The sequence below is a fragment of the Nonomuraea insulae genome (assembly GCF_042656245.1).
On the sequence record NZ_JBHSPA010000045.1, the window covers coordinates 99,088 to 525,033 of the forward strand.

At 70.7% G+C, this 425,946-nt stretch carries 394 protein-coding genes, 4 pseudogenes and 2 riboswitches; of the genes and pseudogenes, 225 read left to right on the plus strand and 173 right to left on the minus strand.

Annotated elements, in window-relative coordinates:
* The 5 genes from ACFPZ3_RS34805 to ACFPZ3_RS34825 form a co-directional block, all read left to right on the plus strand.
* The coding region (locus ACFPZ3_RS34805) for a hypothetical protein (protein ID WP_379518556.1) at positions 1–182 on the plus strand (182 nt) is incomplete at its 5' end.
* 415 nt (positions 183–597) lie between these two features.
* Positions 598–1,707, plus strand: a complete 1,110-nt coding sequence (locus tag ACFPZ3_RS34810) for a sugar ABC transporter substrate-binding protein (RefSeq protein ID WP_379518557.1) — start codon at positions 598–600, stop codon at positions 1,705–1,707.
* Positions 1,708–1,764: 57 nt separating this feature from the next.
* Entirely contained in the window at positions 1,765–2,529 is a 765-nt protein-coding gene (locus ACFPZ3_RS34815) for an ATP-binding cassette domain-containing protein (protein WP_379518558.1), read from the plus strand.
* A complete protein-coding gene (locus ACFPZ3_RS34820) occupies positions 2,526–3,788 on the plus strand; it encodes a sugar ABC transporter permease (RefSeq protein WP_379518559.1) in 1,263 nt (420 codons plus the stop codon). Before ACFPZ3_RS34815 ends, ACFPZ3_RS34820 begins: the two co-directional genes overlap by 4 nt.
* Before the next feature lie 35 nt (positions 3,789–3,823).
* Positions 3,824–5,029: an ROK family transcriptional regulator gene (locus tag ACFPZ3_RS34825; protein ID WP_379518560.1), complete on the plus strand. Its 1,206-nt coding sequence runs from the start codon at positions 3,824–3,826 to the stop codon at positions 5,027–5,029.
* An 8-nt stretch (positions 5,030–5,037) separates the two neighbouring features.
* Here ACFPZ3_RS34825 and ACFPZ3_RS34830 read toward each other — a convergent pair whose 3' ends face one another.
* Together ACFPZ3_RS34830 and ACFPZ3_RS34835 are read right to left on the minus strand one after the other, a co-directional pair.
* The gene (locus ACFPZ3_RS34830; RefSeq protein WP_379518561.1) at positions 5,038–5,787 is read right to left on the minus strand and encodes a neutral zinc metallopeptidase; all 750 of its coding nucleotides are present in this window, start codon (positions 5,785–5,787) and stop codon (positions 5,038–5,040) included.
* Between the two features lie 44 nt (positions 5,788–5,831).
* A complete protein-coding gene (locus ACFPZ3_RS34835) occupies positions 5,832–6,674 on the minus strand; it encodes a neutral zinc metallopeptidase (protein WP_379518562.1) in 843 nt (280 codons plus the stop codon).
* A 179-nt stretch (positions 6,675–6,853) separates the two neighbouring features.
* Between ACFPZ3_RS34835 and dxs the strand changes: the two genes are divergently transcribed.
* Entirely contained in the window at positions 6,854–8,734 is a 1,881-nt protein-coding gene (dxs, locus tag ACFPZ3_RS34840) for a 1-deoxy-D-xylulose-5-phosphate synthase (RefSeq protein WP_379519019.1), read from the plus strand.
* Here dxs and ACFPZ3_RS34845 read toward each other — a convergent pair.
* The gene (locus ACFPZ3_RS34845) at positions 8,682–9,317 is read right to left on the minus strand and encodes a DedA family protein (protein WP_379518563.1); all 636 of its coding nucleotides are present in this window, start codon (positions 9,315–9,317) and stop codon (positions 8,682–8,684) included. The genes dxs and ACFPZ3_RS34845 overlap by 53 nt on opposite strands.
* Positions 9,318–9,406: 89 nt before the next feature.
* Between ACFPZ3_RS34845 and ACFPZ3_RS34850 the strand changes: the two genes are divergently transcribed.
* Positions 9,407–10,879, plus strand: coding sequence for an amino acid permease (locus tag ACFPZ3_RS34850; RefSeq protein WP_379518564.1), 1,473 nt, complete (start codon positions 9,407–9,409; stop codon positions 10,877–10,879).
* A gap of 35 nt (positions 10,880–10,914) precedes the next feature.
* Here the strand turns inward: ACFPZ3_RS34850 and ACFPZ3_RS34855 are convergent, their stop codons facing one another.
* The 4 genes from ACFPZ3_RS34855 to ACFPZ3_RS34870 form a co-directional block, all read right to left on the minus strand.
* The gene (locus tag ACFPZ3_RS34855; RefSeq protein ID WP_379518565.1) at positions 10,915–11,301 is read right to left on the minus strand and encodes an SSI family serine proteinase inhibitor; all 387 of its coding nucleotides are present in this window, start codon (positions 11,299–11,301) and stop codon (positions 10,915–10,917) included.
* A gap of 88 nt (positions 11,302–11,389) precedes the next feature.
* A complete protein-coding gene (locus tag ACFPZ3_RS34860; RefSeq protein WP_379518566.1) occupies positions 11,390–13,480 on the minus strand; it encodes a 3-hydroxyacyl-CoA dehydrogenase NAD-binding domain-containing protein in 2,091 nt (696 codons plus the stop codon).
* Positions 13,477–14,640, minus strand: a complete 1,164-nt coding sequence (locus ACFPZ3_RS34865; RefSeq protein ID WP_379519020.1) for a thiolase family protein — start codon at positions 14,638–14,640, stop codon at positions 13,477–13,479. The genes ACFPZ3_RS34860 and ACFPZ3_RS34865 overlap by 4 nt, the downstream gene beginning before the upstream one ends.
* Positions 14,641–14,701: 61 nt before the next feature.
* Positions 14,702–15,430 carry a hypothetical protein gene (locus ACFPZ3_RS34870; protein WP_379518567.1) on the minus strand — a complete coding sequence of 243 codons (729 nt, stop codon included), beginning with the start codon at positions 15,428–15,430 and terminating at the stop codon, positions 14,702–14,704.
* A 198-nt stretch (positions 15,431–15,628) separates the two neighbouring features.
* Here ACFPZ3_RS34870 and ACFPZ3_RS34875 point away from each other — a divergent pair, with 198 nt between their 5' ends.
* Positions 15,629–17,170: an LCP family protein gene (locus ACFPZ3_RS34875; RefSeq protein WP_379518568.1), complete on the plus strand. Its 1,542-nt coding sequence runs from the start codon at positions 15,629–15,631 to the stop codon at positions 17,168–17,170.
* Positions 17,171–17,192: 22 nt separating this feature from the next.
* On the opposite strand, the gene ACFPZ3_RS34880 is transcribed toward ACFPZ3_RS34875, so the two are convergent.
* Positions 17,193–17,924, minus strand: coding sequence for an SDR family NAD(P)-dependent oxidoreductase (locus ACFPZ3_RS34880; protein WP_379518569.1), 732 nt, complete (start codon positions 17,922–17,924; stop codon positions 17,193–17,195).
* An 84-nt stretch (positions 17,925–18,008) separates the two neighbouring features.
* Between ACFPZ3_RS34880 and ACFPZ3_RS34885 the strand changes: the two genes are divergently transcribed.
* The 6 genes from ACFPZ3_RS34885 (at position 18,009) to ACFPZ3_RS34910 (ending at position 26,594) form a co-directional block, all read left to right on the plus strand.
* The gene (locus ACFPZ3_RS34885) at positions 18,009–18,602 is read left to right on the plus strand and encodes a TetR/AcrR family transcriptional regulator (RefSeq protein WP_379518570.1); all 594 of its coding nucleotides are present in this window, start codon (positions 18,009–18,011) and stop codon (positions 18,600–18,602) included.
* A gap of 220 nt (positions 18,603–18,822) precedes the next feature.
* Positions 18,823–19,938: a hypothetical protein gene (locus ACFPZ3_RS34890; RefSeq protein ID WP_379518571.1), complete on the plus strand. Its 1,116-nt coding sequence runs from the start codon at positions 18,823–18,825 to the stop codon at positions 19,936–19,938.
* A gap of 819 nt (positions 19,939–20,757) precedes the next feature.
* Positions 20,758–21,750: a LacI family DNA-binding transcriptional regulator gene (locus tag ACFPZ3_RS34895; protein ID WP_379518572.1), complete on the plus strand. Its 993-nt coding sequence runs from the start codon at positions 20,758–20,760 to the stop codon at positions 21,748–21,750.
* 370 nt (positions 21,751–22,120) lie between these two features.
* Entirely contained in the window at positions 22,121–22,894 is a 774-nt protein-coding gene (locus ACFPZ3_RS34900; protein WP_379518573.1) for a sugar phosphate isomerase/epimerase family protein, read from the plus strand.
* Between the two features lie 16 nt (positions 22,895–22,910).
* A complete protein-coding gene (locus ACFPZ3_RS34905) occupies positions 22,911–23,945 on the plus strand; it encodes an alkaline phosphatase family protein (protein WP_379518574.1) in 1,035 nt (344 codons plus the stop codon).
* Positions 23,946–24,020: 75 nt separating this feature from the next.
* On the plus strand, positions 24,021–26,594 hold the full coding sequence (locus ACFPZ3_RS34910) for a PEP/pyruvate-binding domain-containing protein (RefSeq protein ID WP_379518575.1): 2,574 nt from the start codon (positions 24,021–24,023) through the stop codon (positions 26,592–26,594).
* Here the strand turns inward: ACFPZ3_RS34910 and ACFPZ3_RS34915 are convergent.
* Positions 26,551–27,423, minus strand: coding sequence for an EamA family transporter (locus tag ACFPZ3_RS34915; RefSeq protein WP_379518576.1), 873 nt, complete (start codon positions 27,421–27,423; stop codon positions 26,551–26,553). The genes ACFPZ3_RS34910 and ACFPZ3_RS34915 overlap by 44 nt on opposite strands.
* 72 nt (positions 27,424–27,495) lie before the next feature.
* Between ACFPZ3_RS34915 and ACFPZ3_RS34920 the strand changes: the two are divergent.
* The 3 genes and pseudogenes from ACFPZ3_RS34920 to ACFPZ3_RS34930 form a co-directional block, all read left to right on the plus strand.
* Positions 27,496–27,636: pseudogene (locus tag ACFPZ3_RS34920) on the plus strand (helix-turn-helix domain-containing protein); the annotation flags it as partial.
* 434 nt (positions 27,637–28,070) lie between these two features.
* A complete protein-coding gene (locus tag ACFPZ3_RS34925; protein ID WP_379518577.1) occupies positions 28,071–28,388 on the plus strand; it encodes a LysR substrate-binding domain-containing protein in 318 nt (105 codons plus the stop codon).
* 41 nt (positions 28,389–28,429) lie between these two features.
* Entirely contained in the window at positions 28,430–29,041 is a 612-nt protein-coding gene (locus tag ACFPZ3_RS34930; RefSeq protein ID WP_379518578.1) for a class I SAM-dependent methyltransferase, read from the plus strand.
* A gap of 90 nt (positions 29,042–29,131) precedes the next feature.
* Here the strand turns inward: ACFPZ3_RS34930 and ACFPZ3_RS34935 are convergent, their stop codons facing one another.
* The 5 genes from ACFPZ3_RS34935 to ACFPZ3_RS34955 all read right to left on the minus strand — a co-directional run bounded on the left by ACFPZ3_RS34935 (position 29,132) and on the right by ACFPZ3_RS34955 (position 34,317).
* Complete coding sequence (locus ACFPZ3_RS34935) at positions 29,132–30,016, minus strand: sugar phosphate isomerase/epimerase family protein (RefSeq protein ID WP_379518579.1); 885 nt, start codon at positions 30,014–30,016, stop codon at positions 29,132–29,134.
* On the minus strand, positions 30,013–31,179 hold the full coding sequence (locus ACFPZ3_RS34940; protein ID WP_379518580.1) for a dihydrodipicolinate synthase family protein: 1,167 nt from the start codon (positions 31,177–31,179) through the stop codon (positions 30,013–30,015). The genes ACFPZ3_RS34935 and ACFPZ3_RS34940 overlap by 4 nt, the downstream gene beginning before the upstream one ends.
* Positions 31,176–32,321, minus strand: a complete 1,146-nt coding sequence (locus ACFPZ3_RS34945; protein WP_379518581.1) for a Gfo/Idh/MocA family protein — start codon at positions 32,319–32,321, stop codon at positions 31,176–31,178. Before ACFPZ3_RS34945 ends, ACFPZ3_RS34940 begins: the two co-directional genes overlap by 4 nt.
* Before the next feature lie 127 nt (positions 32,322–32,448).
* Positions 32,449–33,675, minus strand: coding sequence for an HRDC domain-containing protein (locus tag ACFPZ3_RS34950; RefSeq protein ID WP_379518582.1), 1,227 nt, complete (start codon positions 33,673–33,675; stop codon positions 32,449–32,451).
* Between the two features lie 45 nt (positions 33,676–33,720).
* Positions 33,721–34,317, minus strand: a complete 597-nt coding sequence (locus tag ACFPZ3_RS34955; protein WP_379518583.1) for a DUF3000 domain-containing protein — start codon at positions 34,315–34,317, stop codon at positions 33,721–33,723.
* A gap of 598 nt (positions 34,318–34,915) precedes the next feature.
* Here ACFPZ3_RS34955 and hemE point away from each other — a divergent pair.
* The gene (gene hemE / locus ACFPZ3_RS34960) at positions 34,916–35,935 is read left to right on the plus strand and encodes a uroporphyrinogen decarboxylase (protein ID WP_379518584.1); all 1,020 of its coding nucleotides are present in this window, start codon (positions 34,916–34,918) and stop codon (positions 35,933–35,935) included.
* Between the two features lie 5 nt (positions 35,936–35,940).
* Here hemE and ACFPZ3_RS34965 read toward each other — a convergent pair whose 3' ends face one another.
* Positions 35,941–36,915 (minus strand): DUF4349 domain-containing protein, encoded by a 975-nt coding sequence (locus tag ACFPZ3_RS34965; RefSeq protein WP_379518585.1) that lies wholly within the window; start codon positions 36,913–36,915, stop codon positions 35,941–35,943.
* A 119-nt stretch (positions 36,916–37,034) separates the two neighbouring features.
* Here ACFPZ3_RS34965 and hemG point away from each other — a divergent pair, with 119 nt between their 5' ends.
* Positions 37,035–38,438 (plus strand): protoporphyrinogen oxidase, encoded by a 1,404-nt coding sequence (hemG, locus tag ACFPZ3_RS34970; RefSeq protein WP_379518586.1) that lies wholly within the window; start codon positions 37,035–37,037, stop codon positions 38,436–38,438.
* Between the two features lie 5 nt (positions 38,439–38,443).
* Positions 38,444–39,145 (plus strand): hydrogen peroxide-dependent heme synthase, encoded by a 702-nt coding sequence (gene hemQ / locus ACFPZ3_RS34975; protein ID WP_379518587.1) that lies wholly within the window; start codon positions 38,444–38,446, stop codon positions 39,143–39,145.
* On the opposite strand, the gene ACFPZ3_RS34980 is transcribed toward hemQ, so the two are convergent.
* Genes ACFPZ3_RS34980 through ACFPZ3_RS34990 form a run of 3 tightly spaced genes read right to left on the minus strand, consistent with a single transcriptional unit; the run spans position 39,142 to position 42,327 of the window.
* A complete protein-coding gene (locus tag ACFPZ3_RS34980) occupies positions 39,142–40,278 on the minus strand; it encodes an ABC transporter permease (protein WP_379518588.1) in 1,137 nt (378 codons plus the stop codon). The two genes, hemQ and ACFPZ3_RS34980, sit on opposite strands and share 4 nt — an antisense overlap.
* Positions 40,275–41,420 (minus strand): ABC transporter permease, encoded by a 1,146-nt coding sequence (locus tag ACFPZ3_RS34985; protein WP_379518589.1) that lies wholly within the window; start codon positions 41,418–41,420, stop codon positions 40,275–40,277. The genes ACFPZ3_RS34980 and ACFPZ3_RS34985 overlap by 4 nt, the downstream gene beginning before the upstream one ends.
* A gap of 1 nt (position 41,421) precedes the next feature.
* Complete coding sequence (locus ACFPZ3_RS34990; protein WP_379518590.1) at positions 41,422–42,327, minus strand: ABC transporter ATP-binding protein; 906 nt, start codon at positions 42,325–42,327, stop codon at positions 41,422–41,424.
* A gap of 248 nt (positions 42,328–42,575) precedes the next feature.
* Between ACFPZ3_RS34990 and ACFPZ3_RS34995 the strand changes: the two genes are divergently transcribed.
* The gene (locus ACFPZ3_RS34995) at positions 42,576–43,370 is read left to right on the plus strand and encodes a TrbL/VirB6 family protein (protein ID WP_379518591.1); all 795 of its coding nucleotides are present in this window, start codon (positions 42,576–42,578) and stop codon (positions 43,368–43,370) included.
* A gap of 167 nt (positions 43,371–43,537) precedes the next feature.
* On the opposite strand, the gene msrB is transcribed toward ACFPZ3_RS34995, so the two are convergent.
* Positions 43,538–43,939, minus strand: coding sequence for a peptide-methionine (R)-S-oxide reductase MsrB (gene msrB / locus ACFPZ3_RS35000; RefSeq protein WP_379518592.1), 402 nt, complete (start codon positions 43,937–43,939; stop codon positions 43,538–43,540).
* A gap of 314 nt (positions 43,940–44,253) precedes the next feature.
* On the opposite strand from msrB, the gene ligD reads away from it, so the two are divergent.
* Positions 44,254–45,255: a non-homologous end-joining DNA ligase gene (gene ligD, locus ACFPZ3_RS35005; protein WP_379518593.1), complete on the plus strand. Its 1,002-nt coding sequence runs from the start codon at positions 44,254–44,256 to the stop codon at positions 45,253–45,255.
* Between the two features lie 22 nt (positions 45,256–45,277).
* Here the strand turns inward: ligD and ACFPZ3_RS35010 are convergent, their stop codons facing one another.
* A complete protein-coding gene (locus ACFPZ3_RS35010) occupies positions 45,278–46,090 on the minus strand; it encodes an MBL fold metallo-hydrolase (protein WP_379518594.1) in 813 nt (270 codons plus the stop codon).
* Positions 46,091–46,455: 365 nt separating this feature from the next.
* On the opposite strand from ACFPZ3_RS35010, the gene ACFPZ3_RS35015 reads away from it, so the two are divergent.
* From ACFPZ3_RS35015 to ACFPZ3_RS35030, 4 genes are all read left to right on the plus strand, one after another.
* The gene (locus tag ACFPZ3_RS35015; protein WP_379518595.1) at positions 46,456–46,914 is read left to right on the plus strand and encodes a hypothetical protein; all 459 of its coding nucleotides are present in this window, start codon (positions 46,456–46,458) and stop codon (positions 46,912–46,914) included.
* Positions 46,904–47,599: a class F sortase gene (locus ACFPZ3_RS35020; RefSeq protein WP_379518596.1), complete on the plus strand. Its 696-nt coding sequence runs from the start codon at positions 46,904–46,906 to the stop codon at positions 47,597–47,599. The genes ACFPZ3_RS35015 and ACFPZ3_RS35020 overlap by 11 nt, the downstream gene beginning before the upstream one ends.
* A gap of 291 nt (positions 47,600–47,890) precedes the next feature.
* On the plus strand, positions 47,891–48,235 hold the full coding sequence (locus ACFPZ3_RS35025) for an RNHCP domain-containing protein (protein WP_379518597.1): 345 nt from the start codon (positions 47,891–47,893) through the stop codon (positions 48,233–48,235).
* Between the two features lies 1 nt (position 48,236).
* Positions 48,237–48,635, plus strand: a complete 399-nt coding sequence (locus ACFPZ3_RS35030; RefSeq protein WP_379518598.1) for an RNHCP domain-containing protein — start codon at positions 48,237–48,239, stop codon at positions 48,633–48,635.
* A 32-nt stretch (positions 48,636–48,667) separates the two neighbouring features.
* Here ACFPZ3_RS35030 and ACFPZ3_RS35035 read toward each other — a convergent pair whose 3' ends face one another.
* Both ACFPZ3_RS35035 and ACFPZ3_RS35040 read right to left on the minus strand, forming a co-directional pair.
* The gene (locus ACFPZ3_RS35035) at positions 48,668–49,543 is read right to left on the minus strand and encodes a tetratricopeptide repeat protein (protein WP_379518599.1); all 876 of its coding nucleotides are present in this window, start codon (positions 49,541–49,543) and stop codon (positions 48,668–48,670) included.
* A gap of 19 nt (positions 49,544–49,562) precedes the next feature.
* Positions 49,563–50,996 (minus strand): aldehyde dehydrogenase family protein, encoded by a 1,434-nt coding sequence (locus ACFPZ3_RS35040; RefSeq protein WP_379518600.1) that lies wholly within the window; start codon positions 50,994–50,996, stop codon positions 49,563–49,565.
* Between the two features lie 110 nt (positions 50,997–51,106).
* Here ACFPZ3_RS35040 and ACFPZ3_RS35045 point away from each other — a divergent pair, with 110 nt between their 5' ends.
* Entirely contained in the window at positions 51,107–52,168 is a 1,062-nt protein-coding gene (locus tag ACFPZ3_RS35045; protein WP_379518601.1) for a class I SAM-dependent methyltransferase, read from the plus strand.
* Here ACFPZ3_RS35045 and ACFPZ3_RS35050 read toward each other — a convergent pair.
* The 4 genes from ACFPZ3_RS35050 to ACFPZ3_RS35065 are packed head-to-tail and all read right to left on the minus strand — an operon-like array spanning position 52,165 to position 54,569.
* Positions 52,165–53,088 (minus strand): U32 family peptidase, encoded by a 924-nt coding sequence (locus tag ACFPZ3_RS35050; protein ID WP_379518602.1) that lies wholly within the window; start codon positions 53,086–53,088, stop codon positions 52,165–52,167. The genes ACFPZ3_RS35045 and ACFPZ3_RS35050 overlap by 4 nt on opposite strands.
* The gene (locus ACFPZ3_RS35055; protein WP_379518603.1) at positions 53,085–53,468 is read right to left on the minus strand and encodes a MaoC/PaaZ C-terminal domain-containing protein; all 384 of its coding nucleotides are present in this window, start codon (positions 53,466–53,468) and stop codon (positions 53,085–53,087) included. The genes ACFPZ3_RS35050 and ACFPZ3_RS35055 overlap by 4 nt, the downstream gene beginning before the upstream one ends.
* A gap of 1 nt (position 53,469) precedes the next feature.
* Entirely contained in the window at positions 53,470–53,859 is a 390-nt protein-coding gene (locus ACFPZ3_RS35060) for an FAS1-like dehydratase domain-containing protein (RefSeq protein WP_379518604.1), read from the minus strand.
* Positions 53,856–54,569: a GntR family transcriptional regulator gene (locus tag ACFPZ3_RS35065; RefSeq protein WP_379518605.1), complete on the minus strand. Its 714-nt coding sequence runs from the start codon at positions 54,567–54,569 to the stop codon at positions 53,856–53,858. Before ACFPZ3_RS35065 ends, ACFPZ3_RS35060 begins: the two co-directional genes overlap by 4 nt.
* 135 nt (positions 54,570–54,704) lie before the next feature.
* Between ACFPZ3_RS35065 and ACFPZ3_RS35070 the strand changes: the two genes are divergently transcribed.
* The 8 genes from ACFPZ3_RS35070 (at position 54,705) to ACFPZ3_RS35105 (ending at position 61,938) form a co-directional block, all read left to right on the plus strand.
* Positions 54,705–55,919 carry a CaiB/BaiF CoA transferase family protein gene (locus tag ACFPZ3_RS35070; RefSeq protein WP_379518606.1) on the plus strand — a complete coding sequence of 405 codons (1,215 nt, stop codon included), beginning with the start codon at positions 54,705–54,707 and terminating at the stop codon, positions 55,917–55,919.
* Positions 55,916–56,302 carry a thioesterase family protein gene (locus ACFPZ3_RS35075; RefSeq protein WP_379518607.1) on the plus strand — a complete coding sequence of 129 codons (387 nt, stop codon included), beginning with the start codon at positions 55,916–55,918 and terminating at the stop codon, positions 56,300–56,302. Before ACFPZ3_RS35070 ends, ACFPZ3_RS35075 begins: the two co-directional genes overlap by 4 nt.
* On the plus strand, positions 56,299–57,279 hold the full coding sequence (locus tag ACFPZ3_RS35080; protein ID WP_379518608.1) for a tripartite tricarboxylate transporter substrate binding protein: 981 nt from the start codon (positions 56,299–56,301) through the stop codon (positions 57,277–57,279). Before ACFPZ3_RS35075 ends, ACFPZ3_RS35080 begins: the two co-directional genes overlap by 4 nt.
* Positions 57,276–57,752 carry a tripartite tricarboxylate transporter TctB family protein gene (locus ACFPZ3_RS35085; RefSeq protein WP_379518609.1) on the plus strand — a complete coding sequence of 159 codons (477 nt, stop codon included), beginning with the start codon at positions 57,276–57,278 and terminating at the stop codon, positions 57,750–57,752. Before ACFPZ3_RS35080 ends, ACFPZ3_RS35085 begins: the two co-directional genes overlap by 4 nt.
* The gene (locus tag ACFPZ3_RS35090) at positions 57,752–59,263 is read left to right on the plus strand and encodes a tripartite tricarboxylate transporter permease (protein WP_379518610.1); all 1,512 of its coding nucleotides are present in this window, start codon (positions 57,752–57,754) and stop codon (positions 59,261–59,263) included. Before ACFPZ3_RS35085 ends, ACFPZ3_RS35090 begins: the two co-directional genes overlap by 1 nt.
* Entirely contained in the window at positions 59,260–60,030 is a 771-nt protein-coding gene (locus ACFPZ3_RS35095; protein WP_379518611.1) for an enoyl-CoA hydratase/isomerase family protein, read from the plus strand. The genes ACFPZ3_RS35090 and ACFPZ3_RS35095 overlap by 4 nt, the downstream gene beginning before the upstream one ends.
* A gap of 130 nt (positions 60,031–60,160) precedes the next feature.
* Complete coding sequence (gene pgeF, locus ACFPZ3_RS35100) at positions 60,161–60,868, plus strand: peptidoglycan editing factor PgeF (RefSeq protein WP_379518612.1); 708 nt, start codon at positions 60,161–60,163, stop codon at positions 60,866–60,868.
* A gap of 212 nt (positions 60,869–61,080) precedes the next feature.
* Positions 61,081–61,938 (plus strand): oxidoreductase, encoded by an 858-nt coding sequence (locus ACFPZ3_RS35105; protein WP_379518613.1) that lies wholly within the window; start codon positions 61,081–61,083, stop codon positions 61,936–61,938.
* A gap of 19 nt (positions 61,939–61,957) precedes the next feature.
* On the opposite strand, the gene ACFPZ3_RS35110 is transcribed toward ACFPZ3_RS35105, so the two are convergent.
* Genes ACFPZ3_RS35110 through ACFPZ3_RS35120 form a run of 3 tightly spaced genes read right to left on the minus strand, consistent with a single transcriptional unit; the run spans position 61,958 to position 64,204 of the window.
* Positions 61,958–62,299 (minus strand): hypothetical protein, encoded by a 342-nt coding sequence (locus tag ACFPZ3_RS35110; protein ID WP_379518614.1) that lies wholly within the window; start codon positions 62,297–62,299, stop codon positions 61,958–61,960.
* 26 nt (positions 62,300–62,325) lie between these two features.
* Complete coding sequence (locus tag ACFPZ3_RS35115; protein ID WP_465263579.1) at positions 62,326–63,486, minus strand: ATP-dependent DNA ligase; 1,161 nt, start codon at positions 63,484–63,486, stop codon at positions 62,326–62,328.
* Positions 63,452–64,204, minus strand: coding sequence for a pyrimidine reductase family protein (locus ACFPZ3_RS35120; RefSeq protein WP_379518615.1), 753 nt, complete (start codon positions 64,202–64,204; stop codon positions 63,452–63,454). The genes ACFPZ3_RS35115 and ACFPZ3_RS35120 overlap by 35 nt, the downstream gene beginning before the upstream one ends.
* 223 nt (positions 64,205–64,427) lie before the next feature.
* On the opposite strand from ACFPZ3_RS35120, the gene ACFPZ3_RS35125 reads away from it, so the two are divergent.
* Positions 64,428–64,847 carry a hypothetical protein gene (locus ACFPZ3_RS35125; RefSeq protein ID WP_379518616.1) on the plus strand — a complete coding sequence of 140 codons (420 nt, stop codon included), beginning with the start codon at positions 64,428–64,430 and terminating at the stop codon, positions 64,845–64,847.
* A gap of 6 nt (positions 64,848–64,853) precedes the next feature.
* Here the strand turns inward: ACFPZ3_RS35125 and glgX are convergent, their stop codons facing one another.
* Positions 64,854–66,992, minus strand: coding sequence for a glycogen debranching protein GlgX (glgX, locus tag ACFPZ3_RS35130; protein WP_379518617.1), 2,139 nt, complete (start codon positions 66,990–66,992; stop codon positions 64,854–64,856).
* An 85-nt stretch (positions 66,993–67,077) separates the two neighbouring features.
* On the minus strand, positions 67,078–67,503 hold the full coding sequence (locus ACFPZ3_RS35135) for an OsmC family protein (protein WP_379518618.1): 426 nt from the start codon (positions 67,501–67,503) through the stop codon (positions 67,078–67,080).
* A 152-nt stretch (positions 67,504–67,655) separates the two neighbouring features.
* On the opposite strand from ACFPZ3_RS35135, the gene ACFPZ3_RS35140 reads away from it, so the two are divergent.
* The 4 genes from ACFPZ3_RS35140 (at position 67,656) to ACFPZ3_RS35155 (ending at position 70,577) form a co-directional block, all read left to right on the plus strand.
* The gene (locus ACFPZ3_RS35140) at positions 67,656–68,213 is read left to right on the plus strand and encodes a sigma-70 family RNA polymerase sigma factor (RefSeq protein WP_379518619.1); all 558 of its coding nucleotides are present in this window, start codon (positions 67,656–67,658) and stop codon (positions 68,211–68,213) included.
* Between the two features lie 58 nt (positions 68,214–68,271).
* Positions 68,272–69,162 carry a maleylpyruvate isomerase family mycothiol-dependent enzyme gene (locus ACFPZ3_RS35145; protein ID WP_379518620.1) on the plus strand — a complete coding sequence of 297 codons (891 nt, stop codon included), beginning with the start codon at positions 68,272–68,274 and terminating at the stop codon, positions 69,160–69,162.
* A gap of 313 nt (positions 69,163–69,475) precedes the next feature.
* Positions 69,476–69,856 carry a hypothetical protein gene (locus ACFPZ3_RS35150; RefSeq protein ID WP_379518621.1) on the plus strand — a complete coding sequence of 127 codons (381 nt, stop codon included), beginning with the start codon at positions 69,476–69,478 and terminating at the stop codon, positions 69,854–69,856.
* 133 nt (positions 69,857–69,989) lie between these two features.
* On the plus strand, positions 69,990–70,577 hold the full coding sequence (locus tag ACFPZ3_RS35155; RefSeq protein ID WP_379518622.1) for an HD domain-containing protein: 588 nt from the start codon (positions 69,990–69,992) through the stop codon (positions 70,575–70,577).
* 84 nt (positions 70,578–70,661) lie between these two features.
* Here the strand turns inward: ACFPZ3_RS35155 and ACFPZ3_RS35160 are convergent, their stop codons facing one another.
* Entirely contained in the window at positions 70,662–71,996 is a 1,335-nt protein-coding gene (locus tag ACFPZ3_RS35160) for an ankyrin repeat domain-containing protein (RefSeq protein WP_379518623.1), read from the minus strand.
* A gap of 185 nt (positions 71,997–72,181) precedes the next feature.
* On the opposite strand from ACFPZ3_RS35160, the gene ACFPZ3_RS35165 reads away from it, so the two are divergent.
* The gene (locus ACFPZ3_RS35165; RefSeq protein ID WP_379518624.1) at positions 72,182–72,904 is read left to right on the plus strand and encodes a DUF1707 SHOCT-like domain-containing protein; all 723 of its coding nucleotides are present in this window, start codon (positions 72,182–72,184) and stop codon (positions 72,902–72,904) included.
* A gap of 142 nt (positions 72,905–73,046) precedes the next feature.
* On the opposite strand, the gene ACFPZ3_RS35170 is transcribed toward ACFPZ3_RS35165, so the two are convergent.
* The 4 genes from ACFPZ3_RS35170 to ACFPZ3_RS35185 form a co-directional block, all read right to left on the minus strand.
* Positions 73,047–73,784 (minus strand): sirohydrochlorin chelatase, encoded by a 738-nt coding sequence (locus tag ACFPZ3_RS35170; protein ID WP_379518625.1) that lies wholly within the window; start codon positions 73,782–73,784, stop codon positions 73,047–73,049.
* Positions 73,785–73,807: 23 nt separating this feature from the next.
* Positions 73,808–74,536 (minus strand): phosphoadenylyl-sulfate reductase, encoded by a 729-nt coding sequence (locus ACFPZ3_RS35175; RefSeq protein ID WP_379518626.1) that lies wholly within the window; start codon positions 74,534–74,536, stop codon positions 73,808–73,810.
* A 136-nt stretch (positions 74,537–74,672) separates the two neighbouring features.
* Entirely contained in the window at positions 74,673–76,361 is a 1,689-nt protein-coding gene (locus ACFPZ3_RS35180) for a nitrite/sulfite reductase (protein WP_379518627.1), read from the minus strand.
* A 112-nt stretch (positions 76,362–76,473) separates the two neighbouring features.
* A complete protein-coding gene (locus tag ACFPZ3_RS35185; protein ID WP_379518628.1) occupies positions 76,474–76,689 on the minus strand; it encodes a putative leader peptide in 216 nt (71 codons plus the stop codon).
* Between the two features lie 71 nt (positions 76,690–76,760).
* Between ACFPZ3_RS35185 and ACFPZ3_RS35190 the strand changes: the two genes are divergently transcribed.
* From ACFPZ3_RS35190 to glyA, 4 genes are all read left to right on the plus strand, one after another.
* Positions 76,761–77,525 (plus strand): TIGR03084 family metal-binding protein, encoded by a 765-nt coding sequence (locus ACFPZ3_RS35190; protein WP_379518629.1) that lies wholly within the window; start codon positions 76,761–76,763, stop codon positions 77,523–77,525.
* Positions 77,526–77,579: 54 nt separating this feature from the next.
* A complete protein-coding gene (locus tag ACFPZ3_RS35195; RefSeq protein ID WP_379518630.1) occupies positions 77,580–77,954 on the plus strand; it encodes a YccF domain-containing protein in 375 nt (124 codons plus the stop codon).
* A gap of 56 nt (positions 77,955–78,010) precedes the next feature.
* Positions 78,011–78,955 (plus strand): YihY/virulence factor BrkB family protein, encoded by a 945-nt coding sequence (locus tag ACFPZ3_RS35200; protein WP_379518631.1) that lies wholly within the window; start codon positions 78,011–78,013, stop codon positions 78,953–78,955.
* A gap of 26 nt (positions 78,956–78,981) precedes the next feature.
* Positions 78,982–79,064: riboswitch (ZMP/ZTP riboswitch) on the plus strand.
* Positions 79,065–79,089: 25 nt separating this feature from the next.
* Entirely contained in the window at positions 79,090–80,340 is a 1,251-nt protein-coding gene (glyA, locus tag ACFPZ3_RS35205; RefSeq protein ID WP_379518632.1) for a serine hydroxymethyltransferase, read from the plus strand.
* 185 nt (positions 80,341–80,525) lie between these two features.
* On the opposite strand, the gene ACFPZ3_RS35210 is transcribed toward glyA, so the two are convergent.
* The 3 genes from ACFPZ3_RS35210 to ACFPZ3_RS35220 are packed head-to-tail and all read right to left on the minus strand — an operon-like array spanning position 80,526 to position 83,451.
* Positions 80,526–81,665 carry a hypothetical protein gene (locus ACFPZ3_RS35210; protein ID WP_379518633.1) on the minus strand — a complete coding sequence of 380 codons (1,140 nt, stop codon included), beginning with the start codon at positions 81,663–81,665 and terminating at the stop codon, positions 80,526–80,528.
* Positions 81,662–82,714 (minus strand): serine hydrolase domain-containing protein, encoded by a 1,053-nt coding sequence (locus ACFPZ3_RS35215; protein WP_379518634.1) that lies wholly within the window; start codon positions 82,712–82,714, stop codon positions 81,662–81,664. The genes ACFPZ3_RS35210 and ACFPZ3_RS35215 overlap by 4 nt, the downstream gene beginning before the upstream one ends.
* On the minus strand, positions 82,711–83,451 hold the full coding sequence (locus tag ACFPZ3_RS35220; RefSeq protein ID WP_379518635.1) for an IclR family transcriptional regulator: 741 nt from the start codon (positions 83,449–83,451) through the stop codon (positions 82,711–82,713). The genes ACFPZ3_RS35215 and ACFPZ3_RS35220 overlap by 4 nt, the downstream gene beginning before the upstream one ends.
* Positions 83,452–83,565: 114 nt before the next feature.
* Between ACFPZ3_RS35220 and ACFPZ3_RS35225 the strand changes: the two genes are divergently transcribed.
* Genes ACFPZ3_RS35225 through ACFPZ3_RS35250 form a run of 6 tightly spaced genes read left to right on the plus strand, consistent with a single transcriptional unit; the run spans position 83,566 to position 90,080 of the window.
* The gene (locus ACFPZ3_RS35225) at positions 83,566–85,113 is read left to right on the plus strand and encodes an ABC transporter substrate-binding protein (RefSeq protein ID WP_379518636.1); all 1,548 of its coding nucleotides are present in this window, start codon (positions 83,566–83,568) and stop codon (positions 85,111–85,113) included.
* Positions 85,110–86,027 (plus strand): ABC transporter permease, encoded by a 918-nt coding sequence (locus ACFPZ3_RS35230; RefSeq protein ID WP_379518637.1) that lies wholly within the window; start codon positions 85,110–85,112, stop codon positions 86,025–86,027. Before ACFPZ3_RS35225 ends, ACFPZ3_RS35230 begins: the two co-directional genes overlap by 4 nt.
* A complete protein-coding gene (locus ACFPZ3_RS35235) occupies positions 86,027–86,881 on the plus strand; it encodes an ABC transporter permease (protein WP_379518638.1) in 855 nt (284 codons plus the stop codon). The genes ACFPZ3_RS35230 and ACFPZ3_RS35235 overlap by 1 nt, the downstream gene beginning before the upstream one ends.
* Complete coding sequence (locus tag ACFPZ3_RS35240) at positions 86,878–88,125, plus strand: threonine synthase (protein WP_379518639.1); 1,248 nt, start codon at positions 86,878–86,880, stop codon at positions 88,123–88,125. The genes ACFPZ3_RS35235 and ACFPZ3_RS35240 overlap by 4 nt, the downstream gene beginning before the upstream one ends.
* Positions 88,122–89,093: an ABC transporter ATP-binding protein gene (locus ACFPZ3_RS35245; protein WP_379518640.1), complete on the plus strand. Its 972-nt coding sequence runs from the start codon at positions 88,122–88,124 to the stop codon at positions 89,091–89,093. Before ACFPZ3_RS35240 ends, ACFPZ3_RS35245 begins: the two co-directional genes overlap by 4 nt.
* The gene (locus tag ACFPZ3_RS35250) at positions 89,094–90,080 is read left to right on the plus strand and encodes an ABC transporter ATP-binding protein (RefSeq protein WP_379518641.1); all 987 of its coding nucleotides are present in this window, start codon (positions 89,094–89,096) and stop codon (positions 90,078–90,080) included.
* A 164-nt stretch (positions 90,081–90,244) separates the two neighbouring features.
* Here the strand turns inward: ACFPZ3_RS35250 and ACFPZ3_RS35255 are convergent, their stop codons facing one another.
* The 3 genes from ACFPZ3_RS35255 to ACFPZ3_RS35265 all read right to left on the minus strand — a co-directional run bounded on the left by ACFPZ3_RS35255 (position 90,245) and on the right by ACFPZ3_RS35265 (position 92,968).
* Positions 90,245–91,468, minus strand: coding sequence for a CHRD domain-containing protein (locus ACFPZ3_RS35255; RefSeq protein WP_379518642.1), 1,224 nt, complete (start codon positions 91,466–91,468; stop codon positions 90,245–90,247).
* A gap of 223 nt (positions 91,469–91,691) precedes the next feature.
* Positions 91,692–92,423, minus strand: coding sequence for an anti-sigma factor family protein (locus tag ACFPZ3_RS35260; protein WP_379518643.1), 732 nt, complete (start codon positions 92,421–92,423; stop codon positions 91,692–91,694).
* Positions 92,420–92,968, minus strand: a complete 549-nt coding sequence (locus ACFPZ3_RS35265; RefSeq protein WP_379518644.1) for a sigma-70 family RNA polymerase sigma factor — start codon at positions 92,966–92,968, stop codon at positions 92,420–92,422. The genes ACFPZ3_RS35260 and ACFPZ3_RS35265 overlap by 4 nt, the downstream gene beginning before the upstream one ends.
* Positions 92,969–93,256: 288 nt before the next feature.
* Here ACFPZ3_RS35265 and rsgA point away from each other — a divergent pair, with 288 nt between their 5' ends.
* Both rsgA and ACFPZ3_RS35275 read left to right on the plus strand, forming a co-directional pair.
* The gene (gene rsgA / locus ACFPZ3_RS35270) at positions 93,257–94,354 is read left to right on the plus strand and encodes a ribosome small subunit-dependent GTPase A (protein WP_379518645.1); all 1,098 of its coding nucleotides are present in this window, start codon (positions 93,257–93,259) and stop codon (positions 94,352–94,354) included.
* 49 nt (positions 94,355–94,403) lie between these two features.
* On the plus strand, positions 94,404–95,030 hold the full coding sequence (locus tag ACFPZ3_RS35275) for a phosphoribosyltransferase (RefSeq protein ID WP_379518646.1): 627 nt from the start codon (positions 94,404–94,406) through the stop codon (positions 95,028–95,030).
* 6 nt (positions 95,031–95,036) lie between these two features.
* Here the strand turns inward: ACFPZ3_RS35275 and ACFPZ3_RS35280 are convergent, their stop codons facing one another.
* Positions 95,037–95,438 (minus strand): ATP-binding protein, encoded by a 402-nt coding sequence (locus ACFPZ3_RS35280; RefSeq protein WP_379518647.1) that lies wholly within the window; start codon positions 95,436–95,438, stop codon positions 95,037–95,039.
* Positions 95,439–95,639: 201 nt separating this feature from the next.
* Between ACFPZ3_RS35280 and ACFPZ3_RS35285 the strand changes: the two genes are divergently transcribed.
* Both ACFPZ3_RS35285 and ACFPZ3_RS35290 read left to right on the plus strand, forming a co-directional pair.
* The gene (locus ACFPZ3_RS35285; RefSeq protein ID WP_379518648.1) at positions 95,640–96,518 is read left to right on the plus strand and encodes a helix-turn-helix domain-containing protein; all 879 of its coding nucleotides are present in this window, start codon (positions 95,640–95,642) and stop codon (positions 96,516–96,518) included.
* A gap of 139 nt (positions 96,519–96,657) precedes the next feature.
* Positions 96,658–96,891, plus strand: coding sequence for a DUF397 domain-containing protein (locus ACFPZ3_RS35290; protein ID WP_225267775.1), 234 nt, complete (start codon positions 96,658–96,660; stop codon positions 96,889–96,891).
* A 47-nt stretch (positions 96,892–96,938) separates the two neighbouring features.
* Here ACFPZ3_RS35290 and ACFPZ3_RS35295 read toward each other — a convergent pair whose 3' ends face one another.
* Positions 96,939–97,568, minus strand: coding sequence for a hypothetical protein (locus ACFPZ3_RS35295; RefSeq protein ID WP_379518649.1), 630 nt, complete (start codon positions 97,566–97,568; stop codon positions 96,939–96,941).
* A 40-nt stretch (positions 97,569–97,608) separates the two neighbouring features.
* On the opposite strand from ACFPZ3_RS35295, the gene ACFPZ3_RS35300 reads away from it, so the two are divergent.
* Together ACFPZ3_RS35300 and ACFPZ3_RS35305 are read left to right on the plus strand one after the other, a co-directional pair.
* Positions 97,609–98,184: a hypothetical protein gene (locus tag ACFPZ3_RS35300; protein WP_379518650.1), complete on the plus strand. Its 576-nt coding sequence runs from the start codon at positions 97,609–97,611 to the stop codon at positions 98,182–98,184.
* A gap of 181 nt (positions 98,185–98,365) precedes the next feature.
* On the plus strand, positions 98,366–98,533 hold the full coding sequence (locus ACFPZ3_RS35305) for a hypothetical protein (protein WP_379518651.1): 168 nt from the start codon (positions 98,366–98,368) through the stop codon (positions 98,531–98,533).
* A 211-nt stretch (positions 98,534–98,744) separates the two neighbouring features.
* Here the strand turns inward: ACFPZ3_RS35305 and ACFPZ3_RS35310 are convergent, their stop codons facing one another.
* The 4 genes from ACFPZ3_RS35310 to ACFPZ3_RS35325 all read right to left on the minus strand — a co-directional run bounded on the left by ACFPZ3_RS35310 (position 98,745) and on the right by ACFPZ3_RS35325 (position 102,129).
* Positions 98,745–99,056, minus strand: a complete 312-nt coding sequence (locus tag ACFPZ3_RS35310; protein WP_379518652.1) for a WhiB family transcriptional regulator — start codon at positions 99,054–99,056, stop codon at positions 98,745–98,747.
* A gap of 101 nt (positions 99,057–99,157) precedes the next feature.
* Positions 99,158–100,027: a sucrase ferredoxin gene (locus ACFPZ3_RS35315; RefSeq protein ID WP_379518653.1), complete on the minus strand. Its 870-nt coding sequence runs from the start codon at positions 100,025–100,027 to the stop codon at positions 99,158–99,160.
* A 103-nt stretch (positions 100,028–100,130) separates the two neighbouring features.
* A complete protein-coding gene (locus tag ACFPZ3_RS35320; RefSeq protein ID WP_379518654.1) occupies positions 100,131–101,627 on the minus strand; it encodes a glycerol-3-phosphate dehydrogenase/oxidase in 1,497 nt (498 codons plus the stop codon).
* Positions 101,620–102,129, minus strand: a complete 510-nt coding sequence (locus ACFPZ3_RS35325; protein WP_379518655.1) for a TetR/AcrR family transcriptional regulator — start codon at positions 102,127–102,129, stop codon at positions 101,620–101,622. The genes ACFPZ3_RS35320 and ACFPZ3_RS35325 overlap by 8 nt, the downstream gene beginning before the upstream one ends.
* 31 nt (positions 102,130–102,160) lie before the next feature.
* On the opposite strand from ACFPZ3_RS35325, the gene ACFPZ3_RS35330 reads away from it, so the two are divergent.
* The gene (locus ACFPZ3_RS35330; RefSeq protein ID WP_379519022.1) at positions 102,161–103,723 is read left to right on the plus strand and encodes an FAD-binding oxidoreductase; all 1,563 of its coding nucleotides are present in this window, start codon (positions 102,161–102,163) and stop codon (positions 103,721–103,723) included.
* Positions 103,724–103,779: 56 nt separating this feature from the next.
* Here the strand turns inward: ACFPZ3_RS35330 and ACFPZ3_RS35335 are convergent, their stop codons facing one another.
* Positions 103,780–104,205 (minus strand): tetratricopeptide repeat protein, encoded by a 426-nt coding sequence (locus ACFPZ3_RS35335; RefSeq protein ID WP_379518656.1) that lies wholly within the window; start codon positions 104,203–104,205, stop codon positions 103,780–103,782.
* A gap of 131 nt (positions 104,206–104,336) precedes the next feature.
* Here ACFPZ3_RS35335 and ACFPZ3_RS35340 point away from each other — a divergent pair, with 131 nt between their 5' ends.
* On the plus strand, positions 104,337–105,830 hold the full coding sequence (locus ACFPZ3_RS35340) for a metallophosphoesterase family protein (RefSeq protein WP_379518657.1): 1,494 nt from the start codon (positions 104,337–104,339) through the stop codon (positions 105,828–105,830).
* 38 nt (positions 105,831–105,868) lie between these two features.
* Positions 105,869–107,437, plus strand: a complete 1,569-nt coding sequence (locus tag ACFPZ3_RS35345) for a bifunctional 3'-5' exonuclease/DNA polymerase (protein ID WP_379518658.1) — start codon at positions 105,869–105,871, stop codon at positions 107,435–107,437.
* A 10-nt stretch (positions 107,438–107,447) separates the two neighbouring features.
* Here ACFPZ3_RS35345 and ACFPZ3_RS35350 read toward each other — a convergent pair whose 3' ends face one another.
* The 8 genes from ACFPZ3_RS35350 to ACFPZ3_RS35385 all read right to left on the minus strand — a co-directional run bounded on the left by ACFPZ3_RS35350 (position 107,448) and on the right by ACFPZ3_RS35385 (position 117,497).
* Positions 107,448–108,644, minus strand: coding sequence for an MFS transporter (locus tag ACFPZ3_RS35350; protein ID WP_379518659.1), 1,197 nt, complete (start codon positions 108,642–108,644; stop codon positions 107,448–107,450).
* Positions 108,645–108,793: 149 nt separating this feature from the next.
* Positions 108,794–109,609 carry an MOSC domain-containing protein gene (locus tag ACFPZ3_RS35355; RefSeq protein WP_379518660.1) on the minus strand — a complete coding sequence of 272 codons (816 nt, stop codon included), beginning with the start codon at positions 109,607–109,609 and terminating at the stop codon, positions 108,794–108,796.
* Positions 109,606–110,802: a Cmx/CmrA family chloramphenicol efflux MFS transporter gene (locus tag ACFPZ3_RS35360; RefSeq protein WP_379518661.1), complete on the minus strand. Its 1,197-nt coding sequence runs from the start codon at positions 110,800–110,802 to the stop codon at positions 109,606–109,608. Before ACFPZ3_RS35360 ends, ACFPZ3_RS35355 begins: the two co-directional genes overlap by 4 nt.
* Before the next feature lie 56 nt (positions 110,803–110,858).
* Positions 110,859–111,431, minus strand: coding sequence for a TetR/AcrR family transcriptional regulator (locus ACFPZ3_RS35365; RefSeq protein ID WP_379518662.1), 573 nt, complete (start codon positions 111,429–111,431; stop codon positions 110,859–110,861).
* 42 nt (positions 111,432–111,473) lie between these two features.
* On the minus strand, positions 111,474–113,624 hold the full coding sequence (locus tag ACFPZ3_RS35370) for a serine/threonine-protein kinase (protein WP_379518663.1): 2,151 nt from the start codon (positions 113,622–113,624) through the stop codon (positions 111,474–111,476).
* A 260-nt stretch (positions 113,625–113,884) separates the two neighbouring features.
* Positions 113,885–115,258 (minus strand): YlbE family protein, encoded by a 1,374-nt coding sequence (locus ACFPZ3_RS35375; protein ID WP_379518664.1) that lies wholly within the window; start codon positions 115,256–115,258, stop codon positions 113,885–113,887.
* Positions 115,255–116,604, minus strand: a complete 1,350-nt coding sequence (locus ACFPZ3_RS35380) for an FdrA family protein (RefSeq protein ID WP_379518665.1) — start codon at positions 116,602–116,604, stop codon at positions 115,255–115,257. Before ACFPZ3_RS35380 ends, ACFPZ3_RS35375 begins: the two co-directional genes overlap by 4 nt.
* A 20-nt stretch (positions 116,605–116,624) precedes the next feature.
* Positions 116,625–117,497: an oxamate carbamoyltransferase subunit AllH family protein gene (locus tag ACFPZ3_RS35385; protein WP_379518666.1), complete on the minus strand. Its 873-nt coding sequence runs from the start codon at positions 117,495–117,497 to the stop codon at positions 116,625–116,627.
* A 130-nt stretch (positions 117,498–117,627) separates the two neighbouring features.
* Here ACFPZ3_RS35385 and ACFPZ3_RS35390 point away from each other — a divergent pair, with 130 nt between their 5' ends.
* From ACFPZ3_RS35390 to ACFPZ3_RS35440, 11 genes are all read left to right on the plus strand, one after another.
* Positions 117,628–119,226 carry a PucR family transcriptional regulator ligand-binding domain-containing protein gene (locus ACFPZ3_RS35390; RefSeq protein ID WP_379518667.1) on the plus strand — a complete coding sequence of 533 codons (1,599 nt, stop codon included), beginning with the start codon at positions 117,628–117,630 and terminating at the stop codon, positions 119,224–119,226.
* 11 nt (positions 119,227–119,237) lie between these two features.
* Positions 119,238–119,441, plus strand: coding sequence for an RNA-binding S4 domain-containing protein (locus tag ACFPZ3_RS35395; protein WP_379518668.1), 204 nt, complete (start codon positions 119,238–119,240; stop codon positions 119,439–119,441).
* A gap of 150 nt (positions 119,442–119,591) precedes the next feature.
* Positions 119,592–120,236 (plus strand): NYN domain-containing protein, encoded by a 645-nt coding sequence (locus tag ACFPZ3_RS35400; protein ID WP_379518669.1) that lies wholly within the window; start codon positions 119,592–119,594, stop codon positions 120,234–120,236.
* Between the two features lie 78 nt (positions 120,237–120,314).
* On the plus strand, positions 120,315–121,622 hold the full coding sequence (locus tag ACFPZ3_RS35405) for a uracil-xanthine permease family protein (RefSeq protein WP_379518670.1): 1,308 nt from the start codon (positions 120,315–120,317) through the stop codon (positions 121,620–121,622).
* A 149-nt stretch (positions 121,623–121,771) separates the two neighbouring features.
* A complete protein-coding gene (locus ACFPZ3_RS35410; RefSeq protein WP_379518671.1) occupies positions 121,772–123,187 on the plus strand; it encodes a uracil-xanthine permease family protein in 1,416 nt (471 codons plus the stop codon).
* Positions 123,184–124,026: an FAD binding domain-containing protein gene (locus ACFPZ3_RS35415; protein WP_379518672.1), complete on the plus strand. Its 843-nt coding sequence runs from the start codon at positions 123,184–123,186 to the stop codon at positions 124,024–124,026. Before ACFPZ3_RS35410 ends, ACFPZ3_RS35415 begins: the two co-directional genes overlap by 4 nt.
* Positions 124,016–124,495: a (2Fe-2S)-binding protein gene (locus ACFPZ3_RS35420; protein WP_379518673.1), complete on the plus strand. Its 480-nt coding sequence runs from the start codon at positions 124,016–124,018 to the stop codon at positions 124,493–124,495. Before ACFPZ3_RS35415 ends, ACFPZ3_RS35420 begins: the two co-directional genes overlap by 11 nt.
* Positions 124,492–126,852: an aerobic carbon-monoxide dehydrogenase large subunit gene (gene cutA, locus ACFPZ3_RS35425; protein ID WP_379518674.1), complete on the plus strand. Its 2,361-nt coding sequence runs from the start codon at positions 124,492–124,494 to the stop codon at positions 126,850–126,852. The genes ACFPZ3_RS35420 and cutA overlap by 4 nt, the downstream gene beginning before the upstream one ends.
* A gap of 22 nt (positions 126,853–126,874) precedes the next feature.
* On the plus strand, positions 126,875–127,876 hold the full coding sequence (locus tag ACFPZ3_RS35430; RefSeq protein WP_379518675.1) for a leucine-rich repeat domain-containing protein: 1,002 nt from the start codon (positions 126,875–126,877) through the stop codon (positions 127,874–127,876).
* Positions 127,877–127,908: 32 nt separating this feature from the next.
* Positions 127,909–128,334, plus strand: coding sequence for a hypothetical protein (locus tag ACFPZ3_RS35435; RefSeq protein ID WP_379518676.1), 426 nt, complete (start codon positions 127,909–127,911; stop codon positions 128,332–128,334).
* Positions 128,335–128,370: 36 nt separating this feature from the next.
* Positions 128,371–128,796, plus strand: coding sequence for a hypothetical protein (locus ACFPZ3_RS35440; RefSeq protein WP_379518677.1), 426 nt, complete (start codon positions 128,371–128,373; stop codon positions 128,794–128,796).
* Here ACFPZ3_RS35440 and ACFPZ3_RS35445 read toward each other — a convergent pair.
* Positions 128,793–129,830 carry a LacI family DNA-binding transcriptional regulator gene (locus tag ACFPZ3_RS35445; protein WP_379518678.1) on the minus strand — a complete coding sequence of 346 codons (1,038 nt, stop codon included), beginning with the start codon at positions 129,828–129,830 and terminating at the stop codon, positions 128,793–128,795. The genes ACFPZ3_RS35440 and ACFPZ3_RS35445 overlap by 4 nt on opposite strands.
* A gap of 100 nt (positions 129,831–129,930) precedes the next feature.
* Here ACFPZ3_RS35445 and ACFPZ3_RS35450 point away from each other — a divergent pair, with 100 nt between their 5' ends.
* From ACFPZ3_RS35450 to ACFPZ3_RS35470, 5 genes are read left to right on the plus strand one after another with little or no spacing between them, the layout of a single operon-like run.
* Entirely contained in the window at positions 129,931–131,160 is a 1,230-nt protein-coding gene (locus ACFPZ3_RS35450; protein ID WP_379518679.1) for an amino acid ABC transporter substrate-binding protein, read from the plus strand.
* Positions 131,154–132,035 (plus strand): branched-chain amino acid ABC transporter permease, encoded by an 882-nt coding sequence (locus ACFPZ3_RS35455; RefSeq protein WP_379518680.1) that lies wholly within the window; start codon positions 131,154–131,156, stop codon positions 132,033–132,035. Before ACFPZ3_RS35450 ends, ACFPZ3_RS35455 begins: the two co-directional genes overlap by 7 nt.
* Entirely contained in the window at positions 132,019–133,008 is a 990-nt protein-coding gene (locus tag ACFPZ3_RS35460) for a branched-chain amino acid ABC transporter permease (RefSeq protein WP_379518681.1), read from the plus strand. Before ACFPZ3_RS35455 ends, ACFPZ3_RS35460 begins: the two co-directional genes overlap by 17 nt.
* Positions 133,005–133,736, plus strand: coding sequence for an ABC transporter ATP-binding protein (locus tag ACFPZ3_RS35465; protein ID WP_379518682.1), 732 nt, complete (start codon positions 133,005–133,007; stop codon positions 133,734–133,736). Before ACFPZ3_RS35460 ends, ACFPZ3_RS35465 begins: the two co-directional genes overlap by 4 nt.
* Positions 133,729–134,460 carry an ABC transporter ATP-binding protein gene (locus ACFPZ3_RS35470; protein WP_379518683.1) on the plus strand — a complete coding sequence of 244 codons (732 nt, stop codon included), beginning with the start codon at positions 133,729–133,731 and terminating at the stop codon, positions 134,458–134,460. The genes ACFPZ3_RS35465 and ACFPZ3_RS35470 overlap by 8 nt, the downstream gene beginning before the upstream one ends.
* Here ACFPZ3_RS35470 and cydB read toward each other — a convergent pair.
* Positions 134,433–135,323, minus strand: a complete 891-nt coding sequence (gene cydB / locus ACFPZ3_RS35475; protein WP_379518684.1) for a cytochrome d ubiquinol oxidase subunit II — start codon at positions 135,321–135,323, stop codon at positions 134,433–134,435. The two genes, ACFPZ3_RS35470 and cydB, sit on opposite strands and share 28 nt — an antisense overlap.
* Positions 135,324–135,333: 10 nt before the next feature.
* A complete protein-coding gene (locus ACFPZ3_RS35480; protein WP_379518685.1) occupies positions 135,334–136,677 on the minus strand; it encodes a cytochrome ubiquinol oxidase subunit I in 1,344 nt (447 codons plus the stop codon).
* Positions 136,678–136,914: 237 nt separating this feature from the next.
* Between ACFPZ3_RS35480 and ACFPZ3_RS35485 the strand changes: the two genes are divergently transcribed.
* The 4 genes from ACFPZ3_RS35485 to ACFPZ3_RS35500 are packed head-to-tail and all read left to right on the plus strand — an operon-like array spanning position 136,915 to position 139,647.
* Complete coding sequence (locus tag ACFPZ3_RS35485; RefSeq protein ID WP_379518686.1) at positions 136,915–137,541, plus strand: SRPBCC family protein; 627 nt, start codon at positions 136,915–136,917, stop codon at positions 137,539–137,541.
* 56 nt (positions 137,542–137,597) lie between these two features.
* On the plus strand, positions 137,598–138,494 hold the full coding sequence (locus ACFPZ3_RS35490) for a hypothetical protein (RefSeq protein WP_379518687.1): 897 nt from the start codon (positions 137,598–137,600) through the stop codon (positions 138,492–138,494).
* 35 nt (positions 138,495–138,529) lie between these two features.
* Positions 138,530–139,201 (plus strand): DsbA family oxidoreductase, encoded by a 672-nt coding sequence (locus tag ACFPZ3_RS35495; protein ID WP_379518688.1) that lies wholly within the window; start codon positions 138,530–138,532, stop codon positions 139,199–139,201.
* Between the two features lie 26 nt (positions 139,202–139,227).
* A complete protein-coding gene (locus tag ACFPZ3_RS35500; protein ID WP_379518689.1) occupies positions 139,228–139,647 on the plus strand; it encodes a MarR family winged helix-turn-helix transcriptional regulator in 420 nt (139 codons plus the stop codon).
* A 64-nt stretch (positions 139,648–139,711) separates the two neighbouring features.
* Here the strand turns inward: ACFPZ3_RS35500 and ACFPZ3_RS35505 are convergent, their stop codons facing one another.
* Positions 139,712–140,347 (minus strand): thymidine kinase, encoded by a 636-nt coding sequence (locus tag ACFPZ3_RS35505; RefSeq protein ID WP_379518690.1) that lies wholly within the window; start codon positions 140,345–140,347, stop codon positions 139,712–139,714.
* Between the two features lie 104 nt (positions 140,348–140,451).
* Between ACFPZ3_RS35505 and ACFPZ3_RS35510 the strand changes: the two genes are divergently transcribed.
* From ACFPZ3_RS35510 to ACFPZ3_RS35525, 4 genes are read left to right on the plus strand one after another with little or no spacing between them, the layout of a single operon-like run.
* Positions 140,452–140,826, plus strand: a complete 375-nt coding sequence (locus ACFPZ3_RS35510; RefSeq protein ID WP_379518691.1) for a hypothetical protein — start codon at positions 140,452–140,454, stop codon at positions 140,824–140,826.
* A 6-nt stretch (positions 140,827–140,832) separates the two neighbouring features.
* Positions 140,833–142,833, plus strand: coding sequence for a hydantoinase/oxoprolinase family protein (locus ACFPZ3_RS35515; RefSeq protein ID WP_379518692.1), 2,001 nt, complete (start codon positions 140,833–140,835; stop codon positions 142,831–142,833).
* Complete coding sequence (locus ACFPZ3_RS35520) at positions 142,826–144,673, plus strand: hydantoinase B/oxoprolinase family protein (RefSeq protein WP_379518693.1); 1,848 nt, start codon at positions 142,826–142,828, stop codon at positions 144,671–144,673. The genes ACFPZ3_RS35515 and ACFPZ3_RS35520 overlap by 8 nt, the downstream gene beginning before the upstream one ends.
* Positions 144,674–144,680: 7 nt before the next feature.
* Positions 144,681–144,968, plus strand: a complete 288-nt coding sequence (locus tag ACFPZ3_RS35525) for a hypothetical protein (RefSeq protein ID WP_379518694.1) — start codon at positions 144,681–144,683, stop codon at positions 144,966–144,968.
* 211 nt (positions 144,969–145,179) lie between these two features.
* Here ACFPZ3_RS35525 and ACFPZ3_RS35530 read toward each other — a convergent pair whose 3' ends face one another.
* Positions 145,180–146,049 carry an NAD(P)-dependent oxidoreductase gene (locus ACFPZ3_RS35530; RefSeq protein WP_379518695.1) on the minus strand — a complete coding sequence of 290 codons (870 nt, stop codon included), beginning with the start codon at positions 146,047–146,049 and terminating at the stop codon, positions 145,180–145,182.
* Positions 146,050–146,144: 95 nt separating this feature from the next.
* Positions 146,145–146,258, plus strand: a riboswitch (guanidine-I (ykkC/yxkD leader).
* 52 nt (positions 146,259–146,310) lie between these two features.
* On the opposite strand from ACFPZ3_RS35530, the gene ACFPZ3_RS35535 reads away from it, so the two are divergent.
* From ACFPZ3_RS35535 to ACFPZ3_RS35555, 5 genes are read left to right on the plus strand one after another with little or no spacing between them, the layout of a single operon-like run.
* Positions 146,311–147,450 carry an agmatinase family protein gene (locus ACFPZ3_RS35535; RefSeq protein ID WP_379518696.1) on the plus strand — a complete coding sequence of 380 codons (1,140 nt, stop codon included), beginning with the start codon at positions 146,311–146,313 and terminating at the stop codon, positions 147,448–147,450.
* On the plus strand, positions 147,447–148,418 hold the full coding sequence (locus tag ACFPZ3_RS35540; RefSeq protein WP_379518697.1) for an ABC transporter substrate-binding protein: 972 nt from the start codon (positions 147,447–147,449) through the stop codon (positions 148,416–148,418). The genes ACFPZ3_RS35535 and ACFPZ3_RS35540 overlap by 4 nt, the downstream gene beginning before the upstream one ends.
* Positions 148,415–149,359 carry an ABC transporter permease gene (locus ACFPZ3_RS35545; protein ID WP_379518698.1) on the plus strand — a complete coding sequence of 315 codons (945 nt, stop codon included), beginning with the start codon at positions 148,415–148,417 and terminating at the stop codon, positions 149,357–149,359. The genes ACFPZ3_RS35540 and ACFPZ3_RS35545 overlap by 4 nt, the downstream gene beginning before the upstream one ends.
* Positions 149,356–150,111 carry an ABC transporter ATP-binding protein gene (locus ACFPZ3_RS35550; RefSeq protein ID WP_379518699.1) on the plus strand — a complete coding sequence of 252 codons (756 nt, stop codon included), beginning with the start codon at positions 149,356–149,358 and terminating at the stop codon, positions 150,109–150,111. Before ACFPZ3_RS35545 ends, ACFPZ3_RS35550 begins: the two co-directional genes overlap by 4 nt.
* A gap of 10 nt (positions 150,112–150,121) precedes the next feature.
* The gene (locus tag ACFPZ3_RS35555) at positions 150,122–150,787 is read left to right on the plus strand and encodes a histidine phosphatase family protein (protein ID WP_379518700.1); all 666 of its coding nucleotides are present in this window, start codon (positions 150,122–150,124) and stop codon (positions 150,785–150,787) included.
* On the opposite strand, the gene ACFPZ3_RS35560 is transcribed toward ACFPZ3_RS35555, so the two are convergent.
* A complete protein-coding gene (locus ACFPZ3_RS35560; protein WP_379518701.1) occupies positions 150,777–151,307 on the minus strand; it encodes a uridine kinase family protein in 531 nt (176 codons plus the stop codon). The genes ACFPZ3_RS35555 and ACFPZ3_RS35560 overlap by 11 nt on opposite strands.
* A 78-nt stretch (positions 151,308–151,385) precedes the next feature.
* Between ACFPZ3_RS35560 and ACFPZ3_RS35565 the strand changes: the two genes are divergently transcribed.
* Together ACFPZ3_RS35565 and ACFPZ3_RS35570 are read left to right on the plus strand one after the other, a co-directional pair.
* On the plus strand, positions 151,386–152,543 hold the full coding sequence (locus ACFPZ3_RS35565) for a CaiB/BaiF CoA transferase family protein (RefSeq protein ID WP_379518702.1): 1,158 nt from the start codon (positions 151,386–151,388) through the stop codon (positions 152,541–152,543).
* A gap of 65 nt (positions 152,544–152,608) precedes the next feature.
* A complete protein-coding gene (locus tag ACFPZ3_RS35570) occupies positions 152,609–154,108 on the plus strand; it encodes a carboxyl transferase domain-containing protein (RefSeq protein ID WP_379518703.1) in 1,500 nt (499 codons plus the stop codon).
* On the opposite strand, the gene ACFPZ3_RS35575 is transcribed toward ACFPZ3_RS35570, so the two are convergent.
* The 7 genes from ACFPZ3_RS35575 to ACFPZ3_RS35605 are packed head-to-tail and all read right to left on the minus strand — an operon-like array spanning position 154,092 to position 160,789.
* Positions 154,092–156,014 carry a hypothetical protein gene (locus tag ACFPZ3_RS35575; RefSeq protein ID WP_379518704.1) on the minus strand — a complete coding sequence of 641 codons (1,923 nt, stop codon included), beginning with the start codon at positions 156,012–156,014 and terminating at the stop codon, positions 154,092–154,094. The two genes, ACFPZ3_RS35570 and ACFPZ3_RS35575, sit on opposite strands and share 17 nt — an antisense overlap.
* The gene (locus tag ACFPZ3_RS35580) at positions 156,011–156,490 is read right to left on the minus strand and encodes a sigma-70 family RNA polymerase sigma factor (protein ID WP_379518705.1); all 480 of its coding nucleotides are present in this window, start codon (positions 156,488–156,490) and stop codon (positions 156,011–156,013) included. Before ACFPZ3_RS35580 ends, ACFPZ3_RS35575 begins: the two co-directional genes overlap by 4 nt.
* Before the next feature lie 52 nt (positions 156,491–156,542).
* On the minus strand, positions 156,543–156,938 hold the full coding sequence (locus tag ACFPZ3_RS35585; protein WP_379518706.1) for a hypothetical protein: 396 nt from the start codon (positions 156,936–156,938) through the stop codon (positions 156,543–156,545).
* Positions 156,935–157,381, minus strand: coding sequence for a hypothetical protein (locus ACFPZ3_RS35590; RefSeq protein ID WP_379518707.1), 447 nt, complete (start codon positions 157,379–157,381; stop codon positions 156,935–156,937). The genes ACFPZ3_RS35585 and ACFPZ3_RS35590 overlap by 4 nt, the downstream gene beginning before the upstream one ends.
* 45 nt (positions 157,382–157,426) lie before the next feature.
* Positions 157,427–158,203, minus strand: coding sequence for a carbon-nitrogen hydrolase family protein (locus tag ACFPZ3_RS35595; protein WP_379518708.1), 777 nt, complete (start codon positions 158,201–158,203; stop codon positions 157,427–157,429).
* Positions 158,163–159,110 carry a DUF418 domain-containing protein gene (locus ACFPZ3_RS35600; protein WP_379518709.1) on the minus strand — a complete coding sequence of 316 codons (948 nt, stop codon included), beginning with the start codon at positions 159,108–159,110 and terminating at the stop codon, positions 158,163–158,165. Before ACFPZ3_RS35600 ends, ACFPZ3_RS35595 begins: the two co-directional genes overlap by 41 nt.
* A complete protein-coding gene (locus ACFPZ3_RS35605) occupies positions 159,086–160,789 on the minus strand; it encodes an alpha/beta hydrolase (protein ID WP_379518710.1) in 1,704 nt (567 codons plus the stop codon). Before ACFPZ3_RS35605 ends, ACFPZ3_RS35600 begins: the two co-directional genes overlap by 25 nt.
* Before the next feature lie 25 nt (positions 160,790–160,814).
* Between ACFPZ3_RS35605 and ACFPZ3_RS35610 the strand changes: the two genes are divergently transcribed.
* Entirely contained in the window at positions 160,815–161,981 is a 1,167-nt protein-coding gene (locus tag ACFPZ3_RS35610) for a pyridoxal phosphate-dependent aminotransferase (protein WP_379518711.1), read from the plus strand.
* Between the two features lie 64 nt (positions 161,982–162,045).
* Here ACFPZ3_RS35610 and ACFPZ3_RS35615 read toward each other — a convergent pair whose 3' ends face one another.
* Positions 162,046–162,591: a TetR/AcrR family transcriptional regulator gene (locus ACFPZ3_RS35615; protein WP_379518712.1), complete on the minus strand. Its 546-nt coding sequence runs from the start codon at positions 162,589–162,591 to the stop codon at positions 162,046–162,048.
* A gap of 90 nt (positions 162,592–162,681) precedes the next feature.
* Here ACFPZ3_RS35615 and ACFPZ3_RS35620 point away from each other — a divergent pair, with 90 nt between their 5' ends.
* Both ACFPZ3_RS35620 and asnB read left to right on the plus strand, forming a co-directional pair.
* Positions 162,682–163,701: an aldo/keto reductase gene (locus ACFPZ3_RS35620; RefSeq protein ID WP_379518713.1), complete on the plus strand. Its 1,020-nt coding sequence runs from the start codon at positions 162,682–162,684 to the stop codon at positions 163,699–163,701.
* 92 nt (positions 163,702–163,793) lie between these two features.
* Entirely contained in the window at positions 163,794–165,326 is a 1,533-nt protein-coding gene (gene asnB / locus ACFPZ3_RS35625; protein ID WP_379518714.1) for an asparagine synthase (glutamine-hydrolyzing), read from the plus strand.
* Positions 165,327–165,482: 156 nt separating this feature from the next.
* On the opposite strand, the gene ACFPZ3_RS35630 is transcribed toward asnB, so the two are convergent.
* The 4 genes from ACFPZ3_RS35630 to ACFPZ3_RS35645 all read right to left on the minus strand — a co-directional run bounded on the left by ACFPZ3_RS35630 (position 165,483) and on the right by ACFPZ3_RS35645 (position 169,268).
* Complete coding sequence (locus ACFPZ3_RS35630; RefSeq protein ID WP_379518715.1) at positions 165,483–165,830, minus strand: Atu4866 domain-containing protein; 348 nt, start codon at positions 165,828–165,830, stop codon at positions 165,483–165,485.
* Between the two features lie 277 nt (positions 165,831–166,107).
* Positions 166,108–167,196, minus strand: coding sequence for an FUSC family protein (locus ACFPZ3_RS35635; protein ID WP_379518716.1), 1,089 nt, complete (start codon positions 167,194–167,196; stop codon positions 166,108–166,110).
* Between the two features lie 20 nt (positions 167,197–167,216).
* Positions 167,217–168,452 (minus strand): FUSC family protein, encoded by a 1,236-nt coding sequence (locus ACFPZ3_RS35640; RefSeq protein WP_379519023.1) that lies wholly within the window; start codon positions 168,450–168,452, stop codon positions 167,217–167,219.
* 150 nt (positions 168,453–168,602) lie between these two features.
* Positions 168,603–169,268 carry an alpha/beta fold hydrolase gene (locus ACFPZ3_RS35645; RefSeq protein WP_379518717.1) on the minus strand — a complete coding sequence of 222 codons (666 nt, stop codon included), beginning with the start codon at positions 169,266–169,268 and terminating at the stop codon, positions 168,603–168,605.
* Between the two features lie 135 nt (positions 169,269–169,403).
* Here ACFPZ3_RS35645 and bar point away from each other — a divergent pair, with 135 nt between their 5' ends.
* From bar to ACFPZ3_RS35685, 8 genes are all read left to right on the plus strand, one after another.
* Positions 169,404–170,495: a barbiturase gene (gene bar / locus ACFPZ3_RS35650; RefSeq protein WP_379518718.1), complete on the plus strand. Its 1,092-nt coding sequence runs from the start codon at positions 169,404–169,406 to the stop codon at positions 170,493–170,495.
* A 31-nt stretch (positions 170,496–170,526) separates the two neighbouring features.
* On the plus strand, positions 170,527–171,066 hold the full coding sequence (locus ACFPZ3_RS35655; RefSeq protein ID WP_379518719.1) for an SseB family protein: 540 nt from the start codon (positions 170,527–170,529) through the stop codon (positions 171,064–171,066).
* 124 nt (positions 171,067–171,190) lie between these two features.
* Complete coding sequence (locus ACFPZ3_RS35660; protein WP_379518720.1) at positions 171,191–171,763, plus strand: prepilin peptidase; 573 nt, start codon at positions 171,191–171,193, stop codon at positions 171,761–171,763.
* A 42-nt stretch (positions 171,764–171,805) separates the two neighbouring features.
* Positions 171,806–172,987 (plus strand): chorismate synthase, encoded by a 1,182-nt coding sequence (gene aroC / locus ACFPZ3_RS35665; protein ID WP_379518721.1) that lies wholly within the window; start codon positions 171,806–171,808, stop codon positions 172,985–172,987.
* A complete protein-coding gene (locus ACFPZ3_RS35670; RefSeq protein WP_379518722.1) occupies positions 172,984–173,487 on the plus strand; it encodes a shikimate kinase in 504 nt (167 codons plus the stop codon). The genes aroC and ACFPZ3_RS35670 overlap by 4 nt, the downstream gene beginning before the upstream one ends.
* Positions 173,484–174,554, plus strand: a complete 1,071-nt coding sequence (gene aroB, locus ACFPZ3_RS35675) for a 3-dehydroquinate synthase (protein ID WP_379518723.1) — start codon at positions 173,484–173,486, stop codon at positions 174,552–174,554. The genes ACFPZ3_RS35670 and aroB overlap by 4 nt, the downstream gene beginning before the upstream one ends.
* Positions 174,551–174,985, plus strand: coding sequence for a type II 3-dehydroquinate dehydratase (aroQ, locus tag ACFPZ3_RS35680; RefSeq protein WP_379518724.1), 435 nt, complete (start codon positions 174,551–174,553; stop codon positions 174,983–174,985). The genes aroB and aroQ overlap by 4 nt, the downstream gene beginning before the upstream one ends.
* Complete coding sequence (locus ACFPZ3_RS35685; protein ID WP_379518725.1) at positions 174,982–175,737, plus strand: SGNH/GDSL hydrolase family protein; 756 nt, start codon at positions 174,982–174,984, stop codon at positions 175,735–175,737. The genes aroQ and ACFPZ3_RS35685 overlap by 4 nt, the downstream gene beginning before the upstream one ends.
* 480 nt (positions 175,738–176,217) lie before the next feature.
* Here ACFPZ3_RS35685 and ACFPZ3_RS35690 read toward each other — a convergent pair whose 3' ends face one another.
* Positions 176,218–178,212 carry an ATP-dependent DNA helicase gene (locus tag ACFPZ3_RS35690; protein WP_379518726.1) on the minus strand — a complete coding sequence of 665 codons (1,995 nt, stop codon included), beginning with the start codon at positions 178,210–178,212 and terminating at the stop codon, positions 176,218–176,220.
* A gap of 220 nt (positions 178,213–178,432) precedes the next feature.
* Between ACFPZ3_RS35690 and ACFPZ3_RS35695 the strand changes: the two genes are divergently transcribed.
* Together ACFPZ3_RS35695 and ACFPZ3_RS35700 are read left to right on the plus strand one after the other, a co-directional pair.
* Positions 178,433–179,728 carry a hypothetical protein gene (locus ACFPZ3_RS35695; RefSeq protein ID WP_379518727.1) on the plus strand — a complete coding sequence of 432 codons (1,296 nt, stop codon included), beginning with the start codon at positions 178,433–178,435 and terminating at the stop codon, positions 179,726–179,728.
* Positions 179,729–179,809: 81 nt separating this feature from the next.
* Positions 179,810–181,390, plus strand: coding sequence for a Na+/H+ antiporter (locus ACFPZ3_RS35700; protein WP_379518728.1), 1,581 nt, complete (start codon positions 179,810–179,812; stop codon positions 181,388–181,390).
* Here the strand turns inward: ACFPZ3_RS35700 and ACFPZ3_RS35705 are convergent.
* Positions 181,387–181,644: a UBP-type zinc finger domain-containing protein gene (locus tag ACFPZ3_RS35705; protein ID WP_379518729.1), complete on the minus strand. Its 258-nt coding sequence runs from the start codon at positions 181,642–181,644 to the stop codon at positions 181,387–181,389. The two genes, ACFPZ3_RS35700 and ACFPZ3_RS35705, sit on opposite strands and share 4 nt — an antisense overlap.
* Before the next feature lie 188 nt (positions 181,645–181,832).
* Between ACFPZ3_RS35705 and ACFPZ3_RS35710 the strand changes: the two genes are divergently transcribed.
* Together ACFPZ3_RS35710 and ACFPZ3_RS35715 are read left to right on the plus strand one after the other, a co-directional pair.
* Positions 181,833–182,438, plus strand: coding sequence for a GntR family transcriptional regulator (locus ACFPZ3_RS35710; RefSeq protein WP_379518730.1), 606 nt, complete (start codon positions 181,833–181,835; stop codon positions 182,436–182,438).
* 215 nt (positions 182,439–182,653) lie between these two features.
* Complete coding sequence (locus tag ACFPZ3_RS35715; RefSeq protein WP_379518731.1) at positions 182,654–183,088, plus strand: hypothetical protein; 435 nt, start codon at positions 182,654–182,656, stop codon at positions 183,086–183,088.
* 58 nt (positions 183,089–183,146) lie between these two features.
* Here the strand turns inward: ACFPZ3_RS35715 and ACFPZ3_RS35720 are convergent, their stop codons facing one another.
* The 5 genes from ACFPZ3_RS35720 to ACFPZ3_RS35740 form a co-directional block, all read right to left on the minus strand.
* Entirely contained in the window at positions 183,147–183,965 is an 819-nt protein-coding gene (locus ACFPZ3_RS35720) for an NAD(P)H-binding protein (protein ID WP_379518732.1), read from the minus strand.
* Positions 183,966–184,015: 50 nt separating this feature from the next.
* Positions 184,016–186,148 carry a transglycosylase domain-containing protein gene (locus ACFPZ3_RS35725; RefSeq protein ID WP_379518733.1) on the minus strand — a complete coding sequence of 711 codons (2,133 nt, stop codon included), beginning with the start codon at positions 186,146–186,148 and terminating at the stop codon, positions 184,016–184,018.
* Positions 186,148–187,050 (minus strand): class A beta-lactamase, encoded by a 903-nt coding sequence (bla, locus tag ACFPZ3_RS35730; RefSeq protein ID WP_379518734.1) that lies wholly within the window; start codon positions 187,048–187,050, stop codon positions 186,148–186,150. Before bla ends, ACFPZ3_RS35725 begins: the two co-directional genes overlap by 1 nt.
* Positions 187,051–187,163: 113 nt before the next feature.
* Complete coding sequence (locus tag ACFPZ3_RS35735) at positions 187,164–188,345, minus strand: MFS transporter (RefSeq protein WP_379518735.1); 1,182 nt, start codon at positions 188,343–188,345, stop codon at positions 187,164–187,166.
* Entirely contained in the window at positions 188,338–188,916 is a 579-nt protein-coding gene (locus ACFPZ3_RS35740; RefSeq protein WP_379518736.1) for a helix-turn-helix domain-containing protein, read from the minus strand. The genes ACFPZ3_RS35735 and ACFPZ3_RS35740 overlap by 8 nt, the downstream gene beginning before the upstream one ends.
* A gap of 113 nt (positions 188,917–189,029) precedes the next feature.
* Here ACFPZ3_RS35740 and ACFPZ3_RS35745 point away from each other — a divergent pair, with 113 nt between their 5' ends.
* From ACFPZ3_RS35745 to ACFPZ3_RS35770, 6 genes are all read left to right on the plus strand, one after another.
* Positions 189,030–189,998 (plus strand): alpha/beta fold hydrolase, encoded by a 969-nt coding sequence (locus tag ACFPZ3_RS35745; protein ID WP_379518737.1) that lies wholly within the window; start codon positions 189,030–189,032, stop codon positions 189,996–189,998.
* 74 nt (positions 189,999–190,072) lie between these two features.
* Positions 190,073–190,462 (plus strand): hypothetical protein, encoded by a 390-nt coding sequence (locus ACFPZ3_RS35750; protein ID WP_379518738.1) that lies wholly within the window; start codon positions 190,073–190,075, stop codon positions 190,460–190,462.
* 50 nt (positions 190,463–190,512) lie between these two features.
* Positions 190,513–190,845: a YidH family protein gene (locus tag ACFPZ3_RS35755; RefSeq protein WP_379518739.1), complete on the plus strand. Its 333-nt coding sequence runs from the start codon at positions 190,513–190,515 to the stop codon at positions 190,843–190,845.
* A complete protein-coding gene (locus ACFPZ3_RS35760; protein WP_379518740.1) occupies positions 190,842–191,177 on the plus strand; it encodes a DUF202 domain-containing protein in 336 nt (111 codons plus the stop codon). The genes ACFPZ3_RS35755 and ACFPZ3_RS35760 overlap by 4 nt, the downstream gene beginning before the upstream one ends.
* Before the next feature lie 79 nt (positions 191,178–191,256).
* Positions 191,257–191,538 carry a hypothetical protein gene (locus ACFPZ3_RS35765; protein ID WP_379518741.1) on the plus strand — a complete coding sequence of 94 codons (282 nt, stop codon included), beginning with the start codon at positions 191,257–191,259 and terminating at the stop codon, positions 191,536–191,538.
* Between the two features lie 318 nt (positions 191,539–191,856).
* Positions 191,857–192,099, plus strand: coding sequence for a hypothetical protein (locus ACFPZ3_RS35770; RefSeq protein ID WP_379518742.1), 243 nt, complete (start codon positions 191,857–191,859; stop codon positions 192,097–192,099).
* A gap of 13 nt (positions 192,100–192,112) precedes the next feature.
* Here ACFPZ3_RS35770 and ACFPZ3_RS35775 read toward each other — a convergent pair whose 3' ends face one another.
* Both ACFPZ3_RS35775 and ACFPZ3_RS35780 read right to left on the minus strand, forming a co-directional pair.
* On the minus strand, positions 192,113–193,963 hold the full coding sequence (locus ACFPZ3_RS35775; protein WP_379518743.1) for an ABC transporter ATP-binding protein: 1,851 nt from the start codon (positions 193,961–193,963) through the stop codon (positions 192,113–192,115).
* Positions 193,960–195,684 carry an ABC transporter ATP-binding protein gene (locus tag ACFPZ3_RS35780; RefSeq protein ID WP_379518744.1) on the minus strand — a complete coding sequence of 575 codons (1,725 nt, stop codon included), beginning with the start codon at positions 195,682–195,684 and terminating at the stop codon, positions 193,960–193,962. The genes ACFPZ3_RS35775 and ACFPZ3_RS35780 overlap by 4 nt, the downstream gene beginning before the upstream one ends.
* Positions 195,685–195,822: 138 nt before the next feature.
* Here ACFPZ3_RS35780 and ACFPZ3_RS35785 point away from each other — a divergent pair, with 138 nt between their 5' ends.
* From ACFPZ3_RS35785 to ACFPZ3_RS35795, 3 genes are all read left to right on the plus strand, one after another.
* Positions 195,823–196,062 (plus strand): MFS transporter, encoded by a 240-nt coding sequence (locus ACFPZ3_RS35785; RefSeq protein WP_379518745.1) that lies wholly within the window; start codon positions 195,823–195,825, stop codon positions 196,060–196,062.
* Positions 196,059–196,532, plus strand: a complete 474-nt coding sequence (locus ACFPZ3_RS35790) for a nucleoside deaminase (protein WP_379518746.1) — start codon at positions 196,059–196,061, stop codon at positions 196,530–196,532. The genes ACFPZ3_RS35785 and ACFPZ3_RS35790 overlap by 4 nt, the downstream gene beginning before the upstream one ends.
* Before the next feature lie 77 nt (positions 196,533–196,609).
* Positions 196,610–197,893 carry a sensor histidine kinase gene (locus ACFPZ3_RS35795; protein WP_379518747.1) on the plus strand — a complete coding sequence of 428 codons (1,284 nt, stop codon included), beginning with the start codon at positions 196,610–196,612 and terminating at the stop codon, positions 197,891–197,893.
* On the opposite strand, the gene ACFPZ3_RS35800 is transcribed toward ACFPZ3_RS35795, so the two are convergent.
* The 3 genes from ACFPZ3_RS35800 to ACFPZ3_RS35810 form a co-directional block, all read right to left on the minus strand.
* Positions 197,789–200,857, minus strand: coding sequence for an NACHT domain-containing protein (locus tag ACFPZ3_RS35800; protein ID WP_379518748.1), 3,069 nt, complete (start codon positions 200,855–200,857; stop codon positions 197,789–197,791). The genes ACFPZ3_RS35795 and ACFPZ3_RS35800 overlap by 105 nt on opposite strands.
* Positions 200,858–200,973: 116 nt before the next feature.
* On the minus strand, positions 200,974–201,426 hold the full coding sequence (locus ACFPZ3_RS35805; RefSeq protein WP_379518749.1) for an aggregation-promoting factor C-terminal-like domain-containing protein: 453 nt from the start codon (positions 201,424–201,426) through the stop codon (positions 200,974–200,976).
* A gap of 335 nt (positions 201,427–201,761) precedes the next feature.
* On the minus strand, positions 201,762–202,157 hold the full coding sequence (locus ACFPZ3_RS35810; RefSeq protein WP_379518750.1) for an aggregation-promoting factor C-terminal-like domain-containing protein: 396 nt from the start codon (positions 202,155–202,157) through the stop codon (positions 201,762–201,764).
* A 187-nt stretch (positions 202,158–202,344) separates the two neighbouring features.
* Between ACFPZ3_RS35810 and ACFPZ3_RS35815 the strand changes: the two are divergent.
* Positions 202,345–202,829: pseudogene (locus ACFPZ3_RS35815) on the plus strand (glutathione peroxidase).
* Positions 202,830–202,912: 83 nt separating this feature from the next.
* On the plus strand, positions 202,913–204,037 hold the full coding sequence (locus ACFPZ3_RS35820) for a 2,5-dihydroxypyridine 5,6-dioxygenase NicX family protein (protein WP_379518751.1): 1,125 nt from the start codon (positions 202,913–202,915) through the stop codon (positions 204,035–204,037).
* Between the two features lie 14 nt (positions 204,038–204,051).
* Here the strand turns inward: ACFPZ3_RS35820 and ACFPZ3_RS35825 are convergent, their stop codons facing one another.
* Positions 204,052–205,113 carry a LacI family DNA-binding transcriptional regulator gene (locus tag ACFPZ3_RS35825; RefSeq protein WP_379518752.1) on the minus strand — a complete coding sequence of 354 codons (1,062 nt, stop codon included), beginning with the start codon at positions 205,111–205,113 and terminating at the stop codon, positions 204,052–204,054.
* 179 nt (positions 205,114–205,292) lie between these two features.
* On the opposite strand from ACFPZ3_RS35825, the gene ACFPZ3_RS35830 reads away from it, so the two are divergent.
* Positions 205,293–206,507: an ABC transporter ATP-binding protein gene (locus ACFPZ3_RS35830; RefSeq protein WP_379518753.1), complete on the plus strand. Its 1,215-nt coding sequence runs from the start codon at positions 205,293–205,295 to the stop codon at positions 206,505–206,507.
* A 92-nt stretch (positions 206,508–206,599) separates the two neighbouring features.
* Here the strand turns inward: ACFPZ3_RS35830 and ACFPZ3_RS35835 are convergent, their stop codons facing one another.
* Entirely contained in the window at positions 206,600–207,349 is a 750-nt protein-coding gene (locus ACFPZ3_RS35835) for an SDR family NAD(P)-dependent oxidoreductase (RefSeq protein ID WP_379518754.1), read from the minus strand.
* 26 nt (positions 207,350–207,375) lie between these two features.
* Between ACFPZ3_RS35835 and ACFPZ3_RS35840 the strand changes: the two genes are divergently transcribed.
* A complete protein-coding gene (locus ACFPZ3_RS35840; RefSeq protein WP_379518755.1) occupies positions 207,376–208,545 on the plus strand; it encodes a PQQ-dependent sugar dehydrogenase in 1,170 nt (389 codons plus the stop codon).
* Here the strand turns inward: ACFPZ3_RS35840 and ACFPZ3_RS35845 are convergent.
* Positions 208,505–208,840 carry a carboxymuconolactone decarboxylase family protein gene (locus tag ACFPZ3_RS35845; protein WP_379518756.1) on the minus strand — a complete coding sequence of 112 codons (336 nt, stop codon included), beginning with the start codon at positions 208,838–208,840 and terminating at the stop codon, positions 208,505–208,507. The two genes, ACFPZ3_RS35840 and ACFPZ3_RS35845, sit on opposite strands and share 41 nt — an antisense overlap.
* Before the next feature lie 247 nt (positions 208,841–209,087).
* Here ACFPZ3_RS35845 and ACFPZ3_RS35850 point away from each other — a divergent pair, with 247 nt between their 5' ends.
* Together ACFPZ3_RS35850 and ACFPZ3_RS35855 are read left to right on the plus strand one after the other, a co-directional pair.
* A complete protein-coding gene (locus ACFPZ3_RS35850) occupies positions 209,088–209,765 on the plus strand; it encodes a hypothetical protein (RefSeq protein ID WP_379518757.1) in 678 nt (225 codons plus the stop codon).
* A gap of 10 nt (positions 209,766–209,775) precedes the next feature.
* Positions 209,776–212,748: an AAA family ATPase gene (locus ACFPZ3_RS35855; protein ID WP_379518758.1), complete on the plus strand. Its 2,973-nt coding sequence runs from the start codon at positions 209,776–209,778 to the stop codon at positions 212,746–212,748.
* Between the two features lie 31 nt (positions 212,749–212,779).
* Here the strand turns inward: ACFPZ3_RS35855 and ACFPZ3_RS35860 are convergent, their stop codons facing one another.
* The 4 genes from ACFPZ3_RS35860 to ACFPZ3_RS35875 all read right to left on the minus strand — a co-directional run bounded on the left by ACFPZ3_RS35860 (position 212,780) and on the right by ACFPZ3_RS35875 (position 218,491).
* The gene (locus tag ACFPZ3_RS35860) at positions 212,780–213,988 is read right to left on the minus strand and encodes a TerC family protein (RefSeq protein ID WP_379518759.1); all 1,209 of its coding nucleotides are present in this window, start codon (positions 213,986–213,988) and stop codon (positions 212,780–212,782) included.
* Positions 213,989–214,305: 317 nt separating this feature from the next.
* Positions 214,306–215,376 carry an NAD(P)/FAD-dependent oxidoreductase gene (locus tag ACFPZ3_RS35865; RefSeq protein WP_379518760.1) on the minus strand — a complete coding sequence of 357 codons (1,071 nt, stop codon included), beginning with the start codon at positions 215,374–215,376 and terminating at the stop codon, positions 214,306–214,308.
* Complete coding sequence (locus tag ACFPZ3_RS35870; protein WP_379518761.1) at positions 215,373–216,965, minus strand: ABC transporter substrate-binding protein; 1,593 nt, start codon at positions 216,963–216,965, stop codon at positions 215,373–215,375. Before ACFPZ3_RS35870 ends, ACFPZ3_RS35865 begins: the two co-directional genes overlap by 4 nt.
* Positions 216,962–218,491 carry an oligopeptide/dipeptide ABC transporter ATP-binding protein gene (locus tag ACFPZ3_RS35875; protein ID WP_379518762.1) on the minus strand — a complete coding sequence of 510 codons (1,530 nt, stop codon included), beginning with the start codon at positions 218,489–218,491 and terminating at the stop codon, positions 216,962–216,964. Before ACFPZ3_RS35875 ends, ACFPZ3_RS35870 begins: the two co-directional genes overlap by 4 nt.
* Between ACFPZ3_RS35875 and ACFPZ3_RS35880 the strand changes: the two genes are divergently transcribed.
* The 3 genes from ACFPZ3_RS35880 to ACFPZ3_RS35890 are packed head-to-tail and all read left to right on the plus strand — an operon-like array spanning position 218,459 to position 221,309.
* On the plus strand, positions 218,459–219,556 hold the full coding sequence (locus tag ACFPZ3_RS35880) for an alpha-hydroxy acid oxidase (protein ID WP_379518763.1): 1,098 nt from the start codon (positions 218,459–218,461) through the stop codon (positions 219,554–219,556). The two genes, ACFPZ3_RS35875 and ACFPZ3_RS35880, sit on opposite strands and share 33 nt — an antisense overlap.
* Positions 219,553–220,188 (plus strand): helix-turn-helix domain-containing protein, encoded by a 636-nt coding sequence (locus tag ACFPZ3_RS35885; RefSeq protein WP_379518764.1) that lies wholly within the window; start codon positions 219,553–219,555, stop codon positions 220,186–220,188. The genes ACFPZ3_RS35880 and ACFPZ3_RS35885 overlap by 4 nt, the downstream gene beginning before the upstream one ends.
* Positions 220,189–220,199: 11 nt before the next feature.
* Positions 220,200–221,309: an NAD(P)/FAD-dependent oxidoreductase gene (locus ACFPZ3_RS35890; protein ID WP_379518765.1), complete on the plus strand. Its 1,110-nt coding sequence runs from the start codon at positions 220,200–220,202 to the stop codon at positions 221,307–221,309.
* Positions 221,310–221,316: 7 nt separating this feature from the next.
* Here the strand turns inward: ACFPZ3_RS35890 and ACFPZ3_RS35895 are convergent, their stop codons facing one another.
* Positions 221,317–222,780, minus strand: coding sequence for an LLM class flavin-dependent oxidoreductase (locus ACFPZ3_RS35895; protein ID WP_379518766.1), 1,464 nt, complete (start codon positions 222,778–222,780; stop codon positions 221,317–221,319).
* A gap of 70 nt (positions 222,781–222,850) precedes the next feature.
* On the opposite strand from ACFPZ3_RS35895, the gene ACFPZ3_RS35900 reads away from it, so the two are divergent.
* The gene (locus ACFPZ3_RS35900) at positions 222,851–223,330 is read left to right on the plus strand and encodes a hypothetical protein (protein ID WP_379518767.1); all 480 of its coding nucleotides are present in this window, start codon (positions 222,851–222,853) and stop codon (positions 223,328–223,330) included.
* Positions 223,331–223,414: 84 nt separating this feature from the next.
* Positions 223,415–224,434, plus strand: coding sequence for a glutamine synthetase (glnII, locus tag ACFPZ3_RS35905; protein WP_379518768.1), 1,020 nt, complete (start codon positions 223,415–223,417; stop codon positions 224,432–224,434).
* 37 nt (positions 224,435–224,471) lie between these two features.
* On the opposite strand, the gene ACFPZ3_RS35910 is transcribed toward glnII, so the two are convergent.
* The 5 genes from ACFPZ3_RS35910 to ACFPZ3_RS35930 form a co-directional block, all read right to left on the minus strand.
* The gene (locus ACFPZ3_RS35910; RefSeq protein WP_379518769.1) at positions 224,472–226,010 is read right to left on the minus strand and encodes an aldehyde dehydrogenase family protein; all 1,539 of its coding nucleotides are present in this window, start codon (positions 226,008–226,010) and stop codon (positions 224,472–224,474) included.
* A 306-nt stretch (positions 226,011–226,316) separates the two neighbouring features.
* Positions 226,317–226,679 (minus strand): alpha/beta fold hydrolase, encoded by a 363-nt coding sequence (locus tag ACFPZ3_RS35915; RefSeq protein ID WP_379518770.1) that lies wholly within the window; start codon positions 226,677–226,679, stop codon positions 226,317–226,319.
* The gene (locus ACFPZ3_RS35920) at positions 226,637–226,972 is read right to left on the minus strand and encodes an alpha/beta fold hydrolase (protein WP_379518771.1); all 336 of its coding nucleotides are present in this window, start codon (positions 226,970–226,972) and stop codon (positions 226,637–226,639) included. Before ACFPZ3_RS35920 ends, ACFPZ3_RS35915 begins: the two co-directional genes overlap by 43 nt.
* Positions 226,973–227,073: 101 nt before the next feature.
* Positions 227,074–227,736: a DUF1876 domain-containing protein gene (locus tag ACFPZ3_RS35925; protein WP_379518772.1), complete on the minus strand. Its 663-nt coding sequence runs from the start codon at positions 227,734–227,736 to the stop codon at positions 227,074–227,076.
* 10 nt (positions 227,737–227,746) lie between these two features.
* Positions 227,747–228,292 carry a cupin domain-containing protein gene (locus tag ACFPZ3_RS35930; RefSeq protein ID WP_379518773.1) on the minus strand — a complete coding sequence of 182 codons (546 nt, stop codon included), beginning with the start codon at positions 228,290–228,292 and terminating at the stop codon, positions 227,747–227,749.
* Between the two features lie 145 nt (positions 228,293–228,437).
* Between ACFPZ3_RS35930 and ACFPZ3_RS35935 the strand changes: the two genes are divergently transcribed.
* From ACFPZ3_RS35935 to ACFPZ3_RS35955, 5 genes are all read left to right on the plus strand, one after another.
* The gene (locus ACFPZ3_RS35935) at positions 228,438–230,018 is read left to right on the plus strand and encodes an SWIM zinc finger family protein (RefSeq protein ID WP_379519024.1); all 1,581 of its coding nucleotides are present in this window, start codon (positions 228,438–228,440) and stop codon (positions 230,016–230,018) included.
* On the plus strand, positions 230,015–231,367 hold the full coding sequence (locus ACFPZ3_RS35940) for a DUF5691 domain-containing protein (RefSeq protein ID WP_379518774.1): 1,353 nt from the start codon (positions 230,015–230,017) through the stop codon (positions 231,365–231,367). The genes ACFPZ3_RS35935 and ACFPZ3_RS35940 overlap by 4 nt, the downstream gene beginning before the upstream one ends.
* On the plus strand, positions 231,364–232,428 hold the full coding sequence (locus ACFPZ3_RS35945) for an ATP-binding protein (RefSeq protein ID WP_379518775.1): 1,065 nt from the start codon (positions 231,364–231,366) through the stop codon (positions 232,426–232,428). Before ACFPZ3_RS35940 ends, ACFPZ3_RS35945 begins: the two co-directional genes overlap by 4 nt.
* Positions 232,425–234,644, plus strand: a complete 2,220-nt coding sequence (locus ACFPZ3_RS35950) for a DUF5682 family protein (protein WP_379518776.1) — start codon at positions 232,425–232,427, stop codon at positions 234,642–234,644. The genes ACFPZ3_RS35945 and ACFPZ3_RS35950 overlap by 4 nt, the downstream gene beginning before the upstream one ends.
* A gap of 78 nt (positions 234,645–234,722) precedes the next feature.
* Positions 234,723–235,880 carry a VWA domain-containing protein gene (locus ACFPZ3_RS35955; protein ID WP_379518777.1) on the plus strand — a complete coding sequence of 386 codons (1,158 nt, stop codon included), beginning with the start codon at positions 234,723–234,725 and terminating at the stop codon, positions 235,878–235,880.
* A 3-nt stretch (positions 235,881–235,883) separates the two neighbouring features.
* Here the strand turns inward: ACFPZ3_RS35955 and ACFPZ3_RS35960 are convergent, their stop codons facing one another.
* Positions 235,884–237,329 carry an MFS transporter gene (locus ACFPZ3_RS35960; protein WP_379518778.1) on the minus strand — a complete coding sequence of 482 codons (1,446 nt, stop codon included), beginning with the start codon at positions 237,327–237,329 and terminating at the stop codon, positions 235,884–235,886.
* Between the two features lie 113 nt (positions 237,330–237,442).
* Between ACFPZ3_RS35960 and ACFPZ3_RS35965 the strand changes: the two genes are divergently transcribed.
* The 3 genes from ACFPZ3_RS35965 (at position 237,443) to ACFPZ3_RS35975 (ending at position 240,651) form a co-directional block, all read left to right on the plus strand.
* Complete coding sequence (locus ACFPZ3_RS35965) at positions 237,443–238,174, plus strand: TetR/AcrR family transcriptional regulator C-terminal domain-containing protein (RefSeq protein ID WP_379518779.1); 732 nt, start codon at positions 237,443–237,445, stop codon at positions 238,172–238,174.
* Between the two features lie 75 nt (positions 238,175–238,249).
* The gene (locus ACFPZ3_RS35970) at positions 238,250–239,635 is read left to right on the plus strand and encodes an MFS transporter (protein ID WP_379518780.1); all 1,386 of its coding nucleotides are present in this window, start codon (positions 238,250–238,252) and stop codon (positions 239,633–239,635) included.
* Positions 239,636–239,646: 11 nt separating this feature from the next.
* The gene (locus tag ACFPZ3_RS35975) at positions 239,647–240,651 is read left to right on the plus strand and encodes an enolase C-terminal domain-like protein (RefSeq protein WP_379518781.1); all 1,005 of its coding nucleotides are present in this window, start codon (positions 239,647–239,649) and stop codon (positions 240,649–240,651) included.
* Positions 240,652–240,665: 14 nt separating this feature from the next.
* Here ACFPZ3_RS35975 and ACFPZ3_RS35980 read toward each other — a convergent pair whose 3' ends face one another.
* Positions 240,666–241,964 carry an MFS transporter gene (locus ACFPZ3_RS35980; protein WP_379518782.1) on the minus strand — a complete coding sequence of 433 codons (1,299 nt, stop codon included), beginning with the start codon at positions 241,962–241,964 and terminating at the stop codon, positions 240,666–240,668.
* Positions 241,965–242,041: 77 nt separating this feature from the next.
* On the opposite strand from ACFPZ3_RS35980, the gene ACFPZ3_RS35985 reads away from it, so the two are divergent.
* Together ACFPZ3_RS35985 and ACFPZ3_RS35990 are read left to right on the plus strand one after the other, a co-directional pair.
* Positions 242,042–242,755 carry a GntR family transcriptional regulator gene (locus ACFPZ3_RS35985; RefSeq protein WP_379518783.1) on the plus strand — a complete coding sequence of 238 codons (714 nt, stop codon included), beginning with the start codon at positions 242,042–242,044 and terminating at the stop codon, positions 242,753–242,755.
* A complete protein-coding gene (locus ACFPZ3_RS35990; protein WP_379518784.1) occupies positions 242,752–243,645 on the plus strand; it encodes an enolase C-terminal domain-like protein in 894 nt (297 codons plus the stop codon). The genes ACFPZ3_RS35985 and ACFPZ3_RS35990 overlap by 4 nt, the downstream gene beginning before the upstream one ends.
* 169 nt (positions 243,646–243,814) lie before the next feature.
* Here ACFPZ3_RS35990 and ACFPZ3_RS35995 read toward each other — a convergent pair whose 3' ends face one another.
* Positions 243,815–245,272, minus strand: a complete 1,458-nt coding sequence (locus ACFPZ3_RS35995; protein WP_379518785.1) for an LCP family protein — start codon at positions 245,270–245,272, stop codon at positions 243,815–243,817.
* 191 nt (positions 245,273–245,463) lie between these two features.
* On the opposite strand from ACFPZ3_RS35995, the gene ACFPZ3_RS36000 reads away from it, so the two are divergent.
* Positions 245,464–246,324 (plus strand): enoyl-CoA hydratase-related protein, encoded by an 861-nt coding sequence (locus ACFPZ3_RS36000; protein ID WP_379518786.1) that lies wholly within the window; start codon positions 245,464–245,466, stop codon positions 246,322–246,324.
* Position 246,325: 1 nt separating this feature from the next.
* Entirely contained in the window at positions 246,326–247,258 is a 933-nt protein-coding gene (locus ACFPZ3_RS36005; protein WP_379518787.1) for an alpha/beta hydrolase, read from the plus strand.
* Here ACFPZ3_RS36005 and ACFPZ3_RS36010 read toward each other — a convergent pair.
* Complete coding sequence (locus ACFPZ3_RS36010) at positions 247,231–248,724, minus strand: alpha/beta hydrolase family protein (RefSeq protein WP_379518788.1); 1,494 nt, start codon at positions 248,722–248,724, stop codon at positions 247,231–247,233. The two genes, ACFPZ3_RS36005 and ACFPZ3_RS36010, sit on opposite strands and share 28 nt — an antisense overlap.
* Positions 248,725–248,831: 107 nt before the next feature.
* Here ACFPZ3_RS36010 and ACFPZ3_RS36015 point away from each other — a divergent pair, with 107 nt between their 5' ends.
* From ACFPZ3_RS36015 to ACFPZ3_RS36025, 3 genes are read left to right on the plus strand one after another with little or no spacing between them, the layout of a single operon-like run.
* Positions 248,832–249,941 carry an exonuclease SbcCD subunit D gene (locus ACFPZ3_RS36015; RefSeq protein WP_379518789.1) on the plus strand — a complete coding sequence of 370 codons (1,110 nt, stop codon included), beginning with the start codon at positions 248,832–248,834 and terminating at the stop codon, positions 249,939–249,941.
* The gene (locus tag ACFPZ3_RS36020; RefSeq protein WP_379518790.1) at positions 249,942–254,108 is read left to right on the plus strand and encodes an AAA family ATPase; all 4,167 of its coding nucleotides are present in this window, start codon (positions 249,942–249,944) and stop codon (positions 254,106–254,108) included.
* Positions 254,109–254,118: 10 nt separating this feature from the next.
* Positions 254,119–255,003, plus strand: coding sequence for an NAD-dependent epimerase/dehydratase family protein (locus ACFPZ3_RS36025; protein ID WP_379518791.1), 885 nt, complete (start codon positions 254,119–254,121; stop codon positions 255,001–255,003).
* 152 nt (positions 255,004–255,155) lie between these two features.
* On the opposite strand, the gene ACFPZ3_RS36030 is transcribed toward ACFPZ3_RS36025, so the two are convergent.
* Positions 255,156–255,788: an HAD family hydrolase gene (locus ACFPZ3_RS36030; protein WP_379518792.1), complete on the minus strand. Its 633-nt coding sequence runs from the start codon at positions 255,786–255,788 to the stop codon at positions 255,156–255,158.
* 97 nt (positions 255,789–255,885) lie between these two features.
* Here ACFPZ3_RS36030 and ACFPZ3_RS36035 point away from each other — a divergent pair, with 97 nt between their 5' ends.
* Complete coding sequence (locus ACFPZ3_RS36035; RefSeq protein ID WP_379518793.1) at positions 255,886–257,172, plus strand: MFS transporter; 1,287 nt, start codon at positions 255,886–255,888, stop codon at positions 257,170–257,172.
* 208 nt (positions 257,173–257,380) lie between these two features.
* On the opposite strand, the gene ACFPZ3_RS36040 is transcribed toward ACFPZ3_RS36035, so the two are convergent.
* Positions 257,381–258,595: a LeuA family protein gene (locus ACFPZ3_RS36040; RefSeq protein ID WP_379518794.1), complete on the minus strand. Its 1,215-nt coding sequence runs from the start codon at positions 258,593–258,595 to the stop codon at positions 257,381–257,383.
* Between the two features lie 38 nt (positions 258,596–258,633).
* Between ACFPZ3_RS36040 and ACFPZ3_RS36045 the strand changes: the two genes are divergently transcribed.
* Positions 258,634–260,049, plus strand: a complete 1,416-nt coding sequence (locus ACFPZ3_RS36045) for a citrate synthase (protein ID WP_379518795.1) — start codon at positions 258,634–258,636, stop codon at positions 260,047–260,049.
* A gap of 110 nt (positions 260,050–260,159) precedes the next feature.
* Here the strand turns inward: ACFPZ3_RS36045 and ACFPZ3_RS36050 are convergent, their stop codons facing one another.
* Genes ACFPZ3_RS36050 through ACFPZ3_RS36060 form a run of 3 tightly spaced genes read right to left on the minus strand, consistent with a single transcriptional unit; the run spans position 260,160 to position 265,759 of the window.
* Positions 260,160–263,273, minus strand: a complete 3,114-nt coding sequence (locus ACFPZ3_RS36050) for a coiled-coil domain-containing protein (protein WP_379518796.1) — start codon at positions 263,271–263,273, stop codon at positions 260,160–260,162.
* A 48-nt stretch (positions 263,274–263,321) separates the two neighbouring features.
* On the minus strand, positions 263,322–264,563 hold the full coding sequence (locus ACFPZ3_RS36055; protein WP_379518797.1) for a hypothetical protein: 1,242 nt from the start codon (positions 264,561–264,563) through the stop codon (positions 263,322–263,324).
* Positions 264,563–265,759 carry a hypothetical protein gene (locus ACFPZ3_RS36060; RefSeq protein ID WP_379518798.1) on the minus strand — a complete coding sequence of 399 codons (1,197 nt, stop codon included), beginning with the start codon at positions 265,757–265,759 and terminating at the stop codon, positions 264,563–264,565. Before ACFPZ3_RS36060 ends, ACFPZ3_RS36055 begins: the two co-directional genes overlap by 1 nt.
* A 171-nt stretch (positions 265,760–265,930) precedes the next feature.
* On the opposite strand from ACFPZ3_RS36060, the gene ACFPZ3_RS36065 reads away from it, so the two are divergent.
* From ACFPZ3_RS36065 to ACFPZ3_RS36100, 8 genes are all read left to right on the plus strand, one after another.
* Positions 265,931–268,027, plus strand: a complete 2,097-nt coding sequence (locus ACFPZ3_RS36065; RefSeq protein WP_379519025.1) for a fibronectin type III domain-containing protein — start codon at positions 265,931–265,933, stop codon at positions 268,025–268,027.
* Positions 268,028–268,040: 13 nt separating this feature from the next.
* On the plus strand, positions 268,041–269,078 hold the full coding sequence (locus tag ACFPZ3_RS36070; protein ID WP_379518799.1) for an AAA family ATPase: 1,038 nt from the start codon (positions 268,041–268,043) through the stop codon (positions 269,076–269,078).
* Position 269,079: 1 nt separating this feature from the next.
* Entirely contained in the window at positions 269,080–270,177 is a 1,098-nt protein-coding gene (locus ACFPZ3_RS36075; protein ID WP_379518800.1) for a DUF58 domain-containing protein, read from the plus strand.
* 299 nt (positions 270,178–270,476) lie between these two features.
* A complete protein-coding gene (locus tag ACFPZ3_RS36080) occupies positions 270,477–272,717 on the plus strand; it encodes a transglutaminase TgpA family protein (RefSeq protein ID WP_379518801.1) in 2,241 nt (746 codons plus the stop codon).
* Complete coding sequence (locus ACFPZ3_RS36085) at positions 272,714–273,670, plus strand: winged helix DNA-binding domain-containing protein (protein ID WP_379518802.1); 957 nt, start codon at positions 272,714–272,716, stop codon at positions 273,668–273,670. The genes ACFPZ3_RS36080 and ACFPZ3_RS36085 overlap by 4 nt, the downstream gene beginning before the upstream one ends.
* A gap of 57 nt (positions 273,671–273,727) precedes the next feature.
* On the plus strand, positions 273,728–274,387 hold the full coding sequence (locus ACFPZ3_RS36090) for an RNA polymerase sigma factor (protein WP_379518803.1): 660 nt from the start codon (positions 273,728–273,730) through the stop codon (positions 274,385–274,387).
* Entirely contained in the window at positions 274,380–275,246 is an 867-nt protein-coding gene (locus ACFPZ3_RS36095) for a CU044_5270 family protein (protein ID WP_379518804.1), read from the plus strand. The genes ACFPZ3_RS36090 and ACFPZ3_RS36095 overlap by 8 nt, the downstream gene beginning before the upstream one ends.
* A 179-nt stretch (positions 275,247–275,425) precedes the next feature.
* Positions 275,426–276,901 carry a heparinase II/III domain-containing protein gene (locus ACFPZ3_RS36100; protein WP_379518805.1) on the plus strand — a complete coding sequence of 492 codons (1,476 nt, stop codon included), beginning with the start codon at positions 275,426–275,428 and terminating at the stop codon, positions 276,899–276,901.
* A 3-nt stretch (positions 276,902–276,904) separates the two neighbouring features.
* On the opposite strand, the gene ACFPZ3_RS36105 is transcribed toward ACFPZ3_RS36100, so the two are convergent.
* The gene (locus tag ACFPZ3_RS36105) at positions 276,905–277,396 is read right to left on the minus strand and encodes an ATP-binding protein (RefSeq protein WP_379518806.1); all 492 of its coding nucleotides are present in this window, start codon (positions 277,394–277,396) and stop codon (positions 276,905–276,907) included.
* Positions 277,397–277,639: 243 nt separating this feature from the next.
* Between ACFPZ3_RS36105 and ACFPZ3_RS36110 the strand changes: the two genes are divergently transcribed.
* Complete coding sequence (locus ACFPZ3_RS36110) at positions 277,640–279,223, plus strand: hypothetical protein (protein WP_379518807.1); 1,584 nt, start codon at positions 277,640–277,642, stop codon at positions 279,221–279,223.
* Here the strand turns inward: ACFPZ3_RS36110 and ACFPZ3_RS36115 are convergent.
* The 6 genes and pseudogenes from ACFPZ3_RS36115 to ACFPZ3_RS36140 form a co-directional block, all read right to left on the minus strand.
* The gene (locus ACFPZ3_RS36115; RefSeq protein ID WP_379518808.1) at positions 279,192–279,515 is read right to left on the minus strand and encodes a hypothetical protein; all 324 of its coding nucleotides are present in this window, start codon (positions 279,513–279,515) and stop codon (positions 279,192–279,194) included. The two genes, ACFPZ3_RS36110 and ACFPZ3_RS36115, sit on opposite strands and share 32 nt — an antisense overlap.
* 215 nt (positions 279,516–279,730) lie before the next feature.
* On the minus strand, positions 279,731–281,797 hold the full coding sequence (locus ACFPZ3_RS36120) for a hypothetical protein (RefSeq protein ID WP_379518809.1): 2,067 nt from the start codon (positions 281,795–281,797) through the stop codon (positions 279,731–279,733).
* Entirely contained in the window at positions 281,794–281,985 is a 192-nt protein-coding gene (locus tag ACFPZ3_RS36125; RefSeq protein ID WP_379518810.1) for a hypothetical protein, read from the minus strand. The genes ACFPZ3_RS36120 and ACFPZ3_RS36125 overlap by 4 nt, the downstream gene beginning before the upstream one ends.
* Before the next feature lie 423 nt (positions 281,986–282,408).
* On the minus strand, positions 282,409–282,567 hold the full coding sequence (locus ACFPZ3_RS36130) for a hypothetical protein (protein WP_379518811.1): 159 nt from the start codon (positions 282,565–282,567) through the stop codon (positions 282,409–282,411).
* Entirely contained in the window at positions 282,564–282,743 is a 180-nt protein-coding gene (locus tag ACFPZ3_RS36135) for a helix-turn-helix domain-containing protein (protein WP_379518812.1), read from the minus strand. Before ACFPZ3_RS36135 ends, ACFPZ3_RS36130 begins: the two co-directional genes overlap by 4 nt.
* Positions 282,740–282,901: pseudogene (locus tag ACFPZ3_RS36140) on the minus strand (type II toxin-antitoxin system RelE/ParE family toxin); the annotation flags it as partial. The gene ACFPZ3_RS36135 and the pseudogene ACFPZ3_RS36140, both read right to left, overlap by 4 nt.
* Before the next feature lie 70 nt (positions 282,902–282,971).
* On the opposite strand from ACFPZ3_RS36140, the gene ACFPZ3_RS36145 reads away from it, so the two are divergent.
* On the plus strand, positions 282,972–283,367 hold the full coding sequence (locus tag ACFPZ3_RS36145; RefSeq protein WP_379518813.1) for a DUF998 domain-containing protein: 396 nt from the start codon (positions 282,972–282,974) through the stop codon (positions 283,365–283,367).
* A 34-nt stretch (positions 283,368–283,401) separates the two neighbouring features.
* On the opposite strand, the gene ACFPZ3_RS36150 is transcribed toward ACFPZ3_RS36145, so the two are convergent.
* Positions 283,402–284,931 (minus strand): OmpA family protein, encoded by a 1,530-nt coding sequence (locus ACFPZ3_RS36150; protein ID WP_379518814.1) that lies wholly within the window; start codon positions 284,929–284,931, stop codon positions 283,402–283,404.
* A gap of 119 nt (positions 284,932–285,050) precedes the next feature.
* Here ACFPZ3_RS36150 and ACFPZ3_RS36155 point away from each other — a divergent pair, with 119 nt between their 5' ends.
* Positions 285,051–286,769, plus strand: coding sequence for a WD40 repeat domain-containing protein (locus tag ACFPZ3_RS36155; protein ID WP_379518815.1), 1,719 nt, complete (start codon positions 285,051–285,053; stop codon positions 286,767–286,769).
* Here ACFPZ3_RS36155 and corA read toward each other — a convergent pair.
* From corA to ACFPZ3_RS36175, 4 genes are read right to left on the minus strand one after another with little or no spacing between them, the layout of a single operon-like run.
* On the minus strand, positions 286,747–287,865 hold the full coding sequence (gene corA, locus ACFPZ3_RS36160) for a magnesium/cobalt transporter CorA (protein ID WP_379518816.1): 1,119 nt from the start codon (positions 287,863–287,865) through the stop codon (positions 286,747–286,749). The two genes, ACFPZ3_RS36155 and corA, sit on opposite strands and share 23 nt — an antisense overlap.
* 17 nt (positions 287,866–287,882) lie before the next feature.
* Positions 287,883–288,356, minus strand: a complete 474-nt coding sequence (locus ACFPZ3_RS36165; protein ID WP_379518817.1) for a nuclear transport factor 2 family protein — start codon at positions 288,354–288,356, stop codon at positions 287,883–287,885.
* A 7-nt stretch (positions 288,357–288,363) separates the two neighbouring features.
* Positions 288,364–289,236, minus strand: a complete 873-nt coding sequence (locus ACFPZ3_RS36170; RefSeq protein ID WP_379518818.1) for an amidohydrolase family protein — start codon at positions 289,234–289,236, stop codon at positions 288,364–288,366.
* A gap of 21 nt (positions 289,237–289,257) precedes the next feature.
* Positions 289,258–290,121, minus strand: coding sequence for an LLM class F420-dependent oxidoreductase (locus tag ACFPZ3_RS36175; RefSeq protein WP_379518819.1), 864 nt, complete (start codon positions 290,119–290,121; stop codon positions 289,258–289,260).
* 4 nt (positions 290,122–290,125) lie between these two features.
* Between ACFPZ3_RS36175 and ACFPZ3_RS36180 the strand changes: the two genes are divergently transcribed.
* From ACFPZ3_RS36180 to ACFPZ3_RS36190, 3 genes are read left to right on the plus strand one after another with little or no spacing between them, the layout of a single operon-like run.
* Entirely contained in the window at positions 290,126–290,431 is a 306-nt protein-coding gene (locus ACFPZ3_RS36180; RefSeq protein WP_379518820.1) for an SbtR family transcriptional regulator, read from the plus strand.
* Positions 290,432–290,480: 49 nt separating this feature from the next.
* Positions 290,481–291,179 (plus strand): M50 family metallopeptidase, encoded by a 699-nt coding sequence (locus ACFPZ3_RS36185; RefSeq protein ID WP_379518821.1) that lies wholly within the window; start codon positions 290,481–290,483, stop codon positions 291,177–291,179.
* Between the two features lie 45 nt (positions 291,180–291,224).
* Complete coding sequence (locus ACFPZ3_RS36190; RefSeq protein WP_379518822.1) at positions 291,225–293,021, plus strand: serine/threonine-protein kinase; 1,797 nt, start codon at positions 291,225–291,227, stop codon at positions 293,019–293,021.
* A 73-nt stretch (positions 293,022–293,094) separates the two neighbouring features.
* Here the strand turns inward: ACFPZ3_RS36190 and ACFPZ3_RS36195 are convergent, their stop codons facing one another.
* A complete protein-coding gene (locus tag ACFPZ3_RS36195; protein WP_379518823.1) occupies positions 293,095–295,314 on the minus strand; it encodes a dehydrogenase E1 component subunit alpha/beta in 2,220 nt (739 codons plus the stop codon).
* A 197-nt stretch (positions 295,315–295,511) separates the two neighbouring features.
* Between ACFPZ3_RS36195 and ACFPZ3_RS36200 the strand changes: the two genes are divergently transcribed.
* A complete protein-coding gene (locus ACFPZ3_RS36200; RefSeq protein ID WP_379518824.1) occupies positions 295,512–296,843 on the plus strand; it encodes a hypothetical protein in 1,332 nt (443 codons plus the stop codon).
* Positions 296,844–296,898: 55 nt separating this feature from the next.
* On the opposite strand, the gene ACFPZ3_RS36205 is transcribed toward ACFPZ3_RS36200, so the two are convergent.
* From ACFPZ3_RS36205 to ACFPZ3_RS36225, 5 genes are all read right to left on the minus strand, one after another.
* Complete coding sequence (locus ACFPZ3_RS36205; protein ID WP_379518825.1) at positions 296,899–297,363, minus strand: hypothetical protein; 465 nt, start codon at positions 297,361–297,363, stop codon at positions 296,899–296,901.
* A 109-nt stretch (positions 297,364–297,472) separates the two neighbouring features.
* A complete protein-coding gene (locus tag ACFPZ3_RS36210) occupies positions 297,473–298,327 on the minus strand; it encodes an ABC transporter permease (protein WP_379518826.1) in 855 nt (284 codons plus the stop codon).
* Positions 298,328–298,329: 2 nt separating this feature from the next.
* On the minus strand, positions 298,330–299,307 hold the full coding sequence (locus ACFPZ3_RS36215; RefSeq protein ID WP_379518827.1) for an ATP-binding cassette domain-containing protein: 978 nt from the start codon (positions 299,305–299,307) through the stop codon (positions 298,330–298,332).
* Positions 299,307–299,921 carry a PadR family transcriptional regulator gene (locus ACFPZ3_RS36220; protein WP_379518828.1) on the minus strand — a complete coding sequence of 205 codons (615 nt, stop codon included), beginning with the start codon at positions 299,919–299,921 and terminating at the stop codon, positions 299,307–299,309. Before ACFPZ3_RS36220 ends, ACFPZ3_RS36215 begins: the two co-directional genes overlap by 1 nt.
* 83 nt (positions 299,922–300,004) lie before the next feature.
* Positions 300,005–300,604 (minus strand): SACE_7040 family transcriptional regulator, encoded by a 600-nt coding sequence (locus ACFPZ3_RS36225; protein ID WP_379518829.1) that lies wholly within the window; start codon positions 300,602–300,604, stop codon positions 300,005–300,007.
* 48 nt (positions 300,605–300,652) lie between these two features.
* Here ACFPZ3_RS36225 and ACFPZ3_RS36230 point away from each other — a divergent pair, with 48 nt between their 5' ends.
* From ACFPZ3_RS36230 to ACFPZ3_RS36255, 6 genes are all read left to right on the plus strand, one after another.
* Positions 300,653–302,224 (plus strand): carboxyl transferase domain-containing protein, encoded by a 1,572-nt coding sequence (locus ACFPZ3_RS36230; RefSeq protein ID WP_379518830.1) that lies wholly within the window; start codon positions 300,653–300,655, stop codon positions 302,222–302,224.
* Between the two features lie 55 nt (positions 302,225–302,279).
* Positions 302,280–304,286: an ATP-binding protein gene (locus tag ACFPZ3_RS36235; protein WP_379518831.1), complete on the plus strand. Its 2,007-nt coding sequence runs from the start codon at positions 302,280–302,282 to the stop codon at positions 304,284–304,286.
* The gene (locus ACFPZ3_RS36240) at positions 304,286–305,191 is read left to right on the plus strand and encodes a hydroxymethylglutaryl-CoA lyase (protein WP_379518832.1); all 906 of its coding nucleotides are present in this window, start codon (positions 304,286–304,288) and stop codon (positions 305,189–305,191) included. Before ACFPZ3_RS36235 ends, ACFPZ3_RS36240 begins: the two co-directional genes overlap by 1 nt.
* Positions 305,192–305,194: 3 nt before the next feature.
* A complete protein-coding gene (locus ACFPZ3_RS36245; RefSeq protein ID WP_379518833.1) occupies positions 305,195–306,331 on the plus strand; it encodes an acyl-CoA dehydrogenase family protein in 1,137 nt (378 codons plus the stop codon).
* Between the two features lie 48 nt (positions 306,332–306,379).
* Positions 306,380–306,814: a GNAT family N-acetyltransferase gene (locus ACFPZ3_RS36250; RefSeq protein ID WP_379518834.1), complete on the plus strand. Its 435-nt coding sequence runs from the start codon at positions 306,380–306,382 to the stop codon at positions 306,812–306,814.
* An 80-nt stretch (positions 306,815–306,894) separates the two neighbouring features.
* Complete coding sequence (locus ACFPZ3_RS36255) at positions 306,895–309,903, plus strand: helix-turn-helix transcriptional regulator (protein WP_379518835.1); 3,009 nt, start codon at positions 306,895–306,897, stop codon at positions 309,901–309,903.
* Between the two features lie 169 nt (positions 309,904–310,072).
* Here the strand turns inward: ACFPZ3_RS36255 and ACFPZ3_RS36260 are convergent, their stop codons facing one another.
* The 4 genes from ACFPZ3_RS36260 to ACFPZ3_RS36275 form a co-directional block, all read right to left on the minus strand.
* A complete protein-coding gene (locus ACFPZ3_RS36260; protein WP_379518836.1) occupies positions 310,073–312,715 on the minus strand; it encodes a hypothetical protein in 2,643 nt (880 codons plus the stop codon).
* A gap of 83 nt (positions 312,716–312,798) precedes the next feature.
* Positions 312,799–313,728, minus strand: coding sequence for a carbohydrate kinase family protein (locus ACFPZ3_RS36265; protein WP_379518837.1), 930 nt, complete (start codon positions 313,726–313,728; stop codon positions 312,799–312,801).
* On the minus strand, positions 313,725–314,651 hold the full coding sequence (locus ACFPZ3_RS36270; protein ID WP_379518838.1) for a pseudouridine-5'-phosphate glycosidase: 927 nt from the start codon (positions 314,649–314,651) through the stop codon (positions 313,725–313,727). Before ACFPZ3_RS36270 ends, ACFPZ3_RS36265 begins: the two co-directional genes overlap by 4 nt.
* 120 nt (positions 314,652–314,771) lie before the next feature.
* Positions 314,772–316,004, minus strand: a complete 1,233-nt coding sequence (locus ACFPZ3_RS36275; RefSeq protein ID WP_379518839.1) for a YeiH family protein — start codon at positions 316,002–316,004, stop codon at positions 314,772–314,774.
* Positions 316,005–316,074: 70 nt separating this feature from the next.
* On the opposite strand from ACFPZ3_RS36275, the gene ACFPZ3_RS36280 reads away from it, so the two are divergent.
* Both ACFPZ3_RS36280 and ACFPZ3_RS36285 read left to right on the plus strand, forming a co-directional pair.
* Positions 316,075–316,965, plus strand: a complete 891-nt coding sequence (locus tag ACFPZ3_RS36280) for a LysR family transcriptional regulator (RefSeq protein WP_379518840.1) — start codon at positions 316,075–316,077, stop codon at positions 316,963–316,965.
* A 238-nt stretch (positions 316,966–317,203) separates the two neighbouring features.
* A complete protein-coding gene (locus ACFPZ3_RS36285) occupies positions 317,204–318,718 on the plus strand; it encodes a phytoene desaturase family protein (protein ID WP_379518841.1) in 1,515 nt (504 codons plus the stop codon).
* Between the two features lie 81 nt (positions 318,719–318,799).
* On the opposite strand, the gene ACFPZ3_RS36290 is transcribed toward ACFPZ3_RS36285, so the two are convergent.
* Positions 318,800–319,357, minus strand: coding sequence for a TetR/AcrR family transcriptional regulator (locus tag ACFPZ3_RS36290; RefSeq protein ID WP_379518842.1), 558 nt, complete (start codon positions 319,355–319,357; stop codon positions 318,800–318,802).
* A gap of 85 nt (positions 319,358–319,442) precedes the next feature.
* Here ACFPZ3_RS36290 and ACFPZ3_RS36295 point away from each other — a divergent pair, with 85 nt between their 5' ends.
* The 6 genes from ACFPZ3_RS36295 (at position 319,443) to ACFPZ3_RS36320 (ending at position 326,693) form a co-directional block, all read left to right on the plus strand.
* Entirely contained in the window at positions 319,443–320,642 is a 1,200-nt protein-coding gene (locus tag ACFPZ3_RS36295) for a cytochrome P450 (protein WP_379518843.1), read from the plus strand.
* 64 nt (positions 320,643–320,706) lie between these two features.
* Positions 320,707–321,405, plus strand: a complete 699-nt coding sequence (locus tag ACFPZ3_RS36300; protein ID WP_379518844.1) for a response regulator transcription factor — start codon at positions 320,707–320,709, stop codon at positions 321,403–321,405.
* Positions 321,402–322,799 (plus strand): sensor histidine kinase, encoded by a 1,398-nt coding sequence (locus ACFPZ3_RS36305; RefSeq protein WP_379518845.1) that lies wholly within the window; start codon positions 321,402–321,404, stop codon positions 322,797–322,799. The genes ACFPZ3_RS36300 and ACFPZ3_RS36305 overlap by 4 nt, the downstream gene beginning before the upstream one ends.
* Before the next feature lie 39 nt (positions 322,800–322,838).
* Complete coding sequence (locus ACFPZ3_RS36310; RefSeq protein ID WP_379518846.1) at positions 322,839–323,999, plus strand: bifunctional glycosyltransferase family 2/GtrA family protein; 1,161 nt, start codon at positions 322,839–322,841, stop codon at positions 323,997–323,999.
* The gene (locus ACFPZ3_RS36315; RefSeq protein WP_379518847.1) at positions 323,996–326,062 is read left to right on the plus strand and encodes an ArnT family glycosyltransferase; all 2,067 of its coding nucleotides are present in this window, start codon (positions 323,996–323,998) and stop codon (positions 326,060–326,062) included. The genes ACFPZ3_RS36310 and ACFPZ3_RS36315 overlap by 4 nt, the downstream gene beginning before the upstream one ends.
* 259 nt (positions 326,063–326,321) lie before the next feature.
* A complete protein-coding gene (locus tag ACFPZ3_RS36320) occupies positions 326,322–326,693 on the plus strand; it encodes a hypothetical protein (protein ID WP_379518848.1) in 372 nt (123 codons plus the stop codon).
* Between the two features lie 123 nt (positions 326,694–326,816).
* On the opposite strand, the gene ACFPZ3_RS36325 is transcribed toward ACFPZ3_RS36320, so the two are convergent.
* The 4 genes from ACFPZ3_RS36325 to ACFPZ3_RS36340 all read right to left on the minus strand — a co-directional run bounded on the left by ACFPZ3_RS36325 (position 326,817) and on the right by ACFPZ3_RS36340 (position 329,477).
* Positions 326,817–327,083 (minus strand): hypothetical protein, encoded by a 267-nt coding sequence (locus tag ACFPZ3_RS36325; protein WP_379518849.1) that lies wholly within the window; start codon positions 327,081–327,083, stop codon positions 326,817–326,819.
* Between the two features lie 69 nt (positions 327,084–327,152).
* A complete protein-coding gene (locus tag ACFPZ3_RS36330) occupies positions 327,153–328,004 on the minus strand; it encodes a helix-turn-helix domain-containing protein (protein WP_379518850.1) in 852 nt (283 codons plus the stop codon).
* 57 nt (positions 328,005–328,061) lie between these two features.
* Positions 328,062–328,322, minus strand: coding sequence for a hypothetical protein (locus tag ACFPZ3_RS36335; protein ID WP_379518851.1), 261 nt, complete (start codon positions 328,320–328,322; stop codon positions 328,062–328,064).
* A 141-nt stretch (positions 328,323–328,463) separates the two neighbouring features.
* Entirely contained in the window at positions 328,464–329,477 is a 1,014-nt protein-coding gene (locus ACFPZ3_RS36340) for a phosphotransferase family protein (RefSeq protein ID WP_379518852.1), read from the minus strand.
* A 256-nt stretch (positions 329,478–329,733) separates the two neighbouring features.
* Here ACFPZ3_RS36340 and ACFPZ3_RS36345 point away from each other — a divergent pair, with 256 nt between their 5' ends.
* The gene (locus ACFPZ3_RS36345; protein WP_379518853.1) at positions 329,734–330,636 is read left to right on the plus strand and encodes an ROK family protein; all 903 of its coding nucleotides are present in this window, start codon (positions 329,734–329,736) and stop codon (positions 330,634–330,636) included.
* A 64-nt stretch (positions 330,637–330,700) separates the two neighbouring features.
* Here ACFPZ3_RS36345 and ACFPZ3_RS36350 read toward each other — a convergent pair whose 3' ends face one another.
* The 6 genes from ACFPZ3_RS36350 to ACFPZ3_RS36375 all read right to left on the minus strand — a co-directional run bounded on the left by ACFPZ3_RS36350 (position 330,701) and on the right by ACFPZ3_RS36375 (position 340,874).
* Positions 330,701–332,653 (minus strand): acyclic terpene utilization AtuA family protein, encoded by a 1,953-nt coding sequence (locus ACFPZ3_RS36350; RefSeq protein WP_379518854.1) that lies wholly within the window; start codon positions 332,651–332,653, stop codon positions 330,701–330,703.
* A gap of 7 nt (positions 332,654–332,660) precedes the next feature.
* Positions 332,661–333,428, minus strand: a complete 768-nt coding sequence (locus tag ACFPZ3_RS36355) for an enoyl-CoA hydratase-related protein (protein WP_379518855.1) — start codon at positions 333,426–333,428, stop codon at positions 332,661–332,663.
* Positions 333,425–335,299, minus strand: a complete 1,875-nt coding sequence (locus tag ACFPZ3_RS36360) for an ATP-binding protein (protein ID WP_379518856.1) — start codon at positions 335,297–335,299, stop codon at positions 333,425–333,427. Before ACFPZ3_RS36360 ends, ACFPZ3_RS36355 begins: the two co-directional genes overlap by 4 nt.
* Complete coding sequence (locus ACFPZ3_RS36365; RefSeq protein ID WP_379519026.1) at positions 335,296–336,831, minus strand: acyl-CoA carboxylase subunit beta; 1,536 nt, start codon at positions 336,829–336,831, stop codon at positions 335,296–335,298. The genes ACFPZ3_RS36360 and ACFPZ3_RS36365 overlap by 4 nt, the downstream gene beginning before the upstream one ends.
* Positions 336,832–336,916: 85 nt before the next feature.
* Positions 336,917–339,331: a serine/threonine protein kinase gene (locus ACFPZ3_RS36370; RefSeq protein ID WP_379518857.1), complete on the minus strand. Its 2,415-nt coding sequence runs from the start codon at positions 339,329–339,331 to the stop codon at positions 336,917–336,919.
* Between the two features lie 181 nt (positions 339,332–339,512).
* Positions 339,513–340,874, minus strand: a complete 1,362-nt coding sequence (locus ACFPZ3_RS36375; protein ID WP_379518858.1) for an FAD-binding oxidoreductase — start codon at positions 340,872–340,874, stop codon at positions 339,513–339,515.
* Positions 340,875–340,926: 52 nt separating this feature from the next.
* Here ACFPZ3_RS36375 and ACFPZ3_RS36380 point away from each other — a divergent pair, with 52 nt between their 5' ends.
* The gene (locus ACFPZ3_RS36380; protein ID WP_379518859.1) at positions 340,927–341,502 is read left to right on the plus strand and encodes a hypothetical protein; all 576 of its coding nucleotides are present in this window, start codon (positions 340,927–340,929) and stop codon (positions 341,500–341,502) included.
* A gap of 10 nt (positions 341,503–341,512) precedes the next feature.
* Here ACFPZ3_RS36380 and ACFPZ3_RS36385 read toward each other — a convergent pair whose 3' ends face one another.
* Positions 341,513–342,724: an aspartate aminotransferase type Ic gene (locus tag ACFPZ3_RS36385; protein WP_379518860.1), complete on the minus strand. Its 1,212-nt coding sequence runs from the start codon at positions 342,722–342,724 to the stop codon at positions 341,513–341,515.
* A 247-nt stretch (positions 342,725–342,971) separates the two neighbouring features.
* Here ACFPZ3_RS36385 and ctaD point away from each other — a divergent pair, with 247 nt between their 5' ends.
* The 8 genes from ctaD to ACFPZ3_RS36425 all read left to right on the plus strand — a co-directional run bounded on the left by ctaD (position 342,972) and on the right by ACFPZ3_RS36425 (position 351,947).
* Complete coding sequence (gene ctaD, locus ACFPZ3_RS36390) at positions 342,972–344,600, plus strand: aa3-type cytochrome oxidase subunit I (RefSeq protein WP_379519027.1); 1,629 nt, start codon at positions 342,972–342,974, stop codon at positions 344,598–344,600.
* Positions 344,601–344,637: 37 nt separating this feature from the next.
* Complete coding sequence (locus ACFPZ3_RS36395) at positions 344,638–344,871, plus strand: hypothetical protein (RefSeq protein ID WP_379518861.1); 234 nt, start codon at positions 344,638–344,640, stop codon at positions 344,869–344,871.
* Positions 344,872–344,875: 4 nt separating this feature from the next.
* Complete coding sequence (gene frdA / locus ACFPZ3_RS36400; protein WP_379518862.1) at positions 344,876–346,609, plus strand: fumarate reductase (quinol) flavoprotein subunit; 1,734 nt, start codon at positions 344,876–344,878, stop codon at positions 346,607–346,609.
* Positions 346,602–347,360 (plus strand): succinate dehydrogenase iron-sulfur subunit, encoded by a 759-nt coding sequence (gene sdhB, locus ACFPZ3_RS36405; protein WP_379518863.1) that lies wholly within the window; start codon positions 346,602–346,604, stop codon positions 347,358–347,360. Before frdA ends, sdhB begins: the two co-directional genes overlap by 8 nt.
* Complete coding sequence (locus tag ACFPZ3_RS36410; protein WP_379518864.1) at positions 347,357–347,755, plus strand: hypothetical protein; 399 nt, start codon at positions 347,357–347,359, stop codon at positions 347,753–347,755. Before sdhB ends, ACFPZ3_RS36410 begins: the two co-directional genes overlap by 4 nt.
* A complete protein-coding gene (frdD, locus tag ACFPZ3_RS36415; RefSeq protein ID WP_379518865.1) occupies positions 347,752–348,093 on the plus strand; it encodes a fumarate reductase subunit FrdD in 342 nt (113 codons plus the stop codon). Before ACFPZ3_RS36410 ends, frdD begins: the two co-directional genes overlap by 4 nt.
* 123 nt (positions 348,094–348,216) lie before the next feature.
* Positions 348,217–350,961 (plus strand): immune inhibitor A domain-containing protein, encoded by a 2,745-nt coding sequence (locus ACFPZ3_RS36420; protein ID WP_379518866.1) that lies wholly within the window; start codon positions 348,217–348,219, stop codon positions 350,959–350,961.
* A 47-nt stretch (positions 350,962–351,008) separates the two neighbouring features.
* Positions 351,009–351,947 (plus strand): diacylglycerol/lipid kinase family protein, encoded by a 939-nt coding sequence (locus ACFPZ3_RS36425; RefSeq protein ID WP_379518867.1) that lies wholly within the window; start codon positions 351,009–351,011, stop codon positions 351,945–351,947.
* Between the two features lie 113 nt (positions 351,948–352,060).
* Here ACFPZ3_RS36425 and ACFPZ3_RS36430 read toward each other — a convergent pair whose 3' ends face one another.
* Positions 352,061–352,831, minus strand: coding sequence for an SWIM zinc finger family protein (locus ACFPZ3_RS36430; protein ID WP_379518868.1), 771 nt, complete (start codon positions 352,829–352,831; stop codon positions 352,061–352,063).
* Positions 352,831–355,797 carry a DEAD/DEAH box helicase gene (locus tag ACFPZ3_RS36435; protein ID WP_417629169.1) on the minus strand — a complete coding sequence of 989 codons (2,967 nt, stop codon included), beginning with the start codon at positions 355,795–355,797 and terminating at the stop codon, positions 352,831–352,833. The genes ACFPZ3_RS36430 and ACFPZ3_RS36435 overlap by 1 nt, the downstream gene beginning before the upstream one ends.
* An 80-nt stretch (positions 355,798–355,877) precedes the next feature.
* Between ACFPZ3_RS36435 and ACFPZ3_RS36440 the strand changes: the two genes are divergently transcribed.
* From ACFPZ3_RS36440 to ACFPZ3_RS36455, 4 genes are read left to right on the plus strand one after another with little or no spacing between them, the layout of a single operon-like run.
* Positions 355,878–356,051, plus strand: coding sequence for a hypothetical protein (locus ACFPZ3_RS36440; RefSeq protein ID WP_379518870.1), 174 nt, complete (start codon positions 355,878–355,880; stop codon positions 356,049–356,051).
* A gap of 60 nt (positions 356,052–356,111) precedes the next feature.
* On the plus strand, positions 356,112–356,492 hold the full coding sequence (locus tag ACFPZ3_RS36445) for a phage holin family protein (protein ID WP_379518871.1): 381 nt from the start codon (positions 356,112–356,114) through the stop codon (positions 356,490–356,492).
* Positions 356,489–357,208 carry a DUF3618 domain-containing protein gene (locus tag ACFPZ3_RS36450; RefSeq protein WP_379518872.1) on the plus strand — a complete coding sequence of 240 codons (720 nt, stop codon included), beginning with the start codon at positions 356,489–356,491 and terminating at the stop codon, positions 357,206–357,208. Before ACFPZ3_RS36445 ends, ACFPZ3_RS36450 begins: the two co-directional genes overlap by 4 nt.
* A 32-nt stretch (positions 357,209–357,240) precedes the next feature.
* The gene (locus ACFPZ3_RS36455; RefSeq protein WP_379518873.1) at positions 357,241–357,672 is read left to right on the plus strand and encodes a protease inhibitor I42 family protein; all 432 of its coding nucleotides are present in this window, start codon (positions 357,241–357,243) and stop codon (positions 357,670–357,672) included.
* An 8-nt stretch (positions 357,673–357,680) separates the two neighbouring features.
* On the opposite strand, the gene ACFPZ3_RS36460 is transcribed toward ACFPZ3_RS36455, so the two are convergent.
* A complete protein-coding gene (locus tag ACFPZ3_RS36460) occupies positions 357,681–358,259 on the minus strand; it encodes a TetR/AcrR family transcriptional regulator (RefSeq protein ID WP_379518874.1) in 579 nt (192 codons plus the stop codon).
* A gap of 6 nt (positions 358,260–358,265) precedes the next feature.
* Positions 358,266–359,801: an MFS transporter gene (locus tag ACFPZ3_RS36465; RefSeq protein ID WP_379518875.1), complete on the minus strand. Its 1,536-nt coding sequence runs from the start codon at positions 359,799–359,801 to the stop codon at positions 358,266–358,268.
* Positions 359,802–359,853: 52 nt separating this feature from the next.
* Between ACFPZ3_RS36465 and ACFPZ3_RS36470 the strand changes: the two genes are divergently transcribed.
* The 6 genes from ACFPZ3_RS36470 to ACFPZ3_RS36495 are packed head-to-tail and all read left to right on the plus strand — an operon-like array spanning position 359,854 to position 364,867.
* Complete coding sequence (locus ACFPZ3_RS36470; protein ID WP_379518876.1) at positions 359,854–360,564, plus strand: DUF1838 family protein; 711 nt, start codon at positions 359,854–359,856, stop codon at positions 360,562–360,564.
* Positions 360,561–360,965 carry an HIT family protein gene (locus ACFPZ3_RS36475; RefSeq protein WP_379518877.1) on the plus strand — a complete coding sequence of 135 codons (405 nt, stop codon included), beginning with the start codon at positions 360,561–360,563 and terminating at the stop codon, positions 360,963–360,965. Before ACFPZ3_RS36470 ends, ACFPZ3_RS36475 begins: the two co-directional genes overlap by 4 nt.
* 16 nt (positions 360,966–360,981) lie before the next feature.
* Positions 360,982–362,163, plus strand: a complete 1,182-nt coding sequence (locus tag ACFPZ3_RS36480) for a histidine kinase (protein WP_379518878.1) — start codon at positions 360,982–360,984, stop codon at positions 362,161–362,163.
* 33 nt (positions 362,164–362,196) lie between these two features.
* Complete coding sequence (locus tag ACFPZ3_RS36485) at positions 362,197–362,946, plus strand: LytR/AlgR family response regulator transcription factor (RefSeq protein ID WP_379518879.1); 750 nt, start codon at positions 362,197–362,199, stop codon at positions 362,944–362,946.
* Positions 362,943–363,383: a hypothetical protein gene (locus ACFPZ3_RS36490; RefSeq protein ID WP_379518880.1), complete on the plus strand. Its 441-nt coding sequence runs from the start codon at positions 362,943–362,945 to the stop codon at positions 363,381–363,383. Before ACFPZ3_RS36485 ends, ACFPZ3_RS36490 begins: the two co-directional genes overlap by 4 nt.
* Positions 363,380–364,867 carry a sodium/solute symporter gene (locus ACFPZ3_RS36495; protein ID WP_379518881.1) on the plus strand — a complete coding sequence of 496 codons (1,488 nt, stop codon included), beginning with the start codon at positions 363,380–363,382 and terminating at the stop codon, positions 364,865–364,867. The genes ACFPZ3_RS36490 and ACFPZ3_RS36495 overlap by 4 nt, the downstream gene beginning before the upstream one ends.
* Here ACFPZ3_RS36495 and ACFPZ3_RS36500 read toward each other — a convergent pair.
* Both ACFPZ3_RS36500 and ACFPZ3_RS36505 read right to left on the minus strand, forming a co-directional pair.
* The gene (locus ACFPZ3_RS36500) at positions 364,864–367,080 is read right to left on the minus strand and encodes a helicase-associated domain-containing protein (protein WP_379518882.1); all 2,217 of its coding nucleotides are present in this window, start codon (positions 367,078–367,080) and stop codon (positions 364,864–364,866) included. The two genes, ACFPZ3_RS36495 and ACFPZ3_RS36500, sit on opposite strands and share 4 nt — an antisense overlap.
* A gap of 25 nt (positions 367,081–367,105) precedes the next feature.
* A complete protein-coding gene (locus ACFPZ3_RS36505) occupies positions 367,106–367,648 on the minus strand; it encodes a hypothetical protein (protein WP_379518883.1) in 543 nt (180 codons plus the stop codon).
* Between the two features lie 230 nt (positions 367,649–367,878).
* Here ACFPZ3_RS36505 and ACFPZ3_RS36510 point away from each other — a divergent pair, with 230 nt between their 5' ends.
* The 12 genes from ACFPZ3_RS36510 (at position 367,879) to ACFPZ3_RS36565 (ending at position 379,178) form a co-directional block, all read left to right on the plus strand.
* Positions 367,879–368,802, plus strand: coding sequence for a phosphate/phosphite/phosphonate ABC transporter substrate-binding protein (locus ACFPZ3_RS36510; protein ID WP_379518884.1), 924 nt, complete (start codon positions 367,879–367,881; stop codon positions 368,800–368,802).
* On the plus strand, positions 368,799–369,557 hold the full coding sequence (gene phnC / locus ACFPZ3_RS36515) for a phosphonate ABC transporter ATP-binding protein (RefSeq protein ID WP_379518885.1): 759 nt from the start codon (positions 368,799–368,801) through the stop codon (positions 369,555–369,557). Before ACFPZ3_RS36510 ends, phnC begins: the two co-directional genes overlap by 4 nt.
* 323 nt (positions 369,558–369,880) lie before the next feature.
* Positions 369,881–371,461, plus strand: a complete 1,581-nt coding sequence (locus ACFPZ3_RS36520) for a PhnE/PtxC family ABC transporter permease (protein ID WP_379518886.1) — start codon at positions 369,881–369,883, stop codon at positions 371,459–371,461.
* 71 nt (positions 371,462–371,532) lie between these two features.
* The gene (locus tag ACFPZ3_RS36525) at positions 371,533–372,252 is read left to right on the plus strand and encodes a GntR family transcriptional regulator (RefSeq protein ID WP_379518887.1); all 720 of its coding nucleotides are present in this window, start codon (positions 371,533–371,535) and stop codon (positions 372,250–372,252) included.
* Between the two features lie 8 nt (positions 372,253–372,260).
* Positions 372,261–372,689 carry a phosphonate C-P lyase system protein PhnG gene (gene phnG / locus ACFPZ3_RS36530; protein ID WP_379518888.1) on the plus strand — a complete coding sequence of 143 codons (429 nt, stop codon included), beginning with the start codon at positions 372,261–372,263 and terminating at the stop codon, positions 372,687–372,689.
* Positions 372,686–373,387, plus strand: coding sequence for a phosphonate C-P lyase system protein PhnH (gene phnH / locus ACFPZ3_RS36535; protein ID WP_379518889.1), 702 nt, complete (start codon positions 372,686–372,688; stop codon positions 373,385–373,387). The genes phnG and phnH overlap by 4 nt, the downstream gene beginning before the upstream one ends.
* Before the next feature lies 1 nt (position 373,388).
* The gene (locus ACFPZ3_RS36540) at positions 373,389–374,582 is read left to right on the plus strand and encodes a carbon-phosphorus lyase complex subunit PhnI (protein WP_379518890.1); all 1,194 of its coding nucleotides are present in this window, start codon (positions 373,389–373,391) and stop codon (positions 374,580–374,582) included.
* Complete coding sequence (locus ACFPZ3_RS36545; protein WP_379518891.1) at positions 374,579–375,433, plus strand: alpha-D-ribose 1-methylphosphonate 5-phosphate C-P-lyase PhnJ; 855 nt, start codon at positions 374,579–374,581, stop codon at positions 375,431–375,433. Before ACFPZ3_RS36540 ends, ACFPZ3_RS36545 begins: the two co-directional genes overlap by 4 nt.
* Positions 375,430–376,266 (plus strand): ATP-binding cassette domain-containing protein, encoded by an 837-nt coding sequence (locus ACFPZ3_RS36550; protein ID WP_379518892.1) that lies wholly within the window; start codon positions 375,430–375,432, stop codon positions 376,264–376,266. Before ACFPZ3_RS36545 ends, ACFPZ3_RS36550 begins: the two co-directional genes overlap by 4 nt.
* Positions 376,263–377,018: an ATP-binding cassette domain-containing protein gene (locus tag ACFPZ3_RS36555; RefSeq protein ID WP_379518893.1), complete on the plus strand. Its 756-nt coding sequence runs from the start codon at positions 376,263–376,265 to the stop codon at positions 377,016–377,018. The genes ACFPZ3_RS36550 and ACFPZ3_RS36555 overlap by 4 nt, the downstream gene beginning before the upstream one ends.
* On the plus strand, positions 377,015–378,190 hold the full coding sequence (locus ACFPZ3_RS36560; protein ID WP_379518894.1) for an alpha-D-ribose 1-methylphosphonate 5-triphosphate diphosphatase: 1,176 nt from the start codon (positions 377,015–377,017) through the stop codon (positions 378,188–378,190). Before ACFPZ3_RS36555 ends, ACFPZ3_RS36560 begins: the two co-directional genes overlap by 4 nt.
* Before the next feature lie 160 nt (positions 378,191–378,350).
* Positions 378,351–379,178, plus strand: coding sequence for an inositol monophosphatase family protein (locus ACFPZ3_RS36565; RefSeq protein ID WP_379518895.1), 828 nt, complete (start codon positions 378,351–378,353; stop codon positions 379,176–379,178).
* Positions 379,179–379,335: 157 nt separating this feature from the next.
* On the opposite strand, the gene ACFPZ3_RS36570 is transcribed toward ACFPZ3_RS36565, so the two are convergent.
* The 6 genes from ACFPZ3_RS36570 to ACFPZ3_RS36595 form a co-directional block, all read right to left on the minus strand.
* The gene (locus ACFPZ3_RS36570) at positions 379,336–379,614 is read right to left on the minus strand and encodes a hypothetical protein (protein ID WP_379518896.1); all 279 of its coding nucleotides are present in this window, start codon (positions 379,612–379,614) and stop codon (positions 379,336–379,338) included.
* A gap of 8 nt (positions 379,615–379,622) precedes the next feature.
* Positions 379,623–380,573 carry a TrbL/VirB6 family protein gene (locus ACFPZ3_RS36575; protein WP_379518897.1) on the minus strand — a complete coding sequence of 317 codons (951 nt, stop codon included), beginning with the start codon at positions 380,571–380,573 and terminating at the stop codon, positions 379,623–379,625.
* Between the two features lie 100 nt (positions 380,574–380,673).
* On the minus strand, positions 380,674–381,270 hold the full coding sequence (locus ACFPZ3_RS36580; protein WP_379518898.1) for a hypothetical protein: 597 nt from the start codon (positions 381,268–381,270) through the stop codon (positions 380,674–380,676).
* On the minus strand, positions 381,270–383,363 hold the full coding sequence (locus ACFPZ3_RS36585; protein WP_379518899.1) for a hypothetical protein: 2,094 nt from the start codon (positions 383,361–383,363) through the stop codon (positions 381,270–381,272). The genes ACFPZ3_RS36580 and ACFPZ3_RS36585 overlap by 1 nt, the downstream gene beginning before the upstream one ends.
* Positions 383,360–383,602, minus strand: a complete 243-nt coding sequence (locus ACFPZ3_RS36590; protein WP_379518900.1) for a hypothetical protein — start codon at positions 383,600–383,602, stop codon at positions 383,360–383,362. Before ACFPZ3_RS36590 ends, ACFPZ3_RS36585 begins: the two co-directional genes overlap by 4 nt.
* A 64-nt stretch (positions 383,603–383,666) precedes the next feature.
* Entirely contained in the window at positions 383,667–384,704 is a 1,038-nt protein-coding gene (locus ACFPZ3_RS36595) for a LacI family DNA-binding transcriptional regulator (RefSeq protein ID WP_379518901.1), read from the minus strand.
* Between the two features lie 11 nt (positions 384,705–384,715).
* Between ACFPZ3_RS36595 and ACFPZ3_RS36600 the strand changes: the two genes are divergently transcribed.
* From ACFPZ3_RS36600 to ACFPZ3_RS36630, 7 genes are all read left to right on the plus strand, one after another.
* Positions 384,716–385,873, plus strand: coding sequence for a trans-sulfuration enzyme family protein (locus ACFPZ3_RS36600; RefSeq protein WP_379518902.1), 1,158 nt, complete (start codon positions 384,716–384,718; stop codon positions 385,871–385,873).
* 41 nt (positions 385,874–385,914) lie between these two features.
* Entirely contained in the window at positions 385,915–387,165 is a 1,251-nt protein-coding gene (locus tag ACFPZ3_RS36605) for an ABC transporter substrate-binding protein (RefSeq protein WP_379518903.1), read from the plus strand.
* Complete coding sequence (locus tag ACFPZ3_RS36610) at positions 387,162–388,046, plus strand: carbohydrate ABC transporter permease (protein ID WP_379518904.1); 885 nt, start codon at positions 387,162–387,164, stop codon at positions 388,044–388,046. Before ACFPZ3_RS36605 ends, ACFPZ3_RS36610 begins: the two co-directional genes overlap by 4 nt.
* The gene (locus tag ACFPZ3_RS36615; RefSeq protein WP_379518905.1) at positions 388,043–388,867 is read left to right on the plus strand and encodes a carbohydrate ABC transporter permease; all 825 of its coding nucleotides are present in this window, start codon (positions 388,043–388,045) and stop codon (positions 388,865–388,867) included. Before ACFPZ3_RS36610 ends, ACFPZ3_RS36615 begins: the two co-directional genes overlap by 4 nt.
* 165 nt (positions 388,868–389,032) lie before the next feature.
* Positions 389,033–389,362: a DUF485 domain-containing protein gene (locus ACFPZ3_RS36620; protein WP_379518906.1), complete on the plus strand. Its 330-nt coding sequence runs from the start codon at positions 389,033–389,035 to the stop codon at positions 389,360–389,362.
* A gap of 17 nt (positions 389,363–389,379) precedes the next feature.
* A complete protein-coding gene (locus tag ACFPZ3_RS36625; protein WP_379519028.1) occupies positions 389,380–390,978 on the plus strand; it encodes a solute symporter family protein in 1,599 nt (532 codons plus the stop codon).
* A 127-nt stretch (positions 390,979–391,105) separates the two neighbouring features.
* Complete coding sequence (locus ACFPZ3_RS36630) at positions 391,106–391,852, plus strand: NAD-dependent epimerase/dehydratase family protein (protein ID WP_379518907.1); 747 nt, start codon at positions 391,106–391,108, stop codon at positions 391,850–391,852.
* On the opposite strand, the gene ACFPZ3_RS36635 is transcribed toward ACFPZ3_RS36630, so the two are convergent.
* Positions 391,849–393,069 carry an erythromycin esterase family protein gene (locus ACFPZ3_RS36635; protein WP_379518908.1) on the minus strand — a complete coding sequence of 407 codons (1,221 nt, stop codon included), beginning with the start codon at positions 393,067–393,069 and terminating at the stop codon, positions 391,849–391,851. The genes ACFPZ3_RS36630 and ACFPZ3_RS36635 overlap by 4 nt on opposite strands.
* Positions 393,070–393,197: 128 nt before the next feature.
* On the opposite strand from ACFPZ3_RS36635, the gene ACFPZ3_RS36640 reads away from it, so the two are divergent.
* Together ACFPZ3_RS36640 and ACFPZ3_RS36645 are read left to right on the plus strand one after the other, a co-directional pair.
* Positions 393,198–393,896: a TioE family transcriptional regulator gene (locus ACFPZ3_RS36640; protein WP_379518909.1), complete on the plus strand. Its 699-nt coding sequence runs from the start codon at positions 393,198–393,200 to the stop codon at positions 393,894–393,896.
* Between the two features lie 34 nt (positions 393,897–393,930).
* Entirely contained in the window at positions 393,931–394,449 is a 519-nt protein-coding gene (locus ACFPZ3_RS36645; RefSeq protein WP_379518910.1) for a DUF4240 domain-containing protein, read from the plus strand.
* Positions 394,450–394,484: 35 nt separating this feature from the next.
* On the opposite strand, the gene ACFPZ3_RS36650 is transcribed toward ACFPZ3_RS36645, so the two are convergent.
* Entirely contained in the window at positions 394,485–395,021 is a 537-nt protein-coding gene (locus tag ACFPZ3_RS36650) for a 2'-5' RNA ligase family protein (protein ID WP_379518911.1), read from the minus strand.
* A 129-nt stretch (positions 395,022–395,150) separates the two neighbouring features.
* On the opposite strand from ACFPZ3_RS36650, the gene ACFPZ3_RS36655 reads away from it, so the two are divergent.
* From ACFPZ3_RS36655 to ACFPZ3_RS36670, 4 genes are all read left to right on the plus strand, one after another.
* Positions 395,151–395,870, plus strand: coding sequence for a DUF6882 domain-containing protein (locus tag ACFPZ3_RS36655; protein ID WP_379518912.1), 720 nt, complete (start codon positions 395,151–395,153; stop codon positions 395,868–395,870).
* Positions 395,871–396,001: 131 nt separating this feature from the next.
* Positions 396,002–396,229 (plus strand): hypothetical protein, encoded by a 228-nt coding sequence (locus ACFPZ3_RS36660; RefSeq protein WP_379518913.1) that lies wholly within the window; start codon positions 396,002–396,004, stop codon positions 396,227–396,229.
* A 64-nt stretch (positions 396,230–396,293) separates the two neighbouring features.
* Positions 396,294–397,619, plus strand: coding sequence for a sensor histidine kinase (locus ACFPZ3_RS36665; RefSeq protein WP_379518914.1), 1,326 nt, complete (start codon positions 396,294–396,296; stop codon positions 397,617–397,619).
* Complete coding sequence (locus tag ACFPZ3_RS36670; RefSeq protein ID WP_379518915.1) at positions 397,604–398,266, plus strand: response regulator transcription factor; 663 nt, start codon at positions 397,604–397,606, stop codon at positions 398,264–398,266. Before ACFPZ3_RS36665 ends, ACFPZ3_RS36670 begins: the two co-directional genes overlap by 16 nt.
* A gap of 318 nt (positions 398,267–398,584) precedes the next feature.
* On the opposite strand, the gene ACFPZ3_RS36675 is transcribed toward ACFPZ3_RS36670, so the two are convergent.
* From ACFPZ3_RS36675 to ACFPZ3_RS36690, 4 genes are read right to left on the minus strand one after another with little or no spacing between them, the layout of a single operon-like run.
* Positions 398,585–399,172, minus strand: a complete 588-nt coding sequence (locus ACFPZ3_RS36675; RefSeq protein WP_379518916.1) for a GTP-binding protein — start codon at positions 399,170–399,172, stop codon at positions 398,585–398,587.
* Positions 399,153–399,530, minus strand: a complete 378-nt coding sequence (locus ACFPZ3_RS36680) for a DUF742 domain-containing protein (RefSeq protein WP_379518917.1) — start codon at positions 399,528–399,530, stop codon at positions 399,153–399,155. The genes ACFPZ3_RS36675 and ACFPZ3_RS36680 overlap by 20 nt, the downstream gene beginning before the upstream one ends.
* The gene (locus ACFPZ3_RS36685) at positions 399,527–399,946 is read right to left on the minus strand and encodes a roadblock/LC7 domain-containing protein (RefSeq protein ID WP_379518918.1); all 420 of its coding nucleotides are present in this window, start codon (positions 399,944–399,946) and stop codon (positions 399,527–399,529) included. The genes ACFPZ3_RS36680 and ACFPZ3_RS36685 overlap by 4 nt, the downstream gene beginning before the upstream one ends.
* Positions 399,943–402,336 (minus strand): sensor histidine kinase, encoded by a 2,394-nt coding sequence (locus ACFPZ3_RS36690; protein ID WP_379518919.1) that lies wholly within the window; start codon positions 402,334–402,336, stop codon positions 399,943–399,945. The genes ACFPZ3_RS36685 and ACFPZ3_RS36690 overlap by 4 nt, the downstream gene beginning before the upstream one ends.
* A gap of 194 nt (positions 402,337–402,530) precedes the next feature.
* Between ACFPZ3_RS36690 and ACFPZ3_RS36695 the strand changes: the two genes are divergently transcribed.
* Entirely contained in the window at positions 402,531–403,565 is a 1,035-nt protein-coding gene (locus tag ACFPZ3_RS36695; protein ID WP_379518920.1) for a terpene synthase family protein, read from the plus strand.
* Here ACFPZ3_RS36695 and ACFPZ3_RS36700 read toward each other — a convergent pair.
* Both ACFPZ3_RS36700 and ACFPZ3_RS36705 read right to left on the minus strand, forming a co-directional pair.
* Positions 403,562–405,100, minus strand: coding sequence for a prenyltransferase/squalene oxidase repeat-containing protein (locus tag ACFPZ3_RS36700; RefSeq protein ID WP_379518921.1), 1,539 nt, complete (start codon positions 405,098–405,100; stop codon positions 403,562–403,564). The genes ACFPZ3_RS36695 and ACFPZ3_RS36700 overlap by 4 nt on opposite strands.
* Positions 405,097–406,398, minus strand: a complete 1,302-nt coding sequence (locus tag ACFPZ3_RS36705; protein ID WP_379518922.1) for a cytochrome P450 — start codon at positions 406,396–406,398, stop codon at positions 405,097–405,099. The genes ACFPZ3_RS36700 and ACFPZ3_RS36705 overlap by 4 nt, the downstream gene beginning before the upstream one ends.
* Before the next feature lie 433 nt (positions 406,399–406,831).
* On the opposite strand from ACFPZ3_RS36705, the gene ACFPZ3_RS36710 reads away from it, so the two are divergent.
* The gene (locus tag ACFPZ3_RS36710) at positions 406,832–407,842 is read left to right on the plus strand and encodes a polyprenyl synthetase family protein (protein ID WP_379518923.1); all 1,011 of its coding nucleotides are present in this window, start codon (positions 406,832–406,834) and stop codon (positions 407,840–407,842) included.
* On the opposite strand, the gene ACFPZ3_RS36715 is transcribed toward ACFPZ3_RS36710, so the two are convergent.
* Positions 407,746–408,414, minus strand: a complete 669-nt coding sequence (locus ACFPZ3_RS36715) for an alpha/beta hydrolase (protein WP_379518924.1) — start codon at positions 408,412–408,414, stop codon at positions 407,746–407,748. The genes ACFPZ3_RS36710 and ACFPZ3_RS36715 overlap by 97 nt on opposite strands.
* Positions 408,415–408,450: 36 nt before the next feature.
* Here ACFPZ3_RS36715 and ACFPZ3_RS36720 point away from each other — a divergent pair, with 36 nt between their 5' ends.
* Positions 408,451–409,380 carry an aldo/keto reductase gene (locus ACFPZ3_RS36720; protein ID WP_379518925.1) on the plus strand — a complete coding sequence of 310 codons (930 nt, stop codon included), beginning with the start codon at positions 408,451–408,453 and terminating at the stop codon, positions 409,378–409,380.
* Between the two features lie 217 nt (positions 409,381–409,597).
* Here ACFPZ3_RS36720 and ACFPZ3_RS36725 read toward each other — a convergent pair.
* A pseudogene (locus ACFPZ3_RS36725) lies at positions 409,598–409,909 on the minus strand (STAS domain-containing protein); the annotation flags it as partial.
* A gap of 163 nt (positions 409,910–410,072) precedes the next feature.
* Between ACFPZ3_RS36725 and ACFPZ3_RS36730 the strand changes: the two are divergent.
* Positions 410,073–410,507 (plus strand): helix-turn-helix domain-containing protein, encoded by a 435-nt coding sequence (locus ACFPZ3_RS36730; RefSeq protein ID WP_379518926.1) that lies wholly within the window; start codon positions 410,073–410,075, stop codon positions 410,505–410,507.
* 53 nt (positions 410,508–410,560) lie between these two features.
* Here the strand turns inward: ACFPZ3_RS36730 and ACFPZ3_RS36735 are convergent, their stop codons facing one another.
* Both ACFPZ3_RS36735 and ACFPZ3_RS36740 read right to left on the minus strand, forming a co-directional pair.
* On the minus strand, positions 410,561–412,072 hold the full coding sequence (locus ACFPZ3_RS36735) for an MFS transporter (protein WP_379518927.1): 1,512 nt from the start codon (positions 412,070–412,072) through the stop codon (positions 410,561–410,563).
* The gene (locus ACFPZ3_RS36740) at positions 412,069–412,644 is read right to left on the minus strand and encodes a TetR/AcrR family transcriptional regulator (protein ID WP_379518928.1); all 576 of its coding nucleotides are present in this window, start codon (positions 412,642–412,644) and stop codon (positions 412,069–412,071) included. The genes ACFPZ3_RS36735 and ACFPZ3_RS36740 overlap by 4 nt, the downstream gene beginning before the upstream one ends.
* 197 nt (positions 412,645–412,841) lie before the next feature.
* On the opposite strand from ACFPZ3_RS36740, the gene ACFPZ3_RS36745 reads away from it, so the two are divergent.
* Entirely contained in the window at positions 412,842–413,309 is a 468-nt protein-coding gene (locus ACFPZ3_RS36745; RefSeq protein WP_379518929.1) for a helix-turn-helix domain-containing protein, read from the plus strand.
* Between the two features lie 122 nt (positions 413,310–413,431).
* On the opposite strand, the gene ACFPZ3_RS36750 is transcribed toward ACFPZ3_RS36745, so the two are convergent.
* The 6 genes from ACFPZ3_RS36750 to ACFPZ3_RS36775 all read right to left on the minus strand — a co-directional run bounded on the left by ACFPZ3_RS36750 (position 413,432) and on the right by ACFPZ3_RS36775 (position 421,841).
* Complete coding sequence (locus ACFPZ3_RS36750) at positions 413,432–415,369, minus strand: wax ester/triacylglycerol synthase domain-containing protein (protein WP_379518930.1); 1,938 nt, start codon at positions 415,367–415,369, stop codon at positions 413,432–413,434.
* Between the two features lie 141 nt (positions 415,370–415,510).
* On the minus strand, positions 415,511–416,557 hold the full coding sequence (locus ACFPZ3_RS36755; protein WP_379518931.1) for a sulfite oxidase: 1,047 nt from the start codon (positions 416,555–416,557) through the stop codon (positions 415,511–415,513).
* A 356-nt stretch (positions 416,558–416,913) separates the two neighbouring features.
* The gene (locus ACFPZ3_RS36760) at positions 416,914–417,654 is read right to left on the minus strand and encodes a hypothetical protein (protein WP_379518932.1); all 741 of its coding nucleotides are present in this window, start codon (positions 417,652–417,654) and stop codon (positions 416,914–416,916) included.
* 318 nt (positions 417,655–417,972) lie between these two features.
* On the minus strand, positions 417,973–418,404 hold the full coding sequence (locus ACFPZ3_RS36765) for a YkvA family protein (RefSeq protein ID WP_379518933.1): 432 nt from the start codon (positions 418,402–418,404) through the stop codon (positions 417,973–417,975).
* A 627-nt stretch (positions 418,405–419,031) separates the two neighbouring features.
* The gene (gene polX / locus ACFPZ3_RS36770) at positions 419,032–420,711 is read right to left on the minus strand and encodes a DNA polymerase/3'-5' exonuclease PolX (protein ID WP_379518934.1); all 1,680 of its coding nucleotides are present in this window, start codon (positions 420,709–420,711) and stop codon (positions 419,032–419,034) included.
* Positions 420,712–420,872: 161 nt separating this feature from the next.
* Positions 420,873–421,841 carry an aldo/keto reductase gene (locus tag ACFPZ3_RS36775; RefSeq protein ID WP_379518935.1) on the minus strand — a complete coding sequence of 323 codons (969 nt, stop codon included), beginning with the start codon at positions 421,839–421,841 and terminating at the stop codon, positions 420,873–420,875.
* 171 nt (positions 421,842–422,012) lie between these two features.
* Here ACFPZ3_RS36775 and ACFPZ3_RS36780 point away from each other — a divergent pair, with 171 nt between their 5' ends.
* From ACFPZ3_RS36780 to ACFPZ3_RS36790, 3 genes are all read left to right on the plus strand, one after another.
* The gene (locus ACFPZ3_RS36780) at positions 422,013–423,119 is read left to right on the plus strand and encodes a sensor histidine kinase (protein ID WP_379518936.1); all 1,107 of its coding nucleotides are present in this window, start codon (positions 422,013–422,015) and stop codon (positions 423,117–423,119) included.
* Between the two features lie 134 nt (positions 423,120–423,253).
* Entirely contained in the window at positions 423,254–425,779 is a 2,526-nt protein-coding gene (gene lanKC / locus ACFPZ3_RS36785; protein ID WP_379518937.1) for a class III lanthionine synthetase LanKC, read from the plus strand.
* Positions 425,780–425,784: 5 nt separating this feature from the next.
* Entirely contained in the window at positions 425,785–425,916 is a 132-nt protein-coding gene (locus ACFPZ3_RS36790) for a SapB/AmfS family lanthipeptide (RefSeq protein WP_103955008.1), read from the plus strand.
* Positions 425,917–425,946: the final 30 nt, after the last annotated feature.

Below are 425,946 nucleotides of genomic sequence, written 5' to 3' on the forward strand. Positions count from 1 at the left end.
CTCACCGACACCGGCACTGTCTCGTCGGTGAGGGTGGCCTCTTGGGTGACCGCGTCGAGGAGTCCGTCAACGTCCACCGGCAACGTCATAACCCGCGCGCCGTGCAGGCGCTCCAGCGCGCGGCCGAGACGCGGATGCGAGTGGTCGAGGTCGACGAGTGCTACCTCGGCTTGCTGCTCTGACCTGCGTGGCCTGTCTGACCTGCGTGGCCTGCGTCGGCGGCGACGATCAGGAAGTTCGGCAGTTTCACGTATGCCTCGAGCGTCGGCTCACCCTCAGCCGCGAGAGCCGGGCCGAGCCCGGGCTCGGCGACCTCGCGCAACGTGCAGCCGAGTGCGGCCAGCTCGGGCCCAAGGCGAGGCTGAGCACGCTCGCGCGCCCGGCCATACGCCCAGATGGGCCAACTACCGTGCCCCAGGGCCAACCATCGTGCTCAGCCACGACCGGCAGGAGTCGGAAAGGTTGAGGTGGCGTTTCTGGATTGTTACCGGAAACAACAAACTAGCATCCGCCACCCCCTTCCAAAGTGGTCCATCCGGGAATACGTTGCCGCAAACAACATTCATCCGGGCCCCTCGGAAGAAAGGACCCTGCACTATGCGCAAGGGGATCCTCAGCCTGACCGCCACGGCAGCCGCGCTCGCCCTCGGTCTCACCGCCTGCGGGGGCGACAGCGGTACGACCACCACTTCGACCTCGGCCACCGCCTCGGCGGCCAAGGCGGGCAAGATCGGTGTCATCCTGCCGGACAGCAAGTCGTCGGCACGGTGGGAGACGGCTGACCGCAAGTACCTGCAGGAGGCGTTCACGGCCGCCGGCGTTCAATACGACATCCAGAACGCACAGAACGACAAGACGGCGTTCCAGACCATCGCCGACCAGATGATCACTAACGGCGCGACCGTCCTGATGATCGTGAACCTGGACAGCGGCACCGGCAAGACGGTCATCGACAAGGCCAAGTCGCAGGGCGTGGCGACCATCGACTACGACCGGCTGACGCTCGGCGGCGGGGCCGCGTACTACGTCAGCTTCGACAACACCAAGGTCGGCACGCTCCAGGGCGAGGGCCTGAGCAAGTGCCTGACCGACAAGAAGGCGGAAAAGCCGATCGTGGCGGAGCTGAACGGCTCGCCGACGGACAACAACGCCACCCTGTTCAAGGCCGGTTACGACGGCGTGCTCAAGCCCAAGTACGACGCCGGCGAGTACGTCAAGGGCCCCGACCAGTCCGTGCCCGATTGGGACAACACCCAGGCCGGCACGATCTTCGAGCAGATGCTGACCGAGCAGCCGAAGATCGCCGGTGTGCTGGCCGCCAACGACGGTCTCGGCAACGCGGCCATCACCGTGCTGAAGAAGAACAACCTCAACGGCAAGGTCCCGGTCACGGGCCAGGACGCCACCGTCCAGGGCCTGCAGAACATCCTGGCCGGCGACCAGTGCATGACGGTCTACAAGGCGGTCAAGAAGGAGGCCGACGCCGCCGCCAAGCTCGCCGTCGCGCTGGCCAAGGGTGAGAAGCCCACGGCGACCGGTTCCGTCAAGGACCCCGAGTCGAACCAGGACGTGCCGGCCGAGTTGCTGGAGCCGCAGGCCATCTACGCCGACAACGTCAAGGACGTGGTGACCGACGGCTACGTCACCAAGGAGGAACTGTGCACGGGTGACTTCGCCGCGAAGTGCACCGACGCAGGAATTCAATAATTTTGCGGGGTGCGGCCGGAGCCACGAGCGCGGCCGTACCCCCGTTTAGGGAGCCCCATGACCCCCCTCCTTGAAGTGCGCGGGATCGACAAGAGCTTCGGTCCGGTGAAGGTCCTGCACGAGGTGGAGTTCTCCGCGTACCCCGGCGAGGTGACCGCGCTCGTCGGCGACAACGGCGCGGGCAAGTCCACTCTGGTCAAGTGCATCGGCGGCATCTACCCGACCGACGGCGGCCAGATTCTCTTCGACGGCCGCGAGGTCCACGTGCACAGCCCCCGCGACGCGGGCGAGCTGGGTATCGAGATCGTCTACCAGGACCTCGCCCTGTGCGACAACCTCGACATCGTCCAGAACATGTTCCTCGGCAGGGAGCGCAAGAACGGCATCCTGCTCGACGAGGACAGCATGGAGAAGGAGGCCGAACGCACGCTCAGCGGCCTGTCGGTGCGTACGGTGAAGTCCATCAGGCAGCAGGTCTCCAGCCTGTCGGGCGGGCAGCGGCAGACCGTGGCCATCGCCAAGGCCGTGTTGTGGAACAGCAAGGTCGTCATCCTCGACGAGCCCACGGCGGCGCTGGGCGTGGCCCAGACCGCGCAGGTGCTTGAGCTGGTGCGCAGGCTCGCCGACACCGGCCTGGCCGTGGTGCTCATCTCGCACAACATGAACGACGTGTTCGCCGTCTCCGACCGGATCGCCGCCCTCTACCTCGGCAGGATGGCCGCTCAGGTCAGAACCGCCGACGTGACGCACGCACAGGTCGTCGAACTGATCACTTCCGGCCGCAGCGGCGAACTGGGCCTCAAGAACGGGGTCACTCCATGAACAAGGTCAAAGAACTCCCGGGGGAGGCCATCGTCGCGGCGGCGCAGGCCCCGTCCATCAAGAACAGCCTCGTCGCGTACGCCCAGCGGGTGCGCGGCGGCGACATGGGCGCCCTGCCGGCGGTAGCCGGCCTGCTCGTGCTCTGCTCGGTCTTCGCCGTCGCCCGGCCCTCCTTCCTCACCGCGATCAACTTCGCGAACCTGTTCACGCAGGGCGCGGCCGTCACGCTCATCGCCATGGGCCTGGTGTTCGTGCTGCTGCTCGGCGAGATCGACCTGTCGGCCGGCTTCGCCAGCGGCGTCTGCGCGGCGGTCCTGGCCGTCACACTGACCAGCGCGGGCCTGCCCTGGTACGTGTGCATGGCGGCCGCCATCCTCACCGGCGTGATCATCGGCACCGTGCTCGGCACACTGGTCGCCAAGGTCGGCATACCGTCGTTCGTGGTCACGCTGGCCGCCTTCCTCGCCTTCCAGGGCCTGGTCCTGGTGCTGGTGGACGAGGGCACGAACATCTCCATCCGCGACAGCGTGGTCGTCGCCATCGCCAACAGGAACCTGCCGCCGTGGCTCGGCTGGGCTCTGTACGCGGTCTGCGTGGCGGTCTTCGCCGGGGTGCAGCTCAGGCGGGCCAGGAACCGTACGAAGCGGGGCCTGGTCGCCGATCCGCTCTCGCTGATCGCCTTCAGGGTCGGCCTGCTGGCGGTCTTCGCCGGGCTCGCGGTCTTCGCGCTCAACCTGGAGCGCAGCCGCAACGCCGCTCTCGTCTCGCTCACCGGCGTGCCGATCGTGGTGCCGGTCATCCTGGTGCTGCTGGTCGCCTGGACGCTGGTGCTGCGGCGGACCGGCTTCGGACGTCACCTGTACGCGGTCGGCGGCAACACCGAGGCCGCCAGGCGGGCCGGCATCCCGGTCGACCGGATCAAGATCAGCGCGTTCGTGATCTGCTCCTCGATGGCCGCCATCGGCGGCATCGTGGCCGCGTCGCGGGCCAGCTCCGTCGACCCGAACACGGGCGGCAGCTCCGTCCTGCTGTACGCGGTCGGCGCGGCGGTCATCGGCGGCACCAGCCTGTTCGGCGGCAAGGGCAGGGTGCTCGACGCCGTGCTCGGCGGCGCCGTGGTGGCGGTGATCGAGAACGGCATGGGCCTGATGGGGTATGGGGCGAGTGTGAAATACCTGGTCACAGGGTCTGTCCTGCTGCTCGCCGCGGGTGTCGACGCCCTGGCGCGCAAGCGGGCGGCAGCCACTGGTCTAAGGTGATCAGCGACTCACAGCCCTTGAAGGAACCCCAGACGATGCGTGCCGGCCCCTCTCAAGAGGACATCAGACGCCACAATCTCGGCGCGCTGCTTCGTCATGTCCACCTGGGCGGGCCGATCTCGCGTGCCGAGCTGACCTCGAAGATGGGGCTCAACCGCAGCACGATCATGGCTCTGACCTCCGATCTCACCGCCGCCGGCCTCGTACGCGAGGAGCTGCCCCGCGAGACGGGCCGCGCGGGCCGGCCCTCGCTCGTGGTGCGCCCGGAGTCGGCCAGGGTCTACGTGTTCGCCTTCGACGTGGGCCCGGACCGGCTGGCGGTCGCCCGCGTCGGTCTCGGCGGGGTGATCCTCGACCGCCGGGAGTCCGAACGCGACCGCGGCGCGTTCGACCTGGACGAGCTGGCCGGGGTGCTGGCCGGGTTCGCCCGCCAGATGCGCCGCAAGACCAGGCCGGACACGGTCTGCGTGGGCGCGGCGGCGGCAGTGTCGGGCGGCGTGCGCAAGGCCGACGGCGTGGTGCGGTTCGGGCCCAACCTGAAGGCCGAGGAGGTGCCGTTCGGCGAGGAGCTGGGCCGCAGGCTCGGCCTGGGGCTGCCGGTCAGCGTGGGCAACGACGCCAACCTGGCCGCGCTCGCCGAGCACAGCCGCGGCGTCGGGATGGCCGTCAGGGATTTCATCTACCTGCACGGCGACGTCGGAATCGGCGGCGGCATCATCGCGGGCGGCCACCTGCTCGGCGGCCACGACGGCTACGGGGGCGAGGTCGGCCACATGGTGGTCAACCCCGGCGGCCGCGCCTGCGGTTGCGGCTCGCACGGGTGCCTGGAGGCGGAGGTGGGGGAGCGGGCGCTGCTGGAGTCGGCGGGCCGGGTCTCCTCGGGGCAGCAGGGCAGGGACGCCGTGCGCGCCGTGGTGGAGTCGGCGGACCGGGGCGACATCGTGGCCCAGGAGGCGCTCAGCCGGGTCGGCGACTGGCTCGGGCTCGGCGTGGCGAACCTCGTGAACATCTTCAATCCCGAAATGGTGATCTTCGGCGGGATCCTGCGGGAGATCTATCTGGGCTCGGCTGCGCAGGTGCGCTCGCAGCTCACCCTGCACGCCATGGCGCCGCAACGGGAGCGGCTGCGGCTGCGTACGTCGGCGCTCGGCGACTCCGCGACCCTGGTGGGCGCCGCCGAACTGGCCTTCGCCCACGTCCTGGCCGACCCCCTGGAGGTCCTGGCCCGCGCCAACGCGTGACCCCCGTCTCACTTGATCTTGCTCTTGGCGGCCGCCCAGGTGTCGCAGAACCCCGTGGCCCCGCCCCGGTACCCCCGGTTCTGCCAGAACGCCAGGTTGACCGGCTTGCCGTGGATGTCGCTCTCATCCGCCAGCCGCACCGCCTCCAGCCATTCGTCCCACCCGATCCCCGGTTCGATCGACTTCAGCGTGGCGCTGTAGAAGACCCCGGCGAAGCACTCGGCCTGCATCTCCAGCCGATGGCTCAGCAGTGTGCGCGCCTTCTCGGAGGCCGGCTCGTACAGCGCCGACTGCGCGTCCAGCACGCCGATGAGCTGCTGCACGTGATGCCCCCACTCGTGGGCGACGGAGTGCGCCATGTTCATCCTGAACGGGTCGCGCACGTCGCGCTTCATGATGCGGATGACGATCGTGTGCTCGTCGGGGCAGTACTGCGCGCCGCTGCTCGTGATCGACCCGCAGACCGAGTCGCTCCCCGTGGTGATCGTGATCTCGGGCGGGCTGTACGCCAGGCCCGCGGCGGCGAACCTGGCGGCCCAGAAGCGGTCGGCGCACCCGGCCATCGCCTTGTGGAAGGACTTGAGCGAGGCCAGGCTCCCCGCCTGGATCGAGGGGACCTCGCACGTCTGGGCGACCACGTCACCGGCCGTCGCGCCCAGCAGCCCGGCCTGGCCGATCCGGGTCGCCGCGCCGGCCGGCGACGGCGCGAGGAGACCCGCTGCCAAGCACACGGCCAGCGCTATGAGGGGAATGCGCACGATCGCGGATCTTATGGCCTTCGGGCGGTTTTAGCGCGGGATACTCAGGTGACATTCCGCGGACTGGCGGCCCAGGTGTTGCACGACGCGGGAGTGCCGCGGTTGAAGCCGCGCGTCATCCACGCCGCCTGCGTGGGCCCCTTGCCGTGGTCGTTCTGCGGCCAGCCCTTGGCGCCGTTCTTCCTGAACCAGCCCACCGTGTACGCCCAGTCGGCGTCGGTGACCAGCGGCGTGCCCTTCATCGTGCTCATGAAGACCGAGGAGAAACACTCCGCCTGCAACTCCGAGTTGCGCGAGAGCTGCAGCCGCCTGGCCTTCCCTGAGATCGCCCTGGCGGCCCAGTAGTAGTTCCAGATCCCCGAGACCTGCTGGACGTGGTGGCCGTACTCGTGGGCGATCAGCCGGGTGATCCCCAGCGCGAACGGGTTGCGCAGCTGCGTCCTGCTGATCATCAGGTACATCGTGCGGTCGGTGGAGCAGTAGACGCCGTCCGCGCCCGTGTTCCACGCCCCGCAGGGCGTCTTGACCTTGGTGGTGATGATGCGCAGCCGCGGCTTGGTGAAGGGCATCCTCGCCTTGCGGAACTGGGCGGCCCACGCCTTGTTCAGGCAGGCGGTCACCCGGGTGAGGAAGCGCCGGTAGGCCACCATGCTCCCGGCCGGCAGGGCGCCGGGCGAGCAGTTCACGTCGGCGAGCCGCCCGGTCCTGTAGAGGGGGCTCGCCTTCGCCAGCCGCGCCCCCAGGAGGACGTCCTCCTGCTTCTTCGTCCGCGGGTCCTTCGCGGGCGGGGACGCGAGCTTCTGCGCCTCGTTGCCGAGCGTCGTCGAGGTCGTGGCCACGTCCGCCAGCACGAGCACCAAAGCGGCCGCTGCCAGGACAAGTGCCATGGCAGCGGCCACAAGTGTCACGAGTCTGCTTGTGGGGACGGAGTTCATAGGTAACGAAAGACTAGGTCAAGATCGGACATATGTGGGTGGAATTGACTCGATGGAGTCAGCGAGGCATCCGCGAACTAGACTCTTGGGATCGCGTAAAAGAGCAGAGGGGGGTCGGATCCGTGAGCGGGTTGCTGGGCTCGATCAAGGGACCGCAGGACGTCAAACGGCTCACTGTCGAGGAGCTACCGCCGCTCGCGGGGGAGATTCGTGATGTGCTCGTCGACTCATGCTCCAGGTTCGGCGGGCACCTGGGCCCCAACCTCGGCGTCGTGGAGCTCACGATCGCCCTCCACCGCGTCTTCGACTCGCCGAACGACCCCATCATCTGGGACACCGGCCATCAGTCGTACGTGCATAAACTGCTGACCGGCAGAACCGCCGGCTTCGAGGCGCTCAAGCAGGAGGGCGGCCTGTCGGGCTACCCGAGCCAGGCCGAGTCCGAGCACGACTTCGTCGAGAACTCCCACGCCTCGACCGCGCTGTCCTACGCCGACGGCCTGGCCAAGGCGTTCAAGCTGCGCCCCGACCGCGACCGCACGGCCGTCGCGGTGATCGGCGACGGCGCGCTGACCGGCGGCATGGCCTGGGAGGCGCTCAACAACATCGCCGCCTTCAAGGACCTGCCGCTCGTGATCGTGGTCAACGACAACGGCCGCTCCTACTCGCCCACCATCGGCGGCCTGGCCTCCCACCTGTCCTCCCTGCGGGTCAACCGCCGCTACGAGGACATGCTCGACTACCTCAAGGACAAACTGGGCAACGTCCCGGTCCTCTACGACGCCCTGCACGGCTTCAAGAAGGGCGTCAAGGACGTCATAGCGCCGCAGGTGATGTTCGAGGACCTCGGCCTCAAATACGTCGGCCCCATCGACGGCCACGACGAGCAGGCCATGGAGGCGGCGCTGCGCAAGGCCCGCGACTTCCGCGGCCCCGTCATCGTGCACGCCGTCACCCAGAAGGGCCGCGGCTACTCACCCGCCGAGAACCACGACGAGGACCAGTTCCACTCGCCCGGCGCCTTCGACCGGGCCACCGGCGCGGAGAAGCCCAAGCCCCGCATCTGGACCAACGTCTTCAGCGAGGAGCTCGTCAGGCTCGGCAAGGAGCGTGACGACCTGGTCGCGATCACCGCCGCCATGCTCCACCCGACCGGCCTCAACGCCTTCGCCGAGGCCTACCCCGACCGCATCTACGACGTCGGCATCGCCGAGCAGCACGCGCTGACCAGCGCCGCCGGTCTCGCGCTCGGCGGCATGCACCCGGTCGTGGCCGTCTACGCCACCTTCCTCAACCGGGCCTTCGACCAGCTCCTCATGGACGTCGCCCTGCACCGGCTGCCGGTCACGGTGGTGCTCGACCGGGCGGGCGTCACGGGCGACGACGGCGCCAGCCACAACGGCATGTGGGACCTGTCGATCCTCCAGGTCGTCCCCGGGCTCAGGATCGCGGTGCCGCGCGACGGCGACCGCGTGACCGAGCTGCTGCGCGAGGCCGTGGCGGTCACCGACGGCCCCACCGTGCTGCGCTTCCCCAAGGGCCCGGTCGCCGAGTCCATCGACGCGGTGGGCAAGCTGGGCGAGATGGACCTGCTGCGCGCGGCCGCGGGCGAGCCCGACGTGCTGCTGGTCGGCGTGGGCCCGATGGCCCAGATCTGCATGGACGCCGCCGTCCTGCTCGACGCCCAGGGCATCTCGGCCACCGTGGTGGACCCGCGCTGGGTCAAGCCGCTGGACGAGGCGCTCGTGCTGGCCTCCTCCGCGCACAAGCTGGTGGCGGTCGTCGAGGACAACGGGCGCGTCGGCGGGGTGGGCGACGCCGTGGCCCGCCAGTTGCGCGACGCCGACGTCGACGTTCCCGTACGCACCTTCGGCATCCCGCAGGAGTTCCTCGGCCACGCCAAGCGGGCCGCGATCCTCGGCCGGATCGGCCTGACGGGCCAGGACCTCGCCCGGCAGATCACCGAGGCCATCGCCAGGCGGACCGCCCACGAGGAGCCCGCCCGCCGCTGACCACCCGGCGCACCGCGGCGGTGATCACCAGCGCCACGACCACCGCCGCGGCCGTCACCGGCAGCAGCCACTCCGCGTGCCGCCGCACCACGCCGCCGGCGACCGCGCCCAGCGTCACGTACGTGCTCACCCAGGCCGTGCTGCCCAGCATCGCCCACGGCATGAACCTGCGGTACGACATGCCCACCGTGCCCGCCACGGCCGGGGTCAGCGCGTGCGCCACCGGCAGGAAGTACGCCAGCGCCAGCGCCCACCCGTTCCGCTCGAACAGCAGCTCCGCGCGCGCCCACCGGCGCTCCCCGATGCGCCGCCCCAGCCTGCCGTGCCGCAGCCGGGAGCCGTAGCGACGGCCGAGGAAGTGTCCGCCTGAGGCGCCCGCGAAGCACGCCAGCACGCCCGCGCCGATGAGGGCGAGGGCCTCGCCCACGCTGTCGGCGGTGGCGCCCGCGACGAGCAGCAGGCCGTCGCCCGGGGTGATCAGGCCGACCCCGACGGAGGCGTCGAGGGTCAGGAAGACCAGCAGCAGCGGCAGCACCACGCCGAGATCCTGCCTGGTCAGGGCGTCGAGCAGATCGTTGAACATCTCCCCACGCTGATACCCCGATGACGGAACTCCATAGGAGCACGGCATACCCGGCATGATCACCGAGGGTGTGGGAACTATCGCTGAGCGTGGATATCTTTCGCACGAAGAGCGTCGAGCAGTCGATCCGCGACACCGAAGCTCCCGAGCACCAGCTGCACAAGCGCCTGACCGCCACCGACCTCACGGTCTTCGGCATCGGCGTGATCGTCGGCACCGGGATCTTCGTGCTCACGGGCCAGGTCGCCAAGGAGGTGGCCGGCCCGGCGGTGGCCCTCTCGTTCGTCGTCGCGGGCATCGTGTGCGGCCTCGCGGCCCTGTGCTACGCCGAGTTCGCCTCCACGATCCCGGTCGCCGGGTCCGCCTACACCTTCTCCTTCGCGACCCTGGGCGAGTTCCCCGCCTGGGTGATCGGCTGGGACCTGCTCCTGGAGCTGGCGCTGGCCGCGGCGGTGGTGTCGGTCGGCTGGTCGGGCTACTTCGCCTCGATGCTGGCCTCCATCGGCCTCGAACTGCCCGCCTGGCTGGCGGGCGACGACCCCGTGGTGAACCTCCCTGCCGTCCTCATCGTGCTCATCCTCACCGTGATCCTGGTGGCCGGGATCAAGCTGTCCTCGCGGGTCAACCTGATCCTGGTGATCACGAAGATCACGGTGGTGCTGCTGGTCATCGTGGCGGGGCTGTTCTTCATCAAGACCGCCAACTACACGCCGTTCATCCCCGAGGCGGTGGCCACGCCGCGCGTGGAAGGGCTCAAGGCGCCGCTCATCCAGGTGCTGTTCGGCATCACGCCGGTGTCGTTCGGCGTGATCGGCATCTTCTCGGCCGCGGCGATCGTGTTCTTCGCGTTCATCGGCTTCGACATCGTGGCCACCGCCGCCGAGGAGACCATCGAGCCGCAGCGCGACGTCCCGCGCGGCATCCTCGGCTCGCTGGCCATCTGCACGATCCTGTACGTCGCCGTCTCGCTCGTCGTCGTCGGCATGCAGCGCTACAGCGACCTGAGCACCGCCGCGCCGCTCTCGGGCGCCTTCACCGCGGTCGGCCAGCACTGGCTGGCCACGATCATCAGCGTCGGCGCCATCGCGGGCCTGACGACCGTGGTGCTCGTGCTGCTGATGGGCCAGACGCGGGTGTTGTTCGCGATGTGCCGCGACGGGCTGCTGCCGCGCTCGCTGGCCAAGGTGCACCCGGAGTACGGCACCCCGGCCCGGCTCACGATCCTCATCGGCGTGGTGACGATGGCGCTGGCCGGGTTCGTGTCGTTCGGTGAGCTGGCCGAGCTGGTCAACATCGGCACGTTGTTCGCGTTCGTGGTCGTGTCGATCGGCGTGGTGGTCCTCAGGAGGACCCGCCCCGACCTGCCCAGGGCCTTCCGCGCGCCGCTGGTGCCGGTGCTGCCCGCGGTGTCCGTGCTGGCCTGTGTCTACCTGATGCTGAACCTGCCGGTAGAGACCTGGCTGCGGTTCCTGGTCTGGATGGTCGTCGGCGTGGTCGTCTACTTCGGCTACGGCTACTGGCACAGCAGGACCGCGACCCCCTGGCAGAAGGCTCAGCACTAGAGACGCCGCCAGGGGGCCGAAGACCATACGCGGGGTCAGGCGAGGGCGGCGACCGCCCCGGTCGCCGCTTTCACCTGGCAGCCGTTGGCGAAGACCTTGGCCCAGTGCACGCGCGTCTCGTACCAGCGGCCCACGACCACGACGGCGTGCGGCTGGACCTCCCGGGTGCAGGCGGCGTTCGGGCTGACGTTGAGCTGCGACGGCTTGCCCTTGACCTGCTGGAGCTGGCGGCAGGCCGTCTTCGCGTCCGGATGGGTGCCCCCGAGGGGCGCGCAGTGGAGCCAGACGGTCTTCGTCGCCCCGCCCTTGACCGCGTCGACGATCTTGAGCTGCACCTTGGGAGGCGGTGCGGCCAGCGCGGGGGACGACGCGCCCAGCAGGAAGGTGCCGCAGAGCGCGAGGGTGCCGGCTGCTCTGTACATGGTTACTCTCCGTTCGTAGGACGGCACCAAACGCTACGACGGAGCCCCGGAAGAGGTGAAGGAGGCCCGCCGGGCGGGCCTCCGTTAATTACCGCGGCAGTGAGGCCACGCCCGGGGTGAGGAAGCGGGGCCGCGCGATGCCGGTCCTGTCCAGGTACGGTGTGATCCCGCCCAGATGGAACGGCCAGCCCGCGCCGAGGATCATGCACAGGTCGATGTCCTGCGCGGCGGCCACGACGCCCTCGTCCAGCATGATCCGGATCTCCCTGGCCAGCGCGTCGAGCACGCGGTCGCGTACCTGCTCGGCCGTGGACGGCGCGGAGCCGCCCTCGAACAGGGCCACCGCCTCCGGGTCGAGCGTGAAGTCCGGCCGGTAGACGCCCGGCTTGCCCGAGGCGACCAGCTTGCCCATGTTCCCCGAGACGCCGAACCGGTCGGGGAACGCCTCGTGCAGCGTCTCGGCCACGTGCAGCCCGACCGCCGGGCCGACGAGTTGCAGCAGCGCGAACGGCGTCATCGGCAGCCCGAGCCCGTCGAGCGCGTGCTCGGCCGTCTCCAGCGGCGTGCCCTCGTCCACGGCCGCCACGACCTCGCCCATGAAACAGGTCAGCAGCCGGTTGACCACGAACGCCGGAGCGTCCTTGACCAGCACCGACGACTTCTTCAGCGACCTGCCCACCGCGAACGCCGTGGCCAGCGTGGCGTCGTCCGTCGCGGCGCCCCTGATGATCTCCAGCAGCGGCATGACCGCGACCGGGTTGAAGAAGTGGAACCCGACCAGCCGCTCCGGGTGCGCCAGAGCGGCGCCCATCTCGGTCAGCGACAACGAGGAGGTGTTCGTGGCCAGCACGCACTCGGCCGAGACGACGGCCTCGACCTCGGCGAACACCTGCTTCTTGACCGCCAGGTCCTCGAACACGGCCTCGATCACGAAGTCCGCGTCGGAGAAGGCGTCCTTGGTCAGCGAGCCGCTCACGAGGGACTTCAGCCGGTTGGCCTGGTCCTGCGACACGCGTCCCTTGGTGAGCAGCTTGTCCACCTCGGCGTGGACGTACCCGACGCCCTTGTCCAGCCTGGCCTGGTCGAGGTCGGTCAGCACGACCGGGACCTCAAGGCGGCGCGCGAACAGCAGCGCCATCTGCGAGGCCATCAGCCCCGCGCCCACCACGCCGACCTTCGTGACCCTGCGGGCCAGTGAGGCGTCCGGCGCGCCCGCGGGCCGCTTGGCGCGGCGCTGCACCAGGTCGAAGGAGTAGAGCCCGGCCCGCAACTCCTCGCTCATGAGCAGGTCGGCCAGCGCCTCGTCCTCGGCGGCGAAGCCCTCGTCACGGGTGGCGGTCTCGGCCAGGGCGATCAGGTCGAGCGCCCGGTAAGGGGCGGGGGAGGCGCCGCGCAACTTCATGTCCACCAGGAACCGCGCGTCGTTGACCGCCTTCTCCCAGTCCTCGGCGTGGACCGGCCGCTCCACGACAACGTCGCCGTTGACCACGCGGGCGGCCCAGCGCAGCGACTCCTCCAGGAAGTCCGCGGGCTCGAACATGGCGTCGGCGACACCCAGCTCGTACGCCTGCGCGCCCCTGAGCATGCGGTTGTTCGCCAGCGGGTTCTCGATGATCAGCTTGATCGCGTTCGCCGGGCCGACGAGGCGGGGGAGCAGCTGCGTGCCGCCCCAGCCGGGCACCAGGCCGAGGAAACACTCCGGCGTCGCCACCGCGGGCACGCCCGCCGAGATCGTCCGGTACGCGCAGTGCAGCGCGATCTCCAGCCCGCCGCCCATGGCCGCGCCGTTCACGAACGCGAACGACGGGATCCCCAGCTCGCCCAGCCGCCGGAAGACGTGGTGGCCGAGCGCGCCGATGGCCAGCGCCTCCTCGCGGCCGGCCACGGTCGCCGCGCCCTTGAGGTCGGCGCCGACGGCGAAGACGAACGGCTTGCCCGTCACGCCCACCGCCGCCAGGTCGGTGCGCGCGGCGATCTCCGACAGGGCCCCGTTCAGCGCGAACAGGCCGTGGGGGCCGAACGTGCTGGGCTTGGTGTGGTCGAAGCCGTTGTCCAGGGTGATCAGCGCCATCGTGCCTGCCCCGTAGGGAAGCTGCACGTCGCGTACCAGGGCCTTGGTGACGACCTCGTCAGAGTTGCGCTCGCTCAGCAGCGCCCGCCAGGTGTCCATGTTGCTCATGCCAGGTTCTCCCAGATCACGGTGCCGCCCATGCCCATGCCGACGCACATCGTGGTGATGCCGTAGCGCACGTCGGGACGCTCGCCGAACTGCCGCGCGAGCTGCGTCATCAGGCGCACGCCCGAGGAGGCGAGCGGGTGGCCGTAGGCGATCGCGCCGCCGTAGGCGTTGACGCGGGGGTCGTCGTCGGCGATGCCGAAGTGGTCGAGGAACGCCAGCACCTGTACGGCGAACGCCTCGTTGATCTCGAACAGCCCGATATTCGAAATATCGAGATTCGCCAGGCGAAGCGCACGCTCCGTGGACGGGATCGGCCCCACGCCCATGACCTCGGGGTCCACGCCCGCGAACGCGTACGACACCAGCCGCATCTTCGCGTCCAGCCCCAGCTCGGCCGCCACGTCGGCGGCGGCCACGACGCACCCGGCAGCGCCGTCGTTGATCCCGGAGGAGTTGCCCGCCGTGACGTGCCCGTGCGGCCGGAACGGCGTCTTGAGGCCGCTCAGCCCCTCCATCGTGGTGCCCGGTCTGGGCGCCTCGTCCTCGACGGCCAGGCCCCAGCCCTTCTCCGCCGTCCTGATCGCCGTGGGCACCAGGTCGGGCTGGATCCTGCCGTCGGCATACGCCTTGGCCGCCTTCTCCTGCGACAGCACCGCGTACGCGTCCGCGCGCTCCTTGCCGATCGCCGGGTAGCGGTCGTGCAGGTTCTCCGCCGTCATGCCCATGACCAGCGCGCTCGGGTCGACGAGCTTCTCCGACAGGAAGCGCGGGTTCGGGTCGACGCCCTCGCCCATGGGGTGGCGGCCCATGTGCTCGACGCCGCCGGCGATGGCGACGTCGTACGCGCCGAAGGCGATGCCGCCCGCGACCGTGGTCACCGCGGTCATCGCGCCCGCGCACATGCGGTCGATCGCGTAGCCGGGCACCGTCTTCGGCAGCCCGGCCAGCACGGCCGCCGAACGCCCGATGGTCAGGCCCTGGTCGCCGATCTGCGTGGTCGCGGCGATGGCGACCTCGTCCACCCGCTCGGGCGGAAGTTGGGGGTTACGCCTGATGAGCTCGCGGATGACGCGGACGACCAGGTCGTCGGCGCGGGTCTCCGCGTAGAGTCCTTTCGGCCCTGACCTGCCGAAAGGCGTGCGCACGCCGTCCACGAACACGACGTCACGAGAGGAAGGCACGGATTCGCTCCTCGTTGTTAGCAGGGGTTCCGTGCCTATGCTACTCGTCAGTAACTACGCCGAGGACGAGGGCCACGGCCAGTAACACGTACAGGACGCTCGTGGTCGGCTCCCAGAGGTGGGCGCGGGCCCCGACCAGGCCGGCGACCGCGACCGCCGTGCCCGTCCAGAGCGCCGCGCCCTCTCGCGGGCGCGCGCCATGGCCGGGGTCCCATGGATCGCCAGGTGATCCGCCCGAGCGCAGAGCGCGCGCCAGTATCCCCACCGCGTCCAGTGCCCACCACAGCAGGAACGACACCCCGGCGCCCACGCTGATCACCGACAGGGCCTCGGCGCCCCAGGTCAGGGCGTCGGCGAAGGTGTGGAGAGAGGCCTCGCGGAAGAAGCGCGGGACGGTCCAGCCGAGCAGGAGCGTCACCGCCCAGCCGCCCGCGACGGCCGGACGGGTCAGCAGGCGGGCCCGGCCGGAGCGGGCGACGGCGTACAGCTCCCGCTCGCGCCGTCGCAGCAGGCGGGCCCTGGCGCCCCAGACGTACTGGGTGAGCGCCAGGGTGGGCAGGGCGGCGGCGAAGACGCCCAGGGACAGCACGGCGAGCGGGAGCGTCTGCTCCCTGGTCGTGGCCCTGTCGGCGAGCACCTGGGCGGTGGCCAGCAACGCGATCGAGGTGGAGAGCGCCACGAGGGCGCCGCGCCGGGCGGACCTGGTCCTGGCCCGCAGCCCGGCCACCTCTTGGGCCCCGGGGGGAGGGGCCATCTCGGTCAACAGCATGACCGTCATGATGGCGTCACCGTACGTGGCCGTGCCCCGCATTCGCGTGCTTTGGATGGAGCCCTCGCTGGAGGTGAGGAAGGAGTACCCGTCAGGCCATCGTCTGGTCGATGATGGCATGGCGAACTGAACGAGATGGAGAGACCTGTCCTCCTGATTTCCTATTTTTCGTTATGCTTCGCGATCATGGTGCGAGGGGTGAACCGTGTGACAGAGCAGCAGGAGGAAGCGGTTCTGGGACGTCGTGTCGCCCCGCCATTGCCGCCGCCGGATCACAAGAGACGCCGTTCCGAGCCGCGGCGCAACCCGCTGACGCCGCTCGGCTGGGTGAGTGTGGGGCTGACGCTGCTGCTGGTGATCGTCTCGCTCGGCGGGTATGGCTACTACCGCTACCTGGAGAGCGGCATCGTCCGCGTGCCCTTCAACCCCGGCTCGAACCGCCCGCCGGACACCGGCGCGCTGAACGTCCTGCTGGTGGGCTCGGACTCGCGCGACGGCGACAACAAGAAATATGGCGCCACATCCGTCGGCCTGGGGGAGCGCACCGACACGATCATGCTCCTGCACATCGCCCCCAACCGCGACAACGCCACCATGATCAGCTTCCCGCGCGACTCCATGGTCCTGATCCCCCAGTGCACGACCCGCACCGGCGCCGTGCTGCCCGCCGGGATTCGGCAGATCAACTCCGCCTTCAACGACGGCGGCATCGAGTGCACGGCCAAGACCCTCGAATCGCTCACCAACATCAAGATCAACCACTTCGTCAAGGTGGACTTCACCGGCTTCAAGGCCATCGTCGACGCCGTCGGGGGCATCAAGATCTGCCTGCCCAAGCCCGTCAACGACCCCAAGTCGAAGCTCGTGCTCACCGCGGGCGAGCACGTGGTGAGCGGCGAGCAGGCCCTCGGATATGTGCGCACCAGGTATGCCCTGGGCGACGGCAGCGACCTGGGCCGCATCGAACGCCAGCAGGTCTTCCTCACCCAGGTGATGAAGAAGATCACCGACGGCGGCCTGCTCACCAACCCCCTCCAGCTCAACGACTTCCTCAAGGCCGCCACCGCCGCCGTCACCGTGGACGAGGGACTGACGCTCGAGCGCATGCTGGAGATCGCCAACAGCGTCAAGGGCCTGACGGCCAAGGAGCTCAAGGGCATTACGGTGCCCACTGTGCCCTACACGGCCGACAAGAACCGGGTGCAGTTCGCCGAGCCGGCCGCGCGCGACTTCTTCGAGCGGGTACGCCTGGACACCGACATCAACACCGCGCCCACGCCCGGCAAGACCGCCGCGGCCAAGATCGAGAACTCGCAGGTGCGCCTGCAGGTGCTCAACGCCACCGGCGAGGTGGGCAAGGCCGTGCAGGTGGCCGACGACCTGGCCGAGCAGGGGTTCGTGGTCACGCAGGTCGGCAACGCCGCCATCGCCCCTGCCACCAGCATCCGGTACGCCAAGAAGGACGCGGCGGACGGCCCCGGCTACGGTGACGCGGTGGCGGCGCGGCTGTCGAAGGACAAACGGACGCCGGTGGAGGGCAAGGTCAAGGCCCTCACCTCCCAGCCGTACGAGTCCAAGGCCACCGCCAAGACGCCGGCCCAGACGTCCACCCAGGCGCCCACCGGGCCGATCGTCCAGGTCATCATCGGGAAGGACTGGCCCGGGGTGCGGGTCGTCTCGGCGATCCCGGACTCGCTCAAGGACAAGGTCGTCGACAGCACCACCAACCCGTGCAAGTGACCTCGTCCGGGCCGATTTTCGGTCAGGCGGTCACGCCCGAATCCACCGGGATCGTGGCGCCCGTGACGGCCCGGCCGCCCTTCCCGGCTAGGTAGGCCACGGCGGCGGCGATGTCCTCGGGGGAGCAGTACCGGCCCAGCGCGGTGTAGCGCCGTTCCTCCTCGGCCTCCGGGCCGTCGGCCGGGTTCATCTCGGTGTCGGTGGAGCCGGGGCTGACCAGGTTCGCGGTGATGCCGCGCGGGCCCAGGTCCCTGGCCAGCCCCTTGACCAGGCCGACCAGGGCGGACTTGCTCATCGCGTACGCCGTCCAGCCCGCGTACGGGACCCGCTCGGCCAGACTGCTGCCGATCAGGACGATGCTCGCGCCCGCCTCCATGTGCCGCGCCGCCGCCTGGGCCAGCACGAAAGACGCCCGCGCGTGCACGGCCAGCAGCTCGTCCACCTCGGCCAGGGTCACCTCCTCCAGCGCTCCGTACGGCGCTGTGCCCGCGTTGCTCACCAGCACGTCGAGACCGCCCAGCTCGCGCACGGTCCGCTCGACCGCCTCGACCATCGCCACGGGGTCGGCGGCTTCGGCCCGCACCCCGAGGCCGCGCCCGCCCGCCGCCTCGATCTCCTTCACCACGGCGGCGGCCCGGTCACCGGCGGCCCTGTACGTGATCGCCACATCGAACCCGTCGCCGGCCAGCCGCCGCGCGACCGCGGCGCCGATCCCTCTGCTGCCCCCTGTCACCAGGGCGACTCTCCTTGCCATGAGTTCCTCCTTATGCGGAATGGGTTCCGCTTGCGACCGTAACCGGAACCGATTCCGCATGCAAGCGATGCGAGGATGGGAACCGTGACGGGCAAGGGCATCGACGCGGAGGCCGGCAGGCGGGAGCGCACGGACGCGGCGCGGAACCGGGCCAAGATCCTGGCCGCGGCCGAGGGCATCGTGGCCGCTCAGGGCGTGCAAGGGCTGTCCATGGCCGAGGTGGCCGCCGCGGCGGGAGTCGGCGTCGGGACCCTCTACCGGCGCTTCGGGGACCGGTCCGGGCTGGCGTACGCGCTGATCGACGCGCGGGAGCGGGAGTTCCAGCAGGCGTTCGTCGCGGGGCCGCCGCCGCTCGGTCCTGGTGCGGAGCCGGGCGAGCGTGCCAGGGCATTCCTGGGCGCGCTCACCGACCGGACGGTCGAGCAGCTCGATCTCCTGCTCATGGCGGAGACGGCGGGGCCGATGGCCAGGTTCGGGGGCGCGTACGACGCTTATCACTCGCATCTGGCGCTGCTGATCGGCCGCCTGCGGCCGGACGCCGATGCCTACTGCCTGGCCGACGCCCTGCTTGCGCCGCTGGCCGCGCCGCTGCTCGCCCACCGGCTCAGAGGCTGCGGGATGGCGGTCGAACGGGTGAAGTCGGCGCTGGACGACCTGGTTACCCGGGTCATCGGCTAAACGGTCGACATCCCCGCGAATGGTGCGGTCCAAACACCAATGGGGCGAATGTTACGGAGAGTAGTTTTAGGGAAACAAGTGAAATTTCCAGACAAGTAGTGGTAGGAAGGGGCGCGGTCCGAATTCGTACTAGAGAGGTTCCACCGTGGCGCGCGACGAGAACGACAGGCCATACGAGGACGGGCAGGGTAGGTCGTTAAACCCGGATTTGGCGGGTGACGTGCTGTCCCCAAGGTGGAGCACCGAGGACACCGACGAGCAACCCGCCATCCAGGTTGTCGGCAACGAGACCTACATCCTGCCGCCCGGCAAGGACACGCTTGAGCCGTACCACGGCGAGAGCCCACGTAACGTGCTCGACGATCCCGCCCCGGCGCGTGACGTCCTGTCCGGAGACCCGCACGACGTGCTCGGCGGCACTCCGCACGACGTGCTGGACGGGCCGAGCGGCGACGTGCACAGCGCTTATGACGTCAGCGGTCAGAGCGCGGCGCAGGAGTTCGGCGGCCCGAGCGGGGCGCACGACTTCCGCGCTGACGACTACCGGGACGACGACTTCCGGGACGACGGCTTCGGTGGCGACAGCGGGGCGCACGACCTGGCCGACGGGCACAGCGGGCCCCACCGGGTGGAGGACGAGAGTCCTTACCTCCCGATCGACCGCGGCTACGAGTCGGAGCGGGACGACGACTTCGACGACGAGCGGCCCAAGCGCGGTTTCCTCGGCTCCGGGTGGACCGATGACGGTCGTGACTCCGACGACGGGCGTTCCGGGGGAGAGGTGCGCCGCCGTACCAGGAAGTTGCTGGTGGCGGCCGCCGCGGTGGTGGTGCTCGGCGTGGGCGCCGGCTGGATGCTCACCAGTACGTCCTCCGACGACCCCTGCACCGGTGGCCGCTGCGCCAGCGCGGGCGAGGTCACCTCACCTTCCGAGACCGCCGTCCCCGAGGACACCCCGGTGGAGGAGGAAGAGGAGGCGGTCACCCCCGAGCCCACAGATTCGGTCACAGGAAAGCCGAACGACCCCCAGGCCGGAAACCCGACTACGCCTCCGCAGCGGCGGTCCCAGCCCACGCGCGAGCCCTCGGAGCGTCCGGCGCGCACTCGGCAGCCGGCTGAGCCGAAGGCCACGAGCAGGCCCACCCGTGCGCCGCAGAACACGATGAACGACACCGCCGACAACTCTGGGGAGAAGAAGGACAGCGACTCGGCGTCGACCGGCTCGGACACGGAGGCCTCGCAGGCGCCCGTGCAACAGCAGACCGAGGCTCCCGCACCGGCGCCGACGCAGGAAGAGCGCAAGGGCCTGTTCGACATCCTGTTCCCCTGGGCCTGACCTCCTCGGCTTTCCTCCCTCTGAGGGTGATTCGCCAGGTTCCCGGTGGAACTGCCTGGCGTCTGGGTCCCTGGGGCAGGAAGCTTCCGTGCGTGCCTCCCCGGGGGTCCGTGCGTCTCTCCCCGGGGCGTGGGGCTCCCGGGCCTTGGGGGCTTGGGGCTCCCGGCCTTGGGGTTTAGGGCTTCATGATCCCGGCCTTTCGGGGCTGGGACTTTCGGGTGCCGGGGCCGAGCTTCCTGAGGTGCGGCGCTCCCCGTGAGCACGTGGGGCGCCCGCGCCAGGTCGGCCGAGCCCTTGGCCATCGCCTGGCCGGGAAACGAGCTTCCGCGCTTTCCTGGACGGCGCTCCGACTCCTCCCGACAGCCGGGGCCTGGCACCTCTCGGCAACCCGGGTCGGCTTCTCTCGGCGACCCGAGTCGGCTTCTCCCGGCAACTCCGGCCCGGATCAAGGACCTCGTCGTCTACGCCTCCCGCGGCACCTGGGTGCGCCCCGGCGACGGTCCTCCCGGCGGTTGCGGGGGTCTTGGTCCTCTCGGCAATCCAGGGTCAGAATCCTTCCGACAATTCCGGGGCTGGGGCTGGGGCCTCCTGGCGACTGCGCGGTCCGGCTCCTCCCGGCAATCCGGGGTCCCAACCCGGGGTCCCAATCCGAGGTACGGGTCCTTCCGGTGGCTTCGGGTTCGGGGCTGGGTCTCCCGGTGGTTGCGGGGGTGGGGGTCTTCGGGAGCGTGCCATTCTGTTGTGCGGGTCTGTGGCGTGGCAGGATGCGGATCCAGGTGCCGGTCTGGCAGACTTGGAAACCGCTTTCCGGGAGGTCTCGTGGTCACGCTTGAAGACGTCGCCAGGCAGGCGGGCGTCTCGCTCGCGACCGCCTCGCGGGTGCTCAACGGCAGTACTCGCCAGGTGGGCGCGGCCTTGCGGGCGCGCGTCGAACGGGCGGCGGACGAGCTCGGCTATCGGGCCAACATCGCCGCCCAGACGCTGGCCCGAGGGGCGAGCAACGTCATCGGCATCGTCGTACACGACCTGACCGACCCATACTTCGCGGCCCTGGCCGATGGGGCGATGCGGGCGGCGGCCACCGAGGGCCTGCTGGTCATGGTGGGCACCACGCATCGCGACCCCGAGCAGGAGATCGCGTACGTGGCGACGCTGCACGCCCAGCGCGTACGCGCCGTGCTGCTGGTCGGCTCGCGCGTCGCCGACCCCGCCGTCACCGGCCGTCTGCGCGACGAGCTCGCGCGCTACCAGGCGGGCGGCGGGCGGGCGGCCTGCGTGGGGCAGGACCTGCTCGGCGTGGACACCGTCGCCCCGGCCAACAGGGAGGGTGCGGCGGAGCTGGCCAGGGCGCTGGCCGATCTTGGCCACACGAAGTTCGCGGTGCTGGCCGGGCCGCCGCACCTGGTGACGGCGGCCGACCGGTGTGCCGGTTTCGTCGGGGCGCTCGAAGAGCTGGGGCTGCCCGCGCCGCAGGTGATCCGCGGACCGTTCGACCGCGACGGCGGGCACACGGCGGCCCAGCAGGTCGGGGACGCGACGTGCGTGTTCGCGGTCAATGACGTGATGGCGGTCGGGGCGCTGGCGGCCTATCGGGAGCGCGGAATCAGGGTTCCCGAGGACGTCTCGGTGGCCGGGTTCGACGACATCGTCACTCTCCGTGATCATGTGCCTGCGCTGACCACCGTACGGCTGCCGCTGAAGAACATGGGGGCGCGGGCGCTGGAGCTGGCGCTGAACGAGGACGACCCGGTGGTGGTCGAGCAGGTCGCGGGCGAGGTCGTGCTACGGGAGAGCGTCCGGAGAATGCCCTGATGCCGCAGCCGGCGGCCCTGAACCGAGCAGCGGACGCGGGGGACCAAGGTTCTCGCGGGGGACCAAGGTCCTCGCGGGCACCGCAGGATTCTCGGGCGCGCCGACGTGAGATGCGCCGACGTGAGGTGCCCTGATGTGAGGTGCCCTGATGTGAGGTGCCTTGACGTGGGGCGCGACGACGTGGGGCGTACCGGTGTGGGGCGTACCGGCATGGGACGTACCGATGGGGGGCGCGCCGGCGTCAGGCGTATCGGTGTGAGGGCGTCGGTGGGGGCGGTGGCGATGTTCGCGGGGGGATTTGGCGGTCGGGGTGGAGTTCGTGGCAGGTGCGGTGTCTGGTTGGGGCGTCGCGGGTGATGTGGAGGATGTCGTGAAGCTGGCGGTCAGCACGCTGGGGATGCCTGGCGAAGGGCTGGACAGGGCGATTGAGATCGCGGCCGGGCATGGGTGCCAGGGGCTGGAGTTGCGGCTGCATCCGGATACCGGGGTGCACGCGGGGCTGAGCGCGGCGGAGCGGGCGTCGGTGCGGGAGCGGGTTGAGGGAGCGGGGCTGGAGATAGCGGCGCTCGCTGGATATGTCGGTGTTTGTGAGCCGGGGCCGGATGAGCCGGTCGTCGAGGCGCTCATCGCCGACCTGCGGCTGGCCGCCGACCTCGGTGCGCCGGGGGTGCGGGTGTTCCCGCGCGGTGGCGATCCGAGCGTCGGCGCGCGCAGGCTCAAGGCGGTCTCCGGTACGGCGGACGACCTCGGGCGGCGCGTGCTCGTCGAGACCCATGACGAGATGGCGACCGGCGCCGCCGTGGCCGCGCTGCTCGCCGAGGCGGGATGCCCCGGTACGACCGGCGCGCTCTGGGATCTGCTGCACCCGTGGCGGCACGGTGAGCAGCCGGCGGAGTCGCTGGCCGTGCTGGGGCCGTACCTGGCGTACGTGCAGATCAAGGACGCGGTCTCGGCGCAGGACACGACGCCGGTGCCCATGTGGACCGGGTCGGTGCCGCTGGATGAGGCGGGCGAGTTGTTGCGCGCGGCCGGCTACGACGGGTGGGTGTCGCTGGAGTGGGAGCGTACGTGGTATCCGCAGGTGGCGCCGGTGGAGGAGGTTCTGCCGGGAGCGGCCGAGTGGGTGCGGCGTTTCGCCCCTTAGCCGCTTAGATGGGGAGATGTCCGCATTTAGCAGCAAGGTGCTCGTCGTCGGCATGGACGGCCTGCGGTTCGACCGGCTGATCGCCGTGAATCCCCCCGTACTGTCCGGGTTGATGTCCTCCGGTGCGTACGGCACCAGCAAGCTCCCCTACGGTGAGGCCGGCACGCCGCGCACGGAGTCGCCCGGCGAGATCATCCCCGAGGTCACCGAGGCCACCGAGGCCACCGAGGCCACCGAGGCCGCCGAGGCCACCGAGGCCGCCGGGGTCCTCGGGGTTCGCGAGGCCGCCGGGGTCCCCGGGGTCTCTGGGGCCGGCGAGGTCTCCGGGGGCGGCGGCGGTCGCGTGATCAGGTCGCGTACCGACTCGGGGCCAGGGTGGTCGTCGATCGCTACCGGGGTCTGGCCCGACAAACACGGCGTCGTGGACAACGGCTTCGCGGCGGCGCAGTTCGCGAAATTTCCGGACTTCTTGACTCGTGCGAAGCAGGCCCGCCCCACCCTCACCACAGCCGCCTTCTTCTCCTGGGCGGCCCTGGCCGAACAGGGCGCCTTCGGCCCGGCGATCGACCACCGTTTCGTCCTCGACGGGTACGCCATCGGCTGGTCCACCGCCGACAAACAGGTCGCGGAAGCCGCGGGTCTGCACCTGAAAGAGGCAGACCCGGACGCCACGTTCGTGTACCTGGGCGACACCGACGAGGTGGCCCACGACCTGGGCCCCCACTGCCCCGAGTACACAGAAGCCCTCCAGACCCAGGACGCCTACCTGGGCCGCCTGCTGGACACCATCCGCGCCCGCCCGTCGTACCCGAACGAACGCTGGACCGTCCTGGTCACGACCGACCACGGCCACGTGGACGAGGGCGGACACGGCGGCACCTCGGACGAGGAACGCACGGTCTTCGTGATCGTCAACCGCCTGGGCGAGGACCTGCGCGGCCGCGGGCTCGGTGAGCCCCGGCCGGTGGACGTCGGGCCGACGGCCCTGGCCGTGCTGGGTGTGGACGTCGATCCGGCGTGGAACCTGGACGGCCGGCCCCTGGAGACCTGATTCATCAGGTGTTGAATTCTACGCCGGAAAGCGTGAGACTGTGTGACAGGACGCTGAACGGCAGGGGTGCATGCGATGAAGACGGTGCTGGATTTCGCCGAGATCGACGCGGGCATGCTGGCCGAGGTGGGTGGCAAGGCCGCCAATCTCGGCGAGCTGACCAGGGCGGGTCTGCCCGTGCCGCCCGGCTGGGCGCTGACCACGGAGGCGTACCGGCAGGTCGCGCAGGGCCTGGAGACCAGTGGCGACGGGCTGGCCGAGCGGGCCAGGCAGCACCTGCTCGACGCCCCCGTGCCGGACGCGGTGTACGAGACGATCGTGAAGTCGTACGCCGCGCTCGGTGACGACGTGCCGGTGGCGGTGCGCTCCTCCGCCACCGCGGAGGACCTGCCGTTCGCCAGCTTCGCCGGGCAGCAGGACACCTTCCTCAACGTGGTGGGCGCGCAGGCGGTGGTGGACGCCGTACGCCGCTGCTGGGCCTCGCTCTGGACCGACCGCGCCGTCGCCTACCGCGAGTCCAACGGCATCGACCACGCCTCAGTGCGGCTCGCGGTGGTCGTCCAGGTGATGGTGGAGGCACGCGTGGCGGGCGTGATGTTCACCGCCAACCCGGTGACGGGCCGGCGGCACGAGGCCGTGATCGACGCCAGCCCCGGGCTCGGGGAGGCCGTCGTCTCCGGCGCGGTGAACCCCGACCGCTTCCTCGTCTTCGACGGCGAGATCCTCGAACGCCACGCGGGTGACAAGAAGCTGGCCATCCGCTCCCTGCCCGGCGGCGGCACCGAGCGCGTCGAGTCCGCGTACGACGGCCTGTGCCTGACCGACGACGAGGTACGCCGCCTCGCCGCCCTGGGCGTCCGCGTCGAGGGCCACTACGGCGCGCCCCAGGACACCGAGTGGGCAATCGACCACGACGGCACGCTCTGGCTCACCCAGTCCAGGCCGGTCACCACGCTCTACCCGCTGCCCGAGCCGACCCGGCCCGGCCTGCGGGTGTTCTTCTCGGTCAACGTCGTCCAGGGCGTCATGGGGCCGTTCACGCCGATGGGGGTCTCGGCGTTCCGGGTGATCAGCGCGGGCGGCGCGGGCCTGGCCGGGCACGCGCCCGCCGACCCTCTCGGCGGCGCCGGCTTCGTGACGGTGTCGGGGGGACGCCTCTGGCTCGACATCACCACCGCCGTACGCGGCCGCCCCGGCCGCGGCCTCCTCCCACGCATGTTGACGCTCGGCGAGGCCCGCGCCGTGAGCATCATGGAGCGGCTGTTCGAGGACCCGCGCCTGTCGCTGGCGAGCACCTCCCGCCTGCCCTTCCTGCGCGGTTTCGCGCGTTTCGCCCGCCGAGTCCACTTCCCCTCCCGCGTGTTCACGGCGCTCACCAACCCCCGCAAGGCCGTGGCGTCCACCGTCCGGCTCGGCGAGGCGCTCAACAGAAGGCTCAGCGTGCCCGCCACGGCGACCCCGGCGCAGCGCCTGGACCACGCCGAGCGCGTGCTGCAGGGCACGTTCCCGCTGATCATCTCGATCATGCCGACCGTGATCGCCGGCTACGGCCTGTTCGCGCTGGCCTCCAAGCTCTCCGGCGTGCCGGTGAACGAGATGAGCGACGTCCTGCGCAGCATGCCCAGCAACCCGACCACGGAGATGGACCTCGAACTGTGGGGCCTGGCCACCCGCGTCGAGCCGGAGCCGTTCAAGGAGCGGACCCTGGCCGAGCTGGTGGACCTCTACCAGGCAGGCGCGCTCCCGCCCATCGCCCAGCGCGAGATCACCGCGTTCATGGACAAGTACGGACACCGGGGTGTCGCCGAGATCGACGTGGGCGTGCCGCGATGGTCGGAGCAGCCCGCCCACATCCTCGGTGTCGTGGCCAACTACCTGCGCATGGACGGCGGCGCCGACACCGCGCCCGCCGCGATGTTCGCCAAGGGCGAGCAGGAGGCTCGCGCCGCGATCGCCCACGTGGCGTCGCGGGCGGGGCGCAGGGCGCGGTGGCGGGCCGCCGTGGTGCGCTTCGCGCTCGGACGCACCCGCAGGTACGCCGGACTGCGCGAGCTGCCCAAGTTCTACATGGTCAAGACCCTCGCGGCGGTACGGCGCAGCCTCTTCGTGGTCGGGGAGCACCTGGTCGGCCAGGGCGTGCTGGACTCGGCCGACGACGTGTTCTTCCTGGATCTGCGCGAGGCCAGGGCCGCTCTGGGCGGAGGCGACCTGCGGGATTCCGTGGCGGAGCGGCGGGCGGCGTACGAGCAGGAGAGGCGCCGCAGGCACGTGCCCCGGGTGCTGCTCTCCGACGGCACCGAGCCCGAGGCCCTCGCGCAGGAGGCCGCGGACGGCGCGCTGACGGGCACCCCGGCCTCGCCCGGCACGATCACGGGCGTGGCCAGGGTGGTGCTCGACCCGATCGGCGCGCACCTGGAGCCGGGCGAGATCCTGGTCTGCCCCTCGACGGACCCCGGCTGGACGCCGCTGTTCCTGACGGCCGGAGGGCTGGTGATGGAGATGGGCGGGGCGATGTCGCACGGCGCGGTGGTGGCCAGGGAGTACGGCATCCCGGCGGTCGTCGGCGTGCCCGACGCCGTCCACCGCATCACCTCCGGCCAGGAGATCACCGTGAACGGAGCCGCCGGAACGGTGGCGCTCCCGTCATAGCGACCGCCTCGGCGGCCACCGCACCCACGATGACGGCCGCGCCGACCGGCACGGCCGGGTGGAACGGCTCGCCGAGGACCAGAACCGCGATCAGGTACGCGACCACGGGCACGGCGTAGGAGTACGTGCTCACGAGCGACACGGGAGCCGACCGCAGCAGCCAGTTGAACAGCGCGAACCCCGCCAGCGAGTCCACGAGCACGAGATAGCCGAAGCTCGCCCACGACGCCGCCCCGAACGGCCCGGTGGGGAGTTCGCCCGCCAGGAACCCCGCCACGACCAGCGTCAGACCGCCCGCGCACAACTGCACGACGGTCGCCGGGCGCGGCGGGGTGCCGGAGCGCGAGGCCCACAACGTGCCCGCCGCCCAGGCGACGGAGGCCGCCACCACGACGAGCGCCCAGGCCGACCAGCCCCCTTCACCGGCCGACCCCGCCACCAGCACCACCGACACCCCGGCGAACCCCGCCACCAGCCGCACCACACCGCCACGCGACGGCCGATCCCCTGACAGCGCCCGCAACACCGCGACCCAGAGCGGGATGGCCGCGACCAGCAGCGCCGCCGTGCCCGCGAACACGTGCCGCATCGCCACCGCGATCGTGCCCTGCGCGCCCAGCAGACAGACCCCGGCCCCGGCGGACACGGCGAGCTGACGGCGGCTCAGCCCGCGCAACGCGCCGGGCCGGGCGGCGGCCAGCACCACCCCCGCCACCAGGAACACCGCCCCGGAGGCGAGCAGCGGCGGCAGGGCGCGCACCATCACCGACATGGCCGGGAACGACGAGCCCCAGCACAACCAGAGCACCACCATGGCCGCGAACAACATGGCACCGAGGCTATGCCGACCTGCGTCTATGCGTCCAACAACTTGTGTTCATGCGGCCCATGACCGAATATCATGAGAGTCGTGGAGATCACCGTCGGGCACGTCGAGGCGCTGCTGGCCCTGGAAGAGCACGGCAGCTTCACCCGGGCAGCGGAGGCGCTCGGCCTCACCCAGTCCGGAGTCAGCCGCGCCATCGCCGCCCTCGAACGTCACCTCGGCGCCCCCGTCGTGCACCGCGGTCAGGGCGGCGCCACCCTGACGGCCCTGGGCCGCGAGGTCGCCGTCCACGCACGCGCCGCCCTCGACCACCTCCATGCCATCGAGGCCCTGGCCGAACGGAAGCGGCCGCCCCGGCTGCGCGTGGGGGCGATCGCCAGCGCGCTCGTCCGGCTCGTCCCCGACGCTCTGGCGCGGCTCGCCCTCGACCCCCCGCCCCTCGTCCTGCGGGGCGAGGACGACGAACTCGCCTCCTGGCTCGCCGCCGGCACCATCGACCTGGCCGTCACCACGGCGCCGGGGGAGAAGCGGGCCGAGCGCCCCGCAGGGGAGGAGCCGGCCGAGTTCGCGGATGAGTGCCCGGTCGGGGAGGAGCGGGCCGAGTTCACCGACGAGTTCCTGGCCGTGCTGCCCCGCCGTCACCCCCTCGCGTGCCCCTCGCCGACCTGGTCGCCGCCGGGGTGGCCGATCCAGGGGGCACGTGTGGTCCGCTGCTCGCCGAGGGGTTCGCGGCGCACGGTGTCGAGTGGCGGCCGGCGCACGTCGTACGCGACGTCCCGACCGTGCTGGCCATGGCGGAGGCCGGGATCACCGTGGGCGTCGTGCCCGCGATCGCCGCCCCGCGCCCGGCCCCGCCGAACGTGGTGCTGCTGCCCCTCGACCCTCCGCTGCACCGCACGATCCGCATCCGCCACCGCACCGCCGACCCCCGGGCCGCCCTCCTCGCCGATCAGTTGACGGCCGGTTAGATTGGGCGGTAAGGGAAGATTGTCCCCGCTATGGTGATCGAATGTCCGAGCCCTATTGGAACCACAACGTCCATTACCAGAGCCTGGTCATGAAGCTCATGCCCGCGGGCTGCGAGCGGGCGCTCGACATAGGTTGCGGTGACGGACTGCTGGCGAGCAAGCTGGCCGCCCGCGTACCGGACGTGACCGCCGCCGATCGCTCTCCCGAGGCCGTGGCCATGGCCTGCGAGCGTCACGGCAACCTGGACAACGTCTCGTTCGTGACGGCCGACTACCTCGACGACCCGCGCGGCCTGCTCCCCGAGGGCAAGTACGACTTCATCAGCGCCGTCGCCGTCACCCACCACGCCGAGTTCCGGCAGTCCGCCCGGGCCCTGGCGCGGCTGCTGGCCCCGGGCGGCCGTCTGGTGGTCGTCGGCCTGGCCAGGAACCGCTCCGCGCTCGACTGGATCGTCAGCGGCGCGGGCCAGGTCGCCTCCCGCCTGCTGCGGCTGCGCCACGGCCCCAAGAGCGGCCCCGGCAAGAACGTGCCCGCCATGGACCCGGTCCTGTCGTGGGGCGAGAGCGGCCGGCTGGCCCGCCAGGTGCTGCCCGGATGCGACTTCCGCCGCCTCCTGCTGCGCCGCTACCTCCTGGTCTGGGACAAGCCGTAGAGGGCGCCGCTACCTTCTGGTCTGGGACCAGCGGTAGGAGGCGCTACCTCTGGTCCGGACAAGCCGTAGAGAGCCGGCGCCGCCGCACCATCAGGGCAGTACGACCTCCTCGTAGCGGGCCTTCATCGTGGCCACCACCTCGTCGGGGTCGGCGGCCCAGATGTCGGCGTTGAAGATCTCCACCTCGACGTCGCCCGTGTAGCCGGCGGCCTGGACCGCCTGCGTGATCGGCCGGAAGTCGATCACCCCGTCGCCCATCATGCCCCGCCCGAGCAGCACGTCCTCAGGCAGCGGATGCAGGTAGTCGCACACCTGGTAGGAGGCGATCCGGCTCCCGGCCCGCGCGATGTCCTCGAACAACCTCGGGTCCCACCACACGTGGAAGGTGTCCACGACCACGCCGACCTGCTCCTCGGGGTAGGGCAGGCTCAGCTCCAGCGCCTGCCCCAGCGTGGACAGCACGGCGCGGTCCGGGCAGTAGATCGGGTGCAGCGCCTCCAGGGCCAGCTTGACCCCCCGCTCCCCGGCGTACGGGGCCAGCTCCGCCAGCGCCTCGGCCACCCGCTCCCGGGCTCCGGCCAGGTCACGCGTGAAGCCGGTCAGCGGCTCGCCCGGCTTCACCCCGGGCAGGCCGCCCACCACCATCACGAGGCAGGCCGCCTCCAGCTCGGCCGCCTCGTCGATGGCCCGCCGGTTGTCCTCCAGAGCCCGGGCGAAGGCCGCACGGCCCTCCTCGCCGGGCAGGCCGCCCGCCGTGAGGAAGCCGCCGCGGCACAACGACGACACCCGCAGCCCCGCCGAGCGTACGAGCTTGACGCTCTGCGCGAGCCCCTGCTCGGCGACCTTCTCGCGCCACAGCCCGATCGCCTCCAGGCCGTGCCGCACGCATCCGTCCACGGCCTCGGCCAGCGACCAGTGCCTGGTCGTCCACTGGTTCAGCGCCAGGGTGCCGCGCCTGACGGTCGTGTCGCTCACAGCCCGTTCACCTCCAGCAGCGCCTTCATGCGGCGCACGGCCAGCTCCTGGTCGGCCAGCAGCCCGGCCTGGTCGGCCAGGCGGAACACCTCCGACAGGTGCGGCAGCGAGCGCGCCGACTGGGCGCCGTTCACCATGGCGAAGGCGTCCTGGTGGCCGTTCAGCCAGGCCAGGAAGACGATGCCGGTCTTGTAGTTGTACGTGGGCGTCTCGAAGATCTTCCTCGACAGCGGGACGGTCGGGGCGAGGATCTCCTCGTAGGAGGCCAGCAGCCGTTCCCTGGCAGCCTCGTCACCGGCCGCCTCGGCCGCGTCCAGCACCTGGAGCGCCGCCGCCGCGGCGGGGGCGATGGCGTCGAAGATGCCCAGCAGCGCGTGCGAGCCCGACCTGATCAGCGACGGGTAGTTGAAGTCGTCGCCCGTGTACAGCTTGACGCCCTCGGGCAGCGCGGCCCGCAGGCCCACCTCGTGCTCCTCGTCCAGCAGCGACACCTTCACGCCGTCCACCATCGGGGCGTGGGCGTGGATCAGCTCCAGGAACGACTCCGTGGCCGCCGCCACGTCGCGCGAACCCCAGTAGCCCGCGAGCTGAGGGTCGAACATCTCGCCCAGCCAGTGCAGGACCACCGGGCGGTCGGCCAGGCCGAACAGCTTGCCGTACACCTGGTGGTAGTCGGCCGGGCCCGTGGCCACCCTGGCGAGCTGGCGGGAGGCCATGACGATCACGCCGGCGCCGGCGGACTGCACGGTCTCGATCTGCTCGGCGTACGCGGCGGTGATCGTGTTCAGGTCGGCGGCCTCGGTCGCGTGGTCGGTGCCCGCGCCGCAGGACACCAGCGTGGCCGGGTCGCCGTACGAGCGGGCCTCGGCGGCGCTGCGCCGGATCAGCTCCTTGGTCGCCGCCCAGTCCAGGCCCATGTTGCGCTGCGCGGTGTCCATGGCGTCGGCGACGCGCAGGCCGTGCGACCACAGGTGGCGGCGGAAGCGCAGCGTGGCGTCCCAGTCCACGGCGGCGGGGGAGCCGGGCGTGTTGTCACCCAGGGGGTCGGCCACCACGTGCGCGGCGGCGTACACGATGCGGCTGGTGGCAGGCTTGTCCACGACCGGCCAGGTCGTCGGCTCCTTCAGCGGGTACGCGCCGAAGCCGGGAAGTTCGATCCTCACAGCCCGGGAACCTCGATCCTGCGGCCCTCGGCGTTCGAGCGCAGGCCCATCTCCGCGAGCTGCACGCCGCGCGCGCCGGAGGCGAAGTCGTTCGGGAAGGGCGCGTCCTCCAGCACGTGCCGGACGAAGCCCTCCCACTGGATCTTGAACCCGTTGTCGAACTCGGCGTTGTCGGGCACCTCCTGCCAGCCGTCGCGGAAGCGCGCCGTGGCCGGCAGGTCCGGGTTCCAGACGGGCTTGGGGGTGGCCGAGCGGTGCTGCGCGCGGCAGTTGCGCAGGCCCGCGACGGCGCTGCCGTGCGTGCCGTCCACCTGGAACTCGACCAGCTCGTCCCGGTTCACGCGAACCGTCCAGGAGGAGTTGATCTGGGCGACGATGCCGCCCTCCAGCTCGAAGATCCCGTACGCGGCGTCGTCAGCGGTCGCCTGGTAGGTGTTCCCCTGCTCGTCCACCCGGGCCGGGATGTGCGTCACGGCCTTGGCGTAGACCGACTGGACGCGGCCGAACAGGTTCTCCATCACGTAGTGCCAGTGCGGGAACATGTCGAGCACGATGCCGCCGCCGTCCTCGGTCCTGTAGTTCCAGGACGGGCGCTGCGCCTCCTGCCAGTCGCCCTCGAACACCCAGTAGCCGAACTCGCCCCGCACCGACAGGATGCGGCCGAAGAAGCCGCCGTCGATCAGCCGCTTCAGCTTGAGCAGGCCGGGCAGGAAGAGCTTGTCCTGGACGACGCCGTTCTTGACGCCCTTGGCCGTGGCGGCCTCGGCCAGCGCGATCGCCTCCTGCGTCGACTCGGCCGTCGGCTTCTCCGCGTAGATGTGCTTGCCGGCCTCGATGGCCTTCAGCACGGCCTTCACCCGGGCGCTGGTGACCTGGGCGTCGAAGTAGATCAGGTTGTCGTCGTCGGCGAGAGCCGCGTCGAGATCCGTGGTGAAATCCGAAATTTCATGCTTTGACGCGATATCGGCAAGCTTGTCGGCGTTGCGACCGACCAGTACGGGCTTGAGCTTGACCCTGGAACCGTCCGAGAGCGTCACGCCGCCCTGCTCGTTGATGGCCAGGACGGAACGGACCAGATGCTGGCGGTAGCCCATTCGTCCGGTGACGCCGTTCATCACGACGCCGATGGTGCGCACGCTCATGAGGATCCCTTCAGGCACAACATGCGGAAAGCGCTTTCCCGAACCGTACGGCGAGGCCACCGAGGGCGTCAAGTAGCGCGAACCTCAGGTGGACCTCGACCACGGGTGAGTACACCCGGTGCCGAGCCTAGAGGTCGCCGCGCGACTCCAGCCTGGCCAGGGCCTTGGCGATGGGGTGAGCGGTGAGGGTGAGCTGCCACTCGCGGGCGCCGAGCTCGCGCAGCCTGACGGTCACGCTCTCGTCGCTGATCTCCGCGGGCGGCTCCCAGGTCAGCCTGCGTACGGCGTCGGGCTGCAGCAGGTTTTCCGTGGGCATGTGGTGCTCGTCGGCCAGGGCGGTCACCACGGCGCGGGCGGCGGCCAGGCGCTTGGCGGCGGCCGGGTCGCGGTCGGCCCAGCGGTTGGGCGGCGGGGGGCCGTCGCCCGGCGTGCTGGGCTGGGGGAGCTGGCTGTCGGGCAGGGCGCGGGCCCTGGCCACGGCGCCGAGCCAGTCGCTCATGTGCCTGCGCGCACTTCTCCCGGTGAATGCCGAAATTTCGGTCAATGCCTTCTTCGTACGGGGGCCCTCCAGCGCGGCCGTCACGATCGCCGCGTCGGGCAGCACCCGCCCGGGGGCGAGGTCGGACTCACGGGCGATCCGGTCACGCATGTTCCACAACTCGCGCACGATGGCCAGGGCCCGCACGTTGCGCACCTTGTGAATCCCCGACGTGCGCCGCCACGGGTCGGACCTCGGCGCCGGTGGCGGGGTGTGGAGCACGGCGGCGAACTCCTCGCGCGCCCACTCCAGCTTCCCGCTGTCGGTCAGCTCCTGGTGGAGCACGTCACGGAGCTCGACCAGCACCTCGACGTCGAGTGCCGCGTATCGCAGCCAGTCTTCCGGCAGCGGCCTGGTGGACCAGTCGGCCGCCGAGTGACCCTTCTCCAGCCGCAGCCCGAGCACGGTCTCGACCATCGTGCCCAGCCCCACCCGCTCGTATCCGAGCAGCCGCCCGGCCAGCTCGGTGTCGAACATCTCGCGTGGCCTGAACCCCACCTCCAGCAGGCACGGCAGGTCCTGCGAGGCGGCGTGCAGCACGATCTCCGCCCCGGACACGGCCTGGTCGAGGGCGGACAGGTCGGGGCACCCGACGGGGTCGATCAGCGCGCTGCCGGCCCCGCCCCGGCGCAGCTGCACCAGGTAGGCCCGGTTGCCATAGCGGTAGCCCGAGGCGCGCTCGGCGTCCACCGCGACGGGACCGCTGCCGCCGGCGAACCTCTCCACCACGCCGGCCAGCCCTTCGGCGTCGGCGGTGACGGGAGGTATGCCCTCACGCGGCTCTAGCAGCGGCTCCACTGTGCGTTCTTCTGTCATGAGTTCACCGACCTCATGACGCTGGTGCTGTCTTGACTGGGGCCCTCACTTCGTTCGGTCACTCTCCGGATCATCTCGTCGGCGGGGCAGTGCGGCCACGTCGGGCGGGAGCGGCGGAATCCCCGCCGCCAGGCACATGAGGTCGCACCAGGCGGCGACGTGGCCGGAGAGATCCTCCTGCGCGGGTGACCAGGACGCCCGCAACTCGAGCTCGGTCGTGACCGGATCGTCGGCCTTGTTGCCGAAACCTTCGGACACGGCTCTTGTCACGGTACCGCCAGCGGCGGAGTAGTCGGCCTGATGCGCCTCCAGAGCCTCGGTCAGCCAGCTCCAGGCGACGGGCCCGAGCAACGGGTCGGAGGTGATCTCCGGCTCCATGTCGGCCCTGACATAGGCCACCAGCCGGAACGGGCCTTCCCATCCGCGCTGGCCGTCGGGGTCGTAGAGCAGGATCAGCCTGCCGACCGCGAGCTCCTCGTCGTCGCGGTAGACCGACGCGCCGATGGCGGCCGAGTAGGGGGCCAGCCGCTGGGGCGCGGGCAGGTCCTCGAACTCGATCTCCGGGCGCACCTCGGTCAGCCGCAGGCTCTCGGCCGCACGCGTGAACGCGGCGGGCGGCGGCGGCTGGTCACCGAGTGTCATAGCCGAAGCGTAGGTCGAAGACGGGCGGAAGGGGACCACGGGGGTGCTCATCCTTCGTGATCAAGCCGCTGCCGTAACCAGCTGGCGTGCCGGGCGGGTGGACTCGGCGGAGCCGAGCAGGAGCGCGTGGCCGCAGCCGGCGCAGACCCATTCGGGGCACTCGCCCGGCTCGTGCCCGTCGAGGCACGGCGGTTGCTCGAACGGCCGCTCACCGGCGCAGGCAGGGCAGCGCTCACTGCGGCGCTCTGGGAAAATCCACAACGCGGTCGTCGCACGAGTCATCGAACCGGGGCCTTTCTTCGGGTCGTGGCTCCGACGTTGGCACGAGCCGCTGACAATTCCCCGCAACGCGCTCGGCGTGTCCCGAAAGTGGTCGCTGAATCGGTGCCGCGCGGTGGCTTGGCGAACATTTGGTCCAGTCGAGACCGGCTCTCTGGGCGGGCATGGGGTGTGTTCGACCCGTGTGAGATGCCGATGCCGAGCAGACCGGTAAACCTTCATCTGGCTATCTGATCATGATTTGGGGTGTCCAATGCATCTTTTTCCGACACCTCGCGCTCGTGTCGTGACCGACCCCCATGCGTGGCACCCTTGTCTGGTGAACCTCGCCGACTCAGCGTTCCTGCGTGCCTGCCGCCGCCAGCCCGTCTCCCACACCCCTGTCTGGTACATGCGACAGGCCGGGCGGTCGCTGCCGGAATACCTGAAGGTCCGCGAGGGTGTGCCGATGCTCACCGCGTGCGCGACGCCCGACCTGATCGTCGAGATCACCATGCAGCCGGTGCGCCGTTACGGCGTGGACGCGGCCATCTTCTTCAGCGACATCGTGGTCCCGCTCAAGGCCATCGGCGTCGACCTCGACATCAAGCCGGGCGTCGGCCCGGTGGTGGCCGACCCGATCCGCGACGCCAAGGGCGTTGAGGCGCTGCGCCCGCTGGAGCCCGACGACGTCTCCTACGTCACGGAGTCCATCAGGGCGCTGACCGGCGAGCTCGGCGCCACCCCGCTGATCGGCTTCGCCGGAGCGCCGTTCACGCTCGGCTCCTACCTGATCGAGGGCGGCCCCTCCAAGAACCACGACCGCACCAAGGCCATGATGTACGGCGCCCCCGGCCTCTGGCACGCCCTGATGGAGCGCCTCACGGACATCGTCCTGGAGCACCTGCGCATCCAGGTGGCGGCCGGAGCCTCGGCCGTGCAGCTCTTCGACTCCTGGGTGGGGGCGGTGGCGCCGGACGACTACCGGGAGTTCATCCTGCCGCACACCCGCCGCATCTTCGAGGGCGTCGCCGGCGTGCCCCGCATCCACTTCGGCGTGGGCACCGGCGAACTGCTCGGCGTGCTCGGGGAGGCCGGGGCCGACGTGGTGGGCGTGGACTGGCGGGTGCCGCTCGACGAGGCCGCCCGCCGGGTGGGGCCGGGCAAGGCGCTGCAGGGGAACCTGGACCCGGCGATCCTGCTGGCGCCGTGGGAGGTCGTGGAACGCAAGGCCCGCGAGGTGTTGCGACGGGGCGAGGCGGCCGAGGGGCACGTCTTCAACCTGGGGCACGGGGTGCTGCCCTCGACGGACCCCGACCAGCTCAAGCGCCTGACCGACCTCGTCCACGAGAGCTCCTGACGCACTCAGGCCGCTTCCGCGCCGGGCCGTGTGGGGCCGGCCGGGCGCCTGCGGCGGTCACGGCGTACGAGATAGACCAGCAGCGCGACCAGCGGTAGCGAGACGGCCAGCCACGGCAGCAGCGCGCCGATCACCGTGAGCGCCGTCTTCGTGAACGCGACCATCGCCCTCCACCCGGCCTCCAGGCCGCCGAAGAAGCCGGCCGGCTCCTCGTCCGGGTCCTCGACCACGGCGACGGGCCCCACGAGCCGCAGCGTCAGCGTGGCCATGGCGACCTGCGTGGTCAGCTCCTTCTGCTGCGCCTGCAACGACTCCAGGTCGGACTCACGGGCGGAGATCTCCCGCTCGACCTGCAGCACCTGACCGATCGTGTCGGCCTTCTTCATCAGCGTGCGCAGCGAGTCCAGGGACTGCTGGGCCGACTTCAGCCGGCTCTCGACGTCGGCCACCTTCAAGGTGACGTCCTCGGTGCCCTGCTTCATGGACAGCTGCGTGCCGAGATCCTTGCCGAGCCGCCCCAGCACCTCGGCGTATTTCGCGGGCGGGATCTTGAACTCCAGCCTGGCCGAGTCCTCGGTGTCGCTGGCCGAGTTGCTCTCCTCCTGCGCCAGGTAGCCGCCGGCCTCGGTGACGATCTGCTTGGCCTGCAGGGCGGAGGTGCTCACCTGCTTGGCGCGGACGGTCATGCTGCCGGTGTAGATGACCTGCCGCTGCTGCTCCTGGGTGAGCTTGACGTCGGAGATGACGCCGTCCGCGGGCCTGCGCTTCGGGGACGGGGTCGGCCGCGCCGGCCCGGCCTGGTCCGCGACAGGGTTGTCGCCCACCGTGCCGCCGTCCGTGTTCTCCCGCGCCGCGAACACAGGCGCGCTGGCCGGTTCCCCGACGTCGCTGGACTGGAGCCCCTCGCCGCTACCGCAGCCGGTCAGTAACATGGCCGCGCAGGCCGCCGAGAGCGCGATGCCGTACCGGAATCTCGTCATGCCCCTTATGACGGATCGCGGATCACTCCGGTTTGACCGAGGGAATCACGGTCCGGTCACTGTGTCTTATGGCCCCTCGCGCGGTGGCCCGAGCCGTTGAGGCGGTAGCGTCAGGAGGCGTGGAAGGGAATCGGGCGCACGTGGTCGTCATCGGCGCGGGGATCTCCGGCCTGGCCGCCGCGTGGTATCTCAACCAGGGCGCGGGCGAGCGGGTCAAGGTGACGGTCCTGGAGGGCTCGCCGCGCGTAGGCGGCAAGTTGTACGCCTCGGAGGTCGCCGGGGTGAGCGTGGACGCCGGCGCGGAGGCGATGCTGGCCAGGCGCCCCGAGGGCAAGGAGCTGGCCAAGGCCGTCGGGCTCGGTGACGACCTGGTCTTCCCCGGCACCACGCGCTCGGCCGTGTACACCAGGGGCGCCCTGCGTTACCTGCCGAAGGGCCAGGTCATGGGCGTGCCCTCCGATCTGACCGAGCTGGCGAAGTCGGGCATCGTCTCGCCCGGCGGCCTGCTGCGCGTGCCGCTCGACCAGATCCTGCCGGCGACCCTGGTCCGCACCGACGTGTCCGTGGCCGCGTACATCCGGGCCAGGATGGGCGCCGAGGTCGTGGACCGGCTGGTCGAGCCGCTGCTCGGCGGCGTCTACGCGGGCCGGGCCGACCAGCTCTCGCTGGAGGCCACGATGCCGCGTGTCGCGGCGATGGCACGCTCCGAGCGTTCCCTGCTGAGCGCCGCCAGGCAGCTCGCGGCGGAGACGCCGAAGGAGGCGGGCCCGGTCTTCACGACGCTGAAGAACGGCGTCGGCGGCCTGCCGGAAGCGGTCGGCAAGGCGTCGGGGGCGGACATCAGGACCGGCGTCACCGTACGCGAGCTGCACCGCACCGAGGCCGGCTGGCGGCTGGTCACCGGTCCCGTGCCGCGGCCCGAGGTGATCGAGGCCGACGCGGTGATCGTGGCCACGCCCGGCCCCGCGGCGAGCAGGCTGCTCAAGGCGGAGGCGCCCAAGGCGGCCAGTGAGCTGGCCAGGATCCAGTACGCGAGCATGGCCGTCGTCACGCTGGCCTACCCGGTGGACGCCTTCCCCGAGCCGCCCGCCGCCAGCGGCTACCTGGTGCCGCCGGTGGAGCGGCGGCCGGTCAAGGCGGTCACGTTCAGCTCGGTGAAGTGGCCCCACCTGGCCAGGGACCTGGTGCTCCTGCGCTGCTCGATCGGCCGGCTGGGCGAGGAGCACCTGCTCCAGCGCGAGGACGCCGAGCTGGTGTCGCTGGCCACGGCCGAGATGGGCGATGTGATGGGCGTGCGCGGCCTGCCCGTCGACACCAGGGTCACGCGGTGGGGCGGCGGGCTGCCCCAGTACAACGTGGGCCACCTCGACCGGGTGGCCAGGGTGCGCGCGGCGGTGGCCGTGCAGCCGGGGCTGGCGGTGTGCGGGGCGGCCTACGACGGCATCGGGATCCCGGCGTGCGTCAGCACGGCCCGTACGGCCGCCGCCCGGATTCTCGACCACCTGACCAGGCGAGGAGAATAGGCACCATGACAGAGGGCGCTGCGCGGCCGAAGGCTCGCGATCTCAACCAGGTGATCCGTTACACCATGTGGTCGGTCTTCCAGGTGACCGATCCGTGCCCGGGCAACCGCGACGACCTGGCGGCGGAGGTCCAGGACCTGCTCGACCAGGCGGCCGGCAAGGATGTCGTGACCAGGGGGGTCTACGACGTCGCCGGGCTCAGGGCCGACGCCGACTTCATGTTCTGGTGGCACGCGCCCACGCCCGAGGACCTGCAGGACGTCTACTCCAGGTTCCGGCGTACGGGGCTGGGCCGGCACAGCAGGCCCGTCTGGTCGGCGATGGCGCTGCACCGGCCGGCCGAGTTCAACAAGTCGCACGTTCCTGCCTTCCTCGCCGAGGAGGAGCCGCGGGCTTATGTGAGCGTCTATCCGTTCGTGCGCTCGTACGAGTGGTATCTGCTTGAGGACTCCGAGCGGCGGGCGATGCTGGCCGAGCACGGCAAGATGGCGCGCGACTACCCCGACGTGCGGGCCAACACCGTGGCCAGTTTCTCGCTGAACGACTACGAGTGGATGCTGGCGTTCGAGGCCGACGAGCTGCACCGGATCGTCGACCTCATGCGGACGCTGCGAGCCGCCAAGGCCCGCCGCCACACCCGCGTCGAGATCCCCTTCTACACCGGCGCGCGCAAGCCGCTCCAGGAGCTGGTCGCCGCCCTTCCCTAACGGGTGAGGGCGGCGCGCAGGCGCCACGAGCCGAGGGCGAAGAAGGCGGCGGCGTACGCGGCCAGCACGCCGAGCTGAGGCGCGATGGCGGCGATCGTGCCGTTGTCGCGCAGCAGTTCGGCGAAGCCGTCCAGGGCCCAGGCGTGCGGGGTGAGGTGCGCGATCTGCCGCATCGTGCCGGAGAACAGGTCGAGCGGCACCATGGCCCCGCCGACCGCGGCCAGGCCCAGCCCGAGCAGCAGGCCCACCGAGAGCGCCTGCTGCTCGGTACGCATCGCCGCGCCCAGCAGCATCGCCGCCCCACCGCCGACCAGCGAGAACATCAGCAGCAGCGCCGCCGCCCCGAACGGGTCCCCCCACCGCACGCCGAACAGCAGCGCCGAGCCGAACATGATGATCAGGCCCTGCGTCAGCGCCACGGCCACCCGCCCGGCCGCCTCGCCGAGCAGGATTGCGCCGACGGAGATCGGCGTGGCGTACATCCTGCGCGACACCCCGAACCGCCTGGTCTCGATCAGCGCCGCCGCGCCGGTCAGCGAGGTCAGGAAGACGAACAGCAGGAGCTGCGAGGACGCGGCGACGTCGAAGCCGGACACGCTCTCGGGGATGGCCTCGGTCCCGACCGTGGTGGCCGCCACGGTGATGCCGGGCACCCGGGCCGCCTCGGCCCGGGCCACGAGCTGGTCGAAGGAGCCCTCGCGCACGTACGCGGCGGCCCTGACGGGCATGGCGACCTGGGAGACCACGGACCGCACCGCGGCGCCGATCTGCTGCGAGTTCGGTTCGTCACGGCTCACGTAGGGGAGCACGATCGGGATGTAGCGGGACAGGGCGCTGTCGTACCCCTCCGGGATGATCAGTGCCGCGGCGAGCCGGCCGCGTTCGACCATCTCGCGGGCCTCGGCGTCGTCGCCGACCCGTACCACCTCCATCTGCCCCGACCCCTCCAGGGCGGTCACCAGCTTGGCCGCCCACGGTCCCGAACCGCCGGTGACGCCGAGCTTCGGCGCGAAGCCGGAGCCGAACGACAGGCCCAGCACCGTGATCAGGATGATCGGGAAGATGATCACGAAGAAGATGTTGGTGCGGTCCCTGAAGAGCCTGACCAGGTTCACCCAGGCGATGGCGATCATGTTCTGAGCATCCTTCCGAGCCTGGTCAGCGCGATCCCGATGGTCACCGCGGCGAACCCCAGCAGCGCCAGCGTCGGCACCGCCGCCAGCACCGGCGCGTGCTCGCCGTGCAGGTCGGCCAGCCCCTGGAGGAACCAGCGGTGCGGGGTGAGCAGGCTCAGCGTCGAGAACACCTCGCCCATCTGCTGGATCGGGATGAAGACGCCGCCCAGCACGCCCAGCAGCACCGCCACCACCGACTGGATGTTCCCGGACTGCTCAGCCGTGGTGGCCACGGTCGCGACCAGCGCCATCACCCCGGTGGCCGCCAGCACGCCCGCCACGACCAGCAGCCCGACCCCGAGCGGGTTGCCCCAGTGCGCGCCCAGCAGCAGCGAGGAGGCGACGACCAGCACGGCCATGGCGACCACCCCGATGACGAAGCCGCCCAGCAGTTTGCCGAAGGCGATCGTGACGCGGGGGATCGGCGCGGCCAGCAGCCTGGCCAGCGTGCCGTCGCGGCGCTCGTCCAGGATCGAGCTGAACCCGAACTGCACGGTGAAGAACAGGAAGAACACCGCCATTCCCGCCGAGAAGCTCTCCGCCAGTGAGAGCTGGCGCCGCTCGGCCGTCAGGTCCTCGATGGTGACGGGCGCGGGCACCGCCATCGCCTCCTGCGGGGTGCCGGCGCCCTTGACCTCCAGGGCGACCTGCACGTACCGCACCTCGGCGGCGAACGCCTCCGCCACCGAGCGGGCCACGAACGAGCTGATCCGCGCGTCCACGTTCCCGATCACGTTCAGGGTGGCCGGCCGTCCGCCCAGCACGGCCTGGCTGAAACCGGCGGGGATGACGTACGCGGCCTGGGCCTCGCCGCGCTCGACCAGCGCGCGGGCCTCCTGCTCCGTGCCCGCCGTCCTCAGCCTGAGCACCCCGTCCCGCGCCAGCGGGTCCAGCACCTGCCCGGTGAACGTGGCCGCGATCCGGCCCCTGTCCTGGTCGGCCACCGCGAACGTGGGCACGCCCTGGCTGTCCACGTCGCTGAAGACCAGGCTGAAGATGGCCGCCAGCCCGAACGGCACCACGATCGCCAGCAGGAAGGCCGACCTGTCCCTGACCCGCAGCCGCAGGTCCTTGGCGGTGATGAGCAGCAGTGCGCGCATGTCAGTCCCGTAACGCCTTGCCGGTCAGGTGCAGGAAGACCGACTCCAGGTTCGGCTCGTGCACCTCGACCGTCCTGACGACCACGCCCGCCTCCGTGACCGTCGCCAGGATCCGCGTCAGCGTCTTGCGCGCGTCCTCCACCATGACCTCGATGTGGCCCTCCCCGCTACTGATCTTGCGCACTTCCGGCAACCTCTCCAGCTCCGGTACGGCCTGCGTGCCGTCGGTCGTCAGCGAGATCCGGTCCAGCTCGCCCACCAGGGCGACCAGCTCCCTCCGGGTGCCCTCGGCCCTGATCAGGCCCAGGTCGATGATGCCGATGCGGTCGCAGAGGCGTTCGGCCTCCTCCATGTAGTGCGTGGTGTACAGCACGGCGACGCCCTCGCCGGCCAGCGCCGCGACGCTCTCCAGGATCGCGTTGCGGCTCTGCGGATCGACGCCGGCGGTGGGCTCGTCGAGGATCAGCAGGGGAGGGTGGTGCAGGAGGCCCACGCCGATGTTGAGCCGGCGTTTCATGCCGCCCGAATACTCCTTGACCGGGTCTTTCGCCCGGTCGGTCAGGCCGACGATCTCCAGGACCTCCTCGATCCTGGTGCGGGCCTCGGTGCGGTTGAGCGCGTACAGGCGGGCGAAGAAGCGCAGGTTCTCGCGGGCGCTGAGGTCGGGGTAGAGGGCCAGGTCCTGGGGGACGTACCCGATCCGTTTCTTGCCCCAGGTGCTGGTGGTGCCGTGGGGGCGGCCGGAGATGAGGACGTCGCCGCCGTCGCGTTCGAGGATGCCGGCGATCATCGAGATCGTCGTGGTCTTTCCTGCGCCGTTGGGGCCGAGCAGGCCGTAGGTCTCGCCGGCTTCGATGGTGAAGCTGACGTCGTCGACGGCGACGAGATCGCCGAACGTTTTCCGCAAATGCAGACATTTCATGATCTCGTCCCGTGCCACCCTCGCAGTTTGGCGGGGTGGATCGACGATGAGCAAGACCTATGTTGGCGATCCAACTGAATTGATCTATCCCCTTTGTCACAATCAGGGGAAATCTCTTGTTCCTTTGGGCGTGCGCGGGGTGGCACGTTCCAAGGTGCCCGATGGGCGGACGGGGAGGCCGGGTGAAAGAGTCCGGAAGACGGGGGCGTCGGCGGGCTGCGGGACGTCATGGGGTGGGGTGGCGTGCGGCCGGGCGATCCAGGCACGCGCGGCGGCGCACGGGGAAGGGTGCGGGGAAGGGCACGGGGAAGGGCAGGGTGGTGGCGGGGGCGCTGGTGCTGGCCGGTGGGGTGGTCGTGTTGCTCGGCGCGAACGGTGTGTTCAGCGGGTCCACGGCGAGTTCCGGCGCGGCACTTGAGCCCGGCGCCGGGCCTGCGGGGCGCGGCTCGGCGGGGTCGTCCGAGCCGGACCGTACCCGTGGATCGGCGGCGTTGTCAGGTGGTGCGAAGGCCACGGCCACCGCTCAGGCGGGGGTGGAGGCGAGCGCGGAGGCCAGGACGCGGGAGTTGCAGCGGTCCGAGGCGCCGAAGCCCTCGGCCACGCCCGAGGAGGCGGGCGGGATGGTGGCGGGCAGCACGGCTCCTGAGGACGTGCTGGCCGAAGGGCCCGATCCCGCGGACGGGGACGACTTCAGGGCAGATGGGCCGTCCCGGCACACGGATCGGCAGGCGGCGGAGTATTTCCGTACGACCTGGGGCCCGGACGACAAGGCACTGAAACGCCTCAAAGACATCCGCACAGTTGGCGGATATTTGCGCATTTATACGGACCTGCCGGAAAGCGCGGACAATTCCCTCACCGCCATCACGCTCTGCGAACGCGGCCTGGCCTATCTGCACAGCCGGGGCGTGCCGAATCCGGTGGTGTTCGTGCAGGCGGAGTTCGGCGGGAACGGCAATCCGGTGCTCGCCAACATCCTCGGCCCCTCCGACCGGAGCTGCCGAGTCACCCATCCAGCCCCTGACTAGGGGGCGCGCCTAGTGCACCCGGACCCGTGTCTTCGAGCACACTTCGCACCGCTGGGTAACGACGCGGCCAATGGTCTCGATCGTCACCCATCGGTGGCGAAGATGTACATAGCGCACGCGGCTCTCGTACCCGTGCAAGACGATCGATACGCCGTGTCGCTACGTGATCACCCCTTGGGTTCAAGTCGTAGGGAGACGGAGTTGATGCAGTAACGATCGTCCGTCGGCGTCGCGTAGCCCTCACCGTGGAACACATGCCCCAGGTGCGAGTCACAACTGGCGCAACGGACCTCGACACGGACCATGCCGAGGCTGCGGTCCTCGATCAGCCGGACCGCCTCGGATTCCGACGGCTCGAAGAAGCTCGGCCAGCCGCAGTGCGACTCGAACTTCTGGTCCGACCGGAACAGCTCCGCCCCGCAGGCGCGGCACGAGTAGACACCCTCGGCCTTGGTGTCGACGTACTCGCCCGTGAACGGGCGCTCGGTCCCGGCCTCCCTGAGGACGTGGAACTCCTCGGGCGACAACTCGGCCCGCCACTCGGCATCGCTCTTGACCACCTTGTCCATGAGTCCAGAGTACGAGATCAGGCAAAAAGAGATCTTCGCAGGGTGAAGCATCCGTTCTGGGATGAATTTGCGTCTTTGTAGGCAAGGGGGTGTCATCACCTCCTTACCAAGGGGTGAGATCATCCGTCGATCCCGTCGAGCGGCACAGCCCACGCCCGTGCTGGCGCCGCTGGGGATCGTCAAGGCCGGCCGGGTGGCGCGCCAGCGCCCGGAACGGCGGTGGATGGTCTTCCGGCCCGTCCCGTCGAGCCCCCGGTCCCGCCACCGAGGCGGCTCCGGGACGGGCTCACCCCGCTTGGAGTAGGTTCGAGGACATGGCATCGCCGTACATAGAGCTCGAGGTTGGGGAGAGGACCGTCAAGGTCACCAACCCCGACAAGATCTACTTTCCTGGGATCGGCGCCACGAAGCGGGAACTGGTCGAATATTACGTGAGCGTCGGCGAAGGGGCGCTGCGCGCGCTCAAGGACCGGCCCACCAACCTCAAGCGCCATCCCGACGGCGTGCAGACCGAGGCCATCTACCAGAAGCGGATGCCGCCCAAGCACCCCGACTGGCTCCAGTCCGTCACCGTGACCTTCCCCAGCGGCCGCACCGCGCAGTCCCTGCGCGTCACCGAGGTGGCCGCCATCGCCTACTGCGCCAACCTCGGCACCATCGACTTCCACCCCTGGCAGGTGCGGGCCGCCGACGTCGAGCACCCCGACGAGCTGCGCGTCGACCTTGACCCGCAGCCCGGCCTGGGGTTCGACGCCGCGCGCAGGGCCGCGTTCCTGACCAGGGACGTGCTTGGAGAGCTGGGCCTGACCGGCTTCGTGAAGACCTCGGGCAACCGCGGCGCGCACATCGCCGTGCGCATCGAGCCGCGCTGGGACTTCATCCAGGTGCGCCACGCGGGCATCGCCCTGGCCAGGGCCGTCGCCGACCGCGATCCCAGCCTGGTCACCACGGCCTGGTGGAAGGAGGAGCGCGGGGACCGCGTGTTCATCGACTTCAACCAGAACGCCAGGGACCGGACGGTGGCCAGCGCCTACTCCGTCAGAGCCCAGCCCCACGCGCCCGTCTCGACGCCGCTGACCTGGGAGGAGCTGGAGGACGCCGACCCGCGCGACTTCGACATCCGCACGGTTCCCGCCCGCTTCGCGAAGCTGGGCGACGTGCACGCCGGGATCGACGACCAGGCCTACTCCATCGAGTCCCTCCTGGAGCTGTACGCCAAGGACGACCGGGGCGACATGCCCTACCCGCCGAACTATCCGAAGATGCCGGGCGAGCCCAAGCGCGTCCAGCCCAGCAAGGCCAGGTCCGACACGTAGGGGCCGCCCAGTGGCGGACGAGTCAGTGACGGACGAGGTGATGCGGCGCCAGCTCGCGCGTCTCGCCCCTCTCCAGGCAGACCACCCTGTCGGCCAGCCCGGCCTGCTCGGCGTGATGCCGGAAGTCGTCCAGAGGTGAGCTGAAAACGGGATAGTCGTCGAAGTGCACCGGTACGACCGTGTGCGGGTTGATCAGGCCCAGCCACGCCGCGCCCTGCTCGCCGTCCATGGTGACGAGCGGGGCGCCGCGCAGCCTGGCGCCGCCCAGGTGCACGATGGCCAGGTCGATGTCGGGGAAGCGGCGCGGGATCGCGTCCAGGCGGCGGTCGAGCAGGGTGTCGCCGCTGACGTGCACGCGCAGCTGCACCCGTTCGTCCTGGTCGCAGAACTCCAGCATCGTGCCGATCACCGGCGGCAGCAGCGCCTCGGCCGGGCCGGAGGCGTGCTTGGCGGGCAGCGCGGTGATCCGGACGATGCCGCCAGGGCCGCGTACCTCGTGCTGCTGCCAGCTCCGCAGTCCCACGCTCCGGCGGAACCCGCGGCGGCGCAGCCGTCCGGTCGCCGAGGTGGTCGTGACGATCGGCGTGTCCTTGTCCAGGCCCCTGCGCGCCACCCGGTCCCAGTGGTCCCCGTGCAGGTGGGACAGCACCACCGCGTCGAGCGGCGGCAGGTCGTCGATCTCCACGGCAGGATCGGCCAGGCGCCGCGAGAACAGGCCGTACCCCAGGTACGCCCGCTCACCCCGGTGCAGGAAGTTCGGATCCGTCAGCAGCGTGAAGCCGTTGTACCGGATCAGCGTGGTCGCGTTCCCGATGAACTGCAGGCTTCCCCTCACTTCTGCTCACCCCGGATGTTGCGAGCGCTGCCCGGGAGGCACTCCGCCGCCTTTGCCGCCGCCCTTGCGCCCTTTGTCCGTGCCGTGCGGGTGACCGGAGCGCCTGGATCCGCTCTTCGTCTCCCGTACGGCCCCCGCGGACTTGGATTCCACGGCCGACTTACCTGACCTGCGAAGTTCCGGCTGTTGCGGATTGCTCATGGCTTTTGTCCCCCTTTGTATGGGTATCTCCTGCCACGGCAGACCCGAGCCAAACCCTCTGTGTCCGGCTGGTTTCACTTCGGTCTCATTACTTGACTGTCGGTCTAATAGTTCGCAAGGCTCTCTTGTGCATCGGGGGGACAACCGAGTATCGGAGCCTTCTCATGGCAAGAGCGCGACGTCTCGCAGCGGCTGGAGCGGCGACCGCCTTCGTGGTGGCGGGCCTGAGCCTGGCCACGGCCCTCACCCCCGCCGCCGCCACCGTGGACCCCGGCTCCCAGCAGCCCGGCACGGCCTCCACCTGCCTCCTCCCGTTACCGCTGCTCTGCGAGGACGACACCCCCACACCCTCCGATTCCTGGTCAAGCGCGCCCGGCCACGACGATTCCTGGTCGAGCGAGCCCACACCGACCGGCTCCTGGCCGGAAACGGTCGAATCCGTTCCTCCCTGGCGGCCCGCGGGCGAACGCGAGCACAGGGTGCCGAGGGGCCACCCGGAAACGGGCGGCGGCGCCTTCGCGGCGGACGCCCCGACGTGGCCCTTCGCCTTGGGCGGCGCCGCCCTGCTCACCGGCGCCGGCCTGACCGGTTTCGCGGTCCGCCGTCGCAGAAATGCCGCCTGACCCGCCCTCGAACCCCCGCCCGGCGGTGCGGGGCGGGCAGCCGTGGCTCCTGGGCGGGGCCGTGGTCGTGTCGCTGGCCGGGGTGCTGCTGATCGCGTTCGGGATCGGCGGCGTGCTCGGCGGCGACTCCACCCCGTCGCGGACACCGCGCCCCCGTGCCTCCGCCGCCGCGCCGATCACCGGCGTGCCACTGTCCACGGTGGCCCAGCCCATGAAGGCCGCCAAGCCCGCCGCCGTCTACATTCCCTCGATCGGCGTGGCCGCGCCGCTGATGGAGCTGGGCCTGGACGCGCGGGGCGCCATCCAGAACCCGCCGTTCGACCCGCCGGACATCGCCGGCTGGTACCGCTACGGCCCCGTACCGGGCCAGCGCGGCGCCGCCGTGATCACCGGCCACCTGGACACCAGGACCGGCCCGGCCGTCTTCGCCCGCCTCAAGGAGGTCAAGCGCGGCGACCAGGTGCAGGTCCTGCGCGCCGACCGCTCGGTGGCCGTCTTCGTCGTCGACAAGGTCGAGCACACCCCGAAGCGCGGCTTCCCCGCCAAGAAGGTCTACGCCAAGCTCACCTACCCGGGGCTGCGGCTGGTGACCTGCGGAGGGGCGTTCGACCGGCAGGCGCACAGCTACGAGGACAACACCATCGTGTACGCGCACCTCGCCGCCCCGTACTACCCCGGACGCTAAAACGGTCGGCGGCCTACTCCGGACGCTAAAACGGTTGGCGGCGCCGCACCCGCCCCGGTTACGCTCGCTGCTGTCCGAACCGTGGAAACTCGCGGGCACTCGTTGCCCCGGAGGGAGTGGATGTATGCCTGGCACCGCGCCCAGCGCGCCTCGCCGTGCCCCAGGCGGATCCTGCCTCTGACGACTCCGCTCCACCTCTGACAGGCCGGACCGCCTGCCGTTATCGGCGTGCCCGCTCGGCGCTCCCTTGCTGCTCTCGTAAAGACGACATTCCGGCAAGGAGTACCCAGGTTGTCCACCAACAACGGCAAGCCCAGCACCACCCTGAACACCTTCCAGTGCGTACGCTGCGGCCTCACGGTCACCGCGAACGCCCCGGACGGCACCGCGCGCAACCACTGCCCGAGCTGCCTGCACTCACAACACCTGCTCGACGGGTGCGGGTCGCGGATGATCCCCATCTCGATCGCCGTCCTGCGTACCGGCGAATGGATGATCATCCATCGCTGCACCCGGTGCGGCGAGCTGACCTCGAACCCCATCTGCGGGGACGACAACCAGCTCATCCTCATGCGCATGGCCGTACGGCCGCTGGCGCAGCCGCCGTTCCCGCTCGAGGCGTTCGGCGACCTGTGACATGCCCAGAAGGAAACCGGGCCGCGAACGGTCACAACAGCGCAAGAAGGTCACACATCACCATGGGGACGCGTTCCGGTGCGTCGGTTGCCGGCTGGACGTGCCGATGATCGCGCCCGGCACCGCCCACCGCAACCACTGCCCGCACTGCCTGACGAGCCTGCACGTCGATCACCGGATCCCGGGCGATCGGCGGGCGGCCTGCCGGGGCCGGATGGCGGCGCTGAGCGTCACCGTCCGGCGGGACGGGGAGTGGTTGATCATTCACTGCTGCCAGTCGTGCGGCGGGCTCAGCGCCAACCGCATCGCGGGCGACGACAACGCGCTGGCGCTGCTCCGCATCGCCATCCGCCCGCTGTCCGACACCCGCCTCCCGGTCAGCGCCCTACTGTCCCTGTGAGCCGCTGGGGCCGCCACGCGCGGCCCCAGCGGTCAGTCGCCGAACTCCAGCCGCAGCGCCTGGGTGAAGTCGGAGACGGCCTCCTCGTGCCGCTCCAGCTCCTGGAGGATCTCCCCGCGCACCCGGTAAGCCCAGATGTAGTCGGGATCCAGCTCGATCGCCCTGTCGAGGTCCTTGAGCGCCTCCTCGTTGTCCCCCAGCTCACTCAGCACGGCCCCGCGGCTCCCGAGCGCCCGATCGTTGCCGGGGTCGAGCTCCAGCGCCCGGCTCAGATCGGCCAGCGCCTCCTCGTAGCGGTCGGCCATGCGCAGCGCCTCGCCCCGCCGGCTGAGCGCCCGCACGTGGTCCTGCTCGGCCTCCAGCGCCTTGGTGTAGTCGTCGATGGCCTCCTGGTAGAGGTGCATCCGCTGGTACAGGTCGCCCCGGGCCACCCACGAGTAGGCCAGGTCCTCATCCAGCCGGATGATTCTGGAGTGTTCCTCCAGGGCCTCGTCCAGGCGGTCCAGATCCGCCAGGGCGTCCGCCTTGGCCTCCAGGATCCATAGTGAGTCGGGGGAGAGGGTGAGCGCGTGCTCGAAATCCGCCATGGCCTCCTCCAGCCGGTCCATGGCGGCGTAGGTCTGGCCGCGCGAGCCGAGGGCGTACGCGCTGTCCGGCTCCAGCTTGAGGGCCTCGTCGAAGTCGTCGAGCGCGGCCTCGTGCCGGTCGAGCACGCGGTGGCTCTCCCCGCGCAGCCGCCAGGCGCGGGCGTTGCCGGGCATCAGCGCGATCGACTCCGTCAGGTCCGCGATCGCCGCGTCGTGCCGCGACAGGGCGATGTACGATTCGGCCCGGCTGCGCAACACCGAGGCCCGAGACTGGGCTGCCGCCTCGGACAGCCCAGGTTGGTCCTTGATCCCCTCGCTCATGAGGCGTAAATCTATCCAACTAAATCTGGATAATGGCCGCCTTTTCGCGGGTGTACTCGAGGACCGCGTCGTGGCCGTACCCGCTGTCCTTGACCCCGCCGAACGGCAGCCCCGGCGGCATCTGCCTGAAGGTGTTCACCCACACCGTGCCGCTGCGCAGATCCCGGATGAAGCGGTGCGCCCGGCCCAGGTCGCGCGTCCAGACCCCGGCCGCCAGCCCATAAGGGGAGTCGTTCGCGATCGCCAGCGCCTCCTCCTCGGAGGAGAACGGGATGGCCACCGCCACCGGCCCGAAGATCTCCTCCTGGCACACGCGCAGCGCGTTGTCCTCGGTCACGTAGAGGGTCGGCGCCACCCAGTAGCCGCCCGGCAGGGAGGGCACCACGTCCGCGCCGGTCCTGGCGCCGAAGACCAGCTCCGCGCCCTCCTTCTCGGCCAGCTCCAGGTACGACGTCACCCGCTCGTACTGCCCCGCCGACACGATCGGCCCCATCGAGGTCGCCAGGTCCATCGGGTCGCCGAGGACCAGGCCCGCGCACGCGCGCGAGATGCGCCCGATCATGTCGTCCCAGATCGAGCGGTGGATGAGGATGCGCGAGCCCGCCACGCACACCTGCCCGGCGTTGCCCGTGTAGACGGAGTTGACGGTCACGCCCAGGGTGGCGGCGTCCAGGTCGGCGTCGGGGAAGACGATGTTGGGCGACTTGCCGCCCAGCTCGAACGTCAGAGGCTTCAGCGCGTCCGCCGAGGCCCGCGTGATGGCCTGCCCGGTGGCGGTGGAGCCGGTGAGGCTGATCTTGCCGACCCCGCGATGGCGTACGAGGGCGTCGCCGACCTCCTCGCCGAGGCCGCTGACGATGTTCAGGACGCCGGGCGGGAACACCTCCGCGAGCAACTCGCCCAGCCGCAGCACCGACGCGCTCGCCTGCTCGGCCGGCTTGACGATCACCGTGTTGCCGGCCGCCAGCGCGTAGGCGGCCTTGGCCGAGAAGGTCGAGATGGGGGAGTTCCACGGGATGATGCAGACCGTCACCCCGTACGGCTCCCGCCTGGTCAGCCCCAGCGCGTCCGGCCCCAGCAGGACGGTGTCGCCCTTGACCGCGTCGAGGCACTGCCCGGCGGCCAGTTGCCACAGGTACGCCATCCCCGGCAGGTCCTTCTTCAGCGTGTCGCGCAGGATCCTGCCGTTGTCGAGCGTCTCCAGCCTGGCCAGTTCCTCGGCGTGCCGCCCGAACAGCTCCGACACCTTGCGCAGGAAGTGCGCCCTGGCCAGGGCGGGCAGCGCCGACCAGGCGGGGAAGGCCCGTCCCGCGGCCTCGACGGCCGCCTCGGCCTCCGCGGCGCCGCTCGCCGGGATCCGGGCCCACGCCTCGCCGGTTGCCGGGTTGACCGTGTCCATCGTGCGCGCGGCGGGAACCAGCTCGCCGCCGATGAGATTGCGATAGTCAGGCACGGACCAAGCATATGCTTGCTCAACTCAACTGGCCAAAGGTCACGTAAAGCGCACGAACGCGGACGCATAGTCGCCACCCGGCGGGGCACAACCTGGCGATGGCGTACAGAATGCTGGCAAAACTGGCCTACGGCTCCCGATACGACCGCGTCCCGTGGTCGCAGCGGGTGTACGTACGGCCGGCGGAGCGGCTCTTCCGCGAGGCGCAGTGGCGGTGGCTGACCGGCCGGTCGCCGGTCGTGCCGCTGGACGCCTACCAGCGCGTCCGGCCGCTGGGCAGGATCGAGGAGTTCCTGAGCTGCATGATGTGCGGGGAGTCCCGCCAGCAGCCGCTGTACGAGCCGGCCGGGGGCGACGGCTGGCGCTACCACGTCGTACGCTGCCCCTCCTGCGGCTTCCTCTACCGCAACCCGAACGTCCGGCCGGAACGCCTCGGCGACCTGTACGCCACCGGCTACAACACCTTCCTGACCGGCGGCTACGCCGCCAACCGGCAACGCCGCTACGACCTGACCATGAAGGCGTTCTCGCCGGTGTTCGACGAGGGCAAGCAACGCCGGCTGCTCGACTTCGGCTCCGGAGCCGGGCTGTTCCTGGAGCTGGCCGAGCAGCGCGGCTTCGACGCCTGCGGGGTGGATCTGTCGGCGGAGTCGGTCGCCCTGGCCAACGAGCGGCTGAGCCGGGCGCGCACGTATTTCGGCGCCCCCGGGGACGTGCCGGAGATCGCCGCCGGCGGCTTCGACGTGATCACGCTCTGGTCGGTGCTCGCGCACCTGCCCAGGCCCCTGGAGGACTTCCACCGGTTCAGGAGCCTGCTGGCGCCCGGCGGCGTGCTGCTCATCCTGACGGTCAACGCCCGTTCGCTGCTGCTGAAGGCGTACGGCTCCAAGTGGTCCGGTTTCACCAGGAACCACCTGATGTTCTACTCCTCGCAGACCCTGCGCACGCTGCTGGGCCGTACCGGCTTCGCGGGCGTCGCCTTCGCCCCGCACTACGGCGACACGGTCGAGGCGGGCACCACCAAGCTGCCCGCCGAACTGACCGCCCGGCTGCGCCGCACCGTCGACCTGAGCGACGGCGGGAACATGATGCGCGCGCTGGCCTTCGCCGACGAGGAGGCCATCGGCCGCTGGGGCGGCGGACCCCACAGGATCCACCGCCTGCGCGCCTAGATCACGGGCACGCCCGTGTCGGAGGTCTGGGAGGGCTTGGCGAGCTCGGGGTCGAGCTGCTCGATCAGCCGCCGCACCAGCGCCGCCCGCCGCACCCGCTCGCGCCCCAGCTCCTTGGGGACGACCCCGAGATGCCCGCCGGAGGGATAGATGTTGGGCGCGTTGCGCAGCCCCATCTTCAGGTAGACGGGGGCGGTGGCGCGGATGATCTCCACCGCCTCGTAGAACCGCACGAAACCGCCCTGATCATCCGGCACCTCCAGATAGAGGTCGATCGGCAACGAGGTGGCCGCCCGGATCTCGGCCAGCTGCGGGACGGTCAGATCGGTGCCGACGTTCACCGTCGTGGCCCCGAGCCGCTCGTAGATCGCGGCGGTCGGCCCGTTCGTGAGCGGCATGAGCACGGACGTCTTCAGCACGAGGTCGGACGGTAGCGTCCCGTCCGACTTCAGCACCCGCAACACCTCAAGCGCGCCCAGATCGCCCACGAGCAGGCTCCGGATGCCCAGCGAACAGGCCCGCAACGCCTCCGCCACGCACGCCGCGACCATTGCGTTCCCGCGCGCGGCGGCCCCCACGGCCTGCGTGAGCTTGGCCTGGCCGCCGGTGTCCCAGGCGGCCCGCGGCCCGAGGAACAGGTTGACCTCGATGCCCCGATCGGCGCCGATCCGCGCCATCCGCGTGATCTCGTCGTCCGTCAGCATCATCACGCCGCTGCCCTGCGAGGTCCTGGCGACCGGCACGCCGAGCCGGTCGGCCTCCGCGACCACCGCCTCCAGCACATCGGGCCCCTCGACGCTGGGGATCTCGAACCGGTACGGCGCCCCGTCCGCGAACCGGGACCCGGCGGGAGCGGCGGCCCCCACCACGGGGTGCCCGAGGCGGGCCATCAGGGCGTGCAGGTCGGCAAGGCTGGTCATGAGGGGGTCTCCTGGTCATAGATCACTTCGGCGCGCCCGAGGGTGGTACGGCGACCCGTGTCGTCCTCGCCCCACAACTCCAGCTCTGCCCGGTTCCCCTCGGTGGACACCACCCGGCCCCGGCAGGTGTGGGCACGCTCGCGGAAGTCCATCCCGCGGTAACTGATCTCCAGCACGGCCAGCCGTCCTCGCCCGCCCAGCCATCCGGTGACGAGCCGGCCCAGGTAGGCCGCCTTGAGCAGCCCGTGCACGGCCAGTTCCGGGTGCCCGAGCGCGTGGGCGAAGTCCAGGTCGTAGTGCATCTCGTAGAAGTCGCCGGAGGCGCCGGCGTACTCGACCAGCCGCCGCAGCGTGGTGGTCTCGGTGAGGGGAGGGATCATGTTATTTCCTGATTCGGGTGCCGACATGTCTCACCACCAGCTCGCCATCCGGCCGCCTGAACTCCGTCTCGAACGTCAGCAGTGCCATCGGCCCCGCCTTCCCGTTCTTCTCCACGACCCCGGTGAACCGCGGCCGCGACACCAGCACGTCGCCGGCCCGCAGCGGCGCGTGGTACTCGAACCGGTCACCGCCGTTCAGCCAGCCCGCCCCGTAGGACCCCGCGGCCGGCAACGACGGCGGCTCGTCGAGGAAACACGCCGTGAACGTGGGCGGCACCTCGGAGCCGTCGTCCCCGATGGCGTGCAGGTAGAACTCCAGATGACGCCGCTCGACGACGTCCTCCCGGGCGGGGCCGGTCCAGCCGACCGCCTCCTGGAGTACCTCGATCATGAATCTCCTTCCCTGATCCGCTTCAGCCAGGCCAGCGACTCGGGGGAGTGGCCGCCGACCCGTTCCTCGATGCCGTCGAGGAAGGTCATGTCCCCGTGCGTGGCCAGCTCCCGGTGCACGGCCTCCGGCGAGCCGGACTCGATCACCTCCAGCAGGCGGCGGTGCCGGTTCGAGTCGTCCACGAGCGACTCGTCCGACGCCCTGGCCTGCCGGTTCATGCCCATGCAGAGCAACATCTGGAGCTGGATCGAGCGGTAGGCGTCCTCCAGCCGCTGGTGCCCGGACAGCCCGATGACCGAGCTGTGGAACTCGACGGCCTCCTCGAGCATGCCCAGCCAGTCGCCGCCCCGCGCGCAGGTCCCGTGCCGGTCGAGCGCGGCGTGGCAGCGCTGGAGGCGGGCGGGCTCGCGTACCGGGACGCCGAGGTCCACGGCCATGCGCCCCAGCTCGCGCCGGAGCGTGAGGATCTCGTAGATGTCGTGCAGCGTGAGCTGCGTGACGAACGCGCCCCTGCGCGGGAGCTGGGTGATCAGGCCCTGCTGCTCCAGCACCCGCATCGCCTCGCGCAGCGGGGGCCTGCTGACGCCCAGCTCCTGGGTGAGCTGGTTCTCCACCACCCGGTCGCCGGGCCGCAGTCTGCCGCTGAGCAGCATGCGCATCAGGGCCTCGGTGGCGAGCTGGACCATGCTGGGGGGTGCCTCGATGCGCATCGTGGTCTCTCTGGTCGTAGGCGATCAGTGTCTGTCGCCATAGTGCCGAAGAACTTCCGGCGGAACTCTTGTCTAGTCCAGTTGTCTTCTGTAGACAATAGACCAACCCCGGCCGAAGTGAGGTTTTCGTAACATATGACCACTCCATTGTCCGGTGTCCGAGTTGTCGAGGTCGGCGCCTTCATGGCCGCCCCTTTCGCGACGATGCAGCTGGCCGACCTGGGCGCCACCGTCATCAAGATCGAGAACCCCAAGGGCGGCGACCAGGTACGCGCCATCGGCCCGTTCATGTCCGGGCACAGCTCCCCGTTCGCCAGGCTCAACCGCAACAAACGCTCGGTCGCCCTGGACCTGAAGTCCGAGTCCGGCGCCGCCGCCTTCCGCCGCCTGGTCAAGGACGCCGACGTCCTGGTGGAGAACCTGCGCCCCGGCGCCATGCGCAAGCTCGGCTTCGGCTTCGACGACCTCAAACAGCTCAACCCCGGCCTCGTGTACGTCTCCGCCTCCGGCTGGGGCCAGGACGGCCCCCTCGCGAACCTGCCGGGCCTGGACATCATGGCCCAGGCCCGCGGCGGCCTGATGAGCGTCACCGGCATGCCCGACGGCGGCCCGGCCAAGGTCGGCGTGCCCATCGCCGACCTGGTGTGCGGCCTGTACGGAGCCCTCGGCGCCGTCTCCGCCCTGCACGCGCGTGAGCTGACCGGCCAGGGCCAGCACGTGGACGTCTCGCTCCTGGAGTCGGCCGTCACGTTCGCCATCTGGGAGGCGGGCAAGTATTTCGCCACCGGCGAGGTCGGCGGGCCGCTCGGCTCCGCGCACCAGAGCACGGCCCCCTACCAGGCCATCCGCACCGCCGACGGCTGGTGCACGGTCGGCGCCGTCACCCCCAAGACCTGGCACGGCCTGTGCACCGCGCTCGGCCTGCCCGAGCTGCTCGACGACGAGCGCTACGCCGACGCCCACGACCGGCACGGCCTGCGCCACGAGCTGATCCCCGCCATCGAGCGGGTCACCATGCGGCGCACCACGGCCGAGATCGTGACCGCGCTCGACGCCCAGGGCGTGCCCTGTGCCCCTATTTCCGACTACTCCCAGGTGTTCAACGACGAACACCTCAACCAGCGGCGGTTCTTCTGGGATGCCGAGCATCCCGAGTTGGGCCCCGTACGCCAGCTCGGTTCGGCCATGCGTTTCTCGGAGACACCCACCAGACGCGGGCCCGCCGGGCCGCTGCTCGGCGCGGACACCGTCGAGGTGCTGCGCGAGTGCGGCCTGACCGAGCAGGAGATCGACCGGCTGCTCGCCGAAGGCGCGGCAGCCCAATCCCCCACCCCCTTGGAGAGCTCATGAGCGACCAGCTGACCCCGGGTGTGAGCGCCAGCCTCACCTGGGTCGTGGCGGAGCGGCACTGCACCCGCCGCGGCGACCACGACATCTTCTCCACCCCCAACCTGGTCCACCTGATCGAGGACGCCGCGATCGAGGCACTCGCCCCCTACCTGGCCGACGGCCAGGGCAGCGTCGGCAGCAAGGTGGAGATCGCGCACGTGGCGCCCACGCTCAAGGGCGGCAAGGTCACCGCGACCGCCACGGTGACCGAGGTGGACCGTCGTCGCGTCGCCTTCTCCGTGCTCGCCGAGGATGACAACGGGAAGGTCGGCGAGGGCACGCACGAGCGGTTCGTCATCGACCTGGACAAGTTCGCCGCCAAGCTCCAAGGGCTGGCGTCATGAGGGCCCTGCGAGCCACCCTGCCGGCCGCCGCCCTGCTCGTGGGGCTCGCGGGGGTGGCGGGCTGCGGCGCGAACGCCGATTCCGGCGGCGGCGGGGCCTGGAAGCCGCGCGGCGACGTACGCATGATCGTGCCGTTCGCCGCCGGCGGCGGCAGCGACCTGGCCGGGCGTGCCATCGCCACCGCGCTGGAGAAGGCCCAGCCCGGCGTGACCGTCACCGTGGAGAACCGCGACGGCGGCTCGGGCGCGGTCGGGTACTCGGGCATGCTCGGCAAGAAGGGCAACGGCAACTACCTCATCGCCACCGAGAACGCCATCCTGTCCCTGCCGCTCAGCGGCCAGGTCTCCTTCACCCGCAAGGACTTCACGCCCGTCGCCAAACTGGCCGAGGACGGCGGCATCCTCGTGGTCAAGAAGGACTCCGCGTACAAGACCTGCACCGACGTCGTGAACGCCGCCAAAGCCGGCCGCGTCAGCGTGGGCATGTCCGGCGCGTTCGGCGTGGACAACGTGATCTACACGATGATCGAGCAGAAGACCGGCGTGAAGTTCCAGCGGGTGCCGTTCGAGTCGGGCGGTGAACTGGTGCCGGCGGTGCTCGGCGGCCAGATCCAGGTCGCGCTGCTGAACCCCGGCGAGGTGATCGGCCAGCTCAAGTCCGGCGACCTCAGGGGCCTGTGCGTCACCACCGACAAGCGCTACACCTACCCCGAGTTCAGCCAGCTTCCCACGGCCAAGGAACAGGGGATCGACGTCTCCTACGTCCAGTTCAGAGGGCTCCTGGCGCCCGGCGGGCTGGACGAGCGCGAGCAGGCGTACTGGGAGAAGGCCGCCAAGGGCGTCACCAAGACCCCCGAGTTCCAGAAGTGGCTCAAGGACAACTACCTGCAGCAGGCCGAGTTGTACGGGGACGACTTCGGCAAATACCTCGAACAACTCGACACGGCCCTCGCGCCCGTACTGAAGAAGACCTCATGAGGTCGCTGCTCCGCGGCGAGTCCGCCGTCTGGGCGCTGCTGGTCTGCCTGTCCGTCGCCATGGCGGCCGTCTCCTTCGGGTACGGCATCACCAAGGAAGGCGGCCAGGTAGGACCCGGCTTCCTGCCGCTGGTCAGCGGCGTCGCGCTGGCCGTGCTCTCGGCCGCCCTGCTCACGCAGTCGGTACGCCGCACGCAGGAGACCTCCGAGGAGGAGGTCGACCCCGCCCGCATCAGGACCTTGTGGACCGTGTTCGGCCTGCTGCTGGTCGCTCTCCTGCTGGTGCCGCTGCTCGGGTTCCTGGTGGCGTTCGGGCTGCTGGTGTTCGCCGTCTCCGCGTTCGTCGAGAAGCGGCGCGTGTTGCCCGCCGCGGGCGTCGCCGTCGCCGCCACGCTGGTGATCTACGCGGTGTTCGTGCTGTTCCTGGCCGTGCCCCTGCCGGGCGGGCTGCTCGGCGTCGGAGGTGACGGCTGATGCTGGACAACCTGATCATGGGCTTCGGGGCGGCCCTCACGCCGGGGAACCTGCTCTGGTGCTTCGTCGGCGTGCTCGCCGGCACCATCATCGGCCTGCTGCCGGGCCTCGGCTCGACCACCGGCGTGGCCGTGCTGCTGCCGCTGACGCTCTCGTTCGAGCCGCTGACCGCGCTCATCATGCTCGCCGGCATCTACTACGGCGCCCAGTACGGCGGCACGATCACCTCCGTACTGATCTCCACCCCCGGCGAGGCGGCCAGCGTCGTCACCGCGATCGACGGCTACCAGATGGCCCGCAAGGGCAGGGCGGGCGCGGCGCTGTCGATCGCGGCCATCGGCTCCTTCGTGGCCGCCATCATCTCCCTGGTGCTGCTGGTGGCGATGGCCCCGCCGTTCGCCAAACTGGCGCTCGACTTCGGGCCACCCGAGAACCTGGCCGTCATGGTGCTCGGCCTCACCACCATCGTCAGCTTCTCCGCCGGCGCCAAGCTGCGCGGCCTGGCCATGGCGGTGCTGGGCATCCTGCTGGCCACCGTCGGCGTGGACGCGGCCACCGGCCTGCCCCGCTACACCTTCGGCGATGTGGACCTGCTGTCCGGGCTGCCGTTCGTCCAGGTGATGATCGGGCTGTTCGCGGTGGGGGAGGTGCTCTTCCAGATCCGGCAGGGCGCGGCCGCGCCCATCAGGGCCACGTTCAGGGACCTGGTGATCACCAAGGAGGAGCTGTCCCGCTCCAAGGGGGCGATCGCCCGGGGCAGCCTGATCGGCTACGTGCTCGGCTGCCTGCCGGGGGCCGGCTCCACGCTGGCCTCCTTCCTGGCGTACGGGGTGGAGAAGCGCGTCTCGCGCAACAAGCACGAGTTCGGGCACGGCGCCATCGAGGGCGTCGCCTCGCCGGAGAGCGCCAACAACGCCGCCGCCAACGCCAACTTCGTCCCCACCCTGGCCCTGGGCATCCCCGGCGGCGCGACCACCGCCGTGCTGCTGGGGGCGTTCATGATGTACGGCATCCAGCCGGGGCCGCTGCTGTTCGAGGAGCAACCGGAGCTGGTGTGGGGGCTGCTGGCCTCGTTCTTCATCGGCAACGTGCTGCTGCTGGTCCTGAACCTGCCCCTGGCGCCGCTGTTCGCGCAACTCCTGCGGATTCCGTACGGGTACATGTATCCGCTGATCCTGGTCACCAGTTTCGTCGGGGCGTACTCGATCGACAACAACATGTTCAGCGTCTGGATCGTGTTCGTCTTCGGCCTGGTCGGATATTTCATGAAGAAGTTCGACCTGCCGATGGCACCGCTCGTGCTCGGCCTCGTCATCGGCCCGCTGTTCGAGAAGGCGCTCGTCCAGACGTCCGCCATGGGCGACGGCGACCTGACGATCATCTTCACCCGGCCCATCACGCTGGTGGTGTTCCTGCTGGCCGCCCTGCTGCTGGCCGGCCCGTCACTGCTCAAGCTGCTACCCGGCAACCTGCGGCGCAAGGAACGTCGCGAAGAAGAGGAGAAGGTGTGAGCGAGCTACTCGTCACCGCCGACGGGCCCGTGCTGCGGGTGGTCTTCAACCGTCCCGCCCAGCACAACGCGCTGACCTGGGGCATGTGGGACGGCCTGTACGACGCCTGCGAACGGGCCGACGCCGACCCGGAGATCAAGCTGCTCGTGCTCTCGGGCGCGGGCGGCCGGGCCTTCGTGGCCGGCACGGACATCTCCCAGTTCGCCTCGTTCACCGACGGGGACGACGGCGTCGCCTACGAACGCAAGGTGCAGCGCATCATCGACCGCCTCGAACGCGTCAAGGTCCCCACCCTGGCCGTCGTCCAGGGCTACTGCGTCGGCGGCGGCCTGGTGGTGGCCGCCGCCTGCGACCTCCGCCTGGCCGTACCCGGAGCCAGGTTCGGCGCCCCCATCGCCAAGACCCTCGGCAACTGCCTCTCCATGAACACCTACTCCCTGCTCGTCCACCACCTCGGCCCCGCCAGAACCCTCGACCTGCTGCTGCGGGCGCGCATGTACACCGGCGAGGAAGCCCACGCCGCCGGCTTCGTCGCCGAACTCGCCACCCCCGACGACCTGGCCACCCGCCAGGCGGAGATGGAATCCCGGCTCCTCTCCCACGCCCCCCTGTCGATGTGGGCCGCCAAGGAGGCCGTCCGACGCCTGCGCACAGCCAACCTGCCGGACGGCGACGACATCGTGTCCGCGGTCTTCGGCAGCACCGACTTCCACACCGCCGTCCCCGCCTTCCTCGCCAAGACCCAGGTCACCTGGCAGGGTCACTGACCCGGCAAGGGTGGCGGTCCGAGGGGGCACCATGGCTCCCGGGCCGGGGCGTCCGGTCCGAGGGGGCGCGATGGCTCCCGGGCCGGGGCGTCCCCTCCACCCGGCCCGGGCTCGCTCTAAGATCGGAGGCATGCAGCTCGCCCCCGGCGTCCACGTCGCCATAACCGATCGGCACGGAGGGGTCAGCGCGGCTCCTTTCGGCTCGCGCAACCTCGGCGGCCTGGTCGGTGACGACCCGGCGGCCGTGCGGGCCAACCGCGAGGGTGTGGCGACCGAGCTGGGCGTGCGGGCAGTGGTGTTCATGCGCCAGGTCCACAGCGCCGACGTGGCGTACGTGAGCGAGCCCTACGGCGACGACCCACCCCAGCTCGACGGCGTGTTCACCACCGAGCCGCGCCTGGCGCTGGCCTCCCTCGGCGCCGACTGCCCCGCCGTGCTGGTGGCCGACCCGGTGGCCCGCATGGTCGGCGCCGCCCACTCCGGCCGCCCCGGCACCGAGGCGGGCATAGCGACGACCCTGGTGGAGGCCATGGCGGCCAAGGGCGCGGAGCCCGGCAGGATGGTCGCGCTGATCGGGCCGGGCGCGTGCGGCCGCTGCTACGAGGTCCCCGCCGACCTGCGCGCGCAGGTGGCCGCGAAGGTCCCCGCCACCTGGTCCACGACCTCCTGGGAGACCCCGGCGCTGGACCTGCGGGCCGGGATCGAGGCCCAGCTCAGGGCGGCGGGCCTGAGCGACGTACACCATGACGCGCGCTGCACGATCGAGTCCGAGGAGCTCTACTCCCACCGCCGCGAGCAGCCAGGCGGCCGATTCGCCGGGCTCATCTGGCTCACCTGACACCGCCTGTCGCCGGCCGGGCCGGGGGCGGGTGCCGTCCGGCTTCGGACGGTACGAGGTCGAAGCCGGAGTCATAGGCGCCGCCGCCTCCGTCGACATGCCGGCCACCGGCGCGCGCTGAGCTGTCCGTGAGCTTGGGTCGATGATCAGGGGTTCAGCGTCAGCGTTCGATGGCGTCGGTTCGCAACAAGTCTGTCCTAGGGTGGGTGATCGTGACGACGCAACGATGGGCATTGGGCGGCGACCTGAGCGTCGCGAGGGTCGGGTACGGCGCGATGAAGCTGACCGGTTGGCCGAGGGGCGACCGGCCCAGCCGGGAGACGGCCCTGGCTCTTCTGCGCCGGGCCGTGGATCTCGGGGTGAACCACATCGACACCTCGCACTACTACTCGCGTGACGGGGTGGCGGCCAACGAGCTGATCCGAGAGGCGCTGCACCCCTACCCGGACGACCTGGTGATCGTGACCAAGGTCGGGGCGCTGGTCGAGGGCTCCGACATCACCCTGCCGGCGGCGGAGATGACCGGTCTCACCCCCGACGGCCTGCGTCGCGGCGTCGAGGCGAACCTGCGCTCGCTCGGCGTGGACCGCCTGGACGTGGTGAACCTGCGGATGGGCGACCGCGACCGCACCGAGACACCCCTGGCCGGGCCCCTGGAAACGCTGCTCGCGCTGCGCGAGGAAGGCCTGATCCGCCATCTCGGCATCTCCAACGTCACTGCCGCCGAGTTCGCCGTAGCCCGTACGATCGCGCCGATCGCCTGCGTCCAGAACCTCTACAACCTGGCCCAGCGCGATGACGACCCGCTCCTGGACGCCTGCGCGGAGGCCGGCGTCGCCTACGTCCCCTTCTTCCCGGTCGGCGGTTTCCAGCCGCTCACGGCCGAGCGCCTCGACGCCGTCGCCGCCCGCCACCACGCGACCGTGCCCCAGGTGGCCCTGGCCTGGCTGCTGGCCCGATCACCGAACGTCCTGCTCATCCCCGGCACCGGCTCGGTGGCCCACCTGGAAGAGAACATCGCCGCCGGCGCGCTGAACCTGAGCACGGACGACCTCGCCGAACTCGGATAGGGGCCAAGCCCCGCCTCGGCTACCCCTTCCGAGGTCCGTTGTACACGGCGTTGACGATGATGATCCCAGCCCAGACCGGGATCAGCCCGGCCATGCTGCCCTCGCCGAACAGCATGAAGAGAATGGTCGCGGCAGTGCCCAGCACCAGCGAGACGATCGCCAGCGCCAGCCGCTGCCCCTCGACCGTGGCGGACCGGGCCGCCGGGCCCTTCGGGGTGGCGTGGGCGAGCCGCTCGTCCACCCGCCGGTCGATCTCCTGCCCCATCTTGTCGAGGAACGAATCCACGACGGCGTCTTCGAATTCGGGCCCGAGGTCGCGACGCGCGGACACGGCGGCCTTGAGCTCATCCCCTGTTGTCATATGTCGAGATATAACGGGATCAGCGGCTAACGGGCAAGAATGTCGTCCAGGTTGTAACTGATCGGACGCTCCAACTGCTCATACGTACACGATTCGGGCGTACGATCCGGCCGCCACCGCCGGAACTGTGCCGTATGCCGGAACCGATCGCCCTCCATCTGGTCGTAGGCCACCTCCATCACCAGCTCCGGCCGGAGCGGGATGAACGACAGGTCCTTCTTGGCGTTCCACCGCGACACCGCGCCGGGCACCCGCTGCCCGCCCGTGGCGGGCCCGGCGGACGGCTGGCCGACGTTGGCCTGCGCCTGCTCGGCCCAGTGCCCCCAGGGATGCTCGCTCAGCTCCGCGAGGTAGGGCTTGATCTCCTCGACCAGCTCGGCCCTGCGCTTCATCGGGAACGAGGCCGCCACGCCCACGTGGTGCAGCCGCCCGTCGTCACCGTAGAGGCCGAGCAGCAAGGAGCCCACGATCGGCCCCGACTTGTGCTCGCGGTAGCCGCAGATGACCACGTCGGCGGTGCGCTCGTGCTTGACCTTGAACATCGTGCGCTTGTCGGGCACATAGGGCTGGTCTCCCGGCTTGACGATGATGCCGTCGAGCCCGGCCCCCTCGAACATCTCGAACCACTCGCCCGCCTGCTCCTCGCTGGTCGTGACCGGGGTCAGCCGGATCGACCCGCCCTTCTCGGGGAACAGCTTCTCCAGCCGCGCCCGCCGCTCGGAGAACGGCATCTCCATCAGCGACTCGTCACCGGCCGCCAGCAGGTCGAACGCGACGAACTGGGCCGGGGTGCGCTCCGACAACATCGTCACCCGCGACTTGGCCGGATGGATGCGCTGCTGCAACGCGTCGAAGTCGAGCTGCGAGCCCATGGGCAGCACGATCTCGCCGTCCACGACGACCTTGTCGGGCAGCTCGGCCCGGACCGCCTCGACCAGCTCGGGAAAGTAGCGGGTGAACGGCCGCTCGTTGCGGCTGCCCAGGTAGACCTCGTCGCCGTCGCGGAACACGATGCAGCGGAAGCCGTCCCACTTCGGCTCGTAGAACAGCGTGCCGTCCTGCTTCGGCATGGCCTTGACCGGCTTGGCCAGCATCGGCGGCACCGGCGGCCGCACCGGCAGGTTGGGCACCGGCTGCGGCTCTTCTACGGCCTCAGGAGGAGGCGGTGTCGTCGTCGGCTCGGTCATTGCTCTGCTCCCTCGTGTACTTGCAGAAGAGGACCCCCTCCTCTTCCAGCACCTGGCTGAGATCCAGCGTCAGATGGGCGGGCTCGCCGTTCTGAATGCGCGCCGCGCCGCCTCCGACCAGCATCGGGCTGATCGACAGGCACAGCTCGTCGACCAGGTCGCAGGCCGAGAGCTGGGCGTTGACCCGGGGCCCGCCCTCGCACAGGACTCTGGTCAGGCCCCGATCGTGCAGCTCCGCGACGGCCCGCCGCAGGTCCACGCTCTCCTCACCGGCCACGATCAGGTCGGACCGCCTGGCCGCCAGCTTGCGCCGCTCGTGGGGCGCGGCCTCGCAGGTGATCACGATGGTCCTGCTGGGGGCGTCGGTGAACAACTCGCCGTCGAGATCGAGGTCCAGGCTGCGGGTGATCACCGCGATGGGCGGCACCTCCGGCCTGCCCTCGCGCAACTCCGCCCACGCCTCGTGCGGCGGCACCGGGCCGTAGCCCTCCTTGCGCACGGTCGCGGCCCCCGCGACGATGACGTCGGTCAGCCCGCGCATGGTCTGGAAGATCCGCCTGTCGCCCTGGCTGGACAGCCCACGGGAACGCCCGTCCAGCCAGGCCGCGCCATCGGCCGAGGCGACCATGTTGAGCCGCAACCACGCTCGCCCCTCGGGGTAGGCGTACGCCTGCGCGATGTCCGGGTTGTCCTGTATGTCGGGATAGATGCGCCGCACTCCTCTACCTTGGCACACCCCACCGACAATCGTTCGCCAGGGGTTTTGGGGCGGATGGCACAAGACCTCGCCACCATGATGGTCCGCCCGAACCTGCCGGCCGCGTGCTCCGGCGGAGGGCCGGACGCGCTTCTCAGCCCCCCGCTTTTTGTGTATCAGCGGACTTACCGGCGTTTGTCTGCTTAACGTGACGATACGGATGGGGACACGTGAGGGAGGGACCGTGGACCTGGCGACGGGAGACGTTGTGGGCCTGGCGACCGCGGTGGCGTGGACGATCGCCGCGCTCGCCGGGGTGTACCTGCTCTACACCTGGCTGGCGGGCGGCGGCCTGCGCCGCGCCAAGGTCACCCGCTTCCCGGCGGCGCTGGTCTTCTCGCACCCGGCGCTGGCGGTGTCGTCGCTGGTGTGCTGGGCGGCAGGACTGGTCACGGGCAGCCGCGCACTGGCCTGGGCGGCGTTCGCGGGCCTCGCGGTCGCGGCGCTGCTGGGCTTCGCGATGTTCACCCGCTGGCTCGGAGCGGGCCGCCACGGCACGCCCGGCCGCGCGTTCCCCGCCCTCGCGGTGACCCTCCACGGCCTGGCCGGGGTGGCGGCGTTCACCCTGGTCTTCCTCACGGCCAGCGCCCCCCGCGCCTTCTGACGGACGTCAGACGGACGACGGGGGCTTGACCTTCCTGGGCTGGCGCAGGACCTGCAGCGAGCGCGCCGTCACCGCCACCACGTCGTCGGCCTGCCACCGCTCATCGAGGTAGGCGTCCTCCACCGTGTCACGATTGGTGTCGAGCACCGGCAACCACCCCGTGCCGAACTCGGATCCCGGCAACGTGAACGGCATGTTCTCGTGGTGGGCGTTGATCAGCAGCAGGAACGAGTCGTCCACGATCCGCTCCCCGCGCGGCCCAGGCTCCGTGATGGCCTCGCCGTTCAGGTAGACCATCAGCGACTTGGCGTAGCTGATGTGCCAGTCGCTCGCCGTCATCTCGCGCCCGCCGGGCGTGAGCCAGACCAGGTCACGCTTGCCGTTGTCGGGATGGCGGCCGTGGAAGAAGCGCCGCCGCTGGAAGACCGGGTGCTCGCGGCGCAGCTTCGACAGCGCGCGGACGAAGTCGAGCAGCTCCGACTCCGTGTGCACCATCGCCCAGTCCACCCAGGCCAGCTCGTTGTCCTGGCAGTAGGCGTTGTTGTTGCCGCGCTGGGTGCGCCCGATCTCGTCGCCGTGGGACAACATGGGCACGCCCTGCGACAGGAACAACGTGGCCAGGAAGTTGCGGCGCTGGCGTTGGCGGAGCGTGACGATCTGGGGGTCCTCGACGGGGCCCTCGGCGCCGCAGTTCCAGGAGCGGTTGTCGTTGGTGCCGTCGCGGTTGTCCTCGCCGTTGGCCTCGTTGTGCTTGTGGTCGTACGAGACCAGGTCCGTCAGCGTGAACCCGTCGTGGCAGGTGACGAAGTTGATCGAGGCGACCGGGCGGCGGCCGGAGGATTCGTACAGGTCGGCGGAGCCGGTCAGGCGGGAGGCGAATTCGGGAAGGGCGGAATGGGTGCCCCTCCAGAAATCGCGCGCAATATCCCGGTATTTGCCGTTCCACTCCGTCCACAAAGGCGGGAAATTTCCGACTTGGTAGCCGCCGGGCCCGACATCCCACGGCTCCGCGATCAATTTCACCTGGGAAATCACCGGATCCTGCTGGATCAGGTCGAAGAACGCGCTCAGCCGATCGACGTCATGCAGCTCCCTGGCCAGCGCCGAGGCCAGATCGAACCGGAACCCGTCGACGTGCATCTCGATGACCCAGTAGCGCAACGAGTCCATGATGAGCTGCAACGCGTGCGGAGAGCGTACGTTGAGGGAGTTGCCGCAGCCGGTGTAGTCGAGGTAGTAGCGCCGATCACCATCGTGCAGTCGGTAGTAGGCGGCGTTGTCGATCCCCCTGAACCCCAGCGTCGGCCCCATGTGATCGCCCTCGGCCGTGTGGTTGTAGACCACGTCGAGGATGACCTCGATGCCCGCCTCGTGCAGCGCCCGCACCATGGCCTTGAACTCCAGCACCTGCTCCCCCCGCGTCCCCGCGCTGGAGTAGCGCCCCTCGGGCGCCAGGTAGGCCATGGTGTTGTAACCCCAGTAGTTCGTCAGCCCGCGCGCCACCAGGAAGTGCTCGGGCACGTAGTGGTGCACCGGCATCAGCTCGACCGCCGTCACCCCGATCGACAGCAGGTGCTCGATGATCGCCGGGTGCCCCACCCCCGCGTACGTGCCCCGCAGGTCCGGCGGCACGTCGGGGTGACGCATCGTGAGCCCGCGCACGTGCGCCTCGTAGATCACGGTCTCGTGGTAAGGGATGCGCGGCAGCCGGTCGTTGCCCCACTCGAAGAACGGGTTGACCACCACGTTCTTCGGCATGTAGGGCGCGCTGTCCTCGGTGTTGCGCCTGGTGGGATCGGTGAAGTAGTAGGGGAACAGCGCCTGGTTCCAGGTCAGGTCACCGTCGATGGCCTTGGCGTAGGGGTCGAGCAGCAGCTTGGCCGGATTGCACCGGTGCCCGTGCGACGGCTCGTAGGGCCCGTGCACGCGGTAGCCGTAACGTTGCCCCGGCTGGATCCCCGGTAGATAGCCATGCCAGACGAACCCATCGACCTCGGGCAGTTCGACGCGCTCCTCGGAGCCGTCGTCTTGGAAAAGGCACAGCTCGATTCGCTCGGCGACCTCGGAGAACACCGAAAAGCTGGTGCCAACGCCATCCCAGGTGCCGCCGAGTGGATAGGGCTCGCCCGGCCAGACCTCGCGCATGTGACCCAATTGTCGCACGCGAAAGCGGTCTTGGTCTCTCAATAGCGTGAACGCTCTTCGCGCGAGCCCGATCGCAGGTGAAATGTCAGAGAAGCTCGGCCTGGAGGGTGATCGTCGTCCCCGTCAGCGCCTTGCTCACCGGGCAGTTGGCCTTGGCCGTCTCGGCCGCCTCCTGGAACTGCTCGGCCGTGATCCCGGGAACGTGCCCCTTCACGGTGAGCACGATGCCCGTGATGCCCTCGCCCGGCTGGAACGTCACGTCGGCGCTCGTCCGCAGCGACTCGGGCGGCGTGCCCGCGCCGGCCAGGCCGTGCGAGAGCGCCATCGAGAAGCAGGATGAATGGGCGGCGGCGATGAGCTCCTCCGGAGAGGTCTTGCCGTTGGCCTTCTCGGCCCTGGAAGCCCAGGAGACCTCGAACGTGCCGACGCCAGAGGTGTCGAGTGAGACGGTGCCCGAACCATCGAGCAGGGCGCCTTTCCACTGCGTGGTTGCGGTGCGAGTGGTGGCCATGACGTGTGCTCCCTCCCTGAGTTGCGTACCGACCTTATCGCGCTGTGAAAGAGTCTTGGCACTCTGTCATCCAGCTCTACATTTGGTGCGAATAGTGACATGCTCGGGTCGCGGCGCACCCGCCGCCTTGGTCCGGAATAAACGGGAGTGTGGTGCCAGTGGAGGCACCGTACGACGACCGCCTGCTACATCAGCGAGTGGTCGGCGGCGATGAGTCCGCGCTGGGGGAGGTCTACGACCGGCTCTCCTCGCTGATCTTCGGTCTCTCCCTGCGGGTCACCAGGGACCGGGTGATCGCCGAGGACATCACGCAGGAGGTGTTCCTCGTCTTCTGGGAACGGCCCTTGGCCTACGACCCGGACCGCGGCACGTTGCGCGCCTGGCTGGCCACGATCGCGCACCGCCGCGCGGTCGATCACGTACGGGCCGAGGAGCGCAGGAAGGTCTCCGCGCTGGGGCCCAGGTTGTTCGAGCGTGAACCCGTGAGACTGGAGGACACCGTGCTCGCCGCCGACGAGGCCAAGCGGGTGCGGCAGGCGGTGACGTCGTTGCCCGACGGCCTCAGGCAAGCGGTCGAGCTGGCCTACTTCGGCGGCAGGACCTACCGGCAGGTCGGTGAGGAGTTAGGCGTGCCCGAGGGCACCGCCAAATCACGCATCCGGCTGGCGCTGAGGCGCCTGGCGGACGCACTGGCAGAGGAAGAAGTGTGATGTACGCCCAGACCGCCGCACACGGCCGGGCGGGCGTACGAGATCAGGAAGAGGTGTGATGGACCCCGTCGAGCGTCTCTACCTGGACGCGATGATGGAGGACCCGGCGGTGCCGGCCCACTCGCTGCGGCCCCAGCTCCTGGCCGGGGCCCGGGCGAGGCGCAGGCCGGCGGTCCCCACCGCCGCCTGGGCGGAGCCGTACGCGGGGCGCGTGGCCGCCATGGACGCGCTGCTGGCCTCGGCGGTGGACGACGACTGGTCACGCGTCATCGTCGAGGGCTGGACACTCCAGGAACTCGTCGCCCACCTCGCCGCCAAGGACGGCCTGCTGGCCTCCTCCCTGGGCGCCCCCGTGCTGGGCCCGCCGGTCGGGGCGGTCGACTCGCTGAGCCGTACGCACGAGGTACAGGCCTACGAGCGGTCCCGCAGCCCCGAGCAGACGAGGCGGGACTGGCGCGCCCAGGCCGACGCCCTCTGCCGGCACGTGGCCGAGCTCCCGCCCACGACCCAGGCCACACTGGACGGCGTGGAGGCCGTGGTCAGCGACCAGATCCTGGGCAGGAGCCTGGAGACGTGGGTGCACACCGCCGACGCGGCGCAGATGGCCGAGATCCGCCTGCCCGACCCCGTCGTGGGGCACCTGCACCCCATGTCCGATCTGTGCGCCCGGCTGCTGCCCTGGACGATGCTGCTCTCCGGCCTCGACGGTTCGGGCCGCACCCTGCACCTCACGCTGACAGGTGAGGGCGGCGGGGAGTGGCGGGTCCCGCTGGGCGTGGAGGACTCCGGGCCGGGTGAGCCGGACGCCCACATCACGGCGGACGTGGTGAAGTTCTGCTTCCTGCTCGGCGGCCGGGGAGACCCGGCGGAGTTCCCCGCGGAGCTGGCCGGCGACCTGTCCCTGGCCAGGGACGTCCTGGCTACGGCCCCCGCCTTTTCAGGCCCTTAATCCCCCTCAAAAGGGGCGAATTTCGCACTCCCATTTACCCGCCCGCCTTATCTCACTGAGCGCGCCGAGGATTTGACGGGTTGTTTGGATTAGCGGAGTTAAATGGGATTCCGTGCATGGGTACGTCTGCCTCTGTCCGAGTGCTCCGAGAAATGGGTACTCGCGACTCCGGGTCGATCTACCCAGGACGGAAACAATGCACGTAAATAGGAAAAGCCATAGGCGCATCGCGACGCTGGCCCTGGCAGCAGGCGCCGCCGCCGGGATCATGCTCCTTCCCGTAGGCCAGGGGGTCGCCGGCGCGAGCGCAGGCGTGTCCGTCGTCCCAGCCGCCGTCGGGTACGTCTCCGGTGAGAAGCCGACCCTCGGCTGCGAGGAGCGCGGCTGCCACCGCAACTGGTGGGGCTGGGGTCGCCGCTGGTGCGGCGGCCATTGCGGGCACCACCACCACCGCCACCACGACTTCGAGCACCACGACTTCGAGCACCACGACCACGGCAACCGGCACGAGGAGCAGCGGCCTCCCGTGCAGCGGGAACAGCCCCCGCAGGAGCCGCCGCAGCAGCCCGTCAAGCCTGAGCAGCCCGTCAAGCCTGAGCAGCCCGAGCACGACAAGCCCGAGAAGCCGGACGACGGCTGGGACGACGGCTGGGGCGACTGGGTGCCGTTCGACGGCGAAGAAGAAGAGGGTTAGGCCGCCCGTGTGAAGGTGCGTGCCGCGGCCGCCCGGTCGCGGCACCCGCCTTCCGGGCGACGGCGAGGAGAGGCAGCGTCGAGGCGGTGGCGGGGCCGTCGTCCAGGCTCGGCGCATGACGAGAGGGGGGCCCATGACAGACGGCGTGGCGGATGACGTGACAGGTCTGGCGGGGTTGTTGTACGAGTTCGGGCTGCTCAAACGTTACAAGAGGACCGGCTGGCTGGTCGCCGGCGTACGCGATCCGGAGAGCATCGCCGACCACTCTTTCCGCGCGGCCGTCATCGCCGCCGTGATCGCCAGGCTCGAAGGCGGCAACCCGGAGCGGGCCGCGTTCATGAGCCTGTTCCACGACACGCAGGAGACCCGCATCACCGACATCCCGTACATCGGCAAGCGCTACCTCAAGGCGCCCGCCAACGAGGACGTCACCGACGACCAGATGCGGGGCCTGCCGCCGGAGGTGGCCGGGATGGTGAGCGACGCGGTCGGCGAGTACGAGGAGAAGGCCAGCCTCGAAGCCGTCTGCGCCCGCGACGCCGACAAGCTGGAGTGCCTCGTCCAGGCCCTGGAATACCGCGAACAGGGACACCAGAACGTCCAGGGCTGGATCGACAGCTCACTCAGCGCGCTGACCACCACGACGGGCAAGCGCCTGGCCGAGGAGGTGTTGAGCACGGGGACCCTGGAGTGGGTGACCCGCGTGCTCAACGGCGACTGAGCCCGCTACTGGGCCCGCTGCCGAGCCCGCTACCGGGCTCACTGCTGGGCTCACTAGCGGGCCCGCGACCGGCCGGCGCGGCGGTCATTCCGATCGGCTGACGAGTTCCCTGGCGTAGTCGTCGTCGCTCTCCGCCAGCACCCGCTCGGACCCCTGGGCGGCCCGCTCGTCCCCGCGTGTGGCCAGCCCGCGCGTGGCCTCGGCCACCGTGCGCAGGTCGGAGTCGGTCAGCCGGGCCGCCAGGGCGTCCCTGATCCGCGGCGTGTCGGCCGCCAGCCCGGCGAGCCCGGCGGTGGCCCAGTCGCGGACCTCGGAGTCCTCGTCCCCGGTCATCTCGATCAGCAGCGCCAGTCCCTCCTCGTCCTCCGACGGCAACACGTCGGCCAGCGCGATCGCGTCGGTCATCGTGCGCTTGTGCCCGGGACGGGACAGGATGTCCAGCACGTGCGGCAGCGCCCGCGGATCCCCCTGGTGCCCCAGCGCCGCCAGGACCGAGCGCAGCACCTGCGGATGGCCCTCGGTGGTGACCATCTTCTGCAGCAGCGGCAGCGTCCTCTCCAGGAACGGCTTGTCCCCGTCGGCGACCCCGAACTGGGCGATCGTGTCCACCCCGAACTCCCGCTCCCTGGCGTCCTCGCTCAGGCACAACCTGACCAGCGCCTCATACGTCTCGTCGTCGGCCCGCTTGTCCAGCGTGTCGGCCACGATCCACCAGGTCTCGGCGTCCTCGTCGATGTCGCGGTGCGCCAGGGCCCGCGCCACGAGCCGGTCCGTCGGCGTGTGGGTGCCGGCCGCGTCCTCCAGGAGGGTTGCGATGGCGGCGTGGCCGCGCTGCGCCTGCACCTGCTCGCTCTCGGAGCCGTCTTCCGAGCGCCCTGCCACGGTGACCAGTTCGGTGCCGTCCTTGGCGTACTGGCGGGCCACGACGTACTCCCAGCCGTCCTGCTCGATCTGGTCCAGCAGCGCGCTCTCCAGGTGCACGCCCACCCAGTCGACGGCGATGTCGAGCGGCGTGTCGCCGTCGCCGTCGTACTTCTCGTGGTCGGCCCCCGCCTCCAGCAGCGCCTGCACCACGCCCAGCGCGCCGCGCCTGGCGGCCAGCGAGAGCGGGGTGTCGCCGTCGTCGTTGGTCGCGTCGACCTCGGCCCCGGCCTCGATGAGTACTCTGGCGACGGCGGCGTGGCCGTTGGTGGCGGCCCACAGCAGCGCCGTCCAGCCCCCGGCCTCCCGGCCGTCGACCTCGGCGCCGGCCGCCAGCAGCACGCCGGCCACCTCCGTACGGTCCCAGGCGGCGGCCGCGCACAATGGCAGCCCCTCACCTTCGCTGGGTTTGTTGGGGTCGCCGCCGCTGGCGAGCAGCTTGCCCACGGTCTCGGTCTCGCCGTTCAACGCCGCGCGGAAGAGCTGTTCCTCATGCATGACAGGGACCCTAGCCTGGTCCGGCCGCGCCCCGGGCCAAGGCCGGGGTCCCGTGTCATGGCGTGGTACGCGCCCCGCCCTCGTACGGGTTCAAATTCCCCGCCGAATCCGTATGCATCGATGGATGACGGGTTTCCTACCAAAGGAGGAGCTTCAAGGCGGCCAAGACGCGATATGTTTCGAGTATGACTGATCCGGGTGAGGTCCGCGCGTCGGACGCCGAGCGAGAGGCCGTCGTCGAGCAGCTCCGTGTCGCCTCGGTCGAGGGAAGGCTCAGCCTCGCCGAGCTGACCGACCGCACGGAGGCCGCCTACACCGCGACCACGCACTCCGAGCTGGCCCTGCTCACGCAGGACCTGCCCATGGGCGCGGCCATGCCCGCGCCCGCGCCGGTCCCGCAGCGGGAGGGCAGGAAGCGGCGGTGGTTCGTGGGCGTCATGGGCGACTCCAAGCGGCGCGGGCAGTGGCGCATCGACCAGGAGCTCGGCGCGGTCGCGGTGATGGGGGACGTCGTACTCGACCTGCGCGAGGCCGAGGTGCGCACGGACCAGGTGGACATCCTGGCCGTCTCCGTGATGGGCGACGTCAAGATCATCGTCCCCGACGGGGTGACCGTGGACCTCGACGGCATGGCGATCATGGGCGACAAGAAGGTGGACGTGCTGCAGGCGCCGGCCGGCATGAACGTGCCCGTGGTGCGCGTGCAGGCGTACGCGATCATGGGTGACGTCAAGGTCGTCGGCGACTCGCGCGCCCAGCCGCTCCAGCGCCGGTTCGCGGCCTGGCGCGAGCACTGGCGGCAGTTGCACGGCGAGAACTGGCGAGAGGTCGGCCGCCAGGTCCGCGACGATGGCCGCGAGCTGCGCAGGCAACTCCGCGACGACCGCCGCCTCCACGGCGGCTTCTGACCCCGCGACCGCTAGTCCGCGACCGTTAGTCCGAGGGCCGCGCCCGCGAACCCGCCTCAACGCGCCCTGAGCCGCGCCTCAACCGGCTCTGAGCGGCCCTGAGTGGCGCCTCAACACGCCCTGAGCGGCCCTGAGCGGTGCCTCAGCCCGCCAGTGACACCGGTTGTCCTTGGACGGCCGCCTCGTAACGTTCCATCAGCACCTCGACCAGCTCCGGCGCCGCCCCCAGCACGTCCGACACCACCGCGGCGCCCGCCGCCAGCGTGTCGCGGCGCACCTTGTCGGCGAAGTAGCCGGGCGCCAGCAGATACGGCGCCACGACGACGCGCGGCGCCCCCGCCCGCCTGAGCGCGGCGACGGCCTCGGCCGGGGTGGGATCGGCGGCGGAGGCGTACGCGGGCGTCACGGTCCACCAGCCGGACCGCCGCCACACCCGCGCCAGCTCCGCGATCACCGCGTTGGCCCTGGCGTCACTCGACCCCGCCGACACCAGCACCACCGCCGTGTCCGGATCGCCCGCGGGCACGCCCGACTCCGCCAGCCGCCGCTCCAGCGCGGGCAACATCAGCGGATGCGGGCCCAGCGTGTGCCCGTAGCGGACGTGCAGCCGGGGCTCACGCGCGCGTGCCTCGTTCAGCGCCGCCGGCAGGTCCACCCGGCTGTGGTAGGCCTCGGTGAGCAGCAGCGGCAGCACCACGGCCTCCTCCAGGCCGCTCAGGGCCTGCCCGAGCGTCGGGGCGCAGTGGTCGAGGTAGGCGACCCGCACGTCCAGAGGAACCTGATCGAGCAACGCGGCCACGGTGGCGGCGGCGCGCGGGTCTCGCGACCCGTGGGCCACCGCCACCAGTGGCACGCGGCCGGAGGACGTCCCGTCTGCCAACGGGACGCGCCCTCCGCCGGGGATCACAGGTGAATGCCGCATTCGACCTTCCCCAGGCCCGCCCAGCGTCCGCTGCGCGGATCCTCTCCCTCCGCGACCTGCCGCGTGCACGGCCCGCAGCCGATCGAGGGGTAGTTGTCGTAGTGCAACGGGTTGATCAGCACCCCGTTGTCGGTGATGTAGTTGTCCACGTCCTCCTGCGTCCAGGCCGCGATCGGGTTGACCTTCACCATCTGCCGCTTGGCGTCCCACTCCACGACCTTGGTGGAGGTACGGCTGGACGACTCGTCGCGGCGGATGCCGGAGATCCACGCCAGGTACGGCTCCAGCGCCCGGTTCAGCGGCTCCACCTTGCGCAGGTAGCAGCACAGGTCCGGGTTGCGGCCGAACAGGCGGGGGCCGAGGTCGCGATCCTGCTCCTCGACCGTCCGCGACGACTTGATGTCGATCACGTTGACGTCATAGACCTGCCGCACGGCGTCCCGCGTGCCGATCGTCTCGGCGAAGTGGTAGCCGGTGTCGATGAACAACACGTCCACGCCGGGTTTGACCCTGCTCACCAGGTCGATGAGGAGGGCGTCGCTCATCGAGGAGGTCAGGCACAGCCGGTCGCCGAACGTCGCCGCCGCCCAGCGGATGATCTCGCGAGCGGGGGCGCCCTCCAGGAACGTCGCGGCGGACTCGACGATGTCCTGCAGGTCGAGGGCGCCGCGCTGCTCTCTCAGCCCGACCTCGATGTCGACCAGCGTCATATCTTCACTCCGATTCCCAGAAATTTCAGCTTGAAGGCACGAGCGCAGGCGCGGCAGTACCAGCCGCCATCACCTTCGTAAGGTTCAAGGTCCTCGTCACCGCAGTAGGGGCAGTGGAACGGAACGGCTCGTGTGGTCATTTCAGGTCGGCCTCGTCTGCTCGCTGGACCCAGTCGGCGAACGACTCGCCTTCCTTCTTCTGGCTGTCGTAGTTGGACACGACGCGTGAGACGTAGTCGGGCAGCGCCTTGGCGGTGGTCTTGAGGCCGCGCACCTTCCTGCCGAAGCCCGCGTTGAGCCCCAGGGCCCCGCCGAGGTGGATCTGGTAGCCCTCGACCTGGTCGCCGTTCTCGTCCACGACGAGCTGGCCCTTCAGGCCGATGTCGGCGACCTGGATGCGGGCGCAGGAGTTGGGGCAGCCGTTGACGTTGATGGTCAGCGGCTCCTGGAAGTCGGGCAGCCGCCGCTCCAGCTCGTCGATCAGGTCCATCGCGGCGGCCTTGGTCTCGACGATGGCGAGCTTGCAGTATTCGATTCCGGTGCAGGCCATCGTCTGGCGGCGGAACGTGGACGGGTTGACCTGCAGGTCGGCGGCCTCCAGCTCGGCCACGATCGAGTCCACCCGCTCGGGCGCCACGTCGAGGACGACCATCTTCTGCTCGACCGTCGTACGGACCCGGGTGGAGCCGTGCCGCTCGGCGATGTCGGCGATCAGGTGCAGCTTGTCGCCGTCGAGCCGGCCCACCTTGGGCGCGAAGCCGACGTAGAAGTTGCCGTCCTTCTGCGGGAAGACGCCGACGTGGTCGCGGCGGCTGCCGCGGGGGGCCTCCGGCGCGGGCCCGTCGGGCAGCCGCTCCTTGAGGTATTCGGTCTCGAGGATCTCCCGGAACTTCTCCGGCCCCCAGTCGTTGACCAGGAACTTGATCCTGGCGCGGTGCCGCAGCCGGCGGTAGCCGTAGTCGCGGAAGATCCCGACCACGCCCTCGTGCACGTCCACGGCCTGCTCGGGCCGGACGAACACGCCCAGCCGCTTGCCCAGCATCGGGTTGGTGGACAGACCGCCGCCGACCCACAGGTCGTAGCCGGCCTCGCCCTGCTCGTTGACCACGCCCACGAACGCCACGTCGTTGATCTCGTGCACCGTGCAGTGCGCCGGGCAGCCGCTCAGCGCCGACTTGAACTTGCGCGGCAGGTTCGAGTACGCCGGGTTGCCGACCACCCGCTCCTCGATCTCCGCGATCTGCTCGGTGGCGTCGAGCACCTCGCCGGTGTCGATCCCGGCCAGCGGGCAGCCCAGGATCACGCGCGGGGTGTCGCCGCACGCCTCCGTGGTGGACAGGCCCACCGCCTCCAGCCGCTCCCAGATGTCCGGCACCGACTCGATCTCGATCCAGTGGAGCTGGATGTTCTGGCGGTCGGTCAGGTCGGCGGTGCCGCGGCCGTACTCGTTGGAGATCTCGGCGATCGTACGGAGCTGCGCCAGGTCGAGCTGGCCCCCGTCGATGCGCACGCGCAGCATGAAGTAGCTGTCGTCGAGCTCCTCCGGCTCCAGGATCGCCGTCTTGCCGCCGTCGATGCCGGGCCTGCGCTGGGTGTAGAGGCCGTACCAGCGCATGCGTCCGCGCAGGTCGGCCGGGTCGATCGAGTCGAAGCCCTGCTTGGAGTAGATGTCGATGATGCGCTGGCGGACGTTGAGGCCGTCGTCGTTCTTCTTGTTCTCTTCGTTCTTGTTGAGCGGCTCGCGGTAACCAAGGGCCCACTGGCCTTCACCGCGCGGGCGTTTGTGGTGCCGGCTGGCGGGAGTGCGGCTGGCAGGGGTGCTCATTGCGCGTCCTTCGGATCATGGGCGCGCGCAATGTTCCACCTGCCTTCATCATCGAAGGGCAGGGCTGGAGAGGAAGGTGTGCGACGCGCTCAGCGGTAGAAAAGAATGTGGGTTAGCGGGCGTCGCAACAGATGGCACTGCGGACACGCTGAAGATCGACGTGGCGTCGACCGACGAGCATGGGGTCCGCTGGCATGCTTCGAGAATACTCTGGCTGTCCGGGATGTCCAAGACGGGGTCCAGAGTGTGGGATATTCAGCCCTGGCGCGGCCAGTCCAGTTCCGACTCCTTGGGCTGCTCCTCCTCTTGGTGCTGACAGTCGCACCATGAGCCGCCGCGACAGTCGTCGTGGCGCTTGTCCTTGCAGCTCTCGCAGATCACGCTTGCATTATGGACCTCATGGCCGAGTTGCTCGGCGACCTGCGTGCCGAGACCGCCTCCCTCGAAGCCCTGCTCACGCCGCTGCGGGAGGAGGACTGGGAGCGGCCCACGCCCGCCGAGGGGTGGGCGGTCCGCGACCAGGTGAGCCATCTGGCCTGGTTCGACGACGCCGCCGTGCTGGCGGCCACCGATCCTGACGCCTACACCGCCTCTCTTGAGGGTTTCAGCTCGGTGGACGACCTCGTGCTGGAGGCGCGCGGGAGGCCGCCGGGCGACCTGCACGCGTGGTTCCGTACGTCCCGCGCCCGCAGCCTTGAGGTGTTCGCCACGCTGTCCGCCCGCGACCGCCTGCCGTGGTTCGGGCCGGCGATGTCGGCCGCCTCCTTCGTCACCGCGCGGCTGATGGAGACGTGGGCGCACGGCCAGGACGTGGCCGACGCGCTCGGCGTGACCCGGGAGCCGACGGCGCGGCTGCGGCACGTGGCCACGCTCGGCTACCGGGCCCGCCCGTACGGCTTCGCCATGCGCGGCCTGCCCGTCCCCGGCGACCCCGTACGCGTGGAGCTGGCCGTCCCTGGTGGCGGCACGTGGACGGCGGGGCCAGGGGACGCCGGGAACCTCGTACGCGGGACGCTGCTCGACTTCTGCCTGGTCGTCACCCAGCGTGTGCACCTGTCCGACACCGGCCTGGAGATGACCGGCGAGCCGGCGCGGGCCTGGATGGAGATCGCGCAGGCGTTCGCCGGGATCCCCGGAAAGGGCCGGGCGCCCAAGTCAGGGTGAGGTCAGGGTCTTGCCGGATGACGCGAAAGGCACGATCAGTGACATGCTGTGAGCATGCGCACAATTCTCAACGTCATCTGGCTGGTTTTCGCGGGGATCTGGCTGGCCATGGGATACGCGCTGGCCGGGGTCATCTGCTGCATCCTCATCGTCACGATCCCGTTCGGCATCGCCTCGTTCAGGATCGCCGCGTACGCGTTGTGGCCGTTCGGCCGGACCGTGGTGCGCGACCCTCACGCGGGCGTGTTCTCGCTGTTCGGCAACATCATCTGGTGCGTCGTCGCCGGCATCTGGCTCGCCATCGGCCACGTCCTGACCTCGATCCCCCTGTTCATCTCCATCATCGGCATCCCGATGGGCATCGCGAACATCAAACTGGTCCCGGTTTCCCTCCTTCCGCTGGGCGCGCGCATCGTGGACAACGACTAAGGGGGCTCCCGGACGTAAGCTGTCCGGAAGAGTCACTGCGAATCCCGTTGGGGGCCATGACGTCCACCGATGCACCTCCCCGGTCAAAGGGAAAGCCCAAGAGAGGGCTTGTCTCGCATGCCCGGACGAGGCTGAACTGGGCGCTCGACACCAAGTCGTGGGCTATCGTCCGCGCGGCCACCAACGCCGGCGTCACCTACCGGGTGACCGGCCTGGCCGGGGAGGCGGCGTTCTTCGCGCTGCTCTCCCTGCCCCCGTTCGTTCTGGGCCTGATCGGCGTGCTGGCCAAGCTCGGCACCTGGCTGGGCCCCACCGTCGTCACCCAGGTGAAGACCTGGGTGATCGACCAGGCGGGGCTGCTGTTCACCGACGACGCCGTCAAAAAGGTGATCAACCCGCTCATCACCGACGTGCTGAGCGACGACGCCGGCAAGGTGTCGATCATCTCGCTGGGCTTCCTGCTGTCGCTCTGGTCGGGCTCCAGGGCGCTCTACGTGTACGTGGACCTCATCTCGGTCGCCTACGGCCTGGGGGAGGAGCGCGGCATCATCAGGACCCGGCTGATGTCGTTCGGCCTCTACATCGTGGGCCTGATCATCGGCATCATCGTCATGCCGATCCTGGTCGTCGGCCCGACCCTGATCAAGGACGCGCTCCCCGGCCAGTACGGCATCCTCATCGACCTCCTCTACTGGCCCGTCGTGATCATCGGCTCGGTGCTCTTCCTCACCGTGCTCTACCACGTCAGCGTCCCGGTCCGGACGAAGTGGTACCGCGAGCTGCCGGGGGCCATCCTGGCGCTGTTCCTGTGGATCGTCTGCGCGGCGGTGCTGCGCGCGGTGCTCGCGGCGTGGTTCTCGCCCGTCTCGGTCTACGGCTCCCTGGCCGCCCCCATCGCGCTCCTGCTGTGGCTCTACATCACCGCGCTGGCCGTGCTCATCGGGGCCATCCTGAACGCCGAGGTGGACCGGCTCTGGCCAGGAGAGAGCCGCACCAAATAAGCGCCCTGTGAGATCCGCTATCGTCTAGGGCGAGACGCGACTGGCGCATTGGGTGGGATCGACCACCGGGGAGCGAAAGGAGCGGAGGCCGTGCGCCTGGGTCTTCGCAGATCGTCAACGATGACTGGAGAGTCATGAGTTCTCTCGCTAGCGTCGACCCGCAGATCGCTGAGCTCATCCGGGCTGAAGAGCGCCGTCAGTCCGACACCGTCAAGCTGATCGCCTCCGAGAACTACGTGTCGAAGGCCGTGCTCGAAGCCACCGGCACCGTGCTGACCAACAAATACTCCGAGGGCTACGCGGGCAAGCGCTACTACGAGGGCCAGCAGGTCATCGACCAGATCGAGACCGTGGCCATCGAGCGCGCCAAGTCGGTGTTCGGCGTCAACTACGCCAACGTCCAGCCCTACTCGGGCTCGCCCGCCAACCTCGCCGTCTACATGGCGTTCCTGCAGCCCGGCGACACCGTGATGGGCATGGGCCTGCCGTTCGGCGGCCACCTCACCCACGGCTGGTCGGTCTCGGCCACGGGCAAGTGGTTCACCCCGGTCCGTTACGGCGTACGCAAGGACACCGGCCGCATCGACCTCGACGAGGTCAGGCAGCTCGCGCTGGAGCACCGGCCGAAGCTGATCTTCTGCGGCGGCACCGCGATCCCGCGCACGATCGACTTCGAGGGCTTCGCCTCGATCGCCCGTGAGGTCGGCGCCGTGCTGGCCGCCGACATCGCCCACATCGCGGGCCTGGTCGCGGGCGGCGCGCACCCGTCGCCGGTGGGCCACGCCGACGTGATCTCCACGACCACGCACAAGACGCTGCGCGGCCCGCGCGGCGCCATGCTCATGGCCACGCAGGAAGAGCACGCCAAGGCGCTCAACAAGGCCGTCTTCCCCGGTCTGCAGGGCGGCCCGCACAACCACACCACCGCCGCGATCGCCGTCGCGCTGCACGAGGCCGCGCAGCCGTCGTTCCGCGACTACGCCCACCAGGTGGTCGCCAACGCCAAGACCCTGGCCGACGAGCTGGCCTCGCGCGGGTTCGACCTGGTCTCCGGCGGCACCGACAACCACCTCATCCTGCTCGACCTCACGCCCAAGGGCATCGGCGGCAAGCCGGCCGCGCAGGCGCTCGACCGCGCGGGCCTGGAGACGAACTACAACACGGTGCCGTTCGACACCCGCAAGCCGTTCGACCCGTCCGGCATCCGCATCGGCACGCCGTCGGTCACCTCGCGCGGCATGGGGGAGGCGGAGATGCGCCAGATCGGCGCCTGGATGGACGAGGTCGTCACCGCGCTGGCCAAGGGCGACGCCGAGGACGTCATCACCAGGGTGCATCGCGAGGTGAGCGAGCTCACCTCGCAGTTCCCCGCCCCCGGCCTGTAACCCCTACGGCGGGTCTCACCCGCCGCACGTGGCAGGCTTGGTTTCATCTTTTACGGCGAGCCAGGCCGGCCCCACCCGCCGCACGTGGCTCAGGGCCTCCAGGGGGACGCTTCTGAAGTCCGCACGTGGCCGGCCACCGTCACGGCGCACGCTTGGCCGTGACGGTGGTTCTCACCTCGTCCGGGTCACGATGCGTCCGCGACGGCTCCGGCTCTGACGGTGGCCACCGGGACCACGTGCCGGTCCGGTCCGAGGGCATCGCCCCTGGCGTCCACATACGTGCGGCCCTCGGGGGCGGCGCCCGCGAGTCTGAAGATCGTGGCGTGGTCGACCGTGCCGTCGTCCTCCAGCCACGGCTCCACCATTCGCAGGATCTCGCGCGGCCGCACCGTGACCGCCCCGATCGCCTCGTCCAGCGGCATCCCGCAGGCCATCAGCTTGGTGATCGTGGTGGCCAGGTCGTGGACGGGGCCCGCGATGTTGCGTACGTGGACGTCCGTGCTGATCGTGTGCGGCGGGAAGCCCGCCGCCACCGCGCGCGCCGCCACGCCTGAGCTGAAGCTGGCGGCCCCGTGCCCCACGTCCAGCAGCACACCCCGCTCCAGGGCCCGGGCCAGTGCCGGGGTGGGAGTGCCGTCGGCGCGCCAGGGCGCGCCGGTCTTGCCGTGGTAGCAGTGGGTGACGACGTCCCCGGCGTCCAGGAGGTCGAGCACGTCGTCGATCAGCGGCGGCGCCTCCCCGACGTGGACCAGCAGCGGCAGGCCCGCCTCCCTGGCGACCAGGCGGCCGAGCTGCAGCGGCTGCAGGCCCATCGCGCCCACGATCGCGCCGCTCGATCGCACCTTCACCCCGCACACCACGTCCCGGTGCCGCCGGATCGCGGCCAGCGTGGCGTCCACGTCGATGAACGACGGGTCGGCGGTCTCGCGCAGGTGGACCAGGCCGTGCGAGCCGATGTTCAGCCAGGCCCGCACCCGGGTCCTGGCCGCCGGCAGGACGTAGCGGACCAGGCCGTCGATCGTGGCCTGGCCGGCGCTGCCCGCGTCGGCCAGCACGTGCACGCCCGCGTCCAGGCCCACCCGGTCGGGCGGCACGCTGATCTGCGTCATCGCGTCGTAGACGTGCGCGTGCAGGTCCACCCAGCCGGGCCCGATCCACAGCTCATCCGCCTGCCCGGCCCGCGACTCCCCGGTTTCACCCGCCTGCCCCGCCCGCAGGTCTCCGGCCGGCTCGCCGAGCGGCTCCAAGCGGGCCGTGCCGCCGGTGAGTGACAGCCGGGCGGGGGACGGTGAGCCGATCACCCGCAGGGGCGTGCCGACGATCATGCCAGCGCCTCCGTGACGGCCACGTTGTGGAAGGTCCTGCGGATGCGGGCGATGGCGTCCGAGGTGCGCGCCGGGTGCACCCGGTTGGTGAGCAGCACCGCGAAGAAGTCCAGCTCGGGATCCACCCACAGGCTCGTCCCTGTGAAGCCGTTGTGCCCGTACGCCGACGCGGTGAGCAGGTCGCCGCCGCTGCTCAGGGGCGGCTGGTGCGCCTGCCAGGCCAGCGCACGGCCGCCCGTCCTGGTCCCGGTCATCACGGCCAGCGTGCGCGGCGCGAGAGGGCCGCCCCCGCCGGCCGAACCGCTGCCGCCCAGACCCCCGCCGCCTCCCCGGCACAACCACCGGCCCAGCCCGGCCAGGTCCGCCACCGTGCCGAACAGGCCGGCGTGGCCCGCCACGCCCCCGAGCACCTCGGCGTTCTCGTCGTGCACGGTGCCCTGGACGACCCGGCCGCGCCATGGGCAGTCCTCGGTGGCCGCCGCCCGCGCGTGATCCCGCTCGGGAAGCAGGAAGCGCGTGCCGTCCATGGCCAGGGGAGCGGTGACGCGCTCGCGTACGAGATGGTCGAGGGGCGATCCGGCGGCGCTCTCCGCGATCATCCCGAGGATCATGAACCCCTGCGAGCTGTACTCCACCCGCCGCTCCTCGCGCAGCGGCAGGTGGACGAGGGCGTCGAGCAGTTCCTCGCGGGTCGCGCAGCGGCGGTAGAGGGGCTGCTGGCCGGGGATGCGCGAGGTGTGGGTGAGCAGCTCGGACACGGTGACGCCGGCCTTGTCGGTGCCCGCGTATTCCGGCAGGTGGAAGGCGACCGGATCGTCCAGGGTCAGCTCGCCCGACTCCACCAGCGCCATGACCGCCAGGCCGACGATCGGCTTGGTGACCGAGGCCAGGTCCCACAGCGTGTCCTCGCCCGCAGGGCCGCCGTCCCTGCTCAGCGTGCCGAGCGTTCCCTGCTCGACCGGGCCGGAGGAGCCCCCGTAGGCCCAGGCGGCCCCCGAGAACTCGCCCTCGTCCCGCGCTCTCGCCAGCAGGCGTCGTACGGCCGTCATCCGTTCCTCCCCAGAGCCGCCGAGACCCGGGCGGCGGCGGCCACCACCAGCGGGCCGAGCAGCGGCACGTCATCCGCGTTCAGGTTGAGGGTCAGCCCCGCCACGCTGACCGCGCCCACCGCCGTCCCGGCCGCGTCGTGCACCACGGCGCCGACGCACCGCACGTTGGTCTCGTTCTCCTCGTCGTCGATCGCGTAGCCGCGCTGCCGGACCTCCTCCAGTTCGGCCATCAGCAGGCCGGGGTCCGCGATCGTCCTCGGCGTGTTGCTGATCAGCGGCGCGGTGGCCGCCAGCACGGCGCGTACCTGCTCCTCGGGCAGGTTCGCGAGGATCGCCTTGCCGATCGCCGTGCAGTGCAGCGGGATCTGCGTCCCGACCCGCGAGGCCATCCGGTACGGCTGCTGCGACTCCACCTTGGCCAGGTAGACGGCCGAGGAGCCGCTGCGGATGGCGAAGTGCACCGTGTGCGTCGTGTTGCGCTGCAGGTTCTCCAGGATCGGCCGGACCAGCGTGGTCATGTCCCTGTCGGTGAGCGCCGCCCCGGCCAGCGCCAGGATCGCCGGGCCCGAGGCGTAGGTGCCGTCGCCGTGCGAGACGGCGTACCCCTGGGCGATGAAGATCTGCAGGATCCGGTGCACGGTCGTCTTGTTGATGCCGGTCCGCTGGGCGATGTCCGCCAGGCGGCGGGGCTGGTCGTGGCCGGCCAGGGCCCCTAAGACGACCAGGGTCTTCTCCACCGAGTTCATTGTCACCTGACCCAAAAGGCTTGACGGACATAACCGAAACGAGTCATATTCAACCACGTGATACGACATTTCACCATGTGAAACGTATGAAAGGGAGGCGGGGTCATGACCCTCCGCGAATTGCCGACCCGCCGGGACCTGTTCAAGATCGGTGGGCTCGCCGCGGCGGCGATCTCCCTGGGAGCCTGCGCGAGCACCAGCCCGCCGAGCGGCGGCCAGGGCGACGCCGCGACCGCGCTGCGGGTCTCGCTCGCCTCGGACGCGACCACTCTCGACCCGCACAAGCAGGGCGATCTGCCCTCCATGAACGTCCTGATCAACATCTTCGACACGCTCACCGTCAGGGACACCGCCGACAAACTGGTCGGCGGCCTGGCCGAGCGCTGGGAGTCCAAGGGCGACAAGACCTGGCGCTTCCATCTGCGCAAGAACGTGACCTTCCACAACGGCGAGCCGTTCGACGCCGCCGCCGTGGCCTACAGCATCGAACGCCTCATCGACCCCGCCACCCAGTCCCCGATCGTGGAGCTGCGCCTGGTCACCGGCGCGAAGGTGATCGACCCGTACACGGTGGACCTGGTGACCAAGGAGCCGGACCCGATCCTGCCGGCGAAGCTGTCGTTGTTCGGCGGGGTGATCGTGCCGCCGAAGTACCTCAAGGAGAAGGGCGACAAGGCCTTCGCCGAGCACCCGGTCGGGACCGGGCCGTTCACGTTCGAGCAGTGGCAGCGCGACAGCCAGATCACGCTCAAGGCCAACCCCGGCTACTGGAACGGCAAGCCCGCCATCGAGCGGCTCACCTTCAAGGTCATGCCGGACCCGTCGTCGTCGCTGGCCGCGCTGCAGTCGGGCGAGCTGGACATCGTGACCGGCCTGACCCCCGACGCCGCGCAGCAGCTCGGCGACGCCCCCGGGTTCAAGGTCGTCTCCTCGCCGGGCGTGCGCACGTATTTCGTCTCGCTCGACACCGAAGAGGGCCCGCTGAAGGACAAGCGCGTGCGCCAGGCGCTCAACCACGCGCTCGACGTGGACACCCTGATCACCTCGGTGCTCAACGGCGCCGCCGAGCGCACCCCGACGCTCATCCCGAAGCAGGCGTTCGGCTTCGACGCCGCCGTCCAGCCGTACAAGCACGACGTGGCCAAGGCCAAGAGCCTGCTCGCCGAGGCCGGGCACGCCGGTGGCTTCACGCTCAAGCTGTCCTCCTCCACCATCGACAAGGACATCGTGCAGGCCATCTCCGGCCAGCTCGCCGCGGTCGGCGTCAAGGCCGAGGTGTCGCTGCTCGATCCGGCCACGTTCAAGGGCCGGCTGGTCTCGGACAACCGCAAGGCGCTGGGCGAGATGTACTTCGTCGGCAACTCCGGCTGGACCATGGACGCCTCCAGCAACCTGCAGTCGTTCGTCCGGCACGACCGCCGCCAGAGCCGCTGGAACAACCCCGAGGCCGACGAGCTCATCGACAAGGAAGAGCAGTCGGTGGACCCGGACACGCGGCAGAAGGCGTTCACCGCGCTGCAGGGGCTGCTGATCGAGGAGTCACCGTTCCTCTACCTGTACCAGGCAGGCATCCTGTACGCCGTCAGCGACAGGGTCCAGTGGAAGACCAACGCCAACGGCACCCTGGCCATGGCCACCGCCAAGCTCTCATGATCGGTTTCGTCGGCAAGAGGGTCGGCCACACCCTGCTCGTCCTGTTCTGCGTGGCCACCGTGTCGTTCTTCATCGTCAGGCTGGCCGGCGACCCGGTCCAGCAGATGTTGCCGCCTGAGGCCACCGCCGCGCAGGAGGCCGCGCTCAGGTCGAGCCTGGGCTTCGACCGGCCGCTGGCCGACCAGTACGTCTCGTACATGACGGGCCTGCTCAGCCTGGACTTCGGCCAGTCGGTGTTCTTCCACCGCCCCGCGTTCGAGGTCATCATGGAACGCCTGCCGCTCACGGTCGACCTGGCCGTGGCCGCCATGGCGTTCACCCTGATCGTGGCCGTTCCCGCCGGGATCGTGGCCGCCGTCAGGAGGGGCACGGCGACCGACACCTCGGTCATGGCCTCGGTCCTGGTCGGCCAGTCCACCCCGGCGTTCTGGGTGGGCATCCTGCTCGTCCTGATCTTCTCGGTCAACCTGCGGTGGTTGCCCGCCTCGGGCACCGGCTCGCCCGCCCACCTGGTGCTGCCCGCGATCACGCTCGGCCTCTACTCCGCCGCGATGATCGCCAGGCTGCTGCGTTCGTCGCTGATCGACGTGCTCGGCGAGGACTACATCCGCACAGCCAGGGCCAAGGGCCTGTCCGGGTTCAGGGCGGTCACCGGGCACGGCCTGCGCAACGCCTCCCTGCCCGTCGTGACCGTGGTCGGCCTGGAGGTCGGCAGCCTGCTCGGCGGGGCCATCCTCACCGAGCAGGTCTTCTCCTGGCCGGGCATCGGGCGGCTGACCGTCGAGGCGATCACGTACCGCGACTATCCGCTGATGCAGGCCACGGTGTTGTTCCTCGCGGCCGTGTTCGTCATCGTGAACCTGATCGTGGACCTGTCCTACGCCGTGCTCGACCCCCGCGTGAGGCTGTCCTGATGCTCACCGCAACCCTGCGCGCCCTGCGCCGCAACCACGCCGCCAAGGTCGCCGTGGGCGTCGTCGTGCTCGTCGTGCTCGTCGGCCTGCTCGCGCCGCTGATCGCCCCGCACGACCCCAACCTGCAGAACCTGCGGCTCAAGCTGCGCCCGCCGTTCTGGATGGACGGCAGCGCGCCCGGCTACCCGCTCGGCACCGACAAGCTCGGCCGCGACGTGCTCAGCCGCGTCATGTACGGCACCCGCGTCTCGCTCCTCGTCGGCCTGACCGCCACCCTGCTCTCGGGCGTGGTCGGCGCGGCCGTCGGCGTCGTCAGCGGCTATTACCGGGGCTGGCGCGAGCAGGTGTTCATGCGCCTGGCGGACGTCCAGCTGGCCTTCCCGTCGATCCTGCTGGCCCTGGCCATCATCGCGGTGCTCGGCCCGAGCCTGTTCTTCCTGATCCTGGTGCTCGGCCTGACCGGCTGGGTGTCCTACGCCCGCGTGGTCCGCGCCGAGGTGCTCTCGCTCAGGGAGCGCGAGTTCGTCACCGCGGCCAGGGCCATCGGCGACACCGGCCCGCAGATCATGCGGCGCCACCTCCTGCCGAACCTCGTCGCCCCCCTGGCCACCATCGGCACCCTCCAGGTGGCCGCGATGATCGTCGCGGAGGCGTCGCTCAGCTATCTGGGCCTCGGCGTGCCGCCCAGCGTGCCCACCTGGGGCAGCATGCTCGCCGACGGCCAGCTCTACCTGCGCAGCGCCTGGTGGATAGCGGTCTTCAGCGGCGCTGCCATCATGATGACAACACTCGCGATCAACGTCACCGGCGACCTGCTCCGCGACGTCGCCGACCCGAAGGCATACAACCGATGAACCTCGCCACCCACTACAAGTGCGACGACTGCCACGCCACGTTGCCGCTGGAGACTCCGGCGCTGCTCTGCCCGGCGTGCGGCGGCCTGCTGGAGATCGGCTACGACCTCGGTCCCGCCGAACCCCGGCGGATCGTGGAGCGGGCGGCCGGTCGCCGCGATCTCGGCCTGTGGCGCTGGTCGGACCTGCTCCCGCTGCCCGACGGCGCCGAGCCCCTCTCCCTCGGCGAGGGCGACACCCCGCTGATGCCCACCAGGAGGCTCGGCCGCCACCTCGGCCTGCCCGGCCTGCTCATCAAGAACGACACCCTCATGCCCACCGGCAGCTTCAAGGACCGTGGCTTCTCGGTCGCGGTCGGCTTCGCCCGGGCGCTGGGCGTCAAGCAGGCGTTCACCTACAGCTCGGGCAACGCCGGCGCCTCCTTCGCCGCGTACGCCGCCAGGGCCGGCATCGAGGCCACGGTCCTGGTCGAGGACGTGGCCAACGAATCCAAGATCTCCGCGATCAGCCTCAGCGGCGCCCGGGTGCTGCGCCTGCGCTACCGCTCCAGCCTGGAGATCTTCGCCGGGGTGAGCGCCCTGTCGGAGGCCGGGTTCTACTGCTTCGTCAACTTCATCAACCCCGTCAGGCACGAGGGCATGAAGACGTACGCGTACGAGATCTGCGAGGCGCTCGGCTGGCGCGCGCCCGACGTGATGGTGCACCCCGTCGGCACCGGCGGCGGCATCTACGGCGCCTGGAAGGGCTTTCGCGAGCTGCGCGCGCTGGGCCTCATCGACCGGCTGCCGAAGATGGTGGGCGTCCAGCCCGCCGCCTCGGCCCCGCTCGTACGAGCCTTCGCCGAGGGCAAGACGGTCGCCGGCCGCCACGGCGACGCGAACAAGACCGTCGCCCAGAGCATCGCCGGCGACGCCCCCATCCAGGGCGGCTCGCGCGTGCTGCGCGCCGTCTACGACTCCGGCGGCCGGGTGGTCGCCGTGGACGACAATGACCTGTTCGAGGCCATGCGGCTGCTCGGCGAGGAGGGCGTGTCGGCCGAGCCGTCCGCCGCCGCCTCCACCGCCGCCCTGCTGCGCGCCCGCGCCCAGGGCTGGGTCTCGGAGAGCGACACGGTGGTCAGCGTGGTGACGGGCGGCGCGCTCAAGCAGCCCTCCGCCCTCGCCCTGGCGGCGCCCCCGCCGGCCGGCACGGTTCGGGCCGACCCCGCCGAGCTCCTGCGCATCTTCCGGGAAGGGATCACATGAGCGTGCTGGAGATCAACGATCTGCACGTGGAGTTCCGCCTGGACGCGGGCACGGTCAAGCCGGTCAACGGCGTGTCGCTGTCGGTCGAGGCCGGGCAGACGCTGGCCGTGGTCGGCGAGTCGGGCAGCGGCAAGACCGCGACCGCCCTGTCGATCCTGCGCCTGCACCCGACCCCGCCCTGCCACTACACCGGCGGCGAGATCCTGGCGGGCGGCCGGGACCTGCTGAAGCTGACCGAGCGGGAGATGCGCGCGATCCGCGGCAACGAGATCGCCATGGTCTTCCAGGATCCGATGACCAGCCTGAACCCGCTCAAGACCGTGGGCGCCCAGATCGCCGAGTCCGTCCGCCTGCACCAGGGCCTGTCCAGGTCGGAGGCGCGCGCCCAGGCCGTCGCGGCGCTGCGCGAGGTCGGCATCCCCAACCCGGGCGACCGGGCGGGTGACTACCCGCACCAGTTCTCCGGCGGCATGCGCCAGCGCGTGATGATCGCGATCGCGCTCGCCTGCCGTCCCAAGGTCCTCATCGCCGACGAGCCCACGACCGCGCTCGACGTGACCGTCCAGGCGCAGATCATGGAGCTGCTGGCCGGGCTGCAGGAGCGGTTCGGGATGGCGATCGTGCTCATCACGCACGACCTCGGCGTGGTGGCCCGCGTCGCGGACCGGGTCCTGGTCATGTACGGGGGCCGCCCGGTCGAGCTGGCCGCCGTGGACGACGTGTTCGAGGCTCCCCGCATGCCGTACACGAGGGCGCTGCTGCGCTCGATGCCCCGTTCCGACGTGCCGGGAGGAGCCCCGCTCGACCCGATCCCCGGCAGCCCGCCGAACCTGTTCGCGCCGCCGGGCGGCTGCGCCTTCCATCCGCGCTGCGCGCTGGCGATGCCCGAGTGCGCGGTCCAGGTGCCCCCGCTGACCGAGCGCGCCCCGGGGCACAGCGCCGCCTGCCTGCTGGAAGGGAGCCTGTAGATGGCAGAGGAATCGGTGCGGCCGCTCTTGTCGCTGCGCGGCGTGCGCAAGGAGTTCCGCTCGAAGGTGGTCGCCGTGGACGACGTGTCGTTCGACGTGCGCCCGGGGGAGACGCTCGGCCTGGTCGGCGAGTCCGGTTGTGGCAAGACCACGCTGACCAGGCTCATTCTGCGGCTGGTCGAGGCCAGCGGCGGTGAGATCTGGTTCGACGGCAGGGAGTTGCTCGGGCTGCGGCGCAAGGAGCTGCTGTCGGTGCGCGAGGACATGCAGGTCGTCCTGCAGGACCCGTACGCCAGCCTGAACCCCCGCATGCGCGTGGGCGACATCATCGCCGAGCCCCTGGTCACGCACGGCAGGGTGCGCCGCCGCTCGGCCCAGGCCCGTGACCGCGTGGCCGAGCTGCTGGAGGCCGTCGGGCTGGAGGCGGGCAGCCAGGACAGGTTCCCGCACGAGTTCTCCGGCGGGCAGCGCCAGCGCGTCGGCATCGCCAGGGCCCTGGCGATAGAGCCCAAGCTGGTCATCTGCGACGAGCCGGTCAGCGCGCTCGACGTGTCCATCCAGGCGCAGATCGTCAACCTGATGAAGCGGCTGCAGGCCGAGCGCGGGCTGACGTACCTGTTCGTCTCGCACGACCTGTCGATCATGCGGCAGATCGCCACCCGCGTCGCCGTCATGAACCTGGGCAGGATCGTCGAGCTGGCCGACACCGAGACGTTGTTCACCGACCCGCGCCACCCGTACACCCACAGCCTGCTGTCGGCCGCGCCCGTCGCGGACCCCAAGGTGGAGCGGACCCGGCGGCGCATCGTGCTCAGGGGCGACCCGCCGTCCCCGGCCGACCCACCCTCCGGGTGCAGCTTCCGCACCCGCTGCCCGGCCGCCCGCGACGAGTGCGCGGACACGCGCCCCCCGCTGGCGCCCCAGGAGAGTCCCGGCCACACGGCCGCCTGCCTCTTCCCGGTCTCCGACGCCGCCGTCCTGACATGACCGAGCGCCCCGCCGCACGGGCTCGTGTGCGGCGGGGCGCTGGGCGCGATCGGGGTGGGCCGGAGTTACCCCGTCGCGGTGGCCGGCCGTGGCCCGGGGGACCGGGCCTGGCCGGCCGGGAAAGGCCTTTCGGGGGACGGGACCGAATCGTCCCCCTGCCGGCCTCAGCCCAGGAAGAGGTAGTCGGCGCCGTAGGCGACCTTGACCTGCGCGCCCGCGTCGCAGGAGCCGGTGGGGGCGACGCCGCCCGTCGTGTTCAGGCGCAGGATCTGCGTCGTGTGCGCGAGCAGGCCCGTGTTCGCGCCCGACTGGGTGGCGTCGAGGACCAGCTCGGGGATGTTGTCGCCGTTCGGCGTTCTGGTGACGACCGTGCCGCGCACCGCGCTGCCGTCCGGGGCGATCCACTGGGGCGGGCCTGAGGCGGGTGCCACGAACGAGTGGTCGATGGAGCGCCGCAGCTTGGCCGAGACGCCGAACTGGGTGAAGCCGAAGCCGCCCGCGGGAAGTTGCGTGCAGGCGTAGATCTGCGAGCCGCGCAGCACGTCGGCGGTGAGGGCGCGCGGGTGGGTGAACGACCCGCCGGAGAGCTGGCCGCGTACCGCGCCGCCGTCGAAGTCCGTGGTGTGCAGGTTCGTGTAGTACGCGGCCGGGTTCGCGGCGATGCGCTTGACGACCTTGGCGGGGACCTTCGCCTCACCCGCGAGGCCGGTCACGTTCGCCGGCAGGCCCTTGGGCGCGGCGAACAGGTCCGCGGCCACCGGGCCGTTCCTGCCCGCGGCGGCCTTGTGCAGGTGCCCGTTCGTCACGCGGGCCAGGCCCGACCAGGTGGCGGTGTAGGCGATCGAGGAGCCGTCCGGGCGCAGCCACCACGTGGCCCTGCCGTCCGCGTCGCCGCGCTTCTTGCCGTCGTTCTCCGCGACCTCCTGCGCGCCGTCCGCCTGGGCGGAGAGTGTGGCCTGGTTGCTGCCGTGCAGCACGCCGTTGAGGTCGACGGGCTTGTTCAGCCGGTGGAACTGGCCCCGTACCGCGCCCTTGGGGTGGGCGGCGTCGTGCAGGTTGGCGTAGAAGGAGCCGGGGTTGTCGACGAGGGCCTTGACGAGGTCGTTGCCGGCCCTGACGGTGCCGGTGACGCCGAGCGCGGAGGCGGGCAGGGACTCGGTGAAGAACTCGAACTGGACGTCCCCGTTGGCGCCCTTGGCACCCGCGTGCACGTGGCCGGCGGTGGGTGCGCCGATCTTGTTCCACCGGGCCGCGAACGTCACCTCGTTTCCGCTGATCTTGAGCACGACCGTCGAGCGGCCGTCCTTGTCACCGGGGGTGCCGACCTCGTTCGTGCCGCGCAGGCCCGCCGCGAGATAGACGTCGTCGGCGGACGCGTACGCCGGCACAGCCGGGACGATAAGCGCACTAGCCACCAGGGCGCCAGGAACCAGGAACTTACGGATAGACATGATGAAACCTCTTAAAGGGCTTGATATTCCGGTCGGTACGGCAGGCAGTACGCGCCGTGGCCCGGTGAGGTTCAACTCGTGAGTCCGTAAATTTACACACAAGCGCGAAGGCATGAAGAAAGCCCTCCCACCAGCGGTGGAAGGGCTTCTCTCCGGTCGTTCAGGCCGCGATGGTGAGCAATTTCTTACCGGCCGAGGTGACCACCTCGAAATGATCGATGTCCTTCAACGGGGTCGCGCTGCCGCCGTGCATGTAGAGCGGATCGGGCGAACCCGGTACTCCGTACCCGGCTGGAGGTACGGACCACCCCGTCATCACCCGCCGCTCGCCCGACTTGCCGACCGAGACGAGCTCGCACTCAAGGGGCCCTTTCACGCCGGCCAGCTTGAGCGCCGCGTGCGTGCCCCACCCCTTCGACTCGACGACCAGGCCGCCGGTCACCCCGTCAACCCCCTTGCCCTCCCTGGGCTGGCCCTCGGCGTAGAACTGCTCCGCCGGGCCCATGTTCATCCCCGAATGACTGCTGTGCCCCTGTGCGATCTGAGGTGCCTCGCCCGCGCCGAGCTGCGTCCCGATCGTCAGGCCGCCGGCCACCAGAGTGACCGCCGCCGCCATCCCGATCACGAACGTCCCCCGCCGTGTCCGCCTGTCGGCCGCCTTCTTGCGGTGCAACAGGTCGATCACGTCGCCCTCGCGGTCATGAGAAGGGGGGCCTGGCTCCTCGACGGGCCCGATCCCGCTCAGCACGCTGGCCACGCCGGCCAGGTCGGACAACTCATACCGGCAGGCCGGGCAGCCGAGGAGGTGCGTCTCGAAGGCCATCCTGTCGTCCTCGTCCAGCAGCCCGAGCGCGTACGCGCCCACGTCTGTGTGCTCGACTCTGGAAGTCACGCCGTCACCCCCCTCTCCTCCAGTGCGATGCGCAACGCGCGTACGGCGTAATAGACACGGGACTTCACAGTGCCCACCGGAATACCGAGCGCCTCGGCGGCATCGTTCACCGACCGGTCCCGCAAGATCGTCTCGTTGAGGATCTCGCGGTGTGCCGGCGACAACGCCTTCAGCGCCTCTGACACGACCACCTGGCGCAGCATTCCCTCCATCTCGTCGGGCACGGGCATGCTCTCCAGCGCTCCATCGCCCGACTCCTGGGGGCGGGCATCCCTTCGGCGCCGGTCATCGATCACGATACGTCTGGCGACCGTGGCGAGCCAGGGCATCAGAGAGACCGAATCACGGTCGAGTGTCTCCGCACTCCGCCACGCCCTGATCATGGTCTCCTGCACCACGTCTTCCGCCCACTGCCGATCGCCCGCGGTCAGCCGGATCACGAAGGCCAGCAGCGGCCGGTGATATTCCCGGTAGAGCGCGGACACGACCACCTCGTCGTCCGGGCGTACGCGCCGGATCAGGTGGCGTAAGCGCGGCTTGCCCATCGGGGCGGCTCCCTCGGCCGAGGGCGGGGGATAAGTGCTGATTCGCATCATTCCCCTTTCTCAGTCCGTCGGGAGGTGGTACGGCCAGCCGCCATGGCACGGTTCAACGAATCGCGGAAGATAACCCGATTGCGTCCTCGCGGACAGGCCGCGTAGAGTCGCTTGGGAAAAATGATCGAGGAGGTGAGGACCTATGCGGGTCACCGTGTTCAGCGTGCTGTCGGTCCACCTCCGGGGGCTCATCTAAGCCACCCGTTCCTTGCCTTCTCGAATCAAAGGTTCACTGCGTTGTCTCACGATCTTGCTCTGCTCGGCTGGAACGACCTCCGCGCCGCGGAGCTGCCCGCCGACACCGTCCCCGCCCGCGTGGCCCGCGTCGACCGCGGCGCCGCCGAAGTGATCGCGGCGGACGGTCAGCACCACGTCAAATACGGCGCCCGCGTCCGCCGCGCGTCCGCCGCCGATCCCGTGGCCCTGCCGTGCGTCGGCGACTGGGCCGCGCTCAGATGGCTGCCCGAGGGCCGCCACGAACTCGACGAGGTCCTGCCGAGGGCCACCGCCTTCGTCCGGGGCGGCGTCAGCCGCACCTCGGTCGGCGGCCTGTCGGGCGACGGTCAGGGCCAGGTGCTCGCCGCCAACGTGGACGTCGTCTTCGTGGCCGAGCCGTCCATGCACTCGACCGACTTCGCCGACCTCGGCCGCATCGAACGCCTCGTCGCCCTGGCCTGGGAGTCCGGCGGCACGCCCGTCGTGCTCATCACCAAGTCCGACCTGTTCGAGCGCGGCCTCGACGACCTGCTCGCCGACGTCCGCGTCGCCGCGCCGGGCGTGGACGTGCACGCCGTCTCCTCGCTGCACGGGGACGGGGTGGACCTGGCCGGCGGCTACCTCGGCGGCTCCCGCACCGCCGTCATCCTCGGCCCGTCGGGCGCCGGCAAGTCCACCCTGGTCAACGCGCTGGCCGGGGAGGGCGTCATGGACACCCAGCAGGTACGCGCGGCGGACGGGCGCGGCCGGCACACCACGGTGCATCGCGAGCTGATCCCGCTGCCAGGGGGCGGGCTGATCATCGACACGCCGGGGATCAGGCGGATCGGCCTCTACGACATCGGCCAGGGCGTCGACCTCGTCTTCTCCGACATCGAGGCGCTGGCCGAGCAGTGCCGGTTCGGTGACTGCGGCCACACCGGCGAACCGGGATGCGCGGTGCTGATCGCCCTGGAGAGCGGCGAACTGCCGGAGCGGCGGCTGGAGAGCTGGCGCAAGCTGCAGCGGGAGGCGGCGTGGATGGCGTCCCGCACGGATGCGCGGCTGCGTAAGGAACAGCAGAACAAGTGGAAACTCATCACCAAGGAGATGCGCCGCTCGGGCCGCAACCGGCCGTAAAGCCGCACGCCGGCCGGGATGAGCGGGTCTCAGCGGGTAGGCACCGGTCATGGAGTTCTTCGCGGACCGGGCCGAGGCGGGGGAGCTGCTGGCCGAGCGGCTGCAGGACGCGCACGACCCGGTGATCCTGGCCCTGCCGCGCGGCGGGGTGGCGGTGGCGGTGCCCATCGCGCGCAAGCTCGACGCCGTCCTCGACGTGCTCGTGACCAGGAAGATCGGCTATCCGCCGACGCCCGAGCTGGGCGTCGGCGCGATAGCCGAGGGCGGTGAGCCGGTGCTCGACCTGGCGCTGCTGCACCGGCTGGGGATGACGCCCGAGGACGTTGCCGACGTGGTGGAGCGGGAGCGCGGCGAGCTGGCCCGCCGGGTGCGCGCCTACCGCGGCGACCGGCCCCTGCCCGTGCTCGAAGGCAGGGAGGTGATCGTGGCCGACGACGGCCTGGCCACCGGCGGCACCGCGCGGGCCGCGCTCAGGGCGGTTCGCGGGGCCGGGCCCGCCAAGCTGACGCTGGCCGTTCCCGTCGGGGCCGGTGAGACCGTCGAGTCACTGCGGGAGGAGGCCGACGAGGTGGTCGTGCTGCTGACACCCGTCGACTTCAGGGCGGTCGGCCAGTGGTATGACCACTTCGACCAGCTCAGCGACGCCGACGTGCTGCGTCTGCTCGGCAGGGACTGACGCGGGTCAGGTGGCGATGATGGCCCAGACGAGCTTGCGGGCGCCGCCGGGGGAGAGCCAGCCCCAGGCGGTGCAGAGGGCGTCCACCAGCCGCAGCCCCCGCCCGTACTCGGAGAACACGTCGGGCGCGGCCGTGACCGGCACGGTGTGGCTGTGATCGGTCACCACGCACGCCAGCTCCGCGCGATGGGACAACAACCGGAGCTGCGCGGCCCCGCCCCCGTGCCGCATCGCGTTGGTCACCAGTTCCGAGACCACCAGCTGAGCGTCGAAGGCCAGCTCCACCGCTCCCCAGGCGCCGAGCGTCTGATCGACGAAGTGCCGGGCCGTCGCCACACAGGCGGGCTCCAGCGCAGTATGTTGATGAAACGGGAAAACAGCATCACACTCGCTGGCACGTCCCTCCACGAGGACGGAGGAAAGCCATCCCGGTGGCCGAGTGCCGATGGCGGCTTGCGGCCGGGCGTCGAAAGTCGTCATTCTGGCCCCCGATGCGCGGTCTGGTGATCTAATGCCCATCTTTACGGGGAGTGCTTACCGATGCAAGACTTTTCGTAGTTTACGGATGCCAAGAGCATCTGCACGTGCAGAGGATCTAGGAGCGGCGGAGTGAGCGCACAGAGCGCCGAAGGCAAGCTTCTCAGCTATTCGCCGGGAAGCCCCACAGTGCTGCGGATCCTGCTCGGGACCCAACTACGCAGGCTCCGTACGGAGAAGGGTATCTCGCGAGAGGACGCCGGATACTCGATTCGCGCATCTCATGCGAAGATCAGCCGATTGGAGCTCGGACAGGTCAGCTTCAAGCAGCGCGACGTGGCCGACCTGCTCACCCTGTACGGCGTCACCGACCCCGCCGAGCGCGAGCCCCTCCTGGCCCTGGCCAAGCAGGCCAACGCCCCCGGCTGGTGGCACAAGTACGGCGACCTGCTGCCCGCCTGGTTCGAGGTGTACATCGGCCTGGAGGGCGCCGCGTCCAGCATCCGTACCTATGAGAACCAGTTCGTCCCCGGCCTTCTCCAGACTCCCGTCTACGCCAGGGCGGTGATCGAGCTGGCCCACGAGAAGGCGCCCAAGGCCGAGCTGGACCGCCGGGTGGCGCTGCGCACGACGCGGCAGAAGCGGCTGGAGAGCGGGCTGACGCTCTGGGCCGTGATCGACGAGGCCGTCGTGCGCCGCACGCTCGGGGGCTCGGAGACGATGCGGGAGCAGATCGCCTATCTGCTGGACATCACGGCCGAGCACAACGTCACGGTGCAGATCATGCCGTTCGACCGCGGCGGCCACGCGGCGGCCGGCGGCCCCTTCAGCATTCTGCGCTTCCCCGAGCGCGAGCTGCCCGACGTCGTCTACATGGAGCAGCTCACCAGCGCCCTCTACCTGGACAAGTTCGCCGATTCCGACCACTACATGGAAGTCATGGACCGGCTCAGCATCCAGGCGGAGGAGCCCAAAGCGACCAGGCGCTTCCTGGAACGTCTCATTTCCTGATGAGCTGCTGAAACTCCCTGTGATCCACTCCATATCGGGATTTTTGGTCGTCCGCTATATGGAGCACTTCGTGCTGCCGTATTGTCAGCTCGCAAACACGGATGCACGTGCATCCGCAAGATCGCGAGGAGCTGCCCCCATGCATGAGTTCCTGAACGGAACGCCCGCCGGCCGCCTTCCCGTCGTCTGGCGCAAGAGCAAGCGGAGCAACCCCAACGGCAACTGCGTCGAAGTCGCGAACCTACCCACGGGGGAGATCGCCATGCGTAACTCACGCTTTCCCGAAGGACCCGCACTGGTCTACACCCAGGCTGAGATCACCGCGTTCGTCCTCGGGGCGAAGGACGGCGAGTTCGACGACCTCATCGTCTGAGACCATTCCCATCGCCGGGTTACGGTCCGCCTGGCGATGGGTTTCGGTCACGGCCGCTCGTTGTGCCAGCGCCACTTCGTCAGGCGCTCACGCCCGGGAAGCTCGGCGCGGCCCGTGGCCCACAGGAGCGTGGCCCAAGGCTCCGTGGTGCGCGGCGCGTCGGGGAAGAGCCGGGCCAGCAGCCGCGCGCACATGCCGGCGGGCGGCGTCCAGTCCAGACCCAGCCCCTGCGCCATGTCGTGGGTGTGGACGAGCGTCTCGACCAGGCCCATTCCCGCGCTGGCCTCCGGGTCCGCCGGGCCGAAGACGTGGTGGGCCCGGGCGTCCTCCGGGGCCGTGCGCACCATCGCGGCCAGCAGCGCGCCGCACGTCTGGAGCACCTGCATCAGCCCCGTGACGTCCGCTTCGCGATTCGTGTGAATGGTGTTCCCTGGCCCGCCGGGGCGGCGGCTCTCCAGGATGAAGGGGACGTAGACGTCCAGCGGGGGCGTGGTGAGGCCGAGCTGGACCGCGTAGGCGAACAGGTCGTCGGCCAGATGCTCGGCCGTCTCCCAGCAGGTCCATTCGAGCGTTCCCGCCTTGCCGTCCCAGGCGTCCCGCGGCGCCCGCCCCAGGGTCTCGACGGCCAGCCGCACGGCCTCTTCCAGGTCATCCGCGGTCACGGGTGAGGTTGACATGCCAGGAACCCTATCGGCGGGCCGCTACACTCCTCGCTTCATGCGATTAAGGATGATCTTCGCGCTGCTCGTCCTGTACGGGGTGTTCGCGGGCTTCGAGTACGATCCGGCCGGATGGCGGCTGATCCTGCAACCCGCGACGCGCGACGCGGCGGAGGTCTACTGGCAGCCCGTGGACGATCTCGACGTGTCCTCCCCGGAGGGGCTGGAGCCGTACAACCGGGCGTTGATCGCCGCCGAGGACCGGGCGGCGGCGCACCCCCGCGACCTCGCCCCGCCCTACCTCCTCTACGACACCCGCACGCTGGTCGTCCCCTACGTCACCGAGCTCGGGCGCGAGCTGGCCGGGGCGCGGATGGCGGCGGACGTGCCCCAGGTGCGGCGGCAGGTGGCCCACAGCCAGGCCGAGCTGAAGGCGGTGGTGGAGAACCGGGCGGACCGGCCCATCAACGAGGAGCATGTCATGGCGATGGGGATCAGGGCGGAGCTGAATCGGGTCAACGTGCTGAGCAACACGCTCGATCAGGGGCTGCGCCGCAGGATCGCCGCGAAGTGGGGCGATCTCGTGGTCATCGAGTGGAATCCCTTCGCGCAGCCCCTGAGTAACCTCATGTGAACGTCCGCCACCGGTGGACGCGGGGGCCGGCCGGCGCCGAGGGTGGTGATGCGTCTCCTGGCGGGCAACCTGGAGCGGGCGAATGACGGCATTCCGCACGCACGACGACGGGCGATGACGCCGCCGGCGCTGCCCGATGGTTGTGCGTTGGGTGGTCCGCCAGGGGTGGGATGCTGGCGGTATGAGTGTGATGCGGGTGGTGGCCGCGGCGGAGCTGGCCGCGATGGCGTGGACGGACGGGCGTGACGGCTTCGGGCCGCGGCTGGCGCCCGCGGTGCGCGATCACGTGGTGCCCCTGCTCGCCGGTGCGGGAGTCCTGGGAGCCCCGGGAGTCATGGGAGCCCCGTGAGTCGTGACACTCCCGTGAGTTGGTGGAACGTCCGGAAGCCGTGGGAAATGACGCTGGCCACCCCTGGGCGGGGTGGCCGGTGCCTGGAGTGAGGTGCTTGATCAGGCAGTTGCCCCGACCGGGTTCGCCAGAGCCTGGGCATGGATGGCCAGGCTCCGGTTCATCGGGACAACTGCGTGATCACGCGATGCTGGTGACGCTGCCGGGTGTGTCAGGCTGCGGTGATGCCGGCGCTGGCCGCGCGGCGCATGCGACGGCGACGCTCGCTGGCGCGCTCGTCTTCGTTGAGACCGCCCCACGTGCCGTACTTCTCGGGCCGGGACAGCGCGTAGTCAAGGCACTCGTTGCGGACAGGGCACTGGGCGCAGATCGCCTTGGCCTTCCGCTCACGTACGTCACGCTCGGGCTGCCGCTCCCCATCGGGGCCGAAGAAGAGCACGAGGTCCTCACCCCGGCACGCGGCATCATCCTGCCAACCCCAGCTGGGGCGCGGGCGGGCGAGCTGCCGACGTACCTGAGACATGAGAAAACCACCTTCGTGAGAGGTATTTCGGTAATTGAGCCGCATTGGACGCTTATGGCGTCACTGTTCCAACGCAACGTCGGGCCGTGATGTTCCCCTGGTCAGGCGAGGGCAGGCGTGGCGTACCGCACAGGCGTGAGCCTGTCCAGCGAAACCAGCCGGTAGGTGGTGATCGTCTCGGCGCAAGCCGTACCACACGGCGCTGTGAACGCCGATGGCTCAACCACAACCTGGAGCCGGACGTCTCCGCAGCACACAATGGCTTCGGTGACGTCGCCGTCCGTCCTGGAGGATTCCACGGCCACCGCGCCGACCGAACACTCTCCCGTATGTGCTCGGGCGAAGTGCTCGACAGCCTGCAATGGCTCAGGGATGCCTGCGCGTCCCCGGTAACGGTCAAGGATGACCTCGCCCGACCGGTACGCGTTAGCCGCTGCCAGTGCAGCAGCCTGAGACATGCTGCCGTAGAAAATTCCGTGTGGCAAGCACACGAGGTTGGCGGCGTACCGATCGCCGCCAACGTGTGACGTTTCCCATACTCTGTCCGGCAAGTTTTCTGCCAGTGACCGAGCGAGGGGCAATCCAATGCGGGCGCAGCACACATTGCGCTTGGCGTGTGTGCAGACCAGAAATACCGGCTCGTCCTCAAGTATGCAGGACTCCGGGACCACTCCGGCCGTGAGCGCGTCCAGGTCAAGATCGTCGGGACCTGCGATGACGCCCTGCGCGAGCCAGGGGTGTTCCCCCACGGCGTACGCGACTAGCACACGGATCCCCTGCTCCTGCGGGCGGGTCCGCTTTCCCGGCCGGCGGATCAGCTGGGGGCGGATACCGCGTTCGAGGGCCCGGCGGACGAGTTCGGAGATTTCTTCAGGAAGTTCGAAGTTTTCCAGGCGGGACGGCCAGGTTCCGGTGTATTCGATGAGCAACCACAGCCTGGCCCCCACCGTGGCACTGGCCAGTGTGGGCACCTCCCCGGTGTGGCACCCGACCGGATGCTCGCAGCCCCTCGCCAACGCACCTGCTCCCTTCCCCGATCCGACTTAGGTAAGACTAACCTAACGGATCGCGGGTTTAGGCGCGGGAGATTCGCTCCAAAACGTCCTGTGCCGCAGGCAGGGCCCGATCCCTGTCCTGTTCGACCAGGCCGATCCTGGTCCTCCTGTCCAGCAGGTCGCCCTCGTCGAGCGCGCCCTCGTGCAGGACGGACCAGAGCAGGTCGCCCTTGGTGAGGCCGAGCCCCACCTCCTCGGAGTGCGCCTTGACGAGCTCGTGCGCGGCCCCGGCCTCGGCGGCGTAGCGCTCGGCCAGGCGGGCGGGCACGCCGGAGGGCTGCGGGCCCGCGCCCACGAGCGCGATCTTGCGGGTGCGGCATCGGCCTGCTCGGAGGTTCCCGTACGAGACCGCTCGATCCACCGCGTCCTCGGCCATGCGGCGATATGTCGTCAGCTTGCCCCCCACAACAGTCACGACGCCGCCCTCCGCGAACACCGCGTGCCGTCGCGACAGGTCGGCCGTCCGGCCGTCTGCCGCCAGAAGGGGCCTGAGGCCCGCGTAGGCGCCCGCTACCGCCTCTCTGGTCACCGAGACCTCAAGAACCCCGTTCAGCACCTCCAGGAGCGTTCTGACGTCCTCCTCGGGCACTTCGGGGACATCGGGCACCGGGCCGTCCACCGGTTCGTCCGTCAGGCCCACGTGGATACGGCCGTCGGGCTGGGGGAGCGCGAGCGCGAAGCGGTTGCTCTCGCCGGGGATGGGCAGGTGCAGGCCCGCGATCAGGCCGGGGAGCGTCCCCGGAGCCAGGACGAGGTGGCTGCCGCGCGACGGGCGCAGCTTCACCTGCGGGTCCAGCGTGCCCGCCCACACCCCGGCGGCGTTGATCACCACCCTGGCGCGGATGGCGAACTCCTCGCCGGTGAGCTCGTCGCGGACGTCCGCGCCCTGCTCCGTGAGCTTGAGCGCGCGGCAGCGGGTCAGGACGCGGGCCCCCTGCGCGGCGGCGGTCCTGGCGATCGCCACGACCAGGCGGGCGTCGTCGAGCAGCCGTCCGTCCCACGAGAGCAGCGCGCCGCGCAGCCCCTCCTCGCGCAGGACGGGGGCCAGCGTGTGGGCGCGGGCGGCGTTGAGGCGGCCGGGGCCGGGCAGCAGGCGGCGGGGCGTGCGCGCGGCGGCCCGCAGCCCGTCGCCGAGCCGGTAGCCGGTCATCACCAGCGCCGCCTGCCGCCGGGACACGGCCGGAGTCAGCGGCAGCACGTACGGGTGCGCCCTGGCCAGGTGCGGAGCGGTTCTGCGGAGCAGGATGCCGCGCTCCACCGCGCTCTCGTACGCGACGTCCACCTGCCCCTTGGCCAGGTAGCGCAGCCCACCGTGCACCATCTTGGAGCTCCACCTTGACGTGCCGAAAGCCAGATCATGCGCGTCGATCGCCGCTACGCTCAGCCCCCGTGAGGCGGCATCGAGCGCGGCGCCCGCGCCCGTCGCGCCCAGCCCCACCACCAGCACGTCCACCCGTTCCTCCGCGACCCGGCGCAACTCGCGGGATCGTCTGGCGGCGTTCAGCGAGCTATCCAAGGTAGGCCTCCAGCAGGGTGACGAGTTCGGCGTCGAGCTCGTCCAGCGTCACAGGGTCGATCATGGTCGGGGCGGACAGCAGGAACGACTGGGCGACCAGCAGCACCGCTCTGGCCTTGCGCGGATCGCCGACGACCGGCTCCAGCACCTCCAGCACGGCCTCGTGGGTGGCGCCGCGCCGATCCATCAGGTACGGCACCAGCAGCTCGGGATCCGCCTGCACGATCTTGCGCCACAACGGATGCTCACGCAGCCCCCGCACGCCGGCCACGATCGCGCGCACCGGGTCCGACAAATCCAGCTCCGCGACCACTCGTACCCATTCCCTGGTCATCAGATCGGCCACCAGCGTGCGCACGTCGGGCCAGTGGCGGTACAGCGTCATCCGCGACACCCCCGCCCGGCGCGCCACGTCCGTGAGCGTCGTCCTGCGCACCCCGTAGGCCAGCACGCAGTCACGGGCCGCGTCCAGTATGCCCTCATTGTGACGAATCGACGTCATGTGTCACAGTGTAAGCGTGACTGGAGAACCCATGCTGTGGTCGGGGTGGGGCGATCCCGCCAAGGCCCGCGAGCTGCCCCCGGGGATGCTGGGGCTGCTGCGCGACCTCCTCGGCGTACGCGCGCCCGAGACCCCCGCCGCCTCCCTGGAGTCCGTGCGGCTGCCGCCGGTCGCCCTTCCTGAGCGGCTGCTCGGCGCGCTGGAGGAGGTCGCCGGGCAGGTGCTGACCGGGCACGAGGACCGCGTGCGGCACACGCGCGGCAAGTCCACCCCCGACCTGCTGCGCATGCGGGCAGGGGACGGCTCGGACGCGCCGGACGCCGTGGTGGTGCCCGGCTCGCACGAGGAGGTGGCCGGGGTGCTGCGGCTGTGCTCGCGGGAGCGGATCGCGGTCGTGCCCTTCGGCGGGGGCACCTCGGTGGTGGGCGGGCTCGCCGCCGTACGCGAAGGGTTCGCCGGGGTGGTCGCGCTGGACCTGCGCGGGCTCGACCGGCTGCGGTCGGTGGACGTGGAGTCGATGGTGGCCACGTTCGAGGCGGGTGTACGCGCTCCCGACGCCGAGCGGCTGCTCGCCGGGCATGGGCTCACGCTGGGGCACTTCCCGCAGTCCTTCGAGTACGCCACGCTCGGCGGCTTCGCGGCGGCCCGCTCCAGCGGCCAGGCGTCGGCCGGCTACGGGCGCTTCGACGACATGGTCGTGGGCCTGACCGTGGCGACCCCTTCTGGCACGCTGGAGCTCGGCCGCGCCCCCAAATCGGCGGCGGGGCCCGATCTGCGGCAGCTCGTCCTCGGCTCCGAGGGGGCCTTCGGGGTCATCACGGCGCTGCGGTTGCGGGTGCGGCGGGCTCCCGTCGAGCGGCGGTACGAAGGGTGGCGATTCGCGTCCTTCGAGGAGGGTTCAGCCGCCATGCGGGCGCTCGCCCAGGAGGGGCCGCTGCCGACGGTGCTCCGGCTGTCGGACGAGACCGAGACGCTGATCGGCCTGGCCAAGCCGGAGACGATCGGCTCGGCCGGCTCGGGCGGGTGTCTGCTGATCGCGGGCTATGAGGGGGCCATGGTGGGCGGCCGGCACGCCGGCGCCTCCGCCGTGCTGGCTCGGGCGGGCGGGGAGCCGCTCGGGCCGGAGCCGGGACGGGCTTGGGAGCACGGCCGGTTCTCGGCGCCGTACCTGCGTGACTCGCTGCTCGCGGCGGGAGCGACCGTCGAGACGCTGGAGACGGCGGGGTTCTGGTCGAACATCCCCAGGCTGTACGACGCGGTGCGGCTCGCCCTGCTCGGCGCGCTCGGATCGCCGCTGGTCATGTGCCACATCTCCCACGTGTACGAGACCGGCGCCTCGCTGTACTTCACCGTCGTGACCCCGCAGGACGCCGACCCCGTGGCGCAGTGGGAGCGGGCCAAGGCGGCGGTGAACGCGGCCATCGTCGAGGCGGGCGGCACGATCACGCACCACCACGGCGTGGGCCGCGACCACCGGGCCGCCTACGAAGCCGAGATCGGGCCGGTCGGCGCGGGCGTGCTGCGGGCGGTCAAGGCCGAGCTGGATCCGGCCGGGATACTCAACCCCGGCGTGCTGATCCCGGGGCCCGCCTGATCTCGGAGCCCGCCTGATCTCGGAGCCCGCACGCGGGCGCTGAAGCGCTCCGGTGGTCAGCCGGGGTCGGGCGGGGGGACCTGGTCGGCCTCGGCGATGGTGGCGGCGGCGTCGCTGTAGCGGTGCAGGGCCTCCTGGGCGGAGGCGAGGCAGACCAGCGAGGTCACCAGCGCGCCCCCGCCGAGCGAGCGGGTGAGCGCCACCGCCTCCTGCGCCAGGGGCAGCGCCTCCGTGGCCCGGCCCCGCTTCATGAGCAGTTTCGCGGTCGTGCGCAGGCAGCGGGCCAGCAGCGCGGTGCGCTCGCCGGGTGACTTCTCGGCCAGCGCCAGTGCCCGGCTCTTGGCGATCGCCTCGCTCGCGCTCTTGAGCGCCGCGCTGCCGCTCCAGCGCGGCCGGGTCTGGGCGAAGGCGAGCAACCCCTCGATGGCCTCCACGTCAGAAGAGCCTTTCCTGGTCGCGTCGTCCGGGCCGTTACGCGTCACGGGGGCCTCCCCTCGGCGGTCCCAACCGCTTGCTTGGGGGAAGGAGGGTACACCATGGCGCACCTTCTGTGTTCCCAGCCGTACGGAGCGTTCAGGATGCGCGAAAGGTAGATCACCGTAAAGATGTGGTCATGGTGGAAGTCGCGGCCGAGCGTGGAAAGCAGCTCTCCTCCCGGGTGTCGGAGGAGGGCGCGGGCTGGGCCTGCGCGCAGACGGGTACGTTCGCGCAGCTCAGACCCGATGACCATGGCTTTTCCTGGCTGAATTTGCGGACACTCTGGCTCTCCAGGAACGAGATCCTCGCGGGCTTGTTCGGCGATCCCTCGGGGCAGGTCCGGGCGCGGTGGGTGGCGGCCCAGGAAGCGCGCGGGATAGACCCGGAATTTCGTATCAAGCCGCCGGTGGACGGAAATTTCAGTTTCCTGTTACTGGGTGACACAGGTGAGGGAGACGCGTCTCAGTACGCCGTTGTTCCGGGCATGTTGAAAATGGGGGAGGAGACGTCCTTCGCCGTCATAGCCAGCGATGTGATCTATCCGACGGGATCGGGAAACGAGTACGGGGACAAGTTCTTCCGTCCGTACAAGGACTATGACGCCCCGATCTACGCCATCCCCGGCAACCACGACTGGTACGACGGCCTGGGCGGGTTCATGCGGGTCTTCAGCGACGCGCCGCCGCTGCGGCCGAAGCCGGACCGGGGGCTGCGCGGGCTGCTGTGGCGCAAGCCGGAGCGGATCGACGAGGCGCGGCTGACCGAGGCGCGGGCGATGCGCGGCAAGGCGTCGCAGCAGGCGACGCAGCCGGGGCCGTACTGGGTGATCGAGAGCGAGAGCCTGCTCATCGTCGGCGTGGACACCGGCATCAGGAACGTGATCGACAAGGGCCAGGTCGCGTGGTTGCGCCGCGTCTCGCTGGATCCCCGGCCGAAGATCCTCGTGACCGGCAAGCCCATCTACACCGGCAACGTGTACAAGCCGTCGCCGCTGGAGGGCGGCGGGACGATCGACGACATCGTGCGCGACCCGGCGCACCGGTACGTCGCGGCCATCGGCGGAGACGTGCACAACTACCAGCGTTACCCGGTCAGGCTCGACGACGGCCGGGTGATCCAGTACGTCGTGTCGGGCGGTGGCGGGGCGTTCATGCACGCCACGCACATCATCGACCGGGTGGACGTGTCGAAGGTGCACGAGGACGACTTCAAGTGCTACCCGCTGCGCGGCGACTCGTTGTCGTTCTACAGCCAGCTCTACGCCAAGCGGCTGCGGATGAAGTGGCTCAACCTGACGCCGTCCGAGGCGTCGTGCCTCATGTCGGAGCGCATCAGGAACGAGCCGGTCAGGACGCCCACCGGGCCGGTGGAGATCACGTGGCGGATGCGGTGGGCGGCGCGCTTCCTCGGAGCCTGGCCGTGGCCGCTGCGGCTGCCGGTGGACAAGGTGTTCCACCGCTTCCTGTCCGAACTGTCCGACTGGGACACGCCGCCGTTCTTCAAGCAGTTCCTGCACGCCACGGTGACGCCCGAGGAGCTGACCCTGCGCTGCTTCGCCGCCACCGGATGCCTGGGGCAGGAGCTGGACCCGCCGCTGGAGGACGAGGTGCGCATCCCGCTGACTGCCTGACGAACGTTTTGTCGGAGGCGCCTGGCACCCTTGACCTCGTGAACGTCGTGGTCGCGGGGGAGACGGTGCTGCCGGTCGGGGGCGCCGCGCGCCGTGCCGCCGATCTGGCCGCGGTCGTGAGTGAGGTCGAGGAGGCCGAGCGGCCGCGATGGGTGTGGGCCGACACGCGGGAGGCGTACCCGCCGCTGCTGGAGCGCGGTGTGCGGGTCGCGCGCTGCCACGACCTCGCTCTTACCGAGGGGCTGCTGCTGGCCCATGAGGGCCGCTACGGCGAGCCCCGCTCGGCCAGGGCCGCGCACGCCAGGCTGCACGGCCTGCCGGCGCAGGAGGAGCAGCCGAACGCGCCAGGCACGTTGTTCGCGCCCGAGCCGCTCGGCGCGGAGGCGGTCGCCGAGGTGCTGGCCGACCAGCTCCGGCGGATCGCCGGGCTGCCCGAGCCCGGCAGGTTCCGGTTGCTCGTCGCGGCCGAGTCGGCGGGGGCGCTCGTCGCGGCCGAGATGGCGCATGAGGGCATGCCGTGGCGCAGGGATGTGCACGACGCGCTGCTGACCGAGATGCTCGGGCCGCGTCCCGTCCACGGCATGCGCCCCGCCAAGCTGCAGGCGCTGGCCGACGAGGTGGCGGCGGCGTTCGGGCACCAGGTCAACCCCGACTCGGTGCAGCAGCTCGTCAAGGCGTTCAAGGGGGCGGGGGTGGCGCTGAAGACGACCAGGTCGTGGGAGCTGAAGCAGCTCGACCACCCGGCGGTGGCGCCCCTGCTGGCCTACAAGGAGCTGGCGCGGCTGTTCAGCTTCCACGGGTGGGTGTGGGCCGACCAGTGGGTGCGCGGAGGGCGGTTCAGGCCGGAATACGTGGTGGGCGGGGTCGTGTCGGGGCGGTGGGCCACCAACGGGGGCGGCGCGCTGCAGATTCCCAAGGTGATGCGGCGGGTGGTGGTGGCCGACGACGGGTGGGTGCTGGTCGTGGCGGACGCGGCGCAGCTGGAGCCGCGGGTGCTGGCGGCGATGGCCGGCGACGGCGGGCTGGCCAGGGCCGCGGGGGAGATCGACCTGTACTCCGCGCTGGCGCAGTCGTTCGGGGGGGAGCGCGACAACGCCAAGATCGCGATGTTGTCCGCCATGTACGGCGGCACCAGCGGCGACGCCTCGAAGCTGCTGGCCGTCATGCGGCAGCGCTTCCCGAAGGCCTACCAGTTCGTCGAGGACGCGGCCAAGGCGGGGGAGGAGGGGCGGCTCGTGCGCTCCTGGCTGGGCCGCACCAGCCCGCCCCCGTCGGCGCGGTGGAAGGAGCTGGTCTCCGGGCCGGAGGGCACGCGGGCGGCCAGGGACAGGGGCCGGTTCACCAGGAACTTCGTGGTGCAGGGGACGGCGGCGGAGTGGGCGCTGGCGCTGCTGGCCGTGTTGCGCGGGCGGCTGCCCGATTCGGCGCGGCTGGTGTTCTTCCAGCACGACGAGGTGATGGTGCACTGCCCGCTGGAGCAGGCCGAGGAGGTGATCGCGGCGGTGTCGGAGGCGGCGGCCGAGGCGAGCCGGTTGTTGTTCGGGCTGACGCCGGTGCGGTTCCCGATGGAGGCGGTGGCGGTCTCCGCCTACTCCGACGCCAAGTGAGCACCGCCGCCTACTCCGACGCCAAGTGAGCACCGCGCCACAGGGCCGCCAGCCAGAGGCCGGCGAGGGCGACCATGATGCCCACGACCAGGCCGAGCATGCCGTAGCCGAGCAGGCCGACGATGGCGCCCGCGACGATCGTGCCGGTGGCGCCGCAGACGTTCATCAGCAGGTCGGAGAGCCCCTGCACGGCGGGGCGGCGCTCGATCGGGACCGACTCCGTGACCAGGGCGGAGCCGGCCACCAGGCCGCAGGACCAGCCCAGGCCGAGCAGCACCAGCGCCGCCGTCACCTGCCACACCCGGTGCCCGGCGGTCCCGGCGAGGGCGGCGGCGCCCAGGAGCAGGGCCATGCCGAGCACCAGCACCGGCACCTTGCCCGCCTTGTCGGCCAGCCAGCCCACCACGGGCGACATCACGTACATGCCGGCGATGTGCAGGCTGATCACCAGGCCGATGACGTCCAGGTTCGAGCCGTCGTGGTGGAGTTTGACCGGAGTCATGGACATGACGGAGACCATCGCCGTGTGGCTGACGGCGATCATGACCAGGGCGCGGCGGGCCATCGGGTTCGTGCGCAGGGTGTGCCAGGCGGTGCGGATCGTCCGGGTGCGGCCCGGGCTCTCGTCGCGGCCGACGGCCAGCTTGAGCGGGTCGGGGCGCAGGAGGCAGAGGATGATGACCAGCGCCAGGGCGAACGCCAGCGCCGCGAACGCGAACGGCCCCGCCTTCTCCGCCATGCCGAGCCGCATGCCGATCTGGTCGGCGGGCCTGGCCAGGTTCGGGCCGGCCACCGAGCCGAACGTGGAGGCCCAGACGACCAGGGACAGGTGCCGGGCCGAGCGGTCCCGCGGTGACAGGTCGGTGGCCGCGTAACGGGCCGCCAGGCTGCCGGCGCTGCCGCCGCCCACCAGAACGAGGCCGGCCAGCAGCAGCGGCCACGTACGCAGGCTGATCGCCACCACCGAGAGCGCGCAGCCGGCCAGCGCCGCCACGTACGCGAGGGACAGCCCCGCGCGGCGCCCGCCCCTGCTCGACGCCTTGGCCGTGGGCAGGGCCAGCAGCGCCGCGCCTAAAACGGTGGCCGTGCCCGCGAAGCCGCTGATCACCGTCGAGCCGGACAGATCGTCCACGACGACCGAGCTGAGCGCGAGCCCGACGGCCACGCCCACGCCGCCCACGATCTGTGTCGCCGACAGAACCGCCAAGGTGCGGCGCTGGATGTTCGTAATCCGGTCAGAGGGCGAGACAGCGGGCTTTGTGGGGGCACTCGTCACCCGTGAAGTCTCGCATAGCCCCTAACATCCCCCCAAAGGTGACGGTGAGCCTTTTCAGTCAGGAAGCAGCTTGTTTCCGATCAAAGTGCGATGACCGGATCCCCCTGAGCGATGCGTCCGGGCGCGTCCGGGATCAGGTTGATGCCGAACCACACCTTTCCCTCCCATCTGCGGTGCTTGGCGAGCGTCCTGAGCGGCTCCTTGCCCTTCGTGTAGGTGTCCGGGTCGACCGTGGTCAGCACGCAGCGATCGCAACCTTTGGTGACGCGGAAGTCCACCTCGCCGATGCGCACGCGCTTCCAGTGGTCCTCGGCGAACGGCTCCGCCACCCCGCCGATCTCGACGTTCGGCCGGAACCTGCGCATCGGCAGCGGCGCGGGCGGCTCCTCCCCGCGTTCGAGCGCGCCCTCGGCGATCCAGTCGTTGAGGCGGGCGAGCGAGGCGGTCGTGGTGAGCAGCAGCGGGTAGGCGTCGGCCAGGCTCACGCGGTCCTCCGGCCGGCCGTACGCGGGGTTGACCGGGCGGCGGGTCGGGTCGTCCAGCCACTTGAGCCTGACCGGGTGCCCCGCCAGCCCGCTCAGCCACTCGGCCGCGGCGTCTCCGCAGTCGGTGAGCTTCACCGGGGTGCGGCCCACGTTCACCACGGACAACATGGCGGTGGGGACGACCGTCAGCGGGCCGGCGTGCGGCCCTGTCAGCGTGAGCGCGTCTCCGTCGAGCCGGGCGACGCAGGCCAGCAGGCGCGGCTCCGTGCGGGCGGTGAGGACCTTGTCGTGCTCGTCCGTGATGAGGTAGCGCCGGTCTCCCGCCAGGCCCCACGGCTGCACTTCTGCTTCGGCGACCTCATGTCCCGCTGTCGACTTGACGGGGTAGAAGGTGATGCTCGCCAGCTTCATACGGCAGACCGTATCTCACCCTTTTGGGTCGCCTCATGAAGGGCCGGGCCGCGGTGCACGGTCGCGGCGATCGCCACCGCGGCCAGGGCCGCCACGCCGATCGCGGCGCCGATCCAGGCGACGGAGGCGTAGCCGAGGCCCGCGCCGATGGCCAGGCCGCCGAACCAGGGCCCGACCGTGATGCCGACGTTGAAGGCGGAGACGTTGCCCGCGGCCGCGAGTGTGGGGGCGTCCTTGGCCAGGGCGAAGGGACGGGCGCTCAGCGCGGGGTTGGTGCCGAAGCCGAACGCGCCGAGCAGGAAGATCAGCGGGATGGCGAGGACGGCGACGGAGGCGGACACGGCCAGCGCCACCGAGGTCAGGATGAGGCCGATGACGCCGGCGAACAGCAGGGGGAACGGGCGCGCGTCGGCCACCCTGCCGCCGATGGTGATGCCGATCAGCGAGCCCACGCCGTACAGGGCGAGGACCGCGGGCACCCAGGCCGAGTCCAGGCCCGTGGTGTCGACGAGCAGGGCGCTCAGGTAGCTGAAGGAGGCCAGCAGCGCGCCCGTGGTCAGGGCGGTGGTGCCGTAGGCGAGCCAGAGGCCAGGCCTGGCCATCGCGCGCAGTTCGGCGGACACGCTCGGCGTGCCGCCGGTCTCCGGGCGGCCGCCGGGGATGGTGGCCAGCACGCCGATCCCGGCCAGCACCGACAGCGCGGCGACCGCCCAGAACGCCGCCCGCCAGCCGAGGTGCTGGCCGATCAGCGTGCCGGTGGACAGACCGATGACGGTGGCCACCGTCAGCCCGCCGGCCAGCAGGCTCATCGCCTTGGCCCGGGCGTTGGCGGGCACCAGGCCGATCGCGGTGCTCGCCGCCACGGCCCAGAAGCCCGCGTACACGAAGGCGCCGGCCACGCGGGTGGCGAACAGCACGGCGTAGCTCGACGTCAGCGCGCCGGCGACATGCGTCAGGGCGAAGATCGCCATGAACGACAGCAGCACCGTACGGCGGGGCCGGCGCAACGTGACGACGGCCAGCACCGGCGCGCCCACCAGCATCCCCATGGCGAACGCCGAGATCAGCAGGCCCGCGTCCGGCACGGACACCCCCAGATCGGCCGCCATCTCGGGGAGCAGCCCGGCCAGCATGAGCTCGGAGGTGCCCTGAGCGAAGATCGCAAGTCCCAGTATGTAGACCGCCAACGGCATGGCGTTCTCCTTCACCAATTTTAGATTGATCAGTTCAAAACGCGGGCGCGAAAAAGTCAGAAGGCGCCCAGCGCGACATTCGCGATCGATTCGAGGGCGGAGCGGGCGGCTCCGCCGCGCGCGGCCACGCGCAGCCCGCTGACCGTGGCCACGACGAAGTGCGCCAGCGCCAGCGGGTCCTTGTCCGCGCCGAGCTCGCCGCGGGCGCGGGCGGTCTCGATCGCGGCCCTGAGGAGCTGGAGCCGCCTGTCGGTGTCGCGCCGCAGCGCCTCGGCGATCTCCCGGTCGTGCGGGGCCAGCTCGACCAGCGCGTTGACCACCAGGCAGCCGGCCGGGTCGCCGGGGTCGGGGTCGACCGTCTGCCACAGGACGGTCCTGATCTTCTCCCTGATCGGCGGGTCGCCCGCCATCAGCTCGGCGAGCCCCGCGGTGCGCTCTTCCATGTAGCGCCGCAGCGCCTTCTCGAACAGGTCGTGCTTGCTCGCGAAGGTGTTGTAGATGCTGCTGCGGCCGAGCCCGGTGGCCGCGCACAGGTCCTGTGTCGAGGTGGCCTCGTAGCCCGCCGTCCAGAACGCGCGCATGGCCGCCTCGACCGCCCGGTCCTCCTCGAACTTCCTCGGTCGCGCCATGACGGGCACGCTACCATGTTTTGGAACGATCAGTGCAATACGTCAGGCGGCCCGCCGGAACGTGTCCAGGAACACCGTGCGCGTCTCCGCCTGGTCGTCCCACTTGAGCTCGGGCAGGTCGAACGTGATCTTGAGCGCGGCCTTGTCGTCGAGCGTGACGTACCTGGTCAGCGCGTGCATCGGGACGCCGTTGGGCGTGGTGTAGGTGTACTCCCAGTCGGCGGCCTGCCAGCCCCGGTACTCCGCCCGCTGCAACTGCACCTGGATGTAGCTCTCCAGCCCGCCCTCGGACTCCTGGCGGCTCAGCTCGGACAGCCCGCCGTCGCCCTGCGCGGTGGCCCGCTCGACCAGGATCCGCATGCCGGAGTCCTTCGGGCCGCTGAAGGTGGACACGCCGTCCGACTGGGTGAGCTTCCAGCCCGCGGGCGTGGCGGCGGCGAAGCCGGTGGCGGTGTGCTCCTCGTAGCCCTCGGGCGCGGTGGACGGCCCTGACGCCTTCTCCGGCGTGGCGGGCGCGCTCACGTCCGTCGTGGCGGCGGGCGCCACCTCGGGTGATCCGCTGGTCAGGATGATCAGCACGGCGCCGACCACGACGGCGATCCCCAGCAGGGCGCTGATGATCGTGAGCGGGGTGGGGCGTCCGTCGCGCGTCCATGGGCCGTCGTCCTCCTCCACCCTGCGGCGGCTCGTGCCCGTGCGGGGGCCGGCGCCCGGCAGGGCGGCCAGGCGGCTGCGGCCGATGTCGTGCGACAGGTCGCGGGACTGCTCGCGCAGGTCGTCGGGCGAGGCCAGCGGCCACGGGGTGGCGGCGGAGGACGTGCGGCTGTCGGTGGTCAGCGGCAGGATCGGCTGCGGGTGCGGGCCTGACGGGAGGTCCAGGTCGTCGAGGTCGCGGCGGGGCCTGGGGCCGGGGGGCGGGCTGAAGGGCGTCCCCGGGCCGGACGGGGAGGCCAGGGAGTCGTACATGCTCGGCTGCGACGGGGATGCGAGCGAGTCGTAGATGCTCGGATGGGAGGGTGAGGCGAGCGAGTCGTACGGGCCTGAGGTGCTCGCCAGGGAGTCGTTCGGGCCTGACGTGCCGGCCAGGGAGTCGTACGGGCCCGAGGCGCTTCTCAGCGCGTCGTACGGGTCCGACGTGCCGGCCTGGGGGCCGCCGGGCGGGCCCGGGGCGCGCGGCAGCGGTGGCAACTGGTCGGTGCGGTGGCTGCCCGACGGGCTCGTCATCCCGTCGTAGGGCATCGAATAGCCGCCCGACGGGCTGCTCATCGGGTCGTACGGCACCCGTACGGGACCTGAGGGCGTCTCCACGATCCGTGAGGGCATCGGCCCCGACGGGGTGTCCAGCGGCGGCAGCAGGCCGACAGGGGTGGGGTCGGCCGGGCTGGGCAGCGTCTCGGGCCTGCGCGGCCTGGGCGCGCCGTGCGCGCGCAGCACCGTCTCCAGCATCTCGATGACCTGGCCCGCGGTCAGCCGTTCCGCCGGGTTCTTGCGCAGCAGGCCCTCGATCACCGGCATCAGCGAGCCGGCCCGCTGCGACCTGATCGGGTCCTGGGTGAGCACGGCCCCGAGCACCGCGACCGCGTCGGGCCCCTCGTAGGGCGGGTGGCCCTCGACGGCGGCGTACAGGGTGGCGCCGAACGACCACAGGTCGGCCGCCTGCGTGATCGGCTGCCCGGACAGGCGCTCCGGCGGGATGTACGCGGGCGAGCCCATGAGTAAGCCGGTCTGCGTGATCGTGACGTCGCCCTCGATGGCCGCGATGCCGAAGTCGGTCAGCACCACCCGGTCCTGGGTCAGCAGCACGTTGCCCGGCTTGACGTCGCGGTGCAGGACGCCGGCGGCGTGGGCGTGCATGAGCGCGTCGAGCACCCGGATGCCGATCTCGGCGGCTTGGATCACCGGCAGGGGCCCGCTCTGGCGTACGGCCTGCTCCAGCGACCACGCCCGGACCAGCTCCATCACGATCCAGGGCCGGCCGTCCTCCTCGACCACGTCGTGCACGGTCACGATGCCGGGATGCGTCAGCCGCGCCGCGGACCTGGCCTCACGCAGCACGCGCCGGTGGGCCACCTGCGTGCCCGCGTGGTCCAGCCCGTGCGGGAGTATCAGTTCCTTGACCGCCACGCCCCGGTCGAGCAGCACGTCGTGGGCGTGCCACACCACACCCATGCCGCCCCTGCCGACGGGCGACATCAGTCGGTAGCGCCTGCCGATCAGACGACCCTGGCTCTGTGGAGCGCCCCCCGCGGCACTCCCGTCTGGGCCGGGTCCGCTGAGCAAGCGGTCGGCTGCCATGTTCCCGCCCCCATTTCGCCTCATCCGTCACGTGCGTTGTTCACGCTACTTGCAGATTATGAGGATGGTTACGATATCTGCGGGGAATCCACAAGGAAAGGTGATGTTGTCTTACATTGGTCCTGACGTGCGGATATGTCGGTCATCAAATTGATCACTTACTCCGGATCGGCCAGCGCCGCGAGCGCGCTGGTGAACGCCTCGACCGGCGGCCTGACCAGGCCCGCGCCGACCTGACCCGTTCCCGCGACGCGGCCCGCGATCCCCGTGTTGACCACCGGCAGCAGGCCCGTCCTCGCCACGAGCGTGACGTCGATGCCGACCGGCGTGCCGCGGAAACCGAGACCCGGGATCTGGTAGACGGGGTGCTCGGCCAGCGTGATCTCGTACATGGAGCGGGTGGCCCGCACCGCGTCGGCCACCTCGCCGCCCACGAACCGCACGATCGCCGGGGACGCCGCCATCGCGAACCCGCCCAGCCCCGTCGTCTCCGTGATCGTCGAGTCGCCGATGTCCGGGTTGGCGTCCCCGGGGCCGTACGTGCCCAGGTAGAGCCCGTCGGGCACCCCCGCGGGACCGGTGAACCAGCGCCCGCCCAGCCCCGACACCTGGACGCCGAAGTCGGTGCCGTTCCTGGCCATGGCGACGACCAGCGACGAACCGGGCACGTCGCGGGCCGCGTCCGTGCTCACCTTGGCGGCCGCCATGCCCGCGTTGAGGAAGAAGTGGTCGTTGCCGTTGATGAAGCGCAGCACCTCCGCCGCGTCCCCCGGGGCCGCCTCGACCACGGCGGGGGCCAGCTCGCGCAGCAGCAACGAGGTGGCGGCGCGGTTGCGGTTGTGCAGCTCGTCGCCCATCTGCAGGGCCTGGGCGATCAGCGAGCGCAGGTCGATCGGGCCCGTGCGCTCCAGCGCCGCCGCCAGGGCCGGGCCGAGCACCCGGTCCATCCAGCGCAGCCGGTCCAGGACCTCGGGGCCGTACGCGCCGTACCGCAGGACCTTGCCCAGGCCCTCGTTCAGCGAGCAGTACGCGGTGCCGCCGTGCTCGTCGTCGTGCACCTCGAACAACCACATGGACGGGCTCACCACGCCGGCCATCGGGCCCACCGCGGCGTGCTCGTGACAGGGCCGCCACGCGACCGCGCCCGCCGCCAGCCGGTCCTGCGCCTCGCGCTCGCCGGAGGCCAGGCCCTCCAGCAACATCGCGCCGATCAGCGCGCCGCGCATCGGGCCGGACGCGCGCTCCCACGTGATGGGCGGGCCCGCGTGCAGGAACGTGCCCGCGCCGAGGATCTCGGACGCCCGCCGCACGCCCACGAGGTGCGGGCGGGCCGAGGTCAGCCTGCCTACGGCCAGCTCGTTCGCCCGCTGCCTGCGCGGGTCGGCCAGCACCCTGGCCAGGGCCTGCGCGGTGCCGGGCAGGGGCGGGCGCCAGGAGACCGGGGTCGTCCGCACGGCCTGGGCGCGCAGCGCCTCGTCGAGCAGGCCCGCGCCGACGGTGATCACTCGTGGCGGGGCGTTGAGCAGGGTCACAGCAGGCTCCTGGCGTGGCGGGCGGCCTGGGCGTTGGAGGTGAACACCGCCGCGCCCGCCTCGCGGAAGGCGGCGGCCTGGCGGTGCAGGTCCTGCGGGTCGCCCTCGGTGCCGATCAGGGCGACCACGACGGTGGCCGGGGAGCGCGCCATCGGATGGGCCAGGGAGGCGGCCGGGTCGGGGTCGGCTCCGTGGCCCAGGACGACGTCCATGAGGACCACGTCCGTCTCGCTCGCCCGGGCCAGGGCCTCCACGCGGAGCGTCGGGTCGATCATGGGGTGCGCCCTGCCCCTGGTGTAGGCGTCGTCGCCGTAGTCCACGAAGTCCCCTTGCCCCGCCACGAGGGCGGCCTCCGTGCTCAGGGTGCCGCCCGCGTACAGACCCCTGATCCGCTTCGCGGCCGGGCGCGAGCCGTGCCAGGCCGGCCAGGAGGGCCACTCGGGGACGGGCCTGCCGAGGGCGCGCAGCGCGTTCTCCGTGGCCTCGGTGAGGTCGGGTGCGCCCGGTCCGAGCAGGGCCCGGATCACGGGGGTGCGCAGCGGCCGGATGGCGCCGGCCACCTCGGGGGAGGGCGGCTTGGAGATGAGGACGATCAGCTCGGTGGCCGGGTCCTCGTCGAGCAGGCGCAGGGCGTGGCGCGTCGAGAGGCCGCCCACCTCGGCGGACAGGTCCCTGCCGCCCACGCCGAGCACGTGGCTCACGCCGGTGTCCGCCCAGTCGAGCAGGCACGTCACCTGTTGCGCGCCGGTGCCCGAGGCGGCCACCACGCCGACGGGGCCGGGGGCGAGGACGTTCGCGAAGCCCAGGCCGGTGCCGCCGATCACCGCGGTGCCGCAGTCGGGGCCCATGACCAGCACGCCCTTGGCCTCGGCGCGCTCCTTCAGCAGGCGCTCCCGCTCCACGGTGACGCCGTCGCTGAAGATCATGACGGGCAGCCCCGCCTCGATGGCGTCCAGGGCCTCGAAGAAGGCGTACTCGCCGGGGGTGGAGACCAGGACGAGGTCGGCGGGGGCGCGGCCGGCCGCCGACCGGGTGGTCAGCGGGGGCTGGTCGTCGGGAGCCGTCTGGGGCCGGTAGGAGGCCGCGAGCTGCCGGTCGGACTCCTCCACGGCCGCGTTCACGTCATGGGCGCGTATGGCGATCACGAGGTCGGCCGGGCCCGCCTCCGGGACCTCGAAGCTCAGCTCCCGCAGGATCGAGACGTTGAGCTCGGTGGCCATGGCCACCATGGCCGCCTCCACGCCTGGCAGGTCCGAGAGCGCGCGGCTGACCCGCATGAGGGTGACCGAGTCGTGATAGGCCCCCTTCCGTACGAGCACCGCCTGCCTGATCACCGGCCCACTCACGGGCCCACTCACCGGCCCACTCACCGGGCCTCGCTCAAGGCGAGGACGGCCCGTACACCGATGGCGATGCCCTGGGCGAGGTCGGCGCCCGAGGTGTGGCCGAGGCGGAGCAGGCGGCGCAGGGCGGGTTCGAGCGCCTGCCGGCCGACGACGCCGCGCAGCACGGCGATCACCTCGGGGCTGGCCGCGCCTCTGGCGGCGCAGTGCAGGAGCGTGGCCGAGAGCGGCGTCGTACGCGTGCCCGCGTCGAACGTGACGGTCGCCGCCAGCCAGTCGGCCAGCCACACCGCCCGCCCAGCCCCGGCCTGTCCCGTCTTCTCCGCCGCCGTGCCCAGGTGCCGCAGCGTGACCAGCAGGCCCGCGAGCACGTCGTCACCGCTCGGCGTCAGCCCAGGACCCAGCCCCACGAGCTGCTCGGCCGCCGTCACCACCCCCAGCAGCCAGCCCTTCGCGCAACTGTCAGAAAGCAGCTCCACGGCCCCGTTGCCGGCCAGCCCCGCACCCGGCGGCTCACCCAGGAGGGCCGCCGCCGGCGCCAGCCGGTCCGGATCCAGCGGACCCAGCGGCGGGGACGGGTCCCACCATCTGCGCACGCTCAGGCTCAGCGGGCCCAGGTCGATCACCCGGTCGCCCACCGAGGCCTCGTCACCCACCGTGACGTTGGGCAGCGAGGTGGCCAGCAGCACGGAGTTGGGCAGCCGCGTGGCCTCACCCGTGATGACGGCGATCACCGAAGGCTCCAGCTCGGTCCTGACCTCCAGATACACCCCTTCGGGGAACGCGGCCAGCACCCGGGCGGGGCGTCGCTGGGACTCCAGGACGGGGCGCACCGCCGTGCTGGCGGCACCCGAGACGTGGACGCGGGTACGCCGGGCATGAGTACTGACAGTCACCGGACCTCCCAACCGACCTTGGACCTGACCGTAGAACGGCCGGTGAACCCTCCGTACGGGTAAATTTGCCAACAGTCAGCGAGAAGGTTGGCTCTTCCTGACAGACCGCTTCCGGGGTCACAATCTCCCCATGGAGCCCCCCGTCCGTCTCGCCAGCACCGGCACGATCATCCACGGCGTGTCCGTGGGAGAGGTGCTCGGCGTGTCCACCCTTGCCGATGCCAGGCTGATCGCGGGCGAGAGCGGGCTGAGCCGCATCGTGCAGCGGCTCAACGTCATGGAAGTGCCCGACATCCTGGCCTGGGTCAAGCCGCACGAGCTGCTGCTCACCACCGGCTACCCGCTGCGCAACACGCCGCAGTCGCTCGACCGGCTGGTCGCCGACCTGGACGAACGCGGTCTGGCCGCACTGGCGATCAAGCTCGGCCGGTACCTGGACGAACTGCCCGACGAGATGGTCGAGCAGGCGGACCGGCTCGGCTTCCCCCTCATCCTGCTGCCGAACGACGTCGGCTTCGACGACATCCTCAACCAGGTGCTGACCGACATACTCAACCGCCAGGCCGCCGTGCTCGCCCGCGCCGAGGAGGCCCACCGTGCGCTGGTGCAGGTGGTGCTGGCCGGAGGCGGGCTGAACGAGGTCGCCGCCGAGGTGGCGCAGCTGCTCGACGTGTCGGTGGCGGCCGTGGACGGCTCGGGCCGCGTCCTGGCCACCGCCGGTCCCGCCGACCAGGTGACGGTCCTGCGCGAGTCGATCTCCCGCGAGGGCCCGCCCAGCACGCGCGCCGGCCGGGCACGCTCGTTCGCCTCGGTGCCCGTGCTGGCCGGCGGGCACCACCACGGCAGGATCGTGGCCTACAGCCCGTCGGGGACGATCAGGGACAGCGACGTCGGCATCCTGGAACGTGCCGCCACCGTCGCCGCGCTCGTCGTCACCCGGCAGGAGGCGGTCAACGCCGTCGAGAGCAAGTACCGGGCCGACTTCCTGCGCGACGTCCTCACCGGCCGGGCCGGCACGGCGGAACGGGTCACGACGCGGGCCAGGGCGTTCGGGTGGGACCTGGCGCGGCCCGTGACCGTGCTGGTGGCCGAGCTCGACCCCGACGGGGACGAGCGCAGCGCTCAGGACCGGCTGGTGGCCTGCTGGACCGCCGCCATCAGACGGCACGACCCGCGCGGGGCCGTGGCGGGGTTCTCGCACGAGGTGGTGGCCGTGGTGGACGCCGCCCTCGACGCCGCGCGCGTGGCCAAGGACGCCGCCTCGGCCTTCGCCGACGTGCCGCCCGCCACGTTCTCCACCGGCACCTCGCGGCCCAGCCCCGGGGCGGAGACGTTGCCCGAGGCGTACTCGCAGGCGCTCAAGGCGGCCAGGGTGGGGCGCCAGCTGCACGGGCCCGGAGCGGTGGCCCATTTCGACCAGCTCGGGGTGTACCGGCTGCTGTCGCTGGTGAACGACACCGACGAACTGCACTCCTTCGTCCGCGAGACGCTCGGGCCGCTGGCCTCCGACGACGACGCCGAGAACGCCGACCTGCGGCGGACCCTGCACGTGCTCCTGGAGACCAACCTGAACGTGGCGGAGACGGCGCGGCGGCTGCACTTCCACTACAACACGCTGCGCTACCGGATCGGGAAGCTGGAGCGGCTGCTCGGCAACTTCACCGACGACCCGCACCTGCGGCTCAACCTGACCCTGGCGCTGCACGTGTTGCGGATGCGGGGCATCTAGGCTGCTGGGTTGTGGAATTCGAACTGCGCTCCGAGTACATACCGCTGTGCGACCTGCTGAAGTACTGCGGGATCACCGAGACAGGGGGGATGGCCAAGCACCTCGTCGCCGAGGGGATGGTCATGGTGGACGGGGAGGTCGAGCTGCGGAAGCGGGCCAAGATCCGGGCGGGGCAGGTGGTCAGCGGGGACGGGTTCTCGATCCGCGTGGAGTGACCTCGGGACATCTACGAAAAGTCACCACGACATTACGCATTGTTTACTAGCATCGGGCGCGCCGACAAAAGAAACGGCCCCCTGACGGGGGCCGTAGTACCCGGGAACGGAGCCCCCGGGCGGGTAACTTCATGTTAGGACGTGGTGGCGGTGCGCGACAAGTCGAATCCCGAGATCGAACGAGTGGGCGTCTACGTCGACGGGTTCAATTTGTACTACGGACTGCGAGAGCTGGGCAGACGGCGCTTCCTGTGGCTTGATCTCCGAGCGATGGCCATGCGTGTTCTGCGGTCGCACCAACGGCTGGAGAGCCTGAGCTACTTCACCGCCACCATTCGCAATGACCCGCCGGCCATCGAGCGGCAGGAGGAATACCTGGCGGCGTTGGCGAGCGTCGGTGTACAGGTCATTCTGGGCAGATACCAGGAACAACAGGTGCGGTGCCGCGCGTGCGGTCACATCCGGCGGACGTATGCGGAGAAGCAGTCCGACGTGGCGCTCGGCGTGGCCATGGCGACGGATGTGGCGATCGGCAAGGTGGATGCGGTCATGCTCGTGTCGGGCGACTCCGATCTGTGCGCGGCGGTGCACGCCATCAGGCGGATCGATCTGGAGCGGGAGACGAAGACGCGGGTGATCACCGCGTTCCCGCCGCGTCGCCGCTCCGAGAGCCTGCGGCTGGTCAGCGACGCGTGGTTCCCGCTGGGCGACGCCGTGATCCGCCAGTCTCAGCTGCCCGCTGTCATCCAGACGCCTGACGGGGCCGTTTACCGCCGCCCGCCGTACTGGAACTGATCCCCACCCTCTATTGTGCTCTCCGACATCGGAGCAGGTGACATACCCGCTGTTCAGGCGGGGGATCGGGGAGCGGGCGTGGCGTTCGGGTGGAAGGTGCACGGCGATGGGAAGCGCCTGACGCCGGGTGAGGTGGTCAAGCCGGACGAGCGGCTGAGCTGGCCCAGGATGGTGGGGATCGGGGCGCAGCACGTCATCGCGATGTTCGGCGCGACGTTCGTGTTCCCGCTGGTCATGGGGTTGGACGCCAACCTGGCCGTGATGATGTCCGGCGTGGCGACGATCCTGTTCCTGCTGATCGTCAAGGGGAGGATCCCGAGTTACGTGGGGTCGAGCGCGTCCTTCGTGGGCGCGGTGGTGGCGATCAGGGCGGCCGGGGGAGGGGACGCGACCGTCACGGGGGCGTTGCTGGTCGTCGGGGTCGTGCTGGCCGTGTGCGGGTACGCGATCCATCGGCTCGGGGTCGGCGTGATCCACCGGGTCTTTCCGCCGATCGTCACCGGCGGGGTGGTGATGCTGATCGGGTTCGGGATGGCGTACGTGGCGGCGGACGTCTACTGGCCGAAGGACCCGTGGGTGGCGCTGCTGACGATGGCGGCGACGTTCGTGTTCATCGGGGTGTTCAGGGGGTTTCTCGGCAGGATCGGGGTGCTGCTCGGGCTCGTGTTCGGGTTCGTGCTGTCGTGGGGGTGGGATCTCGTCGGAGGCAGGATCCTGGCGCCCGACGACAGCGGGAAGGTGACCGAGCACTTCCGGGTGAATCTGGACGCGGTCGCCCAGGCCGACTGGGTGGGGCTGCCGTCGTTGCACGGGCCCGTGTTCGAGGTGTCGGCCATCGTGCTGGTGCTGCCGGTGGTGATCGCGCTGATCGCCGAGAACGTGGGGCACGTCAAGGCCGTGGGGGAGATGACCGGGGCCGACGTCGACGGCTACATGGGGCGGGCGGTGATGGCCGACGGGGTCGGGACCGTGGTGGCCACGGCCGTGGGCGGGTCCGCCACCACGACGTACGCGGAGAACATCGGGGTGATGGCGGCCACCAAGGTGTACTCGACGGCCGCCTACTACATCGCGGCGGTGATCGCGATCCTGTTCGGGCTGTGCCCCAAGTTCGGGGCGCTCATCGCGGCCACGCCGGGCGGGGTGCTGGGCGGGGTGACGACCATCCTGTACGGCATGATCGGCCTGCTCGGCGCCAAGATGTGGATCGAGAACCGGGTGGATCTGTCCGATCCGCGCAACCTCGTACCGACCGGGGCCGGGATCATCTGCGCCATCGGGCCCGTCGCGTTCCCGATCACCGGCACCTTCGCGCTCAGCGGCATCGCGCTCGGCACCATCGTGCTGCTGGCCGGCTTCCACCTGCTGCGCGTCGTACGCCGTTAGCCCCTCACAGCGGAGCCGATCTCGTGTGCGCGAGGTTCTCTCTGGTCGGCGGGGCAGATTTGGCAGATCATGCCCGTGTAGGAGCGTCCCAGCGGGCCTAATGTGCCCGCAACGGAACGTGTCGCCGGCCCAGTACAAGAGGGGCTCTCATGCCTTTGAGATGGACCAAACACGGTGACGGCAAGCACCTGGCCCCCGGCGAGGTGGTCAGGCCGGACGAGAGACTGAGCTGGCCCCGGATGATCGGGTTCGGGGCTCAGCACGTGATCGCGATGTTCGGGGCGACGTTCGTCTTCCCCCTGGTGATGGGGCTGGACCCGAACGTCGCCGTGATGATGTCGGGCGTCGCGACGATCCTGTTCCTGCTGATCGTGAAGGGGAAGGTGCCCAGCTACCTGGGCACCAGCGCGTCCTTCGTGGGCGGCGTGTTCGCCATCAGGGCGGCGGCCGGCGGCGACACCGCCGGTGCGGACGCCGTCGTAACGGGGGCCATCCTGGTCGCCGGGTTCGTGCTGGCGCTGGCGGGGCTGGCCATCCACTTCCTCGGCGTGGAGATCATCCACCGCGTCTTCCCGCCCGTGGTCACCGGCGCGGTCGTGATGCTGATCGGGTTCGGGCTGGCGTTCGTGGTGGCGGACGTCTACTGGCCGCAGGACCACTGGGTCGCGCTCGTCACGATGCTGATCACGTTCCTGGTGATCGTGTTGTTCAAGGGGTTCGTCGGGCGGATCGGCGTGCTGATCGGGCTCGTCGCCGGGTTCGTGTTGTCGTGGCTGCTGGACCTGGCGGCGGGGCCGCTCACGTCCGTGCTGCCGGGCGCGAACCTGCGGGACGCGGCGGGGGCCGCCTGCCCGGTCGAGGGCACCTACTGCGTGGCTACGGCCTTCCCGCACGACCGGGTGAGCTTCGACGCGGTGGCGAAGGCCGACTGGATCGGGCTGCCCAGCTTCCACGCGCCCGACTTCAGGACCTCGGCCGTGCTGCTGGTGCTGCCCGCGGTGATCGCGCTGATCGCGGAGAACATCGGGCACGTCAAGGCCGTGGGGGAGATGACCGGGACGGACGTGGACCCGTACGTGGGGCGGGCCGTGGTCGCCGACGGCGTCGGCACCGTGATCACCAGCGCGGTCGGCGGGTCGCCCACGACGACGTACGCCGAGAACATCGGCGTCATGGCCGCCACCAAGGTGTACTCGACGGCCGCCTACTACATCGCCGGGATCATCGCGATCCTGTTCGGCCTCTGCCCCAAGTTCGGGGCGCTGGTCGCGGCCACGCCGGGCGGCGTGCTCGGCGGCGTGACCGTGATCCTGTACGGCATGATCGGGCTCCTCGGGGCGAAGATCTGGATCGAGAACCGGGTGAACTTCGCCGATCCCGTGAACATGGTTCCGATCGGGGCGGGCATGATCCTGGCCATCGGACCTGTGAAGCACGTCATCGGCGGCGATTTCACCCTTGAGGGCATCGCGCTCGGCACGATCGTGGTGCTGGGCGGTTACCACCTGCTGCGCGCCATCGCCGGGCGCGCCCCCGAGCCCTCCGTCAGGAGCGGGGCCGGGTGAAGCCGCCCCCGTTCGAGTACCACGCTCCCCGCGACGTCGGCGAGGCGCTGCGGACCCTGGCCGAGGTGCGTGGCGGGAAGGTGCTGGCGGGTGGGCAGAGCCTCATCCCCATGCTCAACATGCGGCTGGCCGCTCCCGAACACCTGGTGGACATCAACCGGGTCGCCGCGCTGGACGGGATCGAGGTGACGGCGGCAGGGGTACGCGTCGGCGCGCTGGTCCGGCATGCCGACGCCGAGCGGTCGCAGGCCCATCCGCTGCTCACGCGGGCGCTCAAGCTGGTCGCCCACCCCGTGATCCGCAACCGGGGGACCGTGGTGGGCAGCCTCGTGCACGCCGATCCGGCCGCCGAACTGCCCGCCGTGCTGACCGCGCTGGGCGGGCACGTGCGCCTGGCCCGATGGGACGGCGGCAGGAACAACAGGGGCGGCGGCATGGTGGTGCGTGACGTGCCGGCCTCGGAGTTCTTCGTCGGGCCGATGGAGTCGGCGGTCGAACCGGGCGAGCTGGCCGTGTCAGCATTTTTCCCGTCATCGGGTGATGGGGTGGCGTTCGAGGAAGTGGCGCGGCGGCATGGCGACTACGCGCTGGCCGGGGTGTGCGCCGTGGTCGGCGCCGGGGTCGCCAGGCTCGCGTGCATCGGAGTGGGGCCCGTTCCCGTGCTGGTGGAGCTGGGCGAGGACGACTGGGGTTCGGCGGCGCGGGCCGTACGGGAGGCGACGGAGCCGGAGGCCGACATCCACGCCTCCGCCGCCTACCGGCGGCACCTGGTGGGCGTGCTGGCCGGGCGGGCGCTGCGCAACGCGGCGCGGGAAGGGGCGGCGGCCCGTGGAGTATGAGATCACCCTCGTCGTGAACGGCGTCGCCCGGCGCGTGAGCGTCCCCGCGCGGCGCCTGTTGTCCGACTGCCTGCGCCACGACCTGGGTCTGACCGGCACCCACGTGGGCTGCGAGCACGGCGTCTGCGGCTGCTGCACGGTGCTGCTCGCAGGCAGGCCGGTGCGCTCGTGCCTGACGTTCGCCGTGACCGTGGACGGCGCCGAGATCACCACCGTGGAGGGGCTGGCCGGCGACGACGGCGGGCTGTCGCCGGTGCAGCGGGCGTTCGCCGAGTGCCACGGGCTGCAGTGCGGCTTCTGCACGCCGGGCTTCCTGTGTACGGTGACCGCCCTGCTGCTTGAGAACCCGGCCCCCACGGAGGACGAGGTGCTAGAGGGCATCTCGGGCAACCTGTGCCGCTGCACGGGCTACCAGAACATCGTCAAGGCCGTCCACCGGGCCGCCGAGCTGCTGGCGGAGGAAGCATGACGACGAGGTTGTTCGGGGAGCCCGTACAACGCAGGGAGGACCCCAGGCTGCTCACCGGGCAGGGCCGCTACCTCGACGATCTGGGCGGGGAGGCCCTCGCGGCGGCGTTCGTCCGGTCGCCGCACGCCCACGCCCGCATCAGGGACGTCGACGTCGCGGCGGCGCTCGACGTGGAGGGGCTCGTCGCGATCTACACCTGGGAGGATCTGCCCGAGCGGGTCGGCCGGGCGCTGCCGCTGCTGATCCCGCACCCCGCGCTCACCCACGGGCGCACCGCGTACCCGCTGGCCAGGGACGTCGTCAGGCACGTCGGCGAGCCGGTGATCATGGTCGTGGCCGCCGACCGATACGCCGCCGAGGACGCCTGCGGGCTCATCGAGGTCGACTACGAGCCGCTCAAGCCGGTCGTCGGCCTGGAGGAGGCCGTCCAGGGGGCCCAGCTCGTCCACGAGGACGTGCCGGGCAACGTCGGGGCCCACCTCGTGCAGGAGGTCGCCGCGAACGACGGGCGCAGCGCCAGGGAGATCATCGAGACCTGCCCGCACACGCTCGCCTTCCGGCTCGACATCGAGCGCAGCGCCAGCATGCCGCTGGAGGGCCGTGGCGTGTACGCCCGCTGGGACGGCCGCGACCTGCGCGTCTACTCCAGCACCCAGACCTCCACCAGCGTCCGGATGGCCGTGGCCGCCGCGCTCGGGCTGCCGCTGCCGCACGTCGAGGTGATCGCGCCCGACGTGGGCGGCGGCTTCGGGGTGAAGATCGTGCACCCGTGGCCGGAGGAGGTGCTGGTGCCGTGGGCGGCCATGACGCTCGGGCGCGAGATCAAGTGGGCCGAGGACCGCCGCGAGCACTTCATCTCCTCTGCGCACGAGCGGGGGCAGGTGCAGTTCGTGCGGGTGGGGTTCGACGACGACGGGCGCGTGCTGGGGCTGGACGTGACGATCCTGCATGATCACGGGGCCTACACGCCTTACGGGATCATCGTGCCGATCGTGACGTCCACACAGTTGCTGGGGCCGTACAAGCCGGGCGCCTACCGGGTGGAGTTCACCGCCGTCTACACCAACACCGTGCAGGTCACCCCCTATCGCGGGGCCGGGCGGCCGCAGGGCGTCTTCTGCATGGAACGCACGATGGACAAGATCGCCCGATACCTGGGCAAGGACCGCACCGAGGTGCGGGAGGCCAACTTCATCCGGCCCGAGGAGTTTCCCTACGACCAGGGGATGACGTTCCAGGACGGGCGGCCGTTGATCTACGACAGCGGGAACTACCCGGAGATGCTCCGCATGATCAAGGAGCTCATCGGCTGGGACTCCTTCGAGCGGCGCCCAGGCCGTGGCCTCGGCATCGGCTGTTACGTCGAGGGGACCGGGGTGGGGCCGTACGAGGGCGGGCACGTGCAGATCACCTCCGACGGCCGGGTTCACGTCTCCACCGGGCTCACCTCGCAGGGGCAGGGCCACGAGACGGTCTTCGCCCAGATCGCCGCCTCCGAGCTGGGCGTGCCGATCGAGCGCGTCAGCGTGGTCACCGGCGACACCCGCAGGTTCGGGTACGCGGTCGGCACCTTCGCCTCCAGGGCGGCCGTCGTCAGCGGCAACGCCATCGCCCTGGCCTGCAGGAAAGTACGCGAGAAGGCGCTGCGCATCGCCGCCGACGCGCTGGAGGCGAACCCGGCGGACCTGGACATCGCCGAAGGCATCGTGCACGTGGCCGGGACGCCGTCCGCCTCCATCCCGCTGTCCACGGTGGCGGTGCTGGCCAACCCGCTGCGCTACGCCTTCGACGAGGAGACCGCCAAGGCCACCCAGTTCTCCGCGACCACCTCCCCGGACCGGCCGCCGATCGCCGAGGGCGAGGAGCCGGGTCTGGAGGGGCGCGACTACTACTCGCCGATCAGGTCCACGTTCGCGGCCGGGATGCACGCGGCGATCGTCGAGACCGATCCGGACACCGCCGAGATCAAGGTCGTCCGGTACGCGGTCGTGCACGACTGCGGGCGGCTGATCAACCCCATGATCGTGGAGGGGCAGATCCACGGCGGGGTGGCCCAGGGGATCGGCGGCGCCCTGTACGAGCGGATGGTGTACGACCAGGACGGGCAGCTCGTGAACGCCTCCTTCATGGACTTCCTCATGCCGTACGCCACCGAGATCCCGCACATCGAGACCGGCCACCTGGAGACGCCCTCGCCGCTCAACCCCCTCGGCGTCAAGGGGGCGGGTGAAGCCGGGGTGATCCCGGTCTCCGCCGTCATCGCCTCGGCCATCGAGGACGCGGAGGGCATCGAGATCGACCGCATGCCCATCTCCCCGTCCGAGCTGTTCGACCTGCGCGCCGCCCACTCACTCTGACCGGGATGAGATGATCGGCGCCATGCGTGCGCCCGACTCCGGCTTGACCGCCTTTCCCGCCGTCCCCGGCGACGTCCGGACGATCGACCTGGCGTGGAACGAGATCGCCGAGGTGCCCGCGTGGGTGGCCGGGCTCGCCTCACTGGAGGAGCTGCGGCTCGACGGCAACGGCCTGCGCGAGCTGCCCGACCTGTCCGGGCTCGCCGCCCTCCGCGTCCTGCACCTGGACGGCAACGAGCTGACGTCCTTCCCCGGCTGCCCGCCGCACCTGGAGACGCTCTACCTGTACGGCAACCGCGTCGGGGCCCTCCCCGGCCGCCTGCCGGCCACGCTCCGGCACCTGGCGGCCGGCGCGAACGGGCTCACCGAGGTGCCCTCCTCGTTGTGGAAGCTGACCGGGCTCGAATCGCTCAACCTCGCCCAGAACGCCCTCACCGAGATCCCCGCCGCCATCGGCGGGCTGACCCGGCTGCGCATGCTCGACCTGGCCCACAACCGGTTCACCGAGATCCCGCCCGAGCTGGGCGACCTGCCCCTGACCGACTACCTGTACCTCAGCGACAACCTGTTCACCGAGGTGCCCGGCTCGATCGGGCGGCTGGACCGGCTGGCCTACCTCAACCTGACCGACAACCGCATCGCCCGCCTGCCCGCCACGATCGGGTCCATGGCCTCGCTGGTGGAGCTGCGGCTCTACAACAACCGGCTGGAGGAGCTGCCCGAGAGCGTCGGCGGCCTGTCGCGGCTGCGCGAGCTGCACCTCCAGGGCAACCGGCTGCGCTCGCTGCCGGAGACGTTGCCCGCCGGGCTGCGCCATCTCGACCTGCGTGACAACCGGCTGCGCTCACTCCCCGAGAGGTTGCCCGCCGGGCTGCGGCACCTGGACCTGCGTAACAACCGCCTGCGCGAGCTGCCGGAGCGCCTGCCCGACCTGGACAAGCTCGACCTGCGGTGGAACAAGCTGGACGGTGAGCCGGACGTGCTGGCCCGGCTCCGGGCGAAAGGCTGCGTCGTCCTGCGGTGAACCGGGCGCGGCGGGCCTGCGTACCCACGCACATGACGACATTTCCACGTCTTGCCGCTTTCGTGCTGATGGCCGGGCTGGTCGCCGGCTGCTCTTCAAGCGGCGGCTGGAGCGAGTACGCCGCAGCAGGCAAGGCACAGCCCGCCACCGCCCCCATCCTCACCGTCGAGCAGCTCTCCGCCAAGGTGGGGTGCAAACCCAAGTTGCAGGTCGACGCCGATGAGATACGCACGGCGTACTGCAAGACGCAGGAGGGCGAGTTCTTCGTCAACACGTTCAAGAACGAGAAGCTCAAGGACGAGTGGATGGATCGGGCGCCCGAGTACAACCCGCACCTGGTGGGTCGTCAGTGGACCGTGCTGGGGCCGCTCAAGGTGCTCGAAGCGCTGAAGGGGCCGCTCAACGGGGATCTGCACCTGACCGACCACCGGATGTCCCAGACCCCTTCTGCCGGCTAGCTGAACCCGGACCCGTGGGGCTGCGTACCTCCGCACATGACGACATTTCCACGTCTGGCCGCTCTCGCGCTGCTGGCCGGGCTGGTCGCCGGCTGCTCTTCAAGCGCTGGCTGGAGCGAGTACGCCGCAGCAGGCAAGGCGCAGCCCGCCACCGCCCCCATCCTCACCGTCGAGCAGCTCTCCGCCAAGGTGGGGTGCAAGCCACGCATTCAGGTCAACGCCGACGAGCTTCGTACGGCGTACTGCAAGACCCCGGACGGCGAGTTCTTCGTCACGACGTTCAAGAACCAGGCCGGCAAGGACGCCTGGATGGACGCCGCGCCCGAGTACAACCCGCACCTGGTCGGCAACCTGTGGACCGTCCTGTCCAGCAGGAAGGTGCTCGACCTGCTCAAGGAGCGGCTCGGCGGCGACCTCCACCTCACCGACCACCGGACGAAGAAGATGCAGGTCGTCGGTTAGGCCGGTGGGGCCGTGGAGGCGCGGACGATCAGTTCGTGACGGGTGCGGTGGCGGCGGGGACGCGCGGCCGGTGGTTTGAGCACCAGTTCCAGGGCCTGTCTGCCCATGCCGACCATCGGCAGCCGGACCGTGGTGAGCGCCGGGTAGACATCCTGGGCCACCGGCACGTCGTCGAACCCGGCCACCGAGATCTCCTCAGGCACCCGCCGCCCATGGTTGAGCAGCCAGGACAGAGCGCCCACCGCCATGGGGTCGTTCAGGGCGACCACCGCGGTCAGCTCCGGGTGCGCCGCCATCAGCCGGGCCGTCGCCGCCGCCCCGCCCTCCCGGGTGAAGTCCCCGTGCTCCACGGGGACCGAGGGCCAGTCGAGCCCGGCGGCCCCGTACGCCTGCCGCAGCCCCGCCAGCCGGTCCTCCACCGTGGTCAGGTTGGCCGGGCCGCCGACCACGCCCAGGCGGCGGTGGCCCAGGTCGAGCAGGTGGCGCATGAGCGTGACGCCGCCGGCGGCGTTGTCGGGCAGGACCGCGTCCACCGGCAGGTGGTGGCGGCCGATCACCGCGACCCGCCCGCCCATGGCGGTGAACGAGCGTAGTTCGGCCGCGATCTCGGTCTCGGTGCGCGCCTCGACGTAACCGGAGCCCGCCAGCACGATCGAGGTCACCCGGTGGGCGCGCAACGCCCGGATCCTGGCCAGCTCGGCGCGCGGGTCACGTGAGGTCTGGCTGATCAGCGCCAGGTAGCCGCGGCTCTCGGTCTCACGCAGCACGCCACGGGCGATCTCGCCGAAATAGGGGTCGCCCACGTCGTGCACGATCAGCCCGACCATGGACGCCTGCCCGCCGGCCAGCGCCCGGGCGTGGCTGTTGGGCACGTAGCCCACCTGGGACGCGATCGCCTGCACGTGCGCCGCGACCTCGGCGCTGACCCCCGCGCTGCCGGTCATGGACCGCGAGGCCGTCGCCAGCGACACGCCGGCGGCCTTGGCCACGTCGACCAGGCGGGGTGGAGAAGGCGGGGAAGGTCGCTCCGTCATGCGTGCGCACCCCCTTGTCCGGGGCTGAATCCCGTGTAATCGTAACCGAAAGCGCTTACGAAAGCGCTTTCGCTCGCCTCTTCTGACGGGGGTCTCCTCGATGGCAAGAGTTAGCAAGGGTCTGACGATCATCTCCATCTGCGCATTAGGGCTGACCGCGTGCGCGAAGACCGACGAACCCGGCGCGTCCCAGGCGCCGGGGCAGCAGCAGGGGCCGGTGAAGATCGGCATCTCGCTCCCGCTCACCGGCGACTTCTCCGAGCCGGGCAAGGGCATCCAGGAGGGCTACCGGGTCTGGGCGGACCGGGTGAACGCCAAGGGCGGCCTGCTCGGCAGGAAGGTCGAGCTGATCTTCCGTGACGACGCCTCCGACCCCAACCGGGTCAGCTCCGACTACGAGTCCCTCATCACGCAGGACAAGGTCAACCTGGTCTTCGGGCCGTTCTCCTCGCGCCTGGTGATCCCGGCGGCGAAGGTCGCGGAGTCGTACGACATGGTGTTCGTCGAGCCCGCGGGGGCCGCCGCGGAGGTCTTCGAGCAGGGCTTCAAGCGGCTGTTCTACGCGGCCCCGGCGATCGCCGACGACCACTACAACTACCTGGCCGACTACCTCACGAAGCTGCCGGCCGACCAGCGGCCGAAGACGGCGGCGTACGCGAGCCTGGACGACCCGTTCGCCCAGGGCACCGCGTACGGGCTGCGCGACAAACTGGCCGCGGCCGGGATCAAGACGGTCGTGGACGAGGTGTACCCGCCGGAGACCACCGACTTCTCCCCGATCGCCGCCAAGATCGCCGCCGCGAAGCCGGATCTGGTCGTGGGCGGCACCCAGTTCGAGGACTCGGTCGGCCTGGTGCGGGCGCTGCAGGAGCTGAAGGTGCAGCCGAAGCTGGCGGCGTTCTCGACCGGGCCGACGCTGGCGGAGTTCCCCGCCGCGGTGAAGGGGGCGGCCGAGCACATCGTCTCGCCGGTCGGCTGGTCGGAGACCGCCACGTTCACCGGCAACCAGGAGATGGTCAAGCGCTACAAGGAGATGTTCGGCAGCGAGGCCAACGAGGACGCGGCGAACGGCTACACGGTCGGCCAGATCGTCGAGACCGCCGTGAACGCCGTCAAATGCGTGGACCCCGCCAAGGAGTGCCAGGACAGGCTGACCGAGCACATCAGGCAGGGCACGTTCGACACGATCGTGGGACCGTTGTCGTTCGACGAGAAGGGACGCCCCGAGCAGGCGCACATGATCCAGCAGTACGTCAACGGCAAGATCGAGATCGTCCTCCCCGAGCAGGCGAAGACGGCCGGCATCGTCTACCCGAAGAAACCATGGTGAGCCTGCTCCTGCAGGGGCTGGCCCTGGGCGTGCTGACCGGCGGGCTCTACGCGCTGCTGGCCTCGGGCCTGTCGCTGTACTTCGGTGTGATGCGGGTGGTCATGGTGGCGCACCCGGCGTTCCTGTTCCTGGCCGCGTACCTGACCTACACCGTGCACACCGCGCTCGGCGTGGACCCGTTCCTGGCGCTGCCGATCACCGTGCCGCTGTTCTTCGTGCTGGGCGTGGCGGTGCAGCGGCTGCTGGTCGCCCGGCTCGCGCCGGAGAACCTGGCGATGATGTCGGTGTTGCTGACGTTCGGGATCGCGCTGACCATCGAGGGACTGCTCGGGACGTTCTACACCGGCTCCTACAAGTCGATCAGCATGGAGTACGCCACCAGGTCGCTGACCATCGCCGGCGTGCACCTTCCCTACGACAAGATCATCGCCTTCTGCGTGGCCGCGCTCACCCTCGCCGTGTTGTTCGCGGTGCTGGTCAGGAGCAAGTTCGGGCAGGCGCTGCGGGCCACGATCCAGCATCGCGAGGCCGCCAGGCTGGTCGGCGTCCAGACCGAGCGCGTGGCCGGGTACGGCTTCGGCGTGGGCCTGGCCACCGCCGCCGTGGGCGGCACGGTGCTGGCGCTGATCACGCCGTTCTTCCCCGCCTCCCACTGGGTGTGGATCGGCAAGCTCATGGCGATCATCGTGGTCGGCGGGCTGGGCAGCGTGGTGGGCGCGGCGCTGGCGGCCGTCCTGCTCGGCGTGGTCGAGGGCCTCGTGCTGGTGACCGTGGACGCCACCTGGGCCACCATGATGTTCTACGTCTTCCTCTTCCTGGCCCTGCTCGTGCGTCCCCAGGGGATCTTCGGAGGCCGCCTTGCGCATCGCTTCTAGAGGACTCCCGCTGCTGGTCGCCGCGCTCGCGATCGCCTATCCGTGGCTGGTGCCCAACTACTACCTGGTGTACGCGGGCGCGCTGACCGTCATGTACGCCGCCATGTCCACCTCCTGGAACCTCCTGGGCGGTTTCACCGGCTACGTCTCCCTCGGCCACTCGGCGTTCTTCGGCCTCGGCGCGTACGGCACCGGGCTGCTCGTCGTGCGCCTGGGCGTCCCCTGGGTCGTGGCGCTGCTGCTCTCGGCGCTGCTCGTCACGGTGTTCGCCATCGGCGTCGGCATCGCCGCGGTACGGGTGCGCGGCGCCTCCTTCGTGATCGTCTCCATCGCGCTCGTGTCCATGATGAACCTCGTCGTCCAGGGCTGGCGCTCCCTGACCGGCGGCTCCACCGGCCTGCAGGTGCCCACGCCCTTCCCCGATCTGCACCGGGGCCAGACGCACATGGTGTTCTTCTACCTGTTCCTGGCGCTGCTCGCGATCGCGCTGCTGGCCTGGTGGTACGTCTCCCGCTCCCGCTTCGGCGCGGGCCTTCGGGCGATCAGGGAGGATGAGGACAAGGCGGAGTCGCTGGGCGTGCCCACGGGGGCGTACAAGGTGGCGGCCTTCGCCCTGTCCGCCCTGTTCGTGGCGCTGGCCGGCGGGCTCTACGCGCTCTGGTTCGGCAGCCTCGACCCGATCTTCGTCTTCTCGATCCTGATCAGTTCGTACATGGTGCTCATGAGCCTGCTCGGCGGCGTCAGGCACCTGTACGGGCCGCTGCTCGGCGCGCTCATCGTGGCCCCGGCGGGGGAGTACTTCCTCATCGCCCTCGGCGAGACGCAGATCCACCTGACCGCGACGGGCCTGGTGCTCGTGCTGGTCGTGTTGTTCATGCCGGACGGCATCCTCGCCCGTCTCACCAGGAAACGGACGGGCCCCTCGATCCCGGACGAGAGCGCCGGTCAAAGACTCCAGGGAGTGGCCCGATGAGCTCGTTGCGCACGGAGGGGCTGACCAAGTCGTTCGGCGGCGTGCTGGCCGTCGACGACGTCACCGTCGAGCTGCGCGACGGGGCGATCAACGGCCTGATCGGGCCGAACGGCTCGGGCAAGACCACCTTCTTCAACCTCGTCACCGGGCTGATCAGACCGGACTCCGGCCGGGTGCTCTACCGCGACCGCGAGATCACCCGGCATTCGCCGCACCGGATCGCGCATGCAGGGCTGGGCCGTACCTTCCAGCTCTGCCGGGTCTTCCCGCGCCTGAGCGTGCTGGAGAACATGCTGGTCGCGGTCCGGCGTACCCGGCTGCGCGAGCTGCTGGCCGGGCTGCGCGACGCGGGCGAGGTCGAGCGGGCCCGCCGCTGGCTGCGCCGCATGGGCATCGAGCATCTGGAGGAGGCCGAGGCCCGCGACCTGTCCTACGGCCAGCGCAAGCTCCTCGAACTGGCCGCCGTGCTCATGGCCGAGCCGGACCTGGTGCTGCTGGACGAGCCGGCCGGCGGGGTCAACCCGGCGCTGATCGACGCGATCGTGACCCTCGTACGCGAGCTCAACGCCGAGGGCCGCACCTTTCTCGTCGTCGAGCACAACATGGACATGGTGATGGGCATGTGCGACCACGTGATCGTCTTCGACCGCGGCGCGCCGATCGCCGAGGGCCCGCCGTCGCTGGTGCGGGAGGACCCGCGGGTGCTGGAGGCGTATCTCGGTGTCTGAGCTCGTCCTTTCCCTGGAAGACCTCGTCGCCGGGTACGGCAGGGCGGCGCCCGTGCTGCGCGGCCTGTCCGTCACCGTCCGCGCCGGCGAGGTCGTCTGCCTGGTCGGCCCGAACGGCGCCGGCAAGTCCACCGCGCTCAGGGTCGCCAGCGGCCTGCTCGCGCCCAGGTCCGGCCGGGTGCTGCTGGCCGGCCGCGAAGTGACGGGCCTGTCTCCGCAGCGCCTGCTCGGCCTGGGCCTGGCCCACGTGCTGCAGGGGCACAGCGTCTTCCGCGAGATGACGGTGGCGGAGAACGTCCGGCTCGGCGGGTTCACCGTCCGAGACCAGGCTCGGCTGAACGCGCGGATCGAGGTGGTCAAGGAGTTGTTCCCCGTCGTGCGCGAGCGGTGGGGGAGCCTGGCGGGGCTGCTGTCGGGCGGGCAGCAGAAGCAGGTCGAGTTCGCGCGGGCCCTCATGCTGGAGCCGTCCGTGGTGCTGCTCGACGAGCCCTCGATGGGTCTCGACCCCCGCAACACGCAGGTGGTCTTCGACCAGATCGACCTCATGCGCAGGACGGGGGTCGCGGTGCTGCTGGTGGAGCAGAACGCGCGCAGGGCCCTGGAGATGGCTGACCTCGGCTGCGTCCTGGACCTCGGCCGCGTGCACATCTCCGGCCCCGCCCGCGCCCTGGCCGCCGACCCCCGCCTGGGCCGCCTCTACCTCGGCGGCGCCCCCGCGACCTGAACGCGCTTCCTGAACACCCAGTACGTCCAGCCCTGGTAGACCAGGACGAACGGGAGCGTGATCAGGCCGATCCAGCTCAGCATGGTCAGCGTGTACGACCCCGAGGCCGCCTCCGCCAGGGTGAGACCGGGCAGGGGCCGCAGGCGCAGCTCCATGAACAGGGCCAGGGTGGTCAGGACGATGGCGCCGGCCGTGGCGGTGAAGGCCCAGCCCTCCCTGCGGCGCCAGATCAGCGCCGTGGCGGCGGCGAGCGCGGCCATGGCCGCCAGGGCGGGGGCCGTGCCCAGGGCCGAGAGGGCGAGGACGGCGATCGGGATGGTCACCGCGCCGGCCGCCAGGGCGATGGTGCGGGCGCGGCGGCGTAGCGGGCCGGTGGTCTTCAGCGCCAGGAAGACCGCGCCGTGCAGGGCGCAGAGCGCCAGGGAGAACGCGCCGCCGAGCAGGGCCGCGGGCGCGCTGTCGTACAGGAGGTCGGTGAAGACGGCCCCCCAGAGGAACGCCGGGAGCGCGCTGCCCGTCACGATGCCCAGATCGCACCAGAACGGGTTGGCCACCTTGCCCCGCCACTCCAGTCCCACGCCGCGCACGATCAGGCCCGCCAGGATGAGCGTCACGGGCAGGTAGAACGCGCTGAACACGCCCGCGTACCAGGCAGGGAACGCGGCGAACATGGCCCCGACCGCGGTGATCAGCCACACCTCGTTGCCGTCCCACACCGGGCCGATGGTCTCCAGGCCGGCGCGCTGCTCGGCGGCGTTCCTGCTCACCAGCGGCGTCAGCATGCCGACGCCGAAGTCGAAGCCCTCCAGGACGAAGTAGCCGGTCCAGAGGAAGGCGATGATGGCGAACCACAATTCGATCATGGTCTGCTCCTCAGTACATCAGGGACGGTTCGAGCCGCTCGGACTCCGTGGCCGGGGCCTGTTCCTCGACGCCCTTGCGGACGTGCCTGGTCAGCAGCACGGTCTCGGCGACGGCCAGCACGCCGTACAGGAGGGTGAAGATCGTCAGTGAGGTGGCCACCTCGGCCAGGGTCACGCCCGGCGACACGCTGGAGGCCGTGAGGAGTTCGCCCGCGACCGTCCACGGCTGGCGGCCGATCTCGCTGAGCAGCCAGCCGGAGATGATCGCGATCAGCGGCAGCGGCAGCGCGAGCAGCAGCGCCCGCGAGAACCAGGCGGGGAAAGGCCGCCTGCGGCGGGTCAGCCAGAGGCCCAGCACCGACAGGCCCACCGTGGCCATGCCGAAGACGATCATCACCCGGAACGACCAGAAGACGATCGTCTGGTCCGGGCGGTAGTCGCCGGGGCCGAACTGCTGCTCGAAGCGGCGTTGCAGGTCCTCGGTGCCCTGGACGGTGGCGCCGGGGTCGTGGGTGGCCAGGAAGCTGAGCACGTTCGGGATCTCGATGCCCGGCGCGACGCTGAACGGGGCGCCGGCCGTGTCGCGCTCCAGGCCCTCGGCGGAGGCCAGCTTCATGGGCTGCTGCTCGAACAGCAGTCTGGCGGAGGTGTCGCCGGTGCCCGCGACGACCGCCCCCGCGATGGCCGTCATCACCAGCGCCGCGCGGGCGGCGCTCCGCCACATGCCCGCACGCGTCTTCAGCAGCCAGAAGCCGCTCACCGCCAGCACGAAGCCGCCCGCCACGATGAACGCCGCCCCGATCACGTGCGGGACCTGGGCCACCGCCGTGGAGTTGGTCAGCACCGCCCACAGGTCGGTCATCCTGGCCTTGCCGTCCACGACCTCGTACCCGACCGGGTGCTTCATCCAGGCGTTGGCCGCCAGGATGAAATAGGCCGACAGATTGGATCCGATGGCCGCGGCCCAGATGCACGCCAGGTGCACCTTCTTCGGCAGCCGGTCCCAGCCGAAGATCCACAGGCCCAGGAACGTGGACTCCATGAAGAAGGCCAGCAGCGCCTCCATGGCCAGCGGCGCCCCGAAGACGTCACCGACGAAGACGGAGTACTCGCTCCAGTTCATCCCGAACTGGAACTCCTGCACGATGCCGGTGACCACGCCCATGGCGAAGTTGATCAGGAACAGCTTCCCGAAGAACTTCGTGAGCTTCAGGTACTGCTCCTTGCCCGTGCGGTGCCAGGCCGTCTGGAGGCCCGCCACGAAGATCCCGAGACCGATGGTCAAGGGCACGAACAGAAAGTGGTACACGGTGGTCACCCCGAACTGCCACCGCGCCAGGTCTAGTGCGTCCATTCTCCCCGCCGACTCCCGTGAGCTCTACACGCCGTAGTACATCTACTCGTAGTAGTACTACAAGCTGTAGAGCAATGGGGTGCGACCTTGGTCACATCCCCGTTGTCCTGGTTTGCTGAGCTTCGAGAGTGCCGTGCGGGGGCCGGTCGGCGCGTCATCCGCCGGGCTGATGGTCCCGTACGCCACAGGGGTGATTTCGCTCTGGCAGGTGGGGTCCCGGCTGCTTAGAGTGGCGGCATGAAACTGGCGGGCAGCGCGGTGATCGGCGTGGACAGGGACCGGGTGTGGGCGGCGCTCCAGGACCCGGCGGTGCTGGTGCGCACCATCCCGGGGTGCGAGCGGCTGGAGGAGACCGCGCCGGACACCTACCGGATGACGGTCAACGCGGGAGTGGCCTCCATCAAGGGCGTCTACCAGGGGGAGGTGGCGCTGGCCGAGCCGCTGGCGCCGGAGAGCTTCACGATCAGGGCGCGGGGGCAGGGCGCGCCGGGGACCGTGGACGCCACCGTGCTCGTACGGCTCAGCGAGATCGACGGCGGCACCCGCGTGGAGTACGACGCGGAGGCCGTGATCGGGGGGATGATCGGCGGGGTCGGCCAGCGGATGCTGGGGTCGGCGGCCAAGCGCACGGCGGGGGAGTTCTTCTCCGCCGTCGAAGAACATCTGCGGGCGCCCGAGCCCGAGCCCGAACCCGCCGTCTCCGCCGAGGCGGCTCCCGCCGGCGTGTACGAGCGCCCGTCCAGGCCGCACACCGAGACACGCCCATGGGTGATGCTGGCGGCGTTCGGCATGGGAGCGGGGATCGCGCTCACCGGAGTCACGGTGGGCTGGCTGCTGGGGCGGGGATCGCGCCGCCGCGCCTGAGGTTGGTCACGTCCTGGACTCTCGCGGAAAAGGATCTCCCGGCGTAGCGTGGCGGTATGCGGCAGGCACACGCTGAAGACGCACGGACCGAGGCCAGGCGAGTCGTACGCAACCTGCTCGGCGAAGAGCGCCCGACGGCTGAGACGCTGGTCGGCGACGTGCGGCCGGTGCTGGGCGACGAGCGCACCGAGCGCATGCTGGAGCTGGCCCTCGGCGCGCAGCTCACCAGGCGCTCCGCCGAGCTGGCCGCCATCGCCGCGCTCCTGGTCGGCACCAGAGAGCTGGGCGTGGAGTGGTGGGCCAGGTCCAGGGGCGGCAAGTTGCCACCGCCCGACGAGGTGGTGCGCACGGCCGTCGCGATCGAGCCGTGGACCGACCTGACCGCACTGGAGATGCTGGCGGCCTGGATCTCCGACGACGCCGCCGACCAGCTCTGGGGCGCCTCCGTCGCGCAGGTCGACCTCAACTCCTGGCAGGCCGAGGACCGCTTCGACCTGCCGTCCGGTGTCAAGCCGGGGCAGCGGCTGGTCGTGCACTTCGACGCGGGAGGGCGGCTCGACGCGGTCGTCACCCGGCGGGCCGACGAGGACCTCGGCTCCAACCTCGACTTCCAGTCCCTGCGTTACGCGCGGCCCGCCGAGGCGCAGTGGAGCTGGGGAGTGGCGGCCGGGCTCGGGCCGCACCCGCTGCCGGGGGAGGACCCCGACCCCTATGCCCGCGAGGTGCCCTCCGACGCCGCCGGCATCCTGCGGGCGTGGGCGATGCGTCACGGTGTCTCCCGTGAGCAGCTCGGCGAGCGGTGGGAGACGGTCGGCGACGTGGTGGCGGCCATCGAGCGGGTGGACTGGATGTGGCGCAGCGGGGAGTGGTTCGGGTGGTGGCGGGGGGCCTCCGCGCTGGTGGACGATTCGGCGTATCTGCCGTACCGGCTGGAGGAACTGGCGGCCGGGTAGGAATCAGCACCGGCCGGGCGGGGTTGTCTCCGGACATGAAGGTCGAGATATTTTCGGATGTCGTGTGCCCTTGGTGTTATATCGGGCACGTTCGGTTTGCCAAGGCTGCTGAGCAGTTCCGGGCCAAGGGCGGCACCATCGAGGTGACGATGCGGCCCTACCAGCTCAATCCCGACGCCCCGTCCGATGGTGAGCCGCTGATCCCGGCGCTGGAGCGCAAGTTCGGGCCGAACGCGCGGCAGATGGTCGAGCGGGTCATCGGCGCCGCCACGGACGAGGGGCTGGAGCTGGACTACGACAAGGCGGTCAACGCCGCCACGTTCGAGGCGCACCGGCTCATCGAGGTCGCCACCCGGCAGGGGCTGGGCAAGGAGATGGCCGGGCGGCTCTTCCGCGCGTATTTCACCGAGGGCCGCAACGTGGCCGACCCGGCCGTGCTGGGCGAGCTGGCCTCCGAGGTGGGCGTGCGGGACTCGGGGGAGGGGGCCGAGGAGGTGCGCGAGCAGCTCGCCAGGGCACGCTCGCTCGGCATCAGCGGGGTGCCGCTCTTCCTGTTCGAGGGGAAGTACGCCGTGTCGGGCGCCCAGCCGCTGGACGCCTTCGCCGCCGCCATCGACGAGGTGGCCGAGCGCACCGGGGAGACGCCGATCACCCAGCTGGCCGCTCCCGGCGACGGGTGCGACGACGACGGGTTCTGCGCGGTCTGACTCCGCGCGGATGGGAGAATCGCAGGGTGTCGACACGTCGCCTGGTTCACCTGTTCAAGCATGCCGGACTGCGCCTGTCGGAGCTGACGGAGCCGGGGCTGGAGCCGTACGGGATCGATGGGCGTGAGTTCGGCGTGCTGTCGGTGCTGAACACGCCCGAGCCGCTGTCCCAGCTCGAAGCAGCCCAGCGCCTGCGCATCGACCGGACGACCATGGTCGCCATGGTGGACGCGCTGGAGGGCAAGGGGCTCGTGGGGCGCCGGCCGCACCCGGGCGACCGGCGCAAGAACATGGTGGAGCTGACCGAGCGCGGCCGCGAGACGCTGAGCGCGGCCACGCGGGTCATGGACGAGGCGGAGGAGGCGTTCCTGGCGCCGCTCCCCGCCGACGACGCCCAGCTGCTCAGAGACGCCCTGAGCCGCCTGGTCCCGCCCTCAGGCGGCTGAGCGCCTGGCCCTGCCCTCAGGCGGCCTCACTCTCAGGCGGCCTCACTCTCAGGTGGCCTCGTCCTCAGGCGGCGGAGCCCTCGTCCTCGTCCGAGGGGCGGCCCTCGCTGAGCAGCCCCGAGCGGTGATGGCGGCGGCAGAGCACCTGATAGCGGACGTGCGCGGCGTCGGTGTCGCCGATCACCACCTGCTCCCCCGTACGCGCCATCGCCCCGTCCACCACCCTGGCGTTGAGCAGCCCCGGCCGCCCGCACCAGCACAGCACCTCGACCTGCATCCGGTACACCTCGTCGGCCAGCTCGAACAGCCGCTGCGCTGCCGGGAACATCACCGACCTGAAGTCCGAGGCCAGCCCGAACGCGTAGACGTCCACGCCGTGCTCGTCCACCAGGTCGGCGAGCTGCTCGATCTGCTCGACGGCGTAGAAGCAGGCCTCGTCGCAGATGAGGTAGTCGACGCGGTCGTGCGCGGTGACCAGCCGGACGAGGTCGAGCGAGTCCACGACCTCGATCGCCTCCAGCCCGAGCCCTATCCGGCTGGTGATCTTGGGTCCGCCGGAGCGGTCGTGCTTGGTGAGCACCAGCCCCCGGCGGCCCTGCCGTCCGTGGTTGTAGTTCAGCTGGAGTGCCAGTGTGGACTTCCCGCAATCCATGGGGCCGAAGTAGAACTTCAGTACGGCATCCCTGGTGCCAGAGGGCACGGCAGACAAGGCAGACAGATCGGTCACGGCCCGCCAGCCTAGCGGCTTGGCTTGTTCCATGACCTCGTGGGACATTTCTCCCCTGGAGTTAACGGGAGGAATCTGTGGTCACCGACAAACCACCACCATCGCTCGACGCGATGATGACGCAGGACGACCTCACGGCCGCCCAGGCCGACGCCACGCGCTGGCGCTATGGTTTCCTCGTCGTCGTGGCGGGCATCGTCGCGGTCCTGGTCGCCTTCGGCGCGGCCGTCTTCGCGACCAGGGATTTCGCACCGCTGTTCGCCGGTGTGGCCGGGGTGATCGGTACCATCATCGGGGCTTACTTCGGGGTTCAGGCGGGGCAATCCGGAAAGGCCAGGGTCGAGGCCGAATTGGCCAGGTCCCAGGAGATGGTGGTGCGCCTGGCCGCGTACGTCGGCACAGACAACGCGCCCCGAGTCATCGACGAAGTGCTCGGCCGGCGCCGGAGCTGAGGAGCCATGCGTAGCGTGCGTATCGGAGTGGACACCGGGGGTACATTCACCGACATCGTGGCGGTGGACGAAGAGTCCGGTGAGATCCTCACCACGAAGACCCCCTCGACCCCCGCGAACCCGGCAGACGGGTTCCTCGCGGGCATCGAGAAGCTGGGCCGGCTCGACGCCGGCTCCATCGTGCACGGCACCACGGTGGCCACGAACCAGCTGCTGGAGGACAGGATCGAGGACCTCGGGTTCATCACGACCGAGGGCTTCGAGTACATCCTGGAGATCGCCAGGCAGAGCGTGCCCGAGGGCTACGGCAACTCCTACTTCTGGGTCAAGCCGCCCAGGATCGTGCCCGTGCACCTGGTCAAGACCGTCGAGGGGCGGCTCGACCACCTGGGCAAGGAGGTGTGGTCGTTCTCGGAGGAGCAGGCCGTCGAGGTGGCCCGCTGGTTCCGCGCCAAGGGGATCACCGCGATCGGGGTCTGCTTCCTGCACTCCTACGCCAACCCCGAGCACGAGCGCCGCATGCGCGAGGTGTTGTGGCGCGAGCACCCGGAGGCGGTGATCTCGCTGTCGAGCGACGTGCTGCGTGAATACCGCGAGTACGAGCGCTCGATCACCACCCTGGTCGACGCCGCCGTCAAGCCGGCCATGCGCGGCTACATGGCGAACCTGTCCACCAGGCTCGGCAGGCAGTTCTCCGTCATGAAGTCCAACGGCGGCGTCCTGTCCGCCCGTGAGGTCGTCAACCAGCCCATCACCACGGTCCTGTCGGGCCCGGCGGCGGGCGCGCTCGGCGCGGCCCTCATCGCCTCCACGGCGGGCCACCAGTCGGTGATCACGCTGGACGGCGGCGGCACCTCGACCGACGTGGCCGTGGTGATCGACGGCGAGCCCTCCATCACCACCGAGGGCTCCGTCGGCCGCTACCCGTGCAAGATCCCGATGATCGACATCATCACGGTCGGCGCGGGCGGCGGCTCGGTCGCGTGGATCTCGCCGGAGGGCACGCTCAAGGTCGGTCCCAGGTCCGCCGGCGCCGACCCGGGGCCGCTCTGCTACGGCAAGGGCGGGACCGAGGTGACGGTGACGGACGCGCACGTGTTCCTCGGCCGGATCCCGCCGCATCTGCTCGGCGGGGAGATCCCGCTGGACGCCGAGGCGGCGGGCACCGGCATCCAGGCGCTGGCCGACAAGCTCGGCCTGACGCCCGAGCGCACGGCGACCGGGATCCTGGAGATCAGCGCGTTCAACCAGAGCAACGCGATCAGGCAGCTCACCGTCAAGCGCGGGCTGGACGTGCGGGACTTCCCGCTGGTGACGTTCGGCGGGTCGGGGCCGCTGCTGGCGTGCCGGCTGATCGACATCCTCGGCCTGCCGGCCGTCGTCGTGCCGCGCGACCCGGGCAACGTGTCGGCGTTCGGGCTGCTCACGGTGGACGTCAAGAACGACTACGTGCGTACGTACGTCACCCGCGACCTCTCACTCGGCAAGGCCGTCGAGATCTTCCACGACCTGGAGCATCAGGCGGGTGAGGCCCTCGACCGCGAGGGCTTCGACGACCCGGTCTACCAGCGCAGCGCCGACCTGCGGTACTACGGCCAGGCGTACGAGGTCCGCGTCCCCGCCCCGGCGGGCGAGATCGACGAGGACTGGCAGGCGGAGGTGGTCGCCCGCTTCCACGAGGCCCACGAGAAGGTGTACGGCTACGCCTACCGCGACGACCCCCGCCACGGCGTCGAATGGGTGAACCTGCGCGTCTCGGGCATCGGCCCCATCAACCGCCCGGCCATCCGCCGCCTGGAGAAGGCGGGGGAGGGCGCCACATCGGTCCGTCCCGTGACCTTCGACGAGACCCGCGACACCCCGATCCACCAGCGCGCCGCGCTCGGCCCCGGCGCCTCGGTGAAGGGCCCGGCGGTGATCGAGGAATACGGCTCGACGATCCCCATCCACCCCGGCTTCACCGCCAAGGTGGACGAATACGGAAATGTGGAGATAAGTCGTGACTGATCCCATCCTGGTGGAGATCGTCGAAGGAACGCTGGCCTCCGTCGAGAAGGAGGTCGAGACCGCCATCGCGCGTACGGCCCGCTCGCCGATGATCCGCGACGCCCACGACTTCCGCGCGGGCATCCACGACGCCCGCCTGCGCAAACTCACCGGCCGCTCCTACAGCGCCCTCGTCCAGCCGGTCGTACGCGACTTCCCGATCGAGTCGATGAGACCCGGAGACGTGTACTTCCACAACGACGTCTACCTCTCGGAAGGCGGCATCGGCCACCTGCCCGACCTGTGCGTCACCGTGCCCGTCTTCCACGAGGACTCCGTCGTGGCCTTCGTCCAGGCCTTCGGCCACCACGACGACATCGGCGGAGCCGTGCCCGGCTCCATGCCCTCGCACGCCCGCTCGGTCTTCGAAGAGGGCCTGATGGTGCCGCCGATCAAGTTGTGGGACCAGGGCGTGCCCAACGAGGCCGCGCTGCGCATCATGACCCGCAACTCCCGCATGCCCGACTCCCTGGCCGGCGACCTGGACGCCGAGTGCTCGGCCTGCCTGATGGGCGCGCGGCGGCTGGGTGAGCTGTTCGAGCGGTACGGCAAGCAGGCCGTCGAGGAGTGCTTCGACGCGATCATCGACAAAACCACCGAGACGTTCCGCAGGGAGCTGCTGGCGAAGATCCCCGAGGGGACGTACGTGTGGGAGGACTACGCCGAGCACGACGGCGTGGACGAGCCCCGACTGCACGCCCAGCGCATCACGCTGACCGTGGACCACTCGGCGCTTGAGGGCGGGAGCTCGCGACCGGAGGGCGAGGAGGAGCGCGCGCCCTTGACGATCGACTTCACCGGCACCTCACCGCAGGCCAAGGGCCCGATCAACCACGCGGGCGACTACGCCGACGGGGTGTTCCTGAAGAAGTGGCTGGCCCCCGTGCTGCGCAACCTGGCCGACACGCCGGAGCGCATGGCTGAGCTGGACGTCAACGAGGGCGTCGTGCCGCTCATCAAGATGGTCTTCCCCGAGAAGGGCACCCTGCTCACCCCGGTCTTCCCCGCCCCCACCAACGCCCGCACGTTCGTCATCCTGCGCCTGCTCGGCGTCCTGGCGGGCGTCCTGGCCAAGGCCACCGGCGGCCGTATGCCCGCCGACCAGGAGACCATCCGCTACACCGGCGTGCACGGCACCGACGCCGACGGGCAGCCGTACCTGATGCGCGAGGTCCTCGGCGGGGGCTCCGGCGGGCGCTGGTACGCCGACGGCGAGGACACCATCCACGTGGTGCCCGACTCGCGCAACATCCCGGTGGAGTTCGCCGAGGCCCGGTGGCCGTTCCGGGTGGAGCGGCTGGCGCTGGCCTGCGACTCGGGCGGGCCGGGGATGTACCGGGGCGGGCTCGGCTACGACAAGCACATCAGGATGTTGCGGGACACCTCGTACATGTCGATCGCCGACCGCTCCATCCTGTCCTGCTGGGGCGTCAACGGCGGCCTGGCGGGGCGGCCGTTCCGGGTCGAGATCGCGGGCAAGGAGATGGAGGGCCTGGTCGACGACCACCCGGTGCAGGCCGGCGAAGTGATCAGGATCCGCACCACGGGGGGCGGCGGCTGGGGCTCTCCCTACGATCGCGACCCCCGGGCGGTGGCGGCCGACGTGCGGGACGGGAAGGTGTCGATCGCCGGGGCCCTCGGCGACTACGGCGTGGTCCTGGACGGGGACCGCATCGACGAACAGGGCACCGCCGAACTCCGCGCCCGCCTCCGTCCCCCTACCGATCGCTTCTTCGACCGGGGGCCCGGGTACGCCAAGCTGTCGGGTGGGCGGGCTTACGCAGAGGTGGACGAACTGTGAGGAGTGCATGCAAGGCCTGCTCTGGGAATTGGGCGACCACCATGTGACCGATGTGGTCTTCGAGCGACGCGACAGCGAGCTCGATCAGCGTGACCACAAATTGGTCGAGGTGCTCCAAGGCCGCCATGCAATGCCACCCAGATTGCGGCTGGCGTGGTGCAGCCCCATGTTGGAACCGTTGCTGTGGCTACCGGACATCGTAGCGGGAGCGAAAGCTCTTGCTGAGCGTGGTGATCCCAGATTCTGGAGCCAGTTGGAGGCCAACATGCTGGTGCGGGACAAGGAGATCCGCTGACAGCGCGAAGCCCGGGCTCCTGTCAATTCCGGCAGTACACCCGGGCCCACTTCCATCCCCCCCGCAGGAGGGCGGCCTGCTCTCACTGTACCCGGTCGCACACGATTAGTCACCCCGGAAAGCGCAAACCCGGGCTCCCGTCGTCCGGCGGGGCACCCGGGCTCACTTCCACTCCTCCCCGTAGGAAGGCGGCCTAGGGAGAGCGTAGCGTTCAGGGCTTGTCGAAGCTGGCGAAATACGTGGCCGCCATGTCCTCATCCCCGTGCCCCTGCGCCTCGGCCCGCCGGAAGCGCTCCCCTGCGGCGGCCACCAGGTCGAGGCGGACCCCGGCCGACTCCCCGGCCTGGGTGATCAGGCGGGTGTCCTTCTCGGCGTTGCGGACCGTGAAGCTGGGCGTGAAGTCGCCCTCCAGGACGGCCTTCGACTTGAGCTGGAAGTAGGCCGAGTCCATCGGCCCGCCGCTGACCACCTGACGGACCAGGTCGGGGTCGAGTCCGAGGCCGCGGGCCAGGGCGAGCGCCTCGGCGACCACGGCGGTCATCGAGATGCCGAGGCTGACCGTGGCCATCTTGAGCTTGGTGCCGGCCCCGTCCGCGCCGTCCTCGCCGAGCCAGAGCGTACGCTGCCCGAGCGCCCCGAAGACGGGCTCCAGCGCCTGCCTGGCCGCCTGCGGCCCGGCCGCGAGGATGACGAGCTTGCCCTGTTCGGCCGGTTGGCGGGTGCCCTGCACCGGCGCGTCCACGAACGTCAGCCCGTGCGCGCCCGCCAGCGCGGCCAGCCGCCCGGCCGCCTCGACGCCGACCGTGCTCATCTGCGCCCACACCTGCCCGGCCCTGAGCCCGGGGGCGGCGGCGGAGACGGCGTCGTGGACGGCGTCGCCGTCGCTCAGCATGGTGACGATCACGTCCGCGCCCTCGACCGCCTCGGCCGGGGAGCTCGCGACCACGGCCCCGTCGGCCTCCAGGGGCAGGGCCTTGTCCCTGGTGCGGTTCCACACCCTGACCCGCAGGCCGGCCGTGAGGAGATTGCGAGCCATGGGAGCGCCCATGAGCCCCGTTCCGAGGACTGCGACAGAGGTCATGGGGCCATCATAGAAAGCCGGGTAAGCGGACTGGAACAGGGTGTTAATCCGGGAGAAACACCGCGGGAGTCCACTGAGGGAGACTCACCGAGAGCGTGAGGCGCACCTAGGGTTCCGCCGGTTCACGGGTCTGGTCCGAGAGGTGCAGGCGGCCCCACCGCACCCACACCGAGGGGGCCGCTCCACGGCGGGACAAAAGCCCGGGAGGCCAGCCATCAGCCTGGCTGCCTTCCGGCCGGGCGTCGATGATTCGGAGCTCGCATGCACTGGCACCCCCGCAAGCTTCACGACGACTACGGACCCGAGGCCCGCTTCGCGGTGGAACGCGAGGCCGACCTGCCCACCACCGGCTGGGACCGCGAGGTGGCCCGAGGCCTGGAGCTGGGCCTGCCCGGCGCCGACTCCATCGTGGACCGGCGCATCCCTACCTTCTCGCGCGGCGAACTGCCGCACTTCGCCGGGATCAACACCTTCCTCAAGGCCCCGTACGTCGAGGACGTCCGCACGTGCGGCGACTACGACGTGGCCGTGCTCGGCGCGCCCTTCGACGGCGGCACCACGTATCGTCCCGGCACCCGCTTCGGCCCCCAGGGCATCCGCCGCATCTCCGCCCTGTACGGCCCCTACAGCTTCGAGCTGGGCGTGGACCTGCGCGAGTCGATCACCATCGCGGACCTCGGCGACGTCTTCACCATCCCGGCCAACATCGAGAAGACCTTCGACCAGATCTCCAAGGCCGTCTCCCACGTGTACGCCAGCGGCGCCTTCCCCGTCGTCCTCGGCGGCGACCACTCGATCGGTTACCCGACCGTCAGAGGCGTGGCCGAGCACCTGTCGGGGAATCTCGGGATCATCCACTTCGACCGGCACGTGGACACCCAGGAGAGCGACCTGGACGAGCGCATGCACACCACACCCTGGTTCCACGCCACGGATCTGCCGAACGTGCCGCCGTCGAACCTCGTACAGATCGGCATCGGCGGCTGGCAGGCGCCCAGGCCGGGCGTCAAGGTCGGGCGGGAGCGCGGCACCACGATCATGACGGTCACCGACTGCGTCGAGATGGGCATCGAGGCCGCCGCCGAGCGGGCCCTGGAGGTGGCCTGGCGCGGCGCCGAGGCGGTGTGGTTGTCGTTCGACGTGGACTGCCTGGACGCCGCGTTCGTGCCGGGCACCGGGTGGCCGGAGCCGGGCGGGTTCCTGCCGCGGGAGGTGCTGAAGTTCATCCAGATCATCGCCGACGCCGCGCCGCTGGCCGGGATCGAGGTGGTCGAGTGCAGCCCGCCGTACGACAACGCCGAGATCACCTCGCTCATCGCCACCCGAGTCATCTGCGACACGCTGGGCTGCCTGGTCCGCTCCGGGCACCTGCCGTCGAAGCGGAAGGAGGCCGTGTCATGAGACCGCTCGCCGCCGCCCTGCTGCTGTTCCTCCTCCTCTGTACGGCCTGCGGCGGCCAGCCGCCCTCCGCCACCCCCTCCAAGCTCACTCTGGGCTTCTCCGCCTGGCCCGGCTGGTTCCCGTGGCAGGTGGCCCAGGAGAAGGGGTTGTTCGCCAAGAACGGGGTGCAGGTGGAGCTGAAGTACTTCGACAGCTACACCGACAGCCTCACCGCGCTGGCCACCGGCAACATCGACGCCAACAGCCAGACCCTGAACGACACGCTGGCCTCGGTCTCCGGCGGCGCGAAGCAGAGCGTGGTGCTGGTGAACGACAACTCGACCGGCAACGACCAGATCATCGCCAGGCCGGGCATCTCGTCGGTGGCGCAGCTCAAGGGGCGTACGGTCGCGGCCGAGCAGGGCACGGTGGACCACTACCTGCTGCTGCTCGCGCTGCGGAAGGCGGGGCTGAAGCAGGCCGACGTCACGTTCAAGCCGTTGCCGACGGACGCCGCGGCGGCCGCGTTCAAGGCGGGGCAGGTGGACGCCGTCGGGGTCTTCGCGCCGTTCACCACCACCGCGCTGGAGCTGCCCGGGTCCACGACGATCGCCAGCTCCAGGGACTTCCCCGGGGCCATCCCCGACCATCTCGTGGTGACGCGCTCGCTCGCCTCCTCGCGGCCGGAGGCGGTGCGCGGCCTGGTGAAGACCTGGTTCGACACGCTGGCCTGGATCGCGCAGAACCGGGGCGAGGCTCTGACGATCATGGCCAGACGGGCGGGGGTGAGCGAGCGGGCGTACGCCGACTACGACGCGGGGACCACGATCTTCTCGCTGGCCGACAACCGGGAGGCGTTCACCTCGGGCAGCCTGGGACGCCAGGCGGCGGAGATCGCGGCCTTCCTCACGGAGTCTGGCCTGGCCGACACGGCGCCCTCCCTGGACGGGCTCCTCGACCCCCGCTTCATCCAGGGGGTCTCCTCATGACCGCGCTCTCGGACACCGGGCCGGGACAACGGCGGGCAGGGGACCGTGAAGGCTGGCCACCGCTGCCGAAGCGCGCGCCGCGCGGCCAGGACGGCTCAGGCGGGGCCCTGATGCCGGGGCGCCTCGCGCTGGCCGTCCACGTCGCCCGCCTGCTGCGCCGCACGCCGCCCCAGTGGCGCGGCAGGACGCTGCCCGCGAGGACCCGGTGGGCGCTGAGGGCGGCGGCCGTCGTCGTGCCTCTGGGGCTCTGGGCCGTGATCAGCTCCATGGGCCTGGTCGACCCGACGTTCCTCCCGTCCCCGGCCGCCGTGGCCGGCGCGTTCGCCGAGATGGCGTCGAGCGGCCAGCTCCTGTCCGACGCCGCCGCCAGCCTGGCCAGGGTGGCGGCGGGCTTCGGGCTGGCGGTGGCGATCTCGGTGCCGCTGGGGATGGCCATGGGCACGTCCCAGGTCGCCCTGGCGCTGCTCGAACCCGTGATCGGCCTCCTGAGATACCTCCCGGCCTCGGCGTTCATCCCGCTGCTGATCATCTGGCTCGGCCTCGGCGAACCGTCCAAGATCGCGATCCTGGTCATCGGCGTCGTGTTCTTCAACACGCTCATGACGGCCGACGCCGTCCGCGCGGTGCCGGGTGAGCTGCGCAAGGCCGCCGCGACGCTGGGCGCGACGGGCGGGGAGGTGCTGCGGAAGGTCGTGTGGCCGTACGCGCTGCCCGGCATGCTGGACGCGATGCGCGTCAACGCCGCCGCCGCGTGGAACTTCGTGGTGGTCGCCGAGCTCATCGCCGCCGAGTCCGGGCTCGGCTACCGGATCGTACGCGCCCAGCGCTTCCTCCAGACCGACCGTATCTTCGCCGTGCTCGTCGTGATCGGCCTCATCGGCCTGGCCATCGACATCGGGCTGCGCCTGGCCAGGGCCAGGGTGGGGAGGTGGGCGGCGTGACGCTGGTGCTGCGTGAGGTGGCCAAGGAGTACGCGGGCAGCCGCGTGCTCGACGGCGTCGGTCTGGAGGTCGGCCGCGGCGACTTCCTGTGCATCGTGGGCGCCAGCGGTTCCGGGAAGTCCACGCTGCTCAACCTGATCGCCGGCCTGGAGCCGAGCAGTGGCGGCACGATCGAGCTGGACGGCGCCCCGGTGAGGGGACCGGGCCCGGAGCGGGGGCTGGTGTTCCAGTCGGGGGCGTTGTTCCCGTTCCTCACGGTGGCCGGTAACGTCGGTTTCGGCCTGCGCCTGCTGCCCCTGGCGGCGGAGGAGCGGCGGCGCCGGGTCGAGTGGTACCTGTCGGAGGTGGGCCTGCTGCCGCTGGCGGACGCCCTGCCCAAGGAGTTGTCGGGCGGGCAGCGGCAGCGGGTGGCGATCGCCCGCGCGCTGGCCTGCGAGCCTTCCGTGCTGCTGCTCGACGAGCCGTTCGGGGCTCTCGACGTGCAGACGAAGGAGGACATGCAGGTGTTCCTGCACCAGGTCTGGCAGGACACCGGCGCCACCGTGCTCATGGTGACCCATGACGTGGAGGAGGCGGTGCTGCTGGGCCGCCGCGTGATCGTGCTGGCCCCGCATCCCGGCCGGGTGGCGGCCGAGCTGCCGGTCCCGCTGCCCGCGCGCCGGGAGCTCGCGCTCAAGCGCACCCCGGAGTTCCTGGCCCTGCGCGCCCGCGTCGAGGACCTCGTCAGGGGGTACGCGCAGAGCAGTGTCTGAGGAGGTGCGCATGGGACCTGCGCGGATCATGGCGGTCCGCCACGGAGAGAGCGAGGCCAACCTCGCCTACCAGGAGGCCGGGGCGAGGCCGCTGGTCTACGAGCGTGGCGACGACGAGGTGACGCTGACGGAGCTGGGCAGGACGCAGGCGGTGGCTCTCGGCCGCCTGCTGGCCGCCCTGCCCCCGGAGGAGGCGCCCGAGCTGGTCTGGTGCTCGCCGTACCTGCGGGCGCTCGACACCTGGAAGCTCGCGCGACAGGAGTGGGGGACCGCCCCGCTCCCCGTCACCGTGGACGAGCGGCTCAGGGACCAGGAGGCGGGGGCGTTCGCGCACCTCAACCTGGCCGCCATCGGCGAACGCCACCCCGAGGAGCTGGCGCGCAGGGAGTCGGCGGGCGCCTACGCCTACCGGCCGCCCGGCGGCGAGTCGCTGGCGGACGTCGTGATCCGGCTCCGCGACTTCCTCAAGGACCTGGCCGGGCGCGCGGACCGGCGGCGGGTGCTGATCGTCGCCCACGACTCGGTGGTGCTGGGGCTGCGCCACGTCCTGACGGGCGATCCGGACACGGGCCTGGCGTCCGTGCTGGAGCACGCGCCGGTGCTGAACGCCTCGGTGTCGCTCTGGCGGGCCGGTGAGCTCATGCGCTTCAACGACGTCGCGCACCTCACGTCGTGACGACCAGATCGGCCCGCTCCCGGGTGCGGTCCCCGGCGAACCACATCCGCTCCGCCGCGAACCACTCCCGCCACCTGGGCTCCAGCTCGGGCCCGTCCCGCTCCAGCACGCGTCGCAGGCGCACCTCTTCCGGCGCCTCCACCCAGACGGTGTACGCCGTCAGCCCCGCCGCCGAGGCCCGCGCCGTGCCGACGCCCTCGATGATCAGGACGGGCGCGGGCGGTACGGTCACCTGTTCCGCGTATGTGCCGCGTACCCAGTCGTACCTGCGGAAACCGCCCGCCAGGCCCTTCTGGAGCGGCCGCAGGACCTGCGACTCCAGGGCGTGGAACCACCCGCCGGGACCCTCCTCCCACGGCACGGGGAAGTCGTCGCCGTGAATGACCTGGCAACGCAGCCGCGCCCCCAGCCGCGCCGCGAACGTCGTCTTGCCCGCCCCCGCCGGCCCGTCCACGGCCACCAGCCGCACCGATCCGCAGGAAGGCCGCAGGTTCGTGATGCGGGCGGCCAGCTGATTCATCGGACCCAGGGTAGATGACGAAGGGCAGGCGCCTGCGAGAATGTTCTTTCACCCCGAACGCAAGTAGGAGGTTGGATCTTGCTCGGACCCCTCGGTGACATCGTCGTGCTCGATCTGTCCAGGGCTCTGGCCGGGCCGCACGCCGCGCAACTGCTCGGTGACCTGGGCGCGCGCGTGATCAAAGTCGAGCATCCGGACGGGGGTGACGAGTCACGGGGCTGGGGCCCGCCATTCGTCGGTCCGGATCACGACATCTCGACCTATTTCCTGGCAGCCAATCGCAACAAGCAGTCCATCGCCGTCGATCTGAAGTCCGCCGAGGGCAAACAGCTCATCGAGCGCCTCGTACGCCAGAGCGACGTCCTCATCGAGAACTTCCGCACCGGCGTGCTCGACCGCCTCGGCTTCTCCGTCGAGCGCCTGCACGAGCTCAACCCCCGCCTGGTCATCCTGTCGATCACCGGTTTCGGCCACGACGGGCCCGAAGGGGGCCGCCCGGGCTACGACCAGATCGCCCAGGGCGAGGCGGGCCTCATGTCGCTCACCGGCCCCTCGCCCGACGAGCCCTACCGGGTCGGCGCCTCCATCGCCGACCTGCTGGCCGGCATCCACGGCGCGTACGGCGTGGCAGGAGCGCTCTACGAGCGCGAGCACACGGGCCAGGGCCGGGTCATTCGCACCTCGCTGCTGGCCGCCATCACCGGTGTGCACTCCTACCACGGCACCGCCTGGACGGTCGGCGGCAAGGTGCCCACAGCGGGCGGCAACCACCACGCCTCGATCGCCCCCTACGGCGCCTTCCGCTGCGCCGACGGCATGTTGCAGATCGCCGCCGCGAACGAGGGCCAGTGGCGCAAGGTCGCCGCGCTCCTCGACATCGACCCCGGTCAGGCGCGCTACGCCACCAACCGCGACAGGTTCACCCACCGCGACGAGCTGATCGCCGACATGGAGAAGGGCCTGGCGGCCCACGACCGCGCCCACTGGCTGGCCAGGCTGGGCGAGGCGGGGGTGCCGGCGGGCGCTATCAGATCGCTCGACGAGGTCTACAACTGGGAGCAGACTCGCTCGCAGGGCCTGGTCGTCGAGGTGGAGCACCCGGTGCTCGGGAAGATCGAGCTGCCGGGGCCGCCGCTGCGGTTCGACGGGCTGACCGGAGTCGAGCACACCGCGCCGCCCGCGCTCGGCCAGGACGGAGACGCCGTGCTGGCCTGGCTGGAAGAGCGCGAACAATGAGGTGGCACCGGCCGGGGCGCTCGCGCGTCAACATGGCATCGTCGACTGACATCTAGGGAGCGATAGTGAGCCGTCCGGACGCGCGCACACTGATCGACACGGTCCTCGACCGGGGGTCGTGGAAGTCGTGGGACGCGCCGCCCGCAGATCCGGCAGAGCCTGGCTCCGACTACGCCGACGAGCTGGCCGCGGCCCGCATCAAGTCCGGCTACGACGAGGCCGTGATCACCGGTGAGGGGCTGCTCGACGGCCGCAGGGTGGCGGTCGCGGCGTGCGAGTTCTCGTTCATGGCGGGCTCGATCGGGGCGGCGGCGGCCGAGCGGTTCGTGACCGCGGTCGAGCGGGCCACCCGCGAGCGGCTGCCGCTGCTGGCCGCGCCGGCCTCGGGCGGCACGCGCATGCAGGAGGGCGCGCTCGCGTTCGTCCAGATGGTGAAGATCACCGCGGCGATCCAGGCGCACCGGGCGGTCGGCCTGCCCTACCTGGTCTACCTGCGGCACCCGACGACGGGCGGCGTGTTCGCGTCGTGGGGGTCGCTCGGGCACGTCACGGCGGCCGAGCCTGGGGCGCTGATCGGGTTCTTGGGGCCGCGGGTGTTCGAGTCGTTGCACGGCTACTCCTTCCCCGAGGGCGTTCAGGTCTCGGAGAACCTGCACCGCAAGGGCCTGCTCGACGCGGTGGTCTCGGCGCAGGACGCGCGGGAGGTGGCGATCAGGGCGCTGACCGTGCTGGCCCCCGACCGGTCGGGCATCGTGGCGGGGGAGCCGCCGGTGGAGGACCTGCGGCCGGTGGAGGCGTGGGAGGCGATCACGCGTTCCCGCCGCGACGACCGGCCGGGCGTGCGCACGCTGCTCAAGCTCGCCGCCTCCGACGTGACCCCGCTCAGCGGCACCGGCGAAGGCGAGAACGAGCCGGGGCTGCTGCTCGCGCTGGCCAAGTTCGGCACCGCGCCCGCGGTCGTGCTCGGCCAGGACCGGCGGCTCCAGCGCACCAACTCGCCGCTCGGCCCGGCCGGGCTGCGCGTGGCCAGGCGCGGCATGCGGCTGGCCGCCGAGCTCGGGCTGCCCCTGATCACCGTGATCGACACGGCCGGGGCCGACCTGTCGAAGGCGGCCGAGGAGGGCGGGCTGGCCGCCGAGATCGCCCGCTGCCTGGCCGAACTGGTCATCCTCGACGCGCCGACCGTCTGCCTGCTGCTCGGCGAGGGCGCGGGCGGAGCGGCGCTGGCGCTGCTGCCCGCCGACCGGGTGCTCTGCGCGCAGCACGCCTGGTTGTCGCCGCTGCCGCCCGAGGGCGCCTCCGCCATCCTCTACCGCTCGGTCGACTTCGCCCCCGAGATCGCCCAGGCGCAGCGCATCCGCGCCACCGACCTGCGGCGCGACGGCATCGTGGACCGCGTCGTGCCCGAGTTGCCCGACGCCGCCTACGAGCCTCGGCAGTTCTGCGAGCGGGTGGGGCGGGCGCTGGAGTACGAGATCGCACGGCTGCTGGAGGTGAGCCCGGCGGACCGTCTCGCGGCCCGCCAGGCCCGTTACCGCAACCTCGGATCTAGTTCTCCCGCTTGACCGGGCCGTCCTGCCAGAGCTTCGCGCCGCCGGCGTCGTAGCCCACGAGGTACGTCCCGGCCGAGAAGTCGCCGCCCTCGGGCCACGGGCCCGCGAACAGCGTCACCCCCTGGCCCCACCGGTCGGGCACGGCCTTCGCGGTGGCGGTGCGGCCGTTGGACGTGACGAGGTGGACGCTGGTCGTGCCCTTCGGTGCGTAGCCGTACCACGCGGCGGCGCCCCGGGTCCATTTCGCCGGCCGGTCCCAGAGCAGGTCGCTCAGCTTCTCGCCGGGCAGCGGCCCCGCCAGCGAGGCGGTGGGTTCGCCGTGCCAGAAGAAGGCCAGGCAACTGGGCGGGACCACGAGCGCGGCCATGTCCTCCGGCAGGGCCTGGCGGCCGGCGTCGATCGTCACGCCCTTGCGCCCGCAGGATTTGCCGGCCTCCGGGTAGCGCTCCAGTGGCCCGTCCTGCGGTGTGACGGTGAAGCCCGCGAGCACCACGTCGCCCGAGGGGATCGTGACGTGCCAGATCGCGGCCGGGGCGCCCTTGCCGCGCAGGAACCCGGCGCGGACCCGCCGCCCGTCGGACAACACCGCCTCGACCGACTTCCACGGGCCGAGCACCACGCCGTAATACGTGACGGCGCCCGGCTCCGGCAGATAGGTGACCGCCTTCTCATGGGAGAACCGGCCTTTCAACCCGGCACCGAAGCACGTCGGGTTCTCCCCGCCCCACGGGGACACACCCCCCGAGCGGCAGAGCGAGGTCATGTCCTTGCCGAAACTGGTGAACCAGGCGCGGATGCCGGTGCCGGGAAGGGCCACCGCCTCGCCGATGACCGGGCTGTCGGCGATCGTCTGCTGATCATCGATGTCCCGGCGCCAGACCTCCCCGCCCGACGCGTCGTAGGCGACCACGCCGTAGCGATTGATCCAGCCGCCGGCCGGATTCCCGGTGGCGAACAGCGTGACGCCCAGGCCCCACGGGTCGGGCCGCGTCTCGGCCTGGACCTTGGCGCCGCTCGGCAACGTGAGCTCGACCCTGGCGACGTCCTTGCGCGCGACGCCGGCGATCACGTCCTCCTCCAGGGTCGGTTGCACCGGCTCCTGCCCCTTCAGCAGGACCGACGCGAGGTCCTTGCCATGCCGGGACATGGCCACCTCCGTGCCCTGGCCCGACTCGTACGGCCGCGCGACGACCCCCGCCGGCAGCTCCAGCGCGTCCCCGAGCGCCTTGCCCGACGGCCGATCGGACAACATGTCGCGGGACCACGATCCGAGCTTCCTGCCCTGGTCGTCGGCGATCTCGATCGAGGACATCGGGTGCCGGACGGGATAGGTCACGGTCCAGATCCGGTACGGGACGCCGACCGGTCGCGACACCGTGCCAGGGAAGCGCTGCCCGTCGGCCGCGACCCCGGTGATCCCGCCGACGCCCTCCAGCGTCACACCCCAGTCCAGCGCGCTCTCGGCCCCGTCGCGCAGCGTGCTGCCGACGAACCAGGCATCGGTGTCCAGCTCCTCCGTGAGGGGCGTACAACCGCCGTACGGCTCCGCGGCGGCCCGTTCCAGCACGAAGCACATCTCGGGATAGCCCGCCTGCGCCCTGGCGAACCAGAGCCGCAGCGGCTTGCCCTCGGTCGGGTTGTCCACGGTCACCAGCTCGCCGGTGGCGGTCCTGTCCCGCATCAGCCCCTCGTAGATCGCGTCGGCGTCGGCCGCGGTGTTGCTGCCCAGGCCCCCGTTGAGCAGGACAGGCACGAACACGGCCAGCAGCGCCACGGGCAGCGCGGCCACCGCCAGCCGGGCCACCCCGCGCCGCCACGGCCGCCGCTCGCGCAGGCGGATCCAGGCGTCGGGACTGGTCTCGAAGGTGTGGGCGCGGGCGTCGAACGCGGCCCGCAGGCGCTCTTCCAGGTCGTTCACCGCTCCTCCTCCTGCAGCGCTCTGCCCAGGGCGGCCAGTGCCCTGCTGGCGTGGGTCTTCACCGATCCGGGCGATACGCCCATGGCGTCGGCGATCTCGCGTTCCGACAGGTCCAGCCAGTAGCGCAGGACGAGGGCCTCGCGCTGGCGGCGCGGCAGGCGGTCCACGGCCGCGAGCAGCTCGCGGTGCTCCTCGGAGACGAGGACCGCGTGTTCGCTGCTGCGGACGGGCTCAGGGGGGTCGGGGCGGCGCAGCCGTACGAGGCGGAGGTGGCGCAGGCGGTTGCGGGTCAGGTTGCAGACGGTGGCGCGCAGGTACGCCAGGGCGGCCCCGTCGTCGCGCAACCGCCTGGTGTGCAGCCGGGCGAACGCCTCCTGGGCGATGTCCTCGGGGTCGTCAGCGCCGAGCAGCCCGGCCAGGCGCACCAGGGATTGGTACTGGGCCGCGAACAGCTCGGCGAACGACGGCTGCGGCATGGTCGCAGTTTCGGTCACACCATCTCAGACACGCGGGACGGCCGCCGGTTGACTAGGGGACCGGAATCCGTTCGACGCGGATGGAGAAGACCTCCTCGCGGGGCACCACGACCTCGTAGGCGCCGTGGTCGACCATCCAGTAGCCGAGCGCCTCCGCCTTCATCCCGCTGTGCCCGGTGTAGGCGATGTGCAGCCCGTCGTCGTCCTCGTCGAGGACGATGCACGGCTCGCCGCCGAACGCGCCCACCGTGCGGATCAGCACCAGCCACTCCACCTGCGACCTGGGCACCACCCGTCGCCAGTAGCCCGCGGCGGCCTCGAAACCCTCCAGCTCCTCCTCGCTGAACAGCACCACCTGGTCGTTGTCGGGGCCGAGGGCGGCGGGCAGCGTGCGCTCACCGAAGCGGGCGACGAAGCCGGAGGCGACCGGCGCGATCTCGTCGCTCATGCGGCGGGCCGCCAGGTCAGCCCGTCGTACTCGGCGAAGGGCCGCTCGCCCTCGCCGGTGACGTGGACGATCTCCGCCCCCGCCGGGATCGGCATCGGAACGGTGTGGAACTGCGGCACCACGTGCTCGGAAGAGGTGGTGAACCCGTTTCCCGCGAACGGCGGCGCGTCGCTCCAGTCACCCCCCATATGCGGTCCGTAGGGCACCGCGTAGGTGTCGACGTCGCGGGCGAACCACCGCATGAGATAGAGCTCGGTCACCTCGGCGAACAGCTCCGATCCATCGAAGGCCAGGTCGAGCCCGTAGTAGAGCCCCTCGGGGCTGGTCAGCCGGACGCAGTCCTGCACCCGGTAGACGTAGCCCGAGATGACCGTGCGTTTGCCCGACAGATATGGCACGAGCAGACGCGGCGGGACCACCTTCTGCATCTGCGTTCCGCTCACGGTCCTACTTTACGATCGCTTGACCCCGCGGTGGACCGTCCGGAGCTACAGGACGCGGTGTTCGAGGCACGGAAGGGTCGCCCTGGCGGTGGCGGTCCACTCGTGATCCACCTCCACGACCCGCACGCCGGGGCCCGTGCCCAGGTCGGCGCGTACGACGCCGAGGGGGTCGACCAGCATGCTCCGGCCCACCCCGAACCCGTCGGACGACTCGGCCGGATTGGGGGCCTGGCCGACGGCCGCGGTCCACATGGTGTTCTCCAGCGCCCGCGCCCTGACCAGGGTCACCCAGTGGTCCTCCTTGAGCGGCCCCGAGCCCCACGCCGCGATCACCGCGAACAGCTCCGCCCCCTGGTCCACCAGCGCCCTGGCCAGCTCGGGGAAGCGGATGTCGTAGCAGGTGATCAGCCCGACCCTGACCCCGGCCAGCTCCACCACGACGGGCTCCGCGCCGGGCGCGACCAGGTCGGACTCCTTCGCGCCGAAGGAGTCGAACAGGTGGATCTTCCGGTACGCCGCCTTCACCGCCCCCTGGGCGTCGAGGGCCACGGCCGTGTTGTGCACCCGATCCTCGCCGGGCTCGAACACCCCCGCGACCACCGCCAGCCCGTGCTCGCGGGCGGCCTCGGCCAGCCCGGTCACGAACGGCCCGTCCAGCGGCTCTGCCAGGCCCGTGACGCGCCTGCCGTAGCGGGTGAGTGTGGCCTCCGGGAAGATCGCCAGGTCGGCTCCCTCGGCGGCGGCGAGCGCCTCCCTGGCCCTCTTGAGGTTTGTCGACGGGTCAGGGGACACCGGGATCTGGCAGAGGGCGATTCTGGTCACGGCCAGACTCTAACCGGTTGGGCACCAGCCGAAACCAGGTCAGGCACCGCCAAAGCCACTCAAGCGGGCCGTACTTGTATCTCTCCAGCCACCACCGGCTGAGCAGCACCTGAAGGAGGAGCGTGAGCGCCGCCAGCGCCACCACCGACCAGCGGGTCGGGTCGGCGTTGAGCAGCGGCAGCGCCAGGACGATCACCGCGGTGCCGGAGACGTAGTTGGTCAGCGCCATCCTGCCCAGCGGCTCCAGCACCGCCGACAGGCGCGGGCGCAGGACGAGCAGCAGCCCCAGCGAGTACGCCGCCGCGCCCGCCAGGGCGGCCACGCTGTAGACGACCCAGTTGCCGGTGCTGCTCCCCGCGGCGGTCAGCAGGACGGCGGCCAGCGCGGTGGCGGCGAACCCCGGCAGCAGCAGCTCCCGGGACGGCCGCAACTGCCACAACCCCATCCCGACCAGGAACAACCCGGGAATCAGCATCACCCCGCCGCCCACCTGCGGCAGCAGCCCCCACGCCGTCACCACCACGCCCAGCAGCAGCACGGGCAGGCCGCCCGGCAGGAACGAGACGGGCAGCAGCACCACGGCGCCCCAGAAGGCGTAGTCGGTCAGCACCTCGCCCTCGTAGAACGCGTGCTGGATCTTCCCGAAACAGAACAGCCAGAACAATCTGCTCAGCAGCGCCCAGCGGCTGTTGCCGCGCAGGAACAGCAGGAAGCTGATGCCGAACAAGGTCGAGAAGATCGGGTAGAACCGGCTCTGGAACAGCGCCTCGATCGCCCAGTCGAGCGGCACGCGCGGCTTCTTGTCGGTGTGCTGCCAGGTGTTGACCAGCATGATGCCGCCCACCGCGAAGCCGCGGAGGGCGTCGAGCTCACGGATACGCGTCAGAGGAACCAGAGCAACCACCATACGAGGAATCCGGCGCCGGCGGCGGTCACCGCCATGCGTGGCCAGGTGCGTTCGTACACGAGCGCCGCGGCGGTCAGCACGACCGAGGCGACCGCCAGCCACGTGTACAGCCCCGCCGTGTCGGGGATGCCGACGGCCAGCGCGGTCTCGTTCCTGCTCGCCATGGTGTAGACCGACTCGGCGATCAGCCCGCAGAAGGCCGCGCCGGACAGCCCGCCGAAGGCCGCCAGGGACCGGCCTCTGAGCGCGCCCTGGACGAGCTGGACCAGGCAGAGGAGCGCGAACAGCGCGAACGGCGCGGCCAGCCAGGGCGACCGGGAGATCTGGTACGGCGCTCCGGTCACGTGCAGGCCGCCCACTCCGCGAGCGGGAGGCTGCGAACAGGGATCGCTGTACGTCTTCGCCGGGTCGCCGACGAACTCCACGATCTTCTCCCTGGCGCACGCGTCGGCCAGGAAGACGGCGTGGGCGGCGCTCTGGAACTGCTGGAAGCGGGCGTTGGGCAGGGCCTGGGCGGCGGGCCCCGCGGTCCTCGGGGGCGTCGTCGGATCCTGCTGCCCGCCGAGCACGTAGACGGGCGCCTTGGTGGTGGCGTTCACGGGCGCCGCCTTGGGCAGCTGCCAAGCATCACACACCGCTTTGTCACCATTTACGGTGAAAAGTCGGGATTTTGGGGTGAATGTGTTGAACGGGACCTCGTCCTGGCACTGCACCGCGTGATACAGCCCGAACTCGTGCGACACCAGCGCCTCGCCCACGGCGTCGGCCAGCGGCCGCAAGAACTCGTCGTGCCCGTCGGCCAGCGCCCGCACCAGCGCGGGCGCCACCCCGGCCAGCTCCGCGTCCTGCAGCCCCTCCATCAGGATCGTGGCCACGTCGTCGCCGCTCATCCGCGCCGTGAACTCCCTGCCGAGCAGCGGATCCGTCGTCGGCACCCGCGCCGGCGTCCTGTTCAGCCGGGCGACCATGGTCTCGAAAGGCTCCTTCGCGCCCAGCCCCGCCATGGTGTCGGACAGGTTGCGGTCCGCGTCGTCGTACCAGGTGACGCTCTCCGGCAGGTAGGAGTCCAGCACCACCGACCGCACCCCCGCCGGGTCGGCCGCGGCCACGTCCATCATGACCCTGGTGGAGTAGCTGACGCCGAACAGGTTCCACGACGCGTACCCCAGCTCCTCCCGTAACGCGACCACGTCGGCCGTGATCTCCTTCGTGTTGTACCCCCGCAGGTCCATGCCCTGCTCCCGCAGCCGCTCGCGGCACCGGTTCGCGGCGGCCCCGATGTCGGCGGGCGGCTCCCGCAACTGCCCGAGCATGGCCTGCGCGGTCTCGGGGCAGCCCAGCACGGGCTGGGAGTACGCGCTGCCGCGCTGCTCCACCGTCACCACGTCACGATCGGGGAACATCTGGCTCAGGAAACCCGTGAGCTGCATCGACGCCGAGGCGGGGCCGCCGCTCATGAACACGACGGGGTCCGGTTTCCGATTCGCGGCGGTGGACATGTGCACGGCGTACCCGACTTTGATCTTCCGCTCGGGGGCGTCCCTGCGCTCGGGAACCTCGAGGAAACCGCAGTTCGTGCGGGCGGGCATGGGCACGGGGCAGGCGCCTGGAGCGGCGCCGGCCGGGGTCATGACGGGGGGTGCGGACAGGGCGAGGGCGAGCACGACCCGAATGATCACGGCACGAGACTAATAGTGTGGAGCCGTGACCGAACCACTTGTTCCCAGGATGCGCGCCTTCGGCACGACGATTTTCGCGGAGATGAGCGCGCTCGCCGTACAGACCGGATCGATCAACCTCGGCCAGGGCTTCCCCGACACCGACGGGCCCGCGGCCATGCTCGACCGCGCCGTCCAGGCCATCGGGTCGGGCGCGAACCAGTACCCGCCGGGGCCGGGCGTGCTGGAGCTACGGCAGGCGGTGTCCGAGCATCGGGCCGCGCACTACGGGCTCTCCTACGATCCGGTGGGCGAGGTCCTGGTCACGGTGGGCGCCACCGAGGCCATCGCGGCGACCGTGCTGGCGCTGTGCGAGCCGGGGGACGAGGTGATCGCGTTCGAGCCCTACTACGACTCCTACGCCGCCTCCATCGCCCTGGCCCAGGCCCGGCTGGTGGCCGTGACCATGCGCCCGGTCGAGGGCCGCTTCACCTTCGACCCCGACGACCTGCGCGCCGCCATCACCCCCCGCACCCGCGCCATCCTCGTCAACTCCCCGCACAACCCCACCGGCACCGTCTTCACCCGCGCCGAACTCACGGTCATCGCGGAGCTGTGCCAGGAACGCGACCTGATCGCCATCACCGACGAGGTGTATGAGCACCTGACCTTCGACGGTGTGGAACACATCCCCCTGGCCACCCTGCCCGGGATGCGCGAGCGCACGGCCATGATCTCCTCGGCGGGCAAGACGTTCTCGGTCACCGGCTGGAAGACCGGCTGGCTCTGCGGCCCTCCGGCCCTGGTCACGGCCGTCCAGACGGTCAAGCAGTTCCTCACCTTCACAGCCGGTGCGCCGTGGCAACTGGCGGTGGCGTACGGGCTGCGGCACGAGCTCGACTGGGTGGCGGCACTCGGGGCGGGCCTCCAGGACAAGCGCGACCGGCTGATGGAGGGCTTGGCGGCGGCCGGCTTCTCAGTGCTACGGCCTTCGGGCACGTACTTCGTACAGACCGACATCCGGCCGCTGGGCTTCTCCGACGGCCTCGACCTCACCCGCCGCCTTCCAGAACTGGCTGGGGTGGTCGCCATCCCCACGCAGGTCTTCTACGACCACGCGGAGAGGGGGCGGCATTTCGTCCGGTTCGCCTTCTGCAAGAAGGACGAGGTCATCGACGAGGCCGCCACCCGCCTCAAACGCCTCTCCTCCTGACCCCCGCTCCTGCTTCTGGCGGCGCTCTGGTGCGGCGGGGCCCGGCGAGATTCGGTCGCTGGGCTCAGGAGCGGTCCGGCCGGAGGCCGTCGAAGACGACCGCGAGCGTTCGCGTACGTAGCTCCTCGTCCCAGTTGTTGTGCTGCGCCGCCAAGCACGTGGCACTCAGCAACGCCAGCAGCTCCGCCATCCCCACATCCCCCCGGACCGCCCCAGCCTTCTGCGCCCGCACCAGCAGCACCTCGATGGCCCCCCGGATGTCCGGCACCCCCGCCTTGGCATCGATCCCCGCCGAAGCCAACGCGTCCACCAGCACCTTCTTCACGGTCGAGTCCTCCACGATCGTCGTGAAGTACTCGAACAACGCCGCCCCCGGATCCTCAGCCGAAGCCAGCTCATCGGCCCGATCGGCCAGCCGCCGCATCCGGTCCAGGACGATCGCCTGGTAGAGCGTCTCCTTCGTGGGGAACTGGCGGTAGATCGTACCGACCCCCACCCCGGCCACCTCGGCGATCTCGCGCATCGACGCGCCGAGCCCGTCCCGGGCCAGCACCACTTCGGCGGCCTCCAGCACGCGGGCACGGTTGCGTTGCGCGTCGGCACGCATCATCCCCATCACCTTCCCGTTTCGCGTTGACAAGCGGAACCGTCGTTCCGTATCGTCCAACCGGAACAAGCATTCCGATTCTAGGGGACCCCCATGGACTACCTAAACCTGGGCCGCTCCGGCCTGCGCGTCTCAAGGGCCTGCCTGGGCACCATGAACTTCGGCACCGGGCACGGCCTAGCCGCCGGCGACGAGGCGGAGGCCGGCCGGGTCATCGACGCGTTCATCGAGGCGGGCGGCAACATCATCGACACCGCCGACCTGTACCACCGGGGCGAGACCGAGGAGATCGTCGGGCGGGCGGTGCGCGGCAGGCGTGAGCAGGTCATCCTGGCGACCAAGGGCGCCATGCCCGTGGGCACAGAGGGGCGCGGCCTGTCCCGCCGGCACCTCACCAGAGCCCTCGACGCCAGCCTGCGCCGCCTCGGCACCGACTACATCGACCTGTACCAATGCCACCAATGGGACCCCGCGACCCCGATCGAGGAGACCATGGCCACGCTCGACGGCTTCGTACGGGCGGGCAAGGTCCGCTACATCGGCTGCTCCAACTTCAGCGCGACGCAGATCGTCGAGGCGCAGTGGGCCGCCGCGCGCGTGGGCGGCACCCCGTTCGTGAGCCTGCAGCCGCAGTACTCGCTGGTCCAGCGGGTGATCGAGGCCGAGATCCTGCCGGCCTGCGAACGGCATGGGATGGGCACGATCGTGTACGGAACCCTCGGCGGCGGTGTCCTGACCGGCCGATATCGGCACGGCGAGACCCCTGACCCGGACAGCCGGATGGGCAGGCTGCTCGGCCACTCCATGCCCGGCGCGAACCGCTGGGCCGAGTCGCTGCTCAACGACCGCAATCTGGACATCGCCGGGGAACTCGTCAAGGTGGCCGCCGGCCTGGACGCCGCGCCGTCGGAGGTGGCCCTGGCGTGGGTCGCGCGCCGCCCCGGTGTGACCACCGTCCTGCTCGGCCCCCGTACGGCAGAACAACTGCGCCAGAACCTGGCGGCCTTCGACCTGGACCTGCCCCAGGAGGCGCTGGCCCGCCTGGACGAGATCTCCGCTTTCGACCCCGGCCCCATGGACGGCTCCTTCTTCCACCTCACCCCCCGCCGCTGAACCCCGTATCCCTGCATTTTCGCCACAGGCGGATCCTGACCGTCCGAGGGCGATTTGTCCGAAATTGCATTTGCCGTCTAACGTCGAATTTCATGTGTGGCATTGCAGCTATCTACGACGACCGGCCCGAGACCGACCCCCTGCCTGTCAGCACCACGGGCGCATGGATGCTCTCGCGCATCACGCACCGCGGCCCGGACGACAGCGACCACCGGCTCGTCGATCGCCACGCCTGGCTCGGCCACACGCGGCTGTCCATCGTCGACCTCGCCGGAGGCCGCCAGCCCCTGAGCTCTCCCGACGGCTGGTCCCTGGTCTGCAACGGCGAGATCTACAACCACACGCACATCCGCGAAAGCCTCGGCGAGGAGCACTTCGCCACCTCCTCCGACAGTGAGTCCGCCCTCGCGCTCCTGCGGTCGCACGGCCCGGAGGCGCTCGACCGGCTCCAGGGCATGTGGGCGTTGTGCGCCGCAGCCCCGGGCGGGCGGTTCGTCGCCGCCCGCGACCGGCTCGGCATCAAGCCGCTGTACTGGGCGCGCGACGGTGAGGCCAGACACTTCGCCTCCGAGCTGCGGGCCTTCCCGACGGCCCTGCAGGCCGCCGTGGAAGTTTTCCCGCCCGGTTGCTACTGGACGCCGCAGGACGGCCTGGTGCGGTTCGCCGACGCCGTACCACGGCACGGCTCCGCCACGTGGGAGGGCATAGCGGCAGAGGACGCCGAGAAGGCCACCCGCGACGTGCTGGTCGACTCGGTCGTCCGTCACCTGATGGCCGACGTCGAAGTGGGCGTCTTCCTGTCCGGCGGCCTCGATTCCAGTCTCGTCGCCGCGATCGCCGCCGCCGAGTACGCCGCGAAGGGGAAGCGGCTGAAGACCTTCGCGGTCGGCACCGTGAGCTCTCCCGACCTGCTGGCGGCACGCGAGGCGGCGGAATTCCTCGGCACCGAGCACCACGAGGCCGTGTTCGACGCCGAACAGGCCGTCGCCGCCCTCGACGAGGTGGTGGCCTCCGTCGAGTCCTTCGACGCCAGCCTCATCCGCAGCGCCGTGCCGAACTGGTTCCTGTCCGAGCTGGCCTCGCGGCACGTCAAGGCGGTGCTGACCGGCGAGGGCGCGGACGAGCTGTTCGCCGGCTACGACTACTACCACCGTGAGCACGCCGGACCCGGCGAGCTGGAGGCCGAGCTGGTACGCACCCTGGAGCACCTGCACGGCCTCAACCTCCAGCGCTGCGACCGCGTGACGATGGCGCACGGCCTGGAGGCCCGCGTCCCCTTCCTCGACGCGGACGTCATCGCCCACGCCACGTCCCTGCCGCCCGAGATGAAGGCCCTGGAGGCCGGCGGCATGGAGAAGGGCCACCTGCGGCGGGCGTTCGCGGGCTGGCTGCCCGACCGGCTGCTGTGGCGGCGCAAAGTGCAGTTCGGTACGGGCAGCGGCGCGCAGGACCTCCTCACGCCGCACTTCGACCAGCGGGTCAGCGACGCCGAGCTCTCCGCGGCCGGCGACGAGTACGGCATCGAGCTGCGCACCAAGGAGGAACTGGCCTACTACCGGGTCTTCCGGCAGGCCCTGCCCTTCGTCCGCCCCGAGGCGGTGCTCACCCGCTTCGCCACGGCGTGACAACTTCGGCGAGCGTGACAATGAGGAACGCCGCCCACCTCGGCGCATCCTCATGGAACCGCACGTCGGCGCGGCCACCCCTCGCCTGCGCGGCCACCCGGCGCGGGCGCGGCCATCCGGCGCGGGCGCGGCCATCCGGCGCGGGCGCGGCCGCCGTCATCGCTCCCGGTGCAGCACGAGGTGCTCGTGGTAGAGAACGCCGTCACGTACGTCGCCCGTGGCGGTGAACCCGAGGTCGTCGAAGTAGTCGATGTGGTCGCCGGCGACGGTGTACCGGCCGGTGTAGGCGCGCTTGCGCCCGTCGCGCTCCTCCTCGTACCGGCCGTCGGACCGCAACTCCTGCCGGATCCGCCCGTCGGCGGTCACCCACATCCCGACGTGCGGATGCGGCTCGCCCCCGGTCGTACGCGCCGGCGCCGGTCCCGTCCCGCTGCCGCGTCCGCCGTCGGCGCAGGCCGTCAGCGTGGTGAGGACGCCGAGGACGAGCAGCGCTTTTCCGATCATCTTGTACCTCTCCGGTTATCTGGGTCCGCCCGGCCGGGCGGTGCTGATGCCGTCGAGTCTGCCGAGGTCGCGGGCGGAGGAGGAGCGGCGAGAACTTCCTAGGAGCACCGCACCCAGGCAGGCGGATCGGCGGCCTCCGACACTCCTACGACGAGCTGCGCGCGCTGGAGCCGGCGCGGGATCCGCACGCCGAGCGTCTCTGCGCCGGCGACGATTCCGCTTACGCCCTCGTCAACCCCGCCGGGTAGCCCCCGTCGCGCCGGAGCCCGCCAGGGTGTCAGCCGTGGTGCGTGGGTTCGTCCAGGGGGGTCAGTGCCGCCGTGGCCTCCGCGTGCTCCAGGCCCGTCGCCTGCAGCAGGTCCACGACCACCGAGCGCAGCTGCGCGATGATCACGTGGGCCGAGAAGCCGAGGCCCTGGGGGCGTTCCCGTGCCGCCACCGCCAGCAGGGCCTGGCGGGCCAGGGTCGGCTCGCGGCCGGCGCCCAGCTCCAGTTGCAGGAGCAGGGCCGCCTCCGAGACCTCGCGCATGGCCTCGGCCAGGGCGGCCGGGGGCGGGCTGGCCTCGCCGAGCGAGGCCAGGGTGCGTCTGCTCAGCACCCGGGCGTTGCGCAGCGCCAGGTCCACAGGTACGGCGGCGGTCTCGTAGCGGGCCAGGCGGGCACGCCGGTGCCAGTGGAGCGGCGAGATCATGATGATCTCCTTGCTGGTTTCCAGCGCCGCCTCGTACTCCTCCACCACCGCCTGCGTCGTACGCGCCTCCTCCAGCGCCTCGGCCGCCAGGTCCACATCGCGCTTCTCGATCGCCTCCGCCGCCCGCTCCAGCACCGTGGACAGCGCGTCGAGCACCCCGGACAGGTGCTTGGCCGCGATCGCGAACGGGCTGGCCGGCAACAACGCCACCGCCACGACCCCGATGACCCCGCCCGTGAGCGCGTCGGCCATACGGTCCAGGCCACCGGCGCCCTCGCCGGGCACCAGCGTGGCCACCAGCACGGCCGACGAGCCTGCCTGGGCGATGAACAGCGCCCCACTGTTCACCAGCACCGCGACCGTCATGGCCAGCGCCACCACCAGGGCGAGTTGCCAGGCGCCCGAGCCGATCCACGACACCAGCAGGTCGCCCACGCCGACACCCAGGCTCACCCCGACGACCAGCTCGACCACCCGCCGCAGCCGCTGGCCCAGCCCGACGCCCACGCAGATCAGCACGGAGATGGGCGCGAAGAAGGGGCTGGGGTGGCCGAGCAGTTCGATGGCGATGATCCAGGCCAGGGCGGAGCCGACCGCGCACTGCGCGATGGAGGGGGCCACCAGGCCGAACGTGCCCAGCCGTTCCTTGACGAGGTCGCTGAGCTGGGTTCGCACCATTCCACCATGGCGGATCTTTATGACGGTAAGGTCACGTTTGCCCCATCTAAGTCCTTTTCGTCGGGCGTGGAAACGTCCTTCGGAGACGCCGCCCCTTCTTGATCACGCTCCGCTCGGCCGGCGTCAGGGGCGGGGCCCTCTTCGTCGAGGGCCGTCGCGTCGTAAGGGACGTCTTCGTCGAGGGCCGTCGCGTCGTAGGGGACGTCCAGAGGCGGGAGGGCGGCGATCGCTTCCTCGCGTTCGGTGCCCGTCGCCTGGAGCAGGTCCACGATGATCGACCGGAGCTGGGCGATCATCACGTCCGCCGAGAATCCCCACCGCTCGGTCCCCTGCCGCGAGGCCACCGACAGGATCGCCCGGCCCGCCTTCTCCGGCGGGCGGCCGGTGGCCAGCTCGTCGCGCAGAAGCAGGGTCGCCTCAGCCAGCTCGCGCAACGCCTGCGGCAGCCAGGGCGGGAGCGCGCTGGAGCCGTCGAGCGCCACGGTGGCCCGCCTGGCCAGCACCCTGGCGTTGCGCAGCGCGTGGTCGAGGGGGATGGCCGCCGTCTCGTAGGCCTCCAGCCTGGGGCGGCGGTGGCGGTGCAGCGGTGAGATCATGGCGATCTCGCGGCTGGTCCGCAGCGCCTGCGTGAACTCCTCGACGTTCGACTGCGTGCCCCGTGCCGCCTCCAGCGCCCGGGCGGCCAGGGCCGAGTCGGACTTCTCGATCGCCTCCGCGATCTCCGTCAGCGCGTCGGCCAGTGATCCGAACATCCCCATCGCGTGCCTCGTCGCCAGCGCCGAGGGGCTGGCGGGTAGCAGTGCGACGGCGGCCAGGCCCATCAGGCCGCCGACCAGGGCGTCGATCATACGATCGAGGCCGCCGAGACCCGACGGCGGCAGCAGAGTGGCCACCAGCACGGCCGAGGAGCCGGCCTGGAGCACGATCAGCGAGCCGCTGTCGAGCAGCACCGCGACCGCCATGGCCAGTGCCACCACCAGCGCGATCTGCCAGGCGCCCGAGCCGATCCACGACACCAGCAGGTCGCCCACGCCGACGCCCAGGCTCACCCCGACGACCAGCTCGACCACCCGTCGCAGGCGCTGGCCGAGCCCCACGCCGATGCACACCACCACCGCGACGGGGGCGAAGAACGGGCGGCTGTGGCCGAGCACCTCCTTCGCCACCAGCCAGGCGAGCGCGGCTCCGACAGCGCACTGGCCGATCGAGGGCGCCATCAGCCGCAGCCTGCCGAGGCGCTGGTGTACGTGCATGTCAACCACGCATCTACCCTGGCGAGGGAACGTGACACCAGGGTTACAGCGCGATGAGATCCGGGCCCCAGGCGGCGCTTCTCAGGCGCCGCGACCAGAGCCGGCAGGTCCTTTCGGTGCCGCGACCAGAAGCACCGGGCCATGGACGCCTCAGGAGCCGAGGAAGGCGTCCACCACGCGCAGGAACTCCTGGCGGGCGTCCATGTGGACGAGGTGCCCGGCCTCGATCGCGACCAGTTCCGCCCCGGGGATGTGCCGGGCCACGTCACCGGCGTCGAGCGGACTCCGTACCCCTGACAACACCAGCGTCGGCGCGGAGATCTTCGCCAGGCCCGCCGCCCACGCGGGGTCTGGGGCGAGCATCTGCCGCTCGGTGTCGTGCACCATCCGCCAGTCGAACCCGGTGGACTCGTCCTCGACGATCGGCGGGCGGCCGGTCAGCGCGTACGTCGGCGGCGGGTCCTCCAGCACCAGCCGCTCGACCCGATCCGGATGGTTCACGGCCAGGTGACAGCTGACGGTGCCGCCCAGCGAGTGCCCGACCAGGGCGACCCGATCGATGCCCAGGTGGTCGAGCAGCGCCACGAGATCCTCGGCCATCTCGGGCAGCGGGTACGTCCCCGGATAGTCGCTGGCCCCATGACCCCGCAGGTCGGGCGCCAGCACGCGGCGGCCGGCCGCGAAGTGCTGGATGATGCCGTTCCAGTCGTTGTGGTTGGCGGTACGCCCGTGGACCAGCAGCAGCGGGGGAGCCGAGGAGTCGCCTTCCTCCCGGTAGACCAGCTTGATCCCGTTGACATGTGCTTCGCGAATCACCCCAGAACCCTAGCCCCGTCGCGCCCTTTCTCCAGCGTTGACATCACCGGCGGGGTACATGGGCACACATTGACCATGAATCCCGCCGACCGGCTCGGTAACGTCGGCGGAGAACCGAGGTAGGAGGGCCAAGGCATGCCGGACCCGATCGAAGTACGCAAGGTGCCGATCGAGAGCGTCACCGACGCCTCCGGCCTGTCACGGCTCATCGCGGACGGGGTGATCGAGGCCGGGCGGGTGCTGGCCGTGGTCGGCAAGACCGAGGGCAACGGCGGCGTGAACGACTACACGCGCATCCTCGCCGACCGCGCCTTCCGCCAGGTGCTGGCCGAGCACGGGCATCCGGCGCCCGAGAACGTGCCGCTGGTGTGGTCGGGCGGCACCGACGGGATCCTCAGCCCGCACGCCACCATCTTCGCCACCACGGCCGACGCCCCCGCCTCCGACGAGCCGCGGCTGTCGGTTGGGGTGGCGATGAGCGAGGTCATCCTGCCCGAGGACATCGGCCGCCCGGCGATGGTGGAGAAGGTCGCCGCCGGGGTCCGGGAGGCCATGAAGACCGCCGGCATCGACGACCCGCGCGACGTGCACTACGTACAGACCAAGACGCCGCTGCTCACGCTGGCCACCATCACCGAGGCCAAGAGCCGCGGCCAGGACACCGCCATCGAGGAGACAGGGCCCTCCATGGACCTGTCCAACTCCACCACCGCGCTCGGCATCGCCGTCGCGCTGGGCGAGATCGAGATGCCGAGCGCCGACCAGATCCACCGCGATCTGTCGCTGTACTCGTCGGTGGCCTCCTGCTCGTCGGGCGTGGAGCTGGACCGGGCGCAGATCGTGCTGGTGGGGAACGTACGCGGGATCGGCGGGCGTTACCGCATCGGCCACAGCGTCATGAAGGACGCGCTCGACGCCGACGGCATCTGGGAGGCCATCGCGGACGCGGGCATCCCGCTGCCGGAGCGGCCCCACCCGTCCGATCTCGGGGGGCGGCTGGTGAACGTGTTCATGAAGTGCGAGGCCGACCCGTCGGGGCGGGTGCGGGGGCGGCGCAACATCATGCTGGACGACTCCGACGTGCACTGGCACCGGCAGATCAAGGCGGCGGTGGGCGGGGTCGCGGCCTCGGTCACGGGGGATCCCGCGGTGTTCGTCTCGGTGGCCGCCGTGCACCAGGGCCCGTCCGGCGGCGGCCCGGTGGCGGCCATCGCCGACCTCGGCTAGGCGTCACGGCGAGCGGGTAGTCTCGGACGCTGTGCCGAGCATTCCGCAGCCCCTCGACCCTGACGACGACGGCTCCGCCGCGCCCGCCGTGGCCGCCGTCCTGGCCGCCCACCAGCGGGGCGCGGCCGATGCGGCCGAGGTGCTGAACGCCCTGGCCGGCGCCAGGCTCCTGGTTCCCGTGGTCGCCCTGCTGACCGAGTCCGAGGTGGGCGCGCACGGGCTGCGGCAGGAGAAGGAGAGCGAGATGGCGCTGCCCAAGCTCGTCGGGGAGGACGGCAGGCAGGCGGTGCTCGCGTTCACCGGCACCGAGTCGCTGGCCAGGTGGCGGCCCGACGCGCGGCCGATCCAGGCCACGGCGCTCCAGGTCTGCCAGGCGGCCGTGCAGGAGCGGGCGGCGGCGGTCGTCGTGGACGTGGCGGGGCCGGTGCAGTTCGTGATCGAGGGGGAGGTGCTGGCGGCGCTGGCCGCCGTCGAGTCCGGCACCCTGGGCGAGCTGAGCGGGGTGACCGTGGCCAGGGTGGAGCCCGCGCCGCCGCGCAGGCGCCGCTGGTTCGCCAGAAAACCCAGGTGACGCTCGTTCGGTTCGTCACGGTCGCGCGCCGGTTCTTGCTGCCTCGGTGGATCCGGCGCCCGCATTCATGCCGGTGCGGTCTATCTGACCCGGGGGTGCGAGCGCCGGGGCTAGGGTCGCCCGCGTGCTCGCACTCGTGGCGCTGGCCGGCCTGATCTGCGGCGACCGCATCAGGGCCCTGGCCGGTTCGTACGGCCCAGGCCCCGTCCCGCCGCCGGCCCTGGAGGTGGTCAGCGCCGCCGTGGCCGCGCTGGTCGCCTGGCGGGCGGGCCTGCCGTACGTGTGCTTCGCCGTGATCGGGGTCGCCCTGGCCGTCATCGACTGGCGTACCAGTACGCTGCCCGACGCGATCACGCTGCCCGCGTACCCGATCACCGCGCTGGCGCTGCTGCCGACGGGAGAGCTGCCCAGGGCGCTGGCCGGCGGGGCGGCGCTGGCGGCGGTGTACGGGGTGCTCTGGCTCGCCAGGCCGGCCGCGATGGGGTTCGGGGACGTCAAGCTGGCCGGGCTGATCGGCATGGCCAGTGCGGCCCTGAGCTGGGAGGCTTTGGTGGTGGCTGCGTTCTGCGGGCAGGCGCTCGGCGCCCTCTACGGCCTGGGCCTGCTGGTGACCGGGCGCGGCACCAGGGACACCCAGTTCCCCTTCGGCCCCTTCATGCTGCTCGGGGCACTTACGACACTCTGTCTCGCATGGTGAATGTGGGACGGCGCACTAGGTCGTACATGGAAGACTTGTAGCATGTTGCGCTGGTTGACCGCCGGAGAGTCCCACGGGCCCGAACTCGTCGCCATCCTCGAAGGCCTGCCGGCCGGGGTGCAGGTGAGCACGGCAGCCATCGACGAGGCCCTGCGCCGCCGCAGGCTCGGCTACGGCCGGGGCGCGCGGATGAAGTTCGAGCAGGACCAGGTGACGATCGTCGGCGGCGTACGCCACGGGAGCACGATGGGCAGCCCCGTCGCCATCCGCGTGGGCAACACCGAGTGGCCCAAGTGGGAGAAGGTCATGGCGGCCGACCCGGTCGACCCGGACGAGCTGGAGGGCCTGGCCCGCAACGCGCCCAGGTCCCGGCCGCGTCCCGGCCACGCCGACCTGGCGGGCATGCAGAAATACGGCTTCGACGACGCCCGCAACGTGCTCGACCGGGCCAGCGCCCGCGAGACCGCCGCCCGGGTGGCGCTCGGCGAGGTCGCCAAGCGCTTCCTCAGGCAGGCGCTCGGCGTCGACATCGTCAGCCACGTCACCGAGATCGGCGGCGCGCGCACCCCGTCCGAGATCCTGCCCGGCCCCAATGACCTGGCCAGGATCGACGAGGACCCGGTCAGGTGCTCCGACGCCGAGGGCAGCGCCGCGATGGTCGCCGTGATCGACAAGGCGCACAAGGACGGTGACACCCTCGGCGGCGTCGTCGAGGTCCTCGCCTACGGCCTGCCGCCGGGCCTGGGCAGCTACACGCACTGGGACCGCAGGCTCGACTCCAAGCTCGCCGCCGCCCTCATGGGCATCCAGGCGATCAAGGGCGTCGCTGTCGGCGACGGTTTCGAGACCGCCAGACGGCCCGGCTCCCGCGCGCACGACGAGATCGCGTACACGACCGACGACGGCGTGCGCCGCATCACCAACCGCGCGGGCGGCGTCGAAGGCGGCATGACCAACGGCGAGATCCTGCGGGTCAGCGCGGCCATGAAGCCGATCTCCACCGTGCCCAGGGCGCTGGCCACGATCGACGTCAAGACCGGTGAGGCGACCACGGCCCACCACGAGCGCTCCGACGTGTGCGCCGTCCCCGCGGCCGGCATCGTGGCCGAGGCGATGGTCGCGCTGGTGCTGGCCGACGCGGCGATCGAGAAGTTCGGCGGCGACTCCGTGGAGGAAGTCGCCAGAAACCTGTCCGGCTACCTCTCTTCCATGGTGATCAAATGACAGCGAAGGCCGTGCTCATCGGGCCGCCCGGATCCGGCAAGTCCACGCTCGGGCGGATGCTCGCCGAGCGGCTCGGGGTCGAGTTCCGCGACACCGACGCCGACGTGGAGGCCGTGGCGGGCAAGCCCGTCTCCGACATCTTCGTCGAGGACGGTGAGGAGCGCTTCCGCGAGCTGGAGCACGAGGCCGTACGCCTCGCGCTGGCCGAGCACGAGGGCGTCCTGTCCCTCGGCGGCGGCGCGGTGCTGCACACCGAGACGCAGGCCCTGCTGGCCGGCCACCACGTCGTCTACCTGCAGGTCGGGCTGTCCGCCGCCATCGAGCGGGTGGGGCTCGCCTCGGCCAGGCCGCTGCTGGTGCTCAGCCCGCGCAGCCAGCTCAAGAAGCTGATGGAGGAACGGCGGCCGGTCTACGAGCGGCTGGCCGTGATCACCGTGGTGACGGACAAGCGGGAGCCGGAAGAACTCGCCGACGAGATCGTGAAGGGGCTGCCCGCATGACCGCGACGAGGATCACCGTACGCGGTGACAGCCCGTATGACGTGGTGGTCGGCACCGGCGTGCTGGCCGAGCTGGCCACGCTGCTCAAGCCCGGCGTGCGCACCGTCGCCGTCATCTGCCCCGAGACCCTGCCCGAGATCGCCCGGCCGGTCCGCGAGGCGCTGTCCGGGAGCGGCTACGAAGTCGTCGAGCTGCCCGTGCCCGACGGCGAGCGGGCCAAGAGCGTCGAGGTGGCCGCGGGGCTCTGGTCCGAGCTCGGCCGGCACGGCGTGACCCGCTCCGACGCCGTGGTCGGCGTGGGCGGGGGCGCGACGACCGACCTGGCCGGGTTCGTGGCGGCCACGTGGCTGCGCGGCGTACAGGTGGTGCTCGTGCCCACGACGCTGCTCGCCATGGTGGACGCCGCGGTCGGCGGCAAGAACGGCATCGACACGCCCGAGGGCAAGAACCTCGTCGGCACGTTCCTGCCGCCCGCCGGCGTGTTGTGCGAGCTGTCCACGCTGGACGGCCTGCCCAGGCCCGACTACGTGGCCGGCCTGGCCGAGATCATCAAGGGCGGCTTCATCGCCGACCCCGAGATCCTCACGCTCATCGAGGCCGACCCCGAGGCGGCCACCCGCCCCGACGGCCCCCACACCCGCGAGCTGATCGAACGCAAGATCCGGGTCAAGGCCGACGTCGTCGGCGCCGACCTGCGCGAGGCCGGCCTGCGCGAGATCCTCAACTACGGCCACACGCTCGCCCACGCCATCGAACGCGACGAGCACTACGGCATCCGCCACGGCGAGGCCGTCGCCATCGGCATGGTCTACGCCGCCGAGCTGTCCAGGCTCTGCGGCCGCGCCGACCTCGTCGAGCGCACCCGCTCCATCCTCACCGGCGTCGGCCTGCCCATCGCCTACCGCGCCGACGCCTGGCCCCGGCTGCGCGACCACATGCGCCTGGACAAGAAGAACCGCGGCGCCAAGCAGCGCTTCGTCGTCCTCGACGGTCTGGCAAGCCCGAGCCGCCTCGAAGGCCCCGCGGAAGAGCTGCTCGAAGCCGCCTACAAGGAGATCTCGGCATGATCCTCGTGCTCAACGGCCCCAACCTCGGCCGGCTCGGCAAGCGCGAGCCCGACGTCTACGGCCACGAGACGCTTGAGGACCTCGCCGCCCTCTGCCGCGAGACCGGCAAGAAGCTCGGCCACGACGTCGAAGTGCGCCAGACCGACTCCGAGGCCGAGCTGATCGGCTGGATCCACGAGGCGTGCGACGGCCGCATCCCCGTCGTGCTCAACCCGGCCGCCTTCACCCACTACTCCTACGCGCTCAAGGACGCCATCGCCCAGCGCACCGCCCCGCTCGTCGAGGTGCACATCTCCAACCCCGCGGCCAGGGAAGAGTTTCGTCATACCTCCGTCGTGGCCGGGGTGGCGACGGGCACCATCGCAGGGTTCGGACTACAGTCGTACGTCCTTGCGTTGCAGGCTATCGCGGAGATGAACATCACCTCATGAGGCATTACAAGTCCTTCGTCGCCCTCGGCGACAGCTTCACAGAAGGACTGAACGATCCCGGGCCGGACGGGCACTACCGTGGCTGGGCCGACCGGGTGGCCGAGCGGCTCGCCGCCGACGACCCTTCCTTCCGGTACGCCAACCTGGCCGTACGCGGCAAACTCCTCGACCAGATCGTCGCCGAACAGGTGCCGCTGGCCGTCGAGATGGCGCCCGACCTGGTCAGCCTCTGCGCCGGAGGCAACGACCTGCTGCGGCCCGGCAGCGATCCCGACGTGATGGCCAAGCAGCTCGCGTCGGCCGTACGCGATCTGCGGGCCGGTGGCGCCGACGTGCTGCTGTTCACGGGGGTGGATCCGCGCGACACGCCGCTGATGCGCCGCCTGCGCGGCCGCTTCGCCATCTACTACCTGCACCTTCGCTCCATCGCCGACCTGTACGGGTGCCGCCTCGTCGACCAGTGGTCCATGCAGGGGCTGCGCGACTGGCGGGCCTGGAGCGCCGATCGGCTGCACATGAACGAGGACGGGCACCGGCTCGTGGCGGCCCGGGTGCTGGACGTGCTGGGCGTGCCCTTCGAGGACTGGCGCAAGGATTGGCCCGCACGTGCCGTGGACCCGCGGGAGCGCAGGCGCGAGGACACTCAGTGGATGCGGGAGCATCTGGTGCCTTGGGTCTCCCGGCGGTTGCGGGGAGTCTCTTCGGGGGACGGCGTGCTGCCCAAGCGGCCTGACCTGGCTCCCTGGTCTTAGGCCCTTTTACGGCCCGGTCGCGGCCCGTCGGGTGTGTGACGGCCGGGTTGCGGCACGTTGGGCGTGTGACGGCCGGGTGCGGCTTCGGTGCGTCGCCTTGGGGTTGCCTTTGGGCGGCCAGGTTGCCCGCCGTGCTCGTTGCGCCGGGCTCCGCCGCGCGCCGTCCCGCCGTACCGGCGCTGGGTTGATGCGGTGGGGGCCGTCGTCGGTCGCCGGCGTTGCGGCTCCCTCCGTGCGCGGCCCTGTCGAACCGCCCCGCGGCAGCGCACCCCCGCCCCGCGGCAGCGCCCCGCCGCACGTGACGGCTGCGCCCGCCTCAGCGCACCGCAAGACCGTCGCATCGCAAGACTGCCGCATCGGAAGGCGGGGCCCGCCGTAGTGCACCGTCGCAGCCGCGCCAGAGGGCCTCGACCGGCGCTGCGGATCGCGCTGCCGCGCCCGCTGTGCCGGTGTGGGAGGTGGGGCGGGCGTGTGGGTGTGTCAGGTGGGGTCGGTGGCGAGGCGTTTCAGGGCCGCGCGGGGGATGGCCGGGTCCGTGGTGCGCCAGAACGGGGGGAGGGAGCCCAGCAGGAAGCTGCTGTAGCGGGCCGTGGCCAGGCGGGGGTCAAGGACGGCGATCACGCCCTTGTCGTCCTGGGAGCGCAGCAGGCGGCCGACCCCCTGGGCGAGGAGGAGTGCGGCGTGGTTGGCGGCGACCGCCATGAAGCCGTTGCCGCCCTTGGACGCCACATGGCGTTGCCTGGCCGAGGTCAGGGGGTCGTCGGGGCGGGGGAAGGGGACGCGGTCGATGATGACGAGGCGGAGGGACGGGCCGGGGACGTCTACGCCCTGCCACAGCGAGAGCGTGCCGAACAGGCATGTCGGCTCGTCCTCGGAGAACTGCTTGACCAGCAGCATCGTCGAGTCGTCCCCCTGGCACAGCAGCGGCACGTCCAGGCGTTCGCGCAGCGCCTCGGTGGCGGCCTTGGCGGCGCGCATCGAGGAGAACAGGCCCAGGGTGCGTCCGCCGGCCGCTTCGATCAGTTCGGCGATCTCGTCCAGGTATTGCTGGGGCAGGCCGTCGCGGCCGGGCTGGGGGAGGTGTTTGGCGACGTACAGGATGCCCGCGCGCGGGTGGTCGAAGGGGGAGCCGACGTCGAGGCCCTGCCAGCCCTTGTCGCCGAGCCCCCACTGCGCGGCCAGCGCGTCGAACGTGCCCCCGAGCGCCAGCGTGGCCGAGGTGAGCACCACCGTGCGCTCCCCGAACAGCTTGTCGCGCAACATGCCGCTCACGCTCAGCGGCGCCACCCGCAGCGCGGGCGGGCGCCGGTCGGTGCCGCCGTCGAGCCAGACGACCTCGGCCCGGTCGACCTCGGAGGCGTGGCCGTAGGCGTCGAGCATGCGTACGGCCGTGTCGTGGACGTCGTCGAGCATCGAGAAGGCGGCCTTGCGCTGGCCGGCCTTGTCGGGGTCGTCCTTGTCGGCGTTGCGCGGGCCAAGGGCGGTGACGCAGCGCCAGGCCGTGTCGCGGATGAGCTGCAGGGTGAGGCCGAGGACCTGGGGGAGCTCGTCGACGCGGCCGGGCGGCGCGGCGGCCAGCAGGGCCTTGAGGTCTTCGCCGGCCTCCATGAGCTGGTCGGCGATGGGCTGGTCGATCAGGCGGCCGACGCGGCGTACGGCGAGCATGACGGACGACTCCGAGAGCTCGCCGGTCACCACCGAGGTCACGCGGTCCACCAGCTCGTGGGCCTCGTCCACCACCACGACCTCGTGCTCGGGCAGCACCGGCAGCTCGCCCATGGCGTCGATGGCCAGCAGCGCGTGGTTGGTCACCACCACGTCCACCTCACCGGCCCGCGCTCTGGCCAGCTCGGCGAAGCACTCGGCGCCGCTGGGGCAGCGCGAGGCGCCCAGGCACTCCTGGGCACTCACCGAGAACTGCCGCCACGCCTGCTCGCTCACCCCCGGCACCAACTCGTCGCGGTCGCCGGTCTCGGTCTCCTCGGCCCAGTCCTGGATGCGCTGCACCATGCGGCCGGTCGCGCTGACCTCGCGCGGGTCGAAGAGCTGGTCCTGCTCGTCGTCCTCCGGCCAGCCCGCTGTCGCCTTGTAACGGCACAGGTAGTTGCGGCGGCCCTTGAGTATCGCGAACGTCGGCTCGTGCGGCAGCTTCTTGCCCAGCGCCTCGGACAGCCGGGGCAGGTCGCGGTCGACGAGCTGGCGCTGCAGCGCGATGGTGGCCGTGGAGATCACGACGGGGGTGTCGCTGTCCATCGCATGGCGGATGGAGGGCACCAGGTAGGCCAGTGACTTGCCGGTGCCCGTCCCCGCCTGGACGGCCACGTGCTCCTCGTCGTCGATGGCCCGCTGCACGGCTTCGACCATCGTGACCTGGCCCTGCCGTTCGCTCCCGCCGAGAGCGCTGACCGCGATGTTGAGCAGTTCGTCCACTGGTGGGAGATGGGTGTCCGGCACGGCAGTAAACGCTACCCGCATTCCGGGGCCGCCGCGCCGAACGCCGTGTGATCGGCCAGACGCATCCCGGCGTTCCCGAATACTCCCGCTGGGTTGCGTGGCACACTGGGCGATCGGAACTCCAACTGGTCCTCACCGGGTGTGACCAGAGGGGTTCTGGGCGTAGATGGGAAGGCCGGTTCCCTAGGGTTTTCCGGGGTTGAGTGGACGAATAAAGGCTGGTTAAAGCAGTATGTCTGCCATGTCGGAAGTTGTCCCGTTGCCGTCGTTCGGCGAAGTCTTCTTCGATGCACGAGGTCAGGAGCGGTGCCTCCGGGTCACGTGGCATGAGGGCACGCTGGTCCTCAGCCTGTGGCGCGGTGAGATGTGCACAGCGAGCTTCCGCATGCCGATGGAGGACGTCGGCCGGCTGCTCGACACCCTTGACGAGGGGTTCGCGGAGGCCACGGGCGAGCAGCCCGCCGTGCCTGCGGACGACCCGGGCACCGAGGTCATTCCCGGCACCGGCCAGTACCACCGGCCGGCCCCGCCGCAGCAGCCCCCGCTGGACGACCGGCCCACGGCCGCGTTGTCGCCCAATGACGTCCTCGTGGCCAGGGGCACCCCGGCCCATCAGGACAAGCTGGTGGCCTCCTACGGGGAGACCACGGCCCCCAGGGACGCCAACCCCGCGTACGGAGAGCGAGCCCCCTTCACCGGCCCGCAGTACGTGGAGACGACGGGCCCCCAGCCGAAGTACACGGGCGACCCCCTGAGCGGCCCCCAGTACACCGGCGACCCCTTCAGCGGCCCTCAGTACGCCTCCGACCCGCTCAGCGGCCCTCACTACATCCAGCCCCCGCAGCCCCCCGAGCCGTTCACCGGCCCCCAGTACGTCGAAAGCGAATCCGGCTACCAGCTTCCCGCCGACCAGCGCCGCCAGGCGCCGCTGAGCACCGACCCGCTGGGTTTCCCTTCGCAGGCCGCCGGCCCGTACCAGCAGGCCCCGCAGCCCTCCGGCCAGTACCCGTCCGACCCGTACGGCGGCCGCCGCCAAGAGGCCTATCCCGCCCAAGAGCCCTACCAGGCGCAAGAGCCTTACCAGGGGCAGGAGTCCTACCAGGGGCAAGAGGCTTACCAGGCTCAGGATTCCTACCAAGCCCAGGACGCCTACCAAGCCCCGGACACCTACCAGGCCCAGAGCGCCTACCAAGCCCAGGACACCTACCAGGCCCAGCCCCAGGCCGCCCAGGCGCCGGAGAGCACGGCGGGCCTGGGCACGCCCATGCACGGCATCCCGGGAGCGGGCAGGCCCCGGACGGCCCCCCAGCGACGGCAGCCGCAGCCGGTCCAGGACGAGTACGGGGCCTATCAGCAGCAGCAGCCCGGCAACCCGGTGGACCCGCTGCTGGCCCTCGGCCGGCAGGAGCAGTACCAGCAGCAGCCCGACCCGAACGAGCCGCGCCCGTACAACGGGGACCCCATGTTCTCCACGGGCGAGCGCCTGCGCCCCGAGCAGCCCGACTACCACGAAAGAAGCGACCGCAGGGAGTGGTGACGGCCGCCCTCGGCAGGCCGGGTACGCTCACCGCGGGACGATCGATCCTGACGGGATCGGGCTGGCGCGGGAGGAGCGCGGGTGAATCCGACGATGGGCCTGCAACTGCTGCTGGTGGCCGCTGGGGCCATCGGCGTGGCGGCCGTCGCCAGGCGCAAGGGCTGGCCGGCCCCGCTGCTGCTGGTGGCCGCGGGACTGCTGGTCTCGCCGCTGGTGCCCGCGGTGCCGCTGGAGCCGGAGCTGGTCCTGTACGTGTTCCTGCCGCCGCTGCTCTACTCCGCCGCGCTCGACAGCTCCTACCTGCGCCTGCGTGACGTCAAGCGGGCCGTGGGCCTGCTGTCGGTCGGGCTGGTGCTGTTCACCACGGCGGTCGTCGGGCTGGTCGTGCACCTGCTGCTGCCGGAGCTGCCGCTGGCGCTGGCGTTCGCGCTGGGCGCCATCATCGCCCCGCCCGACGCGGTGGCCGCGGTCGCGGTCGGGCGGCGGCTGGGGCTGCCGCGCACGTCGCTGACGATCCTCATCGGGGAGAGCCTGTTCAACGACGCCACGGCGCTCACCCTCTACCGCGTGGCGATCGGGGCGGCGGTGGGCGGGGCGGTCAGCCTGTGGCAGGGGCTGGGCGAGTTCCTGCTGGCCGCGGTGGGCGGGGTGGCGATCGGGCTGGCGCTGGCGTTCGTGTTCGCCTGGTTGTTCGAGCGCACCCGCGACTCGCTGGTCGAGAACACGCTGATGTTGCTGATCCCGTTCGCGGCCTACCTGGCGGCGGAGTCGGTGCACGCCTCCGGCGTGATCGCGGTCGTGATCGTCGGCCTCTACCTGGGCAACCGCATGCACCTGCGCGGGTTCGGGACCCGGCTGGTCTCCGACTCGGTGTGGAAGGTCACCGACTTCTTCCTCGAAGCGGTGGTGTTCGCGCTGATCGGGCTGCAGCTCGTGACCGTGGTCGAGGGCATCGCCGGCTACAGCCCATGGGCGGTCGCGGGTTACGCGGCGGCGGTGCTGTTCGTGACGATCGTGGCCAGGTTCGTGTGGGTGTTCGCGGCCACGTACCTGATCAAGATGCTGGGCAGGGGCGACAGGCGGCCGACGGTGCCGCAGACGGTGATTCTCGGCTGGGCGGGCATGCGGGGCGTGGTGTCGCTGGCGGCGGCGTTCGCGATCCCGCCGGACGTGCCGGCGCGGGACCGGGCGATGTTGTTGTTCCTGACGTTCACCACCGTGATCGGCACGCTGCTCATCCAGGGCACCACGTTCCCCGCCCTGATCAGGCGGCTGCGCGTGACGAGCGAGCAGGAGCAGTACGAAGACCGCCTGGCCGAGGCGGCGGCCCAGCAGGCCGCGCTGGAGGCGGGGCTGGCGGAGCTGGAGCGGCTGGTCGGCGAGCAGGAGGGCGAGCCCGACGAGATCCAGAAGCAGGTCATCGACCAGCTCAGGGAGAAGTCGTGGCGGCGCTCGCTGACCGCGTGGGAACGCCTGGGCGGCGGCACCGGGCAGGGCGGCGACGAGACACCCAGCGTCCTCTACCGCCGCCTGCGCCGCGACATGTTGCAGGCCGAGCGCCAGGTGTTCGTCCGGATGCGCGACGAGCGCCGCCTGGACGACGAGGTGCTCAGGGAGGTGATGGCGCAACTCGACTTCGAGGAGGCCATCCTGGAGCGTTAGCCCATCTGGCTGTCCACGAAGCACCACCGCCAGTTCTCGCCGCGCTCGTAGGACTGTATGACCGGGTGGCCGGTGCCGTGGAAGTGGGCGGTGGCGTGCTTGGCCGGCGAGGAGTCGCAGCACCCGATGTGGCCGCACTCCAGGCAGCGGCGCAGGTGCACCCACCGCCCGCCCACGGCCAGGCACTCCTCGCAGCCCTCCGGGGTCTTCGCCGCCGGATCGTCCGCCTTCGAAAGATGCTCGCAGTTCGCCATACGAGAATCCTATTTCGGCCGCCGCCCGCGTCGCCCGCCGGGCACCGCGTGAGCCTCCGCCGTATCGGCCGACCGCGGCCTCCCGGCTGTCCGGCGGACACCGGCATCGGTCCGGAGCCAGGGGCAGCCTCTTTGACGGCGTGGGCTAAAGTGCCCACGCTGTCGGATGTCGAGGAGGCAAGGCCCGGATGGACCCGAAGAGGCCGAGTGAAGTCGCGCAGGAGACCGAAGACGCTGGGTCGCGGGCTCCTCGGGTGCTGGTGCGGCGGGCGTTGCCGACGGAACCCGCCGTAAGAGGGTCCGAGTCGCTGTTTCTGGCCGAGGCCGAACAACAAGGGCTCAAGGCCGGTCGCCGGATGCTCTACGTCGGCCTGGAACCGGCCGGTGCGCAGGTGGCGGCCTGCCTGGGCGTCGGAGCGGGGGCGGAGGTGGTGGCGCGGCGCAAGATGATGACGGCGAACGAGGTGCCCGTACGCATCGCGACGAGCTACTTCCGCGCCGACCTGTTCGGCGGCACCCGGCTGGCCGAGCCCGGGTTCGTCCAGCCGTCGCTCCAGTCGGCGCTGATCGCCCTCGGGCACACGTTCGGCCACGCGGAGGAGAACCTGACCGCCCGGCCGCCGACCGCCTTCGAGCGGGAGACGCTGGAGTTGGAGCCTGGTGAGTGGATCGTCCAGATCCTCCGGGTCAGTTACTCCACCGAGGGCACGCCCGTTCACGTGCTCGAGACCATCTGCGCCGCCGGCCGGCACGTCTTCTCCATCAGGCAGGTCGCCGGGCACGACGAGTTCTGAGCGGTAGGAGAGAACCCCACCGCGTGAGGCCAGCGGGCCTCTCGACGCGCAGGGGCACTTCTCACTCATGGGTTGTCAGAACCCTACTCAGGAAGAAAGAACCCTCACCTCTGAGCAGGCATCGTGTTCTACGTCTCACTTAACAGGAAGCTGTCACGTTTCGATCTTCTGTCCCGTCAGATGGAGATCGAACCGACTGTTACAGGAGAGGCACGATGAAGTCCACGTTGACCGCCGTGGCGGCAGCGGCCTGCTGCGCCACGCTCGCCCTGCCGGCCGTCCCCGCGTCCGCCGCGGCCTCGAAGCACATCGACGTTTCCTGCTCCACCACGTACGGGGGGACCCGTTACACCGGGACGGTGCGGGTCTACTACACGGGCACCATGGGGTCGGGCAAGGGGACCGTCACCTCCATGCAGTACAAGGTGTCCAACAAGACCTTCAGGACGCACAACAACGTCTCGTTCGATCACTACTGGGACATCTCCCACACTCCCACGACCAACCAGGACAACGGGGTGGGTGATGGCATCTGGCACGGGTTCCGGCAGAAGAACTACGGCTACATCGACACGAAGTTCCTGTGGGTGAAGTTCACCTTCGACCTGGAGGGGACCGATCCCAGTTGCAAGAACTCCATCTCTCCGTGATGGACGGCGGCTTACCGGCGGGGACAGGGGATCCGTCCCCGCCGGTCGTCGACGATGGTCAGCGGAAGTCGCCGGCGTGGTCCCGCGCCCATTCCGCGAAGGTCTGCGCGGGCCGTCCGGTGAGCTCCTCGACGATGACGGAGGTCTCGGGCACGGCTTCGGCGCCCGCCGACCACGCGTGCATGATCGCCTCCACTCCCATCGCGGGCATGGTTCTGCCCAGGTCGGCCCGCGCCTGTTCGGGTGTGACCACCTCGATCGGGATCTGCCTGCCGACGGCCGTGCCGATGTGCCCGACCTGCTCGCGCAGGGTGAGCGCCTGCGGCCCGTACACGGTGTACGCCTGCCGCCCGTGCCCGCGCTCGGTCAGCGCCGTCACCGCGAGCGCGGCCATGTCGCGCTCGCTGACGGGAGCGCTCAGCGCCTCCGGGTACGGCAGCCGCACGGCCTCGCCGTCCTTGATGGCCCGCGTCCACCACCACCGGGTGTTGGTCGCGAACATCCCCGGCCGGATGAAGGTCCAGGACAGCCCGGACTCCTCCAGGGCCGACTCCACGGCCCGATGCTCGCGCGCGATCGGGTTGCGGTCCGCGCCGGGCATCACGACCGCCGCGGACGACAACAACACCACGTGCCGCACCCCGGCGGTACGGGCAGCCGCCACGAACGCGTCGATGCCGGCGGATTTGGCGTAGAGGAAGACCTGTGACGCGCCCTCCAGCGCGGCGGGCAACGTTTCCGGCACGTCCAGATCCGCCGCCACGTGGGAGGCGTCCGGCGTCCTGCTCGTCAGCCGGACCGGCGTGCCGGCAGCGGTCAGACCCGCGGCGACATGGCGGCCGACGTTTCCCCGGGCACCGAAGACAACCGTGACCATGATGGGTTCCTCCTCATCGATCGATTGAACTCCGATCATGTCAACAAGGTCTACTCCAGGGTGTCCTCGGGGCTGAGGGTAACCTCCGGTGCCGACTCCTTCTCCTTCTTCTCCGGCCGGCAGTTCTCGGCGCAGCCCTCGAAGCGGTCCTCGTCGATCGTGGTGAACGCCGTCGGCTCCACCTTCCGCAACGCGGACGCCATCGTGTCCTTCCAGATCGGGCCGGGGATGCTGGCCCCCTGGACCGCCCCGTAGTACCGCCCGCCGACCGTCACCCCGGTGAGCTTGTGCTTCTGGGAGCCACGCGGGTCGCCCAGGCTGACGGCGGCGGCCAGGTCGGGGGTGAAGCCGGCGAACCAGGCCGAGGCGTAGTCGTCCGTGGTGCCCGTCTTGCCTGCCGCGTCCCGGTCAAGGCCGCCCACTCCGCGCATCGTGCCCTCGGTGAAGACGCCCGACAGGACCTCCGCTGTGGCGTCGGCGATGGCGGGCTCCAGAGCTTGGCGGCATTTGGGGCGGTAGCGGGTGCTCTTGCCGCTTCGGTCCGTGATCTTGGTGATGGCCATGGGCGCGCAGTACGTGCCGTGGGCGGCGATTCCCGCGTAGGCGGCGGCCACCGTGATCGGGTCCGTCTCGTTGATGCCGAGCGTGAACGTCTCGTACTCCTGCAGCTTGTTCCCGTCCGCGCGCCGGATGCCCAGCGACTTGGCCGTCTTGACCGTGTCGCAGAGGCCGACCCGCTGCTCCAGTTCCATGAAGAACGTGTTCACCGAGTCCCAGGTGCCGGTGCGCAGCGTCTTCCAGCCGGGGGAGCCCTCGTCGTTGGTGACGGTGTGCGACGGGTCGCCGATGTTGTCGCCCTGGCAGTTCTTGAACGTCGCGTACGACGGGGCCCGGTAGCCGGCGCCGGCGCTGAGGCCGTCGTCCAGCTTCATGCCCTCCTTCAGCGCCGTGATCAGGGTGAACGTCTTGAACGTGGAGCCGGGCTGGAAGCCGACGCCGCCCCCGTGTGCCCCGTCCGCGACCACGTTGTAGGAGATCTCGTTCTTGGCCGCGTTCCTTCCGTACCGTCTGCTGGCGGCCATCGCCTTGATCGCCCCGGTGCCCGGCTGGACCAGGGCCTCGGAGGCGACCGGCTGGTCCGAGGGGTTGACGTACCTCTTGATGGCCTTGTCGGCGGCGGCCTGCATGGACGGGTCGAGCGTGGTCGTGATCGTCAGGCCGCCGCGGTTGAGCATCGCCAGCCTGGCCTTGGCCGTGCGGCCGAAGTCCGGGTTGCTGAGGATCTCGTGGCGGACGTACAAGCAGAAATACGGATATTTGCTGGATTCGCAGCCGCCCGGTAGCTGAGTGCCCTTGTAGCCGAGCTTGGCGGACTTCGCCTTCGCGGCCTCAGCCGCGGTGACCTTGCCCAGCTCCGCCATGCGGTCCAGGACGACGTTGCGCCGCTTGAGCAGGCGTTCGCGCTGCGCGCGGCCCAGGTTGGGGTCCGTGGCGTTCGGGTCCTGGACGGCGCCGGCCAGCGTGGCGGCCTGCGCCAGGGTCAGGCCGGCCGCCGGTACGCCGAAGAAACGCTTCGCCGCCGCCTCCACCCCGTACGCGCTCGCGCCGAAATAGGCGATGTTCAGATATTTCTCGAGAATCTGGTCCTTGGTGTACTTCTCCTCGATCCCCATCGCGTACCGCAACTCGTTGAGCTTGCGCGTGTAGCTCGCCTCCAGGGCCGCCCGCCGCTCCTCGTCCGTGCCCGCCGAGTTGAGCAGCACCTGCTTGACGTACTGCTGCGTGATGCTCGACCCGCCCTGGGCCACCCGGCCGGACTGCAGGTTCGTGGCGAACGCGCGCAGCGTGCCCTCGATGTCGATCGCCCCGTGCTCGTAGAAGCGGAAGTCCTCGATCGCCACGATGGCCGTCCGCATCGTCTTGGCGATCTCGTCGAGGCCCACGACCTCGCGGTACTCCTCGTAGAAGCGGGCGATCTCGCCGCCTTCCGCGTCTCTCACGATCGTGACCTCGGCCGGCGGCGGCTCGGTGAGGTCGGCGGGCTTGAGGTTCACCTCACTGGCCGCGGTCATGAACCCCACCCCGGCGCCCCCGACGGCCGGGATCACGATCGCGGCCACCAGCAAACCCGCAGCCGCCCCCGCGCCCGCCAGACGTACGATCTTCCTCCCCCGACGTGACATCAGAGCCTGCCGAGCCCGCGCGCCAGGATCGTGGCGGTCTGGGCGATCACCTTGTCGTCCGCGGGGGGCGTCGCGCCGGTGCGGTTGGTGTACACGGCCAGGATGATCGGGGCGCCCGACTTCCCGGACGGCCAGGCGATGGCGATGTCGTTGCCCGCCCCGATGTCCCCGTTCGTGCCGGTCTTGTCGCCGATCTTCCACGTCTTGGGCAGGCCGGCCCTGATGCGCGCGTCACCGGTCGTGGTGGCGATCAGCCAGCCGTTCAGCCGCTCCCGGTCCTTGGCGCCGAGCGCGCGGCCGGAGGTGAGCAGGCGCAGGTCGCGGGCGATGGCGGCGGGCGTGGTGGTGTCGCGCCTGTCCTTGGCGGTCCAGTCGTTGAGCTCGGTCTCCCAGCGGTCCAGGCGGGAGACGGGGTCCTTGAGGGAGCGGAAGTACCTGGTCAGCCCGGCCGGCCCGCCGATCTGCTTGAGCACCATGTTGCCCGCGGTGTTGTCGCTCTGGGTGATGGCCGCCTCGCACAGCTTGGCGACCGTCAGGCCGTCCTTGACATGCTTCTCGGTGGTCGGCGAGTTCGGCTTGACCTCGGCGGCCGTCCACTTGACGAGCTTGTCCATCAGGCCGGGCTCGGAGGTGCGGGCCTTGTGCAACGCCGCCCCGCAGGCCATCGCCTTGAACGTGGACAACAACGGGAAACGCTCACCCGACCGGTACGCCACGGTCTTGCCGGTCCCCGTGTCGATCGCGTACGCGCCGATGCGCCCCTGGAAGGACGCCTCCAGAGCGCGCAACTCCTTCTTGACCTGAGCCTCGCCCGTCAACGCCGCTTCAGCGGGGGCGGCGGTCAGGGTGCCCCCCGCCAGAAGGGAGATCGCCAGCCCGGCCCAAGCGCGGTGGTGTCGCATGCCATGTCCTTGTCCTCGGTACGTCAGAGGGCAGGAGCAAAGCAGATGTGATCAGCTGATGTCTAATAGCGATATCGCGAAAGGTTCCATATCGGTTTCAGAATGACCGCAGGTCAGCGACGGGTACGCGCGAGCACCAGCAGCCCCGCGGTCACGAGCCCGGCGGCATGCAGGCACAAGGTCGGCACGACGCCGACCCGGTCGCCGAGCACCCCCGCCACCACCATCCCCAGCAGCGCCGTGGCGGCGTGAGCGCTCCCGAGCACCCCGAACACCGCGCCCCGGCGGTCGTCGGCCGTGACGGTCTGCGCCACCGTGGTGAACCCCGCCATCGAGGCGGCCGCCGGCACCCCGGCCACGGCGATCAGCACGAGCGCGGGCCACAGCGCCGGCAACGCCAGCGGGTACACGAACAACGCCAGATCCACCAGCCCGAAGACGACCGTCCCCCATCCCAGCAGCGCCCGCGGCGAAACGTTCCCCGGGTACGCGGCCACGGCCAGCCCTCCGGCGATCCCGCCGACGGCCTGCACCGACAGGAACAGCCCGTACGCCTCACCCCGGCCGCCCAGCACGTCCGCCACGAACGGCGCCGCCAGCGTCGCGAAGATCCCCTCGCCCAGCCCGGTGATCATCATGTACGCCACCAGCAGTCCGGCCCCTCCCAGCCCGGCGAACCACCGCCTCGGAGCAGCCGCCACGGGGACCTGACGGGCAGGCGTCCGCAGGCTCGCCAGCAGGAGCGCCGAGACCAGGAAGCTGGCCACGTCGATCCACACGACGGCCGCCAGTCCGCCGGCGCCCACCGCGACCCCGCCGGCCATGGCCCCCAGCAGCCGGGCGACCTGGCCGCTCTGACCGTGCAGCGCGTTGGCCCGTACGAGCTGGGACTCCGTCACGAGCTGGGGGACAAGCGCCTTCTGGGCGGGGAAGAGCACCGTGCTGAGCACGCCCGTCCACAGGGCGACCGCGTACACGATCCACACCTGGGCCGGCTCCCGTACCAGCAGCAGGGGCAGCAGCCCGAGCGCGAGCAGCAGATCCGTGACCACCAGCAACCGGCGGCGGTCCCAGCGGTCGGCCAGCACCCCGGCCACCGGGCCGAGCACGACGTCGGGCAGCCGCGAGACCAGCAGCATGATCGCGGTGGACAGCGTGGAGCCGGTGAGCTGGTAGACGTGGAAGGCCAATCCGGTGCCGATCGCCCAGTCGCCGGTCTGGGAGATCAGCCCGGACGCCAGTAACCGCCGGAAGTCCCGGTTCCCCCCGACCAGGGCCCGCACCGCCTCAGTCACCGGAGGCCGTCGGAGGCAGCGGGATGAGCATCTGCGCCAGCAGCACCGGGCGCGCGTCCGCGGGCCGCGTCGCGGGGGCGGAGACGCGGGCCATCAGCGGTTCCAGCAGGGCCGCCATGGCCTCGCTCATGGCCTTGATCTCGTCAGGGGTGGCGTAGAGGTAGATGTTCCCGACGGGGTCCAGCGCCCGCCAGGGATCGGGCTCGTCCTGGCGTCGCCGCTGCCATTCGACGAGTTGCGCCAGCGCCCGCTCGGCGATGACCTGCTCCAGCAGGCCCCGCGCGGCCGTGGCGTCGGCCCCGGGCTCGTCGGCCCACTCCTGGAGGGCTTCGGTCACCTTCCACGGCCGTTCCCGCTCGTCCCGCGCCTCGGCCTGCTCGACGAAGCCGTACTTGGCCAGTTGCCGCAGATGGTAGGAGGCCAGCGCCTGGCTGATGCCGACCTCCCTGGCGGCGTCCGCGGCGGTCGTGGCCCCTGCCCGCAGCAACAACTCGTGCAACGCCAGCCGCACCGGATGGGCGAACGCCCGCATCGCGGCCGGATCGTCGAGTACGCGCCTTCCCAAAGACATGCTTGGAATCTTCGATCGCGAGAAAACGGATGTCAAGGGTTTCTTTGGAATGTGGTTTGCCGGAACGGCAACACGATTCGCGTTCCAGTGAGCCCTCGCCGCATAGTTCCTCCATGTCGGAACGCATCACGCATCGCCTGGTCGAGGTCCCCGGAGGCCGGATCCACGTGGCCGAACAGGGCGCCGGGCCCCTGGTTCTGCTGGTGCACGGCTTCCCGGAATCGTGGTATTCCTGGCGCCGCCAGCTCCCCGCCCTGGCCGCGGCGGGGTTCCGGGCGGCAGCCATCGACGTGCGCGGCTACGGCCGCTCGTCCAGGCCGCCTCGCGTGGCGGACTACCGCCTGCTGGCCCACGTCGCCGACAACGTCGCGGTCGTCCGGGCGCTGGGCGAGAGCACGGCCGTGGTGGTCGGCCACGACTGGGGCTCCCCGATCGCCGCCGCCACGGCACTGATCAGGCCCGACCTCTTCCGGGCGGTGGGCCTGTTGAGCGTCCCGTACGCCCCGCGCGGCCCCCACCGCCCCACCGACGGCTTCGCCGCGATGGGCGGGGACGAGGAGTTCTACGTCAGCTACTTCCAGGCTCCCGGCCGCGCGGAGGCCGAGATCGAGCCCGACGTACGCGGCTGGCTGGCCGGTTTCTACGCCTCCCTGTCGGCCGACACGATGGGGGAGAGCGCGGGGGAGAGCGTCTCCTTCGTGCCCAGGGGCGGCAGGCTGCGCGACCGTTTCCCCAAGGGCGTCCTGCCGTCCTGGCTCACCGAGGCCGACCTGGAGGTGTACGCGGGCGAGTTCGAGCGGACCGGTCTGACGGGCGCGCTCAACCGCTACCGCAACGTGGACCGCGACTGGGAGGACCTCGCCGCCTGGGACGGCGCGACGATCACGCAGCCCGCCCTGTTCGCGGGCGGGTCGCTCGACCCGAGCACGACCTGGATGGCCGGCGCCATCGAGGCGTTCCCCCGGACGCTGCCCAACCTGACGGCCGCCCACATCCTTGACGATTGCGGACACTGGATCCAGCAGGAACGCGCGGACGAGGTCAACCGGCTGTTGACGGACTGGCTGCGGTCGCTCGGCTGAGCCGGGTCGTCGTCTTGCCAAGGCGCGGCCGTTCGATCACGGCACGTGGCGGAACCCTTGGGTAGGGTCGGGTCATGCCTCACTCCAAGAGACGGTTCGTGCCCCTGGCCCTCTTCGCCTCGTGTGTCCTCGCCGCCGGTTGCAGCGAGGTCAATGGCACCATTGACAAGGCCCAGGCGTGCCTGGAGGCCCCGAAGATCGTCGCCGAGCTCGGCGCCGAGGTCAGCAAGCTCACCAACGACCCCCAGGCCATGGACAAGGCGCTGGACGACGCCGCGGCCAAGCTCAACGGCGTGGCGGACAAGGCGGCCAACACCACCATCAAGGAGGCCTCCGACGATCTGGCCACCACGCTGAGCGGCATCTCGGTCACCAACGTCAACGACGCCGTCGACGCGGCGCAGAAGGTCACCGCCGACGGGGCCGCCTACGTGGAAAAGGTCGCCAAGGCGTGTAGCGGCTAGGGATATCCCGGCTTCTCTAGGGGAAATGGGTACGAATTAGCGTTTTGTCCATGGAACCCGACCCGCGCTTCACCTTGGCCAACGAACGTACCTTCCTCACCTGGTTGAGCACGGCCCTGGCGCTCAGCGCGGGCGGGGTGGCGATCGCGGCGGTGCCGGCCGACGTGTTCGTGCCGTGGATCCGCACGGCACTGGCCGTCGCGCTCGTCGTCCTCTCCGCGCTGGCGGCGGGCATGGCCTACCCGCGCTGGCGCAACATCCAGCGCGCGCTGCGTCAGCAGGCGCCGCTCCCGCCGCCCGCGCTCGCGGCCGTCTTCGGCTACGGCGTCGCGGCCGTGGCCGTGGTCGCCCTCGTCCTGATCATCCTGTCGGCGGGAAGGTGAAGGGCGGAGAGGAGATCTGGGACCGGGGGCTGCAGAGCGAGCGCACGCGGCTGGCCTGGGTGCGCATGGCCGTGGCGCTGTCCACCGGCGGGCTCGGCGCGGCCGGGGTGTCCTTCCGGCACGGTCTGCCCGCGCTCGCGATCGCCGGGTTCGCGGTGTCCGCGCTCTGCGGCGGAGTGTTGCTGATCAGGACGAGGGTGCGCTTCCGGCGGGTGCAGGCGGCGCTGCACGCCGGCCGGCCCCTGGATGACGGGCTGGACGCCGTTTTCGCCTGGCTGGGCACGCTGAGTGTGGTCGCCGGCGCTCTGACCTTTGTGTTCACCGTTCGATGACCCCGGTTGCGGGAATCTGAGCAGAAGGCGGAGACTCGAAACAGGGGGGGTGACCTCATTGGAGGAAGAACACAGGAAAGTGCCTTTCGAGTGCCGGGGTTGCTGGCATGTCTGGGAGGAGGAGTACGTCGTCAGGCACATCGAGGACGCGCACGGTAACGCGGGTGAGATCTGGCTGCGCGCCGGGCTGCCCGTCCCGCCGCCGTCGCCGGGCGCCATCTGCCCGCACTGCGGCTCTCAGCAGGCCACCACGTTCCCGGACGGCTACCTGGCACGCCATCCGGAGCTGATCCCGCCGGCCCAGCCCGTCGCTCCGGATGCGACGCCGCTGCTCAGTCCGGTACGCAAACCGCTTTACTGACTCTCTAACCTGACAGTCGGTAAGCATTCAGTAGCGGTCAGTGTCAGAAGGTCCATCTTGTAGGAAGAACGGACTCAGGCGGACACTCGGGACGACACGGCGATCAGCAGCCGGGGGGTCCCAGTGCCAGACGGATTCGACACCTGTGAGACATGGCCTTTCCAATGCCTTCGTTGCCTGCACGTCTGGGAAGAGGAGTTCGTCGTCAGACACCTCTCCGACGCCTACGGCAACGGGGTCGAGATCTGGCTCAGTTCGGGGGTGCGCGTGCCGCCGCCCTGGTCGGGCATCAGTTGCCCGGGCTGTGGGGCGTACCACGTGACCTGGTTCCCCTCCGGGTACCTGACCCGCCACCCCGAGCTGCTGCCCGGCCCCGAGCCCGAGATCGAGCCCGCGCCGGAACCGGTGCTCGTGCCGGCACCCGCGCCGAGCAGGGCGCCCGCCCGTGAGCGGGCGCACCTGCCCGGCCGGCTGCTGGTCGCGCTGGGCGTGCCGCTGGCCCTCTTCGTCGGCTACGAGCTGTACGCGAGTCTCGTGGCCGTGACCCGCCCGCAGCCATAGGGACTCGTACGAGCTAGCTCAGGCTGTCCAGCCACGCCTGGTGCAGCCCCGCGAAGCGGCCCGAGGCGGCGATGAGCTGGTCCGGCGGCCCGTCCTCGACGATCCGGCCGCGCTCCATCACCAGCACCCTGTCGGCGATCTCCACGGTGGACAGCCGGTGCGCGATGATCAGCGCCGTCCGGTCGGCCAGGATCGTGCGCAGAGCGCGCTGCACCAGCCGCTCACTGGGCACGTCGAGGCTGGAGGTGGCCTCGTCGAGGATCAGCACGGCCGGGTCGGCGAGGAATGCCCGGGCGAACGCGACGAGCTGCCGCTGCCCCGCCGACATCCGGCCGCCGCGCTTGCCCACCTCGGTCTCGTAGCCGTCGGGCAGGCCCGAGATGAACTCGTGAGCCCCGATGGCCTTGGCCGCCTCGCGGATCTGGCGGTCGGTGGCATCGGGCCTGCCGAACCGGATGTTGTCCGAGACAGTGCCGCTGAACAGGAAGTTCTCCTGCGTCACCATGACCACGGCCTGCCGCAGCGTGGGCTCGTCGAGCGTACGCAGGTCGACGCCGTCGAGCAGCACGCGCCCGCCGGTCGGGTCGTAGAAGCGGGAGATCAGCTTGGCCAGTGTCGTCTTGCCCGCGCCCGTCGCGCCGACCAGCGCCACGCTCTGCCCGGCCGGGATCGTCAGGTCGAGGTCGGGCAGGATCGGCATCTCCTCGACGTAGGCGAACCTGACGTCCTCGAAACGCACCTTGCCGCGCGCCCTGCCCTGGGGCAGCGCCTCCGGCTCGCGCGGCTCGGGCACGCCGGGCTCCTCGTCGAGCACGCCGGACAACTTCTCCAGCGCCGCGCCGGCCGACTGCAGCGTGTTGTAGAACTGGCTGACCTCCTGCATCGGCTCGTAGAACTGGCGCAGGTACAGCAGGAACGCGGCCAGCACACCGACCTTGACCTCTCCCTGGAGGGCCAGCCAGCCGCCGTACATGAGCACCCCGCCGATCGTCATGTTGCCGATCAGCTTGATGCCGGTCATGAACGTCGCGCCGAGCTGCATGCTGCGCGCGTTCGCACCCCGGTAGTCGTCGTTGAGCTGCTGGAAGATCTCCTGGTTGCGCGGCTCCCTGCGGAAGGCCTGCACCGCGCGGATGCCGGTCATCGACTCCACGAAGTGCACGATGACCAGGGCGACCGTCTCCCGTGTACGGCGGTAGACGATCGCCGACTGCCGCCGGAACCACGTGGTGAACAGCAGCAGCAACGGCAGCGGCACCAGCGCCAGCAGGCCGAGGTGCACATCCAGCACCAGCAGCAGCACCGCCGTGCCCACCATGGTCAGCACGGCCTTGACCAGCGCGTCGAACCCCGACTGCAGCAGCTCGGCGATGGCCTCGATGTCGGAGGTCAGCCGCGAGATGACGCGGCCCGAGGTGTACTTCTCGTGGAAGCTCAGCGACAGCCGCTGGAAGTGGTCGAACACCCGCCTGCGCAGCTCCAGCAGGATGCTCTGGCCGATCGTCCCCGACAGCCGCAGGAACGCCTGCCGAGTCAGCGCCTGCGTGATCGCCGCGGCCAGGATCACCCCGACCACGGTCAGCAGGACGGTCGCCCCGGTGCCGCGCATGATCGGCGGGATGCCCTCGTCGATGCCCACCGAGACCAGGAAGGGGATCGACAGGCCGGCCGCGTTGGAGACCACGATGATCGAGACGAGCAGCGCGATCTTCTTCCGGTACGGCTTGAGCAGGTCGCCGAGCAGCCGCCGCGAGCGCGCCCGCAGCAGCACGGACACCTTCTCCGTCAGCTCGTCCTGGTCCTCGGAGGCGACGCCGCGCCAGGACGAAGCGGCCGTCTGCTTCTCCGGAGCCGTCATCGTCATCGCAGAGCCCCTTCTGAAGCGTCGTCGAAGTCGGCGTCCTGGGCCAGCAGTTCCCGGTATTCGGGAACCTGCGCCAGCAGTTCGTGGTGCAGCCCGACGTGCGTGATCGTGCCGCCGCGTAGCAGCGCGACCTTGTCGGCCAGCAGCACCGTGGAGGCGCGGTGGGCGACCACGATGCCGGTCGCCTCGCGCAGCACGTGCCGCAGCGCCTCCTCCACCAGGGCCTCGGTCTCGACGTCGAGCGCGGACAGCGTGTCGTCGAGCACCAGGATGCGGGGCGTGCTCAGCACGGCCCTGGCCAGGGCGAGCCGCTGCCGCTGCCCGCCGGACAGGGACAACCCCTGCTCGCCGATGCGGGTGTCGAGGCCCCAGGGCAGGTCGTAGACGAACATGGCCTGCGCGGTCTGGACGGCCTCGGCCAGCTCCTCCTCGGTGGCGTCGAGCCGGCCGAGCGTGAGGTTCTCGCGCACGCTCATCGAGAACAGCGTGGGCTCCTCGAACGCCGTCGCCACCACCGAGCGCAGTGTCTTCAGGTCGAGGTCGCGCACGTCGTGCCCGTCGATCGTGACCCGGCCGGAGGTGGGGTCGATCAGGCGGGGCACCAGCGCGGTCATGGTGGTCTTGCCCGCGCCGGTCGCGCCCACGATGGCGACCGTCTCGCCAGGGCTCACGTCCAGCCAGACGTCGTGCAGCACCGGCTCCTCGGAGTCGGTGAAGCGGAAGCCGACGCCCTCGAAGCGCAGATGGCCGCGGGGCTGGTCGATGGTGCCGGCGCCGCCCTCGATGGCCGGGACGGTGTCCATGACCTCCATGAGGCGGTCGGCGGAGGTCATGGCCTCCTGAGCCATGGCCAGGATGTAGCCGAGGCTCGCGATGGGCCAGACGAGCTGCAACATCAGTGTGGTGAAGGCGACGAGCGCGCCCAGGGTGAGCCCGCCGGAGCCGACGGCCAGCGCGCCGAGCAGCAGCACCAGGGCCAGCGTGATGTTGGGGATGATCTCCAGGAAGGAGAAGAACCTGGCCGACAGGCGCACCTTGTTCATCGACGTGCCGTACACCTTGAGCGCGGCGTCGTCGAAGCGGTCGTAGACGTGGTGGCGGCGGCCGAACGCCTTGATCGTGCGGATGCCGATCGCGGACTCCTCGACGAGCGTGGCGAGGTCGCCCTGCTCGTCCTGGACCTGGCGGGAGATCTTGATGTAGCGCTTCTCGAAGCGCAGCGAGGTCCACACGATCGGCACGGCGGAGGCCAGCACCAGCAGCCCGAGCGGCCAGTACTTGTTCGTCAGCAGCACGGTGACCGTGATGAGCTGCAGGATGTTCATGACCAGGAAGAGCATGCCGAAGCCGAGGAAGCGGCGGATGGTCGACAGGTCGGTCGTGGCCCTGGACAACAGCTGCCCGGACTGCCAGTCACCGTGGAAGCCCATGGGCAGGCGCTGCAGGTGCTCGTAGAGCTCGTCGCGGAGTCTGGTCTCCAGGCCGAGCACCGGTTTGACCTGCGCCCACCGGCGCAGAAAGATCAACAGGGCCTCGACGACGCCGACGCCGATCGCGAGCAGGCCGAGCGGGAGCAGCCCGGAGGAGTCTCCGTGAGCCACAGGGCCGTCGATGACCTTCTCGCTGATCAGCGGGAGTGAGATGGCGGCGGCGATGCCGATCAGCGCGGCCAGCCAGATGAAGACTAATCTGACGACGTAGGGGCGGAGATAGGACTTCATCCGCCAGAGGGAGTTGGAAGACAGCAGGGGACGGCGAGGTTCGTGCGTATCGGGAGGCATCCCATCTAGGCTAATACGTCGGATCAACCGATTTTCTGTGGCCCCATGGAGGGTTTTCTGTACGTGACGTGGGGAAACGTGAACGATCGTGCACTGCTGCTGGCCGGCGGCACCCTCGGTGACCGCTACGGGCACCGGCGCCTGGTCACGATCGGCTTCGCCGTCTTCGGCCTCGCCTCCGCCGCCTGCGCCCTCGCCCCCGGGATCTGGCCGCTGGTGGCCGCCCGCGTCGTGCAGGGCGCGGGCGCCGCGCTCCTCCTGCCCGGCACGCTCGCCGTGATCACCCGGCTCACACTCGTCAGTAAGGGGGAATCATGATCGACCCATCGGAGCTGCCGCACCTGCGGCGCTGCGTGGAACTCGCCTCGCGGGCCCTGGAGGCAGGCGACGAGCCGTTCGGCTCGGTGCTGGTCTCCGGCGACGGCGCGGTCCTGGCCGAGGATCACAACCACGTGGCCTCGGGAGATCGCACCCAGCATCCGGAGTTCGCGCTCGCCCGCTGGTCGGCCGAGCACCTGACGCCGGAGGAGCGGGCCGCGGCCACCGTCTACACCTCCGGCGAGCATTGCCCGATGTGCGCCGCCGCGCACGCCTGGGTGGGTCTGGGGCGCATCGTGTACGTCGCCTCGTCGGCCCAGCTCGCCGCCTGGCTGGCCGAGTGGGGCGTGCCCGCGCCGCCCGTGCGCACGCTGCCGGTCAACGACGTCGCCCCCGGCGTGATCGTCGAGGGCCCGGTGCCAGAACTGGCGGACGAGGTACGCGAGCTACATCGCCGTTTCTCCCACTGACGGCGGTTTGACCTGCGGTTTGTACGCTACGTGACACAGTCGTACACATGGTGCGCGGGCACTCCATCAGAGCTCGGATGACGATCGCGACGGTGTTGTCGTTCGGCGTCCTGCTTCTGGCCGGGGCGATGGTGATCTCGCTTACGTACCCGGTGTGGGCCAGGGCCAGTCTCATCCGGCAGGCGGCGAGCGCCAGCAGGCACCTCAACACGATCGTCGACAAGCACCGTTTCAGCGCGCCGATCCAGCCGCAGAAGGGCGTGCAGCTCCTGCAGATCGTGGACGCCGGCGGCCGGGTGGTGGCCGCGAACGCCGGGCTCGCCGGCCGTCCGCCGCTCACCCCCGCCCGGCCCACCGGCGGCGACTCGCAGGTCGAGGACCGGGTGTGCTTCCCCGACGGCTGCGTGATCGTGGTGGGGATCAGCAACCGCTCCACCGTCTACGGCCCGGTCGTGGCCTACGCGGCCATGCGCGAGCCGTTCCTGCTGAGGTCGTCCTTCCTGCCCGTGCTCCTGTTCGGCTCCTCCGCCGGGCTGCTCGCGCTGATGGCCTGGGCCACCTGGTACGGGGTCGGCCGCGTGCTGGCCCCCGTGGAAGCCATCCGGCGCGGGCTGGAGCGCATCAGCGCCGAGGACCTCAGCCGGCGCGTCGAGGTGCCTCCCAGCCGGGACGAGGTGGCCGAACTGGCCGCCACCGTCAACGACACGCTGAGCCGGCTGGAGGACGCCGTCGACCGGCACCGGCGGTTCGTCTCCGACGCCTCCCATGAGCTGCGTACGCCGATCACGGCTCTGATGGTGCGGCTGGAGGCGGGGCTCGACGAGCGGACCGAGGCGGACTGGCGGGCGGCGATCGACGATGCGCGCCGGCTGTCCGACATCGTGCAGGACCTGCTGCTGATGGCCCGGCTGGATGCCGTGGCGTCGGTCGAGCACGAGCGGACCGACCTGGGGCTGCTGGTCGAGGAGGAGGTGTCGCGGCGGCCGGGGCGGCTGCCGGTCACCTTGGACCTCGAGCCCGGGGTGGTCGTGCGGGGGAACCGGCTGCGGCTGGCCCGGGTGTTCACGAACCTGCTGTCCAACGCCGACCGGTACGGGGATCGCCTGATCCGCGTCTCCGTGCGGAGGCAGGGGAACGAGGCGGTGCTGAAGGTGGTGGACGACGGGCCGGGGATTCCCGAGGAGATGCGGGAGCGGGTGTTCGAGCGGTTCACGCGGCTCGATCGCACCCGGTCCAGGGACACCGGGGGGAGCGGGCTAGGGCTGCCCATCGCCCGCGACATCGCCAGGGCGCACGGAGGAGAGCTCATGATCGCCGATGGGCCGGAGACCTGCCTGCTCCTTCGCCTTCCGCGCGACTAGCTCGGTCAGCTCCGGGGGCACGCGGACATCTCCACGGTCCTCCAGGACCCGCAGGATGCGCTCCAGACGATCGGGGCCGGTCCACCGCAGGCAGGCCAGATGAAGCAGGCTGATCACCTCGTTGCCCGGCAGTTCGCGGGCGTCCACCTCCAGTTGCCGTAGCACCCGGTCGACATAGTTCCAGTTCGGCCCGTCGGCCAGGGCCCGGAAGTACCTGCGGACGTCGGGCCCGTGGCTGAGCAGGAGCGCCAGCAGATCCGCGACGTGCGTGTCCGGGTGGGCCTCCAGGCTCGGGCCGATCTCCACCGCGTAGGGGACCAGGTCGGCGAAGAGATGGCCGAGCGTGGTGTCGTCGCGAAAGGCGATCTCACGCATCCAGATCGAGTCGTTCGACGTCAGCCCGTAGCCGAGGTCCCGGGAGCGGTCCGGCCAGGTGAAGAAGACCAGGTCGTGGAGGTCGATGGTCGGGTCGCGGTCGAACGCCACCTCCATCGTCCTGCTCTCGTCGCGAACGGAGTGGCGGACCCGGATCGTGCGGGTGAGCGACTCCCACTCGGCCCGGGTGAGCTGGGAGTGCCACAGCCGGGCGATCCTGCGCCACAGCTCGTTCGCGGCCTCCGGCTTGCCGGTCCCGAAGAGGTCCATGCCTTCGAGCGGCTCGTCCGACGACAGCACGGCCAGCAGCATCAGGTTGACGCTGTAGGCGGCGCACCGGGCCGTCACCTCGGCCCGCACCGGCCGGTAGGTCTCGTCGTAGGGGGATCCGGGCCTGGCCATGAGCGACCCCGAGAAGAGCTCGCACAGGTGCCGGGTGAGCGGCGCGCGCCGGTCGGCCGGGATGGCGCGGGTGAGGCCGTACCTGAGGAAGTCCACGGTGGGGGCGCGGACGACGAGGGCCGCGTACGACAGCAGCGCGTGCAGGTAGGCGTCATCCGGCCGCCGGTCGAAGCGGCGGCGGGACTCGGCGATCGCCAGATCCTCCGCCAGGTCGGCCAGTTCCCTGATGATCAGCCGGGCCACCAGGTACTCGCCGAACGTGGCGTGCAGGAACTCGTAGGTCTTGAGCTTCTCCGACTCGCGCAGGGCCTGGGTGGTGTGGACGAAGAAGAAGCTGCCGATGACGCCTTCCGCCCGGCTCAGGGGACGCCGGAAGCTCCGGGGTCGCTGGATTTCGTGGGGGAGCAGGGCTCGCAGGTCGGCGTCCAGGTCGGTCTCGGCGATCCACTGCAGTCCGCGGTTGAACATCGCGAACGCCGTGATCGACAGGCGCAGCAGCTCGTCCTCCACGGCCCGCGACATCTCCTCCTCCGTGAGGTCGTCGCGGGTCTTCGCGATCTCGCGGGCGGCGAAGCGGCACAGCAGCCGCTCATAGAGCTCCGACTCGTGGAGGTCCTCGCGCATGTTCCGCAGGGCGTTGGCGTCGGCGTCGTACAGGGCGAGCATCAGCAGGAGCAGCGGCTGCTCGGCGAGCTTCGGCACGGTCAGGACCTTGTCCACCGGTAGCGTCTGGAGGCCGCGTTCCTGGAAATATCGGTGGTTGTCGTGATTCCAGGCGGCGATCCACTGATGGACCTGGTCGTCGTCGAACGGCTCCAGGCGGATGACGTAGGAGTCCTCGGGCAGCCGCGCCCGGTCGGCGACCGCGGTCCGGGAGGTGACGATGACCGCCAGCGCCCTGCCCTTCTCCGCCTGGGCGCGCTGGAACAGGGCGACCTTCTCGATGTAGTCCGTCTGGTTCACCCCGGTCGCCTGCAGCAGTTCGTCGAAGCCGTCGAGCATGACGACCGGCAGCGCGCCCTCGGCCGCGTGCACGAAGTCGGGCCAGGACATCGGCTCGTCCAGCGCGGCCCTGATGCCGTGCTCGACCTGCGCCAGCACGTCGCCGTCCGCGGGGACGCCGCGCAACTCGACCCTGAGCGGGAGGAACTCGGTGGCGGGCAGACGGGCCGCCAGCATGCGGGTCAGCACGGACTTGCCCGCGCCCGGCTGGCCGAGCACCAGGAGCGGCGCCTCGGTGGCCTGCGGCAGCGTGAGATGCCCTGACAGGAAGGCGTCGAGGTCACGCCGGCGGGGGAACTTCGCCCACGTCTCCTCCGAGGAGACCAGGTGGTGCCAGGCGGGCGCCAGCAGGCGGTAGCCCGGATTGACGTAGCCCTGATCCAGCACGGGGATCGTCATCCCGCTCGGTGTGCGCGCCGAGGACACGATCGGGCGGCCGAGCGAGGCCCGGTTCGAGTGGATCAGCGCCGCCAGCCGGTCGGACGGGCTTCGGGTGGCGGGAATCCCGGCGAGTTGCTCCTGGATGCCCGCCAGGCCCCAGGCCAGCTTTCTGACCTCGGTCCTGGTGGCCTGGTGATCGAGGCGGTCGCACCAGCATGCCACCTCGGGGAACTCGGCGACGAGGCGCCGGAACAACTCCTCGTAGCGGCGCAGCGCCCTGGGCCGGATGTCGCGGGGCAGCCTGGCGCGCGTGGTCTCGTCCCAGCTGTCCCAGCGGGCGAGCCCGGGCAGGAAGCCGAGCAGCGTGTCGGTGCAGACGCCGTAGAGGATGTCGAGCTCGTCCAGCACGTGTTCGTACGGGAGGGCAGGGGTGGGCCGCGGCAGATGGAGGTCGATCAAATGGCCCATGGTGTCGTCGCCGATGAGCCTGCGCTGGTCCTCCGGGGTGAGCTCGCGCAGCACATCCACCTCGCCGAGCGCCTCCAGGTAGGCCGTGATCACGATGACCGCGTGCGCCGCCGCCAGGCGTCGCGTGGCGTCGTACCGGCTCAGGCCCTTGACCTTGTCGCGCAGCCCGCGGATGAACGCGTCGCCCAGCCGCACCGCCTCCGCGCGCGCGTCGAACAGGTCGATCGCGCCGAGCCCGAACAGCGCCACGGACGACGCCTTGTCCAGGACGTTCGTGATCGTGCTCGGCCCGCCGAGCAGTGCCACGGCGTCGCGGTAGGTCAGAATCTGGCGCAAGGCAGGGCTCCTGTAGATCGTCGCCTTACCAGTGTGCCGAAAACGGCTGATCCAGAGGGTGGGTTAGACGCGAGGAGGGCATCCGGTGAGCTTCCCCGGATGCCCTCCGGAGCGTGCTAGTACCAGTTGTGCGATCTCCAGTGCGCCCAGGCGCCGCAAGGTCTGCTGTACCTCCCCTTGATGTAGGCGAGACCCCAGCGGATCTGTGTCTCGGGGTTGGATTTCCAGTCGCGCCCCGCGCCGCTCATCTTGCCGGCGGGCAGGGCCTGCGGGATGCCGTACGCGCCCGACGAGTGGTTGAGCGCGCGATGGTTCCAGTTGCTCTCCCGGGTCCACAGGTTGTCCAGACAGCGGAACTCCTGGTAGTTCCAGGAGCGCTGGACGACCTGGCCCAGGGCGATCTTCTTGTTCTTGTTGGCCGGCCGCATGGCCGACATCTTCGGTTGCGCTGACGTGGTCCAGACCCTGGTCTTGACCGAAGGCGCCGACTCGGCCAGAGCCGGCGTGATCGTGGCGAGTGCCGCGGTGACAGTGATGAGAGTGCCGCTGAGCGCGCGTTTGCTGTCCAAATCGATCCTTGCTATCGGGTCGCGTGCGGACGGGCGCACTCAGCCGGCGCCCTGCCGGTCCGCGTCCGTGGCTCGGACGTGGAGGGTCCGCGCGGCCCTCCGGGATCTCTGTGTCCGCCCGGTCGTGCTGGGCGGCCCGGAGGGCGCCGCGACGTGTCCTCTAGCACGATTCCTATTACGCGCGGTCACCGCGGGTCATACACCGGGACACGCGCAGGACAGGTGTTTGTGTGATCGTTGCGGATAAAAGGTCGGCTCGCTGGAGCGGGATTGCCCGATCCGCCGCCTGGTTGGGCGGCCCTTGCCGGAAACAGCGCGTAAGCCTGGGGTTTGGCTCAGTACCAACTGTGGGATTGGAAGTGCCCCCAGGCGCGACACGGGGAGCCGTAGCGCTGCTTGATGTAGCCGAGGCCCCACTTGATCTGCGTGCGGGGGTTGGTGCGCCAGTCGCCGCCTGAGGAGGCCATCTTGTGGCCGGGAAGCGCCTGCGGGATGCCGTAGGCGCCGGAGCGATTGCCTGCGCGGTGGTTCCAGCCGCTCTCTCTGTGCCAGAGCAGTACCAGGCACGCGAACTGGGCCTGGCTCCAGCCTCGATCGGCCACCATGGGCCGGGCGATGGACTTGTTACTGCTGCTTGCCTGGGAGCTCTGCGCCTGTGCGGCCGAGGCGCCGCCTGCCGCCACCAGGGTGGCGGTCAGGACCAGGACGCCGGTACGGCGGAGCATGGGCATGCGGGTTCCCTTTCGAGGGGGTTCGTGGACCGCGCCACAGTGCCCGATGGGTTCCCTTTACAGCGAATTGACCATGAAAAGGTAGATCGTCAGTAAAGATCTCGATATATACCTTTTTCTGGGGGTTTGCCGGGAAAATGAGGACTGCGTCACAATCCGGTCCTGACTCGTTCTGTAGGGTCGAACCATGAGCCTCAGCGACATCCCGCTTCGCACCCTCACGGACGCCCCCACCACATTGGGGGAGCTGGCGGCCGGCAAGCCCGCCCTCATCGTCAACGTGGCCTCCCGATGCGGCCTGACTCCGCAGTACGGCGGCCTCGTCGAGCTCCAGCGGCTGTACGGCCCGCGCGGCTTCACGGTGATCGGCATGCCCTGCAACCAGTTCGCCGGCCAGGAGCCCGGCACGGCCGAGGAGATCCAGCAGTTCTGCGTCGCCACGTACGGATGGACTTTCCGCTCCTGGAGAAGGCCGACGTCAACGGCCCCGCCCGGCACCCGCTCTACACCGAGCTGACCCAGGCCCCCGACGAGCAGGGGGAGGCGGGCGACGTGCAGTGGAACTTCGAGAAGTTCCTGGTGGACGAGGAGGGCCGGGTCGTGTCCCGCTTCCGCCCCCGCACCACCCCTGAGGACCCCGCGGTCACCTCGGCGATCGAGAAGCTCCTCTGACACCGGGCGGGTCAGAGGGCGGCTACACCGGGTAGTGCTACCAGCGCGAAGCGTAGGCAGCAGTGGAACCCAGGGAGCGCGCCATGACGACCAGCCCGTACGCGGGATCGCCCTTCAGCTACGTCGCCGAGCCGGCCGTGGCCCCGTACTCGATCGTCGAGCTGATGCCCGGCGCGCGCAATCTGTGCGACTACGCAGGGCTGGCGGCCGGCGAACGCGTCCTGCTGCTCATGGAGCACACCGTCGATCCCGTCGTCGTGCAGGCCATCGCGGCGGCGGCGGCGCTGCGTGACGCGGAGGTGCGCATCCTGTCGGTGCCGCCGTTCAGCGCCGGGGGGTGGGACAGGCAGGCGGAGCTGCCGATCGAGGCGGCCGCCTTCCAGCAGGCCGACGTCGTGATCAGCGGCACCTGGTGGGGCGAGGTGCACACGGCGCCGCTGTTCTTCGACCAGATCAGCTCCCGTTCCGCCCGCTTCCTGTCCCTGCACATGACCGCCACGGCGGGCGCGCTGCTGACCGGCGCCCGGCTGCCCCCCGAGGTCTTCTACGCGCTGCTGCGGCGAGCGCTGCGGCAGCTCTCGACGGCCACCTCGATCAGGGTGACCTCCGCGCGCGGCACCGACCTGACGTTCTCGGGGCTGACCTTCGAGACCGACCCCGGCGGCGCGCTGCGGCCCGGCGACTGGCGGCCGTTCCCGTACGGCGGCGCGAACTTCTGGCCGACCGGCACCGAGGGTGTTCTCGTCGTGGAGGACAGCACGGTCACCGGCGTGCCGGAGGAGCCGCTGCGCATCACGCTGGAAGGCAACGTGGTCCGCAAGATCGAGGGCGGGGCCGCCGCCCGGCAGCTACGCCGCTACGCCCCCGACGGCTTCTACATGCGGCACGCCCTGTTCGGCCTGAACCCGAAGGTGCGCCTGGCGGGCGGCACGCAGTTCGAGCGGGAGAAGCACGCCGGGGCCTTCTACTGCGGCCTCGACGGCCTGACCGACGGGGCGCCGGTCACCACGGGGCCCGGCTTCGCCCACTGCGACTGCCAGGTGGACCGGCCGACCGTGGTGGTGGACGGGCAGGTGTTCGTCGAGCAGGGGCGGCTGCTGATGCTGGACGAGCCGGAGATCAGGGAGGCCGCCGCCCGGTTCGGCCCGCCGGAGGTGATCCTCGACGACAACCCGGTCATGATCCTGCCCCGCCGCTACACCGGCTGAGACCGCGTCCCGGCTCAGCGGTGCGGGCCGCAGCTGCCGCGGATGATGAGCTCGGTGGGCAGGACCACCCCGCGGGGTCTGCGGCCGCCTGAGCGCAGGACGAGCTCGGCGGCGCGGTAGCCCATGTCGCGGCCGGGCTGGGCGATGACCGTCAGGGGCGGGGAGCAGAGCTCGGCCCAGGGGACGTCGTCGTACATCACCAGGGACACGTCTCTCGGCACCCGGAGGTCGAGCTCGCGGGCGGCCAGCACCGCCGCCTCCCCGAGCACGTTCCCCCCGGCCACCACGGCCGACAGGTCGGGGCGGCTCTGGAAGAGGCCGGAGGCGGCCGCGTAGGCCGAGTCGCGGCTGCCGGTGCCGAAGACGACCAGTTCCTCGTCCACCGGCGCCCCCACCGCCTCCCTGAAGGCCGTCACCCGGCGGTCGTGGCCGGGGCCGCCGAGGAAGGCGATGCGCTTGTGGCCGAGGCCGCGCAGGTAGCGGACCGCCGTACGGATGCCGGCCCGGTCGTCGGCCAGCACCGACGGCACGTCCAGGGGACGGGGCCGGACGGCGGAGGAGAGGCCGTCGAGGAGCATGAGGTCGTTGACCGCCGTCGTGGAGGGGTCGTCGTCGGAGGAGGGACGGGCGGGGAGGCGGTCGGCGAAGACCACGGTCATGCCGGCGCGGATGGCCGGGGCCCAGGTCTCCTCATCGCCCGACGGCACGGCGATGAGCCGGTCGACGCTCTGCTCCAGCAGCATGCCGATCAGCTCGGACTCCTGCTCCGGGTCGCCGGCGGTGGAGCCGAGCACGACGTGCTCGCCCGCCGAGCGGGCGTACGCGAGCACGCCCTCGGCGAGCTGGGCGTGGAAGGTGTCGGTCAGGTCGGGGACGAGCAGGCCCATGCCGCCGGTGCGGCGCTGGCGCAGGTTGCGGCCCAGTGCGCTGGGGCGGTAGTCGAGCTGGGCGGCGGCGGCCAGGACGCGCTCTCTGGTCTGCGGGCTGGCCGAGCCGCCGGACAACACCCGGGACACGGTCGCGACGCCCACGCCGGCCGCCTCGGCCACATCCTTGATCGTCGCCCGCCTCTCCATGGAAACGATTCCATCATGGTTCCGCGGAAACGGGAAGACGGCGGGGCCGACAACGGCTGGTCACGCTGTAACCCTTGACACCGATGTCCGTTTCGGGTGAGATGCTTGAAAACGTATCCACTTTGGTGGGGACTCGGCAACAACATCCGGGCCACAGCCCTGGAGCGCGAAGGAATGTCATGGCATCCATCGTTCTGACGAACGTCGACAAGATCTACGCCGGTGGCGTAAAGGCCGTGGACGGGCTCAACCTTGAGATCAAGGATGGCGAGTTCATGGTGCTGGTCGGTCCCTCCGGTTGCGGTAAGTCGACCGCGCTCCGGATGATCGCCGGCCTGGAGGACATCAGCGGCGGAGAGATCTCCATCGGCGAGAAGGTCGTCAACCATCTCCCGCCCAAGGACCGCGACATCGCGATGGTCTTCCAGAACTACGCGCTCTACCCCCACATGACGGTGGAGGAGAACCTGGCGTTCGGCCTCAAGCTTCGCAAGATGCCCAAGCCGGAGATTCAGAAGCGCGTCAACGACGCCGCCAAGATGCTCGGCCTGGAGACCTACCTCAAGCGCAAGCCGGCCGCCCTCTCCGGTGGTCAGCGCCAGCGTGTCGCCATGGGCCGCGCCATCGTCCGTGAGCCGCAGGCCTTCCTCATGGACGAGCCGCTGTCCAACCTGGACGCCAAGCTCCGCGTCTCCATGCGCGCCTCGCTCAACCAGATGCACGAGCGCCTCGGCGTCACCACCGTGTACGTCACCCACGACCAGGTCGAGGCCATGACCCTCGGCGACCGCGTCTGCGTCCTGCGCGACGGCCTCCTGCAGCAGGTCGACACCCCGCAGAACCTGTTCGACAAGCCGGTCAACCTGTTCGTCGCCGGCTTCATGGGCTCGCCCTCGATGAACTTCGCCACCGCCGAACTGGTCCGCGGCGACGACGGCTCGGCCGTGACCTTCGCCGACATCAAGCTGACGATCCCCGAGTCGACCTTCACCGACAAGCCGGGCCTCGACCAGTACGTCGGCAAGAAGGTCATCCTCGGCATCCGCCCCTCCGACTTCGAGGACGCCAGCTCGGCCGGCAACCACGCCAACGGCTGGGCCACGCTCCCCGTCAAGGCGGAGGTCACCGAGGAGCTGGGCTCCGAGATCAACGTCCTGTTCCTGATCGACGCCCCGCCGGTCGAGCACAAGGACACCGTCGCCGCCGCCGACACCGGTGACGACGAGGAGGCCGCGCTGCCGCTGTCGGGCGACAAGTCCCTGTGGACCGCCCGCGTCAACGCCCGCAGCCACGTGCGCCCCGGCCAGACCATCGACCTGGTCCTCGACGCGCACAACCTGCACTTCTTCGACCCGACCTCGGGTCTGTCGATCGGGCACGAGGCCAACCGCTGAGCCCGGCCGACACCTGATTCCCGGCCGTGGGCGACGCTCACGGCCGCTCGGGCCCCCACCGCGACCCCCTCCCGCGGCGGGGGCCCGTTTTCTCATCGGCCGATGCGCGAGGACACCATGGACTGCACACTGCGCGGCACGAAGCGGCCGACCGCCACGATCGCCTTGTAACGCAGGTCGGGGACCGAGACCCGCTTACCCAGGGCCAGGTCGCGCATCGCCTCGCGCACCACGTCGTCGGCCTTGAGCCACAGGAACCCGGGGATGCCCGAGGTGTCCATCGAGGCCCGCTGGTGGAACTCGGTACGCACGAAGCCGGGACACAGCGCCATGATCCTGACGCGCGAGCCGCCCACCGCGTTCGCGGCGGACTCGCTGAAGTTCACCACCCACGCCTTGGACGCGCTGTAGGTGCTCCGGGCGAAGAACGCCGCCACCGACGCCACGTTGACGATCGCGCCCCGCTCACGCTCCCGCATGCCGGGCAGCGCCGCCAGCGTCAGCCGCAGCACCGCCTCGCAGTGCACCTTGAGCATGCGGACCTCATGCTCGACCGGCACGTGCGGGAAGGCGCCCGGGTTGCCGAACCCGGCGTTGTTCACCAGCAGGTCCACACCCTCGTGCAGGCGTGACTCCACCTTGGCCAGGCCCTCCTCGGTGGCCAGGTCGGCGGGCAGCACCTCGACGTTCACGCCGTACCTGAGCTTGAGCTGGTCGGCGGCCTTGGCGAGGCGGAGCTCGTCCCGCGCCACGAGGACGAGCGAATATGCGTCGGCGGCCAGGCGCCGCGCGAAGGCGGCGCCGAGGCCGGCGGTCGCGCCAGTGATCAATGCGGTAGGCATGCCTGAACCCTAACGTCCATGGCAGGATGAGCAGCGTGCGCCTCGTCGTGGCCGTGCTCATCCTCGTGGCCCTCACCGCCTGTACGACCGTCCAGCCGCCCGCCGCCGGGCCGGCCACCCAAGCGCCTCCGGCGACGACCACCCAAGCGCCTCCAGCGACGACCACCGCCGCGCCGGCGGCTCCTGCCAAGGCGGGTGAGCTGCGGTTCGAGAAGATCGCCACGCTGGAGCAGCCGGTCGCGTTCGCCGTGCGCGAGGGTGACGAGCGGCTCTACGTCGCCGAGCAGACCGGCAAGCTTCGCACCTCCGACGGCAAGACGGTGATCGACCTGTCCCGCGAGGTGAGCACGGGCAACGAGCAGGGGCTGCTCGGCGTGGCGTTCCACCCCACGGGCCGCTGGGTCTACCTCGACTGGACCGACGCGAGCGGCGACACGCACGTCACCGAATGGGCCTACGACGGCGCCCGCGCCACCGCCAGGCGCGACGTGCTCACCCAGGACCAGCCCTACGCCAACCACAACGGCGGCCAGCTCGCCTTCGGTCCCGACGGCCACCTCTACATCGCGCTGGGCGACGGCGGCAGCGGGGGCGACCCGGAGGGCAACGGCCAGGACCTCGGGACGCTGCTGGGCAAGATCCTGCGCATCGACCCGCGCGGGGAGCCGTACAAGGTGCCGGAGGACAACCCGTTCGCGGGCAAGGAGGGGGCGCGGCCGGAGATCTGGGCGTACGGCCTGCGCAACCCCTGGCGGTTCGGCTTCGACCGCGACACGGGTGATCTGTGGATCGGCGACGTCGGGCAGAACGCGTGGGAGGAGGTCGACCACCAGCCCGCCGGCTCGAAGGGCGGCGAGAACTACGGCTGGAACCTGCGCGAGGGCAAGAGCGCCTTCCGCGACGGCAAGGCCGGCGACCTGGTCGACCCGGTGATCGTCTATCCGCTGGGCGAGGGCGGCAACTGCTCGGTCATCGCCGGATTCGTCTATCGCGGCGAGAAGATCCCCTGGTTGCGGGGGCAGTTCCTGTACGGCGACTTCTGCGCCGGGTGGGTCAGAGCCGCGCCTGCGGACGATCTCGGGGACGCGGCCGAGGTCGGCAAGGTGGATCAGCTCTCCTCGTTCGGGGAGGGCCCCGACGGCGAGTTGTACGCGCTCAGCCTGCAGGGCCCCCTCTACCGGATCGACCCTGCCTGACCCGCTCGATGAGCTCCTCCACCTGCTCGTTCAGCTTGGCTCCCCGGGTCCAGCCGGCGTAGTGGGTCAGGAAGACCACCACCTCGCGGAGTTCGGTCTCGCTCAACTCGCCGGCCCGCAGGGCGACGTCGAGCTGAACGTCCGTCATGTCGTGCAGTCCCTGGCCGACGAGCAGCCCGAGAAGGAGCAGGCGGCGCTCCCTGACCGACAGGACCGAACGCGACCAGAGGTCGGCGAACTGGCGCTCGGCGGTCATGCCGAAGGAGTCCACGGTCTCCATTGCGGGTTCTGTCATTTGTTCACTCCGAGGGTCGGTAGGGATCCTCATATCTTTCGCTACTTCCCGAGATGAACCAATGGGGGGTTGCATGAACGTTGTAGCGGAGTGCCGCAGCCCCGGCACGCAGGGCTTTTTGATCTGTAACAAGTAAAGCCAATGTACGGGCAAGATTTGGTCAAGATTTTCCATCGCACATTGGGCTCGTTCCGCCTGAAAGCGGGCACAACAACTCCGTTGGTCCGTAAAGCGGAGGTAAGCCCTGGTGAAAAAAGCACGGGCTTTGATCGCGCTCCTGGCCGCGATCCTGGTGCTGTCCGCCTGCGGGCAGCCTGAGTTCACCTACGTGCACGACAAGGCCGGTACGACGTACTTCAAGGTGCCCGCCACGTTCACGCAGCTCGACGCGTACCCGATCGAGCTGTACCTGTCCGGTGACCACCCCAACTCGCAGTCGGCGCTGCTGCGGGCGCAGCGGGTCTGGTCGACGGCCTTCGACCAGTCCACGGATCCGTCGGTCAACCACCTGCTCGGCTCGCCGGAACCGTTCGTCTACGCCGCCGTGCACCAGCTCACGGAGGAGCAACGGGATGCGGTCTCCCTGAACAGGCTGCGCGACTTCATCCTGCCGGTGACGGACCAGGTGCGCACGCTTTACCTGCAACAGGCCGCGACGGTCGGCCAGACGCCGATGTTCAACCGCTTCGAGCCCATCAGCGACGAGGTTCTGACCCTGGACCACGGCGCCAGGGGAGTCCACGTCCGCTTCAACTACCAGATCGGCAACGACATCCAGACGTTCGACCACACGGCCATTCTCGACGAGAAGGGCGCCACGGTCTCCGTCATGCTCATCGGCTGCCAGTCGGTCTGTTTCAGGAAGCGCGGCGCCGAGTTCGACAAGATCGCGAATTCTTTCAAGCTGCTCCGGCTGCCTGGATGAGGGAGCACCATTGACCACGACGATTCACCATGAAGGGCTGCGTGCCCCGGGCAGCGGGCCTTCCGATCCGGAATCCGTGACCAGGAAGAAGATGCAGTTCTGGGATCGGAGCAAGTTCCTCATCGTCCTCGTGCTGGCCTACCTCGTCCTCACGTGGAAGGTGATGGCGGACTTCGAGGGCGTCATCACCTTTCCCCAGGCGGCCCAGCAGATCGCGTTCGCCTATCCATGGATCTTCTGGTTGCTCGGCGCGGAGGCCCTGCGGCAACTGCACTTCTTCGTCAGCGAGCACTGGTCGGCCTACCACCGCTTCTGGAGCCAGAAGGTCTTCGGCGGCTTCGAACGCTGGACGCACCGGCGTTTCGACGACTGGACGCGCTTCCGCCTCGCGCGGGCGCTGAAGATCGCCTTCTTCATCATCCTGATCGCCCTGGTGCTGGGGGCGGTGCTGGACGTCGCCCCGTTCACCGCCCTGATGCAGGCGCCGGCGCTGATCTGGCAGGCGCTGCCGTTCTTCCTGCAGATCGTCTTCCTGTTCTTCGTCGTCATCATCCAGTTCGTCGGCCTGTTCTGGTTCCTGTCCAGGGGCGGCGTCGAGACGTACTTCCCCGACGACATCAAGACGCGCTTCAACGACGTGTGGGGGCAGGACCACGTGGTCGAGCGCGTCCAGGAGAACATCGTCTTCCTGGAGCGGCCCGACGAGATCGAGAAGCGCGGCGGGTACGTCCCCAGCGGCCTGCTGCTCTGGGGCCCGCCGGGAACGGGCAAGACGCTGATGGCCGAGGCCGTGGCCGGTGAGACCGGCAAGCCGTACGTGTTCGTGGATCCGGGCGCGTTCACGAACATGTTCATGGGCGTCGGCATCCTCAAGGTCAAAGGACTGTTCAGGAAACTGCGCAAACTGGCGCTCCGGTACGGCGGCGTGATCGTCTTCTTCGACGAGGCCGACTCCCTCGGCAAGCGCGGCCGCCTGGCCCAGCAGGGCCCGCCCGGCCAGGGCGGCGGCTTCTCCGGCCTTTCCGGCGTGGCCGGCTGCCACGGCACGAACTACATGTCCGAGGCCACCCGCCAGATCCTCGCCTTCGGCGGCGGGCGGCAGGGCGAGGAGGAGCCGGGCCTGCGCAACCGCTTCTTCATGGGCGGAGGCATGAACGGCAGTGGCGACCCTGGCACGCTCCAGGCGCTGCTCACCGAGTTGTCCGGGCTCAAGAAGCCGCGCGGGTTCTTCAACCGGCTCGTACGGCGGCTACTCGGCATGCGGCCCAAGCCACCGCCCAAATACCGCATCCTCGTCATGATGGCCACGAACCGGCCCGACGCGCTCGACGAGGCACTGCTGCGGCCGGGTCGCATCGACCGCATCTACAAGGTCGGATACCCCTCCAAGGCCGGACGGGTGCGCACGTACCAGGGCTACTTCGACAAGGTCCTGCACGAGCTCACCCCCAAGCAGATCGACAAACTGGCCACGATCACCCCGTACGCCACCGGCGCCACGATCAAGGACCTGGTCAACGAGTCGCTCATCACCGCCATCAGGGACGGCCGCGAGATCATCACCTGGTCGGACGTGCTGCGGGCCAAGCGGCTCAAGCAACTCGGGCCGCCCGAGGACGTCGAGTACATCGAGCGCGAGCGGCACGCCGTCGCCGTCCACGAGGCATGCCACGCCGTCGTCGCGTACGTGACCCGCTTCCACCTCGAGATCGACATCGCCACCATCGAGAAGGGCGCCGACTACCTGGGCATGGTCGCCTCGATCAAGCCCGAGGACCAGTTCACCCGGTGGAAGTCCGAGCACGAGGCCGACATCATGGTCTCCCTGGCCTCGCTGGCCGGCGAGCGCATGTTCTTCGGCGAGGACAACTCCTCGGGCGTCTCCGGCGACCTGTACTCGGCCACGTACCTGACCGCGATGATGGAGTCGTACTGGGGCATGGGCTCCGGCGTCACCTCGCTGCCCGCGCTCCAGGAGCTGGAGATCATGGGCGGCAAGGCCATGCGCAAGCGCGGCCCCGGCATCGGCATCGGCATCACCGACAGGGAACCGGCCAGGAGCCAGTCGGACCTGACGCCCGACGTGCTCGGGGAGCGCATCGAGTTCAACCTCGTCCGGCTGCTGGAGCGGACCGAGGAGTTGCTGCAGGAGCACCGCAGGGAGGTGCTCTGCCTGGCGCACGCGCTGGAGACGCACAAGACGCTCAACGGTGACGACGTGATCGCCATCCTCCGGGGCGAGGTCGGGCCGCTCATCGACGGGACGATCTACGCTTCCGACGATCTCTATCAGGAGCTGGAGGAGTACCACCGGGACGCGGCCAGGGCGCACAAGGAGCACAGCCACATCGACCGGGAGCTGCCCGGGCGGATGGAGCCGGTCGAGGCCGAGCCGGTCTCCGTCGGCGGTCCGTTCCAGGCGGTTCAGGTGGCCCAGTCCCCGGTGATCCAGTCGTCGGTGATCGAGGCGCCGCCGATCGTCCGGCCGCCGATCCAGCCTTCGGGGGAGCACTCCGATCGGCCTGAGTTCGTGCCCTGGGCGGCTGTCACCCCGTCGGCTGTGCCGCCCGTGCCCATCGTGGTGGGCATGCCCGCCGCCACCCCGGCTCCCGTTCCGCCCGCGCGGCGGGGCATGGGGCGGGTCTGGCTGGTCATCGCCTGCCTGCTCGGGCTGCTGGTGTTGTCCGTCATCGCCGCGCTCGCCGTCACCGGCACGCTGTCGGTGGGCTCCACCGCGGCCGCCGGATCCTCGGTGGCCTCGCCGGGGCTGCTGCTCCTGCTGTTCGTCATAGTCGTGGCGGTGATCGTGGGCGCCGGGCTGGCGTTCGTGGCGATCAAGGGTGTCCGCACGGCGCAGGCCAAGGCGGAGCAGGAACGGGACCAGGCCCACGCCAGGGCCCAGCTCCTGGCCGCGGCGATGGATCCGGACACGGCCATGCGGCTGCTCGGGTACGACGGCAACGGCACGGACCGGCGTACCTGAGGTTCGACATGACCGGGTCTGGGCGTGCGGCTCAGGCCCGGTCGTGCTCGTCCTGCTCCTCGTGCTCCTCGTGCTCCTCGCGCTCCTCGTGGGCGCGGCGCAGCAGGGCCGTCAGCTTGTCCTCGTCGCGGATCTCCCTGCGGTACCGCACCGGCAGCTTCTTGAGCTGTGCCTCCTCGGCCAGCAGTTTGGCGAAGATCTCCTCGCGTACCTTGGGGTCGTGCTCGACGTCCAGGTACTCCTGGACGTGCCGCCGTACCGCCGAGACGGTGCTCTTCGCGCGGCCCTTGGGGCTGGACAGCGAGGCCACCACCGTCACCACCAGCACGCCGATGATCACCGACAGGGACAGGCCCGTGCTGATCTCGACCACCTTCACCGGCTCGCCGTCGTTGATGAACGGCACGTTGTTCTCGTGCAGCGCGTGCAGGATCAGCTTGACCCCGATGAAGCCGAGGATGACGGCCAGGCCGTAGGTCAGGTAGATCAGCCGGTCCAGCAGCCCGTCGATGAGGAAGTAGAGCTGGCGCAGGCCCAGCAGGGAGAACGCGGTGGCGGTGAAGACGAGGTAGACGTTCTGGGTGAGGCCGAAGATCGCCGGGATCGAGTCCAGGGCGAACAGGATGTCGGTCCCGCCTATCGCGATCATGACCAGCAACATCGGCGTCATGACCCGCTTGCCGTCCTGGACCGTGAACAGCCTGTCGCCGTCATAGGTGTCACTGGTACGCAGCAGGCGGCGGGCCACCCGGACCATCAGGTTGTCGGGGGAGTGGCTCTCCTCGCCCTCCGGCTTGAGCAGGTTGCCCGCCGTGAGCAGCAGGATGAGGCCGAACAGGTAGAACACCCACGCGAACATGTTGATCAGCGCCGCGCCTACCAGGATGAATCCGGTTCTGGCGATGAGCGAGAACACGATGCCGAACAGCAGCGCCTTCTGCTGTTCGGCGCGGGGGACCTTGAAGCTGGACAGGATGACGAGGAAGACGAACAGGTTGTCTACCGAGAGGGCCTTTTCCGTGACGTAACCGGCGAAGTACTCGGCTCCTGGGGTGGGGCCGCCGAACAGCCAGACGCCTACGCCGAACAGCAGGGCTATGCCGACGTACAGGGCGGACCAGACGGTGGCCTCGCGGAGGGTGGGGACGTGTGACTTGCGGACGTGGAAGAAGAAGTCGAACAGCAGCAGGGCGACGATCCCCAGAATCGTCAGCCACCACACGGCGGCGGATACGTCCACTCTTCGGGCTCCATGCGTGCGGGCCGCCGTGGGGGGTGGCGACGTGCTACGTCAGCTGTCGCCGCAGGTGGTACCCGGTCTGACGGCCTCCAAGCCCGGCTTACGGCGCCCCCCGGCACCCGAGCCCACGCCCGCCGGGCTCCGCCGTCCCGCGTCCCGCCCGCCCGGCGCCTGGAGGCTCGGCGCGGCGTCCGCCGATGTCGGTGCCGTGTGCTGTCCTGGGTGCGTCGCCCTGCCCACGACGGGCGTGGTCTCCTGGTCGGAGAGGTACCTCGGCCCGGACGGGTGCGGTGTGCTGGTCGGAGGGGGTGGGTGGGTTAGGAGGGGTGGAGGAAGCGGGCTGGGGTGAAGGCGGTGGATTGGGGTGGGGTTGTGTGGTCGAGGATCATGGCGGCGGCCGTTTCGGCCCATTCGGGGCCCCAGCCGACGCCCCCGTGGGAGACGGCGACGAAGGAGCGGGGGCGGCTGGGGTGCCAGCCGATGACCGGCCCGCCCGGCGGTACCGGCCGGATGCCGATGGCGGCGCGGGCCGGGTCCGTGCCGTGGAGTTCCGGGAGCACCTCGGCGGCGGCCGTCATCACCTGGGCGGGGGTCACGGCGTTGTAGGAGTGCGCGGTGTAGGTGTCCTCGCCGCGCCAGTGGATGGCGACCCCGCCCGACGGGTCGGGGCGGATGTTGAGGAACGTGCTGTTCAGCACGCGGGTCAGCGGCACGGCCAGCGGCCGGCTGTAGACGACCAGGCCGGGACGTAGATCGAGGGGCACCGGCGTCCCGGCCAGTGCGCCGATGTGGGAGGCCCAGCTGCCCGCGGCGTTGACGACGACGTCGGCGGCCACCTCCCCGGCCGGGGTGCGGACCAGGTGGCCCTCGCCCGCGGGCACGACGGCCGTGACGGGGGTGTGGTCGAGGACGGTCGCGCCATGACCCCGCGCGGCCTCCAGCAGCGTGCGCACCATGAGCGGCGCGTCCACCCAGCCGCCGTCGTCCTCGGCGTACACCGGGACACCCTCGGGAAGTGCCAGCGCGGGCTCGGCGGCCCGCGCCGTCGCGGCGTCCAGCTCGCGGACGCCCAGTTCCGCCATCGCGGCGAAGTCGCGCCGGAGCCGGTCGCCGGGCTCGGACCAGGTGTAGGTGCCGGTCCAGTGGATCCAGCCGCCCCCGATCTCGCCCTCCAGCCGCCGGAAGAGGTCGTACGTGCGCCGCCGGTAGGCGACCATGGCGGGCACCGAGTTGGCGATCTGCGGGAAGGTGGCCAGCCAGGAGATGCTGGCCGCGCTCGTACCCTCACCGGGGGCGCCGGCGTCGATCACGGTGACGGCGGCGCCGCGGGCGGACAGGCGGTGGGCGATGTTGGCGCCGACCACCCCCGCGCCGATGACGACGATCATGAGGCGGCCTTGGCGAGGTTGTAGACCCACAGCTCGGAGGCGTACATGCCGTTGTAGTTCTGGTACTTGTACGGCTCCCGCACGGCCATGATGGTCTTGGGCCAGTAGAGGTTGACGTTCGGCACGTCCTCGGCGACCTTCTTCAGGATCGAGGTCATGGTCTCGATCCGCTCGGCGTCGTCGGTGGAGGCCAGCTCCTTGTCGATCAGCTTGTCCACGGTGTCGTCGCGGTAGTTCGACAGGTTGTACTGGTTCTTGACGGCGTGGCTGCTCGGATACTGGCTGAGGATCAGGTCGCTGGGGTCGGGGTAGTCCGGGTTCCACTGGGCGATCTGGATCTTCAGGTCCTTGTGGGAGCTGATCAGCGTCACCCACTGCGAGTAGGGGATCTCCTTGACGGTGAGCGTGATCTTGAGCTGCTTCAGCTTCTCGGCCAGCACCTGCAGCGCCTGCCCCAGCTCGGGCCGGCTGTCGGGGTAGCTGATGGAGGTGCTGAAGCCCTGCGGCGTCTTCGACTGCGCCAGCTCGCGCGCCGCCGCCTGCATGTCGAACGAATACGACGGGATCGACTTGTAGATCTCATCCACCTTGGCCTGGTCCGCCAGGTTCGCCCAGAAGCCGGGCGAGGCGATGGCGTTGGCCGGGGTGGCGTGCCCGCCGAGGACGGTCTTGGCGAACGTGGGCGCGTCCCAGGCGTAGGCGAACGCCTTACGGACATGGATGTCGTCGAACGGCGGCGTGTCCAGGTCCATCATGAGCGAGGCGGTCGCCAGGGCGTCGCCCTCGGTCAGCGTCACCCCGGGCAGCTTGTCGAACTGCGCCACCTTCGACAACGGCAGCCCGAAGCTGCCGTCCACGTCGCCGGAGCGCAGCGCCAGCGAGAGCGAGTTCGGGTCGGCGACGTAGGTGAAGTGCACCTCCTCGAACGGCGGCTTCGGCCCCCAGTAGTTCTCGTTGCGCTTGAGCACGATGCCGTCGGAGGCGGAGAACGACTCCACCTTGTACGGCCCCGTCCCCACGACCGTGCCCCCGGGCGCCCCGTACTGGTCCCCGGCCTTCTCCACCACGGCCTTCTCCACGACCGGGGCGAACATGGGGTCGTACACCCAGGTGGCGTCCGGCTTGACCAGCTTCACCGTGACCTCGTTGCCGCCAGTGACGCTCGCCTCCTTGAGCGTCTTGAGGTGGGAGACGCTCTGCGAGGTGGAGTCCTCGGTGAGGTGGCGGTTGAAGGAGTAGGCCACGTCCTCGGCGGTGACCGGGTTGCCGTCGGAGAACTTGACGCCCTCGCGCAGCGTGTAGACGTACGTGGTGGGGGACGTGGCCTTCCAGCTCGCCGCCAGCGACGGCTCCAGCTTGAGGTTCTTCAGCGTCACGAGCGGCTCGTTGACCAGGGACCCGACGACGTTGGCGTTGGCGCTGAAATCGCCGTACATGTCGATCGCCCGGGGCGCGGAGGCGATGGCCCAGCTGAGCGTGGTGGAGCCGGAATCACCGGAGGACGACGAGCCGCCGCCCCCGCCTCCGCAGCCGGACAGGGCGAGTGCGGCGGCCACGGCCACCGCGATCACACCGCGGGGGTGTCTCATTGGCGGTACTCCTTCTGTAGGTGCTCGCGGGCCGGGATGGAGGCGATGAGGGCGCGCGTGTACTCGGCGGAGGGTTCGTCGAGCACGTGTTCCGTCGCCCCGCTCTCGACCAGTTCGCCGTGGCGCAGCACGTACAGGCGGTCGGTCACCTGACGTACGACGGCGAGGTCGTGGGTGATGAACAGGTAGGCCACACCCAGCTCGCGCTGCAGCCTGGTGAGCAGGGTGAGGATCTGGGCCTGCACGGACACGTCGAGTGCGGAGACGATCTCGTCGCAGACGATCAGGTCGGGCTTACGGGCCAGCGCCCTGGCCAGGGCGACGCGTTGCCGTTCGCCGCCGGAGAGGGCGGCGGGCTTGCGTCCCGCGTACGCGGCGGGCAGGCCGACCAGGGAGAGCAGCTCGCCCACCTCGTCGTCGAGCCGCCGATGCTGGGCCCCGTCCAGCCGGATGGCCTCCTTGAGCACGGCGCCGATGGAACGGGCGGGGCTGAGCGTCGAGTACGGGTCCTGGAAGGCCATCTGCACCCGCGAGCGCAGCCCGGCCACCTCCCGGCGGGACAGGCGGCCGTAGTCGCCCGCGTCGACGTCGCCGATGCGTACCGTGCCGCCCGTCGGCGTCTCCAGGCCGACCAGGCAGCGGCCGAGCGTCGTCTTGCCCGAGCCGGACTCGCCGACCACGCCCACGCTCTCGCCCGCCGCCACGTCGATGGACACGCCGCGCAGCGCCCGCACGGTCCGTCCCGCGCGGGTGAAGTCCTTGCGCAGGTCCCGTACGGTGACGATCGGCTCCAGGACCGGCGCTTCCGCGACCGGCGCTGCCTCGGCCCGCAGCGCGTCGCGCGCGGCCAGGCCGGCGCCGATCTCCTCGATGCGCACGCACGCGCTCTCCCGGCCCGCGCCGAGCGGCCGCAGCTCGACGGGCACGTCACGGCAGACGTCGGCGGCGAAGGCGCACCGGTCGGCGAACGGGCACACCTCCAGCACGTCCGCGGCGCGCGGCACGGAGCCGGGCATCGAGGTGAGCGTGGCCACGCGGTGCCCGGCCGGCGGGTCGGAGTCGAGCAGTCCCCTGGTGTACGGGTGCCGCGGGCTGCGCGCGATCTCCTCGCTGGGCCCGTGCTCGATGACCTGGCCGGCGTACAGGACGTAGATCCGGTCGCACATGCCGAACGCCACGCCGAGATTGTGCGTGATCAGCACCATGCCCATGTCGCGCCGCCGCTGGATGGTCTTGAGCAGCGCGAGGATCTCCGCCTGCGTCGTCACGTCCAGGGCGGTCGTGGGCTCGTCGGCCAGCAGCACGCCGGGGTCGCCCGCCAGCGTGGCGGCGATGCCGACGCGCTGGCGCATGCCGCCCGACAGCTCGAACGGGTACCGGTCGGCCACCGACGCGTCGTGGATGCCCACCTCGGCCAGCCGCGCCCGCTCCTGCTCGCGGGCCGCCGCGCCACGCAGCCGGCGGCCGCGCTCGTCGCGCAGGGTCTCGCTGATGTGCCGGCCGGCCCGCATGAGCGGGTTCAGCATGGTGAAGGGATCCTCAGCCCCCGCCTCTGGGACTACGTCGAGGGCGGCGCCAGCGGCGAGGAGGGGCTGCGGCTCAACCGGTCCGCGTTCGCCTCGTGGGCGTTCGACCCCGACATGCTCACCGGGCTCGACCGCCCGCGCCTCGGAGCCGAGCTGTTCGGGCTGGACCTGCGGATGCCGGTGTTCCTCTCGCCGTTCGGCTACGACCGCGCGCTGCACCCGGCCGGGTACGCCGCCGCCGCCCGCGCCGTCGCCGAGGCCGGGATCACCTCCGTCGTCTCGGAGAGCTCCTCCGACAGCCTGGCCGGCCTCGCCCCGCACTTCGACGGCCGCCAGGGCCTGGTCCAGGTGGCGCTCGTCGCGGGCGAGGAGCACGTGCTCGGGTTCGAGGAGCGGGCCGCCGCGGCCGGGTACCGCGGCCTGTGCCTGACCGACGCGCCCACCAGGGCCTGGCGTGAGCGCATGCGCGAATCCGGCCTCGACCTGCACCGCTACTACGGCATGGGCAACTACGGAGAAGGCGGCGCCAGCCTCGACGCGCTGCGGGAGCTCATGGACTTCAGCCGGCCCCGCTGGGACTGGAACCGCCTGGAGAGCCTGTCCCGCCGGCTCACCCTGCCCTGGTGGCTCAAGGGCGTCACCTCCGTCGAGCAGGCCAGGCGCGCGGTGGACGCGGGCGCGGCCGGTATCTACATGTCCAGCTACGGCGGCCGCAACCTGGACGGCACCGTCGCGCCGCTGTCACGGCTGGCCGACATCGTGGACGCGGTGGACGGGCAGGTGCCCGTGATCATCGACAGCGGTGTGCGGCACGGCACCGACGTGGCCAAGGCCCTGGCCCTGGGCGCGACGGCCGTCGGGGTGGGGCGGCTGGCCGCGTACGGGCTGGCCGCGGGGACCCACGAGGAGCCCTCGTCCGGTGTGTCGAACATCCTGCGCAATCTCTACGACGAGCTGGAGAGCGTGATGGGTAGTCTCGGCTGTGAAACCGTCGACCGGCTCCAGCGCAAGCATCTCGTGCCCGCGTGGCCCGGCACCCCTCCCCAGAACGGGACACGTCTATGAAGTCGAAAGCGGGCGCCGTGGCGAGCCCCGACAGCCGGTTCGCCGGCTCCCTCTCGGCCATCGGCGCCCAGCTCCGGCAGGTCAGGCTCGACGCGGGGCTCTCCCTGCGCGAGCTGGCCGCCAGGTCCGGTCTTTCCTCCAGCTTCCTGTCGCTGGTCGAGCGGGGGGAGTGCTCGCTCTCCCTGACCTCGCTCTTCGCCATCTCAGAGGCCCTCGGCCTGGCCCCCGCCACGCTGCTCGGCTCCGAGACGCCCGCGCCCGTCCCCAAGCGGGAGTTCTCGCTCTGGCGCGGCACCGAGGCCGCCGACCATCACGCCGTGGTCGGTGAGCGGGAGTATTACCCGTTCCGTCCGGGATTCGACGGGCAGACGCTGGAGTCGCTGTTCTTCCGCATCCACCCGACCTCCGTCATGGCCCCGCTGACCACGCACGAAGGCGAGGAGGTCGCGTACGTCACCTCCGGCGAGCTGTACATCAGGCTCCGCGACCACGAGATCACCCTCACGGCCGGGGACGCGATCCACTTCCCCTCCACCGTCCCGCACACCATCGCCAACAGGACCGCCGCCGCCACCGAGGTGATGTGGGTCATGACCCACCCCTCGCCGGCGGCCCACGCCGCTCTCATCTAGGGAAGGACATCGTGGTACAGCACCGGGTCATCGTCATCGGCAGCGGGATCGCCGGCGCGAGCGCCGCCTTCGCGCTGGCCCGCCGGGGCGCGGCCGTCACGGTCGTGGACTCCGGCGAGGCCGGTCAGGCCACGGGGGCCAGCGCGGGCATCATCTCGCCGTGGGCCTCCACCGTCGAGGGCCCGTTCTACGACCTGTACGCGGCGGGCGCGGCCTACTACCCCGAGGTCATCGGGCTGCTGGGCGAGGCGGGCGTGGAGCGTACCGACTACCGCCGCAACGGCGCCCTGCTCGTCCACGAGGACCCGGCCAGGCTGGCCGAGGCGCAGGCCCGCGTCGAGGCCCGCGCCCGCACGGCCGGCGGCGTGGTGGGGGAGGTGCGGCGCATCGGCAACGACGAGGTGCGCGCCCTGTTCCCGCCGCTCGCCCCCGAACTGGAGGGCGTGTACATCTCGGGCGGCGGCCGGGTGGACGGCCGTACGATGCGTGACGCCCTGCTCCAAGGCGCCGTCCACCACGGCGCCCGGCGGGTGGACGGCCGGGCCAGGCTCCTGCCACGCCCCCAGGGGGCGCCCCGGGTAGAGGTGGGCTCCGAGACGCTGGAGGCCGACGACGTGCTGGTGGCCTCGGGCGCCTGGGCGAACGAGCTGCTCGCCCCCTACGACCTGCGCCTGGCCGTCGAACCCCAGCGCGGCCAGATCACCCACCTGCGGCTCGACGGCGTGGACACCAGCGGCTGGCCGTCGGTGCATCCGCTGTCGCACCACTACATGGTGGCCTTCGACGACTCCCGGGTGGCCGTCGGGGCGACCAGGGAGACGGGCAGCGGGTTCGACGCCCGGGTGACCGCCCGCGGCCAGTGGCAGGTCCTGGCCGACGCGCTCAGGATCGCCCCCGGGCTGGCGGACGCGACGCTCATCGAGACCAGGGTGGGGCTGCGGCCGTTGCCGTCGGAGGAGCTGCTGCCGATCGTGGGCGCGCTCCCGGGCACGCCGGGGTTGCACGTGGTGACGGGGTTCGGCGCGGCGGGCCTGACGATGGCCCCGTTCACGGGGGACGCGCTGGCCCGCTCGATCCTGGACGGCAAGACCGTTCCCGAGCTGGCCGCCGTCGCTCCTTAGACCCTCTTCAGAGGCGGATGCCGAGGCGGGCGATCGGCTCGACGAGCTCCTCCTCCTCGTACGCGAAGTGCGAGGACAGCACCTCCGACAGCCGGTCCGCCCTGCCCCTGACCCGGTCGATCCCCGCCGGGTCCCGCAGCAGCTCCACGCACGCCTCGTCGAGGCGCGTCAGCAGCTCGGCGATCACCTCGTGCTCCTGCTCCAGCTTCTTGATCACCGGCGCGAGCGTCGAGTCGCGCTCCAGGATGGCCGGGAACATGGACTCGTCCTCGATCGTGTGGTGCACGGTCAGCAACCGGCAGAACGTGGCGCAGAACGTGCCCAGCGTCCAGTGGTTCTGCCGCATGGTCAGCCGGTTGATCGTCGAGCGCAGCTCGCCCGCGTCCAGCCGGCCCGCCGCCACCTGCTCCACCGCGTCCTGGACCTGCCGCAACTCCTGCCGGTAGCCGTCGTGCACCTGCACCAGGTGCCGCCCGAGCCGCCGCTGCTCGGGCGTGAGCGCCGCCGGCTCCTGCTTGGGCGCGTGCGGCCGGCCCGCCTCGTCCAGGTCGGAGAGCGTGACCGGGGTCGCGACCGGCCCGGGCGCGGGCCGTCCCAGCTCCTTGGCCACCGCCTCCCGTACGGCCGGCGCCACTTCCTGCGCGAACGTCCGCAGATCCCGCTCCGCCTCCAGCCCGGGCGCCAGCACGAACCCGGTCATCCCCACCTCGAACACCAGCTCCGTGAGCTGCTCGGCCCACAACGCGGCGGGCCCGTCGAGGAACCCCGGCCCGGGCAGCGGCGAGAACGAGCCGCCGATGTTGTAGACCTTCCTGATCGCGGCCGGATCCCGCCCCGCGTCCACGGCCGCCGCGTCCAGCACCTTCGCCTGCGCGGCCACCGTCTCTGGCGGGCTGTAGAAGGAGGAGGGCAGCCAGCCGTCGGCCATCCGCCCGGTCAGCTCCAGCATCCTGCGCTTGATCGCGCCGATCCAGATCCCGATCGTGTGCGCGGGGAACGGCCCCGGCTTCGCGCCGCCGAGCCGGTAGTGCGTGCCCTCGAACACGACCGGTTCGCCCGGCGTCCACAACGCGCGCAGCACGGTGATGGCCTCGGCCAGCGCCTCGATCGACTCAGGCGGGGACAGCCGGCGCCCGCCCATCGCCTCGATCGCGTCCCAGAACGCCCCCGCGCCCAGCCCCAGCTCCACCCGGCCGCCACTGAGCAGGTCGAGCGAGGCGGCGGCGCGGGCCAGCACGGCGGGCGGCCGCAGCGGCAGGTTGATCACGTCGGGGACCAGCCGGATCCGCTCGGTACGCTCCGCGATCGCCGACAGCAGCGTCCAGGTGTCCAGGAAGTCCGCCTGGTACGGATGGTCCTGGATTCCGACCAGGTCGAGACCGAGCTGATCGGCCAGTGTGACGTGCCGCAGGAGCCGGTCGCGCCCCGCGGCCTCAGGTGACAGGAACGCGCCGAACCACAGATCGTGCATGAGAATCCCCCTGATCCGATGGTCGCACGGCACTCTGAACCGGCGGCCTCTGCCCCGCGTCTTACCGGTTGTGCTCCGACTCGCCCTCCTCGCCACCGCCCTGCTGCTCACCGCCGGCTGTTCGGAAGAGGTGATGTGCACGGCTATCGGCACGCCTGTCGGCGTGGGCGTCACCGTCAAGGGGAGGCTCGCGGCCGAGGCCGGGTCTGCCGTGATGGAGGTGTGCTGGGACGGCGCGTGCAAGCAGGCGCGGGCCGAGCTCTATCCGTCCTCTCGGGCGGGCCAGGAGAGCTGCTCCGGCGACACCTGCTCGGTGACGGCCGTCCCGACGGAGGACAAGCACGGGTTCGGCGACGTCGCGGGGTTGCCCAAACGGCCCGTCGAGGTGCGCCTGGCCCTGCGGGGCGGCGGATCCGAGCCGGTGCTGGAGCGTACGGTCAAGGTCACGCCGAAGGGCAGCTTCCCCAACGGCCCCGAATGCGGGGAGGCGGGCCCGCAGATCGTGCTCACCGTCGAGGGTGACGGCACGGTGCGAGAAGGCCCTGATTAACACGGCGTTCACATTCGGGCAAAATCCGGGAAACGGCCGTCCGTAAGACTCGGCGTGGCTTTGAAAAACCCCGAAAGGATCGCCGTGAGCTACAAGGCTGAGTACATCTGGATCGACGGCACTGAGCCCACGGCTCTGCTGCGCTCGAAGACGAGGATCCTGGCCGACGGAGCCGAGGCCCCGGTCTGGGGTTTCGACGGGTCCAGCACCAACCAGGCCGAGGGCCACTCGTCGGACCGCGTGCTGCGTCCGGTGTTCGTCTGCCCTGACCCGATCCGCGGCGGTGACCACAAGCTGGTCCTGTGCGAGGTCGAGGAGATCAACGGCGAGCCGCACGTCAGCAACTCCCGCGCCCTGCTGCGCCCGATCGCCGAGCAGTTCGCCGACCAGGAGTCCTGGTTCGGCATCGAGCAGGAGTACACCTTCTTCAAGGGCAGCCGTCCGCTCGGCTTCCCCGAGGGTGGCTTCCCCGCTCCGCAGGGCCCCTACTACTGCGGTGTCGGCGCCGACGCCATCTTCGGCCGTGAGATCGTCGAGTTGCACCTCGACCGCTGTCTCGACGCTGGTCTGGCGATCTCCGGCATCAACGCCGAGGTCATGCCGGGCCAGTGGGAGTTCCAGATCGGCCCGGCGAGCCCCCTCGATGTCTCCGACCACATGTGGATCGCCCGCTGGCTGCTCTACCGCACGGCCGAGGAGTTCGGCGTGGAGGCCACGCTCGACGCCAAGCCCGCCCGCGGCGACTGGAACGGCGCCGGCGCGCACACCAACTTCTCCACCAAGGCCATGCGCGAGGGCTACGAGGCCATCATCACCGCGTGCGAGGCGCTCGGCGAGGGCGACAAGCCGATGGAGCACGTCACCCAGTACGGCTCGGGCATCGAGAGCCGCCTGACCGGCGCCCACGAGACCGCCCCGTGGAACAAGTACAGCTACGGCGTGTCCGACCGCGGCGCCTCCGTCCGCATCCCGTGGCAGGTCGAGGTGGACAAGAAGGGCTACATCGAGGACCGCCGCCCCAACGCGAACGTCGACCCCTACGTGGTCACCCGCCTGCTGGTGAACACCTGCTGCGCGGCCCTGGAGAAGGCCGGCCAGGTCTGATCCTCCTGTGACGGGGCCCCGGCCGGGGCCCCGTTTCTCATGCCAGGCGGAAGTCCAGATCAGGGGTGATTTCCGCCACGTCCATCTGCGCCTTCTGCAGGCGCCCTGAATGGTCCCAGTTCATCGCCTGCCAGCGGGTGAACTGGTCCAGCACCCACATGCCCGACTGGCGGCTGCCGTTGCCGGACTTGCCGTTGCCGCCGAACGGCAGGTGGGCCTCCGCGCCCGAGGTGGAGTTGTTGACGCTGAGCATGCCGGCCGAGACGCCCTCGCGGAAGCGGAAGGCGCGGCCGGCGTCGGTGGTGTAGATGGAGCTGGACAGGCCGTAACCGGGCAGGTTGGCCAGCTCGACGGCCTCGTCGAGAGTCGCGAACGACGCCACGCCCACGATCGGGCCGAACGTCTCCTCCATGAACAGCCGGTCGCCGGGACGCACGCCGTCGACCACGACCGGGTGGTAGTAGATGCCCTCGCCGCCGTCGAAGTCGCCGCGCGGGTTGTCCTTGGTGATCCGGCCGGTGGCGCCCGTGACGACCCGGTGGTGGGGCTGGATCCAGGTCAGGTAGTCCTCGTAGCGGTCGGCGAACTTCTGGTCGAGCAGCGGCCCGGCCAGCACGTCCTGCTCCGGGTCGCCGATCCTGGCCTCGCCCACCGCCCGCGCGAACCGCTCAACGAACGCGTCGTGCACGCTCTCGTGCACGATGACCGTGCCGAGGCTCGTACAGCGCTGGCCGGCGGTGCCGAAACCGGAGAACAGCGCGCCCTCGACGGCCAGGTCGAGGTCGGCGTCCGGCATGATCACCATGGGGTTCTTGCCGCCCAGCTCCAGGCAGGCGGACTGCAGGTGGCGTCCGGTCAGCTCGCCGACCTTCCTGCCCACCTCGCTGGACCCCGTGAAGCCCACCTTCTGCACGCTGCCCTCGTCCAGGGCCAGCTCCAGGCCGGCGAACGTCTCCGCGCCGTCGGCGAAGACGATGTTCAGCACCCCGTCGGGCAGGCCCGCCGCCGTGAAGAGCCGGAACATGGCGTGCGCGGAGGCGGCGGCGTATTCGGCGGGCTTCCAGACCACGGCGTTGCCGCACAGCAGGGCCGGCACCAGATACCACGACGGGACCGCCACCGGGAAGTTGCCCGCGGTCACGACCGCCGCGACGCCGATCGGGTTGCGGAAGGTGAACAGGTTCTTGTCCGGCATCTCCGACGGGATCGTCTGCCCGTACAGCCTGCGGCCCTCGCCGAGGAAGAAGTCGCAGGTGTCCACGATCTCCCGCACCTCGCCGAGCGCCTCGGCGTACGGCTTGCCGATCTCCTCCGTCACCAGCCCGGCCAGCCGCTCGGCGTTGGCCTCGACCAGCCGCCCGATGGAGGCGATCACCCGCCCGCGCACGGGGGCTGGCACCTTGGCCCACTCACGCTGCGCCTCCTTGGCGGTGCGGCAGGCGGCGGCGAACGTGCCGGCGTTGGCCAGGCCGACCCGCGCCACGACCTCGCCCGTGCGGGCGGGGTTGACCGACTCGTACGTCGCCGCGGCCTCCGCGTCCTTGCCACCCACGATGGAAACGATCTGACGGCTCACCGCTGCCCTCCTTGTAGTTCCTCCGGTCAGACAATCATCCCGCGGAAGAAAACCCAAGGTCGGCCAGGACCGCGTCGACCAACCCCGACCGCCGACCTGGCCGCCCCGCCCACCTTCACCGGCAGCCCTGCCCGGTACGCGGCAGGCCCGCCCTCCAGGCCGATCCGCCGGAAGACCCTCCACGGCGTTCTCCCCGTCGAGCCACTTCGAGATCGGCCACGGCTCCGCCCCATTGCGGGAATCGCACGGTCGGCAGGCGGCGATATCGGCCTCGTCTTAATGCCATTCCCGTATTGATCCCGGCATTCACTCGGCCGTGTGCCGCAGGACGAACTCGGCGACCCGGCGCGGCAATCCCTTGGACAGGAAGGAATGGCCCATTCCCCCGATCGTCTCCAGCCGGGCACGCGGGATCCGCGCGGCCACCGCCTCGCCGTGCGGAGGCAGGAGCAGGGGGTCCTCCGTGCCGTGCAGGACCAGCGTGGGCGCCTTGATCGAGGACAGCGGGGCGCGGCGGCCGTCCGTCAGCTCGCGCCCGGCCGGGTCGTGGTTGACCGCCGAGGCGGGATTGCCCGACTCGACCAGCCGCCGTGCCGCGTCCTCGTCGAAGGGCAGGACCTCGCCGCTCAGCACCCGCCAGGTCTCCAGGTTGTCCTCGGGCGCGCGCATGAGGTGCCGCAGGAAACGCGGCGCGGGCGGGGGCAGGTCGTCGCGATGTCGTACGCGTCCAGCACGGCGACGGCGTCGCCCGCCATGTCATCCACGGTGTACGGGTGCGTGGCGAAATCGACGCAGTCGGAGCGGCCGGTGTCGCGGTGGTCGAACCGGATCACCTGCCGGCCGCCCGCCACGAGTGTCTCCACGAGCTCGTCCGGCCAGCCGAGGCCGGGGGTGGAGGTGCCCATGACGAGCAGCACCACCGGATCCCCGGAGCCACCGAACCGCTCGGTCCACAGCCGCAATTCCCCGGAGCCAATGAATTTCCCAACCATGGCCATCAATATTAGCGAATTGCCGCCATTCACGCTAAAATGCGATATTTACGTTTTTTGGTATAATGGAATTACCACGAACGGGTCGGAGTGGGAGATTCGTCGGTCGATTCCGATATATCGTGCTTTGTAATGACCGCCAGCTTCTGCGCCAGGTCCGCCAGCGCCCGGGAGACGGCCAGCTCATCCCCGATCTCCGGCACCTCGGGATCGCCGGGACTCCGCCGTGCCCGGCCGTTCCCGACCACGCGCTCGCCCTTCCCGGTGGTCAGCGCCGCCTGCGCCGAGGTGGTGTCTCCGGCCTCGGCAAGCGAAATACGCACGGTCCACTCCTTGCCCTCCATGGGCCACACCTCCTTTCCCCTCGGGCTGCCCGGTCGGAGCCCGGTAAACCCGATGTTCGCGACCAGGTTGTCGCCCACCATCCAGCCACCCCGGCCCAGGGTCACGCCGCACAACTCCCGGTCCGGATGTGTGGAGCGTGCCCAGCCGTCCCAGGGCGTCTTCCGGCCGCCGGTGGTGCTCGGCGAACTCGCCCGCCACCGGACGAATGCCGTGTCGAGGTCGAAGAGGGCCAGTAGCGTCATGGCGAGCCCCACGCCAGGCGGCGAGATCGCCGAACGTTGCGTGAGCAGGCCGATCTCGTCGTAGTGGTGCAGGGTGCGCACGGTGATGCCGGCGAGCCGCCGTGAGGCCGGGAAGGCGGGCGTGGTGTGAGCGTCGGGGGACGCCACGGGGCAGCGGCTACGCGGTGAAGTCGGTGAAGTCGAAGCCCGGGGAGACGACGCAGGTCACCAGCACCGCCTCGTCGCCGGCGGGACGCGCCGACTGCCACACCCCGCCGGGAACGACCGCCTGCGGCACCTGGCCGCGTTCCACGTCGGCCCCCAGGACCACCGTGGCGTCGCCGATCGTCAGGTCGAGCGGGCCGCCCCGGTGCCACAACCACAGCTCCGCCGACCTGACCGCGTGCGGCACCGACTCCTCGCCCGGCTGCAGCAGGAAGTAGATGGCGGTGGCACTGGCGCGCGGCCCCGGGTACCCGTCCGGCGTGAACGTCACCGGCGATCTCCACGTCTCGCGGAACCAGCCGCCCTCCGGGTGGGGCAGCAGGTCGAGGGCCGCGGCGACGGGCGGGCGCTCGACGAAGGCGACCGGGGCGCCCGTGACGTCCCGGCGCAGGAATCGGTCGCCGTCGAGGACGAGCTGGCCGTCGGGCGGGCCGGCCAGGGCCGCCGCCTCGTCGGGCACCTCGATGGACGGGCCGTCGGGGTAGATCCGCAATTCCACAGGATGAGTTTAAGGGGATACTCCGGACGGGTGCTGCACGGCAGGCTCGCTGCCGAGCCGTCGGCTGACCCCCGCCCGATCGGCACCAAGATGTCGCCGGACCCGGCGCGAAATGTCGGTCAGGCTGGCTAGTCTGCGGCAGGTGATGGAACGGTGGAGCCGTGATCAGGTCCTCGCCCTCGCCCCCGACACGCCGTCCCAGAAGGCGGCGCAGGGGGTGGCGGCGCCCGGGAAATGGTCCTTACGCGGCACGACGGGCACGGTGTTGTTCGGCGAGTGCAAGGGCAGCGGCGCCAAGCCCTACCTCGCGGCCGTCGACCTGACCGAGCCCGCCTACCGGTGCAGCTGCCCGAGCAGGAAGTTCCCGTGCAAGCACGCGCTCGGGCTGCTGCTTCTGTGGTCCGCCGACGGCGTGCCCGTCCAGGAGGCCATGCCGCAGTGGGTCAGCGAATGGCTGGACGGCCGGGCCGACCGTGCCGAGAAGTCGGCCGCGCGCCTCGAAGCAGCCCGCGCCAAGGTCGCCGCCGAAGCCGCGGCCGCCGCCGCCGAGACGCCCGCCGAAGAACAGGGGATTGCCGGAGACTCGGGCTCAGGCGTACCGACCCTCGACGAGCTCGGTGCGAGCCAGTCGGGCCAGGAAGGCCAGTCAGGCCGGGAGGGTCTGTCAGGCCCGGAGGGTCAGGAGGGTCGATCGGGCCCGGAGGGTCAGGAGGGTCGATCGGGCCCGGAGGGTCAGGAGGGCCTATCGGGGCGGGTAGGCCTGTCGGGCCGGGAGGGTCAGGAGAGCCGGTCGGGTACGCGTGGTGCGGTGGGGCGGGCTGGTGCGGTGGGAGGGTCAGGCGCCGGGGGAGAGTCCGTGCGGCACTCGCGAGTGGCCGCCGGGCTGTCCGACCTGGAGCGGTGGCTGGCCGACCAGGTGCGCCAAGGGCTGGCGGGGGCCGGTGAGCACGACTGGGACGGCCTGGCCAAGCGGCTCATCGACGCCCAGGCCCCCGGCGTGGCGGGCATCGTGTCCCGGCTGTCCCGGGTGCGGGCCGAGGAGGGGTGGCCGGGGCGGCTGCTGGAGGAATACGCCCTGATCAACCTGCTCGCCGTCGCCTACCGGGTGCGCGCCGAGCTGCCCGGCCCCCTCGCGCAGACCGTCCTGATCCGCGCCGGATTCCCCATCCCCAGGGAAGAGGTGCTGACGGGGCCCGCCGTACGCGACCAGTGGGACATCCTGGGCAGGCGCGACGAGGAGCAGGACCGATTGACGGCACGCCGCGTCTGGTTGCGCGGCCGTAACACCGGCAGGGCCGCCCTCATCCTGTCCTTCGCCCCCCAGGGACAACCGCTGGACGCCTCCCTGGTGACGGGCGCCGCGATCGACGCCGACCTCACCTACTACCCGGGCGCGGCCCCCCTGCGAGCCCTGGTGGCCACCCGCCACGGCACCCCCACGTCCCCGGCCGTCCCGTCCGGCGTGTCCCCGGAGGAGGCGCTGGACGATGTGGCGCGGGCGCTGGCGGAAGATCCGTGGACCGAGTCGTGGCCGCTGGTCCTCGCCGGGGTCGTCCCCACGAGGACCACCGTCGGCGGGCTCCCTCTCCACCTCCGATCCCACGACCCCTGGCGCCTGATCGCCGTCTCCGGAGGGCGCCCGCTCACCGTGGCCGCCGAGTGGACGCCGCACGGAGTTAGACCCCTGACCACCTGGGACGACGAGGCAAGGGCGGTGATCCTGTGACCGGCTGGGAGGACCTGGCCTCGACGGCGCTGGTGGGCACCGATCGCAGGCCGTACCAAGGAGATCTGCTGCAGGCCGCGGCCGTCGAGGTGGCGCGGCGGCGGGCGGGACGGCGGCCGGCCGAGCGGCCCGAGCAGGCCGAAGAGGAGCGGGCGGCGGAGGAGGAGCGGGAGGCCGTGGCGAGGCGGGCCGCCGAGCGGCTCGCGCGGATCATGGGCGGCGAGCACGAGCGGCTGCTGCCCGAATGGCTGGCCGCGGCCGCCGGCACCGGTCGCAGGGTGCCCGCGTACGTGCTGCCCGAGCTGCTCGAACGCGGCCGGCGTGACCGTTCCATCAGGGTGCACCTCGGCGTGCTGGCCGGGCAGCGAGGCCGGTGGCTGGCCGGGCTGAACCCCGTCTGGGACTACCTGCTGGAGGAGCCCACGGGCGAGACGTGGGAGCTGGGCGGCGCCGCCGACCGCAGGGCCCACCTGCAGGCGCTCAGAAAGGCAGACCCGGACCAGGCCAGAGCGCTGCTGGAGAGCACCTGGGAGCAGGAGACGCCCGACGACCGGGCCGGATTCGCAGAGGTGCTGGCCGAGGGGCTGAGCATGGCGGACGAGCCGTTCCTGGAGGAGGCGCTGGACGATCGCCGCAGGGAGGTGCGCCAGGCCGCCGCCAACCTGCTCGCCCGCCTGCCCGGCTCGCGCATGTCGCGGCGCATGGCCGAGCGGGTGCGCGCCTGCGTGACGATCACCGGTGACGTCATCTCCGTCGACGCCCCCACGGCCTGCGACAAGGCGATGGAACGCGACGGCGTACGCGAGAAGCCGCCCCGCGGCATCGGCGAGCGCGCCTGGTGGTTGCAGCAGATCATCGCCCGCGCCCCGCTGGCGATCTGGGACCGCCCGCCCGTGCTGATGCTGGCGATGAAGATCCCCGAATGGGACGCCGAGGTGAAGGCGGCCTGGGTACGCGCCGCGGTGCTGCAACGGGATCCCGAGTGGGCCCGGGCGATGTTCGGCTGGGACCCGATCGCGGACCTGCTCGAATCCCTCCCGCCCGCCGAACAGCAGGAGCTGGCCGCCCGGTTCGTGCAGAACCACGACCTGGACAGCCAGTTGATCATGGTGCTCGGCGGGGTGTCGTCCCAATGGCGCGAGGCCCTGGCCACGGCCGTTCTGCGCAAGATCGTGCGGGTGGCCACCACGCAGCCGTGGAACCTCGGCGAGCTGGTCAAACTGGCGGGCGAGCACATCGACCCCGGCCTGTACGAGCTGGCCGAGGACTTCTCGCCGGTCGAGCCCATCCAGCAGGTCGCCGCCCTGCTGCGTTTCCGAGCTGACATGTACAAGGAGCTTGCCCCATGACCATTCTGCGCCCGCACGCGGAAGACCAGTACGCGGAGGAGCTGGCCGTCCTGGCCAAGGACGACGACCGTCCCAGGCCGCCGGGCTGGAAGTTGTCGCCGTGGGCCGTCACCACGTACATCCTGGGCGACGGCGGCACCATCACCCCCAAATACGTGGGGTCGCGGCGCATCGTCGAGGTGGCCGTGGCCACGCTGGCGACCGACCGCGCGCTGCTGCTGCTCGGCGTGCCCGGCACCGCGAAGACGTGGTTGTCGGAGCACCTGGCCGCCGCCGTCAGCGGCGACTCGACGCTGCTGGTGCAGGGCACCGCGGGCACGGCGGAGGAGGCCATCCGCTACGGCTGGAACTACGCCAGACTGCTGGCCGAGGGCCCGTCCATGGAGGCGATGACCCCGTCGCCGGTGATGCGGGCCATGGCCGAGGGCCGGATCGCCCGGGTCGAGGAGCTCACCCGCATGCCCTCCGATGTACAAGACGCGCTGATCACCGTGCTGTCGGAGAAGACGCTGCCGATCCCCGAGCTCAACCGCGAGGTCCAGGCCGAGCGCGGCTTCAACGTCATCGCCACCGCCAACGACCGCGACCGGGGCGTCAACGAGCTGTCCAGCGCGCTGCGCCGCCGCTTCAACACCGTCGTCCTGCCGGTCCCCGCCACCGCCGAGGAGGAGGTGGACATCGTGGCCCGCCGCGTCATCCAGCTCGGGCGGTCCCTGGAGTTGCCGGAGACGACGACGGGGCTGACGGAGATCCGCCGTGTGGTGACGGTGTTCAGGGAGCTGCGCACCGGGGTGACGGAGGACGGCCGCACGAAGGTCAAGTCGCCCAGCGGCACCCTGTCCACCGCCGAGGCAATCTCGGTCCTGACCAGCGGCATCGCGCTGGCCGCCCACTTCGGCGACGGGACCCTGCGGCCGTCCGACGTGGCCGCCGGGATCGTCGGCGCGGTGGTGCAGGAGCCGGTCTCGGATCGGGTGGTGTGGCGCGAATACCTCGAGACCGTCGTACGCGAGCGCTCCGACTGGCGCGACTTCTACCGCGCCTGCCGCGAGGTCTCATGAGCGAGGTCTCCGTCCTGGGCGTACGCCATCACGGGCCCGGCTCCGCGCGCGCCGTCCGCGGGGAGCTCGAACGCCTGCGCCCCGACGTCATCCTCATCGAGGGCCCGCCCGAGGCCGACGCCCTGGTCGCGCTCGCCCCCGATCTGGAGCCGCCGGTCGCGCTGCTCGCCCACGTGCCGGGCGCGCCGTCCAGTGCCGCGTTCTGGCCGTTCGCCGCGTTCTCGCCCGAATGGCAGGCGATCCTGTACGGGACGTCCAACGGCGTCCCGATACGCTTCTGCGACCTGCCCGCCGCCCATTCCCTGGCCGACGACGGCGAACGTGCCCCGGCCGGCCCCGACGAGGCCGGCGACCCTGAGCGCGAGGCGCCCTCACTGCGGACCGACCCGATCGGCGTCCTGGCCGAGGCGGCCGGATACGACGATCCGGAGCGCTGGTGGGAGGACGTCGTCGAGCACCGGGGCGGTGACACGCCGTTCGAGGTGATCGCCGAGGCCATGGCCGCCGTACGCGAAGGGTATGAACCGGACGAACGGGAGGCCAGGCGCGAGGCGTACATGCGCAAGACCCTCCGCGCGGCCCTCAAGCAGGGCTTCGGCCGGATCGCGGTGATCTGCGGCGCCTGGCACGTGCCCGCGCTGACCGGCCCCCTGCCGCCAGCCACCGCGGACAACGCCCTCCTGCGCGGCCTGCCGAAGGTGAAGGCCGAGCTGACGTGGGTGCCGTGGACGTACGGGCGGCTGGCCTCCTGGAGCGGGTACGGCGCGGGGATCACCTCGCCGGGCTGGTACCACCACCTGTTCGCCGCGCCCGACCGGCCGGTGGAGCGGTGGCTGGCCGGGGCCGCGGCGGTGCTGCGCGACGAGGGGCTGCCCGTGTCGTCCGCGCACGTCATCGAGTCCGTACGCCTCGCCGACAGCCTGGCCACCCTGCGCGGCAGACCCCTGGCGGGGCTGGGCGAGGTCACCGAGGCCGCCAGGGCCGTGTTGTGCGAGGGCGACGACCTGGCCGTGGAGCTGATCCAGCGGCGCATGGTCGTCGGCGACCGGCTCGGCCACGTATCCGACGGCACCCCGATGGTGCCGCTCCAGCGCGACCTGCGCGAGCAGCAGCGGCGGCTCAAGCTCAAGCCCGAGGCGCTCGACAGGGAGCTCGACATCGACCTGCGCAAGCCCCTCGACCTGGACCGCAGCCATCTGCTGCACCGGCTGCGGCTGCTCGGGGTGGGATGGGGCACGCCTGGGCAGGCGCGCGGAAAGGGCACGTTCAGGGAGACGTGGACGCTGCAGTGGCGGCCCGAGCACGACCTCGCGCTCATCGAGCACGCCGCACTCGGCACCACCGTGGCCGCCGCCGCGGCGCAGCGGGCCGGGGACCTGGCGGGGGCGGAGTCGGCGGCGCTGGCGGACCTGACGTCGCTGGTGGAGCAGTGCCTGCTGGCCGACCTGCCGCAGGCGCTGCCCGAGGTGCTGGCGGCGCTGTCGGCCAAGGCGGCGCTGGACACCGACGTCACCCACCTCATGGCGGCGCTGCCCGCGATGGTGCGCGCCCACCGGTACGGCGACGTGCGCGGCACCCCGGCCGAGGGGCTGGCGGTGATCGTCCGCTCGATGCTGGAACGGATCTGCGTCGGCCTGCCGGTGGCGGTGACGGGGCTCGACGACGACGCGGCGGCCGACCTGCTCAAGCACGTGGACGCGGTGCACTCGGCCGTCGCCCTCCTCTCCGACGACGCAGGGGAGGAGACGTCGCCGCGCAGCCGGTGGATGGTCACGCTGCGCGGCATCAGCGACCGGCAGGACCTGCACGGGCTGATCGAGGGCCGTCTCACCCGGATCCTGCTGGACTCCGGGGAGCTGGACGACGCCGGTGACCGCATGTCCAGGGCCATGTCCCGGGGGCAGGCCCCGGCGCGGGCGGCGGCGTGGGTCGAGGGGTTCCTGGCCGGGGGCGGGCTGCTGCTCGTCCACGACCCGCGCCTGCTGGGCCTGGTGGACGGGTGGCTCACCGGGTTGTCCCGCGAGCAGTTCACCGACGTGCTGCCGCTGCTGCGCCGCACGTTCGGCGGGTACGCGGCGCCGGAGCGCAGGGCCATCGGCGAACGGCTCCGCTCGTCCGGGCGGGACGACGGGGAGGCGGAACCGGACGTGGACGAGCGCCGCGCCGCGGCGGCCGTCGCAACGGTCCTGTCGATCATCGGAAAGGCGGGCGGATGACCGGGTCCCGGAGACGCGTCACGAGGGAGGCGGGCGAATGAGCGAGGCCCGGAGATGCGTCACGAGGAAGGCGGGCGGATGAACGCGGTGGATGAGCGGATGCGGCGCTGGCGGCTGGTGCTCGGCGGCGGCCCCGCCGACGGCACCGGGTGCGCCCTGGAAGGCGTGGACGCGCAGATGGACGCCGCCTTGGCCGCCGTCTACGACCAGGGCGGCGAGTCGGGCGGGAAGCGGGAGGGCGGCCTGGGCGCGTCGGCCCCGCGGGTGGCCCGCTGGCTGGGCGACATCCGTAGATACTTCCCCTCCACCGTCGTCCAGGTCATGCAGAAGGACGCGATCGAGAAGCTGAACCTCACCAGGCTCCTGCTCGAACCCGAGATGCTCGAGGCCGTGGAGCCCGACGTGCACCTGGTCGGCACGCTGCTCGCGCTCAACAAGGTGATGCCCGACCAGGCCCGCGAGTCCGCCAGGACCCTGGTCCGCAGGGTCGTGTCGGAGCTGGAGCGCAGGCTGGTCCAGAAGACCAGGGCGGCGGTGACCGGCGCTCTCGACCGCTCGGCCAGGACGCACCGCCCGAAGCGGGTGGCCGACATCGACTGGGACCGTACGATCAGGGCGAACCTCAAGAACTACCTGCCGGAGAAGAACACCGTCGTCCCCTCCCGCCTCGTCGGGTACGCCCGCAGGCAGCGCTCGGTGCAGCGCGAGGTGGTGTTGTGCATCGACCAGAGCGGCTCGATGGCGGCCTCGGTGGTCTATTCGAGCGTGTTCGGGGCGGTGCTGGCGTCGATGCGGTCGCTGAAGACCTCGCTCGTCGTGTTCGACACGGCGGTGGTGGACCTCACGGAGCGGCTGCACGACCCGGTGGAGCTGCTGTTCGGCACCCAGCTCGGCGGCGGCACCGACATCAACCGGGCCATCGCCTACGGCCAGGGCCTCATCACCCGCCCGGCCAACTCGATCTTCATCCTGATCAGCGACCTGTACGAGGGCGGCGTCAGGCAGGAGATGTTGCGCCGGGTGGCGGCGATGACGCAGGCCGGTGTGCAGGTGATCGTGCTGCTCGCGCTGTCCGACGAGGGCGCGCCGTTCTACGACCACGAGAACGCCGCCGCTCTGGCCGCGATGGGCGTGCCCGCGTTCGCCTGCACGCCCGACGCCTTCCCCGACCTGATGGCGGCCGCGATCGAACGGCGTGACATCACCCGATGGGCCGAACGCCACGCCGCTCCCTGAGCGTCAATGGGCCTGCTGTTCCGGCCTGGCACGCCGGGGCAGCAGGTAGGACAGCGCGAACGTCAACGCCAGCAACCCCACCTCGACCCACACCGTGACCTGCATGGACGAGCCGAAACTCCACTCGGCGGCGAGCAGGTTGAAAAACAGCGTGCCGAGTACGGCGGTGCCGAGCGCGCCGCCGAGCTGCTGGATCCCGGTCAGCGTGCCGGAGGCGGAGCCGGACTCGTGCGGCTCGACCCCGGCCAGCACGATGTCGAAGAACGGCGCCATGGTCAGCCCCATCCCGATGCCGACCAGGGCCAGGCCGGGAGCGAGCTGCCAGCCGCTGACCTCGACCCCGGCCAGGTTGATGGTCACGGCGAGCACCGCAGCGCCGGCCCCCATCACCAGGGTGCCGATCTGCAGCAGGCCACGGCCGAGCTTCTCCTGCAGCCCCGACATCGCCAGGGCGAAGCCGGCGACGCCGCCGATCGCCTGAGGCAGCGCGGCCAGGCCGGCTTCGAGCGGGGTGAACCCGAGGCCGATCTGCGTGTAGAGGCTGAAGACCAGGCCGAAGCCCATCATGCCGGAGAAGAAGGCCAGCCCGGCCACGAGGCCGCCGGTGAAGGCCCGCTTGTGGAACAGGCTGGGTGTGATCAGCGGGTCACGGCCCGAGGCGGCGCGGCGCGACTCGTACCGGCCGAAGAGGGCGAACATCACGACCGAGGCGGCCATCGAGACGAACGTCCAGGCCGGCCAGCCCAGCTCGCGGCCCTGGATGAGAGGGAAGACCAGCAGGAACGCGGCGGCGGAGACGAGCGCGACGCCGGGCAGGTCGAGCTTGGTGGCGTCGGAGAGGCGGTACTCGGGCAGGTAGCGCAGCGCGGCCAGCACGGCGGCAAGGCCGATCGGCAGGTTGATCAGGAAGATCATGCGCCAGCCCGTGCCGAAGAAGTCGGCGTCCACCAGCCAGCCCGCCAGGACCGGGCCGCCGACGGAGGAGATGGTCATGACCGGCCCGAACATGCCGAACGCCTTGCCCAGCTCCGACGGCGGGAACATCTCCTTGATCAGCCCCAGGCCCTGCGGGATCATCACCGCCCCGAACAGGCCCTGCGCCACCCGGCTGGCGATCAGCATCTCGGGGCTGACGGCGAGTCCGCACAGCAGCGAGGCGGCGGTGAAGCCGCACGCGCCGATCACGAACATGCGCTTCCTGCCGAACAGGTCGCCAAGTCGCCCGCCGGTGATCAGGCCGACGGCCATGGCCAAGGTGTAGCCCGCGCCGAGCCACTGCACGAGGCTTTCCGAGCCGCCCAGTTCCTTCCGGATCGTCGGGGCGGCGATCACGGTCACAAGGGCGTCGAGCAGATCCATGACCTCGGCGGCCAGGATCACGAACAGGGCGACCCAGCGCCGGCGATAGGGCTGGATCCCGGTCGTCGCCGCGGACGCGGTGACTGTCATAAGGACTCCTTCATAACGATGTTCGTAGGTAACGAACGACGTTCGTTACGAACACCGTTTTTATCGACGAACAACGTTCGTGTCAAGTAACACTGTTCGTGTACGCTGTTCGCATGGTGGATCGCAACGAAGGCGGCGTGCCCGCGCCGCCGTGGCGTAAGTCGCGCAGGTCGGCGCAGCCCAAGCGGCAGCTCAGCCAGGATCTGATCATCGAGGCCGGGCTGCGGATCCTCGACGCGGAAGGGCTCGACGGGCTGAACATGAGACGGGTCGCCCAGGAGCTCGACACCGGCCCCGCCTCGCTCTACGCGCACGTGGCCGGCAAGGAGGAGTTGCTGGAGCTGATCTACGACCGGGTGCTCGGCGAGATCCGGCTGCCCGAGCGCGATCCTGGCCGGTGGAAGGAGCAGCTCAGGGCCTACGCCATGGAGGCGCATCGCGTGCTGGGCGCGCACGCCGACGTGGCCAGGGCGGCGCTGGCGACCATCCCGTCGGGGGAGAACTCGCTGCGCGCCGGCGAGTTCGTCTTCGGGCTGCTGATCGAGGCCGGCATGTCGCCGCGCGAGGCGTCACTGACGATGGACCGGCTCTCCCTCTACATCGTCGGCGACGCCTACGAAGGCTCCCTGCACTACGCCCGCATGCGGGCGGCCGGGCTGAGCGACAAGCGGGAATACTTCGAGTCGTTCGTCAACCAGATCTCGAGCTACTACCGGTCGCTGCCGTCGGAGCGGTTCCCGCACGTGAGCAAATATGTGGACGACCTGGTCGCCGACGACGGCGAGGAGCGCTTCCGCTACGGCCTCGACCTGATGCTCGACGGCATCGAGGCCCGCATGGCGTGAGCGCGTGCTTAGGGCTAATTGCCTAGGCCCCACGCCCGATGTGCTGACCTGGGGCTTCGCCATAACTTGGCCGGTATGACAACGACTGTTGAAGGATCTACGGCCACCGCCCCGGCTGGCGTGCTGTCCCCGCGCTACCGGGCGCTCAGCATCGGACTGGTCGCGCTGGTCACACTGCTGGCCTTCGAGGCGATGGCGGTCGCCACCGCCATGCCCGTCGTGGCGCGCGAACTCGACGGCATGCCCCTGTACAACCTGGCCTTCAGCGCCACCCTGGCGGCCAGCGTGATCGCGACGGTGCTGGGCGGGCGATGGAGCGACGTGCGGGGGCCGCTGCAGCCCATCGGGGCCGGCGTGGTGGCGTTCGTGGCGGGGCTGCTGCTGGCCGGGTTCGCGCCGAGCATGGAGGTGTTCGTGCTGGGCCGGTTCGTGCAGGGGCTGGGCACCGGATTGACGCAGGTTTCGCTGTACGTGCTGGTGGCCAGGGTGTTTCCCGGCTCGTTGCATCCCAAGGTGTTCGCCCTGTTCTCGGCCGCCTGGGTGGTGCCCTCGATGATCGGCCCCGCCATCGCCGGGTTCGTGGTCGAGAACACCGACTGGCGGTGGATCTTCCTCGGCGTCACCTTGATCGTCATCCCGTCGGCGCTGCTGCTCTGGCGCGGCACGAGCGGCCGCGCCATCGAGAACGGCATCGCCGAACCCGCCCCCGGCCTCGGCCGCAAGCTCATCTGGGCCACGCTGACCGCCGTGGCCGCCGCGTTGATCCAGTACGGCAGCGCGCTCAAGCTGGCCGGCCTGCCCCTGCTGCTGGTCGGGATCGTGCTGCTGGCCGCGGGCCTGCCCAAGCTGCTGCTGCCCGGCTCGCTCAAGGCCGCCCGCGGCCTGCCCACCGCGCCCGTCCTGCGTGGCCTGGCCTTCGGCTCGCTGACGGCGGCCGAGGTGCTCATCCCGCTCATGCTGATGAGCGAGCGCGGCCTGACCCCCACCGGCGCCGGCGTCGTGCTCACCATCGGCGCGCTCGGCTGGTCCACCGGCTCCTGGATCAAGGGCCGTGGCGCCATCAGCCACATGACCGCCATCCGCGGCGGCTCCGCCATGATCGCCGTCGGCATCGGGCTGGTGACGCTCGTGCTGATCGACTCCGTGCCGCTCGCCGTCGCGTACGTGGGCATGGCCATCGCCGGGCTCGGCATCGGCGCGCTGCACCCCACGGTGTCCGTGCTGGTGCTGAAGCTGTCCAAGGAGGGTGAGGAAGGCCAGAACAGCGCCGCCGTGGGCGTGGGTGAGTCGGTGTTCACCGTGGTCGCCGTCGCGGTCAGCGGCGCCCTGTTCACCGCCGCCGGAGGCAGCTACGTGGCCGGGCTCGCCTTCACCGCCGCGCTCGCCGTCGTGGCCTTCCTTCTGGCCCCGCGTTTTGTGCACGCTTCCGCAGCAGGCACTATGGAGGAAACCGCGTCATAAAAGGGGGGTACATGCCGCGAGTGCGTGAGCTCGAGGTCTTCCGGCTGGTCCTGCCCTTCGGCAGGAGGTCGGAGAGCCTGCTCGTGAAGCTCACCGACCATGGCGGCATGACCGGATGGGGCGAGGTCACCTCGCCCCAGGCGAAAACCTGGTCGCAGCTGGAGGAGAGTCTCGCCGCGCTGCTGATCGGGGTCGACTGGGAACATCCCGACACCGTGCCCAGCGGCGACTCAGCGGTGGACATGGCCTGCTGGGACCTGTGGACCAGGATGCGCGGGGTGCCGCTCGCCGAGGGGATCGGCGGCACCCGCACCTCGCTCATGGCCACCGTCCGGCTGAGCCCCGACCCCTCGCTCGAAAGCCTCGTGGCCCGGGTCAACCAGCAGGTCTGTGCCGGGTACGGGCACGTCACGCTGGACATCCGGCCCGGATGGGACGTCGAGCCCGTGCGGGCTGTGCGGGCGGCGTACCCGGCCCTGACCCTCGCCGTCGACGGCGGCAACGCCTACTCGGAGCTCGGCCAGCTCGTCGCCCTCGACTCCTACGGCCTGGAGGTCATCGAGCGGCCCTTCCCGACCGCCGACGTCTACGCCCACGCCTCCCTCCAGGACGAGGTGTCCGCGTCGGTGGCGGTCGAGGCCGGCTCGTTCGCCGTGCTGGACGACTACCTGACGCTCCGCGCGGCCCGCGTCCTGCTGCTGCGGCCCGCCGCGTTCCCGTCGTTGTCGGAGGCCAGGCGCGCCCACGACCGGGCCGCGGCCGCGGGGTGGGACATCCAGTGCACGGGCGGGCAGGGTGCGGGGCTGGCCCGGGCGGCGACCGTCGCCGTGGCCAGCCTGCCGGGATGCACACTGCCGTGCGACGTGACCCAGCCGCCCCGGCAGAACCAGATCGTCACGCCCATCGTGGGGGCCAACGCCGGGGTCATCGCGGTGCCCCTGACGCAGTCGGGGCTGGGGCACGACATCGACGAGACGCGGGTGCGCCGGCTGGCGAAGGAATCGTTCCACGCCTGACGCCGGCGGCGTCCTCAGGATCGGACGCCCAGGGGCTCCACCTTCTTCAGGATCACCGCGTACGTGAAGGCCCCCAGCAGCGCCACCGCCGAGATCACCATCAGCGGCACGGTGAACGACGACGTCCGGTCCACCAGCACGCCGACCATGATCGGGCTGATGATGCCGGCGAAGTTGGAGGCGAAGTTCTGGATGCCGCCGATCGAGGCGACGTGCCGGTCGGCCGGGGCGACGTCGGCGGGCAGGGACCAGATGTTGGCGGCGGCGAACGTCGAGCCCGCGTACGCGATCGACAGCAGCGCCAGCGCCATCCACGCCTGGGGCACCAGCACCGCGGCGCCGATCACGGTCGAGACCAGGAACCCGCCCGAGATGAACATCTTCCTGACCTTCGTCACCGAGTCGCCCGCCGCGATGCGGCGGTCCGCCAGCCAGCCGCCCAGCCACTCGGCGCCGATCGCCACCAGCCCCGGCAGCGCCCCGAACAGCCCCAGCTTCAGCAGGCTGAACTCCCGCTCCTCCACCAGATAGGTCGGGAAGAAGGTGAGAAAGAAGTAGACGACCATGTTGAGGCAGAAGAAGCCGAGCATCATCGCCCAGATCGTGCGATAGCGGAACAAGTCCCGCCACCGGATCTTGTCCCCCTCGCCCTCGTCGTCGCCCTCGAACCCCCGGGCCCCGCCTTCGCGCAGGTACGTCAGCTCCTCCTCGGTGATCTTCGGGTGCTCCTGCGGATCCCGGTAGGTCCGCCACCACCCGAACGCCCACGCCAGCCCCACGACCCCGATGATCGCGAACGTCCACCGCCACCCCAGCCACGCGATCAGCGCCGTGACGATGGGCAGCGCGATGACCCCGCCCACGCGGGAGCCGGAGTCCCAGATCCCGGTGGCCAGCGCCCGTTCGTGCCGGGGGAACCAGCGGCCGACGACCTTGGCGCTGGTCGTGGCGGCCGGGCTCTCGCCGATGCCCAGCAGCAGCCGGACGCCGAACAACGACGCGAAGCTGCCGGCCAGCGCCGTCAGTGAGGTGAACAGCGACCACCACACGGCGGCGAAGGTGAACGTCCTGCGCGGCCCGTACCGATCCACGAACCATCCGGCGGCGAGCTGGAAGAAGTCGTAGGACCAGAAGAACGCCGCCAGGATCATGCCCTCCTCGGTCTTGCTGAGCTGGAAGGTCTCGCCCATGAACGGCAGGGCGACACCGAGGCTGGCTCGGTCCAGGTAGTTGATGACGAGTCCGGCGAAGACGTAGCTGATCATGTACCAGCGCAGCCGGCCGCGCACGGTACTCCGGAGGGTTGTGGTCATCGCGATCCTCAGTACTATTTCCTATTGGATATTTCGGACATGTTGCCTAGAGTTCACTGTGTCCGTCAAGAGCTGTCATGGGGAGCGTGATCGTGGCCAGTGAGCTGGAGGGCCGGCTGAAGGGGCGAGTACAGGCCGCGCGCCGCAGCGTTCTCACCGAAGACGTCTACGAACGCGTCAAGAGTCTGATCATGAACGGCGACCTGGAACCGGGCGCCCGCGTGAACATCTACGCCGTCGCCCGGCTCCTCGACGTCTCACAGACCCCGGTGCGCGAGGTGCTCGCGGCCCTGGAGTCGGAGGGCCTGCTCACCAAGGAGGCCCTGCGCGGCTACTCGGTGGCCTCCGTCCTCACCCCGGACCAGGTCGCCGACCTCTACCAGCTCCGCCTGCTCCTGGAACCGTGGGCCGCCGCCAGGGCCGCCGAGCGCGTCACTCCGGACGGCGCCGCCCGCCTGCGCGCCGAACTCGGCAGCCTCCCGCAGGCCCCCCAGGGCACCCGGTACGAGGACTACCACGACATCGCGGCCCACGACGCCCGCTTCCACGACCTGGTCGCCGAGCTGTCGGGCAGCCCCGCACTCCGCGATTCGCTCCAGCGCACGCACGGCCACCTGCACCTGTTCCGCATCGAGTACGAGGGCCGCAGCAGCGGCGAGCCCACGCTGGCCGAGCACGCCCGCATCTGCGCGGGTGTCACCTCGGGCCTTCCCGAAGAGGCGGAGCAGGCGATGCGCGACCACCTGACGGCTGCCCGAGAGCGCTTCCTCCGGATTGGACCATCTCAATGACGAAGATCGTCAGTGCCGCCGCCTCCCTGGTGGACCTCCCCGTGGAGACCGTCAGGACGGATGCCGTGCAGGCGTTCGTCAAGCAGGAGACCATCGTGGTGGACCTTCACACGGACGACGGACTGTCGGGGACCGGCTACTCCTACACGATCGGCACCGGCGGCCGCGCCGTGCTCTCCATGCTCCGCGACCACCTGCTGCCCCTGCTGGAGGGCCGCGACGCCCGCGACATCGAGGCGGCCTGGCGCGAGCTGTTCGCCACCACCCGCGCCACCACGGTCGGCGCGATCACCTCACTGGCGCTGGCCGCCGTGGACACCGCCCTGTGGGACCTGCGCTGCCTGCGCGCCGGCGAGCCGCTCTGGCGCCTGGCGGGCGGCTTCCGCCGCGCCGTCCCCGTCTACGACACCGAGGGCGGCTGGCTGCACCTGCCCACCGACGATCTGGTACGGGGTGCGCTCGCGGCCAAGGAGGCGGGCCTGTGCGGCGTCAAGCTCAAGATCGGCCGTCCGCGCCCCGAGGAGGACGCGGCACGCATCGCCGCCGTCCGCGCCGCCGTGGGTCCCGAGCTGGACATCATGGTGGATGCCAACCAGTCCATGACGTACGCGGAGGCCAAGCGGCGGGCGCACCTGCTGGAGCCGTACGGGGTGTGCTTCTTCGAGGAGCCGCTGCCGGCCGACGACGTCCAGGGGCACCGGGAGCGGTCACGCCGTCGCGCCCGATGCGGCCGGGCTGGGAATCGCCTGGGACCGCGATGCCATGTCCGACCTGCGAGTGGCCTAGTTCGAGAGCGATTCTCCGGTAAATGGTGGCCGGGGGAGGGGTCTTTGCGTAATCTTCCGTCGCTGACGCTATCTGGAACGCGAAAGGCGGAAATGAATGCGTGATGACTGCGTTCGACCGTGGACGGCGGCGGGGTCGAGTCTCCAGCCTCCCGAAACGTGTGCTTCGGTGCTCGGACGCGTTTTTCCGCCTCAAGAGGGTGAGGAAAGGACGCTTTCCCCCGCGGACGAATGAGGCGCGCCTGATCTGAACAGGCTCGGTGCCCTCTGGTCTTCAGCCCTTGGCGGAGGCGGAGGTGCCGCAGCCCTCCGTGATCCCCTTCGTCGGGTCGTCGCCGGTCTGCTTCGCCGGCTTCTTCGCGGACTTCTTCGGCGAGGGGGACGACGAGGGGGACGACGTGGGCGGGGCGGAGGCGGCGACCGGCTGCTTGACGCGGGCCGAGTCGCGGATCGCCTTCGTCGCGACGTCGCGGATCTTCTCCCAGTCGGGGTAGCCGGTGTTGATCAGCGGCGGTACGAACTGCACGCTCGTCACCTGGGCGTCCTTGACCTTCAGGGCCAGCGGCACCAGGTGCCGGAGCCACGTGCGGGGGATGTCGGTCCTGATCAGTTCCTTGGTGGCCAGCGCGATCTGGTTGAACCTGGTGAGCACCGTTCCCGGGTCCGCCTGGCCGAGGATGGCGCCGAGCACGCAGCGCTGGCGGCGCATGCGGGTGTAGTCGTCGCTGTAGGTGCGCGAGCGGGCGTACCACATGGCGTCGGCGCCCTTGAGCTTGCGCGTGCCGGCCTTGACCAGGCCCTCGTTGTACTTGCCGAACACGACGTCCTGCTCGACGGTGACCGTGATGCCGCCGAGGGCGTCGATCAGGCGGGCGAAGCCCCACATGTTGACCAGGGCGTACCAGTCGACCTTGAGGCCGAGGGTGTAGCCGATGGTGTCCATGAGGACCTTCGGGCCCTGGTGCTGCTTGCCGCCGAAGATCTCGGGGTGGGCGTCGGCGTACTCCCAGACGCTGTTGAGCAGGTCGCTGCTGCCGCCGTTCGCGTCCTTGGGGAGGTCGAAGCCGCTGGGGAAGCGGCGCGCCATCGGCGTGCCGGGGCGGAAGCGCACGTCCTCCAGGTTGCGGGGGAGGCTGAACAGCACGGTGTTGCCGGTCTTCACATCGACGCTGGCCAGGTTCATGCTGTCGGTGCGCACGCCGACCCGGTTGTCGTCGGCGTCGCCGCCCAGCAGCAGGATGTTGACCCGCTGCCGGCCCGCCCAGGGGTCCTCGGGCTTGGGCTCCGCCGCCGGGCTCTCCTCCCCGTCGTCGGTGGGCTGGAAGATCCGGTCGATGGCCTGCCGTGAGGTGTTGACGCTCTGGGCGGCGTACCCGAACGGCACCACGACCACGACGGCGAGCAGGCCCGCCAGGGTCCCGGTGAGGATCTGCCCGGACTGCGCCAGCCGGCCGGGCCGCAGCACCACGAAGGAGTGGACGATCAGCGCGAACCAGGCCAGGCCCAGCACGACGGCGCCGGCCGTGATGGAGATGAGCCAGGAGTCCTGGGTCGCCGAGCCCGCCAGCGTGCCGATGTCGTTCATGAGGACGAACGCGAGCAGGGCCAGCAGCGCGGCGGCATAGCAGGAGATGAGGACGAGGCCGGTCCTGCGCCAGCCGGCGCGCAGATGGGCGGCACCGGGTACGAGTGCCGCGAGCACCAGCCACCCGAGGACCGCTCCGGCGCTCATCGATTCCTTAGCCTGCCGCACGCCTTCCCCGTTTCCCCGCGATTACCACCATAGGCGTAAACTCCGCAACCTGCGGTGAACCGCTCGGGCGCGGTCGCCGCAGGCTTCCATAGAGGCGGCAGCCTACGCATCAGATACGAAATATGTCTTTATCAGAGGGTGAACATCAGTTACCGAATAAGATTCGGGGCATGGCCTTCTCTGAGATCGAGTACGGGGTGACCGATCGCATCGCCACCGTCACATTGAAGCGTCCTGAGCGGCTCAACGCCTTCACCTTTACGATGCGCGGAGAGTTGATCGAGGCATTCGACCTCGCCGACGCCGATGACGACGTACGAGCCGTGGTGGTCACCGGGGCCGGACGCGCGTTCTGCGCCGGCGCCGATCTGGGCGGCGGGGGCGGCACATTCGGGCACCGTGGAGAGGGCGAGACCGTGGACGGCGCCCCGCGCGACGGCGGCGGCACGGTCGCGCTCAGGATCGCGCGATCGCTCAAACCGGTCATCGGCGCCATCAACGGGCCCGCCGTGGGCGTCGGGGTCACCATGACGCTGCCCATGGACATCCGGCTGGCCTCGGAGACGGCCAGGTTCGGGTTCGTGTTCGCGCGGCGGGGGATCGTCACCGAGGCCGCGTCGAGCTGGTTCCTGCCCAGGATCGTCGGCATCGCCCAGGCCATGGAGTGGGCCGCGACCGGCCGGGTCTTCCCCGCCTCGGAGGCGCTGGCAGGGCGGCTGGTCTCACGCCTCTATCCGGCCGGCGAGCTGCTCCCGGCCGCGTACGCGCTGGCCCGCGAGATCGCCGACAACACCTCGGCCGTCTCCGTGGCCGCCATCCGCCGCCTGATGTGGTCGGGCCTGTCGGCCTCCTCACCCTGGGAGGCGCACGCGGCCGACTCCCGCCTCATGGCGGAACTGGGCGGTGCGCCCGACTCGGTGGAGGGCGTGACGGCGTTCCTGGACAAGAGACAGGCCGACTTCCCGATGAAGGTGAGCGAGGACCTGCCGCCCGCTGTGCCGTCCTGGCCGGACAGTCCCTATGGTGTCTAGCATGTACGAGCTCACCGTGCTGCCCCTGCCCGACGACTTCGAGGGCGAGGTCGTGGCGACGCTGGTGTCCAGGAGGACCGAGAAGAGCGGCACCCGCAGGGCGGTGCTCTACCTGCACGGGTTCACCGACTACTTCTTCCAGGACCACCTGGCCGAGCACTATGTCCAGCGCGGCATCGACTTCTACGCGCTCGACCTGCGCAAATACGGCCGTTCACTGCTGCCGCACCAGACCAGAGGCCTGATCAGGAGCATCACCGACTACTTCCCCGAGATCGACGAGGCCGTACGCGTCATCCGGCAGGACCACGACGAGCTGACGATCAACGCCCACTCCACCGGCGGCCTGATCGCGCCCCTGTGGGCTGACCGGGTTCGTGGGCGCGGCCTGGTGCAGGGGCTCGTGCTCAACAGCCCGTTCTTCGACCTCAACGTGCCCACCCCGATGCGGCTGGCCGCCGACCTGCTCAGGACGCCGCTGGCGTACACGCGCAGGGCCCTCCCGCTGGGCTCCAGCACCGTCTACGGGCAGACGCTGCACCGCAGCGAGCAGGGCGAATGGGACTACGACCTGGAGCTCAAGCCGCTGGGCGGCTTCTCTGTGCACGCCATGTGGCTGGCCGCCATCCGGCGGGCGCAGCGGCGGCTGCACGCGGGCCTGGCGGTGGACGTGCCGGTCCTCGTGCTCGCCTCCTCGACCGGTCTCCGGGTACGCGACTTCGTACCGGAGGCGCGTTCGGCCGACATCGTGCTCGACCCCCAGCACATCGCCCGCTGGGCCACCGCGCTCGGCCCCCACGTGACGTGCGTGCGCATCGCCGACGGCCTGCACGACCTGGTGCTGTCGGCCGAGCCCGCGCGCAAGCAGGTGTTCGCCGAGCTGGACCGGTGGATGAACGCCTTCGTCTACCAGGGGAACGAGAACAACCCGTAGTAGGCCGCCGCCACCAGCAGCAACCCCGTGCCGCCGAGCACCCCGGCGACCGTCACGTGCTGCCACCGGCCCGGCCTCAGCCCCTCGCGCAGCGCCGACACGAACGCCGCCACCGCCGTGACCTCCTGGATCAGCATCAGCACGGCCAGCACGCGCACGACCAGCCAGCCCGCCAGCACGGCGGGCCAGGCGCCGGCCTGGTTGACCGAGAACAGCACCAGCACGGTGATGAACGCCACCACCGAGGCCAGCAGGCCCAGCGCCGTCCACGCCATCCTGCGCAGCCTGCGCCTGATCGGCGGCCACAGCCGGGCGTTGGTGTCGACGGGGGTCTGGTTGCGGTGGCGCAGGCGTACGACCATGGCCGCGACCGGGCCTGCCACGTAGCCGACGGCGGCCAGGCAGATCGTCAGCCCGAGCATCGTGCCGCCGGCGTACCAGGGGGCGGCGGGCACGTCGCTGGCCTCGAACCGCTGGACCGGGGTGGCGCCCGCCATGTGCACCGTGGGCGCGGCGGTGGCGGGCAGGCCCTTGACCCAGTTGGCGAGGGTCTCCAGGTAGCCCGTGGTGAAGTTGCCGCCGTTGACCCGCATGGCGTGGTCGCCCTTGGCCATGAAACGGATCGTGTAGTCGTCGTTGCCCGCCTTGCCGAGCGCCGTGATGAGCGCCTTGGTGGACTCGACGAAGGGGATCGAGGGGTCGGTGGTGCCGTAGAACGCCAGGACCGGCTGCTTGACCTGGCTTAACGCGGGCATCGCGTCGTAACGCAGGAAGTCGAACCCGACCCCGCCCATCGCCCTGGTCAGCAGGTCACGGGAGCCGATGGGGGCGCGCAGGCGCAGGAGCTGCTCGTTCAGCGCCCAGGCGACCTGGCGCAGCGGGGAGACGTTCGGGGAGGACACCAGCACCATGAACCCGACCGCCGCGCTCTTCGCCGCCGCGATCGGCACCACCCAGCCGCCCTCGGAGACGCCCCACACGCCGACGCGGGCGGGATCGACCTCGGGGCGTGTGCGCAGGTATTCCACCATCCGCAGCGCGTCGTCGGCCAGCAGCCCGAAGTCCCGGTCACGGAAGTTGTAGCCGATCGTGCGCTTGTCGAACGCGATCGTCACCACGCCCGCCTTGGCCAGGAACTCCGCCTGCGGCGTGAACTCCGTACGCGAGCCGTTGCCCGACCCCGACACGAACACCATCGCCGGATGCCGCCCAGGGGTGAGCGGCACCCGGACAGTCCCGTCCAGGCGCTGGCCCTCCGCCGGGAGCGAGATCTCCTCACGGCGCACGGGATCGACGGCCACCACCGGCTTCAGCTCGCCGGACGGCTGAGCCGGGATGGCCTGGAAGGCTGGTTCCACCTTGAGTGGCGGTGGGTCGAACGCCGGCGGCAGTACGTAGCCGACCGAAGCGAGAGCCACCAGCACCAGACCGGCGGCGACGCTCAAGGTGCCACGGCCAGTGCGCATTGGCCTCCCCATGTGCGTTGGTTTGCCCGCTGATCTTCCAGACTACTCCCAGCGCATGGGGCAGGAGAGCCCGCATTTGTCGGTGGGAACTGTTAGCTTCCTGCGACATGCGGATCCTGCACACCTCCGACTGGCACCTGGGTCGCTCCTTCCACCGGGAGAGCCTGCTCGCCGGGCAGGCGGCCTTCGTCGATCACCTGGTGGAGACGGTGCGGGCCGAGCGGATCGACGTGGTGGCGGTCGCCGGCGACGTCTACGACAGGGCGCTGCCCCCTGTCGACGCGGTGGCCCTGCTCGACGAGGCGCTCGGGCGGCTGCGCGCCGCCGGTGCCAGGGTGGTCATGATCAGCGGCAACCACGACTCCGCGCTGCGGCTGCGGTTCGGCTCGGCGCTGTTCGAGGCCGCGGGCGTCCACGTGCGCACCTCGCCCGACCAGTCCTGGGAGCCGGTGCTGGTCGACGACGTGGCCTTCTACGGCATCCCCTACCTGGAGCCCGAGCTGGTGCGGGCCGCCTGGGAGCTGCCCGACCGCAGCCACACCGCCGCGATCTCCCACGCGATGACCCGCATCAGGGCCGATTCCGTACGCCATCGCGCCTCGGTGGTGCTGTCCCACTGCTTCGTGACGGGCGGCCAGGCCAGCGACAGCGAGCGCGACATCAGCGTCGGCGGGGTGGCCCACGTGCCGCTGACGGCCTTCGACGGAGTCTCCTACGTGGCGCTCGGCCACCTGCACGGGCGGCAGCGCATGTCCGAGACCGTGCGCTATTCGGGCTCGCCGCTGGCCTACTCCTTCTCCGAGGTGGGCCACGTCAAGGGCTCGTGGCTGGTGAGGCTGGGGGAGGAGACGGAGTTCGTGCCCGCTCCCGTGCCCCGCCCCATCGGCCGCCTGCGCGGCGACCTCGACGACCTCCTCGCCGACCCCCGCCACGCCTCCTACGAGGACCACTGGCTCCAGATCGTCCTGACCGACGCCGTGCGCCCCAGATCCGCCATGGACCGGCTGCGTGCCCGCTTCCCGCACACCCTCGCCCTCACCTTCGACCCGGTCGGCGCCACCCCCTCCACCGCGCCCGTACGCCTCAGCGGGCGGCCCGAGCCGGAGGTCGCCCTCGACTTCGTCCGCGAGGTGCGCGGCGAGCCTGCCGCACCTGAAGAGGAAAGCCTGCTAAGACAGGCCATCGAGGCGTCCAGGGTGAAGGAGACGATGGCGTAGATGCGGCCTCACAGGCTCACGCTGACCGCGTTCGGGTCCTTCCCCGGCACGGAGTCGGTCGACTTCGACGCCCTGGCCGAGGCGGGCCTCTTCCTCGTCCACGGGCCCACGGGCGCGGGCAAGACCACGATCCTCGACGCGCTGTGCTTCGCCCTCTACGGCCAGGTGCCCGGGCAGCGCAACAGCGCCCGCAGCCTGCGCTGCGACCACGCCCCGCCCACGGCGGGCCCCTCGGTCACCCTGGAGGTGACCCTGCGGGGCCGTTTACTGCGCATCCAGCGCTCCCCGGCCTGGCAGCGCCCCAAGCTCCGGGGCACGGGGTTCACCGAGGAGAAGTCCAAGGTCGTCCTGTCGGAGTGGCAGGGCGCCGACTGGCACGGCCTGACCACCCGCCTCGACGAGGCAGGCGACCTGGTGGGCGGGCTGCTCGGCATGAACGCCGCCCAGTTCTGCCAGGTGGCGATGTTGCCCCAGGGCGACTTCGCCAAGTTCCTGCGGGCCGACGGGGAGGAGCGGTCGAAGCTGCTGGAGCGGCTGTTCACCGTCAAGATCTTCACCCTGACGGAGTCGTGGCTGGCCGAGCACCGCAAACAGGCCTGGCGGGAGGCGCAGGAGCTGCGGCAGCAGGTGGACTTCGCCGTCAAGCGGGTGGAGGAGGCGGCGGGCACCGACCTGCCCGCGCTCGTGGCGGCGTCCACAACGCCCAGGCCCGCGTCGGACGAGGCCACGTCCGCGCCGGAGGGGCTCGCCGCGCCGGCCGCTCCCAGCGCCTCCGTGGCCGCTTCGGAGACAGCCGCTTCGGAGACAGCCGCTTCGGAGACACACGCGGCTTCGGCGGCGCCGGCCCTCTTCGAGATGCCCGCCGCCACCGCACCGTCAGCCCCGGCGGCGCCGGGAGGTGCCCGGCTCAGGCCGGTTGCCACCGGTGCCGGGGGGAGCGGTGTCTCGACGGGCGACGACTGTGACATGCCGACGCCGGAGTCCGATCCCTTGCGGTGGGCGGGAGCCCTGCTCGATGCCGCGCGGGCCGTCGTCGTGCGGGCCGATGGGGAGCACGTGGCGGCCGGTCAGGCACTGGGGGAGGCGCGGACGCGGTTCGAGCGGGCCGCCGCGCTCGCCGATCGCCAGCGCCGTCACGCCGAGGCGCTGACCCTGCGCCGCACCCTCGACGAGCGGGCCGACGAACGCGCCGACCTGCAGGCCATCCTCGACGACGCCGCCAGGGCGGACCGGGTGCGCCCGCTCATCACGGCGGCCGGTCAACGCGCGGAGACCGCCGCCAAGGCCCGTACGATGGCCGCCGACGCCCTCGCCCGAGCCCGTCACCTGCTGATCACCACCGCGCCCACCCTCCCGCCCCGGCCCGAGGGGGCGAGCCCCGGCCCGCATCGGCGCGAGGGCGCCTCCGCGACGTCCGGGTTGCGAGGGGGTGAGGACACCTCCGCAACGGCTGGCCTGCTGGGGCGTGAGGACGCCTCCACCGTGGCTGGCCCGCGGGGCCGCGAGGACATCGCCGCAACGTCCGTCGGTGCCACGGTTTCGCCTGATCCGCGACGCCCCGGTTCCCCCACCTCATCACCGTCCCAAGCCCTGCCCGAGGGCAGCGGGCTGTCCGTGGTCGAGCTGGCGGGGTTGGAGCGGCGGCGGCAGGATGAGATCGCTCGGCTGCAGGAGTTGCTGACCGAGGAGGCCAGGCTGTCGGTGGTCCGGCGTGACCTGCTCAGGGTCGAGGAGGAGCTGGCCGGGCTGGTGCGCGCCGACGAGGCCGTGGCGGCGCGGTTGGCCCTGCTGCCCAAGCTGATCGAGGAGGCCGAGGCCCGGCTCGCGGAGGCGCGGGTGGACGCGGCCAGGGTTCCGGCCGCCCAGGCCGTACGCGACGCCGCCGCCCACCTGATCGGGATCGACGGCGAGCTGGCCAGGCTGGCGACCGAGCTGGATGCGCTGGCACAGCGCGAGGCCGCGGTGTCCGCCGCGGAGGCGGAGCTGCCCGAACGGGTCGCCGACGCCGGCGCGGCGCTGACCGAGGTACGCGCCCAGGCGGCGGCCAGCCCGGCGGCGATCGCGAGCCTCGACGCCGCCAGGGCCGCTCTGGAGGCCACCCACCGGCGCGAGAGCCTGGCCGCCGAGCTGGAGGCGGCCGTCGCCGCGCACCAGGTGCTCGTCGACCAGGCCCAGAGCCTGCGCGAGCGGTGGCTCGACCTGCGGCAGGCCCGTATCGACGGCATGGCGGCCGAGCTGGCGCGCGACCTGTCCGAGGGGCAGCCGTGCGCCGTCTGCGGCTCCGAGCACCACCCCCACCCGGCCTCCCCTACCGCGAGCGCCCCTTCCGCCGACGACGAGCAGGAGGCCGAGGCCGCCCACGAAGCCGCCCTGGCCGATCGCGAGGCCGCCGAACGCATGCTCGCCTCGCTGGAGTCCCGGCACGCCGGCGCGGTCGAGGCCACCGGGGAGCTGGATGTGGACACGGCCGCGGAGCGGGTGGAGCTGGCCGAGCAGGAGGCGGCCCGCCTCCAGGCGGTGGCCGACCGCGAGCCCGCCCTGGCCGCCACCCTCGAACGCGTCGAGACCGAGCGCGAACGGGTCAGGGACCAGGCCAGGGAACTCGCCGAGACCCTCGCCGGCCACCGCGCCCAGCGCAAACACCTCGAATCGGAACGCACCCACGTGCGCAACCAGCTCACCCAGGCGACCAGGGGCGGCGACGAAGGACACCGGGGCGCGCTTGACAGCGGCGTTCCGGGCGCGGCAGGCGAACCTGTGCCACCGCCAGTGCCTGCGGCGGATGGTATCGCCGTGCCAGGCGCGGGCGGAGCGGACGGCGAATGGGTTCCGGGTGCGGCGGATGGCGGACGGGGTCCGGGCGCGGGTGAGGTGGACAGTGGACGGCTGCTGGCCGCGGCTGAGCGGGAGTTGCGCAGGCTGAAGGCGTCGGCCGGTCGAGAGCCTGTGCTGGCCCAGGAGGCGGGCGGGCTCAGCCGGGAGCGGCTGGAGCTGGAGGAGCGTGGGCGGCGGGTGGCGGCGCGGGTGGCGGCCTGCCGTACCCGGCACGAGGAGCTGAGCGGGGACGCCGGGCGGCTCGGCACGCGGCTGGACGCGGCGCGCGGCGACGATGCCACCCTGACCGCCCGCCTGACGAGGCTGAACGACGAGGCCGAGTTGCTGCGGGAGGCGTCGGAGGCCACGCAGACGGCGGTGGCGGCGCGGGAGGAGCTGGAGGGGGCCGGGAAGGCGGCCGAGCAGGCGGCGGCCGAGGCGGGGTTCGGGGATGTGCGGGAGGCGGAGTCCGCGTACCGGAGCCCGGCGGAGCGGGAGAGCAAGGCGGAGCTGCTGCGGCGGCTGGACGACGAGCATGCGGCCGTCAGCGGCGTGCTGGCCGACCCCGAGCTGGTGGCCGCGGCGGCCGAGCCGGCGCCGGATCTGGCGGCGATCGGGGCCGAGCGGGACGGGCTGGAGGAGACGTACACGAGGCTGTCGAGCGCGCGCGACCGAGCCGAGGCCAGGGCGCGGCGGCTGCGGGTGTTGCACGGCGAGCTGTCGGACCGCATCGAGAGCTGGCGTCCGGCGGCCGACCGGCACCGGCTGGCCGAGCGGATGGCGTCGCTTGCCAGCGGCACCTCCGGCGACAACCAGTGGAGCATGAGCCTGTCGTCGTTCGTGCTGGGGGAGCGGTTGCGGCAGGTGGTGGACGCCGCGAACGAACGGCTCGACCACATGTCGGCCGGACGCTACCTGCTGCGGCACGATCTGCGGAAGACGGCGGGCGCCCGGGGTCGCGCCGGTGGCGGGCTGGGGCTGCGGGTGGCCGACGGCTGGACCGGGGTCGACCGCGACCCGGCCACCCTGTCCGGGGGCGAGAGCTTCATCACCTCCCTGGCCCTGGCGCTGGGGCTGGCCGACGTCGTCACGGCGGAGGCGGGCGGCGCGGAGCTGGGCACGTTGTTCGTGGACGAGGGGTTCGGGACGCTCGACGAGGACACCCTCGACGGTGTGCTGGACATCCTGGACGGGCTGCGAGACGGCGGGCGGGCCGTGGGCATCGTCAGCCACGTGGCCGAGCTGCGATCCAGGATCACGGCGCAGCTCAAGGTCACCAAGACGCGCACAGGGTCCACGCTGAGCGCGGTGGGAGTCGGCATTACGCTGGAGCGCGCCGAAATCTACTCATGAGGAGCGGTTCATGCGCGTCGTCGTCACCGGTGCCCACGGCAAGGTAGGCAGGGCTGCCGTCAAGGCCCTGACCGAGGCGGGTCACGAGGTGACCGCCACCGATCTCACCCGCCCGGTCTGGGAGCGGCCCGAGCCCGGCACCCCGCGCTACGTACAGGCCGATCTGACGGACGCGGGGCAGGCGTTCGCCGTGACGCACGGGGCGGAGACGGTGGTGCACGCGGCGGCCATCCCCGATCCGACCGCCAACCCGCCGCAGGTGGTGTTCCAGAACAACCTGATGGCCACGTTCAACATGATCGAGGCGGCGGTGCGGTTCGGGGTGCCGCGATTCGTGAACGTCTCGAGCGAGACCGTGCCGGGGTTCTTCTTTCCCGAGCGGCCGTTCCTGCCGGACTACGCGCCGGTGGACGAGGAGCACCCGATCCGGCCGCAGGACCCGTACGCGCTGGCCAAGCACTTCGGTGAGCAGCTCATGGACGCGGCGGTGCGGCGTTCGGACATCAGGTGCATCTCGCTGCGGCCGAGCTGGGTGCAGCACGAGGGCAACTACGAGCGCAACCTCGGCCCGCAGGTGCGTGACGTCTCCGAGGTGGGGGCGGGGTTGTGGAGCTACATCGACGTGTACGACCTGGCGGACGCGATCGTGCTGGCCGCCGAGTCCGACCTGCCCGGGCACGAGGTGTTCTACATCGCCTCGCCGGACAATGCGGGCGGGCACGACTTCGCCACCGCGCTGCGGCGCTACCACGGCGACCGGATCGAGCTGCGGCCCCTGGCCCGGCCCGACGCCTCCGGCATCTCCTGCGCCAAGGCCCACCGCCTGCTGGGCTGGAACCCGAAGCGGTCGTGGCGCGACTACCTGGACGAGAACGGCCGCACCCGCCAGGGGTGATGACGACGGCCAGAGGTGACGACGGCCAGAGGTGACGACGGCCAGAGGTGACGACGGCCAGAGGTGACGACGGCCAGGGGTGATGACGACGGGCGGTGGCGCGCGCGGCACCTCCCACCGGCTGACCCGGCCGCGGTGCGCGGTGCGGCCGATCAGTCGAGAGAGCCGATCAGGTCGGGCAGCTTGGCGGGGTCGTGGAAGAGGGTCGCGCCGAGGCCCGTCAGTCGGGAGGCGGGGGTGAGGCCGCCGGCGAAGGCCAGGCAGCGCATGCCCGCGCTCACCGCCGCCGTCACCCCGAACGGGCTGTCCTCCACGACCACGCAGCGCTCCGGCTCGGCCCCCATGGTGGCCGCGGCGTGCAGGAACAGGTCGGGCGCGGGCTTGCCCCTGGCCACGTCCTCGGCGCTGAACACGCGCCCGGCGAACCTGTGGGCCAGCCCGGTCAGCTCCAGGCTGCGGCGGATCGTCCGGTGGCGGCCGTTGGAGGCCACGCAGAAGGGGATGGAGAGCTGGTCGAGCGCCTCCTCGATGCCCCGGACCGTGCACAGCTCGGCCGTCACGGCGGCCACGTAGTCGGCGTTGAGCTGGTCGCGCCAGCCCGGCGGGGTCGGGCCGATCTGCTCCGCCCAGTACTCGTTCGTGCAGCCGACGAAGCGCTCGGCGTACTCCGCCTCGTCGATCGTCCAGCCCAGTCGCCGTACCGCGGCCGTGCCCACGCGTACGGAGATCGGCTCGCTGTCCACGAGCACCCCGTCACAGTCGAAGATCACCAGGTCAACCGCCAACTACGTTCCCTCCAGAGGTCCATGAAACGTAACATTGCGCAGGTGGTAGCGTCTTTGTATCGCTTTCCAAGACGCTAGTCCGCATAGTGAGACAAGAATGACGACATCCCCCCATACCGAGGCCCCCAGCACGACGCGGATCGCGGCCGCCAGCCTCATCGGCACAGCGATCGAATTCTACGATTTCTACATTTATGGCACCGCGGCGGCCCTGGTGCTCAACACCGCGTTCTTCCCGGGCATGGACCCGGTGGCGGGAAGCCTGGCGGCGTTCTCGACGTTCGCGGTGGCGTTCATCTCGCGCCCGCTCGGCTCGGCCGTGTTCGGGCATTGGGGTGACCGGGTCGGCCGCAAGTCCATGCTGGTCGTGTCGCTGCTGGTGATGGGCCTGTCGACGGTCGTGATCGGGCTGCTGCCCGGCTACGCGACGATCGGCGTGATGGCGCCCGTGCTGCTGGTGCTGCTGCGCTTCACACAGGGCATCGGCCTCGGCGGTGAGTGGGGCGGCGCGGCGCTGCTGGCCACCGAGCACGCGCCGCCGGGCAAGCGCGGCCTGTACGCGATGTTCCCGCAGCTCGGCCCGTCGGCCGGGTTCATCGTGGCCAACGGGCTGTTCCTCATCCTCGGCGAGACGCTGGGCGACGGGGAGTTCCAGAGCTGGGGATGGCGGCTGCCGTTCGTGGCCAGCCTGCTGCTGGTGATCGTCGGCCTGTACGTCCGGCTGAAGATCTCCGAGACCCCCGTCTTCAAGGCGGCCATGGACCAGCACCGGATCGCCAGGGTGCCGTTCGTCGGGCTCATGCGGAACCAGTGGCGGCGGGTGCTGCTCGGCGCCGGGGCCATGACGGTCACGTACACCCTCTTCTACACCGCCACCACCTACTGCCTGTCGTACGGCACCAAGACGCTGAAGATCCCGCAGACCACGATGCTCGGGGTGACCATGGTCGGCGTGCTGTTCATGGCGGCGGGCACGGTGGGCTCGGCCCTGGTGTCCGACCGGCTGGGCCGCCGCCGCACGCTGATCGCCGGCACGATCGTGGCGATCGTGTGGGGGCTGGTGATGTTCCCGCTGATGGAGACCCGTTCGGTCGTCCTGGTCGGGGTGGCGCTGGCCGGGGCGCTCGCGCTGATGGGGCTGATCTTCGGGCCGATGGGGGCGTACCTGCCGGAGCTGTTCAAGACCGAGTACCGCTACAGCGGCGCCTCCGTCGCCTACAGCCTCGGCGGCGTGCTCGGCGGCGCGGTGCCGCCGCTGGTGGCCACCAGCATGCAGGCGAGCGGGCTCGGGGTCATGGGAGTCGGCGTGTACGTCTCCGCGATGGCCGTGCTGAGCCTGCTCTGCCTGCTCGCCCTGCCCGAGACCGGCGACAGAACTCTCTAGCAGCCGAGGCCCGGGACCGGAGGCGATCCTCTGGCAGCCGGGGTCCGGGACCGGAGGCGATCCTCTGGCGGCCGGGGTCCGTGATCGGTGGCAGGATCCTCTGGCGGCCGGGGTCCGTGATCGGTGGCAGGATCCTCTGGCGGCCGGGTCCCGTGACCGGCGACAGGACCCTCTAGCAGCCGGGTCCCGGGACGGGCGGCAGATCTCTCTAGTAGCCGGGGAACATCAGCGACAACTCATCCGGGTAGGCCGCGATCAGGCGTAGCTCGTCGTCCGTGAGCGGCCTGCCCGTCATCGCGTTGCAGAGCTGGACCAGGCGGAACGACAGGTCCTCGTCGGTCACCTCCACGCCGAGGCCGTCCATGACGTGGCGGAAGCCGCTCTTGCCGCCGTACTCGCCGGTCAGCACCACCCGGCCGCTCCTGGTGTGCCAGTCGTCGGGGAACGGGCCCAGCGTCGCCTCGTCGTACAACTCGTAGTTGCCGTGGTCCTTCAGCGCGCCGTCGGCGTGGATGCCCGACTCGTGCGCGAACGCGTTGCGCCCCACCCCCACCTGGTTGTACGGCAGCGGCTGCCCCAGCGCGTAACTCGCCCACAACCCGAACCTGCGGGCCCACTCCATGTTCAGCGCGTCCCCGATCCGCGCTGTCTCGAGTCCGAACCCGTGGCGGAAGGCCAGGATGGTGGAGAGCAGGTCGGCGTTGCCCGAGCGCTCGCCGACGCCGTTCACGCAGGTGTTGATCCACGCGTCCTGCCCGGCGTCGAGGTCGCCGAGCGCGCCCGACACCGAGTTGGCCACGGCCATGCCCAGGTCGTTGTGGCAGTGCGTCTCGACCGGCATCGAGGTGCCCGCGGCCAGCTTGGCGAAGCGCTCGCGGATCCGGTCGGGGGTGTCGCCGCCGATCGTGTCGCAGTAACGCACGCGGTCGGCGCCCGCCTGCTTGGCCGCCAGCGCGAACTCCAGCAGGAACGCGTCATCGGTACGCGAGCCGTCCTCGGCGTTCACCCCCACCGTCAGCGCGCCCGCGTCCTTGGCCACGCGCACCGCCGCCGTCATCTCCCTGATGATCGCCTCCCGGTCCAGGCGGCCGCGGAACTTGTTCTGGATCATGTAGTCGGAGGTCGAGATGGACAGGTTGTAGTGCTTCAGCCCGAGCGGCGCCGCCTTCTCCACGTCCTGCGGCACGCCCCGGCACCACCCGGACAGCCGCAGGCTCCCGAACGCGCCCGCCTCGGCCAGCGCGACCTGCGCCCTGACGTACGGGACCTCGTGGAAGAGGAACGGGAAACCGATCTCGGACTGCGCCACCCCGAGCTTGGCCAGATAGAAGTTGACCATGGTCTTGCCGAACTTCGAGAGACCGGTGCGCGCGGTCTGCACGCCGTCCCGGTTGGTCACGTCGAGGAAGTGAACTTTTGGCATGCCCTCACGTTGACATGCTCGTTCAACATGGATCAATATTGATTTTCATCAACCTGTCGGGAGGTGCGCCCGTGGTGGAGTGGATCGACGCGGCCACGGCGGCGGAGCGGCTGGGCGTCAAACCCGCCACGTTGTATGCGTACGTGAGCCGGGGGGTGCTGCGGCGGCGGCACGGGGAGGACGGGCGGCGCAGCCTGTTCTCGGCCGAGGAGGTCGAACGCCTCGCCCGGCGGGGCCGGCCGCGCAGCCAGCCGCCTGAGCTGGTCATCGAGTCGGCCGTGACGGCGCTCGGCGTGGACCGGCCCTACTACCGGGGGATCGACGCGCTCGCGCTGGCGGGGACGGCGTCGTACGAGACCGTGGCGGAGTGGTTGTGGACGGGCGACCACGCCGTCTGGCAGGCCCTTTCGGACCGCGAGCCCCCGGTGCGGCCGGGCGGTCACGCCATCCGGCAGGGCCCTTCAGAAGGTGCGGACCGCGAGCCTCTTGCGCGGTCGGGCGGCCACACCGTCGGGCGGGGCCCTTCAGAAGGTGCGGACCGCGAGCCTTCTGTGCGGTCGCGCGCTCGCGGCGGCGCCACCTCTTCCGAGGGGTGGCGGCGGGGGCCGGAGGAGGGGCTGCGAGCCGCCGTCGCCGCCCAGCGCGGGCTTCCCGGCGACCTGCTGCCCCTTGACCGCCTCCAGGTGATCACCACGGTGCTCGGCGCGTCCGACTCCCTGCGCTACCAGCTGGACCCCGCCTCGGTCATCGCCACCGGCCGGCGTCTGATCTCGGGTCTGGTGGACGCGCTGCCCCTGCTCGGCGACCCACCCCAGGACGGGTCGATCGCCGGGCGCCTGTGGTCCCGCCTGTGCCCCCGCCCCGCCGCTCCGGCCCTGCTCGACGCGTTGCGGGCCGCGCTGGTGCTGCTCGCCGACCACGAACTGGCCGCCTCGACGCTGGCCGCCAGGGTCGCCGCCTCCGCCAAGGCCGACCCGTACGCGGTGGTCCTGACCGGCCTCGGCGTCCTGGGCGGCCCGCTGCACGGCGGCGCCTCGTACGGCGCGGAACGCCTGCTGGCCGAGATCGCCGAGCCCTCTCAAGTCGCCCGCGCCATCGCCGAGCGGGTGCGGCGCGGCGAGCGGATCCCCGGCTTCGGCCACAGCGTCTACAAGAACGGCGACGGCCGGGGTGAGATGCTGCTCGACCTGGTCAAACAGGCCGTGCCGGGGCACGATCGCATCGCCGCCGCCGAGGCGGTGCTGGCGGAGATGCGCCGTCGCCGCCTGCCCGACCGCAACGTCGACTTCGCCCTGGCCGCCCTCACCACCGTCAGCGGCATGGTCAGCGGCGCGGGCGAGGCGATCTTCGCCGTGGCCAGGGTGGCGGGCTGGCTGGCGCACGCGATGGAGGAATATGAGCGCGGCTCCCTCCTCCGCCTGCGCGCCTCCTACACAGGCCCACCGATCACGTAGCCGCGCGGCTCACGGAGCCGTGCGGTCGACCTGAGTGCCCAGCTCACGTAGCGTGCGTCCACCCGAGCGCGCCCAGCCCACGTAGCCGCGCGTCCCCGGGCGCGCCCGGCTCACGTAGCCGTGCGGTCCACGAAGGCGGCCAGCGCGCGGACCCGTTCGGCGTGCTGGTCGTGGCCGACGATCACCGGCGGCTCGTTGTACGGCATCGCGTCCGACGACCGCCGCAGCTTGACGTATTGCCCGCAGGCGTCGATCGCGTACGGCTCCATGTCGTCCTGCAACGCCCCGATCACCGTGATCCCGTAGGTCTCCCCGATCCTCCTGAACAGCGCCACCGCCTCCCTGCGGTGCTCCTTGCCCAGGTTGCGCCCCAGCTCGTCGAGCACCAGGCACAGGTGCCCGCCTCCGGACGAGGCGATGGCCGCCGAGCACACCAGCTTGACGGCCTTCTCGTCCATGAGCGCCGTGTTGGCCCGCCGGTTGTAGGGCACGAACCCCTGCCCCTCGCCGCGCCGCCACTTCGGGGTCACCCGCCACTGCCAGCGCTGCTCGGGGTCGGCGGGCGCGGGCGGCACCGGGAACTCCAGCGTCGCCCCGTAACCGCCGTAGGAGGTGTCGAGCTTGTCGAACTCCTCGGCCACCCGCGTGAGCCGCGCCTTGATCGCCGCCGTCAGCGCCGCCCGGTGCACGGCCGTCGACTGGGCCGCCTCCTCCGCGCCCCTGGCCGCCGCCGCCAGGTCGCGCTGCCGGGAGCCGATCTGCGCCTCGATCTGCCGCCGCTGATGCCGCTCGTACTCCTCCTGAGCCCGCAGGTATGACGCCAGCGCCCCGCACACCCCCGAGAACGTCGCCTGCTCGCGCGCCGTGCTGCCCTCCCGCTCGCTCAGCAGGAACCGCAGCTCCTCCGGGATCTCCGTCTCGTCCTGCGAGGGGAACGTGTCGCGCAACGCCTGGTCGAGGTGGCGTTCGGCGATCCGCCACCACTCCTCGGCACCACGGGGCCGCTCCTCCTCCGGCAACGCCTCCAGCCACTCGCGGGCGGTCTCCACCGTGCCGCCCCAGTCGGCGGCCAGCGCGGCCAGCTTGAGCGCCTCGCGTTCCGCGCCGACCTTCGCCTCCTGCTCGCGCGCCTGCGCCCGCTCGCCCTCGTGCCGATGCCGGCGGCCCTCCAGCCGCTCGATCTCCATGTCCCGCGTGCGCGCCCGGAAGTCCAGCGCCCCCGTCTGCCGCTCGGACTCGGCCACCTTCGGCGTCAGCTCATCGAGGGCCGCGTTCAGCTCGCCCAGCCTGGCCCGCCGCTCGCCGAGCTTCGCCTCCAGCTCGGCCAGCCGCACCCCGGCCCTGGCCCCCTCCAGCCGCCGCTGCGCCTCCGCGACGGCCTCCTCCCCGTCGTGGACGGCCTGCGCCGCGCTCTCCTGAACGTCCTTGGCCCGGTTGAGCCGCTGCTCGGCGGCCTTGATCCGGGCCTCGCGCCCGGTCGCCACCCCGTGGAAGGCCCCGACCACGCTCACCCCGGCCGCGCTGACCAGCACGGACCCTGGCAGGTCCGCCAGCGCGGCGGCGGCCTCGTCGAGCCGCCCGGCGTCGACGATCACGGCGTGCTCGTTGGGCCAGCCCCGCAACTCGCCGATCGCGGCCCCGGGAGCGGGCGCCTGCCCCTTGCCGTAACGCGCCTTGAGCGCCTCGCCCAGCGCCTGCCCAGATCCCGGGTCCCTGCCGTCGCCAGGAGGCGGGGTGTGGGCGGCGTCGCGGGCCTGTTCGGCCACGTCGAGGGCGTCCAGCACGCCGGTCGCGCCGATCCCGGCCGCCGTCAGCGCGTTGAGCTGGGCCGCGGCCGGGCCGCCCTCGGCGTCGTCGAGCGCGGACTGGGCCGAGGAGACCTCCCGATCGGCCACGCCCAGCGCCTTGAGCGCCTCGTTGAGCCTGAGCCTGACCTCACCCAGCTCCCGCTCCGCCGCCGGGATGTCGCGCCCGTCCGCGAACCGGCGGGTCTCCTCCAGCGCCGGGATGAGCCCGCGCAGCTCGTCGGCGGAGTTCTCCGCCACGGCGCGGTCGGCGTCGAGCTTGGCCGCCCGCGCCTGCATCGCCGCCAGCTCCTTGCGGGCCTGCGACACCTGCCGGTCGAGCGTGTCCTCGCGCAGGGTGCCGATCTCCGCCTTGACCATGGCGATCGCCTCGCCGGCCGCCTCGCCCGCCGCCTGGTGCCGCTGGAGGTCGGCGGCCAGCGACTCGTCCTTGTTCGCGGCGTCGGCCAGCTTGCGCGCCTGCCGCCCGCGCCAGCACCGCAGCCCGTCGGCCAGCCGGATGCGCGCCTGGTCGCGCCGGTCGAACGTCGTCACCAGCGCCTTCGACTCCGCCTCGAACTCGGCCAGCCGATCGGCGGCCTGCGCCGCGCGCACCCGCTTGGCGTGCTCGTCGCGGCGGGCCTCGCGCTCCAGCTCCAGCTCCGCGTCCAGGCCGGTGAGCGCGGCGATGGCCTCGAAGACACGCTCGGGGGAGATCTCGTTGAGCGGCTGGGAGAGCAGGTTGGTGGCGACCTTGCTGCGTACGGACGTGGACAGGAACGACACGCACCTGACCCGGTCGCCGTAGAGCACCTTGGTCAGGTCACGCGCCACGACGTCGCGCCGCCCGGCCGACTTCGGCAGCGACGACCAGATCTCATCGGCCCGCGCCACCCGCTCCGCCTCGGACGGCGAGGCCGCCAGGTGCACGCCCTCCCGCCAGCGGACCTCCAGATGCGGCGCCTCCTGGTTGACCTTCAGCCACACGGTCAGCGCCCCGCCAGAGGTGTCGGGCACCTCGAACAACTCCCCGCCCGGCTCCTCGGACTCCCCGGGAACGAGCTCCCCGTCCGTGGCCGTCGCAGCGTCCTCGGCGTCGAGCTCGAAGCCCTCCATCCCGGGCGGCCCGAAGACCCCCACGATGTAGCCGTGATCGGCGCTCGCCCACTGCCGGGCCCCCGCGCCACTGGCCAGCTCGGCGTTGAACAGCAGCTCCGACACCGCCTTGGCGCCCGAGGCGAAGCGCCACTGCTCGTCGCCGAGCAGCGCCGTGATCGAGGCGATGAACGAGGACTTACCGGCCCCGTTGGAGTCCTTCGGCCCCGCGCCCGCCACGACGATGAGCGTGCCGGGGACGGTGGGCACCGGATGGGTCGACAGCCGTGAGATGTTGACCGCCTGCACGGCGATCAGCACCCGGTCCCCGACGACGTTCTCCATCTGCGACACCTCGAACCCCCGTTACCCTTCCATCCATGATCGACGGCCTCATCTGGCCGACCTCCGAGCCTGTACGGCGGCCGCCAGCGGCGTGTTCGGCCCGGCCGCCAGGATCAGCTCCTCCTGCAACCGCCGCCGCGCCGCCGGTGTGAGCCGGTGGAACTGTGGCCCGGGAACGTATCCGCCCGCCTCCTCGCCCGCCTTCACCTGGCCGATCAGCCCCGCGTGCCGCAACACCCGCAGCGCCGCCTCCAGCTCGCCGATCGGCAGCTGGGTGTGGCGGCGCAGCTCATCGACCGGCGTGGGGTGCGGCGACATCCACGAGTCCTCGGGCAGCAGCCCTTCGGCTCGCGGAATGGCCACGGAATGCACCAGGACGAGCGTCAGCACGGCCCGCTCGCTCACCCCCAGCCGCGGCTGCTCGCCCCCGGTGACGAGCCCGGTGACGACGGCGTCGGCGTAACCGGAGGTCCAGCGGTCGCGGTGCTGGATCAGCGTACGGCCGCGCCTGGCCAGCATCTCGCCCAGCGTGTGACGCAGCGCCGGGTCACGCAGAGCGGCCAGGCGCATCTCCTGCACCGGCTCGGCCGCATGCTCGACCACCATGAACGCCGCCACCAGCTCCGCCCGCCGCCGCTCGTCATAATGGCCCAGCAGGTCGTCGAACCCGGCCGAACCCCCCTCGGCCCGCCCCGCGACCCCTTCGTCGCGAACCGCCGCGGGGGTCTCGGATCGGGTGGCGGCCACGATGTCGGCGTCGCCCACCACGGTCAGCTCGGGCCGCTCCGGCTCGGGCAGGCGGCGTACGAGCTCCTGGAGTTGCGCGTGCGACTCCACCGGCCACAGGGCGCAGCGCGGCCCGAGCAGGACCACGCCGTCGTCCATCACGACCCAGGCGGAGTCGTGCAGCCGCCGCAGCGCCCCGATCGCCCAGTTGCGCATCAGGTCGTCGGAGCGCCCGATCAGCTCACGATAGGTGTCCAGCACCAGCTCCACGGGTGCGGGATCGCCGGGCCACGGATCCACGGAAAGGTCGCTCCAGCAGCACTTGAGCACGGCCGCCAGCACCCGCCGCGTCTCACCGGACCGCTCCACGGCCACGGGCGCCACCTGGTGCTCATCCAGCAGCGAAGGCGTCACCCCGTCGGGCCACACGGCCAGGGCCTCGCCGGTGGAGTCGGGCCGCGTCAGCCGCACCATCCCGGGGGTGGCCGGCGCCCCGGCCGCCAGCCGCAGCGGCCCACCGGCCCGCGCCCGCGCGTGCGCGACGGCGCTGTCCTCGAATGCCATCAGATGCGCTCCAGGTAGCCGTCGGAGAGCCAGGCGGGCTCGCGAACGGGGTCGATCGTCAGCCCGTCGGCCCAGGCCAGCCGGTAGGGCAGCTCGGGCCGCAGATCCAGGGTAGTCAGGTCGGCGAGCACGCGCCGCGCCGACGGCCAGTCGGAGCCGAGCACGTCGGCCAGCGGGACCCGATCGGCCTCCCCCAGCAGCGACTCCGCCATCTCCGTCAGCCGTACGAGCGCCGCGTTGGGCGAGGAGTCGAGTGAGGAGCCGGGGCCCGGGTCGGGCAGGGTGGAGCGCGGGGGAGTGGGCTGGGCGGGGGCGGGTCGCGGGGCCTCGTCGACCGCGCGGGCGATGGCGGCCGGGTCGTGCCAGGGCGCGGGCGCGTCGAAGACGAACCCGTCGAGCACCGCCGCCAGCCGCTCCCTCGACGCCGTCTGCGTGAACGTCCGCCACGTCTCCGTGGGCAGCAGCGTCAGGTTGCGGGTGGTGCCCGCCGAGTCGGCCAGCCGCCCGGCGGCGCGGCGGGAGGCGTCGCTGTAGGAGTAGATCGAAGCCCGCAGGTCGGTGCAGACCCGGTCGAGCTCCGGCCACCGGGTCAGGATCGTGCCGTGCAGCCCCTGCGCGCGCCGGGCGATCTCCTCGGTGCCCCACAACTTGGGCGCCTGCTCGCGCAACTCCTCGATCGTGCCCGTGGTGAGCGTGATCAGCTCCAGCGCCCACAGCCGGAACGCCCGCGCCAGGTTGAGCGCGCTCTGCCTGGCCTCCTCCATCGTGGTGCGCGGGTCGGCGACGTTGAGGTCTTCCAGCGCCAGCAGCCGGTGCATCTCCGACTGCCCGCCGTCGTCCATCATCCGGCGGATGAACATCAGCCCCACCACACTGGTGAACGAGGCCCGGTAGCGGAGCTGGTTGGGCTTGGGGAACACCTCGCGGACGGCGCCGAGCCCCTTGAGCACGCGCAGCCGGTTGTCGAACTGGTCGGTGGGGTAGGCCCGGCAGGCGAAGCGCATCTGCTCGTGAGTCAGCCACTCCTCGCCGGCCTCCGCGAACGCCGCGAACAGCGTCTCGGCGATGTCGACCAGGGCCGGATCGTCGACCACAGCCCCGCTGTCGCGGGCCAGCGCGGCGAACATCCGGCGGTAGGTGGACAGGACCGCCTCGTCGGTGAGGACGGAGTCGAGGGTCAGGGGCTGTTCGGACACGGGGACTAAGGTACGGCTTCGCACCGACAGTCTTGGCACGTCCGCACCGTCAACCTCACAGCTACCAGCCAGTACATACGCGCAAGGGACTGCTGAACGCTAGTGTGATGCCCGATAATACGTGGGCAAAAGCTCCCTACTCGTACATACCGAAGTGAGTGACGCGTGCGCATGCTCCGAGGCGATCGCGCCACGGCGCTGATCGCCGGCGCGGTGGCCGTGGTCCTGGTCGCCGTGGCGGCGTGGTTCGGTGTGGGCGTGTCCAGTGCGAATCCCAAGCTGGCCGACGTTGGGGCGTGGCTCTGGACCAAGGCCAGGGGCAAGATCGTGCACGTCAACGGCCTGTCGGGCGAGGTGGACGGCTACCTGAACGACAAGGCGGGCCGGCAGCTCCGCGTCGTGCAGGACGGCGGCAACGTGCTGCTCGTCGACGACCGCACGGGATACGTCAGCCGCGTCGAGCCCAGCCAGCTCAGCGTGGCCCAGACCCGCGACTTCGGCGCGGCCGGGCTGCAGCTGGCCGTGTCCGGCGCCACCGGCTACGCGGTGGACCCGGCGGCCGGCAAGATCCAGCAGATCGACCCGGCCACGCTCAACTCCGTCGGCGCCCCGATCACGCTCCCCGGACCGCTCGGCGCGGCGCGCATCGACGGCGGCGGGCGCCTGTGGGTGCCGGTGACGGCGAAGGGTGAGGTCGTACCGGTGTCGAACGGCGCGGCGGCCGACCCGATCAAGGTCGGCGAGCCCGGCGAGGAGCTGTCGGTCACGATCGCCGGCGGCCTGCCCGTCGTGGTCAACAGCCGCGCCGCCACCGCCACGATCATCGGCTCGGACGGCGGCGTCGGCGAGATCACGCTGCCCAAGGGCGTCGCCCAGGCCGCCAAGGGAGGCGCACTCACCCCGGCCGCCACCGAGGGCTCCCTGGTGCCGATCCTGACGCCCGCCGATTCGGGGCTGCTCGTGGTGATCGACACCGGCTCCAACTCCGTGCTCAGCACCAAGCTCGCCGCGGACGACCCGACCGAGCTGGCCGAGCTGGGGGTGCCGCAGGTGCTGGGCTCCAAGGTGTACGTGCCGGACCGGAGCAGCGGCTCGCTGATCGTCTGGGACAGCGCCGCCGGCGGCAGGCCGACGACCCTCCAGGTGGCGCGGGAACCGGGCCCGGTGGACGTGTTCGTCAAGGACGGCCTGCTGTGGGCGAACGACGAGAACGGCGACAAGGCCGTCGTCATCGACCCTGAGGGCCGCAAGCACGACATCGACAAGGACGACGCCGACGTACCGGGGCCGACCAGCACCCCCAAACCCAAGCGCACGCCCATCCCCGACCCCACGCGCACCGACACCGATCCCGACCCCGACCCGGTCACGACCACTCCTGAGCGTCGCCCCACCCCGACCCGCGAGCCCACCAGGACCCCGACGCGCACGGCCCCCCCGGCGCGGTCGGCGCCGTCCGCGCCCGGCGCCGTCGCGGCCAGGTCGGGCCCCGGCAAGGTGACGGTGACGTTCAGCCCGTCCGACGGGGGCAAGGTCGAGCGCTACACGCTTCAGACCTCCGGCGAGGGCAGGTCCGTGCCGCAGGCGGTGGACGCGAACGGGCCCTTCCAGTTCGAGTTCACGGGCGGGGACTGCGCGGAGGAGTACACGTTCGTGGTGGTCGCGCACTGGTCGGGCGGCGAGGTCGAGTCGGAGCCGAGCGCGGGGGCCAAACCCTGCGTGGCGCCCGGCTCACCGGGCGGCTTCACGGCCAAGGCCAGGAACCGGGGCGCCGAGCTGACCTGGACCGCCCCCGAGGGCGCCGATGACGCCACCACGTACGAACTGACCGGCGCCGCCACGAACAACGGTATCAAGGGCACCTCGTTCACCGTGGACGGCCTGAAGAACAACCAGAAGCACACCTTCGAGCTCAAGGCCAGGAACGCGGCCGGAGAGAGCCCCGACGTGGCCACCACCGAGGTGGACCTGGCCTACCCGAGGCAGCAGTACAAGAACGCCAGCAACAACGACACCAACACGATCATTCGTCCCGGGCCGTCGACCAGCGGGGAAGGAAACAAGATCCCCCAGGGCCAGTACATCACCCTGACGGTGATCTGCCAGGTCAAGGGGACGGCGTACACCGACAAGTCGACAGGCAAGTCCAGCGACATCTGGAACCGCATCGAGAGCCAGTACGGCAACGGCTACCTGAACGACACTCTGGTGGCGACTCCGGACGGCGGCGGCTTCCCCGAAGCGCCGCTCTTCGAGTGCACCGACTGAGAAGGGGACTCAGTTGACCCAGTACAACTATCAGGACCAGTTCGAGCAGGGCGCGCAGCCGTACCAGCAGCAGTTGCAACAGCAGCCTCAACAGCAGCCGCAACAGCTCGCCGGCCAGTTCGCCCAGCGGTTCCAGCTTCTCGCCGGCAACATCGAGCGCATCATCCGGGGCAAGCACGAGGCCATCGAGCTGGCCCTGGTCTGCCTGTTCTCCGAGGGGCACCTGCTGGTGGAGGACGTGCCGGGGACCGGCAAGACCACGCTCGCCCGGTGCGTCGCGGCCAGCGTGGACGCGGAGTGGCGGCGTATCCAGTTCACGCCGGACCTGCTGCCCAGCGACATCACCGGCGTGTCGATCTTCAACCAGGCGCACCAGAAGTTCGAGTTCCACCACGGGCCGGTCTTCGCCAACATCGTGCTCGCCGACGAGATCAACCGCGCCTCCCCGAAGACGCAGGCCGCGCTGCTGGAGGTCATGGAGGAGCGCCGGGTCACGGTGGACGCCGAGCCGCATCCGGTGCCCAGGCCGTTCCTGGTGGTGGCCACCCAGAACCCGGTGGACATGGACGGCACCTACCCGCTGCCCGAGGCCCAGCTCGACCGGTTCCTGATGAAGATCTCCGTCGGGTACCCGGACCACGCCTCCGAGGTCGAGGTGCTCAAGGGCATGCCGACGGGGCCGCAGGTCGAGCGGCTGCCCGTGGTGGCGCGGGCGTCGGACGTCGCGGGGATGATCGACTTCGCCTCGCGCATCCACGTGGCCGACCCGGTCTACGACTACATCGTGGCGTTGTGCGGCGCCACCCGTACGAGTGCGCACCTGAGGCTCGGCGCCAGCCCGCGCGGGAGCCTCGCGCTGCTGCGGGCCGCACGCGTCAAGGCCGCCGCCGCCGGGCGGCACTTCGTGGTGCCGGAGGACGTGAAGGCGCTGGCCGTACCGGTGCTGGCGCATCGCCTGATCCTCACGCCCGAGGCGGAACTGCGCGAGGTCACCGCGGCCGTCGTGCTCGGCGAGATCCTCGCCGGGATGCCGGTGCCGCAGGCGGCATGAGGTGCGGCCGACCGCGGTGCTGACCCCGCTGGGCTGGGGCACGCTCGCCGGGGCCGTCGTCCTGTACGCGGCGGGGTTCGCGCTCGGTTACCCCGAACCCGTCGTGCTGGCCACCGGAGCCCTGCTCGCCCTGGCCGCCGCGCTGGCCTGGACCGCTCCGAGGCCCAGGCTGGAGGTCCACCGGGAGGTCACGCCGCTCAAGGTGCCACGCGGGGACGCCGCCGTGGCCGTGCTCAACGTGGCCAACCTCGGCCGCCGCGGCCTGTCCGGCCTGCGCGCCCAGGACAGGATCGGGACCTCCGAGCACACGATCGACCTGCCCAGGCTGCCCAAGGGGTCGGCGCGCACGGTCTCGTACCCGCTGCCGACCGGCGAGCGCGGCGAGATCCCGGTGGGGCCGCTCGTGCTCGTGCGCGCCGACCCGTTCGGCCTCACGCGCCGGGTCCGCGAGTACGGCCTGCCCACCACCCTCCTGGTACGCCCCCGCACCCTCCCCCTGCCCGTCCCGCCCTCCGGCAGGGCCCACCACCTGGAGGGCCCCACCAGCGACAACGCGCCCAGCGGCACCGTCACCTTCCACACCCTGCGCGAGTACGTGGTGGGCGACGACCTCCGCCACGTGCACTGGCGATCCAGCGCCCGCACGGGCACCCTCATGGTCCGCCAGCTCATCGACGCCAGCCTCCCCACCACCACTGTCCTCCTGGACACGCATGACCTGACGGAGACCGCCGTGGACGCGGCCGCCTCGGTCGCGGTCGCCGCCGCCCGGGCCGGCTTCCCCGTACGCGTCCTGACCGGCGCCGGCCTCCCCGACACCAGGACGGACGCCGACACCGTCCTGGACCGCCTGGCCCTGGTGTCACCCGGCCCTGGCGGGGTCACGGAGGTCCTGCGGATGGCGCGGGGCGGGGGCTCGCTGGTGCTGGTGACGGGGGACCCGTCGGAGGCGGGGCGGGTCGCGGGGGTGCGCCGCCGGTTCGACCGCGTCATCTGCGTGTACGTCGGCCCCGAACCCGGCCCGACCGGCCCGCCCGGGGTCACGGTCGTGCGGATCACCTCGCTGGAGGAGCTGCCGCTGCTCTGGGGGGCCCGATGACGCACGGCACGTGGAGCGGCGACCAATCCGCCCGGCCCACCGACCCACCCGGCCCCCCACCCGCCACGGCCCCCTACACGCCACCACCCGGAGGCCCGAACCAGGCCACACCGCCGCCCTACGGCCCGCCGCCGGCCACGACTCCCTACGACCCATCACCCGGAGGCCCCGCCGCGCCACCGCTATACGGCCCGCCACCTGGAGGCCCGAACCCGGCCGCAGCGCCGCCTAACGGCTCACCACCCGGAGGTCCGGACCTGGCCGCAGCGCCGCCTTACGGCTCGCCTCCTGGAGCTGCTGTGCCGTCCTACGGCCCGCCGCCGGGAAACCCGGGCTCGGCGCACGGCGGTGGGCCTGTGGGCGCCCGGTCGTCGAATCGTGGCCGCGCGGGGTCGCGCCGGCGCGCCAGGACCGGCGCGCCGGGCGATGGCCGGCAAGGCGCGACGAACGCGGGCGCGGGCACAGGCGCGACGAACACGGGCGCGGAACGGCAGGACGGCCCGCTGTGGCGGCGGCTGGCGTGCCTGGCCCTGGCAGCGGCCATCACGGGTGTGGCGGGCTGGGGTTTCCACCGGGTCTTCCCCGGCACGGAGCTGCTCCTGGCCATCGTCCCCGCAGCCATCGCCCCAGCCGCCGTGGCGGCCCTCACCAGGAGCCGCCCCCTCTGGCTGGCCCTGGCCCTGGACGTGATCGTCTGGCTGGCCGGCACCGTCCCGCTCTACCGGACCCTCACCCCCACCGTGTTCGCCGACGTGGCGAACTCCTGGCACGCCCTGCTCACCACCCTCCTCCCCGCCCAGCCCGACCCCGAGCTGCTGGTCCTCGTCCACACGCTCGTCTGGGCCGCCGCCACCATCGCGGCCGAGACCCTGACCCGCACCAGGACCAGGATCGCCGCCGTCATCCCCGCGCTGATCGTCTACGGCGTCTCCCTGCTGCTGGGCGTGGACGGCGAGGGCTCGAACCTGCCGGTGGCGGCGGCGTTGTTCGTGCTCATCGCCGCCCTCGCCCTGCTCCGCGACGACCGCCCCCCGGTCTGGCTGCTGGCCGGGATCCCGGCGGCCGCCGCGCTGGCCGCGCTGGCGCTGGTCGCGGGCCCGCTGCTGCCCGTCGCCGCGCAGCCGTACAACCCGAGGAAGGACGTCGACCTGCCCCCACCGAGACGCGTGGACAGCGTCAGCCCGCTCGACCGCGTCTCGGCGTGGTTGCAGATCCCCGACCGCGACCTGTTCACCGTCAAGGCCGACAAACCGCTCAACTGGCGGCTGGCCGTGCTCGACCGGTACGACGGGGTGCGCTGGACCTCCAGCGCCCGCTTCCAGCCCACCGGCGGCCGGGTCCCTGAGGGAGAGTGGACGGGCGCGGCGGACGTCGTCCATCAGAAGGTGACCTTCGACGGCCTGCCCGGCACCTGGCTGCCCGCCGCCGAGCGGCCGGAGGAGGTCACCGGCGTGCGCGGCCTGGCGGTGGACCCCGGGAGCGGGGCGCTGCTGGCCGCCGCCAAGCCCGGCAAGGGGTTCAGCTATGAGGTGACCTCGCAGGTGCCCAAGCCGTCCAAGGAGGACCTGCTGGCCGCCACGCCCGTACGGGATCCGGCCCTGACCGCCTTCCCCGACGGCCCTCAGGAGCAGCTCTTCCGCAGGCTCGCCCAGCAGGCCGTCAAGGGCGCCGACGAGCCGATCAGGCAGGCGTACCGGCTCCAGAGCTACCTGCGCACCAACGCCACCTACGACGTCACCGCGCCCCCCGGGCACTCGCTCAAGGGCCTGGAGTTCTTCCTGCGGACCACCCACCGGGGTACGTCGGAGCAGTTCGCGGCCACGTTCGCCCTCATGGCCAGGACGCTCGGGCTGCCGTCGCGGGTGGTCGTGGGGTTCCGTCCTGGGCAGGCGTCCGGCGGGGTGTACCACGTCAAGTCCGGCCACGTGATGGCCTGGGCGGAGATCAAGTTCGACAAGCTGGGGTGGCGGCCGTTCTACCCGACGCCGGGCCGGGGCGGGGCCAAGGACGACCATGAGGTCGTGTCGTCGGCGATCGAGGAGAGCGAGGAGCTGGAGGGCGAGTTCGCCAAGGGCGGCAGCGACCGGCCCAAGACGTCCCAGCCGCAGGCCGGCGAGCAGGACGAGCAGCCGTCGAGCGGTCCGTCCGCGTGGGTGGTCGCGGGGGTGGCGGGGGGCGCGCTGCTGGTGGCGTACGCGGGCGTGGTCGTCGCGGTGCCCTGGTGGCGCAGGCGGAGCCGCCGCCGCGCCCAGGGGCCCGAGCAGCGGGTGCTCGGAGCGTGGCGGCAGACATGCGACGACCTGGGGCTGAAGGGCGAGCACGCGCTGACGGCGGGCGACGTACTGTCCCGCCAGCCGGGCGACATTTCCACACATCTCCGGCCGTTGGCCGAAATTTCAAACTTCGTCCGGTACGCCCCCGAAGCCGGCACCGAAGCCGCCGCCACCGAGGCCTGGCGCCACAGTGACGCCATCCGCAGAGCCGTACGAGCCCGCACCTCTCTCACGACCCGCCTCCGCAACCGGATCGTCCTGAGATGAGAAGCGTCGAGGCGCAACTCCTGCACCGCCCGCCCGGCCTGGCGGCGGGCGAGATCGTCCGGCACCTGGCGGCGATGCAGGCCCAGGACGTCCCCTCCGCCCTGCTCGCCTTCCGCGCCCGCTCGGCCACCCTCACCCCGGCGGACGTCGAGTCAGCCTGGCACTCCCGCGAGATCGTCAGAACCTGGGGCCCACGCGGCACCCTCCACTTCATCCACGCCGACGACCTCCCCTGGATCCACCCCCTCACCAGCCGGACCCCCGCGAACACCCTGCGCCGCCTCACCGAGGAGGGCATCACCGCCGCCGACCCGCTCGCCCTCATCACCCGCGCCCTCGAAGGCCAGGGCCCGCTCACCAAGGCCGACCTGGAGGAACGCCTGTCAGGCCAGGCCCATGGCCAGGGCATCGTCCACCTGGTCGCCCTGGCCGCCCACCACGGCCTCGCCGTCCTGGGCCCGCTCCGCGCCGGCAAGCCCACGTACGTACACGCAGAAGACTGGCTGGGCGCCCCCATCACCCCCGAACCCGACCGCGACCGCGCACTCGGAGAGCTCGCCACCCGCTACCGCCGCTCCCACCACCCCTCCACCCCCGAGGACCTGGCCACCTGGTCGGGCCTCCCGCTCGGCCAGTCCCGCACGGCCTGGCGCCTGAGCGCGTCGGTCCCGCCGCCCCAGGAGGAGGAGCAGCCGCTGGTACGCCTCGCGCCCGCCTTCGACGAGTACCTGATGGGCTGGCGAAGCAGAGCCCCGATCCTGGCGGCCGAGCACACGGGCAAGGTGTTCCCCGGAGGCGGCGTCCTCCGCCCGGTCGTGCTGGTGAACGGCCTGATCAGGGGCGTGTGGGGACGAAAGGGCGCCCAGGTGGACGTGCGGCCGTTCGACGCGTTGCCACAGGGGCCGCTCGACGACGAGATCGCCGACGTACGGCGATTCCTGAGCCCGCCGTGAAAGCGATCCGGTGTATCGGGTGATAAGAGATGACACTGATACATCGGAAGGTTGCACATGACGGGGGAGACCATCGCGGCCATGGCGCCCTGGGCGGCCCGCGCGCCCGTGGCCCTGGAGGACACGGAGGCGTTCGCGGGCGGCGCGCCCGTGGCCCTGGACGACGAGGAGGCGTTCGCGGGTGGCGCGCCCGTGGCCCTGGACGACGAGGAGGCGTTCGCGGCCGTGTTCGACGCCCACTTCGGCGAGATCCACGCCTACGTCGCCCAGCGCCTCGGCCCCGACCTCGCCGAGGACATCGTCGCCGAGACGTTCCTCACCGCGTTCCGCAAGCGCGCCCAGTACGACCCGTCCCGCGCCGGAGTGCGCGCCTGGTTGTACGGCATCGCCACCAACCTCATCGGCAAACACCGCCGCCAGGAGGCCCGCGCCCTGCGCGCCCTCGGCCGTTTCGGCCCCGACGCCGACTCGCCGGGCCACGAGGAGTCGGTCGCCGTCCGGGTCAGCGCCCAGAGCCTGCGCCCCGAACTGGCCGCCGCCCTGGCCGGACTTGACCGGCGCGACCGCGACGTCCTGCTGCTGGTCGCGCTCGCCGGCCTCAGCCACGACGAGATCGCCACCGCGCTCGGCATCCCGTACGGCACCGTCGGATCCCGGCTGAACCGGGCGAGAAAGAAGCTGCGCGCCCTGCTCGGGGAGGTGGCCGTCGGTGGATGAGCTGATCCGCGACCTGTACGGCAAGCCGCGCCCCGACCCGGGAGCCCAGCACCGGGTGTGGCGCCGGGTGACGGCCCGGCGGCGGCGCAGACGGCTGACCTGGCTGGCGATCCCCGCCGCCCTCGCCACCATCCTCCTGTACACGACGTACGTGAGCCCCGCCACGCCCAAGCCCGTGAACCCGGGCACGTCGGAGTCGGTGGCTCCGGGCACGTCGGAGTCGGTGGCTTCGGGCACGTCGGAGTCGGTGGCTCCGGGCACGTCGGACCTCGTCCAGGGCCGATCGATCCTCCTGGCGGCCGCCACCTCCGCTGCCTCCTCTGCCACCGACGGCACCTACTGGCATGTCAGGAAATTTCGTGACAGCGGCGGAGAGACCGACCTCTGGGTGACCAGACAGGGTCAGGCGTGGACCGCCGAACAGGGCCGGACCAGCCGCGTCACCGGGCGCTCGCCGTTCACCATGGCGGGGCGCGACCTGACGTACGAGCAGATCCAGGCCCTGCCCTCCGACCCCGGCGCGCTGCGCTCGCGCGTGGCCGCGATGTTGCCGGCGGGCTCCTCGAAAGGGCTGCTCGCCGACGCGCTGAGCGGCCTGCTGTGGACCAAGCCGTCCGCGCCCGGCGTACGTGCCGCCGCCTACCGCGCGCTCGCCGACCTGCCCGAGGTCCGCTACCTGGGCGACGCCACGGACACGCGGGGCCGCGCCGGGCAGGCGTTCGCCTTCGACCTGCCCTCGGGCGTCTCGCGGACGCTGATCATCGACCCGGCCTCCTCACAGGTGCTATCCAGCACCGACAGCGACGGCCACGCGGAACTCGTCCTCACGGCCGGCTGGACCGACCAGGGCCCCGCCTGACCGTTCTCACGGCTGGCTGGACCGACCAGGGCCCCGCCTGACCGTTCTCACGGCTGGCTGGACCGACGAGGGCCCCGCCTGACCATTCCCATCGAGCACCGCGCGTAGGCCCCGCGCCGCCTTTTGAAGGCGAGTGCGTCGTACGTGGGTCCCGCGCGCCCGGAAACAGGAGCCACGAGGTGTTCTGGCGTGCCCGTACGACCTCAGGCAGGGTCATCTGCCTGAGCGACCAGTTCCCCGGGATCAAGACGGAGGAGGTGATGCGCGGCCTGGTGACGTTCGCCGGCCTGCCACCCGTCCAGCTCGGCGCGGACATCGACTGGACCGCGAACCCGCACGGCAACCGCACCTGGGCCCTGAACCTGCACACCTTGCGCTGGATGGGACGCCTGGTGGGCGAATACGAGAAGACGGGCGAGCAGGCGTACCTGGACCGCGCCGCCACCGTGACCGACCACTGGCTACGCTCGAACCCCCTCGGCGGCAGGAACGTCAGCCCATGGGCATGGGCCGAACACGCGGTGGCCCTGCGCGCCCCCGCACTGGTGTGCCTGAGCGAGCACATCCACACCCAGCGCCTGTGGACCGCCCTGGCCGACCACGGTGAGGTCCTCGCCGACTCCTCCCTCTACCGCCAGGGCCACAACCACGGCCTGGACCAGGACATCGCCCTGCTCGTCGTCGGCTGCCGCCTGGACCGCCCCCGCTGGCGCGACCTCGCCATCCGCAGAATGACCGCCTCGGCCGAACTCGCCATCGACGCCCAGGGAGCGCTCCACGAACAGGCCCCCCGCTACGGCCTGTACGTACACCGCCGCCTCGGCGTCGCCCTGCGCGCCATCCGCGAGAGCGGGGCCGAGGTGCCGGAACGGCTGGTGTCCAGGCGAGAGGCGCTGGAGGCGTACGTGGCCCACGCCACCCAGCCCGACGGCCACCTCGTCCCCATCGGCGACAGCCCCGCCGACACGCGCGCACCCGGCTTCCCCACGCCCGGCCCGACGGCGCGCGTGTTCGACGCGGGCTACGCCTTCTGCAGAACCACCTGGAACGACCCCCGCTCCGCCTACTACTCGATCCGCTTCGGCCCCGGCCGCCACCTCCACGGCCACGAGGACCACCTCGGCATCACCTACTCAGCCCAAGGCCACCGCATCCTGGTCGAGGCGGGCTTCCACTCCTACGAACAAACGGGCTACGTGAGCTGGACCCGCTCCCCGGAGGCCCACAACGTCCCGATCCCCACCACCGGAAGCTTCCGCCCCGGCACCCCCACCCACCTGCTCAATTCCTCCATCGCCCCCTCACACCAGTCCTTCGAGCTGACCGACGACGCCTACGGAGTGCCCAGAACCCGCCGCGTACTCGCCGACCACGCCCCCGACCGGCTGACCATCCACGACTCCGTCCCCTCCGGCACCCTACGCAGCCTGTGGCACTTCGACCCATCACTCAAGGTCCTGTCCCAGCACGACGGGACGATCGTCCTGGGCGACGACGACGGCTTCCGCGTGACCCTGCTCCACTTCCCCGGCGCGGGCCAGGCGGTGCGCCCAGGCCTGATCGCCCCCGGCTACCTGCGCACCACCGAGAACGTGACCGTCCTGTCCCCGGAGGCGCCGAGCGTACTCACGGTGATCGTGCCCGGCTCACCTTGAAGCTCATGCGCTCGGGCGAGCGCGGATTGTGGCCCATACCCTGTGCCCTGTCTCATCGCCGCCTTCGTACCCGACTTCCTCGGCGAGCGCCGCGACGATGGCCAGGCCGCGGCCGTGCTCGACGTCCGTACGGCAGCGCCTGCCGAACAGCGGCACGCCCGTCCAGCCGCAGTCGTAGACGGCGATGGTCACCTCGGCGGCGGTTCGGGTGATCTCGATGATGAAGGTGCCGCCAGGGTCGTTGCTGGCGGTGTGCTGAACGGCGTTGGCGGCGAGTTCGGCGACGACCTGCTCGGCGTCCTCATGACAGAGGGAATCGGCCAGCAGGTAGCGGACGAAGTGGCGGGCGTGGGGGATCTGGTCGAGTGTCCCCCGGAAGGTACGCCGCCAGGTGAGGCCGCCGGGGTACAGGTCGATCATCGCATCGACGTGCTCGCGCGAGACCAGGGTCGGGGACCGGTCGCGTTGGCGGGGGATGAGCGTGATGTCAGGCACCGCAATCCTCCATGCGTACATAGGCCGTTGGTTCGTCGCCACAACGGTGCCGTGAGCTGAGCGCACGGTGGATCCCCATCGCATCCGATCAACCACCCGTCCCCATATCCCGCTGACCTGCAGGAATGCGCCAGCGTCTGGAGTAGCGTCCCGATGCGGCCTGACGGACTCTCCACGGCGCTCGTGCGGAACGTGACCAATGCTTTACAATCAGTGCGCGCTTGCAGGTCAAAGGGGGCACGGATGTCCGGTGAGGGCTACCGCGTGCTGCTCCAGGCCCGCGCCTGGAGCAAACGGCTGAGGGAAAAGGGCTTCACGTGGGAGCAGGTCGCGGACGTGCTCGCGCTCACCCACCGGGTCAGCCCGCTGCGGCTGTACCGACTGGCGCACGGCCGCACCGCCGCCGACGTGGTGGCCGCCGTCAACGACGCCGACCCGGCCGGCACCGCCACACTGCGGGATTCACGGCTGTACGACTACGAATCCTGGCCAGAGGCGGGCCGCCGGCCACCCACCTGCCTCCTCGCCCGACTGGCCAAGATCTACGAGATCGACGGTCGCAGCCTCGTACGCGACGAGATCCTGGTGTCGTACGGCGCCGCTGACCGTGAACTGATCTGCGCAGCGGATTTCCGCGACCTGGACGCCAACCGGCTTTCGTCTCCCCGTCGTGTCACCATGGCAGTAAGTGCAGCAGTCAAATCCCCTGACACGTCGCACTTGGACGCCTCAGAGTGCATCCGGTTGCTGCGCGCCACCAGCGCGGAGGAGGCTGACGTGAGGCGGCGGGAACTACTCTTCGAGTTGGCTCTGGTCCTCGGCGGGAGCCGGGCGCTCGACCTGTTGCGTACCCTCACTCCAGAAGAGGGGGAGCGCCTGGCTGGAGTGCTGCGCAACACGTGGCGGGTCGACGAGAGCACAGTGCGGACCTTCGAGAAACTCTCGTTGCATGCGCGACGGGCGGACGACGTGTCAGGCCCCGCGCCGCTGTTGCCCATGGTCAACGGGCAGCGGGCGGCGATAGGCAGGCTTCTTGCAAGGGAGTCGATGCCGTCCAGCCTGCGTAACCGGCTTCTCGATACCTACGGGCAGATGGCCCAGCTGGCGGGTTTCCTCGCCTATGACCTCTGCGATTACGCGGCGGCCGAGCAAGCACTGCGTGACGGGCTGCGTGCGACGCTCGACCTTGGGGATCCTACGCTGGTCGCCTACATGCATTACTGGCTGGGCAGAATGGCAGCCGACCAGAACCGCACCGGTGCGGTCCTGGACCATGCCTTCGCGGTTCGAAGCTGGGCCGCCCGCTCTCCAAGCAAGCGAGTGGGGGCGCTGCACGAAATGTTGTTCTCGCGCGCCTACGCCGCCGAGGGGAATACGGCTGCGAGTGCCCGTGCGCATGAAAGGGCAATTGCGTCAGCAGGAACGTCTAACGACAACCATCCGGATTACCTTTCCTGGGCTACGCCGTCGGTGGTGGAGACCGTGAGCGGAGCCTTGCAGGTCAGGTTGGCTCAACCCGGACTTGTAATAGCGGCGGCGGAGCGTCTGCTGGCCGGTATCGACCCTAAGTTCAAGCGGCGTCATGGACTGCTGCTTGCTCGGTACTCCAGCGCCTTGACCACGGCCAAGGAGATCCCGGAAGCAGCGGCCAGGCTGACGGAGGCTGCCCATATCACCAGGCAGCACAGTTCGGCCCGGCTGAGTCAGGAGATCGGCCAAGCGCGAGCCCGACTGGAGCCTTGGGCGGCGACCAGCTACGTTCAGCAGTTGGATGAGGTTCTGCGCTCCCGGGGCCTCACTTCGGAGCGATCAGCAGTAGAGGCTTGAGCTGGCGGAAGAACTCGGTTGCGTCGGCCAGGGAGTCTCGGCCTGGTGCGTTTTCGATGATGTTGATGGTGAGAAGGCGCTTGTAGTCCGGTGTCCAGCCGTAGACGAATGCGATGCTCTGATCTTGGGCGTTCTTTCGTCGAGCTGCGAAGCCAGGACCAAATTCGTAGGGCAGGTTATAGCCCTGCGTCGTTGATTTGGTATTTTCCAGTCCTTCCGGGCTGATGGGGGAAGGCTCAAAGACTTCGATCAAGAGTCTTTGCCTGCCCTCTGTACCCAGGTCCTCGCTCACGGAGCACGACCCGAAACGTCGGCCCAAGTCAATTTTTGTTCCGAAAGCTTTGTAGTCCTTAAGTCCGGTAGCGATCTTGATAGCTCTTGTCGAAATAAGGCCACATTCCTGCGGGGCTGTGGTCACATTGCCCAGTGGACGTGCATCTGGCGGTAGAGTGAGCGTGCATGCCGTTGCAAGGGCAATCATGGCTATGGCAATGAAAGGTTGAGCCTTCATTGGCCGTGCTCGGAATAGACGTTCTTGGCATCTTGGAAGCCGCTCGTGATGGCCGCATCAGGCCGACCGAAAACGCGGCCGGTATCGTTTAGTCTTAGCCACTCGTCGTAGGCAACGCGTTGATCGGCACTCATCTCGGCCCATGGCCTTATTTCCCCATTGGCCAAAAAATGGCCGACGGCGCCTGGGGCGAAGTCTTTATGGCGATATGGGTGGGTCTTGGCGGCCGCTGATGCGTCCCCGAAGAGGCCGTGGCGCATCATGGTGGCCGCCGTAAGATCGGCGAACATATGCTTAGTCATCCCTAGTGCAGTGTCCGCGTCCTCACGAGCTTGTTCTTCGAGGCTGGACTTGACCCCTCCGAAGACCGTCCTCCTGGCTGAGTCAACCATCAGGCCGATGAACTTCCCCTGAAGTCCTGGGGTCGATCCAACGACTTCCTCGGCCATTTCTTTGAAAGCAGCGAAGCGTGCATCGTTCTCCTTTGCCGCGCTGATATCGGAGATGTTGGCAGCATCAGTGATGACCCACGTCGTCATGCTGAGGTCGCTAGCCGCCCGGGCGAATGCGGCCCCTCCACTGCGACTCATACGCTCTTCGAGTATGTCCTGTCGCATGGCGTCGAGTTCCTGCAGCGTGGCTTCAGGGTGCGACTTCCGCCACACGGTGAAGTCGGCTCTGACTTCCATAGCCACCATGTCAGCCAGTTCGTCGAGCATCTTGGCTGAATACAGCCCATGCGCGGCGACTACGCCGTCGAACACTCCGTTATCTTTGAATGCCCATGTCATGGCCCGCTTGATGTCGCTCCCATTAAATCTGGCGCCATAAGGTTCCTCGCCGCGTAGGTTCTTGTCCGGGTCCAGGCTCATTGCCACGCCCGGCAACTCGCTGCTGAATGCCTGCGTGTCTCGGTGCACGTCTCCAACGTACTGAGCAAGGATTTTACCGAGGTGGGCTCGGGACTGCGGCAGGTTTGCCTGAACCCTTGGATCGCTCCAGAATCGAACCGCCCAAGAAGCAATCAACGCCGACTTGTACCCCCGCGACCCACCCGATGGCAAGTCATGATCCCGAAACTCGGTAGCAGCCGCCTCGATCGCCCACCCCAGATCGGCATCCGCGTTCCCATTCCAAGGATGCTGCCGCATCAGATAAGCCAACGGCTTGCGCTGCGGGTCGGTGAAGAAGTCCTGGGCGACGGCGGGGTGATGGGCCAGCGCGGCGAGGGCCGTACCCATCGGGCTGAGATCGCTGGGTACGGCGTCCCTTGGGCCCGGCATCGTCCAGGGATCCCGCGGGAGGCTGAGGTCAGGGGGGTGTGCCACGTCCTTGTCGTACAGCTTCGTGACCACCGTGAGCAGGAATGTATGGTCGAAGTCGCCGTCCTGGAGCAGCTTCTTGACGGCGAACGCGTCCTGGGGGTCCTCGACGTTCTCCACCAACCGGTCGGCGTAGTCGGTGGCCAGCCTCATCCGGCCCACTCCGCGCGAGGCCGTGCCCAGGATTGTGCTCAGCATGGTCGCCAGCCGGTCCTGCGTGGCGGCGTCGTACTGCAGCGGCCGGCTCGACGGCGACAGGCCGGACCCGTACGCCCTGGCGATCAGGGACTTGAGTTCGCGAGGCGGGATCTCCTTGGTGAAGGCGAGGGCGAAGTACGGGTCGTTCTTGTGCCGTTCGATCTCGGCGACCGTTTTGGCGTCGAGCGAGTGGCGGGCGATCTGATCCCGGAGCTTCGTGGCCAGGGTCTTGGCGGAGGCCGCGCCCTCGGCAGGGGACTTCGAGAGCCAGGCCGATTCGTCCGCCCAGAGCAGGCCGCCCTTGCCGGAGTTGCGATCCGGGGCGGCGAGGATCAGGTCGAGGCGGCCCTGGAGTGCGGGGATCTGGTCGCTCAGTTGGCGGGCGATGGCGTGGAGTTGGGTGGGGCCCCACAACTGCACTCCCAGTGAGGTAATGGAGCGTTCCAACTGGAAGCCGATGTCGGGGAGAGTGCTGCTGACCCGCTTCATGCCGTTGATCAACTGGATCATCAGTGTGGGGTTGATGCCGACCTGAGGGCTCACCGCTGGACGCCTGGATCGGACGGCTGGAGGGTGGCGAGCAGTGCCAGGGAGCGGGTGAACAGGTCCTTGAAGGCTCGGTCCCACGCCCGGAGATCGGCGGCGAGCCTGTCGCCGGCCGGGCCCTTTAGTGCGCCGGCATCGACCAGATGGGCAAGCGAGATCACGTCGCCCGCATGCTGGTCTCGCAAGTGTTCAATGTGCCGCCTCACCGTCTCGATCTGTTCCTGTGTTGCCATCTCGCCGATCTCGTGAAGGTGGGGGAGCGCCGAGCCGCAGGGCATCGTAAGCGCAGGTAGGGGTCCCTTGGCGGGGGAATGCTGCTAACCCAGCGAAATGACTATGGAACAGGAGAAAATGGTCTAGGGAACGTGTGTACTTGTATTGAAGGCGTATCTAAGATCAACCTTGAACGTCCCGGCCGATATTCGTAAGACGGTCGGGCTGGCTGCTCGCCAGGCACGGCTACCCACCTGAAGAGGAGAAGAATGCCATCGACAAGGTCATACAGCAGTTGCAGACCTCCGCCGACGAATGGTCGCCAGTCTCAGAGTAACGATGGACGATTTGGCGCCAGAGCGGGTTTGAAGAGGGCGCCGACCCAGGTCTTCCAGTTATGCGGCGTGGGTATCGGTGCTGCGCAGGATGTACAGGTCATCACCGAACACGGCCGAGATCTGGAGTTGCCCGCCGAGGGCCTGCACGTAGCGGGCGATTACCTCCACCGTGGACACCTCGCCGCGTTCGATCTGGGAGACCCGGCTCTTCGTCACCCCATCAGGTCGGCAACCTCTGTCTGTGACATGCCCAGGCTCTTACGCCGTTCTGCCAGCCGGTAGCCGTCGATGTATGCCTGATTCCGCCGCCGAGCCTCAGCCACGGCCTCCTCGCCGCCGGAGGCGGCCACGATGTCGGCACGGACGTCGCTCCACTTGGGAAAATCCGTCATCGGTCCTTCTCCTCCGCCTCGCGTTCGGCCAGATATTTCTCATACAGTTCTTCGGCACGGGGGATGGCCGGTCGGTACCAACCTGACCAGTTACCGGACTTGTCTCTGTCGAGCAGCAAGATAGCCGACCGCCATGGATCGAACACAAACAAGATCCGTGTTACCTCAGAGCGACCTGCTTAGCCGGGTCGCAGTTCCTTCAGGTTGTGGAGCTGGGAACCTTCCAACTTGTCGACCAGTGGGCGGCCCAGACTCATCCTGGCGGGCGTCTTCACCACCGACCCGGGTGCGGGGTTCCCGCCCGGCGCGCCGCTCGGCGCGCCCGGCCAGGTGAGCTGGCACGGTGTCCTGCACGAGGTCGGGTTCGCCGTCTCGGCCCTGGCGTGGATCGCCTTCTGCGTCGTGCTGGCCCGCCGCTTCGCCGCTCTCCGTGAGCGTGGCTGGGTCGCCGCCTGCGTGGCCACGCCGGTGGCGGTGATCGTGGTCGACGCCCTGCCGGACATGGACAGCCTCAGCCTGCGGCTGGTGATCGGCACAGCCATCCAGTACGTCTTCCTGGTCGCACTGGCGATCCGCCTGCTCCGCGAGGTACGCGCCCCGCGACATGCCGCCCAACCCGGATAACTCGTACAACCACACAGACCGGCCGGTCGTCACGTCACTGCACAGGCACCTCGAGGTCGCGGAAGGAGGCGATGCTGACCTTGAGGGTCGTGGCGTTGTCCGGGAGGGCGAAAAGGCCCCAGAACGTGCGGGTCTGCCCCGGGGCGAACTTCTCGGTGCTGATGCGGACGCCGGAGACGTCGGTGCAGGCGCAGTAGTTGGTCGCGCCGTCATCGGTGGGCACCTGCAGACGGCCGGGCAGGTACTGGCGGCGCGCGGCGGCGTCGGTCAGCCGGACGTTGCTGGCGGCCTGGTACTTGTAGCTCTCCCAGTCCTGCGCGTGGTGGAGCTCGTTGTACCAGGTCTCGGCCGTGCCCTCGTTGGCGATCGTGTACGTCAGGAGCCCCAGGCCGCCCGGCAACCGGCGCAGCCCGGTGACCTCCATGGCGATCGGCTGTCCCTCGGCCTTGCCGGTCGCCTTGAGTTCGCCTGTGTCCGGCGCGGGCGGGTTCGAGGCGGCCGCCGGCTGGGACGTGGGCTTGGCGAAGGTGACGGTCACGCGGCGGTTGCGGCGTTTGCCCTCTTCGGTGTCGTTGCTGTAGAGAGGCCGGCGCGAGCCGTACCCGCGGGACTGGAAGCGCACGCCCTCGCGGGACAGCAACCCCGTCAGCGCGCGCTGCACCGCCTGGGCGCGACGCTGTGAGAGCGGGTCGTTGATGGCGTCGTTGCCGGAGGAGTCGGCGTGGCCCTCGACCTTCACCACGGTGGCCGGCGAGGTGTCGATGAGCTTGCCCGTACGGGCCAGGACGGCCTGGGCCCGGCGGGTGAGCGTCGCCTTGTCGACGGCGAACAGCACGTCGGAGGAGAGGTTGACCCGCAGGTCCGTCCCGTCGTCCGCGGTCTCCTCCGACTTGTCCAGGGATTCGGAGGGCAGCAGGATGCGCCGGGTGACCGGGGTGACGGGCTCGGCGTCGGGGTCGGGGAAGTCGCCGGCGGGTGGGTCGTCGCTGATGGGCACGTTCAGCATGGGCGGGGCCACGGGAGTGACGACGGTGGTCGTGGCGGGGTTGCCCGAAGGGGCGGGCAGCACGCCGTACACGGTGATCGACTCGCTGGGGTGGATGAAGTAGCCCAGGTCGTCGCGGTCCTGGTCACTGCACAGGCATGGTGAGCCGGCCGGCTGGTACGGCAGCAGCCACGTGTGGGCCGCCGCGTCGAGGACGCCGATGCCGGACGCCCAGTTGATCTTGCCGAGCGGGCGGGTGTTGTCGCCCATCTCGCCGGTCCATGACAGGTTTTTCGTGCCGGTGTTGGTCAGGCGGATCTGTACGACCAGGTGTTTGCCCTTGACCCGGTTGAGGCCGACGACCTCGAGCTTGAGGTTCTCGGTCATGGTGCTGCGGGCCTCGGCGAGGGCCTGCGCCTGCACCGGCGCCGCACTGGGCGATGGCGTAGCGGCGGCGGGGGTGCTCGACCGCGGGGCGGCGGAGTGGGACGGTGGGGCGGCCTTGCTCTCAGGCAGTAGTCCGCACCCCGTCGCGACCAGCATGAGGGCAACGGCCAGAGCCGGATTCCGGTTTGGCATGCGACAGATTGTGCCATGCCCGAAATTTCGTGAACTGCGTAATGCCGCGTCCGCGGAAGGCGGCCGGTGGTCACGAAGGGGCGTCCGAGTGTCGGTGACCCTGCGTACGATCACTCGTCATGAAGATCACCGACTCGCCCGGAATCGGACGGGAAGCGTTCGAGCAGGCGCTGCGGGCCGCGGACTGGACCGCGTTCGCCCCGGAACACGACCTTGTTCCGCTGCGCGCCGCACTCGCCGGCCTGGAGCGTCGCCACGGTGTGACCGATGCGCACCGGTACGCGACCGAGCGGATCCGTGAGCATGGCGCGCTGCTGCGCCATCCGGACGTCCACCAGGTCGAGATCACCGCACAGGCGCTCAGCCCGTCCGGCCGGTATCTGGCGGTGGGCGACTTCGGCGGCGACGACTACGACCGCGGAGCCACCCTGCAGATCTGGGAGGTGACCACCGGCCGGTGCGTCAACGTCATCGACTGGATCGTGGGCGGGATCGGCTGGCCCGGCTACGGCGAGGTCATCCAGTGGTCGGCGGACGAGTCACGCATCGCCCTGGCCTACAGGTCGAACAACGTGGGCGTCTGGGACCCGTTCGGCGAGGACAACAAACCCGTCGGGACCGCCCGCCTCACCTACTCGGGACGCCCTGACCCGTTCGCCCTCGCGCCCGGCGGCGAGCGCGCCTACGTGCGTCAGGAGGACGATCCCGGCGCTCACGGCGCCATCGTCCCGCTCGACGACGGGGAGGTGTGGCCGGGCGACGCCAGGATCAAGCCGCTGTCAGACGCCGACCAGGACGCCGACCAGGACGAGGATGAGGACGAAGATGAGGACGAGGCCGAGGAAGAGTTCGTCGAAGTCTTCGAAAGGGTCGTCTGGTCGCGGGACGGGCGGCGGCTCTACGGACACCTGTACAACGGGCAGGTCCGCTCGATCGACCCCGCGTCGGGTCGCGTCACGTGGACGGCCGAGGGCGACCGTGACCACAAGCCGGCCGAATGGAGCCGGGACGAAAGCCTCCTGGCCTTCCACCACGACGGCCGCCTGGTGATCGCGGACGCGCTGACCGGCCGGCGGGTGTCGGAGGGTCCCGGGTACGGCAAGGTGACGTTCATGTCGTGGAGCACGCGGCTGGCGGTCGTCGAATGCGGTTCCCACGTCGCAGTCGTGGACAGAACCGCACGGCACCGCTACGACCTCGACGTCGCGCCGCGGTCGCCGAGCTACGACCTGGACGTGCGGCCCTGGACGTGGGGTCCGGACGGCGAGCAGGCCGCGTGCCTGACGGTGGAGGGCCGCGTCGAGATCTGGTCGCTCGGCGACGAGGCAGGCGAGAGGCTGCGCTCCTTCGACGCGCCCGACGGGGCCACGGGAGTGCACTGGGGCGCCGACGACGTGCTCGTGGTGCTGGGCACGAAAGTGCTGCGGTTCCTGCGCGCCGACTCCGGCGAGGTGATCGGCGACTTCAGGTTGTTGCGGCAGCCGTCCGCGCCGCGTCCCCTGATGCTGGACGAGGAGGATTTCGGGAAGGACATGTACCCCGAGCCCGACCCCACGTTCGCGCTGGACGATGAGACCTGGGCCGTCGCCCTGCCGCCCGGCGTCGTGATCGCCCCTCCCGGACGGGAGGACGACCTGGCCGCGGTCCTCACGTGGGCGGTCGACCGGCGTTTCGCCTGGCCCGTGCACTGGGGCGAGCTGGAGGTCGTCCCGGACGCGCCCGCCGCGGCCGAACGCGTGCCCGCGCCGCTGCGCGAGTATCTGGAGCCGTTCCGCGGCCGGGTGATGCGGGAACCGCCGACGTCGGTCCCCGTAGTCAGAGCCAGTCGCGGCGCTTGAACACCGTGTAGAGCACCAGGCAGACGACCCCCATCAACACGATCGCGAACGGGTAGCCGAACGCCCAGTGCGTCTCCGGCATGAAGTCGAAGTTCATTCCGTAAATGGTCCCCACCAGCGTGGGGGCGAAGAGGATGGCGGCCCAGGCGGAGATCTTCTTGACCTCCTCGCCCTGCTGGATGCTGGCCTCGGTCATGCGGGCCATCTCCGCGTTCTGGGCCTGGGTCACCAGCGTCGAGTTGACGATCAGGATGTTCTGCAACATCTGCCGGAAGGAGGAGATCCGCTCGGTCACCGTGATCGCGTGGTCGGCCACGTCGCGCAGGTAGCTCTGCAACTCCTCGGCCACCCCGTATTTCCGCGCCCCCGCGATGAACCCGTGGATCATGCCGACCAGGGGCGCCGTGGCCCGCTGGAACTCGATCACCTCGCCGGACAGCTCGTACACGCGCCGCGACACCGACGGGTCGCCGCTGAAGACCTCGACCTCGATCTCCTCGATGTCCTTCTGCAGCCCGGCCACCACCGGGGCGTAGCCGTCGACCACGGCGTCGAGGATGGCGTACAGGACGGCCTGCGGGCCCTGCCGCAGCAGGTCGGGGTCGGATTCCATGCGCTTGCGCACGCCCTGCAGGTCGGGGGCCTCGGCGTGGCGTACGGTGATGACGAAGTTGGGGCCGACGAAGACGTGCAGCTCGCCGAACGCGACCTCCTCCACCTCATCCAGGTAGCGCGCGGCCCGCAGCACCACGAACAGGGTGTCGCCGTAGCGGTCGGCCTTCGGCCGCTGGGAGCCGACGATGGCGTCCTCCAGCGCCAGTTCGTGCAGCTCGAACTCCTCGCCGAGTTTGACCAGCTCCCACTCCTTCGGCCGGTAGAGCCCGATCCAGGCCATGGCGTCCGGCATCTGCTTGAGGCGTTCGAAGGCGTCGGCGAGCGAGCCGGGATTGTCGACCCGCTCGCCGTTCTGGTAGATGGCGTTGTCGATGACCGTGGGCCGGTAGGGGGGCTCCTCCGCGGCACGCGGGTCCATCGAGTGTTCCGGCGCTTCCTCGCGTACGTCCCCGCTGCGCCTGAACCCCTTCACCCTGGCCATCGGCCCTCCCCAAGCGACTATGACGGACTGAACTCGTTGAGCTGCTGCGTCGCGCGGTCCCTGATGCTCTTGCGCCACATGGGCGTCCAGCCGAACAGCAGTCCGTGCGGTCTGCCCAGTGCCATCTTCGACCACCGCTTGAAGTCGAACTCGTCGTGGTGGCGCACGATCAGGTCGTCCTCGAACCTGAACAGCGCGTCGATCTCGTTGACGACCTCGCGCCCCGTGCTGGAGAAGGTGTAGCGGGCGGTCCAGTGCGCGGTGCCGCTGAACTCGTCGGCCGTCACGTCACGGTATTCGGACTTCAGCCCGTCGCGTACGCCGAGCTGCAGCCGCCACATTCTCATCACCCTGTCGCGCCCCTCGATCTCCTGGAAGATGGGATCGCCGAAGCTGACCTCAGGGTGGTAACAGCGCTCCATGGCCGCGTAGTCCGCGGTCCCCAGAGCGTCGTAGAAAGCGCTGATGAGCGCCACGTACCGATCGTTCACCCCCCTATCAGACCATGGCCGAACCGTTGTCCCAGCACACAGCCCGCAACCAGGCGTCGCCGAGGCCGAGCCTGGCCAGAGCTTCGAGCTGATGGGCATAGGGGTAGGGAATGGTGGGGAAGTCACTGCCGAGCACCACCTTCCCCGCCAGGCCGAGATCACGCAGCGCGGGCAGCAGCCGGGCGGGGAACGGCATGCCCCGCTCGCTGAAGTCGGTGAACGCCATCGTCGTGTCCAGCGCCACCCGCTCGTAACGCGCGGCCAGTTCGAAGAACGGGCCGTATTCCGGCATCCCCAGATGCGCGATCACCACCCGCAGCGCCGGATGCCGCCGCAGCACCCCGCCGATCGGCTCCGCCCCGAGGAACCCGCTCGGTACGGGCACCGAACTCGCGTGCACCACCACCGGCACCCCGGCCTCCGCCAGCAGCCCCCACACCTCGTCCAGCTCGGCCGCCCGCGGATCGAACCCGCCCACCTGAAGATGCACCTTGAAGATCCTGGCCCCGTCCTCCAGCGCCCGCCGCACGTACCCCACCACCCCAGGCTCGGGGTAGAAGGTCGCCGACGGGAGGCATCCGGGTGTACGGCGGGCGAAGTCCAGGGTCCAGGCATTGAGATCGCGCGCCATGTCCGGTTTGTGGGCGTAGGCGAGAGCGGGAAACGTTCGTACGCCCATCGCCCGCAGCCGCTCGACCCGTCGTTCGACCGGCCACTCGTACACGATCCCCCACCCGCCCCCCATGAGCGGCCCGCCGCGGTTGAAGTGCTCCCACACCCGCCGCTCCATCCGCTCGGGCAGGAAGTGCACGTGCAGGTCGATCAGCCCGGGGAGCCCGAGCCCCCGCCACCAGTCCGGCACCCGCTCGTCTGATACCACGGCGCAGACCCTACCCGGAGGTCACCAGGTGGAGATCTCGGGGATCACCCCCGTGCCCAGCAGGTCGAGGACGGGCATCGGGTCGTTGGCGCGGACGGTCACGTACACGGCGGTGAAGCCGTGCTCGTGCAGTGCGCGCAGCCGCTCCAGCACCTCGCCGGCCTCGTCGGACGGCTCGATGGTCAGGACCGTCGTCTTCTCGATCTCGTCGTAGTCGCGCTTCTCCCGCTCGCAGTGCTCGCGCAGCACGTCGAGCTTCCGCCCGACCTCGGGGCTGTTGAAGATGTTGCAGGCGTCGGCGTACTTGGCGACCAGGCGCAGCGTCTTCTTCTCCCCGGCGCCACCGATCATGATCTTCGGATGCGGCCTGCTGAGGTTCTGCGGCGAGTTCAGGGTGCGTTCGAGCCGGTAGTGCGCTCCTTCGTACGCCTTCTGCTCGCCGCTCCACATCTGCAGGCAGATCTGGAGGGTCTCCTCCAGTCGCTCGAAGCGTTCGGCGAGCGGCGGGAACGGCAGGCCGAGCCCGCGCGCCTCCTCCTCGTTCCAGGCCGCCCCGATGCCGAGCCCGGCGCGGCCGCCGGACAGCACGTCGAGCGTCGTGACGGACTTGGCGAGCAGGCCGGGCTCCCGGTAGACCACGCCGGTTACCAGCGTGTGCAGCAGGACCCGCTCGGTGTGGGCCGCCAGGAAACCGAGCGCGGTGTACGGCTCCAGCATGTCGTCCTCGGGCGGCCCGACCACGCCGATCTGCCACACGTGGTCCATGACGGTCAGCCGGGTGATGCCCGCCGACTCCGCCGTCTGAGCTATCCGCACCAATGTGGGGGCGATCCGCGCGCCCCCGCCCGGCCAGGTGAAGTTCTGGGTGTGAAGTCCGAGTTCCATGGGGATGCCCTTTCTTAATCGGAGGGGTACCTCCGGTAATTATGCGTCGCTGGAGGGGATCGCCCGGCGCGCGCAGGTCGGCATCGGAACGCTCTACCGGCACTTCCACAGCGGCCGCGCGGCGATCCACGCGGTCGGCGAGCCCCTGCTGCGGCACGCCCAGGAGGCGGGCGCCGTCCGGCCTGACGCGAGCTTCGACGACGTCCTGCGGCTCGTCGCGGGCATCACCATGGTCCACTTCACCGGGCCGGGACAGCTCGACCACGTCCTGAGCCTGGCGCTCGACGGCCTGCGCCCCAGGCTTTCATAGGAAACTCTCAACCCCAGGAAGCCGGTGGACCGGTTAGGGTTTCTCCTCGATGGACAACTTCTGGGCGCACCTGATCAAGGTTCAGCCTGACCCCGACCCCTGGGTCGTGGGGGTCTCGGCTCTCGCCGCGCTGGTGATCGTCGGTTTCCGCATGCCCTGGCAGGTGTCCAGGGGCCTGATCACGATCGCCCACGAGGGCGGCCACGCGCTGATGGCGCTGTTCACCCGGCGCAAGCTCGAAGGCATCCGCCTGCACTCCGACACCTCCGGCGTGACGCTGACCAGGGGCAGGCCCACCGGCCCCGGCATGGTCCTGACCGCGCTCGCGGGCTACCTGGCGCCCCCGCTGCTGGGGCTGGGCGCCGCGTGGATGACCGAGCAGGGGCTCATCACGTTATTGATCTGGGGCGTGCTGCTGCTCCTGGTCTGCATGTTGCTGCTGATCCGCAACCTGTACGGCGCGCTGATCCTCCTCGTCACCGGCGGCGCCGTGTTCGCCCTGATCATGTACGCGCCCGCCGACGTCCAGCAGGTCGTCGCCCTGGTCGCGGCGTGGTTCCTGCTGTTCGGCGGGATCCGGCCGATCATCGAGCTGCAGCGCAAGCGGAGCCGGCGGCAGGCCAGGGACTCCGACGCCGACCAGCTCGCCCGGCTGACGGTCCTGCCCGGCGGCTTCTACGTGTTCTTCTTCCTGCTGGTGTCCGTGGTCTCCGTGGTGTTCGGTGCATACCTCATGAACCCGCTCTAGTCCCGAAATTTCCCACTACACTCCACAGCAACAAGGGGGAGTGCAGTGCTGCCAGTCGAGGACGCGCCCGGTTACCGGGTACTCGATCAGGCCGGCCAGGGCGGATTCGCCGTCGTGTACCGCGCCTACCAGGAGCGCCTCGACCGGGTCGTGGCGCTCAAGGTCCTGTCCGTGGACCGGGTGGACCAGCGCACGATGCGCCGCTTCCAGCGCGAACTCCAGCTCACGGGTCGCCTCACCGGCCACCCGAACGTCGTGACCGTCTTCGACACCGGCGTGACCAGCTCCGGCAAGCCGTACATCGCGATGGACTTCTTCGAGAACGGCTCCCTGCGCGACAAGATCCGCAAGGAGGGCCCGCTGCCGGTGCCCGACGTCCTGCGCGCCGGGGTCAAGCTGGCCGGCGCGCTGGCCGCCGTACACGAGGCCGGGGTCCTGCACGGCGACATCAAGCCGCAGAACATCCTCATCTCCCGGTACGGCGAACTCGCCATCGCCGACTTCGGCGTCGCCAGAGTCGTGGACTCCTCGGAGATCTCCGCCACCTCGCAGGCCTTCACCCCCCTGCACGCCGCCCCCGAAGTCCTCACCGGCCAGCCCCACTCCTCCTCGACCGACATCTACTCGCTCGGCTCGACCCTCTACCACCTCCTGGCCGGCCAACCCGCCTTCCACAACCCGGCGGACCCCTCGATCGCGCCCCTGATGTACCGCGTCCTCAGCCTCGAACCGCCGCCCATCAACCGCCCTGACATGCCCCAGGTGGTCTTCGAGACGGTCCTCAGGGCCATGTCCAAACAACCCGAGCTCCGGTACGGCTCCGCCCGCGAGTTCGCCCGCCATCTGCAGGCCATCCAGGCGGACCTGGGCCTCTCGGTGACGGACCTCGTCGGCCAGGACCCCGGCCCCGGCCCCGCGATGTCCACGGTCCCCCGCCCCGACCCCGCCGACGGCGGTTCCGCCCCACTCCAGGAAACCTTCGTCCCGTCCCCAGGCACCCCCTTCCCCGCCACGGGCCACCACGCCTCTCCAGGCGCCAACGCCCTCCCGGCGACGGGCCACCACGTCCCCCCGTCCGGCGCCTTCCCGGCCACGGGCCAGCACCTTCCCCCGAGCAGTGGCGCCTTCCCGGCGACAGGCCAGCACCTCCCTCCGACCAGCACCGGCACGCCCCCCACCGGTTACGGCCCCAGCACCAGCACCGGCACGCCTCCCACCGGTTACGGCCCCAGCACTCAGCCCACCGGCGCGCCCGGCGCCTACCCCGTCGGCCAGGGCCCCATGGCCGGCCCGCAGGACGCCTATGCGGCGCCGGGCCGGCGAGACGATGGGCGGCGGAGCGGGGCGCACGCGGCCGCCGGCCAAGGGTCGAAACGTGTCAGGAACGGCATCGTGATCGGCGGCGCGGTGGCGGTGGTGGCGATCGGAGGCACGGCCCTGGCCGTCTACCTGTCGCTCCCGCCGAAGACCACCCACCCGAGCACCACGACCTCCCAGCAGCCCGAAGCCGACACCCCCATAGCGGACCAGGACGTAGCAGCCCTGGCCCCCCGCCAGCTCAAGGTGACAGCGGATCAGGGCGCCCTGGTGGAGCTGAGGTGGACCCTCCCGGCATCGTCCCGCGAGTACCCGGTGGTCCTCCAGCGCTCCCCGATCAAGAAGGGCGAACAGGCCATCACCGCCCTGGGCCAGGGCACCACCTCGACCCGCGTCGCGGGCCTGTCCCCGGACAGCGGCTACTGCTTCCTGGTGGGCGTCCCCTTGCGCATCTCCGAGAACTCCACGGTCGCCTGGTCCAAGCCCACCTGCATAAGAGGCGCAGTCGCCAAGTCGGCCCAGTAGCCCAGCCGACCGACCCAGCTGACCGACCCAGCCGGTCGACCCAGCTGACCGACCCAGCCGGCCGATGACGAGATCAACCCAGTAGCTTGCGAGCCGCCTGCTCGATCTCCTCCTCCGACAACAGCACATGATCGGCCGCCCCACCGAGCGGAATGAAGCTGTCGGCGGAGGTGACCCGCGCGATGGCCCCGGCGAACCCGGCGTCGACCAACTCGGCCACGATGCCCTCGGACACCCCACCGGTGTGCCGGGTCTCGTCGGCGACCAGGACCTTGCCGGTCAGCTCGGCCGCCCGCAGCAGGTCCTCCATCGGCAGCGGCGCCAGCCAGCGCAGGTCGAGGACGCGGCAGCCGTACCCCTCCTGGGTCAGCCGCACCGCGGCCCGCAGGCTCATGCGCAGCCCGTTGCCGTAGGTCACGATCGTCAGGTCGCGCCCGTCGCCGTAGGAGCGCGCCCGCCCGATCGGCACGTGCGTCTCCGGCCACCGCGAGGGCGGCGCGTACGGCGCCACCCACCCGCCGTCGCCTTCGTCGAACAGGTCGCGCGTGTGGTAGAGCGCGATCGGCTCCAGGAACACACACACGGAACCCGCGGTACGGGCCGCCGCCAGGCACGTGCGCAACATGCCAGAGGCGTCGTCGGGCCGCGCCGGCGAGGCGATGACCAGCCCGGGGATGTCACGCAGCGCGGCCACCGCGTTGTCGTTGTGGAAGTGCCCGCCGAACCCCTTCTGGTAGGCGTAGCCGGCCACCCGCACCACCATCGGATTGGTGTAGGCGCCGCGAGAGAAGAACGACAACGTGGCCGCCTCGCCGCGGATCTGGTCGAGCGCGTTGTGCAGGTAGGCGAGATATTGGATCTCGGGCACGGGCAGCAGCCGCGACACCCCGGAGCCGAGCGCCAGCCCCAGGATGGCCTGCTCGTCGAGCAGCGTGTCGAACACCCGCCCCGCCCCGAACCGCTTCTGCAACCCCCTGGTCACGCCGTACACGCCGCCCTTCTTGGCGACGTCCTCCCCGAACACCGTCATCTCCGGATAGACGGCGAGCGCGTCGGCGAGCGTGCGGTTGATGGACTGCGAGAGCGTCATCGGCTTGTCGTTCTCGGGCAGCGCGCCGGCGAACGCCTTCTCCCTGACCGCCGCCGGGGCCGCCATCGGGGCGATCTTGGCGATCAGCTCGGGCCTGCGCGGCGCGATCGGCTCCATGACCTCCTTGGCCGAGCCCAGCCGCGGGCTGCGCGTCGTCTCCTGGGCGATCAGCAGCACGTGCTCGCGCGTGCGCTCGTAGATCTTGAGCAGCTCTTCCGGCGTCTCCAGCCCGGCCTCCACCAGCAGCGCCGCCGTGCGCACCAGCGGGTCGCGCTCCAGGTCGGCCCTGAGCTCGCGCTGGGTGCGGTACGCCGACTCGACGTCGGACCCGGCGTGCCCCATCAGCCGCACCGTGGACAGGTGCAGGAACGCGGGGGAGCGGCGCTCGCGTACGTGATCGACGGCACGCAGAGCGGCGTCGTACGCGGCGGTCAGGTCGCAGCCGTCGGCGGCGAAGTATTCGATGCCGGGACGCCGCGCGGCCGCCTCCACCCACCCCTGGGGTGTGCGGACGCTGATGCCGATGCCGTTGTCCTCGCACACGAACAACACCGGCACGCCCTGCCCCTGGAACGTGGCGTAGGCGGCGGTGTTGAAGCCGGACAGGGCGCTGGCGTGGTTGATCGAGGCGTCGCCGAAGCTGCACACCGCGACCGCGTCCTCCGGCCAGGCACTGCGAACCCCCAGCGCCCGCGCCCGCTCGATGGCGAAGGCCACGCCCACGGCCCTGGGCAGATGACTGGCGATCGTGGAGGTCTGCGGGATGACGGCCAGGTCGGGATGGCCGAACACCTTGTGCCGGCCGCCCGCGATGGGCTCGTCGGAAGCGGCGGTCAGGCCCATCAGCACGTCGCGGATGCCCTGCTCGGGCAGCCGCCCGGCCTGCTCGGAACGGGTCAGGTAGAAGGCCCCGGAGCGGTAGTGGAGCAGGGCGGGGTCGCCGGGCCGCAGGGCGGCGGCCACGGCCGCGTTGCCCTCGTGACCGGCGGAGCCGATCGTGTAGTAGCCCTCGTCCTGCCCGCGCAGCCAGCGGGCCGCGATGTCGAGCAGGCGGCTGTCGAGCTGCCGCCTGAACAACGTGCGGCACTGCTCGCCGGTCAGGGACGTGCCCGCGTGGACCGGCAGCCCCGGATCTCGCGCCGGGCCCACCTCAAGTGTCGCAACCGCCTGGGTGAAATGAGTCTCAACAGTGTCGCGCGCCACCCATCGATTATGTCTTTGATCGGCTCTGACGTCTGCCGGACACCGGTGAGATGTTGTGGAGCGGTCCGTTTGACCCCTGACTATAACTGTTTGTCAGAATCCTCAACTTTCCCGGCGGCAGGCACGTCTACTGGGAGGACACACGTGGCACCCTCAATGCCGCGTTGAACCAATGGGGTCTCCAGAAAGGAACCCGCATGTTACAACGCACTCGTGTCGCAGCCCTCGCCCTCGCACTGGGCGCCGGGGCATTCGCCTCGGCCCCCGCCACCGCGACGGCGGCAGCCGCCCCCACCATCAGCGAAGTGGGCATCAGCCCGGCCCCTCCGGTCGTCGTCTTCGACAACGACGTCAGCGTCACCTTCACCTTCACCACGACGAACGCGGCCACCGCCGATCTCAAGCTAAACGGAGACACGGTCCCCGTCACGTCGTCGACCGTCACCGGCGGCCTGAAGTGGACCGGCACCAAGTCCTTCGGCGCGGGCGCCGCCGGCAAGTGGAACTTCACCGCCACCGGGCACGGTGACGGCGACGCCGCCAAGTCCGGCACGTTCGACGTCGTCAAGGCCCTCTCCACCAAGATCGTCGACTTCGACGCCAACCCCGATCTGGTCGACAAGGGCGACACCATCCGCGTCTCCGGCCGGCTCCTGGCCGACGGCAAGGGCTACGACGGACAGAGCGTCTCCGTCACCTTCCGTGAGCGCGGCTCCGACAACTACCGCGAGGTCACCAAGGCGACGACCGGGCGTGGCGGCTGGTTCGGCGCACGCGTACGCGCCGACGCCACCGGCTGGTGGCGCGCCGACTTCGCGGCCACCGGCGCCGCCAGGGCCTCCGTCAGCGACACCGACCGCGTGGACGTCAAGCGCGCCAACCTGGGCAGCCGCATCGTCGGCTTCGACGCCCGTCCCGAGCCCGTGGACAAGGGCGACCGGCTCTCCTTCTCCGGCGCCCTGCGCGTCGAGGGCCGAGACGGCCTGTCCGGCCAGCGCGTGTCCGTCTTCTTCAAGGCGGACGACTCACGCAGGTGGGAGTACGTCACCAGCGACGTGACCGGCCGCCACGGCCGCTTCCGCGCCTCGGCCACCGCCGAGACCTCCGGCTGGTGGCGCGCCGAGTACCGGGGCGCCCGCGGCGTCAACGGCTCGGTCAGCGACGCCGACTGGGTACGCGTCAACCAGCCCGCCCCGCCGCCCGAGGAGGACAAGGCGGACACCCGGTTGATCAAGTTCAACGCCTACCCGGAGCCGGTCAAGCGCGGCAAGTACCTGAGGTTCAGGGGCGCGCTGCAGATCGACGACGAAGGCTCCTGGGAAGGGTACGCGGGCAAGGTCGGCCTGTACTTCAAGCCGCTCGGCTCCAAGAAGTGGCAGTACGTCAAGACGACCCGGTCAGGTGACAGCGGCCGGCTCTACACCAAGGTCAAGGCCTGGAACTCGGGCCGCTGGAAGTTCGTGTTCGGCGGTGACGAGGACACCTACGGCGACGGCAGCCGCAGCGACTACGTCCGCGTGAGGCGCTGACAACCGGACGAGGCCCGGGGGACACCACCCCGGGCCTTCGTCTCTGGATACGTGCTCAGTTGGGCTGCTGGTCGGGCAGCTTGGCGTCGATCCGGACGAGGATGGCCTCGAGTCGGTCGAAGCGCTCGTCATGCGTGTCGAGCCGCCCTTCGAGCTTGTCGATCCTGAGGTCGCGGAGGCCGCTGTCGTTGTGGATCGTCTGCACGATCTCCGTCACCTTGGTGAGCTCCGTCTGGAGCAGCTTGAGGCGGCCATCGACCTCGGTGAAGCGCTCGTCCACCTCGGCGAAGCGCTCGCCGAGACGTTCGTCGACGGCGGCGAAACGCGCCTTCATGTCGAGCCTGAGCGCGCCGACTTCACGCTCGATCTTCGAGTTGATGTTCATCCCGACTTCGGAGATGCGCTCGTATTGCGTATCGAAGCGGGCGGCGATGCTCTGCTTGGGCACGCCGCTCACTGTAGTGGCCTCAAGGGCCTTCACCCGGACTTCCAGGTCAAGGTACTTCTCTTCGAGGTCCAACATCGGGTGCGCTCCTTGCGTACGGAGGGAGAAGGGGACGAGCCGCGCGGCACATCGGGAAAGCTACCGTCCGTACATGATCGCTCGCAGTCAGATGCGAAAGCCAGTCCTATTCCGCTCGTCTGAACTCCGCAACCCCCACCGCCAGCAGCAGAGCCCCGAGCGCGGCCACGATCCCGAGCTCCAGGGCCACCGGAACCTGGTAGGTGAACCAGAGCACCCCGGGATTGAGCACCGCGTCGACCTGGGCGGGCACGTTCAGGTGGGAGAAGACGGCCTGCCGCATCGGGTCGACCGCGTACGTCATCGGGTTGATCACGGTGAGGACGTGCAGCCAGGAGGGGAGGTTCGCCAGCGGGAACATCGCCCCCGACAGGAACATCATCGGCATGATCGCCATCTGCATGAGCCCGAAGAAGGTCTGCATGTTCTTCATCCGGGCGGCCAGCATGACGCCGAACGCCGTGATCGTGAACGCCGCCAGGAACATCTCCGCCAGCAGCGTGAGGAGCAGCGGCGGTGAGTACGGCACCCCCACCAGCCCCGCCATCGCGAGGATGACGATGCCCTGCCCGGTGGCCACGATGGCCCCGCCCAGACACTTGCCGACCACGATCGCCCCTCGTGAGACGGGCGCGACCAGCATCTCCCTGAGGAAGCCGAACTCGCGGTCCCACACGATGGACCCGGCCGAGAACATGCCGGTCATGATCACGGTCATGGAGATCATGCCGGGATACATGAACGTCCGGTAGTCGATGCCGGGGATGGAGCCCTGTACCAGCGACCCGAGCCCCGTGCCCATGACGAACAGCCACAGCACGGGCTGCATGAGCATCGACAACATGCGGGTGCGGTCGTTGACGAACCGCAGCATCTCGCGATGAAGCACGATCTTGATCGCCCGGACGTCGTGCCCGGCGCTGCGGACGGGCACCCGGACGCTGATGGCCTCTGTAGCCATGACTACCGCCTCGCCATCGCTCTCATCCACGTCATGTTGTCGGCGCCGGTCTCGGCGTCGCGGATCGTGGAGCCGGTGTAGGACATGAACACGTCGTCGAGGGACGGACGTGAGACGCTGACGGACTTGATCGGCATCCCGAGCTCGGCGAACAACTTCGGCACGAACTCCTCGCCGGAGGCCACCGCGAACGTCACCGCGCCCTCGCGCACGGCCGCCTCCAGCCCGAACCGCTCACGTAACGCCTTGATCGCCTCCGCGTCGTCGGCGGTCTGGATCTGCACGCGGTCCTTGCCGACGCTGGCCTTGAGCGCCTCGGGCGAGTCGATGACGACGACCTGACCGTGATCGATGATCGCGATCCGGTCGCAGTACTCGGCCTCGTCCATGTAGTGGGTGGTCATGAAGATGGTGATGTCCTCCAGGAGCCTGAGCTGGTTGATATACCCCCAGATGGCCGAGCGGGTCTGCGGGTCGAGGCCGACGGTGGGCTCGTCGAGGAACAACACGCGCGGTGAGTGCAGCAGTCCGCGGGCGATCTCCAGCCGCCGCTTCATGCCGCCGGAGAACGTCATCACCTTGGCGTCCTTGCGGTCCCACAGCGCGACCATCTCCATGACCTGCCGGATGCGGTCGCCGACCACGCTCTTCGGGACGCCGTACAGTTCGGCGTGGAAGCGCAGGTTCTGCTCGGCGCTGAGGTAGCCGTCGAGCGTGGGGTCCTGGAAGACGAGGCCGATGTTCCTGCGTACCTCGTCGCGCTCCTTGACCACGTCGTGCCCCGCGACCGCGGCGCTGCCGCCGGTGGGGTTGACCAGGGTGCAGAGCATGCTGATGGTGGTGGTCTTGCCGGCGCCGTTCGGGCCGAGGAAGCCGAAGACCTCGCCGGGGCGCACCTCGAAGTCGACGCCCTTGACGGCCTCGACCTTGCCGTAGGTCTTCTTCAGCCCGCGTACGGTGATCGCCGCGTCCTCGCTCATCAGTCCTCCGCGAGGATCTGGAAGACGGACTTGCGGGTCTGCTTGATCAGTTTCTTGGCCTCCGCGAGCTGCTGGTCGCTGCCCGTGCGGACCAGGTGGGAGAAGGCCTCGTTGAGCTGGGCCCAGAGCAGGCGCAGTTCGTGCTGGTCCTCGGGGACCGTGCGGGCGACCTCCTCCCATGGCGCGTCGTCCGCGTGCCTGGCCGCCTGCTCGCGGCCCTGTTCTGTCAGCCGGTACGTACGGCTCCCGCCCGCCTCGTCGGCGGCCACCAGGCCCTCGTCCTCGAGCTGCTGCAGCGCCGGATAGACCGATCCCGGGCTGGGCCGCCACACGCCGCGGCTGCGCCCCTCGATGCCCTGGATCATCTGGTAGCCGTTCCGCGGTCCCTCGTGCAGCAGCGCCAGCAGCGCGGCTCTGACGTCGCCGCGGCGGATCCGGGGCGCGGCCGTCTCCCAGTGGATGTCGAAGTGGTGGGGCGGCGGCCCTCCGTGGAACGCGGGCCCCGGCGGCGCTCCGGGTGGTCCCGGTGGGAACGGCGGTGGTGGCGGCGCTCCTGGCGGTCCGGGTGGGAACGGCGGCGGCGGGGGAGCGTCCCAGAAGTCGGGTTCGCGCATGATTGCCTCCAACTATCGAGATATGGCGACGATATATCTAGATAGTTGACCCAACAAGGCCCATCGATGAAGACGGCTGGAAGTTAGCGAGCCTTAACAGAGGCGATGATGGCGGCCCGGGCCATCGCGTGCAGCAGCGGCCGCATGTCCTGCGCCGGCAACTCCCCGGCGCTGTGCGGCGTCGAGTTGAGCAGCCCGAACACCGCGTGCGTGGCCGCCCGCAGCCGGGCCGCGGGGCACGCGGGATGCAGTTCGGCCAGCACCGTCACCCACTCCTCGACGTAGAGCCGCTGCAGCCGCCTGATCTGCCGCCGCGCCGGCTCCGGCACGTTGCCCAGCTCCCTGTCGTGCACCGTGATCAGCGCCGGCTGCTCGATCGAGAACGTGATCTGCACGTTGAGCAGCGCGTCGAGGGTCTCCTGGGGGCCGGGGGAGGAGGTGACGACCGCGCCGGCCGACTCTCTCAGCCGCGAGCTGACGTCCAGCAACATCTCCGACAGCAGCGCGTCCTTGCCGTCGAAGTGCCGGTAGAGCGCGGGGCCCGAGACCCCGACCGCGCCGCCGATGTCCTCGATCGAGACGCCGTGGAAGCCGCGCGCCGCGAACAGCCGGGCGGCCGCCTCCAGGATCTCCGCGCGCCTGTTGCGCCGGTTGCGGGTAGATGGGGCGGAGACGCTGGTCACGTCTCACATGCTAGACGATGAGGTTAATGGTGACTAACATCTGGACCTATGAGTAGCGATTGGCCGGTGCTGAAATCGGCCGCCGAGCCTGGGGACGAAGCGCACAAGCGCAACGCCGAGCTCAACGAGCGGCTTGCCGCCGAGCTGCTCGACCGCCTGGCCACCGCCGCGCTCGGCGGCCCCGAGCGGTCGCGGCGGCGCCACGTCGAGCGCGGCAAGCTGCTGCCGCGCGACCGGGTGGACGGCCTGCTCGACCCGGGCTCCCGCTTCCTGGAGCTCTCGCCGCTGGCGGCGAACGGCCTGTACGACGACCAAGCGCCCGCCGCGGGCATCATCACCGGCGTCGGCCGGGTGGCCGGCCGCGAGTGCGTGATCGTGGCCAACGACGCCACCGTGAAGGGCGGCACGTACTACCCGATCACGGTCAAGAAGCACCTGCGCGCGCAGGAGGTGGCGCTGCTCAACCGCCTGCCGTGCGTCTATCTCGTGGACTCAGGCGGAGCCTTCCTGCCCAGGCAGGACGAGGTGTTCCCCGACCGCGAGCACTTCGGCCGCATCTTCTACAACCAGGCCACGATGTCGGCGCGCGGCATCCCGCAGATCGCCGCCGTGCTCGGCTCGTGCACGGCAGGAGGCGCGTACGTGCCGGCGATGAGCGACGAGGCGGTCATCGTGCGCGGCCAGGGCACGATCTTCCTGGGCGGCCCGCCCCTTGTGAAGGCGGCCACCGGCGAGGAGGTCACGGCCGAGGAGCTGGGCGGCGGCGACCTGCACGCGCGCGTCAGCGGCGTCACCGATCACCTGGCCGAGGACGACGCGCACGCGCTGGCCATCGTCCGCGACATCGTCTCCACGCTGGCCCCGCGCGCGGAGCGCCCCTGGGAGACGATCGCGCCGGAGCCGCCCCGCCACGACCCCCGCGACCTGTATGGGATCGTCCCCGCCGACACCCGCCGGCCCTATGACGTGCGCGAGGTGATCGCCAGGATCGTGGACGGGTCGCGGTTCCTGGAGTTCAAGGCCGAATACGGCTCGACGCTCGTGACCGGCTTCGCCCACGTGCACGGCCACCCGGTGGGCATCCTGGCCAACAACGGCATCCTGTTCGGCGAGTCGGCCATGAAGGGCGCCCACTTCATCGAGCTGTGCGACCAGCGGCGCATCCCTCTTCTCTTCCTGCAGAACATCAGCGGCTTCATGGTCGGCAAGGCCTACGAGGCGGGCGGGATCGCCAAGCACGGGGCCAAGATGGTGACGGCCGTGGCGTGCGCGCGGGTGCCCAAGTTCACGGTGGTGATCGGGGGGTCGTTCGGGGCGGGGAACTACGCGATGGCGGGGCGGGCGTACTCGCCCAGGTTCCTGTGGATGTGGCCGAACGCCCGCATCTCGGTCATGGGGGGCGAGCAGGCCGCGAACGTGCTCACGACCGTCGGCGACGCCGATCCCGACGCGATCAGGGAACAGTACGAGCACCAGGGCAATCCGTACTACTCCACGGCCAGGCTCTGGGACGACGGCGTGATCGATCCGCTCGACACCCGCACCGTTCTGGGCCTGGCGTTGTCCGCGGCGGCCAACGCGCCGCTCGAACCCGCCGGTTACGGCGTCTTCCGGATGTGAGCGAGCGATGAAGCGAGCAAGGGAAAACGCGCGACGCGCCGAGCTTTCGGGGGGAATGCGGGGGGCCGGCCCCCCGCAGGGGTTCGACCGGGTTCTGATCGCCAACAGGGGTGAGATCGCCGTGCGGATCGCGCGTACGCTGCGGTCGCTCGGCATCACGTCGGTGGCCGTGCACACGCCGTCCGACGCGGGGGCCAGGCATGTGCGCGAAGCGGACATTGCCCTTGAGGTGCCGAAATATCTGGATATTGAGGCGATTGTGGGGGCGGCTCGGGATTCGGGGGCGCAAGCCGTACATCCGGGGTATGGGTTTCTCGCCGAGAACGGCGCGTTCGCGCGGCGCTGCGCGGAGGCCGGGCTGGTGTTCGTCGGGCCACCCGCGCAGGCCATCGACGCGATGGGCGACAAGATCCGCGCCAAGGCCACCGTGTCGGCCGCCGGGGTGCCCGTGGTGCCGGGCAGTACCGAGCTGGAGGGCTGGCGCGACTTCCCCGCCCTGATCAAGCCGTCCGCCGGCGGCGGGGGCAAGGGCATGGTGCTGGTACGGTCGGCGGCCGAGCTGCCCGGCGCCATCGAGTCGGCCCGGCGCACGGCCCTGGCGGCGTTCGGCGACGGCACGCTGCTGATCGAGCGATACGTCGAGAACCCGCGCCACATCGAGATCCAGGTGCTGGCCGACACCCACGGGAACGTCGTCCACCTGGGCGAGCGCGAATGCAGCCTGCAGCGCCGGCACCAGAAGATCATCGAGGAGGCGCCGTCCCCCTTCGTGAGCCCCGAGACGCGCGCCCGCATGGGAGCGGCGGCGGTGGAGGCGGCCCGCGCGGTCGGATACGTGGGGGCGGGCACGGTCGAGTTCATCGTGGACGGGACGACCGGGGCCTACCACTTCATGGAGATGAACACCCGGCTGCAGGTGGAGCATCCCGTCACGGAGCTGGTGACCGGCCTCGACCTGGTGGAGCTGCAGCTCAGGGTGGCGGCGGGGGAGCGGCTGCCGTTCGGGCAGCAGGACGTGCGGCTCGACGGGCACGCGGTGGAGGCCCGCGTGTACGCCGAGGACCCCGCGCGCGGCTTCCTGCCGACGGGCGGCCGGGTGCTGGTCCTGCGCGAGCCCGGCGACGCGGCGGCTCCCGGCGCCGCGGGTCACGATGGGCGTGTGGTCGTCCGCGTGGACTCGGGGCTGGTCGAGGGCGGGGTCGTGGGGAGCGAGTTCGACCCGATGCTCTCCAAGGTCGTCGCCTGGGGGCCGGACAGGGCGTCGGCGCTGCGATCGCTCGACCAGGCGCTCGGCCGGACCACGGTCCTGGGCGTGGTCACCAACATCCCGTTCCTGCGGGCGTTGACCACGCATCCGGCCGTCCGGGCGGGCGAGCTGGACACGGGCCTGGTCGAGCGGGTGCTGCCCGAGCTGGTGCCGGACATCGAGGTGCCGGAGGCGGTGCTCGTCGCGGCGGCGCTCGTCTTCCACGCCCTGCCCCAGGGCGACGACCCCTGGGAGGTCACCGACGGGTGGCGGGTGGGGGAGCGGGCGTGGACGACGTGGCGGCTGGAGTCGAGGGACGGGGCCCATCCGGTCCAGGTCCGTGGGTTGCCTGAAGAATCCGCCGAAGTCCAGATAAATGGCGAAGTGGTGCCGGCGCGGATCAGGCTCGGCGAGGACCTGGGCGTCACGATCGGCGGGCGTACCGAGCGTTATCTTCGCGTACGCGACGGCGACACGCTCTGGCTCGGCAAGGACGGCGCGTCCTGGTCGTTCACCCGGCACCTCATCGGCGACCCTGGCGACCGCCCGGGGGCCGCGGCGGCGGGCGACGGCGTGGTCAGGAGCCCCATGCCCGGCACGGTCCTGCTGGTCAAGGCGCAGCAGGGCGAGCAGGTGAGCGAGGGGCAGCCGCTGGTCGTCGTGGAGGCGATGAAGATGGAGCACACGGTCACCGCCCCGTGCGACGGCGTGGTCTCCGAGCTGCCCGTGCGCGCGGGACAGCCGGTCGACATGGACGCCGTCCTGGCCGTGGTCAGTCCAGTGGCCAGTCCAGTGGTCAGTGCCGAGGAGGCGTGATGCCGTACCCCATGCGAGATCTTCCGCACCAGGTCACGATCTACGAGGTCGGCCCGCGCGACGGTCTGCAGAACGAGTCCGCGATCGTGCCCGTCGAGGTGAAGGCCGAGTTCATCGACCGGCTCGCGGGCGCGGGGCACAAGGTGATCGAGGCGACCAGCTTCGTCCATCCGAAGTGGGTGCCGCAGCTCGCCGACGCCGAGGAGCTCCTCACCAGGCTGCACAGGAAGCCGGGCGTGCGCTACCCGGTCCTGGTGCCCAACGCGCGCGGCCTCGGCCGGGCGCTCGACCTGGGCGTGGACGAGATCGCGATCTTCGCCAGCGCGACGGAGACGTTCGCCGCGAAGAACCTCAACCGCAGCCTGGAGAGCCAGTTCGAGATGTTCGAACCGGTCGTGGCCAGGGCCCTGGACAGCGGGATCAGGGTGCGGGCGTACGTGTCGATGTGCTTCGGCGACCCCTGGGAGGGGCCCACGCCGATCGCGCAGGTGGTCGCGGTCGGGGAGCGGCTGCTCGGGCTCGGCTGCTACGAGCTGTCGCTCGGCGACACGATCGGCGTCGGCACGCCGGGGCACGTGACCGCCCTGATCGAGGCCTTCCGCACGCCGGAGCGGCTCGCCGTGCACTTCCACGACACCTACGGGCAGGCGCTGGCCAACACCCTGGCCGCGCTGAGGGCCGGGGTGAGCACGATCGACGCCTCCACGGGCGGCATCGGCGGCTGCCCGTACGCCGAGTCCGCCACCGGCAACCTCGCCACGGAAGACCTGGTCTGGATGCTCCGCGGGCTCGGCATCGAGACCGGGCTCGACCTGGGCAAGCTCGTGGCCACCAGCACCTGGCTGGCGGACCTGCTCGGCCGGCCCAGCCCGTCCCGCGTCGTACAGGCGCTTTCGAAAGGCTGAGACATGCTCAACGACGAGTACGAAGAGCTGCGCAAAACCGTCGAGGCGTTCGCCCGCGAGGTGGTCGCGCCGGTGATCGGCGACTTCTACGAGCGCGAGGAGTTCCCGTACGACATCGTGCGGCAGATGGGCACGATGGGGCTGTTCGGCCTGCCGTTCCCCGAGGAGTACGGCGGCATGGGCGGCGACTACTTCGCCCTCTGCCTGGCCCTGGAGGAGCTGGCCAGGGTGGACTCCAGCGTGGCGATCACCCTGGAGGCGGCCGTCTCGCTGGGCGCGATGCCGATCTTCAGGTTCGGCACGCAGGAACAACGCGAGACCTGGCTGCCCAGGATGGCCTCGGGCGAGCTGCTGGGCGCGTTCGGCCTGACGGAGCCGGGCGGCGGGTCCGACGTGCCGGGCGGGATGCGCAGCACGGCCGTGCTCGACGGCGGCGAATGGGTGATCAACGGTACGAAAGCGTTCATCACGAACTCCGGCACCGACATCACCGGCGTCGTCGCCGTGGCCGCGCTCACCGGCGAACGGGAGATCTCCACGATCCTCGTGCCGAGCGGCACGCCCGGATTCACGGTCTCCAAGAAATACTCCAAGGTCGGCTGGAACGCCTCCGACACCCGCGAGCTGGCCTTCACCGACTGCCGCGTGCCCGCGGGCAACCTCCTGGGCGAGCGCGGCCGCGGCTACGCGCAGTTCCTGCAGACGCTCGACGAGGGCCGCGTCGCGATCGCGGCCCTCAGCGTGGGGCTGGCGCAGGGCTGTGTGGACGAGTGCCTGAAGTACGTCAGGGAACGCAAGGCGTTCGGCCACCCGATCGGCCACTACCAGGCCATGCAGTTCAAGATCGCTGACATGGAGGTCAGGACGCACACCGCGCGCCTGGCCTACTATCACGCGGCCGAGAAGATGCTGGCCGGGGTGCCGTTCAAGAAGGAGGCGGCGATCGCCAAGCTGGTCGCCTCCGACGCCGCGATGGACAACGCGCGGGACGCGACGCAGGTGTTCGGCGGGTACGGGTTCATGAACGAGTTCCCCGTCGGCCGCTTCTACCGCGACGCCAAGGTGCTGGAGATCGGGGAGGGCACGAGCGAGGTGCAGCGCATGCTCATCGCCCGCCAGCTCGGGCTCGGTGACCTGTGAACGCGCAGGTTTGCGCAGGCCGGGCGGGACGATCTAGTGTCGTTGCTCATGACGGCTGACGATCTTCTGATCAGGAAGGCGGAGAAGGCGGACGCGGAGGAGGTGTTCGCGCTGGCCCGTGAGTTCGGCCTGACCTTCAGGCCCGAGCGCGAGGCCTTCGACGCCGCCCTGCCCGCGTTGCTGGCCAACGACGACGCCCTGCTGCTCGCGGCCGTGGTGGGCGGGCGTGTGCGAGGTTACCTGCTGGGGTTCGTCCATCTGACGTTGTTCGCCAACGGGCCGGTCGCCTGGGTGGAGGAGGCCATGGTCCAGTCGGGGGCGCGGCGGCAGGGGGTCGGGCGTTCGCTGCTGGAGGAGTTCGAGCGGTGGGCCCGCTCGCGCGAGGCCGGTTACGTGGCGATGGCGACGCGGCGGGCGCCGGAGTTCTATCACGCGCTCGGCTACGAGGCGTCGGCCACGTTCTTCCGCAAGGTCCTGCGCTGAGCGTTCCCCCGCGCTTCCAGCGGTTTCACGGGTGAGCCTGGCGGGCGTTTCTGTCGTCCGCGGATGGCATCCTTGGGGGCGTGAGTATCCATGCCGTGAGCCCCTTGTTCGTCGGGCGTGCCCGCGAGCTCGCCGCTCTCGGTGACGCCCTGGTCAGAGCACGTTCCGGAGTTTCGTCCACCGCGCTCGTCGGCGGCGAGGCCGGGGTCGGCAAGACCCGGCTGATCAAAGAGTTCACCGCCCACCGGGCCGGCGACGCGCTGGTGCTCGTGGGCGGCTGCCTGGAGCTGGGCACAGAAGGCCTGCCGTTCGCGCCGTTCACCGCCGTGCTGCGCGGGCTGGTGCGCGAGCTGGGCCGCGACGGCGTCACCGCGCTCGTGCCCGGCGGCAGCTCGCGGGGCCTGGCCCGGTTGCTGCCGGAGTTCGGCGAGCCGGGCAAGGACGGGGCCGAGGCCAGGGCGCGGCTGTTCGAGCAGGTGCTCGGGCTGCTGGAGCGGCTGGCGGAAGAGCGTCCCGTGGTGCTGATCGTGGAGGACGCGCACTGGGCCGACCGTTCGACCCGCGACCTGCTGACGTTCCTCGTCCGCTATCAGCGCACGGCGGCGCGCCTGCTCATCGTGGTGACCTACCGGACGGACGAGTTGCACCGCACCCACCCGCTGCGGCCGTTGCTGGCCGAGCTGGGCCGGGTCGAGTGGGTGACCAGGACCGAGCTGCGCAGGCTCACCCGCAGGGAGGCCGTCGCGCTGGCGGCCGGGATCCTGGAGCGCGAGCCGTCCCCCGCCGACATGGACCTGATCTACGCGCGCAGCGAGGGCAACCCGCTGTTCGTCGAGGCGCTGCTCAACGAGGCGGGCGCCGGCGAGGCGCTGCCCGAGTCGCTGCGCGACCTGCTGCTGGCCAGCGTCGAGCGGCTGCCCGAGGAGACGCAGGAGCTGCTGCGGGTGGCCAGCGCCGGCGGCCAGCGCATCGAGCACGACCTGCTCAGCGCCGTCGCCAGGCTCGACGAGAGCTCGTTGTCACGGGCGCTGCGGCCCGCGGTGGCCGGCAACGTGCTCGTGGTCGACGGCGAGGGCTACGGCTTCCGGCACGCGCTCATCCGCGAGGCGCTCCACGACGACCTGCTGCCCGGTGAGCACACCCGCCTGCACACCCGCTACGCCGAGGCGCTGGAGAGCGACCTGTCGATCCTGCCCGCCCCGCGCGGCGCGATCGAGCTGGCCCACCACTGGCACTCCGCCCACGACTCCACCTGGGCGCTGGTCAGCGCCTGGCGCGCGGCGGGCGAGGCCCGCAAGTCCACCGCCTACGACGAGCAGCTCAGGATGTTGTCCCGGGTGCTGGAGCTGTGGGACCAGGTGCCCGACGCGGCCGAGCGCATCGGCTGCGACCGGATCGACGTGCTCAGGCAGACCGCCACGGTCGCCCACCAGGCCGGCGAATACGAGCGCAGCATCGCCCTGGCCAGCGCCGCCCTCGACGAACTCGACTACGACGCCGACCCGATCAGGGCGGCCCTGCTGCTGCGCCAGCGCGGCCTGACCCGCTACGACCTCAGCCGGCCGGGAAACGTCGAAGACCTGCGCCAGGCGGCCGCCCTCGTGCCCGACGACCAGCTCAAACTGCGCGGCCAGGTGCTGGAGAGCCTGGCCCGCATGCTCCACCGGCCGGAGGAGCGGTCGGAGCGGCAGGCCACGGCCCGGCTCGCCATGGAGATCGGGCACGCGGTGGGCGACGCCAGGGTCGAGGCCCACGCGATGATCAGCCTCACCTGGGGGCATGCCTGCTACGCCGACATGGACCAGCAGCTGGAGGCGTTCGCGCAGGCCCGCCGCATCGCCTACCGCGACGACGCCTACAACGCGCTGATGCGCTGCGCGATCTCCGAGTCCGACGCGCTCGAAGGCTCCGGTCAGCACGAGCGGGCCGCCCAGGTCGCCCGCGACGGGGTCGAGGGGGCCGTTCAATACGGCCTGGCCCGCACCTCCGGCACGTTCCTGTCGATCAACCTGGCCGAGCCGCTGGTCTCGCTCGGGCGCTGGGACGAGGCGCTCCAGGCGATCGAGCAGGCCCTCGACCTCGCGCCGCCCGCCCCCTACCGGGCCAGCCTGCAGGGTCTGGCCACCGACATCGCGCTGGCGCGGGGGCACTTCGACCGGGCGGAGCAACTGCTGGGGTCGTCGCGGAGCGTGCTTTCGCGGGGCAACTACCGGGATCAGACGGTGTTGCCGCATCTGTGCAGGGAGGTTCAGCTGCTGGTGGCGCGCGGGCAGTTGAACGAGGCGGTGGAGATGGCGGCCCGCGCGCTGGAGACCCGTGACCTGGTGAGCAGTCCGCGCTACTCGTGGCCGGTGCTGGTGACCTTCGCGCAGCTCGTCTGGGCCGTGGTGCCTTCGACGCAGCTCCTGGAGGTGGTGGCGCCGTCCGGGCGTGCTCCCTCCGGTGGAGGTGCTTCGCTCGGGGCGCTGGCGCGGTTGGCGTTGTCGTTGCTGCCCGGGCTGCGCAAGATCGGCTGGGACCTCGGGGCCGAGGGTGACCTGCAGCACGCGCAGCGGCTCACGTTCAGCGCGCTGACCGGGCCCGAGACGCCGCTGGATGGCGCCTCGGAGCCGGTGGCGTGGCAGTTCGAGGCGTGGGACCTGGCGGTGGGGGCGTGGGGGGCGCTGCGGCAGCCGTATGCGGAGGCGCGGTGCCTCGTGGGGGCGGCGCAGGCGGCGCTCGCGTCCGGGGACCGGCAGGGGGCGGCGGCTCGGCTGGTCCGGGCGCGGGAGCTCGCCCGTGAGCTCGGTGCCACGCCACTGCTGGAGCAGCTCGACGTCTTCGCGCGGCGGGCCAGGATCGCGGGGTCGGGCGGTGGGTCCGACGAGGGGGGCGATGGGCAGCCGCTGGGGTTGACGGCGCGGGAGCAGGAGGTGCTGCGGGAGGTGACGAACGGGCGGAGCAACCGGGAGGTCGCCGAGGTGCTGTTCATCTCGGTCAAGACGGTGAGCGTGCACGTGTCCAACATCCTCGCCAAGATGGGGGTCTCCACGCGCGGCGAGGCCGCCGCCACCGCCCACCGCCTCCGCCTCTTCGACCTGGAGCCGTGAGACCGCGACGTCATGGGCGTGAACATGGTGGCCGCCTCACTCACCCGCTTCGCCGCGCAGCGCCGGCGGGCAGGCCCACACACGCCCAGCCGGTAAGGGGGCCTGGCTCACGCGTAGGTCGCGTGGCTCAGGCGGTAGGTGGCGTGGCTCAGGCGGAAGGTGGCGTGGCTCAGGCGGTTAGCTGGGCTTCCAGGCGGTAGCCGTCGACCGTGACGTAGACCTGGTCGCCTGGGCGGGCGTTCAGGCGCATGAGGACCGGCTGGAGTGAGTCGAAGACCGGCTGGTGGCCCTGCCAGACCAGGACGATGGCGTTGTCACCGGGGCCCGTGACCGACAGCAGGGTGCCGGGGCGCATGCCGAGCTGGGCCGCGTACCCCTCGGGGACCGGCACCGGGCCGCCCCTGAGGTGTTCGGGCGTGACCTCGATGCGCTGCCAGCGGCGCGGGTCGGAGGACGGGCTCGGCAGCGGCGGGGGCGGCGTGGAGGGAGCGCCCGCGAGGCCGCCGATCATCGGCGGACGGCCGCCCGACAGCGCCGACAGGGTGGCCAGCGCGGCGGACGGGTCGATCGATCCGGCCGTCGCCGGGGGGATGGGCTGGCCGCCGCGGTGGTGGTGGCCGTTGGCTCCCGGCGTACGGCGGGGGAGGGGCTGGGCCGGGGAGGGGGCCGCGGCCGCGGCGTTCAGGCTCGCCTCCGAGGGCAGGGCGTCGTGCCAGGCCTTGGCGGAGTGCGTACGGATGCCCAGCTCGGCCATGAGCTCCACCACGTCGGCGTCGGGCGGGCTGGCGGCCAGGAGTTGCCTCGTACGGGCCTGCAGGCCATGGAGATCGCCGACCACCAGCCAGCCGTCCTGGAGGCGGCGGTCGGGCATGAGCGTGACCAGCACCCGCCACAGAGGCGTACGGAGGGAAGGGACGGTCACGGGGTGGGCCGGGTCCGCGCCGATGAGCTGGTCCTCGGTGGCCGCCGCGCCGAGCCACTCCGTCAGCCGGAACATGTGGCCGGTGACCGGTGCGGACTCGGAGGAGCGCAGCCAGTGCAGGACACGTTCCTCGGCGGTGCGCTGGGCCTGGGAGAGCGCGTCCCGCTCGACGAGCATCTTGTGGGCGAGCGTACGGAGGCTGACCGGGTCCTCGGCGAACAGCCGGTGCACGGCTACGGCCAGCTCCAGCTTGTCCAGACTGCGGAACAGGCTGTCCACGACCCGGACCATCGCGTGGTCGGTGTCGGAGGGTACGGGGCTGGGCGTCGAATAGGCGGGCGTCGGGGTGCCCGGGGTGGTCTTGGCGGCGTCGGGGACGGCCGGGATCGACCCGGTCTGCGGGCCGCCGCCGGGAAGGGGGCCGCCGGAAGCCGGGGCGCCCGGGGCTCCTGGGATGGAGCCGGGGTCCTGGCGGCCGGTTTGCGGGCCCGAGGGGCGTTGCGGGAGGCGGTCCTGCTGGCCGGGGGCCGGTCGCTGGGGGAGGCCCTCACCCGCGAAGTTCTGGCGCGGGCCCTGGGGCTGCGCGGGGAACGAGCCCGTCTGGCGCGGCCCGACCGCGGGGAAGGAGCCGGTCTGAGGCGGGTTGCCGTCGGAGGGCGGCACGGCGGGGAAGGATCCCGTCTGGCGCGGCGAGCTGTCCGAGGCCGGGAACGAACCGGTCTGGCGCGGCGAGCTGTCCGAGGCCGGGAACGAACCGGTCTGGCGTGGCGAGCCGTCCGCGGGCGGCACGGCGGGGAAGGTGCCCGTCTGGCGCGGCGAGCTGTCCGAGGGCGTCGGAGCCGGGAAGGAACCGGTCTGGCGCGGGTTGCCGTCGGAAGTCGGCGGTGCCGGGAAGGGGCTGCTTTGGCGGGCGTTGCCGTCGGAGCTCGGCGGGGCGGAGAAGGATCCGCGGGGGGAGCTGTCGGCAGGCGTCGGCGCCGGGAAGGTGCCGGTCTGGCGCGGGTTGCCGTCGGAGGCCGGTGGTGTCGGGAAAGGGCTGCTTTGGCGGGCGTTGCCGTCGGAGGCAGGCGGTGCCGGGAAAGTCCCTGTCTGTCGCTGCGGGCCGGAGTCGCCCTGTCCCTGTCCCTGTCCCTGTCCTTGGCCCTGCCCCTGTCCTTGGCCCTGGGGCCCGAACGGACCCGCGCCCTGCGGCTGTGAGGCGGCCTCGCCGCTCTGGGCGGCGAAGGCTCCGCTTCGCGACGGCGGTGCGCCCTCCGGCTGAACGGCCGGGAACGAGCCCGTGCTCGGCGGCGTGGAGGACGGCGAGGGAGACGAGAGCGACGGTGACGGGGACGAGAGGGAGGGTGTGGGGGACGAGGCGGGCTGCCCGGGGGCCTGGCCGCGCTGGAGCGGCCGGGTGACCTCTGGGTGGCCGGCGGAACCCGCGCCGGACGCCTCACGGACGGGGGCCGCGACGGGCACCTCGCGCTGGGCCGGGATGCGGCCGAGGATCTCACGGAAGACGGAGCCCATCACGATCTCAGGCGTCGCCGACGGCGTGCCCAGGTCGCTGGGCGACAGACGGCGCAGGCGCTGCCAGCCGCCGAGCCCGGTGATCGCCGTACGGGTGGCCTCGGGCCAGCCAGGCAGCGCGGGATCGATGTGGTGAACCGTCAGGGCGGGCAGCAGGTCGGCCAGCGGCAGATGGTCCCAGCGGGCGGAGGCCAGCCGCGCCAGACGTTCGCAGATCCAGTCGAGTCCCGCCGTGCCGAGCGCCTTGGACAGCGCCAGAGAGGACCACCAGGCCGCGGGCAGGCGCGGATCGCCCAGCGCCTCGGCCACCTGCTGCGGGCGGCTCCAGCGCAGCGCAGGGACTAGGTCGCTCAGGCAGATCGATGACTCGACTTCCATCGGCGGACCTTATCCTCCCCAGTGAGCCGCGTGGTGCTGCCCGTAACGTATGTGGCTAATGGTGCAGCCTACGCGGCAAGCTATCAATCAGTGTGAATAGGGTAAAGACGGTTCAGATCCAAACCGTACCGTGGACGGCCGCCCACCTGGGCCACACATTCTGCACCGGCACGGCAACCAGCCTCCAAAGCCGCCTGTTCACCGTAGCCCCGCAAGGTTGCGGCGAGGTAGCCGGCGGCGAACGCGTCACCCGCTCCGGTCGAGTCCACGACCTCGGCGGACACACCCGCCGCGGTCGCGACCACCGCGCCGTCCATAGCGGCCAGCGCCCCGTCCGCGCCCAGCTTCACGACTGCTGTGCCATATGTCTCACTCAGCAGTACGGCGGCCCGCTCGGCAGTCGTCGCGCCGGTGAGCAGAAGTGCCTCGTCGAGATTGGGAATGATCAGGCGGGCCCGGGCCGTCTCGCGGGTGAAACGTTCAACTCCGAACTCGCGCAGCGGCCCCGTGGAGGCCGGATCGAGACTGACCGCGACGCCCGCGGCCACCGCGTCGGCCATGGCGCGACGGGCCAGGCGCAGCCCCGGTTCGGCGAACAGCACGTACCCGGACAGGTGCAGCCGCTCGGCGCCCTCCAGCAGGGACGGGTTCCAGTCGGCCTCGGAAATCAGGCCGCCGGCGCCGCGGTTGGTGAGCATCGAACGTTCGCCGCTCTTGTCCACCATCGCGATCACCACGGCCGTCGGGTGACCGGAATCCACCGAGAAGTGCGGGCGTACACCCGTCTTGATCAGCTCGGTGGCGTGCCACTCGCTGCTGTCGTACCCGAGCTTGGCCAGCAGATGGACCTCGGCGCCCAGGCTGGCGGCCCAGGCTGCGGTGTTCGCGCCCGAGCCGCCGGGGCGCAGCACGATGTCGGCGGCCGTGTCCGTACCGGCCATGACCGCCGAGCCGTGTAGCGCCACCACGTCGGTGACCACGTCACCGATGACCAGGAGGGCGCCGTCTGTCACGATCTGGCCCAGGAAAGGGCAATCTGGGCGGCAAGGGCGGTGTTGCCGCGCACGGCGGCCAGGTTGGCCTCCAGGGAGGCGCCGGCGGTCCCGTCGACCAGGTACCCGAGCAGGAACGGCGTGATCGCCTGCCCCGTGACCCCCTCGCGCTCGGCGGCGGTCAGCGCCTCGCCCAGCACGCGGTCGTGCAGCCCGGGGTCGAGCTGCCGGTCCTCGGGGACCGGGTTGGCCACGATCAGCGCCGTCTCCGCGCCGCCCAGCCCGTCCTGGCCGCGCATGATGGCCGCGGCCTCGTCGGGCGACTCGATCCGCCAGTCGATCGGCCGGCCGGAGGAGTGCAGGTAGAAGCCGGGGAAGGTGTCCGTACGGAATCCCACCACGCTCACACCCCGCGTCTCCAGCCGCTGCAGCGTGGCGGGCACGTCGAGGATCGACTTGACGCCCGCGCAGACCACGGTGATGCGGGTACGGGCGAGCGTGTCGAGATCCGCGGACTCGTCCTGCTCCTCGGCCCAGCCGCGATGCACGCCGCCCAGCCCGCCCGTCGCGAAGACGCGGATCCCGGCGCGGGCCGCCAGGAACGACGTGGCCGACACCGTGGTCGCGCCGCTGGCCTTCAGCGCCGCCGCCACGGGCAGGTCCCGCTGGCCCAGCTTGCGCAGCCCCGACTCGGACGCGATGCGCTCCAGCTCCACCTCGTTCAGCCCGATCCTGGGCACGCCGTCCAGCACGGCGATCGTCGCCGGCACCGCGCCCGCCGCGCGTACGACTCCCTCCAACTCCCGCGCCACCTCCAGGTTGCGCGGCTGCGGCAGCCCGTGAGAGATGATCGTGGACTCCAGCGCCACGATCGGCGCGCCGGTTGCCAGGGCCTCGGCGACCTCGTCGGACGGCTGGAGAACGGAGTCGGTGGTGCTGCGCATGGTGAGTTTCGTGCTCCTTGAGAGGTCCTGGGCTCTGCGTATGGGGAACGGTGGTTTTCGAGAGATTTGTTCCGAACGGAGCAGCGTACGGTTCCTCCGGCTCGGCCGTCTACTCGAGGATCACACGAACACCATGACGCCCGCCAGAGACGTGACCGCGATGATCGCCGTGGCGATCCCCCCGAGCAGCACAGCCCGGCCGCCCCTCGCCAGTTTCCGCACGTCGATGCCGGTGCCGAGACCGAACAGGGCGGCGGCCATGAGCACGTTCGTCACGCCCGGCACCGTCTCCGTCAACGTCGCGGGAAGCCATCCGGTGCTGCGCACGGCCATCATCGCCAGGAACGCGACCACGAACACCGGCACGATCGGCGGTCGCGCCGTGCGGGCGGTCGTGCGGGCGGCCGTGCCGGTGGTCGTACGGGTGGACGTGCGGCGGTTTCGGTACGACGTGAGGGCCACGATCGGGGCCAGGAGGACGACCCGGCCCAGTTTGACCGTCACGGCGCCGGCCAGCACGCCCGAGGCGGCGCCGATCGCGGCGACCTGGGCCACCTCGTGCACGGCCGCGCCCGCCCACACGCCGAGCTGCGCCGGTGACAGGTCCATGAGGGAGGCCAGGAGGGGGAGGACGGCGATGGCCGCGGTCCCGTACAGCACCACGACGCCCAGCGCACTGGCGGCGGCGTCGTCATCGTCGGGGAGGTCGATGCTCTCGCGCATGGCCGCGATGGCGGAGGCGCCGCAGATGGACACGCCCGTGGCGATGAGCAGCGATGTCCCACGGCTCAGGCCCAGTCTGCGGCCGATCAGCGGTGTCGTGACGAACGTCAGCCCGGTCGCCGCCGTCACGATGGCCAGCGTCTGCCAGCCGAGAGCCAGCACTTGGGGCAGGGAGATCTGCAGGCCGAGCAGGGCTATGGCCAGGCGCAGCACACGCCTGGACACGAACGCGAGGCCCGCCCGGAACCGCTCGCCGACGCCCACCAGGCTGGCCAGGGCCGCACCGGAGATGACGGCGACGACGGCGGGGCTGAGCGCGGGGACGTACCGGCTGACCAGCATCGAGAACACCACCGCCCCGACCGCCATCGCAACGCCTGGCCACACACGACGGATCCACCCCGAGGCCCGCCCGGCGGCCCGCCCGAGCCCCCGCTCGGGGGCCCGTTCTGAGGTCTGGTCCCTGGTCTGCTCGGAGGGTCTGTTCGCGGGCCCTTCCGAGGTTCTCGTCGGAGTCCTGTTCTGGGTGCCGTCCGGGGTTCCCGCCGAGGTGTTCTCCAGGGTGCGGCGGGTGTGGATCGGGCGGGTGGGTGCGATGGCGGTACCGGGCTCCTCTGTGCTGGCGGTCATGATCCCAGTCTTCTGACCGGTGGAAACGTCCGGTAGCTGGTGTTTGCCTGGGAGGTCATAGCCTGTGGCTATGAGTGCGCTGCCTGATCTCGACTCGCTGAAGCTCCTCGTCGACGTCGGCGTGCTGGGCAGCCTGGGGCGGGCGGCCAGGGTCGCGGGGATCGCGCAGCCGTCCGCGAGCAAGCGGATCGCCCAGCTCGAACGGCGCCTCGGCCTGCCCCTGATCGAGCGCACGCCACGCGGCTCCGCGCTCACCACCGAGGGCAAGATGGTGGCCGGGTGGGCGGCGCAGGTGCTGGCCGCCGCCGAGGAGCTCATGCGCGCCGTTGACGCCGTACGCCGCAGCGAGGCGGCCCATCTGCGGGTGGCGTCGAGCATGACGGTGGCCGAGTACCTGGTGCCTCGGTGGCTCGGCGAACTACAGAATCGGGAGCCCGAGGTGCAGGTGGGGCTCGACGTGGTCAACTCCACCGACGTCGCGGCGCGGGTGCTGGGGGAGGAGGTGGAGCTGGGGTTCGTGGAGGGGCCCAGCGTGCCTGACGGGCTGGCCGGGCGGGTCGTGGGGACCGATCGGCTGATCGTCGTGGTGGCGCCCGGCCATCCGTGGGCGCGCCGCCGTACCGCGCTCCGGGGGCCGGAACTGGCCGCCACGCCGCTCGTGGTGCGCGAGCCCGGCTCCGGTACGCGGGAGACGCTCGACGTGGCCTTCGGCGGCCTGCATCGGGCCAGCCCGCGGTTGGAGCTGGGGTCGAACTCGGCGGTCAAGGGGGCGGCGCAGGCGGGGGTGGCGCCGGCGGTGCTGAGCGGGTACGCGGTGGAGGCGGACGTGGCCACGGGGCGGCTGGTGGAGGTGCCGTTGGCGGGGATCAGCCTGGTCAGAAACCTGAGAGCGGTATGGCGCCGCGGTCGCCCGCTGACCGGCCCGGCCGCCACACTCCTAGCCATCGCCAGCCGCCCCTAATCCCGCCTTCGGCCGTGCTCCGCCTTCGGCCGTGCCCCTCCGCTCATCCGCCGACTGCGCCGACTGCGCCGACTGCGCCGACTGCGCCGACTGCGCCGACTGCGCCGACCGTGTCGGCGGTTCTTGGGTGTGGTGGCGTGCGTTGTCGTCTTTGGCGGGGCGCAGGTGTGGTGGTGGGTGTCGTGAGGGGTGGGGTCGGCGTTGACGGGGGGTGTGCGGTGGGTCGTAAGGTGCGAGGATGGGGTCGTATGACGTGGTCGTAGCCGGGGGCGGGCACAACGGGCTGGTCGCGGCGGCGTACCTGGCCGGAGCCGGGCGCAAGGTGCTGGTGCTGGAGCGGTTCGGGCACGTCGGCGGGCTGGCGATCTCCGCGCGGGCGTTCCCCGGCGTGGACGTGCGTCTGTCGCGTTACTCCTACCTTGTCAGTCTCCTTCCGTCGCAGATCATGCGTGACCTTGGGCTGCGTCTGGAGCTGCGCCGCCGCCGGTACGCCTCGTACACCCCGAGGAGCACCCGGGAAGGCGACACGGGCCTGCTCGTGGACAACGGGGACGACCTGCGTACGGCGGCCTCGTTCAGGACCGTCACGGGCGGTGAGGCGGACTACGAGGCGTGGCGGACGTTCTACGGCATGGTGGCCGAGGTGGCCAGGGTCGTGGCGCCCACCCTGCTGGAGCCGCTGCGGACAGCGGCCGAGGTCGAGCGGTTGGTCGGCGCGGAGGCGTGGCGGGACCTGTTCGCGCGGCCGATCGGCGAGACGGTGGACGAGCGGTTCCGTGACGACACCGTTCGCGGCGTGGTGCTCACCGACGCGTTGATCGGCACGTTCGCCGACCCGGCCACCGACCTGCTGGCCAACCGGTGCTTCCTGTATCACGTGATCGGCGACGGCACGGGCGAGTGGAACGTCCCCGTCGGCGGCATGGGCGCGGTGTCAGGCGCGCTGGAGGCGGCGGCCAGGCGGGCGGGCGCCGAGATCAGGACGGGCGCGGAGATCGTCGGGATCTCCCCGTCCGGTGAGGTGACCTACGTGGCGGAGGACGGCGAGCACACCGTGAGCGGCGGGCACGTGCTGGTCAACCTGCCGCCCGCCGTGCTCGACCGGGTGATGGGCCGGCCGGTGACGGTGCCGGAGGGCGCGCAGCTCAAGGTGAACATGGTGCTGACGCGGCTGCCCAGGTTGAAGGACGCCTCCGTGGACCCCCGGGCGGCCTTCAGCGGGACGTTCCACATCAACGAGGGACACGACCAGCTCGCCACCGCGTACGCACAGGCGGTCAAGGGGGAGATTCCGGAATTGCCGCCAGCCGAGGTCTACTGTCATTCGCTGACCGACCCGTCCATTCTCGGCCCCGGCCTGAGAGGGCGCGCCGAGACGATGACGCTGTTCGGCCTCCACATGCCCGCCCGACTTTTCCGGAAAAATCCGGATCAAGCGCGTAAGGCGGCGTTGGACGCCACCTTCGCCTCCATCAACGCGGTCCTCGCGGAACCCCTCCAGGACTGCCTGCTCACCACCCCCGACGGAACCCCATGCGTCGAGGCCAAAACCCCGGTCGACCTCGAACGGGACGCGGGCCTGCCCGGCGGCCACATCTTCCACACCGACCTGAGCTGGCCGTACGCGGAAGAAGGCGGCTGGGGTGTGCGGACCGAGGACGAACGCATCCTGATGTGCGGCGCGGCCGCCCGCAGAGGCGGCGCCGTCAGCGGAATCGGCGGCCACAACGCCGCGATGGCGCTCCTGCGCTGACTCATCCGCGGCCACAGCGCCGCGATGGCGCTCCTGCGCTGATTCATCGGCGGCCTCAACGCCGCGATGGCAACTCCCGCGCTAACTCCCCGAAATGAGCTTGCTCGCCACCCGCAGCGCCACCTCGGCCCGCTCGGACTCATCCAGGTCCATGTCGAACAGGAACGGCACGCTCCCGAGGATCACCGCGAACACCGCCAGCCGCGCCTCGAACTGCTCCACCGCGCCCGCCTCCGGCACGGACAGCAGCGACAACATGCTGAGCACCCCGTTCTGCAGCCGTTCCCCGGCCGGATTCCCTCGCATGGCCCCCTGGTTCACCTGCGCGAACCTGAACAGCGGCCGCCACTGATCCTCCATCAGCCCCGAGATCCGCCGCAGGATCTCCAGCCGGGCCTCGGCCGTCCTGGGTTGCTCCTTGGCCCACCCCACCAACTCGTCGATCGACTCGCCCAACCGGTCGATCACGCTGGCGAGGATGGCCTCCTTCGTACGGAAGTGGTAGTAGAGCGCCGGCCTGGTGATCTCCAGCCGATCCGCCACCTCCTGCAGGGACGTCTTGTCATATCCGCGCTCGGCGAACAGCTCCAGCGCCACCTGCTGAATCCGCTCTCGTGTGTCCGTCCGCCGCCCAGCCATTCCACTCCCTCACTTGACGACCGAGCCCTGCATTGCTTACTTTCGCGTAAGTAAGCAATGCAGTCCGGCTTGTAGGGAGCAGACTATGGCGGAAACCTTCCCTGTCCCGCGCACGTGCCCGTTCGCGCCGCCACCCGAGTACGAGCACATGCGCGAGCAGGCCCCCCTCGTGCGCGGCACACACCGCGACGGCGAGGTGTGGCTCGTCACCCGGCACGCCGAGGCCAAGCAGGTCCTGGCCGGCAGCGGCATCAGCACCAACCCCGCCAGCCCCGGCCACCCGAACGCCATCACTTCCGGGACCCGGTCACCCGAGGAGATCGCCGCGCTGGAGGCGTTCTCCATCGGCCACTTCATCGACCTCGACCCGCCAGAGCACGGCCGCTTCCGCCGCCTGCTCATCCCCGAGTTCACCGTCAGGCGGATGAGGGAGCTGCGGCCGGGCATCCAGCGGCTCGTGGACCAGCTCATCGACGACATGCTCGCCAAGGGGCCGGAGGCCGAGCTGGTGGAGGCGTTCGGGCTGGCGCTGCCCTCGCTGGTCATCTGCCAGCTCCTCGGAGTCCCGTACGCCGACCGCGAATTCTTCCAGTCGCGAACCCGGACGATGATCGACCCCACGGCGGACTCGCAGACCAGATGGGGCGCGATGTCCGAGCTGAGGTCGTTCCTCGACGGTCTGGTCACGGGGGCCGAGGCCGCGCCCGAGGACGACCTGCTCGGCCGCCTGATCGGCAGCGGGCAGCTGACCCACGACGAGCTGGTGGGCGTGATCTTCCTGCTGCTCGTCGCCGGTCACGAGACCACCGCCAACATGCTTCCCCTGTCCGTGCTCACCCTTCTGCGTCACCCCGGCCAGCTCGCCGCGCTGCGCGAGAACCCCGGCAAGTGGCCGATGGCCGTGGACGAACTGCTGCGCTACCACTCGGTCGTGGACTGGGTGGCGTTCGACCGGGTGGCCACCGAGGACCAGGAGATCGGCGGTCAGCAGGTCAGGAAGGGCGAGGGCATCTTCGTGCTCGGCGCCTCCGCCAACAGGGACGAGCGGGCGTTCGAGCGGCCCGACGAGTTCGACGTCGAGCGCGGCGCCCGGCACCACGTGGCCTTCGGGTACGGCGTTCACCAGTGCCTCGGGCAGAACCTGGCCAGGGCCGAGCTGGAGATCGCGCTGCGCACGTTGTTCGAACGCATTCCCGATCTCCGGGTCACGGTGTCCGACGAAGACCTGTCCGCCAAGTACGATGGAGCCATCTTCGGGCTCAAAGCGATGCCCGTGGCGTGGTGATCCTCATGAAACGACCGTGAGACCGTTCATCACCTTTTCATGATGACCCCCTAGCGTTTGTAGCATGAGTGAGCCTGCACGGTTGCTGGTAGTGGACGACGAGCCCGCGTTGCGCGAGGCGTTGCAGTCGAGCCTCGAGTTCGAGGGCTACAAGGTCGTCACGGCCAACGACGGGCATCAGGCGCTCGACGCCGTGGCCTCGGACACCTTTGACGCGGTGCTGCTCGACGTCATGATGCCCCGGCTCGACGGGCTGACCGCGTGCCGCAGGCTGCGCGCCTCGGGCAACCACATCCCCGTGCTCATGCTGACGGCCCGTGACGCGGTCGGCGACCGGGTGTCGGGGCTCGACGCCGGGGCCGACGACTACCTCGTCAAGCCGTTCGAGCTGGACGAGTTGCTGGCCAGGGTGCGCGCCCTGCTGCGGCGGGGCGCGCTCAGCGGCGGCACCCCCGAGGGCGACGCGCTGACCTACGGCGACCTGCACATGGACCCGGCGACCAGGGAGGTCACGCGCGGTGACCGGCGGCTCGACCTGACCAGGACCGAATACCTGCTCATGGAGCTGTTCCTGGCCCATCCGCGCCAGGTGCTGACCAGGGACCAGATCCTGAGCGAGGTGTGGGGGTTCGACTTCGAGCCGACGTCCAACTCGCTCGACGTCTACGTGATGTACCTGCGGCGCAAGACCGAGGCCGGGGGCGAGCCGCGGGTGATCCACACCGTGCGCGGGGTGGGTTATGTGCTCCGGGCCACGGCGTGAACGGCACCGGCCTGCGCGCGCGTCTGCGTAACCTGTCCGGGCGTGGCAGCCTGCGTACGCGGCTGACGCTCCTGGTCACGGTGGCCGTGGCGCTGGCCATCGCGATGTGCGCGGGCCTGTCGTACTTCATCCTGCAGGACCGGCTCCGGGGCAACCTCGACATGACCATCAAGGAGTCCCTGAGCCAGGGCGACAAGGGTTACCTGGAGCACAACTGCTCGCCGGACGGCACGCGGGGCCCGTTCGCCGAAGGCATGGCCACGTTGTTGTCCGCCGACGGCACCACCTGCTCGATCGGCCCTTCTCCGATCATGCCGGACTACGAAAAGGACAAGGAGGCCTTCCGGCCGTGTGATCCGGTCTACCGCGACGGTGAGACGCGCGACGGCAAGCGGCTCCGCGTGGTGACGGTCAACTTCAAGCCGGGCGTGGCGGTCATGGAAGCCAGGCCTTACGGCTACATCGAGTACACGATGCGGATCGCCGCGCTCATGCTCGGCGGCATCACCGTGCTGGGCGTGCTCGGCGCGGCCTGGGCCGGGCTGGCGATCTCGCGGACCGCCCTGCGCCCCGTGGGCAACCTGACCAGGGCGGTCGAGCACATCGCGCAGACCGAGGACCTCGACACGCGCATCCCCGTCACGGGCACCGACGAGATCGCCCGCCTGTCCTCCTCCTTCAACGCCATGACGGCCTCCCTGGCGGGCTCCAGGGACCGCCAGAAGCAGCTCGTCGCCGACGCGGGCCATGAGCTGCGCACCCCGCTCACCACTCTCCGCACCAACATCGACCTGCTGCTGCGCAGCGAGCAGACCGGCCGCAGCCTCGACCCGGGCGCCAAGGAGCGCCTGCTGGTCAACGTGAAGGCCCAGTTCGCCGAGCTGTCCACGCTCGTCGCCGACCTGCTCCAGCTCGCCAGGGGCGACACCGACCACGAGCCGCACGTCGAGCTGGGCTTCCACGAGGTGGTCACGGCCGCCGTCGAGCGGGCCAGGCTGCGCGGCGCCGAGGTCACCACCGACCTCCAGCCCTGGTACGCCGTGGGCAGCTCCACCTCGCTCGAACGCGCCGTGCTCAACCTCATCGACAACGCCGCCAAGTTCAGCCCGGGCGGCCAGGTCGAGGTGAAGCTGCACGGCGGCCGCCTGACCGTCCGCGACCACGGCCCCGGCCTGCCCGAGGATGAGCTCCCGTACGTCTTCGAGCGGTTCTGGCGCTCCCCGTCGGCCCGTGGCCTGCCGGGGTCCGGGCTGGGGCTGGCGATCGTGAAGCAGGCCGTCGCGGAGGCTGGTGGCACGGTACGCCTGACGAACGCGCCTGGTGGCGGAGCGATCGCGACCATTCAGCTACCGGGAACTCTCATCCGTCACTCAGAATCGGATAAGTCCCCTTAAAGACCCGAAACGTGAGCTGTCTGCATGGAGATAACAGCAGTGCGGACACGCCTGGTCGAGGTGGTCGTCCCGGTCTACAACGAGCAGCGGGCGCTGAGGGCGAGCATCACCCGGCTGCACACGTACCTGACCAGGAACCTCCCCTACGGCTTCCGCATCACGATCGCCGACAACGCCAGCACCGACAACACCTGGCAGCTCGCCACCGAGCTGGCCGGTGAACTGCGGCACGTACGCGCCGTGCACCTCGACGAGAAGGGGCGCGGGCGGGCACTGCGCCGGGTCTGGTCGGAGAGCGAGGCCGACGTCGTCAGCTACATGGACGTGGACCTGTCCACCGACCTGGACGCGTTCCTGCCGCTGGTGGCGCCGCTGCTGTCGGGTCACAGCGACCTGGCCATCGGCACCCGCCTGGCCAGGGCGTCCCGGGTGGAGCGGGGGCCCAAGCGCGAGTTCATCTCCCGCTCGTACAACCTGCTGCTCCGCTTCGGCATGGGCGCCGGGTTCTCGGACGCGCAGTGCGGCTTCAAGGCCGTCCGTACGGAGATCGCCCAGGCCCTGTTGCCCGGTGTCGAGGACGAACAGTGGTTCTTCGACACCGAGCTGCTGCTCCTGGCCGAACGCCACGGGCTGCGCATCCACGAGGTGCCCGTCGACTGGGTGGACGATCCGGACAGCCGGGTGGACATCGTGCAGACCGCGCGCGACGACCTGCGCGGCCTGCTCCGGGTGGCGCGCAAGACGTTGTCCGGCGCGGCCCGCATCCCGGTGCCCGCCCGGGTCGAGCGGGCCGAGCTGCCCCGGGGGATGGCCAGGCAGCTGCCCCGGTTCGCGATCGTGGGCGGGATCAGCACGCTGGCGTACCTGCTGCTGTACTCGCTGCTGCGCCAGGTCGTGCCGCCGCTGCTGGCCAACGCGATCGCGCTGCTCGTCACCGCCGTGGCCAACACCGCCGCGAACCGCCGCTTCACCTTCGGCGTCAAGGGGTCGGGCGGGGCGATGCGGCACCAGTTCGAGGGGCTGATCGCCTTCCTCGTCGGGCTGGTGCTCACCTCCGGGAGCCTGTCGTTGCTGCCCGCCGGGGTCTCGCACGGAGTGGAGCTGATCGCGGTCATCATCGCCAACGCGCTCGCCACGCTCGTACGGTTCCTGCTGCTGCGTGTCTGGGTCTTCAACCCGAAGCGGAGGTCCGTCCGATGACCGCCGCCACCGTCGCGAAGGCCGGGCACCGGGCCGCCTCCTCACGCGGCCTCCTCTCCCGCGTGTTCCTCGGCGCCGAGGACGACCCCCGCTGGTCGCGGCCCGCCATGTGGGCGGTGCTGGCCGTCGCGTTCGTCATGTACGCGTGGGCGCTGAGCGGCAACGCCAACGAGTACTACGCCGCCACCGTCCTGTCGGGGACGAAGAGCTGGAAGGCGTTCTTCTTCGGGGCGCTCGACGCCGGCTCGTACATCACCGTGGACAAGCCGCCGCTGGCGCTGTGGGTGATGGGGCTGTCGGCCCGTCTCTTCGGGTACGGCACGTGGAGCATGTTGCTGCCGCAGGCGCTGGCCGGGGCGGCCTCGGTGGGACTGGTCTACTCGGCCGTCCGGCGGGCGTTCCCGGGCACTTCCGGGGACGTGGCCGCGCTCGTCGCCGGTGTCGTCATGACGCTCACTCCGATCACCGTGGCGATCAACCGGGACAACAACCCCGACACGGTCCTCGTGCTGCTGCTGGTGCTGGCGGCCTGGTTCTGCCTGGAGTCGCTGCGGACGGGGCGGCTGCGGTCGTTGCTGCTGGCGGCGTTCTTCGTGGGGCTGGGGTTCAACGCCAAGATGTTGCAGGCGTACCTGGTGGTGCCGGCGTTCGGGCTGGCGTACCTGGCGTGCTGCCGAGGGCCGTGGCTGCGCCGGGTGGGGCACCTGCTGGCGGCCGGGGTCGTGCTGGTGGTGTCCAGTGCCTGGTGGATGGTCATCACCGATCTGTGGCCCAAGGACTCCCGCCCGTACATCGGCGGCTCCACCGACAACACCGTCTGGGACCTGGTGATCGGCTACAACGGCCTCGGCCGTGTCTTCGGTCAGGGCCAGGGCAACGGCGGTGGCGGCGGCGGTGGCGGCTGGGGTGGAGATCCGGGAGCCGGGCGGCTGTTCAACGACGTCCTGGCGGGGCAGATCTCCTGGTTGCTGCCGTTCTGCGTGGTGGCGCTGGCGTTCGCGATCGTCATGCGGCTGCGCCGGCTCACCGATGGGGGGCCGTCGGGGGCGGCGTGGCTGGTGTGGGGTGTCTGGCTGGTCGTCCACTACGTGGTGTTCAGCTTCTCCAGCGGGACCTTCCATCCGTACTACACCACGGCCATGGCTCCGGCGGTGGCCGCGCTGTGCGGGATGGGCGTGGTGGTGATGTGGCAGGCGTACCGGCGCTCGCGGACCTGGTCCTGGGTGCTGCCGCTGGCGGTGGCCGTCACCGGTGCGTGGTCGTTCGTGGTGCTGCGCCGTACGCCCGAGTGGGTGCCGTGGCTGGCCTGGGTCGTGCTCGGGGCGACCCTGGTGGCCGTGGTGGTGCTCGTGCTGGCTCGGGTACGGGCCCAGGTGACGGCACGGATCGCGGCGATCGCGCTGGCGGCCACGGTGGTCGCCGGGCTGGCCGGGCCGGCCGCGTACGCGGTGACGCCGCTGCAGTCCCAGGTCAACGGCTCGAACCCGACCGCAGGTCCATCCACAGGGGGTGGCATGGGCTTCGGGGGTCCCGGGGGAATGCCCGGAGGCGGCCAGTTCGCCGGCGGGCGGCGCGGCCAGCAAGGAGGCGACGGCCCGCCCAACGGCGAGGCCCAGCCTGGCGGTGAGGGACAGCCCAACGGCGAGGCTCAGCCCAACGGCGAGGGGCAGACTGGGACCACGGAACGTGGCAGCGGCCGGGGCGGTTTCGGCGGACGAGGTGGCGGTCCCGGTGGGGGTGTGAGTGATGCGATGGCCAAGTACCTGGTGGCCAACCAGGGCAAGGCCACCTGGCTGGTCGCGGTGAACAGCGCCATGCAGGCGTCGGGCCTCATCCTGTCCACCGGCAAGCCCGTGATGGCCATGGGCGGCTTCACCGGCAGCGATCCCGCCATGACCGTGGACCGCCTGCAGTCCCTGGTCTCCTCAGGACAACTGCGGTACGTCATGTCCGGCGGCGAGGGCGGGGGACCGGGCCGGGGCGACACCGAGGTGACGACCTGGGTGCAGGCGAACTGCACGGCGGTGGCCGGCCAGGACGGTCTGTACGACTGCGCAAAATAGCCGAGGGCGGGGCACCGTGACGGTGCCCCGCCCATTGCCGTCGTGCGATGTATTTTGTCGGGTATAACAGCGAAAAATCTTCGCCTTGATATAGGCGGATCCGTCCGAATTTATGCTCCCATACAGCCCCTGACCAGGGGAATGTCTTTTCGGATGCGTCCCACGGGAAGCGATCGGAGGAGTAGCCTGTGGGCAAAGAAGTGGGACCGGAGATCTGTACCATCCCCGGTCCCTTACCCCAAGGTAAGGGAGACCTGGTATGAGCTTCAAGGAAATCGCCCTCCAAGTCAGCACGCAACTCGACAACGAGTTCGTCCGGATCCGGGCCGACCAGCTGGCGATGGGTCAGCAGCTCACCGAGAAGATCGACGGCGTGGCCCAGCAGGTCAAGGTCCTTGACAGCAAGTTCACCCAGCTCGATGGCAGGGTCGGAGTGCTGGAAACCAGGTTCGACAGGCTGGAGGTCAGGTTCGACAGGCTGGAGACCAGGTTCGACGGGCTGGAGGCTCGGGTCGGCAGCCTGGAGACCAAGGTCGACAGGCTGGACACCAAGGTCGATGGGCTGCAGGAGAACCAGACGGAGATGATGCACATCCTCATCGCCATCCAGCGCAAGCTCGAAGTCAACTAGCCCCACCCCAACCGTAAGGGCGGGCCCGTGCACGAGGCAGGGGCCCGCCCTCACGCGTGACCGATCCAGGCGTCAGGCCGGTTCGCTGGGTGCCGCCGTCGAGCGCGGTGTAGCGGGAGGTGCTCAGGCGGGCAGGGCGGCCAGGAGGAAGGCGAGGCGGGCGGCGGCGGACTCGACGTCGTCCGTGGTGCCGAGGCGGTAGCCCCACGAGGTGAGGAAGGCCCCCTCGTCGGAACAGGTGACGGTCTCCACGAGGGTGGCCGAGAAGCGGTTGCGGACCGACACGTACGCTGGGTCGCTCGACAGGGCGAGGTTCTGGACTGACAGGTCAGCGTGACGACCCGCGTGCCACGCGAACCGCTCGAGGCTGAGCGCGGTATCAAGCATCATGCGTCACCTCCGCAACGTCTCGCGACAGAATTGCACGATCTTGCGGTGGGTGGCAAGCAATTGCTGCGGTTAATGTGGAGTTTGTTTCCGGTATTCGTGAAGAATGCCGATGATGACCTCGCGTCCCGCTTCCTCGAAGTCGGCCACCTTCGCGTAATCGTCGAAGGCTCGTACGTAGAAGGCTATGTCGTCCGGATCACGCAGTATGAGGTCCTTTGTCATGGTTGCGACCGCGACCATGGCCTCGTTGTAGATCCAGAAGCCGTTGATCGGGTTGGCCGGAAGCTCGGTGCTGAACGGGATCACGCCGAACTCCACGTTCGGCAGTGTGCTGACGGCCAGCAGGCGGTCGATCTGGCCGCGCATCACCTCGGGCGGGGCCAGGGCCGTGCGTAACGCGGCCTCGGTCACGATGAACCTGAACGTCCGCGTCCGGTCGTAGAGGATCTCCTGGCGCTGCATGCGCACCCGCACCGCCGCGTCGATCTGGTCGGCGGCGCTGTAGAGGCGCTTGACCTTGCGGAAGACGTGCCTGGCGTATTCGGAGGTCTGCAACAGGCCCACGATGATGCCCGGTTCGAAGACGCGAAAGAGCTTCGTACGCGCCTCCAGATCGCGTACGTCCTCCTGGATCGCCGCCAGGCCGCTGCGGTGGCGCTGTTTCCAGTCGTCGTGCCGCTCGAGCAGCGCGATCGACTGCCTGATCAGCTCATCGGTCGTGTCGGGCGAGGCGCCCACCGCCTGCGCCCACACGACCACGTCATCCTCGGTTGCGGTCTGCCGGGCGTTCTCCAGGCGGGAGACCTTGGACGGTTGCCAGCGCAACCGCTCCGCCAGTTCCTTGCCCGACAGATGGACCCCCTCGCGCAGCTGACGTAGCTGGCTGCCGAGGTCGATGCGCGCCTGCTGAAACGACGTCACGCCGCAAGAGGCTAGTCCCGCGGGTACCGATCATGCCAGCATCCATCGCAATTGTGATCAACCGGTTGCCGTCGGTGTTCCTCCGCTGGTCGGGAAAGCGTTTGCCGCCAGGTCAGGCAGGACACGGCGGGCGATTTCGGTGATGAGTTCGCGGGGCACCTCGACCGCGGTCTCGCCGTCGAGCACGTCACGGAGGTCCGCGAGCGCCTCGGCGTCGGTGACGCGCAGACCTTGGACGACGATGGTGCCGCGGTCGGTTTCGTACAGGGTGGGACAGGCGCCCGCCTCCGAGGTGGAGCCGAGGAACCGCATGCGCATGACGATCCTTCCCGGATAACAGATGCAATTGCGCGCAATTGTACGTCTCGGGGATTGGTATGTGATCGTTTTTCCAGAAATCGTGATATAAGGCGGGGAATGTCTGGGTTGAATGCCCGGGTTTGATGGGCGGTGACCGCTTTAGTCGAGTGCGCCGTCCATGAACTCGCGCGCTCGCTCGAACAGTCCCAGGGTCGTTGCGTGCAACAGGTCGCCGATGTCCTTGGGCGCCTTGCCGGCGAACGCGCGCGCGTGGCTGCCCTCCAGGACGATGCCGAGCTTGAAGCAGGCCATGACCGCGTACCAGTCGATGGCCGACATGTCCCGCTCCGACAGCGCCGCGTAGTACGCGATGATCTCCCGCGGCGGCGGCAGCCCCGGCACGTGGCCGTTGTTGGAGGGCCAGGTGGCCAGCAGCCAGCCGAGGTCCACGAGCGGGTCGCCGATCGTGCACATCTCCCAGTCCACGATCGCGGCCACCCGGGGGCCGTCGCAGGCGAACATGAGGTTCGCGAAGTGGTAGTCGCCGTGCATGATGCCGGGTGTGAACGCACGAGGGAGGCGGCGGGCGAGCCAGTCGGCCGTCTCGTGCAGGCCGGGGATGTCGGGCCCCGGGTAGCCGTCGAGCTCCCCGTACGAGTCGAGCTCCTTGAGCCAGCGCGGCACCTGCCGCTCCAGGAAGCCCTCCGGCCGCCCGAACCCCGGCAGCACCCCCGGATCGACCCGCCCCAGCTCGGCCAGCGCCGCCGCGGCCTCCAGCCCCATGCGGTGCCTGATCGCCGGGTCGGACGCGTGCGGCTCCGGCAGCCCCGTCGAGGGGTTGAACCCGTCCACCGGTTCCATCAGATAGAACACCGGCTCCCGCAGGGTCTGCGCGGCCACCAGCCGGGGGGCGGCGACGGGCGTGTCACGCAGCGCCGCCAGCACCCTCGCCTCACGGCGCAGCACCTCGTTGCTCTTCCGGCGGGCGTGCATGGGAGGGCGGCGCAGGATGTACGGGTGGCCGGCGCGCTCGAAGCGCACCATGACGTTCTGCGTGCCGCCCAGGACCGGTGCCGGGGCCGTGATGGGTCCGCCGGGCAACCCCTGGGTGTCCATCCACGCGCCGAGCGCGTCGAAGTCGATGGCGCCGACGTCGATGTGGGTGGAGGTCATGGACCGCCCCTTCGACAGAATCATATTCTAGTGGCGACGACCCTATGAGAGCGGCGCGCGCACGGTCAACCTAGCGTCCGCGCGTACGTCGGGGCATGCCAGGGGATTCGGCGCCGTGCTCGTCCGGGGACGGGTGGTTCTCGCCGATTCGGCGGCTGTCAGGAGCCTTGCCCGGGGCGTGAGGCTGTGGGTTCGTGGGGCCTGGTCCTGTGTTGTCGGCGGGAGGTTCATGAGTGCGGGCGGGGAGAATGGTCGGATGAATGATGTCGTTGCTGCGGTGGATGTCGGCGGTACCACCATGAAGGGTGGATTTGTCGCCCGTGACGGGACGATTCACGGTTTTGAGCGACGGCCTACCCCGCGGGCGGAAGGTCCCGATCGGGTGATCGCCGCCGTCTCCGGATTCGTCGCCGACCTCACCAGGCCCCGCGCCGGGGTGCGTCCGCTGGCCGTGGGGCTGGCGGTGCCCGGGCTCGTCACCGCCAGGCACGCCGTCTTCTCCGCCGCGTTCGGGTGGCGCGACGTGCCTGCCGCTTCGTTCTTCGGCGATGTGGAGCTGCCGGCGGCTCTGGGGCACGACGTGCGGTCGGCCGGGGAGGCGGAGCTCGCGTACGGGGAGGGCGGGCGTGGTGTGCAGGACGTGTTGTACCTGCCCATCGGTACGGGGATCGCGGGGGCCGTGGTGTTGTCGGGAGCGCTGTACGGGGGCGCCGGCGGGTGGGCCGGGCAGGTCGGGCACATTCCGGTGTGGCCCGATGGGGTGGCCTGTGGGTGCGGGCAGAGGGGGTGCCTGGGGGCGTACGCGTCCGGTCGCGCCGTCGCGGAGCGGTACGGGGTGGAGCGGGCCGAGGAAGTGGTGCGGCTGGCGGCCCAGGGGGACGTTCGGGCGAGGGCTGTGTGGGGGGAGGCGGTGGAGGCGTTGGCTCTGGCGCTGGCGACGTACACGCTGGTGGCTGATCCCGCGCTCATCGTGCTGGGCGGTGGGGTGGCGCTGGCGGGGGACGCGCTCGTCGTACCGCTGCGGGAGCGGCTGGCCGGGCGGCTGGCGTTCCGGGCGGCGCCTGAGGTACGGGTGTCGCGGCTCGGGGCGATGGCCGGGCTGATGGGGGCGGGATTGCTGGGATGGCGGGCTCTGTCGGGGGTGCAGGGCTCGGGGTGATGGGGTGGGGAGTTCTGTCGGGGTGCAGGGCTCGGGGTGATGGCTGATGGAGCGGTGGGCTGTGTCAGGGGTGCAGGGGTCGGGGGATGTCCATCGGCTGGGCGCGTAGCTCCTCGCCCAATGCCTTGGCCTGGGGGTCCATTCTGGGGCTGGCCGCCACGCCTCTGCCGAGGAGGCCGTGGATGACGAAGTTCAGTGCTTTTAGGTTGGGGAGGTCGTGGCGGTCGATGCGGTGGCCGGCCAGGGATGGGAGGAGCTGTTCCAGGGTTGCCGGGGTGAGGTGGGTGGACAGCCATTCGTAGCGGGCCTGGGTGTCGGTCCAGACGCCCAGGTTGGCGTTGCCGCCTTTGTCGCCCGAACGGGCACCGGCGATCCGGCCCAGGGGGATGCGCGCGACCTCCTGGCCGCCGACCACCGGCGCCGAACTCCGCCGTCCTTCATCCCGCCGACCCGGCGCTGAGCGCGCGGGTGACGCGGGCGCGCCCGATGCCGCGCCGACGCCTGGCGGCCAAGCGGTGCCCGTTGCTTCGGCGGTGTCCGGTGGCTCGGCGGTGCGCGGTGTCGCCGCGGTGCCCGGTGTTGCGGTGGCACCCGGTGCCGCACTGGCGCCTGGCGGCCAGGTGGTGCCCGGTGGCTCGGTGGTGCCGGGTGTTGTGGTGGTGCGCGGGGGTCTGGATGTGCTTGGGGTCTCGGCGGGGCTCTGGGTTGTGGTGGTGGGCGGTGGTGCGGTGGGGGTCGCGTGGGGTGGGGGAGGGAGTTGGTCGCCGTTCAGGAAGACCTGGGGGTGGACTTGGGAGGACGGGACCAGGGCCGGCCAGTAGATCCCGTACGGTGAGGCGTTGGTGGGCGGGGTGAGGGTGTGGAGGCCGGGGTAGCTGGACAGGCCCGTTTCCACTACGGCGGCGGAGAAGGCGCGGCCGGCGAGGTGGGGGTCGGGGGACATGACGGTGACGCGGAGCAGGCCGGGATCGGTGAGGGTGACGTGGACCTCGTCGAAGGAGTCGCGGGGGATCCGGGACCAGAGGGTTTCCTCAGCCACCCTGGCCTTCGCCGGGATGTCCAGGCCCGTCAGGACGAGGGTCATGGTGTTGCGGTAGCCGCCCAGGTAGTTGACGGCGACCTTGAGGGTGTCCGGGGGCGGGTCGCCGCGGACGCCGGAGACCAGTACGCGGTCCGGGCCGTCGTCCGACAGGGTGATCGTGTCGAAGCGGGCCACCACGTCGGGGCCCAGGTAGCGGGGGCCGCCCAGTTCGTAGACCAGTTGCGCCGTGATCGTGCCGACCGAGACCAGGCCGCCGGTGCCGGGGTGTTTGGTGATGATCGCTGAGCCGTCCGGGTGGAGTTCGGCGAGAGGGAAGCCGCAGTGGGCCAGGTCCGGTACGTCCTGGAAGAAGGCGTAGTTCCCGCCGGTGGCCTGGCAGCCGCATTCGAGGATGTGGCCCACCACCACCGAGCCCGCCAGGGGGTCGAGGTCCTGCGGGCCCCAGCCGTACCGCCAGATGCCGGGGCCCGTCACCAGAGCGGCGTCCGTGACGCGGCCGGTCACCACCACGTCCGCGCCCGCCGACAGCGCGGTGGCGATGGGGCGGGCGCCGAGGTAGGCGTTGGCGGTCAGGGGGGTTGCTTCGAGGGGTTCGCCTGTGTCGGCGTTGACGAGGTCGAGGGGATGGCCGGTGAGGTCGTCGCCCGTCACGTGGGCGATGGCGGGGGAGAGGCCGAGGCGGGTGGCCAGGTCGTGTACGGCCTCCGCGCAGCCCGCCGGGTCCAGCCCGCCCGCGTTCGTCACGATTCTGATGCCTTTGTCGAGGCAGGGGCCCAGGACGTCCTCCAACTGGCGGAGGAATGTGGGCGCGTAGCCGGGGCGGCCCTTGAGCCGGTTCGCGGCCAGGATGAACATCGTCAGCTCGGCCAGCCAGTCCCCGGTCAGGACGTCGATCGGCCCGCCCTCCACCATTTCCCTCGCGGCGGAGAGACGGTCGCCGTAGAAGCCGCTGCAGTTCGCGACGCGCAGCACCATGGCAGCGTCAGACCTGGGGTGGGACCCATTTGGGGGGCCGCTTGTCCATGAACGCGGCGATGCCCTCCTGGCCTTCCTCCGAGGTGAAGCGCTCGGCCGACAGGTCGGTCATCCGCCGCAGGCCCTCCTGGAACGACACCCCGGGCACCTCTCTGACCAGCCGCTTCGTGATCGCCAGGGCTTCCGGGCCGCCCTTCATGAGCATCTCGGCGTAGTGGGCGACGGTGGCGTCCAGATCTTCCTCGGGCACCGCCCGCGACAACAGTCCGATGTCCACGGCTCTCGTGGCGTCGAAGACCTCGCCGGTGAGGAAGTACTCCGAGGCGGCGCGAGGGTCCAGGCGCCTGAGCACGGGGACGGCGATCATGGCGGGGGCGACCCCCAGCCATACCTCCGTGAACGCGAACGACGCCGTCAGCGGGGCGATCGCGAAGTCGCACGCCGCCACCAGGCCCAGGCCGCCCGCCCTTGCGGTGCCGTTGAGGCGGCAGATCACCGGTTTGGGGCTCTCCCAGACGAGACTCATGATCTCTGGGAAGGAGGCCGTCACGGGCGCGCCCGGTTGTCGCTGTTCTTTGAGGTCGGCACCGGAGCAGAACACGTTTCCTGTGGCGGTCAGCACGATCACCCTGGCGTCCGGGTCGGCGAGTGCCCAGTTCAGGCGGTCGGCCAGGTCGGTGAGCAGGCGTACCGACAGGGCGTTGCGGTTGGGCGGCGAGTCCAGCGTGATCGTCGCGACGCCGCCCGCGAGGTCCTTGTGCACCAGGCTTGTCATGAGTTCCCCTCCTGGATGATCGCCAGCACCGCTCCCGCGTCGACCTGCCGGCCCTTCTCCACGTGTACGGCGGACACCACGCCATCGGCCGGAGCGATGATCCGATGCTCCATCTTCATCGCCTCGATGACCAGGACCGACTGGCCCTTGGCCACCCGGTCGCCGGGCTCCACCTCGACGCGCAGCACGCTTCCCGGCATGGGGGCCAGGAGGGATCCGGGGGCGAGGTGCCCGGCGGGTTCAGGGAGACGGGGCACAGGGGTCAGCGCCGCATGGCCGTCGGCGTGGTCCACGTAGACGGTTCCGCTGTCATCGTCGTCGTAGCGGGTCACCTCGAACGTCCGTCGCACGCCGTCCCGTTCCAGGACCACCTCGTGCGACTGGGCGCTGATGACGGTGATCGCCTCGGGGAGGGGGTCGTAGACGACCGGCCCGGTCTCCTCGAAGTGGGCGCGGCTGGGCTGGGAGCGGACGTTGCGCCAGCCGCTGGGCAGGCCGGGCAACACCCGGGCCCGGCGGCGGTTCCCGGCGGCGATGGCGAGGGCGGCGGCCAGCGACGTCAACGGGTCAGCCGCGGCGGCAGGCGAAGAGACGGCGTGGGAGAGGAAGCCGGTGTCGATGTCACCGGCTATGAAATGGTGATTTGTCAGTATTTCGACCAACAAATCTCGATTTGTTGTGAGGCCGTGGAGCTTGGCCTGGCGCAGTGCCGTCGTCAGTCTGCGGACCGCTTCATCCCGCGTCGCGCCATGCGCCACCACCTTGGCCAGCATCGCGTCGTAGTAGGGCGACACCACGGACCCGGACTCCACCCCCGAATCCACCCGAACCTCACCCGGCACCTCGAACCGCCGCAACACCCCGCTCTGCGGCACATACTCGGCGTCCTCGGCATACAACCGCGCCTCCACCGCCCACCCGGCGCGCGCGGGCGGCTCGGGAGGCAGCGCCGCCCCCTCGGCCAGTTCGAGCTGCATCCGTACGAGATCCACCCCGTACACCAGCTCCGTCACCGGATGCTCCACCTGGAGCCGGGTGTTCATCTCCAGGAACGCCACCCGGTCCCCTTCGACCAGGAACTCCACCGTCCCGGCCCCGACATAGCCGACCTTCCTGGCAGCCCTGACGGCGGCGTCGTACAACGACTCCCGCGTCTCATCGGAGATCCCAGGCGAAGGACACTCCTCGACCACCTTCTGATGCCGTCGTTGCACGCTGCACTCGCGCTCGCCCAGCGCCCACACGCCCCCGTGCCGGTCGGCCAGCACCTGGACCTCGACGTGCCGGGCCCGCTCCAGCAGGGGCTCGGCGAACACCGTACCGTCGCCGAACGCCGAGGCGGCCTCGCGGCGCGCCGACTCGACCTCCAGGGCGAGCGAGCCGGGCTCGCGCACGATCCGCATCCCGCGCCCGCCCCCGCCCGCGGACGCCTTGACCAGCAGCGGGTACGACGAAGGCGCGGACAGATCGAGCGAGGGCAGAACGGGCACCCCGGCCTCCGCCATCAGCCGCTTGGCCTCGATCTTGGACCCCATGGCGGCGATGGCCTCGGGCGGCGGGCCCACCCACACGAGCCCGGCCGCCAGCACGGCCCGCGCGAACTCCGCGTTCTCCGACAGGAAGCCGTAACCGGGATGCACGGCGTCCGCGCCGCAGGCCCGGCACGCCGCCAGCAGCAGATCGGCGTCCAGGTAGGTCTCCGCGGGATGCGCGCCGGGCAGGCGTACCGCCAGGTCGGCCTCGGCCACGTGCGGCGCCCCCGCGTCGGGGCCGGAGAACACGGCGACCGTGGAGATGCCGAGCGACCGGCAGGTACGGAAGACGCGCCGGGCGATCTCGCCCCGGTTCGCGACGAGCAGACGACTGATCACGGCCGGAACACCCCGTAACCGGATGCCTCGGGCACCGGCGCGCTGTTGACCGCCGACAGGCACATGCCCAGCACGGTACGCGTGTCACGCGGATCGATGACCCCGTCGTCGTACAGGCGGCCCGACAGGAAGAACGCCAGCGACTCGGCCTCGATCTGCTCCTCGACCATCGCGCGCATGGCCGCGTCCGCCTCCTCGTCGTACACCTGCTCCTTCGCCCGCGCCGACGCCCGCCGCACGATCGACAACACCCCGGCGAGCTGCGCGGGACCCATCACCGCCGACTTGGCGCTCGGCCAGGTGAACAGGAAACGGGGATCGTAGGCGCGCCCGCACATGCCGTAGTTCCCCGCCCCGTACGACGCTCCCATGACGACGGTCAGATGTGGCACGGTCGAGTTGGACACCGCGTTGATCATCATGGCGCCGTGCTTGATGATGCCGCCCTGCTCGTAGTCCTTGCCGACCATGTAGCCGGTGGTGTTCTGCAGGAACAGCAGCGGGGTGCGCGACTGGTTCGCGAGCTGGATGAACTGCGTGGCCTTCTGCGACTCCTGGCTGAACAGCACGCCGCGCGCGTTGGCCAGCACACCCACCCGGTAGCCGTGGATCCGCGCCCACCCGGTCACCAGGGAGGCCCCGTACAGCGGCTTGAACTCCTCGAACTCGCTCCCGTCCACCACCCGCGCCAGCACCTCCCGCGGGTCGAACGGCACCCGGAGATCCTCCGGCACGATCCCGAGCAGCTCGTCGGCCGGGTAGACCGGCTCCCGCACGCCCGCCTCCGGCTCGCGGCCCTGCTTGCGCCAGCCGAGCGAGGCGATGATCCGCCGCCCGATCCGCAGCGCGTCGTGCTCGTCCTCCGCCAGATGGTCGGCCAGCCCGCTGACCCTGGCGTGCATCTCGGCGCCGCCCAGCGACTCGTCGTCGGACTCCTCCCCGGTGGCCATCTTGACCAGCGGCGGACCGCCCAGGAAGACTTTGGCGCGCCCGCGTACCATCACCACGTGGTCGCTCATCCCTGGCACGTAGGCGCCGCCCGCGGTGGAGTTGCCGAACACGAGCGCGACCGTCGGGACCCCCGCCGCCGACAGCCTGCTCAGGTCGCGGAAGATCTGCCCGCCGGGGATGAAGATCTCCTTCTGCGTCGGCAGGTCCGCGCCGCCGCTCTCGACCAGATTCAGGTACGGGAGCCGGTTGCGCAGCGCGATCTCCGCCGCGCGCAGGGTCTTCCTCAGCGTCCACGGGTTCGAGGCGCCGCCGCGGACCGTGGGATCGTTCGCGGTGATCACGCACTCGACGCCCTCGACCACGCCGATCCCGGTCACCACGCTCGCCCCGACCGGGAACTCGCTGCCCCAGGCCGCCAGCGGCGACAGCTCCAGGAACGGCGAGTCGGCGTCGACCAGCAGCTCGACCCGCTCCCTCGCCGGCAGGCCGCCGCGGGCGCGATGCCGCTCGGCGTATTTCGCGCCGCCCCCGGCCACCGCCCTGGCCTGCTCGGCGTCGAGTTCGGCCAGCTTGGCCAGCATCGCCTCGCGGCGCAGCCGGAAGTCCTCGCTGCCGGTGTCGAGCGTGCTCCTGATCACGTGCTCACCTCGGGAGAGCCGGCGACGGTCAGGTGCAGTGACTCCAGCCGGACTTCCAGCTCTGCGTGGCCCACGTGCCGCCCCAGATCACACACTTCTTCTTGGCGGCCGCGCGCACCGGGCCGGCGTACGCCGTGAACTTGCCCGCGTTGCTCACGCTGGAACCGCCCTTGACCTGAAGGATGGCGTTCATGGGCATCTTGCCGGGATACACCAGCTTCGACATCGTGACCACGCAGTTCTTGCCCGCGCTGCTGTTGTACGTGAGGTAGATCGTGGCGTAGGAGCCCAGCGCGTGAGAGTCGACGACCTTGTAACCGGAGCCGCAGACCGCCGTCACGCTGTACGGGTTCGGCTTCAGCTGCGGGGGCTTGGTCGTCGGCTTCACCGTGGGCTTCGTCGTGGGCCGCTTCGTCGTCGGGCGCGGGGCGCCCGTGCTGTACTCGGCCGACGGACGGTTCGTGGGCTCCGCGTCGGGTTCGACGAGCGTCGAATTCTTCTTTTTCTTCTTGGTCGGGGTGGGCTGCGGGCGATGCGTGGCCGGCGGCTGGGTGACCGGGTTGGGGACCTGGGCGATCGGCTCCCTGGTGGGCTTCTTCGCCTTCTTGGTCTTCTCCGGCTCGATGTCCAGTGTGGGGACCGGGGCCAGGGTTTCCGTCGGGAGCGCCACGGGCGGGGACACTTGAGCCTCGCCCGGCTGGCCGGCGCCCGAAGCGCCGTCGGTGTTGTTGGAGGTGTTGCCCACGGGTACGACCGGGACCTCCTTGGAGTTCGCCTGCACGACGACCGCGCCGGCCACCACCAGCAGCGCCGCCGCGGCGGCGCCGGAAAGAGCGAGGGTCAGGGTACGGCGCTGCTTGGCGGGCGCGCCGTCACCCGCTCCGTTGGGACGCCCTGGGACGCCCGCCTGGTAGGGGCCGTGGGGCGGCATGCCGCCGGGGCCGTGCGGGCTGCTGCCGGGGCCGCCCTGGGCGTGGCCGTGCGGCGTCTGGGCGCCTGCCTGAGGCATACCTGCCTGAGGGCCACCGCCGGGCATACCGGCCTGCGGTCCGCCAGGCATACCCGCTTGGGGGCTGCCAGGCATACCCGCCTGCGGTCCGCCGGGCATGCCGACCTGGGGTCCGCCCATGGGGCCGGGCTGCGCGCCGCCGGGCTGGTGCGATCCAAACGGTGCCGCCGCGTGGGGGCCGTTCTGAGGCATGCCCGCCTGAGAGCCACTCTGCGGGCCGTGGGGCGAACCACCCTGACCCGCACCACCCTGGACGGGTCCGCCCTGGGGCATCGCCGCCTGGGGGCCGCTGTGGGGTGCGCCACCGGCCGGGCCGCCCTGGACGGGACCGCTCTGTGCCGCCGCGGCTGCCGGACGGCCGTAGTCGCCGGTCTGCGGCGGGGTCGCCGGCTGCGGGCCCGCCTGGTTCGGCCCGCCCGCGAGGAAGGGGCCGGTCGGCTGCGTCCATGGGCCGGGATAGGCCTGCCCCTGTGCGCCTTCTGCTCCGGGACGGGCGATGGGACCGCTCGTGCCACTGGCACCAGCCTGAGGGGCGGCGGCGGCCGCGGCCGCACCGGCCGCGCCGAGGGCACCGGCCGAGAACGCGTTCTGGCCGGTCACCGGCTCGATGGCCGCCTTGGGGGCGGGCTGGCCGGTGAGCTGGACGATCAGTTCGTCCGCGCTGGGCCGCTGCGCGGGGTCCTTGGACAGGCAGGCGGCCACCAGGTCGCCCAGCACGCCCTCCATCTTCCCGAGCTCCGGCTCCTCGTTCAGGATCCGGTTCATCACCACGGGAATGGAGTCGGCGCCGAAGGCGGGCTTGCCGGTGGCGGCGAACACCATCGTGACGCCCCACGCGAACACGTCGGCCGCCTCCGACACCGCGGCGCCGCTGAGCTGCTCGGGCGCCAGGTACGACGGCGTCCCCATGGCCATGCCCGTGGCGGTCGCGCCGGGGGAGTCAAGGGCGCGGGCGATGCCGAAGTCGATCACGACGGGACCCTCGGGCCCCATGAGCACGTTGGCCGGCTTGAAGTCGCGATGCAGGATCCCGGCGCGGTGGATGGCCGCGAGCGCGGTGGCCGTACTGATGGCCAGGCGTTCCAGGGCCGCGCCCCGCCGCGGCCCCTCGTTGATCACGAGCTCGCGCAGGGAGGGCCCCGGCACGTACTCGCTCACGATGTACGGCCGGCTCCCGTCGAGGTCGGCGTTGAGCACGGGAGCGGTGCAGAACCGTGCCACCCGCTGCGCCACCGCGACCTCGCGCAGGAACCTGGTCCTGGCGTCGGTGTCGGCCACCAGGGCGTGGTGCAGCAACTTGACGGCGACCTGCTCGTCGGAGTCGCTCTTGCCCAAATAGACGACTCCCTGGCCGCCCTCGCCGAGCCGGGCGACGATGTCATACGCCCCCAGCCGCCGCGGATCGTCCGCCGCCAACGGCTGGAACTGATTCACGTCCGACCCCCATCACAACCCAATAGATGTGGCAAGACGCTACCAGCGTGACCAGCGGGGCGTCTGCCGGACCTGTCAGAAGTTTCACGTTTTGACGAGGAAAGTCAGCCTTTCGTCGCAGGTCGTGTGCGCCTCGAAGGCCAAGGTCACGGGTTGGTGAAGAGAGATCCGTTCACGCTCGTCAGATCGCCTTGCCGGGATTGAGCAGGCCCAGGGGGTCGAAGACGGCCTTGATCCCCCGCTGGAGCTCGCCGGAGACCGGGCCGGACTCCAGCTCCAGCCAGCGCCGCTTCAGCAGCCCCACCCCGTGCTCCCCGGTCAGGGTGCCGCCGAGCGCGAGCGCCTGCTTGAACACCTCGTCCGCCGCCGCCCACACCTCCGGCGGGGGCTCCACGGTGCCGTGCTCGAAGATGAAGACCGGGTGCAGGTTGCCGTCGCCGGCGTGCGCCACGGTGGCGATCCGCACGCCGTGCCGTTCCCCGGCCGCCTCGATCGCGGTGATCATGTCGGGCAGTACGGAACGCGGCACGCACACGTCCTCGACCAGGCACGCCCCCTGGCGCTCCTTGGCCCCGTAGGCCAGCCGCCGCAGCCCGATCAGCTCCTCGGCCTCGGCCGGGCTGGAGGACACGGCCACGAACGAGGCGCCGTTGCCGGTGCAGATGCTCTCCATGCGCTCGACCACGGCCTGACCGTCGGCCGCGTCGGACTGCCCGATCAGCATGGCCTGCGTGGTGGCTTCGAGGCCGATGTTGCGCCAGTCGTCGATGGCCTCCAGCGTGGCCCGGTCGAGCAACTCCATGAGCGACGGCTGGCAGCCGGCCGCCATGATCGCCGACACGGCCGCGCCCGCGTCCCGCAACGAGCCGAACTCGGCCGCGAACGTCGCGGGCGGCGCGGCCGGCGCCCGGCGCAGGCGCACCGTGGCGGCGGTGATCACGCCGAGCGTGCCCTCCGAGCCGACGAACAGCCCGGTCAGGTCGTAGCCGGTGACGCCCTTCATGGTGCGCCTGCCGGTGTTCAGGATCCGGCCGTCGGCCAGCACGACCTCAAGGCCGAGCGCCGAGTCCCTGGTCACGCCGTACTTGACGCAGCGCAGGCCGCCGGCGTTGGTGGCCAGGTTGCCGCCGATGGTGGAGATCTCGTAGGAGGACGGGTCGGGCGCGTACATGAGGCCGTGCTCCCTGGCGGCCTTGTCCAGGTCGGCGGTGATGACGCCGGGCTCGACGACGGCGATCTCGTCGGCGGGGGAGAGCTCCCTGATCGAGGTCATCTTCGCCAGCGACAGGACGATCGAGCCGTCACCGGCGACGGAGGCGCCCGCCAGGCCGGTGCCCGCGCCGCGCGGCACCACCGGCACCCGGTGCTCGGTGGCCCACTTCATGGTGGTCACCACGTCGTCGCGGGAGGTGGCCAGGACGACGCCGAGCGGCTTGCCCGGCTCCAGGAACGTGCGGTCGCGGGCGTAGGAATCGATCACGTCCGGGTCGGTGACGACGCGGGCTTCGGACAAGGAGTTCACCAGGGCATCAATCGGTCTCACACTATGCACCCTATGGTTTGCGTAGTGCGTTCCCAAAGGCCAGACTTCCCGAGTGGAAGTCAGGTGCCCCGTATGTTCGGAGACTGACCAGGTTGTCGCCGTTCCCGGAGCGGTCGCCGCGGGGACCACGTACAAGATCGGGCGCGTCAGGTTACCGGGCACGCGTGAGATCGCCGATCTGCCCACCGCGGCCGCGCTCGGGGCGTCGAAACACGTCATGAGCCGTACGCAGCTCGCGGTCTGGTTGTCCTTCCCCAGCCGCCACTACACCGCGTGGACCAGGAACCAGGGCTACGTCCTGCTCCTGGTGGCGGCCCTGGCGCACCTGGTCGTGTCGCTGGTGATCGCGATGGGGCAGGACCCGAAGTGGGGCGAGGTGCTGCTCGCCCCGTTCTGCCTGACGGGCCTGTTCTGGGGGCTCGGCCTGCTGAACGTGCTCGGCTCGTACGGCGCGCGCAAGCGCGACACGCAGGAGGCCCCGGCCAGGGAGAAGGCCCTGGCCGTCTGGGAGGGCCTCTACTACTGCGCGCGCGACAACGTCGTCTTCGAGCCGGGGGTCGGCGTCTCGTTCCATCCGAGCGAGACGCGCGAGTACATCTTCGGCTTCAGGAACAATCGCGTCCTCTAGCCCCGCTCCTTTAGCCCCGCTCCTCCGCGACGAGGCGGACGCAGACGGCCAGGCCGTTGATGGCCTGCTCCAGCTCCTCCGGCTCCGGGAAGGTCGGCGCGAGCCTGATCGTGCGGTCGTCGGGGTCCTTGCCGTAGGGGTGCGTGGCGCCCGCGGGCGTCAGCGCGATGCCGGCCGCCTTGGCCCTGGCCACCACCTCGGCCGCGTGCGGCACCTCCAGGCTGATGAAGTAGCCGCCCTTGGGGCTCGTCCAGGTGCCCAGGTCGCCGAGCCGCTCGGTCAGCACCTTGTCGACCAGCTCGAACTTCGGCCCGATCAGGTCGGCGTGCCGCCGCATGTGGGCGGCCACCCCGCCGCCGTCGCCCAGGAACTCGACGTGACGGAGCTGGTTGATCTTGTCGGGGCCGATGGATTGCTTCGAGGTGTTGTGCAGGAGCCACTTGACGTTCGCCGGTGAGCCGCCGAAGAAGGACACGCCGGAGCCGGCCAGCGTCACCTTCGAGGTCGAGGCGTAGACGAACACGCGGTCGGCGTTGCCGTGCTCGGCGCTGAGCGCCAGCAGGTCGGCCACCTCGTCAGGGGTGTCGGTGAGGTGGTGCACCGCGTACGCGTTGTCCCAGAAGATCCGGAAGTCGGGCGCGGCGGTCGTCATGGTGGCCAGCCTGCGCACGGTCTCGTCGCTGTAGGTGACGCCGCTGGGGTTGCTGTACTTCGGCACGCACCACATGCCCTTGACACTGGCGTCGGTGGCGACCAGGCGCTCGACCACGTCCATGTCGGGGCCGCCGGCGTTCATCGGGACGAGGACCATCTTGATCCCGAACCGCTCGCAAATGGTGAAATGCCGGTCATATCCGGGGACCGGGCACAGGAACGTGATCTCCGGCTCCTCGATCCACCGCCGCGCGGCGCCCGGCACCTGGGTGAGCAGCGCGTGCACCACCGTGTCGTGCATCATGGCCAGGCTGGAGTTGCCTCCGACCACGATCTGCCCCGCGGGGACCTGGATCAGCGGCGCGAACAGCTCACGCAACTCGGCCAGGCCCTGCAGATTGCCGTAGTTACGGCCGTCAGTGCCGTCGGCCGCGCGGTACGACGTCGGCAGTTTGAGCAGGTCGTTGGAGAGATCCAGCTGGCGCGGCGACGGCTTGCCCCTGGTGAGGTCGAGCGAGAGCCCTCGCTGGACGAGGTCGGCGTAGTCACGCTGAGCGGTCACGATCATCTCCTCCGAGTCGGTCCGGCTATCGAAGGATAGAAGACATCCCCGGGTGAGCCGGTAACCGGGCACCGCCAAAGCTTTCGTCGGCGAATAACAAAGAACGACTTCCCGTGCGGCGATCGTTGGCGTGGAATGGGTAGATCTGGGCAGGCCAAACTCCGCCTTGGAGGGAGCAGCCGTGACGACTGTTCGTGACACCTCGCTCGAGCAGGTCAGGCGCAGGCGCACCGGAACCGTCATCGCGTCCTGGATGTCGACGACCGACCACAAGGTCATCGGGTATCTCTACCTGATCACCTCGTTCGCGTTCTTCCTCGTCGCGGGCGTCATGGCCATGTTCATCCGGGCCGAACTCGCCGCCCCGGGCATGCAGATCGTCAGTCAGCAGCAGTACAACCAGCTCTTCACCATCCACGGCACGGTGATGTTGCTGCTGTTCGCCACCCCGCTGTTCGCCGGGTTCGCGAACGTGGTCATGCCGCTGCAGATCGGCGCGCCCGACGTGGCCTTCCCGCGGCTGAACGCGGTGGCGTACTGGCTGTTCCTGTTCGGCGGGCTGATGGTGGTGGCGGGGTTCTTCACGCCGGGGGGCGCGGCCGACTTCGGGTGGTTCGCGTACACGCCGCTGTCCGACGTGGTCCACACGCCGCAGGTCGGCGCGGACCTGTGGATCATGGGGCTGACCCTGTCCGGCCTCGGTACGATCCTCGGCGCGGTCAACTTCATCACCACGATCATCGGCATGCGCGCGCCCGGCATGACCATGTTCAGGATGCCGCTGTTCACCTGGAACGTGCTGCTGACCAGCATGCTCGTGCTGATGGCCTTCCCCGTGCTGGCCGCGGCGCTGCTGGTGCTCGAATCCGACCGCAAGCTCGGCACGCAGGTCTTCCTCAGCGACAACGGCGGGCCTCTGCTCTGGCAGCACCTGTTCTGGTTCTTCGGCCATCCCGAGGTGTACATCATCGCGCTGCCGTTCTTCGGGATCATCAGCGAGGTGATCCCGGTCTTCAGCCGCAAGCCGCTCTTCGGCTACATGGGGCTGGTCGGCGCCACGATCACGATCGCGGGCCTGTCGATGACGGTGTGGGCACACCACATGTTCCCCACCGGCCAGGTGCTGCTGCCGTTCTTCTCCTTCATGACGTTCCTCATCGCGGTCCCGACCGGGGTGAAGTTCTTCAACTGGATCGGCACGATGTGGCGGGGCCATCTCAGCTTCGAGTCGCCGATGTTGTTCGCCGTGGGCTTCCTGGTGACGTTCCTGCTGGGCGGCCTGACGGGCGTCATCCTGGCCTCGCCCGCGCTCGACTTCCACGTCAGCGACAGCTACTTCGTCGTCGCCCACTTCCACTACGTGGTCTTCGGCACCGTCGTGTTCGCCATGTTCTCCGGGTTCTACTTCTGGTGGCCGAAGATGACCGGCCGGATGCTCGACGACCGGCTCGGCAAGCTGCACTTCTGGACGTTGTTCATCGGCTTCCACACCACCTTCCTCATCCAGCACCTGCTCGGGCAGCTCGGCATGCCCAGGCGCTACGCCGACTACAGCCCCGCCGACGGCTTCACCACGCTCAACGAGATCTCCTCGGTCGGCGCCTTCCTGCTGGGGGCCTCGACGCTGCCCTTCCTCTACAACGTCTGGAAGACCGCCAGACGCGCGCCCAAGGTCACGCTCGACGACCCATGGGGTTACGGCAACTCCCTGGAGTGGGCGACGAGCTGCCCGCCCCCGCGCCACAACTTCACCAGCATGCCCTCCATCCGCTCCGAGAGGCCCGCCTTCGACCTGCACTATCCCAGGGAGAAGCCGGACGAGACTCCCGAGGTGGGAAAGGGCGCCCCCGAGGTGCCGCCGCGCCAGGACGCACCCGGCTGACCCCCCGCGATGTTGCGCCCATCTAAGGAGATCGGCGATGACAGGCACGAAGATCCCCTTCGACCCCGAGACGGCCCCCTGCGGCAAGAGGTCCGGCGGTGAACGCCTCGTCGACGATGACGGCTACGGCCTGGTGATCCGCGACCAGCTCTTCACGTGCGGCTGCCGCAGGATCCGCCACGAGTACCACGACGGAAGCATCCACCTGTCCGCCGTCCGCCACGACGGCAAACGGGTGAAGGATCCCATAGAACCCGACCACGGGAAGTGACCCAATGATCGATGTGCTCATCGTCGGGGGAGGCGGGGCGGGGCTGCGGGCGGCGATCGCGGTCGCCGAGACGGACCCCGCGCTCAAGGTGGCGGTCGTGTCGAAGGTCTATCCGATGCGCAGCCACACCGTCTCCGCCGAGGGCGGCGCCGCCGGGGTGATCGGCCTCGGCGACACGCTCGACGAGCACTGCTACGACACGATCTCCGGCGGCGACTGGCTCTGCGACCAGGACGCGGTCGAGGCGTTCGTGGCCGAGGCGCCGGAGGAGCTGATCCAGCTCGAACACTGGGGCTGTCCCTGGAGCCGGGAGAGTGACGGGCGCGTCGCGGTGCGGCCGTTCGGCGGCATGAAGAAGATGCGCACCTGGTACGCGGCCGACAAGACCGGCTTCCACCTCCTGCACACGCTCTTCCAGACAACCCTGAAATATCAGGACATCATCAGGTACGACGAGTGGTACGTCACCAAGCTCGTCGTCGACGACGGCCGGGTCCACGGCGTCGTGGCCGTCGAACTGCGGACCGGCCGCATCGAGACCATCCCCGCCAGAACCGTCATCCTGGCCACCGGTGGTTGCGGCAAGGTCTTCCCCTTCACCACGAACGCCGCCATCAAGACCGGCGACGGCATGGCCCTGGCCTACCGGGAGGGCGCGCCGCTGAAGGACATGGAGTTCGTCCAGTACCACCCCACCGGCCTGCCGTTCACCGGCATCCTCATCACCGAGGCGGCCAGGGCGGAGGGCGGCTGGCTGATCAACAAGGACGGCTACCGCTACCTGCAGGACTACGACCTCGGCACGCCCACCCCCACACCGAAGCTGCGCAGCATGGAGCTGGGCCCGCGCGACCGGCTCTCGCAGGCGTTCGTGCACGAGCAGCACAAGGGCCGCACCGTGGACACCCCGTACGGGCCCGTCGTCTACCTGGACCTGCGCCACCTCGGCGAGGGCAAGATCGACGCCCGCATCCCGTTCGTGCGCGAGCTGTGCCGCAGCTACCAGAACCTCGACCCGGCCACCGACCTCATCCCGGTGCGCCCGGTCGTGCACTACATGATGGGCGGCGTCCACACCGACATCGACGGCGCCACCCCGATCACCGGGCTGTACGCGGCCGGGGAGACGGCGTGCGTGAGCATCAACGGGGCCAACCGGCTGGGCTCCAACTCGCTGCCCGAGATCCTCGTCTTCGGCCGCAGGGCGGGGATCGCCGCCGCCGAGTTCGCCAGGTCCCACAGAGGGGCGGAGGCGGTCGTCGTACGGAGTCAGGGGGAGGACGAGCGGCGGCGGTTGGAACGCGCGCGCGAGGGCAGCAGCCGGGGTGAGCGGATCGCCGACCTGCGCGAGCAGATGCAGCACACGCTTGAGGGGGCGGCCGGCATCTACCGCGCGGGGGACGTGCTGGCCAAGGCCGTCGACACGCTCGCGGAGCTGCGCGAGCGTTCCCAGGAGGTCCGGGTCGAGGACACCAGCACCGCCTTCAACACCGAGCTGATCAGCCTGCAGGAGTTGCACATCATGCTGGAGATCGCGCAGACGATCGTGGCCTGCGCGCTGAACAGGCAGGAGTCGCGCGGGGCGCACCAGCGCACCGACTTCACCGCCAGGGACGACGACGCCTACCTGGCGCACTCCCTGGTGCACCGCGCGCCCGACGGCACGCCGTCCGTCGGCCTGCTGCCCGTGACGATCACCCGCTGGCCTCCGGGAGAAAGGGTCTATGGCCGTGACTGATACCGAGGCGGTACGGCAGGAGGCGGGTGCGCGCACGATCCGGGTGGAGGTCGCCCGGTTCCGTCCCGGAGAGGACGCCGAGCCCGTCTTCCAGGGCTACGACGTGCCGCTCATGACCGACTGGGCGGTGCTCGACGGGCTCAACTACATCAAGGACCAGCTCGACGGCAGCCTGTCCTACCGCTGGTCGTGCCGGATGGGCGTGTGCGGCTCGTGCGGCATGACGGTCAACGGCGAGCCCCGGCTGACCTGCGGCACCTTCCTCAACGAGTACGGCGACGGCCCGGTCAGGATCGAGCCGCTGAAGGGGTTCCCGGTCATCAGGGACCTGGTCGTGGACATCGACGACTTCCTGACCAAACTGTCGTCCGTGCGGCCCTGGCTGATCAGGGAGGGCGAGGAGCCGCCGCTGACCGCCGAGTACGCCCAGACGCCCGCGCAGCTGGAGGCGTACAAGCAGTACAGCATGTGCATCAACTGCCTGCTGTGTTACTCGGCCTGCCCGATCTACGTGCTCGACCCCGACTTCCTCGGCCCGGCCGCCATCGCGCTCGCCCAGCGCTACAACCTGGACTCGCGGGACATGGGCGACCGCTTCGACGTGCTCAACCTGGAGGACGCCGTGTGGGGGTGCGCGTTCGTGGGCGAGTGCACCGAGGTCTGCCCCAAGCACGTGGACCCGGCCGAGGCCATCCAGCGCTACAAGCTGACCGCCGCCCTGCGCTCGGTGCTGCCGTGGAGCAAGAAGTGAAGGCCGGGGACACGAGCGACTACCGGCCGCCCCGCGACAACCTCTGGTTCGCCAGGACCCGCAACTACACGATCTTCGTGCTGCGCGAGCTGACCAGCGTGTTCGTGGCCTGGGCGATCGTCTATCTGCTGATGCTCATCGGCGCGGTGCTCGGCGGGAGCCTGCCGGAGTTCGCGGCGCTGGCCGCCGGTCCCTGGATGGTCGCGGTCAACGTGGTGACACTGGCCGCGACCGCTTACCACTCGGTCACATTCCTGAACCTCGCCCCGAAGGCCACCGTCGTCCGCCTGGACGGCTACCGGCTGCCCGGCTGGATGATCCAGGGCGGCAACCACTCGCTCTGGCTGGTGATCTCGGCGGTCATCGCCTTCTTCGTGCTGCGGGGGTTTCGATGAGACGCACGCCGGAGCCGTACCTGTGGCTGTTGTTCAGCGGCGGGGGAGTGGTGGCGGCGCTCGTGCTGCCCGTGCTGGTGCTGCTGTTCGGGGTGCTCATGCCGCTCGGGATCCTGGACTGGCCCGCCCCCGAGCACCTGGCCGCGCTGCTGGACAGCGTGCTCGTACGGCTGGCGCTGGTCGTGGTCGTCGTGCTGTGTCTCTTCCACGCCGCGCACCGGATCCGCTTCACCAGCGAGGAACTGCTCGACCTGGCCCGGTTCGATCTGCCGATCGCGCTCCTCTGCTATGGAGGGGCCATCGCCGGCACGATCGTCGCGGTGAGGTTGATGTTCTGAATGTCGTAGTTTGATCACGTTTCAACAACGCACTTTACGATGGGTTGACTCACCCTCTAGCGTCCGGCATTGCAGACCCTATGGCCATTTGCGCCCGGCGATCCCGGGCAGAAGGGGTTCCTGGTGCCCAGTACAAAGCGCCTGTTAGCAACAGTTCCGGCGGTTGCCCTTCTCAGCGCCGCCCTGTTCGTGCCCCAGGCTCAGGCGACCTCCGTCGCCAGTTATGAGCCCGCGGCCTCGGACTACTACATCAACTACGTCCCTCCGCAGGTCGAGAAGGACGTGAAGGACCTCTCGGTCGCCGACGCGAAGGCTCGCTCGCTCACGCCGGCGCAGAAGTTCGACCGGAAGTTCAGCAGCGGCAACCCCGCGGCCGGCCGCGTTCTCGCCGCCCGCGAGAACGAGGCCATCAAGACCGGCCGCAACCCCGCTGAATGGATCTTCAAGAAGACCAAGCAGACCCGTACGGCCAAGCTCCTGACGATCCTCGTCGAGTTCAACGAGCAGGCCAACGACGACTTCTCCGGCTTCAACCGCCTGCGCACCGTCAACAGCGCGCCGAACGACTGCGCGGTCGAGCCGCCCGGCACGCTCCTGAGCGGCCCGCTGCACAACAACATCCCGGACCCGGCCTCGCTGCCCCAGAGGGACAACAACTCCTTCTGGGTCAAGGACTTCAGCACCGAGCACTTCAACAAGATGCTCTACACCGACAAGGGCATCACCGAGCGCGTCCGCAAGGACCTCAAGGACCCGCGCGACAACAAGCCCGGCATCGACATCTCCGGCTCCACGATGAAGAAGATGTACGAGGAGATGTCGAAGGGCGCCTACTCCGTCACCGGTTCCGCAGTGGGCTGGATCAAGGTCCCGCACTCCGAGGCCTGGTACGGCGCCGCGGCCTGTGGCGGCGCGCCCCAGGACATGTCCGGCCACCCGGGCAACCCGCTCGGCGCCCAGCAGCTCCCCATCGACACGGTCGAGGCCCTCGCCAAGGCGCAGCCCGACTTCCCGTGGGCCGACTACGACGTCGAGGACGTCTCCGACGCCGACGGTGACGGGAACTTCGCCGAGCCCGACGGCGTGATCGACCACCTCGTGCTGGTGCACTCCGGCAAGGACAAGTCCTCCGACGGCGGCGCCCAGGGCACGTACGCGATCTGGGCCCACTCCAGCGCGGTCGCCGGCGGCTACACCGTCCCCGGCACCGACAAGAGGATCTCCAACTACATCGTGCAGCCGGAGGACTCCGGCGTCGGCGTCTTCGCCCACGAGTACGGCCACGACCTGGGCCTGCCCGACCTGTACGACACCTCCGGCGCGGCCAGCTCCGCCGTGGACTTCTGGGACCTCATGTCCAGCGGCTCCCACTCCGGCCCGATCTTCCAGTCGATGCCGAGCCACATGGGCCTGTGGGACAAGTGGGTGCTCGGCTGGGCGAACCCGAAGACGTTCAACCCCGGCGACTCCGCCAAGCTCGTCACGGTCGGCCAGTCCTCGCGCACGCCCAAGCTCACCCAGGACGGCGTCCGGGTGAACCTGGACTCCGCGCCGGTCAAGATGCTCGACCCCCACAGCGGCTCCAACGCCTGGTGGAGCGGTCTCGACCAGGACTGGGCCAACCTCACGTTGAGCCGTGACCTGCCCGTCCCCGCCGGCACCGATCTGAAGTTGTGGATGTGGAACAACTACGAGATCGAGCCCGACTGGGACTTCGGCTTCGTCGAGGTCTCGACCGACGGCGGCCAGACGTGGACCCAGCAGAAGGTCTACGACGAGGCCGGCGACGAGGTCAGCACGCCGGACGACTACCCGGACCCGAACAAGAACCTCAAGGCCTTCGGCAACAAGAAGTACGGCCTCACCGGTGACACCGGCGGCGCCTGGCGGCACGACTACGTCGACCTGACGGCGTACGCCGGGCAGACGATCAAGCTGCGGCTGGCCTTCAACACCGACGCGGCCTTCCAGATGCGCGGCTGGCACACCGACGACTTCGAGCTCACCAACGGCGGCACGTCCGTGTGGAGCGACGACGTCGAGAGCGACACCGGCTGGCACGCCGCGGGCGGCACGTTCACCAACACCAGCGGCACGGGCTGGACCCGCAACAACGGCGAGCGCGAGATCTCCCGCTTCTACCTCGCCGAGTGGCGGAACTTCGACGGGTTCGACAACGGCCTGGCCTACACCTACGACACCGACTACCTCCGCGAGGGGGCGTGGAAGGTGCAGAAGGTGAAGTACAACGCGCCGGGTCTGCTCGTGTGGTACCGCGACTCGACGTACGTCAACAACAACATCGCCGACACCATCAGGACGGCTCCGAGCCTCGGGCCCAAGGGGCAGCTGCTGGTCGTGGACTCGCACTACGAGCCGCTGCGCCGCACCGGTGCCGCGGCCGAGCAGGACACGACGTTGCAGAAGAACCTGCAGGGCCGCGTCCAGACCTCCAACGCCGCGTTCGGGTTCACCAAGACCTACCCGTTCAAGGAGTGCCTGGAGGGCGTGAACGAGCCCTACAGCGCCTACTGCACGGACTTCCCCGCGCAGAAGGGCGTTTCGACCTTCACCGACGCCAAGACCTGGTACCCGGGCATCGAGGAGATCAACGGCGGTCTCTTCTTCCGTGACGCCGACGCCTCGGCGGTCGTCCCGTCCAAGGGCGACCAGTCCTACGGCACCCGCGTGGTGCACCAGGACGGCACCCCCGCCACCGAGCTCTACGGCACGGTGGCCGCCGGATCGACGCTCGGCACCGGCAACCCCGGTGACGAGGGCAAGGCGCTGGGCGTGCAGTTCAAGCTGGTGAGTCCGCTTCCTGGCAACCTGGGCGCCATCGTCCACGTGGTCCCGCCGAAGAAGTGAATCAAGGGCCGTCGGGGCACCCCCCGGCGGCCCTAACATGGGTGACCATGAGCGAATTGCGCACCAAGGACGAGCACACCGAGGCGATCCGGAGAAATCGCCGGGTGGCAGTGGTGGTGAACACTCGCTCGCGCCGCGGCCGCCGTCATTACTTCGAGGTGATCGAGCAGATCCACAACCTCGGCTTCGAGCCGCTGGCGGAGCTGTCGGTCTACAACCCCAAGCGGCTGCGCGAATGGCTCGACACGGCCCTGGCCACCAAGCCCGACCTGCTCATCGTCGGTGGTGGCGACGGCACCCTGTCCTCAGCCGTGCGCCACGTCGCCCACCGCGACGTGGCGCTCGGCGTGCTCCCCCTCGGCACCACCAACAACTTCGCCCGCAGCCTGGGCCTCCCGCTCGACCTGGCGGGCGCGATCAAGGTGTTCGACACCGGCAAGGTGGCCGACATCGATCTGGGCATGGCCGACGACCGGCCCTTCGCCAACCTGGCCAGCTTCGGGGTGTCCGTCGAGGTGGCGGGCCGGGTCAAGCCGTGGCTCAAGCGCATCGTGGGCCGCCCCGCCTACCCGCTGACGGCGCTGACGATCCTGCCGGGCCACCAGCCGTTCCGCGCGTTCATCACGGTGGAGGGGCAGCGCCACGAGCTGCTCACCCACCAGCTCAACATCGCCAACGGCCGCTTCCACGGCGGCTGGCAGGTGGCCAGGGACATCAGCATCGACAACGGCATGCTCGTGGCCTATCAGCTCGGCTCGGGCAAGAAGCTGCGCCTGCTCGGGGAGACCCTGATCAGGGCGACCACCGGCCGCTGGCGCAGCCTGGCGGGCGGGCCGTTCGTGGTGGGCAGGGAGATGTTGCTGGAGACCGACCCGCCGATGGCCGCCGACGTGGACGGCGAAGTGCGGCTGCGCACCCCGATCAGGCTCCGCGTGGTCCCCAACGGAGTGCGCGTCATGGTGCCCGCCGACTTCGAGGACCGCTGAGACTCACGCCCAGGAGAAACCCATTGCTCGCCCCCTTCCCACGATTGAACACGTAGCGTACTTACGATGTTGCCCAACGTCACGGGGGTGGAAAAGTGCGGCGGGGGCGTGAGTCAGGCGTCCGCGAGCCCCTTGTACGCCGGGGCGAGCGGACCCGCCAGATCCGCAGGCGGGGGGAAGATCCGCAGGAGGAGGTCGGGGGCGACGGCCGAGTGGCGGCGCTCGGGCCGGTGGGCCGTGGCGCCGGGGGCGTAGAAGTCGGCCAGCCGGTCGTTGAACGGCACGTCGTCCACCGCCAGGGGGTCGGCCGCCGGTCCGTCGGCCAGCGAGCCGAGCAGCTGCTCCCGGGTGCGCCCGCGCCAGGCCAGCACCAGGAACGGGTCATCGTCGAACGACTCGGCCAGCAGGTAGAGCACGGCCGACAGGTGCTTGCAGGGGAACCCCCAGTCGGGGCACGAGCAGTCCATGTCCAGGTCGCGCGGGAACAGGTCGATCCCCATCGCGGCGAACAGCTCCTCGATCTCCGGCGGCATCTCGCCCGCCAGCAGCTTGGCCCGGTAGACGGCCTGCGCCGCGATCGACTCCTCGATGGCGCTCCAGCGGGCCTCGTCGTACGCCTCGACCCTGACCTTGACCTTGTACGGATCGCGCCGCGAGCCCTGGACGGCGGCCCTGACCTCGCCGGGGGACAGGTCGATGGACAGGACCTGGCCCTTGCGGGCGTAGGCCCGGCCGCGTGAGAGGCGGCCCTTGTCGCAGACGCGCTCCAGGATGTCGATGAACCGGCGCGACCACCAGGTGGAGCCGATGCTGCCGCGTTGTGTGCGGGCCTTGATCCCGCCCTCGACCCTGATCGGCTTGCCGCCGTCGTACCAGCCGGCCATCAGCCTGCCCCCTCGGCCGTCAGCTTGAACACCTCGCGCAGCTCCTCGGTCGACAGGTCGGTCAGCCAGTCCTCCCCGGTGCCCACGACGCGCTCGGCCAGGGCCTTCTTGCGCTCGATCATCTGATCCACGCGCTCTTCCAGGGTTCCGGCGCAGATGAGCTTGCGTACCTGCACGTTCTTGCGCTGGCCGATCCGGAACGCGCGGTCGGTGGCCTGGTCCTCGACGGCCGGGTTCCACCAGCGGTCCACGTGGACGACGTGATTGGCGGCCGTCAGGTTGAGCCCGACCCCGGCGGCCTTGAGCGAGAGCACGAACAACGTCGGCTCGGGGTCGTTCTGGAACCGGTCCACCAGGCGGTCGCGGGTCTTCTTCGGCAGGCCGCCGTGCAGCCACAGGACCGGACGGTCGAGGCGCTGGGCGAGGTACGGCTGGAGCATCGACCCGAACTCGGCGTACTGCGTGAAGAGCAGGGCCTTCTCGCCCTCCGCCAGGATCTCCTCGGACAGCTGCTCCAGCCGGGTGAGCTTCCCGGACCTGCCCGACAGGCGGGAGCCGTCCTTGAGCAGGTGGGCGGGGTGGTTGCAGACCTGCTTGAGCTTGGCCATGGCCGACAGCACCAGCCCGCGCCGCTCGATGCCCTCACTGCTGTCGATCTTGGTCAGCATGTCGTCCACGACCGCCTGGTAGAGCGTGGCCTGCTCGGTCGTGAGCGAGCACCACTCCTTGACCTCCAGCTTCTCCGGCAGATCCGAGATGATGGACTTGTCGGTCTTGAGGCGGCGCAGGATGAACGGGCCCGTCGCCCGCCTGAGCGCCCGTGCCGCCTGCTCGTCCTGGCGGGCCTCGATCGGCTCCTGGAACCGGGTCCTGAACCGCGCGCGCGGCCCCAGCAGCCCCGGGTTGGCGAACTCCATGATCGACCAGAGCTCGGCCAGGTGGTTCTCCACCGGGGTGCCCGTCAGCGCGAGCCTCATGCCCGTGGGGATCGCGCGGACGGCCTGGGCCTGCAACGTGCCGCTGTTCTTGATCGCCTGGGCCTCGTCGCACACGACCCTGCGCCATTCGTGCCGCTTGAGGGTCTCCAGGTCGCGCTGGGCGGTGCCGTAGGTGGTGATCACCAGGTCGGCCCGCGCGATCTCGGCGGCGTCGCGGGCGCTGCCGTGGTGCACGTACACCCGCAGCTCCGGCGCGAACCTGGCCGCCTCCCGCTGCCAGTTCCCGATCAGCGACATCGGGCACACCAGCAGCGTCGGGGTTTCGGCGCGCTCGTGGACGAGCAGCGCCAGCGTGGTGATCGTCTTGCCCAGCCCCATGTCGTCGGCCAGCACCCCGCCCAGGCCGAGCTCGGACAGGAAGCTCAGCCACGCCAGCCCCCGCTCCTGGTACGGCCTGAGCGTCGCGTCCAGCCCCGCCGGGGTGGCCAGCGGGGTGAGCCGCCGCTCGGCCTGCCCGGACAGCAGGTCGCCGAGCACCCCGTCGGCGTCGATCCCCAGCAGCGGCAGCTCCTCGTCGTCGCTCTGGACGACCTGGCGCAGGAGGTCGGCGGCGCTCGCCTCGCCCGTACGGCTGCCCTCCACGGCCTTCAGCGCCGCCTTGAGCTGCCTGTCGTCCAGCTCCACCCACTGGCCGCGCACCCTGACGAGGGGCACCTTGAGCCTGGCCAGCTCGGCCAGCTCTTCCTCGCTGATCGTCTCGTCGCCCACCGCCAGGTCCACCCGGAAGTCGACCAGCTCCCGCATCCCGAACCCCTGGCTCGTGGCCGCCGACTGCGTCTTGGTTCTCGTGGTCAGCTTCAGCCCCAGCCGTGTGCGGCCCGCCCAGCGCGGCAGCTGCACGCCGAACCCGGCCGCCTGCAGCAGCGGCGCGGCCTTGCGCAGGAACCCGAACGCGCCCGCCGTGTCCAGCGCCAGCTCGCTCGGCTCGGGGACGCGCAGCGCGTGGTCCAGCTCGGGGAACAGCCGCACCGCCCGTCCCAGTCCCGTGAGCAGCTCGCGCTCCGGCCTGCCCGGCAGCCCGGTCACCCCGCTCCAGACGGTGGCGGCGGGGACGTAGAGGCTGGGGTCGTCGGCGGCCTGCAACGCCAGCTCGACCCGCCAGTCGTCGGTGTCGGCGGGCTCCAGCAGGCGGAAGCAGACGCGCGTCGCGCCTTCCGCCGTGGACACCTGCTCGTGCCACTTCTCCAGCTCGGCGCGCAGGCCGGGCACGTCGGGGCAGGCCGCCGCGTCGCCGGTCAGGGCGGCGAGCCAGCGTTCGTGGAGGGTTCTGGGCGTCCTGGCGAGCAGGGGCCCGGTGAGCGTGCGGCGGACCAGGGCGTCGGCGAACGCCTCCAGCGCCTCGCGGAGGACCTCGGCCGAGGGGCGTTCGGTGCTGGAGGTGCGGCAGGCGGGGGGCATGGCCAGGGCCAGCTCCCTGAAGTACGCGGCGTCGGCCCCGGTGAGCACCGGCCGCCACACGGCCTTCGCGTCGTCCTCGGGGATCGCCCACATGTCGGTGCCGGCCGGGGCGCCCTGGTGCGCGCCGGGGATCAGGTGGGGCAGGACGCGGCCACGGCGGACCAGGTCCAGGGCGAACGCGGCGACGGCGGACCAGTGGCGCACGGTGCCGGTGCCGGTGTGCCCGGCCAGCACGCGCAGCGCGTCGGCGACGGCCGGGACGATGGCGGGCACCTGCCAGAGGCGCAGGCGCGGCCGGGCCACCTCGGGCAGACGGCCGGTCTCCGGCGAGGGCAGCGGCTCCTTGGCCGATCCGGGCAGGAGCAACTCCAGCACCCGCGGCTCCATCGCAGGCGACGGGCCGGTGTCGAGGTCGAGGTCGAGTGCGGCGGCGACGGCGGGCGCGGGGGCGGCGAAGGGGTGGGGCTGTGGCGAGCCCTTTGCGGCGGCTTTGCGTGGGAGGTCCGCGGAGGCGGCGTGCTCCGCCCAGAAGGCGAGCCCGTCCGCCGTCCAAACCCCGTGTACCAGCACCACGGCAGGTTACCCCCGCCGATCGAAGATCGGGGCCGGCGCGGAGCTGTATGAGCGGTCCCGAAGCGTAGACTCAAGGTATGAATACTCCCGGATCGTGGTGCGAGAGGCCCAAGCCGCAGGCTCCCTCGTGCGAGCTCCCGTCCCCGTGGAGCAAGCCGAAGCAGCCCGACAACTGGTGCGAAGTCCAGAAGGACCCCGTGGTGTCGGTCCTGGGTTTCCTGCTCAAGGGAGCCAGGCGGCGCATCCGTTAGCGGGTGATAGAAGGCCGTTTGCCTGGGTAGTCGCCTTCCTCAGCGGAGGAGGCGAACGTCGTGAACGATACTCACAAACTGGTCAATGACCTCTCCGAGCAGGTCTCCAGACTCGTGCGGGACGAGCTTCGCCTGGCCAGGATGGAGCTCACGGAGAAGGGCAAGCGCGCGGGTCTCGGCGCGGGCCTGTTCGGCGCGGCGGGAATAGCCGCGTTCTTCGGCGGTGCGGCCCTCGTGGCCGCCGTCATCATGCTCCTCGCCCGGATCCTGCCCGATTGGGCGGCCGCCGCGGTCGTGGCGGCCGTGCTGTTCATCGCCGCCGCGCTGCTCGGGCTGTTCGGTAAGTACGAGGTCAAACGGGCCACGCCGCCGGTCCCGACGGAGACTCTCGCGAGCGTCAGGGCCGACTTCGACATGGTCAAGGAGAGGGCACGGCGATGAGCGAGACCGATCCCGGATACAGCGAGCAGCACGCGGGCAACGTCGGGGCCCGCAGGGCGACCGTGGGCACGCCGACCGAGCCTGAGTCCATCAACGTCCCCCCGACCAGGCCGGGCGCGGCGGAGAACGCGCTGGAGGCCGAGGCGGAGCGCGAGGAACACGAGACGTTCATCCCCGAGACCCCCATTCCGGATGAGCGCTCCGAAGCGGCCGAGGATCTGCGGTCCGAGGAGCACTCACCGAAGAGAGGGGCGCACGGGGAGTCCGGCAGGGCTGGATCGTCCGGCCGGTCCGACAAGGAGGATGACGTGCGCAAGGATATTCAGGAGACACGAAGAGAGCTGGGCGAGACCGTCAGCGCGCTGGCCGCCAAGACCGACGTGAAGGGCAGGGCGGGGCACGCGGCCGAGGTGGCCAAGGACCGGGCGGGGCACGCGGCGGAAGTGGCCAAGGATCGGGCGGGGCACGCGGCCGAGGTGGCCAAGGACCGCGCGTCCGACGCGGCGGAGACCGTCAAGGAGAAGGCGTCGGAGATGGCGGGCAAGGTCCGCGCGGGCACGCCCGACCAGGTCAAGGACGCCGCGGCGGAGGCGAAGAAGCGGCCCGTGCTGCTCATCGCGATGGCGGGCGCGGTGACCGCGTTCGTGGTGCGCCGCATGATGAAGCGGCGCCGCGCCACCGTCAAGCGCCGCCGGATGAGGCTGCCCGGACGCTGACCGGACCGGCGGGCCGATAGCCTTCCATGGTGATGCGTCTGACGGCTGCCGCCCTGCTCTTCCCGCTGCTGGTGACGGGGTGTGGTGCCGGGTCGGCGGTGAGCGACTACGGCAAGGTGGTCAAGGGTTCCAAGGGCGCGACCGTTCGGGTGGAGGTGCGCCCGGGGCAGCGGTTCTCGCTGGCCGTCTCCGACAACCCGTCCGTGGGCGACAGCTGGGACCTGGTGGAGGTGCCCGACGCGAAGGTGGCCTCGTACATCAGCGAGGAGCGCGAGAGCGACGGCGACCAGCCCGGGGCGGGCGGCACCTCCTACTTCGTCTTCAACGGCAAGCAGCCGGGTACGACCGAGATCAGGCTGCGTGACTGCTGGCGGTGCGGCCAGGCCAAGACGCCCTCCACGGAGGAGAGCAAGCAGCAGTCCGGCGAGGCCGTCTTCGCGGTGACCGTCGTCGAGGGCGGATAGGCGCTCGATCAGGGGAGCATCGCACGGCACAACACCGCGAGCGTGGTCCGCGTGAGGGCCGCCGGGTCGGGCGCGCCCGCCGCCAGGCGCCGCTGCGCCTCGCCCAGGATGCTCCACCCCAGGTGGGCCACCAGATCCGGGTCCTGGTGCCCGGCCTCGGTCAGGACCTCGCGGAGCGGGGCGATCATCGTCTCGTGGAGCTGGTCGAGCCGGTCCTGGCACTCGGGAGGCAGCTCCACCGAGACCAGCGCCCGCAGCAGCGCGTAGTCGGGGTGGGCCACGAACGACAGCGTGACCTCACCGAACGCCAGGACCCGGGCGTCCAGACCCCGTGAGCCCGCCGTGACACCCTCCAGCCGCGCCGCCCAGCGCGGGATCGCCTCCTCCACGAGCTGGGCCAGGATGTCGGCGGTGGAGGAGAAGTAGCGGTAGACGCTGGAGCGGGCCAGCCCCACGCGTGCCCCGACCGCGGCCGGCGTGAGCCCGGCCGTGCCCTCGGCCACCAGGATCTCCATCGCGGCCGACAGCAGGGCCGCGTGCTGGCTGGCGCGGTGGTCGGCCACCGTGGCCGCGCTGATCCTGGGCACGGGACCTCATTCCTCCTCGCGTCGTCTGCCTCCAGTATCGGGCAGCAGGAACGTCGCGCCGACGCCCGCGAGCAGCACGAGCCCCGTGACGACGGTGACCCGGCGGGTGGCGTCGGCGGAGGCGGCGACGGCCGCGGCGTGCTGCCCGGGGTCCCTGATGGCCGTGATGGCGGTGCCGCCGCTCTCGCGTAAGGCCCTGGCCAGCTCGGGGTGGCCGGGCAGGTGGCGGGACATGGCCGAGTCCAGCCCCGTGACCAGGACCGCGCCGAGCACCGCGATGCCGATGGCGGCGCCGAGCTGGCGGATCGTGCTCTGCAGGCCCGAGGCCGCGCCGGACTGCCGGACGGGTACGCCGGCCAGCATCACGTTCGGCAGCTGGGCCGAGGCGAACCCGACGCCGATCCCGTACGTGACCAGCCACGGCACCAGTGTCCACGGCCCGATCGAGGGGGAGAGCGCCAGGCCGATCGCGATCGCCGAGGCGGCCTCCAGCGCGAGCCCGATCCGCACGATGACCCGGGGCGCGAGGGGCAGCTTGGGCACGACGCCGCCGGCCAGGAACGTGCCGGCCGCGAGTGAGGCGATGATCAGCCCCGCCTGGAACGCGGTGAACCCGATGGCCGCCTGCAGGAACAGCGGCAGCACCAGGATCATGCCGAACTCGCCGAGCGTGACGATCATCGCGGCGGCGCCGCCGTACCGGAAGGAGGGGATGGCGAACAGGGACAGGTCCAGGACGACCGGCCGGCCCGCCCGCGCCCTGGCCCGCTCGACCAGCACGAGCGCGGTGAGCGCGCCAACGGCCACGGCGAACGCGATCGGGATCGGTGACAGCCCGCCCGTGTCGTCCACGGCGGTGATCCAGCCGTACCGCTGGCCCTCGATCAGGCCGAGCACCAGCGCCGCCGGGCCGATCACCGACAGCAGCACGCCGGGCACGTCCCGGCCGCCGGGCCGCGGGTCGCGCGACTCGGGCACCTTGAGCGTGCCGAGCAGGACCAGCAGGCCGATCGGGAGGTTCACCCAGAACGCCCAGCGCCAGCCGAGGTCCGTCACCACCCAGCCGCCGAGCAGTGGCCCGACGGCCGCCATTCCGCCGATGACGGACCCCCAGACGGCGAAGGCGACGGTCCTGCGGGCGCCGGTGTAGAGGGCGTTGAGGACGGCGAGCGTCATCGGCACGACCATGGAGGCGCCGACACCCTGGAGCACCCGCGCGCCGATCAGCAGCGCCCCGTTGCCCGCCGAGGCGGCCAGCAGGCTGGCCGCCAGGAACACCACCAGCCCTGTCGCGAACGTCCTGCGCCTGCCGCGCACGTCGCCCGTGCGGCCGAGCGGGATGAGCAGGGCGGCGAACGTCAGCGAGTAGATCGAGTTCACCCATTCGACGTCCGTGGCCGAGAGCCGGAGGTCGGCCATGATCGCGGGGACGGCCACGTTCACGATCGTCGCGTCGATGACGATCATGGACATGCCGACGCCCAGCACGAAGAGGGGGAGCCAGCTCTGCCGCTGGGACTCGCGGTTAGATAGCGACACCATGTCTCTAACATAGCAACACGGTGTCGCGAAAGGACGCGTTAGGCTCCAGATCATGGACTTCATCCGGGTGCGCGCCTCCGCGGACGGCGCGGAGACGATCTCGTACTGGACCGGCGACGTCTACGGCTGGGAGGACGGCGACGGGCCGCACCATCTGTTCGGGTTCGAGGGGCTCAACGTGGCCAGGGCGGTCGAGGTCGACGGCGGCTGGCGGTTGCTGACCAGGGAGGCGGCGCTCTACCTCGACCCCGTGAGCAGGAAGGTGCTGGACTCCTGGGACAACCCGCTCACCGGGCGCGAGGTGGAGGTGCGGCACGTCTTCAACGACCCGGTCAACCAGCGGCTGGGGGCCTACCCGGTGCCGGAGACGCGGCTGGGCGGGCAGGTCGTGTACAACGTGGACATCCGGCTGGCCTACCCCTCGCCGCTGAAGGTGGCCGACCATCCGGAGAACTCGGCGAGCGACACCTACCGGGCGATGGAGTTGTTCCAGTTCTTCGCCTCGGCGGCAGACCTGGACTCGGGGGTGCCCGACGTGCCGTGCGTGTTCTCCTGGTGCCGGGTGTCGCCGTGGCTGCCGTGGATGGCGATGGGGCCGCGCGGCGGCGGGCTGGTCTACCACTGCCGGGGCGCCAAGGTGGATGAGGTGCCGGAGGCGCTGCGCGAGCGGGTGGGCGAGCACTTCCTGCACGCGCCCGCCGAGTGGTCGGCGCCCAACGTGACGAGCTGGACGGCCTTCAGGGACAGGAAGGCCGAGCGGTGAGCACCGACCTGTTCTGCGAGATCATCTCCGGCGAGCGGCCCGCCACCCTGGTGAGCTCCGACGAGGTGGCGATCTCCTTCCTCGACACCCGTCCCGTCTTCAAGGGGCACGTGCTGGTCGTGCCGCGCGTCCACGTCGAGACGCTCTCCGACCTCGGCGACGTCGGCCCGTTCTTCGAGCGCGTGCAGGCCATGGCGCGGGCCGTGGAGGAGGGGCTGCAGGCCGGGGGCACGTTCGTGGCCGTGAACAACCGCATCAGCCAGAGCGTGGCCCACCTGCACGTGCACGTCGTGCCACGGAACAAGAAAGACGGGCTGCGCGGCTTCTTCTGGCCCCGCACGACATACGACTCCGCCGAGGAGGCCGCCTCCTACGCCGGCCTCATCGCCAAGGCTCTGTGAGCTAGGCTCTGGCCGCGTGGAATACCTGGTCGGCAGTGCCGTCGTCGCGGCGCTCGTCGGCGTGCCCGCGATCGTCCTCTGGCGGGTCATGCGGGGCCGCAGGGAGCTGGGCACCAGCCCGGCCGAGCGGGCCACGTTCGAGACGCTGCACACCGCCTCCCTGGCCGGTCCGCCGCTGCGGGCCGGGCTGACCGCCGACGGCGCCGAGCGGGCCTCGCGCCACCTGCGTACGCTGCTCAACTCCGCCGCCCTGGCCATCACCGACGGCGAACGGCTCCTCGTCTACGACGGCGCCGGCGACGACCACCACGCCGACCAGGCGTTCGAGCACGCCGCCGCCACCCTGAAGGACGGCCGCATCCAGGTGCTGACCATCGACTGCGACCTGCTCGAATGCCCGATCAGGCACGCCGTGGTGGTGCCGCTGACCACCGACGACCGGGTGGTCGGGGCGCTGGCCGCCTACGGGCAGAACGCCTCCGCCGGTCTCGTCAGGGCCGCCCAGGAGGTCGCCGGGTGGGTGGACTCCCAGCTCGAACTGGCCGAGCTGGACCGCTCGCGCACGTTGCTCATGGAGGCCGAGGTGCGGGCGCTGCGCGCGCAGATCTCGCCGCACTTCATCTACAACTCGCTCACCACGATCGCCTCCTTCGTGCGCACCGACCCGGAGCGGGCCAGGGAGCTGCTGCTGGAGTTCGCCGACTTCACCCGCTACTCCTTCCGCAGGCACGGCGAGTTCACCACGCTGGCCGAGGAGCTGCGCTCGATCGACCGCTACCTGACCCTGGAGCGGGCCAGGTTCGGCGACCAGCTCCAGGTGACCCTGCGCATCGCGCCCGAGGTGCTGCCGGTCGCGGTGCCGTTCCTGTGCCTGCAGCCGCTCGTCGAGAACGCCGTGCGGCACGGCCTGGAGAGCAAGGACGGCGTCGGCCGCATCACGATCATCGCCGAGGACGCGGGCGCCGAGTGCCGCATCAGCGTCGAGGACGACGGGCTCGGCATGGACCCCGAGAAGCTGCGCCGCGTTCTCGCAGGTGACATCGCCTCCGCGGGCGGCGTCGGGCTGGCGAACGTGGACGAGAGGCTGCGCCACGTCTACGGCGACGAGTACGGCCTCGTCGTCGAAACGGCCAACGGGGCGGGCACCAAGGTCAACGTCAGATTGCCGAAATATCACCCTGGTGTCTCTGCCCGTTGACCTGGATCTTTGTTGTCGGTTTCATCACTGTCTATGGCACAACTACGGGTCCTCGCCGTCGATGACGAACTGCCGGCCCTCGAAGACCTGTCGTACCTGCTGCGCGCCGACCCCCGCATCGGCGACGTGGCCACCGCGAGGGACGGCGCCGCGGCACTGCGGCTGCTCGACCGCGCCATCGCCGACGGCCGGCCGATCGACGCCGTGTTCCTCGACATCAGGATGCGCGGCCTGGACGGGGTGGTGCTCGGGCGGCTCCTGTCGCAGTTCGCGAACCCGCCGAGAGTGGTGTTCGTGACCGCGTACGAGGAGCACGCGGTGGACGCGTTCGAGATCAAGGCCGAGGACTACCTGCTCAAGCCCGTACGCCCAGAGCGGCTGGCGGAGGCGATCAGGCGGGTGGCGATCTCGGCCGACGTGCCCGTGGAGAGCGGCGAGAGCGATACGATCCCCGTCGAGCTGGGCGGCGTGACCCGGTTCGTCTCCAGCGCCGACGTCATCTACGTGGAGGCGCACGGCGACTACGCGCGCCTGCACACGGCCGCCGGCAGCCATCTGGTCCGCATCCCGCTGGCCACCCTGGAGGAGAGGTGGGCCTCAGCGGGTTTCGTCCGTGTGCACCGCAGCCACCTGGTGGCCGTCAAGTACATCGAGGAACTGCACATCGACTCCGGCAAGTGCACCGTCCGGGTCGGCGACATCGAACTGCCGGTCAGCCGCCGCCACACACGCGAACTGCGTGACCTGCTGGTGCGGCGGGCCAGGAAGGGCAGACACGAATGAGTCCGGAAGCACGCCCGCCCCGCCGCTCCCCCTTGCCCCGCGCCTCCTCCGACGCCTCCCGGCGCGCCTCCGAGCTGCCGCGCAGGGTGGCCGTCACCAGCCCCCGCACGGCCGCCGCCCGGCGTCCCCGCTACCCCGCCACCCGCGAGATCGACGAGCAGACGCGGCTCGGCGAGGTCTACATGCACTCGCTGCTGCGTACCCAGTTCCGGCTGGCGTTGTTCGTCTGCACGGTGCTGGCCTGCGTGGTCGGCGGGCTGCCGCTGCTGTTCCTGCTCATCCCCGAACTGCGGGAGGTGCACCTGCTGGGTGTGCCGCTGCCGTGGGCGGTGCTGGGCGGGCTCATCTACCCCGCCTTCGTCATCGGCGCCTGGCTCTACGTCCGCCAGGCCGAACGCAACGAACGCCACTTCGCCGAACTGGTCGAACGCCGATGAGCCTGACGGCGGTCCTGGTCGTGATGGTGGCGGCCGTGCTCATCGGGGCGTTCGGGATCAGGTTCTCGCGCACCACCTCCGACTTCTACGTCGCCTCCCGCACGGTCAGCCCGCTCTGGAACGCCTCGGCCATCGGCGGCGAGTACCTGTCGGCGGCCTCGTTCCTCGGGATCGCCGGGCTCATCCTGTCCTTCGGCGTGGACATGTTGTGGCTGCCCGTCGGCTGGACCGGCGGGTACCTGGTGCTGCTGGTGCTGGTGTCGGCGCCGCTGCGGCGGTCGGGGGCCTACACGCTGCCGGACTTCGCCGAGGCCAGGCTCGAGTCGATGGCCGTGCGGCGTACCGCGAGCGTGATCGTGGTGCTGATCGGCTGGCTCTACCTCATGCCGCAGTTCCAGAGCGCGGGGCTGGTGCTGCGCACGATCACCGGCGCGCCCGTGTGGGTGGGCGGGCTGCTGGTCGCCGTGGTCGTGGCGGTGAACGTGTTGTCGGGCGGCATGCGGTCGATCACGTTCGTCCAGGCCTTCCAGTACTGGCTCAAGCTGACCGCGCTGGCCGCGCCGCTGGTGTTCCTGCTGATGGCCTGGCAGGCCGACGGCGCGCCCGGCGTGAGCGCCGTGGACGCGGCCACGTGGCAGGTGCCGCTGTCCGGGGGCAAGGAGTACGGGCTGTACTCGACGTACTCGCTGATCCTGGCCACGTTCCTGGGCACCATGGGGCTGCCGCACGTGCTGGTGCGCTTCTACACCAACCCGGACGGGCGGGCCGCGCGCCGTACGACGCTGGTGGTGCTGTCGCTGCTCGGGGCCTTCTACCTGCTGCCCGCCGTGTACGGCTGGCTCGGCCGCTTGTACGCCCCCGACCTCGCAGGCACCGACACGGTCGTCCTGGCGCTGCCCAGCCGCATGATCGACGGCACGCTCGGCGACCTGCTGACCGCCCTCGTCACCGCCGGCGCCTTCGCCGCGTTCCTGTCCACCTCCTCCGGCCTGACCGTGTCCGTGGCCGGCGTGATCGCCCAGGACCTCCTCAAGGGCTCCGTGCGCTCGTTCAGGATCGCGACCCTGATGGCGGTGTCGGTCCCGCTGGCCCTGGCGCTGTGGGCGCGGGCGCTGCCGGTGGCGGACGTCGTGGGCCTGGCGTTCGCCGTCGCGGCCTCGTCGTTCTGCCCCCTGCTCGTCCTCGGCATCTGGTGGCGCCGCCTGTCCAAGACCGGCGCGCTGGCGGGGTTGTTCGTGGGCGGCGGGCTGGCCAGCGGCGCCGTCCTCGTCACCATCGTCGGCGGCCCCCGTCAGGGCCTGGCGGGCGCGCTCCTCGCCCAGCCGGCGGCGTGGACGGTGCCGATCGCGTTCGTGGTCATGGTCGCCGTGTCCTTCCTGACCCCGCACCGGGTGCCGCTGGGGGTGGCCAGGACCATGGTCAGGCTGCACACCCCGGAGAACCTCGACCTGGACCGCGGCGACTGGCGGCCCCGCTCGTCCTAGGGCAGGTACGCCTTCTTGATGGCGGCTCGCTGGAAGGTGTGGTCGTCGTCGCAGTCGTGGCAGTAGCCCGTCACCGTGGTGGGCGTGGCCTTCAGGTCCTCCATGTAGTGCTCGCGCCGCTGCCAGACCACCACGATGCACTCGCCGGTCACCGCCGCCTCCTGCAGGGCCGCCTCGGCCGAGCCGGGTGCGGGGCGGGCGGCGCCCTTGAGGATCGCCCTGGCCACGGCCTCGGCGTCGAACCCTGGATCGAGCCCGGCGTCGCGCGCGGCGTCGAGTGCCGGCGTGGGGTCGGGCTCGACGGGCAGGCGGCGGCGTTGCGGGCGTTCGGCCTTGATGGTTCCGTCGGGCGCGACGCCGACGGGGGCGTGGCCCGCCTGCCGGAGCAGGCGCAGGGTCTCCTCGGGGGGCAGCGTGCCGAGCGCGACCGTCGGGGCGATCTGGCGCAGGCCCGCCTTGCGCAGGGACCTGGAGCCGCACAGTTCGGCGATGGTCGCGGGGTCGGTGGCGATCACGACGGAGGGGGCGGGGCTCACCTTGATGGCGCCGTGCTTGCGGGCCGTGTCGGTGATGAGGTAACTCAGCGGCTGGGGGACGGTCTTGGCCGAGACCCGGGCGAGGTCGGCGAGGAGACCGTCGGCGGTCGTGCCGGCGTCCAGCGCCCGGCGTACGGTCCGCTCCGAGAAGCGCCACACGCTGGCCCGGTCGCGGGACTCCAGGTCGGCGCAGCCGTTCAGCAGGGCGGCCAGGGCGGGGTCCGGGATGCCGGAGACGATCGCGGTCAGGTCGTTCTGCAGGGTCGCGGTGGTCGCGGGCGCGGGGAAGAAGGCGGTCACCTCGCCGCCGTCGAGGACGGTCCTGCCGAGCGTGGTGAGGGCGCCGCCGGCGGCGAGGCCGAGCAGCCCGGCCTCGCGCAGGGCGGCGGCCGTGAACTCCTCGGCGGACTGCTGATATTCGGTCATCGCGGCCCGCGTACGCCAGCCCACCGCCGCCTTCAGCCCGGCCGCGTCCGTGCCCAGGCCGGGCGGCAGCGCACGCAGCGCCTCCAGAGCCGCGCGCCGGATCTGCCCCGCGCCGCTCTCGAACATGTACGGCGGCGGCAGCGGCTCCAGGTGCTCCTCACAACACCCCACCACCCGGTACGTCGCCGCCTGCGGCAACCCCCGCCAGGCGTCGGCCAGCACCCGCCATCTGCCGCCGGGGGACCGCGCCAGCCAGTCGTCCACGAACGTGGTGGCGACCAGGTGCTCGCCCATCTCCGAGGCGATCAGGTCGGCGGCGAAGGCGACGTCCAGCCACAGGACCGCCTCCGGCTCGGGCAGGCCGAGCGCCTTGGCCAGCCGCCTGACCTCGCGGACTCCCACGCCCCCGGCCTTCAACTCGGCGATCGGCTCAGCCCCGGCCAGCTCCACCAGCGCCTCGACGCGGTCGATCGCGGCCAGCGCCGCCCCCACGCCGTCGCTCTCGGGACGCGGAGTGGCCGGCACCTCGGGCGGCCCGGTCAGCTCCGGCTTCCAGCCGTCGCCGCGCAGGGCGAGCGCGACCTCGGCGGGCATCTCGTATTCCCACCCGTCACGGATCACGAACCCGGCGTCGACCAGGCCCTGCACGGGATGGGTGCGGGACAGGGAACCGTAGGAGAGCTGCTCGGAGCCCAGCTTCGGCGCCCCGGACGCCATGCTCTCCAGCAGCGTGACGGCCTGCCGCGGCAACCGCGCCGCCCGGGTGCGCACGGCGTCGCCGTCGCGCAGCAACTCCTCGGCCCGGCTCACCAGATCGGCCTTGCGTCCCACGGGCTGACCGCCGAACGCCTTGACCACCGTCTTCAGCGCCTCCGCCGTGACCCTCTTCTCGAACTCCCGCAGCGGCCTGCCCAGCCCGAACGGATGCGCCCACAGCCCGGGACGGTGCGGTGAGCGTACGGTGTCGCCGTCGATCGCGACCAGTCCCTGGCCGGCCAGCGTGGCCAGCACCTCGCCGAGCCTGCCGTGCGGATCGTGCACCATGCCGGCCAGCACTTCGCGAGTGGTCTCACCGCCGCGTGCCTGGACGGCCTGGCTGACGGTCTGGCAGTCGGCGTCCAGCGCCAGCAACACGGGGACGGCCAGCTCGGGTCTGGCCAGCAGGCGTTCGAGCGCCTCCACCGAGGGAGCCGCGGCCAGCTCCGGCCTGTTGCGAAGGAGATGAGCGAGGTCGGTGGCGAGAGGGGGCACGAAACGACTTTAGCGCCGCCGAACTTTACTCGGGTGTCACATGTGCCATTACCCGCTGGTACGCCGACACCAGGTCCGCCATCGCCAGCACCGGCCCCTGCGGGTCCTTGGCGTCGTCGTCCCAGCGGCGCAGGGCGATCGCGTCGGCCGACCACTCGTGGGACTCGAAGGCGGCGGCCTCCTCCGGGGTCATCGGGCCGCCCTGGACGCGCAGGGAGCGTACCGAGACCGGGCTCAGGGCGTCGTGGTAGGCGGGATCGACGGTCACCAGGTAGCGCTTGGCGGCCACGTGCTGCTCGATCGCCCAGGCCGAGCGCTCGGTCAGATGGTCGCGGGCGAAGGCGGCGCCCGCCTGCTCGTGGGGCATGCCGCGGTGGCGTTCCGCGACCTGGCGGGCGCGGCCGACGTCGTGGAAGGCGGCGGCGAGGACCAGCTCGTCGTCCGCGCCCGCGGCGACCGCGTGGGCGGCGGCCTGGAGGGCGTGGGTGCGCTGGTCGACGGCTTCTCCGCCGTACGGGAGGCCGGCGAGGCCCTCGAAGAGGTCGTGCAGTTCATCCCTAGAAAGCATGACTTGTCCTCTTTTATGGAGTTCTGTCTGCGCATCATGGGCCTGGTCGCGCGACGAGGAGGCGACGATGGAGTGGACGTGCACCGGCGGCAGGGTGACGGGAGGGTGGGTTCGCCGGGTGTTAACCCGCCGGTTCGTGCAGCGTCAGATGCGTCTGACCTGCTCATCACTGTCGGCGACGAGCGTGGCAAGCCGGATCTGCCATTCGCGACAAGCTCGGAGACCAGACTGTGAAACGTACCCTGACCGCCCTGGCCATGATCGGCACGCTCGCGGCGGCGGCGGGCTGCTCCTCTGCCAGCGGCAGCGCCGGCGACGGCGACGTGATCCGCTTCGCCGTCGTGCCGGCCGAGCAGAACATCGACCCCACCGCCGAGTACAAGGACATCATCGCGCTCGTCGAGAAGAACACCGGCAAGAAGGTGGAGTTCGTGCGCTCGACCGACTACAACGCGGTCATCGAGGGCATGGTGTCCGGCAAGCTCGACCTGGCGGAGTTCGGGCCGCTGTCGTACGTGCTGGCCAAGAGCAACGGCGCCAAGATCACGCCGATCGCGTCGATGGTCGAGAAGGGCGGCAAGCCCACCTATCAGAGCTACGGCATCGTGCCCGCGAACAGCAAGATCACCGACATCAACAGGTTCAAGGGCGCCAAGGTGTGCTTCGTCGACCCCGGCTCCACCTCCGGCTATCTCTTCCCGAGCCAGGGGCTGATGAGCGCGGGCATCGACCCCAAGACCGGGGTGCAGCCCATCATGGCGGGCGGGCACGACAACTCCGTGTTGTCGGTGGCCGACGGCAAGTGCGAGGCCGGGTTCGCCGAGAACGCCATGGTCGACCACATCCTCATCGACAAGGGCAAGATCAAGGCCGGTCAGGTGAAGGTGGTGTGGAAGTCGGCGGCGATCCCCATGTCGCCCGTGGCCATGCGCGACGACCTGCCCGCCGACCTGAAGAGCAAGCTCACCCAGACCTTCACGAAGGACGCCACCAAGGACCGGCTCGTGCAGCTCGGCATCTGTAAGGACGCGGACTCGTGCCGGGTGACGGCCGACTCCTCGGTGTGGGGCTTCGAGGCCGTCACGGACGCGACCTTCGATCCCGTACGCGAGGTGTGCACGGCCACCCATAACGAACAGTGCTCAAAGGCATGACGGCGGTCGTCAGGACCAGCGGACTGGTCAAGACGTTCGGCGAGGTCACCGCGTGCGCCGGGATCGACCTGACCGTGCGCCGCGGTGAGATCGTCGCCCTGCTGGGCCCCTCGGGGTCGGGCAAGTCCACGCTGCTGCGCCACCTCAACGGGCTGGCCAGGCCGGACTCGGGTGAGGTCGAGGTGCTGGGCGTGGACGTCGTCGGCGCCAAGGGACCCGCGCTGCGCGCGTTGCGGCGGCGGGTGGGCGTGGTGTTCCAGCAGTTCAACCTGGTCGGGCGGCTGACCGTGATGGAGAACGTGCTCAACGGCGCTCTCGGCCGGGTACGCGGGCCTCGGTACGGCATCGTCACCTGGCCCAAGTCCGTACGGGCGGAGGCGTTCGAGCACCTCGACCGCGTGGGCCTGGCCGACCGCGCCTACCAGCGGGCCGGCAGCCTGTCGGGCGGGCAGCAGCAGCGCGTGGCCATCGCTCGGGCGCTGCTGCAGCAGCCCGAGCTGGTGCTCGCCGACGAGCCCGTGGCCTCCCTCGACCCGGAGACGGCCGCGTCCGTCATGGACCTGCTGGTACGGGTGTGCGGGGAGGACGGGATCACCATGGTCTGCACCCTGCACCAGATCGAGCTGGCGCTGGAGTGGACGCGGCGGGTGGTCGGGCTGCGGCTGGGGGAGATCCGGCTGGACGAGCCCACGGAACTGCTGGACGCGGTGCGGCTGCGCGGGCTGTACCTGTCCAACCCCGTGACGGTCCCATGACGGCCCGCACGGCCTCCACCCGCCCCCGGGTCGCGGCTCGCGGGGGAGGCGGGTCCGCGAGCTCCGAGGGCTTCGGCAGCGGGTCCGGCGATGCGTCCGGTGGTGGGTCCGGTGGTGGGTCCGGCGGTGGGTCCGGCGGTGGGTCCGGCGGCGGGTCCGGTGGCGGGGCTGGAGGTGGGTCCGGTGGCGCATCCGGTGGTGGGTTCGGCGGCAGGGCTCCGCGGCCGGCGCCGCGCGGTGGGGGAGCGGCGGGCGGCGCCTGGCCCCGGGCGCCGCGCAGTGCCCGGCGGGTCGCCGCGTGGGCGTTCCCGATCGTCTCCGTGGTGCTGGGGGTCGTCGCGCTCGACCATCTCGGCGTCGGGATCGGCGGGCTGATCGGCGGGTTCGGCGAGGTCGCCGGGCTGCTGGCCAGGGCCTGGCCGCCCACGCTGGCCGATCCGGCCACGACGCTCGCGCACGTGCTGGACACGCTCTGGATGGCCGTGGCGGGAACCGCGCTGGCCACGCTACTGGCCGCCGTACTCGGCGTGCTGGCCGCCCACGGCGACACCGCCGGATCGGCCGGGCGCGCCCGGAGGACCGCCGGGCCCGGCACGCGTGCCCGTAGGGTCGTCAGGTCGGGGGCGCTCGCCGTGATCGTGGCCTGCCGGGCGGTACCCGACGTCGTGTTCGCGGTCTTCTTCGTGGCCGCGATCGGCATCGGCCCGCTGCCCGGTGTGCTGGCCCTCGGCCTGCACTCCGTCGGCATGCTGGGCAAGTTGTTCGCCGAGGCCGTCGAGCAGGCCGACGACGGCGTGCGCGAGGCCGTGGCCGGCACCGGCGCGGGGCCCCTGCAGCGGCTCCTGGCGGGGGTGCTGCCGCAGGTGGCGCCCTCCTGGATCGCGGCCATCCTGTACCGGCTGGACATCAACTTCCGCGGCTCCGTGCTGCTGGGCGCCGTCGGAGCGGGCGGGATCGGGCTGGACCTGAAGACCGCGTTCGGGTTCACCGACTACCGCGAGGCGACGGGGATCGCGCTGGTCACCGTGGCCGTGGTGCTGCTCGTCGAGGCGGTCTCCGTGGCGCTGCGCGGGCAGTTGCTGGGCACAGGGCGTACCAGGGGGATTCCCCCCGTACGGGACGTGCGCGTGCCGTGGACGCGCGCCCGGGGCGCCGCGCACGTGGCCGGCTGGGGCGGGCTGGCGCTCGCGGCGGTGGCGTTCTGGCAGGTCGGGGCGAGCCCGGCGGCGCTGGCCGGCGCGGCGGGCGGCTCCGTGCAGGCGCTGGGCGAGTTCTTCCCGCCCGACTTCGGACCGGTCGCCGGCGTGCTGGGCGAGGGCCTGCTGGAGACGGTCGCGATCGCGCTCGGAGCCACCTTCCTCGGCACCCTGGCCGGCATCCCGCTCGGCCTGACCGCCGCCCGCGCCGTGGCCCCCAACGACGGGGTGCGCCTGGGCGCCCGCGCCCTCCTCGTCGGCCTGCGTTCCATCCCCGACCTGCTGCTGGTGCTGGTGTTCGTGGCGGCGTTCGGGCTCATGGACGGGCCCGTCGCCGGGACCCTGGCGCTGGCCGTCTTCACCGCCGCCCTGGTCGCCAAGCTCGTCGCCGACGACGCCGAGGAGCTGCGCAGGGGGCCGCGCGAGGCCGTGCTGTCGGCGGGGGCGGGTCCCGTGCAGGAGCTGAGCGTGGCCGTGCTCGGCCAGCTCACGCCGCGTCTGGTGGCGACCATCCTGTACGCGCTCGACGTCAACCTCCGCGCCTTCTTCATCCTCGGCATCGTCGGGGCGGGAGAGCTCGGGTACGCGCTGAGCCAGCACATCAGAGCGCTGAACTACGACGTCGTGACCGCGATCGTGCTGCCGGTGTTCGTGCTGGTCCTGGCCGTGGAGGCGGTCTCGGCCCGGCTCAGATCCGTCCTGCGTTGATGGCCTGTGCGCTCATGCGGCGTCGCCTCCCGTTCACCCGCTGGTCAGAGAGGCCGCCGAGGCTACTTGTCATGACAAGCACGCAGCGCTACCTGGAGATGGCCGACATCCTGGAGGCGGAGCTGGCACACGTGCCCGTGGGGGCACAGGTGCCGAGCGAGCACGTGCTGGCCGACCGCTTCCGCGTCAGCAGGCCCGCCGCCCGTGCGGCCCTGCAGGAGCTGGAGCGGCGGCTGCTGGTGCGCCGCGTCCAGGGTGCCGGCACCTTCAGGCGGGGGCGGGTGGAGTACGTGATCTCCGCGCACTTCCCGCCCTCGTTCAGCGAGACCGTGCGGATGGCGGGCGCCGAGCCGGCCTCGCGGCTGGTGAGCTGCGGGGTGCGGCGTGCGGTCGAACAGGAACGCTCCAGGCTCGGGCTGGCCACCGGCGCGGCCGTGTGGACGGTCGAGCGGGTGTTCAGCGTGAACGGCGAGGTCGCCGCATACGCCACCAGCGTGCTGCCCAGGCGCCCCCTGCTGAACCTGGACAGGGAACTCGGCGACGAGGTCTCCCTGCACAAGGTCCTGCGCCGCCGGTACGGGCTCAACGTCGTCCGCGCCCGCTACCGCATCAGCCTCGACGTGCCCCCGCAGAGCATCGCCGAGCACCTGACCGGCGGCAGCCGGGGACCCGTCTGGCTGGCCGAGAGCGTGAACCGCGCCGTCGGCGGCCCGTACGTCGAGTACGCCCGCACCTACCTGCGGCCCGACGTCCTCGACGTCACCTTCGAGATCGAAGAGGAAACGCATTGATTCATTCCATGCCAAGGGAGGAACGCGCCGAACTGCTGGCCGCCGCGACTCCCGGCGAACTGCTGCCCCTCGCCGAGCGCCTGCTCCAAGCCGGCGACCTGGGCGAGCCGACCGTGCTGCACCCGCCCGAGGTCGGCATGGTGATGCTCACCGTGCGCGAGCCCGTGGCCGAGGAGCGCTTCCACCTGGGGGAGGTGCTGGTCACCTCGTGCACCGTCGAGGTGGCGGGAGCGGCCGGCTGGTGCATGCGAGGGGGCGACGACCGCGTGGCCGCCCTCGCCGCCGCCCTCCTGGACGCCGCCGCCGCTGCCGGGCTGCCCGCCGCCGGGGACGTGCACGACTTGTGCGCGGCCGTCGCGGAACGCCGGGCCAGGGAGGACGCCGCCGAATGGGCCGAGGTGTCGACGACCCGCGTGGCTTTCGAGGAGCTGACATGACCATCACCGCCGTACAGGGGATCGGCGTCCACGTCCGCGCGGTGACGCCGACGGCGGCGCGGGCGCAGGCCGACTTCCGTGCCCTGCTGAACGTGCTGTCCCGGCCCGGCGTCCTGGACGCCGTCGGCCGCACCGAAGGGCCCCCGGCGCTGGCCGTCGCGGCCGGGCTGGCCGACGTCGAGGTGCCGACCGCCGTGCTGACCGCGCCGGGGGAGGAGCACTGGGTACGCGCCCTGCACCTGGCCACCTCCGCGCCGATCGCCCGGCCCGAGCTGGCCCGCATGGTGGTCGCCCTGCGGCCGCCGACGGCCGCCGAGATCCTGGCGCTGACCAGGGGCGACGCCCTGCATCCCGAGCACGGCACCCGCCTGGTCGCGGCCGTCGCCGACCTGTCCGCCGACCTGTCCGCCGACCTGTCCGCCGAGCTGCCCGCCGGGCCGTCCGCCGGGCCGTCCGCCGGGCCGTCCGCCGGGCCGCCGCGGGAGGGGCACGGGACCGTGCTGAGGCTCAGCGGGCCCGGGGTGCCGGGGACGCGGCGGTTGCGCGTCGCCGGGCTGTCCACGGAGGTGTTCGCCGCCCTGATCTCGTCGAACGCCGATTTCCCCGCGGGCGTGGACACGTTCCTCGTCGCCGCGGACGGGACCGTCGCCGGGCTGCCGCGCAGCACCCGCATCGAGATAGAGAACGGAGAGCACTGACATGGGGTACTCAGGTGCCAGCGGCGGCCACGAGGCCATCCTGGCCGCCGAGAAGCTCGTCGAACGCCGCCGCTACGGCGGGCCCAGCGCATGGCTCGACATCGACCAGATCACCGGGCGGCTGCGGCTGGCCGTGGACCGGATCATGGGCGAGGGCGGCCTGTGGGCTCCCGAGCTGGCGGCCAGGGCGCTGCGTCAGTCGGAGGGCGACGTGCAGGAGGCGGCGCAGCTCATCAGGGCGCACCGCTCGACGTTGCCCCGGGTGGCGTACTCGGAGCCGGTGCACGCCGACGAGCTGAGCGTCTCGCGCCGCATCTCGCCCGCCTTCCGCAACCCGCCGGGCAGCCAGCTTCTCGGCCGCACGCTCGACTACGTGGGCCGCCTGCTCGACCTCATGCCGGAGGACCAGGCCAAGGCCCGCCTCCAGGAACCCGATCAGGAACCCGATCAGGATCCCGCCGCCGTGAACGGTCACGGTCACGGAGACGGTCACGGAGACGGGAACGGTCACGGAGACGGGAACGGTCACGGGAACGGTCACGGGAACGGGAACGGGCACGGGCACGACGGTGAGGACCCGCGGCGGCCGCCGCGCCTGCTCGGCCTGCTGCGTTCGATGGGCATGCTGGTCGACAGGAGCACGGACGGCGACCCCGACCCGTACGACATCACCCGCTCCCCGGTCCGCCCGGGAGTCCCCCGCTCGGCCCGCCTGACCGCGATGGCCAGGGCCGAGACCGGCGCCCTGGTGCACCTCTGGTACTCCAACACCTTCCAGCCGGGCAGGCACAACCACGAGTTCCCCGGCGAGGTACGCCACGGCACCCTCCCCGTCAGAGTGAGCCACCCGCTCACCGGCAACCCGGTCACGGTCGCCGAGGTGCGGGTCACCGAGGTCGAGACGATCGACGACCTCGACCGCGCCGAGGAGGACCGCACCCGCCTCGACCTCGGCTACGGCATGTGCTTCGGCCACAACGAGCGCAAGGCCATCGCCATGGCGGGCCTCGACCTGCTGGTGCACCGCGACGGCGGCCGTACGGGGCTGGAGCAGGAAGTCCTGCTGACCCTCGACGGAATCGAGGCGTCCGGCTTCCTTGAGCACCTCAAACTGCCCCACTACGTGGACTTCCGGTCGGTGCTCGACCGCAAGCGGGCGGTACGCGCCGCCATGGAGGAGGCGGTCGTCCGATGAGGACGATCACCGACCTGGCGGGGGACGGCGGCCCCAGGGGCATCTTCGACGAGCTGTCCAAGCGCGAGGTACGCAGGGCCGCGCTGACCGCGGTGGCCGTGCCGGGGTACCAGGTGCCGTTCGGCTCGCGGGAGATCCCCGTGGCCCGCGGCTGGGGCTCCGGCGGGCTGCAGGTGACGCTGGCCCTCGTCGGCCCCTCCGACCGGCTCAAGGTCATCGACCAGGGCGAGGACGGCGGCGTGAACGCCTCCAACCTGCGCCGCCTGGTCGTCGGCCACGTCGGCTGCGCGGAGGAGAGCGACACCCGCGAGGCCAGCCTCATCCAGTCCAGGCACCGCATCCCCGAGACGCCGCTCCGCGCCGACCAGGTGCTCGTGCTCCAGGTGCCCGTGCCGGAGCCGCTGCGCGCCGTCGAGCACGACGTGCGCGAACAGCGCAGGATGCACTCCGAGACCGACTACTCGCGCATGTGGGTCGGCCTGTACGAGGACCTCGTACGCAACGGCGTCGTCACCAAGACGGCCGGCTACCCCTGCGTCGTCGACGGCCGGTACCTGATCTCGCCCACCCCCATCCCCAGGTTCGATGTGCCCAAGCTCGACCAGGCCGAGCACCTGACGTTGTTCGGGGCGGGCAGGGAGAAGCGGATCTACGCGGTGCCGCCGCACACCCGGGTGGAGCCGCTGGTCTTCGAGGACGTCCCGTTCGAGGTCGAGCACACGCCGGGCGCGGCCTGCCGGCACTGCGGCTCCGAGGGGTCGTACCTGGTGGAGGTGCCGTCCGTGGACGGCTCCGTGACCTGGGTGTGCAGCGACACGGACTTCTGCGTGCGAAACAGGGAGAAGGAATGAACTGGGCGTTGAAGGTGGACGGGCTCGGCAGGGTCTACGGTGACCCGGATCCGAGATCGCTGCCCGGCACCGGGCCCGAGCACGGAACCTCGGTCTCGCCCGCGACGGGGGCCGTGGTGGCCGCCTGGGACGTCGGCTTCGAGGTGGAGCCGGGCGAGGCGCTGGGCATCGTCGGCGAGTCTGGCTCGGGCAAGTCCACGGTCATGCGCTGCGTGGCCGGTGACGAGCGGCCGAGCCGGGGCAGCGCGTACCTGCGTGGGTACGACGACGGCGGGACCGACGTGCTGGCGCTCGACGACGGCGCGCGGCGGCGGTTGCGCATCGACCGCGTCTCCGTCGTCTACCAGGACCCGGCCTCAGGGCTCGACCTGGACACGAGCGCGGGCGGCAACATCGCCGAACGGCTCACCGCGGCCGGCGGGCGGCACTTCGGCCGCATCCGCGAGCGGGCCTCCGAGCTGCTGGAGCTGACGGAGGTGCCGCTGTCCCGGATGGACGACCCCGTACGCACGTTCTCCGGCGGCATGCGCCAGCGGGTGCAGATCGCCAAGGCGCTGGCCAACCGGCCGCCCGTGCTGCTGCTCGACGAGCCGACCACGGGACTGGACGCCTCGGTCGCGGCCGGAGTGCTCGACCTGCTCAGGAACCTGCTCGAACGGCTCGGCGTCGCCGCCGTGGTCGTCTCCCACGACTTCGGCGTCATCGAGATGCTGACCAGGAGGGTGATGGTGATGCAACACGGCCGCGTCGTGGAGACGGGCCTGACCGACCAGCTCCTGGAGGACCCGCAGCACCCCTACAGCCAGCGACTCGTGGCGGCGGCGCGCGGATGAACGTTCTGGAGATCAGGGGACTGGTCAAGTCGTTCACCCTGCACACGATCGACGGCCGCACCGTGGACGCGGTGCGCGGCGTGGACCTGGACGTGGCGGGCGGCGAGCACGTCGCCCTGGCCGGCTCGTCCGGGGCGGGCAAGTCGTCGCTGCTGCGCTGCGTCTACCGCACGTACGTGCCGACGGCCGGGCGGATCACGCTGCGCCCGTCGTCCGGCTCCTCGGTGGATCTGGCCCAGCTGCCCGACACGCAGGTCGCCGAGCTGCGGGGCAGGGAGCTGGGCTACGTCTCCCAGTTCCTGCGGGCCGAGCCGCGGCGGTCCGTGCTCGACGTCGTGGCCCGCGCCGGGGCCGCCCGCGGCCTGGACCTCGCGGACTCCCGCGAGGCCGCCGCGGCCGCCCTGCGCAGGCTGGGCATCGAGGAGCGGTTGTGGGCCATGCACACCACCGTCCTGTCCGGCGGCCAGAAGCAGCGCGTGAACCTCGCCGCCGGCACCATCTCGCCGCCCAGGCTGCTGCTGCTCGACGAGCCGGTCTCCGCGCTCGACCCGGTCAACAGGGAGGCCGTGCTGTCCATGATCGCCGGACTGACGGACGACGGCGTGGCCGTCCTGTCGGTCTTCCACGACCTCGACGCCATCGAACGGCTGGCCACCCGGGTCGTGGTGCTGGAGGACGGCCTCGTGGCCGCCGACGGGCCGCCCGCCGCCGTACTTCGTGATTCCGCACTGAACCTGGAGGTGGCCCGATGAGGGTGCTCGCGCATGCCAAGGCCGTACTGCCCGATCGTGTCATCGACGACGCGCTCGTCGTCGTCGAGCACGGGCTGATCACCCACGTCGGCCCCGCCCGCCCTGGCGCGGTGCCCGCGCAGGCCGTGGACCTGCGCGGCGCGCTGCTGCTGCCCGGCATCGTGGACACCCACTCCGACGGGCTGGAGACCGAGATCCGGCCCCGGCCGGGGGCGGAGTTCGAGGTGGGGTTCGGGGTGTCCAGCTTCGAGGGGCGTGTGCGGGCCGCCGGGACCACCACCGTGTTCCACGGGGTGGCGTTCGAGTCGCACAACCGCAAGGGGCGTACCGTCGACCGGGCGCGCCGGCTCGACACCGCCCTGCGCGAACGTGCCGCCTCCGGGCACGCGCTGGTGGACCACCGCATCCTCTACCGCCTCGACGCCCGCGACCCCGAGGGCCTGGTGGCCCTCGAATCCTGCCTGTCAGGTACGCCCGCGCCACCCCCGCTGGTCTCCTTCGAGGACCACACGCCGGGGCAGGGGCAGTACCGGGACTCGGCCGTGTACCGGCGCTGGCTGGAGGGCACCGAGGGCATCTCCTCAGAGGAGGCGCAGCGGCGGGTCGAGACGCTGGTGGCCGAGCGCGACTCGCGGATCGGGCACCGGGAGATCGCGCTGGGGCGGCTGGCCTCCCTGGCCGCGGCGGGCCGGGCGCGGCTGCTCGCGCACGATCCGGTGACCGCTTCCGAGATCGACGTGGCGGTGGCCAACGGGGTCGCGGTCGCGGAGTTCCCGACGACCCTGGAGGCCGCCCGCGCCGCCCGCGAGCGCGGGCTGCGGGTGGTGGCCGGGGCTCCGAACGTCCTGCGCGGCGGCTCCCACTCCGGGAACGTCTCGGCGGCCGAACTGGTCTCGGCCGGGCTCGTGGATGGGCTGTCCAGCGACTACCTGCCCTCCGCCCCGCTGGCCGCTTCGCTGGTGCTGGCCACGCAGGGTGTCACCTCGTTGCCCGCCGCCGTGGCCCTGGTCACCTCCGGCCCCGCGTCCGTCGCCGGGCTGACGGATCGGGGCGAGCTGGTGGAGGGGCAGCGCGGGGACCTGACCGTGGTGACCGTGGACCGCGGGTGGCCGACCGTGCGGATGACCGTCGCGGCGGGTGACGCTGTGCTCGCGGCCGGGGTAGGACGATGACGGGGGCGCGCGGAGAGGGGACGGCGATGCCACAGGGAGACGGGGCACCGGCGGCGGTGCCGCCTGGGCCCGACGGATGGGGAGTCGGGGCACGGGCGGTGCCGCCCGGGCCTGCCGGGTGGGGGGTCGGGGCACGGGCGGTGCCGCCTGGACCGGCCGGGTGGGGGGTCGGGGTGCCAGGGGAGGCGCATCCGGCGCTGGCCGCCGCCGCGTCGGCGGGCTGGAGGCGTACACCGTCGCCACCACCGAGCACGACCGCGCCACCCTGGCCGCCGTCGTGGCGGACGGCGCGGACGGCACCCCCACCATGCGCATCGACGTGCTCGTCGAGGACGCCATCCTCACCGCGCTGGCCCGGCACCCGGTCAACGTCCTCACCGAGGAGACCGGGTGGGTGGACAACGGCTCGGCCCTGACGCTGGTCATGGACCCCGTGGACGGCTCCGCGAACGCCGCCGCCGGTGTCCCCCTGTCCGCCTTCTCGGCCACTGTGGCCGAGGACGGGGTCTTCACGGAGGCGCTGACCGTCTGGCTGGAGACCGGGCGGAGCTGGTGGGCGAAGACCGGCGTACCGTCCCCGCTGCGCACCACCGGCCGCACCTCGCTGACGGGCGCCGCCGTCTCCCTCCTGCGCCCCCACCCGGCCAACCCGGGGGCCGCCGCGGCATGGTGGGAGGTGGCGCGGCGGGCGGCCCGCGTACGGATCCTGTCCACGAGCTGCCTGGAAGGCGCCCTGGTGGCCCAGGGCGCGACGGACGCCTTCGCCGACGCCGCCACCGACACCCACCGCCTGGTGGACATCGCCGCCTCGGTGGTGCTGGCGGAGGCAGGGGGCGGGGCGGTCAGGGACGTGTTCGGGCGGGCGGTCGAGCTGGACACCGACCTGACCAGGCGATGGAGCGGCGTCGTGGCGGCCACCCCGGAGCTCGCCGATGAACTGGCCTCAGTGCTCCGCAAGGCCTACCAGGCCGAACGCGCCGCCAACTGACGTCCACCACGGCGGCTTGGTCGCAGCGGCGGCCACCCCGGAGCCGGCCGACGAGCCGGCCTCGGTGCTTCCCAACCAGCGTCCACGACGGCGGACTGGCGTGCGGCGTGGGCTGTGGCGTGGGCTGTGGCGGGGCCGGTGGTGGTTCGGGTTGTGGCTAGGTCTTGGGTGAGGGTCGGGGCTGAGGTGGTGGTTCTGTGGGGTCTGCGAGCTTGGCGGCTACGCGGAAGTCGATGCGGATGTCCCGATAGGTGACACCGGCCTCCACCTGGTCGGGCAGGTTCGTGCGGTCGCTGCCCCAGGCGCATTCGCCGCCGGGCTCCGCTTCCGCCCGCACCGACACCTCCGGCCGCTCACGGAAGCGCAGCTCTCTGGCCTTGCCGCGAACGCAGATCTCCACGTCGGGGTCATGCGGGTGTTCCGGTTGTCCGGGCATGGTGCTGCTCACTCCTTCTTGGAGCGCCTCTTGACGGCGTGGTCGCGGTGCCGGCGAGCCGTCCGAGCGACTCGCGGCCGACGCGGCGGACCCTCCGGGCCAGGAGCAGCCGGTTCCTCGTCCTCCGGCTCCTCCTCTTCCGGTTCCTCGTCGTAGTCCGGTCCCTCGTCTTCGGGTTCCTCGGCTTCCGGCTCCTCGTCGTAGTCCAGTTCCTCATCCACCGGCTCGTCGTACTCTTCGCGGTCCTCTGGGGATGGGTGCCGCCCGGCAGAGGATTCGACTTCCCGAACGGCTCCCGTGCCCACATCTCGCACGACCCCCGTGGCATCGCGAACGACATCACCGGCTCCCGCACCCACGTCGCGCACGACGCCACCGGCCCCCGCTCCCACGTCGCGCACGACCTCGCCCGCTCCGGCTCCCACGTCGCGCACGGCCCCGCCGGCCCCCGCTCCCACATCACGGACGGCTCCGCCGGCTCCCGCACCTACGTCGCGCACGGCCCCGCCCGCTCCGGCTCCCACGTCGCGTACCGCGCCGCCGGCCCCCGCACCCACATCACGCACGGCCCCGCCCGCTCCGGCTCCGACATCACGCAGCGCGTACCCGGCGCCGGTCCCGAGATCCTGGACGGCCGTCCCGATGCCGCGCGTGATGTGCTCAAGGATCTGCGGGTTGTCGTCGATCGTCTTCAGTACCCGGTCGAGGATGCGCGCCACATTGTCCAGCCGCACCTTCAGCAGCGCCTGCGCCTCCACGCCCTTGATCGTGAGGTTGACGCTCCCCAGGAACACCTCCGCGCCCACGTTCAACCTGAGCAGGTCGAGCACCTCGGCCTGCAGGGACACCTTGGCCCGGAGATCGTGCACGTCCAGCTCGATCTCTTCCACCCTGACCACGGGAACGTCGAGGTAGACGTCCGGCTCGGTGGTCTCCCGGGAAGCGTCGCTCTCGGACATGGTCTTCTCCTTGAGCCGCCCCGAGTCGTACAGGCGTGTGGTTACCCGCCCCATATCGGCTCAGTCGCGGCCATGCCGAGACGTGACACCCTCTTGGGGGTCAGACGGGACCAGGGCTGCAGTTGTGCAGGTGACCATAGCGTTTCTGGGCGATTCGCATGAGATCGGTCAGGTCCTTGATGGCATCCCGCCCCTTCACCACCGTCTCCAGGTCGATACGGATCCAGGGTTTCTTCTTGCCGCAGGTGAAACGGGAAATCACGTAGTACGGGCGACCGCTGAGCATGTCGTTGTCGGCATGGGCCGCGAATCCATCTCCGATCTCGGACGGCAGAGGGATCTGGTCGGTATGCTGCCAGTTTTCCCGGACGAGTTTGAGCCGGGCGGCACTGTTGTCGATTCGCGACCACCACACGCCTACGGGCTCAGTCCCGTTTCCGGACAGGAGACAGCCGCCGTCGTCTTTCCAAGGGCCGTCCTTTTCCTCGGTCAGAGGTTGCGTGATGCCGGAGATCCGGCGAAACGCCTCCTGCGGGATGTACTCGCACCAGTAAGGGGCCTGATCGACGACAGGCCGCAGGTCGGGGGCGGGAGCCGGTGAGGACGGAGGCGGACCGACCGGGGCGGGGCCGGCGGCACAGGCGGTTGCGATGATCGCCACCAGGAGGGCGGCGATGGCGGGCCGAGAGCGATGCATCACTGCCCCCTTTCGCTATTGGCGAGCCCATATGTGTCGCGCGCCGCTTCGGCGCCGTCGTTCATCACGCCGCGAGCGCTGAACGTGTCGCCGCTCAAACCCGAATGCTCGGCAGCCCAGTTGACGAACGACTGATACTCCTTGGGTGTCATCTCCAACAGCGGCTTGATTCTTCCGTTCTCGACGAACGAGCGATTCTGCAGGCTAGACCGGTCATGAAGCCCATGAGCTATCACCGCGGAGGCGATCATCTGGTTTACCAGTTGCGCACCCAGATCCTGGCTGTCCTTCGCCGCCTGATACGCCTCGTCCACCGATCTGCCTGAGAACTCGTCCGTGACCCAGTCGCCCGCCTTGTCGAAGATGTACTCGGTGCTGTGGTCGCCGGTCTTGTCGAGCAAGGTCTTGGCGAACTCCTCCAGCCTCATGCCCTTGAACGCGTTGGCCGCGAGTTGACCGACCACCGCCTGCCCGGGCACGGGGATCATGCCGATCGCCGACTTCACCATCTCCTGCAGTTCCTTGGCCGCCGCCTCCGCGCCGCGGCCTGCGGAGTACAGCGCTTCCTCGCGAGCGCCTATGAGGTGGCCGAACGTGTTGCTCTCCCGCGAAATGGGATCGAGCATCCGCTGACCGTGCTTCTTCAGCGGGAAGATGGAGTCGATCTCCACCCGCATGTGCTCGGCCTGCGTCCGGATGACCTTCCTGAACGCCGTGTCATCACCCGCCACGAAGAGCATCGCCCAGTCGAGGTCGCCGCTGTTGACGGTCTTGTCGCGGGGGTCGGCACCGACGTTGGTCCGCAACGCGACCTGGGCGTCGTACACCTTGCCGAGCTGGTCGATGTGGGCGGAGAAGACGTCGCCCAGTGGGCGGCGGAGGCCGGCGAGCGCGTCCAGGGCCTGCTTGTCCGTGAGTTCCAGACGCTCCTGGTCGTTGCGCTTGAAGAACGTGGGCATGTCCTTGCCGAAGATCTTGATGGTCTCGGCCAGGAGGCGCTTGGACACCGTGTCGTTGCCGCTCATCGCCGCCTTCAGCGTCTCGCCGAACGACTTGGCGCCTGCGTGGTACGGCACGTTGATGCCGTTCGGCGCGCTGGACCACAACTCCCTGCGGTCGTGCAGGAGGTAGTTGAGGTTCGTGTTCGTGGCCCCGGCGGGCATGTGGTAGAGGAGCGTCTGGGCGGCTGTGCGGCTGGAGGCGGCGGCGTGCAGGAGCCCGGGCAGGAAGGAGGGCATGGACCTGACGACCGTGTTCTTGCCTTTGGCCCAGATGTCGCGATCCAGGTTGATCATGTCGCGCCCGACGATCTCCATGAACTTCGCCGAATAGCGGGGCTTGCCAGGATGCTGGGCGAGGATGGCCGACAGCGCGTGGTAGCCGGTGGGCATGCCCGACGCCTTGCCGCCGGACTCGGGTTCGTCACGGCCGGCGGCCTTGAGTTTCTCAAGATAGTCGTCGCCGACGTACCCCGGGCTCTTCGGGTTCGTGCCGACGGCCAGGGCCGTGCTCATCATGCGCAGGGCCTGCTCGCCCAGTTCCTTCAGGCGCTCGCGCTGCTCGGGGCTCGCGTGCTCCAGGGCCCTGCGCAGCGTGTTCGGGAACGTGGTCAGGCCCTTCGGCCCTAATCGCCGCAGGAAGGCCAGAGCGAACTCGGGGTCGTCGGCGTCGCGGGCATGCTTGCGCAGTTGTTCGAGCCTGGCCCGCATGGACTTCTCGTCGGTGCCCCCGCGGGAGGCGGCCAGCGCCGCGTCCGCGGCGAGGGTGCCGTCGAGCATGTGCTGGACGTCCGCCAGCTTGTCGGGCAGGACGAGGAACGTCCCGGCTGTCGTACGCGTGCCGAAGACGACCTTCTGGCGCTCCAGCTCGCGTGCCAGCCCCTGGCGTCGCCGCAGGTCAGCGGCCCGCCGGTCCGCCCGGGTAGCGAGATCCCTGATGCGTGAGGCGGTGGCGGTGTCGAGGCCGGCTTTGGACAGTTCCGCCTGCAGGCTGCTCGACAGGTTCGCCAGCTGCTCGGCCGCGGCGGTGTGCCTGGCGGTCATCGTGTCGAATTCGGGCTGTTTCACGCCGGAGAAATCGGGTTTGAAGTTCATGGCGGGCCTGCCGGCGCGGCGGCTCTGGCCTTGGCGTCCTCGACGGCCCTGGACAGCATGGCGCGCAACGCCCGCTGGTCGGCGTGGACCTCTTTGTCGAAATCCCTGCCGGTGGGACCGACCCAGGCGTCGTTCTCCATCAGCGAGCAGGTCGGGTGAAGCGTCCACCAATGCTCGTCGGAAAGCCTCTGGATTCGCTGGAGTGAGGCTTCCAGTTCGGCGCGATCCGGACCCGCCATTCGCGTTCTCCCCTTGAACAGATTGGGCCTCGAATCACTGTACGGCGGACCCGCCCGCGAGGGTTCACCCCATAGTGGGACGGAATGGGGGCGGGAGTTCGCCGGAGCCGCGTGGCACGAGTTCCACCGGCACCTTCATGCGCCGCGCCGCCCGCGAAGGGTTGAGCAGCAGGTCAACCGCGCTGCGGGCGAGCCGGGCCGTGTCGTAGCGGACCACCGTCACCCCGGGGTTGAACACGTCGGCCAGGGCGAAGTCGTCGAACCCCACGTACGCCGGCCGCTCGGGCCGCTCCCGCAGCGCGTGCAGGATGCCGATGGCGGCGCGGTTGTTGGTGGCGAAGAGGGCGGTGGGCGGGGAGGGGAGGTCGAGGAGGCGGGCGACCTCGTACGCGACCCGCCGGGGGTCGAAGACGCCGTGCACGACCAGCTCCTCCTCGGCCGCCACCCCGGCGGCGGCGAGCGCCGTGCGGTAGCCGGTCGCGCGGTCGTGCACGGAGCTGACCCCGTCGTCGTCGGAGATGAGCGCGATGCGGCGGTGGCCGTGGGAGAGGAGGTGCTCGGTGGCGGTGCGGCCGCCCCAGACGTCGTCGAGCAGGACGACGTCGGCCGCCTCCAGGCCCGGGGGCACGCGGTCCACGAACACCGTGGTGAGGCTGGCGTGCTCGGCCAGCCAGGCGTGGTCGGCCGCCGAGGGGACGACGATGAGGCAGTCCACGCCCCGCGCGTACATGGACTCGATGAGCATGCGTTCCTTGTCGGAGCTCTCCTCGTACGAGCCGAACACCACCAGCGCCTCGTGCTCGGCGGCGGCGGCCTCGACGGCGGCGGCCAGGCGGGAGTAGAACTCGTTGGAGATGTTCTCCATGACCAGCCCCAGCGTCAGCATGGTCGCGCCTCTGGCCAGCCGGGCGGCGGCCTCGTTGCGGCGGTAGCCGAGCGCGCTGATCGCGGCCTGCACCCGCGCCTGCAGCGAGGCTCTGACGTGCGGTTCCTGGTTGACGACGCGGGAGACGGTCTTGAGGCTCACGCCCGCGTGCCGGGCGACGTCGGCCATGGTCGGCTTGCGCGAGCCCATGACCTCGCCCGGATGCCGCACTGTCATACTCTGCCCCCATGGATGACGATTGGATCTGTGGCCGGTTGGGTGAGGACGAGCCTTGGGTGCTGGGCGCGGTCAACCCGCCGGTGTTCGAGAACTCGGTGTTCACGTTCGCCTCGGCGGAGGAGCTCGGCGAGGCCATCAGGAACGAGGACGAGCGGTACGTCTACTGGCGGGGGACCAACCCGACGGTCGATCTCGCCCAGCGTAAGCTGGCCGCGCTGGAGCGGGGAGAGCGGGCCAAATGTTTCGGTTCCGGCATGGGCGCCATCTCGGCGACCATCTCCTCCCTCGTGTCGGCTGGCGATCACGTGCTGGTGCTCGGCGCGGTGTACGGGCCGACCACTCAGTTCCTGCGCTACCTGGAGAAGTTCGGGGTCACGCATACGCACGTCGACGACCTCGCGGGATGTGACAGCGCTATCAGGGCGAGCACCCGCCTACTCTACTTCGAGTCCCCTTCCTACATGGCTTACCGCGTGGTGGACATCACCGGGGTGACCGGGTGGGCGCGGGAGCGGGGACTGGTGACGGTGATGGACAACACCTGGTCCACGCCGTTGTTCCAGAAGCCGCTGACGATGGGGGTGGACCTCGTCGTGCACTCGTTGTCGAAGTACATCGGCGGGCACAGTGACCTGGTGGGCGGGGTGGTCATCGGGCCGGCGCGGCTGATCCGGCCGCTGGCGCTGACCGAGTACCAGCTCTACGGGGCCGCCATGTCGCCGCACGACGCGGCCAAGGTGATCAAGGGGCTGCGCACGTTGCCGGTGCGGATGCTCGCGCACCAGGAGCGGGGGCTGGCGGTGGCGGCGTTCCTGAAGGATCATCCGGGCGTGCGGGCGGTGAACCATCCGGGGTTGCCGTCGCATCCGGGGCATACGATCGCGGCGCGGCAGATGTCCGGGTTCTCCAGTCTGTTCAGCCTGGAGCTCGACACGGACTCGCGCCAGGACGTCTCAGCTTTCCTCGATAAGTTGCGACATTTCAGGATTGGGGTGTCTTGGGGTGGATTCGAGAGTCTGGTGAACGCGCCCGCGCTGTCCACCGAGGAGAGCGTGCGGACCACCATGGGCATCCCCGTCGGCCTCGTACGCCTCTCCGTCGGCCTGGAGCCGGCTGACACCCTGATCAAGGATCTCGGTCTGGCGCTGGAGGGCTTGTCCGCCTAACGTGATTGACAGCGCTGTCTGGACAACGCGGGAGGCTCGTCATGAGAAACCCCCTCCTAGTGGCTACCGCCGTCGTGCTGGTGCTCGCCGGCTGTGGCTCCGGCTCGTCCTCGGGAGAGGTACGGCTGCGCATGATCGAGAGTTTGACCAGCCCCGAACGTACGAAGCTCATCAAGTCCCTGATCGCCGACTTCGAGCAGGCCAACCCGGGCGTCACCGTCGAGCTCGTCTCCCCGCCCCTCGACAGCGCCGACCAGAAGATCACCCAGATCCTGCAGACCAAGAAGAACCTGGACGTGCTGGAAGTGCGCGACCACACGGCCAAGTCCTTCTCCAACAACGGCTGGCTGGCCGAGCTGCCCACCACGGACTGGCCCGGCTGGGCAGATCTGACCGAGCTGGCCCAGAAGAAGGCGGTGGAGGTCGGAGGCAAGGCGTATCTGATCCCGTACGGCTTCTACCAGCGGACCCTGTTCTACCGTACGGACTTCGGCCTAGCCCAGCCGCCCACCACCTGGCAGGAGCTGTACGAGGCCGGTAAGAAGATGACGTCCGCCGACCGGTTCGGGTACTCCTTCCGGGGCGGCAAGGGCAGCGCGGACTACGCGGTGATGATGATCAGCGCGTACAACGGCGAAGCCCTCAATCCCGAGAAGTCCTTCTACCTGAAGGACAAGCGGACGATCTTCTCGACCCCCGAGGCGGCCCAGGCGCTCGACCTCTACGTCAAGATCTTCAAGGAGGCCTCGCCGCCCGACTCCGTCTCCTGGGGCTACCCCGAGATGGTCCAGGGCTTCACCTCGGGCGTCACCGGCATCCTCATCCAGGACCCCGAGGTGATCAAGACGGTCGAGGAGAGCGGCGTCACGGCCTGGTCCACCGCCCCCATCCCCAAGGGCCCCACCGGGTACGCCTTCCAGCCCGTCGGCTACGCCGGCTGGGGCGCGACCTCCTTCAGCGCGCACCCGAAGGAGGCGGTCAAGCTGGTGCGGTTCCTGTCGGAGTCCAAGCAGAGTATCGCCTTCGCCAAGGGCAACTCGCTCATCCCGATCTCGAAACAGGCCCAGAGCGACCCGCAGTTCTCGCAGGGCGCGTGGAAGGCGTACCTGCGGGCGCAGCAGGACCCGAAGCAGGTGATCACGATCAGGCCGGTGGACTATCCGGGCTGGAGCCAGTTCATCGTGGACTCCGACCGCGACGTCCAGGCCCTCATCACCGGTAAGAAGAGCGCCGCCGAGGTGCTCAAGTCCTGGGACGCCTTCTGGACGGACCAGGCCAAGAAGGTCTCGTGAGGACCTTCACCCTGCGCCGGGCCCGGTTCATCGCGCTGTGCCTGCTGCCGGGCGTGGTGTTCGTGGCGCTGTTCACGTACTACCCGATGATCCGGGGCGCGGTGATCGCCTTCCAGCGCTACAACCTGTTCGACCTCACCTCCACCCCCTTCACCGGCCTGGAGAACTTCCGCGCGGTCCTGGCCGAGGACCGGTTCTGGACGGCGCTGCGCAACACCGGCACGTGGGTGGTCGTGTCGCTGTTCTTCCAGTTCCTCCTCGGCTTCGGGCTGGCGCTGATGTTGCGGCGGCACTTCCGGGGCCGTGGGCTCTACCAGGCGTGGGTGTTCTTCCCGTGGGCCATGTCGGGGTTCCTGATCGGGCTGTTGTGGCGCTGGATGTTCAACGGGCAGTTCGGGGTGATCAACGACCTGCTGCTCAAGACGGGGCTCATCGACCAGCGCATCGGGTTCCTGGCCACGCCGGGCTGGGCGATGACCTCGGTGATCGTGGCCAACATCTGGTACGGCGTCACGTTCTTCGCCATCATGATCATGGCCGCGCTGCAGTCCGTGCCCAGGGAGTTGTACGAGGCGGCGGCCGTGGACGGAGCCTCCCGCCTGCGCCAGTTCTGGCACGTGACGCTGCCGCACATCCGCCCCACCCTGGCGCTGATCGTGCTGCTGCGGATCATCTGGATCCTGAACTTCCCCGACCTGATCTACTCCATGACCGGCGGCGGCCCGGCCGGCAGCACCGACATCATCACCACGTTCCTCATCCAGCAGGTCATCGGCGGCGACTACGGCAGGGCGGGCGCGGTCGGCCTGCTCATCCTCGGCCTGCTGCTGGCGTTCAGCGTCTTCTACCTCAACGCCACGAGATTCGAGAAGGCCCGATGAGGCGCCTCGCCACGGCCGCCAAGGTCGTCGTGCTGGGGGTCTGGCTGCTGATCACCCTGTTCCCCCTCTACTGGATCGTCGTCACCTCGCTCAAGCCCAAGCCGGAGATCTTCGCGGTGCCGCTGCGGTACTGGCCGGCCAATCTCACCTTCGAGCACTACGCGGAGCTGTTCTCCTTCGCCGACTTCGGCGCGTACCTGCTGAACTCCCTTCTCGTCTCCCTCGTCGCGGCCGCCGCCGTGACCGCGATCGGCGTGCTGGGCGGCTACACCCTCGCCCGCTTCGCCTTCCCCGGCAGGGGGGCGCTGATGCTGGCGTTCCTGGTCACCCAGATGATCCCGCTGTTCATCGCGCTCGGGCCGCTCTACCTGCTGATGTCCGACCTCGACCTGCTCAACCGGCTGGCGGGGCTGATGCTGGTGTACGTGGCGATGCTGGTGCCGTTCGCCACGATCATCATGCGCGGCTTCTACGAGCGGGTGCCGGTGGCGCTGGAGGAGGCCGCGCAGGTGGACGGCGCCTCCCGGCTGGTGGCCATGGTGCGGGTGGTGATCCCGGTCATGCTGCCGGGGATCGCGGCCACGTTCATCTTCGCGTTCGTGCAGTGCTGGAACGAGCTGTTCCTGGCGATCACGTTCATCGACAGCGAGGACGCCAAGACGATCCCGGTGGCCATGAACTCCTTCATCACGCAGTACGACATCGACTGGGGCTCGATGGCCGCCGCCACCGTCGTCTCGGTCCTGCCCACCCTCGTCCTGTTCGCCGCCATTCGCCGCTACATCGTCGAAGGATTGACGGCAGGGGCCGTAAAAGGGTGAAAGGGATAGCCGACCGCTCATCGCGCTGAAGGGACCTTTCGCCGCAAGCCATCCCCAACTAAGCGCTGGACCTCAGCGGCTCGTCGAACACGGCCGTCACGGGCCTCCACGACAGGTAGGTTGCGCTCTTACGTTGGGCGTGATCCGCATCACAGTGGAGGACTCGTGACGACACAAGAACATGACGCATCGGTCTATGAACAAGTGCAGGAGAGCAGTGAGTTCCAGGAGTTGAAGCGGCGCTTCCGCCGCTGGACGTTCCCCATGACCGTGGCGTTCCTCGTGTGGTACCTGCTCTATGTGGTGCTGTCCGGATGGGCGCGCGGGTTCATGGGGATCAAGCTGCTCGGCGACATCAACGTCGGGCTGGTCTTCGGATTGCTGCAGTTCGTCTCGACCTTCCTCATCGCGTGGGCCTACTCGCGGCACGCAGAGAAGAAGCTCGACCCGATCGCCGACAAGCTGCGCCACCAGGTGGAGGAGAAGACCCAGTGACCTCGACGACCCTGGGGATGATCCTCTTCCTCACCTTCGTGGCCGCCACCCTGGCGATCACGTTCTGGGCGAGCCGCCAGACCAAGACGGCCGCCGACTACTACGCGGGCGGCCGCTCGTTCAGCGGCGTGCAGAACGGCCTGGCGATCGGCGGCGACTACATGTCGGCCGCGTCCTTCCTCGGCATCGCCGGCATCATCGCGCTGTCCGGCTACGACGGGTTCCTGTACTCCATCGGGTTCCTGGTCGCCTGGCTGGTGGCGTTGCTGCTGGTGGCCGAGCTGATGCGGAACTCCGGCAAGTTCACCATGGCCGACGTCCTGGCGTTCAGGATGAGCCCCCGCCCCGTGCGCACGGCGGCGGGCGTGTCCACGATCGTGGTGAGCATCTTCTACCTGCTGGCGCAGATGGTCGGCGCGGGCGCGCTGGTCGGCCTGCTGCTCGGCATCCACAGCCCGGCCGGCAAGGCGTGGACCATCGTCGGCGTGGGCGCGCTGATGATCGTCTACGTGGTGTTCGGCGGCATGAAGGGCACCACCTGGGTGCAGATCGTCAAGGCCGTGCTGCTGATGAGCGGCGCCGCGCTGGTGACGCTGCTGGTGCTGGGCAAGTTCGGCTTCAACCTGTCCGCCCTGCTCACCCAGGCCGCCACCACCAGCGGTCCCAAGGCCAACCCCGGCAACTTCCTGATCCCCGGCCAGAAGTACGGCACCGACGCGCAGGGCCTGGCCGGCAAGATCGACCTCATCAGCCTGGGCCTGGCCCTGGTGCTGGGCACGGCGGGCCTGCCGCACATCCTCATCCGCTTCTACACCGTCCCCACCGCCAAGGACGCCCGCAAGTCGGTCCTGTGGGGCATCGGCATCATCGGCGTCTTCTACCTCCTGACCCTGGTCCTCGGCTTCGGCGCGGCGGCCGTGGTGGGCAAGGAGGCGATCGTCGCCGGAGACGCGGCGGGCAACACCGCCGCCCCCATGCTGGCGCAGCGGATCGGTGAGGAGATCTTCGGCGCGGGCGGAGGCACGATCCTGCTGGCGTTCATCGGGGCCGTGGCCTTCGCCACGATCCTGGCCGTGGTCGCCGGCCTGACGCTGGCCTCCTCCTCCAGCTTCTCCCACGACCTGTACGCGCACGTCTTCAAGCGCGGCCAGGCCACCGAGCGCCAGGAGGTCGTGGTGGCCCGCGTCTCCGCGCTGGTCATCGGCGCCGTCGCGATCGGCCTCGGCATCCTCGCCCAAGGCCAGAACGTGGCGTTCCTGGTGGCGCTGGCGTTCGCGGTCGCGGCCTCCGGGAACCTGCCGGCGATCCTCTTCAGCCTGTTCTGGAAGCGGTTCAACACGGCCGGGGCGGTCGCGGCCATCTACGGCGGCCTGGTCTCCGCCCTGGTGCTGGTGATCTTCTCACCGGTGGTGTCCGGCGGGCCGACAGCGCTGTTCAAGACGGCCGACTTCTCCTGGTTCCCGCTGAGCAACCCCGGCATCGTCTCGATCCCGCTGGGCTTCATCTGCGGATGGCTCGGCACGATTCTCAGCAAGGAGTTCAACGCCGCCAAGTACGCCGAGATCGAGGTTCGCTCGCTCACCGGTGTCGGGGCGGAGAAGGCCACGGAGCACTGACCGGCACGTTCCCCGACGTACCGCGTACCCCGAAGGCGCCCGCCCCTGCCCCCAGGGCGCCTGCCCCATGAGGGCCCGGCCGGATCATCGGCCGGGCCCTCTCAGTTCGTCCGATACGGTGGAAATCATGCGAGTCTTCGTCGCAGGCGGCACGGGCGCGATCGGTGGTCACACGATCCCGGCGCTGCTGAAAGCAGGACACGAGGTGACCGCCCTGGCCCGCACGCCGGACAAGGCCGCCACCCTCGCCACCCAGGGCGCCAGGCCGGTGAGGGTGTCCCTGTTCGACCGGGAGGCGCTCGCGCAGGTGCTGCCCGGCCACGACGCGGTGGTGAACCTGGCCTCCTCGATGCCCCCGATGAGCCGTTTCATGAGCACCAAGGCGATGGCCGCCACCCACCACGTCCGCACCGAGGGCTCGGCCGCCCTCGCCGACGCCGCCCGCACCGCCGGAGTCGGCCGGATGGTGCAGGAGTCGGTCAGCATGCTCTACCGCGACCAGGGCGCCCGCTGGATCACCGAGGACGCGCCGGTGGACCACTACCCGCTGACCCGCGGCAACTTCGCCGCCGAGACCGCCGCCCACCGCTTCACGCGAACCGGCGGGACGGGCGTCGTCCTGCGCTTCGGCTGGTTCTACGGCCCGGGCGCCGCCCACAGCGAGCAACTGTTCGCCCTGGCCCGCGCCGCCGGCGCGGCCGCGTGGCTGACCCTCCCCGGCCGCGCCGCCCACCTCTTCGGCCACCGCCTGACCTCCCTGACGCGCTCCCTCCGCGTCAGCAACACCCGCTTCCGCACCACGGCGTCCTGGACCCCGCGCTACCGCAGCGCCCGCGAGGGCTGGCTCGCGACCGCACCGCTCCTGAACCCCTAATCGCGTGCCGGGATGTTCTTGATGAAGATGATCCCGTCGGTCTCGCCGAGATGGTCCGGGTCCAGGGGGAAGTAGCCGTACCTGGCCGTCGTGTCCGTGCGCGGCACCAGCTTGGCGCCGCGCGCGGCCAGGGCGTGTGGGTCGATGAGGTAGCGGTTGCCGGGCAGCGTGGACAGGACGCCCTCCACGGTGTCCGGGGCGGGGGTGCCGATCTCGTGGTGCGGGGCGGAGCCGAGGGCCAGGGCGAGGACGGCGTACCCGTCGCCGAGCTGGGAGCCGACGATCGCGCCCGCGCTCCACCACTCCAGCGCCATGTCGGCCAGTTGCCACGTGCTCTTCTCCCGCTGCAGGTGGCGGTTGTGGGCGAAGACGAGCGTGGGGGCGGCGTGCTGGGCGATGGCGTGCAGGTTGTCGGCCATCATCGCGTCGCGCAGCGCCATCAGCCGCCACACCCGGTCGGGGGACTGGTCGGCCATGCCCGCGTGGTAGCGGAGCAGGCCCATGGCCGTGCGCCCGTACAGGCAGGCCCGCCACCACTCCTCCCGCGAGGTCGTGGCGATCAGGTGCGGCGAGTACGCGGTGAGCAGCGCCACGAGATCGTCGGCGAGCAGGCGCAGCTCGGCGACCTCGGGGAGGCGGCCCACGGACCGGGACGGGTCCATGGCGGCGGCGGTGTCGGTCCACCGGTCGTCGTCCCCGATGAGGCGGTCGATGGTGTCGATGGTGCAGGGGAGCGGCCGGCCGCGCAGGTAGTCGTGGAGCGCGGTGAGGGCGCGGCGGGGGCTGGCGGCGCTCATCATCTCCAGCGGGGCGTCGAAGCCGAAGAACCGCAGCCGCTCGGGTTCGGGACGGTCCTGGTTGTACGCGCGCATCCACCGTACGAGCTCGCGGTTCGCCTCCAGTTCCTGGACCCCATGGCTGAACCCGGTCCGCATGACCTCATCCAGCGACCCCGCGCCCGTCGTGACGTACTCGTCCACGACCAGTCCCGCCAGGGCGTCACTCTCGATGGCGATGGACCGGTAGCCCTCGTGCTCGACCAGCTCGCGGAAGATCTCGTCGCGCAGCTCCGGCAGCGCCTCCTCGCCGTGCGTGGGCTCGCCCAGCCCGAGCAGGCGGGGCCGGGCGGGCAACGAGCGGAGGAGGTCGGTGACGGCGGCGGCGCCCTCACGGTCGAGGTCCCGGGCGGCGTCGCGGATGGACGGATCAGCGGCCATGACCGTTCCTGTTCTCTTCGCCGGCACTGTTGGCATGCCTTCAACGATATCCTTGAACTTCTTGTTGAGACTTCTTCGTGCTGTACGGCCCACCGTCGCAGCTCAACCTTCAACACGGTGAGGTAGGCATGCCAAGTCGGCGACTCCGGCCGGTGGACCTGGCGCGCGAACACGGCCTGTCCACGCAGGCGGTCCGCAACTACGAGGAGGCCGGAATCCTGCCGCCCGCCGGCCGCACCGAGCACGGTTACCGTACGTACACGCACCTCCATGCCGAGGCCCTGCGCGCGTTCACCGCCCTGGCGCCCGCCCACGGACACCAGACGGCCACGTCGATCATGCGCGCCGTGAACCGGGACGCGACCGAGCAGGCGCTGAAGCTGATCGACGAGAGCCATGCCCAGCTCCTCGACGACCGCCGCACCCTCCAGGCCGTCGAACAGGCCCTGGAGGCCCTGGCTCCACCGGAGCCCCCGGGCCCCGCCGGCACGTTCATCGGCCCCCTGGCCAGGCGGCTCGGCATCCGCCCCGCCACCCTGCGCAAGTGGGAACGGGCCGGGCTGATCCAGCCTCAGCGCGACCCCAAGACCGGCTACCGCGTCTACACCGCCGCCGACGTACGGGACGCGCAGCTCGCCCACCAGCTCAGACGGGGCGGCTACCTGCTGGAACAGATCGCCCCGCTGATCGCGCAGGTCCGCGCCGCGGGCGGGCTGGCACCCCTGGAGAGCGCCATGAACGACTGGCAGGCCCGGCTGTCGGCCCGCGGCCGGGCGATGCTGCGGGGGGCCGCGGCGCTGGAGGCGTACCTGGACGTGCGCGCGTGAGTTCTGTCGGACCCGACTGGCAGGCTCTTCCACCATGGACAGCGCACGGTTCTGGCAGCTCATCGAGGACGCCCGCGGCGACGATCAGACGGTCGCCGCCCGGGCCACCGCCCTGCTGGCGGCCCGCCCGCCCGAGGAGATCGTCGCGGCTCAGCAGGTCTTCTGGGACCTCATGGCCGCCTCCTACCGCGCCCCTCTCTGGGCCGCCGCCTACGTGATCAACGGTGGCTGCTCCGACGACGCCTTCGACTACTTCCGTGGCTGGCTCATCGCCCAGGGACGCGAGGCGTTCGAGCGCGTCGTGGCCGACCCCGACACCCTCGCGGAGTCGCCGGTCGTGCGCGCCGCGGCGGCCGACCGGATGGAGCTGGACTGCGAGGAGATGCTGGGCGTCGCCTGGCGGGCGCACCTGACGGCGACCGGCGAGCGGCTTCCCGCCGGCGCGTTCACCATCCGCTATCCCGACCTGGATCCGGACTGGGGGTTCGACTTCGACGACCGCGCCGAGATCGCCCGCCGGTTGCCCCGCCTGGCCGCTCTCTATCGAAGTTGACGCGCCTCAGCCAGGTCCGACCGGCGGTTCGGTGGTCAGGCGAGGGGGAAGAGGTCCGTCTGGGTCCATTGGTCGCCGTCCTCGCACACCAGCAGCGACACGGCCGTCACCCGCGACACCACCGGCAGTTCCGCGGCCACGACCGCCTCGTCCACCACACCTTCGAGCCCGACCGTCAGGTGCGGCACGATCTCGTCGTGCAACCCGCCGTAGGGAGGCGTCTCCGGCCACCGCGCGACCACCGCCTCCGTCAGCCGGACGAACGGGTCCGCGGGCTCCGGCGCGAGATAGACCACCTCGGGAAACCGCTCGATCCGGCGGAAGCGCACGTCGATGGCCGGATGCCCCGCGAAGAGCGTGCGCAGTTCGCCCCGCACCCGTTCGTCGATCAGGGTCATGTGGAGGAATGGCACCAGCACGGTGACATGCGCCTTGACGCCGATCTCCCGCTCCCGCCACGGCCGCACGAGCGGTTCCGCCTCCGGCACGTGGACGACGAGCGCCGTCTCACCCACGCTCGACCCGGAATCCGCGTCCGACCCCACGACCTTTCGCTCCTCCTGCTGATCCATCCCGCTCCTCGTCATCGGCACGCGTGACCCCCGCCGGGGCCTCCTTCGAGATGATCTGACAACCGGTCGCATATCGACAATCCGTTAAAAACCACATCCAACCCCAGCGAAGCCTCTAGTCTGCCGGGCGTGCAAAACACCCTGACCTTCACCGATCTCCTTGACGACGCGGCCCTGCTCTCCCTCGAACATCAGATCCACCTCGAAGAGCTCCTCGCAGAACACAGCTGGCACGTCGACCTGCAGCAGCAGCGCTTCGAGTTCACCGGAAGCCGTACGCTCACCTGCACCGGCTTCCACCTGCTCGGCAGCGCCGCCCCCGGGCCGGGCTCGTGGTTGTGGGCGTGGGCGAACCCGTCAGGCTTCCCGCCCGCGGTGGTGGCCGCGTCCGCCCGGCTGCGCGACTTCGGCCGGCAGCACGGCATCCCCGAACTCGCCTCCGCGGAGGTCCCGTTCAGCGCACTCCCCGGCGCGCCGACGGAGCCGCACCTCGCCGCCGGACTCCTCACGGAGGCGGCCAAGGCGGTGACCGGCCACTGGAGCTCGTACAACGGCGACGCGGGAGGCGGCACGCGGGCGGCGTTCCTGGTCGAACACCCCGACTTCCACCTGCCCCCGCCCGAGCCTGCCCGCGTCATGCGCGTCATCCAGCAGGCGCTCGCGGGCCTGCGGCTCACCGACCACCGGCGCGTCCTGCACAGCTACGCCGGCAAGCGCGGGCTGGGCGCGGAGTTCGGCCGCGACCAGGCACGGCTCAGCGGGCCGGGCTTCGAGGCGGTCGTGGACTTCGACGAGCACGGCCGCGTGGCCCACATCAAGGCGAGCCTGTCGTCCCCGCAGGGGGGTTGAGCGCCCGCGCGGGGGAGTGGGGCTAGGCCCACCACCCATGGGGCGTAACGGGATATCGGGCGCCGGGTGCCCGACCGTACCTTCTCTGAGCAGGGCGAATCCAGCATCGCCCGCAGATTGGAGAAGGAAAGATGATATTCCTCCTGCTGTTGCGCCGTCTCGGCCCCCGCGCCCGGCTGATCAGCGGCGTGGTCCTCGTGGCCGCGGGGCTGGTGGTGCTCGCCGCGTCCGTGGTGGTGCCCGACCTGCTCATCCACGGGCTGACCCTGGTCGTGATCGGCGCCCTGTTGTGGACGAGCGCCGTCGCGGGCGCGCGGCGCGCCCAGCGGACCGGTGGGGGAGAGGCCGATGGCCGATGAGGGCGCACCGGGCCCGGCCGGGCCGAACTGGCACAATGGTCGCCGTGGAGAAAGGGCCGGCCGGATGAGACCGCCTACGGGAGGCGGCCCCCTGCGCTGGTGCTCCGAGATCGTGCTGGGGGTCTACCGGTCGGTGATACTGACCGGGCTCACCTGCGTGATCCCAGTGATCGGCGTGCTCGTCGGGCTGGGCGGCTCCCGCCTGGCCTACTCCTGGTCGGCGAACCTGACCGCGCCCCTGGCCGTCCGGGCGCTGGCGGCCATCGGAGAGACGCTGATGGTCATCCTGTGGATCGCCGTGGCCGTCTGGACCACGCACGCCCTGACCAGCCGGACGCTGGCCCAGGCCGCGCGCCGGCTCGCGGAAGGCTGGCTCGGGCTGCGGGTCGAGGTGACCTATCGCAAGGCGCTCCCGGTCACCCGCATGGCCACGGGTTACTGGTGGGACGGCGAGGAGTATCACAAATCCGAGCGGGAAGCCCGCCGCCGGGCCAGGATGAACGCCCGATTCCATGATCCGCAACTGCACTGGGACGGGCTGTGGTCCCTGGTCGCCGGCGTGACCGTGCTGCCGGTCGCGGCCCTGCCCTTGCTCGGGCTGGCCGCCGGCGCGTACCTGACGCAGCGGCCGGGCCTGCTCGGGTACGGCCTCGCCGCGATCGCCGCCGGCCTGGCCGCTGCCCCGTTCGCGTGGAAGATCCTAGGCCCCCTGGCCGTCCGGCTCCTCGGCCCGATCGCGCGCTCGCGGCTCGGCCGGCGGGTGGAGGAGCTGGAAGCCATCCGGGCGGACCTGACCCAGACGCAGTCGGCCGAACTCGAACGCATCGAACGGGGTCTGCACGACGGAGCCCAGGCCCGGTTGGTCACCATGGGCATGTCGATGCAGGCCGCCGAGCACCTCGTCGACGCCGACCCCGCCGCCGCGAAGGCGATCCTGGCCGAGGCCCGCGCCTCGTCGATCGCCGCGCTCGCCGAGCTGCGCTCGCTGGTCCGCGGCATCAACCCGCCGGTGCTCGCCGAGCGCGGCCTGGTGGACGCCGTCCGGGCCCTGGCGCTCGACGCGCCTGTCGAGGTCACCGTACGCAGCACGGTGCCCTCCAGGCCAGAACGCCCGGTCGAGTCGGCGGTCTACTTCGCCGTCGCCGAACTGCTGGCGAACGTGGCCAAGCACGCCCATGCCACGCGGGTGACGGTCGACCTCGGCTATGCGGCGCAGACGCTCACCACGACCGTGACCGACGACGGGACCGGCGGAGCGGCCGCGTCGGCGGGCTCCGGGCTGAGCGGGATCGAGCGCCGGATGGCGGCGTTCGGCGGCCGCGTGGAGATCGACAGCCCGGCCGGAGGCCCCACTCGCGTCACCGTGGCGGTGCCATGCGTGTTGTCGTAGCCGAAGACCTCTTCCTGCTACGTGACGGGCTGGTCCGCCTGCTTCAGGCGTACGGGCACTCGGTGGCCGCGGCGGTCGACACGGGCCCCGCCACACTTGACGCGCTACTCACCACCCGGCCGGATGTGGCGATCGTGGACGTGCGCCTGCCGCCGACGTTCTCCGACGAAGGACTCCAGGCCGCGCTCGCCGCCCGCCGGGAGGTGCCGGGCCTGCCCGTGCTCATCCTGTCGCAACACGTGGAACAGCTCTACGCGCGCGAACTCCTCGCCGACGGGCACGGCGGCGTCGGCTACCAGCTCAAGGACCGGGTCCTGGACGCCGACCAGTTCATGGACGTCCTGACCCGCGTCGCCGGCGGCGGAACGGCACTCGACCCGGTGGTGGTCGCGAAACTCCTGGGCCGGCCCAGGCGAGCCGACCCGCTCGCCACACTCACCCAGCGCGAACGCTCGGTGCTCGAACTGATGGCCGAGGGCCTGTCGAACACGGCGATCGCCGGCCGGCTGTTCCTCAGCGAGGGGGCCATCAGCAAGTACACCACCACGATCTTCGCCAAACTCGGCCTCGCCGCCGACGACGACACCAACCGCCGGGTCCGCGCCGTACTCACCTATCTGGGCGCGGCCGGACAGAACGACGAGTGACCGTACAGCCCCCAGATCGTCGCCGTTCGGAGGGGACCTGGACCGTGCCGTTCAGACGGCCCAGATCGCGTTTCCCGATGGCCGTCCCTCGAATCCGCAAGGACGTCTGGCTCCGGGTGTTTGAGGTTTGCCCGGGGAAATCGTCAGGCAAGTCCAGGAGAGCCCTCTCGTCCGGGCCCGTGGGCGAAGCCCCGAACCCCGAACGAACACACAGCCGCTCGGGCGGCCTCCCGCCGGCCCACCCGGCAACGGGCGGGAGCTCCGGGGATCGGGGCGGAGCCTCGATCCCCTGTAAGTACGACCGCGCTTTTGGGCTCCTTAGCTGCCGACCGGTTCCGCGCGGAGGCGGGCCGAGTGTTTGACGAGGCTGATCAGGACCTCACGGCTCGATTCGCGTTTCCTGGCGTCGCACATGATGATCGGAACCGAGGGGCTGAGCTGGAGGGCGAGGCGTACCTCGTCCAGCTCGAACGAAGGCGACCCCTCGAAACAGTTGACCGCCACCACGAACGGCGTACCGCGCCGCTCGAAGTAGTCCACCGACGGAAAGCAGTCCGCCAGGCGTCGTGTGTCGGCCAGGATGACGGCGCCCAGGGAGCCTTCGGCCAGTTCGTCCCACACGAACCAGAATCGTTCCTGGCCAGGCGTGCCGAACAGGTACAGGACGTAGTCGTTGCCGAGGGTGATCCGGCCGAAGTCCATCGCCACGGTGGTGGTCCGTTTGGCCTCCACCGAGGTGAGGTCGTCGACGCCGATGCCGCGGTCGGTCAGTACCTCCTCCGTGCGCAGCGGCCGGGTCTCGGAGACAGCGCCCACCATCGTCGTCTTGCCCGCGCCGAACCCGCCGGCGACCAGGATCTTGATCGCCGTGGGCAGGCGCGGACGCTCAGAGCGAACGAAGGCCATCGAGCACCGCCCTGTACATCTTCATGTCGTGCATGTCCACCTCGGATCGTGGTTCCTGGGCAGAGACGAGTTCGCGGTCGAACAGATCGCCGAGCAGCACCCGGATCGTGCCGGCCGGCAGATCCAGGTACGCGGCTATCTCGGCCACGGACTTGGGTTCGCGGCAGAGCTGGAGGATCCGCAGATGCTCGGGGTCCAGCCCGGCGTCGGGCCCCGGCGGCGGACCGACCGCCAGCGCCATGGAGATCAGGTCGAACCGGCCGTGGGCAGGCTGGGTACGGCCACGGGTCACGACATAGGGCCGGATGATCTCCGGATCCAGCCAGTGCTCGTCCGTGGGCTCGTCCCCGCCTCTCACCAGTCGCTCCTGGCGATGGCCTCGGCGTTGCGGGCGCCGGAGGTGAGGTATTGGCCGACCCGGGCGACCAGCATCGCCATCTCGTACGCCACCAGCCCGATGTCGGCGTTCTGGGCGCACAGGACGGCGAGGCAGGCGCGTTCGCCGGCCGTGGTCACGATGAGGAACTGGTTCTTCCACTCCACGACCGTCTGCCGCACCGAACCGCCGGAGATGTGCTCCGAGATGCCCTTGGCCAGGCTCTGCAGGCCGGAGGCGACGGCGGACAGGTGCTCGCCGTCGGTCCGCTGCAACTCCGCGGAGGTAGCCATCAGCAGGCCGTCGGACGACAACACGATGGCGTGGTCGGCCTCCTTGACGCGGCCGACGAGGTCGTCGAGCAGCCAATTGAGGTCGGTGCCGGATGTGGGGCTCATGCCTCACCTCCTGGTTGCTGCTCATCCATCATCTTGGCGGCTTGGGTCCGGCCAAGACGGGTGCCTGACTGGAGGGATCCCATCATCGCGCGGATCTCCTCCGGCGAGCGCTCGTCATCGTCCTCCTCGGGATCGGGCTGCGTGGGAGTGTCGTCACGCAGGGCTGGCGCCAGGTTGGCCTGGGGCACGCGCAAGGGCAGCCCCGACGGTGTGAACTCGGCCACAGACTGCTGCTCCGGTTCGGCCGGCTTTTCTGTTCCTGGTTCTGGGGCGGGCATGGGCTGGCGCTGGGGCAGAGGCTGGGCCTGGGGCCGGGGCTTGGCGACAGGCGTCGGCGCGGAGGCCGGAGGGGGCGTGGGGTCCGGGCTGGGGGCGGGGACCGCGGTGGGGCGCGCGGGCTTGAGCGTGCGCACGTTCTCCCCGGTGGCCGGCCGCGTCGCCGTCGCCACCGCCGTCTGCCTGCGCGGCAGCCGCTCCCGCCGCCGCTCGCCGTCCTGCGGCTCGGGCGTGGGGTCGAGCTGGACGAGCTCCTGCGGCAGCAGCACCACGACGGTCGTGCCACCGTACGGGGACGCCTTGAGCACCACCTGGATCTCGTGCCGCTGGGCGAGCTGCGAGACCACGTAGAGCCCCAGGCGGGCGGTGCCCGTGATGCGGAACTCGGGCGGCTCCGAGATGCGCTCGTTGGCCGCTTCCAGGTCCTCGGCCTTCATGCCCAGGCCGCGGTCCTCGATCTCGATCACGTACCCGTTGGCCACGAGCTGGCCGCTGACCTGCACGTTGGTGTACGGCGGCGAGAACGACACGGCGTTCTCGATCAGCTCGGCGAGCAGGTGGATGACGTCACCGACGGCCCGGCCGACGAGCACCACGTCGCCCATGGGCAGGAGCGTGACGCGCGTGTAGTCCTCGACCTCGGCCAGCGCGCCGCGGACCACGTCGACCATGGGAACCGAGCGCCGCCACGTACGGGCGGGGGAGGAGCCGGACAGGACGATGAGGTTCTCGGCGTTGCGGCGCATGCGGATGGCGAGGTGGTCGAGCCGGAAGAGCTCCTTCAGCTCCTCGGGGTCGGTCTCGCGGCGCTCCATCACGTCCAGGACGGTGAGCTGGCGGTGCACCAGGCCCTGCGTCCTCCGCGCGAGGCTGAGCAGGATGTCGCGGATGCTGCGGCGCAGCTCGGCCTGCTCGGCGGCGACGCTGATCGCGGTGCGCTGCACGGTGTTGAACGCCTGGCCCACCTGGCCGATCTCGTCGTCACCGAAGTCCAGCGCGGGCGCCTCCTTGGAGACGTTCACCTCTTCGCCGCGGCCGATGCGCGCGACGATGCCGGGCAGCCGGTCGTCGGACAGTTCGTGCGCCGCGTCGCGCAGCTTCTGCAGCTGGGACAGCAGGTCACGGGCCGTGGTGACGGACAGGATCACCGAGGCGATGACGGCCACGAGGCCGAGGCCGCCGGCCAGGACCAGCCGGGTGATGACGTTGGCGGCGACCGGCACGCTCCGGTCCACCACGCGGTCGCCCGCTTCGAGCACCATGGCGTTGAAGTCGGCCAGGAAACGATCGGTCGCCGACTTCCACTCGGCGCCGGTGAACGGCAGGTCCATGGAGTTGGGGTCATGCTCCATGACCCGCTTCTCCAGGCTCTGGAGCTGGAGGGCCGACTGGCTTCTGGCCAGCTTGTCGTAGGCGCTCTTGTCGAAGTCGGGCAGGTCGGTCACCGCCTGTTCGGCGGTGCTGCGCCAGGCGCCCACGGCCTGACCGAACTCCGCCAGCGTGGCGGGGTCCGGCTGCCCTTTGGCGAGCGCGCCGGCGAGCAGCGCGTCTTCCCTGGTGAGGAGCTCCCTGGAGCGGCTCAGGGCGAGGAGGGAGCGGACGTCTTTGGCGAGGTCCTTGTCGTCGAGCGTCGCCAGCGAGCCGTAGAGGGCGTAGATGGGGTCGATGGAGTCGTTGTAGGCGTTCGACGCCTGGACCTGGCTGAGCCGGCCCGCGTCAATGCTGCGGCGGGTCGTCTGGAGCGACTGCAGCCGCGTGAGCATGTCGGAGAGCCGTTTGTCACCCTGGTCGTCCAAAGCCCAGCCGACCACGGTGGTGGTCGCCGAATCACGGAAAGTGGCGAGAAAGCTGTCGGTCTCTTTCCGCTGGGTTTCGAGCGCTTTGCGGGATTGGACGGTCTTCTCGCTCAGCCTCACGAGCGACAGCCTGCGCTCTTTCTGCAGCGCGAAGAGCAGTGGGTCGCTGGGGCTTGATACGGCGGAGTCCAGTTGGGAGACCCACAGGAGGTTGACTCCCTCACGGAGGGTGACCCAGGCAGCGAAGACCCACAAGGCCGCGAGGGAGAGCAGCAGGGCCGTGATCTTGGTCCGCAGTCCCGTCTTGCGGAAACGCATTATAGCCACCCTGTGAATGTCATATCTCGTGCGTCAGTCACCTGACGGCAGTGAAGCTGGACATAGTATTGATCAAGGGACTCTAGCGCACAGCTAAAGAGCCTCTCAAGCGACGGTAGTCGCAGATGCCCGACTGCTTGACCAAATTAGTCAATTTTGTACCGAAATGGGTCAGAAATCGGTATCCTCGCCAAGTGGCCGACTCTACCTCCGCATATTTCACCATCCGTAATGACCTCGCTGACCAGCTTCTTGAACAGTCACATCAACTGGCCGGCGTGCCGGAGCAGGACCGCGGCCACATCCTGAAACTCGCACTTGATGCCGTCCCTGAGGTGGAGCGGCTCCTGCGCCCCTATGCCGCGCTGTTCGCGGAGGGTGACAGCACGGCCAGCCGGCTGGCCTTCAGCTGCCTGTCGGCCGCGGCCACGTTCCCTCGCGCGCCGGAGACTCAGATCGCCGATCTCGGCGCTCTGAGCTCGATCCTGTTCGGCGTCGACGACATCGCCGACAACGTCGCGGGAGACTGGACCGACCGTGACATCGTCGCCCTGTTCCGGCGGCTGTCCTCCGTCCTGTCCGGCGCGCCGATCGAGCCCGGCGCCGGGACGGAGCCCATGGAGCAGGCCATCCACGCCTGGCAGGCATGGTGCGCCCGCTTCCGTGCGTACGACGGCGCCGAGGCGTACGTGCCGAGCCTGATGGAACAGCTCGAACTCACCGGCGCGGCCATGGCTCGCGAGCGCGTCTGGGCCACGGGCGGCGAGCCCTGGCCGTCGTACGAGGAGTACATGGCCAACGCCGGCCTCACGTTCCTCTATCACACGTGGTGGCTGGCGGCTCTGGGAATCTGCCGTCCCGTCCCCGCCGACGCCGCCCACTGGCGATCCATCGGGCGGCTCACCGATCTCGGCGCGTCGTGCCTGAGGCTGGCCAACGACATCAGGACGTTCGAGCGGGAGAGGAGCGAGGGCAAGCCGAACTCGGTTCTCATTCTCGAGCGAGCCGGCATGAGCACGGAGGCGGCGGTGGAACGGGTCTCGGCGCACATCGTCGAACTCAACGCGGACTTCTCGGCGGCGATCGAGGAGTTGCCCGCCGGTCTGGAGGGCGTCGCGGAGGGGCAGCACAGGTGCGTGTCCTTCAGCGGGGGCTGGTACATGGCCAGGGACACGCACGCGTACACCGTTCGGGATCTCGCCGAGGATGCGGACGCTCATCGGATCTAGACCGCCCGCGCCCGCGTCTGCCGGATGAGGTGCGACGACGCGATCACCGCGGCGCGGGCCACGGCCTGGGGGACGTACAGGTCCTTGTCGTGCCAGAGCGGCGGGTGGTCGCTGCCGGTCGTGCGTGAGAGGTAGGTGTGACCCCGATCCGCCGCGTGAACGCGCCGCGGATCCGTGGCCCCCCGGGTCAGCAGCAGGATCTGCATCGCGTACGCGGTCTCCTCGGCCGTGCCCTCCCAGCGCCCCCAGGAGCCGTCCGGCCGCTGGGTCTCCAGCGCCCATTCGACCGCCGTGCGCACCGCCTCCTGCGAGGCCTCTCCGCCGAAGGCGTCGAGCGCCAGCGCGCAACTGACGGTGGCGTAGTACGGCGACGCGTGCCACCGGTCCGTCCAGCTCCCGTCCGGTGACTGACGCTCCCGGATCCAGGCGGCCAGTTCGGTGATGGCCTCTTCGTAGCGCGGTGCGGCGGCGGGCTTGCGACGGACGTACCCGCCGAAGGCGTCCAGCACGTGCGCGTTGACGCTGACCGAGACGCCCTGTTCGCCGGGCCAGGTGGAGAAGTGGGTGCCGGTGCGGAAGCTCCACAGGCTGTCCGGTTCGCACGGCGCGCCGAGGAGCGCCAGGGCGTAGAGCGCCACGGACGTCGTGTCGGCGTCGGCGGGCAGCCCGGCTCCCGCGGGTGTGCCGGCCGGACCGATGGCCGCCCTGAGGTCGGCGACCATCTCCGGCGGCACCTCGATGGGCACGCCCGCCCGGAGCAGCCAGCTCAGCACCCAGCCTCGCTCGAACACGGTGATGGGCAGCCCGACGGGCACGGGACCGCCGAACAACCGGACCACCGCCTCCAGATGCCCGCGAGCCTGCTCGTGCACCTCGAGCTCCCCGCGCACCCCCAGCCAGGCGGCGGTCGCCGCGGGTGAGGCGCCGACGCTGCCGATGGCCGTGGGGTGGATCCCGGGTGCGCCCGCGGCCTCTTCTGCCGCGATCTCCAAGGCGTGGAGCAGCTTCTCCGGCACCTCCATGCCGGACTTCACCCACGACCTGACAAGGTGGAGGCTGTCGTAGGTCATGGCTCCGGGCAACGAGACCGGCGCCTGGTCCGGCAAGCCCTCCAGGTGGTGATTGATGCCCGCGACAAGGGAGGGGATGATGTGCTCGATCGCCGGCATGTCGGGCAGTTCGAGCGGGTTGCCCAGCCAGGTGGCGAGCACCCGCAGGCCGCGCTCCGCCGCGTCGCGGAGGCGCTCGCGATCCGTGTCCAGGTCCTCGCGCGTCAGCGCGGAGAGGATCCCCTCGATGGCGCTCAGGGTCGGCACCACGCCGTACCCGTCGGGCGCGCCCCACGCGCCGTCCTGCCGCTGCGTGCGGATCAGGAAGTCGATGCGTTCCAGGTGGCCGGTCAGCCACGGGGCGAGGGAGACCAGCCGGCCGGTCTCGTAGACCGAGGGCGAAACCTGCCCCCACGGCCTGAGCATGAGGCTCGTGACGAGTTCGTCGGCTTCGGCGGTGATGTCCGGGGCTTCGGTGATGCTCACGCCGCATGGTTCCGTTCGATCGGGTGCAGCTGAAGGAAGAGCTTCTCCTTGGGCCGCAGGGTGGCTCCGCCCGGTACGGGCGTCAGCTTCTGCGGGTTGGTCTGCACCGGCCGGTACCTGGTCAAGAGGTTGGCGATCACCAGGGAGGCCTCGACGTAGAACAGGTGCTGGCCGAGGCAGACGTGCGGGCCCGCGCCGAAGGGGATGAACGCGTAGCGGTGCCGGCCGGTGTTCTCGCCGGCCCAGCGCTCGGGGTCGAACTCCGTCGGCCGGGGCCAGAACTCCTCCAGCCGGTGGGTGGCGTACGGGCTGATCAGCACCTGCGAGCCGGCCTTGATCGGGACACCGCCGATCTCCGTGTCCGCCACCGTCTGGCGCGGGACGATCCAGGCGTTCGGGTAGACGCGCAGGAGCTCCTGCAGCACCATGCGGAGGTAGTGCATCTCGGCGACGTGCGACGGCCGCACCGGGCCGCCGCCCACCACGCGGTCGACTTCCTCCTGAAGCCGGGCGTTGACCTCCGGGTGGTCGTGCAGCACCGACCACAGCCAGATCAGCGACATCGCCGTGGTCTCCGAGGCGGCGCCGTAGATGCTCACCAGGTCGTCGCGCACCTGTCGCAGGTCGGCCCTGCCCTCCTTCTCGAGCCTGGCCGTGAGCAGCGCCGAGACGACCTCCTTGCCGCCGTTGTTCTCGCGCTGCGCCTGCTCGATGAGGGGGTAGACGATCTCGTCGATCTTCTTCGCGGAGCGCAGGAAGGCGCGGTCGCCCGGCACCTTGATCGTGTACGGGGCGCCGGGGAAGAGCATGCGGAAGGCGATCGAGGTGGCGCACGTGGCGAACTCCGGCGCCAGCCGTTCAGCGGTGTCGCGGGAGATCCGGCCGCCGAACAGGACCTTGATGACGGCTTCGTTGACGATCGAGGTCATCTCGTGTTCCACGTCGATCGGCCGGCCCGTTCGCGAGAAGTCGTCGAGCTCGGCGACGCGCTCGGCGATGACGTCGGCCATGTCCTCGGCCAGCGAAGCCGTGTAGCGCGCGGTGAAGAGCGGCTGGAGGATCTTCCTGGCCGACGCCCAGCCCTCGTCCTCGGCGAGGATGCTCTGACCGATCAACCGCTGCAGCGGCCGCCAGAACACACCCTCGCGGACGAAATTGGACCAGTCCGTCTTGAGTACCTGCTGGACGTGGTCAGGATGCGAAATCAGGTAAGGGCGGAAAGGGCCGAGATCGAGCCGGACGACCCTTCCGGCGGCATCGGTTCCCATTCGGGCCAGCTCGGTGACGGGGTTCCTCACCAGCCGGGGTATGGCCCGGTAAGAGGGAACGACGTGGGGGCTGGTCGCGGAGGTTCCCGTGGCATGCGACATGGCGGCGATCCCCGATCCGGATGTGATGTGCAGTAGGGGGTTGACTATGCAGACATTTATGGCATTTTGCGTAAATGCTGCATGAAAGTCCGTTGTTGATCAAATGACGGATTGTGGGGGGTTTGGCACTCTTAGTCCGGCTCACCGAGCGGATCTCTCGGCGGCATCTCGTCTGGCAGGATCCGGCCCGGATGGTGCAGGGTGTGACGTTCGGGGGCGCTGGTTGCCCCTTGTGACCCCTTCGTCCCGTTGGGTGCTCGTCTCACATCACGGACATCTCCTGACATTTGTCAACCGTTGGAGTGGAGTATCACATGCTTATGCATGTAGATTCAAGATCGTACCGGGGTAGGAGTGCCAGTTGAATCTCAGTGATCCGTTGGGCGGGGCCGCCGTGGCCCGCTGTCGTGGCCTCCTCGAACCGGCGTTGCACGAGGCCGTGGCGGTGCTGCATCCGTGGGGCGCGCGGGTGGCCGCGTTCGCTCTGGGCTGGTCGGACACCGACGGAGGGCCGCGCGGCGGCGACGGCGGCAAGAGTGTGCGCCCGGCGATCGCCATGCTGAGCGCGGAGGCTGTGGGCGCCTCGGCTGAGTCCGCGCTGCCCGGGGCGGTGGCGGTGGAGTTGGTGCACGCCTTCTCGCTGGCGCACGACGACATCATGGACCGCGACGAGTTGCGCAGGCACCGGCCCTCCCTCTGGAAGGCGTACGGCGTGGGGCCCGCGCTGCTGGCCGGGGACGCGCTCCTCGCCCTGGCCGTCAGCCAGCTCGCCGGCCGGCCGGAGGCGATGCCGTACCTGTCGGCCGCCCTCATCGAGCTCGTCCAGGGCCAGAGCGCCGACATGGCCTTCGAGAACCGCCCCTGGCACGGCCCCGACGCGGTCACCATTGAGGAGTACGCCGAGATGGCCGCGGGCAAGACCGGCGGCCTGCTGGGCGCGGCCGCGGCGGCGGGCGTGGCCCTCGGCGGCGCGCCCGAGCTCGCCGACCGCATGTGGACCATGGGCCGCGACCTCGGGGTGGCCTTCCAGATCGCCGATGACATGCTCGGCATCTGGGGCGACCCGGCCGTCACCGGCAAACCGGTCTTCAGTGACCTGCGACGCGACAAGAAGACGATCCCGGTGCTCGCCGCCCTCGCCGCAGGCGGTGCCGCCGCCCGCGAGCTGTCCGCCGTCCTGGCCTCGGGCGCGACGGACGAGGAGTCCGTACGGCAAGCCGCCCACCTCGTCGAGGAGGCCGGCGGCCGGACCAGGGCCAAAGAACTGGCGGACCGCTACGTGGCCTCGGCGCTCGGCGTCATCGACGAGTGCCTGCCGGAGGCCGCCGATCTGCGGGCCCTGTGCGACTCCCTGGTGAACCGGGTCAACTGACCGGGCGGGCGCCGATCGCGGACATGAGCAGGGGATAGGCCCGGTGCAGCTCCCGCTGCCAGAAAGTGTGACTGTGCCCGCCGGCCGCCCGCCCGGTAGCGGGCTTCGAGCAGCGGCAGCAACTCCTTGAGGTGGTAGGTCTCCCAGCGCGGCGGGCCGCCCGCGCCGCCGTTCCACCAGTCGGAGTAGCTGCCGCACCGGCCGCCGTCCGGCATCACGACGAGCACGCCCGTGTCGCTGGTGAGCGCCTCGACGTCCGTCCTGGTGGTCCAGGAGGTGTGGTCGTCGAGCCCGCCGTGCGACAACCAGAGCACCGGCCAGTCCGTACGCGACTCCCAGCCCCGGGGGAGCAGCAGGCGCACCTTCGTGGTGGCGGCGAGCGCGTCCGACCTGATCGTCAGCTCCATCCTGCGCTCGTCGAGCCGCCGCTCGTCCACGATTTCGGTCATCGAGGTACGGGGTTCCGGCTCGGCCTGTTCCTCGCCGCCCGGCAGCCCGAGCGCCACTCCCGCCAGGCACAGCCCGCCGGCTACTACTGCGCCGACCAGGCATCCACGTAATCGGGGCCGCATAGCGCCTCCCAGATCGGGTGTGCGGATAATAGCGGGATGAGATCAATAGCCACCACGGACCTGTCCGTTTTCCCGATATCGCTCGGCACCAACGTCTTCGGCTGGACGGCGGACAAGGAGACCTCGTTCGCGGTCCTGGACGCCTACGTCGAGGGCGGCGGCAACTTCATCGACACGGCGGACGTCTACCCGTACTGGGCGACCGGGGAGTCCACCTCCGAGGCGATCATCGGTGAGTGGATCGCCGACCGGCGCAACCGTGACTCGCTGGTGCTGGCCACCAAGGTCGGCATGCTGGAGGGGCTGAAGGGGCTGGCCCCGGGGACGATCAGGACGGCGGTCGAGGACTCGCTGCGGCGGCTCCGTACCGACTACATCGACCTCTACTGGGCGCACGTGGACGATCACGACACGCCGCTGGTGGAGTCGCTGGCCACGTTCGACGCGCTCGTGCAGGAGGGCAAGATCCGGCAGGTCGGGGCCTCCAACTACGGGGCCGCCCGGCTGGCGGAGGCGCTCAAGGTCTCCGAGGAGGAGGGGCTGGTGCGGTATGTGGCGTTGCAGCAGCCGTACAACCTGGTCGAGCGTGACTACGAGGGTGAGCTGCGGGAGGTCGTGGCCCGAGAGGGGTTGTCCAGCACGCCGTACTTCGGGCTGGCGCGCGGGTTCCTGACCGGCAAGTACACGCCCGGGGCGAGCGTGGACAGCCCTCGGGCGGGCAAGGCGGCGGAATACCTCGAGACCGAGCGCGGGCCGAGGACGCTGGAGGCGCTGGCGAAGGTGGCGGGGGAGCAGGAGGTCGCGCCGGCCTCGGTGGCGCTGGCCTGGCTCGCCGCCCAGCCGACGGTCACGGCGCCGATCGCGAGCGCGCGGAACGTGGAGCAGTTGCGTCCGCTGATGGAGGCGGCGGCGCTGACGCTGAGCGCCGAGGAGCTGGCGCTCCTGGAGGAGGCATCCCGCCCCTGACCTCGCGCCCTTCTGATCTTGAGCGCTTTCGGCCTTGTGCCCTTCCGGCCTTGAGCGCTACCGGTTTTGTGCCTTGTGCCTTTCGCCGCCGCGCCTGGCGCGGCGGCGAGCAGGTCCTACCGGCGGGGAATCAGGCGGCGAGGCCCTGCCGGCGGCACCACTCCTTGACGCTTCCGGCCTCGCGCTCGGCCGCCTGGCTCCAGTGCGGGTCGGCCGCGATCGCGTCCTGGACGGAGGCGTGGGAGGCGAACACGGCGGTGAGCCCGGTGATCTTGAAGATGCGCGAGATCCGGTCCGTGGTCATCACGAGGGCCAGCGATCCGTCATGCGTGCGGAGCCGCTTGAGCCCGCCGACCAGGACGCCCAGGCCGGTCGAGTCGAGGAACTCCACCGCGCTCAGATCGACGACGAGATGCACCACGCCCTTGGCCGCCAGACTCACCACCTGCTCACGCAGCTTGGGAGCGGTGAACACGTCGACCTCGCCGGCGACCTTCAGGACGGCGCAGTCTCCAGCCGGCCCGACCATCTCGATGACGATGTCCTGCATGCGGTGCCTCACCATCAGTCGTGTCATTGACTACATTGACGGGGAACTCTGTAGATTTACAGTAGTGCTGCGATCGCCTTCCCGTCAATGGATGGCTGTCGGTGTCATCGTGCAGAATGACAGCCGTGCTAAGAGGTGACGGATGCGGGTAGAACAGGCCATCGGCCAGCAGATTGCGCGTTTGCGGGCAGAACGCCGGATGTCGCTGACCGAGCTGGGCGAGGCGCTGGGCCGCTATCTGGACAGGCCATGGAGTCGTCAGGCCGTCCACCAGGCCGAGCGCGGTCAGCGGGCCTTCACCGCCGCCGAGTTGACCGCCCTCGCCCTGTGCCTCGACACCTCGGTCCAGGCGCTGTTCCGTGCGGAGAACGACCGGATCGAGCTGCCGGGCGGGGCCGTCTCACCGGAGGACTACCGGGGGATCCTGCTGAGCCGGGAGCCCGACATGCCGCTCGACGGGGTGGAGGAGCTGATCGTCGCCCTGCACGACATCGGCGAGGTCCTCTCCCGCCCCGCCCTGGCCCGCCTGGCCCGAATCGGCCGCGTGGCCGACCAGGTCGCGGGCCCGGAACGCTGACCCTTCAGCCGTGGTGGCCGATTGACGACGCGTCGAGGGTTCGCGGCGTGCCGTCAGTGGTCGGCTGAGGACACGTCGAGGGTTCGCGGCGTGAGTAGCCACACCGCCACCGCGCCCGCCAGCATCAGCACGGCCCCGGCCGCGCTGGTCACGACCAGCGAGTCGGTGAACGCCATCCGCGCCTCCTCGGCGAGCCGCCCGCCCGCCGCCCCCAGCTCCCCGGCCACGTCGAGCGCCCCGCCCAGAGATTCCCGTACGGCACCGGCGCCCGGCCCCTCGTAGGCCAGTTCCCTCCGGTAGATGGCGGCCGCGACACTGCCCAGGACGGCCACGCCGAGTGCGCCGCCCAGCTCGTAACTGGTCTCCTCGATGGCCGCCGCACTGCCCGACTTCGCGGGCGGCGAACCCGACATGATCGCGGCCGAGGCGATCGCCAGCGAGCCGTTCCCCAGACCGATCAGCGCCAGCGCGATCGCCACCGGCCAGTAGCCCAGCGGGCCCGGCACCACGTACAGGAGCAGGAACGCCACCCCGGTCACGGCCAGCCCGCCGGCCAGCACCGTGCGCGCGCCGATGCGGGCCGCCAGCCCAGGGGCGAGCGGCGAGGCGATGATCGCCCCCAGGGCGGCGGGCAGCAGCCGTACGCCGGTCTCCAGTGGACCGTAGCCCTGCACGAGCTGCATCCACTGCGCGAGCAGCAGCAACACCGCGGCCATAGCGATCGACGTGGTCAGCGCCGTCACCACCCCGGCGGAGAAAGGCGCGCTGCGGAACAGCCGGATCTCCAGCAGCGGATCCGGCCTGCGCAGGCACCGCGCCACGAACCAGCCCAGCGCCACCACCGCCACCACGGTTGCCACCAAGGCGCCGGGGGAGGTGAGGCCGTGCTTGCCGAAAGTCTTGACGGCGTACAGCAGGGCCGCCATGCCGGCTATCGACAACACCGTGCCCAGCGCGTCCCACCGGCCTGATCGCGGGTTCCTGGACTCCGGCAGCAGGAACAGTCCAGCGGCGATCGCGATCACCATGACCGGCACGTTCACCAGGAACGCCGAGTGCCAGCTGAAGTGCTCCAGCAGGAACCCCGCCACGATCGGCCCCAGCGCCGCCCCGACCGCGGCCATCGCCGACCACACGCCCAGCGCCCTGGCGCGCTCGCCCGGATCGGTGAACAGGTTCCGGATCATGGACAGCGTGGACGGCATGATCATCGCACCACCGACGCCGAGCAGCGCCCGTACCGCGATCACCTCCAGCGCGCTGCCGGTCACCAGCACCGCCATCGAGGCCAGCCCGAACACCGCGAACCCGGTCATCAGCATCCGCTTGCGACCCCACCGGTCGCCCAGCGCGCTCACCGTCACCAGCAACCCGGACAACACCAGCGCGTACGCGTCCACCATCCACAGCAGCTCGACCGAGTCGGGCCGCAGGTCCTGGGAGATGGCAGGGAGGGCCACGTTCAGGACGGTCATGTCCATGACCACGAGCAGCACGCTGGCCGACAACACGGCCAGCCCCGCCCACCGTCTCCTCGCCGAGACGGGCGTCGCGGTCGTCGTCATCGTGCTCCCTCCCTCGGGGCGGCGCCGTCCAGGAACGTGCTGAGGAACAGCCGGGGCACGTCCCTGCGGGCGACGTCCCCGCGCCGTAGGCTCTCCCGGACGGTCACCATCAGGCCGTACACGGTGTTGCTGATCCAGCGGGCCGGCAGGTCGGCACGCAGCAGCCCCGCGTGTTGGGCGGCGGTATAGAAGGCGATCTCGCGCTCCTCCAGTTCGTCGGCGCGGCGCTTCAGCTCGGGATGCACGGCCAGGGCGTAGTCGGTCAGCCCGAACCCGTACTCGTCGGCCACCTCGATCAGCCCGGCCAGCAGCGCGCTCATGGCCCTTCCGATCGCCTCCGGATCGCTGGACCCTGTCGCCTCCGCGATTCCGCTGCTCGCCTGCGCCTGGGCCCACTGTTCGTGGGCGCGGTGGCCGAGGGCGATCATCAGCTCGTCGCGGTTGCTGAAGTGCCGGTGGAGTGTGGCTCTGCTGATCCCCACGGCCTCCGCCAGCTGTGCCATGGAGGCGGCCGGGTTCTCGTTGAGGTGCTGTATCGCTGCCTTCATGATCTGTTCGCGGGTTGCTGCCATTCACACACCTACGTATCATTTGAGACATTTACGTCTCACATGCTACAACTCCGACTCGCCAGGCAGTCCCACCGGGCCCCCATCCGGTCGTGACGCCCTGTCCGGTCGTGACACCCCCGCCTGGCACCAGGAACGCCACCCCGAGCATGCGTGTGACGACAGAGCGGGGCTTGGCAGGAGGCTCTCGCTTTGCCGGCATGGCGGGTCGCAGTGGGGTCTGTGGTGCGAGCTGTGGTGATCGGGGGCGCACCCTGGACGCGGCAGAGGGGTTGTTCGCGGGCGGCGGCTACGAGGCCACCCCGACCGCGGTCATCGCCCGGCGCGCGACGGCGCCCAAAGGGCTGATCTTCCGCTACTTCCCACACAAGATCGACGTCCTGGTCGCCCTCGTGGACGAGCGCACGCTGGTCGAGGAGAGCAGGGAGATCGACGGGGTGCCCGGCGCCCCCGCGGGAACACGGGGTGCCCGGCGATCCGGTGGGAACGTGGGGTGCCCGGCGATCCGGTGGGAACGTGGGGTGCCCGGCGATCCGGTGGGAATGTTGTCCGGCTGGCACGCGGCCTGCTATCGCGGGCCTCACCCGCGATGCGGCGCATCCTGTTCCGCGAGGCCGACACGCACCGTTCGGTCAAGGAACGGCTCGGCTGTCTCGACGGCGAACTGATCAGACGCGCCAGATTCGCGCTCGAACCGGCCCTGCCCGGCGCGCGCGGGGACGTGGCCAGGCTGGAGGTGGCGGCGGCCACGTTCGCCGCCGTCCTGCCTTACCAGGACAACTTCTGCCGGCTAACCGGCCACCAGATCGACCCTGACGCCGTCGCGGAATTCGTCGCCCACTCGCTCGTCCAGCAGCTCGTCGAGCGCCGTGCGCAGGTGAGCCAGCAGGCCCCACACGTCGTCCATGCGCTCGGGGCAGGCCACGATGCCGAAGTCGAGCATGCCGTCGTACGAGAAGCAGGTGATGTTAACCCCGCCGCTCATATCGGTCAGCACGGACAGCGGGTAGTACGACAGGACCCTGCCGCCGCACAGGTACAGCGGGAACTGCGGTCCCGGTACGTTGCTGATGATGAGGTTGATCGGCGGGAACGCCAGCCCGGCCAACCGGAAGATCGCCGGTGTCGCCAGACTCGTGACCGGGGCGGGCAACACCGAGCACAACTCGCTCAGCCAGGTCGCCGGAGCCAGCGCGAACCGCCGCTTGGCCCTCTCCATGGCCGCACCGACCGCCTGCAGGCGCTCCATGGGATCGGGGACGTTCGTGGGCATGGGAGTGACCATCGCCGAGATCTGGTTGCCGACCACGTCCTTCGCCTTCGACTTCCGTACCGCCACCGGCACGGCCACGATCAACGGCGTCTCGGGCAGCGCGTCCCGCTCGCGCAACCACGAACGTAGCGCCGACGTACACAGGGTCATGACGACGTCGTTGACGCTCATGCCGTTGGCCTTGGCGACGTTCTTGACGTCCTTCAGGGAAACCGAACCGAACGAGAGGTGTCGGCGAGCGCTTATGGGCCCGTTGAGCGGCGTACGGGGAACGGCGAGGCTGGGCAGCTCAGGACGGTGATGCTGGTCCCGGGCGACCACCCGGGCGGCCTTGGCGATCAGCTTCGCGCCGGGCAGGCTCCCGACGACAGGAATGGCGTCCAGATCCCCCGCCGCCCTGACAACCGACTGAATCGCCCGTACGGGATGTGTCGCGGTCCGCACAGCAGCACCAGCAAGCATCCCCATCAACCCGGGCGCATCCTCGTAACCAGCCGCACTATCGAATTGGTACTCACCGTTCGCCGGCTGCCCGCTGTCGGTCCGACGGTCATCGCCGTTCGCCGGGCGTTCGTTGTCGGCTCGAGGGTCGCCGCTCGTTGTTGGGTGGCCGGCGTCGGTCCGACGGTCGTCGCCGTTCGCCGGGCGTTCGTTGTCGGCTCGAGGGTCGCGGCCCGTTGTTGGGCGTTCGTTGTCGGTCCGAGGGTCGCCGCTCGTTGTTGGGTGGCCGCTGTCGGCTCGAGGGTCGTCGCCGTTCGCCAGGCGCCCGGCGTCGGTCCGAGGGTGGTCGCCGTTCGCCGGGTGTCCGCCGTCCATTCCGTGGGCTGCGTCCGTTTGGCGAGCGGTGTTCGCCTCGTGGTCACCGTCTGCCCGGTGGGCCGTGTGCGCTTGATGGGTGTGAGCCCCAGAGGGCGTCGCAGTGGTGACGGTGAGGTCGGAGCGCTGGGTCGTCGTAGGGATCCTGCGGCGCGTGAGGTGCCCGTCCGGGGTCAGGTCGAGCAGGGTGGCCAGGGTTTCCGCGCCCGAGATGCCGTCGATGGCGGCATGATGCACCTTCGTGTAGACGGCCACCTTGCCCTCCGCCAGCCCGTTGATCAGATGCATCTCCCACAGCGGATGCGTCCGGTCGAGCCGACGGGCATGGAGGTCCGCGACCGCCTCGGCCAGCTGCCAGTCGTCCCCCGGCGCGGGCAGCGTCATCTCGAAGAGGTGGTTGTCGATGTCGAAGCCGGGGTCGGCGGCCCAGTAGGGGTGGTCGAGCCCGAGCGGCACCTCGGCGAGGCGCAGGCTGAGGGCCGGTGAGAGATGGAGCCGATCCAGCAGGAGCTCCGCCAGTGCGTCCCTGTTGACCGCGCCGTCCGCCGGGTCGAGGAGCGCCAGTCCCGCCACGTGCGCGGCGGTCGTCGCCGTCTCGACATTGAGAAACTGGGCGTCGAGTGCGGTCAGCTGACGCATCGGCTCTCCTTTTCCTAGATGTGGGAAGCATCACATGAAGGGATTTCCGGAAGGTTTCTGCGCGAGTCTTTCAGATGAATTCAGGTGGGCCGCACCAGCGTTTTGTGAATCTCCAGCTCAGCCGGGATCGGTGACAATTCCCTATCCATTGACGACGTGAATGGGATGTTGCACGACGGCGTCGAAGTGGTAGCCGTACGGATGCCGTGGCCGGGTGAGGGGTTGCGTGGTGCCGGTCTCGTCGGTGGCGCGGGCCATGAGCAGTCGCGTTCCCGTACGCTGGGGCGCCCATTCGATGTGCCAGGGCAGCCAGGCCCTGGCCAGGTGCTGCCCGTGATGGTCGGCTTTGCGCCAGGTCAGTCCGCCGTCGAGACTGACCTCCACCCGTACGATCCTGCCCTGCCCCGACCAGGACCTGCCACGCAGGACGTGCGGCGCGCCGACGGGCAGGTTCGCATTCCAGGCGAGCTCGAATGCACTCTTGACCGGCTGCGTCGTGACGTCGGCGTAAAAGACCGTGTTCCACGGCGTGAACAGCTTCGTCGTTGAAACTTCTATGTCGCCGAGCCATTTGATGGACGCAATTCCCACCCACCCCGGTACCACCAGCCGCATCGGAAATCCATGGTCCGCCGGCAGCGGTACGCCGTTCATTTCGTAGGCTACGAGGACGTCGTCCATGGCCTTGTCGATGGGCAGCGGTCTGCGTACGTGCCCGTGATCCTCGAACGGCGCGTCGAGCCCGGTGGGCAGCACGTCCACCGCGTCCGGCAGCACGCCGACCTCCTTGAGCAGATGTCTCAGCGGCACCCCCCGCCATCGCGCCACCCCGATTCCCCCGAGCCCCCACTGCGTGCCGGGCGCGCCGTCGTGCTGCTGGGTCCGGTAGAACCGCCGCCCGTTGCCCGCGCACTCGATCGCCACGTCGTACGTACGCGATGGCATGGCCCGCAGTTCCTCGTAGCTGAACTCGCGCGGACATCGCACTCCCGCCCCGTGGACGCGTAGTCGCCAGGTGATGAGGTCGATGAGCGGGGTGAAGGTGTGGTTCCGCACGAAGAACCGGTCGTTGGGGGTGTGGTAGCCCTGCCCCGACATGGCCTCCCAGCGCATCTCGGCGCTGTTGCCATGCACCTTGAACAGGTGGTCGGGCAGCGGCTTGACGATGGCCGCCATGGCTTGCTTCACGGAGCATCACCTCGTAGTGCCTATTTCCTACCTGGAAACCATTTAATCTCCTCGCGCCGTCTCGCCGCGCGCTCCATTGCCAAAATCTGTCCCAGCAGGACGGGAACGTTCCATTTCGCCGCGCTACCAGTGCCCCTACCCGAGCCCAGACCCAAGCCAACCGCCCCGCCCGCCAGCCCCCCGTTCGTGGCGCCGGCCTGAGGCCTGAGGCGTGAGGCGTGAGGCGTGAGGTGTGAGGTCTGAGGCGTGAGGCGTGAGGCGTGAGGTCTGAGGCGTGAGGCGTGAGGTCTGAGGCGTGAGGTCTGAGGCGTGAGACGTGAGGCGTGAGGCGTGAGGTCTGAGGCGTGAGGCGTGAGTCAGGCTGGCGGGACGATCGAGGTGAAGGATTCGCCGGCGTTGAGGCGGTCGATCAGGGACAGGAGGGCTGTGTGGTCTCCGTTGTCGCGCAGCCAGCGGGTTACCTGGCAGGCGGACTTGGCGTACGTGTTCGCGTCCTTGGTCGCTGCGGTCAACCACTCATCGAGCGTGGTCGGGAGAGGGCCCGATGGGGTTGCCAGGCAGCGGTCGGCTGACGTCTTCGGGGCGAGGTAGCGCGCGTCGTCGGCGACCACTACCGCAAGGCCCTCGTCGAACCATTGCGGGACCGCCTCGGCGCCGGAGGTGAGACGGGTGTGCAGCTCGACGTGGGACATCTCGTGTGAGGCGATCACCGGGTTGAGGCCCCTGGGTGAGAGCATCACCGCTCGGTTGAGGACCGCTATGCCGCGCTCCTTTCCGCCTCCGATGCGGTCATAGCAGCTCTCCGTCACGCAGATGAGCAGGCTGGGAGAGCTCGTCCGAGTGCCGTAGAAGGTGGTGATCAGCTGGCGGGCCTGTTGGACCACCTGCTTCACCTGTGCCTGCTGCGCGTCCGACAGGCCGTCTTCGGTATAGACCGCCTCCTCCAGCTCGGTCAGGCCGTAGCAGCCGGGGCACGTGGTGGCGGCTAGGGACGGGTAGGCCAGCGCCACTCCGGCGACGGCGGCGACGAGCAGCGCGGTCAGCACCGCGAGAATCCGCGCCCAGAGGTTGCGCGACTTCTTGCGCACGGAGTGCATCCTTCAGGTTCTCCTTTTGGGACGGGGGACGGGGGACGGGAGGACGGGGCGGGGCGAGACGGAGCGGGATGCGACGGGGCGGGGCGAGAGGGGGCGGGGCGAGACGGGCGGGATGCGACGGGGCGAGACGGAGCGGGGCGAGAGGGCGGGACGAGACGGGCGGGGCGAGACGGGGCGGGATGCGACGGGATGGGACGGGAGGTGCTGGGGACACTCTCTCGCATCGGTGGGGTGGGGCACATCGGCCCAGGGGTTGTCATGCTGAGGTGGGACATGCGGACAGGCTCATCGCGTACTCGGCGGACTCAGCCCAGGCCCTCATTCCTCCGATGGAGGGCGGTCGCTCAGCCCTGTGAGCCGTACCAGTGCGGCGAACCCGTCCTCGCTTCCCGGCCAGTGGCGCTCCACCGCGCTCAGGCCCGATCGCCGTACGACCGAGCGCAGGACGGCGGCGACCACGATGGCGTCGTCGGCGTACCCGAGGATGGGGATGAAGTCCGGGATCAGGTCGATCGGGCACGCCAGATAGGCGAGCAGCAGCCCCACCCGGATCCGTACGCCGCGAGGCAGGGCGCGGTCGGCGGCCAACCGGCGGACCAGCCTCAGCATGTCCGGCAGCAGCCGCAGCGACTCCCGCAACAGCCCGTCACGAGGGCGGACCACGACGAGCGCCACCACCAGCGCCGCCCATGACGCCGCCACCGCGAGCACGAGACCGATCGCCAGGTCCCACCACCACGCACCAGCCACGGTCCTCACCCTTCCGGCGGAAACCAGGAGGAAACGCCTGCCGCCCTACAAGGGATCTTGACAGCTCGAACCGGCAAGCCCCAAACGACCCCACCCCGCCGCTGAACGCCTGTGCGGCGGCGGGCAGAGCGCCCGGCTTCGACGCCGTCACCTGACGGCCGCATCAGCCGCATCAGCCGCGTCGAGCCGCATCGAGCCGCATCGAGCCAGCCATCTCCGCCACGACGTCGGACACGCCTCCAACTCGATGAGCGCGGCCACAATGAAGCGCCGGAGAACAACCCGACGACGACACGAACGCCTCCGGGATCCGGACGCAAACATCCCCCAAAGGCCGGTCCAAGATACCCCCATAAATGGCGTTATGTCGGCATCGGCGGGCAGGTGGGGGCGTGCTTCGCACACCTGCCCGCCAGAGGCCGTGGCCCCGGCCACTGCGTACGCCTGAAGTAAGGGCGACGGCCACTGCGTACGCCTGAAGTAAGGGCGACGGCCACTGCGTACGCCTGAAGCAGGGCGACGGCCGCCGCGTACGCCTGAAGTAAGGCGAGCACAAGCGGCCTGTGGGGCTGGCGAGACCGTCTCCAGCCATGGAGGAGAGAATGAGACCAAGAGGACCCTTATTACCTAACGCCCCAGAAACGCCAGGAGCCGATCCAGGGGCCAGGTGTTGATGACGTCTTCCGTCGTCAGCCAGGCCCGTTGCGCGATCCCCACCCCGAACCGCTGGTTCGCCAGGTGCGGGATCGCGTGCGAATCGCTGTCGATCGAGAACTTCACCCCATGGTGCCTGGCCAGCCGCACCAGGTCGGACGGCAGGTCGGAGCGGTCGGGGAAGGAGTCGATCTCCATGGCGGTGCCGGTCCTGGCGGCGGCGCGGAAGACGGCCTCCCAGTCGGCGTCCACGGGCTCGCGCTTGCCGATCTTGCGGGTCGTGGGGTGGCCGATGATGTCGACGTACGGATTCTCGCAGGCGGCGATGAAGCGGCGGGTCATCTCCTCGCGTGACATCGTGAAGTGCGAGTGCACCGAGGCCACGCACACGTCGAACTCCCGCAGGACCTCCCCCGGCCAGTCCACGGAGCCGTCGGGGGCGATGTTGAGCTCGGTGCCGTGCAGGAGCCGCATGTCCGGATATTTCTCCTGCAGCTTGACCATCTTGTCCCGCTGCTCCAGCGCCTTGTCCAGGGTCATGCGCTGCATCGCCAGGTCAGGGGCGTGGTCGGTGACCGCGTAGTAGGCGTAGCCGCGGGCGTGCCCGGCCGCCACCATGTCCTCCAGCGAGGCGATGCCGTCGGTCAGGTCGGTGTGGGTGTGCAGGTCGCCCTTGAGGTCGGCCGGCTCCACCGGCGTGGGCAGCTCGCCCGCCAGCGCCGCCTTGACCTCCCCGCCGTCCTCACGCATCGGCGGCGGCACGAACTGCATGCCGAGCGCGGCGTAGATGTCCTCCTCGGACTCGGCGGCGATCACCCGCTCGCCCTCGAACAGCCCGTACTCGGACAGCTTCCAGCCCTTCTTCACCGCCATCTCCCTGATGGCCACGTTGTGCTCCTTGGAGCCGGTGAAGTATTGCATGGCCGCCCCCCACGACCCGGCCGGAACCACGCGCAGGTCCACCTGGGTGCCGGATGTGGTGCGGATCGAGGTCTTCTTGTCGCCGGCCGCGATGATCTCGGCGACGTAGGGCTGGGCGCGGAAAGCGGCCATGATGGACTCCGGCGCCACCGCGAGGATGTCGATGTCGCCGATGGTGTCCTTCATCCGCCGCAGCGAGCCCGCGTACGCGACGCGCTCGGCCTCCAGCGAGGCCATCACCTGCTCGGCCAGGGACATCGCGACGCCGATGTGCACCCGGCGGCCCGACTGTTCGAGCTGCTCGATGCCCTTGAGCAGGTTGGCCAGGGTCTTCGGGCCGAGACCCTTGACGCCGTCGAGGCGGCCGGAGGTGATCGCCTCACCCAGCGCCGCGGTGGAGTCGATGCCGTAGTCCTCGAACAACATGATCGCCGTCTTGGGCCCCAGCGTCGGCACCCGGGTCAGCCGCCGCACCCCGTCGGGCACGCGGCCCCGCAGGTCGTCGAGCTGCCGGAAGCTCCCGCGCTGCAGGAACTCCTCCATCTTCTTGGCGATCGCCTCGCCGACCCCCGGGACGGAGCGCACGTCGGCGACCGAGATGTCCTCGGGGAACCCGGCGATCGCCTTGGCCGCCTTCTGGTAGCTCCGCACCCGGAAGGCGTCGCCGCCGCAGAGCGCGAACAGCTCCGCGTATTCCTGCAGCGCCGCCGCCGCTTCCTCGTTTGCCCGCATGCCCATACTTTAGGGGCCGCCTCCGACAAGCCGCCTCCGACAAGCCGCCTCCGACAAGCCGCCTCCGACAAGCCGCCTCCGACAAGCCGCCTCCGACAAGCCGCCTCCGACAAGCCGCCTCCGACAAGCCGCCTCCGACAAGCGGCCTCCGACAACCAGCCTTAGAAGCGCACGTCCCGGGGACGGTACGGCGCCTCCATGAAGGCCACCTCCTCCTCCGACAGCGACACCGACACGGCGGCGAGCGCGTCGTCCACGTGCCCCTCCCTCGTGGCTCCCACGATCGGCGCGGTGATCTCGGCCCGGTGCAGCACCCACGCCAGCGCGACCTGCGCGGCGGGCAGGCCCCGGTCCGTGGCCACCTGCGCCACCCGGTCGAGGATCAGCTTGTCGTTCTCCGGGTCGTACAGGGAGTCGATCCGGTCGTCGGACCCCCGCCTGACCGTCGTGGCGGCCGTCCCGGCCCTGGCCAGCACGCCGCGCGCCAGCGGGCTCCACGGGATGACGCCCACGCCCTGGTCGGCGCAGAGCGGCAACATCTCCCGCTCCTCCTCCCTGTACAGGAGGTTGTAGTGGTTCTGCATCGAGACGAACCGCGTCCAGCCGTTGACCTCGGCGACGTGCTGGGCCTTGGCGAACTGCCAGGACCACATGCTCGACGCGCCCAGGTAGCGGACCTTGCCCGCCCTGACCACGTCGTTCAGCGCCTCCATGGTCTCCTCGATGGGCGTCTCGTCGTCCCAGCGGTGGATCTGGTACAGGTCCACGTAGTCGGTGCCGAGCCGCCTGAGCGAGGCGTCGATGGCGTCGAGGATGTGCTTGCGCGACAGACCGCCCTCGTTGGGGCCCCTGCCCATCGGGAAATACACCTTGGTGGCCAGCACGTAGTCCTCGCGACGAGGGAAGATCGCGCCCAGCGCCTCGCCGGTCACGACCTCGCTGGCCCCCCTGCTATAGACATTGGCGGTGTCGAAGAACGTGACGCCCCCGTCCGCCGCCCTGCGGATGAGCGGCTCGGCCTCGTCGCGTGCCAGCGCCCACTCCTGCTTCGCGGGGTCGCCGTAGCTCATCATGCCGAGGCACACCCGCGAGACCTTCAAACCTGTGTTACCAAGACGCGTGTACTCCATACTTCTCACCTTATGACCTGAATGTCATAGTTAACCGGTTGGGCGTACGGGGAGTCATCCGTGTCCAAAAGCGGAAACGACCTTTACACGGACGATCCTCATCGGGTCGATTAGAGGAACGTTAGAAAGAAGCATCACGGGGGTGAGGTGGAGGACACACATCGTGGATTCGTGTCTCGGGCACGTTCCAAACTCGGTGATCTCTCATCTCCGTACTGGGTCGGCGGAGCGGGCCTGGCGGCGGGCATCGCCGGGATCACCATTCCGGTCCTGATCGGGCTGGCCGGGGCGGGGATGGTGGTCGAGGGAACGGCGGCGCTGCTCGTGCTGCTGGGACTGCATGTGAAATTCATCACCGAGACCCCGGTACGCCGGACCGGCGCGTGGTGGATCGTGGCCGTGCAGGCGTGGCTGACGTACCTGCCGCTGACGGTGTTCGGGGCGGTGTGGACCCCGGTGTGCGGGCTGCTGGCCGGCGCGTTGCTGGTGATGGCGGGCCGGATCCGGTCGATCGTGCTGGTGCTGCTGGCCCTGGCGTGCGGCCCCGTGGTGCTGGCCGCGCCGGTGCCCTCGATGATCCACCCCCTCTGGGCGCTGGCCGCCCCGCTGATCGGCGTCGCGGAGTACGCGGTGGTGACGCTGGCCAGGCGGACCCACCTGCTCGGCGAGGCGCGTACCGAGGTCATGCGCAAGGCGGTCGCGCTGGAGCGCCGCCGCTTCACCCGCGACCTGCACGACCTGGTCGGCCACCGGCTGACGGTGCTGGTGCTGAGGGTGCAGCTCCTCGAACGGCTGGTGGCCGAGCAGGACGCCAAGGCGCAGGACGAGGTGAGCGAGACGCTGGAGATGCTGCGCACCCTGTCCGCCGACGTGCGGGCCGTGGCCCACGGCCTGCGCAGCTCCTCGCTAGCGGCGGAGCTGGGCTCGGCGCGCTCGCTGCTGGAGTCGGCGCGGGTGCGCTGCCAGATCAGGATGTCCTGCCGCGACCTGCCGGAAGAGGTGGAGGAGGCGCTCACGCACGCCCTGCGCGAGGGCGTGACGAACGTCCTGAGGCACGCCGAGGCCCGCCAATGCTCCCTCCACCTGCTCGAACGCGACCAGATGGTCCGCCTGACGATCAGGAACGACGGGGTGCGCCCGCCGCGCCGCCCCGGCGACGCGGGCCAGGGCCTGCTGAACCTCGCCGAGCGCGTCTCCAGCCTCGGCGGCTGGCTGGAGGCCGCCTCCTCGCGCACCGGGCAATTCACCTTCAGCGTGTACGTCCCACGAAAGAAATAACCGGCACCCGGCCATTTGTGAAGTCCTCACAAAGGGAAATTAAATAGGCATGCCCCGGTAATGCGGTGTGTGACTAGCCGAGCGGCACCCCTGGCGGGCAGGCTCTAAGCAATCGCCCCGGAGGTTCCCGCCAGATGGACAAGTACGAGCTTTACTGCCTTGTGGACCAGCATTTCTACGACACGCTGGAGCACAGCACGGCCGAGGATGCCGACTTCCCCATTCTGCGCAGGTCCCTGCCCACCGACTGGTCCACCGCCCTGACCGACACCTGGTGCTATTACGCCCCGGACAACGAACCGCCGCTGCCCGGGCAGGGTTGGAAGATTCATGTGTCCGCCCGTGTGGAAGACGCCGAAAAGGCCATCGGCGCGGTTTGGGACTACTGCATGCCGAGGGGGATCGCGTTCAAGTTCCTGCGCGGACTACCCGTTCTCGTCATGGTGAACTCGAAGGCCGCCTCCAGGGCTTCCAGCGGCAAGCTCATCACCATTTACCCCAGGGACGAGGCACAGCTCGAACTCGTGCTGAAAGAACTCGACGAGCTCCTGCGTGACGTGCGCGGCCCGTACATCCTCAGCGACCTGCGCTACAACGCCGGCCCGCTGTTCGTGAGATACGGCGGCTTCGCAGAACGCCATTGCCTGTCACCCTCCGGCGAGCGGGTGCTGGCCGTCGAGGACGGGGACGGCGGGCTCGTGCCCGACGTGCGGGGCGCCACGTTCTCGGTGCCGCCGTGGACGACGCTGCCCGCGTTCCTGGAGTCGCAACTCGCCGCGCGCAACGCCGTGACGACGACCGAGGTGCCGTACGACATCGAGAGTGTCCTGCACTTCTCCAACGGCGGCGGCGTCTACCTGGCACGTGACAAACGCACGGGCGAACAGGTGGTGCTCAAGGAGGCCAGGCCGCACGCCGGGCTCGACGCGGCCGGGCGCGACGCCGTGGCCAGGATCAAGCACGAGCGCGACATCCTCGAACGCCTCTCGGGCCTGGCCGCCGCGCCGGCCCTGCGCGACTACTTCACGCTGGGCGAGCACCACTTCCTCGTCATGGAGTTCGTGGACGGCACGCCGCTCCAGCGCAGGCTGGTGCACCGCTACCCGCTGACCCGCGCCACCTGTACGGAGCAGGACCTCGCCGAGTACACCACCTGGGCCGTCGAGACCCTGGAGGAGGTGGCCAGGGCGGTCGGCTCGCTGCACGAGCGCGAGGTCGTCTTCGGCGACCTGCACCCCGACAACATCCTGCTGACCGACGACGGCCGGGTGGCGCTGATCGACTTCGAGGTCGCCACGCTGGCCGGCGACCGGGCCCGCGCCGCGCTCGCCCACCCCGCCTTCGCCCCGCCGGCCGACCGGCAGGGGCTGGACAGCGACCGGTACGCGCTGGCCTGCCTGCGTCTCGGCCTGTTCGCCCCCCAGTGCACGATCATGTTGCCGCTGCACCGCCCGAAGGTGGCGCACCTGGGGGAGATCGTCAAGGAGACGTTCCCCGTCCCCGGCGGCCTGATCGACGAGGCCGTCGCCACCATCGCGGGCGACGTGAGGGAGACCACGCCTGTGCCCATGCCGGGCACGGCGACCTGGCCGGAGCTGCGCGACGCCATGGCCACGGCCATCGTGGCCAGCGCCACCCCCGAGCGCGACGACCGGCTGTTCCCCGGGGACGTGGCCCAGTTCCGGCCCGGCGGCGGGCTCAACCTCGCCCACGGCGCCGCCGGCGTGCTGTTCGCGCTGGCCGGCGCCGGGCTGGGGCCCTATCCCGACTACGAGCGCTGGTTACGCGAGCGCGCACTCAGCCCGGTCCAGGGCTCGGGCCTCGGCCTGTACGACGGGCTGCACGGCATCGCGTACGTGCTCGGCCTGCTCGGACACTCCGACGACGCCAACGAGCTGATCGACATCTGCCTGCGCGAGAAGTGGGACCTCCTGGAATCGGCGCTCATCTCCGGCCTGTCCGGGATCGGGCTGAACCTGCTCCACTTCGGCCGCACCAACCTCGCCCTGCGCGCGGTGGACATCTGCGCCGGGCGGCTCGATACCCCCGTACCCGAGATCAGCGGCGGCGCGAACCCGCGCGCCGGTCTCATGCACGGCTCGTCCGGGCCCGCGCTGCTGTTCCTGCACGCCTACGAGCACACCGGCGACACGGCGCTGCTCGACCTGGCGGCCACCGCGCTGCGCCAGGACCTGCGGCGTTGCCGGCACTCCGAGGACGGCTCGCTCCAGGTGAACCAGGGATGGCGGCTGCTGCCGTACCTGGATGAGGGGTCCGCCGGCATCGCGCTCGTGGTGGAGCGCTACCTGCGGCACCGCCGCGACGAGGGGTTCGCGACCGCGCTGGCCGAGCTGCGGCTCGCCGGACGCGCCGGCTTCTTCGTGCAGGCGGGACTGTTCACCGGGCGCGCCGGGATCATCGCGGCGGGCGCAGGTGACGAACTGGTGAAGGGGCTGCGGTGGCACGCGCTGCCGTACGCCGGGGGCCTTGCCTTCCCCGGCGACCAGCTCCTGCGCCTGTCCATGGATTTCTCGACCGGAACGGCAGGCGTGCTCTTCGCCCTCGGCGCCATTTTGGGCGACGAGCCCTGCCGACTGCCGTTCCTGGAGGCCGCACCCGAGCGGCCTGCGCACCCTACAACACCGCGGAAGGAGGTGTAACACACATGGTACTTCTCGACCTGCAGGGTCTCGAGGCCCCCGCGGCCAGTGACGTCGCCAGCGGCGGCAGCACGTTGACCGTTCTTTCGTGCCACTCCGGCAAGCCCAGTAACCTCAGTGTCGCTCTCTGCCACTGATCGCCATAACCGGGACCCCGCGCCGTTCGC

Bases quoted from the DNA above. Each gene is read 5' to 3' on its own strand.
- ACFPZ3_RS35055 (WP_379518603.1), bottom strand. From the start codon at position 53,468: ATGATCCCTCCCCTCACCGAGACCACCACGCTGCGGCGGCTGGTCGAG.
- ACFPZ3_RS36650 (WP_379518911.1), bottom strand. From the start codon at position 395,021: ATGGATCAGCAGGAGGAGCGAAAGGTCGTGGGGTCGGACGCGGATTCC.
- ACFPZ3_RS36440 (WP_379518870.1), top strand. From the start codon at position 355,878: ATGAATACTCCCGGATCGTGGTGCGAGAGGCCCAAGCCGCAGGCTCCC.
- ACFPZ3_RS36185 (WP_379518821.1), top strand. From the start codon at position 290,481: ATGGACAACTTCTGGGCGCACCTGATCAAGGTTCAGCCTGACCCCGAC.
- ACFPZ3_RS36010 (WP_379518788.1), bottom strand. From the start codon at position 248,724: ATGCGCACTGGCCGTGGCACCTTGAGCGTCGCCGCCGGTCTGGTGCTG.
- ACFPZ3_RS34930 (WP_379518578.1), top strand. From the start codon at position 28,430: ATGTCCGAGCCCTATTGGAACCACAACGTCCATTACCAGAGCCTGGTC.
- ACFPZ3_RS35070 (WP_379518606.1), top strand. From the start codon at position 54,705: ATGACCACTCCATTGTCCGGTGTCCGAGTTGTCGAGGTCGGCGCCTTC.
- ACFPZ3_RS36745 (WP_379518929.1), top strand. From the start codon at position 412,842: ATGGCGGGTCGCAGTGGGGTCTGTGGTGCGAGCTGTGGTGATCGGGGG.
- ACFPZ3_RS36215 (WP_379518827.1), bottom strand. From the start codon at position 299,307: ATGAGCGAGGACGCGGCGATCACCGTACGCGGGCTGAAGAAGACCTAC.
- ACFPZ3_RS35300 (WP_379518650.1), top strand. From the start codon at position 97,609: ATGCGATTAAGGATGATCTTCGCGCTGCTCGTCCTGTACGGGGTGTTC.
- ACFPZ3_RS36085 (WP_379518802.1), top strand. From the start codon at position 272,714: ATGAGAAGCGTCGAGGCGCAACTCCTGCACCGCCCGCCCGGCCTGGCG.
- ACFPZ3_RS36470 (WP_379518876.1), top strand. From the start codon at position 359,854: ATGGACTTCATCCGGGTGCGCGCCTCCGCGGACGGCGCGGAGACGATC.
- ACFPZ3_RS35135 (WP_379518618.1), bottom strand. From the start codon at position 67,503: ATGGCCACCACTCGCACCGCAACCACGCAGTGGAAAGGCGCCCTGCTC.
- ACFPZ3_RS35820 (WP_379518751.1), top strand. From the start codon at position 202,913: ATGACGACCAGCCCGTACGCGGGATCGCCCTTCAGCTACGTCGCCGAG.
- ACFPZ3_RS35840 (WP_379518755.1), top strand. From the start codon at position 207,376: ATGAGCAGCGTGCGCCTCGTCGTGGCCGTGCTCATCCTCGTGGCCCTC.
- ACFPZ3_RS36555 (WP_379518893.1), top strand. From the start codon at position 376,263: ATGAACGTTCTGGAGATCAGGGGACTGGTCAAGTCGTTCACCCTGCAC.
- ACFPZ3_RS36385 (WP_379518860.1), bottom strand. From the start codon at position 342,724: ATGATCGTGACCGCTCAGCGTGACTACGCCGACCTCGTCCAGCGAGGG.
- ACFPZ3_RS35975 (WP_379518781.1), top strand. From the start codon at position 239,647: ATGCCGCGAGTGCGTGAGCTCGAGGTCTTCCGGCTGGTCCTGCCCTTC.
- ACFPZ3_RS35215 (WP_379518634.1), bottom strand. From the start codon at position 82,714: ATGACGGCCGTACGACGCCTGCTGGCGAGAGCGCGGGACGAGGGCGAG.
- ACFPZ3_RS35690 (WP_379518726.1), bottom strand. From the start codon at position 178,212: ATGCGGGTAGCGTTTACTGCCGTGCCGGACACCCATCTCCCACCAGTG.
- ACFPZ3_RS35955 (WP_379518777.1), top strand. From the start codon at position 234,723: ATGAACGCGGTGGATGAGCGGATGCGGCGCTGGCGGCTGGTGCTCGGC.
- ACFPZ3_RS34835 (WP_379518562.1), bottom strand. From the start codon at position 6,674: ATGGCACTTGTCCTGGCAGCGGCCGCTTTGGTGCTCGTGCTGGCGGAC.
- ACFPZ3_RS36640 (WP_379518909.1), top strand. From the start codon at position 393,198: ATGCCAAGTCGGCGACTCCGGCCGGTGGACCTGGCGCGCGAACACGGC.
- ACFPZ3_RS36590 (WP_379518900.1), bottom strand. From the start codon at position 383,602: ATGGCGGGTCCGGATCGCGCCGAACTGGAAGCCTCACTCCAGCGAATC.
- ACFPZ3_RS36110 (WP_379518807.1), top strand. From the start codon at position 277,640: ATGTCCGGTGAGGGCTACCGCGTGCTGCTCCAGGCCCGCGCCTGGAGC.
- ACFPZ3_RS35225 (WP_379518636.1), top strand. From the start codon at position 83,566: ATGACCCTCCGCGAATTGCCGACCCGCCGGGACCTGTTCAAGATCGGT.
- pgeF (WP_379518612.1), top strand. From the start codon at position 60,161: ATGCAGCTCGCCCCCGGCGTCCACGTCGCCATAACCGATCGGCACGGA.
- ACFPZ3_RS35200 (WP_379518631.1), top strand. From the start codon at position 78,011: ATGACGTCCACCGATGCACCTCCCCGGTCAAAGGGAAAGCCCAAGAGA.
- ACFPZ3_RS36505 (WP_379518883.1), bottom strand. From the start codon at position 367,648: ATGCTTTCTAGGGATGAACTGCACGACCTCTTCGAGGGCCTCGCCGGC.
- ACFPZ3_RS35065 (WP_379518605.1), bottom strand. From the start codon at position 54,569: ATGCGCATCGAGGCACCCCCCAGCATGGTCCAGCTCGCCACCGAGGCC.
- ACFPZ3_RS36175 (WP_379518819.1), bottom strand. From the start codon at position 290,121: ATGGAACTCGGACTTCACACCCAGAACTTCACCTGGCCGGGCGGGGGC.
- ACFPZ3_RS36525 (WP_379518887.1), top strand. From the start codon at position 371,533: ATGACAAGCACGCAGCGCTACCTGGAGATGGCCGACATCCTGGAGGCG.
- ACFPZ3_RS35235 (WP_379518638.1), top strand. From the start codon at position 86,027: ATGCTCACCGCAACCCTGCGCGCCCTGCGCCGCAACCACGCCGCCAAG.
- ACFPZ3_RS35935 (WP_379519024.1), top strand. From the start codon at position 228,438: ATGGAACGGTGGAGCCGTGATCAGGTCCTCGCCCTCGCCCCCGACACG.
- ACFPZ3_RS36735 (WP_379518927.1), bottom strand. From the start codon at position 412,072: ATGACGACGACCGCGACGCCCGTCTCGGCGAGGAGACGGTGGGCGGGG.
- ACFPZ3_RS36570 (WP_379518896.1), bottom strand. From the start codon at position 379,614: ATGCCCGGACAACCGGAACACCCGCATGACCCCGACGTGGAGATCTGC.
- frdA (WP_379518862.1), top strand. From the start codon at position 344,876: ATGATCGATGTGCTCATCGTCGGGGGAGGCGGGGCGGGGCTGCGGGCG.
- ACFPZ3_RS35115 (WP_465263579.1), bottom strand. From the start codon at position 63,486: ATGACCGAGCCGACGACGACACCGCCTCCTCCTGAGGCCGTAGAAGAG.
- ACFPZ3_RS35480 (WP_379518685.1), bottom strand. From the start codon at position 136,677: ATGGACGCACTAGACCTGGCGCGGTGGCAGTTCGGGGTGACCACCGTG.
- ACFPZ3_RS35615 (WP_379518712.1), bottom strand. From the start codon at position 162,591: ATGATGCGTGCCGACGCGCAACGCAACCGTGCCCGCGTGCTGGAGGCC.
- ACFPZ3_RS35490 (WP_379518687.1), top strand. From the start codon at position 137,598: ATGCGGCAGGCACACGCTGAAGACGCACGGACCGAGGCCAGGCGAGTC.
- ACFPZ3_RS36455 (WP_379518873.1), top strand. From the start codon at position 357,241: ATGCGTCTGACGGCTGCCGCCCTGCTCTTCCCGCTGCTGGTGACGGGG.
- ACFPZ3_RS36775 (WP_379518935.1), bottom strand. From the start codon at position 421,841: ATGGAGTACACGCGTCTTGGTAACACAGGTTTGAAGGTCTCGCGGGTG.
- ACFPZ3_RS36425 (WP_379518867.1), top strand. From the start codon at position 351,009: ATGAGCGAATTGCGCACCAAGGACGAGCACACCGAGGCGATCCGGAGA.
- ACFPZ3_RS35545 (WP_379518698.1), top strand. From the start codon at position 148,415: ATGACCGCGCTCTCGGACACCGGGCCGGGACAACGGCGGGCAGGGGAC.
- ACFPZ3_RS35945 (WP_379518775.1), top strand. From the start codon at position 231,364: ATGACCATTCTGCGCCCGCACGCGGAAGACCAGTACGCGGAGGAGCTG.
- ACFPZ3_RS34955 (WP_379518583.1), bottom strand. From the start codon at position 34,317: ATGACACTCGGTGACCAGCCGCCGCCGCCCGCCGCGTTCACGCGTGCG.
- aroC (WP_379518721.1), top strand. From the start codon at position 171,806: ATGTTGCGCTGGTTGACCGCCGGAGAGTCCCACGGGCCCGAACTCGTC.
- ACFPZ3_RS35360 (WP_379518661.1), bottom strand. From the start codon at position 110,802: ATGCCGTTGGCGGTCTACATACTGGGACTTGCGATCTTCGCTCAGGGC.
- ACFPZ3_RS36245 (WP_379518833.1), top strand. From the start codon at position 305,195: ATGCTCAACGACGAGTACGAAGAGCTGCGCAAAACCGTCGAGGCGTTC.
- ACFPZ3_RS34985 (WP_379518589.1), bottom strand. From the start codon at position 41,420: ATGCGCGCACTGCTGCTCATCACCGCCAAGGACCTGCGGCTGCGGGTC.
- ACFPZ3_RS35240 (WP_379518639.1), top strand. From the start codon at position 86,878: ATGAACCTCGCCACCCACTACAAGTGCGACGACTGCCACGCCACGTTG.
- ACFPZ3_RS35230 (WP_379518637.1), top strand. From the start codon at position 85,110: ATGATCGGTTTCGTCGGCAAGAGGGTCGGCCACACCCTGCTCGTCCTG.
- ACFPZ3_RS34880 (WP_379518569.1), bottom strand. From the start codon at position 17,924: ATGGCAAGGAGAGTCGCCCTGGTGACAGGGGGCAGCAGAGGGATCGGC.
- ACFPZ3_RS36625 (WP_379519028.1), top strand. From the start codon at position 389,380: ATGATCCTCTTCCTCACCTTCGTGGCCGCCACCCTGGCGATCACGTTC.
- ACFPZ3_RS35620 (WP_379518713.1), top strand. From the start codon at position 162,682: ATGGACTACCTAAACCTGGGCCGCTCCGGCCTGCGCGTCTCAAGGGCC.
- ACFPZ3_RS35075 (WP_379518607.1), top strand. From the start codon at position 55,916: ATGAGCGACCAGCTGACCCCGGGTGTGAGCGCCAGCCTCACCTGGGTC.
- ACFPZ3_RS35250 (WP_379518641.1), top strand. From the start codon at position 89,094: ATGGCAGAGGAATCGGTGCGGCCGCTCTTGTCGCTGCGCGGCGTGCGC.
- ACFPZ3_RS36275 (WP_379518839.1), bottom strand. From the start codon at position 316,004: ATGACCGCCAGCACAGAGGAGCCCGGTACCGCCATCGCACCCACCCGC.
- ACFPZ3_RS35085 (WP_379518609.1), top strand. From the start codon at position 57,276: ATGAGGTCGCTGCTCCGCGGCGAGTCCGCCGTCTGGGCGCTGCTGGTC.
- ACFPZ3_RS35780 (WP_379518744.1), bottom strand. From the start codon at position 195,684: ATGAAGTCCTATCTCCGCCCCTACGTCGTCAGATTAGTCTTCATCTGG.
- ACFPZ3_RS36675 (WP_379518916.1), bottom strand. From the start codon at position 399,172: ATGGCCTTCGTTCGCTCTGAGCGTCCGCGCCTGCCCACGGCGATCAAG.
- ACFPZ3_RS35795 (WP_379518747.1), top strand. From the start codon at position 196,610: ATGACGATCGCGACGGTGTTGTCGTTCGGCGTCCTGCTTCTGGCCGGG.
- ACFPZ3_RS36575 (WP_379518897.1), bottom strand. From the start codon at position 380,573: ATGTCCGAGAGCGACGCTTCCCGGGAGACCACCGAGCCGGACGTCTAC.
- ACFPZ3_RS34855 (WP_379518565.1), bottom strand. From the start codon at position 11,301: ATGTACAGAGCAGCCGGCACCCTCGCGCTCTGCGGCACCTTCCTGCTG.
- ACFPZ3_RS35870 (WP_379518761.1), bottom strand. From the start codon at position 216,965: ATGAGACACCCCCGCGGTGTGATCGCGGTGGCCGTGGCCGCCGCACTC.
- ACFPZ3_RS35720 (WP_379518732.1), bottom strand. From the start codon at position 183,965: ATGGTCACGGTTGTCTTCGGTGCCCGGGGAAACGTCGGCCGCCATGTC.
- ACFPZ3_RS35435 (WP_379518676.1), top strand. From the start codon at position 127,909: ATGACGACATTTCCACGTCTTGCCGCTTTCGTGCTGATGGCCGGGCTG.
- ACFPZ3_RS36660 (WP_379518913.1), top strand. From the start codon at position 396,002: ATGATATTCCTCCTGCTGTTGCGCCGTCTCGGCCCCCGCGCCCGGCTG.
- ACFPZ3_RS36285 (WP_379518841.1), top strand. From the start codon at position 317,204: ATGGGGTCGTATGACGTGGTCGTAGCCGGGGGCGGGCACAACGGGCTG.
- aroB (WP_379518723.1), top strand. From the start codon at position 173,484: ATGACCGCGACGAGGATCACCGTACGCGGTGACAGCCCGTATGACGTG.
- ACFPZ3_RS36600 (WP_379518902.1), top strand. From the start codon at position 384,716: ATGGATGACGATTGGATCTGTGGCCGGTTGGGTGAGGACGAGCCTTGG.
- ACFPZ3_RS36235 (WP_379518831.1), top strand. From the start codon at position 302,280: ATGCGGGGGGCCGGCCCCCCGCAGGGGTTCGACCGGGTTCTGATCGCC.
- ACFPZ3_RS35970 (WP_379518780.1), top strand. From the start codon at position 238,250: ATGACAACGACTGTTGAAGGATCTACGGCCACCGCCCCGGCTGGCGTG.
- ACFPZ3_RS34980 (WP_379518588.1), bottom strand. From the start codon at position 40,278: ATGATCGCCATCGCCTGGGTGAACCTGGTCAGGCTCTTCAGGGACCGC.
- ACFPZ3_RS35455 (WP_379518680.1), top strand. From the start codon at position 131,154: ATGGTGAGCCTGCTCCTGCAGGGGCTGGCCCTGGGCGTGCTGACCGGC.
- ACFPZ3_RS35160 (WP_379518623.1), bottom strand. From the start codon at position 71,996: ATGCATGAGGAACAGCTCTTCCGCGCGGCGTTGAACGGCGAGACCGAG.
- ACFPZ3_RS36635 (WP_379518908.1), bottom strand. From the start codon at position 393,069: ATGGCCGCTGATCCGTCCATCCGCGACGCCGCCCGGGACCTCGACCGT.
- ACFPZ3_RS36645 (WP_379518910.1), top strand. From the start codon at position 393,931: ATGGACAGCGCACGGTTCTGGCAGCTCATCGAGGACGCCCGCGGCGAC.
- ACFPZ3_RS35110 (WP_379518614.1), bottom strand. From the start codon at position 62,299: ATGACAACAGGGGATGAGCTCAAGGCCGCCGTGTCCGCGCGTCGCGAC.
- ACFPZ3_RS34870 (WP_379518567.1), bottom strand. From the start codon at position 15,430: ATGCTGTTGACCGAGATGGCCCCTCCCCCCGGGGCCCAAGAGGTGGCC.
- ACFPZ3_RS36720 (WP_379518925.1), top strand. From the start codon at position 408,451: ATGAGATCAATAGCCACCACGGACCTGTCCGTTTTCCCGATATCGCTC.
- cutA (WP_379518674.1), top strand. From the start codon at position 124,492: ATGACGACGAGGTTGTTCGGGGAGCCCGTACAACGCAGGGAGGACCCC.
- ACFPZ3_RS36335 (WP_379518851.1), bottom strand. From the start codon at position 328,322: ATGCGCATGCGGTTCCTCGGCTCCACCTCGGAGGCGGGCGCCTGTCCC.
- phnH (WP_379518889.1), top strand. From the start codon at position 372,686: ATGACCATCACCGCCGTACAGGGGATCGGCGTCCACGTCCGCGCGGTG.
- lanKC (WP_379518937.1), top strand. From the start codon at position 423,254: ATGGACAAGTACGAGCTTTACTGCCTTGTGGACCAGCATTTCTACGAC.
- ACFPZ3_RS36490 (WP_379518880.1), top strand. From the start codon at position 362,943: ATGAGTCCGGAAGCACGCCCGCCCCGCCGCTCCCCCTTGCCCCGCGCC.
- polX (WP_379518934.1), bottom strand. From the start codon at position 420,711: ATGCGGGCAAACGAGGAAGCGGCGGCGGCGCTGCAGGAATACGCGGAG.
- ACFPZ3_RS36250 (WP_379518834.1), top strand. From the start codon at position 306,380: ATGACGGCTGACGATCTTCTGATCAGGAAGGCGGAGAAGGCGGACGCG.
- ACFPZ3_RS36345 (WP_379518853.1), top strand. From the start codon at position 329,734: ATGAATGATGTCGTTGCTGCGGTGGATGTCGGCGGTACCACCATGAAG.
- ACFPZ3_RS35015 (WP_379518595.1), top strand. From the start codon at position 46,456: ATGGCAAGAGCGCGACGTCTCGCAGCGGCTGGAGCGGCGACCGCCTTC.
- ACFPZ3_RS34965 (WP_379518585.1), bottom strand. From the start codon at position 36,915: ATGACGAGATTCCGGTACGGCATCGCGCTCTCGGCGGCCTGCGCGGCC.
- ACFPZ3_RS35185 (WP_379518628.1), bottom strand. From the start codon at position 76,689: ATGGTGCGACTGTCAGCACCAAGAGGAGGAGCAGCCCAAGGAGTCGGA.
- ACFPZ3_RS36495 (WP_379518881.1), top strand. From the start codon at position 363,380: ATGAGCCTGACGGCGGTCCTGGTCGTGATGGTGGCGGCCGTGCTCATC.
- ACFPZ3_RS35450 (WP_379518679.1), top strand. From the start codon at position 129,931: ATGGCAAGAGTTAGCAAGGGTCTGACGATCATCTCCATCTGCGCATTA.
- ACFPZ3_RS35060 (WP_379518604.1), bottom strand. From the start codon at position 53,859: ATGATCGAGGTACTCCAGGAGGCGGTCGGCTGGACCGGCCCCGCCCGG.
- ACFPZ3_RS35515 (WP_379518692.1), top strand. From the start codon at position 140,833: ATGCGTAGCGTGCGTATCGGAGTGGACACCGGGGGTACATTCACCGAC.
- ACFPZ3_RS36280 (WP_379518840.1), top strand. From the start codon at position 316,075: ATGAGTGCGCTGCCTGATCTCGACTCGCTGAAGCTCCTCGTCGACGTC.
- glyA (WP_379518632.1), top strand. From the start codon at position 79,090: ATGAGTTCTCTCGCTAGCGTCGACCCGCAGATCGCTGAGCTCATCCGG.
- ACFPZ3_RS35265 (WP_379518644.1), bottom strand. From the start codon at position 92,968: ATGGGCAAGCCGCGCTTACGCCACCTGATCCGGCGCGTACGCCCGGAC.
- ACFPZ3_RS35845 (WP_379518756.1), bottom strand. From the start codon at position 208,840: ATGACAGAACCCGCAATGGAGACCGTGGACTCCTTCGGCATGACCGCC.
- ACFPZ3_RS36210 (WP_379518826.1), bottom strand. From the start codon at position 298,327: ATGGCTACAGAGGCCATCAGCGTCCGGGTGCCCGTCCGCAGCGCCGGG.
- ACFPZ3_RS36290 (WP_379518842.1), bottom strand. From the start codon at position 319,357: ATGGCTGGGCGGCGGACGGACACACGAGAGCGGATTCAGCAGGTGGCG.
- ACFPZ3_RS34945 (WP_379518581.1), bottom strand. From the start codon at position 32,321: ATGAGCGTGCGCACCATCGGCGTCGTGATGAACGGCGTCACCGGACGA.
- ACFPZ3_RS34910 (WP_379518575.1), top strand. From the start codon at position 24,021: ATGAAGACGGTGCTGGATTTCGCCGAGATCGACGCGGGCATGCTGGCC.
- ACFPZ3_RS35340 (WP_379518657.1), top strand. From the start codon at position 104,337: ATGGTGGAAGTCGCGGCCGAGCGTGGAAAGCAGCTCTCCTCCCGGGTG.
- ACFPZ3_RS36730 (WP_379518926.1), top strand. From the start codon at position 410,073: ATGCGGGTAGAACAGGCCATCGGCCAGCAGATTGCGCGTTTGCGGGCA.
- frdD (WP_379518865.1), top strand. From the start codon at position 347,752: ATGAGACGCACGCCGGAGCCGTACCTGTGGCTGTTGTTCAGCGGCGGG.
- ACFPZ3_RS36000 (WP_379518786.1), top strand. From the start codon at position 245,464: ATGGCCTTCTCTGAGATCGAGTACGGGGTGACCGATCGCATCGCCACC.
- ACFPZ3_RS35155 (WP_379518622.1), top strand. From the start codon at position 69,990: ATGACAGACGGCGTGGCGGATGACGTGACAGGTCTGGCGGGGTTGTTG.
- ACFPZ3_RS36430 (WP_379518868.1), bottom strand. From the start codon at position 352,831: ATGGCCGGCTGGTACGACGGCGGCAAGCCGATCAGGGTCGAGGGCGGG.
- ACFPZ3_RS35630 (WP_379518715.1), bottom strand. From the start codon at position 165,830: ATGATCGGAAAAGCGCTGCTCGTCCTCGGCGTCCTCACCACGCTGACG.
- ACFPZ3_RS35895 (WP_379518766.1), bottom strand. From the start codon at position 222,780: ATGCACGATCTGTGGTTCGGCGCGTTCCTGTCACCTGAGGCCGCGGGG.
- ACFPZ3_RS36465 (WP_379518875.1), bottom strand. From the start codon at position 359,801: ATGGTGTCGCTATCTAACCGCGAGTCCCAGCGGCAGAGCTGGCTCCCC.
- ACFPZ3_RS34860 (WP_379518566.1), bottom strand. From the start codon at position 13,480: ATGAGCAACATGGACACCTGGCGGGCGCTGCTGAGCGAGCGCAACTCT.
- ACFPZ3_RS36365 (WP_379519026.1), bottom strand. From the start codon at position 336,831: ATGCTGGCCAAGCTGGCCGAACTCGACGCCGAGCAGGCCAGGGCGGTG.
- ACFPZ3_RS35825 (WP_379518752.1), bottom strand. From the start codon at position 205,113: ATGGAGAGGCGGGCGACGATCAAGGATGTGGCCGAGGCGGCCGGCGTG.
- cydB (WP_379518684.1), bottom strand. From the start codon at position 135,323: ATGATCGAATTGTGGTTCGCCATCATCGCCTTCCTCTGGACCGGCTAC.
- ACFPZ3_RS36690 (WP_379518919.1), bottom strand. From the start codon at position 402,336: ATGCGTTTCCGCAAGACGGGACTGCGGACCAAGATCACGGCCCTGCTG.
- ACFPZ3_RS36615 (WP_379518905.1), top strand. From the start codon at position 388,043: ATGAGGCGCCTCGCCACGGCCGCCAAGGTCGTCGTGCTGGGGGTCTGG.
- ACFPZ3_RS35045 (WP_379518601.1), top strand. From the start codon at position 51,107: ATGCTGGCAAAACTGGCCTACGGCTCCCGATACGACCGCGTCCCGTGG.
- ACFPZ3_RS36580 (WP_379518898.1), bottom strand. From the start codon at position 381,270: ATGCATCGCTCTCGGCCCGCCATCGCCGCCCTCCTGGTGGCGATCATC.
- ACFPZ3_RS36015 (WP_379518789.1), top strand. From the start codon at position 248,832: ATGCGGATCCTGCACACCTCCGACTGGCACCTGGGTCGCTCCTTCCAC.
- ACFPZ3_RS35030 (WP_379518598.1), top strand. From the start codon at position 48,237: ATGCCCAGAAGGAAACCGGGCCGCGAACGGTCACAACAGCGCAAGAAG.
- ACFPZ3_RS36200 (WP_379518824.1), top strand. From the start codon at position 295,512: ATGTTACAACGCACTCGTGTCGCAGCCCTCGCCCTCGCACTGGGCGCC.
- ACFPZ3_RS35165 (WP_379518624.1), top strand. From the start codon at position 72,182: ATGACTGATCCGGGTGAGGTCCGCGCGTCGGACGCCGAGCGAGAGGCC.
- ACFPZ3_RS35530 (WP_379518695.1), bottom strand. From the start codon at position 146,049: ATGACCTCTGTCGCAGTCCTCGGAACGGGGCTCATGGGCGCTCCCATG.
- ACFPZ3_RS35465 (WP_379518682.1), top strand. From the start codon at position 133,005: ATGAGCTCGTTGCGCACGGAGGGGCTGACCAAGTCGTTCGGCGGCGTG.
- ACFPZ3_RS34905 (WP_379518574.1), top strand. From the start codon at position 22,911: ATGTCCGCATTTAGCAGCAAGGTGCTCGTCGTCGGCATGGACGGCCTG.
- ACFPZ3_RS36020 (WP_379518790.1), top strand. From the start codon at position 249,942: ATGCGGCCTCACAGGCTCACGCTGACCGCGTTCGGGTCCTTCCCCGGC.
- ACFPZ3_RS34815 (WP_379518558.1), top strand. From the start codon at position 1,765: ATGACCCCCCTCCTTGAAGTGCGCGGGATCGACAAGAGCTTCGGTCCG.
- ACFPZ3_RS36450 (WP_379518872.1), top strand. From the start codon at position 356,489: ATGAGCGAGACCGATCCCGGATACAGCGAGCAGCACGCGGGCAACGTC.
- ACFPZ3_RS36485 (WP_379518879.1), top strand. From the start codon at position 362,197: ATGGCACAACTACGGGTCCTCGCCGTCGATGACGAACTGCCGGCCCTC.
- ACFPZ3_RS36585 (WP_379518899.1), bottom strand. From the start codon at position 383,363: ATGAACTTCAAACCCGATTTCTCCGGCGTGAAACAGCCCGAATTCGAC.
- ACFPZ3_RS35245 (WP_379518640.1), top strand. From the start codon at position 88,122: ATGAGCGTGCTGGAGATCAACGATCTGCACGTGGAGTTCCGCCTGGAC.
- ACFPZ3_RS35370 (WP_379518663.1), bottom strand. From the start codon at position 113,624: ATGTCGCCCGTCGGCAGGGGCGGCATGGGTGTGGTGTGGCACGCCCAC.
- ACFPZ3_RS35190 (WP_379518629.1), top strand. From the start codon at position 76,761: ATGGCCGAGTTGCTCGGCGACCTGCGTGCCGAGACCGCCTCCCTCGAA.
- ACFPZ3_RS35495 (WP_379518688.1), top strand. From the start codon at position 138,530: ATGAAGGTCGAGATATTTTCGGATGTCGTGTGCCCTTGGTGTTATATC.
- ACFPZ3_RS36150 (WP_379518814.1), bottom strand. From the start codon at position 284,931: ATGCCAAACCGGAATCCGGCTCTGGCCGTTGCCCTCATGCTGGTCGCG.
- ACFPZ3_RS35210 (WP_379518633.1), bottom strand. From the start codon at position 81,665: ATGATCGTCGGCACGCCCCTGCGGGTGATCGGCTCACCGTCCCCCGCC.
- ACFPZ3_RS35295 (WP_379518649.1), bottom strand. From the start codon at position 97,568: ATGTCAACCTCACCCGTGACCGCGGATGACCTGGAAGAGGCCGTGCGG.
- ACFPZ3_RS36685 (WP_379518918.1), bottom strand. From the start codon at position 399,946: ATGAGCCCCACATCCGGCACCGACCTCAATTGGCTGCTCGACGACCTC.
- ACFPZ3_RS35685 (WP_379518725.1), top strand. From the start codon at position 174,982: ATGAGGCATTACAAGTCCTTCGTCGCCCTCGGCGACAGCTTCACAGAA.
- ACFPZ3_RS35035 (WP_379518599.1), bottom strand. From the start codon at position 49,543: ATGAGCGAGGGGATCAAGGACCAACCTGGGCTGTCCGAGGCGGCAGCC.
- aroQ (WP_379518724.1), top strand. From the start codon at position 174,551: ATGATCCTCGTGCTCAACGGCCCCAACCTCGGCCGGCTCGGCAAGCGC.
- ACFPZ3_RS35090 (WP_379518610.1), top strand. From the start codon at position 57,752: ATGCTGGACAACCTGATCATGGGCTTCGGGGCGGCCCTCACGCCGGGG.
- ACFPZ3_RS36220 (WP_379518828.1), bottom strand. From the start codon at position 299,921: ATGCGCGAACCCGACTTCTGGGACGCTCCCCCGCCGCCGCCGTTCCCA.
- ACFPZ3_RS36180 (WP_379518820.1), top strand. From the start codon at position 290,126: ATGCCCTTTCTTAATCGGAGGGGTACCTCCGGTAATTATGCGTCGCTG.
- ACFPZ3_RS35535 (WP_379518696.1), top strand. From the start codon at position 146,311: ATGCACTGGCACCCCCGCAAGCTTCACGACGACTACGGACCCGAGGCC.
- ACFPZ3_RS35050 (WP_379518602.1), bottom strand. From the start codon at position 53,088: ATGACCAGCCTTGCCGACCTGCACGCCCTGATGGCCCGCCTCGGGCAC.
- hemQ (WP_379518587.1), top strand. From the start codon at position 38,444: ATGACAGAGGGCGCTGCGCGGCCGAAGGCTCGCGATCTCAACCAGGTG.
- ACFPZ3_RS35640 (WP_379519023.1), bottom strand. From the start codon at position 168,452: ATGCACGTACACCAGCGCCTCGGCAGGCTGCGGCTGATGGCGCCCTCG.
- ACFPZ3_RS35715 (WP_379518731.1), top strand. From the start codon at position 182,654: ATGAAGTCCACGTTGACCGCCGTGGCGGCAGCGGCCTGCTGCGCCACG.
- ACFPZ3_RS36355 (WP_379518855.1), bottom strand. From the start codon at position 333,428: ATGACAAGCCTGGTGCACAAGGACCTCGCGGGCGGCGTCGCGACGATC.
- ACFPZ3_RS36155 (WP_379518815.1), top strand. From the start codon at position 285,051: ATGAAGATCACCGACTCGCCCGGAATCGGACGGGAAGCGTTCGAGCAG.
- ACFPZ3_RS36395 (WP_379518861.1), top strand. From the start codon at position 344,638: ATGACAGGCACGAAGATCCCCTTCGACCCCGAGACGGCCCCCTGCGGC.
- ACFPZ3_RS35540 (WP_379518697.1), top strand. From the start codon at position 147,447: ATGAGACCGCTCGCCGCCGCCCTGCTGCTGTTCCTCCTCCTCTGTACG.
- ACFPZ3_RS35835 (WP_379518754.1), bottom strand. From the start codon at position 207,349: ATGCCTACCGCATTGATCACTGGCGCGACCGCCGGCCTCGGCGCCGCC.
- bar (WP_379518718.1), top strand. From the start codon at position 169,404: ATGCCGGACCCGATCGAAGTACGCAAGGTGCCGATCGAGAGCGTCACC.
- ACFPZ3_RS36065 (WP_379519025.1), top strand. From the start codon at position 265,931: ATGCTCCGAGGCGATCGCGCCACGGCGCTGATCGCCGGCGCGGTGGCC.
- ACFPZ3_RS36750 (WP_379518930.1), bottom strand. From the start codon at position 415,369: ATGCGTCAGCTGACCGCACTCGACGCCCAGTTTCTCAATGTCGAGACG.
- ACFPZ3_RS35725 (WP_379518733.1), bottom strand. From the start codon at position 186,148: ATGTCACGTCGGGGGAGGAAGATCGTACGTCTGGCGGGCGCGGGGGCG.
- msrB (WP_379518592.1), bottom strand. From the start codon at position 43,939: ATGGACAAGGTGGTCAAGAGCGATGCCGAGTGGCGGGCCGAGTTGTCG.
- ACFPZ3_RS36605 (WP_379518903.1), top strand. From the start codon at position 385,915: ATGAGAAACCCCCTCCTAGTGGCTACCGCCGTCGTGCTGGTGCTCGCC.
- ACFPZ3_RS36665 (WP_379518914.1), top strand. From the start codon at position 396,294: ATGAGACCGCCTACGGGAGGCGGCCCCCTGCGCTGGTGCTCCGAGATC.
- ACFPZ3_RS35390 (WP_379518667.1), top strand. From the start codon at position 117,628: ATGGAGCCCCCCGTCCGTCTCGCCAGCACCGGCACGATCATCCACGGC.
- ACFPZ3_RS36790 (WP_103955008.1), top strand. From the start codon at position 425,785: ATGGTACTTCTCGACCTGCAGGGTCTCGAGGCCCCCGCGGCCAGTGAC.
- ACFPZ3_RS35440 (WP_379518677.1), top strand. From the start codon at position 128,371: ATGACGACATTTCCACGTCTGGCCGCTCTCGCGCTGCTGGCCGGGCTG.
- ACFPZ3_RS36300 (WP_379518844.1), top strand. From the start codon at position 320,707: ATGAGTGAGCCTGCACGGTTGCTGGTAGTGGACGACGAGCCCGCGTTG.
- ACFPZ3_RS35745 (WP_379518737.1), top strand. From the start codon at position 189,030: ATGTCGGAACGCATCACGCATCGCCTGGTCGAGGTCCCCGGAGGCCGG.
- ACFPZ3_RS35985 (WP_379518783.1), top strand. From the start codon at position 242,042: ATGGGGAGCGTGATCGTGGCCAGTGAGCTGGAGGGCCGGCTGAAGGGG.
- ACFPZ3_RS35670 (WP_379518722.1), top strand. From the start codon at position 172,984: ATGACAGCGAAGGCCGTGCTCATCGGGCCGCCCGGATCCGGCAAGTCC.
- ACFPZ3_RS35965 (WP_379518779.1), top strand. From the start codon at position 237,443: ATGGTGGATCGCAACGAAGGCGGCGTGCCCGCGCCGCCGTGGCGTAAG.
- ACFPZ3_RS34845 (WP_379518563.1), bottom strand. From the start codon at position 9,317: ATGTTCAACGATCTGCTCGACGCCCTGACCAGGCAGGATCTCGGCGTG.
- ctaD (WP_379519027.1), top strand. From the start codon at position 342,972: ATGTCGACGACCGACCACAAGGTCATCGGGTATCTCTACCTGATCACC.
- ACFPZ3_RS35915 (WP_379518770.1), bottom strand. From the start codon at position 226,679: ATGCGCGCGCCCGAGGACAACCTGGAGACCTGGCGGGTGCTGAGCGGC.
- ligD (WP_379518593.1), top strand. From the start codon at position 44,254: ATGGCATCGCCGTACATAGAGCTCGAGGTTGGGGAGAGGACCGTCAAG.
- ACFPZ3_RS36135 (WP_379518812.1), bottom strand. From the start codon at position 282,743: ATGACGGATTTTCCCAAGTGGAGCGACGTCCGTGCCGACATCGTGGCC.
- ACFPZ3_RS36595 (WP_379518901.1), bottom strand. From the start codon at position 384,704: ATGACAGTGCGGCATCCGGGCGAGGTCATGGGCTCGCGCAAGCCGACC.
- ACFPZ3_RS36760 (WP_379518932.1), bottom strand. From the start codon at position 417,654: ATGCACTCCGTGCGCAAGAAGTCGCGCAACCTCTGGGCGCGGATTCTC.
- ACFPZ3_RS36055 (WP_379518797.1), bottom strand. From the start codon at position 264,563: ATGGCATTCGAGGACAGCGCCGTCGCGCACGCGCGGGCGCGGGCCGGT.
- ACFPZ3_RS36090 (WP_379518803.1), top strand. From the start codon at position 273,728: ATGACGGGGGAGACCATCGCGGCCATGGCGCCCTGGGCGGCCCGCGCG.
- ACFPZ3_RS35020 (WP_379518596.1), top strand. From the start codon at position 46,904: ATGCCGCCTGACCCGCCCTCGAACCCCCGCCCGGCGGTGCGGGGCGGG.
- ACFPZ3_RS35740 (WP_379518736.1), bottom strand. From the start codon at position 188,916: ATGTCTTTGGGAAGGCGCGTACTCGACGATCCGGCCGCGATGCGGGCG.
- ACFPZ3_RS34820 (WP_379518559.1), top strand. From the start codon at position 2,526: ATGAACAAGGTCAAAGAACTCCCGGGGGAGGCCATCGTCGCGGCGGCG.
- ACFPZ3_RS35175 (WP_379518626.1), bottom strand. From the start codon at position 74,536: ATGACGCTGGTCGACATCGAGGTCGGGCTGAGAGAGCAGCGCGGCGCC.
- ACFPZ3_RS35580 (WP_379518705.1), bottom strand. From the start codon at position 156,490: ATGCCGCAGCCGTCGTTCGCCGAGCTGTTCGCGGCCCAGTACCAATCC.
- ACFPZ3_RS36040 (WP_379518794.1), bottom strand. From the start codon at position 258,595: ATGCCAAAAGTTCACTTCCTCGACGTGACCAACCGGGACGGCGTGCAG.
- ACFPZ3_RS36295 (WP_379518843.1), top strand. From the start codon at position 319,443: ATGGCGGAAACCTTCCCTGTCCCGCGCACGTGCCCGTTCGCGCCGCCA.
- ACFPZ3_RS35585 (WP_379518706.1), bottom strand. From the start codon at position 156,938: ATGAGCGACGAGATCGCGCCGGTCGCCTCCGGCTTCGTCGCCCGCTTC.
- ACFPZ3_RS35810 (WP_379518750.1), bottom strand. From the start codon at position 202,157: ATGCCCATGCTCCGCCGTACCGGCGTCCTGGTCCTGACCGCCACCCTG.
- ACFPZ3_RS35305 (WP_379518651.1), top strand. From the start codon at position 98,366: ATGAGTGTGATGCGGGTGGTGGCCGCGGCGGAGCTGGCCGCGATGGCG.
- phnG (WP_379518888.1), top strand. From the start codon at position 372,261: ATGCCAAGGGAGGAACGCGCCGAACTGCTGGCCGCCGCGACTCCCGGC.
- ACFPZ3_RS35275 (WP_379518646.1), top strand. From the start codon at position 94,404: ATGGAGTTCTTCGCGGACCGGGCCGAGGCGGGGGAGCTGCTGGCCGAG.
- ACFPZ3_RS35310 (WP_379518652.1), bottom strand. From the start codon at position 99,056: ATGTCTCAGGTACGTCGGCAGCTCGCCCGCCCGCGCCCCAGCTGGGGT.
- ACFPZ3_RS36560 (WP_379518894.1), top strand. From the start codon at position 377,015: ATGAGGGTGCTCGCGCATGCCAAGGCCGTACTGCCCGATCGTGTCATC.
- ACFPZ3_RS35430 (WP_379518675.1), top strand. From the start codon at position 126,875: ATGCGTGCGCCCGACTCCGGCTTGACCGCCTTTCCCGCCGTCCCCGGC.
- ACFPZ3_RS36315 (WP_379518847.1), top strand. From the start codon at position 323,996: ATGACCGCCGCCACCGTCGCGAAGGCCGGGCACCGGGCCGCCTCCTCA.
- ACFPZ3_RS35960 (WP_379518778.1), bottom strand. From the start codon at position 237,329: ATGACAGTCACCGCGTCCGCGGCGACGACCGGGATCCAGCCCTATCGC.
- ACFPZ3_RS34915 (WP_379518576.1), bottom strand. From the start codon at position 27,423: ATGTTGTTCGCGGCCATGGTGGTGCTCTGGTTGTGCTGGGGCTCGTCG.
- glgX (WP_379518617.1), bottom strand. From the start codon at position 66,992: ATGCGCGAGGTCTGGCCGGGCGAGCCCTATCCACTCGGCGGCACCTGG.
- ACFPZ3_RS35885 (WP_379518764.1), top strand. From the start codon at position 219,553: ATGAAGTCGAAAGCGGGCGCCGTGGCGAGCCCCGACAGCCGGTTCGCC.
- ACFPZ3_RS35365 (WP_379518662.1), bottom strand. From the start codon at position 111,431: ATGGCGCGACCGAGGAAGTTCGAGGAGGACCGGGCGGTCGAGGCGGCC.
- ACFPZ3_RS35080 (WP_379518608.1), top strand. From the start codon at position 56,299: ATGAGGGCCCTGCGAGCCACCCTGCCGGCCGCCGCCCTGCTCGTGGGG.
- ACFPZ3_RS36230 (WP_379518830.1), top strand. From the start codon at position 300,653: ATGAGTAGCGATTGGCCGGTGCTGAAATCGGCCGCCGAGCCTGGGGAC.
- corA (WP_379518816.1), bottom strand. From the start codon at position 287,865: ATGGCCAGGGTGAAGGGGTTCAGGCGCAGCGGGGACGTACGCGAGGAA.
- ACFPZ3_RS36050 (WP_379518796.1), bottom strand. From the start codon at position 263,273: ATGGAGAACGTCGTCGGGGACCGGGTGCTGATCGCCGTGCAGGCGGTC.
- ACFPZ3_RS35290 (WP_225267775.1), top strand. From the start codon at position 96,658: ATGCATGAGTTCCTGAACGGAACGCCCGCCGGCCGCCTTCCCGTCGTC.
- ACFPZ3_RS35330 (WP_379519022.1), top strand. From the start codon at position 102,161: ATGCTGTGGTCGGGGTGGGGCGATCCCGCCAAGGCCCGCGAGCTGCCC.
- ACFPZ3_RS35775 (WP_379518743.1), bottom strand. From the start codon at position 193,963: ATGACGATGACGGCTCCGGAGAAGCAGACGGCCGCTTCGTCCTGGCGC.
- ACFPZ3_RS35355 (WP_379518660.1), bottom strand. From the start codon at position 109,609: ATGAAGCTGGCGAGCATCACCTTCTACCCCGTCAAGTCGACAGCGGGA.
- ACFPZ3_RS35600 (WP_379518709.1), bottom strand. From the start codon at position 159,110: ATGGTGGTTGCTCTGGTTCCTCTGACGCGTATCCGTGAGCTCGACGCC.
- ACFPZ3_RS36715 (WP_379518924.1), bottom strand. From the start codon at position 408,414: ATGCGGCCCCGATTACGTGGATGCCTGGTCGGCGCAGTAGTAGCCGGC.
- ACFPZ3_RS36270 (WP_379518838.1), bottom strand. From the start codon at position 314,651: ATGCGCAGCACCACCGACTCCGTTCTCCAGCCGTCCGACGAGGTCGCC.
- ACFPZ3_RS35755 (WP_379518739.1), top strand. From the start codon at position 190,513: ATGGAACCCGACCCGCGCTTCACCTTGGCCAACGAACGTACCTTCCTC.
- ACFPZ3_RS35710 (WP_379518730.1), top strand. From the start codon at position 181,833: ATGGACCCGAAGAGGCCGAGTGAAGTCGCGCAGGAGACCGAAGACGCT.
- ACFPZ3_RS36240 (WP_379518832.1), top strand. From the start codon at position 304,286: ATGCCGTACCCCATGCGAGATCTTCCGCACCAGGTCACGATCTACGAG.
- phnC (WP_379518885.1), top strand. From the start codon at position 368,799: ATGACGGCGGTCGTCAGGACCAGCGGACTGGTCAAGACGTTCGGCGAG.
- ACFPZ3_RS34810 (WP_379518557.1), top strand. From the start codon at position 598: ATGCGCAAGGGGATCCTCAGCCTGACCGCCACGGCAGCCGCGCTCGCC.
- ACFPZ3_RS36540 (WP_379518890.1), top strand. From the start codon at position 373,389: ATGGGGTACTCAGGTGCCAGCGGCGGCCACGAGGCCATCCTGGCCGCC.
- ACFPZ3_RS36025 (WP_379518791.1), top strand. From the start codon at position 254,119: ATGCGCGTCGTCGTCACCGGTGCCCACGGCAAGGTAGGCAGGGCTGCC.
- ACFPZ3_RS36340 (WP_379518852.1), bottom strand. From the start codon at position 329,477: ATGACCTCCACCCACATCGACGTCGGCGCCATCGACTTCGACGCGCTC.
- ACFPZ3_RS35525 (WP_379518694.1), top strand. From the start codon at position 144,681: ATGCAAGGCCTGCTCTGGGAATTGGGCGACCACCATGTGACCGATGTG.
- ACFPZ3_RS35325 (WP_379518655.1), bottom strand. From the start codon at position 102,129: ATGACGTCGATTCGTCACAATGAGGGCATACTGGACGCGGCCCGTGAC.
- ACFPZ3_RS36670 (WP_379518915.1), top strand. From the start codon at position 397,604: ATGCGTGTTGTCGTAGCCGAAGACCTCTTCCTGCTACGTGACGGGCTG.
- ACFPZ3_RS35990 (WP_379518784.1), top strand. From the start codon at position 242,752: ATGACGAAGATCGTCAGTGCCGCCGCCTCCCTGGTGGACCTCCCCGTG.
- ACFPZ3_RS36325 (WP_379518849.1), bottom strand. From the start codon at position 327,083: ATGATGCTTGATACCGCGCTCAGCCTCGAGCGGTTCGCGTGGCACGCG.
- ACFPZ3_RS35995 (WP_379518785.1), bottom strand. From the start codon at position 245,272: ATGAGCGCCGGAGCGGTCCTCGGGTGGCTGGTGCTCGCGGCACTCGTA.
- ACFPZ3_RS34825 (WP_379518560.1), top strand. From the start codon at position 3,824: ATGCGTGCCGGCCCCTCTCAAGAGGACATCAGACGCCACAATCTCGGC.
- ACFPZ3_RS35410 (WP_379518671.1), top strand. From the start codon at position 121,772: ATGCCTTTGAGATGGACCAAACACGGTGACGGCAAGCACCTGGCCCCC.
- ACFPZ3_RS35180 (WP_379518627.1), bottom strand. From the start codon at position 76,361: ATGAGCACCCCTGCCAGCCGCACTCCCGCCAGCCGGCACCACAAACGC.
- ACFPZ3_RS36545 (WP_379518891.1), top strand. From the start codon at position 374,579: ATGAGGACGATCACCGACCTGGCGGGGGACGGCGGCCCCAGGGGCATC.
- ACFPZ3_RS36260 (WP_379518836.1), bottom strand. From the start codon at position 312,715: ATGGAAGTCGAGTCATCGATCTGCCTGAGCGACCTAGTCCCTGCGCTG.
- ACFPZ3_RS36035 (WP_379518793.1), top strand. From the start codon at position 255,886: ATGACGACATCCCCCCATACCGAGGCCCCCAGCACGACGCGGATCGCG.
- ACFPZ3_RS36630 (WP_379518907.1), top strand. From the start codon at position 391,106: ATGCGAGTCTTCGTCGCAGGCGGCACGGGCGCGATCGGTGGTCACACG.
- ACFPZ3_RS34950 (WP_379518582.1), bottom strand. From the start codon at position 33,675: ATGACAGAAGAACGCACAGTGGAGCCGCTGCTAGAGCCGCGTGAGGGC.
- ACFPZ3_RS35445 (WP_379518678.1), bottom strand. From the start codon at position 129,830: ATGACGGAGCGACCTTCCCCGCCTTCTCCACCCCGCCTGGTCGACGTG.
- ACFPZ3_RS36740 (WP_379518928.1), bottom strand. From the start codon at position 412,644: ATGGCAGCAACCCGCGAACAGATCATGAAGGCAGCGATACAGCACCTC.
- ACFPZ3_RS35830 (WP_379518753.1), top strand. From the start codon at position 205,293: ATGGCATCCATCGTTCTGACGAACGTCGACAAGATCTACGCCGGTGGC.
- ACFPZ3_RS35705 (WP_379518729.1), bottom strand. From the start codon at position 181,644: ATGGCGAACTGCGAGCATCTTTCGAAGGCGGACGATCCGGCGGCGAAG.
- bla (WP_379518734.1), bottom strand. From the start codon at position 187,050: ATGCGACACCACCGCGCTTGGGCCGGGCTGGCGATCTCCCTTCTGGCG.
- asnB (WP_379518714.1), top strand. From the start codon at position 163,794: ATGTGTGGCATTGCAGCTATCTACGACGACCGGCCCGAGACCGACCCC.
- ACFPZ3_RS35195 (WP_379518630.1), top strand. From the start codon at position 77,580: ATGCGCACAATTCTCAACGTCATCTGGCTGGTTTTCGCGGGGATCTGG.
- ACFPZ3_RS36320 (WP_379518848.1), top strand. From the start codon at position 326,322: ATGAGCTTCAAGGAAATCGCCCTCCAAGTCAGCACGCAACTCGACAAC.
- ACFPZ3_RS35790 (WP_379518746.1), top strand. From the start codon at position 196,059: ATGATCGACCCATCGGAGCTGCCGCACCTGCGGCGCTGCGTGGAACTC.
- ACFPZ3_RS35865 (WP_379518760.1), bottom strand. From the start codon at position 215,376: ATGATCGTCGTCATCGGCGCGGGGGTGGTCGGCGCCAACATCGCCCAC.
- ACFPZ3_RS35875 (WP_379518762.1), bottom strand. From the start codon at position 218,491: ATGCTGAACCCGCTCATGCGGGCCGGCCGGCACATCAGCGAGACCCTG.
- ACFPZ3_RS36005 (WP_379518787.1), top strand. From the start codon at position 246,326: ATGTACGAGCTCACCGTGCTGCCCCTGCCCGACGACTTCGAGGGCGAG.
- ACFPZ3_RS35145 (WP_379518620.1), top strand. From the start codon at position 68,272: ATGGACCCCGTCGAGCGTCTCTACCTGGACGCGATGATGGAGGACCCG.
- ACFPZ3_RS36350 (WP_379518854.1), bottom strand. From the start codon at position 332,653: ATGGTGCTGCGCGTCGCGAACTGCAGCGGCTTCTACGGCGACCGTCTC.
- ACFPZ3_RS35485 (WP_379518686.1), top strand. From the start codon at position 136,915: ATGAAACTGGCGGGCAGCGCGGTGATCGGCGTGGACAGGGACCGGGTG.
- ACFPZ3_RS36550 (WP_379518892.1), top strand. From the start codon at position 375,430: ATGAACTGGGCGTTGAAGGTGGACGGGCTCGGCAGGGTCTACGGTGAC.
- ACFPZ3_RS35980 (WP_379518782.1), bottom strand. From the start codon at position 241,964: ATGACCACAACCCTCCGGAGTACCGTGCGCGGCCGGCTGCGCTGGTAC.
- ACFPZ3_RS35555 (WP_379518700.1), top strand. From the start codon at position 150,122: ATGGGACCTGCGCGGATCATGGCGGTCCGCCACGGAGAGAGCGAGGCC.
- ACFPZ3_RS35695 (WP_379518727.1), top strand. From the start codon at position 178,433: ATGTCGGAAGTTGTCCCGTTGCCGTCGTTCGGCGAAGTCTTCTTCGAT.
- ACFPZ3_RS35950 (WP_379518776.1), top strand. From the start codon at position 232,425: ATGAGCGAGGTCTCCGTCCTGGGCGTACGCCATCACGGGCCCGGCTCC.
- ACFPZ3_RS35750 (WP_379518738.1), top strand. From the start codon at position 190,073: ATGCCTCACTCCAAGAGACGGTTCGTGCCCCTGGCCCTCTTCGCCTCG.
- ACFPZ3_RS35560 (WP_379518701.1), bottom strand. From the start codon at position 151,307: ATGAATCAGCTGGCCGCCCGCATCACGAACCTGCGGCCTTCCTGCGGA.